At 71.5% G+C, this 454591-nt stretch carries 424 protein-coding genes, 3 pseudogenes and 1 riboswitch (2 of these 428 only partly in view); of the genes and pseudogenes, 250 read left to right on the forward strand and 177 right to left on the reverse strand.

All coding sequences use genetic code 11. The features are described from left to right. The 3 genes in view from OG371_RS29830 to OG371_RS29840 are tightly spaced (at most 19 nt apart) and all read left to right on the forward strand, a layout consistent with a single transcriptional unit that may run on beyond the window. A protein-coding gene (locus tag OG371_RS29830; RefSeq protein WP_329058687.1) for an LLM class F420-dependent oxidoreductase crosses the window boundary here: on the forward strand, positions 1-549 show its 3' portion. The gene continues 282 nt to the left of window position 1, outside the view; 549 of the gene's 831 nt are visible here — the last part of the coding sequence; its start codon lies off the left edge, out of view; it ends in the stop codon at positions 547-549. 19 nt (positions 550-568) lie between these two features. After that, on the forward strand, positions 569-1399 hold the full coding sequence (locus tag OG371_RS29835) for an LLM class F420-dependent oxidoreductase (RefSeq protein WP_329058688.1): 831 nt from the start codon (positions 569-571) through the stop codon (positions 1397-1399). A 15-nt stretch (positions 1400-1414) separates the two neighbouring features. Then, positions 1415-2404, forward strand: coding sequence for a TIGR03557 family F420-dependent LLM class oxidoreductase (locus tag OG371_RS29840; RefSeq protein ID WP_329058690.1), 990 nt, complete (start codon positions 1415-1417; stop codon positions 2402-2404). A gap of 40 nt (positions 2405-2444) precedes the next feature. On the opposite strand, the gene kstR is transcribed toward OG371_RS29840, so the two are convergent. Further along, the gene (kstR, locus tag OG371_RS29845) at positions 2445-3077 is read right to left on the reverse strand and encodes a cholesterol catabolism transcriptional regulator KstR (RefSeq protein WP_329058691.1); all 633 of its coding nucleotides are present in this window, start codon (positions 3075-3077) and stop codon (positions 2445-2447) included. Positions 3078-3222: 145 nt separating this feature from the next. Between kstR and OG371_RS29850 the strand changes: the two genes are divergently transcribed. The 3 genes from OG371_RS29850 (at position 3223) to OG371_RS29860 (ending at position 9347) form a co-directional block, all read left to right on the forward strand. Continuing rightward, entirely contained in the window at positions 3223-5277 is a 2055-nt protein-coding gene (locus tag OG371_RS29850; protein ID WP_329058693.1) for an acyl-CoA dehydrogenase family protein, read from the forward strand. Between the two features lie 126 nt (positions 5278-5403). Beyond that, entirely contained in the window at positions 5404-8163 is a 2760-nt protein-coding gene (locus OG371_RS29855; protein WP_329058694.1) for a DEAD/DEAH box helicase, read from the forward strand. Continuing rightward, positions 8163-9347 (forward strand): SWIM zinc finger family protein, encoded by a 1185-nt coding sequence (locus OG371_RS29860; protein ID WP_329058695.1) that lies wholly within the window; start codon positions 8163-8165, stop codon positions 9345-9347. The genes OG371_RS29855 and OG371_RS29860 overlap by 1 nt, the downstream gene beginning before the upstream one ends. A 150-nt stretch (positions 9348-9497) precedes the next feature. Here the strand turns inward: OG371_RS29860 and OG371_RS29865 are convergent, their stop codons facing one another. Then, positions 9498-10139: a helix-turn-helix transcriptional regulator gene (locus OG371_RS29865; RefSeq protein WP_329073302.1), complete on the reverse strand. Its 642-nt coding sequence runs from the start codon at positions 10137-10139 to the stop codon at positions 9498-9500. Between the two features lie 198 nt (positions 10140-10337). Here OG371_RS29865 and folE point away from each other — a divergent pair, with 198 nt between their 5' ends. Then, on the forward strand, positions 10338-10937 hold the full coding sequence (gene folE / locus OG371_RS29870) for a GTP cyclohydrolase I FolE (protein ID WP_329058696.1): 600 nt from the start codon (positions 10338-10340) through the stop codon (positions 10935-10937). A gap of 4 nt (positions 10938-10941) precedes the next feature. On the opposite strand, the gene OG371_RS29875 is transcribed toward folE, so the two are convergent. After that, entirely contained in the window at positions 10942-12189 is a 1248-nt protein-coding gene (locus OG371_RS29875) for an alpha/beta hydrolase (protein ID WP_329058697.1), read from the reverse strand. Between the two features lie 58 nt (positions 12190-12247). On the opposite strand from OG371_RS29875, the gene OG371_RS29880 reads away from it, so the two are divergent. Continuing rightward, positions 12248-13645 (forward strand): WS/DGAT/MGAT family O-acyltransferase, encoded by a 1398-nt coding sequence (locus tag OG371_RS29880; protein WP_329058698.1) that lies wholly within the window; start codon positions 12248-12250, stop codon positions 13643-13645. 22 nt (positions 13646-13667) lie between these two features. Here OG371_RS29880 and OG371_RS29885 read toward each other — a convergent pair whose 3' ends face one another. Beyond that, positions 13668-14585 carry an alpha/beta fold hydrolase gene (locus tag OG371_RS29885; RefSeq protein WP_329058700.1) on the reverse strand — a complete coding sequence of 306 codons (918 nt, stop codon included), beginning with the start codon at positions 14583-14585 and terminating at the stop codon, positions 13668-13670. A 147-nt stretch (positions 14586-14732) separates the two neighbouring features. Between OG371_RS29885 and OG371_RS29890 the strand changes: the two genes are divergently transcribed. The 6 genes from OG371_RS29890 to OG371_RS29915 all read left to right on the forward strand — a co-directional run bounded on the left by OG371_RS29890 (position 14733) and on the right by OG371_RS29915 (position 20186). Further along, a complete protein-coding gene (locus OG371_RS29890) occupies positions 14733-15800 on the forward strand; it encodes an acyl-CoA dehydrogenase family protein (RefSeq protein WP_329058701.1) in 1068 nt (355 codons plus the stop codon). Further along, positions 15797-16969, forward strand: coding sequence for an acyl-CoA dehydrogenase family protein (locus tag OG371_RS29895; protein ID WP_329058703.1), 1173 nt, complete (start codon positions 15797-15799; stop codon positions 16967-16969). The genes OG371_RS29890 and OG371_RS29895 overlap by 4 nt, the downstream gene beginning before the upstream one ends. Beyond that, positions 16966-17874 (forward strand): bifunctional MaoC family dehydratase N-terminal/OB-fold nucleic acid binding domain-containing protein, encoded by a 909-nt coding sequence (locus OG371_RS29900; protein ID WP_329058705.1) that lies wholly within the window; start codon positions 16966-16968, stop codon positions 17872-17874. Before OG371_RS29895 ends, OG371_RS29900 begins: the two co-directional genes overlap by 4 nt. Then, complete coding sequence (locus tag OG371_RS29905; protein ID WP_329058707.1) at positions 17871-18287, forward strand: MaoC family dehydratase; 417 nt, start codon at positions 17871-17873, stop codon at positions 18285-18287. The genes OG371_RS29900 and OG371_RS29905 overlap by 4 nt, the downstream gene beginning before the upstream one ends. Then, a complete protein-coding gene (locus OG371_RS29910; RefSeq protein WP_329058709.1) occupies positions 18284-19453 on the forward strand; it encodes a lipid-transfer protein in 1170 nt (389 codons plus the stop codon). Before OG371_RS29905 ends, OG371_RS29910 begins: the two co-directional genes overlap by 4 nt. A gap of 148 nt (positions 19454-19601) precedes the next feature. Further along, positions 19602-20186: a DUF5134 domain-containing protein gene (locus tag OG371_RS29915; RefSeq protein WP_329058710.1), complete on the forward strand. Its 585-nt coding sequence runs from the start codon at positions 19602-19604 to the stop codon at positions 20184-20186. 22 nt (positions 20187-20208) lie between these two features. Here OG371_RS29915 and OG371_RS29920 read toward each other — a convergent pair whose 3' ends face one another. The 6 genes and pseudogenes from OG371_RS29920 to kstD all read right to left on the reverse strand — a co-directional run bounded on the left by OG371_RS29920 (position 20209) and on the right by kstD (position 25809). Next, the gene (locus OG371_RS29920) at positions 20209-20676 is read right to left on the reverse strand and encodes a riboflavin kinase (RefSeq protein WP_329058711.1); all 468 of its coding nucleotides are present in this window, start codon (positions 20674-20676) and stop codon (positions 20209-20211) included. A 60-nt stretch (positions 20677-20736) separates the two neighbouring features. Beyond that, positions 20737-21597 (reverse strand): MaoC/PaaZ C-terminal domain-containing protein, encoded by an 861-nt coding sequence (locus OG371_RS29925; RefSeq protein WP_329058712.1) that lies wholly within the window; start codon positions 21595-21597, stop codon positions 20737-20739. Positions 21598-21606: 9 nt separating this feature from the next. After that, positions 21607-22632: a ferredoxin--NADP reductase gene (locus OG371_RS29930; protein WP_329058713.1), complete on the reverse strand. Its 1026-nt coding sequence runs from the start codon at positions 22630-22632 to the stop codon at positions 21607-21609. A gap of 86 nt (positions 22633-22718) precedes the next feature. Beyond that, positions 22719-22976, reverse strand: a pseudogene (locus OG371_RS29935) (hypothetical protein); the annotation flags it as partial. Beyond that, positions 22973-24133 carry a Rieske 2Fe-2S domain-containing protein gene (locus OG371_RS29940; RefSeq protein WP_329058715.1) on the reverse strand — a complete coding sequence of 387 codons (1161 nt, stop codon included), beginning with the start codon at positions 24131-24133 and terminating at the stop codon, positions 22973-22975. The gene OG371_RS29940 and the pseudogene OG371_RS29935, both read right to left, overlap by 4 nt. Next, positions 24130-25809 (reverse strand): 3-oxosteroid 1-dehydrogenase, encoded by a 1680-nt coding sequence (gene kstD, locus OG371_RS29945; protein WP_329058717.1) that lies wholly within the window; start codon positions 25807-25809, stop codon positions 24130-24132. Before kstD ends, OG371_RS29940 begins: the two co-directional genes overlap by 4 nt. 100 nt (positions 25810-25909) lie before the next feature. On the opposite strand from kstD, the gene OG371_RS29950 reads away from it, so the two are divergent. Genes OG371_RS29950 through hsaB form a run of 5 tightly spaced genes read left to right on the forward strand, consistent with a single transcriptional unit; the run spans position 25910 to position 30982 of the window. Continuing rightward, a complete protein-coding gene (locus OG371_RS29950) occupies positions 25910-27496 on the forward strand; it encodes an FAD-binding protein (RefSeq protein ID WP_329058718.1) in 1587 nt (528 codons plus the stop codon). A gap of 33 nt (positions 27497-27529) precedes the next feature. After that, positions 27530-28705 (forward strand): 3-hydroxy-9,10-secoandrosta-1,3,5(10)-triene-9,17-dione monooxygenase oxygenase subunit, encoded by a 1176-nt coding sequence (hsaA, locus tag OG371_RS29955; protein WP_329058720.1) that lies wholly within the window; start codon positions 27530-27532, stop codon positions 28703-28705. Further along, positions 28705-29550, forward strand: a complete 846-nt coding sequence (hsaD, locus tag OG371_RS29960) for a 4,5:9,10-diseco-3-hydroxy-5,9,17-trioxoandrosta-1(10),2-diene-4-oate hydrolase (RefSeq protein ID WP_329058721.1) — start codon at positions 28705-28707, stop codon at positions 29548-29550. The genes hsaA and hsaD overlap by 1 nt, the downstream gene beginning before the upstream one ends. Further along, a complete protein-coding gene (gene hsaC / locus OG371_RS29965) occupies positions 29550-30449 on the forward strand; it encodes an iron-dependent extradiol dioxygenase HsaC (protein WP_329058722.1) in 900 nt (299 codons plus the stop codon). Before hsaD ends, hsaC begins: the two co-directional genes overlap by 1 nt. Further along, positions 30446-30982 carry a 3-hydroxy-9,10-secoandrosta-1,3,5(10)-triene-9,17-dione monooxygenase reductase subunit gene (hsaB, locus tag OG371_RS29970; protein WP_329058724.1) on the forward strand — a complete coding sequence of 179 codons (537 nt, stop codon included), beginning with the start codon at positions 30446-30448 and terminating at the stop codon, positions 30980-30982. Before hsaC ends, hsaB begins: the two co-directional genes overlap by 4 nt. Before the next feature lie 2 nt (positions 30983-30984). On the opposite strand, the gene OG371_RS29975 is transcribed toward hsaB, so the two are convergent. Then, on the reverse strand, positions 30985-31239 hold the full coding sequence (locus OG371_RS29975; protein WP_329058725.1) for a Smr/MutS family protein: 255 nt from the start codon (positions 31237-31239) through the stop codon (positions 30985-30987). Positions 31240-31516: 277 nt separating this feature from the next. Here OG371_RS29975 and OG371_RS29980 point away from each other — a divergent pair, with 277 nt between their 5' ends. Beyond that, entirely contained in the window at positions 31517-31975 is a 459-nt protein-coding gene (locus OG371_RS29980; protein ID WP_091617800.1) for a hypothetical protein, read from the forward strand. 73 nt (positions 31976-32048) lie between these two features. On the opposite strand, the gene OG371_RS29985 is transcribed toward OG371_RS29980, so the two are convergent. The 7 genes from OG371_RS29985 to OG371_RS30015 all read right to left on the reverse strand — a co-directional run bounded on the left by OG371_RS29985 (position 32049) and on the right by OG371_RS30015 (position 39681). Then, positions 32049-33116, reverse strand: a complete 1068-nt coding sequence (locus OG371_RS29985) for an MBL fold metallo-hydrolase (protein ID WP_329073303.1) — start codon at positions 33114-33116, stop codon at positions 32049-32051. Positions 33117-33129: 13 nt separating this feature from the next. Further along, positions 33130-34164 (reverse strand): fatty acid desaturase family protein, encoded by a 1035-nt coding sequence (locus tag OG371_RS29990; RefSeq protein WP_329058727.1) that lies wholly within the window; start codon positions 34162-34164, stop codon positions 33130-33132. An 80-nt stretch (positions 34165-34244) separates the two neighbouring features. Next, complete coding sequence (locus OG371_RS29995; RefSeq protein ID WP_329058729.1) at positions 34245-35261, reverse strand: acyl-CoA dehydrogenase family protein; 1017 nt, start codon at positions 35259-35261, stop codon at positions 34245-34247. Further along, positions 35258-36214 (reverse strand): acyl-CoA dehydrogenase family protein, encoded by a 957-nt coding sequence (locus OG371_RS30000; protein WP_329058731.1) that lies wholly within the window; start codon positions 36212-36214, stop codon positions 35258-35260. The genes OG371_RS29995 and OG371_RS30000 overlap by 4 nt, the downstream gene beginning before the upstream one ends. Next, positions 36211-37344 (reverse strand): acyl-CoA dehydrogenase family protein, encoded by a 1134-nt coding sequence (locus OG371_RS30005; protein WP_329073304.1) that lies wholly within the window; start codon positions 37342-37344, stop codon positions 36211-36213. Before OG371_RS30005 ends, OG371_RS30000 begins: the two co-directional genes overlap by 4 nt. Positions 37345-37349: 5 nt before the next feature. Next, complete coding sequence (locus OG371_RS30010) at positions 37350-38183, reverse strand: enoyl-CoA hydratase (protein ID WP_329058732.1); 834 nt, start codon at positions 38181-38183, stop codon at positions 37350-37352. Then, positions 38176-39681 carry a FadD3 family acyl-CoA ligase gene (locus OG371_RS30015; protein WP_442876185.1) on the reverse strand — a complete coding sequence of 502 codons (1506 nt, stop codon included), beginning with the start codon at positions 39679-39681 and terminating at the stop codon, positions 38176-38178. Before OG371_RS30015 ends, OG371_RS30010 begins: the two co-directional genes overlap by 8 nt. Positions 39682-39755: 74 nt before the next feature. Between OG371_RS30015 and OG371_RS30020 the strand changes: the two genes are divergently transcribed. Genes OG371_RS30020 through OG371_RS30035 form a run of 4 tightly spaced genes read left to right on the forward strand, consistent with a single transcriptional unit; the run spans position 39756 to position 43443 of the window. Continuing rightward, positions 39756-40889, forward strand: coding sequence for an acyl-CoA dehydrogenase family protein (locus OG371_RS30020; protein ID WP_329058734.1), 1134 nt, complete (start codon positions 39756-39758; stop codon positions 40887-40889). Beyond that, the gene (locus OG371_RS30025) at positions 40886-41656 is read left to right on the forward strand and encodes an SDR family oxidoreductase (protein WP_329058735.1); all 771 of its coding nucleotides are present in this window, start codon (positions 40886-40888) and stop codon (positions 41654-41656) included. Before OG371_RS30020 ends, OG371_RS30025 begins: the two co-directional genes overlap by 4 nt. Before the next feature lie 22 nt (positions 41657-41678). Further along, on the forward strand, positions 41679-42299 hold the full coding sequence (locus tag OG371_RS30030; protein WP_329073305.1) for a TetR/AcrR family transcriptional regulator: 621 nt from the start codon (positions 41679-41681) through the stop codon (positions 42297-42299). Next, complete coding sequence (locus OG371_RS30035) at positions 42292-43443, forward strand: acetyl-CoA C-acetyltransferase (protein WP_329058737.1); 1152 nt, start codon at positions 42292-42294, stop codon at positions 43441-43443. Before OG371_RS30030 ends, OG371_RS30035 begins: the two co-directional genes overlap by 8 nt. A 166-nt stretch (positions 43444-43609) precedes the next feature. On the opposite strand, the gene OG371_RS30040 is transcribed toward OG371_RS30035, so the two are convergent. The 5 genes from OG371_RS30040 to OG371_RS30060 form a co-directional block, all read right to left on the reverse strand. Next, on the reverse strand, positions 43610-45016 hold the full coding sequence (locus tag OG371_RS30040) for an NAD(P)/FAD-dependent oxidoreductase (protein ID WP_329058739.1): 1407 nt from the start codon (positions 45014-45016) through the stop codon (positions 43610-43612). Continuing rightward, positions 45009-45233 carry a ferredoxin gene (locus OG371_RS30045; protein ID WP_329058741.1) on the reverse strand — a complete coding sequence of 75 codons (225 nt, stop codon included), beginning with the start codon at positions 45231-45233 and terminating at the stop codon, positions 45009-45011. The genes OG371_RS30040 and OG371_RS30045 overlap by 8 nt, the downstream gene beginning before the upstream one ends. Beyond that, complete coding sequence (locus tag OG371_RS30050; RefSeq protein ID WP_329058744.1) at positions 45230-45838, reverse strand: ferric reductase-like transmembrane domain-containing protein; 609 nt, start codon at positions 45836-45838, stop codon at positions 45230-45232. Before OG371_RS30050 ends, OG371_RS30045 begins: the two co-directional genes overlap by 4 nt. Continuing rightward, positions 45831-46529 (reverse strand): DUF4142 domain-containing protein, encoded by a 699-nt coding sequence (locus OG371_RS30055; RefSeq protein ID WP_329058746.1) that lies wholly within the window; start codon positions 46527-46529, stop codon positions 45831-45833. The genes OG371_RS30050 and OG371_RS30055 overlap by 8 nt, the downstream gene beginning before the upstream one ends. A gap of 67 nt (positions 46530-46596) precedes the next feature. After that, a complete protein-coding gene (locus tag OG371_RS30060; protein ID WP_329058748.1) occupies positions 46597-47142 on the reverse strand; it encodes a hypothetical protein in 546 nt (181 codons plus the stop codon). A gap of 243 nt (positions 47143-47385) precedes the next feature. On the opposite strand from OG371_RS30060, the gene OG371_RS30065 reads away from it, so the two are divergent. From OG371_RS30065 to OG371_RS30075, 3 genes are all read left to right on the forward strand, one after another. Beyond that, positions 47386-47931 carry a sigma-70 family RNA polymerase sigma factor gene (locus OG371_RS30065; protein ID WP_442876186.1) on the forward strand — a complete coding sequence of 182 codons (546 nt, stop codon included), beginning with the start codon at positions 47386-47388 and terminating at the stop codon, positions 47929-47931. Beyond that, positions 47932-48744 carry a zf-HC2 domain-containing protein gene (locus OG371_RS30070; protein WP_329058752.1) on the forward strand — a complete coding sequence of 271 codons (813 nt, stop codon included), beginning with the start codon at positions 47932-47934 and terminating at the stop codon, positions 48742-48744. It abuts the gene before it with no gap. 259 nt (positions 48745-49003) lie between these two features. Then, positions 49004-50620: a DUF1996 domain-containing protein gene (locus OG371_RS30075; RefSeq protein ID WP_329058754.1), complete on the forward strand. Its 1617-nt coding sequence runs from the start codon at positions 49004-49006 to the stop codon at positions 50618-50620. A 35-nt stretch (positions 50621-50655) separates the two neighbouring features. On the opposite strand, the gene OG371_RS30080 is transcribed toward OG371_RS30075, so the two are convergent. Then, positions 50656-51675 (reverse strand): Lrp/AsnC family transcriptional regulator, encoded by a 1020-nt coding sequence (locus OG371_RS30080; protein ID WP_329058756.1) that lies wholly within the window; start codon positions 51673-51675, stop codon positions 50656-50658. Positions 51676-51799: 124 nt separating this feature from the next. On the opposite strand from OG371_RS30080, the gene OG371_RS30085 reads away from it, so the two are divergent. From OG371_RS30085 to OG371_RS30100, 4 genes are read left to right on the forward strand one after another with little or no spacing between them, the layout of a single operon-like run. Then, positions 51800-52999: a M20 metallopeptidase family protein gene (locus OG371_RS30085; RefSeq protein ID WP_329058758.1), complete on the forward strand. Its 1200-nt coding sequence runs from the start codon at positions 51800-51802 to the stop codon at positions 52997-52999. Positions 53000-53003: 4 nt separating this feature from the next. Then, positions 53004-53207: a hypothetical protein gene (locus tag OG371_RS30090; RefSeq protein WP_329058759.1), complete on the forward strand. Its 204-nt coding sequence runs from the start codon at positions 53004-53006 to the stop codon at positions 53205-53207. Further along, complete coding sequence (locus OG371_RS30095) at positions 53204-54637, forward strand: sodium:solute symporter family protein (protein WP_329058761.1); 1434 nt, start codon at positions 53204-53206, stop codon at positions 54635-54637. The genes OG371_RS30090 and OG371_RS30095 overlap by 4 nt, the downstream gene beginning before the upstream one ends. Continuing rightward, positions 54634-55836 carry a metal-dependent hydrolase family protein gene (locus OG371_RS30100; protein ID WP_329058763.1) on the forward strand — a complete coding sequence of 401 codons (1203 nt, stop codon included), beginning with the start codon at positions 54634-54636 and terminating at the stop codon, positions 55834-55836. Before OG371_RS30095 ends, OG371_RS30100 begins: the two co-directional genes overlap by 4 nt. 46 nt (positions 55837-55882) lie before the next feature. Here OG371_RS30100 and OG371_RS30105 read toward each other — a convergent pair whose 3' ends face one another. After that, positions 55883-57265: a hypothetical protein gene (locus OG371_RS30105; RefSeq protein ID WP_329058764.1), complete on the reverse strand. Its 1383-nt coding sequence runs from the start codon at positions 57263-57265 to the stop codon at positions 55883-55885. A 179-nt stretch (positions 57266-57444) separates the two neighbouring features. Here OG371_RS30105 and OG371_RS30110 point away from each other — a divergent pair, with 179 nt between their 5' ends. Next, a complete protein-coding gene (locus OG371_RS30110) occupies positions 57445-58647 on the forward strand; it encodes a low temperature requirement protein A (RefSeq protein ID WP_329058766.1) in 1203 nt (400 codons plus the stop codon). 503 nt (positions 58648-59150) lie between these two features. Here the strand turns inward: OG371_RS30110 and OG371_RS30115 are convergent. From OG371_RS30115 to OG371_RS30135, 5 genes are read right to left on the reverse strand one after another with little or no spacing between them, the layout of a single operon-like run. Continuing rightward, the gene (locus tag OG371_RS30115; protein WP_329058768.1) at positions 59151-59942 is read right to left on the reverse strand and encodes an alpha/beta fold hydrolase; all 792 of its coding nucleotides are present in this window, start codon (positions 59940-59942) and stop codon (positions 59151-59153) included. 9 nt (positions 59943-59951) lie between these two features. Further along, the gene (locus OG371_RS30120; protein ID WP_329058770.1) at positions 59952-61007 is read right to left on the reverse strand and encodes an NAD(P)H-dependent flavin oxidoreductase; all 1056 of its coding nucleotides are present in this window, start codon (positions 61005-61007) and stop codon (positions 59952-59954) included. After that, a complete protein-coding gene (locus OG371_RS30125) occupies positions 61004-61729 on the reverse strand; it encodes a CoA-transferase subunit beta (RefSeq protein ID WP_329058773.1) in 726 nt (241 codons plus the stop codon). Before OG371_RS30125 ends, OG371_RS30120 begins: the two co-directional genes overlap by 4 nt. After that, positions 61726-62589, reverse strand: a complete 864-nt coding sequence (locus tag OG371_RS30130) for a CoA transferase subunit A (protein WP_329058775.1) — start codon at positions 62587-62589, stop codon at positions 61726-61728. Before OG371_RS30130 ends, OG371_RS30125 begins: the two co-directional genes overlap by 4 nt. Next, positions 62586-63338, reverse strand: a complete 753-nt coding sequence (locus OG371_RS30135; protein WP_329058776.1) for an enoyl-CoA hydratase family protein — start codon at positions 63336-63338, stop codon at positions 62586-62588. Before OG371_RS30135 ends, OG371_RS30130 begins: the two co-directional genes overlap by 4 nt. A gap of 89 nt (positions 63339-63427) precedes the next feature. On the opposite strand from OG371_RS30135, the gene OG371_RS30140 reads away from it, so the two are divergent. The 5 genes from OG371_RS30140 (at position 63428) to OG371_RS30160 (ending at position 67973) form a co-directional block, all read left to right on the forward strand. Next, positions 63428-64168 (forward strand): SDR family oxidoreductase, encoded by a 741-nt coding sequence (locus OG371_RS30140; protein WP_329058778.1) that lies wholly within the window; start codon positions 63428-63430, stop codon positions 64166-64168. 1 nt (position 64169) lies between these two features. After that, positions 64170-65069, forward strand: a complete 900-nt coding sequence (locus OG371_RS30145) for an SDR family oxidoreductase (RefSeq protein ID WP_329058779.1) — start codon at positions 64170-64172, stop codon at positions 65067-65069. A 211-nt stretch (positions 65070-65280) separates the two neighbouring features. Continuing rightward, positions 65281-66153 carry a transposase family protein gene (locus OG371_RS30150; protein ID WP_329058780.1) on the forward strand — a complete coding sequence of 291 codons (873 nt, stop codon included), beginning with the start codon at positions 65281-65283 and terminating at the stop codon, positions 66151-66153. A gap of 222 nt (positions 66154-66375) precedes the next feature. Further along, positions 66376-67131, forward strand: a complete 756-nt coding sequence (locus tag OG371_RS30155; RefSeq protein WP_329058781.1) for a DUF2306 domain-containing protein — start codon at positions 66376-66378, stop codon at positions 67129-67131. Between the two features lie 296 nt (positions 67132-67427). Then, positions 67428-67973 (forward strand): pyridoxamine 5'-phosphate oxidase family protein, encoded by a 546-nt coding sequence (locus tag OG371_RS30160; RefSeq protein WP_329058782.1) that lies wholly within the window; start codon positions 67428-67430, stop codon positions 67971-67973. A 211-nt stretch (positions 67974-68184) separates the two neighbouring features. On the opposite strand, the gene OG371_RS30165 is transcribed toward OG371_RS30160, so the two are convergent. After that, positions 68185-68382, reverse strand: a complete 198-nt coding sequence (locus OG371_RS30165) for a hypothetical protein (protein ID WP_329058784.1) — start codon at positions 68380-68382, stop codon at positions 68185-68187. A 47-nt stretch (positions 68383-68429) separates the two neighbouring features. Here OG371_RS30165 and OG371_RS30170 point away from each other — a divergent pair, with 47 nt between their 5' ends. Beyond that, positions 68430-68678: a hypothetical protein gene (locus OG371_RS30170; RefSeq protein ID WP_329058785.1), complete on the forward strand. Its 249-nt coding sequence runs from the start codon at positions 68430-68432 to the stop codon at positions 68676-68678. Positions 68679-68833: 155 nt separating this feature from the next. On the opposite strand, the gene OG371_RS30175 is transcribed toward OG371_RS30170, so the two are convergent. Then, positions 68834-69196, reverse strand: a complete 363-nt coding sequence (locus OG371_RS30175; protein ID WP_329058786.1) for a VOC family protein — start codon at positions 69194-69196, stop codon at positions 68834-68836. On the opposite strand from OG371_RS30175, the gene OG371_RS30180 reads away from it, so the two are divergent. Beyond that, positions 69157-69462, forward strand: coding sequence for an alpha/beta hydrolase (locus tag OG371_RS30180; RefSeq protein WP_329073306.1), 306 nt, complete (start codon positions 69157-69159; stop codon positions 69460-69462). The genes OG371_RS30175 and OG371_RS30180 overlap by 40 nt on opposite strands. A gap of 38 nt (positions 69463-69500) precedes the next feature. Here OG371_RS30180 and OG371_RS30185 read toward each other — a convergent pair whose 3' ends face one another. After that, the gene (locus OG371_RS30185; protein WP_329058787.1) at positions 69501-70658 is read right to left on the reverse strand and encodes a steroid 3-ketoacyl-CoA thiolase; all 1158 of its coding nucleotides are present in this window, start codon (positions 70656-70658) and stop codon (positions 69501-69503) included. A 251-nt stretch (positions 70659-70909) separates the two neighbouring features. Here OG371_RS30185 and OG371_RS30190 point away from each other — a divergent pair, with 251 nt between their 5' ends. From OG371_RS30190 to OG371_RS30200, 3 genes are read left to right on the forward strand one after another with little or no spacing between them, the layout of a single operon-like run. Next, positions 70910-72139: a cytochrome P450 gene (locus tag OG371_RS30190; protein WP_329058788.1), complete on the forward strand. Its 1230-nt coding sequence runs from the start codon at positions 70910-70912 to the stop codon at positions 72137-72139. Between the two features lie 38 nt (positions 72140-72177). Beyond that, positions 72178-72966, forward strand: a complete 789-nt coding sequence (locus OG371_RS30195) for a transglutaminase-like domain-containing protein (RefSeq protein ID WP_329058789.1) — start codon at positions 72178-72180, stop codon at positions 72964-72966. Between the two features lie 48 nt (positions 72967-73014). Further along, positions 73015-74040, forward strand: coding sequence for a YhjD/YihY/BrkB family envelope integrity protein (locus OG371_RS30200; protein ID WP_329058791.1), 1026 nt, complete (start codon positions 73015-73017; stop codon positions 74038-74040). Between the two features lie 32 nt (positions 74041-74072). Here the strand turns inward: OG371_RS30200 and OG371_RS30205 are convergent, their stop codons facing one another. The 3 genes from OG371_RS30205 to OG371_RS30215 are packed head-to-tail and all read right to left on the reverse strand — an operon-like array spanning position 74073 to position 77283. After that, positions 74073-75239 (reverse strand): thiolase domain-containing protein, encoded by a 1167-nt coding sequence (locus tag OG371_RS30205; RefSeq protein WP_329058792.1) that lies wholly within the window; start codon positions 75237-75239, stop codon positions 74073-74075. Next, positions 75236-76288 (reverse strand): thiolase domain-containing protein, encoded by a 1053-nt coding sequence (locus OG371_RS30210; protein ID WP_329058793.1) that lies wholly within the window; start codon positions 76286-76288, stop codon positions 75236-75238. Before OG371_RS30210 ends, OG371_RS30205 begins: the two co-directional genes overlap by 4 nt. 11 nt (positions 76289-76299) lie before the next feature. Then, positions 76300-77283: a Zn-ribbon domain-containing OB-fold protein gene (locus tag OG371_RS30215; protein WP_329058795.1), complete on the reverse strand. Its 984-nt coding sequence runs from the start codon at positions 77281-77283 to the stop codon at positions 76300-76302. Positions 77284-77363: 80 nt separating this feature from the next. On the opposite strand from OG371_RS30215, the gene OG371_RS30220 reads away from it, so the two are divergent. Next, complete coding sequence (locus OG371_RS30220) at positions 77364-78893, forward strand: acyl-CoA synthetase (protein WP_329058796.1); 1530 nt, start codon at positions 77364-77366, stop codon at positions 78891-78893. A gap of 50 nt (positions 78894-78943) precedes the next feature. Here OG371_RS30220 and OG371_RS30225 read toward each other — a convergent pair whose 3' ends face one another. Beyond that, positions 78944-79669: a hypothetical protein gene (locus OG371_RS30225; protein WP_329058797.1), complete on the reverse strand. Its 726-nt coding sequence runs from the start codon at positions 79667-79669 to the stop codon at positions 78944-78946. Positions 79670-79707: 38 nt separating this feature from the next. Beyond that, entirely contained in the window at positions 79708-80490 is a 783-nt protein-coding gene (locus OG371_RS30230) for a crotonase/enoyl-CoA hydratase family protein (RefSeq protein ID WP_329058799.1), read from the reverse strand. 62 nt (positions 80491-80552) lie between these two features. On the opposite strand from OG371_RS30230, the gene OG371_RS30235 reads away from it, so the two are divergent. Further along, complete coding sequence (locus OG371_RS30235; RefSeq protein WP_329058801.1) at positions 80553-82148, forward strand: acyl-CoA synthetase; 1596 nt, start codon at positions 80553-80555, stop codon at positions 82146-82148. 88 nt (positions 82149-82236) lie between these two features. Further along, entirely contained in the window at positions 82237-83343 is a 1107-nt protein-coding gene (locus tag OG371_RS30240) for an NAD(P)H-dependent flavin oxidoreductase (protein ID WP_329058802.1), read from the forward strand. A gap of 55 nt (positions 83344-83398) precedes the next feature. On the opposite strand, the gene OG371_RS30245 is transcribed toward OG371_RS30240, so the two are convergent. Further along, a complete protein-coding gene (locus OG371_RS30245; RefSeq protein ID WP_329058804.1) occupies positions 83399-84205 on the reverse strand; it encodes a S1 family peptidase in 807 nt (268 codons plus the stop codon). A 276-nt stretch (positions 84206-84481) separates the two neighbouring features. Between OG371_RS30245 and OG371_RS30250 the strand changes: the two genes are divergently transcribed. The 13 genes from OG371_RS30250 (at position 84482) to OG371_RS30310 (ending at position 95153) form a co-directional block, all read left to right on the forward strand. After that, on the forward strand, positions 84482-85270 hold the full coding sequence (locus tag OG371_RS30250; RefSeq protein WP_329058806.1) for a GntR family transcriptional regulator: 789 nt from the start codon (positions 84482-84484) through the stop codon (positions 85268-85270). A gap of 74 nt (positions 85271-85344) precedes the next feature. Continuing rightward, positions 85345-85725, forward strand: a complete 381-nt coding sequence (locus OG371_RS30255; RefSeq protein ID WP_329058809.1) for a DoxX family protein — start codon at positions 85345-85347, stop codon at positions 85723-85725. Positions 85726-85842: 117 nt separating this feature from the next. After that, entirely contained in the window at positions 85843-86958 is a 1116-nt protein-coding gene (locus OG371_RS30260; protein WP_329058810.1) for a TIGR03364 family FAD-dependent oxidoreductase, read from the forward strand. Then, complete coding sequence (locus OG371_RS30265) at positions 86955-87623, forward strand: phosphonatase-like hydrolase (RefSeq protein WP_329058811.1); 669 nt, start codon at positions 86955-86957, stop codon at positions 87621-87623. Before OG371_RS30260 ends, OG371_RS30265 begins: the two co-directional genes overlap by 4 nt. A gap of 23 nt (positions 87624-87646) precedes the next feature. After that, positions 87647-88684 carry a 2-aminoethylphosphonate ABC transporter substrate-binding protein gene (locus OG371_RS30270; RefSeq protein ID WP_329058812.1) on the forward strand — a complete coding sequence of 346 codons (1038 nt, stop codon included), beginning with the start codon at positions 87647-87649 and terminating at the stop codon, positions 88682-88684. Then, complete coding sequence (locus OG371_RS30275) at positions 88681-89751, forward strand: ABC transporter ATP-binding protein (RefSeq protein ID WP_329058814.1); 1071 nt, start codon at positions 88681-88683, stop codon at positions 89749-89751. Before OG371_RS30270 ends, OG371_RS30275 begins: the two co-directional genes overlap by 4 nt. Then, entirely contained in the window at positions 89748-90620 is an 873-nt protein-coding gene (locus OG371_RS30280; protein WP_329058817.1) for a 2-aminoethylphosphonate ABC transporter permease subunit, read from the forward strand. Before OG371_RS30275 ends, OG371_RS30280 begins: the two co-directional genes overlap by 4 nt. Beyond that, on the forward strand, positions 90598-91395 hold the full coding sequence (locus OG371_RS30285; RefSeq protein WP_329058819.1) for an ABC transporter permease: 798 nt from the start codon (positions 90598-90600) through the stop codon (positions 91393-91395). The genes OG371_RS30280 and OG371_RS30285 overlap by 23 nt, the downstream gene beginning before the upstream one ends. An 83-nt stretch (positions 91396-91478) precedes the next feature. Next, positions 91479-91976: a hypothetical protein gene (locus OG371_RS30290; protein ID WP_329058820.1), complete on the forward strand. Its 498-nt coding sequence runs from the start codon at positions 91479-91481 to the stop codon at positions 91974-91976. 42 nt (positions 91977-92018) lie between these two features. Continuing rightward, positions 92019-92504, forward strand: a complete 486-nt coding sequence (locus OG371_RS30295) for a hypothetical protein (RefSeq protein WP_329058821.1) — start codon at positions 92019-92021, stop codon at positions 92502-92504. Positions 92505-92736: 232 nt separating this feature from the next. Then, the gene (locus OG371_RS30300; RefSeq protein ID WP_329058823.1) at positions 92737-93174 is read left to right on the forward strand and encodes an SRPBCC family protein; all 438 of its coding nucleotides are present in this window, start codon (positions 92737-92739) and stop codon (positions 93172-93174) included. A gap of 123 nt (positions 93175-93297) precedes the next feature. Continuing rightward, positions 93298-94743, forward strand: coding sequence for an MFS transporter (locus OG371_RS30305; protein ID WP_329058824.1), 1446 nt, complete (start codon positions 93298-93300; stop codon positions 94741-94743). Continuing rightward, positions 94740-95153, forward strand: coding sequence for a MarR family winged helix-turn-helix transcriptional regulator (locus OG371_RS30310; RefSeq protein WP_329058826.1), 414 nt, complete (start codon positions 94740-94742; stop codon positions 95151-95153). Before OG371_RS30305 ends, OG371_RS30310 begins: the two co-directional genes overlap by 4 nt. A gap of 43 nt (positions 95154-95196) precedes the next feature. On the opposite strand, the gene OG371_RS30315 is transcribed toward OG371_RS30310, so the two are convergent. From OG371_RS30315 to OG371_RS30330, 4 genes are all read right to left on the reverse strand, one after another. Continuing rightward, on the reverse strand, positions 95197-96855 hold the full coding sequence (locus OG371_RS30315) for a fumarate hydratase (protein ID WP_329058827.1): 1659 nt from the start codon (positions 96853-96855) through the stop codon (positions 95197-95199). Between the two features lie 656 nt (positions 96856-97511). After that, a complete protein-coding gene (locus tag OG371_RS30320; RefSeq protein ID WP_329058828.1) occupies positions 97512-98549 on the reverse strand; it encodes a sigma-70 family RNA polymerase sigma factor in 1038 nt (345 codons plus the stop codon). A 315-nt stretch (positions 98550-98864) separates the two neighbouring features. Then, positions 98865-99290: a D-aminoacyl-tRNA deacylase gene (gene dtd / locus OG371_RS30325; protein ID WP_329058829.1), complete on the reverse strand. Its 426-nt coding sequence runs from the start codon at positions 99288-99290 to the stop codon at positions 98865-98867. Between the two features lie 10 nt (positions 99291-99300). Continuing rightward, complete coding sequence (locus OG371_RS30330) at positions 99301-100803, reverse strand: DUF7782 domain-containing protein (RefSeq protein ID WP_329058830.1); 1503 nt, start codon at positions 100801-100803, stop codon at positions 99301-99303. Between the two features lie 28 nt (positions 100804-100831). Here OG371_RS30330 and OG371_RS30335 point away from each other — a divergent pair, with 28 nt between their 5' ends. Together OG371_RS30335 and OG371_RS30340 are read left to right on the forward strand one after the other, a co-directional pair. After that, positions 100832-102097: an amidohydrolase gene (locus tag OG371_RS30335; protein WP_329058833.1), complete on the forward strand. Its 1266-nt coding sequence runs from the start codon at positions 100832-100834 to the stop codon at positions 102095-102097. A 17-nt stretch (positions 102098-102114) separates the two neighbouring features. After that, positions 102115-102462, forward strand: a complete 348-nt coding sequence (locus tag OG371_RS30340; protein ID WP_091617861.1) for a DUF3099 domain-containing protein — start codon at positions 102115-102117, stop codon at positions 102460-102462. 112 nt (positions 102463-102574) lie between these two features. Here the strand turns inward: OG371_RS30340 and OG371_RS30345 are convergent, their stop codons facing one another. Genes OG371_RS30345 through OG371_RS30355 form a run of 3 tightly spaced genes read right to left on the reverse strand, consistent with a single transcriptional unit; the run spans position 102575 to position 105000 of the window. Beyond that, positions 102575-103444, reverse strand: coding sequence for a carbohydrate kinase family protein (locus tag OG371_RS30345; RefSeq protein ID WP_329058834.1), 870 nt, complete (start codon positions 103442-103444; stop codon positions 102575-102577). Further along, a complete protein-coding gene (locus OG371_RS30350; RefSeq protein ID WP_329058836.1) occupies positions 103441-104346 on the reverse strand; it encodes a pseudouridine-5'-phosphate glycosidase in 906 nt (301 codons plus the stop codon). Before OG371_RS30350 ends, OG371_RS30345 begins: the two co-directional genes overlap by 4 nt. Positions 104347-104355: 9 nt before the next feature. Next, the gene (locus tag OG371_RS30355) at positions 104356-105000 is read right to left on the reverse strand and encodes an HD domain-containing protein (RefSeq protein ID WP_329058837.1); all 645 of its coding nucleotides are present in this window, start codon (positions 104998-105000) and stop codon (positions 104356-104358) included. A gap of 64 nt (positions 105001-105064) precedes the next feature. On the opposite strand from OG371_RS30355, the gene OG371_RS30360 reads away from it, so the two are divergent. Beyond that, the gene (locus tag OG371_RS30360) at positions 105065-105307 is read left to right on the forward strand and encodes a DUF3039 domain-containing protein (RefSeq protein WP_329058839.1); all 243 of its coding nucleotides are present in this window, start codon (positions 105065-105067) and stop codon (positions 105305-105307) included. Between the two features lie 139 nt (positions 105308-105446). Then, entirely contained in the window at positions 105447-106283 is an 837-nt protein-coding gene (locus OG371_RS30365; protein WP_329058840.1) for a hypothetical protein, read from the forward strand. Between the two features lie 61 nt (positions 106284-106344). Here the strand turns inward: OG371_RS30365 and OG371_RS30370 are convergent, their stop codons facing one another. Next, positions 106345-107454 (reverse strand): YihY/virulence factor BrkB family protein, encoded by a 1110-nt coding sequence (locus OG371_RS30370; protein WP_329058842.1) that lies wholly within the window; start codon positions 107452-107454, stop codon positions 106345-106347. Between the two features lie 261 nt (positions 107455-107715). On the opposite strand from OG371_RS30370, the gene OG371_RS30375 reads away from it, so the two are divergent. The 5 genes from OG371_RS30375 to OG371_RS30395 all read left to right on the forward strand — a co-directional run bounded on the left by OG371_RS30375 (position 107716) and on the right by OG371_RS30395 (position 114592). After that, positions 107716-109461, forward strand: a complete 1746-nt coding sequence (locus tag OG371_RS30375; RefSeq protein WP_329058843.1) for a DEAD/DEAH box helicase — start codon at positions 107716-107718, stop codon at positions 109459-109461. A 479-nt stretch (positions 109462-109940) separates the two neighbouring features. After that, positions 109941-111074 carry a sugar ABC transporter substrate-binding protein gene (locus OG371_RS30380; RefSeq protein WP_329058845.1) on the forward strand — a complete coding sequence of 378 codons (1134 nt, stop codon included), beginning with the start codon at positions 109941-109943 and terminating at the stop codon, positions 111072-111074. A gap of 97 nt (positions 111075-111171) precedes the next feature. After that, positions 111172-111945, forward strand: coding sequence for an ATP-binding cassette domain-containing protein (locus OG371_RS30385; RefSeq protein ID WP_329058846.1), 774 nt, complete (start codon positions 111172-111174; stop codon positions 111943-111945). 20 nt (positions 111946-111965) lie between these two features. Next, positions 111966-113399 carry a sugar ABC transporter permease gene (locus tag OG371_RS30390; protein WP_329058848.1) on the forward strand — a complete coding sequence of 478 codons (1434 nt, stop codon included), beginning with the start codon at positions 111966-111968 and terminating at the stop codon, positions 113397-113399. Positions 113400-113422: 23 nt separating this feature from the next. Beyond that, entirely contained in the window at positions 113423-114592 is a 1170-nt protein-coding gene (locus OG371_RS30395; protein ID WP_329058849.1) for an ROK family transcriptional regulator, read from the forward strand. A 427-nt stretch (positions 114593-115019) separates the two neighbouring features. Here the strand turns inward: OG371_RS30395 and OG371_RS30400 are convergent, their stop codons facing one another. Then, a complete protein-coding gene (locus OG371_RS30400; protein WP_091617869.1) occupies positions 115020-115199 on the reverse strand; it encodes a DUF7455 domain-containing protein in 180 nt (59 codons plus the stop codon). 340 nt (positions 115200-115539) lie between these two features. Between OG371_RS30400 and OG371_RS30405 the strand changes: the two genes are divergently transcribed. Continuing rightward, positions 115540-116331 (forward strand): EamA family transporter, encoded by a 792-nt coding sequence (locus tag OG371_RS30405; protein WP_329058850.1) that lies wholly within the window; start codon positions 115540-115542, stop codon positions 116329-116331. Positions 116332-116344: 13 nt separating this feature from the next. Here OG371_RS30405 and ileS read toward each other — a convergent pair whose 3' ends face one another. Further along, the gene (gene ileS, locus OG371_RS30410; RefSeq protein WP_329058852.1) at positions 116345-119461 is read right to left on the reverse strand and encodes an isoleucine--tRNA ligase; all 3117 of its coding nucleotides are present in this window, start codon (positions 119459-119461) and stop codon (positions 116345-116347) included. A 155-nt stretch (positions 119462-119616) separates the two neighbouring features. Here ileS and OG371_RS30415 point away from each other — a divergent pair, with 155 nt between their 5' ends. Both OG371_RS30415 and OG371_RS30420 read left to right on the forward strand, forming a co-directional pair. Further along, entirely contained in the window at positions 119617-120960 is a 1344-nt protein-coding gene (locus OG371_RS30415) for a glutamine synthetase family protein (RefSeq protein ID WP_329058854.1), read from the forward strand. 5 nt (positions 120961-120965) lie between these two features. Further along, on the forward strand, positions 120966-121745 hold the full coding sequence (locus tag OG371_RS30420) for a DUF6885 family protein (RefSeq protein WP_329058855.1): 780 nt from the start codon (positions 120966-120968) through the stop codon (positions 121743-121745). 34 nt (positions 121746-121779) lie between these two features. On the opposite strand, the gene OG371_RS30425 is transcribed toward OG371_RS30420, so the two are convergent. The 3 genes from OG371_RS30425 to OG371_RS30435 are packed head-to-tail and all read right to left on the reverse strand — an operon-like array spanning position 121780 to position 125146. Beyond that, positions 121780-123231 (reverse strand): APC family permease, encoded by a 1452-nt coding sequence (locus tag OG371_RS30425; protein WP_329058856.1) that lies wholly within the window; start codon positions 123229-123231, stop codon positions 121780-121782. Between the two features lie 59 nt (positions 123232-123290). Beyond that, the gene (locus OG371_RS30430) at positions 123291-123941 is read right to left on the reverse strand and encodes a response regulator transcription factor (RefSeq protein ID WP_329058857.1); all 651 of its coding nucleotides are present in this window, start codon (positions 123939-123941) and stop codon (positions 123291-123293) included. Next, complete coding sequence (locus OG371_RS30435; protein ID WP_329073307.1) at positions 123938-125146, reverse strand: sensor histidine kinase; 1209 nt, start codon at positions 125144-125146, stop codon at positions 123938-123940. The genes OG371_RS30430 and OG371_RS30435 overlap by 4 nt, the downstream gene beginning before the upstream one ends. 115 nt (positions 125147-125261) lie before the next feature. On the opposite strand from OG371_RS30435, the gene OG371_RS30440 reads away from it, so the two are divergent. The 5 genes from OG371_RS30440 (at position 125262) to OG371_RS30460 (ending at position 128760) form a co-directional block, all read left to right on the forward strand. Continuing rightward, the gene (locus tag OG371_RS30440) at positions 125262-125852 is read left to right on the forward strand and encodes a hypothetical protein (RefSeq protein ID WP_329058858.1); all 591 of its coding nucleotides are present in this window, start codon (positions 125262-125264) and stop codon (positions 125850-125852) included. Further along, positions 125849-126061 carry a hypothetical protein gene (locus OG371_RS30445; protein WP_329058859.1) on the forward strand — a complete coding sequence of 71 codons (213 nt, stop codon included), beginning with the start codon at positions 125849-125851 and terminating at the stop codon, positions 126059-126061. Before OG371_RS30440 ends, OG371_RS30445 begins: the two co-directional genes overlap by 4 nt. A gap of 16 nt (positions 126062-126077) precedes the next feature. After that, positions 126078-126455: a hypothetical protein gene (locus tag OG371_RS30450; protein ID WP_329058861.1), complete on the forward strand. Its 378-nt coding sequence runs from the start codon at positions 126078-126080 to the stop codon at positions 126453-126455. Positions 126456-126498: 43 nt separating this feature from the next. Then, the gene (locus OG371_RS30455; protein ID WP_329058862.1) at positions 126499-127704 is read left to right on the forward strand and encodes a hypothetical protein; all 1206 of its coding nucleotides are present in this window, start codon (positions 126499-126501) and stop codon (positions 127702-127704) included. 69 nt (positions 127705-127773) lie between these two features. Next, the gene (locus OG371_RS30460; protein WP_329058864.1) at positions 127774-128760 is read left to right on the forward strand and encodes a phosphotransferase family protein; all 987 of its coding nucleotides are present in this window, start codon (positions 127774-127776) and stop codon (positions 128758-128760) included. A 60-nt stretch (positions 128761-128820) separates the two neighbouring features. Here OG371_RS30460 and OG371_RS30465 read toward each other — a convergent pair whose 3' ends face one another. The 8 genes from OG371_RS30465 to ppgK form a co-directional block, all read right to left on the reverse strand. Further along, positions 128821-129435, reverse strand: coding sequence for a maleylpyruvate isomerase family mycothiol-dependent enzyme (locus OG371_RS30465; RefSeq protein WP_329073308.1), 615 nt, complete (start codon positions 129433-129435; stop codon positions 128821-128823). A 34-nt stretch (positions 129436-129469) separates the two neighbouring features. Next, positions 129470-130405, reverse strand: coding sequence for a hypothetical protein (locus OG371_RS30470; RefSeq protein ID WP_329058865.1), 936 nt, complete (start codon positions 130403-130405; stop codon positions 129470-129472). Between the two features lie 91 nt (positions 130406-130496). Continuing rightward, positions 130497-132191, reverse strand: a complete 1695-nt coding sequence (locus tag OG371_RS30475; protein WP_329058866.1) for an ABC transporter family substrate-binding protein — start codon at positions 132189-132191, stop codon at positions 130497-130499. A 40-nt stretch (positions 132192-132231) separates the two neighbouring features. Beyond that, positions 132232-134364, reverse strand: a complete 2133-nt coding sequence (locus OG371_RS30480) for an ABC transporter ATP-binding protein (protein WP_329058867.1) — start codon at positions 134362-134364, stop codon at positions 132232-132234. Beyond that, a complete protein-coding gene (locus tag OG371_RS30485; protein ID WP_329058868.1) occupies positions 134361-135365 on the reverse strand; it encodes an ABC transporter permease in 1005 nt (334 codons plus the stop codon). Before OG371_RS30485 ends, OG371_RS30480 begins: the two co-directional genes overlap by 4 nt. Continuing rightward, complete coding sequence (locus tag OG371_RS30490; protein WP_329058871.1) at positions 135365-136342, reverse strand: ABC transporter permease; 978 nt, start codon at positions 136340-136342, stop codon at positions 135365-135367. Before OG371_RS30490 ends, OG371_RS30485 begins: the two co-directional genes overlap by 1 nt. A 502-nt stretch (positions 136343-136844) precedes the next feature. Further along, positions 136845-138227: an RNA polymerase sigma factor gene (locus OG371_RS30495; protein ID WP_329058872.1), complete on the reverse strand. Its 1383-nt coding sequence runs from the start codon at positions 138225-138227 to the stop codon at positions 136845-136847. A gap of 232 nt (positions 138228-138459) precedes the next feature. Continuing rightward, positions 138460-139221, reverse strand: a complete 762-nt coding sequence (ppgK, locus tag OG371_RS30500; RefSeq protein ID WP_329058874.1) for a polyphosphate--glucose phosphotransferase — start codon at positions 139219-139221, stop codon at positions 138460-138462. 64 nt (positions 139222-139285) lie between these two features. Between ppgK and OG371_RS30505 the strand changes: the two genes are divergently transcribed. Beyond that, positions 139286-140107, forward strand: a complete 822-nt coding sequence (locus tag OG371_RS30505; RefSeq protein ID WP_329058876.1) for an inositol monophosphatase family protein — start codon at positions 139286-139288, stop codon at positions 140105-140107. A gap of 104 nt (positions 140108-140211) precedes the next feature. Here the strand turns inward: OG371_RS30505 and cei are convergent, their stop codons facing one another. Next, positions 140212-140898: an envelope integrity protein Cei gene (gene cei, locus OG371_RS30510; protein WP_329058877.1), complete on the reverse strand. Its 687-nt coding sequence runs from the start codon at positions 140896-140898 to the stop codon at positions 140212-140214. 622 nt (positions 140899-141520) lie between these two features. On the opposite strand from cei, the gene OG371_RS30515 reads away from it, so the two are divergent. Further along, positions 141521-141829 (forward strand): DUF4193 domain-containing protein, encoded by a 309-nt coding sequence (locus tag OG371_RS30515; protein WP_091617885.1) that lies wholly within the window; start codon positions 141521-141523, stop codon positions 141827-141829. A 208-nt stretch (positions 141830-142037) separates the two neighbouring features. On the opposite strand, the gene OG371_RS30520 is transcribed toward OG371_RS30515, so the two are convergent. Continuing rightward, complete coding sequence (locus tag OG371_RS30520) at positions 142038-142523, reverse strand: DUF3093 domain-containing protein (RefSeq protein WP_329058878.1); 486 nt, start codon at positions 142521-142523, stop codon at positions 142038-142040. 24 nt (positions 142524-142547) lie between these two features. Between OG371_RS30520 and dut the strand changes: the two genes are divergently transcribed. Further along, positions 142548-143051, forward strand: coding sequence for a dUTP diphosphatase (dut, locus tag OG371_RS30525; RefSeq protein ID WP_329058879.1), 504 nt, complete (start codon positions 142548-142550; stop codon positions 143049-143051). Then, entirely contained in the window at positions 143051-143701 is a 651-nt protein-coding gene (locus OG371_RS30530) for a DUF3710 domain-containing protein (protein WP_329058880.1), read from the forward strand. The genes dut and OG371_RS30530 overlap by 1 nt, the downstream gene beginning before the upstream one ends. A gap of 71 nt (positions 143702-143772) precedes the next feature. Here OG371_RS30530 and OG371_RS30535 read toward each other — a convergent pair whose 3' ends face one another. Beyond that, a complete protein-coding gene (locus tag OG371_RS30535; protein ID WP_329058883.1) occupies positions 143773-144510 on the reverse strand; it encodes an alpha/beta hydrolase in 738 nt (245 codons plus the stop codon). A gap of 105 nt (positions 144511-144615) precedes the next feature. Between OG371_RS30535 and OG371_RS30540 the strand changes: the two genes are divergently transcribed. Then, positions 144616-144996, forward strand: coding sequence for an OB-fold nucleic acid binding domain-containing protein (locus OG371_RS30540; protein WP_091617889.1), 381 nt, complete (start codon positions 144616-144618; stop codon positions 144994-144996). Positions 144997-145005: 9 nt separating this feature from the next. Then, positions 145006-145752 (forward strand): DUF3159 domain-containing protein, encoded by a 747-nt coding sequence (locus tag OG371_RS30545; RefSeq protein ID WP_442876004.1) that lies wholly within the window; start codon positions 145006-145008, stop codon positions 145750-145752. Positions 145753-145815: 63 nt separating this feature from the next. Here OG371_RS30545 and OG371_RS30550 read toward each other — a convergent pair whose 3' ends face one another. Both OG371_RS30550 and OG371_RS30555 read right to left on the reverse strand, forming a co-directional pair. Beyond that, positions 145816-146472 (reverse strand): potassium channel family protein, encoded by a 657-nt coding sequence (locus OG371_RS30550; RefSeq protein ID WP_091617890.1) that lies wholly within the window; start codon positions 146470-146472, stop codon positions 145816-145818. Further along, positions 146472-147380, reverse strand: coding sequence for a potassium channel family protein (locus OG371_RS30555; RefSeq protein WP_442876005.1), 909 nt, complete (start codon positions 147378-147380; stop codon positions 146472-146474). The genes OG371_RS30550 and OG371_RS30555 overlap by 1 nt, the downstream gene beginning before the upstream one ends. Between OG371_RS30555 and OG371_RS30560 the strand changes: the two genes are divergently transcribed. Both OG371_RS30560 and OG371_RS30565 read left to right on the forward strand, forming a co-directional pair. Then, positions 147289-149346 carry an APC family permease gene (locus OG371_RS30560; RefSeq protein WP_329058886.1) on the forward strand — a complete coding sequence of 686 codons (2058 nt, stop codon included), beginning with the start codon at positions 147289-147291 and terminating at the stop codon, positions 149344-149346. The genes OG371_RS30555 and OG371_RS30560 overlap by 92 nt on opposite strands. After that, on the forward strand, positions 149343-150533 hold the full coding sequence (locus OG371_RS30565; protein WP_329058887.1) for a class I SAM-dependent RNA methyltransferase: 1191 nt from the start codon (positions 149343-149345) through the stop codon (positions 150531-150533). The genes OG371_RS30560 and OG371_RS30565 overlap by 4 nt, the downstream gene beginning before the upstream one ends. On the opposite strand, the gene OG371_RS30570 is transcribed toward OG371_RS30565, so the two are convergent. Then, a complete protein-coding gene (locus OG371_RS30570; protein WP_329058889.1) occupies positions 150527-151423 on the reverse strand; it encodes an alpha/beta fold hydrolase in 897 nt (298 codons plus the stop codon). The genes OG371_RS30565 and OG371_RS30570 overlap by 7 nt on opposite strands. 76 nt (positions 151424-151499) lie before the next feature. On the opposite strand from OG371_RS30570, the gene OG371_RS30575 reads away from it, so the two are divergent. Continuing rightward, positions 151500-152072, forward strand: a complete 573-nt coding sequence (locus OG371_RS30575) for a TetR/AcrR family transcriptional regulator (RefSeq protein WP_329058890.1) — start codon at positions 151500-151502, stop codon at positions 152070-152072. Between the two features lie 365 nt (positions 152073-152437). Here the strand turns inward: OG371_RS30575 and OG371_RS30580 are convergent, their stop codons facing one another. The 4 genes from OG371_RS30580 to OG371_RS30595 form a co-directional block, all read right to left on the reverse strand. After that, positions 152438-152863 (reverse strand): hypothetical protein, encoded by a 426-nt coding sequence (locus OG371_RS30580; protein ID WP_329058892.1) that lies wholly within the window; start codon positions 152861-152863, stop codon positions 152438-152440. Between the two features lie 488 nt (positions 152864-153351). Further along, on the reverse strand, positions 153352-154899 hold the full coding sequence (locus OG371_RS30585; protein WP_329058894.1) for a GMC family oxidoreductase: 1548 nt from the start codon (positions 154897-154899) through the stop codon (positions 153352-153354). Continuing rightward, positions 154892-156439, reverse strand: coding sequence for an APC family permease (locus tag OG371_RS30590; protein WP_329058895.1), 1548 nt, complete (start codon positions 156437-156439; stop codon positions 154892-154894). Before OG371_RS30590 ends, OG371_RS30585 begins: the two co-directional genes overlap by 8 nt. A 92-nt stretch (positions 156440-156531) precedes the next feature. Continuing rightward, positions 156532-158001 carry an aldehyde dehydrogenase family protein gene (locus OG371_RS30595; protein WP_329058896.1) on the reverse strand — a complete coding sequence of 490 codons (1470 nt, stop codon included), beginning with the start codon at positions 157999-158001 and terminating at the stop codon, positions 156532-156534. A gap of 283 nt (positions 158002-158284) precedes the next feature. Here OG371_RS30595 and OG371_RS30600 point away from each other — a divergent pair, with 283 nt between their 5' ends. Continuing rightward, a complete protein-coding gene (locus tag OG371_RS30600; protein ID WP_329058898.1) occupies positions 158285-159790 on the forward strand; it encodes an alpha/beta fold hydrolase in 1506 nt (501 codons plus the stop codon). A 189-nt stretch (positions 159791-159979) separates the two neighbouring features. Then, entirely contained in the window at positions 159980-161902 is a 1923-nt protein-coding gene (dxs, locus tag OG371_RS30605; protein ID WP_329058900.1) for a 1-deoxy-D-xylulose-5-phosphate synthase, read from the forward strand. 109 nt (positions 161903-162011) lie between these two features. Here the strand turns inward: dxs and OG371_RS30610 are convergent, their stop codons facing one another. Genes OG371_RS30610 through OG371_RS30630 form a run of 5 tightly spaced genes read right to left on the reverse strand, consistent with a single transcriptional unit; the run spans position 162012 to position 168953 of the window. Continuing rightward, positions 162012-163457 carry a purine-cytosine permease family protein gene (locus tag OG371_RS30610; protein WP_329058901.1) on the reverse strand — a complete coding sequence of 482 codons (1446 nt, stop codon included), beginning with the start codon at positions 163455-163457 and terminating at the stop codon, positions 162012-162014. Positions 163458-163464: 7 nt separating this feature from the next. Next, complete coding sequence (locus OG371_RS30615; protein ID WP_329058903.1) at positions 163465-164862, reverse strand: aminobutyraldehyde dehydrogenase; 1398 nt, start codon at positions 164860-164862, stop codon at positions 163465-163467. Further along, positions 164859-166502 (reverse strand): thiamine pyrophosphate-binding protein, encoded by a 1644-nt coding sequence (locus tag OG371_RS30620; RefSeq protein ID WP_329058904.1) that lies wholly within the window; start codon positions 166500-166502, stop codon positions 164859-164861. The genes OG371_RS30615 and OG371_RS30620 overlap by 4 nt, the downstream gene beginning before the upstream one ends. After that, positions 166499-167452 carry an agmatinase gene (speB, locus tag OG371_RS30625; RefSeq protein WP_329058905.1) on the reverse strand — a complete coding sequence of 318 codons (954 nt, stop codon included), beginning with the start codon at positions 167450-167452 and terminating at the stop codon, positions 166499-166501. The genes OG371_RS30620 and speB overlap by 4 nt, the downstream gene beginning before the upstream one ends. Positions 167453-167498: 46 nt before the next feature. Further along, positions 167499-168953 (reverse strand): sodium:solute symporter, encoded by a 1455-nt coding sequence (locus OG371_RS30630; RefSeq protein WP_329073310.1) that lies wholly within the window; start codon positions 168951-168953, stop codon positions 167499-167501. 104 nt (positions 168954-169057) lie between these two features. On the opposite strand from OG371_RS30630, the gene OG371_RS30635 reads away from it, so the two are divergent. From OG371_RS30635 to OG371_RS30655, 5 genes are read left to right on the forward strand one after another with little or no spacing between them, the layout of a single operon-like run. Next, positions 169058-170551 (forward strand): PucR family transcriptional regulator, encoded by a 1494-nt coding sequence (locus OG371_RS30635; RefSeq protein ID WP_329058906.1) that lies wholly within the window; start codon positions 169058-169060, stop codon positions 170549-170551. A 53-nt stretch (positions 170552-170604) separates the two neighbouring features. Continuing rightward, complete coding sequence (locus OG371_RS30640; protein WP_329058908.1) at positions 170605-171282, forward strand: response regulator transcription factor; 678 nt, start codon at positions 170605-170607, stop codon at positions 171280-171282. Further along, positions 171279-172421, forward strand: coding sequence for a sensor histidine kinase (locus OG371_RS30645; RefSeq protein ID WP_329058909.1), 1143 nt, complete (start codon positions 171279-171281; stop codon positions 172419-172421). Before OG371_RS30640 ends, OG371_RS30645 begins: the two co-directional genes overlap by 4 nt. Positions 172422-172453: 32 nt before the next feature. Beyond that, positions 172454-172735 carry a type II toxin-antitoxin system Phd/YefM family antitoxin gene (locus OG371_RS30650; RefSeq protein ID WP_329058911.1) on the forward strand — a complete coding sequence of 94 codons (282 nt, stop codon included), beginning with the start codon at positions 172454-172456 and terminating at the stop codon, positions 172733-172735. Continuing rightward, complete coding sequence (locus OG371_RS30655; RefSeq protein WP_329058912.1) at positions 172732-173151, forward strand: type II toxin-antitoxin system VapC family toxin; 420 nt, start codon at positions 172732-172734, stop codon at positions 173149-173151. The genes OG371_RS30650 and OG371_RS30655 overlap by 4 nt, the downstream gene beginning before the upstream one ends. 110 nt (positions 173152-173261) lie before the next feature. Here OG371_RS30655 and OG371_RS30660 read toward each other — a convergent pair whose 3' ends face one another. From OG371_RS30660 to OG371_RS30685, 6 genes are all read right to left on the reverse strand, one after another. Next, complete coding sequence (locus tag OG371_RS30660) at positions 173262-175373, reverse strand: 3-hydroxyacyl-CoA dehydrogenase NAD-binding domain-containing protein (RefSeq protein WP_329058913.1); 2112 nt, start codon at positions 175371-175373, stop codon at positions 173262-173264. Further along, entirely contained in the window at positions 175373-176608 is a 1236-nt protein-coding gene (locus tag OG371_RS30665) for a thiolase family protein (protein WP_329058915.1), read from the reverse strand. The genes OG371_RS30660 and OG371_RS30665 overlap by 1 nt, the downstream gene beginning before the upstream one ends. A 110-nt stretch (positions 176609-176718) precedes the next feature. Beyond that, a complete protein-coding gene (locus tag OG371_RS30670; protein ID WP_329058916.1) occupies positions 176719-177786 on the reverse strand; it encodes a toll/interleukin-1 receptor domain-containing protein in 1068 nt (355 codons plus the stop codon). A gap of 106 nt (positions 177787-177892) precedes the next feature. Continuing rightward, complete coding sequence (locus OG371_RS30675) at positions 177893-179179, reverse strand: ribonuclease D (RefSeq protein WP_329058918.1); 1287 nt, start codon at positions 179177-179179, stop codon at positions 177893-177895. A 71-nt stretch (positions 179180-179250) separates the two neighbouring features. Next, a complete protein-coding gene (locus OG371_RS30680; RefSeq protein WP_033291604.1) occupies positions 179251-179967 on the reverse strand; it encodes a response regulator transcription factor in 717 nt (238 codons plus the stop codon). Between the two features lie 675 nt (positions 179968-180642). Continuing rightward, positions 180643-181206 carry a DUF3000 domain-containing protein gene (locus tag OG371_RS30685; protein WP_329058919.1) on the reverse strand — a complete coding sequence of 188 codons (564 nt, stop codon included), beginning with the start codon at positions 181204-181206 and terminating at the stop codon, positions 180643-180645. A 221-nt stretch (positions 181207-181427) separates the two neighbouring features. Here OG371_RS30685 and hemE point away from each other — a divergent pair, with 221 nt between their 5' ends. From hemE to OG371_RS30705, 4 genes are all read left to right on the forward strand, one after another. Then, a complete protein-coding gene (gene hemE, locus OG371_RS30690) occupies positions 181428-182495 on the forward strand; it encodes a uroporphyrinogen decarboxylase (RefSeq protein WP_442876187.1) in 1068 nt (355 codons plus the stop codon). After that, the gene (gene hemG, locus OG371_RS30695; protein ID WP_329058923.1) at positions 182492-183907 is read left to right on the forward strand and encodes a protoporphyrinogen oxidase; all 1416 of its coding nucleotides are present in this window, start codon (positions 182492-182494) and stop codon (positions 183905-183907) included. Before hemE ends, hemG begins: the two co-directional genes overlap by 4 nt. A 92-nt stretch (positions 183908-183999) precedes the next feature. Then, the gene (gene hemQ, locus OG371_RS30700; protein ID WP_329058925.1) at positions 184000-184692 is read left to right on the forward strand and encodes a hydrogen peroxide-dependent heme synthase; all 693 of its coding nucleotides are present in this window, start codon (positions 184000-184002) and stop codon (positions 184690-184692) included. Positions 184693-184697: 5 nt separating this feature from the next. Further along, a complete protein-coding gene (locus OG371_RS30705) occupies positions 184698-186059 on the forward strand; it encodes a CoA transferase (RefSeq protein ID WP_329058926.1) in 1362 nt (453 codons plus the stop codon). 9 nt (positions 186060-186068) lie between these two features. Here the strand turns inward: OG371_RS30705 and OG371_RS30710 are convergent, their stop codons facing one another. From OG371_RS30710 to OG371_RS30750, 9 genes are all read right to left on the reverse strand, one after another. Further along, positions 186069-186398 (reverse strand): hypothetical protein, encoded by a 330-nt coding sequence (locus OG371_RS30710; protein ID WP_329058927.1) that lies wholly within the window; start codon positions 186396-186398, stop codon positions 186069-186071. A 148-nt stretch (positions 186399-186546) separates the two neighbouring features. Further along, entirely contained in the window at positions 186547-187398 is an 852-nt protein-coding gene (locus OG371_RS30715; protein ID WP_329073311.1) for a DUF692 domain-containing protein, read from the reverse strand. 187 nt (positions 187399-187585) lie between these two features. Next, entirely contained in the window at positions 187586-188509 is a 924-nt protein-coding gene (locus tag OG371_RS30720; protein ID WP_329058929.1) for a TIGR04222 domain-containing membrane protein, read from the reverse strand. Between the two features lie 87 nt (positions 188510-188596). Beyond that, positions 188597-189541 (reverse strand): TIGR04222 domain-containing membrane protein, encoded by a 945-nt coding sequence (locus OG371_RS30725; protein WP_329058930.1) that lies wholly within the window; start codon positions 189539-189541, stop codon positions 188597-188599. 85 nt (positions 189542-189626) lie between these two features. Next, positions 189627-190061 (reverse strand): peptide-methionine (R)-S-oxide reductase MsrB, encoded by a 435-nt coding sequence (msrB, locus tag OG371_RS30730; RefSeq protein WP_329073312.1) that lies wholly within the window; start codon positions 190059-190061, stop codon positions 189627-189629. 19 nt (positions 190062-190080) lie between these two features. Next, positions 190081-190404 (reverse strand): hypothetical protein, encoded by a 324-nt coding sequence (locus OG371_RS30735; protein ID WP_442876006.1) that lies wholly within the window; start codon positions 190402-190404, stop codon positions 190081-190083. Between the two features lie 155 nt (positions 190405-190559). Then, entirely contained in the window at positions 190560-190967 is a 408-nt protein-coding gene (locus tag OG371_RS30740; protein ID WP_329058932.1) for a hypothetical protein, read from the reverse strand. Between the two features lie 231 nt (positions 190968-191198). Further along, a complete protein-coding gene (locus OG371_RS30745; protein ID WP_329073313.1) occupies positions 191199-192923 on the reverse strand; it encodes a serine/threonine-protein kinase in 1725 nt (574 codons plus the stop codon). A gap of 117 nt (positions 192924-193040) precedes the next feature. After that, positions 193041-193715, reverse strand: a complete 675-nt coding sequence (locus OG371_RS30750; protein ID WP_329058933.1) for a TVP38/TMEM64 family protein — start codon at positions 193713-193715, stop codon at positions 193041-193043. A 79-nt stretch (positions 193716-193794) separates the two neighbouring features. Here OG371_RS30750 and ligD point away from each other — a divergent pair, with 79 nt between their 5' ends. Together ligD and OG371_RS30760 are read left to right on the forward strand one after the other, a co-directional pair. Then, on the forward strand, positions 193795-194817 hold the full coding sequence (gene ligD, locus OG371_RS30755) for a non-homologous end-joining DNA ligase (RefSeq protein ID WP_329058934.1): 1023 nt from the start codon (positions 193795-193797) through the stop codon (positions 194815-194817). Positions 194818-195041: 224 nt separating this feature from the next. Then, positions 195042-195434, forward strand: a complete 393-nt coding sequence (locus OG371_RS30760; RefSeq protein WP_329058936.1) for a DUF6221 family protein — start codon at positions 195042-195044, stop codon at positions 195432-195434. Between the two features lie 107 nt (positions 195435-195541). Here OG371_RS30760 and OG371_RS30765 read toward each other — a convergent pair whose 3' ends face one another. After that, on the reverse strand, positions 195542-196810 hold the full coding sequence (locus tag OG371_RS30765) for an IS110 family transposase (protein ID WP_329057553.1): 1269 nt from the start codon (positions 196808-196810) through the stop codon (positions 195542-195544). A 299-nt stretch (positions 196811-197109) separates the two neighbouring features. On the opposite strand from OG371_RS30765, the gene OG371_RS30770 reads away from it, so the two are divergent. Next, complete coding sequence (locus tag OG371_RS30770) at positions 197110-198114, forward strand: LLM class flavin-dependent oxidoreductase (RefSeq protein ID WP_329058937.1); 1005 nt, start codon at positions 197110-197112, stop codon at positions 198112-198114. Between the two features lie 17 nt (positions 198115-198131). Here the strand turns inward: OG371_RS30770 and OG371_RS30775 are convergent, their stop codons facing one another. Then, positions 198132-198764, reverse strand: coding sequence for a maleylpyruvate isomerase N-terminal domain-containing protein (locus OG371_RS30775; RefSeq protein ID WP_329058938.1), 633 nt, complete (start codon positions 198762-198764; stop codon positions 198132-198134). Positions 198765-198796: 32 nt separating this feature from the next. Then, the gene (locus tag OG371_RS30780; protein ID WP_329058939.1) at positions 198797-200413 is read right to left on the reverse strand and encodes a PucR family transcriptional regulator; all 1617 of its coding nucleotides are present in this window, start codon (positions 200411-200413) and stop codon (positions 198797-198799) included. Positions 200414-200510: 97 nt separating this feature from the next. Between OG371_RS30780 and pruA the strand changes: the two genes are divergently transcribed. Next, a complete protein-coding gene (gene pruA / locus OG371_RS30785) occupies positions 200511-202139 on the forward strand; it encodes an L-glutamate gamma-semialdehyde dehydrogenase (RefSeq protein ID WP_329058941.1) in 1629 nt (542 codons plus the stop codon). A gap of 13 nt (positions 202140-202152) precedes the next feature. Further along, entirely contained in the window at positions 202153-203082 is a 930-nt protein-coding gene (locus tag OG371_RS30790) for a proline dehydrogenase family protein (protein WP_329058942.1), read from the forward strand. 84 nt (positions 203083-203166) lie between these two features. On the opposite strand, the gene trxA is transcribed toward OG371_RS30790, so the two are convergent. Further along, on the reverse strand, positions 203167-203535 hold the full coding sequence (trxA, locus tag OG371_RS30795; RefSeq protein ID WP_091618657.1) for a thioredoxin: 369 nt from the start codon (positions 203533-203535) through the stop codon (positions 203167-203169). Positions 203536-203643: 108 nt separating this feature from the next. Here trxA and OG371_RS30800 point away from each other — a divergent pair, with 108 nt between their 5' ends. Continuing rightward, positions 203644-203886: a DUF2630 family protein gene (locus OG371_RS30800; RefSeq protein WP_329058944.1), complete on the forward strand. Its 243-nt coding sequence runs from the start codon at positions 203644-203646 to the stop codon at positions 203884-203886. 239 nt (positions 203887-204125) lie between these two features. Here the strand turns inward: OG371_RS30800 and OG371_RS30805 are convergent, their stop codons facing one another. The 10 genes from OG371_RS30805 to OG371_RS30850 all read right to left on the reverse strand — a co-directional run bounded on the left by OG371_RS30805 (position 204126) and on the right by OG371_RS30850 (position 211080). Next, complete coding sequence (locus tag OG371_RS30805) at positions 204126-205694, reverse strand: alpha/beta hydrolase (RefSeq protein ID WP_329058945.1); 1569 nt, start codon at positions 205692-205694, stop codon at positions 204126-204128. Positions 205695-205826: 132 nt separating this feature from the next. After that, positions 205827-206906, reverse strand: a complete 1080-nt coding sequence (locus tag OG371_RS30810) for an ATP-dependent DNA ligase (protein WP_329058946.1) — start codon at positions 206904-206906, stop codon at positions 205827-205829. 27 nt (positions 206907-206933) lie between these two features. Then, positions 206934-207533 (reverse strand): alkaline shock response membrane anchor protein AmaP, encoded by a 600-nt coding sequence (gene amaP / locus OG371_RS30815; RefSeq protein WP_329058947.1) that lies wholly within the window; start codon positions 207531-207533, stop codon positions 206934-206936. Positions 207534-207546: 13 nt separating this feature from the next. Beyond that, complete coding sequence (locus tag OG371_RS30820; protein WP_329058948.1) at positions 207547-208083, reverse strand: DUF6286 domain-containing protein; 537 nt, start codon at positions 208081-208083, stop codon at positions 207547-207549. Then, on the reverse strand, positions 208083-208472 hold the full coding sequence (locus tag OG371_RS30825; protein ID WP_329058949.1) for an Asp23/Gls24 family envelope stress response protein: 390 nt from the start codon (positions 208470-208472) through the stop codon (positions 208083-208085). Before OG371_RS30825 ends, OG371_RS30820 begins: the two co-directional genes overlap by 1 nt. Then, positions 208469-208648, reverse strand: a complete 180-nt coding sequence (locus OG371_RS30830; RefSeq protein ID WP_329058950.1) for a hypothetical protein — start codon at positions 208646-208648, stop codon at positions 208469-208471. The genes OG371_RS30825 and OG371_RS30830 overlap by 4 nt, the downstream gene beginning before the upstream one ends. A 68-nt stretch (positions 208649-208716) precedes the next feature. After that, positions 208717-209172, reverse strand: coding sequence for an Asp23/Gls24 family envelope stress response protein (locus OG371_RS30835; RefSeq protein WP_329058951.1), 456 nt, complete (start codon positions 209170-209172; stop codon positions 208717-208719). 125 nt (positions 209173-209297) lie between these two features. After that, positions 209298-209744, reverse strand: a complete 447-nt coding sequence (locus tag OG371_RS30840) for a hypothetical protein (RefSeq protein ID WP_329058952.1) — start codon at positions 209742-209744, stop codon at positions 209298-209300. Continuing rightward, a complete protein-coding gene (locus OG371_RS30845) occupies positions 209741-210322 on the reverse strand; it encodes an RNA polymerase sigma factor (RefSeq protein ID WP_329058953.1) in 582 nt (193 codons plus the stop codon). Before OG371_RS30845 ends, OG371_RS30840 begins: the two co-directional genes overlap by 4 nt. Next, positions 210322-211080, reverse strand: coding sequence for a pyrimidine reductase family protein (locus OG371_RS30850; RefSeq protein WP_442876007.1), 759 nt, complete (start codon positions 211078-211080; stop codon positions 210322-210324). The genes OG371_RS30845 and OG371_RS30850 overlap by 1 nt, the downstream gene beginning before the upstream one ends. A gap of 103 nt (positions 211081-211183) precedes the next feature. Here OG371_RS30850 and zapE point away from each other — a divergent pair, with 103 nt between their 5' ends. Next, complete coding sequence (gene zapE / locus OG371_RS30855; RefSeq protein WP_329058954.1) at positions 211184-212206, forward strand: cell division protein ZapE; 1023 nt, start codon at positions 211184-211186, stop codon at positions 212204-212206. Here zapE and OG371_RS30860 read toward each other — a convergent pair. Next, on the reverse strand, positions 212169-212750 hold the full coding sequence (locus tag OG371_RS30860; RefSeq protein WP_329058955.1) for a phosphatase PAP2 family protein: 582 nt from the start codon (positions 212748-212750) through the stop codon (positions 212169-212171). The genes zapE and OG371_RS30860 overlap by 38 nt on opposite strands. 107 nt (positions 212751-212857) lie before the next feature. Between OG371_RS30860 and OG371_RS30865 the strand changes: the two genes are divergently transcribed. Further along, positions 212858-213352 (forward strand): polyketide cyclase, encoded by a 495-nt coding sequence (locus OG371_RS30865; RefSeq protein WP_329058957.1) that lies wholly within the window; start codon positions 212858-212860, stop codon positions 213350-213352. Positions 213353-213433: 81 nt separating this feature from the next. Next, complete coding sequence (locus OG371_RS30870) at positions 213434-214312, forward strand: NAD(P)/FAD-dependent oxidoreductase (protein ID WP_329058958.1); 879 nt, start codon at positions 213434-213436, stop codon at positions 214310-214312. A gap of 153 nt (positions 214313-214465) precedes the next feature. Here the strand turns inward: OG371_RS30870 and OG371_RS30875 are convergent. Both OG371_RS30875 and rocD read right to left on the reverse strand, forming a co-directional pair. Further along, positions 214466-215604, reverse strand: a pseudogene (locus OG371_RS30875) (DUF2252 domain-containing protein). Between the two features lie 272 nt (positions 215605-215876). Next, on the reverse strand, positions 215877-217118 hold the full coding sequence (gene rocD / locus OG371_RS30880) for an ornithine--oxo-acid transaminase (RefSeq protein ID WP_329058959.1): 1242 nt from the start codon (positions 217116-217118) through the stop codon (positions 215877-215879). A gap of 198 nt (positions 217119-217316) precedes the next feature. On the opposite strand from rocD, the gene OG371_RS30885 reads away from it, so the two are divergent. From OG371_RS30885 to OG371_RS30920, 8 genes are all read left to right on the forward strand, one after another. Then, positions 217317-218168, forward strand: a complete 852-nt coding sequence (locus OG371_RS30885; RefSeq protein WP_329058961.1) for a PPK2 family polyphosphate kinase — start codon at positions 217317-217319, stop codon at positions 218166-218168. A gap of 12 nt (positions 218169-218180) precedes the next feature. Then, complete coding sequence (locus tag OG371_RS30890; RefSeq protein WP_442876008.1) at positions 218181-220295, forward strand: prolyl oligopeptidase family serine peptidase; 2115 nt, start codon at positions 218181-218183, stop codon at positions 220293-220295. After that, positions 220292-221245 carry an LLM class F420-dependent oxidoreductase gene (locus OG371_RS30895; RefSeq protein ID WP_329058963.1) on the forward strand — a complete coding sequence of 318 codons (954 nt, stop codon included), beginning with the start codon at positions 220292-220294 and terminating at the stop codon, positions 221243-221245. Before OG371_RS30890 ends, OG371_RS30895 begins: the two co-directional genes overlap by 4 nt. 99 nt (positions 221246-221344) lie before the next feature. After that, on the forward strand, positions 221345-222535 hold the full coding sequence (locus OG371_RS30900) for a cytochrome P450 (RefSeq protein ID WP_329058965.1): 1191 nt from the start codon (positions 221345-221347) through the stop codon (positions 222533-222535). Positions 222536-222895: 360 nt separating this feature from the next. Then, complete coding sequence (locus OG371_RS30905; protein WP_329058966.1) at positions 222896-224365, forward strand: pyridoxal phosphate-dependent decarboxylase family protein; 1470 nt, start codon at positions 222896-222898, stop codon at positions 224363-224365. Then, complete coding sequence (locus tag OG371_RS30910) at positions 224362-225663, forward strand: lysine N(6)-hydroxylase/L-ornithine N(5)-oxygenase family protein (protein ID WP_329058967.1); 1302 nt, start codon at positions 224362-224364, stop codon at positions 225661-225663. Before OG371_RS30905 ends, OG371_RS30910 begins: the two co-directional genes overlap by 4 nt. Then, positions 225660-227453 carry an IucA/IucC family protein gene (locus OG371_RS30915; RefSeq protein WP_329058968.1) on the forward strand — a complete coding sequence of 598 codons (1794 nt, stop codon included), beginning with the start codon at positions 225660-225662 and terminating at the stop codon, positions 227451-227453. Before OG371_RS30910 ends, OG371_RS30915 begins: the two co-directional genes overlap by 4 nt. Then, the gene (locus tag OG371_RS30920; protein ID WP_329058969.1) at positions 227450-228763 is read left to right on the forward strand and encodes a glutamine synthetase; all 1314 of its coding nucleotides are present in this window, start codon (positions 227450-227452) and stop codon (positions 228761-228763) included. Before OG371_RS30915 ends, OG371_RS30920 begins: the two co-directional genes overlap by 4 nt. Positions 228764-228814: 51 nt before the next feature. On the opposite strand, the gene OG371_RS30925 is transcribed toward OG371_RS30920, so the two are convergent. Then, complete coding sequence (locus OG371_RS30925) at positions 228815-231916, reverse strand: GH92 family glycosyl hydrolase (RefSeq protein WP_329058971.1); 3102 nt, start codon at positions 231914-231916, stop codon at positions 228815-228817. A gap of 265 nt (positions 231917-232181) precedes the next feature. Here OG371_RS30925 and OG371_RS30930 point away from each other — a divergent pair, with 265 nt between their 5' ends. From OG371_RS30930 to OG371_RS30960, 7 genes are all read left to right on the forward strand, one after another. After that, positions 232182-236549: a glycoside hydrolase family 3 C-terminal domain-containing protein gene (locus OG371_RS30930; protein ID WP_329058973.1), complete on the forward strand. Its 4368-nt coding sequence runs from the start codon at positions 232182-232184 to the stop codon at positions 236547-236549. 75 nt (positions 236550-236624) lie between these two features. Then, positions 236625-238037, forward strand: a complete 1413-nt coding sequence (gene sthA / locus OG371_RS30935; protein WP_329058974.1) for a Si-specific NAD(P)(+) transhydrogenase — start codon at positions 236625-236627, stop codon at positions 238035-238037. A 69-nt stretch (positions 238038-238106) separates the two neighbouring features. Continuing rightward, entirely contained in the window at positions 238107-240020 is a 1914-nt protein-coding gene (locus OG371_RS30940) for an intein-containing Rv2578c family radical SAM protein (protein ID WP_329058976.1), read from the forward strand. A gap of 301 nt (positions 240021-240321) precedes the next feature. Continuing rightward, positions 240322-242100: an aspartate--tRNA ligase gene (gene aspS, locus OG371_RS30945; RefSeq protein ID WP_329058978.1), complete on the forward strand. Its 1779-nt coding sequence runs from the start codon at positions 240322-240324 to the stop codon at positions 242098-242100. Continuing rightward, positions 242100-243041: a DUF389 domain-containing protein gene (locus tag OG371_RS30950; protein WP_329058980.1), complete on the forward strand. Its 942-nt coding sequence runs from the start codon at positions 242100-242102 to the stop codon at positions 243039-243041. The genes aspS and OG371_RS30950 overlap by 1 nt, the downstream gene beginning before the upstream one ends. A 315-nt stretch (positions 243042-243356) precedes the next feature. Further along, positions 243357-244538 (forward strand): phosphotransferase, encoded by a 1182-nt coding sequence (locus tag OG371_RS30955; RefSeq protein WP_329058982.1) that lies wholly within the window; start codon positions 243357-243359, stop codon positions 244536-244538. Positions 244539-244704: 166 nt separating this feature from the next. Beyond that, a complete protein-coding gene (locus OG371_RS30960) occupies positions 244705-245655 on the forward strand; it encodes an SGNH/GDSL hydrolase family protein (RefSeq protein WP_442876188.1) in 951 nt (316 codons plus the stop codon). Here OG371_RS30960 and OG371_RS30965 read toward each other — a convergent pair. From OG371_RS30965 to OG371_RS30975, 3 genes are all read right to left on the reverse strand, one after another. Then, a complete protein-coding gene (locus OG371_RS30965) occupies positions 245621-246376 on the reverse strand; it encodes a metallophosphoesterase family protein (protein ID WP_329058985.1) in 756 nt (251 codons plus the stop codon). The genes OG371_RS30960 and OG371_RS30965 overlap by 35 nt on opposite strands. Before the next feature lie 61 nt (positions 246377-246437). After that, on the reverse strand, positions 246438-247640 hold the full coding sequence (locus tag OG371_RS30970; protein ID WP_329058987.1) for a cytochrome P450: 1203 nt from the start codon (positions 247638-247640) through the stop codon (positions 246438-246440). A 38-nt stretch (positions 247641-247678) separates the two neighbouring features. After that, the gene (locus OG371_RS30975; protein ID WP_329058988.1) at positions 247679-248383 is read right to left on the reverse strand and encodes a TetR/AcrR family transcriptional regulator; all 705 of its coding nucleotides are present in this window, start codon (positions 248381-248383) and stop codon (positions 247679-247681) included. A 118-nt stretch (positions 248384-248501) separates the two neighbouring features. Between OG371_RS30975 and OG371_RS30980 the strand changes: the two genes are divergently transcribed. The 12 genes and pseudogenes from OG371_RS30980 (at position 248502) to OG371_RS31035 (ending at position 261735) form a co-directional block, all read left to right on the forward strand. Then, the gene (locus OG371_RS30980; protein ID WP_442876009.1) at positions 248502-249884 is read left to right on the forward strand and encodes a replication-associated recombination protein A; all 1383 of its coding nucleotides are present in this window, start codon (positions 248502-248504) and stop codon (positions 249882-249884) included. A gap of 186 nt (positions 249885-250070) precedes the next feature. After that, complete coding sequence (locus tag OG371_RS30985) at positions 250071-250628, forward strand: cupin (protein WP_329058993.1); 558 nt, start codon at positions 250071-250073, stop codon at positions 250626-250628. Positions 250629-250856: 228 nt separating this feature from the next. Further along, positions 250857-251714, forward strand: a complete 858-nt coding sequence (locus OG371_RS30990; protein WP_329058995.1) for an NAD(P)-dependent oxidoreductase — start codon at positions 250857-250859, stop codon at positions 251712-251714. A gap of 529 nt (positions 251715-252243) precedes the next feature. Further along, positions 252244-252639, forward strand: coding sequence for a DUF948 domain-containing protein (locus tag OG371_RS30995; RefSeq protein WP_091618719.1), 396 nt, complete (start codon positions 252244-252246; stop codon positions 252637-252639). After that, positions 252636-252941, forward strand: a complete 306-nt coding sequence (locus OG371_RS31000; RefSeq protein WP_329058998.1) for a hypothetical protein — start codon at positions 252636-252638, stop codon at positions 252939-252941. The genes OG371_RS30995 and OG371_RS31000 overlap by 4 nt, the downstream gene beginning before the upstream one ends. Positions 252942-253049: 108 nt before the next feature. Beyond that, positions 253050-255713, forward strand: a complete 2664-nt coding sequence (alaS, locus tag OG371_RS31005; protein ID WP_329059000.1) for an alanine--tRNA ligase — start codon at positions 253050-253052, stop codon at positions 255711-255713. Further along, positions 255703-256203, forward strand: a complete 501-nt coding sequence (gene ruvX, locus OG371_RS31010; RefSeq protein ID WP_329059001.1) for a Holliday junction resolvase RuvX — start codon at positions 255703-255705, stop codon at positions 256201-256203. The genes alaS and ruvX overlap by 11 nt, the downstream gene beginning before the upstream one ends. Further along, the gene (gene mltG / locus OG371_RS31015; protein WP_329059003.1) at positions 256200-258569 is read left to right on the forward strand and encodes an endolytic transglycosylase MltG; all 2370 of its coding nucleotides are present in this window, start codon (positions 256200-256202) and stop codon (positions 258567-258569) included. Before ruvX ends, mltG begins: the two co-directional genes overlap by 4 nt. A 19-nt stretch (positions 258570-258588) precedes the next feature. Beyond that, positions 258589-259419: a shikimate dehydrogenase gene (locus OG371_RS31020; protein WP_329073315.1), complete on the forward strand. Its 831-nt coding sequence runs from the start codon at positions 258589-258591 to the stop codon at positions 259417-259419. 52 nt (positions 259420-259471) lie between these two features. After that, a pseudogene (locus tag OG371_RS31025) lies at positions 259472-260044 on the forward strand (GrpB family protein); the annotation flags it as partial. 155 nt (positions 260045-260199) lie between these two features. Next, the gene (locus OG371_RS31030; protein WP_329059007.1) at positions 260200-261141 is read left to right on the forward strand and encodes a D-2-hydroxyacid dehydrogenase family protein; all 942 of its coding nucleotides are present in this window, start codon (positions 260200-260202) and stop codon (positions 261139-261141) included. Between the two features lie 48 nt (positions 261142-261189). Next, a complete protein-coding gene (locus tag OG371_RS31035; RefSeq protein ID WP_329059008.1) occupies positions 261190-261735 on the forward strand; it encodes an adenine phosphoribosyltransferase in 546 nt (181 codons plus the stop codon). 11 nt (positions 261736-261746) lie between these two features. Here the strand turns inward: OG371_RS31035 and OG371_RS31040 are convergent, their stop codons facing one another. The 5 genes from OG371_RS31040 to OG371_RS31060 all read right to left on the reverse strand — a co-directional run bounded on the left by OG371_RS31040 (position 261747) and on the right by OG371_RS31060 (position 266498). Next, complete coding sequence (locus OG371_RS31040) at positions 261747-263255, reverse strand: alpha/beta hydrolase (RefSeq protein ID WP_329059010.1); 1509 nt, start codon at positions 263253-263255, stop codon at positions 261747-261749. Next, entirely contained in the window at positions 263252-264067 is an 816-nt protein-coding gene (locus OG371_RS31045; RefSeq protein ID WP_329059012.1) for a serine hydrolase domain-containing protein, read from the reverse strand. Before OG371_RS31045 ends, OG371_RS31040 begins: the two co-directional genes overlap by 4 nt. 91 nt (positions 264068-264158) lie before the next feature. Beyond that, positions 264159-264428: an HPr family phosphocarrier protein gene (locus tag OG371_RS31050; protein WP_091618739.1), complete on the reverse strand. Its 270-nt coding sequence runs from the start codon at positions 264426-264428 to the stop codon at positions 264159-264161. A 37-nt stretch (positions 264429-264465) separates the two neighbouring features. Then, a complete protein-coding gene (locus tag OG371_RS31055; RefSeq protein WP_329059015.1) occupies positions 264466-265704 on the reverse strand; it encodes a PTS transporter subunit EIIC in 1239 nt (412 codons plus the stop codon). Beyond that, on the reverse strand, positions 265701-266498 hold the full coding sequence (locus OG371_RS31060; RefSeq protein WP_091619153.1) for a GntR family transcriptional regulator: 798 nt from the start codon (positions 266496-266498) through the stop codon (positions 265701-265703). Before OG371_RS31060 ends, OG371_RS31055 begins: the two co-directional genes overlap by 4 nt. Before the next feature lie 160 nt (positions 266499-266658). Here OG371_RS31060 and OG371_RS31065 point away from each other — a divergent pair, with 160 nt between their 5' ends. Together OG371_RS31065 and OG371_RS31070 are read left to right on the forward strand one after the other, a co-directional pair. Then, positions 266659-266976: a PTS glucose/sucrose transporter subunit IIB gene (locus OG371_RS31065; RefSeq protein WP_329073316.1), complete on the forward strand. Its 318-nt coding sequence runs from the start codon at positions 266659-266661 to the stop codon at positions 266974-266976. Next, on the forward strand, positions 266973-267428 hold the full coding sequence (locus OG371_RS31070; RefSeq protein WP_329059018.1) for a PTS sugar transporter subunit IIA: 456 nt from the start codon (positions 266973-266975) through the stop codon (positions 267426-267428). Before OG371_RS31065 ends, OG371_RS31070 begins: the two co-directional genes overlap by 4 nt. 105 nt (positions 267429-267533) lie before the next feature. On the opposite strand, the gene OG371_RS31075 is transcribed toward OG371_RS31070, so the two are convergent. After that, on the reverse strand, positions 267534-267962 hold the full coding sequence (locus OG371_RS31075) for a Rieske (2Fe-2S) protein (protein WP_329059020.1): 429 nt from the start codon (positions 267960-267962) through the stop codon (positions 267534-267536). Between the two features lie 149 nt (positions 267963-268111). Between OG371_RS31075 and OG371_RS31080 the strand changes: the two genes are divergently transcribed. The 8 genes from OG371_RS31080 to OG371_RS31115 all read left to right on the forward strand — a co-directional run bounded on the left by OG371_RS31080 (position 268112) and on the right by OG371_RS31115 (position 275738). After that, entirely contained in the window at positions 268112-268498 is a 387-nt protein-coding gene (locus tag OG371_RS31080) for a hypothetical protein (protein ID WP_329059022.1), read from the forward strand. A 614-nt stretch (positions 268499-269112) separates the two neighbouring features. Then, positions 269113-269898 (forward strand): A24 family peptidase, encoded by a 786-nt coding sequence (locus OG371_RS31085; RefSeq protein ID WP_329059023.1) that lies wholly within the window; start codon positions 269113-269115, stop codon positions 269896-269898. Between the two features lie 44 nt (positions 269899-269942). Further along, positions 269943-271130: a chorismate synthase gene (gene aroC, locus OG371_RS31090; RefSeq protein WP_329059025.1), complete on the forward strand. Its 1188-nt coding sequence runs from the start codon at positions 269943-269945 to the stop codon at positions 271128-271130. Beyond that, entirely contained in the window at positions 271127-271651 is a 525-nt protein-coding gene (locus OG371_RS31095; protein WP_329059026.1) for a shikimate kinase, read from the forward strand. Before aroC ends, OG371_RS31095 begins: the two co-directional genes overlap by 4 nt. A gap of 11 nt (positions 271652-271662) precedes the next feature. After that, positions 271663-272784 (forward strand): 3-dehydroquinate synthase, encoded by a 1122-nt coding sequence (gene aroB, locus OG371_RS31100; protein WP_329059027.1) that lies wholly within the window; start codon positions 271663-271665, stop codon positions 272782-272784. Then, the gene (aroQ, locus tag OG371_RS31105; protein ID WP_329059028.1) at positions 272781-273209 is read left to right on the forward strand and encodes a type II 3-dehydroquinate dehydratase; all 429 of its coding nucleotides are present in this window, start codon (positions 272781-272783) and stop codon (positions 273207-273209) included. The genes aroB and aroQ overlap by 4 nt, the downstream gene beginning before the upstream one ends. Positions 273210-273251: 42 nt before the next feature. Then, positions 273252-274163 (forward strand): GNAT family N-acetyltransferase, encoded by a 912-nt coding sequence (locus OG371_RS31110; protein WP_329059029.1) that lies wholly within the window; start codon positions 273252-273254, stop codon positions 274161-274163. A gap of 72 nt (positions 274164-274235) precedes the next feature. Beyond that, on the forward strand, positions 274236-275738 hold the full coding sequence (locus OG371_RS31115; RefSeq protein ID WP_329059030.1) for a beta-xylosidase: 1503 nt from the start codon (positions 274236-274238) through the stop codon (positions 275736-275738). On the opposite strand, the gene OG371_RS31120 is transcribed toward OG371_RS31115, so the two are convergent. Then, positions 275662-276456, reverse strand: coding sequence for a B-4DMT family transporter (locus tag OG371_RS31120; protein WP_329059031.1), 795 nt, complete (start codon positions 276454-276456; stop codon positions 275662-275664). The genes OG371_RS31115 and OG371_RS31120 overlap by 77 nt on opposite strands. 126 nt (positions 276457-276582) lie before the next feature. Between OG371_RS31120 and OG371_RS31125 the strand changes: the two genes are divergently transcribed. The 3 genes from OG371_RS31125 to nusB are packed head-to-tail and all read left to right on the forward strand — an operon-like array spanning position 276583 to position 278748. Beyond that, the gene (locus OG371_RS31125) at positions 276583-277683 is read left to right on the forward strand and encodes a M24 family metallopeptidase (protein ID WP_329059032.1); all 1101 of its coding nucleotides are present in this window, start codon (positions 276583-276585) and stop codon (positions 277681-277683) included. Between the two features lie 43 nt (positions 277684-277726). After that, positions 277727-278290 carry an elongation factor P gene (efp, locus tag OG371_RS31130; RefSeq protein WP_329059033.1) on the forward strand — a complete coding sequence of 188 codons (564 nt, stop codon included), beginning with the start codon at positions 277727-277729 and terminating at the stop codon, positions 278288-278290. Continuing rightward, a complete protein-coding gene (nusB, locus tag OG371_RS31135; protein WP_329059034.1) occupies positions 278290-278748 on the forward strand; it encodes a transcription antitermination factor NusB in 459 nt (152 codons plus the stop codon). Before efp ends, nusB begins: the two co-directional genes overlap by 1 nt. Positions 278749-279076: 328 nt before the next feature. Here nusB and bldD read toward each other — a convergent pair whose 3' ends face one another. Next, positions 279077-279565, reverse strand: coding sequence for a transcriptional regulator BldD (bldD, locus tag OG371_RS31140; protein WP_003096372.1), 489 nt, complete (start codon positions 279563-279565; stop codon positions 279077-279079). 261 nt (positions 279566-279826) lie between these two features. Between bldD and pyrR the strand changes: the two genes are divergently transcribed. From pyrR to OG371_RS31220, 16 genes are all read left to right on the forward strand, one after another. Further along, on the forward strand, positions 279827-280420 hold the full coding sequence (pyrR, locus tag OG371_RS31145; RefSeq protein ID WP_329059035.1) for a bifunctional pyr operon transcriptional regulator/uracil phosphoribosyltransferase PyrR: 594 nt from the start codon (positions 279827-279829) through the stop codon (positions 280418-280420). Further along, positions 280417-281349, forward strand: a complete 933-nt coding sequence (locus OG371_RS31150) for an aspartate carbamoyltransferase catalytic subunit (protein WP_329059037.1) — start codon at positions 280417-280419, stop codon at positions 281347-281349. Before pyrR ends, OG371_RS31150 begins: the two co-directional genes overlap by 4 nt. Then, positions 281346-282632 (forward strand): dihydroorotase, encoded by a 1287-nt coding sequence (locus tag OG371_RS31155; protein ID WP_329059038.1) that lies wholly within the window; start codon positions 281346-281348, stop codon positions 282630-282632. Before OG371_RS31150 ends, OG371_RS31155 begins: the two co-directional genes overlap by 4 nt. Continuing rightward, a complete protein-coding gene (locus OG371_RS31160; RefSeq protein ID WP_329059039.1) occupies positions 282632-283198 on the forward strand; it encodes a PH-like domain-containing protein in 567 nt (188 codons plus the stop codon). Before OG371_RS31155 ends, OG371_RS31160 begins: the two co-directional genes overlap by 1 nt. Next, positions 283195-284328, forward strand: coding sequence for a glutamine-hydrolyzing carbamoyl-phosphate synthase small subunit (gene carA / locus OG371_RS31165; RefSeq protein WP_329059041.1), 1134 nt, complete (start codon positions 283195-283197; stop codon positions 284326-284328). Before OG371_RS31160 ends, carA begins: the two co-directional genes overlap by 4 nt. Next, a complete protein-coding gene (locus OG371_RS31170) occupies positions 284325-285491 on the forward strand; it encodes an AAA family ATPase (protein ID WP_329059042.1) in 1167 nt (388 codons plus the stop codon). The genes carA and OG371_RS31170 overlap by 4 nt, the downstream gene beginning before the upstream one ends. Continuing rightward, positions 285488-286099, forward strand: a complete 612-nt coding sequence (locus tag OG371_RS31175; RefSeq protein WP_329059043.1) for a DUF4276 family protein — start codon at positions 285488-285490, stop codon at positions 286097-286099. The genes OG371_RS31170 and OG371_RS31175 overlap by 4 nt, the downstream gene beginning before the upstream one ends. After that, positions 286099-289428, forward strand: coding sequence for a carbamoyl-phosphate synthase large subunit (gene carB / locus OG371_RS31180; protein ID WP_329059044.1), 3330 nt, complete (start codon positions 286099-286101; stop codon positions 289426-289428). The genes OG371_RS31175 and carB overlap by 1 nt, the downstream gene beginning before the upstream one ends. Continuing rightward, complete coding sequence (gene pyrF, locus OG371_RS31185; RefSeq protein ID WP_329059045.1) at positions 289425-290282, forward strand: orotidine-5'-phosphate decarboxylase; 858 nt, start codon at positions 289425-289427, stop codon at positions 290280-290282. The genes carB and pyrF overlap by 4 nt, the downstream gene beginning before the upstream one ends. Positions 290283-290389: 107 nt before the next feature. Then, positions 290390-290707 (forward strand): integration host factor, actinobacterial type, encoded by a 318-nt coding sequence (gene mihF / locus OG371_RS31190; RefSeq protein ID WP_003096398.1) that lies wholly within the window; start codon positions 290390-290392, stop codon positions 290705-290707. Then, positions 290704-291375, forward strand: a complete 672-nt coding sequence (gmk, locus tag OG371_RS31195) for a guanylate kinase (RefSeq protein WP_329059046.1) — start codon at positions 290704-290706, stop codon at positions 291373-291375. Before mihF ends, gmk begins: the two co-directional genes overlap by 4 nt. After that, positions 291372-291641 (forward strand): DNA-directed RNA polymerase subunit omega, encoded by a 270-nt coding sequence (gene rpoZ / locus OG371_RS31200; protein ID WP_020658117.1) that lies wholly within the window; start codon positions 291372-291374, stop codon positions 291639-291641. The genes gmk and rpoZ overlap by 4 nt, the downstream gene beginning before the upstream one ends. Further along, the gene (gene coaBC, locus OG371_RS31205; protein ID WP_329059048.1) at positions 291634-292872 is read left to right on the forward strand and encodes a bifunctional phosphopantothenoylcysteine decarboxylase/phosphopantothenate--cysteine ligase CoaBC; all 1239 of its coding nucleotides are present in this window, start codon (positions 291634-291636) and stop codon (positions 292870-292872) included. Before rpoZ ends, coaBC begins: the two co-directional genes overlap by 8 nt. An 83-nt stretch (positions 292873-292955) precedes the next feature. Then, on the forward strand, positions 292956-294158 hold the full coding sequence (gene metK / locus OG371_RS31210; protein ID WP_329059049.1) for a methionine adenosyltransferase: 1203 nt from the start codon (positions 292956-292958) through the stop codon (positions 294156-294158). 119 nt (positions 294159-294277) lie between these two features. Beyond that, entirely contained in the window at positions 294278-296404 is a 2127-nt protein-coding gene (locus OG371_RS31215; protein WP_329059050.1) for a primosomal protein N', read from the forward strand. 257 nt (positions 296405-296661) lie between these two features. Further along, entirely contained in the window at positions 296662-297210 is a 549-nt protein-coding gene (locus OG371_RS31220; RefSeq protein ID WP_329059051.1) for a GNAT family N-acetyltransferase, read from the forward strand. On the opposite strand, the gene OG371_RS31225 is transcribed toward OG371_RS31220, so the two are convergent. Both OG371_RS31225 and OG371_RS31230 read right to left on the reverse strand, forming a co-directional pair. Further along, positions 297207-298340 carry a hypothetical protein gene (locus tag OG371_RS31225; RefSeq protein WP_329059052.1) on the reverse strand — a complete coding sequence of 378 codons (1134 nt, stop codon included), beginning with the start codon at positions 298338-298340 and terminating at the stop codon, positions 297207-297209. The genes OG371_RS31220 and OG371_RS31225 overlap by 4 nt on opposite strands. Further along, positions 298337-299404, reverse strand: coding sequence for a helix-turn-helix domain-containing protein (locus OG371_RS31230; RefSeq protein ID WP_329059053.1), 1068 nt, complete (start codon positions 299402-299404; stop codon positions 298337-298339). The genes OG371_RS31225 and OG371_RS31230 overlap by 4 nt, the downstream gene beginning before the upstream one ends. A gap of 315 nt (positions 299405-299719) precedes the next feature. Here OG371_RS31230 and OG371_RS31235 point away from each other — a divergent pair, with 315 nt between their 5' ends. The 4 genes from OG371_RS31235 to OG371_RS31250 all read left to right on the forward strand — a co-directional run bounded on the left by OG371_RS31235 (position 299720) and on the right by OG371_RS31250 (position 302787). Continuing rightward, positions 299720-300271 carry a hypothetical protein gene (locus OG371_RS31235; protein WP_329059054.1) on the forward strand — a complete coding sequence of 184 codons (552 nt, stop codon included), beginning with the start codon at positions 299720-299722 and terminating at the stop codon, positions 300269-300271. A 55-nt stretch (positions 300272-300326) separates the two neighbouring features. Further along, entirely contained in the window at positions 300327-300989 is a 663-nt protein-coding gene (locus tag OG371_RS31240; protein WP_329059055.1) for a Crp/Fnr family transcriptional regulator, read from the forward strand. A gap of 72 nt (positions 300990-301061) precedes the next feature. Beyond that, complete coding sequence (locus OG371_RS31245; RefSeq protein ID WP_329059057.1) at positions 301062-301412, forward strand: hypothetical protein; 351 nt, start codon at positions 301062-301064, stop codon at positions 301410-301412. Positions 301413-301731: 319 nt separating this feature from the next. Continuing rightward, positions 301732-302787: an integrase core domain-containing protein gene (locus tag OG371_RS31250; RefSeq protein WP_329059058.1), complete on the forward strand. Its 1056-nt coding sequence runs from the start codon at positions 301732-301734 to the stop codon at positions 302785-302787. Between the two features lie 74 nt (positions 302788-302861). Here OG371_RS31250 and OG371_RS31255 read toward each other — a convergent pair whose 3' ends face one another. Continuing rightward, positions 302862-303317, reverse strand: coding sequence for a GatB/YqeY domain-containing protein (locus OG371_RS31255; RefSeq protein ID WP_329059060.1), 456 nt, complete (start codon positions 303315-303317; stop codon positions 302862-302864). 163 nt (positions 303318-303480) lie between these two features. On the opposite strand from OG371_RS31255, the gene fmt reads away from it, so the two are divergent. The 3 genes from fmt to OG371_RS31270 are packed head-to-tail and all read left to right on the forward strand — an operon-like array spanning position 303481 to position 306331. Beyond that, positions 303481-304407 (forward strand): methionyl-tRNA formyltransferase, encoded by a 927-nt coding sequence (fmt, locus tag OG371_RS31260; RefSeq protein ID WP_329059061.1) that lies wholly within the window; start codon positions 303481-303483, stop codon positions 304405-304407. Then, positions 304404-305828 carry an RsmB/NOP family class I SAM-dependent RNA methyltransferase gene (locus tag OG371_RS31265; protein WP_329059063.1) on the forward strand — a complete coding sequence of 475 codons (1425 nt, stop codon included), beginning with the start codon at positions 304404-304406 and terminating at the stop codon, positions 305826-305828. Before fmt ends, OG371_RS31265 begins: the two co-directional genes overlap by 4 nt. After that, positions 305825-306331 (forward strand): flavoprotein, encoded by a 507-nt coding sequence (locus tag OG371_RS31270; RefSeq protein WP_329059064.1) that lies wholly within the window; start codon positions 305825-305827, stop codon positions 306329-306331. Before OG371_RS31265 ends, OG371_RS31270 begins: the two co-directional genes overlap by 4 nt. A 103-nt stretch (positions 306332-306434) precedes the next feature. On the opposite strand, the gene OG371_RS31275 is transcribed toward OG371_RS31270, so the two are convergent. Both OG371_RS31275 and phoA read right to left on the reverse strand, forming a co-directional pair. Next, a complete protein-coding gene (locus OG371_RS31275) occupies positions 306435-307562 on the reverse strand; it encodes a serine hydrolase domain-containing protein (protein WP_329059066.1) in 1128 nt (375 codons plus the stop codon). A 106-nt stretch (positions 307563-307668) separates the two neighbouring features. Next, complete coding sequence (phoA, locus tag OG371_RS31280) at positions 307669-309060, reverse strand: alkaline phosphatase (protein ID WP_329059067.1); 1392 nt, start codon at positions 309058-309060, stop codon at positions 307669-307671. A gap of 179 nt (positions 309061-309239) precedes the next feature. Here phoA and rpe point away from each other — a divergent pair, with 179 nt between their 5' ends. The 5 genes from rpe (at position 309240) to OG371_RS31305 (ending at position 312951) form a co-directional block, all read left to right on the forward strand. Beyond that, positions 309240-309926: a ribulose-phosphate 3-epimerase gene (gene rpe, locus OG371_RS31285; RefSeq protein WP_329059068.1), complete on the forward strand. Its 687-nt coding sequence runs from the start codon at positions 309240-309242 to the stop codon at positions 309924-309926. A 94-nt stretch (positions 309927-310020) separates the two neighbouring features. Further along, positions 310021-310659 (forward strand): riboflavin synthase, encoded by a 639-nt coding sequence (locus OG371_RS31290; RefSeq protein WP_329059069.1) that lies wholly within the window; start codon positions 310021-310023, stop codon positions 310657-310659. Positions 310660-310715: 56 nt separating this feature from the next. Continuing rightward, complete coding sequence (locus OG371_RS31295) at positions 310716-311987, forward strand: bifunctional 3,4-dihydroxy-2-butanone-4-phosphate synthase/GTP cyclohydrolase II (protein WP_329073317.1); 1272 nt, start codon at positions 310716-310718, stop codon at positions 311985-311987. Further along, a complete protein-coding gene (gene ribH / locus OG371_RS31300; protein WP_091618813.1) occupies positions 311984-312490 on the forward strand; it encodes a 6,7-dimethyl-8-ribityllumazine synthase in 507 nt (168 codons plus the stop codon). Before OG371_RS31295 ends, ribH begins: the two co-directional genes overlap by 4 nt. 8 nt (positions 312491-312498) lie before the next feature. Then, positions 312499-312951: a PH domain-containing protein gene (locus OG371_RS31305; protein ID WP_329059071.1), complete on the forward strand. Its 453-nt coding sequence runs from the start codon at positions 312499-312501 to the stop codon at positions 312949-312951. A 53-nt stretch (positions 312952-313004) separates the two neighbouring features. Here OG371_RS31305 and OG371_RS31310 read toward each other — a convergent pair whose 3' ends face one another. From OG371_RS31310 to OG371_RS31320, 3 genes are read right to left on the reverse strand one after another with little or no spacing between them, the layout of a single operon-like run. Next, positions 313005-313466, reverse strand: a complete 462-nt coding sequence (locus tag OG371_RS31310) for a phage tail protein (protein WP_329059072.1) — start codon at positions 313464-313466, stop codon at positions 313005-313007. Positions 313467-313488: 22 nt separating this feature from the next. Next, entirely contained in the window at positions 313489-314280 is a 792-nt protein-coding gene (locus OG371_RS31315) for an exodeoxyribonuclease III (protein ID WP_329059073.1), read from the reverse strand. Between the two features lie 55 nt (positions 314281-314335). Next, entirely contained in the window at positions 314336-315052 is a 717-nt protein-coding gene (locus tag OG371_RS31320) for a S1 family peptidase (protein WP_329059075.1), read from the reverse strand. Positions 315053-315363: 311 nt separating this feature from the next. Between OG371_RS31320 and uvrC the strand changes: the two genes are divergently transcribed. The 5 genes from uvrC to OG371_RS31345 all read left to right on the forward strand — a co-directional run bounded on the left by uvrC (position 315364) and on the right by OG371_RS31345 (position 321456). Then, entirely contained in the window at positions 315364-317361 is a 1998-nt protein-coding gene (gene uvrC / locus OG371_RS31325; protein WP_329059076.1) for an excinuclease ABC subunit UvrC, read from the forward strand. A 50-nt stretch (positions 317362-317411) separates the two neighbouring features. Continuing rightward, the gene (rapZ, locus tag OG371_RS31330) at positions 317412-318269 is read left to right on the forward strand and encodes an RNase adapter RapZ (RefSeq protein ID WP_329073318.1); all 858 of its coding nucleotides are present in this window, start codon (positions 317412-317414) and stop codon (positions 318267-318269) included. A gap of 1 nt (position 318270) precedes the next feature. Continuing rightward, a complete protein-coding gene (locus OG371_RS31335; protein ID WP_329073319.1) occupies positions 318271-319233 on the forward strand; it encodes a gluconeogenesis factor YvcK family protein in 963 nt (320 codons plus the stop codon). A 36-nt stretch (positions 319234-319269) separates the two neighbouring features. Continuing rightward, positions 319270-320262, forward strand: coding sequence for a DNA-binding protein WhiA (whiA, locus tag OG371_RS31340; RefSeq protein ID WP_091618824.1), 993 nt, complete (start codon positions 319270-319272; stop codon positions 320260-320262). 159 nt (positions 320263-320421) lie between these two features. After that, on the forward strand, positions 320422-321456 hold the full coding sequence (locus OG371_RS31345) for a glucosyl-3-phosphoglycerate synthase (RefSeq protein ID WP_329059078.1): 1035 nt from the start codon (positions 320422-320424) through the stop codon (positions 321454-321456). Between the two features lie 34 nt (positions 321457-321490). Here the strand turns inward: OG371_RS31345 and OG371_RS31350 are convergent, their stop codons facing one another. Further along, the gene (locus tag OG371_RS31350) at positions 321491-322384 is read right to left on the reverse strand and encodes a sterol desaturase family protein (protein ID WP_329059079.1); all 894 of its coding nucleotides are present in this window, start codon (positions 322382-322384) and stop codon (positions 321491-321493) included. A 67-nt stretch (positions 322385-322451) separates the two neighbouring features. Here OG371_RS31350 and OG371_RS31355 point away from each other — a divergent pair, with 67 nt between their 5' ends. Continuing rightward, entirely contained in the window at positions 322452-323060 is a 609-nt protein-coding gene (locus OG371_RS31355) for a TetR/AcrR family transcriptional regulator (protein ID WP_329059080.1), read from the forward strand. 930 nt (positions 323061-323990) lie between these two features. Here OG371_RS31355 and OG371_RS31360 read toward each other — a convergent pair. After that, a complete protein-coding gene (locus OG371_RS31360) occupies positions 323991-324428 on the reverse strand; it encodes a PPOX class F420-dependent oxidoreductase (RefSeq protein WP_329059081.1) in 438 nt (145 codons plus the stop codon). 77 nt (positions 324429-324505) lie between these two features. Between OG371_RS31360 and OG371_RS31365 the strand changes: the two genes are divergently transcribed. From OG371_RS31365 to OG371_RS31395, 7 genes are all read left to right on the forward strand, one after another. After that, positions 324506-325975, forward strand: a complete 1470-nt coding sequence (locus tag OG371_RS31365) for a hypothetical protein (protein WP_329073320.1) — start codon at positions 324506-324508, stop codon at positions 325973-325975. Position 325976: 1 nt separating this feature from the next. Further along, on the forward strand, positions 325977-326780 hold the full coding sequence (locus tag OG371_RS31370) for a hypothetical protein (RefSeq protein WP_091618832.1): 804 nt from the start codon (positions 325977-325979) through the stop codon (positions 326778-326780). Positions 326781-326792: 12 nt separating this feature from the next. Next, the gene (locus OG371_RS31375) at positions 326793-331268 is read left to right on the forward strand and encodes a hypothetical protein (RefSeq protein ID WP_329059083.1); all 4476 of its coding nucleotides are present in this window, start codon (positions 326793-326795) and stop codon (positions 331266-331268) included. A gap of 55 nt (positions 331269-331323) precedes the next feature. Next, positions 331324-331497: a hypothetical protein gene (locus OG371_RS31380; protein WP_329059084.1), complete on the forward strand. Its 174-nt coding sequence runs from the start codon at positions 331324-331326 to the stop codon at positions 331495-331497. Next, positions 331487-331639, forward strand: coding sequence for a hypothetical protein (locus tag OG371_RS31385; RefSeq protein WP_329059086.1), 153 nt, complete (start codon positions 331487-331489; stop codon positions 331637-331639). Before OG371_RS31380 ends, OG371_RS31385 begins: the two co-directional genes overlap by 11 nt. A 98-nt stretch (positions 331640-331737) precedes the next feature. Continuing rightward, complete coding sequence (locus tag OG371_RS31390; RefSeq protein WP_329059087.1) at positions 331738-331941, forward strand: hypothetical protein; 204 nt, start codon at positions 331738-331740, stop codon at positions 331939-331941. A gap of 169 nt (positions 331942-332110) precedes the next feature. Next, positions 332111-332902 carry a TIGR03620 family F420-dependent LLM class oxidoreductase gene (locus tag OG371_RS31395; RefSeq protein WP_329073321.1) on the forward strand — a complete coding sequence of 264 codons (792 nt, stop codon included), beginning with the start codon at positions 332111-332113 and terminating at the stop codon, positions 332900-332902. A gap of 1 nt (position 332903) precedes the next feature. Here the strand turns inward: OG371_RS31395 and OG371_RS31400 are convergent, their stop codons facing one another. After that, positions 332904-333548 (reverse strand): LysE family translocator, encoded by a 645-nt coding sequence (locus tag OG371_RS31400; protein WP_329059088.1) that lies wholly within the window; start codon positions 333546-333548, stop codon positions 332904-332906. A gap of 257 nt (positions 333549-333805) precedes the next feature. On the opposite strand from OG371_RS31400, the gene OG371_RS31405 reads away from it, so the two are divergent. The 6 genes from OG371_RS31405 (at position 333806) to OG371_RS31430 (ending at position 339080) form a co-directional block, all read left to right on the forward strand. Beyond that, positions 333806-334981 (forward strand): winged helix DNA-binding domain-containing protein, encoded by a 1176-nt coding sequence (locus OG371_RS31405; protein WP_329059089.1) that lies wholly within the window; start codon positions 333806-333808, stop codon positions 334979-334981. A 300-nt stretch (positions 334982-335281) separates the two neighbouring features. Next, positions 335282-336286 carry a type I glyceraldehyde-3-phosphate dehydrogenase gene (gene gap / locus OG371_RS31410; protein WP_329059090.1) on the forward strand — a complete coding sequence of 335 codons (1005 nt, stop codon included), beginning with the start codon at positions 335282-335284 and terminating at the stop codon, positions 336284-336286. Between the two features lie 5 nt (positions 336287-336291). After that, complete coding sequence (locus OG371_RS31415; RefSeq protein WP_329059091.1) at positions 336292-337506, forward strand: phosphoglycerate kinase; 1215 nt, start codon at positions 336292-336294, stop codon at positions 337504-337506. After that, positions 337506-338291 (forward strand): triose-phosphate isomerase, encoded by a 786-nt coding sequence (gene tpiA / locus OG371_RS31420; RefSeq protein ID WP_329059092.1) that lies wholly within the window; start codon positions 337506-337508, stop codon positions 338289-338291. Before OG371_RS31415 ends, tpiA begins: the two co-directional genes overlap by 1 nt. Positions 338292-338424: 133 nt before the next feature. After that, positions 338425-338655, forward strand: a complete 231-nt coding sequence (gene secG, locus OG371_RS31425) for a preprotein translocase subunit SecG (protein ID WP_091618852.1) — start codon at positions 338425-338427, stop codon at positions 338653-338655. Positions 338656-338735: 80 nt separating this feature from the next. Beyond that, on the forward strand, positions 338736-339080 hold the full coding sequence (locus OG371_RS31430; protein WP_329059094.1) for an RNA polymerase-binding protein RbpA: 345 nt from the start codon (positions 338736-338738) through the stop codon (positions 339078-339080). A 275-nt stretch (positions 339081-339355) separates the two neighbouring features. On the opposite strand, the gene OG371_RS31435 is transcribed toward OG371_RS31430, so the two are convergent. Further along, a complete protein-coding gene (locus tag OG371_RS31435) occupies positions 339356-340561 on the reverse strand; it encodes a sensor histidine kinase (RefSeq protein WP_329059095.1) in 1206 nt (401 codons plus the stop codon). Positions 340562-340912: 351 nt separating this feature from the next. Between OG371_RS31435 and OG371_RS31440 the strand changes: the two genes are divergently transcribed. Next, the gene (locus OG371_RS31440; protein ID WP_329059096.1) at positions 340913-341857 is read left to right on the forward strand and encodes a glycoside hydrolase family 25 protein; all 945 of its coding nucleotides are present in this window, start codon (positions 340913-340915) and stop codon (positions 341855-341857) included. Between the two features lie 193 nt (positions 341858-342050). Here the strand turns inward: OG371_RS31440 and pgl are convergent, their stop codons facing one another. From pgl to tkt, 6 genes are read right to left on the reverse strand one after another with little or no spacing between them, the layout of a single operon-like run. Continuing rightward, positions 342051-342839 carry a 6-phosphogluconolactonase gene (gene pgl, locus OG371_RS31445; RefSeq protein WP_329059097.1) on the reverse strand — a complete coding sequence of 263 codons (789 nt, stop codon included), beginning with the start codon at positions 342837-342839 and terminating at the stop codon, positions 342051-342053. Then, positions 342836-343879 (reverse strand): glucose-6-phosphate dehydrogenase assembly protein OpcA, encoded by a 1044-nt coding sequence (opcA, locus tag OG371_RS31450; RefSeq protein WP_329059098.1) that lies wholly within the window; start codon positions 343877-343879, stop codon positions 342836-342838. The genes pgl and opcA overlap by 4 nt, the downstream gene beginning before the upstream one ends. Beyond that, complete coding sequence (gene zwf, locus OG371_RS31455) at positions 343876-345411, reverse strand: glucose-6-phosphate dehydrogenase (protein WP_329059099.1); 1536 nt, start codon at positions 345409-345411, stop codon at positions 343876-343878. Before zwf ends, opcA begins: the two co-directional genes overlap by 4 nt. Further along, positions 345408-347027: a glucose-6-phosphate isomerase gene (locus OG371_RS31460; RefSeq protein WP_329059100.1), complete on the reverse strand. Its 1620-nt coding sequence runs from the start codon at positions 347025-347027 to the stop codon at positions 345408-345410. Before OG371_RS31460 ends, zwf begins: the two co-directional genes overlap by 4 nt. A gap of 9 nt (positions 347028-347036) precedes the next feature. Next, positions 347037-348152: a transaldolase gene (gene tal, locus OG371_RS31465; RefSeq protein ID WP_329059101.1), complete on the reverse strand. Its 1116-nt coding sequence runs from the start codon at positions 348150-348152 to the stop codon at positions 347037-347039. A gap of 10 nt (positions 348153-348162) precedes the next feature. Further along, a complete protein-coding gene (gene tkt / locus OG371_RS31470; protein ID WP_329059102.1) occupies positions 348163-350262 on the reverse strand; it encodes a transketolase in 2100 nt (699 codons plus the stop codon). Positions 350263-350752: 490 nt separating this feature from the next. On the opposite strand from tkt, the gene OG371_RS31475 reads away from it, so the two are divergent. The 3 genes from OG371_RS31475 (at position 350753) to OG371_RS31485 (ending at position 354772) form a co-directional block, all read left to right on the forward strand. Continuing rightward, complete coding sequence (locus tag OG371_RS31475; RefSeq protein ID WP_329059103.1) at positions 350753-351733, forward strand: heme o synthase; 981 nt, start codon at positions 350753-350755, stop codon at positions 351731-351733. Positions 351734-351897: 164 nt separating this feature from the next. Beyond that, on the forward strand, positions 351898-354177 hold the full coding sequence (locus tag OG371_RS31480; RefSeq protein ID WP_442876189.1) for a HelD family protein: 2280 nt from the start codon (positions 351898-351900) through the stop codon (positions 354175-354177). Between the two features lie 10 nt (positions 354178-354187). Further along, positions 354188-354772 (forward strand): FKBP-type peptidyl-prolyl cis-trans isomerase, encoded by a 585-nt coding sequence (locus tag OG371_RS31485; RefSeq protein ID WP_329059104.1) that lies wholly within the window; start codon positions 354188-354190, stop codon positions 354770-354772. On the opposite strand, the gene OG371_RS31490 is transcribed toward OG371_RS31485, so the two are convergent. Next, entirely contained in the window at positions 354741-355361 is a 621-nt protein-coding gene (locus OG371_RS31490; RefSeq protein ID WP_442876010.1) for an NAD(P)-dependent oxidoreductase, read from the reverse strand. The two genes, OG371_RS31485 and OG371_RS31490, sit on opposite strands and share 32 nt — an antisense overlap. Between OG371_RS31490 and OG371_RS31495 the strand changes: the two genes are divergently transcribed. Continuing rightward, positions 355329-355787, forward strand: a complete 459-nt coding sequence (locus OG371_RS31495; RefSeq protein WP_329073323.1) for a substrate-binding domain-containing protein — start codon at positions 355329-355331, stop codon at positions 355785-355787. The genes OG371_RS31490 and OG371_RS31495 overlap by 33 nt on opposite strands. Positions 355788-355816: 29 nt before the next feature. On the opposite strand, the gene OG371_RS31500 is transcribed toward OG371_RS31495, so the two are convergent. Next, positions 355817-356788 carry a quinone oxidoreductase family protein gene (locus tag OG371_RS31500; RefSeq protein WP_329059105.1) on the reverse strand — a complete coding sequence of 324 codons (972 nt, stop codon included), beginning with the start codon at positions 356786-356788 and terminating at the stop codon, positions 355817-355819. A 96-nt stretch (positions 356789-356884) separates the two neighbouring features. Between OG371_RS31500 and OG371_RS31505 the strand changes: the two genes are divergently transcribed. Beyond that, positions 356885-357193 carry a hypothetical protein gene (locus tag OG371_RS31505; protein WP_329059106.1) on the forward strand — a complete coding sequence of 103 codons (309 nt, stop codon included), beginning with the start codon at positions 356885-356887 and terminating at the stop codon, positions 357191-357193. Positions 357194-357222: 29 nt separating this feature from the next. Further along, positions 357223-358053: an ATP-grasp domain-containing protein gene (locus tag OG371_RS31510; protein WP_329073324.1), complete on the forward strand. Its 831-nt coding sequence runs from the start codon at positions 357223-357225 to the stop codon at positions 358051-358053. On the opposite strand, the gene OG371_RS31515 is transcribed toward OG371_RS31510, so the two are convergent. Beyond that, positions 358050-358973, reverse strand: coding sequence for an acyl-CoA desaturase (locus OG371_RS31515; protein WP_329059107.1), 924 nt, complete (start codon positions 358971-358973; stop codon positions 358050-358052). The two genes, OG371_RS31510 and OG371_RS31515, sit on opposite strands and share 4 nt — an antisense overlap. A 110-nt stretch (positions 358974-359083) precedes the next feature. Continuing rightward, positions 359084-360061: a COX15/CtaA family protein gene (locus OG371_RS31520; RefSeq protein WP_329059108.1), complete on the reverse strand. Its 978-nt coding sequence runs from the start codon at positions 360059-360061 to the stop codon at positions 359084-359086. 138 nt (positions 360062-360199) lie between these two features. Between OG371_RS31520 and OG371_RS31525 the strand changes: the two genes are divergently transcribed. After that, positions 360200-361285, forward strand: a complete 1086-nt coding sequence (locus OG371_RS31525) for a hypothetical protein (RefSeq protein WP_329059110.1) — start codon at positions 360200-360202, stop codon at positions 361283-361285. Here the strand turns inward: OG371_RS31525 and OG371_RS31530 are convergent. The 5 genes from OG371_RS31530 to mptB form a co-directional block, all read right to left on the reverse strand. Then, complete coding sequence (locus OG371_RS31530) at positions 361235-362386, reverse strand: IS481 family transposase (RefSeq protein WP_329059111.1); 1152 nt, start codon at positions 362384-362386, stop codon at positions 361235-361237. The two genes, OG371_RS31525 and OG371_RS31530, sit on opposite strands and share 51 nt — an antisense overlap. Positions 362387-362545: 159 nt before the next feature. Then, positions 362546-363334, reverse strand: a complete 789-nt coding sequence (locus OG371_RS31535) for an ABC transporter permease (protein ID WP_329059113.1) — start codon at positions 363332-363334, stop codon at positions 362546-362548. Continuing rightward, positions 363331-363525: a hypothetical protein gene (locus OG371_RS31540; protein WP_329059114.1), complete on the reverse strand. Its 195-nt coding sequence runs from the start codon at positions 363523-363525 to the stop codon at positions 363331-363333. The genes OG371_RS31535 and OG371_RS31540 overlap by 4 nt, the downstream gene beginning before the upstream one ends. After that, a complete protein-coding gene (locus OG371_RS31545; protein ID WP_329059115.1) occupies positions 363522-364448 on the reverse strand; it encodes an ABC transporter ATP-binding protein in 927 nt (308 codons plus the stop codon). The genes OG371_RS31540 and OG371_RS31545 overlap by 4 nt, the downstream gene beginning before the upstream one ends. Before the next feature lie 6 nt (positions 364449-364454). After that, entirely contained in the window at positions 364455-366086 is a 1632-nt protein-coding gene (mptB, locus tag OG371_RS31550) for a polyprenol phosphomannose-dependent alpha 1,6 mannosyltransferase MptB (protein WP_329073325.1), read from the reverse strand. A gap of 135 nt (positions 366087-366221) precedes the next feature. Between mptB and OG371_RS31555 the strand changes: the two genes are divergently transcribed. The 8 genes from OG371_RS31555 (at position 366222) to OG371_RS31590 (ending at position 374459) form a co-directional block, all read left to right on the forward strand. After that, the gene (locus OG371_RS31555; RefSeq protein WP_329059116.1) at positions 366222-367061 is read left to right on the forward strand and encodes a helix-turn-helix transcriptional regulator; all 840 of its coding nucleotides are present in this window, start codon (positions 366222-366224) and stop codon (positions 367059-367061) included. Next, positions 367058-368506, forward strand: coding sequence for a Fe-S cluster assembly protein SufB (gene sufB, locus OG371_RS31560; protein WP_091618889.1), 1449 nt, complete (start codon positions 367058-367060; stop codon positions 368504-368506). The genes OG371_RS31555 and sufB overlap by 4 nt, the downstream gene beginning before the upstream one ends. Before the next feature lie 2 nt (positions 368507-368508). Beyond that, positions 368509-369681, forward strand: a complete 1173-nt coding sequence (sufD, locus tag OG371_RS31565; protein ID WP_091618891.1) for a Fe-S cluster assembly protein SufD — start codon at positions 368509-368511, stop codon at positions 369679-369681. Between the two features lie 33 nt (positions 369682-369714). Beyond that, positions 369715-370482: a Fe-S cluster assembly ATPase SufC gene (gene sufC / locus OG371_RS31570; RefSeq protein WP_329059118.1), complete on the forward strand. Its 768-nt coding sequence runs from the start codon at positions 369715-369717 to the stop codon at positions 370480-370482. 49 nt (positions 370483-370531) lie between these two features. After that, on the forward strand, positions 370532-371851 hold the full coding sequence (locus OG371_RS31575; protein WP_329059119.1) for a cysteine desulfurase: 1320 nt from the start codon (positions 370532-370534) through the stop codon (positions 371849-371851). Then, the gene (sufU, locus tag OG371_RS31580; RefSeq protein ID WP_091618896.1) at positions 371848-372297 is read left to right on the forward strand and encodes a Fe-S cluster assembly sulfur transfer protein SufU; all 450 of its coding nucleotides are present in this window, start codon (positions 371848-371850) and stop codon (positions 372295-372297) included. Before OG371_RS31575 ends, sufU begins: the two co-directional genes overlap by 4 nt. Then, a complete protein-coding gene (locus tag OG371_RS31585) occupies positions 372294-372722 on the forward strand; it encodes a metal-sulfur cluster assembly factor (protein WP_329059120.1) in 429 nt (142 codons plus the stop codon). The genes sufU and OG371_RS31585 overlap by 4 nt, the downstream gene beginning before the upstream one ends. A gap of 285 nt (positions 372723-373007) precedes the next feature. Continuing rightward, positions 373008-374459, forward strand: coding sequence for an amidase (locus tag OG371_RS31590; RefSeq protein ID WP_329059121.1), 1452 nt, complete (start codon positions 373008-373010; stop codon positions 374457-374459). Positions 374460-374531: 72 nt separating this feature from the next. On the opposite strand, the gene OG371_RS31595 is transcribed toward OG371_RS31590, so the two are convergent. Next, positions 374532-374927, reverse strand: coding sequence for a winged helix-turn-helix transcriptional regulator (locus tag OG371_RS31595; RefSeq protein WP_329059122.1), 396 nt, complete (start codon positions 374925-374927; stop codon positions 374532-374534). 62 nt (positions 374928-374989) lie between these two features. Between OG371_RS31595 and OG371_RS31600 the strand changes: the two genes are divergently transcribed. Beyond that, the gene (locus OG371_RS31600; protein ID WP_329059123.1) at positions 374990-375829 is read left to right on the forward strand and encodes an NAD(P)H-binding protein; all 840 of its coding nucleotides are present in this window, start codon (positions 374990-374992) and stop codon (positions 375827-375829) included. A 4-nt stretch (positions 375830-375833) separates the two neighbouring features. Here the strand turns inward: OG371_RS31600 and OG371_RS31605 are convergent, their stop codons facing one another. After that, a complete protein-coding gene (locus OG371_RS31605) occupies positions 375834-376727 on the reverse strand; it encodes an NADP-dependent oxidoreductase (RefSeq protein WP_329059124.1) in 894 nt (297 codons plus the stop codon). Between the two features lie 145 nt (positions 376728-376872). Between OG371_RS31605 and OG371_RS31610 the strand changes: the two genes are divergently transcribed. From OG371_RS31610 to OG371_RS31625, 4 genes are all read left to right on the forward strand, one after another. Further along, positions 376873-377544 (forward strand): MFS transporter, encoded by a 672-nt coding sequence (locus OG371_RS31610; protein ID WP_329059125.1) that lies wholly within the window; start codon positions 376873-376875, stop codon positions 377542-377544. Positions 377545-377581: 37 nt separating this feature from the next. Beyond that, the gene (locus tag OG371_RS31615) at positions 377582-378340 is read left to right on the forward strand and encodes an SDR family NAD(P)-dependent oxidoreductase (protein WP_329059126.1); all 759 of its coding nucleotides are present in this window, start codon (positions 377582-377584) and stop codon (positions 378338-378340) included. 144 nt (positions 378341-378484) lie between these two features. Next, positions 378485-379402, forward strand: a complete 918-nt coding sequence (locus tag OG371_RS31620; RefSeq protein ID WP_329059127.1) for an SDR family NAD(P)-dependent oxidoreductase — start codon at positions 378485-378487, stop codon at positions 379400-379402. 311 nt (positions 379403-379713) lie between these two features. Further along, positions 379714-380538 (forward strand): DUF72 domain-containing protein, encoded by an 825-nt coding sequence (locus OG371_RS31625; RefSeq protein WP_329073326.1) that lies wholly within the window; start codon positions 379714-379716, stop codon positions 380536-380538. Positions 380539-380571: 33 nt separating this feature from the next. On the opposite strand, the gene OG371_RS31630 is transcribed toward OG371_RS31625, so the two are convergent. The 3 genes from OG371_RS31630 to OG371_RS31640 are packed head-to-tail and all read right to left on the reverse strand — an operon-like array spanning position 380572 to position 382063. Then, entirely contained in the window at positions 380572-381036 is a 465-nt protein-coding gene (locus OG371_RS31630; RefSeq protein WP_329059128.1) for a VOC family protein, read from the reverse strand. A gap of 11 nt (positions 381037-381047) precedes the next feature. Further along, positions 381048-381554 (reverse strand): pyridoxamine 5'-phosphate oxidase family protein, encoded by a 507-nt coding sequence (locus tag OG371_RS31635; RefSeq protein ID WP_329059129.1) that lies wholly within the window; start codon positions 381552-381554, stop codon positions 381048-381050. Positions 381555-381562: 8 nt separating this feature from the next. Then, the gene (locus tag OG371_RS31640; RefSeq protein ID WP_329059130.1) at positions 381563-382063 is read right to left on the reverse strand and encodes a cysteine dioxygenase family protein; all 501 of its coding nucleotides are present in this window, start codon (positions 382061-382063) and stop codon (positions 381563-381565) included. Between the two features lie 106 nt (positions 382064-382169). Here OG371_RS31640 and OG371_RS31645 point away from each other — a divergent pair, with 106 nt between their 5' ends. Next, on the forward strand, positions 382170-383060 hold the full coding sequence (locus tag OG371_RS31645; RefSeq protein WP_329059131.1) for a LysR family transcriptional regulator: 891 nt from the start codon (positions 382170-382172) through the stop codon (positions 383058-383060). A 17-nt stretch (positions 383061-383077) separates the two neighbouring features. Here OG371_RS31645 and OG371_RS31650 read toward each other — a convergent pair whose 3' ends face one another. From OG371_RS31650 to OG371_RS31665, 4 genes are all read right to left on the reverse strand, one after another. Further along, positions 383078-384649 (reverse strand): TROVE domain-containing protein, encoded by a 1572-nt coding sequence (locus OG371_RS31650; protein WP_329059132.1) that lies wholly within the window; start codon positions 384647-384649, stop codon positions 383078-383080. Positions 384650-384848: 199 nt separating this feature from the next. Continuing rightward, positions 384849-385685 carry a hypothetical protein gene (locus OG371_RS31655; protein ID WP_329059133.1) on the reverse strand — a complete coding sequence of 279 codons (837 nt, stop codon included), beginning with the start codon at positions 385683-385685 and terminating at the stop codon, positions 384849-384851. Beyond that, positions 385682-386842: an SMI1/KNR4 family protein gene (locus OG371_RS31660; RefSeq protein WP_329059134.1), complete on the reverse strand. Its 1161-nt coding sequence runs from the start codon at positions 386840-386842 to the stop codon at positions 385682-385684. Before OG371_RS31660 ends, OG371_RS31655 begins: the two co-directional genes overlap by 4 nt. A gap of 59 nt (positions 386843-386901) precedes the next feature. Next, entirely contained in the window at positions 386902-388014 is a 1113-nt protein-coding gene (locus tag OG371_RS31665) for a helix-turn-helix transcriptional regulator (RefSeq protein WP_329059135.1), read from the reverse strand. A gap of 91 nt (positions 388015-388105) precedes the next feature. Between OG371_RS31665 and OG371_RS31670 the strand changes: the two genes are divergently transcribed. From OG371_RS31670 to OG371_RS31680, 3 genes are read left to right on the forward strand one after another with little or no spacing between them, the layout of a single operon-like run. After that, complete coding sequence (locus tag OG371_RS31670) at positions 388106-388522, forward strand: VOC family protein (protein WP_329059136.1); 417 nt, start codon at positions 388106-388108, stop codon at positions 388520-388522. 2 nt (positions 388523-388524) lie between these two features. After that, complete coding sequence (locus OG371_RS31675; RefSeq protein ID WP_329059137.1) at positions 388525-389103, forward strand: dihydrofolate reductase family protein; 579 nt, start codon at positions 388525-388527, stop codon at positions 389101-389103. A 45-nt stretch (positions 389104-389148) separates the two neighbouring features. Further along, entirely contained in the window at positions 389149-390918 is a 1770-nt protein-coding gene (locus OG371_RS31680) for an eCIS core domain-containing protein (RefSeq protein WP_329073327.1), read from the forward strand. Here OG371_RS31680 and OG371_RS31685 read toward each other — a convergent pair. Then, positions 390899-392107, reverse strand: coding sequence for an MFS transporter (locus OG371_RS31685; protein ID WP_329059138.1), 1209 nt, complete (start codon positions 392105-392107; stop codon positions 390899-390901). The two genes, OG371_RS31680 and OG371_RS31685, sit on opposite strands and share 20 nt — an antisense overlap. Positions 392108-392206: 99 nt before the next feature. Between OG371_RS31685 and OG371_RS31690 the strand changes: the two genes are divergently transcribed. Then, a complete protein-coding gene (locus OG371_RS31690; protein ID WP_329059139.1) occupies positions 392207-393289 on the forward strand; it encodes a helix-turn-helix domain-containing protein in 1083 nt (360 codons plus the stop codon). Positions 393290-393297: 8 nt separating this feature from the next. On the opposite strand, the gene OG371_RS31695 is transcribed toward OG371_RS31690, so the two are convergent. Both OG371_RS31695 and OG371_RS31700 read right to left on the reverse strand, forming a co-directional pair. Then, a complete protein-coding gene (locus OG371_RS31695) occupies positions 393298-393831 on the reverse strand; it encodes a hypothetical protein (protein ID WP_329059140.1) in 534 nt (177 codons plus the stop codon). A gap of 58 nt (positions 393832-393889) precedes the next feature. After that, entirely contained in the window at positions 393890-394786 is an 897-nt protein-coding gene (locus OG371_RS31700; RefSeq protein WP_329059141.1) for an alpha/beta fold hydrolase, read from the reverse strand. 94 nt (positions 394787-394880) lie between these two features. Here OG371_RS31700 and OG371_RS31705 point away from each other — a divergent pair, with 94 nt between their 5' ends. From OG371_RS31705 to OG371_RS31715, 3 genes are all read left to right on the forward strand, one after another. Continuing rightward, the gene (locus OG371_RS31705; protein ID WP_329059142.1) at positions 394881-395336 is read left to right on the forward strand and encodes a MarR family winged helix-turn-helix transcriptional regulator; all 456 of its coding nucleotides are present in this window, start codon (positions 394881-394883) and stop codon (positions 395334-395336) included. A 67-nt stretch (positions 395337-395403) separates the two neighbouring features. After that, the gene (locus OG371_RS31710; protein WP_329059143.1) at positions 395404-396147 is read left to right on the forward strand and encodes a TetR/AcrR family transcriptional regulator; all 744 of its coding nucleotides are present in this window, start codon (positions 395404-395406) and stop codon (positions 396145-396147) included. After that, the gene (locus tag OG371_RS31715) at positions 396113-397597 is read left to right on the forward strand and encodes a glycosyltransferase family 39 protein (RefSeq protein ID WP_329059144.1); all 1485 of its coding nucleotides are present in this window, start codon (positions 396113-396115) and stop codon (positions 397595-397597) included. The genes OG371_RS31710 and OG371_RS31715 overlap by 35 nt, the downstream gene beginning before the upstream one ends. Positions 397598-397602: 5 nt before the next feature. On the opposite strand, the gene OG371_RS31720 is transcribed toward OG371_RS31715, so the two are convergent. Beyond that, complete coding sequence (locus OG371_RS31720; protein WP_329059145.1) at positions 397603-398586, reverse strand: NADP-dependent oxidoreductase; 984 nt, start codon at positions 398584-398586, stop codon at positions 397603-397605. A 102-nt stretch (positions 398587-398688) separates the two neighbouring features. On the opposite strand from OG371_RS31720, the gene OG371_RS31725 reads away from it, so the two are divergent. From OG371_RS31725 to OG371_RS31745, 5 genes are all read left to right on the forward strand, one after another. After that, positions 398689-399267, forward strand: a complete 579-nt coding sequence (locus OG371_RS31725; RefSeq protein WP_329059146.1) for a TetR/AcrR family transcriptional regulator — start codon at positions 398689-398691, stop codon at positions 399265-399267. Between the two features lie 4 nt (positions 399268-399271). Continuing rightward, on the forward strand, positions 399272-399688 hold the full coding sequence (locus OG371_RS31730; protein ID WP_329059147.1) for a hypothetical protein: 417 nt from the start codon (positions 399272-399274) through the stop codon (positions 399686-399688). Further along, the gene (locus OG371_RS31735) at positions 399689-400024 is read left to right on the forward strand and encodes a YnfA family protein (RefSeq protein ID WP_329059148.1); all 336 of its coding nucleotides are present in this window, start codon (positions 399689-399691) and stop codon (positions 400022-400024) included. Between the two features lie 29 nt (positions 400025-400053). Further along, the gene (gene lepB, locus OG371_RS31740; RefSeq protein WP_329059149.1) at positions 400054-400842 is read left to right on the forward strand and encodes a signal peptidase I; all 789 of its coding nucleotides are present in this window, start codon (positions 400054-400056) and stop codon (positions 400840-400842) included. A gap of 211 nt (positions 400843-401053) precedes the next feature. Continuing rightward, complete coding sequence (locus tag OG371_RS31745) at positions 401054-401599, forward strand: snapalysin family zinc-dependent metalloprotease (RefSeq protein WP_329059150.1); 546 nt, start codon at positions 401054-401056, stop codon at positions 401597-401599. Positions 401600-401753: 154 nt separating this feature from the next. Here OG371_RS31745 and OG371_RS31750 read toward each other — a convergent pair whose 3' ends face one another. Both OG371_RS31750 and OG371_RS31755 read right to left on the reverse strand, forming a co-directional pair. Continuing rightward, positions 401754-403433 carry a GGDEF domain-containing protein gene (locus OG371_RS31750; RefSeq protein WP_329059151.1) on the reverse strand — a complete coding sequence of 560 codons (1680 nt, stop codon included), beginning with the start codon at positions 403431-403433 and terminating at the stop codon, positions 401754-401756. Between the two features lie 110 nt (positions 403434-403543). Then, positions 403544-404701, reverse strand: a complete 1158-nt coding sequence (locus OG371_RS31755) for a lycopene cyclase family protein (RefSeq protein WP_329059152.1) — start codon at positions 404699-404701, stop codon at positions 403544-403546. 149 nt (positions 404702-404850) lie between these two features. On the opposite strand from OG371_RS31755, the gene OG371_RS31760 reads away from it, so the two are divergent. The 5 genes from OG371_RS31760 (at position 404851) to OG371_RS31780 (ending at position 412542) form a co-directional block, all read left to right on the forward strand. Continuing rightward, positions 404851-406413, forward strand: a complete 1563-nt coding sequence (locus OG371_RS31760; RefSeq protein WP_329059153.1) for a deoxyguanosinetriphosphate triphosphohydrolase family protein — start codon at positions 404851-404853, stop codon at positions 406411-406413. A 296-nt stretch (positions 406414-406709) separates the two neighbouring features. Further along, complete coding sequence (locus OG371_RS31765) at positions 406710-409571, forward strand: S8 family serine peptidase (protein WP_329059154.1); 2862 nt, start codon at positions 406710-406712, stop codon at positions 409569-409571. Positions 409572-409675: 104 nt separating this feature from the next. Beyond that, positions 409676-410344 carry an acVLRF1 family peptidyl-tRNA hydrolase gene (locus OG371_RS31770; RefSeq protein ID WP_329059155.1) on the forward strand — a complete coding sequence of 223 codons (669 nt, stop codon included), beginning with the start codon at positions 409676-409678 and terminating at the stop codon, positions 410342-410344. 180 nt (positions 410345-410524) lie between these two features. Next, on the forward strand, positions 410525-412153 hold the full coding sequence (locus OG371_RS31775) for an ABC-F family ATP-binding cassette domain-containing protein (RefSeq protein ID WP_329059156.1): 1629 nt from the start codon (positions 410525-410527) through the stop codon (positions 412151-412153). A gap of 179 nt (positions 412154-412332) precedes the next feature. Beyond that, positions 412333-412542: a helix-turn-helix domain-containing protein gene (locus OG371_RS31780; protein WP_003071237.1), complete on the forward strand. Its 210-nt coding sequence runs from the start codon at positions 412333-412335 to the stop codon at positions 412540-412542. Here the strand turns inward: OG371_RS31780 and OG371_RS31785 are convergent. Next, the gene (locus OG371_RS31785) at positions 412529-413845 is read right to left on the reverse strand and encodes a glycosyltransferase 87 family protein (protein WP_329073328.1); all 1317 of its coding nucleotides are present in this window, start codon (positions 413843-413845) and stop codon (positions 412529-412531) included. The genes OG371_RS31780 and OG371_RS31785 overlap by 14 nt on opposite strands. A gap of 233 nt (positions 413846-414078) precedes the next feature. Here OG371_RS31785 and OG371_RS31790 point away from each other — a divergent pair, with 233 nt between their 5' ends. Continuing rightward, positions 414079-415953, forward strand: a complete 1875-nt coding sequence (locus tag OG371_RS31790) for an ABC transporter ATP-binding protein (RefSeq protein WP_329059157.1) — start codon at positions 414079-414081, stop codon at positions 415951-415953. A gap of 81 nt (positions 415954-416034) precedes the next feature. On the opposite strand, the gene OG371_RS31795 is transcribed toward OG371_RS31790, so the two are convergent. Then, a complete protein-coding gene (locus OG371_RS31795) occupies positions 416035-416763 on the reverse strand; it encodes an SIS domain-containing protein (protein WP_329059158.1) in 729 nt (242 codons plus the stop codon). 125 nt (positions 416764-416888) lie between these two features. Here OG371_RS31795 and OG371_RS31800 point away from each other — a divergent pair, with 125 nt between their 5' ends. The 4 genes from OG371_RS31800 (at position 416889) to OG371_RS31815 (ending at position 420971) form a co-directional block, all read left to right on the forward strand. Then, the gene (locus tag OG371_RS31800) at positions 416889-417584 is read left to right on the forward strand and encodes an alpha/beta hydrolase (RefSeq protein WP_329059160.1); all 696 of its coding nucleotides are present in this window, start codon (positions 416889-416891) and stop codon (positions 417582-417584) included. Positions 417585-417674: 90 nt separating this feature from the next. Further along, on the forward strand, positions 417675-418946 hold the full coding sequence (locus tag OG371_RS31805) for a cyclopropane-fatty-acyl-phospholipid synthase family protein (protein ID WP_329059161.1): 1272 nt from the start codon (positions 417675-417677) through the stop codon (positions 418944-418946). A gap of 215 nt (positions 418947-419161) precedes the next feature. Further along, positions 419162-420358, forward strand: coding sequence for an LCP family protein (locus OG371_RS31810; RefSeq protein WP_329059163.1), 1197 nt, complete (start codon positions 419162-419164; stop codon positions 420356-420358). A gap of 70 nt (positions 420359-420428) precedes the next feature. Beyond that, positions 420429-420971 (forward strand): GNAT family N-acetyltransferase, encoded by a 543-nt coding sequence (locus tag OG371_RS31815; protein WP_329059164.1) that lies wholly within the window; start codon positions 420429-420431, stop codon positions 420969-420971. Positions 420972-420996: 25 nt separating this feature from the next. On the opposite strand, the gene OG371_RS31820 is transcribed toward OG371_RS31815, so the two are convergent. The 8 genes from OG371_RS31820 to OG371_RS31855 form a co-directional block, all read right to left on the reverse strand. Then, positions 420997-421455, reverse strand: coding sequence for a peroxiredoxin (locus OG371_RS31820; protein ID WP_329059165.1), 459 nt, complete (start codon positions 421453-421455; stop codon positions 420997-420999). A 77-nt stretch (positions 421456-421532) separates the two neighbouring features. After that, on the reverse strand, positions 421533-423335 hold the full coding sequence (locus tag OG371_RS31825) for a diguanylate cyclase domain-containing protein (RefSeq protein WP_329073329.1): 1803 nt from the start codon (positions 423333-423335) through the stop codon (positions 421533-421535). Between the two features lie 301 nt (positions 423336-423636). Then, on the reverse strand, positions 423637-425088 hold the full coding sequence (locus OG371_RS31830) for a cytochrome P450 (RefSeq protein ID WP_329059166.1): 1452 nt from the start codon (positions 425086-425088) through the stop codon (positions 423637-423639). 156 nt (positions 425089-425244) lie between these two features. Further along, positions 425245-427509 carry a 5-methyltetrahydropteroyltriglutamate--homocysteine S-methyltransferase gene (gene metE / locus OG371_RS31835; RefSeq protein ID WP_329059167.1) on the reverse strand — a complete coding sequence of 755 codons (2265 nt, stop codon included), beginning with the start codon at positions 427507-427509 and terminating at the stop codon, positions 425245-425247. A gap of 112 nt (positions 427510-427621) precedes the next feature. Continuing rightward, a riboswitch (cobalamin riboswitch) is annotated at positions 427622-427838 on the reverse strand. 66 nt (positions 427839-427904) lie between these two features. Further along, a complete protein-coding gene (locus OG371_RS31840) occupies positions 427905-428978 on the reverse strand; it encodes a ribonucleotide-diphosphate reductase subunit beta (protein ID WP_329059168.1) in 1074 nt (357 codons plus the stop codon). Positions 428979-428991: 13 nt separating this feature from the next. Further along, positions 428992-431979, reverse strand: coding sequence for a ribonucleoside-diphosphate reductase subunit alpha (locus OG371_RS31845; RefSeq protein WP_329059169.1), 2988 nt, complete (start codon positions 431977-431979; stop codon positions 428992-428994). A gap of 244 nt (positions 431980-432223) precedes the next feature. Beyond that, positions 432224-432826: an acetoacetate decarboxylase family protein gene (locus OG371_RS31850; RefSeq protein WP_329059170.1), complete on the reverse strand. Its 603-nt coding sequence runs from the start codon at positions 432824-432826 to the stop codon at positions 432224-432226. Continuing rightward, positions 432823-433656 carry an enoyl-CoA hydratase-related protein gene (locus tag OG371_RS31855; RefSeq protein ID WP_329059171.1) on the reverse strand — a complete coding sequence of 278 codons (834 nt, stop codon included), beginning with the start codon at positions 433654-433656 and terminating at the stop codon, positions 432823-432825. Before OG371_RS31855 ends, OG371_RS31850 begins: the two co-directional genes overlap by 4 nt. 71 nt (positions 433657-433727) lie before the next feature. On the opposite strand from OG371_RS31855, the gene OG371_RS31860 reads away from it, so the two are divergent. The 11 genes from OG371_RS31860 (at position 433728) to OG371_RS31910 (ending at position 445688) form a co-directional block, all read left to right on the forward strand. Continuing rightward, positions 433728-434099, forward strand: a complete 372-nt coding sequence (locus OG371_RS31860; RefSeq protein ID WP_329059172.1) for a VOC family protein — start codon at positions 433728-433730, stop codon at positions 434097-434099. A gap of 209 nt (positions 434100-434308) precedes the next feature. Continuing rightward, the gene (locus OG371_RS31865; protein WP_329059173.1) at positions 434309-435100 is read left to right on the forward strand and encodes a TIGR03084 family metal-binding protein; all 792 of its coding nucleotides are present in this window, start codon (positions 434309-434311) and stop codon (positions 435098-435100) included. After that, complete coding sequence (locus OG371_RS31870; protein WP_329059174.1) at positions 435097-436803, forward strand: acyclic terpene utilization AtuA family protein; 1707 nt, start codon at positions 435097-435099, stop codon at positions 436801-436803. The genes OG371_RS31865 and OG371_RS31870 overlap by 4 nt, the downstream gene beginning before the upstream one ends. Then, positions 436803-437951 carry an acyl-CoA dehydrogenase family protein gene (locus OG371_RS31875; protein WP_329073330.1) on the forward strand — a complete coding sequence of 383 codons (1149 nt, stop codon included), beginning with the start codon at positions 436803-436805 and terminating at the stop codon, positions 437949-437951. Before OG371_RS31870 ends, OG371_RS31875 begins: the two co-directional genes overlap by 1 nt. Further along, entirely contained in the window at positions 437948-439549 is a 1602-nt protein-coding gene (locus OG371_RS31880; RefSeq protein WP_329059175.1) for an acyl-CoA carboxylase subunit beta, read from the forward strand. Before OG371_RS31875 ends, OG371_RS31880 begins: the two co-directional genes overlap by 4 nt. 10 nt (positions 439550-439559) lie before the next feature. After that, positions 439560-441539: an acetyl/propionyl/methylcrotonyl-CoA carboxylase subunit alpha gene (locus OG371_RS31885; RefSeq protein ID WP_329059176.1), complete on the forward strand. Its 1980-nt coding sequence runs from the start codon at positions 439560-439562 to the stop codon at positions 441537-441539. Continuing rightward, entirely contained in the window at positions 441539-442705 is a 1167-nt protein-coding gene (locus OG371_RS31890) for an acyl-CoA dehydrogenase family protein (RefSeq protein ID WP_329059178.1), read from the forward strand. Before OG371_RS31885 ends, OG371_RS31890 begins: the two co-directional genes overlap by 1 nt. A gap of 69 nt (positions 442706-442774) precedes the next feature. Next, complete coding sequence (locus OG371_RS31895; protein ID WP_329059179.1) at positions 442775-443608, forward strand: SDR family oxidoreductase; 834 nt, start codon at positions 442775-442777, stop codon at positions 443606-443608. Next, positions 443608-444213, forward strand: a complete 606-nt coding sequence (locus OG371_RS31900; RefSeq protein WP_329059180.1) for a TetR/AcrR family transcriptional regulator — start codon at positions 443608-443610, stop codon at positions 444211-444213. Before OG371_RS31895 ends, OG371_RS31900 begins: the two co-directional genes overlap by 1 nt. 149 nt (positions 444214-444362) lie before the next feature. Further along, complete coding sequence (locus OG371_RS31905) at positions 444363-444584, forward strand: hypothetical protein (RefSeq protein WP_329059181.1); 222 nt, start codon at positions 444363-444365, stop codon at positions 444582-444584. A gap of 156 nt (positions 444585-444740) precedes the next feature. Then, positions 444741-445688 (forward strand): NAD(P)-dependent alcohol dehydrogenase, encoded by a 948-nt coding sequence (locus OG371_RS31910; RefSeq protein ID WP_329059182.1) that lies wholly within the window; start codon positions 444741-444743, stop codon positions 445686-445688. 5 nt (positions 445689-445693) lie between these two features. On the opposite strand, the gene OG371_RS31915 is transcribed toward OG371_RS31910, so the two are convergent. Beyond that, positions 445694-446614, reverse strand: a complete 921-nt coding sequence (locus OG371_RS31915) for an alpha/beta hydrolase family protein (RefSeq protein ID WP_329059183.1) — start codon at positions 446612-446614, stop codon at positions 445694-445696. A gap of 112 nt (positions 446615-446726) precedes the next feature. Between OG371_RS31915 and cmtR the strand changes: the two genes are divergently transcribed. Together cmtR and OG371_RS31925 are read left to right on the forward strand one after the other, a co-directional pair. Then, positions 446727-447053 carry a Cd(II)/Pb(II)-sensing metalloregulatory transcriptional regulator CmtR gene (cmtR, locus tag OG371_RS31920; protein ID WP_329059184.1) on the forward strand — a complete coding sequence of 109 codons (327 nt, stop codon included), beginning with the start codon at positions 446727-446729 and terminating at the stop codon, positions 447051-447053. Continuing rightward, positions 447050-447715, forward strand: coding sequence for a cation transporter (locus OG371_RS31925; protein WP_329059186.1), 666 nt, complete (start codon positions 447050-447052; stop codon positions 447713-447715). The genes cmtR and OG371_RS31925 overlap by 4 nt, the downstream gene beginning before the upstream one ends. Positions 447716-447779: 64 nt before the next feature. Here the strand turns inward: OG371_RS31925 and OG371_RS31930 are convergent, their stop codons facing one another. Then, entirely contained in the window at positions 447780-448739 is a 960-nt protein-coding gene (locus OG371_RS31930) for a chitinase (RefSeq protein WP_329059187.1), read from the reverse strand. A gap of 249 nt (positions 448740-448988) precedes the next feature. On the opposite strand from OG371_RS31930, the gene OG371_RS31935 reads away from it, so the two are divergent. Further along, positions 448989-450176, forward strand: coding sequence for a diguanylate cyclase (locus tag OG371_RS31935; RefSeq protein ID WP_329059188.1), 1188 nt, complete (start codon positions 448989-448991; stop codon positions 450174-450176). A gap of 71 nt (positions 450177-450247) precedes the next feature. Here the strand turns inward: OG371_RS31935 and OG371_RS31940 are convergent, their stop codons facing one another. Both OG371_RS31940 and OG371_RS31945 read right to left on the reverse strand, forming a co-directional pair. Further along, positions 450248-451210, reverse strand: coding sequence for an isopenicillin N synthase family dioxygenase (locus tag OG371_RS31940; protein ID WP_329059189.1), 963 nt, complete (start codon positions 451208-451210; stop codon positions 450248-450250). A gap of 9 nt (positions 451211-451219) precedes the next feature. Beyond that, the gene (locus OG371_RS31945) at positions 451220-451687 is read right to left on the reverse strand and encodes a nucleoside deaminase (RefSeq protein WP_329059190.1); all 468 of its coding nucleotides are present in this window, start codon (positions 451685-451687) and stop codon (positions 451220-451222) included. 91 nt (positions 451688-451778) lie between these two features. On the opposite strand from OG371_RS31945, the gene OG371_RS31950 reads away from it, so the two are divergent. Further along, positions 451779-452747: a helix-turn-helix transcriptional regulator gene (locus OG371_RS31950; RefSeq protein ID WP_329059192.1), complete on the forward strand. Its 969-nt coding sequence runs from the start codon at positions 451779-451781 to the stop codon at positions 452745-452747. Between the two features lie 42 nt (positions 452748-452789). On the opposite strand, the gene OG371_RS31955 is transcribed toward OG371_RS31950, so the two are convergent. Both OG371_RS31955 and OG371_RS31960 read right to left on the reverse strand, forming a co-directional pair. After that, entirely contained in the window at positions 452790-453401 is a 612-nt protein-coding gene (locus tag OG371_RS31955) for a TetR/AcrR family transcriptional regulator (protein WP_329059193.1), read from the reverse strand. Positions 453402-453502: 101 nt separating this feature from the next. Continuing rightward, on the reverse strand, positions 453503-454591 hold the 3' portion of the coding sequence (locus OG371_RS31960; protein ID WP_329059195.1) for a helix-turn-helix transcriptional regulator. Its footprint extends 174 nt past the window's final position; the window shows 1089 of its 1263 coding nt (coding positions 175-1263); its start codon lies beyond the right edge, outside the window; the stop codon is at positions 453503-453505.

The following is a 454591-nucleotide window of genomic DNA, read 5'->3' on the forward strand; positions in this document are numbered from 1 at the left end:
GCGAAGGAGGTCGCCTCGCTCGACCTGATCTCGCGCGGGCGGGTCGCGTTCGGCGTGGGCGTGGGGTGGAACCGCGAGGAGATGGCCAACCACGGCACCGACCCGGCCACCCGCGGCGCGCTGATGGACGAGCAGATCGAGGCGCTCAAGGCCATCTGGACCACCGAGCAGGCCGAATACCACGGCAAGCACGTCGACTTCGACCCGATCTTCTCCTGGCCGAAGCCGGTGCAGCAGCCGCACGTGCCGGTCTACATCGGCGGCGAGAGCCCGGCCGCGCTGCGCCGGCTCGCCAAGCACGGCGACGCCTGGCTGCCGCGCTCGTCCACCCCGGCCGACGAGATCCGGCGCGTCCGCGACTGGCTGGCCGAGCAGGGCCGAGACAACGTGCCGTTCACCGTGTTCGGCGGCGCCGCGGACGGGGACGTGGTCAAGCGGTTCGCCGAGGCCGGCGTGGAGCGCTACACGTTCATGCTGCCCACGATGCCCGAGGCCGAGACGCTCACCGCGCTCGACGACCTCGCCCGGCTGGCGGCGGGACACCGGTGAACCGTGGTTCGATGAGCGTATGAGGTTCGGGATCTTCAGTTTCGTGACCGATGAGGGCGTCCGCCCCGACGTGCTCGCCCGCGGCGTCGAGGAGCGCGGGTTCGATTCGCTGTTCGTCGGGGAGCACTCGCACATCCCGGCGGACCGGCAGTCGCCCTACCCGGCCGGGGGCGAGTTGCCGGCGTTCTACTACCGGATGTACGACCCGTTCGTGGCGCTCACCGCGGCCGCCTCGGTGACCACGACGCTGCTGCTGGGCCTCGGCGTCACCCTGCTCGCGCAGCGCGACCCGATCCAGACCGCGAAGGAGGTCGCCTCGCTCGACCACTACTCCGGCGGGCGGGTGCTCTTCGGCGTGGGCGCGGGCTGGAACCTCGAGGAGATGCGGGACCACGGCACCGACCCGGACACCCGCGGCCGGCTGCTCGACGAGCGGCTGAACGCGATGAAGGCGTTGTGGACCAACGAAGAGGCCACCTTCCACGGCGAGTTCACGAATTTCGACCGCGCCGTGACGTGGCCCAAGCCGGTGCAGGAGCCGCACCCGCCGATCTACGTCGGCGGCAACAGCCGGTTCGCGGCGCGGCGCGCGGGCCGGCACGGCGGGGTGTGGATGCCGAACTCGGTGGTGGTGCCCGAGGCCGTGGCGCCGATGATGGCGCTGCGGGACGAGGTCGCGCCGGGCACTCCGGTGTCGATGTTCGCGGTGGGCAGCAAGGACCGCACGCTGCTGGACGCCTACGTGGCGGCGGGCGTCGAGCGGATCACGCTCCTGCTCGGTACGCATCCGGAGGCGAAGACCCTGGACCGGCTGGACAATCTGGCCAAGATCGTCGAAGAGTATCGGTGAAGGAGCGGAAAACGCGTGAGTGACGTGCAAATCGGCCTGGCGGCGGCGCTGGAGCAGTTCTCGCCGCGAGAGTCGATCCGGTTGGCGAAGGCCGCGGAGGAGCGGGGCTTCTCCGGGCAGATGGCGGCGGACCACTTCCAGCCGTGGGTCCCGCAGCAGGGCGAGGCCTCGTTCGTGTGGAGCGTGCTGGCTTCGCTGGCCGAGAACACGACGGGTGACCTCGGACCGGGCGTGACCTGCCCGTCGTTCCGGCTGCACCCGGCGATGGTCGCGCAGGCCGCGGCGACGCTGGAGGCGACCTACCCGGGCCGGACCTGGCTGGGCATCGGGTCGGGCGAGGCGCTCAACGAGCACATCATCGGCGGCTACTGGCCGGAGGCGCCCGAGCGCGTGCGGCGGATGTTCGAGGCGCTGGAGGTGATCCGGAAGCTGTTCACCGGCAAGGACGTCAAGCACAACGGCGAGTTCTTCAAGCTGCACAGCACGCGGCTGTGGACGCTGCCGGACACGCCGCCGCCGGTGTACATCGCCTCCGCGGGCCCGTACACCTCGCGCAAGACCGGTGAGCTGGCCGACGGCCTGATCACGCCGGGCGCGTCGATCGAGAAGCTGGCCGGGATCGTGGAGAACTTCGAGGCCGGCGCCAAGAAGGCGGGCAAGAACCCGGACGAGATGCCGAAGCTGCTGCAGGTGCACCTGTCCTGGGCCGAGGACGACGAGACGGCGTGGGCCAACGCGCTGGACCAGTGGCCCAACGGCGGGATGAAGTTCCCGAAGGCCGACGTGCGCTCGCCGTTCGACTTCCAGCAGATGGCGAAGCTGGTGCGCCGCGAGGACTTCGAGGGCCGCATGGTCGTCTCGTCCGACCTGGACGTGCACCGCGCCGCGCTGCAGAAGTACGTGGACGCGGGCTTCAACCGGATCTACATCCACAACGTGGGCCGCAACCAAGACGCGTTCCTCGACGCTTTCGGCAAGGAAGTTCTGCCGAAGCTCAACGCCTGAGCTTGAACGAAAGGGGCCCGCGGTGCGCCGCGGGCCCCTTTCACTTGTCCAGCAGCAGGTGGACGGACAGCTCCAGCCGGTTCGCGACGTCGGCCGCCGACGCCCGGCGCGTCACCCAGGCCACCAGGTTCGCCATCCAGACGTCGGCGACCACGTGGAAGATGTCGCGGTCGGCGTCGGTCGGCTCGTCGATGCCCATGGCCTGGGCGAACATCTCCTCCATCTGCCGGCCGACCAGCTCGACCTCGGCGGCCGCGGAGGTGTCGGCGAACATGAACGCGCGCACCATCGCCTCGGTCAGGTGCGGGTCGCGCTGCATCAGCCGGGTGTTGCGGCCCAGCACGAACATCAGCCGCTCCGCGGGGGTCTCACCCGGGATCGCGGCGCGCTCCATCTTCTCCTGGGCCCGCTCGAACTGCCGGGCCAGGCCGGAGACGAGCAGGTGGATCTTCGACGGGAAGTAGCGGTACAGCGTGCCCAGCGCGACGTCGGCCTTCTCGGCCACGGCCCGCATCTGGACGGCGTCGTAGCCGCCCTTCGACGCGAGCGCGAGGGTCGCGTCGATGATGCGGCGGCGCCGGTCGCGCTGTGCCGCGGACCCGAGCTCGTCGCCGATCGCGCCGAGCCCGTTGGAGCGCGCCTTCGCCGCCGGAGCCTTCGCCTTGCCCGGCATCGGTTTCTCCTCCACGTCCGGAACCCGTTCCAGTTCTGGTCTGAGCGTACCTCCCCTGGCGAAGCGTTCAACCGGTGACCCACTGGCCGAAAAACTGTAACACGTTCTACACTCGCCAGTAGTCCCGTACCCGCGAGGAGGGCCGATGCCGGTCGCACTCACCGAGGAACAGGCCGCGCTGGCCGCGGCGATCCATGACTGGGCCGCGGCCCACGACCCGGTCGCGGCGGTCCGCGCCGCGGAAGGCGGCGGCGCGTCGCTGCCGGAAGGCTTTGCCGCGCTGGGCTTGTTCGGCGTCGCGCTGCCCGCTTCGGCCGGGGGCGCGGACGGGACCGTCGCGGACCTCGCGGCCGGGCTCGCCGCGGCGGCCGAGGCGCTGGTGCCGGGGCCGGTGCTCGGCACGGCGCTGGGCGCGTTGCTGCTCGCGGACCACCCGCGTGCCAAGGAATTGGTGCCCGCGCTGGCCGAAGGCACGGAACGGATTGCCGTCGGGCTGGCGGGCAGCTCGCTGGTGCCCGGCGCGGACGCGGCGTCGTGGCTGCTGCTGCCCGGACCGGACGGCCACGTGCTGCTGCCGCCGGGTTCTGCTGAGGTGGAACCGTTGGCGCCATTGGACTTCTCGGCCCCGCTGGCCCGGGTGCGGTATTCGCCTTCGTCGGCCGACGGCGGGATCGGCGGGGTCGAGGAGATGGCCGCGACGCTCGCCGTCGCCGAGGCAGCGGGCGTCGCGCGGTGGTGCCTCACCACGGCGGTCGAGTACGCGAAGGTGCGCGAGCAGTTCGGTCACCCGATCGGGTCATTCCAGGCGGTCAAGCACCTGTGCGCGGAGATGCTGTGCCGCGCCGAGTCCGCGGAGGCGCTGGCCTGGGACGCGGCCAGCGCGGCCGGCGGTCCGGAACACGCGCTGGCGGCGGCGAGCGCGGCCGCGGTGGCGCTCGACGCGGCCGTCGAGAACGCGAAGGACTGCGTCCAGGTGCTGGGCGGCATCGGGTTCACCTGGGAGCACGCTGCGCACCTGTACCTGCGGCGCGCGCTGGCGTTGCGGCACTGGCTGGGTGGCTCGGCCCGCTGGCGGCGGCTCGCGGCGGACCTGACGCTGGCGGGGGCGCGGCGGACGTTGGCCGTCGACGTCGGCACGGACCCGTCACAGACTCGCGAGGCCATGGAAATCGCCGCGCTGCCAGGCGAAGAGCAACGGGTCGCGCTGGCCGACGCCGGCCTGCTCGCCCCGCACTGGCCCGCGCCCCACGGCCGTGGCGCGGACGCGGCCGAACAGCTGCGGATCGACGCGGCGCTGGCGTCGGCGGGCGTACGGCGGCCCGATCTGGTCATCGGCGCGTGGGCGATCCCGACGATCCTCGACCACGGCACCGAAGAACAGCGCGACCGCTTCGCCGGCCCGACCCTGCGTGGCGAGCTGACCTGGTGCCAGCTGTTCAGCGAACCCGGCGCGGGCTCCGACCTGGCCGCCCTGCGCACCACTGCCCGCCGCGCCGACGGCGGCTGGCGCCTGACCGGCCAGAAGGTCTGGACCTCGCTGGCGCACGAGGCCGACTGGGCCATCTGCCTGGCCCGGACCGACCAGGAAGTGCCGAAACACAAGGGAATCACGTACTTCCTGGTCGACATGCGCGCGCCCGGCATCACCACCCGCCCGCTGCGCGAGATCACCGGCGAGAGCGTGTTCAACGAGGTCTTCCTGGACGAGGTCTTCGTCCCGGACGCGGACGTGGTCGGCGAGCCGGGCGCGGGCTGGCGGCTGGCCCGCACGACCCTGGCGAACGAGCGGGTGGCCATCGGCAGCGGCTCGGCGGTGGGGGAGGGGGTCGAGAATCTCGTTGCCACGCTGAACGGTTCGGACGCTTCCGGTGCCGCGGGCCTGGGCGAGGCCGCGCGGGAACGGCTGGGCGCCTTGGTGGGCGAGGGCAGCGCGTGCTCGGTGCTGGACCTGCGGGCCACCCTCCGGCGGCTGGACGGACGGAGCCCCGGCGCGGAGTCGGGCGTCCGCAAGCTGCTCGGCGTCCGGCATCGGCAGGAGGTCGCGGAGTTCGCGCTGGACCTGATGGGCCCGTCGGCGTTGGAGGCCGGGGGTGAGGTGCCGCACGAGTTCCTCATGACCCGCTGCCTGTCCATCGCGGGCGGCACGACTCAGATCCTCCGCACCGCGGCCGCGGAACGGCTCCTCGGCCTGCCCCGCTGAGCAGCGCCGGTGGCGGGCACGACCCCGGGCCGCCGGAAATCTTGACCGGTCGCGGCCAGGTCCCCCGCGCCGCGAGGGGGACTTTCGCACCTCCGGTTGCGCCGTTTGTCGTACCCCTGGCCTACGGTGCTGGTCGTGGAGTACGGCACGCACACCCAGGCCACCTACGTCCCGTCGGATCCGCCGCGGGACGGGGTGCTGGCGCTCTGGGGAGACGAGGTCGCGGGAGACACCGCGATCGAGCTGGTGCTGCCCTCGGGCGGGAAGTTCGCGCGCACCAAGGTTTCCGCCCGTCTGGTGCCGCTCGCGCAGGCCATCCCGCGGCTGCTCGTGGTGCCGGACGACGCCGGCCCGGCGCTCACCGCGTGGTCGGCGGCCGTCAACGCCGGGGTGAACCTGGTGGCGCGCGGGCGGCTGCGGCCCGCCGTCACGCCGGGCGGCGTCGGATCGTGGCGGGTCGGGCCGCTCGACGCCGCGGACGAGGCGCTGTTGCGGGACCTGGCCGCCGCGCTGCCGCCGGAGGCCCACGCGCTGCCGTTGTCCGGCGTCAAGCGGATCCGCCTGCACTCGCCGGAGTCGCTGGTCCGCGCGCTCTGGGACGCGGCGGCCGACGTCCTCGTGCGCAGCCCCGCGGCCACCGTCGGGGCGGGCGGCCCGGCCTTCGCCGAGCCGGAGCCCACCCTGATCGGCCCGGACGGCGCAGCCTGGCTCACCGAGCTGGAGACCCGCCGCCCGCACGGCGTCCAGCTGATCCTGCGCATCGAGGCGCGCGAGGGCGGCGACGAGCCGGAGTTCGCGGGGGTGCTGGCCGTTCGGTCCACTGTGGAGCCGAGCCTGGTCGTCGAGGCCGCGACGCTCTGGGACGCACCGGAAGCCGTGCTGCACCGGCTCGGCGACCAGGTCGAGACCCAGCTGCTGCTCGGGCTGCGCCGCGGCGCGCGGGCGTGGGCGCCGCTGGGCCGGGTGCTGTCCGAGCCGGCGCCCACCGAGCTGGCGCTGACCGACGACGAGGTGGTCGGCCTGCTCACCGACGGCACCCGTGAGCTGGGCGGCGCCGGCATCGAGGTGCTGTGGCCGAAGGACCTGTTCGCCGGTGAGCTGAAGGCGAAGGCGAGCGCCACCCAGGCCCCGGCGAGCGAGGGCGGCCCGGCCTTCCCGTTGAACGGCCTGCTGAAGTTCCGCTGGCGGCTGAGCCTCGGCGGGTCGGAGCTGACCGACGAGGAGGTCGCGGCGCTGGCCGAGGCCAAGCGGCCACTGGTGCGCCTGCGCGGCCAGTGGGTGAAGCTCGATCCGTTCCTGCTGGCCCGGATGCGCGCCCGCCGGTCGCGCAAGCTGACCGGCGCCGAAGCATTGGCCGCCGCGCTCACCGGCGAGCTGGAGCTGGACGGCGAGACGGTCGAGTTCGCGGCCCAGCCCGCGCTGGCCGGGCTGGTGGAACGGCTGCGCGAGCGTGAGCCCGAGCCGGTCGCGTCCCCGCCGGGGCTGACCGCGACCCTGCGCCCGTACCAGCTGGCCGGCCTCGGCTGGCTGGCCACGATGACCGGGCTCGGCCTGGGCGCCTGCCTGGCCGACGACATGGGGCTGGGCAAGACCGTGCAGCTGATCGCGCTGCACCTGCATCGCCGCCCGCTCGGCGCCGGGCCGACGCTGGTGCTTTGCCCGACGTCGCTGCTGGGCAACTGGGAGCGCGAGTTCGCGAAGTTCGCGCCGGGCGTGCCGGTGCGGCGGTTCCACGGCGGCGGGCGGCATCTCGACGGGCTGGCGGCCGACGAGGTGGTGCTGGCCACGTACGGCGTGCTGCGCCGTGATCGCGAGTCACTGTCCGAAGTGGAGTGGGGGCTGGTCGCCGCGGACGAGGCCCAGCACGTGAAGAACCCGTTGTCCGCCACGGCGAAAGAGCTGCGGAAGGTGCCGGCGGCCGCGCGCGTGGCGTTGACCGGCACCCCGGTGGAGAACCGGCTGACCGAGCTGTGGTCCCTTGTGGACTGGACGACGCCGGGCCTGCTCGGCTCGCTGGAGCGGTTCCGCCGCACCGTCGCGCGGCCGATCGAGCGCGACCGCGATCCGGCGGCCACCGAGCGGCTGGCCACCACCGTGCGGCCGTTCCTGTTGCGGCGCCGCAAAACCGACCCGGACATTGCGCCGGAGCTGCCGCGCAAGACCGAGACCGACCGGTTCGTCCCGCTGACCGCGGAGCAGACCACCCTGTACGAGGCCGTGGTGCGGGAGAACCTGGCGCAGATCCGGGAGTCCCAGGGCGTGCAGCGGCGGGGGCAGGTGCTCAAGCTGCTCACCGAGCTGAAGCAGATCTGCAATCACCCGGCGCAGTTCCTCAAGGAGAGCGGCGGCGTGCTGACCGGGCGCTCGGGCAAGCTCGCCGCGTTCGAGGAGCTGCTCGAGGTGATCCTCGACGAGGGCGACAGCGTGCTGGTGTTCAGCCAGTACGTGCAGCTCTGCCGCCTGCTCGAACGGCGGCTGGCCGAGCGTGGGCTGCCGACGGAGCTGTTGTCCGGCGAGGTCGGGCCGAAGCGGCGCGACGAGATGGTGGCGCGGTTCCAGGCCGGCGAGGTGCCGGTGTTTCTGTTGTCGCTCAAGGCGGGCGGCGTCGGGCTCAACCTGACGCGGGCCACGCACGTGATCCACTACGACCGCTGGTGGAACCCGGCCGTCGAGGACCAGGCGACCGACCGCGCGTACCGGATCGGCCAGGACCGGCCCGTGCAGGTCCACCGGCTGATCGCCGAGGGCACGCTGGAGGAGCGGATCGCCGCCGTGCTGGAGACCAAGCGCGGGCTGGCCGACGCCGTGGTCGGAGCGGGAGAGGACTGGATCACCGAGCTGTCGGACGACCAGATCGCCGACCTCGTCCGGCTCGGGGCCGGCTGATGCCGCCGCGGCGGACGTTCGGCAACACCTGGTGGGGCCGGGCCTGGGTGGAGGCGCTGGAGCACCGCGCGAGTCTCGACCCGAACCGCCTGCCGCGCGGCCGCACGTACGCGCGGAAGGACACAGTCAGCGGGCTGAGCATCGGTGCGGGGGAGGTGACGGCGCGGGTGCGGGGGAGCCTTCCGCAGCCGTACCGGGTGAAGATCCGGATGCGCGAGTTCACGCCGCAGGCGTGGGAGACGCTGCTGGACGTCGCCGGCCGCCGCCTCGGCCACACCGCGGCGCTGCTCGACGGCGAGCTGCCCGAGGAGCTGGCCGCCCAGTCCCGCGAGGCGGGCGCCGACCTCCTGCCCGGCCCCGGCGACCTGCGGCCGCGCTGCTCGTGCCCGGACCCGGCGAACCCGTGCAAGCACGTCGCCGCCGTCTACTACCTGGTAGCCGACGAGGTGGACGCCGACCCGTTTGTGCTGTTCAAGCTCCGCGGCCGCCCCCGCGACGAGGTATTGGCCGACCTGCGCGCCCGCCGGGCCCCGTCCGCGCGCGCCGGGTCCGGGTCCGTGCGCCCGCCCGACCCGGGCCTGACCCCGCGCCGCGCCTACTCCCGCCGCGTCACCGCCCCGCCCGCACTGCCGCCGGTGCCCGCCGAACCGGGCCCGCCCGCCGTCCTGGACCTCGACCCGCCCCCGAGCACGGGCTGGACGACCGGCGCGCTGGGCACCTTGGCCGCCGACGCCGCGTCACTGGCCCGCGAACTGCTGGCCGGCACCGGCGCCGTGGACTTGACTTTCGAGGAAGACCTGGCCCGCCGCGCCGCCCGCCCAGCCGCCCGCCCAGCCGCCGACGTGCCGGCACTGGCCTCCGCGGCCGGCGTCTCGGTAAGTGACTTGGCCGCATGGGCCCACGCCTGGCGCGAAGCGGGCCGCCCCGGCCTGTCCGCCCTGCGCGACACCTGGACCCCAGCCGCGGCCGCCCTCGCCGCCGCCCGCGCCGACCTGGCCGAGGCGGGCCAGCCGGACCCGGTGAAGACCTGGCGCAACCGCGTGACGCAAGGCTCCCTGCAACTCCGCTACGGCCGCGATCACCGCTGGTACCGATTCCTCCGCACCGGCCCGTCCTGGTCCTTGGACGGCCCACCCGCCGCCCGGCCGTTGGACTTGGCCTACCCGCCGGGCGAGCCGGAATGAAGCTGCCTTGGCCACTGCAGATCGAAGCGCCGCCGCACCCCGCTCCGGCTCGGCACCCGTCGAGCCCGGCGCTCGCCGGGTGAGTCGCCGTGGCACCGCGGATCGGAGCGCGCGTCCCCGATCCTCGCGGGGCAAAGCGCGGCGCCGCGGTCAGTTTCCCGGATTGCCCCGCAGCTCCACGCAACACTCGCCAGGCCCAGGCGGCACCAACACCGCCTCGACGTTCGGCACATGCAGACCAGTCACGATCCCGGTCAGAAAGGCCTGTGTCACCCCGCAAACGAGGTCCGGCGCCTTCGCCGCCAGCGGGTGGAACGGGCAGTTGCGCAAGCGCACACGGGTCGGCGACTCGCGGCTGGGTTCGAAGCCGTGGCGGGACAGGACGGTTTCGGTGAGGGTGAGGCCGCGTTCGGTGCTCAGGCGGCCCGGGCGGGAGCCGGTGCGTTCGGCGGTGCCGAGGTCCTCGCCCTGGGTGGCGGCGACGCGCACCGTGGCCTGCCGGGCGGTTTCGCCTTCGCGTTCGGTGACGACGGCGTCGAGGAGGATGTCGGCGAGCAGGGCGGGGCGGCGGGGCGGGATGGTGACCGTGAAGTCGGTGCCGGCCAGCTCGTAGACCTTCGGCGTGCGGCCGACCCGGCGGACGCCGCCGACCGCCTCGTAGCGGGCGCGCAGCAGGCCGGCGGCCACCAGCTTGTCCAGGTGGAACGCGGCGAGCTTGCGGGAGATGCCGACCGACGCGGCGGCCTCGTCGCGCGTGACGGGGCGCCGCGCGGAGCGGATGAAGCCGTACATGCCGCGGCGCAGGTCTTCTTCCAGCGCCGCCACGGCCTTGATCGCCGGGACGGCGGGCTCAGTCGTCACCCCTCCACGATAACGCCCAACAACATGTCCACAAGTGGCCGCTCCCACATCTGAGCTGGTCATCTTGACCACGTCACCGAATAAGACCAAGATTCATGTGCGAAAGACCGAGGGAATCGAGGACCATCCATGCGCTCCGGCTCCGCTCTCCACGTGGTCCACGAACCCGATCACGGCATCGACCTCGACGCCGCCGAGCGCGCGGCGGGCGACTTCCTGCGGGCGCTCGGCGTCAGCCTCGAGTCGGAGAGCCTGCGGGGCACGCCCGAGCGCATGGCCCGCGCGTACGCGGAGATGTTCACCCCGCGCCCGTTCGACCTCACCACCTTCCCCAACGACGAGGGGTACGACGAGCTGGTGCTGGCCAGGGACATCCCGGTGCGGTCGGTGTGCGAGCACCACCTGCTGCCGTTCACCGGCGTCGCGCACGTGGGCTACCTGCCGGGCGAGCGGATCCTCGGCCTTTCGAAGCTGGCGCGCGTGGTCGAGCACTTCGCCTGCCGGCCGCAGGTGCAGGAACGGCTGACCAAGCAGGTCGCCGGCTGGCTTTCGGACCAGCTCGGCCCGAAGGGCGTCGGCGTGGTGATCGAGGCCGAGCATTCGTGCATGACCCTGCGCGGCGTCCAGGCCATTGGGTCCAGCACCGTCACCTCGGCGCTGCTGGGCACACTGCGGGAGGACGCGCGCTCCCGTTCGGAATTCTTCGCGCTTACCGGCGTCAACAAGTAACGCGCTACTCGCCGGCGGCGGCCCACGCCCGATAGGTGTGGTCCAAGAACCGCTCCACCCCGCGGACCACGTGGGCGCTGCGGATCGAGGGGAACACGTCGAACGCGTGCTGCGCGCCGGCCAGCTCGGCGTACGCCACCGGCTGCTGGGACTTCGAGCGCAGGCGGTCGACGAACTCGCGCGCCTCCTGCACCGGCACCAGCGAATCGTGCTTGCCGTGGATCACGAAAAACGGCGGGGCCTCCTCGGACACCCGGTCCAGCGGCGAGGCGGCGATGTAGTCGTCGAGGTAGTTCACCGGGTCGCGGTCGGCCGCGAAGACCCGGCCCGCGAGCAGGCTTTCCAGCCGGTACTTGCTTTCCTCCGCGCCGCTGGTGGCGGCGATGTCGTACACGCCGTAGTGCGGCACACACGCCTGCACACTCGTGTCCGCTTCGGTGAAGCCCGGCTGCAGTGCGGGGTCGTTCTGGCTCAGCGCGAGCAGCGCCGCGAGGTGCCCGCCGGCCGAACCGCCGGTCACGGCGACGAAATTCGGATCCCCGCCGTAGGACGCGATGTTCTCCCGGATCCAGGCCAGCGACCGTTTCGCCGCGACGATGTGGGCCGGCCACCGGCTCGCCGGCGCCAGCGGGTAGTTGATCGCCACGCACACCCAGCCGCGGCGCGCGAGGTGGCGCATCAGGGGCTGGCCCTGCTCGTCCTTGTTGCCGATCGTCCACGCGCCGCCGTGCACCTGGAGCAGCACGGGCGCGCCGGTCACCGGCTCGCGCGGGCGGAAGACGTCCAGCAGGAAGCGTTTGCCACCCGGTGCATACGGGATGTTCCGCTCGCGCACGACCTCCGGGTCACGGCCGCGGAACGGCAGCGCCAGCTGCCCCCACGGCGTCGCGAGGTCGCGCGGGCTCGGCGGGTGCTCCAGCCGTGAGCTGTAGTCCGGGCCGAGCGCCTCGGTCAACGCCATCTCGACCTCGCCGCGGGCCTTCTGCGCGGTGACGATCAGCCGGCCGAGCCCGGCGGCGGAAAGCGCGGCGAGCGCCAGCCCGGCGCGGTCGCCCCGCGTGCGCAGGCCGCGGCGGGCGAGGTGCTGCGCGGTGTCGGCGAGGGTGAGCCCGAGCAGGTGCGGCGCCAGCTCGTCGGTCAGCCACGCGCCGAAGAACACCGGGATCGAGGTGGAACGGCGGCGCGGCGGGCGCAGCGCCAGCGCGGTGAGGCCGAGCTGCATCGCCCGGCGGGTCACGAAGTTCGGCTTCACCACACCGATGCTACCGCCGCGATCCACCCCCGGACGCGTTCTGGCTTACCCTGGCGACATGCAGAGATTGAGCGGGCTGGACGCGAGTTTCCTCTACCTGGAGACGCCTTCGCAGGTCCTGCACGTCTGCGGCCTGCTCGTCCTGGACGGCTCCACGATCCCCGGCGGCTACTCGTTCGAGGAGGTCAAGCGGCGGCTGGCCGAGCGCGTCGCGCTGATCCCGGCATTCCGCCGCAAACTCCACAATCCACTCTGGAACCTGAGCCATCCGGTGTGGGTCGAGGACGAGGATTTCGACCTCGACAACCACGTGCACCGCATCGGCGTCCCGTCGCCGGGGGACGATCGCGAGCTGGCCGAGCTGTGCGCGCACATCGCGGGCCAGCGACTGGATCGCGCGTACCCGCTGTGGCAGCTCTACGTGATCGAAGGCCTGTCGAACGGCCAGGTCGCGGTGCTGCTCAAGATGCACCACGCCAGTGTGGACGGCGTCGGCGGCGCGAGCCTGATCACCTACCTGGCCGGGCTGGAGCCCGACGCGCCGCTGCCCGAGGTCCCGCGCGAGGAGCAGAACAGCGGCCTGCCCACCCGTGTCGACCTGGTGCGCGAGAGCGTGGAGTCGGTGATCCGGCGCCCGTTCGAAATGGTGCGGCTGCTGCCCGAGCTGGTGGAGCTGGTGCCGCGCTGGGTCGGGAAAGCGTTGCGCGGCAAGGGAATGCCCGTTCCGTTCACCGCGCCCCGGACCTCGCTCAACGGCACCATCACCGGCCACCGCTCGGTCGCGTTCGCGCAGGTCGAGCTGAAAGACGTCAAGCAGGTGAAAAACGCGTTCGGCGTCACGGTGAACGACGTGGTGCTGGCGCTCGTTTCCGGCGCGCTGCGGCAGTTCCTGCTCGGCCGCGGCGAACTGCCGGAGGACCCGCTGGTGGCGACCGTCCCGGTGTCGGTGCACGAGCGCACCGAGCGGGACCACGGCAGCAACAAGGTGTCCGCGTTCTTCGCCTCGCTGCCCACGCACCTGGGCGACCCGGCGGCGCGGGTGTTCTTCCTGGCCGAGGCGAACCGGCTGTCCAAGGACCACCACTACGACATCGACGCCGACATGCTCGCCGACTGGGCCCAGTTCTCCCCGGCGACGGCGTTCGGCCTCGGCGTGCGCGCCTACTCGTCGCTGCGGCTGGCGGAGCGCCATCCGGTGGTGCACAACCTGATCATCTCCAACGTGCCCGGCCCGCCGGTGCCGCTGTACCTGCTCGGCGCGCGCGTCACCGGCCTGTACCCGCTCGGCCCGGTCTTCCACGGCGCCGGCCTGAACATCACGGTCCTGTCCAACGACGGCAAGATCGGCGTCGGCCTGATCGGCGCCAAGGAACTCGTGAAAGACCTGTGGCCGCTGGCCGAAGCCCTGCCGGAGGCGTTGGACGAGCTGCTCAAGGCGGCGCCGCAAAGCTCGTGAGTGTTTATGACGGTTAGAACCGTCATAAACACTCACGAGTCCCTGCCGCGTGCACTGCCGTGCAGGCTGCCATCACCGCGGGCACGAACTGGTTCGCCGCCAGCACGCACGCGGTGTGCCCGGCCGGGATCTCGTACGTCGCCGCGCCTGGGATGCGGCGGGCGAGTGAGCGCTGGTGCGCGGGCGCGATGAAGCCGTCGCGAGTCGTGACGACTACCGAAGTCGGGAGGCGCAGGGTGTGCAGCCACGGTGACGAGTCGAACCGGCCGATCTCGTCCAGCGCCACGGCGATCGCCCACGGGCTGGTGGAACGGAATTCCTCGAGTGCCCACCGGTGGTCTTCCAGGCGCGCGAGCCGTTCCCGGCGCGGCTCTCCCGGCACCAGGCCGATCCGCGCCTGGTCGCGCATCAGGTGCAGGGTGCGGCCGAACAGGTCGAGCGCGACGCGCTGGCGGATGCCGCGGCGGAAGTTGCTCGCGGTGGAGCACAGCACCAGCCCGCTCACGCGTTCACGTTCCTGGTAGGCCACGATCTGCCCGACCATGCCGCCCATCGAGTAGCCCGCGATCATGAAGCGGTTGATGCCCAGCGCGTCGGCCACCGCCACCACGTCGCCGGCGCAGTCCTCCAGCTTGAATTCCTGCGAACGGATCCCCTGGCCGTGCCAGCGCTGGTCGAAGACCACCACGCGGTACCGCGCCGAGAGCCGCTCCAGCACCGGGTACCAGGTGAGCAGCCCGGTACAGGCGACCGAGTGCAGCAGGATGATCGCGGGCGCGTGCCGCGGGCCGACGTCCACCACCACGGTCTGCCCGCGCCCGGGCAGCGAGAGCGGCTGGGGGTCCGGCACACCGGCCGTGGGCGGGATCGTCGCGAGCCGCCGGGTGGCCTGCCAGCCGACGTCACCCAGCGCGTCTTTGAGAACCTGTTCCGCACCCACGTCGACTCGGCGCCCCTCTTCGTTCGACGGCGTCTTCCGCTTCTGTGTACCCGGTTGCCGAGGCTTCCGGGGGTTGCCGATCCGCCCCGTTCCGGTTAAGACTAGAACGTGTTCCAGTTAGTTCCGGCATCCGGAGGGAGGCCCGGCGTGGACTTCACCCCTGACGATACGCAGGCGGAGATCACCGCGCTGACCGCGCGTGTGCTCACCAAGGCCGACGAGCCGGCCGCGCAGTGGCGGGCGATGGCGGACGCGGGCCTGCTCGCGCTCGCGCTGCCCGCGGACCTCGACGGCGACGGTTTGGGCGTCGCCGAGGTCGCGCAGGTGCTCACGGAGGTCGGCCGCGCTGCCGCCGCCGTGCCCGCGTACGCCGCGCTCGCGTTGGGCGTGCTGCCGGTCGAGACGCTCGGCAGTCCGCGTCAGCGCGCAGCGCTTCTGCCTCCCGTCGCGACGGGGGAGGCCCTGCTCACGGCGGCGATGCACGAGCCTTCCGCGCCGCTGACCGCCGTGCCCGGCACCGTCGCCGAAGCCGTCGACGGCGAGTGGCAGCTGAGCGGCGTGAAGGTCGGCGTGCCGTCGGCCGCCGAGTCCGCCCGGATCCTCACGCCGGTCGCGATGCCCGGCGGTACGGCCGTGGCGCTGGTCGACCCGCGGGCCGACGGCGTCGAGCTGGCCGGCGGCCGCAGCTCGACCGGCGCGCCCGAGTACACCCTCCGCCTCGACCACGTGCGGATCACCGACGACGATCTGCTCCGCGACCGCACGCCCGGGCACGCTGTCGCGACGCTGCACCGGTTCGCCCTCGCCGGCGCGCTGGCCCTCGGTGACGGCCTGCTGGCCGGGGCGCTCGCGCTGACTTCGCGGTACGTCGGGGAACGGGTGCAGTTCGGCCGTCCACTCGCCACCTTCCAGGCCGTGGCCGGGCAGATCGCCGACGTTTACGTCGCCTCCCGGACCGTCCACCTCGCGGCGACGTCCGCGGTGTGGCGCCTGGCCGCGGGCCTCGACGCGGACACCGAACTCGAGATCGCCGCCTACTGGCTGACCGAGCAGGCGCCGTCGGCCCTGGCCACCTGTCATCACCTGCACGGCGGCGTCGGCGTCGACGAGACGTATCCGCTGCACCGGTATTCCTCGGCGGTGAAGGACCTGGCCCGGGCCGTCGGGGGCGCGGCGCACCGGCTCACGCGACTGGGCGAACGGGTGGCGGGATGAACATCGAACTGACGGCCGCGCAACAGGCGTTGCGCGCGGAACTGCGGACCTACTTCGCGACCCTCGTGTTGCCGGAGGAGCGCCGCGCGATGCTGCGCGAGCGGCACGGCACCGTCTACCGGGAGATCGTCCGGCGGATGGGCCGGGACGGGCGGCTCGGCGTCGGCTGGCCGAAGGAGTACGGCGGCCAGGGCTTCGGCGAGATCGAGCAGCACATCTTCGTCGACGAGGCCTCGCGCGCCGATGTCCAGCTTCCATCCGTGACGTTGCAGACGGTCGGGCCGACGTTGCAGGCCTTCGGCACCGACGAGCAGAAGGCGTTTTTCCTGCCGAAGATCCTTGCCGGCGAAATCCACTTCGCCATCGGCTACACCGAGCCGGACGCGGGCACCGACCTGGCGTCGTTGCGGACCGCCGCGGTGCGCGAAGGCGACGAATACCTCGTCAACGGCCAGAAGATCTTCACCACGGGTGGCCACGACGCGGACTACGTGTGGCTCGCCGTGCGCACCGCGCCGGACGCGCCGAAGCACAAGGGCATCTCGATCCTGATCATGGACACGCGCGACCCCGGCTACTCCTGGACGCCGATCATCACCTGCGACGGCGCGCACCACGTGAACGCGACCTACTACAGCGACGTGCGCGTGCCCGCGGAAATGCTGGTGGGCAAGGAAAACGAGGGCTGGCGGCTGATCACCACCCAGCTCAACCACGAGCGCGTGATGCTCGGCCCGGCCGGTCGAGTCGGCGGCCTGCACGACCGCGTGTGGGCGTGGGCGGCCGCGCGCCGCACCCCGGACGGCGTCCCGCTGCTCGATCTGCCCGACGTGCGCGCGGTGCTCGCCGAGACCTTCGCGGTGGCCCGCGTGAACGAGCTGCTCAACTGGCAGGTGGCGGTTTCCGCGTCGGCGGGGCCGGTCGCGGTGGCCGACGCTTCGGCCACCAAGGTGTTCTCCTCCGAGCGGATCCAGCGGATCGGGCGGCTGCTGGACGAGATCGTGGGACGGCACGGCGATCCCGCCGACGCGGAGACCGCGGACCTCGCCGAGTGGCTGGACGTGCTGGCGAAACGGAACCTGGTGCTGACGTTCGGCGGGGGCGTCAGCGAGATCCAGCGTGAGCTGATCGCCTCCGCCGGACTGGGACTGCCGAGGGTGCCGCGATGACGATCGAGGAAGCCGCCGCGAAAATCGCCGCACAGGGGGAATGCGCGCCCCGATACGCGCGCGACCCGGTCAACCAGGCGATGGTGAACAACTGGGTCGAGGCGATCGGCGACGCCAATCCCGTTTACACCGACGAGGAGTTCGCCGCGTCGAGCGTCCACAAGGGACTGGTCGCCCCGCCCGCGATGGCGCAGGTGTGGACGATGGCCGGCCTGCACGGCGGCCGCGCCGAGGACGACCCGATGGGCGCGATCATGGCCGTGCTCGACGACGCCGGGTTCACCTCCGTGGTGGCGACGAACTCCGAGCAGACCTACCACCGGTACCTGCGGCCGGGGGAGCGGCTCGCGGCCACCACGATCCTCGAGGACGTCACCGGCCCGAAGCGCACCGGCCTCGGCGAAGGCTGGTTCGTCACGACCCGGACGAACTGGTACGTCGGCGAGGAACTGGTGGCCGACATGGTGTTCCGGGTGCTGAAGTTCCGGCCACCGGCGGCTGAGGCTCCGGCGGCGCCGGTGCTGCGGCCGGTGATCAGCCGCGACACGGCGTTCTTCTGGGAGGGCCTGAAAGCGGGCGAGCTGCGCATCCAGCGCTGGGGCACGACGCTGCGGCACCCGCCGGGCCCGATGCCGCCGGACGGTTCACTCGACGCGGTCCCGGACTACGTCGTGGCCAGCGGCCGCGGCACGGTGTACAGCTACGTCGTCCACCATCACCCGGCGGTGCCGGGCAAGCGGCTGCCGTTTGTGGTGGCGCTGGTGGAGCTGGAGGAGGGCGTGCGCGTGATGGCCGAGCTGCTGGACGCCGCGCCCGAGGAGGTCCACATCGGACTCCCGGTGACCGCCGCATTCGTCCGCGTGGACGACGACCTGACCTTGCCTGCCTGGAAGGTGGCGCGATGACGGATTCAACGCAGCCGGACTTTTCGGTGGGTGCGCAACTGCCGCCGTTGACAATCGAGGCGACGCCGACGTTTGTGGTCAGCACAGCGCTCGCCACCCGTGACTTCCAGGACGTGCACCACAACCGCGACGCCGCCGTCGCCCGCGGTTCGAAGGACATCTTCCTCAACATCCTCACTGACACTGGCCTGGTGCAGCGGTTCGTGGGCGACTGGGCCGGGCCCGAGGCGCTGGTGCGCTCGATCAAGATCCGGCTGGGCGTGCCGTGTTACGCCTACGAGACCCTGACCTTCACCGGGCGCGTGGTCTCCCGTGACGGCGCCGACGTCGAGCTGGCCGTGTCCGCTGTGGACAGTCTCGGCGAGCACGTCACGGGCACGGTTTCGCTGACCCTGCCGGGAGGTGCCTCGTGACGCTCTCACGCAAGACGGCCATCGCCGGGATCGGCGCGACGGAGTTCTCCAAGGAGTCCGGGCGCAGCGAGCTGCGGCTGGCCGCGGAGTGCGTGTCCCACGCACTGGCGGACGCGGGCCTGAAACCGTCCGATGTGGACGGTCTGGTGTCGTTCACCATGGACGGCACCGCGGAGATCGCGCTGGCACGGGAGCTGGGCATCCCGGAGCTGTCGTTCTTCAGCCGGATCCATTACGGCGGCGGGGCGGCGGCCGCGACGGTGCAGCAGGCCGCGCTGGCGGTGGCGAGCGGCGTCGCGGACGTCGTGGTGGCGTACCGGGCGTTCAACGAGCGCTCGGAGCAGCGGTTCGGGCAGGTGTCCTCCGCGGCGGCCGGGCAGGTGAACTCCTCCGGCGTCGACAACGCGTTCCACTATCCGATGGGCATTGCCACCCCGGCGGCGACGGTGGCCATGGTCGCCCGCCGCTACATGCACGAGTTCGGCGCGACGAGCGAGGACTTCGGGCGGATCGCCGTCCTCGACCGCGCGCACGCGGCCACCAACCCGGACGCCTGGTTCCACGGCCGGCCGATCACGCTGGAAGAACACCAGGCGTCGCGCTGGGTCGCCGAGCCGCTGCACCTGCTGGACTGCTGCCAGGAGAGCGACGGCGGCGTCGCGCTGGTCGTCACCTCGCTGGAACGGGCGCGCGACCTGCGCTGCCCGCCCGCCGTCGTCGCGGCCGCGGCCCAGGGCAGCGGGCCGGACCAGTACGTGATGACCAGCTACTACCGCGACGACCTCGCGGGCCTGCCCGAAATGGGCGTGGTCGGGCGGCAGCTGTGGGCGCAGTCCGGCCTGGGACCGTCCGATGTGGACGTCGCGGTGCTGTACGACCACTTCACCCCGTACGTGCTGATGCAGCTGGAGGAACTCGGTTTCTGCCCGCGCGGCGAGGCCCCGGGCTTCATCGCCGGCGACACCCTTTCCCTCGGCGGCGCGCTGCCGCTGAACCCGCACGGCGGCCAGCTCGGCGAGGCCTACATCCACGGTATGAACGGCATTGCCGAGGCTGTCCGCCAGGTCCGCGGCGCGGCCGTGAACCAGGTGGCCGGCGCGTCCTCGGTGGTGGTCACCGCGGGCACCGGCGTCCCGACCAGTGGGCTGGTCTTGACGAGTGACTGAGCGTCACCCATACCCCGGCCCGGTACGGCCCCGGTGTGGGCACCGGTAACTCTTGTGGGGCAACGGCTTCACCCCTCTGCTGGCTGGCGCCGGCCGGACCCGGATGTCACGGTTGAATCCCGTCCGGCAACGCGGAGTGAGGCTACGCATGACTCTGGCGGTGGTGGTGGCCTGGCTGCTCACCGCGGTCTTCGCGGTGCTCGTGCTGCCGTGTGTCCGGCGCCTGGTCCGGCTCGACTACGTGCACCTCGGCCCCGCCGTCCGCAACGGCGACCTGGCCGAGCTGCTGCTCGTGGTCGCCATGATCGCGATGGCGTCGCCCGTCGGCGCTCCGATCCCCGCGGCCGGCTGGCAGGCGATCCTCGTCCTCACCACCGGCTGGTTCGCCTTCGCCTGGTGGCGTTCTCGCGCCGAAGCCGGTGACGTTTCGAGGCCTCATGCCGCGGGCTGCGGCCATCACGCGCTTTCCGCGGCGGCGATGCTCTACCTGGTCACCGCGATGCCGCACGCCGACATGACCCACGGCCCCTGGCTCACCATGTCCACCGGCACCGGGCTGGCCCTGCCGGTCCTCGCGATCCTGGGCGCGGTCTACTTCGCGGCCGACGCCGTGCGGTCGGGTTTCCTGGCCGTCCGCACACGCGGCCGGTACTCGCCGGGTTTCACGTCGCGGACCGTCTGCCGCGCGGTGATGGGTGCGGGTATGGGGTACATGCTGCTCGCCGCGCTGTGACGGCGGGTATCAGCTTTTGAGTTCAGCCCAGCCGCCGGACTTCACCGTCCGGTGGCGGTGATCCCAAGGCAGGCAGTTCGGTCGCCGGATGACCGGCGACCCACTCGCGTGCCGCGGCCACGTCGAGGGCCAGCGCCTCGACCAGGGCTTCCCCCGACGTGTACTTCTGCTGCTCGCGCAGGTGCCGGCCGAGCCAGACGGTGAGCGTCTCGCCGTAGAGATCGTCCGCGAAGTCCAGCAGGTGGGCCTCGACGAGCCGGTAGCCGTCCGCGCCGTAGTACGTCGGGCGGCGGCCGACTGAGACCGCCGCGGCCACGAAAGTCCCGTTCGCACGCTCGACCCAGCCGGCCCACACGCCGTCGCCGACCTGGCCGCTCTGGTCGCGCAGGGCGATGTTCGCCGTGGGGAACCCGAGTTCGCGGCCGCGCTTGTCACCCGGCTCGACCGGGCCGCGTACCACGAAGAAGGTGCCGTCGTGCTCGTCCGACATCCGCCGTCCTTCTCGTGTGCGAGGTTTCAGTTCCGCTCACGGTATCCCCGGACGCGGTGCTCAGCGTGGCACGAGCACTGTGTCGGACAGCACAGGCGCGTCGTCCCGCTCGGGCGCGGTGGTGGTGACCAGCAGCCGGCCGTCCTCACGCCACACCCGCGTCCGCAGGCGCTCACCAGGGAAAACGACGCCGGCGAACTTCGTGCTGAACGACGCGACCTGCGCCGGGTCCCCGTCCAGGAACGCGTCGATCAGCGACTTCGCCACCACGCCGTACGTGCAGAGGCCGTGCAGGATCGGCCGGTCGAAGCCGGCCGCGCGGGCGAACGCGGGATCGGCGTGCAGCGGGTTCCGGTCGCCGCACAGCCGGTACAAAAGCGCCTGCTGCGGCAGCGTCGGCGTCTCCACCACGGCGTCGGGCTCGCGGTCCGGCCAGGCGATCCGGTCGGACGGCCCCCGCTCGCCGCCGAACCCGCCCTCGCCGCGCGCGAAGATGCTCGACCGGGCTGTCCACAGTGGATCCCCGTCCGCGGCGGCCACCTCGGTCTGCTGCACCAGCACGGCGGCCTTGCCCTTGTCGAACACGTCCACGATGCGGGTGCGCGCCACGGCCTTGCCCTCGGCCGGGATCGGCCGGTGCAGCTCGATCTCCTGCTTGCCGTGCAGCACCTTGGCGAGGTCGATGTCCACGCCGGGGAACTTCAGCTTCGGCGGCTCGAAGGTGCGCAGATTCGCCGCGACGGTGGCGAACGTCGGGATCACCCGCAGGTCGTCCTCGTAGGTGTAGCGCAGCTCCCGCTCGTCGACCGGGTCCGCGCCCGCGCCGAGGCCCAGGTGGTACAGCAGCACGTCGGACGGCGTCCAGCCGAACGTCAGCTCGCCGAGGTCGGCGCCGACGGCCAGCGCGGGGTCGATGGGCACGGGCTCTCCCTACTCGTAGCTGACGGAAACCTCGTCGGTCAACGGTACCGACTGGCAGGCCAGCACGATCCCGTCGGCGATGTCCTCGGCGTCCAGTACCTCGTTGTTCAGCATCTTCACCTCACCGGCGACGAGCCGGCACGCGCACGCGCTGCATTGGCCCTCGCGGCACGAATACGGCGCGTCGAAACCCTCGGCGAGCAGGTGGTCGAGCAGCTTCCGCTGCCGCGGCCACGCGACCTGCCGCGTCTCGCCGTCGAGGTCGACGGTCAGCTGGGTGGTGCCCGCATCGACGGCTTCGGGCTCCGGTGCGCTCGCTTCGAACGGATTTCCGGTCAGCGACTGGAACTTCTCGACGTGCACCCGGTCGCGCGGCACGTTCAGCTCGGTCAGCGCGGTCTTCGCCGCCGCCATGAACGGCGCCGGACCGCAGAGGAACGCCTCATGCGCGGCGTACGGACGCACCAGCTCCCGCAACTGTCCGGGCCGCGGCAAGCCTTGCAGGCTTTCCAGCCAGTGCAGCACCACGAGCCGTTCCGGATGGCGCGCGCCCAGCTCGGCCAGCGCCCGCGCGAAGATCACCGACTTCTCGTCCCGGTTCGCGTACACCAGCACAACGCGCCCGCGGCCGCGTTCCAGCGCCGACTTGAGGATCGAGATCACCGGCGTGATCCCGCTGCCCGCGGCGAACAACAGGAAGTCCCCCTCCAGCGACGCTGGGCAGAACACCCCGGACGGCGCCAGCACCTCGATGGCCGACCCGGCCCGCAGCTCGTCGCACACCCAGTTCGAGCCGTACCCGCCGTCCGTGCGCTTCACGGTCACCTGCACCCGGCCCTCGTGCGGCGCGCTCGACAGCGAGTAGCACCGCGCGACCGATCCCGTGCGGTCACTGGGAATCCGCAGGGTCAGGAACTGGCCGGGCTGGTACGCGAACGCGCCGGTGTGCTCGGCCGGCACCTCGAACACGATCGACCGCGCGTCTTCGGTCTCCTGCACCACCTCGGCGACGGTCAGCGTGACGGCCTCGCTCATGACCCACCACCGGGAGCGACGCCGTTGGCCGCCTGGGCCGGGCGGCTGCGTCCGGGAGCGACCCCGCCGCCGGGTTGCTCGGCGGCAGAAGTCAGGCCCAGGGTGCCGTCCTGCACCGCGTCGGCGATGCTGTCCGACAGCTTCTCGCAGGTGTCCAGCAGCGCGGTGTGCCCGCCGGCCGCCGCGTGCGCCGCGAATACCGGGCAGCTGCGCGCGGCGTCGGTGGTCCACTGGATGCTGGTGTGCTTGAGGCTGTTCTTCTTCACCAGCACGCAGGTCCCGCAGCTGCGGCACTCGTGCGGCCGCAGCCCGGCGGTGAGGAACTCGGTGACCTCGGCAGTCACACCCCGGCCTCTTCCGCCTCCGCGCGCTGCCGGGCCAGGTTCTCCGCGACCTCCGCCGACCACGCCTCGTTCGCCTTCGTCGTGTCCACCTCGAACTCGAACCGGCGCGTCATGTCCTCGCTGACGTCCTTGGCGTCCACGTAGAACTGCTCGTACCAGCGCCGCAGCTGGTACACCGGCCCGTCCTCCTCGCACAGCAGCGGGTTGTCGATGGCCGACTTGTTCTTCCAGATCTCCACGTCCTGCAGGAAGCCGATGCCGATGCCCTTGGCGAGCTTCTCCGCGATCTTGTCCGCGTGCTCGTCCGAGATGCCCGGCATCTTCTTCACCATGATTCCCCACTGCAGCACGAACGAAGTGGGCGAGACCGGGTAGTGGCAGTTGATCAGCACGTTCTCGATCTCGAAGCCCTGGAACGAGTTCACCAGGTGGTTGATCATGTACGACGGGCCGAAGTACGAGGCCTCCGAGCGCAGCAGGTTGTCCTCACCGCCGTAGTTGGACGCCATGCCCATGTCCGGGCGGCCCTTGGTGTTGAGGTACTGCGTGGCGACGTGGCCCTCGAAGACGTTCTTGAAGTACGTCGGGTAGGCGTAGTGGATGTAGAAGAAGTGCGCCATGTCCACGACGTTGTCGATGATCTCGCGGCAGTTGGCGTTCTCGATCAAGATCGAGTCCCAGGTCCAGTTGCTCCACTCGTCGCTGAACGCGCCCTCCACGCGCGGCACCACCACCTCGGCCGGCGGCGGGTTGCCCTCGGGGTCGTGCCAGACCAGCAGCTGCTTGTTCTCCTCCAGCACCTGCCACGAGCGGGTGCGCGCCCGCAGCGGAACCCGCTTGGCGTAAGGGATCGAGACACATTTGCCGCTGCCGCTCCAGCGCCAGTCGTGGAACGGGCAGGCGATCTCGTCGCCCTTCACCGAGCCTTGGGACAGGTCCCCGCCCATGTGCCGGCAGTACCCGTCGAGCACGTTCAGCTTGCCCGCCGAGTCGGCGAAGACCACGAGCTTGGTGCCGAACGCGTTGATGGCGTGCGGTTTCCCGTCGCGGAAGGTCTCGGCGAGCCCGAGGCAGTGCCAGCCGCGGGCGAACCGCGCGGGCGGTGTGCCGGCGTCGATCGTGCGGACGGTCTCGGATCCTTGCGTCTGTGGCGTCACTGCCTGCCTCCCATGCCGGTCCGATCTTCGTTCGCCAGCCGCTCGGCCGCAAGGTAGCCGAAGACCATCGCGGGCCCGATCGTCGCGCCGGGCCCGGCGTAGGTACGGCCCATCACGGCCGCGCTGGTGTTGCCCGCCGCGTACAGCCCGGGGACGACGGAGCCGTCCTCGCGCAGCACGCGCGCGTGTTCGTCGGTGCGCAGCCCGCCCTTGGTGCCGAGGTCGCCGGGCACGATCTTCACCGCGTAGAACGGCGCCTTCACCAGCTCGCCCAGGCTCGGGTTCGGCCGGTTGCGCGGGTCGCCGTAGTAGTGGTCGTACGCGCTGAGGCCGCGCTGGAAGTCCTCGTCGACCCCCGCGCGGGCGAAGCCGTTGAAGCGGTCGACGGTCGCCGTCAGCGCGTCCGCAGGCACCTCGATGCGCTCGGCGAGCTCGGCGAGGCTGGCCGCCTTGGCCACCACTCCGGCCTTGTACCAGCGGCCGGGCAGGGGCTGGCGCGGCCCGATGCCGGTGAACAGGTAGCGGTCCTTGTACCGCTGGTCGAACACCAGCCAGGTCGGGATGTGCTCACCCGGCCCGTCGCCTTCGCCGTACATCGCGTGCACCGCTTCGACGTACGGCGCGGACTCGTTCACGAACCGCTGCCCGCGGATGTCCACCATCAGGCAGCCCGGCCGCGACCGCTCCGCGAGCGCGAACCACGGCCCGCCGGTCAGCGGCATCGACGGCCCCCACCAGGCGTCGTCCATCAGGTCGACGGCCGCGCCGAGCTTGAGCCCGGCGGTGATGCCGTCGCCGGTGTTGGCCACCGCGCCGACGGTCCACTCGGTGCCGATCGGCGCGCGCTGGTACTTGGTGCGCATCTCCTCGTTGTGCTCGAAGCCGCCGCAGGCGAGGATCACCCCGCGCCGGGCGCGGAACAGCGTGTCGACGCCGTTGTGCCGGGCGAGCACCCCGGTGACCTGGTCGTCCTCGGTGTGCAGGTCGAGCAGCGGGGTGTTCAGCAGGACGTCGACGCCCGCGCGCCGCAACCCGACCCGGAGCCCGGCCGCAAGCGCTTGCCCCATGGCGAGCAGCTGCTGCCCGCGCAGCCGCCCGGCCAGCCACCGGGCGCCGAGCCCGAGCACCCTGGCGATCCCGCGGGGGTGCCGCGCGATCAGGCTCAGCCAGCGGTAGTCCGACTGCGTGATCGGCACTCCCAGCGGCGGCGCGCTGTACGGCGGCTCGAGGTGCGCGAGGTCCGCGCCGAGCAGTTTGCCGTCCAGCGCCTTCGGTTCCACCGACCGTCCGCCGGGCCGCCCGCCGGGCGCCTCGGGGTGGTAGTCGCTGTAGCCCGGGACCCAGCGGAACTTCAGCGGAGTCCGCGCGCTGACGAACTCCAGCACCTCGGGCCCGTGGGCCAGGAAGGCCTCACGCCGCTCCGCCGGGACGACTTCGCCGACGATCGCCTCCAGGTACTCGCGCGCCCGCTCGGGCGGCTCGTCGATCCCGGCCGCCTTCAGCGCGTGGTTCCCGGGGATCCAGACGCCACCGCCGGACCGGGCCGTCGAGCCGCCGAAGCAGCCCGCCTTCTCCAGGACGACAGTGCTCAGCCCCCGATGCGCGGCAGCCAGGGCCGCAGTCATCCCCGCGGCGCCGCTGCCGACCACCACGACGTCGTACTCCTCGCTCGCCATGCCACCTCACATGCAACGTGTTATAGCGCGTTACTGGCCTGTTCGGAGCCACTTCTGTCACCATAGACGAGAACGTGTTCCAGTTCTAGGGTGGCTCGATATGGACGAACTCGTCGCGGATGTCGTGATCATCGGATCGGGAGCGGCCGGGGTGTGCGCGGCCATCGAGGCGGCCGACGCGGGCGCCGACGTGCTCCTGCTCGACCGCTTTGCCGGCGGTGGGGCCAGCCGGGTCAGCGGCGGCGTGGTCTACGCCGGCGGTGGCACCGAACAGCAGCGCACGGCGGGTGTCGAGGACACCGTCGACGCGATGTACGAATACCTCCGGCTCGAGACCGGGGAGATCGTCTCCGAACGGACGCTGCGGCGCTTCTGCGAGGAGAGTCCCGCCATGATCACCTGGCTGGAAGCCCAGGGCGTGCCGTTCGAGGGCAGTCTGTGTCCCTACAAAACCTCCTATCCCAGCGACCAGCACTACCTGTACTACTCCGGCAGTGAGGCTTCGGGGAAGTTCCGGGAGGTGGCGAAACCCGCGCCGCGCGGACATCGCGTCAAAGGGCCGGGGACCTCGGGCAAGCTCCTCATGGCGCGCCTGGCCGAGGCTGTGCGCCGCCGGGATATCCGGGTCCTGCCGCAAACGCAGGCGCAGAGCCTGGTGACGGCGGCGGACGGCACCGTCACCGGCGTGGTCGTGAAGAGCCTCCGCGACGCGCCTCGCTCGGTGCGTGCCCGTCACGCCCGCCTCGCGGCGTACTCCGCGAAGCCGGGGATTTACGTGCCGTCGCTGCGAAAGTCGTTGCACCGCCGCGTCGAACGGCTCGAACGGCGGCACGCGCGCGAGCTGAAGATCACCGCCCGGCGTGGCGTGATCCTGGCCGCGGGCGGGTTCATCGCGAACCGGGAGCTGGTGCGCGAGCACGCGCCGGCCTACCGCGGCGGCCTCGCGCTCGGCACCTCGGCCGACGACGGGTCGGGCATCCGCCTCGGCGTCGAAGCCGGCGGGCGGACCGCCGAAATGGGCCGCATCTCGGCGTGGCGGTTCCTCACGCCGCCGGCGGCGTTCCTCGGCGGCCTGCTCGTCGACGCTTCCGGCAACCGGATCATCGACGAATCCCGGTACGGCGCCGCGATCGGCGAGCGGATGATCACCGCGCACGAGGGCAAGGGCTGGCTGCTCGCCGACGCGCCGATCGTGGCCGAGGCGCGCCGTGACGGGCGTCGGCAGGGACAGTGGTTTGCCTGGCTGCAGCTGCGTTATCTCCTGCAGCGGGGGCGCGTCTCCGGCGCCACGGTCGAGGATGTCGCGCGCCGCGCGGGCGTCGACCCGGCTGGTCTCGCGGCCACGTACGAGGCCTATCGAAGCGGGCCCGACCCGATGGGCAAGCCGGCCGATTTCGCGCGCCCGCTGGACACTCCGCCGTATTCGCTGATCGACGTCTCGGTCAAGCCGAATCTCGGTTACCCGTGCCCGATGCTCACGCTCGGCGGGCTGGTGGTCGACGAGGACACCGGCGCGGTGGCCGGCGTGCCCGGGCTGTACGCCGCCGGTCGGACCGCGGTGGGAATCTGTTCTAGCTCCTACGTCAGTGGCCTGTCGCTGGCCGACTGCGTTTTCTCCGGTCGCAGGGCTGGATTGCACAGTGCGCTGGAGCCGGACCGTATCGACAAAAACGAGAACGTGTTCTAGTCTTGGACTCGTCGAACGAGAGAGGGACGGCCGATGAGCGAGCTGGCTGCCGACGCGGTGATCACGGCGATCCGGGACCTGCTCCCGGTGCTGCGGGACCGCGCACAGGAGACCGAGGACGCGCGCCGCGTATCCGCCGAGTCGGTCAAGGCACTGCAGGAGACCGGGTTTTTCAAGCTGCTGCAACCAAAGCGCTACGGGGGTGTGGAAGCCGACCCGGTGAGCTTCTACACCGCGGTGAAACTCATCGCGAGCGCCTGCGGATCCACGGGCTGGGTCGCCTCCATCCTCGGCGTCCACCCGTGGCACGTGGCGCTGTTCGACGCGCAGGCGCAGCAGGAGGTCTGGGGTGAGGACACCGACGTGCGCATCTCGTCGTCCTATGCCCCGATGGGCAAGGCGACCGTGGTGGACGGCGGTTACCGGCTGTCCGGCCGCTGGAGCTTCTCCTCCGGCTGCGACCACTGCTCGTGGGTGCTGCTCGGCGGGCCGGCGTTCGACGGCGGCAAGCCGGTGGACTTCTGCACCTACCTGCTCCCGATCGCCGACTACTCGATCGTCGACGTCTGGGACACGGTCGGCCTGCGCGGGACGGGCTCCAACGACATCGTCGTCGAGGACGTTTTCGTGCCGCAGCACCGGGCGCTGAGCTTCATGGCGACGTCGAAGTGCCGTACGCCGGGCCAGGAAGTGAACCCGGGCCCGCTGTACAAGCTGCCGTACGGCTCGGTGCACCCCAGCACGATCACCGCGCCGATCATCGGCATGGCGCAGGGCGCGTATGACGCTCACGTGGAACACCAAGGCAAACGCGTCCGCGCGGCGTACGCGGGGGAGCAGTCCAAAGAGGACCCGTTCGCGAAGGTGCGGATCGCCGAGGCGGCCAGCGAGATCGACGCGGCCTGGCTGCAGCTGACGCACAACATCGACGAGCTGTACCAGCACGCGTGCCGCGGCGAGAAGCTGCCGTTCAGCACGCGGCTGCGGGTGCGGCGGGACCAGGTGCGCGGGACCGAGCGGGCGATCTCCGCGATCGACCGGCTCTTCGAGAACTCGGGCGGCCGCGCGATCCAGCGGGGCACGCCGATCCAGCGGTTCTGGCGCGACGCGCACGCCGGCCGGGTGCACGCGGCGAACGACGCCGAGCGCGCGTACGTCATGTTCGGCACCGGCGCCTTCGGGCTGCCCGTCGAGAATGCGATGGTGTGATGGCCCCCGAAGGCGCGTACGTCGAAGTCCGAAGTGGACTGAAGCTGCACTACCACGAGGCCGGCTCCGAACACGAGGAGACGGTGATCCTCTTGCACGGCGGCGGCCCCGGCGCGTCGGCGTGGAGCAATTTCGGGCGGAACCTGCCGGTGTTCAGCAAGTCCTACCGCACGATCGCCGTCGACCAGCCCGGGTTCGGCCGGTCCGACAAGCCGACCGAGCATCCGCAGTACTTCCGGCACAGTGCCGACGCCGTCGCCGGGCTGATGGACGAGCTGGGCATCAAGCGGGCGCACCTAGTCGGGAACTCGCTCGGCGCCGGCGCGGCCGTCCGGCTGGCGCTGAACCACCCGGGCCGGGCCGGCCGGCTGGTGCTCATGGGCGCGGGTGGCTTGAGCCTGAACCTGTTCGCGCCCGATCCGACGGAAGGCGTGCGTTACCTCGCGCGGTTCGGCGCCGAGCCGACCCGGGAGCGCATGGAAGCGTTCCTCCGCATCATGGTGCACGACCAGGCGCTGGTGACCGACGAGCTGGTGGACGAGCGGCTCGCCGCCGCGAGCGCCCCGGAGTCCCTGGCCGCGATGCGGGCGATGGGCCGCTCGTTTTCGCAGCCGGACACGTACGAGGAAGGCCTGCTCTGGCGCGAGGCGTACCGGCTGCGGCAGCGGGTGCTGCTGGTCTGGGGCCGCGAGGACCGCGTCAACCCGCTCGACGGGGCTCTGCTGGCACTGAAGACGATTCCGCGGGCGCAGCTGCACGTGTTCGGCGGCTGCGGCCACTGGGCGCAGCTGGAGAAGTTCGACGAGTTCAACCGGCTCGCCCTCGACTTTCTCGGGAGTTCGTGATGGGCATCCGCTCACTGGCGTACCTGCGGATCGAGGCGACCGACCTCGATGCCTGGCGCGTGTACGGCCTCAAGGTGCTCGGCATGGTCGAGGGCTCCGGTAGCGATCCGGACGCGCTTTACCTTCGGATGGACGACTTTCCGGCACGGCTGGTGATTTTCCCGGGCACTCGGGACCGCTTGGCGCAGGCCGGCTGGGAGGCCGAGAACGCCGCCGGGCTCGCCGAGGTCCGCGCGCGGCTGGACGCGGCTTCCGTGCCGTACAAGGAAGGCACGCCCGAACAGCTCGCGGACCGGCGGGTCGACGAGTTGATCAGCTTCGACGATCCGTCCGGCAACACCCTCGAGGTGTTCCACGGCGCCGCGCTCCAGCACCGCCGGGTGGTCAGCCCGTACGGACACCGTTTTGTGACTGGTGAACAAGGACTCGGCCACGTGGTGCTGTCGACTCACGACGACGCCGCGTCACTGGCGTTCTACCGTGACGTGCTGGGTTTTCGGCTGCGCGACTCCATGCGCCTGCCGCCGCAGCTCGTCGGCCGTCCCGCCGACGGGGAACCGGCGTGGCTGCGGTTCTTCGGCTGCAATCCGCGCCACCACAGCCTGGCGTTCCTGCCGATGCCCACGCCCAGCGGGATCGTCCACCTGATGGTCGAGGTCGAGGAAACCGACGACGTGGGGCTCTGCCTCGACCGCGCGCTCCGGCGCAAGGTGCCGATGTCCGCGACGCTCGGGCGGCACGTGAACGACCTGATGCTGTCGTTCTACATGAAGACCCCTGGCGGCTTCGACGTCGAGTTCGGCTGCGAGGGCCGCCAGGTCGACGACGAGAGCTGGATCGCCCGCGAGAGCACGGCGGTTTCGTTGTGGGGGCACGACTTTTCCGTCGGTGCCCCGTGACCGCGGTGCTGGACCCGTTCCGGTTCCGGGAGGTGCTCGGGCACTTCTGCACCGGAGTCACGGTGGTCACGGGACACGATGGGGCGGCACCGGCCGGTTTTGCCTGCCAGTCCTTCGCGGCCCTTTCGCTGGACCCGCCGCTGGTGCTGTTCTGTGTGGCGCGGACGTCGCGAACCTGGCCGGTGCTCGCCGAGTCCGGTTCCTTCGCGGTGAACGTGCTCGCCGAGGACCAGCGCGAGGTCAGCGCCGTGTTCGGCGCTCGCGGGGCAGACAAGTTCGCCTCGGTCCCATGGCGCCCGGCCCCTTCCGGCGCGCCCCTGCTCGACGGCGCCCTGACCTGGGTGGACTGCACCCTCGAGGCCGTGCACACCGCCGGCGACCACCTCGTGGTGGTCGGCCGCGTGACCGAGCTGGGGGAGACGTCGGACGCCCGTCCGCTGCTGTTCCACCGCGGCCACTACACCGTGACCGAGCCGGTCCCGGACGCCCTCGCGGCACTCATGCCCTGGCCCCGGCCGGACGACTGGTTATAGGGTTATTTCCAGCGAAAGTGGACAAAAACCCGGCCGAAGTTGTCCTTGTCCTTTTCGATCCGGTGATACAGCGCCTTGATGTCCTTGCGCTCCAGGAAGCGCAGCACGTGCTTCTTCAGCTGCCCGGACCCCTTGCCGGGGATGATCTCGACCAGCGGCGCCTTCTTCGCCACCGCCTCGTCGATGATCGCCTGCAGCGCCCGGTCGATCTCGCCGCCGTGGTTGTAGATGTCGTGCAGGTCGAGTTTCAGCTTCATGGGCTCCAGGCTGCCACCCGGCCGGGCTCGTGAGTGTTTATGCCGGTTCTAACCGTCTTCAGCACTCACGAGTCCTGAAGTTGATCAGTCACGCGATGGTTAACAAATGACTATCTGCTTTGTTACTTGGTCCAAACCATGCGACCATCTTCGTCATGAATCATCTTCACGTTCGAGCAACGGCGCCGAACCCCATGATTCTCTTGATCCTCTACGGGCAAGCGGGACCACGGCGGCGGAGGAACCGCCGAAGATGTGAACCCCGTAGGAGGACCACATGAAAGCGACCCGCTTGCTTGTCGGCATCACCGCTGTCGCCGGGACCATGTTCCTTGCGGTTCCCGCGTATGCCGCCACCGGCCAGGTCGACGGCAACATCACCGTGGGCGGCTCGAGCTGCTCGTGGACCAACGCGACCACCAGCGACGTGGCGCCGAACACGCTGACCATCGACCACACGACCGTCAAGCCGAGCTGCAGCGGCAGCATCGTGGCGAGCCTGACCAACGACCCGACCGCCACCTTCGACGACACGGCCGGCACGGTGTCCTCGGCCGAGGTGGACGTCACCGGGACGGTGCTCGGGATCAACTGCTCGTACAAGGTGACCGGCCTGTCGCTCTCCCGCCAGGGAACGACGCGGACTTACACCGGTGGCCCGTTCACCGCCAACGGCGGCGGCGGGCTGTGCCCCAGCTCGGAAACCGTGGACTCCGCCACGCTGACCTTCCACTGACACCGGCGCTGACGCACCACTGAACGACAGCAGCGCGGAGCGACCCCTCAAGAGGGCCGCTCCGCGTTTGCCGTTATCCGAGCGTCTGCCACCAGCCGTCGACCGACGGCGGGTTCGCGACGTCGAGCCGCTCGCCCGGCTTCGGCACGGCGAGGGCCAGGTCGTTCGCCTTGGCCTCGCGCCACACGCGGTCGGCGGGCTCGGCCCAGGGGTGCATGGCGAGGGAGAACGTCGCCCAGTGCACCGGCACCAGCAGCCCGCCCCGCACGTCGATGTGCGCGGCGACGCCTTCCTCCGGGGTCATGTGGATGTCCGGCCAATGCGGGGCGTACGCGCCGATCTGGATCAAGGCGGCGTCGAACGGGCCGTGTTCCTCGCCGATCTTCGCAAAGCCGTCGAAATAACCGGTGTCGCCGCTGTAGAAGACGCGGTGCCGCGGCCCGGCGATCACCCAGGACGTCCAGAGCGTGCTGTCGTTGCTGATTCCGCGGCCGGAGAAGTGCTGCGCCGGGGTGGCGACAAACCGGATGCCGCCGACCTCGGCCTCCTCGTTCCAGTCCAGCTCGATGATCCGGGAGCTCGGCACCCGCCACCGCTCGAGGTGCGCGCCGACGCCCAGCGGCACCAGGAACGGCGCGTCGTGGGCGGCCAGCAGCTCGCGCACGGTGGCCAGGTCCAGGTGGTCGTAGTGGTCGTGGGAGATGACGATCGCGTCCACCCGGCCGACCGAGGCCAGCGGCACCGGCGGCGCGTGCAGCCGCCGCGGGCCGGCGAACGCGGCCGGCGACACCCGGTCGCTCCACACCGGGTCGCACAGCACGCGGGCGCCGTCGATCTCCACCAGTGTGGACGCGTGGCCGTACCAGGTCAGGTAGACGCCGTCAGTGGACTCCACGACCGGCTGCGCGACGAGCGGGATCTCCCCGCCGGGCTTGCGCTGGGCCCGGTTCTCACCGAACAGCAGCTCGCGCAGGATGCCGCCCGCGGCCGAAGGCGAGGGTGACGCCCGGGTGGGGGAGGCGTTGTGGAACAGGCCGTCGGCGAACTGAGGCGACCGGCGCATGCGCTCGGCCCGCGCACCGGTGGCCTTCGCGCCGAAGGCCACCGGGAAGTCGCTGAGTGCCGAGACCGTCTTCCTCACCATGTCCCCGAGTCTACGAACGCTTCCTGAGAGGGGCCCCAGTTTCATGCAGGTGGGTGAGCGCCTGCCGGTAGGAGTCGATCAGGCCGGTCTGCAGGTAGGGCACGCCCAGCTCCGCGCAGTAGTCGCGGACGATCGGCTGCGCCCGGCGCAGGTGCACCGAGGGCATGCTCGGGAACAGGTGGTGCTCGATCTGGTAGTTGAGCCCGCCCAGCGCGACGTCGATCGCCGCGCCGCCGCGGACGTTGCGGGAGGTGAGCACCTGCTTGCGCAGGAAGTCCAGCTCGGGGCGGCCGGTGAGCGTGGGCATGCCCTTGTGGTTCGGGGCGAAGATCGATCCCATGTAGACACCCCAGACCCCTTGGTGCACAACGAAGAACAGCACCGCCAGGCCGGGCGGCAGCACGATGAACAGGGCGGACAGGTAAACGACGAAGTGGGTTGCCAGCAGGGCGGCCTCGACGCCGCGGGCGCGCAAGCCGGGCTTGGCCACCGAGCGGATGCCCGACCAGTGCAGGTTCAGCCCCTCGAGGGTGAGCAGCGGGAAGAACAGGAAGGCCTGGTACCGCCCGATGAACCGGGGCACGCCGCGGCTGGCCCGGGCCTGGTCCTTCGACCAGACGAGGATGTCCGGGTCCACGTCGGGATCCAGCTCCTCGTGGTTGGGGTTCGCGTGGTGGCGGGTGTGCTTGTCCATCCACCACCCGTAGCTCATGCCGACGCCGAGGTTGCCCGCGATGCGGCCGGCGATCTCGGTCGGGCGGCGGGTGCGGAACACCTGGCGGTGGGCGAGGTCGTGGGACAGCAGGGCGATCTGGCCGAACATGAAGGCCTGGAACACCGCGATCGCGAGCTGCCACCAGGAGTCGCCGAGGAGCGCGAACGCCACCCAGCCGCCGGTGAACAACGCGGTCACGAGGGTGATCCGGAACGTGTAGTAGCCGGGGCGCCGCGCGAGCAGGCCGGCGTCGGCAATGCGCCGCGACAAGCGGGCGAAGTCGCTGCCGGAGCCGGCCGGGGCGGACTGGACGAGGTTCTCTGTGGTCACCTCGTTGAGTGTTTCGGCGATCGGGGCCGGGCAGAACCCTGCACACCCGAGGAGCGGTGCGGGGGTTGCCCCTACCCCTCTTAGGGGTGGACGCGGGCGAGGTGGTGCTGCGGCGGCCCGAACAGCTGCCCCGTCGCGTGCGCGCGCTTGAGGTACCGGTGGGCGGGATGTTCCCAGGTCACGGCGATGCCGCCGTGTAATTGGATCATCTCCGCGGCCACCGTGGCGAAGGCCTCGCTGCAGTGCACTTTGGCCACCGCGGCGAGCCGGGACGACGCGGGCGCGGCGTAGGCGGCCGAGCGGGCGGTTTCGACGAGGACGTGCAAATCGGCCATCCGGTGCTTGAGCGCCTGGAAACTCCCGATCGGACGGCCGAACTGCTCCCGTCGCAGCGTGTACTCGACGGTCAGCTCCAGGGCCCGCGCGGCGGCACCGGCCTGCTCGGCGGCGAGGACCGCGCAGGCGACGTCCCGCACGCGGCCGAGATCGACGGGGCCGAGCCGCCGGGCCGGGACCTGGTCGAGCGTCACCGTGGCCAGACGGCGCGTCTCGTCCATGCCGGCAACGGCGATCCGCTGAACTCCGGAGTGGGCCGGATCGACCTCGAACAGAGCGGGGCCGTCTTCGGTGGTCGCGGCGACGAGGAGGACGGCGGCTTCGGCGGCGTCGAGGACGTAGTGAGCGCTTCCGTCGAGAGTGGAGCCCTGAGCTTGGACGGCGGGCTGCTGCGGATCCCAATGGCCGTGCGCGCCGGTCCAGGCGAGCGCGCCGACGACGCCCTCGGCCAGCTGCGGCAGGAGCCGTGCGCACGCGCTGTCGTCGCTCGTCGTGAGCAGTGCGGTGGTGGTGAGCACAGCGGAACCGAGGAACGGCACGTCGGCCAGGACGCGGCCGAGTTCTTCCGCGACGATCTGCACCTCGGTGATGCCCGCGCCTCCGCCTTTGTCATCGGCAGAGCCGGCGGCCAGGCCGCCGAAGCGTTCCGGCACGGTCAGCGCGGCGACGCCGATCTGCGCGCACAGTGCGGTCCACGGCTCGGGCTCGCGTTCGAGGAGCTTGCGCACGCCGGCGCGCAGCTGGTCCTGCTCCGGGGTCACGGCGCGATCGCCGCCAGGACGCGGTGCCGGTGGACGGCGGGCGTGCCCCAGGCCGTCGTCAGCGCGCGGACGCGGGTGAGCCGCAGGCCGAGCGGGTGCTCGGCGGTGTAGCCGATCGCGCCGTGGACCTGAAGGGCGGTGCGGGCGGCCAGGTGCGCGGCATCGCCGCAGGCCACCTTGGCGGCGGAGACGTCGGCCGGATCGGCGGTGACGGCGGCGCCGTGCAGCAGCGGCCGGGCCAGTTCCAGCGCGGTGACGACCTCGGCCAGCAGGTGCTTGATTGCTTGGAAGCGGCCGATTTCACGGCCGTACTGGCGGCGTTGGCCGGCGTGTTCGACGGACATCTCCAGCAACCGCCGGCCGGCGCCGAGGAGCTGCGCCGCGGTGAGGAGAGCGCCCAAATCGAACGCGCGGGCCGGGTCGAGCGCGGGGCCGAGTTCGTCACCGGGGACGGGCACGAAGAGGCGACGGGAACTGTCCAGCGAGGCCAGGTGAGCGCCGGGGGTGAAGCCGCGTAACGAGGCGACGTCGACGAGGAAACGGGCGTCGGCGATGTCGGCGTCCAAGGCGAACGGGAGATGCGGCGGAAAAGCAAGCGAGACAAGGGTTTCACCGGCCGCGGTGGAGGCCAGGATCTCGTCGTCGAGCAGACAGGGCAGCACCGCGGAATCCGTCCACGGGCCGGGCGGGCAGAAGCGGCCGAGGACCTCGAAGGCGAGAACAGCGTCGACGGTTGTCGCGCCCGTGCCGTCCTCTTCGGACAGACCACCGCGGTGGGACGGGGTGGTCAGCGCCGTGACGCCCTGGTCGGCCAGGCGGCGCCAGATCTTCAGCCCCGGGCCGTGATCACCGCCGGCCCAGGCGCGGGTGGCCGTGTCACAGTCCAGAGTGGACAGCAGGGCGTCCAGGGAGGCGGCGAACGCCTCCTGTTCCGCGGACGGGGCGAATCTCACCGGTCTCCCTTCGGCAGGCCGAGCAGGCGTTCGGCGACGATCGTGCGCTGGATCTGGTCCGTGCCGCCGTAAATGGGGCCGGCCAGGGAGAACAGCCAGCCGTCCGCCCACGGGCCGCGGAGTTCGGCGGCCGGGCCGAGCAGGTCCAGGGCGGTTTCGTGGAGGGCCACGTCGAGGTGTGACCAGAACAGCTTGTTGATGCTGGATTCCGGGCCCAGCTCGGCGCCGGACGCGAGGCGCGTGACCGTGCCGAAGGTGTAGAGCTGGTACGCCCGCGCGCCGATCCACGCGTCGGCCACGCGCGCGGCCGTCGCCTCCGGCCGGCCGGCCGACGACCACAACGACACCAGCCGGTCCGCGGCGGACAGGAAACGGCCGGGGCTGCGCAGGGACAGGCCGCGTTCGTTGTTGGCGGTGGTCATGGCCACGCGCCAGCCGTTGCCGGGAGTGCCGATGACGTCCTCGTCCGGGACGAAAACGTCGTCGAAGAAAATCTCCGCGAAGCCGGGTTCACCGTCGAGCTGCGGGATGGGGCGGACGGTCACGCCCGGCGCGCGCAGGTCGGCCATCAGGTAGGTCAGGCCGTGGTGGCGCGTCGATCCGGGCTCGCTGCGGAATAGGCCGAACGCGCGGTCGGCGAAGGCGGCGCGGGAACTCCAGGTCTTCTGGCCGTTGAGGAGCCAGCCGCCGTCCGCGGGAGTGGCGGTGCTACGCAACGCCGCGATATCGCTGCCGGCCTCGGGTTCGGACCAGGCCTGTGCCCAGACTTCCTCGGAGCGCGCCATTTTCGGCAGGATCCGCGCGAGCTGTTCGGGCGTGCCGTGGGAGAAAAGGGTGGGCGCCAGCATGAAGATGCCGTTCTGGTTGACGCGGCCGGGCGCGCCCGCGGCGTAGTACTCCTCCTCGAAGAGCACCCACTCCAGCAGGCTCGCGTCGCGGCCGCCGTACTCGCGCGGCCACGAGACGACGGACCAGCGCGCGTCCGCCAGCTCCGCCTCCCACTCGCGGTGCGCAGCGAAACCCTCGGCGGTGTCGAACGAAGGCAACGGCGACCGCGGCACGTGCGCGGCCAGCCACTCCCGGGCCTCGTCACGGAACCGGCGGGTGGGCTCGTCGAGGTCGAGGTCCATCGCGCTCACGCCCTCGGGCCACGCATCGAGCGGGCGTCCTGACCGGCCAGCGAATCGCCGGTGGTTTCGGCGTTGTGCGAGTGGCCCAGGTGGTGGAGGGCGAACGCCGAGTCCATGCCCGAGCGCAAGCCCATCAGGTCCTCCGCCTGATTGACCGCCTTTTTCGCCAGCGCCAAGCCAAACCGTGGCATCTCGGCGATTTTCTCCGCCAGCGCCAGAGTTTCCGCCTCCAGCTCGGACCGCGGCACCACCCGGTTCAGCATGCCCCACGCCAGCGCCTGCTCCGCGCTGAAACGCTCACCTGTGAACAGCACCTCCTTCGCCGCGCGGGGGCCGAGGACCCACGGGTGCGCGAAGTACTCCACACCCGGGATGCCCATGCGGACCACGGGATCGGCGAAAAACGCGTCGTCCGAGGCGACGATCAGGTCGCAGACCCAGGCGAGCATCAGGGCGCCCGCGATGCACGCGCCCTGCACACTCGCGATGGTCGGCTTCGGGAGCTCGCGCCAGCGGCGGCACATTCCCAGGTACACCTCGGATTCGCGGGCGAAGCGCTGGTCCGCGCCGGCCGCGCCGACGTGGTCCCACCAGGTCACCGCGCGGCGGTCGAACGAGGCGTCCGCGTCGCGGCCCGGGGAACCGATGTCGTGGCCCGCCGAGAAGTGCTTGCCCGCGCCGGCCAGGACGATCACCTTCACGGCGTCGTCCGAGACGGCGCGGGTGAAGGCGTCGTCGAGGGCGTAGGTCATCGCCGAGTTCTGGGCGTTGCGGTACTCCGGCCTGTTCATCGTGACGATCGCGACCGGTCCGCGCCGCTCGTAGGCGACCTCAGCCATCGTTTTCCTCCCGCAGCACTCGTTTCAAAACCTTGCCCGCCGGGTTCCGCGGCAGCTCCGCCCGGAGCGCCACCGAACGCGGCAGCTTGTAGTTCGCCAGGCTCTCCCGGCAGTGCGCCAGCAGATCCTCTGTGGACGGACGACGTCCCGGCCTCGGCACCACGTACGCACGGCCGACCTCGCCCAACCGCGCGTCCGGCACACCGACAACCGCCGACTCCGCGACGTCCGGGTGCCACGCCAGCACCTGCTCCACCTCGGCGGGGTAGACGTTGAACCCGCCGCAGACGTACATGTCCTTCAGCCGGTCCGTGATCCGCAGGTAGCCGCGCGGGTCCAACTCGCCGACGTCGCCGGTGTGCAGCCAGCCGTCCGGGTCGATCGCCGACGCGGTGGCGTCCGGGTCGTCGAGGTAGCCCAGCATCACGTTCGGGCCGCGCAGCAGTACTTCGTCGCGGTCGCCAAGGCGTACTTCGAAACCCGCCGTCGCGCGGCCGGCGAAGCGCGCCACCACGTCGGGCGGGTCTTCGGGGCGGCTCATCGTCGCGACCACGGCCTCGGTCAGCCCGTACGCGGTCAGCACGGTCTCGAAGCCCAGCTCGGCGCGCATCCGCTCGACGAGCGCGACCGGCACCGTCGCCGCGCCCGTGACGGCCAGGCGCAGGCTCGACAGGTCCGCGGCCGCGCGCTCCGGCGTGTCCAGCAGCACCTGGTAGATCGTCGGCGCGCCGGGCAGCACGCTGATCCGCTCGTCCTGGATCAGCCGCAGCGTCTCGCGGGCTTCGAACACGCGTTGCGGCAGGATCGTCGCACCGGTCAGCACCGCGGCCAGAATCCCGGCCTTGTAACCGAAACTGTGGAAAAACGGGTTCACCACGAGATACCGGTCGCGCTCGGCCAGCTCGCCGCACGAGGCCCACGCCGCCGCGACGCCGAGCGCCTGCCGGTGCGAACTCATCGCTCCCTTGCTGCGGCCCGTGGTGCCCGAGGTGAACAGGATGTCGCTGACGTCGTCCGGGCTGACCGTCGCGGTGAAGTCGTCGGGAAAGCCCTCCAGCGCGGACCATTCCGTGACACCCGGAACCGGCTCCTCGGGACCTTCCACCGGCACCCGGAGCACCGTCGGCGGCAGCGAGCCGAGGGCGGAAAGCCGGTCGGCGCCGAGGAAACGGCCGGTGATCACCAACGCCGACACGCCCGCCCGGGTGAGGATGTCCTGCGTTTCACGCGCGGTGAACCGGGTGCTGACCGGCACCAGCGTCGCGCCCGCGTACAGCGCGCCGAGGCCGGCGACCACCCAGTGCCAGGTGTTGGGGGAGTTGACCGCGACCCGCGCGCCGGGCCGGATGCCTTGTGCCGCCAGGAAGTTCGCGCACTGGCGGACCCGGCTGCGCAACTGGGCCCAGGTCAGCCGCACGGCACCGTCCACCACGGCTTCACCCGTGGGGTACCGGTCCGCGACCGCGTCCAGCGCCGCCGGGACGGTCGGCTCGGACAGCGGCATCGCAAACCTCCCTAGCAAGTGCTTGGTAGGGTAACCTACCGACGAGCCCCGAGGCCAGAGGAGGACCGATGGACGAACCCAGCGCCGACTTTCGCACTGAAGTCCGGGCCTGGCTGGCCGAGCACCTCGACCCGGCGCTCAAGGGCCTGGGCGGGCCGGGCCGCGAGCACGAGGCGTTCGAGGAACGCCGGGCGTGGGAGCGAAAGCTGGGCGCCGCCGGCTGGAACGGCATCGGCTGGCCCGAGCGGCACGGCGGCCGCGGCGCGACGCTCGACGAACAGGTCGTCTTCCACGAGGAGTACGCCCGCGCCGACGCCCCCGCGCGCGTCAGCCACCTCGGCCAGGAGCTGCTCGGCCCCACCCTCATCGCGTTCGGCAGTGAGGCGCAGCAACGCCGGTTCCTGCCGAAGATCCTCGCCGTCGAGGAGCTGTGGTGCCAGGGCTACTCCGAGCCGGGTGCGGGCTCGGACCTCGCGGCGGTGTCGACCTCGGCCCGTCAAGAGGGCGACGAGTGGGTGGTCACCGGGCAGAAGGTGTGGACCTCGCTCGCGCACGTCGCCGACTGGTGTTTTGTGCTGGCCCGCACCGAGCCCGGCTCGAAGCGCCACCACGGCCTCAGCTTCCTGCTCGTGCCGATGCGCCAGGACGGCGTCGACGTCCGGCCGATCCGGCAGCTCACCGGCACCGCCGAGTTCAACGAGGTCTTCTTCGACCGTGCCCGCACGGCCGAGGTGGTCGGCGAGCCCGGCGACGGCTGGCGGGTCGCGATGGGGCTGCTCGGCTTCGAACGCGGGGTGGCCACGCTCGGCCAGCAGATCGGCTTCCGCCGTGAGCTGGAAGCGCTGTGCCGGCTCGCTGAGGAAAACGGCGCGGCGGAAGACCCGCACATCGCCGAACAGCTGAACCGCGCGTGGGTCGGGCTGGAAGTGCTGCGCGCGCACGCCGTCCGCACGCTCGGCGACAGCGGACCCGGCGCGGCCAGTGTGGTCAAGCTCGTCTGGGCGGGCTGGCATCGGAGGCTGGGCGAACTGGCCATGCTGGTGCGCGGAGCCTCTGGCCTCGTCGCGCCGGACGGCTTCGACGCGTGGCAACGGCTTTTCCTGTTCTCGCGAGCCGACACGATCTACGGCGGCTCCGACGAGATCCAGCGCAACGTCATCGCCGAGCGGGTGCTCGGCCTGCCGAGGGAGGCCCGTCCGTGATCAGTGTCGGAAAGTACCCCGAGGGCGCGAACCTGTTGCGGGACAAGGTCGTGGTGGTCACCGCGGCCGCCGGGACGGGCATCGGGTCGGCCGCCGCGAAGCGGTGCCTGGAGGAGGGCGCGCGGGTGGTCGTCAGCGATCGGCACGAGCGGCGCCTGCGGGAAACGGCCGAAGAGCTGGGCGGTGAGGTCCACGCGGTCCCGTGCGACGTCACCCAGGAGGAAGACGTCCAGCACCTGGTCGACAGCACGGTCGAGCACTTCGGCCGGCTCGACGTGCTGATCAACAACGCCGGCCTCGGCGGCACCTGCTCGCTGCTGGAGATGTCAGACGAGGAGTGGTCGCGGGTCCTCGACGTCACCTTGAACGGCACCTTCCGCGCCACCCGCGCCGCGCTGCGCCGGTTCGCCGAGCAGGGGACCGGCGGCGCGATCGTCAACAACGCGTCCGTGCTCGGCTGGCGCGCGCAGGCCGGGCAGGCGCACTACGCGGCGGCCAAGGCCGGGGTGATGGCGCTGACCCGGTGCGCCGCGGTGGACGCCGCGCCGTACGACGTGCGGGTCAACGCCGTGGCGCCGAGCCTGGCGATGCACCCGTTCCTGGCCAAGGTGACCAGCGACGAGGTGCTGGCCGAGCTGACCGCGCGCGAGGTGTCGGGGAGGGCGGCGAAGCCGTGGGAGGTGGCGAATGTGATGGTGTTCCTCGCCAGTGAGTACGCCTCGTACCTCACCGGCGAGGTCGTGTCCGTGAGTGCCCAGCATGCGTGAGGTCGCCTCAGTGAGCCCAGTCGTGAAAAACGCCCCCGGATCCCGGCGCGCCGAGCTGCTGGCGCTCGCCGCGCGGTTGTTCGCCGACCGCGGTTACGTGTCCACGACCGTCCGCGACATCGCCGACGCCGCCGGCATCCTGTCCGGCAGCCTCTACCACCACTTCGACTCGAAGGAGTCGATGGCCGACGAGATCCTCACCGGCTTCCTGGACGAGCTTTTCGGCGCGTACGGCGAAATCGTCGGGCGGGGCCTGCCGCCGCGCGAGACGCTGGAGGCGGTGGTGGTCGCCTCGTTCGAGTCCATCCACCGGCGCCCGGCCGAGGTGGCGATCTACCAGAGCGAGGCCAAGCACCTGATGGCGCTGCCGCGCTTCGCCTACCTGAACGACCGCAACGCCGAGTTCCGCAAGCTGTGGAACGGGATCCTCACCGACGGGGTCGCGGGCGGGGTGTTCCGGCCGGACCTCGACGTCGAGCTGGTCTACCGGTTCATCCGCGACACGGTGTGGGTCGCGGTCCGCTGGTACAACCCGGACGGCGCGCTGTCCGCGCACGACGTCGCCGAGCAGTACCTCGGCATCCTGCTGGAGGGTATCGCCGTCCCCGCAGGCGCCGCGAAGAAACGGAGGAGCCGTGGCTGAGGCCTTTGTGCTGGACGCCGTCCGAACCCCCGTCGGCCGCCGCGGCGGCGCGCTCGGCGGGGTGCACCCGGCGGACCTGGGCGCGCACGTGATCCGCGCGGTCGTCGAGCGCGCGGGCGTGGACCCGGCGCTGGTGGACGACGTGATCCTCGGCTGTGTCGACACGCTCGGCCCGCAGTCGGGCAACCTCGCGCGCACCGCGTGGCTCGCCGCCGGGTTCCCGAACCACGTGCCGGGCGTGACCGTGGACCGTCAGTGCGGCTCCAGCCAGCAGGCCGTGCACTTCGCCGCGCAGGCCGTGCTCAGCGACACGGCGGACCTGGTGCTGGCCGGCGGAGTGCAGAACATGACGGCGATCCCGATCAGCGCGGCGATGCTGGCCGGGCGCGAGTACGGCTTCCCCGACCCGTTTTCCGGCTCGAAGGGCTGGCAGGAGCGCTACGGCGGGGTGGAGGTCTCGCAGTTCAAGAGCGCGGACATGATCGCCGCGCACTGGGACATCTCACGCGCCGCGATGGAGGAGTTCGCGCTGCGCAGCCATAAGCGCGCGCTGGACGCCATCGCCCACGGCCGTTTCGACGCCGAAATCGCGCCGTTCGGCGAATTCCGCACCGACGAGGGACCGCGGCCCGACACCAGCCTGGAGCGGATGGCCGCGCTGAAGCCGTTGAGCGAGGGCTCGCGGCTCACCGCGGCGGTCGCGAGCCAGATCTCCGACGGCGCCAGCGCGACCCTGCTCGCGTCCGAGGCCTTCGTGAAAGAGCACGGGCTCAAGCCGCGCGCTCGGATCCACCACCTGTCCGTGCGCGCCGCCGATCCCGTGTGGATGCTCACCGGCCCGATCCCCGCGACCGCGCACGCGTTGCGCAAGACCGGGCTGACGATCGGTGACATCGACCTGTTCGAGGTCAACGAGGCGTTCGCGAGTGTGGTGCTCGCCTGGCTCGACGAGACCGGCGCGGACCCGGAGCGGGTGAACGTCAACGGCGGCGGGATCGCGCTCGGCCACCCCATCGGCGCGTCCGGCACGAAGCTGTTCGCCACGCTGCTGCACGAGCTGGAACGGCGCGGCGGCCGGTACGGCCTGCAGACCATGTGCGAGGGCGGCGGCACCGCGAACGTCACGATCATCGAGCGGCTCTGACCACGAGCGAGGACTCCCTGATGCTCTGAAGGCCACCTTGAGGGCATCTACGTCTCTCATGGTGGCCTTCAGAGCACAGCTGGGCCGGTCACCACACCGCCAGCCGCGAGGGCGGTGTGGTGACCGGGGTGGGGGCGTGGCCGCCGCGCGCGGCCTCGCCCCGGATTCAGCCCACCGGCTCGGACCAGGACGGCATCGATCCGGTGGGCGCGTCGGCGGCGAACTGGCTCTCGAACTGGGCCTCGAACTCGGCCGTGCCGATGCGCGGGCCGTCCAGCGAGCTGTGTTCCAGGCCCGGGTTGAACGACAGCTCGAACTCGGTCTCGAACCCACCGTCGAACCCGCTGTCGAAGCCATTGCCGAAACCACCGTCGAACCCGCGCTCGTCGATCGCGGTGTAGGTGTACTCGGGCACTGGCAGACGCCGCTCGAGCTCGGCGGTCCAGTGGAGCATCGCGCGCGGCTTGTCCCAGCCGCAGATGCCCACGAGTTCGCCGCCGCGCAGGTATCCCGTGATGCCGCCGGCCAACGGGACAGTGTCGTCGCCGAGCGCGGGCAGGCCCGCCGTCTGCAAGCGCACGTCGTACAGCGAGGACCAGGCCCGTGGCAGTGGCGTGAACGGTTCGGCCGAAGACCGGCCCGCCAGCAGGTTTTCCGCCGCCGCGCGCGCCGACTCCACCGCGTTGATCCAGTGCTCGACGCGGCGGGGAACCTCGTCGAAGCGCAGGTTCGGCCAGCGCGCGAGGTCCCCGGCGACCACGACGTCGGCCGCGCCCTCGGCGAACAGCGCCGGATCGCACAGCACGCCGTCGGAGGTGTCGAGGCCGGAGCCGCGCAGGTAGTCGACGGCCGGGACGCTGCCGATCGCCAGCACCACCACACTCGCCACGAGCAGCTTGTTGTTCGTCAGGTGCAGCCCGACCGCGTCCTTGGTGCTGATCCAGTGGCGCACCTCGGTTTTCATCGAAAGCCGCGCGCGGTGCTGCCGGTGCAGGTCCGCCACGCCGCTCGAGATGCGTTCGCCGAAGCGGTGCAACGGCGCGCTGCTGTCGCTGACCAACGTCACGTCACGGCCGAGGTGCCGCATGCTCGCGGTGAACTCACAGCCGATCAGGCCGCTGCCGATGACCACCGCGGGCTTGCTGCTCGCGTCCAGGCAGCGGCGCACGGCGATCGAGTCGTCGATCGTGCGCAGCACCCGCACCCGCGGGTCGTGGCGCGGCGAGCCGGGCAGGTGCCGCGGCACGACGCCGGTGGCCAGGATCAGCCCGTCGTACCAGAGCGGCTCGCCGCCGGGCAGGTGCACGACCCGCTCGACGGTGTCGAGCCAGGTGGCCCGGGTGCCGAGCCGCCAGTGCACGTCCAGGTCGCGGTAGGCGCGCAACGACACGTCGTTCGGCCGCACCGCGCCGGTCACCAGCTGCTTCGAGACCATCGGCCGGTGGTACGGGCGGCGGGGCTCGTCGCCCACCAGCACGATCTCGCCGTCGAAGCCGATTTCCCGCAGCCGTTCCGCGGAGCGCAGGCCGGCCACACCCGCCCCGGCGATGACGATCCGGTCGCCGTCAGCCATCGAAATCCCCTCTCAGTACGACCGCCTGGGCCGGGCAGACCCGGGCGGCGGCGATCGCCTGGTCCAGGTCGTCCGCGCCGAGCAGGCGCTTGCGGAAGTGGAGCCGGCCGTCCTGGCCGAGCTCGAAGAGCCGGGGCGCGTCGGCCGCGCAGAACCCGTACAGCTCACAACGGTCGTGGTCGACGGTGACCCGGGGCGTGCTTCCGGGGCGCTTCACGCGACCTGCTCCTCGACGAGGCCGATCCGCTCCAGCGTCCGCGGCGGCAGGAACCGGAGCAGGGCCAGGGTGAGGGCGGGCACCGCCAGCGTGATGCCGCCGAGCCAGACGACCGACAGGTGCCCGTTCGCGACCGCGCCGAAGAACGCGTGCAGCGCGGTCAGCGCGACGGCCGGGTACGCGAGCCGGTGCAGCCACAGCCAGCGGCGGTAGGAGGTCCACCGCCGGACGCACGCGGTGAGCGCGATGGCCAGCATCAGCTCCAGCCCGACGATCCCGAACGTGTGCCGGGCGAGCGTGCCCGGCATGAACGGGATGCTCAGGTACGCCAGGGAAAACGGGTTCACGGTCAGGTACAGGAAGGTCAGCGCGTGCAGCGTGCCGAACGCCAGGGTCAGCGTGGCGAGCACCATGTGCCCGCTGCGCAGGGCTTTGCGGCCGGTGACCGAGCGCACCCAGCCGGTGGCGGTGAGCACGCCCCAGCTGAGCGTGAGGCACATGAACGCGTACGAGAGCCGGGCGGAAAGGGCGGTGACGCCCCGGGCGGCGGTGTCGGTGCTCTGCTGCGCGAGGGTGGTCACCGCCTGGTGGAGGGCGTCAACCATGGCTTTCTCCTGATTTCGGGCGAAGCCGGCGGCCGGACTTCACGTAGCGCACCCCGAACGTCGTGGCGCCGCCGAGCAGCAGGGCCACGACCGCGGCGGTGAGGATGTCCGTGGTGCGCAGGTCGAGCGCGGCGCCCGCGGGGGCCGCGGTGGTGGACCCGGACGACTGCGGCAGCGCGGAGTAGTCGACGAGCCCGGTGCTCTCGAGCAGCGTCATGTGCCGCAGCACGGCCTGGTTGGCGACGGTGGCGTAGTTCCGGATCTCCGGGTTTCGCGTGCCGGCGCGGACCGACGCGATGATGGCGAACACCTGGCCGTGCGCCGCGCGCAGCCGGTTGGCGAAGATGCGGTCGAAATCTTGTGGCGTGGCCGCGGTCTGCAGCTCCTTGAGCCAGCCCTGTTGCTCGGCCGAAGGCTCGTCGGGCAGCGCGACGCCGAGCTTGGCGGCCAGCTGCCGGGTCAGCACGTCGATCCGGCCGTGGTCGACCATCAGCGCCTCGCCGACCGCTTTCACCTGGGGGCCGGCGCCGCGGGTCTCGGCCCACCGGCCGGCCGGCATCTCCCAGAGCCCGGCCTGGCGCACCTTCGTGAGCAGCAGCTGGTCACCCGCGTCGACCCCGGGTGGGGTGCTTTGGGCGAACGCGGGCGCAGGCCACAAGAGCGCGAGCACGCCGAACGCGATGAGCAGCACGCGAGCGAGGCGGGCGGGTCGGGCAGGTCGGGTCGGGGGCGGGCTGGTGGCCGGATCGGGGGATGGGTCAGATCCGGAAGGCATCGGCCCGCCAGGTATCGGTGGTGGTCTGGATCTTGTGGCCTTCGGGGGTCAGCGGGAACCAGGCGCCGTCGTTGCCCTGGCCCGCGGTCTGGCCCGGCATCTGGTCGCCGGTGAAGCGGTACAGCGGCCAGCCGCCGAGGGTCACCTGGTCCGTGCCGTCACGCCGGGTGAGGCTGCCGACCAGTTTCCGGTCTATGCCGCTGAGCGCGACTTCGCTGCTCGCGCGGACCGGCTGCCATTTCTCCGCACACGCATCGTCACAGGCGGAACGGGACGGGGCGGCGGTGTCGCGGTCGTAGCGGTACACGGTGAACCCGCTGCCGTCGACCACCATCGGGCCGAGGTCGAACGGGCGGGCGGCGCGCAGGGCGGCCTGGGCCGGGCCGGTGGCGTCGGCGGGCATCTGCATGCTCATCGAGTCCATTGCGGCGGGTGCGGGGTAGCCGCCGCCGGACTGACATCCGGTCAACACAACCAGAGCGGCGAAGCCGGCGGCGGTCGGGGCCGCCGCGCGGATCAAGCGGTTCACGGCTTTCCTCCAGGGGGCGGAACCGCGCCCCGTCGCCGGGGGAACGACGGGAAAAGGGCGCAGTTGATCCACTGTGGACAGTAAGCCCAAGGTGAATGCGGGGCGTTGCGGGGGGACAACGCTTGTCGGGGTCTTCGAGGGGGGATACGGACACGGACCGGAAACGGTTCAAAAAAGTTTCGGTGACCGGGCCCGCGATTTTGGTACTGGACGTAGCGGTCCGTGCGCACAAAGATGTGCGGCGTGGGACGGCACAATCGCACGCTGCGCCTTACGGACGATCATGAAAACGAATCACGCGGTCATCACGAAGACCTGGCAAAAGCGCTGTACCAAGAGTTCGGCGGAGCCCTGATGGGGTTCGCGCTGGGCCTGACCGGGCACGACCGCCAATGGGCCGAGGATGTGGTGCAGGAGACGCTGATCAAGGCATGGCGGAACGCGGACAAGCTCGACCGCCGACCGGCGATGCTGCGCGCCTGGCTCTTCACCGTTGCCCGGCGTACGGTCATCGACGGCTGGCGCAGCCGCAATGCGCGGCCGCAGGAGCTCGCGGAGATCGAGTCCGACGCCATCGTGCTGCCCGACGAGTCGGACAAGACGGTGGCCGCCATGATCATTTACGCCGCGTTGCAAGGACTGTCTCCCGAACAGCGGGAGGCGGTGCAGCAGACCTACCTGAAGGACCGCACGGTGAACGAGGTCGCGGCCGCGCTGGGTGTGCCGCCGGGCACCGTGAAGTCGCGGATCCACCACGCCGTCCGCGCACTGCGGAAGGCGCTGCGTTAAATGCCGGCCGGGGCTGCCCACACCGACATCGCCGCCTATGTGCTCGGCGTGCTCGGGGAGGCCGACAGCGCGCGGTTCGAGGAGCACCTCATGGGCTGCCCGGACTGTCAGCTCGACCTGGTCGAGCTGCACCGGCTGCCCGACGTGCTCGACCTGGTGAAGAAGAACTGGCCGGACCCGCCGGTCCTCGCGCCCGGCGGCCGCGCACTGGCCCCCGGGCCGCGGGTGCTGCGGACGCTGATGGCCGAGGCGAAGCGGAAGCGACGGCATCGGGTCGCGCTGCTCGCCGCGGCCGCGGTGCTCGTGGTGGCCGGCCCGGTCGTCACGCTCGCGGTGCGCCCGGCCGACGCGGCCGGGCCGTCGGTGAGCATTGCGGCACCGGCTTCCGTGGCGGCGCCGTCGGTGTCGCCGACCGCGGCGCCCCCGGGTTCGGGATCTCCGGCAGCCGTATCTCCGTCAACAGAATCCTTGTCCGCGGCGTCGGCGCCGGGCGGCGGACCCTCGTCCGGCCGGACCGGCGGCGGCTTCGTGCTGACCGCGCACGTGACCGTGACCCCGCAGGAGTGGGGCAGCTCGGTCGACCTCGAGCTGGGCGGCGTCGCCGGCCCGGCCGACTGCGAACTGCTCGCCATCGCGTCCGACGGGGCCATCCGCACCGTGGTCGGCTGGTCCGTGCCGGCGAAGGGTTACGGCATCCCGGGCTCGCCGGCGCCACTGCACGTCAGCGGCGGAACTTACTTGGCGGACAAGGACATCACGCGCTTCGAGGTGCGCTCGGCCGACGGCGCGCTGCTCGCCTCGATCACCCGCTGACCGGAATCCCTGTTCGCCCAAGGGTTTCCGGTCTGGTGGCCCGGCGTTCGTTCACTCTTGCTTGATAACGAACGGATAACGCGCAGATCTCAATGTGAACCGTCTGCGCTGTCGGTCCGTATTACCCAGTGCCGGCACCGGAAACCTCCGGTTTCCCTCCCCGGGTGCCGTGCGTATCGACCTCGAATTGTCGGTAGTTCCGGTCCGGGCCGCGGCCGGTTTCGGCGCGCCCGGCGAAACGAACGAGGTGAACAGCTTCATGACCCGTGATCTTTCACGCCATCGTCCGGCGAAACGGACGAAGATCGTCACCGGCGCGCTCGGCCTGGCGGTCGCGCTCGGCGCGCTGACGGTGATCGCCACGTCGGGCCGGCCGGGACAGGCCGGCGCGGACCCGGCCGACAAGTCGTTCTTCCTGGACATCACCAAGGTTCCCCGCGGGGCGAACGTCGGCCGGAACCAGGACCGGGGCGCCCGCGGCACCTTCACCGTCGATTGTGGACGGAACGAGAACGGTCACTTCAACCCGGACAACTTCATCGCCCAGCCCGGCGTCCGCAACGGCGCCCAGCACCTGCACGACTACGTCGGCAACCTCTCCACCAACGCCGACTCCACCAACGAGAGCCTGGCGAAGGCCGGTACTACGTGCAAGAACGGCGACAAGTCCACTTACTACTGGCCGGTGGTGCGGATCGACACCAACGACAACGAAGGTGCTTCTGCCGACGCCGCACCGAGTTCCGCCGCTTCCAGCACCGCCGCTTCGACGGACACCCCTTCGTCCGACCCTGCTTCCACGGACCCAGCCTCCTCCGACCCGGCTTCCAGCATCGCCGCTTCCACTGACCCCGCTGCCGCTGGGAACGCAGCCGCGCCGCAGGGCCAGAACGTCGCCGCCGACCGGGCGGCTGCCGCGAAAGACGCGGCCCAGCCCCACATCGACTGCCCGGACGTCGCGAGCACCCTGCCCGAGGTGCCCGACGCCGCGTTGGACCAGGTGAACACCGAACTCGACGCGATGGACGCCCAGGTCGACCAGGCCGATCAGCAGGTCGCGCAGGGCCAGGCCCCGCCGACGGTGCTGGACCAGGTGAAGGGCGAGCGTGCCACCTCACTGGGCAAGATCTCCGACGCGATCGCCAAGCAGGGCGCGAAACCCGGCGACACCACGGCCTTGACCACCTGCGCGGTGCAGGACCAGCAGAGCGCGGGCCTCGACAACGGTGGTGCCAACAGCGATGTCAGCCAGGGCGAAAGCGCCGCGCAGCAACAGCAGGACCAGAACAACGGCGCCGTGGCCGCGCTGCCCGGTGTGAACGGCCAGAACGAGGTGGCGGGCAACGACGGCGACATCCAGCGCGTGGTGTCCGCGAAGCTGTCGTTCGGCAGCGGCGGCGCGCGCAAAGTCGTTGCCATGCCCCGTTTCCTGCGCGTGCTGTACGGCGACGCCAAGGAAGCCGCGAACGGTCCGGCGAACGCCAAGGCGAGCTGGACCTGCACCGGCTTCGAAGACCGGCTCACCGACCACTACCCGATCTGCCCGCAGGGCAGCAACGTCGAGCGCATCCACGCGTTCCCGAACTGCTGGGACGGCAAGGACATCGACAGCGCGAACCACCGGACCCACATCGTCTTCTCCGACGCGAGCGGCAACTGCAAGGCCGGTTTCAAGGCCGTGCCCCAGCTGAAGATCACTCTGGTGTACAAGATCCCGCACGACGTCCAGGTCAAAGGTCAGTACAAAGTGGACTCATTCCCGGAGGAGAAGCACAACCCTCGCTCGGACCACGACGACTTCGCCAACGTGATGACCCAGTCGCAGATGAGCCGGGTGGTCTCCTGCATCAACACCGGCAAACGCTGCCAGAACTGAGAAGGACTCGTGAGTGTTCATGACGGTTAGAACCGTCATGAACACTCACGAGTCTTCACGAGGGCCCAGAAGTCCAGCGGCACCCGGCCCGCGGCGAGGCCGGCGTCGTCCAGCAGGTGGCCCATCAGCTTCACTCCCCGCAGCGTCACGGCACGGTCCACGATCTCCAGCCACGGCAGTTTCGCGGCCAGCGAGCTCTCCAACGGGATCGTGTCGTGCTGCGTGTTGAGCCAGACCACCAGCATCAGGTTCGCCGCCCCGCTGATGGCGGCGCACATCCGGACCTCCGGCAGCATCGCCAGGGACCGCGCGGTCGTCTCCAGTTTGTCCGGCGGCACGCGCAGCCACAGCATCGCCGTCACGGGCGCGGGGGAGAGCGGGCGGGCGATTTCGCAGCGCAGCCGGACCGCGCCGCGGGAGACGAGCGCGTCCAGGCGGCGCAGCACGGTGCTCGCCCCGACGCCCAGCCGCTGGGCCAGCGCGGCCGCCGAAATCCGGGCGTCCTCACCCAGGGCCAGGATCAGCGTGTGGTCGAGCTCACCGAACCGCAGCGGCGAGGACGGGCGCGTGACCGGCGCGGCGAGCGCCTCCCGCTGGTCCGGCGAGATCGCCCGCACCCGCCAGCGGCTGCCCTCGGTGAACAGCCGCGGCGACACCACCGTCCGCGCCGACACCACGCCGGGCAGCGTCGCCAGCCGGTGGACCGCGTAGTCGGAGATCGCGCGCAGCGTCGGCGCCACCAGGTGGACGTGCAGATCGCAGTGCCCGGCCAGGTACTCGACGGTCGCCACGTGCGGGTCGGCCGCCAGCACCCGCGCCACCCGTAACGCTTCCCCGGGCGCGCAGTCGATCTCCAGGAACGCCAGCGCCATCTGCGCGACCAGCTCGCCGCCCGGGTACGCGGTCAGCCACGCCTCGCCGCGGGCGACCAGTGCGTCCCAGCGCCGGGCGGCCGTGGTGGCGCCGACCCCGAGCGTCCGGCCGAGCACGGACCACGACGTGCGCGGGCCGGTCTGCAGCGCGTCGAGGAGTTTGAGGTCGCTCTCGCTCAACATGGCCGATCCTTCGTCTCCGGGCGGGGTTTCTGGCGGATTCCCGCGATTCCGGCGGCGGTTGTGTCCGACCCTCGCATCATCGTCGGGCCAGCATATGTCGACGATCCAGCGAGGGAGTCCCCCTGTGACCTTGCGCTCCGACGCCGCCGCCCTGCACCCCGAACTGGTCGCGTTGCGCCGCGACCTGCACCGCACCCCCGAGATCGGCCTCGACCTGCCGCGCACCCAGGCGAAGGTGCTCGCCGCGCTCGACGGCCTCGGCCTGGAGACCAGCATCGGCCGGGGCCTCAGCTCGGTCACCGCGGTCCTGCGCGGCGGCGGCGGGCCCGGCGGCACCGTGCTGTTGCGTGGCGACATGGACGGGCTGCCCGTGACGGAGGCGTCCGGCGAGGAGTTCTCGTCCGAGATCCCCGGCGCGATGCACGCCTGCGGGCACGACCTGCACACCGCCGGGCTGGTCGGCGCCGCGAGGCTGCTGTCGGCGCGCCGGGCGCAGCTGCCCGGCGACGTCGTCTTCATGTTCCAGCCCGGCGAGGAAGGCTGGGACGGCGCGGGGCACATGATCGAAGAGGGCGTGCTGAACGCGGCCGGCCGCCCGGTCGATGCCGCGTACGGGCTGCACGTCTCCGCTTCACGGCACAAGCGCGGGGTGTTCACCAGCCGTCCGGGGCCGCTGATGGCCGCGTCCGAAGCGGTGAAGGTACGGGTGGTCGGCGCGGGCGGGCACGGCTCGTCACCGGAGCTGGCGCGCGACCCGATCCCGGCCGCGTGCGAGATGGTCACCGCCCTGCAGACGCGGATGACCCGTGGCTTCAGCGCGTTCGAGCCGGTGGTGCTCACCGTCGGCAGCTTCCACGCGGGCACCCGGCGCAACGTGATCCCGGACGACGCGGTGTTCGAGGCGACCGTCCGCTCGTTCGACCTGGAGGTCGGCGACCGGATCAAGGCCGAGGTCCTGCGCGTCTGCCAGGGCATCGCCGCGGCGCACGGGCTGGACGTCGAGGTCTCGTACGAGCCCGAGTACCCGCTGACGGTCAACCACGCCGAGGGGCACGAGTTCATCGCCGAGACCGTGCGCGAGGTCTTCGGCGAGGAGCGCTTCACCGAGCTGCCGAACCCGATGACCGGCGCCGAGGACTTCTCGCGGGTGCTCCAGCGGGTGCCGGGAGCGTTCGTCTTCCTGGGCGCGGTCCGCGGCGACGACCCGGACCACGCGCCGGGCAACCACTCGCCGCGCGCCGCGTTCGACGACTCGGTGCTGGCCGACGGCGCCACCCTGCTGGCCGAGCTGGCCTGCCGACGGCTCGCCGCTCTGGCAGCGTGAGCGCATGCGCAGCTACCACCTCCCGCCGATCCTGCCCGTGATCGCGCTGGTCCTGATGCCGTTCCTGCCGTTCGTCAACTCCACCGGGCTGTGGCTCGGCATGCCGAAGATGCTGGTGTGGGGCGGCTTCTGGTGCCTGATGTTCACCCCGGCCCTGCTGCTGTCCGAGCGCCTGCTGGCGCGCGCGGGCGAGGAGGACGGCCGATGATCCTCGCCTTCACCCTCGTCGGGATCGTGCTGATCGGCGTGCTCGGGTTCGTCGGGCGCCGGCGCCCCGCGGCCGACCTGGCCGAGTGGACGGTCGGCGGCCGCAAGTTCGGCGCGCTGACCATGTGGTTCCTCCAGGCGGGCGAGGTGTTCACCACCTTCACCTTCCTGGGCATGGCCGGGCTCGCCTTCTCCGGCGGCGTCGCGGCGATGTACGCGCTGCCGTACGTGCCGATCGCCTACGTGGTCCTGTTCTTCCTGTCCAAGCGGATCTGGACGATGGGCAAGGAGCGCGGTTACCTGACCCAGGGCGACTTCCTGGAGGACCGCTTCTCCAGCCGCGCGCTCGGCACGCTCTCGGCCGTGCTGGGCGTGGTCTTCGTGCTGCCGTACCTGCAATTGCAGATCACCGGCCTCGGCCTGATCGTCCGGCTGGTCACCGGTGACACGGCTTCGGGCAACCTGAGCATGGTGGCGGGCAGCGTGCTGGTGGTCGCGTTCGTGCTGTGGGCGGGGCTGCGCGGGGTCGCGGCGACCTCGTACTTCAAGGACGCGATCATGCTGGTGGTCCTGGTGGTGCTGATCATCGCCGTGCCGGCGCACTTCGCGGGCGGCGTGTCCGGGGTGTTCCACAAGATCGAGCAGCTGCACCCGGAGAAGCTGTTCATCCACGCCGGCGCGAACGACCAGACCTGGTTCATCACCAGCATGCTGGTCAGCGCGATCGGCGTCGGGCTGATGACGCTGCCGCACACCTGGCCCGCGCTGATGTCCGCGCGCGACCCGAAGGTGCTGCGCCGCAACTACGCCTGGATGCCGATCTACGAGCTGTGCCTGCTGCTGCCGATGATCATCGGGTTCGCCGCGATCCTGGTGGTGCCCAAGGGAAGCGACCCCAACGGCGTGCTGCTGACGCTGAGCAAGGACGCGCTGCCCGGCTGGGTCACCGGCCTCGTGGTGGTCGCCGCGACGGCGACCGCGATGGTGCCCGCGGCGGGCATCCTGATCGGCATCTCCTCGCTCGTGGCGCGCAACATCGCCCGGGTGCGCGGGGAGCGCAAGCAGTTCTGGATCAACCACGGCACCGTCGTGCTGGCCAGCGCGCTGGCCCTGGTGCTCGGCATCTTCCGGCCGGACCTGCTGGCGAACCTGTTGCTGCTGACGTATTCCGGCTCGGTGCAGCTCGCGCCGGCCAACCTGCTGGGCTTCCTGAAGAAGGTCCCGGTCGGCAAGGTGCCGGTGTTCGCCGGGCTGATCGTCGGCGAGATCGTGGTGATCTGGCTGACCTTCTTCGACACGAAACTCGCCGGCACGGTCAACGTCGGCCTGATCGGGCTGGCCGCGAACGTCGTGGTGCTCGCGCTCGCGGCCGGGCTGGAGCGGGCGCTCGCCCGTCCCGGAACCCCGGCCAGGCAAGGAGAAACGGTATGACCAGGACCGTGTTCACGGGTGGCTCGGTGTTCGACGGCACCGGCGCCGCGCCGGCCGCGGCGGACGTGGTGGTCGAGGACGGCCGGATCGTCGACGTCGGCCCGGGCCTCGACGGCGACCGCGTGGTCGATTGCGCCGGCGCGACGCTGCTGCCCGGCCTGTTCGACTGCCACGTGCACGTGACCGTGTCCGACATCGGGCTGCTGCCGCGGGTGCAGAAGCCGTTCTCGTACCAGTTCTACGAGGCGGCGCGGAATCTGTGGACCACGCTGAAGCTCGGCATCACCACGGTGCGCGACGCGGCGGGCGCCGACCTCGGCATCAAGCAGGCGGTGGACGACGGCCTGATCCCCGGGCCGCGGCTGCAGATCGCGATCGGCCTGATCAGCCCCACCGGCGGACACGGCGACGGTTGGATGCCCTCGGGCCACTGCGTCCCGCTGTCGCTGCCGCACCCCGGCCGCCCCGACGCGATGGCCGACGGCCCGGACGAGATGCGCCGCGTCGCCCGGACGCTGCTGCGCGCGGGCGCGGACGTGCTCAAGGTCTGCACCACCGGTGGTGTGCTGTCGCCGCGCGACGACCCGCGGCACTCGCAGTTCACGCTGGAGGAGCTGGACGTGCTCGTCACCGAGGCGCAAATGCAGGGCCGCGCGGTGATGGCGCACGCCCAGGGCGCGGAGGGCATCAAGAACGCCGTGCGCGCCGGCATCCGCTCGATCGAGCACGGCATCTACCTCGACGACGAGGCGATCGAGCTGATGCTCGTCAACGGCACCTGGCTGGTGCCGACCCTGGTGGCGCCCGTGAACGTGATCCGCGCGGCCGCGAAGGGCGCCGCCTTGCCGGACGCGGTGGTACAGAAGGCGAAGGAGGTCGCGGAGGTCCACGCCGATTCCGTGCGCCGCGCCGTCGCCGCCGGCGTCCGCATCGCGATGGGCACCGACAGCGGCGTCGGTCCGCACGGGACCAACCTGGAGGAGCTGGAGCTGATGCGCTCCTGCGGAATGACCCCGGCCGACGTGCTCGCCGCGTCGACCTCGTCGTCCGCCCGGTTGCTGGGCATGGACGGCGACCTCGGCCGGCTGGCTCCGGGGCACCGCGCGGATTTGGTGGTGGTGGACGGGGACGCGTATGACTTTCCGGCGTTGGCGGGGAATGTCCGGGAGGTGTGGCAGGACGGGGTGCGCGCTGTGTAGGTCGTGAGTGTTGATGACGGTTCTAACCGGCATGAACACTCACGAGTCAGAAGGCGCCGAGTCCGGACGGCACGCCCAGCCCGGTCGGCCCGTCCCAGCCCGGCGCGGACGTGCAGACGGCGGCCGGGAACGGCGCGCAGCCCTGCTGGGAGTTCGACCCGGCCGCGATGTCGGTGATGCTGCCGGCCGGGGCGTGGTAGAGCGTGTTCGGACCGTCCACACCGGACAGATGGCCGCCGCGGGCGTAGAGGCCCGCGACGAACGGCGCGGCCGCGCTGGTGCCGCCCGCCACCAGCCAGCCCGCCTTGCCGCCGGCCGGGGCGTAGCTGCGGTAGACGGCGACGCCGGTCAGCGGGTCGGCGACGGCGGCGACGTCCGAGCCGGCCCGGTGCCCGTTGCAGTTCGCCGTGACGGCGGCGGGCTGGCCCTGGGCCGGGCCGAGGTCGAGCGCGCAGCCGCTGCCCGCGCCGACCCACCGCTGCTGCTGCTCGCCGGTCGGGGTGAACAGACTGCCCCAGGCGTGCTGCGTGAACGTCCCGCCCGCGCCGGTCAGCGACGTCCCGCCGACCGACGTCACCCACGGCAGCTCCTGCGGCCACAGCTGCGCGCCGCCGAGGTAGCCCCGGTCGCCGGAAGCGGCGAGCACCGCCATGCCCGGGTGGTGCAGGGCGACGGCCGGGGCGCCGGTGCCCAGGTAGTCGCCCTGCAAATCGGTCGGGATGCCGTAACTCATGCTGACCGCGCTCGAGCCGAGGCCGGCCGCGTACTGCACCGCCGTGCCGAAGTCGTCGGCGAGCGGGCCGGGCTGCTGCAGTAAAACGGCGCCGAGCAGGCGCGTGACGTCCATCGGGATCTGGACCATCGAGAGCCGGCAGCCGGGGCACGCGGCCGAAGCCAGGTCGAGGTCCAGCGCCGTCTCGGTGGCGTACGACTCTTCGACGCTCGCGAGGTCCTTGTCCGGCGCGAGCGGCGGGCCGCCGTGGTAGTCGCTGATCTTCAGGCAGCCGTTCGCCGTGGTGCACGGGGGCAGGCCGAACTCGCTCCGGTAGGTGCCGAGGTCCGCCTCCAGCGCCGGGTACGCGCCGATGCCGACGATCGTCACCATCCCCTTCGCGCCGGTGGCCGGGTCCGGCAGCTTGAACGCGAGCGCCAGCTCGGCGGGGGAGAAGCCCGCGGGCGCCGGTGTGGTGAGCGGGCTCGCCGACGTCCGGTCCTGCGTGACCACCCGCGCGAGGCAGCCGAGGTCGACCTGGTGGCCCTGCAGGACGCCGCCGCACGGGTCGTCGAGCGTGTGGTTGTCGCCCAGGGTCCCGTCGCGCAGGGCCTGCGAGACCGCGGCGGCCGAGCTGTCCGGCGGCGCCGCCATGGCGGGCTCGGCCATACCGGTGACAAGGAGGACGGCCGCGGCGGCGACCCGACCCAGCTGCATGGTTTCTCCGTTCGCGAGGACGGGCGACGTCCCAGACCTACACCGGCCCGCGGCGCTCGGCAGCGGCGGCCACTCGGCCGGGTGACGGCGGCCGTCGCTCTACTGTGGACGGTCAGCGCCGCCCGCGACCCGGGACCGCGCTGGTCCGCCCGCGGATCTGCCCCGCTACTGTCGCCGCCGTGACCGAGAAAGCGGAGGGCCCGGCCGAAGAGCGGCACGCGTCCTGGCTGGAGCTGTTCTTCGACCTGGTGGCCGTCGCCGGGGTGGGCCAGCTCGCCCACCTGGTGCACGGCAGCACGTCGTGGGCGGACGTCGGGCTGTACGTGGTGTGCTTCCTGGCCTTCTGGACGGCCTGGATGTGCTTCACGGTGTACGGCAACGTGGTCGGCGGCGCCGCGAAGACCATGCCGGTGCTGGCGGCGATGGCGGGCCTGGTGGTGATGGCCGCTTCGGTTTCGGGCATCCACGGTGAGCACGCGAAGATCTTCGCCGTCGCCTATGTCGCCGTCCGCGTGCTGTCGGACCGGGTCTGGGAGCACCGCGAGGACGGCGTCCGGGTGCTCGTCGACTGGCCGGTGGCGCAGGTCGGCTTCGGCGTGACGCCGTGGCTGGTGTCGATCTGGGTGCCCAGCCCGTGGCGGTACTGGCTGTGGGCGCTCGGCGTGCTGGTCGACCTGGTGATCACCTTCACCCTGTCCGGCAAGCGCCTGACCGAGAACGTCACGGCCAAGCTGGCGAGCCGCCCCGGCCCGGCCGTCCTGCCGACCGCCGCGCGCCTGGACACCGCGCACTTCGGCGAACGGCTCGGCCTGTTCACCATCATCGTGCTGGGCGAGGGCGTGCTGACGGTCACCGACGCGATGGCCGGAGCGCCCAAGTGGAACGGCCCGCTGTACTGGACCGTGTTCGCCGCGCTGGGCCTGCTCGCGACGCTGTGGGCGGCCGCGCTGCGCGAGGGCTCGGGCGGAATCCCGTACCTCGCCCCGGACCGGCTGAGCCCACGAGTGCTGCTGCCGCTGCACGGCCTGGTCGCGGGCCTGCTGGCCGCCTTCGCGACCGGACTCGGCGACGCCATCGAGGCCGCCGAGCACCAACACGTCGAGGCCTCCACCCGCTGGCTCCTGGCCGGCTGCGTCGCGGCCCTGGCCGTGATCGGCGCGTTGGCGGGCCTCCGCTCCGGCCGCCGCGGCTGGTGGGCCGCCGTTGTACTGATCCCCGGCCTGCTGATCCCGGCCGCGATCGGCTTCTTCGGCGGGAGTCTGGCCCCGGCCCGGTTGCTGTGGCTGCTGGTAGTGGCCGCGGGCGCGGGCCTTGGTGGGTGGTTCTTCGCGCAGCGAGCCTCGGCGCGCGACGAAGCGGGACGGGGCGCGCCGCCGGCATAGCCGGTTGCCCGGGCCACGGTTGCCCGGTTGCCCGGTTGCCCGGGCCCCCGGTTGCCCGGTTGCCCGGTTGCAGCGGATGACGCTTTCCCTGCGCTCAGTGCAGCGCAAGCGTCATTCGCCGCGGTGGCCGCGCTGCTTGCCGCCGTGGTGGGAGTGCAGCGAGAGGCCTGTTCCCTGCGCTCAGTGCAGCGGAAGCGTCATTCGCTGCAACGGCGGCGCTGGTCGCCGCCGTGGTGAGAGTGTGGGGGAAGGCCCATTGCCTGCGCTCAGCGTGGCGGAAGCGTCATCCGCTGCAGTGGCGGCGCTGTTCTCCGCGGCGTGGGAGTGCAGCGGAAGGCCCGTTGCCTGCGCTCAGTGCAGCGGAAGCGTCATCCGCTGCAACGGCAGCGCTGGTCGCCGCAGCAGTGGGAGTGCACCGGAAGGCCCGTTCTCTGCGCGCAGTGCAGTGCAGTGCAGTGCAAGCGTCATCCGCTGCAACCGAGCCGACCCGTCCGCGCGGACGCTCAGCCCGCCAGCAGATCCCGCAGTGCGGCCGCGAACTTCGCCGGCATCCGCTGCGGCGCCAGGTGCGAGCCGGGTACCTCGGTGAACGGCAGGCCCAGCTCCAGCGCGAGGATCCGCGCCGGCTGGTAGTGGTACCGCCCGCGGCTTCCCTCACCCGCCACCGGCAGGATCTCGGTGCTCGCGCGGCGCAGGGCGCGCAGGTCGGGCAAATAATCGAAGAACTCGGTCAGCTCGCGGTCGAACAGGCGGGCCCAGTCGGACTCGTTCGGCAGGCGCAGGTTCGGCAGGTCGGGCAGGGCGGCGCCCGCGATGGCGTCGGCGAACCGGGTCACGGCGCCCATCAGGTCACCCGAACGGGCCAGCTGCACCTGTTCGGCGGCGGCCGCCAGCCAGCCGGCGGCGTCGGGCATCAGCTGGACCGCGGGCGGCTCGTGCGCCACCAGCACGCTCACCCGGTCCGGGTGCCGCGCCACCAGGTCCAGCCCGATCAGCGCGCCCGCGCTGGTGCCGAACACCGGGATCGCCGGGGCGCCGACGTGGTCGAGCACCGCGAGCGCGTCGTCCGCCTGCACCGACACCGGCACCGGGCCGGTGGTGGAATCCGTGCTGGCGAAATGCCCACGGCGGTCATAAGTGACGACGGTGTGGTCGGTCTCCAGCTGCTTGCGCAGCGCGCGGTACGCCTCGCCCGAGCCGGTCCCGCCCGGGATCAGCAGCAGCAGCGGACCCGCCCCGCCGACGCGGACCTGCAGCTCGCCGTCCGTGATCGGGCACCGGCTTTCCGGGATCATGCAATGAAGTCAAGCACAACACCCGTCGCCGAGGCGCCGCAGGATCGCCTCCGCGTCGGCCACGATCGCCTCGATCAGCCCGGCCACCGACGGCAGGTCGCGCAGCAGCCCGACGACCTGCCCGGACGCCAGCACCCCGGCCGCGCGGTCGCCCTCGACCAGGCCCGCGCGCAGCAGCATCGGGGCGTTCGCCGCCATCAGCACCTGCGCCCAGCCGCGGTCGCCGCTGCGCCGCATGCGCACGCCGTCTCGCACCAGCTCGGGCCAGGAAAGCCCGCTCAGCCTGCGGAACCGCGCGGCGTTGGCGACCGCCCGCGCGAGCCCGGTGACCGGCCCGGAGCGTTCCAGCGCGTCGACCAGCTCCGTGCGCAGGACCCGGTGCGGCATCCCGTCGACCTTGCGCGTGACGACGGTGCCGTTGAGATCGCGGTCCAGATAAGCCTGTTTGACGGCGTCGGGCACAGTGCTCTCCCGCGTGAGCAGGAACCGCGTGCCCATCGCGATGCCGGCCGCGCCGTAGGCCAGCGCGGCGGCCAGCCCGCGCCCGTCGAAGAACCCGCCCGCGGCCACCACGGGGATGTCGACGGCGTCGAGCACGGACGGCAGCAGCAGTGTCGTCGCGACGCCGCCGGTGTGCCCGCCGCCCTCGCCGCCCTGCACCACCACGGCGTCCGCGCCCCAGGCGGCCACCTTCTCGGCGTGCCGGGCCGCGCCGACCGACGGCAGCACGACCACGCCGTGGTCCTTCAGCTTCGTGATCAGGTCCCGCTTCGGCGCCAGCGCGAACGACGCGACGCGCACTCCCTCTTCGATCAGCAGGTCGACGCGGCGGGCGGCGTCCCCGGCATCCGCGCGCAGGTTGACGCCGAACGGGTTGTCGGTGCGCGCCTTCGTCTCCTTGACCGCGGCGGCCAGCTCGTCGAACGTCATCGTGGCCGACGCCAGGATGCCCAGCCCGCCCGCCTCCGCCGTCGCCGAGACCAGGCGCGGGCCGGCGACCCAGCCCATCCCGGTCTGCACGACGGGGTGCCGGACGCCGACCAGCTCCGTCAGCGCCGTCTTCATGAGGGAACTTCCTTGTCCCGCAACGAGTTCGGGTCCAGTTGAGTGCGCAGCAGCTCCAGCTCGTCCGCCGTCGGCAGCCGCGTCTCCACGGTGCCCGCGGTGTCCAGCGGGAACGACGTCGCCTCGGTGACCTCGTCCACCGACACCCCGGGATGCACCGACAGCAGCCGCGGCGCATGGTCCGCCCCGCCGAAGTCGAGCACGCCGAGATTGGTCACCACGCGGTGAACATCGTGGTACGGCAGCGAAAGCTCGGCCGCCCGCTGGTAGCCGACGCCGGAGACGACGTCCACCTGCTCGACGAAAACCCGCTTGCCGTGCCGCGGGACCCAGTAGCTGGTGCGGTGGTTCACCGTGTTGCCGGGCCCGCCACGGACGCCGAGCAGCTGCTTGACCGGCTTCCCGTGCGGCCCGATCGCGGAGATGTTCTGGTTGCCGTGCCGGTCGACCTGGTTGGCGCCCATCACCACGTGCCGCTTCCCGTGCGGCACCACGGTGTCCAGTACCTTCCGGAACGGCTGCCAGCCCTCGACGACGCCATCGGCGGTGACCAGCGACGCCTCGCCGTCCGACAGCAGGATGTCCGGCTCGAAGGTCAGCCGCGCGAGCTTCGCGCCCAGCGCGGGGATGAAACCCATGGGGCTGACCACGATCTCGCCGTCCCCGCGGAACAGGTCGGCGCAGGCGGCCACGCAGACTTCCGCCCTGCTCACGTCGCTCATGCCGCCTCCTCGGAGAAGTCCTTGACGGCCTTTTGGTAGTGGGCCTCGTCGCCGCTGAGGAATCGGTCCACAAAGGACGGCCACTGGTCGGGGTCCTTGGCCGAAGCCGCGTAGTGCCGCTGGAACCGCTCGTCCCGCCCGTAGTCCGGCGAGGCAGTGGTGAAGTGCGCGCCATGCGGGGTTTCGACAACGCCGTGCACGCTCGCGCGGTTCAGCAGCAGGCTCTGCACGGGCCCGGCGGCGGTCAGCTCGGTCGTCTCGACGATCCGCTCGGTGGAGACGTAACAATGGTCGGCGGCCAGGGCGTACAGCTCGTCGAAGTACGGGTCCGGGCCGAGGTATTGGGCGTTGCCGCGGGCGTCAGCTCGGTTGAGGTGGACGAGCGCGGCGTCCAGGCGCAGCGCGGGGACGGCCAGAAGCTCCTCGCCGTCGGCGTATGGCGAACGGACCGTGCGCAGCCCCGGGTTCAGCGGGATCACGTCCGAGCCGAGGCCCGCGCGCGTGGGCAGGAACGGAAGCCGTTGCGCGGCCGCGGAAAGGCCGGTGCCGAGTACGCCCTCGTCGTACTCCGTCACGGCGATCGAGCCGGACTCGCGCACGCGGTTGAACCACGGGTCGAACGGCACCGAGTCGAGCGTCACGAAGCCGAACACCAGCCGCTTGATCTTGCCCGCGGAGGCGAGCAGGCCGACGTCCGGGCCGCCGTAGGAGACGACCGTCAGGTCCTTCAGCGGCGAGCGCAGGATCGCGCGCACCAGCGCCATCGGCTTGCGCCGCGAACCCCAGCCGCCGATGCCGAGTGTCATGCCGTCACACAGTTCGGCGACCACCTCGTCGGCGGTCATCCGCTTGTCGGTCAAGGCTTTTCCCTCCCGTCGAGGAACTCTTGCCGGGCACCGTCGGACACGCCCGCGAGGTTGAGCTGGAAAGTGAAGCCCTGCTCGAACCGATAGCTGCGGTGCACGGGTTGCACGTCGATGCCGTTGATGGCCTGCTTCGCCGCGCGGATCACGCGAGTGTCCTTCGCCGCGATGCGCCGCGCGAGGGCGAGCGCCGTTTCGTACAGCTCTTCGCGCGGTACCACCGCGTACACGGAGCCGTGGTGGTGAAGCTGCTGCGCGGTGATCGTCGACGCCGTGTAGTACAGCGCGCGCATGAGGTGCTGGGGCACGAGCCGCGCGAGGTGCGTGGCCGCGCCGAGCGCGCCGCGGTCCACCTCGGGCAGGCCGAACTCGGCGTCGTCGCTGGCCACCACCACGTCGGCGTTGCCGACCAGCCCGACGCCGCCGCCGAGGCAGAACCCGTGCACGGCCGCGATCACCGGCACCGCGCAGTCGTAAACGGCGGAGAACGCGGCGGCACAGCCCTCGTTCGCGCCGATCAGCGCGGTGTAGCCGGGATCGCGCTGGATCTCCTTGATGTCGACGCCCGCGTTGAAGCCGCGGCCTTCGGCGCGCAGGACGACAACGTGCGTGCCCGGGTCGCGTCCCGCCTGTTCGACGGCCGTGGCCAAGTCGAACCAGCCGCGCACGGTCAGCGCGTTCACCGGGGGCGCGGCCACGGTCACCACCGCGATGCCGGGCTCAGGGGAGTGCGTGGAAACGGTCATCGGCGCCCCTCCTGGGTTACAAACCTAGCACTTGCTTGGTACGTTAGCACGGGTACCGAGCGTGGATACAACAACGCGGGAGGTCGGTTGTGGCACTGGATCTTCGGCTGGACGGCACGGTGGTGCTGGTGACCGGCGGGACGCGCGGCGTCGGCGCCGGGATCGCCGCGGTGTTCCGGCAGGCGGGCGCTTCGGTGGTCACCTGCGGGCGCACCGGCGAAGCGGGCGAAGGCTTCGTACGGTGCGACGTCCGCGATCCCGCCGACGTCACGCGGCTGGTCGACGAGGTCGTGTCGCGTCACGGGCGACTGGACGTGCTGGTCAACAACGCCGGCGGAGCACCCTTCGCGGACACGGCCACGGCGTCGCCACGCTTCCACGACAAGGTGGTGGCGCTGAACCTGCTGGCGCCGTTGGCCGTCGCGCAGGCGGCGAACGCCGTGATGCAGAAGCAGGACGGCGGCGGGGTGATCGTGAACGTGAGCAGTGTCAGCGCGTTGCGCCCTTCGCCGGGCACGGCCGCGTACGGCGCCGCGAAGGCGGGGCTGGACAACCTGACGTCGACGCTCGCGGTCGAGTGGGCGCCGAAGGTGCGGGTGAACGCGCTGGACGTCGGGATGGTGCGGACCGAGGCGTCCGGCCACTACGGCGACCTGGCGGCGGTGGGTGCGACTGTCCCGTTGGGACGGTTGGCGGAACCGGAAGAAGTGGGCCGGTGCGCGGTGTTCCTGGCGTCGCCGCTGGCCTCCTACGTGAGCGGCGCGCGGCTCGCGGTGCACGGCGGCGGCGAGTCGCCGGCATACCTGCGTGCGGGCGAAGAACGGGAGTGAAATGAGCGGGCTGGTCGAAGGACGCGTTGTGGTGGTCACCGGCGCGGGGCGCGGGATCGGGCGGGCGCACGCGCTGGCGTTCGCGGCCGAGGGCGCGCGGGTGGTGGTGAACGACATCGGCGCGGCCCTGGACGGCAGCCGTGGCGGTGACGCCCCGGCCGACCTGGTGGCGGCCGAAATCCGTGAACTGGGCGGAAAAGCCGTGGTGAACACCGACGACGTCGCGGACTGGGCCGGCGCGGCCCGGCTGGTGTCGACGGCCGTCGAGGAGTTCGGCGCGCTGGACGTGCTCGTGGCGAACGCCGGCTTCCTGCGTGACCGGATGCTGGTGAACCTGGCCGAGGACGAGTGGGACGCCGTGATCCGCGTGCACCTGAAGGGACACTTCGCGCCGTTGCGGCACGCCGCGGAGTACTGGCGCACGGAGGCGAAGGCGGGGCGCACGCGGGCGGCGCGGGTCGTGATGACGAGTTCGGGCGCGGGCCTGCTCGGCAGCGTCGGCCAGGGCAACTATTCCGCGGCCAAGGCGGGGATCCTCGGCCTCACCACCGTCGCCGCCGCCGAACTGGCCCGCTACGGCGTGACGGTCAACGCCATCGCCCCCGCGGCGCGCACGCGTATGACCGAGGACACGTTCGACATGGCCGCCCCCGACGGCGGTTTCGACGCGATGGCGCCGGCCAACGTGTCCCCGCTGGTGGTCTGGCTGGGCTCGGCGGAGTCGGCGGACGTCACCGGCCGGGTGTTCGAAGTGGACGGCGGCCGCGTCAGCCTCGCCGACGGCTGGCGCCACGGCCCGGCCCGCGACAAGGGCGCGCGCTGGGAGCCGGACGAGCTGGGCCCGGTAGTGGCCGAACTGCTGGCTTCGAGCGAGAATCCGGAGTCGGTGTACGGGGCATGACGCTCGGTCCCGCCGCTGTTCCGGCCCGGCCCGGTAGCGCCCCAATGTGGCGTTGGTTGCGTTGAACGCACCGAACGCCACTGGGATTTTTCATCCTGTTGGTGCTGGTCAGTGTGGTTGACAGTGTCGGTTGTTGTTGTGTGGCACCAGGGCGGGGAGTGTCAGCGGGAGATGCTGGAACGAGACGGAGCCCCCGGATGTTGATCAAGATGTGACCCAAGATCTGCACCACGGGGGCTCCGAGCCCATTGTCTATCAGACGGCGCTGCCCGTCTCGGCCAGCCAGCTGCGCATGCTCACCGAGCTGATCCGGGAGCATCGCCGGAATATCGGATCACGGTGGCGCACCGCGGTTCCCAGCCGGCAAGCCATCCTGGCGCTCGCATGGCTCCGGCATGACCAGCGACTCCTGGACCTGGCCCGCGCCAACAGCACCTCCGCCTCCACGATCCGCCGGTGGGGCCTGGAGGCCATCGGGCTGCTGGCCGCCCGAGCGCCCCGCCTGGACCGGGTCCTGGCCCGTCTGGCCGCCCGCGGGCACACGGTCGTACTGGTCGATGGCACCCTGATCCCGACCCGCCGACGCACCGGCACCGCCAACCGCCCGAACTACAGCGGCAAACACAAACACCACGGCCTCAACGTCCAAGCCCTCACCGACACCCACGGCCGGCTCCTCTGGCTATCCCCACCCCTGCCCGGGAAAACCGCGGACATCACCGCCGCCCGCCGCCACCGGCTGCTGGACCGCCTGCACCACCACGGACTGGCCGCCATCGCCGACAAGGGCTACCAAGGCTGGCACAAAGACCTCCGCCACCAAACCGGACACGACCAGATCGTGCTCACCCCCTACAAAGCCGAAACCAACCGGCCCGTGACCAGCGCACAACAGACCACCAACACCATCCTCAACGGAGTCCGCCGCGCCGTCGAAACCGGATTCGCCACCCTCAAAACCTGGCGCATCCTGAACAAACTCCGACTCCACACCCGCCACGCCAGCACCTTGCTACGCGCCCTGCTCACCCTCATCCAACACGAACAACACCCCCTGACAACCCCCACCCAACCCCACCACTAACACACCCAGCCAACCCCACCCCACCAGCACAAACCAAGATGAAAAATGCCCATTGGGGCGCAAGCTGAGGTGACGTATGCCGATGCCGATGTCTCGCTTCGGGGCCGCCGAGATAGGCAATTGCCTATATTGACCCCGCAGGGCGCGCTCTGGCTGACTTGACCGTATCCCGCATTGCGTTGCGGTACTTCGGTTTTCTCGGTTCAGCAGGGGAGCTTTCGCGTGTCCGCACCAGTCATGTCACCGGTCGTCCGCCGTCGCTGGTGGTGGTTCCTGTGGGGTCTGCTGGCCCTGCTGGCGACCGGCATCGCGGCCTATTTCGTGCCGCCGTACCTGACCGGCAGCTCGGCCGTCCCGATCGACCGGGCCATCGTCGGCTACTACGCGAGCCTGGTGGTGCACGCCCTGCCGGCCGGCCTGACGCTGATCATCGGCCCGTGGCAGTTCGTGCCGCGCTTGCGCGCTCGTTTCCCGAAGCTGCACCGCGTGCTGGGCCGGGTCTACCTGATCTCGGTAGTCGCGGCCTCAGCGGCGGCGGCTTACGCTTCCGCGGTCACGACGAGCGGTTTCGCGCTGCAGGTCGCGTTCTACCTGCTGATCGTGGCCTGGCTGTACACGGCGGCGCAGGCCTACCGGACGATCCGGCGCCGTGAGGTGGGGCTGCACCGGATCTGGATGATCCGCAACTACGCGCTCACTTTCGCCGCGGTGACGCTGCGGGTGTATTTGATGATCGGTATGCAGGTGTTGCCTTCGTCGGTGCCGTACAAGGATATTTACACGGCGGCTGCGTGGGCTGGGTTGCTGGGGAATGTGCTGGTGGCGGAGTATTTCATCGTTCAGCGGACACTGGCGCCGTTGGCTCGGCGGGCGGGTCGCGGGGCTGTCGGCAGCCCGGTTGCCGGGTCGGCAGGTCAGGGTACTGCCGCCGACAGCCCGGTTGCCGGGCCGCCGCAGCCGGTGAGCCAGGGCGGCTGACCGTCTTGACGGTGCGGATCGCGATCTTCCCCGTCTGTGCGGGTGGCCGCCGGGAAGAGTTCGGCGCGAGGCTGTCTTCCTGGTCGGCGCGAGTCTGGTCGGCGCAGGGCCGGTCAGCACGGGTCCGGTCGGCACAGGCCCGGCGAGCGCAGGGCCGGTCGGCATAGGTCCGGTCAGCACGGGCATCGGCCCGCGGTTCGGCGTGGGTGCCGTCCGGAAAGCGCACGGCGGGGCTCGGTTTTCCCGGTCTTGCTGGGCTTTCCGTTTTTGTCGGTGCCGGGTGTGACACTGCTGGCATGGCTACCTGGCAAGCGTTCGCCGCGGCGGCACCGTCGCTCGCGGATCGCATACACAAGCGTTTCACCTCCGCGGAGAGCCACATCCTGGCCACCCTCCGCCGTGACGGTTCCCCTCGGGTCAGCGGCTCGGAGGTGAACTTCCGCGAGGGCTCCCTCTACATCGGCTCGATGTTCGACGCCGTCAAAGCCCGCGACCTCCAACGCGACGGCCGCTTCGCACTGCACGCCCACCCCGGCGACCCGGCCGCGGGCGGCGACGCGAAGCTGGCGGGCATCGCCACCGAGGTGACGGATCCGGCGGTGTTCGCCCAGATACAGCGCGGCGCTGAACAGAGCGGCGGCGAAGAGGCCACTGGTGAGCAGAGCAGCGGCGAATCGGGCGCTGAGGGCCAGAGCCACCTGTTCCACCTCGACATCCGCGAAGCCGTAATGACCTGGGTCGCGGACAACACCCTGTTCGCCGAGTCCTGGCAGGAGGGAAGAGGCCTGGTCCGTTTCGCCCGCCCCGACAACGGCCCCGTTGTCCGCACCGAACTGGACTAGCACTCCAGGGCTGAAGTCGGCACGATCTCCGCGACGGTGCGTGCCCCACGGTGACTTCCGTGGCCGGAGCCGCTCGGCCGACTGGATCATCGGTGGCTGGGTGGATCGCCGGTGACCGAGCGGAGCGTGGGCGCCGGTCGCTGGGCGGATCGTGGTCAACCGGGTGGATCGCGGGCGGCAGGAGATGAGAAGATCGCGCCACCGTCGATCGTCAGGAGTGCTGGATGTCCGTGCCACAGGGTTTCCCGCCGCCGATGGCCGCGCCGATCCCCGCGCCGGTCCGGCGCCGGGCGAACCTCCCGGCCGGGGTGGTCGCGGCGGTCCTCGCGGGGTGCACGGCGATCGCGCTGGTGTGGTTCGTCTTCGCGAACGTGCTGATCGGCGGTTCGTTCAGCGACTGGTCGGGCATGGTGTGGCTGAACGTCGTGTGGCCTGATCGCCGCGGCCCTCCTGCTCGTGCCGGCCGGATTCCTGCTGGCACGGCACATCTGGGCGGCGTGGACGCTCTTCGGGCTGTGCCTGGTGTCCGTGGTGGGGATCGTGGCCGTGCCGATGCCGTCGGGCACGAGCTTCGGCGCCCACCTCGACTTCGTGCTCGGCTTCCACAAGAGCAACGGGGTGCCGATCGGCCTCGCCGCGATCTTCGCGTTCCTCGCCGCGATCGCCGCGATCGTCTCCGCGACGGTGCGGTCCCCACGCCACTGACACGGGCAAGTCTCTGCCACACGTTGCCGGTCCACGACGGTCCGGCCATCGCGTCGCTGATGCGGGCAGGTCTCAGCCACGCGTTGCCGGTCCGCGTCGGAGGGGCCCGGCGTCGCTGACACCGGCAGGCCCCACCCCGACATTGCCGATGCAGGTCAGGGATTGGTCCAGAGACAGAACGGATGCCCGGCGGGGTCGAGGTAAACGCGGACGTGCTCCTGCGGCTGGAAGTCCGCGAGTCGCGCGCCTGCGGCTTCGGCCTGGGCGGCGGCTTCGGCGAGGTCGTCGGCTTCGATGTCCAGGTGCAGCATCATCTGCTGGTCGCCGGGGCGCGCGGGCCAGGCCGGGGGCACGTGGTCCGTTTCCAGCTGGAAGGAAAGGCCGTGGCCACCGCCTTCGGGCCTCAGCGTGACCCAATCCGGCTCGTCCGTGGCGATCGGCCAGCCGAGCAGCGCCTGGTAGAACCGCGCCAGTGCCCGTGGCTCCGGGGTGCCCACAACAGTCGAGGTCAGCCTCACCGGGCCAGCTTAGTCCTGCAGCCAGGCGAAATCTCGCCGCTGAGCTGAACCACCGGTTCGACCCGTCGACCCCGTTGCCCGGCGCCCGGGACGGCGCGGCCGAGCTGGCCCGCGCCCGGGTCTTCGTGACCGAGGGCTACGGCCACTCGTCGATGTATGTGCCGAGCACGTGCACCGAGCAGGTGAAGCAGGACTACCTGATCTCGGGCGCGTTCCCGGCCGCGGGCAAGACCTGCACGGTCGACGCGAGCCCGTTCGCGGGCTGACCGAAGGCGGGCCTCGTCGTCTTGACGACGAGGCCCGCTTAGATCCGTTCGATGATCGTCGCCGTGGAAAGCGCCCCGCCCGCGCACATGGTGACCAAAGCGGTGCTCGCGTCACGGCGCTCCAGTTCGTGCAGGGCCGTCGTCAGAAGACGGGCCCCGGTGCTGCCGACCGGATGGCCCAGCGCGATCGCGCCGCCGTTGACGTTCACCCGGGCTTCGTCCGGGCCGTGCACCTGAAGCCATGACAGCACCACCGAAGCGAACGCCTCGTTGACTTCGAACAGGTCCGGGTCGCCGATTGTCATGCCGGCCGCGGAAAGCACGCGCGCGGTCGACTGCACCGGGCCGTCCAGGTGGTAGTACGGCTCGGCGCCCACCAGTGCCTGGGCCACGATCCGCGCGCGCGGGCGCAGGCCCAGCTCACGGGCTCGCGAAGAGTCCATCAGCAGCACCGCCGCCGCGCCGTCGGAGATCTGCGAAGACGTGCCCGCCGTGTGGATCCCGTCCGTCATCACCGGCTTCAGCCGGGCCAGACCGTCCACAGTGGTCTCCCGCAGCCCCTGATCCCGGTTCACCAGGCGGGATTCGCCCGTCAGCGCGCCATCGGCGAGCACCGGGGCCTTCACCGGCACCACCTCGCGGTCGAAGTGCCCGGCTTCCCACGCACGCGCCGCTTTCTGCTGCGACGCCGCGCCGAACGCGTCCACATTCGCGCGGGTCAGCCCGCGCCGCACGGCGATGCGCTCGGCCGCGCCGTACTGGTTCGGCATGTCGATGGACCACGACGCCGGCCGCGGGCTTCCGCTGTCACCGCGGTTCGCGCCGAGCGGCACGCGGCTCATCGCCTCCGCCCCGCAGGCGACGCCCGCGGAGATCGCGCCCGCCGCGATCAGGCCCGCGATCAGGTGCGTGGCCTGCTGGGCCGAGCCGCACTGGGCGTCGATCGTGGTCGCGCCGGTGGTCTCGGGCAGGCCCGCGTGCAGCCACGCGGTCCGGCTCAGGTTCCCGGCCTGCTCGCCCGCCTGCGTCACGGCCCCGCCGATCACCTGCTCGACCAGCGCCGGGTCCAGCCCGGCCCGCTCCAGCAGCGCGCTCTGCGCCGCGCCCAGCAGCTCGGCCGCGTGCAGCCCGGCCAGCCAGCCGCCGCGCTTGCCGATCGGCGTCCGCACGGCCTCGACGATCACCGGCTCGCCCATGGGTCTCCTCCGTTCGTGGGAACTCCTCAAAACTAGAACACGTTCCGATTCTAGACAAGGCGACCCAGGAACTCCGGCATGTTGATCTTGACCCAGTGAGCGCTCGCTCACCTGCGCTTATTGACCCTTTACCGGTCAAGTAAACGGGTTTCACTGAGATGGGTTCCGTAAGTTAACACCGTATGCTCCAATGAGGCTTAGAACGTGTTGCAGTGTGGGAATCAGCGCCGAACCCCGTGCAGGAGGCAGCCGTGGCCGCTCCGCTTTTCCCCACCGGTTTCGACTTCACGGACCCGGATCTCTACGCCAGCCGACTACCGCTGGCCGAGTTCGCGGAGCTCCGGCGAACGGCACCGGTCTGGTGGAACCCCCAGCCGATGAACACCGCCGGTTTCGGCGACGACGGGTACTGGGTCGTCTCGCGACACCAGGACGTCAAGGAGGTCTCCCGCGACAGCGAGCTGTATTCGTCGTGGGAGAAGACCGCGATCATCCGCTTCGACGACCAGATGACGCAGCAGAACCTCGAGGCCAATCGCCTGGTGCTGCTGAACATGGACGCCCCGCAGCACACGAAGCTGCGGCGCATCGTCTCGAAGGGGTTCACCCCGCGCTCCATCTCGAAGCTGGAGGACACCCTTCGCGACCGCGCTGAACGCATCGTCGCCGAAGCGCGGAAGAAGGGCGAAGGCGACTTCGTCACCGACGTCGCGTGCGAGCTTCCGTTGCAGGCGATCGCCGAGCTGATCGGCGTGCCGCAAGAGGACCGGCTCAAGATCTTCGACTGGTCCAACCAGATGGTGGCCTACGACGACCCCGAGTACGAGCTCGAGCCGCTCACCGCGTCCGCCGAAATCGTCGGCTACGCCTGGAACATGGCCGAAGAACGCCGCCGCTGCCCGATGGACGACATCGTCACCAAGCTCGTGCAGGCGGACGTCGACGGCGAGTCGATCGGCTCCGACGAGTTCGGCTTCTTCGTGATCCTGCTGGCCGTCGCGGGCAACGAGACCACGCGCAACGCCATCACCCACGGCATGAAGGCCTTCCTCGACCACCCGGACCAATGGGCCCGCTACCGCGAGGAGCGGCCGAAGACCGCGCCGGACGAGATCGTCCGCTGGGCCACGCCGGTGGTCGCGTTCCAGCGCACCGCCACGCGCGACACCGAGCTCGGCGGCGCGCACATCCGCAAGGGCGACCGGGTCGGCATGTTCTACAGCTCGGCCAACTTCGACCCCGAGGTGTTCGACGAGCCCGAGCGGTTCGACGTGTTCCGCGAGGACAACCCGCATGTCGGCTTCGGCGGCACCGGCTCGCACTACTGCATCGGCGCGAACCTGGCCCGGCTGGAGATCGACCTGATCTTCAACGCGATCGCCGACGTGATGCCGAACATCACCGAGGCCGCGCCGCCGGAACGGCTGCGCTCGAGTTGGATCAACGGCATCAAGCATTACCAGGTCCGCTACGGCGGCTGAGCCCCGCGCGGGACGGGCGGGCCGGGCATGATGGGCCGATGGTCCAAGCCACCATCGACGTCGAGTTCGGCGTCCGTGTCACCAAGCCCGGCCTCGCCGCCGTCTCGATCGCCGCCGTGCGCGCCGACGAGGACGAGCTGACCGTCACCGGCGGCGGCTCGCCGCGGGTCGCCGAGTTCGAGCACGGCACCCGCGCGGAGGTTTACGACCTGCCCGAGGGCGAGCACCGCGTCACCTACCACGGCGTGCGCACGCTGCGCCGGGCCGCGGCCGAGCCGGTGACCCTCGCCGACATCGCCCGCTACACCCGCCCGAGCCGCTACTGCCCGTCCGACCGGATGGGCGGACTGGTGCCGTCCGGGATCTTCGCCGCCGACAGTGACGCGGCAAAGGTGCGCGCGATCGTCGAGCACGTGAACGGACGGCTCGAGTACGTCGTGGGCTCCGGGCGCCCGACGGACGACGCGATCGACACGCTGCTGGCCGGCGAAGGCGTCTGCCGCGACTTCGCGCATGTCTGCGTGGCGCTGTGCCGGATCGTCGACATCCCCGCGCGCTTCACCGCCGTCTACGCGCCGGGCCTGCAGCCGATGGACTTCCACGCCGTGTTCGAGGCCGCGGTCGGCGGGCACTGGCAGGTGTTCGACGCCACCCGCCTCGCGCCGCGCCAGACCATGCTCCGCATCGCCACCGGCCGGGACGCCGCGGACACCCCGTTCCTGGCCACGCTCGGCTGCGAGCTGGACTTCCTCGGCGCCACCGTCTTCGCCACCACCGACAGCGCGCTGCCCGCCGACGACGGGAACAAAGCGGTGACCTTGGCCTGAACGCGTGTCCGGTGCGACAAACCGGGGCGCGCTGGGTAGACAGGCACGGTGAAGCGTTCCCGTGACCGTCCGAGGCCGAGCCGATGGGCCCGGGCTCGGGCCCGGTACCGGTGGCTCGACCACCTGGCCCGTGCCACCAACCGGTACATCGAGTACGGCGGCTACCACTACGTCGCCTCGATCACCTACTTCAGCCTGCTTTCGCTGGTGCCGCTGCTGATGCTGTCGTCCTCGGCCGCCGGCTTCGTGCTGGCGACCCAGCCGCAGCTGCTCGGCTCGCTGGTGCACGCGATCTCCGGCACGCTGCCGGGCACGCTCGGGGACAAGGCCACCGACCTGCTGACCGGCTTCGTCGAGCAGCGCACCAGCGTCGGCCTCGCGGGCCTGGTCGTCGGGCTGTACTCGGGCTGGAACTGGATGAACGCGCTGCGGGACGCGCTCACCGCGATGTACGGCCAGAACCGCTCGGACCAGCCGCTGCTGCGGACCATCCTGGTGGACGTGCTGGCGTTGCTCGGCCTCGCCGGCGCGCTGCTGGTGTCGTTCGGGATCAGCGTTTCCGGCACCGCGGTCGGCCGCTACCTGCTGCGGCTGGTCGGGGTCACCGACCAGAGCTGGGGCCACACCGTGCTGTCGGCTACGTCCGTGCCGCTGGCGCTGCTGGCGGACTGGCTGGTCTTCCTCTGGGTGCTCACGCGGCTGCCGCGCGAACGGGTCGGCTGGCGCAGCGCGATGCGCGGGGCGGTGGCCGCGGCGCTCGGCTTCGAACTGCTGAAACAGGCGGGCGGTTTCTACCTGACGCTGATCAGTGACTCGCCCTCGGGCGTCGCGTTCGGCTCGGTGATCGGCCTGCTGTTCTTCATCTCCCTGATCGCGCGGATGCTGGTCTACATCACCGCGTGGACGGCCACCGCCGGCGACGCCCCGCGCCAGCCGATCCCGCCGCCGTCACCGACCACGCTGCCGCCGGTGGTCGCGCCCAAGCCGAGCGGCGCGCTGCCCGCGGCCATCGGCGTGGTCGTCGGGGCGCTGGGCACGCTGTTCGCCTTGCGCGGGCGCCGCCGCGACTCGTGAGTGTTCATGCCGGTTCTAACCGTCATGAACACTCACGAGCCTGGTTTGGCCGACCCGACCACCCACATGCTGAAGTACTGCGACCCGCCGCCGTACGCGTGGCCGAGCGCGACCCGTGCGCCGTCCACCTGGTAGTCGCCGGCGCGGCCCATGACCTGCTTGGCCGCCTCGGAGAACCGCAGCATGCCGGACGCGCCGATCGGGTTGGACGAGAGCACGCCGCCGGACGGGTTGACCGGCAGCCGCCCGCCGAGCGCGGTCTCGCCCGCCTCGGTCACCTTCCAGCCCTGGCCCTCCGCGGCGAAGCCGAGGTTCTCCAGCCACATCGGCTCGAACCAGGAGAACGGCACGTAGATCTCCGCGACGTCCACTTCGGACAGTGGGTCGGTGATCCCGGCCTCGTGCCACAGCGCCGCCGCGGCGTCCCGGCCGGCCTGCGGGCTCACCTGGTCGCGTCCGGCGAACGTGGTGGGCTCGGTGCGCATGGCCGTCGCGTGGATCCAGGCGGCGCCGCCCTCGACGGCGTCACCGGCCGCTTCGTCGCCGATCACCATCGCGCAGGCGCCGTCGGAAGACGGGCAGGTCTCGTCGTAGCGGATCGGGTCCCACAGCATCTGCGACGCCTGCACGGACTCGACCGTGATGTCCGCCTGCTGCAAGTGCGCGTAGGGGTTCAGCGCCCCGTTACGACGGTCCTTCGCCGCCACGATGGCGCCGATGTGCTCCGGCGCACCGGAACGGCGGATGTACGAGCGCACGTGCGGCGCGAAGTAGCCGCCCGCGCCGGCGCCCACCGGCATCTGGAACGGCGGCAGGATCGACAGGCCCCACATCGCGTTCGACTCGGACTGCTTTTCGAACGCCACGGTGAGCACCCGCCGGTGGATCCCGGCCTGCACCAGCGACGCGGCCACGAGCGCGGTCGAGCCGCCGACCGAGCCCGCGGTGTGCACGCGCAGCAACGGCTTCCCGGTCGCGCCGATGGCGTCGGCCAGGAACAGCTCGGGCATCATCACGCCCTCGAACAGGTCCGGCGCCTTGCCGAGGACCACGGCCTCGATCTCGTCCCAGCCGACGCCGGCGTCGGCCATCGCGCGGTCGATCGCCTCGCGCAGCAGGCCGGGCATGGACACGTCGAGGCGCTTGGCCCGGTGGTGCGTCTGCCCGGTGCCGAGCACCGCGGCGAGCTGCTTCGTCATCGCGACTCCAGGACGGCGAGAAGGTTCTGCTGCAAAGCGGGGCCGCCGGTCGCGTGCGCGACCGCCTTCGAAGCCTCGCCCCGGTGGATACGGGCGGCGGCCTCGCCGATCCGGGCCAGCCCGGCGGAAAACATCGGGTTACCGGTCAGTGCTCCGCCAGAGGGATTGATCCGGACGTCGGCGCCGAGGCCGAGCGCGCCGCGCAGGATCAGCTCCTGATGCGTGAACGGCGCGTGCAGCTCCGCCAGCTCGACGCCGTCGAGGTCCAGCGCTTTCGCGGCGGCCTCAGTGGACGGTGAACGCGTGAGATCCCGGGCACCGAGCACGGGGGAGTCGACGCGGTGCTCGATCCCGGTCAGGATCGCGGGCCGGTCCACCAGGTCCTTCGCCCGCTCCGCGCTGGCCAGCACGATCACCGCGGCCCCGTCGGAGACCGGCGCGATGTCGTGTTCCCGCAACGGATCCGCGACGTACGGCGTGTCCAGCAGCTCGGCCGTTCCGACCGCTCCGGACACCTGCGCGGCGGGATTGCCGGCGGCGTCCGCGCGTGAGCGGACAGCGACTTCGGCCAAGTCCTTTTCGGACCAGAGCCCGGCGTCCAGGCCCAGTCGCGCCTGGAGCCCGGCGATCGCCAGCGAGTCCGGCCACAGCGGGCCGACGACGTACGGGTCCAGCTGCATCGCCAGCACCCGGCGCAGCTGTCCGGCGCTGGCCTTGCCGAAGCCGTAGACGAGCGCGGTGTCGACCTCGCCCATCCGGATCTTCAGCCAGGCCTCGTACAGCGCCCAGGCGGCGTCCATCTCGACGTGGGACTCGTGGATCGGCGGGAACGCGCCGATCGCGTCCACCGCGGCGATGAACGAGAACGCGCGCCCGGCCAGGTAGTCCGAGGAGCCGGAGCACCAGAACCCGATGTCCTCTTTGGACAGGCCGGTGGCGGCGAAGACCTCGGCGAAGATCGGCACCAGCATCTCGACGCCGTTGGTGGTGCCAGGGGTCTCCCGGACGTTCGGCGCCTGCGCGAACCCGGCGACGGCGACTTCAGGCATGGGGTCACACCTCACAGGTGGTGGGCGAAGGATTCGTACGGCGCGTCCGGCTCGCCGGTCGGCTCGAAATGGCTGATGTTCTCCAGCGAAGTCCACCAGTCCTCACGCGGTTTCCACGCGGCGCGCACGCGCATCCCCATCCGCACGTCCGCGGCGTCGCAGCCGAGGACCAGGTGCAGGAAGGCGATGTCGGCGCCGTCGAGCAGGATGTACGCGGCGACGTACGGCGGCTTGATCCGCTGGCCGAGGAACGGCACGTTGACGATGCAGAACGTGGTGACGATGCCCGTGTCGGGCAGTTCGACCTCGTCGGTGGTCGGCACGCCGTCGGTGGGGCAGGCGCCGCGCGGCGGGATGTAGACCTTGGCGCAGGCCGGGCAGCGCTGGCCGATCAGCTTGCCTTCGGCGAGCCCTCGCAGGTAGCGGCTCTCCTCGGGCGACGCGGAATGCTGGTAACGCAGGTGCACCGGCGTCATGACCACGCTGACGGGCGCGCCCTCCTCGCGTTTCGCGATCGGGGGCGGCGGCTCGGTGGGCGTGGTGTCCGGGGCGCCGGCGGGCAGGAAGTAGGCGATGTCGCGGATGTGGCCCACGGTCTCGTCGGCCCAGCGCACGCGCACGCGCTGTCCGGTGTGGACACTGCCGGGGTCGCCCGCGTCGAGGGCGTGCAGCAGGGCGGTGTCCGCGCCGTCGAGCCGCACCAGCACCCAGGCGAACGGGCGGCTCAGCGGCTGCCCGTCGAGCGGCTCGGCGCACCACGACCACGAGACGACGGTGCCCTCTTCGGCGACCGGCACGAACTCGGTCAGCGGCGCGGCGGTCACCGGGTCGTACTCGGGCGGGGGCACGTGCACCCGCCCGTCGCTGCCGCGCACGCCTTCGACCCGGCGCTCGCGCAGCGCGTTCACAAACCGGCCGAGCACGGGCCCGGTCGAGCGCGTGTAGTCGAAGCCGACGTCGAGCGGGGCGGAGAGCGGTGCTTCTGAAACCGTCACGTTCCCGAGTGAAACACGTTCTCGATTCATGGGCAAGACGGCTGTTGTGCTGTTGTGGAACGCGTTCTAGATTTGAGGGCATGAACCTCGGACTGTGGACCATCGCCGCCGCGGAACCGGACCGGACCGCGCTGGTCGACCCGGACGGCCGGGAGGTCGGCTACGGCGAGCTGGCGGCCAAAGCGAACCGGTACGCACGCGGGCTGCGGGAGCTGGGACTCGGCGTCGGCGACGCCGTGGTGCTGCTGCAGCCGAACGGAGACGAACTCGTGGCGGCGTACTTCGCCGCGATCCAGTCCGGGCTGTACGTGGTGGTGGTGAATTGGCACCTGGTCGGCCCGGAAGTCGCCTACATCCTGCAGGACAGCGGCGCGAAGGCGTTCCTCGCGCACGAGCGGTTCGCCGACGTCGCCGTCGCCGCGGCCGACGAGGCGGGGCTGCCCGAGTCGGCCCGGTTCTCGGTGGGCGCGGTGCCCGGGTTCCGCCGGATCGAGGAACTGGGCGCGGGCCTGGGCGACGGCCGTCCCGGCGAGCGCACGGCGGGCTCGCCGATGCTGTACACCTCCGGCACCACCGGGCGGCCCAAGGGCGTCCGGCGGCCGCTGACCGGCGCGGACCCGGACGAGGTGCCCGCCGCGTCCACCTGGTTCTTCGGCGTCTTCGGCCTGAAGCCGCACGACGGGCACGTGCACCTGTGCGGCTCGCCGCTGTACCACACGGCGGTGCTCAACTTCGTGGTGATTTCCTTGCAGCTGGGCCATACCGCGGTGCTGATGGACCGCTGGGACGCGGCGGACATGCTGCGGCTGATCGAGCGGCACCGGGTCACGCACAGCCACATGGTGCCGACGCAGTTCCGCCGGCTGCTGGCGCTGCCGGACGACGTGCGTTCGGGCCACGACCTGAGTTCGCTGCGCGTGATGATCCACGGCGCGGCCCCGTGCCCGCTGGAGGTCAAGCGGCGCATGCTCGACTGGTGGGGCCCCGTCGTCACGGAGTACTACGCGGCCACCGAAGGCGGCGGCACGGTGATCTCGGGGGAGGACTGGCTGCGCAAACCGGGCTCGGTCGGCCTGCCCTGGCCGGGCTCGACGATCCGCATCCTCGACGACAGCGGTGTCGAGCTGCCCGCCGGCGAGATCGGCACGGTGTACATGAAGATGGGCGACTCGAAGTTCGAATACCACCGCGACCCGGAGAAGACGAAGCAATCGCGCGTCGCGGACCTGTTCACCCTCGGCGACGTCGGCCACCTCGACGAGGACGGCTACCTGTACCTGCACGACCGCAAGGCCGACCTGATCATCTCCGGCGGCGTGAACATCTACCCGGCCGAGATCGAGGGCGAGCTGGTGATGCACCCGAAGGTCGCGGACATCGCCGTGTTCGGCCTCCCGCACGAGGACTGGGGCGAGGAGATCAAGGCCGTGGTCCAGCCGGCGGAGGGGATCACGCCTTCTCCTGAGCTGACTTCGGAGCTGCTTGCTTACGCGGCCACGCGGTTGGCGCGGTTCAAGTTGCCGCGGTCGGTGGATTACCTGGACGAGCTGCCTCGTGATCCGAACGGGAAGTTGTACAAGCGGCGGATACGGGAGCGTTACGTTTCCTGACCCGCTCGTGAGTGGCTATGCCGGTTCTAACCGTCATAGCCACTCACGAGTTACTTCGTGATCGTGGCGTCGCCGAATGCCGCTTGGTAGTAGCCGCTGGTTCCGCCGCGCGGGTCGACGAGGGTGCACTTGATCGTCGCTTGCACCGTGCCGTTGAGGGGCACCGCAAGGTCGGCTGGTTTCGACAGCGAAATCTGGAACTCGTTGCCCAGCGGCTGCCCGTTGTCGGCCGTCACCCGGATGATGCTCGTGTAGTCCGCCTTCGCCGCGGTGCCGGACTGGTTGTTGTCCAACCCGATCCGCGACTTGAGGCTCTGGTACCCGGCGACGGCATAGGTCACGGACAGCCCGGCCGTGCTGCAGCCGAGAGTGAAGCTGTTGGGATAAGCCTGAGTTCCGATGGTCACTGCTCGCGGTGAGTTCACGGCGTTCGTGTTCAACGGCGTCAATTCGCTGAGCAGCTCGGCCGAAGCGCCCGACGGAGCGCTCGAGGAGGGTCCTCCCGGGGGCGGCGACGAAGGCGGTTGAGCGCGCAGCGAAGTATTCTCCGCCGCGAGCTGGCTGTTCTGTTTCTGCAAGCGCTCGTTTTCGTCCTGCACACTCGAGAGGTCCGCGCCCCTGGACTCGGCGGTGGCCTGAGCCTTGTTCTTCTGCATGGTGATTTCCGCCGCGGCGACTCCCAAACCCGCCGTCGCCAGCGAGGCTATGGCAGTCGCCAAGGCGAGCCATTTTTCGAGCGGCGTTCGCGGTCGCTTGGCACCTTCAGTGCGCTTCATCGATCCTCAGTCGCGACGCCGCCGATCGGCGTTACAAGTCACTTGCCCTGAAACCGTGGTTTCCGCTTCTCCGAGAACGCCCGCGGCCCCTCCTTCGCATCAGCGGAGGAAAACACCTCGATCCCATACTGCGCGTCCAGCTTGAAGGCCTCCTCCTCATGCATGCCCTCGGTGTCACGCATGGTCTTCAGAATCGCGCGCACCGCGAGCGGCCCGTTCGCGTCGATCAAGGAAGCGATCTCCAACGCGCGCGAAAGCGCCTGGCCGTCCGGGACCACGTGGCCGATCAGGCCGATCGACAGGGCCTCCTCGGCCGCGATGTGGCGGCCGGTCAGGAGCAGGTCGGCGGCGACGGTGTACGGGATTTGGCGCGGTAGGCGCACGGCGGAGCCGCCCATGGGGAACAGGCTCCAGCGGGCTTCGGAGACGCCGAAGCGCGCGCTCGCGCCGGCCACGCGGATGTCGGTGCCCTGCAGGATTTCCGTGCCGCCCGCGATCGCGGGGCCTTCGACGGCGGCGATCAGCGGCTTGGTCAGGCGGCGGCCCTTCAGCAGGCCCTCGATGCGGCTCGGGTCGAACGCGCCTTCGCCGAACGCCGGGGCGTTGCGGGCCATCGACTTCAGGTCCGCGCCCGCGCAGAACGCGCCGCCCGCGCCCGTCAGCACGCAGCTGCGGACTTCGTCGTCGGAGTCGACCCGATCCCAGGCCTCGACCATGATCGCGAGCATCTCGCCCGAAAGCGCGTTGCGCGCCTCGGGCCGGTTCATGGTGACGACGAGCGTGTGCCCCTCCAGCGTCACCAGTGCGTGTGGCTCAGCCACCGAAACCTCCCGGCAGTCCCAGGGTCATTGCCCGGAACGATAACATGTTCTACTTTAGGGGAGTGGCACTCAACATCGCGGATTTACTCGAGCACGCCGTCGACGCCGTGCCGGAACGCGTCGCGGTCGTGTGCGGCGAGAGGCGGGTGACGTTCGCGGAGCTGGAAGCCCGCGCGAACCGCCTGGCCCACCACCTCGCCGCCCACGGCGTGGGACGCGGTTCCCACATCGGTGTCTATTCACGCAACTCCATCGAGGCCCTGGAGGCCATGTTCGCCGCGTACAAGCTGCGCGCCATCGCGGTGAACGTCAACTACCGCTACGTCCACGGCGAGCTGCGCTACCTGTTCGACAACGCCGACCTGGTCGCCCTCGTGCACGAGCGCCGGTACGCGGACAAAGTCGCCGCGGTGCTCCCCGAGACGCCAAAACTGAAACACGTTGTCGTCGTCGAAGACGGCTCCGACGCCGCGTACGAGACCGGTGTCGAGTACGAGACGGCGCTGGCGGAAAGCTCGCCCGAGCGCGACTTCGAGGAGCGCAGCGCCGACGATCTGTACATCCTCTACACCGGCGGCACCACCGGTTATCCCAAGGGCGTGCTCTGGCGCCACGAGGACATCTGGCGCGCGCTCGGCGGCGGCATCAACTTCATCACCGGCGAGTACGTGCCCGACGAGTGGACGCTCGCCGAGCAGGGCAAGGCCGGTTCGCTGGTGCGCCTCCCGGCCGCGCCGCTCATCCACGGCGCCGCGCAGTGGGCCGCGTTCGGCGCGCTGTTCACCGGCAGCCCGGTGGTGTTCGTGCCGCAATTCGACGCGCACCAGGTGTGGCGGGCCGTGCAGGAGCACAAGGTCCAGGTGCTCACCATCGTCGGCGACGCCATGGCGCGGCCGCTGATCGAGGCGCTGCGCGAGGGCGGTTACGACGTGTCGTCGCTCGCCGCGGTTTCGAGCCACGCGGCGCTGTTCTCGCAGTCGGTCAAGCAGGAGCTGCTGGGACTGTTGCCGAACGTGGTGATCACCGACGCCATCGGCTCTTCCGAAAGCGGTTTCACCGGGATCGGCATGGTGGGCAAGGATTCCGACCACAGCGCGGGCCCGCGGGTCGCGTTCGGCAAAGACGCGATCCTGCTCGACGACGACGGCGCGCTGGTCGAGCCCAAGGCCGGCGCGATCGGGCTGATCGGCCGCCGCGGGCACGTGCCGCTGGGCTACTACAACGACCCGGAGAAGAGCCGCACGATCTTCGTGGACCTCGGCGGCGTCCGGTACGTCGTGCCCGGCGACTACGCGCGGTACGAGGAGGACGGCACCGTCACGCTGCTGGGCCGCGGCTCGCAGTGCGTGAACACCGGCGGGGAAAAGGTGTACCCCGAAGAGGTCGAGGGCGCGCTGAAGTCGCACCCCGACGTGTTCGACGCGCTGGTCATCGGCATCCCGGACGAGCGGCTCGGCCAGCGCGTGGCCGCCGTCGTGCAGACGCGCCCGGGCGTGACGCCGGACCTCGAGGCGATCGAGGCCCACGTGCGCACCGAGGTCGCCGGCTACAAGGTGCCGCGCACGGTCTGGCTGGCCGAGGAGATCGGCCGGTCCCCGAGCGGCAAACCCGACTACCCGTGGGCCCAGCGTTACGCCGCCGACCACGAACCCGCCTAGCGCACGACGCAGCGCACGACGCCTTCCCTGCACTCAGCGAGGCGGAAGCGTCATCCGCTGCATTCCACCACGTTTCCTAGGAGCGAGCATGCGCACTTCCCTGTGCGACCGGTTCGGCATCGAGCTGCCGATCGTCGGCTTCACGCCGTCGGAGCACGTCGCGGCCGCGATCAGCCGCGCCGGCGGGCTCGGGGTGCTCGGCTGCGTCCGGTTCAACGACGCCGCGGAACTCGACCGCGTGCTGGACTGGATGGACGAGCACACCGGCGGGAAGCCGTACGGGGTCGACATCGTGATGCCGGCGAAGATCCCCGAAGAGGGCAGCCAGGTCGACCTCACGAAGCTGATCCCGGACGGCCACCGGGCCTTTGTCGACAAAGTGCTGCGGGAGCTGTCCGTGCCCCCGCTGCCGGACGACACCGACGAGCGGGCCGGGGTGCTCGGCTGGCTGCACTCGGTCGCGCGGTCCCATGTGGACGTCGCGCTGAAGCACCGGATCAGCCTGATCGCGAACGCGCTGGGCTCGCCGCCGCCGGACGTGATCGAGCGGGCGCACGCGGCGGGCGTGCCGGTGGCCGCGCTGGCGGGCAAGGCCGAGCACGCCGTGAGGCATGTCGACAACGGCGTGGACTTCGTGGTGGCGCAAGGTTACGAGGCGGGCGGGCACACCGGCGAGATCGCGTCGATGGTTCTGGTGCCGGAGATCGTGGACGCCGTCGGCTCGCGGGTGCCGGTGCTCGCCGCGGGCGGCATCGGCTCCGGCCGGCAGATGGCGGCGGCGCTGGCACTCGGCGCGCAGGGGGTGTGGATGGGCTCGTTCTGGCTCGCCACCGAGGAGTACCTCCAGACCATGGCGGAATCCGGTGGCATGCAACAGGCCCTGGTCTCGGCGACGTCCGCCGACACCGTCCGCACCCGCATCTACACCGGCAAGCCCGCGCGCCTGCTCAAGACCCGCTGGACGGAGGCCTGGGCCGCGCCGGACGCCCCCGAGCCGCTGCCCATGCCGTTGCAGAACCTGCTGGTTTCCCAGGCGCACAACCGGATCCACGCCTCGGGCGACCCGAGTGTGGTGTCCATGCCGGTGGGCCAGATCGTCGGCCGGATGGACCGGGTCCGCCCGGTGGCCGAGGTGATCGCCGAACTGGTGAGCGGGTACGAGGAAGCGTTGGCGCGGCTGGACAAAACGCGCTGAAAAGCTCGTGAGTGGCTATGCCGGTTAGAACCGGCATAGCCACTCACGAGGGGTACTAGATGGACGAAGCCGCCGAGGAGATCGCGCTCGCGAAGCTGCTCACCTCGGTGTACACGCCGGGCGCGTGCGCCCGGGCGCAGCCGGTGCCCCAGCTGGTGATGCCGACCTGGACCCAGGCGTTGGTGTTGTCCCGGCGGAACATCGGGCCGCCGGAGTCGCCCTGGCAGGTGTCCACGCCGCCGGAGTCGATGTTGCCCGCGCAGATCTCGGCGTTGGCGATCAGGCCGGTGTAGTCGCCGCCCTGCGCTTTGCAGGTGGCGTCGCTGACGAACGGGACCTGCGCCTTGAGCAGGTACCGCTGCTGCGCCCCGCCCTCGGACGCGGCGCCCCAGCCGGCGATGGTGAACGTGCCGCTGTTGTTCGCCGTGGTCGACGCGACGGGCAGCGTGGCGATCCCGGTGACCGGGCTGGCCAGCTTGATCAGCGCCCAGTCGCCGCCGGTGGTGTCGTACGTCGGGGACCGGTAGACGTAGGTGGACTTCACCTTCTTGGCGCTGGCGCTCTGCAGGTCGACCACGCCGAGCGTCGCGGTGATCGAGCTGTTCGAGCCGGTGCGGTCGACGCAGTGGGCGGCGGTGAGCACGATCTGCGACGTGTACAGCGCGCCGCCGCAGCCCATCGAAAGCCGCACCATCCAGGGGAACTCACCGGACGCGGCGCGGCTGCCGCCGATCACCTGCGTGCCGTTCGTCGAGGGCGGCTGGGCGGCGACGGCGGGGCTCGCCAGCCCGGCCAACGCGGTGGCGGCGGCGACGCCGATCGCGGCTTTTTTGAGCAGGCTGAACCATCTCTTGCTGGCCAAGGGATTCGTCCTTCCGGTGTCCGGGAAACTTCTGGCGTCCACGGCGGTTGATGTCCACAGTGGATCTACGGAGAAGCGGAACTACGGGGAAGCGGGAGTGCCACCTCGACTACACCAGAGCCGGAACAACCGGACAACCAACTTTCTTCGGATCTTTCCGGCTCCGGGTCGCCCTGAGGCGGACTCTGCGTGGGCCCGCGGCGCCCCTGTCGTCCGATCGGGCGGTTCCTGGGACGGCCGACCACGGGCCGCCCGGCTCGCATAGGCTCGGGACTCGTGCCCACGTCACCGCTTCCCCTGCCCCAGCTGTCCCGCCTGTCCGCCGACGGCCCGGTGCGCGACGGCATTCCCGAGCACGGCCGCGTCCCGCGCTACTACGCCGTGAAGGTCGAGCTGCTCGCGGTGATCGCCGAGCTGGGCGAGGGCGCGGTGCTGCCCGCCGAGCGGGAGCTGTGCGAGCGGTTCAGCGTTTCGCGCGCCACGGTGCGCCAGGCTGTCAGCGAGCTGGTCCTCGAAGGCCGGCTCAGCCGGCGGCAGGGGAGCGGCACGTACGTCGCCCCGCCGAAGCTGGTGCAGCCGCTCGCGCTGGTCAGCTACACCGAGGGCCTGCGCCGTCAGGGCATCGCGCCGGGCCGCACGCTGATCTCGCTGGAGCGCCGCGCGGCGGGCACCGGACTGGCCGCCGACCTGCGGATCGAGCCGGCCGACGAGGTCATCCACATCGAACGCGTGCTGCTCGCCGACGACGAGCGCGTCGGGCTGGAGTCGACCTACCTGCGCGCGTCCAAGTTCCCGACGCTGCTGGAGGTCTTCGACCCGGAGCAGTCGCTGTACGCCTTCCTGCGCGAGCAGCTCGGCGTGGTGTTCGACGGCGCCGAGGAGCGGGTCGAGACGGTGCTGGCCACCCCGCGCGAGGCCCTGCTGATCGGCACCAACCCGGCGTTGCCGATGCTGCTCATGCACCGCGTCTCGTGGGGTCCGGACGGCGAGCCGTTCGAACGCGTCCGCTCGCTGTTCCGCGGCGACCGGCTGAGCTTCATGACCCGGCTGGGCCGCGTCGAGTAGCTGTCACATTCAAGACGCCCGTCTCGTTCCCTCCGTGATCCGGCCGAGGGGCCGGCTCAGGAGGGAGCACCACGATGAACGCCGCACTCTGGACCGGGCAGATCTTCCTGGCCCTGATCTTCGCGCTGTCGGGCGTCTTGAAGTCGACGATGTCGCGGGAGCGGATGCTGGAGACGGGCCAGACCGGCGCCGCCGCCTTCCCGCTGCCGGTGGTCCGGTTCGCCGCGATCTGCGAGCTGATCGCCGTGCTCGGGCTGATCCTGCCGCAGCTCACCGGCGTCGCCCCGGCGCTCACCGGCTGGGCCGCGGTCGGCCTGGTCGTGGTGATGATCGGCGCGATGGGGAGCCACGGCCGGCTGGCGATCGTGCAGCACAAGCCCTCGGAATGGCGCAACGTCGGCGTCAACGTGCTGCTGCTCGCGGTGTGTGTCTTCGTGGCCGTCGGACGGCTCTAGATCGTCAGCCGAAGATAACAGAACGGTAACTCATCCGGTCCAATATTCGGGGTCGGTTCACCTCCAGTTCGCTCGGGCGCCAAGCGGCGTTGGTGGCGGCCAGCGACCGTAACCGCCGTGCGAATACTCATCGTGGGCGGCGGCGTGCTGGGCACCATGCACGCCTGGGCGGCCGTCGAACGTGGTCATGAAGTGGTCCAGCTGGAGCGGGAGGCCGAGGCGCGGGGCGCGTCCGTGCGGAACTTCGGCCTGGTGTGGGTCGGCGGCCGGGCGGCCGGTGCCGAGCTGGCCACGGCCGTGCGGGCCCGGCGGCTGTGGGAGCGGATCGGCGAGCGGGTGCCGGATCTCGGCTTCCGGGACAACGGCTCGCTCACGGTGGTCCGCACCGAGGCGGAGCTGGCCGTCGCCAGGGAGGTGGCGGCCAATCCGGACGCCGCGCGCGGGTTCAAGCTGCTCGACGCCGGGGAGACGCGGGCGCTGAACCCCGCGCTGCGCGGCGGCTTCCTGGGCGCGCTGTGGTGCGACCGTGACGCTGCGGTCGAGCCGCGCACCGCGCAACCCGCCCTTCGCGCGGCGCTGACGGCGAGCGGCCGCTACACCTGGCGGCCCGGCCGCGAGGTCCGCACGCTGACCTCGACCGGCGTCGTCGACGACCACGGCGAGCGGCACGAGGGCGACGTCGTGCTGTTCTGCACCGGCGCCTGGCTCGGCGGCCTGGTCCGCGAGGTGGCCGGCGAGCTGCCGGTCCGCCGGGTGCGGCTGCAGATGGCGCAGACCGAGCCGCTCGGCGAGCCGCTGACCACCAGCGTCGCCGACGCCGACAGCTTCCGCTACTACCCGGCGTACCGCGGCCCCGCCCTCGACGGGCTCAACACCGGCCAGCCGCAGGGCGAAATCCCCGCCGGCCACGCCATGCAGCTGCTGATGGTGCAGCGGCTCGACGGTTCGCTGACGATCGGCGACACCCACGAGTACACCCAGCCGTTCGGCTTCGACGTCGACGAGGACCCGTACCGCCACCTCGCCGAGGTCGCCGGCGCGCTGCTGGGCCGCCCGCTGCCGCGGATCCGGCGCCGCTGGGCCGGTGTGTACGCCCAGGCGACCGACACGGGCGCGATCGTGCACCGGGAACGCTTGGCGGGCAACGCTTTCCTGATCACCGGCCCGGGCGGGCGGGGCATGACCTGCTCCCCGGCCATCGCCGAGGACACGGCCGTGGAGCTGGGCCTGTGACCCCCGAGCTGGTGGTGCTGGACATGGCCGGCACCACGGTGATGGACGACGGCCTGGTCGTGCGGGCTTTCACCGAAGCGATCGGCTCGGCCGGAGTGTCCGAAGAGGACGATCGTTTTCCGAAGATGCTCGCCTACGTCGAAGAGACCATGGGGCAGTCGAAGATCACCGTCTTCCGCGCCCTGCTCGGCGAAGAGACGGCCGCGCAGGGGGCGAACGCCGCGTTCGAGCGCGCGTACGCCCGGCTGGTCGCTGCGGGGGAGTGCGCCCCGGTCGACGGCGCCGAGGACGTGATCCGCGCGCTGCGGGCCGGCGGCGTCAAGGTCGCCTTCAGCACCGGGTTCGCCCCGGCCACGCAGACCGCGATCCTCGACGCGCTGGGCTGGCGCGACCTCGCCGACCTCGCGCTCGCCCCGGGCGAAGGCGTCCGCGGGCGCCCGTTCCCCGACCTGGTGCTGGCCGCGGCGCTGCGGCTGGAGGTGTCCGACGTGCGGCGGATCGCCGTCGCCGGGGACACCCCGTCCGACGTCCGCTCCGGGCTCGCCGCCGGCGCGTCCGTGGTCGCGGGCGTGCTGACCGGCGCGGGCACCCGGGCCGGCCTCGAAGCCGCCGGCGCCACCCACGTCCTCGATTCCGTGCGTGACCTCCCCTCCCTGCTGAGCTGAACTGCGCTGAAGGAGCCAGAACCATGAAGACCCCGAAGAGAGTGGCGTACGTCTTCGCCGCGGGCCTGCTCGGCCTGCTCGCGGCGTGCGGCGGGACCGGCGGCGGCGCGGCCGCGGACGGCAAGACCGTCACCGTGTACACAGTGGACGGTCTGGAGGACTGGTACACCGCCCGGTTCGCCGAGTTCAAGCAGCAGACCGGCATCACCGTGCAGGCCGTCACCGCCGGCTCCGGCGAAGTGGCTTCGCGGGTGGAGAAGGAAAAGAGCAACACGCAGGCCGACGTGCTGGTCACGCTGCCGCCGTTCATCCAGCAGGTCGCGCAGCAGGGCCTGCTCGCCTCGTCCGCGCCGCAGGGCGCCGAGCAGGTGCCGGCCGCGGAGAAGGACCCTCAGGGCCGCTACTTCGCCATGATGAACAACTACATCAGCTTCATCTACAACCCGCAGCAGGCCAAGCCCGCGCCGAAGACCTGGAACGACCTGCTCGACCCGAAGTACCGCGGCAAGCTCCAGTACTCCACGCCCGGCGAGGCCGGCGACGGCACCGCCGTGCTGCTCCAGCTCCAGCACGTGTTCGGCGACCAGGGCGCGCTGGACTACCTGGGCAAGCTGCAGGCGAACAACGTCGGGCCGTCCTCGTCCACCGGCAAGCTGCAGCCGAAGGTGGCCAAGGGCGAGCTGCTGGTGGCCAACGGCGACGTGCAGATGAACCTGGCCGAGATCGGCAAGAGCGGCGGCTTCGACGTCTTCTTCCCGGCGGACGCGCAGGGCAAGCGCTCGACCTTCGCGATCCCGTACGAGGCCGGGCTGGTCACCAACGCCCCGCACGCGGACAACGGGAAGAAGCTGCTGGACTTCCTGTTCTCGCCGGCGACCCAGGCCAAGGCGGCCGACGCCTTCGGCATCCCGACCCGCGCCGACGTCAAGTCCACCGGCGCGAACGCGGACCGGATCAAGGCCACGATGACCGGCGTCGACATCTGGCAGCCGGACTGGACCGCGGTGCTGGGCCGGCTCGACGCGGACCTGGCCGCCTACAAGAAGGCCATCGGCCAGTGACCCCGGCGGTCGAGTTCCGCGGCGTCTCCGTCCACTTCGGAGCGACGCAAGCACTGTCCCCCCTTGACCTTTCGGTGGCGAAGGGGGAGACCCTGGCCCTGCTGGGACCGTCGGGCTCGGGCAAGTCGACCGCGCTCAAGGCACTGGCCGGGTTCGTCCGGCCGAGCGCCGGGCGGGTGCTGCTCGACGGCGAGGACGTCACCGACCTCCCGCCGCACCGGCGCGGGCTCGGCGTGGTCGTGCAGAGTTACGCGTTGTTCCCGCACCTTCGGGTGGACGGCAACGTGGCGTTCGGGCTGAAGGCCCGCGGGCTGCCGCGGGCGGAGGTCACCCGGCGGGTGGGCGAGGTGCTGGAGCTGGTGGGCATGGGCGCGTACGCCCGGCGCTTCCCGCGCGAGCTTTCCGGCGGGCAGCAGCAGCGCGTGGCGCTCGCCCGGGCGCTCGCGATCCGGCCCGGCGTGCTGCTGCTGGACGAGCCACTGTCCGCTTTGGACGCCGCGCTGCGCGAGGAGATGATCGCGGAGCTGCTGCGGCTGCGGGCGGAACTGCCGGACACCACGATGATCCACGTGACCCACGACCAGGCCGAGGCCCTCGCGCTGGCCGACCGGATCGGGGTGCTGCGGGATTCGCGGCTGGTCGAGCTAGGCCCGTGCGAGGAGCTGTACCGGCGCCCGGCCAGCGAGTTCACCGCGAGCTTCCTCGGCGGGGCCAACCTGGTCCCGGTCGAGCTGGTCCGGTTCGACGGCGCCCGCACCGCCGTCGTCCGGCTCGGCGGGCGCGAGCTGTCCGCCGAGCCCACCGGCGTCCTCGGCGAGGGCCAGTCCGTGGCGCTCGGCGTGCGGCCGCACCGCGTCGGCGTCGGCGCGCCGGGGCCGGACGCGTGGCCCGCGCTGGTCCGCGGCGTGCAGTGGCGCGGCTCGGGCTACCGGCTGGACCTGCACCTGCCCGCCGCGGACTGCGAGCTGCGCGCCGAGGTCCCGGACGGGCCCGGCCTGCCCGCCGTCGGCGACTCGGTGGGAGTGTCCATTCCGGACGGCTGCCCGCTGCTGGGGGTGGGCGGGTGACCGGCCTCGTTTTCGAAGCCACCGCCCCGGCCCGCGCCGGACGCCGTCCCCAGCGCGTCCGGCGGGCCCGGCTGTGGTGGCTGGTGCCGCCGGTGATCGTGCTGCTCGGCTTCTTCGGTTATCCGCTGGTGCTGGTCGCGGTGCAGTCGTTCACCTCCAAGTCCGGCGCGCTCACGCTCTCGGTCTGGGGCGACGTGCTGGGCTCGGCCGAGTTCCGCGACGCGGCCTGGCAGACCGTGCTGCTCGCGCTGGGCTCGACGGCCGGCTGCCTGCTGCTCGGCACCTTCCTGGCGCTGGCGGTCGCGTTCGTGCCGTTCCCCGGCGCGCGGGCGCTGGCGCGGCTGGTCGACACGCTGCCCGCGTTCCCCTCGTTCCTCATCGCGCTCGCGTTCACCTTCCTTTACGGCAGCGCGGGGGTGTTCGGTGCCGGCGGGTTCCTGTACTCGCCGTGGGGCGTGCTGCTCGCCGAGATCACCTTCTACACGCCGTTTGTGATGCGCCCGGCGCTCGCGGCGTTCGGCCAGGTGCCCGCGGCCCAGCTGGAAGTGGCGGCGAGCCTCGGCGCGCGGCCGGGGCGGGTGCTGCGTCAGGTGGTGCTGCCGGAGGCTCTGCCGTCGCTCGCGTCCGGTGCCTGCCTGGTGCTGCTGCTGACCATGAACGAGTTCGGGATCGTGTTGTTCCTCGGCGCCAAGGGTGTGTCGACGCTGCCGATGCTGGTGTACGGCAAGGCGATCGTTACGTTCGACTTCCCGGCCGCCTCCGTGGTCGCGATGGTGGACGTCGTGCTGTCGCTGCTGCTTTACGCGGGATATCGCCGGGCTGCGGGAGCTATGGGAGGGGGCCGCCGTGCTGCTGTGGACGAGGCGTAGCCGGGTGTTGCTGTGGCTGGTGGCCGGGGTGGTGTTCGCCGTCGTGGTGGCGGCGCCGCTGGTGATGATCGTGCTGGCGTCCTTCGCCGGGCACTGGACCGGCGTGCTGCCCGGCGGTTTCACCGCGGCGCATTACGTCGACGCGCTGTCCGGCGACACCTTCGCGAGCCTTTCGGTGAGCGTGCAGACCGGCGTGATCGCGTCCGCCGCGGCCGTGCTGCTCGGCACCTGGGCCGCGCTGGCGGCCGACGGCGCGCCGTCCCGCGTGCGCCAGGCCGTCGGCACGCTGTTCCACCTGCCGATCGCGGTGCCGTCAGTGGTGCTGGGGCTGGCGCTGCTGGTGGCGTTCAGCCGTCCGCCGCTCGCGTTGAACGGGACGCGGTGGATCGTGATGGCCGCGCACCTGATGTTGTTGCTGCCGTTTGCTTACAGCACGGTCTCGGCGGCCCTGGCCCGTGTGGACCCGCAGCTGGCGCAGGCCGCGGCCAGCCTCGGCGCGCGTCCGGCACGGGTGCTGCTGCGCGTCCGGATCCCGGTGCTGCTGCCCGCGATGTCCGCTTCGGCGAGCCTCGCCCTGGCGATGTCGATGGGCGAACTGGGCGCCACGATGATGCTGTACCCACCGGACTGGCGCACACTCCCGGCGAGTGTTTTCGCGCTGACCGACCGTGGGCAGGTGTTCCTGGCGTCGGCGAGCACGGTGGTGTTGCTGGTGGTGACGTTGGCGGGGGTGGTGTTGCTGGGGCTGGTCCGCGGTCGTGGCGCGGCTCGGTGAAGAGATTCCGGGTCCCCGCGTGCAACCTTCGGGGGCCTGGTTTCCGTCCGCACTGTATGCGGACAACGGTGAAAGTCCTGGGTATGAGCGTTCTGCTGCTTTCTGTGGCGGCTTGTGGCGGGCAGTCCGGTTCGGGCGCCTCCGCACCGTCCACTTCGGCGTCTCCGGCGCCGGGTCCGACGTCGGTTCCGCCGGCATCGGGCTCGACGTCCCCGCCGCCGGTCCCGCTGCCCTCGCCGTCCGGGCCGCCCCAAAGCCGCCCGACGCAGGGCGTGCCGCCGGGTGACACGGCGCCGGCGCCGGGCCAGGTCGACGCGTCGGCGCTGCCGCCCGGCTATCCCCACGACCTCACGCTCGCGCAGGGCGGCAAGGTCGTGGTGATCCAGGCCGAAGAGGGCGGCTGCGACAAGCTCTCCGCGCGCGCCGGTGAGCAGACGGCCCAGCAGGCCGTCGTGGTGGTGACCGTGACCAAGGCGCCGCACGGCCAGATGTGCCCGATGCACATCAGGGAGATCTCCCTGCCGGTGACGCTCGACCAGCCGCTCGGCGGCCGGAAGCTGGTTCTGCGCCCCGGATCCTGATCACGTGCAACCCCCGGCGGCGGTGCTTCCGTCCTAGGTGGCATGAGGCACTTGACGAAGCTGGTCGGCACGGGCCTGATCCTCTTGACGGTGACGGCCTGTGGCGGCCAGGAAACGATGGCCACCCACCCAGCGTCGGGGAACGACCCCGCGGCACCGAGCAGCGCGACGACACCGCCCTCGCCCGGCGCCCCGGCCAAGCCCCGGCTCGAACTCCCCCCGGGCAGCACCCCGGTACCCGCGGCCAAGGTCGACGCCGCGGCCCTGCCGAAGGACTTCCCGCGCCAGGTCTACACGGCCAACGGCGGCACGATCATCAACCTCCGCGCCGAGGAGGGCGGCTGCCAGCACGCCCTGGGCGAAGCGATCGAGCAGACCGCGCAGCACGTGGTCCTCGACCTGAGCGAGACCAAGGCGCAGACCGGGCAGATGTGCACGATGGACCTGCGGTACCCGTACATCTCCGTGGCACTGGCCGCGCCTTTGGGCGACCGCACGGTGGTGCTGAAGAAGTCGCCGCCGCACTGAGTAACGCTTCGCCGGAGGTAGCGGATGACGCTTTCGCTGCACTGAGCGCAGGGAAAGCGTCATCCGCTGCAACCACTGACGGCCTCCGCGGCCGCCGGGCGACTCGAGTCGGGGGGCCGCCCGGCGCCCGCGCAGGCGACCGGGCCGTGGCGGGGTTTTCCACCACCGGTGCAGGAAACCCCGTCGCGGCCCATTCCGCGGCCCCCGCGCGCACCCCTTAACCTCGGCGCCCATGGGAACACGCCAGGTTTCGCGCACCGCGGTGATCGCCGCCTCGGCCGAGCAGCTTTTCGAACTGCTTGCCGACCCTGCCAAACACCCCCTGATCGACGGTTCCGGCACGGTCCGGTCCAGTGGCGCGAGCGCCCCCGACCGGTTGTCGCTCGGGGCGCGGTTCGGCATGGAGATGAAGATGGGCGCGACGTACAAGATCCAGAACACCGTGGTGGAGTTCGAGGAGAACCGCCTCATCGCGTGGCGGCACTTCATGGGGCACCGCTGGCGCTGGCTGCTCAAGCCCCTCGACGACGGCAAGACCCAGGTCACCGAGACCTTCGACTGGTCCACGGCCACCGCCCCGTTCGTCATCCGGCTGGCCGGGTTCCCCAGGAAAAATGCCCAGGGCATCGAGAAGACGCTCGAGCGGCTCGCCGGGATGTTCCCCGGCTGAAGCCCGAAGACGCCCGCGACGTCCGCTTTGCGCGTGACCTCGGCCGCGTTCCACCAGGGCGGCCGGAAAGTTAGTTGTAGCCTGCTAAATATTATAGGCCTACAACTACTTCGAAGGAGTCCCGTGCCGGAGCTGAGCCGTCGGCGGCGGCAGGCGGTACTGGCCGTCTGCTGTATGAGCCTGTTCATCGTGGGGCTCGACAACACGATCGTGAACCTGGCGCTGCCGTCCATCCAGCACGAGCTCGGCGCGTCCGTCTCGAGTCTGCAATGGACGATCGACGCCTACACGCTCGTGCTCGCCAGCCTGCTGATGCTGTCCGGTTCCACGGCCGACCGGCTCGGCCGGCGCCGGACGTTCCAGACCGGGCTGGTGCTCTTCGGCCTCGGCTCGCTGCTGTGCGGCGTCGCGCCGAGCATCGGGCTGCTCATCGCTTTCCGTGCGGTGCAGGCGATCGGCGGCTCGATGCTGAACCCGGTGGCGATGTCGATCATCACCAACACCTTCACCGAACCGAAGGAGCGGGCGCGCGCGATCGGCGTGTGGGGTGGCGTGGTCGGGCTGAGCATGGCCATCGGGCCGGTGGTCGGCGGCGCGCTGGTCGGGCCCTTCGGCTGGCGCTCGATCTTCTGGATCAACGTGCCGGTGGCGATCGCCGCCGTGGTGCTCACCGCGCTGCTGGTGCCCGAGTCGCGCGCGCCGCGGCCGCGCCGGATCGACCCCGTGGGCCAGCTGCTCGTCATCGTGTTCCTGGCCGGCCTGACATACGGCATCATCGAAGGCCGGGAGGCGGGCTACGGCTCCCCGCGGATCCTGGGCGTGTTCGCGCTGGCGCTGCTCGCAGTGCTAGTACTGGTTCCGTACGAGAAACGGCGCCGGGATCCCTTGCTGGAGTTGAGGTTCTTCCGCAGCGTGCCGTTCTCCGGGGCGACCGTGATCGCGATTTCCGCGATGGCCGGCCTCGCCGGATTCCTCTTCGTCAACTCGCTCTACCTGCAGGACGCCCGCGGTTACAGCGCGCTCCACGCCGGCCTGCTGACCCTGCCGATGGCCGCGATGACGGCGGTCTTCGCGCCGCTGTCCGGACGGCTGGTCGGCGCGCGCGGCGCCCGGCTGCCGCTGGTCGTCGCCGGGTGCGGCATCACGGTGGGCGCCGCGGGGCTGTCTTGGGCGACGCAGGGCACGTCCGTGTGGCCGCTGATGGCCTGTTACGTCGTCTTCGGCATCGGGTTCGGCCTGGTCAACGCGCCGATCACGAACGCGGCGGTGTCCGGCATGCCGCGCTCGCAGGCCGGGGTCGCGGCCGCGATCGCGTCGACGAGCCGTCAGGTCGGGGCGTCGTTCGGCGTCGCGGTGATCGGCACGGTGGTCACCGCGCGGGTGCACGGCCCGTTCAGCACGGGTTTCGCGGCGGCCAGCTCCGTGGGCTGGTGGATCATCGCCGGCTGCGGGGCCGTGGTGCTGGTGCTCGGCCTGGTCACGACCAGCGGCTGGGCCCGCGCGTCCGCCGCCAGGGTCGCCGACGGGCTGGAGGACGAGCCCAGCGCCGGGCTGGTGCCCGCGCGATGAGCAGCGAGACGGCCGCGCGGGCCTGGGCCCGGATGCGGTCACTGGTGCTGGACCAGCACGACCGCCGCCGCAAGGTCTGCGACGCGCTCGGCATGAGCTTCATCAAGGTCAAGGCCCTGTACCGGGTCGCCGAGCGGCCGATGACCATGCGCGAGCTGACCGAGACGCTCAACACCGACCGGCCATACACCACGCTGGTGGTGGACGACCTGGTGCGCCGCGAGCTGGCCGTCCGTGAGCCGCATCCGGACGACCGCCGCAGCCGCGTCGTCACGCTCACCCCGGCGGGCCGGGAAGCCGCCGCGCTGGCCCTGCGGATCCTGGGGGAGCCGCCCGGGGCCGTGCTCGCGCTGCCGCCCGCCGACCTCGCGGCGCTCGACCGCATCCTGGCGCGCTTGACCAGCTCGTGAGTGTTTATGACGGTTAGAACCGTCATGAACACTCACGAGCAGTTCAGTGGAAACTGATCTGCAGCACCGGTTCGCTGGTCGCGGCGAAGAAGTCGTTGCCCTTGTCGTCGATGACGATGAAGGCGGGGAAGTCCTCGACCTCGATCTTCCAGACGGCTTCCATGCCCAGCTCGGCGTACTCGAGCACGTCGACCTGCTTGATGCAGTCCTTGGCCAGCCGGGCGGCGGGGCCGCCGATCGAGCCGAGGTAGAAGCCGCCGTGCGCCTGGCACGCGGCGGTGACCTGCTTCGAGCGGTTGCCCTTCGCCAGCATCACCAGTGAGCCGCCGGCGGCCTGGAACTGCTCGACGTACGAGTCCATCCGCCCGGCCGTGGTCGGGCCGAACGAGCCGGACGCGTAGCCCTCCGGCGTTTTCGCCGGGCCCGCGTAGTACACGGGGTGGTCGCGCAGGTACTGCGGCATCTCCTCACCGGCGTCGAGGCGCTCGGCGATCTTCGCGTGCGCGATGTCGCGCGCCACCACCAGCGGCCCGGTCAGCGAAAGCCGCGTTTTCACCGGCAGCCGCGAGAGCTGCTCGCGGATCTCGGCCATCGGCCGGTTCAGGTCGACGGTCACCACCTCCTCGGACAGGTCGTCCTCGGTGACCTCAGGCAGGAACCGCGCCGGGTCGCGCTCGAGCTGCTCGATGAACACCCCGTCGGCGGTGATCTTGGCCTTGGCCTGGCGGTCGGCCGAGCAGGACACCGCGATGCCGACCGGGCAGGACGCGCCGTGCCGCGGCAGCCGGATCACCCGCACGTCGTGGCAGAAGTACTTGCCGCCGAACTGCGCGCCGATGCCGAACTGGCGCGTCATCTCCAGCACCTGCTGCTCCAGGTCCGGATCGCGGAACGCGTGGCCCAGCTCCGAGCCCTCCTGCGGCAGCGTGTCCAGGTAGCGCGCCGAGGCGAGCTTCGCGACCTTCAGGTTGAACTCCGCCGACATGCCGCCGACGACGATCGCCAGGTGGTACGGCGGGCAGGCTGCGGTGCCGAGCCCGCGCAGCTTCTCGTCCAGGAACCGCGCGAGCCGCTTCGGGTTCAGCACGGCTTTGGTCTCCTGGAACAGGAAAGTCTTGTTCGCGCTGCCGCCGCCCTTGGCCATGAACAGGAATTCGTACGCCGGGTCGCCTTCACCGTCTTTGTGGTAGAGCTCGACCTGCGCGGGCAGGTTGGTGCCGGTGTTCCGCTCGTCCCAGAAGTTGACCGGCGCCATCTGCGAATAACGCAGGTTCAGCTGCTGGTAGGCGTCGAAGATGCCCTGTGACAGCGCGCGCTCGTCGTCGCCGCCGGTGAGCACGCCCTCGGAGCGCTTCCCGATGACGATCGCCGTGCCGGTGTCCTGGCACATGGGGAGGACGCCGCCGGCCGAGATGGCGGCGTTGCGCAGCAGGTCCATCGCGACGAACCGGTCGTTGCCGCTGGCCTCGGGGTCGTCGACGATGGCCCGCAGCTGGGCCAGGTGTGACGTGCGCAACAGGTGCTGGATGTCGGTGATGGCCGTGCGCGCGAGCGTGGTCAGCGCGGCCGGGTCGACCCGCAGGAACTTGCGCCCCGCGGCCTCGACGACCTCGACGCCGTCCGCGGTGACCAGCCGGTACTCGGTGGTGGTGTCCTTGCCGAGCGGCAGGACTTCGGTGTGCTGAAACGTGGTGGACGGCACAGCCAGGCTCCTTTGCCCCTGATCGGAATCCGACCACGGTACTCAGCGCCCTCCACGTCACCGTTCACGCCCGAGCGCCAGTGTGTCCCAGAGCACGAGCGCAGCGAGAGAAAGGCGAGTCGCGGCGAAAACCGGCTTTGTCTTGTGCGAGGAGGAATGCCTAGGCCCCGGCTCATCCGGGCAGGTGCGGCGCCTGGGGTTTGGTTCGGGAGGCCGGGCCCACCCCGACGGACCCGACCTCCCGGGGAAAGCGGACGGATGCGCACACATCCGCACCGCGTGGCTCAAACCGGGCGTTCACCGCCGGCAGGCGAACGGCCCAGTCACGACATTGTCGTGACGCAGGTCATAAGTCAATCCGGCCGAACGGGTGTCACCGAAGGCTTGCTACCCACTCCCCGTACCCCTCAAACTCGCTGATCTTTCACCGGCCCCCGTTAACGCCGAAGATCCCGTGACCATGCGCTCACGGGATCTTCGGGCCTACAAAAGGCGGTCAACGCCGGTCGGCGCCGGCCGCTGGAAGGTGACCACCGACGGGGGTCCAGGGGGCTTGCCCCCTGGCGGGGGTTTGGGGGTTCGACCCCCAAAGGACACCTGACTTGCGGACTGTGGTGAGCGTGCTCCGCGAGCACGGCTCGCCCCAACCCGCAACGTCAGCTGGCGTAAGCCCGCAGCCGCTCGGCTCGCTCGCCCTGGCGCAGCTTCGACATGACCTCGCGTTCGATCTGGCGCACGCGCTCGCGGGACAGGCCGAAGTGCTTGCCGATCTGGTCGAGGGTGCGGGGCTGGCCGTCGTCGAGGCCGTAGCGCAGGCGGATCACGTGCTGCTCGCGGTCGTCGAGCGTCGCGAGGACGCGGCGCAGGTCGTCCTGGAGCAGGCCGGAGATCACGGCGCTCTCGGCGTCGGTGGCCTCGGAGTCCTCGATGAAGTCGCCCAGCGGGGCGTCTTCCTCGGTGCCGACCGGCATGTCCAGGCTTACCGGGTCACGCGAGTGGTCGAGCAGGTCCGAGATCTTGTGCGCCGGGATGCCGGACTCGGCCGCCAGCTCCTCGTGCGTGGCGTCGCGGCCGAGCTGCTGGTGCAGGTCGCGCTTGATGCGGGCGAGCTTGTTGACCTGCTCGACCAGGTGGACCGGCAGCCGGATGGTGCGTCCCTGGTCGGCCATCCCCCTGGTGATGGCCTGGCGGATCCACCAGGTGGCGTAGGTCGAGAACTTGAACCCCTTGGAGTAGTCGAACTTCTCCACCGCTCGGATCAGGCCCAGGTTCCCCTCCTGGATCAGGTCGAGCAGCGGCATCCCCCGGCCGGTGTAGCGCTTGGCCAGCGAGACCACCAGGCGGAGGTTGGCCTCCAGCAGGTGGTTCTTGGCCACGTGGCCGTCGCGCACCAGCGCGTTCAGCTCCGTGCGCCGCTTGGCGGTGAGGTTCTCGGCGGTGTCGGCCATGTGCTGGGCGAACACCCCGGCCTCGATGCGCTTGGCCAGCTCGACCTCGTCGGCCGCGCTGAGCAGCGCGGTCTTGCCGATGCCGTTGAGGTACACGCGCACCAGGTCGGCGGCCGGGCTCTGGGCGTCGAGGTCTTCCGCGGTGAGTGTCCCCACACCCGCCGGCGGCTCCTCGACGAAGGGCCGTGTTGGAATCCCGCGCTCGCGAATCCCGCGCGCTTCGCGTTCGAGAGTCTGGACTGACATTCTGCCTCCCCGGTCACGGGCTGAACGTGTCTCGCCGGTGATGCGCCTGCGGTGACGGGCCCTGTGGAAACCCGGACCGCGGGCCCAGCCGGCTTGGCTGGACATCGATCTCAACGCCCCGGGAACGCAAAACGTTCCCGGCTTGCTGAAGAGAGGACGGGGGGAAACGCCTCGCGGTTGCTCCACCAAAACTGAGCTTTTCCTGAGAAGCCCGCTGTGGCCCGGGAATCGTGAAGATCCGGTGAGGATCGCCGCTTCCGGTGAACCGGTGCGGCCGCGGATCCGTACGCGGTTCCGGCGGCCGGGATATGTGGTCTAGACCTCTACGAGAACGGTGAACGGGCCGTCGTTCACGCTCTCCACCGCCATCATCGCGCCGAACCGGCCGGTCGCGACCGTCGCGCCGCGCGCCCGCAGCTCCTCGATCATGGCTTCCACCAGGGGTTCGGCCACTTCCGGGCGGGCTGCGGCGGTCCACGACGGGCGACGGCCTTTGCGGGTGTCGCCGTACAGCGTGAACTGTGAAACGACGAGCAGCGGCGCGCCCACGGTGGCGCACGACTGCTCGTCCCGCAGAATGCGCAGCTCGTGGAGCTTGCGTGCCATCGTGGCCGCTTTCACCCGATCGTCCGAGGCGTGAATTCCCAGCAGCACCAACAGTCCCGGTTCCGCGATGGCCCCGATCACATTTCCGTCCACTGTCACACTCGCCCGGGTGACGCGGGCCGCGACCGCTTTCATGACGAGCGTCTCAGTGCCCGGCCGGCACGAGCATGCCGTGCCGCACCAGTTCGCGGACCACGGGCAGCGCCGCGGCGGCCAGTTCGCCGGGCTCGAGGCCCTGTGCCGCGGCCAGCAGCTCGATCAGGTCCTCCAGCGGCAGCGCGCCCTGGCAGCCCGCGAGCAGCCGCGTGGCGAGCTCGTCGACCTCGTGCTGCCACCCGGGCCCGTCGGTGCGGTGCAGCCGCCGCACGGTCGTCTCCCAGCCCTCGGGGCCGGGGGAGTCGACGCGCTCCAGCAGCACGGTTTCCGGCACCCGGAACGCGACGTCCAGCAGCTCGTCGCCGTGCGCGCGAAGCCATTCCACGCGGTCGAGCCAGTTCGCGGCCTCCGGGCCCAGCGGATCGTCGTACGCCTGGCGCAGGTCTTCGCACACCACGGTCGGCGTTTTCCCCGCCGCACGGCGCAAAGTGACAAATCCGAAGCCGATGCCTCGCACGTCGTTCTCGGTGAACCAGTCCAGCCACGCGGCGGCTTTCGCGCGGCCTTCCGGCGAACGCGGGTCGATGCCCTCGTCTCGCAGCCAGGTGCCGACGTACAGCCCGGGGTCGGCGACGTCGCGCTGGACGAACCACGCGTCGGTCTCCGCGGGCAGCCAGCGGGCGACGCGGTCGGCCCAGTCCTCGCGGCCGGTGTGCAGCCAGGACGCGAGCAGCTGGCCGACGCCGCCGTCGTTGAGGAATCCCGGCAGCTGGCGCACCACGAGCGCGCTGGCGTCGTCGCCGGCCAGCCCGGAGTCGCGGTAGGTGTAATCGACCCGCGGCGGGCCGACGACGAACGGCGGATTGCACACGACCTGGTCGAACCGCCGCCGAGCGACGGGCGCGAACCACTCGCCGCGCACCAGCTCCACGTTCAGCTGGTTGAGCCGGAACGTGCCCGCGGCCAGGGCCAGCGCCCGCGCGGAGACGTCGGTGGCCGTCACCCGCTGTGCGTGGCGGGTGGCGTGCAGCGCCTGGACGCCGTTGCCGGTGCCGACGTCGAGCAGGCTGCCGACCGGGCGGCGGCTCGTCGCGCGGATCAGGCTCAGCGAGGCGTGCCCGACGCCGAGCACGTGGTCCTCGGGCACGGTGTGGCCCAGCATGTCGGCGTCGAGGTCCGACACCACCCACCAGGAGCCCTCTTCGTCACCGTGCGGGCGGATGTCGAGGGCGGCCTTGAACCCGCCGGCGTCGGCCTTCAGCACCCCGGCGGCCACCGCGGCCTCGGCGGAAAGCGGGGCAAAAGCCGCTTCGACCGACTTTTCGGGCTCCGCCAGGCCGAGCAGGAACAGCCGGATGAACGTGCCGAGGTCGCCGGCGTCGAGGCTCGCGCGGCGGGCCGGCTCCGGCTCGCCGCGGCCGAGCGCGGAGTGCGCCGCGCCGCCGAGTGCGGCGACCACGCCGTCGGCGTCGTAGGCGGCGCGGAGGAAGGCCTCGCGCAACCGCGCGCAGACGTCGTCGGACAGGTCGGGCAGAGGCGTGTTCGTGCTCACGGTGGGTAAGCCTGCCACGATGGCCGCTGTGACCTACGAACGTGTCCTCGCTCCGCTCGGCGCCGCGCTGCCCGACCTGGAGGCGCTCTACGTCGACCTCCACCGACATCCCGAGCTGGCGTTCGCGGAGACGCGCACCGCCGCCGAGCTGGCGCGGCGGCTTGCGGACGACGGGTTCGAGGTGCACACGGGCGTCGGCCGCACCGGCGTGGTCGGCGTCCTGCGAAACGGCGAGGGGCCGACCGTGCTGCTTCGCGCCGACATCGACGCTCTGCCGGTCGAGGAGAAGACCGGCCTGCCGTACGCGAGCACCGCCCGTGGCGTCGACGCCGAAGGCCGCGATGTGCCGGTGATGCACGCCTGCGGCCACGACATGCACGCCACCTGGCTCTCCGGCGCCGCGAGCCTGCTGAGCGCCGCCCGCGACAGCTGGTCCGGCACGCTGCTGGCGGTGTTCCAGCCGGGTGAGGAGGGCGGGGACGGCGCCGCCGGCATGGTCCACGGCGGTGTCTTCGACCTCGCGGGCAAGCCGGACTTCGTGTTCGGCCAGCACCTCGTGCCCGGGCCGGCGGGCTGGGTGCTGACCCGGCCGGGCGTGATCATGGCGGCGGCGGACTCGCTGCGGATCACCCTGCACGGCCGCGGCGGGCACGGCTCGCGCCCGGAGACCACCGTCGACCCGGCCGTGCTCGCCGCTTCGGTGGTGCTGAAGCTGCAGACGATCGTCTCCCGCGAGACCGCGGCCACCGAGCCTGCCGTGGTCACGGTCGGCTCGATGCACGTGGGCACCACCGGAAACGTGATCGCCGACGACGCGGTGCTGGAGGTGAACACCCGCGCCTTCGACAATGCCGTGCTGCTGCGCGTGCGTGCCGCGATCGAGCGGATCGTCCAGGGCGAGGCCGCCGCGGCGGGTGTGCCGAAGCCACCGGAGATCGAGCTGGTCGGCACCTACCCGGTCACGGCCAACGACGAGGCGGTGTCCGACGAGCTGACCGGGGTGTTCCGCGGGCACTTCGGGCCGGAGGCAACCCAGCCCGCGCCGCTGGTCACCGGCAGCGAGGACTTCAGCGAGTTCGGCCGCGCGGCCGGCGCGCCCTCGGTGTTCTGGCTGGTCGGCGGCCTGGACCCGGTCGAGGTGATCACCGCGATGACCGAGGGGCGGTTCGAGGCCGACATCCCGTCGAACCACTCGCCGCGGTTCGCGCCGGTGCTGCACCCGACCCTGCGGGCGGGGGTGGAGACCTTGGTGGTCGCCGCCCTTTCCCGGATGGCCCACCCGGGTGTCGAATGAGCCGCGCGAGTGGGAGCATGGACCTCGGAGGTGGTGCTGTGAACGAGCCCGCCCACGGCCCGGATCCCCGTCCCGCCCCGGTGCTGATCACCGAGGCCGCCCCGTCCTACGACGATCAGCTGGCTTCGCGCAAGCGCCGGTACATCATCATGATGCTGTGCCGCATCCCGTGCCTGGTGCTGGCCGGGCTGACCTACCACACCTGGTGGCTGGCCATCACGTTCCTGGTGATCTCGGTGCCGCTGCCGTGGATCGCCGTGCTGATCGCGAACGACCGCCCGGCGCGCAAGTCCGAGGACGCCAACCGCTACCAGCGGGAGGCGAAGCAGATCGAGCACCGCGACCACCCGGTCATCGAAGGCTGAGCGCTCGCGTCGAAGTCCGTCAAGGCCTCCTTACCCGCTTCCAACGCGGGTAGGGAGGCCTTGACGGCGTTCAGGGCTGCGTTGTCACGGCTGGGTTTTCACGGCTGTGTTGTCAGGGCTGGGGCCCGACTCGGCTGACGGCCAGCGCGCCCAGCCGGGTGCCCGCCCGCAGTACGTCCACAGTGGACTTCCCGGCGAGCCAAGTGGTGAGCACACCCGCGTCGAACGCGTCGCCCGCGCCGGTGGAGTCGACGCAGTCGGCCTCGATCGCGGGCACAGTGGTGACGCCGTGCTCGTCGACCCAGCTCGCGCCTTCGAGCCCGGCGGTGACCACCACGGCGCCGACGTGCCCGAGCAGCTCCTTCGCCGACTCGGGGTCCGCGGATCCGGTCAGTGCCACCAGTTCTTCGGTGTTCGGCATCAGCAGGTCCGTGCCGCGGACGTCGTCGAGGAACGCTCCGGCGTCATGGATGTGCGCGGCCGCCTGCGGGTCCACCGAAGTGGTCAGCCCGGCCGCCTTCGCCGCCGCCAGCGCGGCCAGCCCGGCCGGGCGCGAGGACGGGTCCAGCAGCACGTAACCGGACAGGTGCAGGTGGCCCGACCCGGCGAGCGCTTCGGGCGTGACGTCGCCGGGCTGGAAGCGTTTGTTGGCGCCGCGGTCGGCGAGCATGCTGCGCTGGCCGGTGCCGTCCACCATCACCACGACACAGCAGGTCGCCGCCTCGGGGTCGACGGCGAACGCGCAGCGTACCCCGGTGGCCTCCAGCTCCGCGCGGATCAGCCGGCCGCCGGAGTCGTCGCCGATGCGCGCGACGAGTGTGGTCGCCGCGCCCAGGGATCGCAGCCACAGCGCGGTGTTCGCGCCCGCGCCGCCGCCGGTGAAGCGGATCTCGGCGCGCGCGTCGCCGCCGTGGGGGAGTGCCTCGTCGTGCCGGGCGACCACGTCCAGGCCGGCGTCGCCGACCACCACGATCCCGGTCACGACAGCGCCACCGCGACCTCGGCGGCGAGCTTCGCGTTGGACAGCACCAGCGCCTCGTTCGCGTCGATGCTCACCCCGCCGCTCGCGGTGTGGAAGTGCTCCAGCAGCACGGGGGTGACGTCCGAACCGTGGACGTTGTTCTCCCGCAACAGGTTCAGCCCCTCTTCGAGCAGCCGGTCGTGCAGCATCTTGTCCATTTCGGACTGTTCCGGGATCGGGTTCGTGAGCAGCACGCCGGACGGGGCGTACGCGCGGTGCGCGGCGATCACGGCGGCGGCCTGCTCCGCGTCGTCCACGCGCCAGCCGACCGGGTGGCCCGAAGAGCGCAGGTAGAACGCCGGGAAGTCGTCGGTGCGGTAACCGAGCACCGGCACCGAGTTCGTCTCCAGCACCTCCAGCGTCGCGGCGATGTCCAGCACCGACTTCACCCCGGAGCAGACGACCACGGTCGGCAGCTTCGCCAGCACGCCGAGGTCGGCCGAGACGTCCCAGGACTGTGCCGCGCCGAGGTGCACGCCGCCGAGCCCGCCGGTGGCGAACACGCCGATGCCGGCCGCGGCCGCGAGCGCGGACGTGCCGGCGACGGTGGTCGCGCCGGAGCGGCCGAGGCCGACCGCGGGGCCGAGGTCCCGCAGCGAAAGCTTGTCCAGCCCGGCATCGGGCGCGCAGACCCGCTCCAGCTCGGCCGGCGAAAGGCCGATCACCGGGCGGCCGTCCAGCACGGCGATGGTGGCCGGGACGGCGCCGCCCGCGCGCACGACCTGTTCGATGCGGTGGGCGACGTCGAGGTTGCGGCCGGGCGGCAGGCCGTGCGACAGGATCGTGCTCTCGAGGGCGACGACGGGGTGGCCGTCACGCAGCGCCGAGGCGACCTCCGGGTGGAGGGACAGTTGCGTACTCACGGACGGACATCATCTGTGATCGCCGGCGGGGGAGCGCCAGCGGGTCAGCTCGGCCGCCAGATTGCGCCGCGCGGCCGCCTCCCAGCGTGATCGCGCGGCTTCGCTGCGGTACAGCGGGGCGTGGGCCAGCAGGTTCTCCAGGACGGCGGCGCGTCCGGCGGCCCAGGCCGCATCGTCGTACTTCGCGTACTCCTCGCGGACAGCGATCGCGTACGCGTCGTACTCGGCGGGCGTGGCGCCGAGGATCGCGAGGTCGGCGTCGAGCAGGGCGGTGGCGGCTTCGTCGTCCTCGGGCGCCTGGTGGCCGGCGGTGGCGAGCACCAGTCCTTCGGCGCGGGCGACGTGCGGCTCGGCGACGCCCGCGCGCGTGAGCCAATGGCGCAGCCACGCGGCGCTGCGGCGCTCGTCTTCACCGGACACCGCGTCGTACACGACGTCGTGCGCCCAGGCGGCCACAGTCACCACGGCGCGCTCGGAAAAGGGCAGGTCACGGGCCAGCTGCGCGGAATCGCGCGCGACCGCCGCCGCATGGGCCAGGCCGTGGTAGCGCCGGTGCGGCTCGCCGTACTGCCACTCGAGGTACGACCACGCGTCGCGGGCCACCCGGGCGTCGCCGCGCAGTGCGGTGAAGGCGGAAAGCCAGCTTCGGTCCACGCCGCCGACGATAACGCCGCCACCGGTGATTCCGGCACTCCCGCCGCTGAGGCATGATGGACGGGTGAGCACCGAGACGCTGACGAAGCCGGAGACCGACAGTTCCGAGTCGACCGACGACGACACGCCCAAGATGTTCCACTACGTGCGCAAGAACAAGATCGCCGAAAGCGCGGTCATGGGCACGCACGTGGTGGCCCTCTGCGGCGAGGTCTTCCCGGTCACCCGGTCGCCCAAGCCGGGCTCCCCGGTCTGCCCGGCCTGCGAGGAGATCTACAAGGGCCTCCGCCCGGGCAAGGACAAGTAGCCCGCTGCGCCCCTGCCCGGGTGCGCAGGGGAAGCGCGACGCGAACAAAGATGAAAATCCTTCACCCGGTGGCTGTGCGGCCGGGGAGGAACTGGTAGATCTGCGATCCGGTTACTTCCCCCCTCCGGACGGAGTTCGCATGCGCAGAACCGGGATCGTGCTCGCCCTTGTCGTCCTGCTCGCCGCCGCGGTGCCCGGGATGGCCGGCGCCGTCACCGGGTGGACCACCGTCGGGTCCGACAACGCGCGCCCGCTCGACGAGAGCCAGGGGCTGGCGACCATCGTCCGGCCGTCCGGCACCACCATCCGCTACACCGGGATCAGCACCGTGCCCGCCGACCTCGCCGCGCAGGGCTGGAACCACGTCGGAGACCCCGGTTCGGCACAGGGCTGGTACGTCGAGCCCTACCAGCGCGACGACCGCGGCGCGAAGCTCTTCCGCGTCCAGGCCCCGGACGGCACCTGGACCGACTACAAGCACAACCTCGAATCGTGGGAGGCGAACAACAACTCGTTCGCCGCCGTCTCGCCCGACGCGCGCTGGATGGTGGCCGGCGAGTACGGCACCATGGACCGGCTCCTGGTGCACCCGATGCCCGGCGTCGCGTTCACCGACCCGGGCCAGAACCTGCCGTACGCCTCGGCCATCCGGCTCGACCACCCGGTCCGCGACGTGCAGGGCTGCGACTTCGTCAGCGACACCCGGCTGCTGTGCTCCTCCGACGACCCGGACGGCAGCCTGTTCGGCACCACCAAGCCGCTGCTGCAGGTGGACCTGGCCGCCCCGGTGTCCGGCTCCGACGTGGCCGGGCATGTGACTTCGCTGGGCCAGCTGCCGCTGGAAAGCGGCTGCAGCGGCAACTTCGAGGTCGAGGGCATCGACTTCGACGAGCGCGACAACACCCTGCGCGTCGTCGTGATGTCGCCGAGCGTCTGCATCGCCTTCGACAGCAAGACCTGGCGCTTCCACCAGTGACCGCTCGTGAGTGTTCATGACGGTTCTAACCGTCATGAACACTCACGAGCAGTGCTGGGGGTCAGGTGCGGGTGTCGTCCTTCTCCACGGCCGGTTCGGGCTCCGGCGCCTCGTCCGGGGCGGAGGAGCGAGACTCCTCCACCTCGTGCCGTTTGGGCCGCCGCAACGGGATCGTGGTGCGGTCCCAGAGCTTGTGGCCCTCCTCGGTGCGCATCCGCTCGTTCGCCCGCTCCATCTCCAGCCGCCGCCAGCGCCGCCGCTGACGCCGCGTGGCGCGCGCCGGCCACAGCTCCTGGATGGCGCTGTTGAAGTACGCGCCGCCCACCACCGCGAGCCCGATGAAGAACATCAGCAGCAGGAACGCGATCGGCGCGGCGAGCGCGCCGTAGGTGTAGCCGGTCTTGGTGATCCAGTTCAGGTAGATGCGCAGTCCCACACTGGAGAGCAGGAAGACCACCATCGCCAGCACCGCGCCCGGCAGCCCGCGGTGCCAGGGCAGCCGCCGCGGCAGCGCGAGCTTGTAGAGCGTGGTCAGCGCCAGCACGATCATCACGCCCAGCACCGGGAAGTAGAGCGTGCCGACCCACTCGGTGACGGTCGGGCGCCACTCGGCCGGGAAGAACTCCGGCAGCAGGTCCGGCCCGATCGCCAGCAGTGGCAGCCCGACCACCAGGATCACCAGCCCGCACAGGTACAGCAGCAGCGCGAAGATCCGCTGCCACACCTCGTTGCGCACGCCGTACTGGTCGTGCGCGACGGTGATCGCGTCCACGAACGAGGACATCGCCGACGAGCCCGCCCACAGCGAGATGAGGAAGCCCACCGAGACGATCTCGCCCTTGCCGACGGTGAGGATGCTGTTCACCGTCGGCTCGATGATCTCCTGCACCGCGTTGGCGCTGAAAATGGTGCGGCAGAAGGTGATGATCCGGTCGTGCGCGGCGGTGACCACGTCCTGGCCGAACCACTCGCCGACGAAGCCGAGGCTGCCCAGCAGCCCGAGCAGCAGCGGCGGGAGCGACAGGGTCTGCCAGAACGCGGCTTCGGCGGCCTCGGAGAAGATGTTGCCGTCCCAGGCCTTGGCGAAGGTGCGCGTGATGAGGCGCCACGGCCCCTTGCGCGCCGTCTTCATCGCGGTCGCCGCCCCGGCGTCCGGTTTCGCCTCGCTCATGGTGGGTCCCAGCATGGTCCATTCGCGCGAATTTGGCTCGTCACCGGTGGTATTCGCGGGCGTGTCGGGTGAACGCCGGGTGAGTTCCGCCGTGGCGGTGCCCCGCGCCGGCGCACCCGGAAGGTAAGCTCACGGGAGTGCCCTCACCGCAGTCGCCGGCGTCGAAGCCGGTACCACAGTGGGGGTTCTTGCATGTCACAGCCGCACGTCACGGCCGAAGGCCGCGGCATCCGCGTTATCCGAGCAGGGGGTGAGCCGAGTTTGTCCGACACGACCGAACGGGTCCTCGGGGCACCGCCCGCCGAGCAGGACTCCACCGCCCGCCCGCTGCGGGCCTGGCAGCGCCGCGCGCTGACCAAGTACCTGACCCGGCGGCCGAAGGACTTCCTGGCGGTCGCGACGCCGGGCGCCGGCAAGACGGTGTTCGGCCTGCGGATCGCGGCAGAGCTGCTGTCGGACCGCACCATCGAGGCCGTCACGATCGTCACCCCGACCGAGCACCTGAAGCACCAGTGGGCCGCTTCGGCCGCGGCGGCCGGGATCGCGATCGACTCCAACTTCCGCAACACCACCGGCGTCACGTCGTCGGACTACCAGGGCGTCGCGGTCACGTACGCGCAGATCGCCGCGCACCCCACGCTGCACCGGGTGCGCACGGAGAACCGCAAGACGCTGGTCATCCTCGACGAGATCCACCACGGCGGCGACGCGAAGTCGTGGGGCGACGCGGTGCGCGAGTCGTTCACCCCCGCGGTGCGCCGGCTCGCGCTGACCGGGACCCCGTTCCGCAGCGACGATTCGGCCATCCCGTTCGTCACCTACGAGCCCGACGAGAGCGGCTTCCAGCGCAGCAAGGCCGACCACTCGTACGGCTACGCCGAGGCGCTGGCCGACGGCGTGGTCCGGCCGGTGGTCTTCCTCGCCTACTCCGGCGAAGCCTCCTGGCGCACCAGCGCGGGGGAGGAGTTCACCGCGCGCCTGGGCGAACCGCTCACCGCGGAGCAGAACGCGCGGGCCTGGCGCACGGCGCTGGACCCGGCGGGCGAGTGGGTCCCGTCGGTGCTCCAGGCCGCCGATACCCGGCTTTCGCAGCTGCGCGCGCAGGGCATCCCGGACGCGGGCGGCCTGGTCATCGCGACGGACCAGGAGTCGGCCCGCGCGTACGCGAAGATCCTGGAGCGGATGTCCGGGCAGACCCCGACCGTGGTGCTCTCGGACGACCCCAAGGCGTCCGGGCGGATCAAGGAGTTCTCCGACTCGACCGACCGCTGGCTGGTCGCGGTCCGGATGGTCTCGGAGGGCGTCGACGTGCCGCGGCTGGCTGTGGGTGTGTACGCCACCAGCGCGTCCACCCCGCTGTTCTTCGCCCAGGCCATCGGCCGTTACGTGCGGGCCCGCAAGCCCGGCGAGACGGCCAGTGTCTTCCTGCCCAGCGTCCCGGTGCTGCTGGAGCTGGCGAGCGAGCTGGAAGCCCAGCGCGACCACGTGCTCGGCAAGCCGCACCGCGAGAAGGAGGGCTGGGACGACGAGCTCCTCGCCCAGGCCAACCGGACCGAGGACGAGCCGGGCGAGGAGGAGAAGGCGTTCACCTCCCTCGGCGCGTCGGCCGAACTCGATCAGGTGATCTACGACGGCAACTCGTTCGGGACCGCCGTCTTCTCCGGCTCCGACGAGGAGCAGGAGTACCTCGGCCTGCCCGGCCTGCTGGAGCCGGACCAGGTCCGCGCCCTGCTGCGCAAGCGGCAGGAGGAGCAGCTCTCCGACGAGAAACGCCGCAAGCCCAAGGACGAGCAGCCCGCGGCGCCCGCGCGGCCGCAGTCGGTGAGCGAGCGGATCGGCACGCTGCGCAAGGAGCTGAACGCGCTGGTCGGCATGTACCACCACCGCACCAAGAAGCCCCACGGCGCGATCCACAACGAGCTACGCAGGGTGTGCGGCGGGCCGCCCACCGCCATGGCGACCATGGAGCAGCTCGAGGAACGGATCGTCACGCTCCGTTCCTGGTAGCGCCGGTCCCGCCCGCCCTGCTGGCCCCTCGCTCCAAGCGCCCCAATGTGGCGTTGGTTGCGCTCAACGCACCCAATGTGGCGTTGGGTGCGTGGAATCAGGGCTGGGCGCGGAGCGTCTCCGTTGAGGGTGGTGGTGGGGCAGGGCTGGAGCACCGAACGCCACATTGGGGCGCATCGCGTTGGGCCGACCGGGTACGCGCCGGGCCCGGGTTTCATGATCACTGCGCGTGTTCCGCCGGCGCCACGATCGACGGTCACGCTGAGTATGTGCTGGCGATCACTCCGTCAGGCGATTTACGCTTTCCGGACGGTCGCCGGGCCATGTTGCCGAACCGTGTCCAATTGGTGTCATTTAATCGATCCAGCTATCTTCCGCGAAGCTGCTCAGCGGCATATGTTGTCGGCCACAACATATGCGCGTCGGTGCGCCGGGTCCCCGGATTCACCGCCCGCGAGCATGATCCGGAAGGAACGAGGATGCGCAGCAGAACCCTTACCCTCCTTGCCGCCACGGTGAGCGCCGGCCTGGTGCTTACCGCTTGCGGTGCCAACTCCAACTCCGGGGGCTCTGCGAACAGCTCCTCGGCGGCCTCCGCTCCGGCGGGCGGCGGCGCCAACGGCAAGGTCGGCGTGATCCTCCCGGAGACCGCCACCTCCGCCCGCTGGGAAGCCTTCGACAAGCCGATGCTCCAGGCCGCGCTCTCGGCCCAGGGCTTCTCGGCGGACATCCAGAACGCCCAGGGCGACAACCAGAAGTTCTCGACGCTGGCCGACGGCTTCATCAGCCAGGGCGTCAAGGTCCTGGTCATCGCCCCGTCCGACCCGGCGGTCGGCGCGGCCATCGAGGCCAAGGCGAAGACCGCGGGCATCCCGGTCATCGACTACGACCGCCCGAGCCTCGGCGGCTCGGCCGACTACTACGTCTCGTTCGACAACGAGAAGGTCGGCGAGCTTCAGGCCCAGGGCCTGGTCGACGCGCTGAAGGGCAAGCCGAAGCCGGCCATCGTCCAGATCGAGGGCGCGCCGACGGACAACAACGCCACCCTGTTCGGCGACGGGCACGACAAGATCCTCAAGCCGCTGTACGCCTCGGGCGCCATGACGCTGGTCCGCAAGCAGGCCATCAACGACTGGGACGCCGCGCTCGGCGGCACCACCTTCGAGCAGATCTTCACCGGCGCCGGCGGCAAGATCGACGGTGTCGTGGCGGCGAACGACGAGCTCGCCGGCGCGGTCATCACCGTGCTGAAGAAGAACGGCCTCAACGGCAAGGTCCCGGTCACCGGCCAGGACTCCACCGCGGCCGGCCTGCAGGCCATCCTGCGCGGCGACCAGACGCTGACGATCTTCAAGCCGATCAAGGAAGAGGCGGAGAACACCGCGAAGCTGGCCGCCGCGCTGGCGAAGAACGACACGGCCGCCGCCGACAAGATCGCCACGGGCACGCTGCACGACCCGAAGAACAACCGCGACCTCAAGTCGGTCCTGCTGACCCCGCAGCTGATCACCATCAACAACGTCAAGGACGTCGTCTCCCAGGGCTACGTCAAGGCGTCGGAGATCTGCACCGGCGACCTCGCCGCCAAGTGCACCCAGTACGGCATCTCCTGAGCTGACTGAGTAGCACAACCCCGTTACCGCCGGGCCGGGATGCGTACCCCGACGACGCATCCCGGCCCGGTACCCACGCGAGAGATATGCGAACCCCATGAGCGAGCCCATTCTCGACATCAAAGGCCTGAACAAGAGCTTCGGCCCGGTCCACGTCCTGCACGACGTGGACTTCGCCGTGCGGGCGGGCGAGGTGACCGCGCTGGTCGGTGACAACGGCGCCGGCAAGTCGACCCTCGTCAAGTGCGTCGCCGGCATCCACCCCTACGACACGGGCACGGTGCTGTTCAACGGCGAGCCGGCCCACATCCACAGCCCCAAGGACGCCGGCGAGCTCGGCATCGAGGTCGTCTACCAGGACCTCGCGCTGGCCGACAACCTCGACATCGTGCAGAACATGTTCCTCGGCCGCGAGCGCGGCAGCCGCTGGCTGCTCGACGAGGCCAGCATGGAGAAGGCCGCGCGCGAAACGCTGGCCTCCCTGTCGGTGCGCACCGTGAAGTCCGTGCGCACCCCGGTCTCCTCGCTGTCGGGCGGCCAGCGCCAGACCGTCGCGATCGCGAAGTCGGTGCTGTGGAACAGCAAGGTCGTGATCCTGGACGAGCCGACCGCCGCGCTCGGCGTCGCGCAGACCCGGCAGGTGCTGGACCTGGTCCGCCGCCTGGCCGAGCAGGGCCTCGGCGTGGTGCTGATCAGCCACAACATGGCCGACGTGTTCGAGGTCGCCGACCGCATCAACGTGCTGTACCTGGGCCGTCTCGTGGCGGAGGTCCAGACCAAGGACGTGAACCACAGCCAGGTCGTCGAACTGATCACCGCGGGCCGGTCGGGCGACCTCGGCTTGGCCCGCCCCGAAGCCGTCGCGCTGTGAGCAACGAGAAAGAACCGGACATGACTGAGACCCCTGCCAAGCCCGCGCAGCCGGATGCCGCGGCGAACGCGATCGCCGACTTCGGCATCGACACCACGTCGATGTCCACGGGCGAGGCGATCAAGGACTACTTCGCGCGGATGAAGGACGGCCAGCTCGGCTCGATCCCGGCCGTGCTCGGCGTGATCGTGCTGGCGATCCTGTTCAGCGCCCTGTCGGGCGACTTCTTCACGCTGCGGAACATCGCGAACCTGCTCGCGCAGGGCGCGGGCCAGACCATCATCGCCATGGGCATCGTGTTCGTGCTGCTGCTGGGGGAGATCGACCTCTCCGCCGGCACCGCGTCCGGCCTGTGCGCCTCGGTGATGGCCCTGCACTACGTCAAGGCCGGCAACCTGCTGGGGTCCATGGGCACGGGCGTGTTCATCTCGTTCCTGGTGGTGCTCGGGATCGCGGTCGTGCTGGCGCTGCTGCAGCGCATCTGGGCGGGCGCGGTGATCGCGGCGATCGGCATCGGCCTGATCGCGTTCGGCGTGCCGGTGAACGCGTGGCTGGAAATGCTGATCGCGATCTGCGTCGGCACCGCGATCGGCTGCATCACCGGCTTCCTGGTGTCGAAGATCGGCATGCCGTCCTTCGTCGTGACGCTGGCGCTGTTCATCGTCTGGCAGGGCGTGATCCTGCAGTTCATCGGCGAGGGCGGCACGCTGCCGATCAGCACCAGCGACACGCTGAACGCGGTGGCGAACGGCAACCTCTCGGTCGCGGGCAGCTGGATCCTGTTCATCATCGCGGCCGGCGGTTACGCGCTCGTCGCGCTCGGACAGCACTTCTCCCGCCGCAAGCGCGGCCTGGTGGTGCAGCCGACGCCGATCGTGCTGTTCAAGGTCGGCGTGGTCGCGGTGCTCGCGGCGGTGTCGACCGCGCTGCTGTCGGTCAACCGCTCTTCGAGCAGCCTCGTGGTGATCCAGGGCGTCCCGTTCGTGGTCCCGATCGTGCTGGTGCTGCTGGTCGCGGGCACGTACGTGCTCAACCGCACGCGCTACGGCCGGCACATCTACGCGGTCGGCGGCAACAAGGAAGCGGCCCGCCGCGCCGGTATCAACGTGGCGAAGCTGCGCACCAGCGTGTTCGTGATCAGCTCGACCTTCGCCGCGATCGGCGCGATCGTCTACTCGTCGAAGATCGGCGCGGTCAACCCGCAGTCCGGTGGCCTCAACACGCTGCTGTTCGCGGTGGGCGCGGCGGTCATCGGCGGCACCTCGCTGTTCGGCGGCAAGGGCCGGATGATCGACGCGGTGATCGGCGGGACCGTGCTGGCGATCGTGACCAACGGGCTCGGCCTGCTCCAGCAGTCCTCGGCCGTGGTCAACATCGTCACCGGCCTGGTCCTGATGCTCGCGGCCTCGGTGGACGCGCTTTCGCGGCGCCGAGCGGCTGCGTCGGCACGCTGACGCGTGATGGGACGATTCAGCCGGTGAGCAGCTCACCCGTCGCACGACCCGATGAGGTGCGCCGGCACAACCGCACGACCTTGCTCCGCCTGCTGCACGTCAGCGGGCCCAGCACCCGGGCGACGCTGGCCACCGCGCTGGGGCTCAACCGCAGCACGATCAAAACGCTCGTCGACGGCCTCGCGGAAGCGGGCGTCGTCGAGGAGCGGGTGCCGAGGCCGGGACGGGGGGCGGGCCGCCCCTCGCTCCTGGTCCTGCCCCAGCCGCACGCGGCGGTGGTGCTCGCGGTCGACCTCCAGGTCGAGCACGTGGCGATCGCGCTGGTGGGGCTGGGCGGCCAGATCCTCGGCCGCAACAGCTGGAACCTGCACGGCCGGACGCGCACCGCGGACGAGGTGATCACGCACGTGATCGAGTCGGCCGCGGTGCTGGCCGGCGACCTCGGGGTCCAGCCGATCGCGGCGGGGGTCTCTGTGCCCGGGGTCGTGCGGCGCGCCGACGGCCACGTGCACGAGGCGCCCAACCTGCGCTGGACCGACGTCGCCCTCGGCGAACGGCTGTCCAGTGTGCTGCGGATCCCGATCCTCGTCGGCAACGACGCGGAACTCGGTGCCGTGGCGGAACATTTGCGCGGCGCGGCCCGCGGCTCGTCCGACGCCGTGTACGTCTCCGCCGACGTGGGCGTCGGCGGCGGCGTGATCGCCCAGGGCTCTTCGCTGCGCGGCGGCGCGGGCTACGTCGGCGAGATCGGCCACATGGTCGTCCGCCCGGGCGGGCGGCCCTGTTACTGCGGCAGCAGCGGCTGCTGGGAGACCGAGATCGGCGAGGCCGCGCTGTGCCGCGCTCTGGGCCTGCCGGAGGAGACCCCGCGCGGCGCCATCCTGTTCGAGCTGCGGGAGCTGTCCCGCAACCCGGAGGAGGCCGCGTCCCGGCTCGCGGAGTTCGCCGAGTGGCTGACCCTCGGCCTGGTCAACGTGGTCAACCTGCTGGGCCCGCAACTGGTCGTGCTGGGCGACCTGCTCACGGTGCTGCCGGAGTCGGTGCTCCAGCCGATCGCCGCCGAGGTCCGCCGGCGCAGCCTGGTCAGCCGCGCGGTCGGCGGCACCCGGATCGTCAGCTCGGCCCTCGGCGCCGACGTGAAGCTGCTGGGCGCTGCCGAGGTGGCGTTCGAAGTGGTCCTGGACACGGTCTGAGGCTCACGCCCCCGGCTCTGCCCCCGCTCCCGCCCCGGCCTCCGCTCCGCCCGGCTTTGAAGCGCCCCAATGTGGCGTTGGTTGCTCCAGCCCTGCCCCACCACCACCCTCAACGGAGGCGCTTCGCGCCCAGTCTTGATTCCACGCACCCAATGTGGCGTTGGGTGCGTTGGACGCACCGAACGCCACATTGGGGCGCATCGGGCGAAGCGGGAGGCGGGCCGAGCGTCAGGTGGGCCGGGGCGCAGCGGGCGGCGAGCTGACGGGGCGGGGCTGCGGCGAGAGAGCGCAGCGAGGGTGTGGGGGGGAGAGTGCGGCGAGTGAGCGTGGCGACGCTCCGGGCGTCGAGCGCTAAGATCCCCGGAACGCCAGAAGCGGCAGGCGCATCGGGCGCCTGCCGCTTCCGGTCGAGTTCCTTGGGGACCCCTTACTTCTGGATCTCCGCGGCCAGCTCCTTGAGCTTGGCCTCGTGCTCATGGGCGTGGTGCCCGCAGAAGAGCAGCTCTCCTCCGGAACTGAGCACGGCGCGTACCTGTGCCGCGGCCCCGCACCGGTCGCATCGGTCGACGGCGGTCAATTCGGGGCGGGTGAGCGTGGGTGATGTCATGGGGGTCTCCCTCCGTCCCGGTACCGGTCGCCCGGTACCTCGATCCAGCTACGCCCACTTCGGCAGTGATGCCCTTGGCGGGATCGCCTCCGGCTCCGCGGTGTTCGTGCTTCCACTCTTGCAGACGTTTGGCGGCCCGCAAGTGTTCCCGCACCGGTGGGACCTGTGTCACGCCGAATTACCCCGGTTGTCGTAATGGCGTCCCGATCCTTAGGACCAGACCACCCGCGGGAGCCTGTTTTTCGAGGTCAGGCACTATGCAGGAGTGGGTTCAGCACGTGTCGCCGGCCGGGCCGGCACCATTCCGGCACCGATCTTGTTCGTTCTCAGCGGAATTTCGATGTATGCCGGTGCGGCCATCGCGGTCGGCCTTTTCGGGCACGCGACGCCCGCGGGGGTGGCTTGGCTGCGGTGCCTGGGCGCGGCCGCGGTGCTGCTCGCCTGGCGCCGTCCGTCATGGGCCGCGTGGCAGGGCGGGCGGCTGTGGCTGGCGGTCGGGTTCGGGGTGGTCACGGCGGTGATGAACGTGGCCTTCTACGAGGCGATCGCGCGCCTGCCGCTGGGCACCGTGGTGGCGCTGGAGTTCGCCGGTCCCGTGGTCGTCGCGGCTTTCGGCTCGCGCTCGCGCCGGGACTTCGCCGCGCTGGCGCTGGTGGTCGCCGGGGTGGTCGCGATCGCGGACGTCCGGCTCGAAGGCAGCGCGCTGGGCGTGCTGCTCGCCCTCGGCGCGGCGGCCGCGTGGGCGGGCTACATCGTCCTCGGCAAACGCGTCGCGGTCGGCGGCAACGGCCTCGACAGCCTCGCGATCGGCTTCACGGCGGCGACCGTCGTGTTGTCCCCCTTGGCCCTCGGCACGGGAGAAGTGTGGTCTTCACCACGTCTGCTAGTGCTCGGAATCGGTGTAGGGGTGCTCTCGACGGTGTTGCCGTACGCGCTTGACCAGCTGGTACTGCGCCGCGTCGGCCAGGCCCGCTTCGCCGTGCTGCTCGCCCTGCTGCCCGTGACGGCCGGGGTGATCGGCTTCGTGGCGCTGGCCCAAGTGCCGAGCCTGCCCGAGGCGCTGGGCACGCTGGCGGTGGTCGCCGGCATCGCGCTGCGCGGGCGGGACAAGGCCGTGGCACCGCCGGGCTGACTAGGCCGACGGATCAGTTCCGGCGGAGCCAGAACGTCAGCCCCAGCCCGGATTCCTCGTGCGGCTTCGCGTCCCAGCCCGGTTCGCCCGGCTCGAAGACGGTGGCCAGCACCTCCTCCGCGATCAGTTCGCGGTGCTCGGCGAGCGCGCCGGCCGTCTGCTCATCCGCGGTGACGTAACGCAGTTCGATCCGGTCGGAGACGTCCAGGCCGCCCGACTTACGCGCGTCCTGGATGAGCCGGATCGCGTCACGGGCCAGCCCGGCGCGCCGCAGCTTCGGGGTCAACGCCAGGTCCAGCGCGAGCGTCGCGCCCGCCTCGGAAACCGCGGACCAGCCCTCGCGCGGGGTTTCGGTGAGCAGCACCTCGTCAGACGAAAGCGGCACGCTCGAGCCGTCGACCACCACGCTCGCGGTCCCGGCGGCGAGATCCCGCTGCAACGCCGCGGCGTCGGCCTCCGCGATCGCCTTCGCGACGGCCTGGACGCCCTTGCCGAATCGCTTGCCCAGCGGGCGAAAGGCGGCCTTCGCGGTGATGTCGACCAGCGGTCCGCCGGCCTCGGCGACGCCCAGCACCGCGCCGACGTTCAGCTCGGCCGCGATCTCCCCGAGCAGTTCCGGGCCCAGCTCGTCGAAGCCCTGCGCCGAAGCCAGCGCGCGGGCCAGCGGTTGCCGGGTCTTCACGCCCGACTCGGCGCGCGCGGTGCGGCCCAGCTCGACCAGCCGTCGGGCCAGCGCCATCTGCTCGCCCAGCGCCGGGTCGACGAGGCTGTCGTCCGCCACCGGGTAGGACGCGAGGTGCACCGACAGCGGGGCGTCCGCCTCGACCGGCACCACGAGGTCCTGCCAAACGCGTTCGGTGATGAACGGCGTGAGCGGGGCCAGCAGCAGCGTCACGGTCCGGACGGCCTCGTGCAGTGTGGCCAGCGCGGCCGGGTCGCCGCGCCAGAAACGGCGGCGGCTGCGGCGCACGTACCAGTTGGACAGGTCGTCGACGAAGGCGGCGAGCAGCTTGCCCGCCTCCTGGAGGTCGTACGCCGCCATCGCGCCGTCGACCCGGCGCACGAGACCGTGCAGTTCCGAGAGCAGCCAGCGATCCAGCACCGGCCGCTCGGCGGGCGCCGGGTCCCCCGCCGACGGAGTCCACTCGGCGAGGCGGCCGTAGAGCGCCTGGAACGAGACGGTGCTCCAGTAGGTCAGGAGGGTCTTGCGGACGGCCTCCTGGATGGTGGTGTCCCCGACCCGACGGTTCGCCCACGGCGAGCCGACGGCCGCCATGAACCAGCGCACCGCGTCGGCGCCGTGCCGTTCCAGCAACGGGATCGGCTCGAGCACGTTGCCGAGGTGCTTGGACATCTTGCGGCCGTCCTCGGCCACGATGTGCCCGAGGCAGACCACGTTCTCGTACGCGGAGCGGTCGAAGACCAGCGTGCCGACGGACATCAGCGTGTAGAACCAGCCGCGGGTCTGGTCGATCGCCTCGCAGATGAACTGCGCCGGGTAGCTCCGCTCGAACAGCTCCCGGTTGCGGTGCGGGTAGCCGAACTGGGCGAACGGCATCGAGCCCGAGTCGTACCAGGCGTCGATCACCTCCGGCACCCGCCGGGTGGTGGCGCCGCACTCGCAGGGGAAGGTGATTTCGTCGATATACGGCCGATGCGGGTCGAGCCCGGCCAGGTCGCGCCCGGCCAGCCCACCCAGTTCGGCGAGCGAGCCGACGCAGGTGAGGTGCCCGTCCGGGCAGCGCCAGATCGGCAGCGGCGTGCCCCAGTAACGCGACCGCGACAGCGCCCAGTCCACGTTGTTGGTCAGCCAGTCGCCGTACCGGCCGTGCTTGATCGTCTCCGGGTGCCAGTTCGTGCGCTCGTTCTCGCGCAGCAGCTCGTCGCGCACCTCGGTGGTGCGGACGTACCAGGACGGCTGGGCGTAGTAGATGAGCGCGGTGTGGCAGCGCCAGCAATGCGGATAGCTGTGCTCGTACGGCTGTTCCCGCAGCAGCAGACCGCGGGCGCGCAGGTCGTCGACGAGGGGATTGTTGGCTTCCCTGAAGAACATTCCGCCGACGAGCGGCACCCCGGCCTCGAAGGTCCCGTCCGGGCGAACCGGATTGACCATCGGCAGCCCGTACGCCCGGCAGCCGGCCAGGTCGTCGGCGCCGAACGCCGGGGCCTGGTGCACCAGGCCGGTGCCGCTCTGCGTGGTCACGTAGTCCGCGAGGATGACGAAGTGCGCGTGCGGCACCTCGACCAGGTCGAACGGGCGGCGGTAGGTCCAGCGTTCGAGTTCGCGGCCGGTGAAGGACTCGCCGGTGCGCGTCCAGCCGTCGCCGAGCGCCGGGGCGGCCAGTTCGTCGGCGACCACAACGCGTTCCTCGCCGTCGGTCAGCACGACGTAGGCGGCCTCGGGGTCCACGGCCACGGCGGTGTTGGACACCAGGGTCCACGGCGTGGTCGTCCAGACCACCAGCGACGTGGTGCCCGCCAGCGGGCCGGAAGTCAGCGGGAAACGCACGTAGACCGACGGGTCGACGTCGGTTTCGTAGCCCTGGGCCAGCTCGTGGTCCGACAGGGCGGTCTGGTCGCGCGGGCACCAGGGCGCGACCCGGAAGTCCTCGACCAGCCGGCCCTGCCCGAAGATCTCCTTGAGCGACCACCAGACGGACTCGATGTACGCCGGGTCCATGGTCCGGTAGGCGTCGTCCAGGTCGACCCAGTAGCCCATGCGCTCGGTCAGCTCGGCGAACGCGTCGGTGTGCCGGGTGACCGACTCGCGGCAGCGGTCCGCGAACTCGGCGATGCCGTACTTCTCGATGTCCGGTTTGCCGGCGAGCCCCAGCTCCTTCTCGACGGCGAGCTCGACGGGCAGGCCGTGGCAGTCCCAGCCGGCCTTGCGCGCGACGTAAAAGCCCTTCATCGTCTGGTAGCGCGGGAAGACGTCCTTGAAGACGCGGCTCTCGATGTGGTGCGTGCCGGGCTTGCCGTTCGCGGTCGGCGGGCCCTCGTAGAAGATCCAGCCGGGGCGGCCCTCGGACACCTTCAGGCTGCGGGCGAAAACGCTGTTCTCGCGCCAGAAATCGAGCACCTCGTGATCGAGGGCCGGCAGGTCGACCTGCCCCGGTACCGGGTTGTACATGACGTCCTCCCTCGGCGCGCTCGACGTCGGCCAGCTCGGAAGGTACCCCGGGCCGCCGCGCCCGGGCTCCCGCTTTTCGCGGCCGGGGTCACAGCCGCCGCGGATGGCCCGGACCGCGCGGACCGGGGATACTGGCCCGGTCCCGGGAGGTGGCGATGACCAAGGCGGCGTCCGCGGTGGCCAAGGAGCTGGCCGCGGCCGGGGTGGCCGGCGTCCACCTGGCCTGGGCCGACAACAACGGCATCCCGCGCTCGCGCATTGTGCCCGTCGGCGGGCTCGCCGGGGCCGCCGCGCGCGGGGTGGGCGCGACCTCGCTGTTCGCCGTCTTCGACAGCCACGACGCCATCACGTACGGCCATTCGGGGCTCGCCACGCCGTCGGGTGACATCCGGCTGGTGCCGGTGGTCGAGCGGATCCGGCGGCTGGCCGGGCAGGCCGCGCTCGCCTGGGCGCCGGCCCGCCAGCTCGCCGCCGACGGCTCGCCGTGGCCGTACTGCCAGCGCACGGTGCTGGAGCGCCAGGTCGCCGAGGCCGGGCGGCGCGGGCTGGAATTCCGGGCGGGGTACGAGCTGGAGTTCACCGTCGCGCCGGCTGGCCGGGTTTCCGAGCCCGGGCACCCCGGCCCCGCGTACAGTCCGCACGCGCTCGTGGGCCTGGACGGCTTCGTCACCGCACTGCTGAACGATTTCGCCGCCAACGGCCTCGAGATCGGCCAGCTGCACGCCGAGTACGGCGTCGCGCAGCTGGAGCTGTCGCTGGCCGCGACCGACCCGCTGTCCGCGGCCGACGACCAGCTGCTCGCCCGCCAGACGATCCACGCCGCCGCCCACGCCCACGGGCTGGTGGTGAGTTTCGCGCCGCTGGTCGGCCTCGGCGCGGCCGGCAACGGCTGGCACCTGCACACGTCGGTGCGGCGCCGGGGGCGGAACCTGTTGTCCGGTGAGGGTTTGCCGGCCGGTGAAGGGGCCGCGTACCTCGGCGGGCTGCTGCGTGACCTGCCCGCGCTGACCGCGGTCACGGCACCCAGCGTGCCCTCGACGCTGCGGCTGCGGCCGGGCTTTTTCGCTGGGGCGTATGCGTTCTGGGGCGTCGAGAACCGCGAGGCGCCGCTGCGGTACGTGCCGGGTTCGAAGCTGCTCGGGCCGGATCACGCGAACGTCGAGCTGAAGACGTCCGACGCGTCGGCGAACCCCTATCTGGCGCTGGCCGTCGTGCTGGCCGCCGGGATGGCCGGGATCGAGGACGACGCGGGCCTGCCCGAGCCGATCGGGCAGGACCCGGGCGGCTGGACCGAGGGCGAGCGCGAGACCCGCGGGGTGGCGCCGCTGCCCGCGACCCCGGCCGAGCAGGACGCGGCTTTGCTGGCCTCGCCCCGCGTTTCGGGCGCACTCGGCGACGAGCTGCTCGGGGCGTTTCGCGCGGTGCGCGCATCCGACGCGGCGTGGGCGGCGGAGCGCAGCACCGAAGCAGTCATCGCCGCGCACCGGTGGCGGTACTGAGCCTGATGTCCTCCCGTGTAGACGGTGACCACACCGGCCTGTCCCGCGTGCACTGGCTGCCCGGCGGCGCGCGCCTGGCCGCCGAGGCGCGGGCCGAGCTGCCGCAGAAGGACGGTCTGGCCGCGGCGTTCACGGCGCTGGCCGCGCTGCGTGCCGCCGGTATCGCGGTGGCGGACCAGGACGAGGTCGCCGTCGCGGCAGGCACCGTGCGAGGCCCGGGCGGACCGCCGCCGGGTGAGAAGGGCCGGTCGGACTTCCGCCTGCGCATCCCGTCCGATAACGCGACGGCGGGCACTTCGGCGGTGGGCTTGGCCTCGGCCGTCGAAACGCTCTCGTCGGGCCGCCTGCGCGCGGTCCCGGCGACGGGGGAGTGGACCGCCACGACGTTGTTCGATCTGCTGGTGTCCCTGTGGGACCTGCCCCGGGTGGCGGTGATCGCCCGGGTGGACGCGGCTGAGCTGGGTGCTCCCGACACCCCGGAACGTGCGCTGCTCGACTACCTGGACACCGGAGTTCCTCCACTGTGGACGAATCGCTGGCGTCCGGAGGGTGGGCATCACGTGCTCGTGGCGGGGGTTCGGATCGGGGCGGAGGGTACGTTGTTGTCCGTTGTGGACACTTATCCGGTGTTGGGGGACAACGGGATTCACGAGCAGCCGTTGGAGTGGGTCACCGCCGCGTTGCGTGAGGAGCCGGGCACCCTGCTGCTGGTCGTCGATGCGGAGCACGCGCCGACCCTCGAGCGGGCCGTGCTAGCAGCAGGCCTAACCCCGCGAATGCCGTGACGGCCCCAGTCAAAAGGGGCCGCCACAGCCCCCGTCACTCGGCTTTCGCGTTGCCCGGGGCCAGCCGGGAGTGCTTGCGGCCGTAGAAGAAGTAGATCAGCAGGCCCAGGACCAGCCACGCGGCGAAGCGGATCCAAGTGAGCACGTCGAGGTTCAGCATCAGGTAGAAGCACGCCACCGCGGCGATGATCGGCACCACCGGGGAAAACGGCACGGTGAACGGCCGTTTCAGGTCCGGCCGACGGCGCCTCAGCAGGGGCACCGCCACCGCGACGATGATCATCGCCGACAGGGCGCCGATACTGACCATGTCGGCCAGGGCGGAGATCGGGACGAACGCCGCCAGCACGGCGATCAGGACCGCGCCGGCGATGGTCATCCGGTGCGGGGTACCCCAGCGCGGGTGCGCGGTGCCGATCGCCTTCGGCAGCAGGCCGTCGCGGCCCATGGCGAAGCCGATCCGGCCGATGGTCACCAGCTCCACCATCATCACCGAGGTCAGGCCGGTCACGGCGCCGAGCGAGATCAGCGCGCCCACCCAGTGCTGGCCGACGCGGTCGAAGGCGTCCGCGAGCGGGGCGCCGGTGTTGATGTCGGTGTACGGGATCATGCCGGTCAGCACGATCGAGACGCCGATGTAGAGCACCGCGCACACCGCGAGCGCGCCGAGGATGCCGACGCGGAGGTCCTTGCGCGGGTTGATCGTCTCCTCGCCGAGGTTGGCCAGTGCCTCGAAACCGGTGTAGGCGAAGAAGACCACGGCGGCGGCGGTGACCATGCCCGCGACGCCGTACATGGTCTGCTCCAGCCCCAGCGCGGCCTGGATCACCGGCTGGTGCAGCGCGCTGGCGCCCTCGGCCGCGGGCTGCGAAGGCGGGATGAACGGCGTCAGGTTGGCGCCCTTGATGAAGAACACGCCGACCGCCAGGATCAGCACGCACACCGCGACCTTCACCACCACGAGCACGTTCGTCAGCCAGGCCGACTCCCTGATCCCCAGCACCGCGACGACGGTCAGCACCGCGATGATGAGCACGGCGCCGACGTTCACTTTCGCGTCTTCACCGAACCACGCCGGTGACAGCCCCAGCAGGTTCGCCAGGTAGCCGGACCAGCCGCGCGACACCACGGCCGCGCCGAGCGCGAACTCGAGCAGCAGGTCCCAGCCGATGATCCAGGCGAACACCTCGCCGAGCGTGGCGAACGCGTACGTGTAAGCACTGCCGGCCGTCGGGACGCTGGACGCCAGCTCGGCGTAACACAGCGCCGCGAGCCCGGCGACGATCGCGCCGAGCACGAACGACAGAGTCACCGATGGACCGGCGTGCGTCTTGGCTTCGACGCCCGCCAGGGTGAAGATGCCCGTGCCGATGATGATCCCGACGCCGAACCCGATCAGGTCGCGCCCCTTCAGGCGCCGCTTCAGCTCGCCAGAGTCCTGCCGCTTGAGGACCTCGTCCACGTCCAAAGTTCTCCGCACACCCATGGGGGAACGTTAGAAGCTGACGGCCGCTCGCGCAGATCGGCTGGTCCGAAGGGGGAAAGCTACTCGCCGGTGAGACCGTTCTCCTGCGCCAGGATCGCCGCCTGGACCCGTGAGCGCAGGTCGAGCTTGGTCAGCACGCGGGAGACGTGCGTCTTCACCGTGGTCTCGCCGATGCGCAGGCGGGTGGCGATCTGGGCGTTGGACAGGCCGGCGCCGAGGCAGCCCAGCACCTCCACCTCGCGGTCGGTGAGATCGCCGAGCCCGGCGGGGGCGGCGGCCGGCTTGTCCGCGGTCTGCGCGAACGCCGTGATCAGCTTGCGCGTGACCTGCGGCGCCAGCACGCCCTCGCCCGCGGCGACGAGCTTGACGGCCTCGATCAGCCGAGGCGCCTCCACCGACTTGAGCAGGAAGCCCGCCGCGCCCGCGCGAAGGGCGGCGTGCACGTACTCGTCGAGGTCGAAAGTGGTCAGCACGAGGACTTCGGCCAGCCCCTCGGCGATCACCTGGCGGGTGGCGGTGATGCCGTCGGTGCCGGGCATCCGGACGTCCATCAGTACGACGTCGGGCTTCAGGGCCCGCGCCTGCCGGACCGCCGCGGCCCCGTCCGCCGCCTCGCCGACCACCTCGATCCCCTCGGCGTTGCCCAGGATGAGCATCAGCCCGGCCCGGATCGCGCCGTGGTCGTCGGCCACCAGCACCTTGACCGTCACGTCCGTCCCTTCGCCAGCGGCAGCTCCGCCCGCACCAGCCAGCCCGAGGCGGACGGGCCCGCGCTCAGCGTGCCGCCCACCGCCCTGGCCCGCTCGGCCATGCTCGCCAGCCCGTGCCCGGTCCCGCCGGTGCGCGCCGCCGCGGCCCGCAGCTCGTTGCTGACTTCCACGGTCAGTAAACCGCCCTCGCGGCGCAGCTGCACCAGCACCCGACCGCCCGGGGCGTGCTTGACCGCGTTGGTGAGCGCCTCCTGGGCGATCCGGTACGCGGTGAGGTCGACCGCCGCGGGCAGCTCGGCGCCGGTGTCCACTGTGGAGTCCACCGTCACCTCCATGCCGGTGGCGCGCGCGGACTCCACCAGCCGTGACAGCTCGGCCAGCCGCGCCGGGGCGGTGGTTTCGTAGTCCTGCCCACCGGTCCCGGACGCCGCGCGCAGCAGACCGATCATCGCGCGCATCTCGTCGAGCGCGCTGACACTGTTCTCCCGCACGGCTTCCAGCACGGCGCGGGACATCTTCGGGTCGTCCGCCATGGACAGCGCGGCCTCCGACTGGAGCGCGATCGCGGACAGGTGCCCGGCGATCACGTCGTGCAGGTCGCGGGCCATCCGGGCGCGCTCCTCGGCCACCGCGGCGCGCTGGTCCAGCTCGGCGATCTTGGACAGCTGCGCGGCGTGGGCCCGCTCGGTCGCGGCGGCGTCGCGGTGCTGGCGGACGTTCGCCCCCCACCACACCGGGACCAGCAGGAACGGCAGGATGCCGAGCGAGGCGAGCACCGCCATCCGCCACTCGACGGACGCGGCCACCGCGCCGAACAGCACGCTCAGCGTGGCCGCCGCCGTGACCCCGATCAGCACGCGGGTCGTGCGGCGGGTCCCGTACACCGTCGCCGCGTACAGGAAATCGGTGTAGACGACCACCACCGGCAGCGAGGGGCCCAGGACCAGGTCGGTCACCAGCACGGCGGTGGCCAGGAGCAGGCCGCCGGGCACCCAGCGGCGCAGGAAGACGAGCCCGCCCAGCGCGGCCAGCTCCAGCAGCCGCACCCACAGCCCGAACGGGTCGGGGCCGGCCATCAGCCGGTGCATGCCGGTGAGGTAGATCGCCAGCCCGATCAGGACGACGAACAGGGCGATCAGGCCGTCCTGCTGCCGCGCGGGCAGCTCCCGGGGCCTGAGCAGGGCCGGCCTGTGGAGGGGTCGCAGCGGCACGACCCCATGAGAACACACCCGCCGGCGGCCGTCGTCCTCCGAAGTGATGACCTCTTGATCATGCCCTTCACTGATCCGCGCCGGCCAAGATCGCGCGAGGGTGGATGGCATGAACGCGATCGGGAACTATCTCGTGGACAACCCCATGACCCTGTTCATCATCGGTGGTGAGGTGGCCTTCTGGGTCTTCATCGTGGGCGGGCTCATCGCCCGGTACCCGCTGAAGCTGAAGAAGTTCAGCACCGTGCTGCTGGCCGCGGTGCCGCTGATCGACCTGGTGGTGCTCGGCGCGACCGTGGTCGACCTCTCGCGTGGGGCAACGCCGAACGCCACCCACGGCCTCGCCGCCGTCTACCTGGGCTTCAGCGTGGTGTTCGGGCCGGCCATGGTGCGCTGGGCGGACGTGCGGTTCGCGCACCGGTTCGCCGGCGGGCCGCCGCCCGCGCCGAAGCTGCGCGGCAAGGCGAAGACGCGACATGAGTGGCGTGAGTGGTTCCGGTGCCTGCTGGCGTCGGCGATCGCTGCCGTGCTGCTGCTCGCCGCGATCTTCCTCGTCGGCCGGCCGGGCGAGGTCCAGCCGCTGTGGGACTGGCTCCCGCGGCTCGGCGCGGTGATCGCCGTCTGGCTGATCACCGGCCCGCTGTGGCAGGAGATGTTCGGGAAGAAGTCCGAGCCGGCCCGGGCGAAGGTGAGCCGGTGATCGAGCTCGCCGGCCTCCTGCTCGTCACCCTGGGCGCCGGCGGGCTGATCAACCGGCTGGCCGGCGCCGCGGACCCGGGCTGGTTCGTGCAGCTGCGCGTCCTTCCGCCGCAGCTGCACATCGGGGCCAGCGTGGTGCTCCTGCTTGTCGGGGCGGGCCTTCTGTTCGCCCAGCAGGCCCGCAAACACCACCGCGATCGGTCCCGCTGAGGCTTACCATGGGTGGATGACCGGGCCTCTGGTCCTCTTCGCCGTGGTCTGCCTCGCCCCCTCGGCGCTCTTCTGGTGCGCGTTGCGCGTTCCGGCCCTCTACCGCTGGGCAGCCCGCCGCCGTCCCGGCCGCGCGGTGCCCGCGGGGCCGCCGATCGAACAGCTCTCGGCCGACCTGCGGCGGGTGCGGCGTCAGCTGTCCGGCTACCCGCCCGGCACCCCGGCGGCCCGCCGCTACGGCACCCGCCAGGCGTACGACGAACTGCTGGCGACGGCGTGCCGCGAGGTCGGCGTCGACCACCAGCTCGCCGCTCTGCCGGAGGGCATCAACCGCGACCTCGAACGGCTGCGGGTGGAGGATTCGCTGCGGCAGCACGGACTGGTCGTCTCCTGAGCGCTTGTACGCGACGTGTACGCGGCTCGGCGATCCTGGGCCGATGCGACGACGGATACTGGCCGGCCTGGCGGCCCTGCTCCTGCTGACGGTGAGCCCGGTGGCCGCGCGGGCCGCGGCGAGCTTCCCGAAACTGGACCCGGCCACCGTCGACGGCTACCGGCTCACGGCGGGCAGCACGTTCGCCACCTACGGCGCGCGGATCGCCCAGCTGGAGAAGGCCGCGCAGCTGACTCGCCGCGGCCTGCCGGAGATCCTCGCCTCGGCGAACCGGGCCGCGCGCCCGCTGTGCCACGGCACGTACCTGGCCGCCGCGCTGAAACCGGCCGGCTTCTGCTGGGAAGACGCGAACGACGACAAGACGAACGACTGGATCCCGCAGGGCGTCACGGGTTCCGGCGACGCCGCCCCGGCGTCCGGCACCGTCGGCGGGAAGCGGGTGGTCGCGACCAGCTGGCACACCCCGGGCGACACCATGGTCCGGGTGTCCTTTGTGGACGCCAACGGGCTGGGCTACCGGCACGTGCTGCTCGTCGAGCCGACCTCGGACACCGATTTCGCCGCGGTCGCGGGCCACGGCCACGGCCTGACCTGGGCCGGCAACTACCTGCTGGTCGCGACGACGGGCGGCCTGATCCGCGTCTTCGACACCACGCACTTCTGGAAGGTCGACGACAGCGCGGGGACCGTCGGCCTCGGCTCCGACGGCAAGTACCACGCCGCGTACTACGACTACGTGATGCCGCAGGTCGGCGCCTATTGGTACCCGGGCGGCGGCGCCTGCACCCCGGTGACCGGCGCCCGCCCCTGTTTCACGTCCCTGTCGGCCGACCACTCCGACTCGACGTTCGTCACGTCCGAATACGTGCCGACCGCGGCGGGCGGCCGGATCCTGCGCTGGCCGTTCGACGCTACGGGCTTGCTGAAGCCTTCGGCCGACGGCCTGGTCCACGCGACGGAGGGCTTCTCGTCGCCGGTCTGGGGGATGCAGGGCGCGGTGTCGCGTAACGGGTACTTCGTGCTGACCGGCGTCTGCCCGGAGTACGCGGGTCAGGCTGGCGACCACCCGTCCTGTCTGCACGGTGGGGTCGGCGGGGTGTCTACCACCCGGCTGTCCGGGCAGGCTCCGGTCAACAGTGAGAACTTGGCTTATTGGCCGGCTACGGGGGAGCTGTGGCTGATCAATGAGCAGTTGCGAGAGCGGGTCACGGTGCATCTGTCGTGGCAGACGCTTACCGGGAGGCCCTGACCTGGTGGAAACTCGTACCGGCTGAGGAAATGCGGCACCGGAAGCCCCTGACCTGGCAGGATGCCCCCGGTGGACTTCCATCCGAAAGACCGTCCCCCGGACGCCTTCCAGCAACCCCTGACCGCGCAGCAGGTCGAAATGCTCTGCGACCGCGCGTTCGGGGCGGGCACTCGGGTGTGGTCGGCCGCCGAGTTGGGGCTTGGTGGGTACAACACGACCTACCGGGTCGAGCTGGATACGGGTCCCGTGATCCTGCGGGTGGCGCCGGGGCCCGCGCGGCAGACGCGGATCGAGCGGGAGTTCATGCGCAACGAGTACCTTGCGGCGCCTTACTTCGCGCCCATCGCGCCGCTGCTGCCGCGCACGCTGGCTGCCGATTTCACGCATCAGGTGATCGGGCGGGACTACGTGTTCCAGGCCGTGCTCGACGGGCGGCCCGGGCCCGAGGTGCTGCCCACCTACGAGCGGGCCGAGCACGGGCCGTACTTCCGGCAGCTCGGCTCGATCACCCGCGCGATCCACGACGTCCGGGGCCCGGGCTTCGGCGTTGTCGCGGGGCCGCACTTCGCGCGGTGGAGCGAAGCGCTTGTCGCCTACTTCGCGGACAACGCGGCCGACGCCGAGGACGTCGGCCTCAACGCGGTGGACCTGCGCGAGGTCGGCGAACTCGCCGAACGCGATGCCGCGCTGTTCGACGAGATCACCGAGCCCCGGCTGCTGCACGGCGACCTCTGGCACGTGAACGTCATGCTCGCCCCGGACCTCACCATCACCGGCGTCTTCGACCACGACCGCAGCTGGTGGGGCGACCCGGCGGCGGACTGGACGATCCACATGGCGTCCGCACGGCCCGGCACCGAGCGCGACGCCTTCTGGGACGCCTACGGTTCGCCCGACCCCTCCCCGGAATCCCGGCGACGCGCGCTGTACTACCGCGCCCGCCACATCGGCGCCGTCCGGCTGGAACGCCACCGTCTCGGCAAAGAGGGACGGCTGGCCGAGTCCTACGCGGAACTCGCCGAGGTGCTGGACGGGCTGCGCCGAGGCGTCCGGTAAGGACTCCTTACCGGCGTGGGACGCGGTGAAGGACTCCTTACCGGCGTGCGAAAAGCAGCGCTAGCCGGTGCAACGAGCGGCAAGCGTCGCCTGCCCACCACCAGTCAACTCCCGAGCCGCGACACCCCGCCCCGCAATAGCCAGCAGCACCGCCTCACCAGCCCCACGAACCTCAGGCCCGAAACCAGCGGACCAGTCGACGTCGGTGGCGACCAGCTTCAGGCCGCGCGCCCGCCAAGGAGCACCGGTCGGCGGGGCGAACAGGGCGGCCCGCAACGCGCGGCGCAGCCGGTCCGGGGGGATTTCGCGGGGCAGGCCGAGCGGGCGGCGGATGTCCTGGTGGTGGATGGTGGCGTCGAGGAACGCGATCATGCCGCCGAGCCCGGCGGTCAGGCCACGCGGGGCGAGGTGCTCGGACAGCTGCGTGAGCAACTGCCCGGGGTCCAGCTCGTTGTGGCGGACGCCGAGCGCGTTGATCCGGGTGAGGCTGAACCGGCCCCGCAGGAAGCGGCTCGCCAGCGCCCGTGTGGTCAGCTCGTCGTAGCTGAGCATGTGCGCGACCACCTCGCGCACGCGCCAGCCCGCGCACAGGCTCGGGGTGTCCCACTGCGACGGGGTCAGCGTCCGCAGGAAGGCCAGCAGGTCCTGGCGTTCCGCACGGGCCATCTCGAGCATGCTCACGCGCGGGACCCTACCTCGCGGCGGAGACCTACGAAGAGGGATCCGAACCACGCAGCGCGGCCCACCAGAAGCCGAACGCGGCCACCAGTACGGTCACCGCCAGCCAGCCGCCGAAACCGCTGCCGTCGACGAGGGCCCAGAAGACGCCGACCACCGGCGCGACGGCGAGCACGGGCAGGTCCGCGCGGAACTGGCGGGCCATCGACACCGGGCGCGCGGCCGCCGCGTCACGGTCGGAGTCGGGGGCGGCCGGGTTGTCCGTGCGCCGCCCGCGCGGCTCGGTCGAGCGCACCGCGCCGGACGGAAACAACAGTTCGCCGCCGACCCGCACCACCACATGCCGGTCACGCAGCACGTCGCCGAGCACCTCGACCTTCGACGGCGTGGGCAGGCCGATCAGGCTGGGGGAGAAGTACACCGGGATCCACCGCGGCGACATCGTCTCGGTCTCGATCCACGAGCGGGCCAGCACCCCGCGCTGCACCTTCACCCGCCGCACCGGCACCCCCGGCCGGGCCTTGGCGCGCGAAGGCCGCACAAAACGCGTCAGCAGCAGGAAAACGTCGAAGCCGAGCACCGCCACCGCCGCGACCACGGTCACCGTGGCGTAGGTCGACGCGCGGTCGGCCGTCACCAGCGGGCTGGCGCCGCGGGTCACCGCGTGGCTGGGCCGCGCCGAGTCGTAGACCACCGGGACCTGCGTGCCGGCCGGGGGAGCGGAGCCGTCCAGGCCGACGTCGGCGGTCACGTCCGCGCCGCCGGGCCCGGGGAATCGCAAGGTCACCGTGCCGTCGCCGGTGCGCACCACGGTGCCGGTCGTCTGCGTGGTCACGCCCCGCAGCTCGGCCTGGGCGTGCGAGAACTCCAGCAGCTGCAACAAGAACACCGCGGCGCACGCCAGCAGCGCCACCGCGCTCGTGACCAGGATGTGGCGCACCGGCCGCTGCCGCAGGAACTCTCGCACGGATACCACCTTAACCGTCTACAAAGGTCTGACACAGAAGAGCGGCACGGGCCTGAAGGCCCGCGCCGCTCTCCCGGGAATCGTTACCGCGTTACTTCACGAAGCCGATCTTCAGGTAGTCGTACGGGTTGTTCGCGTAACCCGGCGAACCGAAGTTGGCCAGCGTCTTGCGCGTGGCGAACGCGCCCGGCGACTGGAAGATCGGGAGCTGGTGGCCCACCGCCCAGATCTCCTGGTCGGCCGCGTTGATGTCGGCGGCCCGCTTGGTGTCGTCCAGTTCCTGCGCCGCGGTGTCGAGCAGCTGGTTCAGCTTGTCGTCACCGATGTGGCCGTAGTTCTGGTTGACGTTCTTCGGGTCCAGGTAGTAGATGCCCTTGCTGCCGCCGATCGGGAAGGAGTTCGACAGCCAGCGGAACAACGTCAGGTCGAAGTTGCCGACGTTGACGTAGTTCTTGAAGAACTCGGTGCTCGGCACGGGCTGGATGTCCAGGCCCACGCCGATCGCCTTCAGCTCCGACTGCATGATCTGGCCGGTCTGCTGGCTGATCGGGGTGCCCGAGGGGATCACCAGGCGCAGCTTGAGCTGCTTGCCGTCCTTGGCGCGCAGGTCGCCGGACTGCTTCCAGCCGAGCTTGTCCAGCTCCGCCTTGGCGGCGTCGGCGTTGTACTTGTACGGCCCCGAGTTGTCCACGTAGTCCTTGGAGCCCTTGAGGTACAGGTGGTTGCCGATCGGCGTGGTGTCCTTCTGCATCTGGCCCAGGATCGACTTGCTGATCCCGACGGTGTCGATGCCCTTCATGATCGCCAGCCGCAGGTCCTTGTCGGCCAGGATCGAGCCGGCCGCGCCGTTGAACGTGACGTGCGTGTAGTCCGGGTTGTTGGACTGGCGGATCGCCGCGTTCGGGTCGGTCTGCGCCCGCTTGTACGTGTTGATGTCGTTGTTGATGTTGTAGAAGTCGATCTGGCCGTTCGCGAAGGCGTCCGGCTGCGCGGCGCGGTCGACGACCTTGTAGGTCACCGTGTCCAGCTTCGGCTTGTCGCCCCACCAGCTCGGGTCACGCTCGACCACCGCGGTCTTGGCGGTCTGGTCGATGCTCTTGATCTTGAACGGGCCCGCGGTGATTTCCGGCTTGGCCGCCCACGCCTTGTTGAACGTGTTCGCGTCGGCGTTGAGCTCCTTCGGGTAGAAGGGGCTGAACAGCGACTTCCACTCGGCGAACTTCTTGCCGAAGGTGACCTTCACGTCCTGGTCGTCGGTGCCCCGCTCGACCTTCGCGATGTCCTCGTAGCCGGTGGTGCCGGAGACCAGGTAGGCCGGGTCCTTGCCGTTGAGCACCTTGGCCTGCGCGGCGAAGTCCTCCCAGGAGAACTGCCGGCCGTTGCTCCACTTGGCCTTCGGGTTGATCTTGTACTCGATCACCTGCGGGTCGGTGCTGACGACCTCGGCCGAGGTGAGGTAGTCCTTGTTCATGACCACCGAGGAGTCGGCGTTCTGGGTGAAGATGTAGGGCAGGATCGCGCCGTCCATGTAGGCGCCGTCGGCCACCGTGCCGTCGACCTGGTTGTAGTTCCAGTTGTCGGGCAGCTGGTCGACCGGCCACTTCAGGTCGCCGCCGTCCTTCAGCTGGTCGACCGGCATCGCGTTGATGTCGGCGGACTTCACCGTGTTGCTGCCGGCGTCCTGAAGGCCACTGTTACCGCCGCTGCTGCCACTGCCGCAGGCGGACAGGATCAGCCCCAGGGCGGCAACGGGCGCCACGAGTGCGGCCATACTCCGTCGCTTCATTTTTACCTCTCTTTTCCCTGTGTTGCCAACGGATATGTGGCTACACGACTTCGCGGGTATGGGCGTAGTGGCAGGCGACGTCGTGGTCGGCGGCGTGGGACTCCCGCAGCGGCTCGACGTCGATGCACTTACGTTGGTCCTCTTCGGACAGTTGCGCGAACACGAAGCAGCGCGTGCGGAACCGGCAGCCCGAAGGCGGGTTCGCCGGGCTCGGCAGGTCGCCGGTCAGGATGATCCGCGCGCGCTCGCGCTCCTTGACCGGGTCCGGGATCGGGATCGCGGACAGCAGGGCCTGCGTGTACGGGTGCTGCGGCGCGTCGAAGACGGTCTGGACGTCGCCGATCTCCACGATCTTGCCGAGGTACATCACGGCCACGCGGTCCGCGATGTGCCGGACCACCGAGAGGTCGTGCGCCACGAACAGGTACGACAGGCCGAGCTTGGCCTTCAGCTCGTCGAGCAGGTTGATCACGCCGGCCTGGATCGACACGTCCAGCGCCGACACCGGCTCGTCCAGCACGATCAGCTTCGGCTCGAGCGCGAGCGCCCGGGCGATGCCGATGCGCTGGCGCTGCCCGCCGGAGAACTCGGCCGGGTAGCGGTCCCGGTGCTCCGGGCGCAGCCCGACCAGCCCGAGCAGCTCGGGGATCCGCTTGTCGATGCGGTCCTTGCTGTAGCCGTGCACCGCCATCGGCTCGGCGATGATGTCGCCGATCGGCAGCCGCGGGTCCAGCGCCGCCATCGGGTCCTGGAACACCACCTGCAGGTCGCGCCGGATGTTCTTGCGGTCCTTGCCGTTCAGCTTCGCGACGTCCTTGCCGAGCACCGCCACCGAGCCGGACGACGGGGCGGCCAGCTCGAGGATCTCCATCAGCGTGGTCGACTTGCCGCAGCCGGACTCGCCGACCAGGCCGAGCGTCTCGCCTTCGACGATGTCGAAGCTGACGCCGTCGACCGCGCGGACCGTGCCGACCGTGCGCTTGAGGATCGTGCCCTTGCTGACCGGGTAGTGCTTGACCAGCTCCTGCACGTCGAGCACGGTGGTGCGCTCGGTCCGCGGCTTGGCCGCCACCGGGGGAGCCCCGATCACCTCGGCGCCGTAGACCTCGGCCGCGTCGGCGTCGGGCTTGGCCAGCTCCTCGGTGCGGATGCAGGCTGCGCGGTGCGTGGTGTCCACCAACGCGTTCGGGTTGCCCGGCGTGATCGTGAACAGCTCGGGCTCGGCGTCGAGGCAGGCGTCGATCGCCAGCGGGCAGCGCGGCGCGAACGGGCAGCCGGACGGCAGGTCCACCAGCGACGGCGGCTGTCCCTCGATCGGCACCAGCGGCTGCTTCTCGTGCGCGTCCACCCGCGGGATCGAGCCGAGCAGGCCCAGCGTGTACGGCATCCGCGGCTGGGCGTAGATCGTCTCGACCGGGCCCTGCTCGACCGCTTTCCCGGCGTACATCACCATCAGCCGGTCGGCGAACCCGGCGACCACGCCGAGGTCGTGCGTGATGATCACGATGCCGGCGCCGGTGACCTCCTGCGCGGTCTTGAGCACCTCCAGCACCTGGGCCTGCACCGTCACGTCGAGCGCGGTGGTCGGCTCGTCGGCGATGATCAGGTCCGGGTCGTTGGCGATCGCGATGGCGATCACCGCGCGCTGGCGCATGCCGCCGGAGAACTCGTGCGGGAACGCCTTCGCGCGCTGCGCGGCGTTCGGGATGCCGACCAGGTCCAGCAGCTCCACGGCCCGGTTGTTGGCCTGCTGCTTGGTGATCCGGCCCTTGCCGTGCACCAGCAGGGCCTCGGCGATCTGCGCGCCGACCGTGTACACCGGCGTCAGCGCGGAAAGCGGGTCCTGGAAGACCATCGAGATCTTCTCGCCGCGCAGCTTCGACAGGTCGGTGTCGGACTTGCCGATCAGCTCGCTGTCCTGGAACCGGATCGACCCGGAAACCCTGGCCTGCGGCGGGAGCAGCCCCATCACCGCGAGCGAGGACACGGACTTGCCGGAGCCGGACTCGCCGACGATGCCCAGCACCTCACCGGCGGCGACCTCATAGGACAGTCCGCGCACGGCGGTCACGCGGCCCGACTCGGACGGGAACGAGACTTCGAGGTTCGACACCTCGAGCACCGTGCCGGTCGGCTTCTCGGTCTCCGCGCCCAGGGCGAGTGCGGCGCTCATGCTTCGGCTCCAGCGATCTTCGAGGACGAGGGTGACTTGGTTTTTTCGGCGATGCGCTTGCGTTCCTTGCGCCGCGACCGGCTGGCGGACGGGTCGAGCGCGTCACGCAGGCCGTCACCGGCGAAGTTCACCGCGAGCACGGTGGCCACGAGGAAGCCGGCCGGGATGTAGAACAGCCACGGGAAGGTGCGCACCGCGTCGGAGCCGGCGGAGATCAGCGTGCCGAGCGAGACGTCCGGCGACTGCACGCCGAAACCGAAGAACGACAACGAGGTCTCGGTGATGATCGCGACGCCGACGTTGATCGTCGCGTCGATGATCAGCAGCGAGGCCATGTTGGGCACGATGTGCTTGAAGATGATCCGCCAGGCGGGCTGGCCCATGAACTTCGCGGCCTTGACGAACTCGCGCTCGCGCAGGGTCAGCGTCATGCCGCGCACGATGCGGGCGGTGATCATCCACTGGAACAGCGCGATCAGGCCGACCAGGATCAGCCAGGTCTTGCCGCGGAAGGCCGGCGACAGGATCGAGATGATCAGGAACGGCGGCAGGATCAGCAGCAGGTCGACGACCCACATGGCGATCCGGTCGGTCCAGCCGCCGAAGTAGCCCGCGGCCGCGCCGACGATCGAAGCGACGCCGGTGGAGAACAACGCGGCCAGCAGGCCGATGGTCAGCGACTTCTGCAGCCCCCGCAGGGTCTGCGCGAACATGTCGCCGCCGATCTGGTTGGTGCCGAACCAGTGGTTCCCGTCCGGCGGCATCAGGTTCGACAGCGGGTCGAGCTGGTCGTAGGCCCACGGCGAATACCAGGTGTAAGTGAAGGCCAGGACGTAGAACAGCACGATCACGGCCAGCGCGACGACGGCGAGCCGGTTGCGCAGGAAGCGGCGCAGCACCAGCTTTCCGCGGCCCGAGGACTTGCTGTCGGACTCGAGGGCCGGGTCGGTCGCCAGCACGGCCGAGTCGGCGATGTCGGCCTCGTTCACGGGAGCGGCCATCAGATCCTCACCCTCGGGTCGAGCACTGCGTACAGCACGTCGGAAAGCCAGCCGGCGAACAGCACGCAGATGGCGATGAACAGGGTCACGGTGGCCACGATGTTCGTGTCCTGCTTCTGGATCCCGGTGATCAGCCAGTCGCCCATGCCGTACCAGCCGAAGATCCGCTCGGTGAAGATGCCGCCGGTGACCAGCAGGCCGAAGCCGAACGCGAACAGCGTCGCCATCGGGATCAGGGCGGTGCGCAGGCCGTGCTTGAACAGCGCGCGCCGCCGGGTCAGTCCCTTGGCCTGCGCGGTGCGCAGGAAGTCCGAGCCGAGCACGTCGAGCATCGCCGAACGCTGATAACGGCTGTAATAGGCGACCTGCGTGAGCACGATCGCCAGGGTCGGCACGATCAGGTGCTGCAGCCGGTCGAGCAGCACGTCGCCGAAACCGCCGGTGACGCTGCCCTGCTCGCCCTGCACGATGAAGAACTGGTAGCCGCCGAGGAGGTTGTCGTTGACCGACTGCGCGCCCGCCTTGAGGATCGTGGCGATCACGAACACCGGCGTCGAGAGCACCACGAACGAGAACGTGGTGGCGATGTAGTCGCTGATCTTGTACTGCCGGATCGCGCTCACCACACCGACCAGCACGCCGATGATGATGCCGATCGTGATGCCCAGCAGGAACAGCCGGAGGCTCACGCCGACCCGGCGGAACAGCTCGTCGGTGATCGCCTGGTCGGCGACCGTCCGGCCGAAGTTCCCCTGGAACACCCCGCTGAGCCAGGTGAAGAACCGCTCGGGGATCGGCTGGTTCAGGTAGAGCTCGGCCGCCTTGGCGTCGATCGTCGCCTGGGGTGCGGGCGGATTCCGCAGTTTCAGCGCGTCGAGCGGGCTGAACGCCAGCGACGCCAGGGAAAAGGCGGCGAAGGTGGCGACCAGGCACAGTGCCACGTAGTTGATGAGGCGGCGCAGGAGGAAGCCGATCACGGGGTCCTCCATTCACCAGGAGCGGAGGATCGGCTCCGCACCGTTGGCCATGCCTGTTTCCCGCCCCATTGAGTTTTCATCGAAACCACTAGCCCGGTGCTGCCTTCCGAATGCTGACGCTCGTTGTCGGCGCAGCATAAACCGAACCGGGCGGATCGCTCTCCGATCCCAGGCAACCAAACAATCACGATTTCCGTCACCCGGCTGTGAACAACCGACTTTCGGGTGTGGCGGGCCCGGGTTTGCCGAGGTAATTCAAAGAGGGCCCTCGTCGCGGTGGGTGCCGCCCCGGATACCCGCGATGACGTTCCGGAAATGTTTCGGATTGGAGCGGGAATGTTTCCGGGGAAGACCGGAACGATGAAACGGACAAAACGGACTGTCTGGTCTGGTGAGCCGGCCCGCTCCCGGGCTCGCCGGGCACTGTCCACAATGGCTGGTCACAGCGAAGAACCCCGCCACCGCAAGCGGTGACGGGGTTCTCGTCGGTGACCGGGCCGGTCTAGTCCAGGTAGTCGCGCAGCACCTGGGACCGCGACGGGTGCCGCAGCTTCGACATCGTCTTCGACTCGATCTGGCGGATGCGCTCGCGCGTGACGCCGTAGACCTGACCGATCTCGTCCAGCGTGCGCGGCTGGCCGTCGGTGAGGCCGAACCGCAGCCGCACCACCCCCGCCTCACGCTCGGACAGCGTCTGCAGCACCGATTGCAGCTGATCCTGCAACAGCGTGAACGACACCGCGTCGACCGCCACGACGGCTTCGGAGTCCTCGATGAAGTCACCGAGCTGCGAATCGCCCTCGTCGCCGATGGTCTGGTCCAGCGAGATCGGCTCACGCGCGTACTGCTGGATCTCCAGGACCTTCTCCGGGGAGATGTCCATTTCCTTGGCGAGCTCCTCGGGCGTCGGCTCGCGGCCGAGGTCCTGCAGGAGTTCGCGCTGTATACGGCCGAGCTTGTTGATGACCTCGACCATGTGCACCGGGATGCGAATGGTGCGGGCCTGGTCGGCCATCGCGCGGGTGATCGCCTGGCGGATCCACCACGTGGCATACGTCGAGAACTTGTAGCCCTTGGTGTAGTCGAACTTCTCCACCGCGCGGATCAGGCCGAGGTTGCCCTCCTGGATCAGGTCCAGGAACGCCATGCCACGGCCGGTGTAGCGCTTGGCCAGCGAGACCACGAGCCGGAGGTTCGCCTCCAGCAGGTGGTTCTTGGCCCGCTCCCCGTCACGCACGATCCACTTGAGATCGCGGCGCATCTGGGTGACGAGCTTCTCGCCCTCCTCCTCGGCGTTGCGCACGCGCTCGGCGGCGTAGAGCCCGGCCTCGATCCGCTTGGCCAGCTCCACCTCCTCCTCGGCGTTCAGCAGCGCGACCTTGCCGATCTGCTTGAGGTAGGCGCGGACCGAGTCGGCCGAAGCGGTGAGCTCGGCGTCCTTGCGCGCCTGGCGCAGCGCCTCGGACTCCTCCTCGTCCCAGACGAAGTCCGGGTTGTCCGAGGACTTGGGGCCCTTCTCGGCGGCGGCGTTGCGACGGCGCGCGGCCGGCGTCTCCGCCTCTTCGGCTTCGTCGTCATCGTCGTCATCGTCGGTGGCGGCGGCCGCCTCGGTGACCGTCTCGTCGACGACGTCGACCTCGACCTCTTCCAGGTCCGACAGGTCCGGCGTTTCGAGTTCGGCTTCGTCGAGCTCGACCGGGCCGTCCGGGTCCCCGTCTTCGGGCTTGGCGCCCTTCTTGGCCGGCGCCTTCTTCGCCGGGGCCTTCTTCGCGGCGGTCTTGCGCGCCGCGGGCTTCGCCGCGCCGGTGGCTGCCTCGTCGGCCGGCTCGCCGGCTGCGGTCGCTGTCTTCGTCCCGCTTCGGGTTGCGGTTCTTGCGGCTGCCACTTACGCCCTTTCGCAGCGGTCGATCATGACGAGCCGAGGTATCGCCACCTCGGCTGCCTCACATTCGGGGAACACGCCTCGGCCTGCGGTTTTGCACCCCGCAGCCGTGGGCCGTGTTCCATTGTAACGACGGCCGGGCAGTGCGTCGCGAAGCGATCACCCTCCGGCCTCCCGGACGGTACCCGCGCGTGACCCCCTCGTGACCGAGGGCAGCCGCGGCGCGGTCCGCCGGTCAGTGCTCGATGCCCTCCACGGCGGCGGCCGCGGCGCCCACGATGCCCGCGTTGTTCTGCAGCGACGCGACGATCACCGGCGTGCGGATGTCCAGCAGCGGCACCCACTTCTCCGCCTTCTTGCTGACCCCGCCGCCGACGATGAACAGGTCCGGCCAGATCAGGTTTTCCAGCACGCTGAGGTAGCGGTGCACCCGCTTGGCCCACTGCGGGTAGGTCAGCTCCTCGTTGTCCTTCACCGACGCGGCGGCGCGCTTCTCCGCGTCGTGCCCGTCCACCTCGACGTGGCCGAACTCGGTGTTGGGCACGAGGTGCCCGTCGTGGAACACCGCGCTGCCGATGCCGGTGCCGAAGGTGAGCAGTGCGGTCACGCCGGTGCGCGCGACCGGGTCGCCGAAGCGGATCTCGGCCATGCCGGCCGCGTCCGCGTCGTTCAGCATCGCCACGTCCTCGACGCTGCGGCCGAGCCGCTTGGCGAACAGCGCGTCGGCGTCGGTGGCGATCCACTTGTGGTCGATGTTCGCCGCCGTGTGCGCGACGCCCTTCTTGACCACCGCGGGCAGGGTCACGCCGACCGGGCCATCCCAGCCGGCCATCCGCACGATCTCCGCGACCACGTCGGCCACCGCGTCCGGGGTCGAAGGCTGCGGCGTGTCGATCCGGTGCCGTTCGCCGATGAGCTCTCCCCGCTCCAAATCGACCAGCGCGCCCTTGATCCCGCTGCCGCCGATGTCGATTCCGAAACCTCGGGTCGCCGTCACTGACGTGGTCCCTTCTCGCACGATTCAGAAGTCTGCTTCGGAGACTTTAACCGGATGTGGTGACATGTCGGACGTGGGCGTTCAAGAGTCGTTGCTGAAAAGCGTTGCCGAGCAGGTCGCGGCCGAGGCCGCGGAGCTGGTCCGGGCCGCCTGGGCCGCCATGCGGGCCGGCGGCGAGGTGCGGGTGGACACCAAGTCCGCCGACACCGACGTGGTCACCGCGGTGGACCGCGAGTCCGAGGAACTGGTGCGCGCGCGGCTCGCGCGGCTGCGGCCGGGGGAGCCGGTGCTCGGGGAGGAGGGCGGCGGGTCCGCGGCGGCCGGCGGCGTCACGTGGGTCGTCGACCCGATCGACGGCACGGTCAACTTCCTTTACGGGCTGCCCTCGTTCGCGGTGTCGGTGGCCGCGCAGATCGACGGGGAGTCGGTGGCGGGCGCCGTGATCGAGCCGGTCAGCGGGCGGCGGTGGACGGCCGCCCGGGGCGAGGGCGCGTGGCTCGACGGCCAACGGCTCTCGGCGTCCGCGCCGCAGCGGCTGGACTTGTCGCTCGTCGCCACCGGCTTCGCGTACGACGCCGGGCGCCGGGTGCGCCAGGGACGCCTCGTGGGCGAACTGGTCAGCCGGGTGCGCGACATCCGCCGCAACGGCGCCGCTTCGCTGGAGCTGTGCGCCGTGGGCGCGGGCTGGCTCGACGCGTACGTCGAGCACGGCCTGCACCGCTGGGACTGGGCCGCGGGCGCCCTGGTGGCCTCGGAGGCGGGCGCGACGGTGCTGCTGCCGGGTTCGGCCCCGGACCTCGGCGACGACGTCACGTACGCCGCTTCGCCGACCATCGCCGCTCAGCTGCGCGAGACGCTCGCCGAGTGCGGCGCCGCCTCCGTCTGACTCCGCCCCAATGCCAGATGCTCTGAAGGCCACCATGAGGGCATATAGGTCTCTCATGGTGGCCTTCAGGGCACGATGGTGCGAGGAAAACGTCGCGCGACGGCTCAGCAGGTGACGTCGCGGGCGCTCGCCAGCAGGGTCTGGTCGATCATCGGCCCGCTCGGGCCGGCGGACTGCTCACTGCTGCCGCCGCCCTGGTGCGCCTGGGACCAGCTGGTCAGCTGCTGCAGCACGCGCAGGGCCTCGGCGCGCGGGCGGATGTCGTCGAAGCGGGTGCCGGTGACCAGGTCGACGCTGGCGTCCTTGCGGTTGTCCCGCACCAGCTCCGCGCACGGCACCACCAGGCTGACCGTGCGGGCCGCGGCCGCGCCGTTCTCGCCGTAGCGGATCTGGCCGCGGCACTTCGCGTCGCCCTTGGGGTACGCCGGGTCGTTGCCGGGGTCGCCGATGGCGGTGAAGCCGAGGCCGCGCAGCGCGGTGGTGGCGATGCCGCCCTGGCCGCGCGTGCTGCTGGCGTTGAGCACCTTCAGCGCCACCTTGTCCGGCGGCATCGGGGCGCGGTCGTCGAGCCCGTTGTGCGGGACGGTGGTGTACGTGGTGCCCGCCGGGGGCGTGGGCGCGGGGGTGCAGAGGACGGCCTGGTCGACGTCGCCGCGGCCGACCACGGCGTTCACCCAGACGAAGACCGCGCCGAGCGCGAGCACCCCGATCACGATCAGCGCGGGCAGCGGCCGGTGCTTGCGATAGGGCCGCGGCGCACCACGCTCCCCCGAGCCGTTCCCCGACGCCACCTGCCCCGTCCCTTCCCGAACGCGCGAACCCGTTTCGGCTGCCCGCGGTGCCGGCCCCGTGTCGCCGGCCCCGAAGTGTCATCCAGTGTCACCAGTGCCCCGGGGCGCCTCGCCCGGACCGTGACACGCCTCGATCGGGGGGTGAGGCGCCGGTATCCGCACCGGCAGCTTCGTAGCCGGTGAGCCTAGGCGTAACGCACCGCGCCCGGTGGTGCGGGTCACCCTCGTCGAATCCGCGTCACAGCGCGGGCCGGCGCCGCCGGTCCCGCCCCGGCGATCGCACCACGCGGACCTCCGCGGGAGCAAGCGGACACGGCCGCCGGGTGATCTTCCCGACCGGGGCGCAACCCGAACGGACCATAGGCGTCTCACCTGCGGGTTCCCCCTGTCGGGTGACGAATTCCGGGCAATACGCGACTCGCTGCGGAGCGGCTTGACCGGTGAGCTACCCTTCCCGGGCTCCGGCCGCAGGAAGAGCGCGGGAAAGCTGAGACGGCGGTCACTGCGGAGGCCGGGCACAAACAGGGGCGCTGGAACGTTGACCAGCGGCACGGCGGGTTCGAGGGGCGACACCTGAGGGCTCGTGAGAACACGACAAGCTGATTCGCAGGGGTGAGGGAACATGGCTACCGACTACGACGCTCCGCGCCGCAGCGAAGCCGACGAGCTGGCCGAAGACTCGTTGGAGGAACTGAAGGCCCGGCGCAACGAGAACCAGTCCGGCGTCGTCGACGTCGACGAGGACGCGAACGCCGAGAACTTCGAGCTTCCGGGTGCCGACCTCTCCGGGCTTTCCGGGGAGGACATGACCGTGAAGGTGGTGCCGAAGCAGGCGGACGAGTTCACCTGCTCGGTCTGCTTCCTGGTGCACCACCGGAGCCGGCTCGCCGAGGAGAGCGGTGGGCGGCTGATCTGCCGCGACTGTGCCTGATCCACGCCGGCCTGATCGACGCTGAGCCCGGGCGCACGGGGATTTCGCTCCGGGTCTCAGGGGACCACAGGGTTTTTCAGGGGTGTACACGCAGTCGCCGCGGTTTCGGGGAAGCTCGTGCGCGAGCTGGGTAAAGGGGGCCGGTCTTTCGGGACCGGCCCCCTTCCGCGCGTCCAGGGGCCGCGGGGCGTTCGGACGCAGGGGCGGTTCAGGAACGGGCGCGCAGCAGCTCCGCGACGCGCTCGGGGTGCCGGGTGCTGAACAGCCAGTACGGCGTCGGGTCGTCCGGGTCGGTCAGCTCCACCCGCACGGCCGGGCCCACCCAGCCGCGGTGCAGCACGAACGCGGCCGGGTCGCCGTCGCGCCCCAGCGCGGGCCTCTTGGCCGCGGTCCCGAGCACCTCGACGGTGCCGGCGAAGCGCAGCGGGAGGTGGGCGTCGCCGACCCACAGCTCCGGCTCGTCGCCCCCGGTCACCCGCACGCGCGAGCGGCCCAGCGAGAGCAGCAGCGCGGCCATCACCGGCACGGCGACGGCCAGCGGGATCCACATCGGGATCGACGGGTAGCCCAGATGGATCTCGACGCCGAGCAGGATCGCGCCCAGCATCGGCAGCGGCCAGCCCCACCACGGCACGTAGAGCCGTTCGGAGTGCCTGATGCCGCTCGTCACGGCGGTGTTCACGGTGTCACCCACGCGACAAGGGTAGTCTCGCCGCCCGTGTCCAGCGTTCAGGTACTCCTTTCCCGGCTCGACCCCGGCGTTCCGCTGCCGGCCTACGCGCGCCCCGGCGACGCGGGGGCCGACCTCGTCAGCACCTCCGACATCGTCCTCGGGCCCGGCGAGCGCGGGGTGGTCGGCACCGGCGTGGCGATCGCGCTGCCGCCGGGCTACGCGGGGTTCGTCCACCCGCGCTCGGGGCTCGCCGCGCGGGTCGGCCTGTCGGTGGTGAACACCCCCGGCACGATCGACTGCGGCTACCGCGGTGAGATCCGCGTCTGCCTCATCAACCATGATCTGCGTGAGCCGGTGGTGCTCGCCCGCGGCGACCGGATCGCGCAGCTGGTCGTGCAGCGGGTGGAGCAGGCCGAATTCGTCGAGGTGGCCGAGCTCGGGGAGACCGAGCGCGGCGCCGGCGGCTACGGCTCGACCGGCGGACACGCCACACTGGTGCCGGACGGGCCCGGCACGGGAACGGGCACTGGGGAAGGAACGGAGAGCTAGTGGGGATTTTCGGACGCAAGCGCGGGTCCGGGGCCGAGCCCGAGGGCCGGCCGGCCGAAGGCGTCGAGGACGACGCCGGCGAGCCCGAGGACCAGCTGTCGGACACGGCCGAGGGCCCGTTCGACATCGCCGACGCCGAGGACGACGGCATCCCCCGGATCGACCTCGGCTCGGTGAAGGTGCCGGTGCCGGACGGCTCGCAGGTGCAGGTCGAGATGGACCCCGAGGCCGGGGGCGTGCGCGCGGTGCACGTGGTGACCGAGCAGGGCCAGATCACGGTCAGCGCGTACGCAGCGCCGCGCACCGGCGGGCTCTGGCGCGAGGTCGGCACCGAGCTGGCCGACCAGCTGCGCGCGGACGGCGCGAAGGTCAACATCGGCCGCGGCCAGTGGGGCCTGGAGCTGTCCGCGATCGTCGGCGACGTCGCGTTGCGGTTCGTCGGCGTGGACGGCCCGCGCTGGATGCTGCGCGGGGTCATCGCCGGCCCGCAGTCGCAGTCGGCGCACGCCCCGGAGGTGCTGCGCGCGATCGTCCGCCACACGGTGGTGGACCGCGGCAACTCGCCGATGCCGGTGCGCACGCCGCTCACGATCACGCTGCCGGAGGCCGTCGCCCAGCACATCGCCGAGCAGACCGAACAGCAAGGCTGACCGCCGAACCAAGGCGAGGCGGATGACGCTTTCCCCGCACTCAGTGCGGGGAAAGCGTCATCCGCTGTTATTCAGTGCGCCCGGTCGGGCCGGGGCTGCTCCGTGAGAGCCCGGAGGTAGGCCAGCACGGTGGCGCGGCCGAGCGACTCGCGGTCCGCGCCGAGGGCGGCGAGCGTCGTCTCGCCGAGGGCCGCCCGAGGCAGTGCCGCAGCCCACTCCCGTGCGACTTTCGTCGGGTGTACCGGATCGTCGACGCACGTGCCGACCCCGGCCGGCACGGCCAGCCCGCGCAGCGCGGCGAGCGTCGGCGACGGCCGAGCTGCGGCGACGCGCAGGCTGTCCGCGAGCCCGTCGCCGTGCCGCCGCCAGGCCCGTCCGAGCTCCGCCGCGATCCACGGCGGGCTGCCCGCCTCGGCCTGCGCCAGCGCGGCCTCCACCCCGGAAGCGGCCACGAGGTCCGCTGAGAGCGTCGCGGCCAGCGACGCGGGTGCCTGGCCGGGTTCGCCGCTCCAGGCCGGGAGCGCGGCCAGCAGGCCCCCGCAGCGCCCCGGATTCGCCACCGCCCACTCCGCGGCCAGGTGCGCGCCGAACGAGATGCCGCCGACGAGCAGGGTCCCGTGCCGGTCCGCGAGCCGGTCCAGCACGGCCAGGAAGCCGTCGGCCAGCGCCGCGCCCGGGGGCGGCGGGGGAGCGGTCAGCGGGATGCCCAGGGCGGCCAGCGGGCCGCCGAACACGGACCGGACGAACACCTCGTCGGAGCCGGTTCCGGGCAGCAGGACGGCGGGCGGGTGCCGGATAACGGACGTCACGTTGCGATCTTGGCGCAAACCGGTTCTCCTGGCTGGGACCGCAGCTACGCTGGACACGCACGGGCCGTGGGAAAACTCCGGGCCCCGGAGCACAGGAGCACCACTATGTCCGCCAAAGACGGCGGCTACTTCAGCCGGTTGGTTCGCAAGCTGACCACCGACGTCGAGGACCTCGACGCCGACGATCTGTCCGAGTCGTCCCGGGCAGGCGGGGCGCAGCGGGCGTGTGACTGCCGCTCCGGTGAAGAAGTCACCGTGCTCGGCCGGCTGCGCAGCGTGGAGCTGTGCCCCACGGACGAGGCCGCCACGCTGGAGGCGGAGCTGTTCGACGGAACACAGGGCGTGACGCTAATCTGGCTGGGCCGACGCCGGATCGCCGGCATCGAGCCGGGGCGGACCATCAAGGTCCGTGGCCGGATGGCCGAGCGTGACGGCCAGAAGGTGCTGTACAACCCGTACTACGAACTCCAGAGCCCGGTGAGTTGATCAGCAGTCGTGACTGAACCCGCCCCCCACAACGACAAGCACGTGCCCGAAGGCGGGGACGACGAGGACAAGCCGCAGCCGACCATGCTGGAGCAGATGGGCGGGGTCTCCGGCCTGATCTACTCCTCGCTGCCGGTGATCGTGTTCGTCCTGGTGAACTCGTTCTTCGGCCTGACGGCGGCGATCTGGGGCTCGATCGGCAGCGCGGTGGCCATCACGGTGCTGCGCGTGGTGCGCAAGGAGCCGCTGCAGCCCGCGATCTCCGGCTTCTTCGGCGTGGCGATCGCGGCGTTCATCGCCTTCCGCACCGGCTCGGCGAAGGGGTTCTTCCTCTTCGGCATCTGGGCCAGCCTGGTCTACTGCGGCGTGTTCGTGGTGTCGATCGTGGTGCGCTGGCCGCTCGCGGGCCTGGTCTGGAACGCGCTCAACGGCACCGGCCAGGCCTGGCGCAAGGACAAGCCCTCGCGCTACGGCTACGACATCGCCACGTTGGTCATGGCGCTGATCTTCGCCGCCCGGTTCGTCGTGCAGCGCTGGCTCTACCAGAGCGACTACACGGGCTGGCTGGCGTTCGCGAAGATCGCCATGGGCTACCCGCTCTACGCGCTCGGCCTGCTCGTGGTCGTCTGGGCGGTCCGCCGCTCGGACAAGCGCCTCAAGGCCCTGGCCGAGACGGAGCCGAAACCGGAGACCGACGCCGAGGTGGAAGCGCGGCTGCGCGAGAAGTACGCGAAGACGCCCACTCCCGAGGTCTGAGTTCCCCCCTGGACCTAAGAAACGGCGCCCCGCACGAGTTCGTGCGGGGCGCCGTTTCTTAGGTCAGTAACCCAGCGCTGAGCGGATCTCGGGCTCGACGTCGGAGGTGGCCACGAACAGCAGCTCGTCGCCCGGCTCCAGCGGGTCCTCCGGCTGCGGGACGATCACCCGGTCGCCGCGCAGGATGGTCACCAGGGCGGCGTCGCGGGGCAGGTCCAGCTCGCTCACCGGCTTGCCCGCCAGCGGGGTCTCCTCCGGCAGGGTCAGCTCGACCAGGTTCGCCTGGCTCTGCCGGAACGTCATCAGCCGCACCAGGTCGCCGACGCTGACCGCCTCCTCGACCATCGCCGCGAGCATCCGCGGGGTGGACACGGCGACGTCGACGCCCCAGGCGTCGGTGAAGAGCCATTCGTTGGCCGGGTTGTTCACCCTGGCCACCACGCGCCGCACGGCGAACTCGGTCTTCGCCAGCAGCGACACCACCAGGTTGGCCTTGTCGTCGCCGGTCGCGGCGATCACCACGTCGCACTGCTCGATCCCGGACTCCTCCAGGATCGAGACCTCGCACGCGTCGCCCAGCACCCAGTCGGCCTGCTCGACCGTGGCCGGCTCGAACTGGTCGGCCTCCCGCTCGATCAGCATCACCTGGTGCCGCCCGTCGATCAGCTCCACGGCGATCGAGCGCCCCACGGCCCCCGCACCCGCGATCGCGACCCGCATCAGTTCTCCTCCTCCGGAGCGCGGGCGGCCACGCTCGACACGTCGCTGACGGTGCCGGAGCGCGCCGCGACCCAGACGACGTCGTCGGCCTGCACCATGGTCTTGTTGTCCGGCAGCACGGCGGTGCCGAAGCGCATGATGAACGCGACCCTGGCGCCGGTCGCGTCCTGCAGCCCCCGCACGCTGTGGCCGGCCCAGCCCTCGTTCAGCGGCAGCGGCAGCAGCGCGACGTTGCCGGTCGGGTCGCGCCACGCGGAGGCGACGCCGTCGGGCAGCAGGGTGCGCAGGAACCGGTCGGTGGTCCACGGCACGGTCGCGACCGTCGGGATGCCGAGGCGCTCGTACACCGCGGCGCGCTTGTGGTCGTAGATCCGCGCGACCACGTGCTCGATGCCGAAGTTCTCCCGCGCGACCCGCGCGGAGATGATGTTGGAGTTGTCCCCGCTGGACACCGCCGCGAACGCCCCGGCCCGCTCGATGCCGGCCTCGATCAGCACCTGCCGGTCGAACCCGACACCGACCACCTGCTGGCCGTGGAAGTCGCTGCCGAGCCGGCGGAACGACTGCTGGTTCTTGTCGATCACGGCCACCTCGTGGCCGAGACGCTCCAGCGCCGCGGCCAGGGACACGCCGACCCGGCCGCATCCCATGATCACCACGTGCACGCGCTGCCTCCTCAGGGGGTGGGGATGACCCGTCCGTAGGTACCCTCGACGACCAGCGCCGAACCTACCTTGTGCGGTCCCGGTCAGCTCCACCGTCCTCCCCACCGCCGCCCTCAGCGGAGGAGCTACCGCTCCGCTGTAGATTCGCAGGGTGTCGAAGTTCCCGACCGTGCTGAAGAGGCTGGTCCTCGGGCGTCCGTTCCGAAGTGACCGGCTGGCCCACACGCTGCTGCCCAAGCGCATCGCGCTGCCGATCTTCGCCTCCGACGCGCTCTCGAGCGTGGCGTACGCGCCGGAGGAGATCTTCCTGACCCTGAGCGTGGCCGGGCTGTCCGCCTACGCTTTCGCGCCGTGGATCGGCGTCGCCGTGGCGCTGGTCATGCTGGTGGTGGTCGCGTCCTACCGGCAGAACGTGCACGCCTATCCCAGCGGCGGCGGTGACTACGAGGTCGCCAGCACCAACCTGGGCGGCAAGTTCGGCCTGACCGTGGCGAGCGCGCTGCTGGTGGACTACATCCTCACCGTCGCGGTGTCCACTTCGTCCGGTGTGGCGAACATCGGCTCCGCGGTCCCGTGGGTGGCCGAGCACAAGGTGCTCGCCTCGGTGGTGATCGTGGCCGTGCTGAGCGCGCTGAACCTGCGCGGGGTGCGCGAATCGGGCAAAGCGTTCGCCATTCCCACCTACGGCTTCATCGCCGGCATCATGATCATGGTGGTGTGGGGCCTGATCGAGGCCGCCACCGGCACGGACATGCGCGCCGAGAGCGCCGGGTTCCAGCTGCACTCCGAGGGTAGCTGGACCGGGTTCGCGTTCGTCTTCCTGATCCTGCGGTCGTTCTCCTCCGGCGCCGCGGCGCTGACCGGGGTCGAGGCGATCAGCAACGGCGTGCCCGCGTTCCGCAAGCCGAAGTCCAAGAACGCGGCCAGCACGCTGCTGCTGATGGGCGTGCTCGCGGTGACCATGCTGGTCGGCATCATCACGCTCGCGATCGTCACCAAGGTGAACTTCGCGGAGGACCCGGCCACGCAGCTGTCCGGCGCGCCCGCGGGCTACCAGCAGAAGACGATCGTCGCGCAGATCGCGCACGCGGTGTTCGCCGACTTCCCGCCCGCGTTCTACTACATCTCCTTCTCCACCGGCATCATCCTGCTGCTGGCGGCCAACACGGCGTTCAACGGCTTCCCGGTGCTCGGCTCGATCCTGGCGCAGGACCGCTACCTGCCGCGGCAGCTGCACACCCGCGGCGACCGGCTGGCGTTCTCCAACGGCATCCTGTTCCTGGCGGCGTTCGCGCTGGTGCTGATCATCGCGTTCGACGCGGAGGTCACCCGGCTGATCCAGCTGTACATCGTGGGCGTGTTCGTCTCGTTCACGGTCAGCCAGGCCGGCATGATCCGGCACTGGAACCGGTTGCTGGCCAAGGAGAAGGACCCGGCGGCGCGGCGGCGGATGCGGCGCTCGCAGACGGTGAACGCGGTCGGCCTGACGATGACCGGCGTGGTGCTGGTGATCGTGCTGATCACCAAGTTCCTGCTCGGCGCGTGGATCGCGATCGCCGCGATGGTGGCGATCTTCGTGCTGATGACGGCGATCCGGAAGCACTACGACCGGGTGGCCGAGGAGCTCAAGGAGATGGGCGACGCGCCGACCGTGCTGCCCTCGCGCAACCACGCCATCGTGCTGGTGTCCAAACTGCACCGGCCGACCCTGCGCGCGCTGGCGTACGCCAAGGCGATGCGCCCGGACGTGCTCGAGGCGGTGACGGTGAACGTGGACGACGTGGACACGCGCCGGCTCACCGCCGAGTGGGAGGCGCACAAGTTCAAGGTGCCGCTGAAGGTCGTCGAGTCGCCGTACCGCGAAATCACGAAGCCGGTGCTGGACTACGTGAAGCGCGTGCGCGGCGACAACCCGCGCAACGTGGTCACCGTGTTCATCCCCGAGTACGTGGTGGGGCACTGGTGGGAGCAGGTGCTGCACAACCAGAGCGCGTTGCGGCTCAAGGGAAGGCTGCTGTTCCAGTCCGGCGTCATCGTGGCCAGCGTGCCCTGGCAGCTGGAGTCCTCGGCGAAGGCGGCCGCCCGCGTCCGGCGCGCGCGCCCGGCAGCCGGTGACGTCCGGCGCGGCTTTGATGCCGCAGCGGCCCGCGCCGCCGCCAAACCCGTTCCATCCCCAGTCGAACCACCACCCAAGGAACCTGCTGAATGACGGAGAACTGGCTCGGCCGCACCCTCGAGCTCGAGATCGGGCCGGTGGCGCACGGCGGGCACTGTGTGTCCCGTGTGGACGGACGGGTGGTGTTCGTCCGGCACGGCCTGCCGGGTGAGCGCGTGCGCGCGGAAGTGACCGAGGACAAGGGCGGCGCGTTCTGCCGCGCCGACGCCGTCGAGGTGCTGACCGGGTCTGAACACCGGGTGGAGCCGCCGTGCCCGCTCGCGGCGCCCGGTGGCTGCGGCGGTTGCGATTGGCAGCACGCCGACCCGGCGTACCAGCGTTCGCTGAAGGCCGCCGTCGTTGCCGAGCAGTTGCAACGGCTGGCCGGGATCTCACGCGAGGTGGTCGTCGAGCCGCTCGACGGCGGCCCGCTCGGCTGGCGCAGCCGGGTCCGGCTGGTCGCGGGCCGGGACGGGCGCGCCGGGCTGCGCGCGCACCACAGCCACCGCGTCGTCCCGCTGGACGACTGCCCGATCGCGGTGAAGGGCTCGCTCGACAGCGTGCTGGCCAAGCGCTGGCGCCCGGGCAGCGAGATCGAGGTGACCAGCGACGGCGAGGGCCACCAGCACGTGCGCGAAGTGTCCACTGTGCACGGTCGGAACAAGTCGCGGCAGCTGTCCGGCGGTGAGGCGGTGCACCACGCCGCGGACCGCGACTGGCGGTTCGACGCGCACGGCTTCTGGCAGGTGCACCCGGCCGCGGCGGACACCTTCGCCCAGGTCGTGGCGGAGTGGGCGGAGGCGCCGCGCGGCGGGGTGGCCTGGGACCTGTACGCGGGCGTCGGGTTGTTCGCCTCGGTGCTGGCCGAGCAGGTCGGGCCCGAGGGCCGGGTGCTGGCCGTGGAGTCGGGCCGCCGCGCGGTCACCGACGGCGAGCGGAACCTGGCGGACCTGCCGCAGGTGAGCTGGCGCACGGGCCGCGTCGAGCACCTGGTGGCGGACGCGCCGCGGCCGGTCGACGTGGTCGTACTGGACCCGCCGCGCAAGGGCGCCGGGAAGGCGGTCGTGGACGCGATCGTGGCCGGCTCGCCCGACCGGATCGTCTACGTGGCCTGCGATCCGGCGGCGCTGGCGCGAGACGTGGCGACGTTCGCTTCGCACGGGTACTCGCTTTCGGACCTGCGCGCGTTCGACGCGTTCCCGATGACGCACCACGTGGAGTGCATCGCGCTGCTTCAGTAGCGGTCGCCTTTGCCGATGAAGTCGGCCAAAGCGGCGGCGACGGCGTCGGGCTGCTCGTCCGGGATGAAATGCCCCGCGTCCGGCACCACGATGCCGGTGGTGTCGGCGGCCCAGGGCCGCAGCGACGCGGCCATGTCGGGGATGGAGCCGTGGCGGCCGGAGATCCCGAGAACCGGCAGGGTGAGGTGTTGCCGTGCCAGGGCTTCGTGGTTCTTCCGCGCCGATTCGGCGGCGTGCCGGTAGTAGGCCAGGCAGGCGCGAAGCCCGTCTTCGGCGGCGACGGCCGCGGCGTACGCCTCGATTTCGGTGTCGTCGAAAGTGCTGGGGGAGAGGGATTTCGCCTTCAGGAACCAGCCGACGTACTCGCGCTCACGCCCCGCGAGCAGGATTTCGGGCAGGTCGGGCACGAGGTGGAAGGCGAAATGCCAGGTCTTCCACGCCCGTTCGGGGTCGAGCGGGACGGCGTCGGGCAGCGTGATGCCCGGGATTCCGGCGTCGAGCAGGGCGACGCCGTGCAGCCGGCTCTCGAACTGCACCGCGAGGGAGAAGGCGACCCACGCGCCGACGTCGTGGCCGGCCAGCCAGTAGCGCGAAACTCCCAGCGCTTCCACCGCAGCGTGGACATACGCGGCGACGGTGTGAGTGTCGTAGCTGCCGTGCGGTCGTTCGGAATGGCCCTGGCCGGGCAGGTCGATCGCGAGGACGTGGCACCGGCGGGCCAGCGCGGGCATGACCTGCCGCCAGGCCCACCAGGTCTGCGGGAATCCGGCGAGCAGCACGACGGCCGGACCGTCCGCGCGGCCGCCTTCGACCGCGTGAAGCCGGATTCCGCCCGCTTCGACCCAGCGGTGGGTGAAGCCGGGTAGGTCGCGGACTGGGTTGTCGGTCATGGGCTCCTCCGTCGGGATGCTATCTTGAACTATCTGGTTCAAGATAGACCGGGCGGATCGGCGGGAGGATCGGGGTATGGCGGGCAAGAAGCAGTTCGACGTCGACGCGGCGCTCGAGGCCGCGATGATCCAGTTCTGGCAGGCCGGGTACGCCGAGACCTCGGTGGACGACCTGTCGCGGGCCACCGGGCTCAACCGCAGCTCGCTCTACTCGTCCTTCGGGGACAAGGATTCGCTCTTCCTGAACTGCCTGGACCGCTACGTCACGCGTTATGGGGAGAAGTACGACGCCGCGCTGGCCGGCGCCGATCAGCCGGTTGCCGCCGTGCGGGCGTTTTTCGAGGTCGCCTTGAAACGCATCGCGGACCCCGGCCTGCCCGACGGGTGCCTGGTGGTCCAGTCCGTTCTGGCGACGCCCGTGCTTAGTCCACGCGTGGCCCAGCGTGCGCAGGAAGCGGTGGGCTCCCAGCGCACCCGGCTGCGCACCGCGTTGAAGGCGGGCGGGGTGTCCGACTCGGTGGCGGGGACTTTCTCCGTCCATATCGCGGCGGTGAACCAGTCGCTGGCGGTCATGAGCCGGGCCGGGGCCGGCCCGCAACAGCTGCACGCCATCGTCGACGTGACCCTGGACGCGCTGGCCCGGGCTTAGCGGGCCAGCGCGGCGTCGAGCGGCGCACTGAATGCAGCGGATGACGCGTTCCCTGCACTGAATGCAGGGCACGCGTCATCCGCTGCTCCTTGGTTCGGCGTCGAGCAGGTCTAGGTCTGCGGCAGCGAAGTCACCTTCGGCGAGAACACCAGGCCGAGTTCGCCGAAGAACCGGGTCCACCCGCTGTGGCGGGCGCGGGATTGTCGTCGTCCCCTCGATTCGGGGCAGGCTCATCGGGAAGCCGGGGCCGAGACGCCTTGCGGGGCTGGGGCCTGGTCTCCGTGCTGCGGGCGGCCAGTGATGTGGCCAGGGCGTTCCGGAGCCCGGCCCGCCGTCCGATCCGGTGAGACATGGCCGAAGCTTGCCTACTCGGCCAAGCGTCGTGACGCCGCGCCCGCTGCCAGCCCCGTCGCCGTGAGCACCAGCCCGACGCCGAGCAGGACCCACGTCCCGCTCGCCGGCGCGATCCGCGCGGCGGGTGCCAGGTCGGCCACGCGGGGGAGCGTGAGCACGAGGTACTGCGCGGCGATCCCGATCACCGCGATGCCGGGCAGGCACGCGAAGGCCAGCGGCTCGTCCCGGTGCCGCTGCAACGCCGCCAATGCCAGTCCGAACGCGAGTGCCATCGCCAGCGCACACGCCAGCCGCAACCCGAGCCCCAGATCCGGATCGGCGACCCCCGGCGGGAACCGCTCGGAGAGGTACTGCGCCGACGGCAGCACCAGCCCCGCCCCACCCGCCACCGCCGCGGCGAGGACGACTATCGCCCGCACCGCTTGCAGGCGCTTCACCGCGGGGCTCCGGTCGAGGTGGGTTGTGCGTGCGGTTGCTTCGGCGCGCTGCTGGGGCGAAGCGGTGTGGCTCCGGCTGGCGGGTGTTGCCGCGTCGCCCCGCTACCGGGGTGACGCGGTATTGCTCCGGCTAATGCGGGTTGCGTGGGCAGCCGCTTCGCCGAACTGCCGACGCGAAGCGACGAAGCGCTGGCTGTCATGCACCGCTGATTCGCCCCGCGACCAGGGCGAAGAGTCCCGGCCCCAGGCGGAGCGGGCTGCGTGCACGGCTGCTTCCCCGTGCTGCCGACGCGAAGCAATGCCGTGCCACCGAACCGAAGCACCGCCGTCCAGCCGGACACGTCTGACCGATCCACCACACAACCCCGGCGACGGCCCACCACCGTCCGGCGCTGTCCCACCGACCCATCGCCCACGCGACCTCCCGATGCCCCAGGAGACCCGATCCTACGGGCCCCGCGACCCCCGGCAGCTCGGTTTTCCCGGCGTCAGGAGTGGTCTTCCTTCACCATGTCCGCGCATTTCTCGCCGATTGCCATCGTCGTGATGCAGGGGTTGACCGCGACCAGGAAGGGCATCACCGAGGCGTCCGCGACGCGCAGGCCCTCGACGCCGCGCACGCGCAGCCGTTCGTCCAGGACGGCGGCGCTGTCCGACTCCGGGCCCATCTTCACCGTGCACGCGGGGTGGTAGACGGTGTTGTGGGTCTTGCGCAGGTAGTCGGCGATCTCGTCGTCCGTGGTGACGTCGCGGCCGGGGGACAGCTCCGTGCCCGCCCACTCGTCCATGGCCGGCTGGGCCGCGATCGAGCGGGCCAGCCGGACGCCGTGGGTCATCACGCGCATGTCGTGCTCGTCGCTGAAGTAGCGGGGGTCCACGCGGGGCTTGTCGCGGAAGTCGCGGGTGCGCAGGCGGACCGTGCCGGTCGAGCGGCTGCGCGTGACGTTCGGGGTGAGGCAGAAGCCGTTCTCCGTCGTCGGGTAGCCGTAGCGCAGGGTGTTCAGGTCGAACGGCACCGAGCCGTAGTGGAACATCAGGTCCGGCCGGTCCAGGCCCTCCTCGGTGGTGGTGAAGATGCCGATTTCCCACCACTGCGTGGATTCGGTGACCATCGGCTGCAGCGCGTCCCACTGGACCAGCCCCTCCGGGTGATCCTGCAGGTTCGCCCCGACGCCCGGCGAGTCCACCAGCACGTCCACGCCCACCTCGCGCAGGTGCTCCGCCGGCCCGATGCCGGACAGCATCAGCAGCTTCGGTGAGTCGATCGCGCCGGAGCTGAGGATCACCTCGCGCCGCGCCGTCACCTTCTCGCTGTGGATCAGGTCCGGCGCCTGCAATTCCACGCCCACGCAGCGCCGTCCGGAGAACAGCAGGCGCTTGGCCCGCGCGTCGGTGCGCACCTCGAGATTGGGGCGCCGGCCCAGGATCGGGTGCAGGTACGAGACCGACGCCGAGGAGCGCGTGCCGTCCTCGCGCGCGTTGATCTGGAACCAGTTCGCGCCGTGCGTGACGGTCCGGCCGGAGTTGAACTCCGTGGTCGGGATGCCCTCCTGCGCGCACGCGGCGAGCAGCGCGACGCCCGCGGGGTCGCGCGGCGGCACCGAGCGGATCGTCACCGGGCCCGAGCGGCCGTGGTGCTCGCCCGGCCCGTCGTTGGTCTCGAGGCGTTGGTACAGCGGGAAAACGTCGGCGGCCGACCAGCCCGGCAGGCCCAGCGAGGCCCACTCGTCGAGGTCCTCGGCCGGCGCCCAGAACGCGATGCACGAGTTGTGCGAGGAGCAGCCGCCGAGCACTCGGGCCCGCGCGTGGCGCAGGTAGGAGTTGCCGGACTCCTGCGGCTCCACCAGGTAGTCCCAGTCGTAGCCGGATTCCAGCAGCCCCATCCACTTCGTCAGCTCGAGGATGGCCGGGTCGTCCACATCGGACGGTCCGGCCTCCAGCAGGCAGACGGTGACGTCCGGGTCCTGGGAAAGCCGCGCGGCCACCACTGAGCCCGCCGTGCCACCGCCGACGACCACGTAGTCGAACTCACTCATCGGTTACCTCCTGCGAATGCGAAGACGAAGCCGCGGACGGGACGGCGGCGTGGTCCGCCAGCACGCCGATCTTGTGCCGCTGCACGAACCAGTAGTAGGCGAACCCGCCGGCCGCGAACACGGCGACGAACAGCACCGAGCTCCACCGCAGGTACCAGTGGTACGGCGGGGTCGCGTTGTAGATCTCGGTGCGCGGCCAGGCCAGGTTCACGGTCATCGCGACGCCCCACAGCACCGCGAGCACGTTCACCGGCAGGCCCCAGCGGCCGAGGGAGAAGCGCCCTGACGGCGCGTCCTTGCGCGGCCACTCGCCGCGCAGCCGCTTCACCAGCATCGGGACGGTCACCAGCAGGTACGCCACGTAGATCAGGATGATCGCCAGGCTGGTCACCGCCGAGAAGATCTGCGACGAGTTGATGTTCACCAGCAGCAGCGCCACCGCGATCAGGCCGATCACGATCGCGGGCAGCACCGGGGTGCCGGTCTTCTTGTTGACGTGCGCGAGCTTCGAGCCGCCGGGCAGCGCGTTGTCCCGCGCCATGGCGAACGCGATCCGGATCGCCGCGGTGTGCACGGCGAGCACGCACACGGTGATCGCGATGAACACCACGAACAGGAAGACCCGGCCGATCGCGGGCCCGAGCGCGTCGGTCAGCACGTACTGCAGGCCGACCGTGCCCAGCTCCGGCGCGTGGATGTTGCCCACCGCCATCAGCGCGAACAGGATGATCAGCCCGCCGAGCACGAACGAAGCCACCAGCGCCCGCATGATCGCCTTCGGCGCGTTGCGGTGCGGGTCCACCGACTCCTCGCCGAGCGAGGCCGCCGTGTCGAAGCCGTACATCACGTAGGACGAGGCGATCGCGGCGATCAGGAACGCGCCGAGATAGCCGCCCGCGTGGCCCTCGCCGGTCCCGTTGGTCTCGGTGACCACGCCGGGCCCGCGGACGAAGTGGAACGCCAGGAACACGACCAGCAGCACGGCGAAGAGCAGCTCGATGAACACGCCCGCGCTGTTGATCCGCGCCATCAGCTTCACGCCGAACGCGTTCACCAGCGTGGTGAACACGATCAGCACGGCCGCCAGCAGCACGCCGTTGGCCGCGTCGCTGGTGCCCGAGCCGTCACCGATGAACTGGAAGAACGAGGTGATCTGCGGCAGCGTCCGCTGGTAGGCCAGCGCCGTCGCGGAGATCGAGACGATCGACGCGAGCAGCATCATCCAGCCCGCCAGCCACGCCACGTGCGAGTTGCCGAGCTTCTTCGCCCAGTTGTAGACGGAGCCGGCGACCGGGTAGTGGGCGGCCAGCTCGGCGAAGCTCAGCGCGACCATCAGCTGGCCCGCGAACACCATCGGCCACGACCACCAGTAGGCCGGGCCGCCCTCGGACAGGCCCAGGTAGGACAGCTGGAACACCCCGGTGAGCACCGAGATGTAGCTGATTCCCGCGGCGAAGGTGTGGAAGCTGCCGAGCGTCCGCTTGAGCTGGTTGGTGTAGCCGAATTCGCTGAGCTCGCTGTCACCGGTGTCGGTGCTCACGGCACTGGTCCTTTCGGTGGGTCTCGATCGGACTAGAGCTCGTGAGTGTTCAGGACGGTTCTAACCGGCATGAACACTCACGAGGCCCAGCGCTAGCCGGCGAACCAGTGCTGCGGGCCGGGGCGCAGGTTCTGGTAGATGTGCTTGGCCTCGGTGTACTCGGCCAGCCCGGTCGGCCCCAGCTCGCGGCCGAAGCCGGACTGCTTGTAGCCGCCCCACTCGGCCTGCGGCAGGTACGGGTGGTAGTCGTTGATCCACACCGTGCCGTGGCGCAGCCGGTTCGCCACGCGCTGGGCGCGCGCGGCGTCGCTGGTGAACACGCCGCCGGCCAGGCCGTAGTGGGTGTCGTTGGCGATCCGGATCGCGTCGTCCTCGTCGGTGAACGTCTCCACGGTCAGCACCGGCCCGAAGGACTCCTCGACCACGGCGGTGCTGCCCTGCGCGACGTTGTCCAGAATGGTCGGCAGGTAGTAGAAGCCGTCCTGCAATTCGGGCGCTTCCGGGCGCTTGCCGCCGGTGCGCAGCACGGCGCCCTCGGCGATCGCGGTGGCGACGTAGCGCTCCACCTTCTCGCGGTGCGCGGCGGAGATCAGCGGCCCGGTCTCGGCGTTCTCGTCGAACGGCCCGCCCAGCCGGATCCGCTCGGCCCGGCGCACCAGCTCGCCGACGAACTCGTCGTGCCACTCGCGCTGGACGATCAGCCGGGCGCCGGCCGAGCAGACCTGGCCCGAGTGCAGGAAGACGGCGGTCAGCGCGTAGTCCACGGCGGTCTCGAAGTCCGCGTCGGCGAACACCACGTTCGGGTTCTTGCCGCCCAGCTCGAGGGCGACCTTCTTCACGGTCGCCGCGGCGTTCGCGGCGATCACCTTCCCGGTGGCCAGCCCGCCGGTGAAGGAGACCAAGTCGACGTCCGGGTGCTCGGACAGCGGCGCGCCCGCCTCCGGGCCCGCGCCGAGCACGAGGTTCGCCACGCCGGCGGGCAGCCCGGCCTCGCTGAGCAGCTTCATCAGCATGATCGACGTGTGCGGGGTCAGCTCGCTGGGCTTGAGCACGAACGTGTTGCCCGCGGCCAGCGCCGGCGCGACCTTCCAGATGGTCTGCAGCAGCGGGTAGTTCCACGGGGTGATCAACCCGCAGACGCCGACCGGCTCGTGCACGATCCGGCTGAACGAGTCCGCGCTGCCGGTGTCCACCACGCGCCCGGCGTCGTTGGCCGCGAGCTTGCCGAAGTAGCGCAGGCAGGCGGCGATGTCGGCCATGTCGTACCGGCTCTCCACCAGGCGTTTGCCAGTGTCCAGCGATTCGGCGCGGGCGAACGCCTCGGCGTCGCGGTCGAGCAGGTCGGCCGTGCGCAGGAGCAGGTCGCCACGCGTGGCGGCGGCGGTCGAGGGCCACGGACCGGTGTCGAAGGCGCGGCGCGCGGCGGCGATGGCCGCTTCGGTGTCCGCGCGGCGGACCTCGTCGACCGTGGCGACCAGGGTCCCGTCCGCCGGGCACCGGATCTCGCGGCGGCCGCCCGCTAGCGCGTTCACCCATTCGCCACCGATGTACAAGTCCGCCATGAGGTCCTCTCGCGATTCGTTTCCGGTGTCCGGATTATCGCGGCCACGCGGGGTGACCGCGAGTCGGCCGGGGCCGTCACCGGACCGGTTGTGACGAGGCTCCCGCCCCCGACACGACCGGGTGACCCTGGTCACAAACCGGCCGGACGAGAACCTCGCGACGCCGTCCGCCGACTTCCCGGACGACGGCTGCGGCGGGCCGGGTTTTCCCGGGATCCGTTGGCGCGCAATCCCTTTCTCCGTTGCCGGGCGGTCGGCGGCGGGCTCATCCAAGGAGTGTGGAATGTCCATTCGCAAGGTGACGGCGGTGGTGAGCGTGACCGTGGCGGCACTGGGCCTCGCCGCCCCGGCCGACGCGGCGGCCCCGCCGCGAACCTGGGCCCCGTGCACGCAGCTGGCCGCCTCCTGGCCCAAGGAAGCGGGCACGGCCGCGGAGTGCACGACGGTGACCGTGCCGGTCGACTACAGCCGGCCGGACGGGCGGGCCATCGAGCTGGCGGTGGACCGGATCCCCGCGTCCGACCAGGCCCACCGCCGGGGCGTGCTGGTGCTGAACCCGGGCGGGCCGGGCGGCACCGGGATGTCGATGCCGGAGCTCATCCGGACCAGCCGGCTCAGTGACCTGGCGAAGTACTACGACCTGGTCGGCTTCGACCCGCGCGGCACCGGTTACAGCGGGCAGATCGACTGCCAGGCGCTGGGCGGCGCGCCGGAGCCGGGGCCGGGGGAGTCCGAAAAGGACCAATGGCTCGACCAGGTCCGCTGGCGGGCCACCAAGTACACCGGCTGTGCGGAGAAGGACCCGGAGTTCGCCGCGAGCCTCGGCGCGGTCACGATCGCCCGTGACGTCGACCGGATCCGCGAGGCGCTGGGCGAGCGGAAGATCAACTACTTCGGCGTCTCCTGGGGCACCGCGCTCGGCGCGACCTACCGCAGCCTGTTCGACGAGCACGTGGACAAGATGGCCATCGACTCGGTGCTGCCCCCGGACCTGGACCTCGACCGGTTCGACCAGGTGGAGACCAGGGCGCACGACGAGAACCTGCACCGGTTCGCCGGCTGGATGGCTTCGCGTGACGCCGTGCTCCACCTGGGCAAGACGGCCGATCAGGTGGTGGCCACGGAGCTGGCGATGTTCAGCGAGCTGAAGGCCCACCCGCGGCAGATCGTCCAGAACGGGGTGCCGCTCACGCTGAACGACACCTGGGTGTTCAACCAGGCCGGGTCCACCTCGCCGAGGTGGGGGACCGCGGCCTCGGCGCTGGCCGCCGTGCACGCCGGGAAGGACCCTGCCCCGTCCGCGCAGGCCCAGGCCCAGGAACCGGCCGCGGGAGCGTTCGGCTGGGACGAGAAGCGCCCGTACGCGCTGAACCGGTACGTGCAGCACGCGGTCAACTGCGCCGATTCCACCAGCAGTCGCGATCTGGACCAGGTGTGGAGCGACTACACCGTGACCGATGCGCGCTACCCGCTGTCGGCCGGCGGCCAGCCGGGCTACTCCGGCAGCTGCGTGGACTGGCCGTACAGCGGGAAGTACATCGACTACCGGCCCGGCCACAGCCCCTTGCAGCTGATCGCGCACCGCTACGAATCCGTGACGCCGTACCAGGGCGCGCTGGAAATGCGGCAGCGCATCGGCGGTTCGGTCCTCACGGTGGGCGACGACGTGCACGGCTCGCTGGCGAACCTGCCGTGCGCGAGCAAGCTGGTCCGGTTCTTCGGCACCGGGGTGCCGATCACCGACAGCTGCGACGGCGCGCCGAGCCCGGAGCCCCAGCCCGTTCCGTGACGGGAACCGATCAGCGGGGCCACTCGGAGTGATCGTGAGACGGTCGGGTGGCCCCGTTTCGCACTCGACAGTGGAGTTGCGTGCGCGCCGGGCTTGTGATCCGCGACGCGGGCGGCCGAGGCGAGGTGGCGCCCGTCCGTAGACTGGCTCGAACGCGGCGGAGTGAAGGGAACCAGGCGAGGTGGAGCTGTGACGATGCTGGACTCGGTGCACGGACCGGCCGACCTGAAGCGGCTGAGTGTCGAGGACCTCGACGAGCTGGCCGCCGAAATCAGGGATTTCCTGGTGGACAAGGTGCGGCGCTCCGGCGGCCACCTCGGCCCGAACCTCGGTGTCGTGGAGCTCACGCTCGCGCTGCACCGCGTGTTCGACTCGCCGCGGGACGCGATCGTGTGGGACGTCGGGCACCAGTCCTACGTGCACAAGATCGTGACCGGGCGGCACGGCGAGTTCGACCGGCTGCGCCAGCTCGGCGGCCCGACCGGCTACCCGTCGCGGGCCGAGAGCGAGCACGACCTGGTGGAGAACAGCCACGCGTCCACCGCGCTGTCCTATGTGGACGGCTTGGCGAAGGCCTTCGAGCTGTCCGGCGGCGAGCGGCGGCACGCGGTCGCGGTGGTCGGCGACGGCGCGCTGACCGGCGGCATGTGCTGGGAGGCGCTCAACAACATCGCGGCCAACCGGGAGCGCCCGGTGGTGATCGTGGTCAACGACAACGGCCGGTCCTACTCGCCGACCATCGGCGGGGTCGCCGACCACCTGGCCTCGCTGCGGCTGCAGCCCGGCTACGAGCGGCTGCTCGACGGCGGCCGCGAGATCCTGCGCCACACCCCGGTGGTGGGCAAGCCGATCTACGCCGCGCTGCACGCCGCGAAGGCCGGCCTCAAGGACGCGCTGACCCCGCAGATGATGTTCTCCGACCTGGGCCTGAAGTACCTCGGCCCGGTGGACGGGCACGACCTGGTGGCGCTGGAGAAGGCGTTCCACACCGCCCGCGCGTTCGGCGGCGCGGTGATCGTGCACGTGGTCACCGAGAAGGGCCACGGCTACGCGCCCGCGGTGAACCACCAGGCCGACCAGATGCACCAGACCGACCCGATCGACCCGGAGACCGGCCTGCCGCCGGTGAAGGGCCCGAGCTGGACCGGGGTGTTCGGCGACGAGCTGGCGAAGATCGGCGCCGAGCGCGAGGACGTCGTCGCGATCACCGCGGCGATGCTGCGCTCCACCGGGCTGGAGAAGTTCGCCGAGCGGTTCCCGGACCGCTGGTTCGACGTCGGCATCGCCGAGCAGCACGCGGTCACCTCGGCGGCCGGGCTGGCGATGGGCGGCTACCACCCGGTGGTGGCGGTCTACTCGACCTTCCTCAACCGCGCGTTCGACCAGGTGCTGATGGACGTCGCGCTGCACCGCCAGCCGGTGACGCTGGTGCTGGACCGGGCGGGCATCACCGGGCCGGACGGGCCGAGCCACCACGGCATGTGGGACCTCTCGCTGCTGGGCATGGTGCCCGGCATGCGCGTGGCCGCGCCGCGCGACCCGGGCACCCTGCGCGAGGAGCTGCGCGAGGCGGTGTCCATTGAGGACGGTCCGAGCGCGCTGCGGTTCTCCAAGGGCTCGGTGGGCCCGGACGTGCCGGCCGTCGAGCGGATCGGCACGGTCGACGTGCTGCGCCGCCCGAGCGAGGTGTGCACGCCGGACGTGCTGCTGGTCGCCGTGGGCTCGTTCGCGAAGCTGGGCCTCGAAGCCGCCGACCGCCTGGCGGACCAGGGCATCGGCGTGACCGTGGCCGACCCGCGCTGGGTGGTGCCGGTGCCCGCGGAGCTGGTCGCGCTGGCCGAGCAGCACAAGCTCGTGGTGACGGTGGAGGACAGCGGCCGCCACGGCGGCTTCGGCTCCGCGCTGGCGACCGTCCTGCGCGACGCCGAGTGCGACGTCCCGCTGCGTGATTTGGCGGTGCCGCAGGACTTCCACGAGCACGGCACCCGCAACGAGGTCCTCGACCGGGTCGGCCTGACCGCCCAGGACGTGGCCCGGCGCATCACCGAATGGGCGTCCGGGCGGCTGGGCACCGACGTGGCCCCGGCGGCCGAGAAGCAGCCTCGGGCCTGAAGCGCCCCAATGTGGCGTTGGGTGCGTTGAGCGCACCGAACGCCACATTGGGGGCGCAAACCAGCCAGGGTTGGCGGACGCCAGCCGGGCGCCGCTTTGTGTTGGTGCGTCAGGCTTCCGCAGCCACCGCTGCGGTATCAACGCGAGCCGGACCGAACACCGCACGCGGTTCCGGGAACAGCTTGACCAGCACCGGGTAGGCCACCGCGGCCACGCCCAGGGTCACGACGAGACTGATGTCCACACCGCCCGCGATGCCGTGCAGGGGGCCGGTGATCATCGGGGTGTTCGCGCACAGCAGGCCCAGCGCCGTGGCCGGCAGCCAGGCCGCCATCGCGCGCCAGTTGACGCCGCGGTGGAACCAGTAGCGGCCGCCGGTGCGGCCCTCGTTGAACACCTGCAGGTCGGCCGGGTCGTAATAACCGCGGCGCAGCAGGTAGCCGATCATCATGATCACCATCCACGGCGAGGTGCACAGCACGATCAGCGTGGCGAACGCGTTGATGCTGGAGACCATGTCGAGCACGAAGTTGCCGACGAAGATGAACAGCACGCTCAGCGTCCCGATCAGCAGCGTCGCCTGCACCCGGGACAGGCGCGGGAAGATCGAGCTGAAGTCCAAACCGGTGCCGTACAACGAGGTCGTGCCCGTGGACAGCCCGCCGACCAGCGCGACGACGATCAGCGGGATCGCGTACCAGAGCGGGGAGACCGCGGTCAGCCCGGTGACGTAGTCGGCCGGGTCGGCGACCAGCGTCGCCGTCGCGATGCCGAAGCCGAACGGCAGCAGCGTCGCCAGTTGCGCGAGGAACGGCGCGGCCAGCAGGGAACGGCGGCGGTAGCGGTCCGGGATGTAGCGCGACCAGTCGCCGAGGAAGGCGCCGAACGAGATCGGGTTGGCCATCACGGTCAGCACGGCCAGGATCCAGGTGGGCCAGAACGTGCCCAGCGCGTACGCCCCGGTGCCGGCGAAACCCGGGTCGAACGAGCCGCCGTAGGCGAAGATCCCGAGCAGCATGATCGCCGTGCCGAGCACCACGGCGACGCGGTTGACCAGCAGCATGAACCGGTAGCCGTAGATGCAGACCACCAGCGTGGCGACGGCGATCAGCCCGTACGCCACCGCGCGCAGCGCCGCCCCGCCGTCAAAGCCGAAAAGTCGTTGCGCCGCACCGGCGACGGCGTCGCCGCTGACCCACACGGAGATCGCGAAGAAGGTGATCGCGGTCAGCAGCGAGAGGAACGAGCCGACGCACCGGCCGACCACGCCGAAGTGCGCGCCGGACGAAACCGCGTTGTTGGTCCGGGTCACCGGGCCGAACAACGCCATCGGCGCCAGTACCAGGCCGCCGAGCACCACGCCCACCGCGGTTGCCGCCAGCGCGGCCCAGAAGCCCAGGCCGTACGCGATCGGCAGCGTGCCGAGGATGATCGTGGCGAAGGTGTTCGCGCCGCCGAACGCCAGCCGGAACAGGTCGCGCGGGCGCGAAGTCTGCTCCGCCGGCGGGATCGGCGCGATGCCGTGCTGCTCGACCTCGGTGATCTTGTCGCTCATCGGCCCCTCACTCGAAGCGGGTCATCACATGCTTGACGCGGGTGTACTCGGCGAACGCGTAGGCCGAGAGGTCCTTGCCGTGGCCGGAATGGCCGAAGCCGCCGTGCGGCATCTCCGCCACCAGCGGCCCGTGGGTGTTCACCCAGACACAGCCGAAGTCCAGGTCCCGCGAAAGCCGGGCGGCGCGGCCGAGGTCGTGCGTCCAGACCGAGGAGGCCAGCCCGTACGGCACGCCGTTCGCCAGCTCCACCGCGTGCTCCTCGTCGGTGAACGGCTGGACGGTGACCACCGGCGCGAAGACCTCTTCCTGCACGATCTCGTCGTCCTGGCGCAGCCCGGAGACCACCGTCGGCGCGAAGTGGAAGCCGGGGCCGGGCGCGGTGCCGCCGGTCTCGACCCGCGCATGGGCGGGCAGCCGGTCGACCAGGCCGAGCACCCGGTCGAGCTGCGCGCGGCTGTTCAGCGGGCCGTAGTCCACGCCGGGGCGGGCCGCCGCGGCCGCTTTGACCAGCTCGGTGACGAACTCGTCGTGCACGCTCTCGTGCACCAGCACCCGGCTGCCCGCGGTGCAGTCCTGACCGGCGTTGTAGGACGCGGCGCCGAAGACGTCCGCCGCGGTCGAGGCCAGGTCGACGTCGCCGAACACCAGCAGGGGAGCGTTGCCGCCGAGTTCCAGGTGCGTGCGCTTGAGGTCGGCCGCCGCGACGGTCGCCACGTCGATCCCGGCCCGCGTCGAACCGGTGATGGAGACCAGCTCGGTGAGCGGGTGCGCCACGAGCGCGCGGCCGGTTTCCCGGTCGCCGCACAGCACGTTGAACACGCCCGCGGGCAGGAATTCCGCGGCCACCTGAGCGAGCAGCACAGCCGTGGACGGCGTGGTCTCGGCGGGCTTGAGCACCACGGTGTTCCCGGCGGCCAGCGCCGGCGCGATCTTCCAGACGCCCATCATCAGCGGGTAGTTCCACGGCGCGATCTGCGCGCACACGCCGACCGGCTCGCGGCGGATCACCGAGGTGTGGCCAGGCGTGTACTCACCGGCCGCGGTGCCCTCCAGCTGACGCGCGGCGCCTGCGAAGAACCGCAGCGCGCTCACGCACTCCGGGATCTCCTCGTCCAGCACGACGGCGCGGATCTTGCCGGTCTCGCGGACTTCCGCGTCCGCGAATTCTTCGGCGCGGGCCTCCACCGCGTCGGCGATCTTCAGCAGCGCGTGCTGCCGCTGCGCCGGGGTGCTCCGGCGCCAGGTCTTGAACGCGCGGGCCGCGGCCGTCATCGCCGCGTCCACTTCGGACTGACCGGAGCAGACGCTGGTGCCGAAGACCGTGCCGGTGGCCGGATCGGTCAGCTCCAGGGATCCTTCGGCCGGGGCCGAAGCGCCGTCGACGAAGTTGAGGACGTGGGTCACCGCTGCTCCAGGTGGGTCGGGGCGAACATCTTCAGCACGGCCGGCAGCACGACCACGGACGGGCCCGGGGTCCGCAGCGCCGCCGCCAGGTCCGCGCCGACGGTGTCCAATGAGGACAGCTGTGCGGGCACGCCGAAGGACTCCGCCAGCGCGACGAAGTCCGGCCGCGGCAGCTCGGTCGCGGTGGTCCGGCCGAACGTGTCGGTCAGGTACTCGCGGAGGATGCCGTAACCGCCGTCGTCGACCACGAGCCAGGTGACGTCGAGGCCGTGCTGCACGGCGGTGGCCAGCTCGGCGAGGCCGTACATCGCGCCGCCGTCGCCGGAGACGCCCAGCGCGGGGATCCCGGTCGCGGCGGCGCCGAGCGCGCCCGGCAGGCCGTAACCCAGGCCGCCGGCGCCCTGCGCGGTGTGGATCGGCGCGCCGTCCGGATTCCACACCGACCACGCCCAGTACGCGGCGATCGTCATGTCCCAGAACGTCTGCGTGCCGGGCGGCAGCGCGGCGCGGATGTCGTCCACCAGCTTGCGCTCGGCCGTCAGCGGTTGGCTGTCCAAACGCGACTCGACGCGGGCCAGCAACTCCTTGACCGCGGCCTCGGCCCGGCCGTCGGAACGCCGCATCGGCACCTGCTCCAGCAGCGCTTGCAGGGTGAGCCGGACGTCGGCGTGCAGGCCGAGCGCGGGGTAGTTCGACTCCAGCTTGCCCAGGTCGGCCTCGACCTGGACCAGCCGTCCGCGCGGGGCGAACTCGCGGTAGTTGCTGGACAGCTCGCCGAGGCCGGAGCCCAGCACCAGCAGTACGTCAGCGTCGGCGAGGAACTCCGTGGTGTGCCAGTCCTCCAGCCAGGATCGGCCGGAAAGCTCGTGGTCCCAAGGGAAAACGCCCTTGCCGCCGAACGTCGACACCACCGGCGCGCGCAACGCTTCCGCGAGCGCCTTCAGCTCGGCGTGCGCGCCGGAGCGCAGCGCGCCACCGCCGGCGAGGATCACCGGGTTCTCCGCCCCGGCAAGCAGCTTCGCCGCCTCGTCCACCAGCTCCGGCAACGGCTCCAGCGGCGCCTGCGCGGCGGTCACGGACGTCAGCGGAGGCAGCGAAACCGGCTGCAGCAACACGTCCTGCGGGATCTCCACCCACACCGGCCCGTACGGCGCGGTCGCGGCCGACGCCCAAGCCTCGCGCAGCGCCGTCGGGATCTGGCTCGCCGCGCGGACCACGTGCACGGACTTCACCACGTCGCGGAAGCTCGCCTGCTGGTCGGGCAGCTCGTGCAGGTAGCCGTGCCGACCGCCGCCGAGCCCGGCGACCGGGATCTGGCTGGAGATCCCCAGCACCGGCACGGACGCCGCGCGCGATTCCTGTAGCGAGGCCAAAGTGAGCAGCGCGCCCGGGCCGGTGGAGACGACCATCGGCGTCACCGGCACCGGGCCGTCCGGGTCGGCCGCGAGCCGCGCGCGGGCGTGCCCGTCCGCGGCGAAGGCCAGGTTGTTCTCCACGCGCGAGCTGACCACCCGCACGTCGTCCGCGCGCCGCAGCGCCTCGAACAGGCCCAGTGCGTGCTGCCCGGGCAGGCCGAACACCGTGTCCGCGCCGAGCGCGCGCAGCGTCTCGACGACGACGTCACCACCGATGCGGGTCATTCGCCCTTCCTCAACGCCAGCAGGCTGACCAGGTCGTAGGCCACGTGCGAGGCCGCGACGGCGGTGATGTCGGCGTGGTCGTAGGCCGGGGCCAGCTCGACCACGTCGGCGCCGATCAGGTTCGCGTCGCGCAGCCCGCGCAGGATCTCCAGCAGCTCACGGCTGGTCAGGCCGCCCGCCTCGGGCGTGCCGGTGCCGGGCGCGTGCGCGGGGTCGAGCACGTCGATGTCCACCGAGACGTACAGTGGCCGGTCGCCGATCCGCTGGCGCAGCGCGTCGACCGTCTCGTCGACGCCGCGGCGCATCACGTCGCCGGAGGTGACGATGCCGAAGCCGAGCCGGCGGTCCTCTTCGAGGTCGCGCTTGCCGTACAGCGGCCCGCGCGTGCCGACGTGCGACAGCGCGCTCGTGTCGAGGATGCCTTCCTCGGCGGCGCGGCGGAACGGCGTCCCGTGCGTGTAGGGCTCGCCGAAGTAGGTGTCCCAGGTGTCGAGGTGCGCGTCGAAGTGAAGCAGCGCAACGGGTCCGTGCTTCTTCGCGGCCGCGCGCAGCAGCGGCAGGGCGATCGTGTGGTCGCCGCCGACGGTCACCAGCCGGGTGCCGTTCGCCGTCAGCGCCTCGGCTTCCTGCTGCAGCGTCTCGATCGCCTCACCGACGTGGAACGGGTTCACGGCGATGTCGCCCGCGTCAACCACCTGCTTCTCGGCAAAGGGGGACACGTCGAGCGCCGGGTGGTACGGCCGGAGCAGCCGGCTGGCCTCGCGCACGGCCGCCGGGCCGAAGCGGGCGCCCGGCCGGTACGAAACCCCGGAGTCGAACGGCACGCCGACCACGGCGACGTCGGCGTGCTCCACCTCGTCGATCCGCGGCAGCCTCGCGAAGGTGGCGAAACCGGCGAAGCGGGGGACCCGCGACGAGTCGAGCGGTCCGATCGGGGGCTGGTCAGTCACTGCGGTGTACTCCTGATTCTGGTGATTCCTGGTGCCGGGGTGGGGTTCAGGCTTCGACGGCCGTGGCGGTGGCCTCGGCTGCCTTCTCCTCTTCGGCGGCCGCGGAGCCGTTCAGGCGCCGCGTCCAGACCGACAGGATGCTTTCGGGGGTGCGCGGGGTCGCGAGGCTGACGCCGACGTAGACGACCAGGCTCGCGCCGAGGCCCCAGTAGATCGGGCTGTTGGCGGCGACCCCGTCGATGATCATGAACGCGACCACGGAGACGGTCCCGGCGACCATCGAGGCGTACGCGCCCTGGCGGGTGCCGCGCCGCCAGAACAGCGCGCCGAGGATCGCCACCAGCAGGCCGCCGACGAGGATGTCGTAGGCGATGGTCAGGGCGTTCACCACGTCGTCCACCATCATCGCGATGCCGATCGCGAGGATGCCGAGCACCAGCGTGGTGATCCGGTTGCGCAGCACCTCGCCCGCCTTCAGCCCGACCTTGCGGAACAGGTCGGACGTCGTGGTGGTGGCGCAGGCGATCAGCGCGCCGCTGGAGGTGGACATCAGCGCGGACAGCGCGGCGGCCAGCACCAGCCCGCGCACGCCGGTGGGCAGCAGCCGCTCGGCGATGGTGGCGAAGGCGTCCTGCGCGCTCCCGATGTCCGGGTACAGCACCTTCGCCGCGGTGCCGATGAGCGCGCCGGCCACGCCGTAGACCAGGCAGTAGACGCCCGAGATGATGCCGCCGCCGGTGGCCACCTTCGGCGTGCGCGCGGTGAACACGCGCTGCCAGATGTCCTGGCCGATGAGCAGGCCGAAGGTGTAGATCAGGAAGTAGGTGAAGATCGTCTGCCCGCCGATGGCGGTGAACTCGAAGTAGGTCGCGTCGAGCTTGGCCGCCATGCCGTCGAAGCCGCCCGCGGAGGTGATCGCGATCGGCAGCAGCACGAACAGGATGCCGATCGTCTTGATCACGAACTGCGCGATGTCGGTGAGCGTGATGGACCACATGCCGCCGAGCACCGAGTAGAGCACCACGATCGAGCCGCCGATGGCGATGCCCGCCCAGCTCGGGATCGAGAACAGCACCTTGAAGATCGAGGCGAACGCCAGCGTCGAGGTGACCGTGAGCATCAGCGTGTAGCCCCACATGACCACCCCCGACACGGCGCTGGTGCGGCCGCCGTAACGCAGGTCGAGCATCTCGCCGACGGTGTACACGCGCAGCTTCACCAGCCGCCGCGCGAACACCGCGTGCAGCACCAGGATGCCGGCGCCGATGGCGATCACCAGCCACGCGCCGGAGATGCCGTAGGTGTAGCCGAGCTTCACGCCGCCGACGGTGGACGCGCCGCCCAGCACCACGGCCGACATCGTGCCGGAGTACATGAACCAGCCCAGCCGCCGTCCCGCCACCAGGTAGTCGGACTTGGTCTTCGCCAGCCGGAGCCCGATCCAGCCGACGCCGATCATGCCCGCGATGTACAGCGCGATCACCGCGTAGTCGCCGCCCACGGTGTCCTCCTCGTCTTCGGCCGGTGTTCCGGTCACCGTAGGTTCGCCCGGCACCGCTGCGGCATGGGACGATCTGTCCAGGAATCTTCGAAGGCCAGGATGAAATGACCCGTAACCTCGATCTGTCGACCGCTGAGGTGAATGTCCCGTTACGGGCCGTTGTCGGCAACCCGGAGCTGGGACTCGACGTGATCCCCGAGACGCTGCGGCCGGGCGCGCTCGACGAGCCGGTGCGGTGGGCGCACGTCAGCGAGCTGGACGACCCCGCGCCGTACCTGCTCGGCGCCGAGCTGGTGCTCACCGCGGGGGTGAACCTGCCGCGCGAGCCGCCGCAGGCCGAGCGGTACGTCCGCCGGCTGCGCGACGCGGGCGTGACGGCGCTCGGTTTCGGCTTGACCCCAACGATGTACGAGACTTTGCCGGAGCCGTTGCGCGCGGCGTGCGCTCGGCACGGGCTGCCGCTGCTGGTGGTCCCGCCGCGGACGCCGTTCCTCGCGATCAGCCGCGCGGTGGCCGTCGCGCTCGCCGAAGCGGGCCAGCGCGAGCGGCGGCGGGTGGCGGTCGCGCGTGAGGCGCTGACACGCGCGGCGGGCAGCGGCCTCGGCGAGCTGGTGACGGCGCTGGGCGAACGGCTGCACGGCTGGGCGGCGCTGATCGGCGCGGCCGACGCACTGGTCGCCGGGCACAACGCGCCCCAGCCGTTGCCGCCGGAGGTCCGCGAGCTGCTCGAGACCGTGCGCGCGGGCAGCGGCATCCGCAGCGCGACCACGGAGCTGCCGGACGGCACGTACGTCGTCGCGCAGCCGGTGTACCCGCAGGCCACCGCCGCGAACCTGCTGGTGCTGGGCCGTCGGCAGCGGTTCGACGGCGGCGATCGCGCGATCCTCGCCGTCGGCGCCGCGCTGCTCGGGCTGGTCGGCCGGGCCGGCTCGGACGCCGCGGAGCTGGGCGCGGCGGCCACCGGCCTGCTGCTCGGCCAGGGCGGCGCGGACACGCTGGCGAAGCTGGTGGGCGGCGCGGAATACCGGCTCATCGCGGGCGTGGCGTACCGGCGCGGACCGGACGAGCCGGCCCGGCGGCACGACTGGCTGCGCGCCCGGCTGGACACCCCGCTGGTGCAGGTGCGGCCGGGCCCGCGGTTCCTCGCGATCGCCGGCACGGAGCCCGCGGACCTCGGCGGGCTGCGCGAGCACGGCTGGCTCGCCGTCGCCGGGTCGCCCGTCACCGAAGCCTCGTTGCTGCCCGGCGCTGTCGCGGAGGCCGAGCTGCTGCTGGCCCGGGCGCGGGCGCTGGAACGCCCGGTGGTGGCGGACGCGCCGGACTTCGACGCGCTCGTCGCCCCGGACGCGGCGGGCGCGTTCGCCGCGCGAATGCTGGCCCCGCTGCACGAACTGGACCGCGCGCACGACCGCCAGCTGGTCCCGACCCTGCGCGCCTGGCTCGCCCACCACGGCGGCTGGGACCGCACCGCGGCCGAGCTCGGTGTGCACCGCAACAGCGTCCGGCACCGGATCGGGCAGGCCGAGCGGGTGCTGGGCGCCGACCTCGCCGACCCGGAAACCCGGATGCGGCTGTGGTTCGCGCTGCGCTGGAGCTGAGTGTCCATTCAGGTCTCTCAGGCGCTCTCAGGAAACTGTGGGATTGTGGTGTCGTGCGTGTTCTGGTAGTCGAAGACGAAGAGCCCTTGGCCGATGCGATCGCCCGCGGGCTGCGCCGTGAGGGCATGGCGGTGGACGTCGCGCTGACCGGCGACGACGGGCACGAGAAGTCGTCCGTCACGCGGTACGACGTGGTGCTGCTCGACCGCGACCTGCCCGGGATGTCCGGCGACGAGCTGTGCCGCGAGATCGTCGCGTCCGGCGAGCTGACGCGGGTGCTCATGCTCACCGCGAGCAGCTCCGTCTCGGACCGGGTGGACGGGCTGTCCCTCGGCGCCGACGACTATCTCGCGAAGCCCTTCGCGTTCCCCGAGCTGGTGGCGCGGGTGCGCGCGCTCGGCCGCCGCGCGACCCCGGCGGCCCCGCCGCTGCTGACCGCGGCCGACGTCGAGCTGGACCCGGCCAAGCGCACCGTGCGCCGCGCCGCCGGGCCGGTCGAGCTGACCCGCAAGGAGTTCGGCGTGCTCGAGGTGCTGCTGTCCGCGGCGGGCTCGGTGGTCAGCAGTGAAGAGCTGCTGGAGCGGGTGTGGGACGAGAACGCCGACCCGTTCACCACCACCGTGCGGGTCACCGTGATGACCCTGCGCAAGAAGCTGGGCGAGCCGGGCATCATCGAGACCGTGGTCGGCTCGGGGTACCGCGTGCCGGATCCGGCGGCCGGCGCCGAGTGAACCTGCCCGGCACGCGCAGCCTGCGGGCCCGGGTCACGATCCTGGCGACCGTGCTGGTGGCCGCGGCGGGCCTGCTGCTGCTGTGGCTCGCGTGGTCGCTCGTGGGCGACGCGGTGGACGCCGTGCCGCACATGCCGCCCGGCACGATCGTGCGCGTGGACGGCGTCGACGTCGACGCGTCCACCCTCGCCCAGCACCTGCGCACCCACGCGGTGAACCGGGTGCTGCTGTTCGGCTCGCTGGCGTTCTGCTTCGTGGTGGCCGCGGCCGCGATCCTGGCCTGGACGTTCACCTCGCGTGTGCTGGCGCCGCTGCGCGAGATCACCGGCACCGCGCGGCGGCTGTCGGTGGAGTCGATGGGGGAGCGGATCGGCGAGATCCGCTCGCGCGACGAGCTGGCCGAGCTGGCCGGCACCTTCGACGACATGCTCGACCGGCTGCAGGCGGCGTTCGACGCGCAGCGCCACTTCGTCGCGAACGCCAGCCACGAGCTGCGCACCCCGCTTTCGGTCATCCGCACAGAATTGGACGTGACGCTGTCCGACGAGCAGGCCGACGAGGCCGAGCTGCGCCGCATGGGCGGGGTGGTCCGCGACGCGACCGAGCGCGCCGGGCAGCTGGTGAACTCGTTGCTGCTGCTGGCCCGGACCGACGGCGCGGGCCTCGCTGTGCGCGAGCAGGTGGACCTCGCCGTGCTCGTCGAACGGGCCTGGGCCGCGGTGCGCTCGGAGGCCGCGGCGCGCAATCTGCGCGCGGACTTCAGCGTCGCCGGCGCCCCCGCGTACGGCGATCCCGCCCTGCTGGAGCGGATCGCGGGCAACCTGGTGGAGAACGCCGTGCGCCACAACGTCGACGGCGGCTGGCTCGAGATCGTGACCCAGCCGGGCCCGCAGTGGTCGCTGCTGCGCGTGCGCTCCTCGGGCGGCCTGCTGGACCCGGGCGCGGTGCCGGAGCTGTTCGAGCCGTTCCGCCGCGCCGGCGTCGCCCGCACCGCGCGCACGGGCGCGGGCCTCGGCCTTTCGATCGTCCGCGCGGCAGTCCAGGCCCACGGCGGCACGGTCGTCGCCGAACCGGTGGTGGGCGGCGGCCTGACGGTGGTGGTCCACCTGCCGGTGGGACCGGGTGTAGCACAACTGTAGCGCTCAACCAAAGAAAGCGCTACAGTAGAGCCATGGAAGCCACCATCGGCCAGCGCGAGCTGAGGAATGACAACGCGGAGATCATGCGCCGGGTCGAAGCCGGCGAGAGCTTCACCGTGACCCGCAACGGAAAGCCGGTCGCCGACCTGATTCCGCACGTCGGCACGGTCGACCGGGGTCGCACGCTGCACGAGGTCCAGGTGAGCTTCGGCCGGCTGTCCCCGATGGACAGTGCCGAATGGCGCCGTGAGCGCGAGGAGGCCGACGAGGTCTTCGGCGAGGACGACCCGCTGGCCACCGAGGCTCGCCCGTGACCACCGGTCCGTGGCCGGCCTCCGTGCCGCGGGTGCTGCTCGACACCTGCGCGGTGATCGACCTCGAACGGCTCGACCTGGGCGCGTACGCCGACGCCCGGCCGGCCGTGAGCGCGGTGACGATCGCCGAACTGGGCTACGGGATGGACGTCGACGACCCGATCCGCCGCCTGGACCGGACCGAGCGGTTCTACGCCGTGCTCGACCACTTCGAGGTGCTGGCGTTCGACACCGCCGCGGCCAAGGTCTACGCCACGATGGCGGCGCTGGTGCGCCGCCACGGCCGCAACCCCCGCCCCCGCCGGATGGACCTGCAGATCGCCGCGACCGCGGCCGCGCACCGGCTGCCCCTGCTGACCCGCAACGGCAAGGACTTCGCCGGGCTGGAGCGGCTGCTCCGGGTCGTCGACCTCTGAACCCTCCACTGTGGACCGCTCATTGGCGGGCGACTACTGACGAAATCCGTCGAGGCCTCCTTACCCGCGTCCAACGCGGGTAAGGAGGCCTTCGCGGACCAACGAAACGATCAGGCCGTCGGCACCGAAGCGACGCCCGGCGCGAGGAACGGCTTGCCGTTCACCCGCTCCGAGACGCCCGAGCGGTCCAGGTACGGCGTGATGCCGCCGTTCCAGAACGGCCAGCCCGCGCCCAGGATCAGGCACAGGTCGATGTCCTGGGCCTCCGCGACCACACCCTCGTCGAGCATGATGCGGATCTCCTCGGCGATCGCCGCGAGCGCGCGCTCGCGCACCTGCTCGGCGGTGGACGGCGAGTCGCCGCGCGTCCACAGCTCGGCGACCTCGGGGTCGAGCGACTGGTTCCCGGCGGAGTCCCAGGTCCAGACGCCCTTCTTGCCCGCCTGCACGAACTTGGCCAGGTTCTCGCTCACGGTGAAGCGGTCCGGGAACGAGCCGTGCAGCGTCTCGCCCACGTGCAGGGCGATCGCCGGGCCGACGAGCTGCATCAGCGTCAGCGGCGTCATCGGCAGGCCGAGCGGCTCCAGCGCGACGTCGGCGACCTCGAACGGCGTGCCCTCGTCGACGGCCACCAGCACCTCGCCGAGGAAGCGCAGCAGCAGCCGGTTGACCACGAACGCGGTGGCGTCCTTGACCAGCACGCTGGACTTCTTCAGCTGCTTGCCGACCGAGAACGCGGTCGCCAGCGCCGCGTCGTCGGTCTGCTCGCCGCGCACGATCTCCAGCAGCGGCAGCACGGCGACCGGGTTGAAGAAGTGGAAGCCGACGACCCGCTCCGGGTGCTCCAGCTTCGCCGCCATCGCGCTGATCGACAGCGAGGAGGTGTTCGTCGCCAGGATCGCCTCGGGCGAGACGTGCTGCTCCAGCTCGGCGAACACCTGCTGCTTCACGCCCAGCTCTTCGAACACCGCCTCGATCACGAAGTCCGCGTCGGCGAACGCGGCCTTGTCCAGCGAGCCGGAGACGAGCGCCTTGAGCCGGTTCGCGCCGTCCGGAGAGAGACGCTTCTTCGCGAGCAGCTTGTCGATCTCGTCGTGGACGTAGCCGACGCCCTTGTCCACGCGCGCCTGGTCGACGTCGGTGAGCACCACCGGCACCTTGAGGCGGCGCACGAACAGCAGCGCGAGCTGGCTGGCCATCAGGCCGGCGCCGACGATGCCGACCTTGTTCACCTTGCGCGCCAACGACTTGTCCGGCGCGCCGGCCGGCCGCTTCGCGCGCTTGTTGACCAGGTTGAACGAGTACAGCCCGGCGCGCAGCTCGTCGGACATGAGCAGCTCGGCGAGCCCGTCGGTCTCCGCCGCGTACCCGCGGTCGAGATCGTTGGCGCGGGCCAGCTCCAGCAGCTCGACGGCCTTGGTCGCGCCCGGCGAGGCGCCGTGCGTGCGACCATCCACAATGGACTTCGCCCGAGCGATCGCGTTGTCCCACTCCGCGCCGCGGTCGATCTCGCGCCGCGCTGGGGTGACCTCGCCGCGCACGACCTTCGCCAGCCACAGCAGAGACTGCTCCAGGTAGTCGGCCGAGCCGAACACCTCGTCGACGATGCCGAGCTCGGCCGCCTTCTTGACGTTGAGCATCTTGTTCTGCGCCAGCGCGTTCTCGATGACCACGGTGACGGCGGCGTCCGGCCCGATCAGGTTCGGCAGCAGCTGCGTGCCGCCCCAGCCCGGGAACAGGCCGAGGAAGACCTCCGGGAACGCGATCGCGGCGGTGTTCTCCGACAGCGTCCGGTAGTGGCAGGACAGCGCGAGCTCGAGCCCGCCGCCCATCACCGCGCCGTTGACGAAGCCGAACGTCGGGATCTTCGACTCGGTCAGCCGGCGGAACACGTCGTGGCCGGTCTGCGCGATCTCGCGCGCCAGCTTCGGGTCCGCCACGGCCTCGACCCCGGACAGGTCGGCGCCGACGGCGAAGATGAACGGCTTGCCGGTGACCGCGATCGCGGCCGGCTCGGCGGCGAACGCCTGGTCCAGGGCCGCGTTCAGCGACACCAGGCCCTGCGGCCCGAAGGTGTTGGGCCGGGTGTGGTCGTGGCCGTTGTCCAGGGTGATCAGCGCGACCGGCTTCGCCAGCCCGGGCACCTTCACCAGGTTCGTGACGGCGGTGGTGACGACCTCGTCCGGGAACGCGGCCTTCGCCTCTTCAGCGGTGAACGTCATTACTTCGCCCCCTCGAACGCCGGGTTCTCCCAGATCACGGTGCCGCCCATGCCGATGCCGATGCACATCGTGGTCATGCCGTAGCGGACGTCGGGCCGCTCGGCGAACTGGCGCGCCAGCTGCGTCATCAGCCGGACGCCGGACGAGGCCAGCGGGTGGCCGCAGGCGATCGCGCCGCCCCACTGGTTCACCCGCGGGTCGTCGTCGGCGATGCCGAAGTGGTCGAGGAAGGCGAGCACCTGCACCGCGAACGCCTCGTTGATCTCGAACAGGCCGATGTCGTCGATCGACAGGCCGGTGCGCTTGAACAGCTTCTCGGTGGCCGGCACCGGGCCGATGCCCATGACCTCCGGCTCGACGCCGGCGAAGGAGTAGCCGACCAGCCGCATCGCGACGGGCAGGCCCAGCTCGCGGGCGGTCTCCTCGTCGGCCAGCAGCGACGCGGTGGCGCCGTCGTTCAGGCCCGCGGCGTTGCCCGCGGTGACCCGGCCGTGCGGGCGGAACGGCGTCTTCAGCTTCGCCAGCTGCTCGACGGTCGTGCCCGGGCGCGGCGGCTCGTCCTCGGTCGCCAGGCCCCAGCCGAGTTCTTTCGAACGGGTCGCGACGGGCACCAGCTCCGGGCCGATCTTGCCGGTCTTCACGGCCTCGGCGTACCGCTCCTGGCTGCGCGCGGCGTACGCGTCGGTGCGCTCCTTGGTGATCTCCGGGAACCGGTCGTGCAGGTTCTCCGCGGTCTGGCCCATCACCAGCGCGGTCGGGTCGACCAGCTTGTCGGCGATGATGCGCGGGTTGGGGTCCACGCCCTCGCCCATCGGGTGCCGGCCCATGTGCTCCACGCCGCCCGCGATCGCGATGTCGTAGGCGCCGAAGCCGATCCCGCTCGCGGCGGTGGTCACGGCCGTCATCGCGCCCGCGCACATGCGGTCGATCGCGTAACCCGGCACCGACTTCGGCAGCCCGGCCAGCAGCGCGGCCGTGCGCCCGATCGTCAGCCCCTGGTCGCCGATCTGCGTGGTGGCGGCGATGGCCACCTCGTCCACCCGCTCGGGCGGCAGCTCGGGATGCCGCCGCAGCAGCTCTCGCATGGCGTTGACGACGAGGTCGTCCGCGCGGGTTCCGGCGTACATGCCCTTGTCGCCCGCCTTGCCGAAGGGGGTCCGTACCCCTTCGACGAACACGACGTTCCGTACCCCTCGCGCGTTCGGCGCAAGCGGCGGCGTACCTGGTCCAGCCACGAATGCTCCTGAAGTAGACAGAAATCCTGCCCGCAGGGTAGCCCTTGTTACCCACGGGTAACCAGGGGAGTGGCCCGGTCGAGTGGGCTACGGCACACGGGCGGGTGCGCTCAGACCTCCACGTCGCGCAGCCGCCGCAGGGTCTGGATGCCGAGCTGGAACGACTGGGCGCCGAGTCGCAGCGGGCCGAGAGCGGCGCGCAGGGGAGCGTAGACGGCTTCCTCGTTGTGCCCGGTCCCCGCGAAGAACTCGGCGACCGAGGACTCGACCGCGGTCAGGTCGTCGAGGCTTCCGGCGAGCTGCGCGTAATCGGCACGCGCCGCGTCGAGCTGCTCGTCGCTGCCCCGGGCCCGCAGGTTCCTGAGGTACGCCCGCACGGCCGCCTCCACCTCGGCGGCGGCCAGCTCGAAGCCGGTGCCGGCGCGACGGGCGCGGATCGCCAGCGGCGTGATCCGCTGGGCCTCGGCGGCGCGGTCCTCGCGGGTCCGGCCCGCCGAGGCCCGCCCGTCGTTGACCAGGCCGGTGACCTCGCCCAGGATCGTGGCGAAGTCCTTGACCTGGCTCAGGATCTGTCCGGCCAGATCGCCGATCCGCTGGTCGGCGTCCCGCCGGTCGCCGCCGGACTCCTGCGCGCCGGGCCAGGCGAGCTGGTTTTCGGCCGCCTCGACGGCCTTGATCAGCTTGCCCGCGACGAGCTTGATCATCCCCCGGAACGCGGCGGTCCCCGGCCCCGAGACCACGGCCTCCCGGATGTCCACGTACTGCAGCTTCTCGACCACCCGGATACAGGCGTCGTCGCTGTCGCCGGTCAGGAATTCGGGCCCGGCGACCATCAGCGGCAGGATCAGGTCGGTCAGGCCGAGTTCCTTGGCCCGGGCGTAGAACGCGAGCAGCTCGTCGCGGCAGGACGGGCTTTCCAGGAAGTAGTGCATGGTCACGACGGGGATGAAAACCGTCGCCGCGTCGAGGCCCTTCTCGATGCCGCGGCGCCAGTCCTGGCCCCAGGTGATGGTCTCGCGGTCCAGGAACAGGTCGACCTTGCGGCCGTGCCCCGCCGCGCAGTACTGCTGCAGCTTCTGCTTGAGCGGCGTGATGAAGCCGTCGAACAGGTCGTCGTCCTCGTGCGTGAAGCTCAGGAAACAGCGGACCGCGGGTCGGTCGGACACGAAGTCGGTCAAGCCGCACCTCCGGCTGGCTGGTCACCGAAGGCTAAGCCGCGGGCCGCTGCCGGGGGAGGGGTGTCGGGAAGATGACCCGGAACTGTCCAGTCCTGCCGGAAGACCGTCAGGAAGCGGCCACGGCCTGGAGCGCCTTGGTCAGCGCCGCCACCGTGAGCTCGACCTGCCACGGCCGGGCGCCGCCCGCGCGCAGGGCGTCGGCGACCACGTCTTCGGACAGGGCCTCTCCGGACGGCGCGACGGGCGGCCGCCAGCAAGTGCGGCGGACGAGGTCCGGCAGCATCAGGTTCTCCACCGGCAGCCGCCGTTCCTCGGCGATGGCCGAGAGAGCGGCGCGGGCCGCCGAGAGCCGGGCAGCCGCGTCGGGGTCCTTGTCGGCCCAGCGGTTGACCGGCGGCGGGCCGTCGGTGGACTGGGCGGCCGTCGGCAGCTCGCTCGCCGGCAGCGCCTTCGCAGCCTGGAGGTGACGAAGCCAGCTCGCGGTGTACTTGCGCTGCACCCGGCCGCTGAACACCGGCAGGGCCTGCAGCTGCTCGACGGTCTTCGGGTCGGCCGTCACGGCGTTGATGATCGCGCTGTCCGGCAGCACCCGGCTGGGCGCGCGGTCGCGCTTGCGGGCCAGCTCGTCACGGGCCTGCCACAGCTCACGCACCGCGGCCAGGCCACGAGGGCTGCGGATCTTGTGCACGCCGGAGGTCCGGCGCCACGGCTCGGCGCGCGGCGCGGGCGGCGGGGCGGTGCGGACGGCCTCGAACTCCTGCCGCGCCCACTCCAGCTTGCCCTGCGCCTCCAGCTCCACCTCGAGCCGTTCGCGCAGCTCGTTCAGCAGCTCGACGTCGAGGGCGGCGTAGTTGAGCCAGTCCACCGGCAGCGGCCGCTTCGACCAGTCCGCGGCGCTGTGCCCCTTTTCCAGGGTGTAGCCGAGCAGCAGCTCCACCAGCGTGCCGAGCGCGACCCGCTCGTAGCCCGCCAGCCGTCCGGCCAGCTCGGTGTCGAACAGGGACTTGGGGTGCAGGTCCAGCTCGGCCAGGCACGGCAGGTCCTGGGACGCGGCGTGCAGCACCCACTCGGTGTCGTTGAGGACCTCGCGCAGCGGGCCCAGCTCGCCTTCGAGGGCGATCGGGTCGACCAGCACGGTGCCGGAGCCTTCACGGCGGAGCTGGACGAGGTAGGCCTTGGGCCAGTAGCGGTAGCCGGACGCTCGCTCGGTGTCCACGGCCACGGCGCCGGTCCCGGCGGCGAGCCGCGCGCAGGCCTCGGCGAGGGCGGCCGCGTCGGTCACCACGGGCGGGGTGCCCTCGGCAGGCTCGCGTAGCAGCACAGGTGAGTCGGCAGCGGGTTCGGTGGTGCTGTCTCCGGTCCGGGCGCCGTCCGCCTGTGCACTGCTTTCCATGACTGACGACCCTACGGGACGGGCGTACCGCGCCTGGTCCGCCCGCCCCGCAGGGACTTCGTTCGCCTTCGTCAGCGGATCACACCGGCTCGCATGGCCAGTGCGACCATCTGGGCCCGGTCACCCGTGCCGAGCTTGCGCCCGATGCGGGAGAGGTGTGACTTGACGGTGAGAGCGGAGAGCGAAAGCTCCTCGCCGATCTCCTTGTTGGACTGCCCGTCGGCGACGAGCTGCAGCACCTCGACCTCGCGGGCGGAAAGCTCGCGCGGGGTGTTGTCGGTGCCCGCGACCCGCGTGCCGGTCGCCAGGACCGGGGCCACGCTCGGATCGGCGTACACGCCGCCTTCCAGGACCCTGCGCACGCCGTCGGTCACCACGACCGGCGACGCGGACTTGAGCAGGTATGCCTGGGCACCGGCCTGGAACGCCGACCTGACCGCATACGGGTCGTCGGACGATGCGAGCACCACAACACGAGGCCAGCCGTGGCTACGGAGTTCCGTAACCAGCTCGATGCCGCTGCCGTCCGGCAGTCCGAGATCGAGGATCGCCAGATCGCAAGGCCCGGTGGCCTGCGCTCGCGCCCTCGCCTCGGCCACCGTGGCGGCCTCGTGGACGGTACCCGCACCCATCTGTGCGAGTCTTGCTGCGATTGCCTCCCTCAACAGCGGGTGGTCATCGACCACCAGCACGGAAAAAAGCTCTTCCCGCGGGTGCGGAACCATGCTCGCCGGCAAAGCACCGGCTGGCGTGGATCGAACGGCCTGAGATAAGCCGACGGTAGCCACGTCACTACCTCCCTGGAGTCGGTCGTGCCCCCCGACCGGCACCGGGACCTTCGGCCGTTCAGCCGCGCCAGCTTTAGACCGAAAGTGGTGTCGTCGAAGGCACTGTAGCCGCCCTGGAGCCGTTGCGGGGGGATCGAATGGGTATCTATCTGAAACGACTCGTCACTCAGGGAGTTCGTTGTAACACGATCGGGCTAGTGCTGAGCCGCTCGCTAACGCATCCGCTCACCAGGGCGATGCAACAGAGTTACCGGAGTGGAAACGGCCGTGCAGATGGCCCGTGCAGCTGCGGATGCTTCCGCCCGGACGGCCCAACGGCGGCCCGCCGGACCCCGGAAAGTGGCCCCGGCCGGGGCAAGATCATCTTTATTCACGTTTGCCTGGGTCACCTCGATGCTGCTCTCGGTGATCGCCGCGGCGCCGGCCCGTCCCCGGGTGGCGGCACCTTGGCCGTGACCAGGGAATGACGCCGGGTGATCATGGGGTGTTCACGAAAGTGAACGTCCGCCCGTGCTAGTGCGTGCGGTCCCAGGTGGACGGACGTGAAACGGCCTCAGGATCGCGCACGGGTGGTCCCCGGTGGCTCAGTTGTCCAGACCATGTGGTGGCCGCCAGGGCGCGCTCAGGGCGCGGGAGGCCCGTTTCGCGGCTGCCCGACCGGGTGAACTTGGGAAATCAGGAGCTCTGACGCTGCTCGAACAGCGTCACGCCGACCGGCGGCAGGCCCACGACGCTCGCCATGACCTGGCAGAACGCGTACCCGTGCGCCCGCAGCGCCGCGTCGGTGGGCGTCCAGGACGCCCGCAGCTCCAGGTCGTCGGTGCGGGTCGGCCCCGAGATGTCGCCGAACCGGGCCGACGAGGTCTCGGTGACCGTGCCGCCCAGCGCGGTCCAGCTCGCCCCGGACGCCTCGAGCGCGTCGGTCAGCCACGACCAGCCGACGGCCGGCAGGAACGGGTCGGTGGCCAGCTCGTTGTCCAGCTCCGCGCGGACGTACATGACCAGGCGGAGCACGCCCTCCCAGCCTTCCTGGCCGTCCGGGTCGTGCAGCAGGACCAGCCGGCCGGACGCCAGCACGTCCGCCGGGCCCGAAACCTCGCAGCTCACCGCGTACGACCACGGAGCGAGCCGCTGCGGTGCGCGCATCGTCTCCAGCTGCACCTCCGGGCGGGGCCGGACGGACTGCAGCGCCGCGACGGCTTCGCGGAAGAGCTCGGGCACTGGCGTCATCGCGGTCACAGAACGACTGTAGGGCGGCGACGCCCCGTTGCGGACGCAGGCGCGCCGAGGGATCCCCGACCGGCCGATCGTCGCGATGACGACGTTGTCGGACGCCTCCTTCACGCAGCGGATGACGCTTTCCCTGCGCTGAGTGAAGCGGAAGCGTCATCCGCTGCATCCCAACCTGCACTCCGGCCCGGCGCCGACCCGGCCCGGGCCCGGTGCGGCCGGGTGGGACGATAGAGATCGTGCCTCAGCTTTCTTCGTCGCCTGCCTCGATCCGCCGCGACCTCGGGGAGGCGCCGTTCCTGGCGGCGGCCCGCGGGGAGCGGCCCGCCCGCACGCCGGTCTGGTTCATGCGCCAGGCCGGGCGCTCGCTGCCGGAGTACCGCAAGCTGCGTGAGGGCGTCGCGATGCTCGACGCGTGCTTCGACCCCGAGATGCTGGCGGAGATCACGCTGCAGCCGGTGCGCCGGCACGGGGTGGACGCGGCCGTGCTGTTCAGCGACATCGTGGTGCCGTTGAAGGCGGCGGGGCTGGACATCGACATCGTGCCGGGCACCGGGCCCGTGGTGGCCGAGCCGGTGCGCGACCTCGCGGCCGTGCGGGCGCTGCCGGTGCTCGAGCCGGAGCAGGTGGCGCGCGTCGCCGAGGGGGTCGGGCTGCTGGTCGAGCGGCTGGGGACCACGCCGCTGATCGGGTTCGCCGGCGCGCCGTTCACGCTGGCCAGCTACCTCATCGAGGGCGGGCCGAGCCGCAACCACGAGCACACCAAGGCGCTCATGCACTCCGAGCCCGCGCTGTGGCACGAGCTCGCGGGGCGGCTGGCCGACATGGCGCTGACCTTCCTGCGCGCGCAGCTCGACGCGGGCGCCGACGCGATCCAGCTCTTCGATTCGTGGGCGGGTGCGCTGTCCGAGCGTGACTACCGCGAATTCGTCCTGCCGCACTCGGCGAAGGTGCTCGACGGCGTCGCGGAGTACGGCGTGCCGCGGATCCACTTCGGCGTCGGCACCGGCGAGCTGCTGGTCGCGATGCGCGAGGCGGGCGCGGACGTGGTGGGCGTCGACTGGCGGATCCCGCTGGACGAGGCCGTGCGCCGGCTCGGCGGCTCGGCGGTGGTCCAGGGCAACCTCGACCCGGCGCTGTTGTACGCGTCGTGGCCGGTGCTCGAGGCCGAGGTCCGCCGGATCGTCGAGGAGGGCCGCGCGGCCGACGGCCACATCTTCAACCTGGGCCACGGCGTGCTGCCCGGGGTCGAGCCCGAGGTGCTGACCCGGGTGGCCGAGCTGGTGCACTCGCTGTGACCCGCCGCGTCGCCGTCGTCGGCGGCGGCATCTCCGGGCTGGCCGCGGCGTACCGGCTGCGCAAACTGCTCGGCGACGACGTCGTGATCACTGTCTTCGAGGGCACGCCTTCGATCGGCGGCAAGCTGCGCACGGCCGAGGTCGGCGGCGTCCGTTATGACGTCGGCGCGGAGGCGTTCCTGGCGCGCCGGCCGGAGCTGACGTCGCTGGTCGCGGAGGTCGGCCTCGGCGAGCGGCTGGTGCACCCGACGAAGGCGCGCGCGAAGATCCACGCCGGCGGCACCGTGCTGGGCCTGCCGCCGGGCACGGTGATGGGCGTGCCCGCGTCGGCCGACGCGGTGGCCGGGGTGCTGTCCGAGGACGGCCGCCGCGCCGTTGAGAAGGAGCGGTCGCGGGGGCCGGTGGACCTGGCCGGCGAAGACGTCCCACTTGGCCCGCTGCTGCGCGGCCGGTTCGGCGACGAGCTGGTGGACCGCCTGGTCGACCCGCTGCTCGGCGGCGTCTACGCGGGCGGCGCCGACGGTCTCGGCCTGCGCGCGACGATGCCCGGCCTGGCGAACGCGGTGGCCGGGGGTGCGGCTTCGCTCACCGAGGCCGCGGAATCCTTGCTGCCCAAGACTCCGGGCAGTCCGGCGCCCGTGTTCGGCACGCTGACCGGCGGCTTGTCCGGGCTGCTCGAACGGTTGCTGGAGCTTTCCGGCGCCACGCTGCGGACGTCCGCGACCGTGCGCGCGCTGACCCGGACCGCGGCGGGCTGGCGGCTGGACGTCGGCTCGGCCGCACCTGCGCACGCGCCCGAAGACACCCCGGTGGACGTCGACGCGGTGCTGCTCGCCGTGCCCGCGCCGGCCGCGCGGCGGCTGCTCGACGGGATCGCCCCGGCCGCGGCGACGGCGTTCGGCGAGGTGGAGCTGGCGTCCATGGCCGTGGTCGCGCTGGCGCTGCCGCCGGGCACCGAGCTGCCGGACGCCTCCGGGATCCTGATCGGCGCGGGGGAGCGGGATGCCTCGGGCGTGCCGTACGCGGCGAAGGCGTTCACCTTCTCCTCCAACAAGTGGGCGCATTACGGCGACGAGGAAGCCGTGCTGCTGCGCGGTTCCGTCGGCCGCTTCGGCGAGCCCGGCGCCCTGACCGGCGACGACGACGGCCTGGTCCGGGTGGTCCGCGACGACCTCGCGCGCCTGATCGGCGTGGCCGCCGAGCCGATCGACACCCTGGTCACGCGCTGGGGCGGCGGCTTGCCGCAGTACGGCGCCGGGCACCTGGGGCGGGTCGAGCGGATCGAGCGCGCCGTCGCCGAGGTGCCGGGGCTGGCCGTCGCGGGCGCGACGCTGCACGGCGTCGGGCTGCCCGCGTGCGTCGCCACCGCGGACGCGGCCGCGCGGCGGATCGCGGACCAGCTGCGGGACTGAGTTGTCCACAGGGGGAGTGGTCCGGGCCCGGTTGTCCACAGTGTGACGGAGGCGCTTGGCGCCCGGGCACCGCGCAGTGCCAGGATGGAGGCATGGCGCGGCTGAACTACAACGAGCTCAACGACAGCATCCGTTACACCACCTGGTCGGTCTTCCGGGTCGAGCCGGGGCGGCTCGGCGAGGACCGCGGGGCCGCGGGCCGCGAGACCACCGAGTACCTCGAAGGGCTCGAGGCCAAGGGTGTCATCGTGCGCGGGGTGTACGACCTGGCCGCGCTGCGCGCCGACGCCGACTACATGATCTGGTGGCACGCCGAGGAAATCGAGCAGGTGCAGGCCGCGTACGCGGGCTTCCGCCACACGCCGCTCGGGCGCGTGTCGACGCCGGTGTGGAGCCAGACCGCGCTGCACCGGCCGGCGGAGTTCAACAAGAGCCACGTCCCGGCGTTCCTGGCCGGGGAAGAGGCGCGCAAGTACGTCTGCGTGTACCCGTTCGTCCGCTCGTACGAGTGGTACCTGCTGCCCGACGACGAGCGCCGCAAGATGCTCGCCGACCACGGCAAGGAGGCGCGGGACTACCCGGACGTGCGCGCCAACACCGTCGCGTCCTTCGCACTCGGCGACTACGAATGGATCCTCGCCTTCGAGGCCGACGAGCTGCACCGCATCGTCGACCTGATGCGCCACCTGCGCGGCACCGAGGCTCGCCTGCACGTGCGCGAGGAGGTCCCGTTCTACACGGGCACCCGCGTGCCGCCGGCCGAGCTCGTCGCGGCACTGCCGTAACCGCCGTGGAAGACGTGCTGGCCGGCCTCTGGCAGACGCTCACCGGCGACTCGCTGCCGGCCGTCGGGGTGGGCGGCGACGAGAACGTGCTGCCCGGCCCGTTCCGGGTCGCGGCGGCGGCGACGTCCTCGATCGCGGCCGCCACGCTCGCGGCCGCGGAACTGCTCAAGCTGCGCGGCATCGAGCCGGGCGTCGTCGGGGCGGACACCCGGCACGCCGCGGCCGCGTTCCGCAGCGAGGCGCACCTGCGCGTGGACGGCGAGCCGGGGCCGGACCCGTGGGGCCCACTGTCCGGCGACTACCGGGCCACCGACGGCTGGGTGAAGCTGCACTGCAACTACCGGCGGCACGAGGCCGCGGTGTGCTGGGCGCTCGGCGTGCCGGCGAGCCGTGAGTCCGTGGCGAAGACGGTGGCCGCGAAGACCGCCGCCGAGGTCGAGTCCGCCGTGGTGGCGGCGGGCGGCGCGGCCGCGTTGATGCGCTCGCGCGAGGAATGGCTCGCGCATCCGCAGGGCGAGGCCGTCGCGGACCTGCCGGTTGCGGAGCTGCGGCGGATCGGTGACGCGCCGAAGCGGCTGCTGTACGACTCCGACCGCCCGCTGGGCGGGGTCCGGATCCTGGAGCTGACGCACGTGCTGGCCGGCCCGGTCGCCGGGCGGGTGCTCGCCGCGCACGGCGCGAACGTGGTGCACGTCGGCGCCGCCCACCTGCCGCGCATCCCGCTGCTGACGATGGACACCGGGCAGGGCAAGCGCTCGTCGTTCGTCGCGCTCGACACCGAGGGCGGCCGGGCGCGGCTGAAGAAGCTCATCTCCCGCGCGGACGTGCTGGTGCAGTCGTTCCGCCCGGGCGCGCTCGCGCGGATCGGCTTCGGCCCGGAGCAACTGGCCGAACTGCGGCCCGGCCTGGTGATCGCCGACCTGTCCGCCTACGGCTGGCAGGGCCCGTGGGCGCGCCGCCGCGGCTTTGACAGCCTGGTGCAGCTCTCGTCCGGCATCGCGGAGGAGAACGCGCGCGTCGCCGGCGCCGAGGGCCCGGTGCCGCTGCCCGCCCAGGCCCTGGACCACGCCACGGGCTGGCTAGCCGCCGCGGCGGTCATGACAGCGGTCCGCCGCACCGTCACCGAGGGCGGCACCTGGCAGGCCCGGCTGTCCCTCGCCGGGACCGGTCGCTGGCTGGACTCGCTGGGGCGCAAGGAAAGCGTATCGTCCGAAGTGGACTTATCGGACCTGCTGGAAGACGTGGACAGCGACTACGGCCGCATGACGCGGGTGAAGATGGCCGGTGAGCTGCCGGGCGCACCGCCGCATTGGGATCACGCTTCGCATCTGCCCGGGGCTGATACCGCGATGTGGCATCTGCCGTAAGGGGTCTGGTCAGCGTTTCCGGCGCTGGAACCAGCGAGGTTTCGGCAGATCGCCGCGGCTGACGAGCCAGTCGGCGAACGTGTCGGCGTACTCGCGGGCCCGCGTGGTCACGGCTTTCGGGTGCTCGGCCGCGTAGGCGTCGAACAGCGGCCGGAACCGTTCGCCCAGCGCTTCGGGCAGGTCCGGCCGCAGATACGCGACGAGCCTGCGCCGCTTGGTCAGCACCACATCGGCCTCGATCCGCAGCCGCTCCGGGTCGAATCCGGACGGGGCGGGCGCGTCGGTGAGCAGCGCCTCGAGCAGCGCCGCCTGACGGGCGGCAAGGTCCTCACGGGTCATGGTGTCACCGCCGGGCGCGCGGAGGTTCGGTCTGGTGCGGGCGTGTTCATCGGTCCACCGCCAGGCGTGCTGGAGCGGGCGCGTTCACCGTTCCGCCGGCAGGCGCGTTGGAGGTGGAACCGTTCCACTGCAACGTGCGCGGGCGTGGTCACCGTTCCACCGTCGCGCGGAGGGCGGCCAGTTCGGCGGCGAGTTCGGTGTCGGTGGGGTAGTCGTCGTCGCGTTCCAGGAGGACGCCGGGCGGGTCGGTGCGGCGGCGCAGTTCGGCGAGGAGGTCGAGCACCTGCGGGAGGACCGGGTGGGCGTGGGTGTCGTGGTAGACGCCGTCGCGCTCGATGCCGCCGGCCATGTGCACGTAGGCCAGCCGTTCCCAGGGGATGCCGTCGAGGAAGGCGGCCGGGTCGGTGCCGACGTTGCGGGCGTTGGCATACAGGTTCGCGACGTCGATGATCAGCAGGCAGCCGGTGCGCTCGGTCAGCTCGGTGAGGAACTGCTCCTCGGTCAGCTCGTTCTCCGGCCATTCCAGCAGGGCCGCGATGTTCTCCAGCGCGAACGGGACGTCCACTATGGACTGGGCCAGGCGCACGTTCGCCACCAGCACGTCGAGCGCCTCGCGGGTGCGCGGCAACGGCATCAGGTGCCCGGAATCGAGCCCGCCCGCGCGGACGAAGCACACGTGGTCGCTGACCAGCGGCGCGTCAAGTGCCCGGCCCAGCTCGGCCAGATGCTCGACGCGCGCGGTGTCCAACGGCTCCGCCCCGCCCAACGAGAGCGAAACGGCGTGTGGCAGCACCGGAATTCCCTTGTCCCGCAAGGCAAGCAGGCTATCGGGCAGATGCGGTGCGTGCAGGTTCTCCGCGACCACCTCGACCCAGTCGACCCCGGGCATCCGCGCGATCGACAGATCCAGCTCGGCCCGCCACCCGATCCCGATACCGAGCCGAGTGCCCGCCGGCCTGGTGTCCGGGGCTGCCGGAGCGGTGGCTGTGGTTGCCTCCACCCGCGACGCCACGCTCGGCAGTGGAGCGGTGTCGACCTGCGCCGCAGGTCTGATCTGCCTTGCGGCGTCGGCCTGTGCCGCTGAGGTGGCAGGTGTTGCCGAGCCAGCCTGCGTTGCTGTGTCGGCTGCAGCTGAGTCAGCTTGCGTTGCCGCGCCCTTTTCCGCGGCCGGGTCCGGAATGGTCATGTCAACCGCCGCATCCGCCACCGCCGCACGAGGAGCCGCCGCCACAGGACGAGCCGCTGCTGCAAGAGGAACCGCTGCTGCAGGACGAGCCGCCGGAAGAGCCACCGCCGCCGGACCAGGCAGGGGTGGCCAGGGCGGTGCTCAGTTCCTCGTCGGGGTACATGGCGAGGCCGCCGAGGGCGACGGCCACGGCGGCGCCGGCGAACAGCGCGCCACCGTGGGCCGCTCGCGCGAGCTCCTCCGGCCGTTCCGTGGCCTGCAGCTCTGTGCGGGCCCGGATGACCAGGGCTTCGCCGGCTGACGTCAGGTGGCGGCGCTTTCGCTGGCGGGCCGAGTACGTCGCGAAGGTCAGCACCAGCGCGACGAGCAGCAGCGCGATGAGCCCGCCCATCGGACGGCCGAGGGCAGCGCCGTTCACGCACCGCACCACCCCGACCGCCAGGACCAGTGCGTACAACAGGGAGAAGGAGGTCCGAATCTTCGCCAAACCGCCCGAGGACATGAGCAGGCCACGCCGGTCCAGGTCAGCTTCGATGTCTTTCACCGCAAGGGAATCCATGGTCCGGGACCGCAGCTCGTTGATCATCAGGCTCCGGCTGGCCTCCTTCGCGGCGGCGTGGACGGCCCGCTCCAACGGCTCTGGCGGCGTCGCGCCGGCCGCGCTCAGCTGGCGGTAGCTGTTCACGCGCAGCTGGCCACGCTCGACCAGCGCCGCGATCGCCGTGTCGATGGCGCGCGCGGCGCCGCCCACGAGGTAAGCCAGCTGGTAGACGCCCGGCATCGAGCCGTCGTGCGTGGCGGGTGCCGAACGGGCCCGCGCCCGCACCATGGCGGCGACAACCAGCTGCGCGATCAGCAACAGCGCCAAAACCAGCCCGTACAGCACCAGGAACTGCGGGCCCGAGATACCCCACGGCTCACTCATCGTGTGCCCCCTCGTCGTCGGAGTTGGTGGACCCTACCGGTCCGTTACGCCTGTTCGGGTCGGCAGAACCGACGGCCCGGGTTGCGGCTAGCTGCTGCCCCCGCCGCAGCCGCCGCCCCCGCCACAGCCGGAACCGCCACCGCAGCCCGACCCGCCGCCACAGCCGGAACCGCCGCAGCTCGACCCGCCACCGCAGCTCGAGCCGCCCCAAAAAGAACCGGCGATCCACGCGACACCCGCACCGGCCGCGTAGCCGGTCTGCGTTCGGCCGCGTCGCGGGGCCGTCGACGGTACGGTGCCGCGGCTGAGCGCGACCCGGATGTCGCGGTCCGGGTAGTTGGCGATCCCGCCGAGGGCGACGGCGCCGGCCGCGCCGGTGACCAGGCTCTTGTCGGCCCAGCCGGCGGTCGCGGCGGCGCGGCCCGCTTCGGTGAGCCGCGGCCCCGTGGTGCGCGTGGCCTGCGCGACCGCGACCGCCGCCAGCACGAGCGCCACGAAGGCGGCGATCAGCAGGTAACCGGAAGCCGTCCCGCGCGCCAGGTCGATCAGGAACCAGACCAGACCGGCGGTGAACAGCGCCGACTCCACGATCAGGGCGCGCTGCCAGGCTTTCCGCACCGGCGCTTCGTCGACGAAATGCCCGTGCGAGACCAGTTCTTCCGTGAGAGCCTGCATCTCCGGGCCGCGCGACAGCTCGCCGACCACTCCGGTCACGCCGGACCGGAGGCCGATGATCGCCGCGGCCTCCTGGCCGAACGGGTCGGCGGGGGCGAGCGGGGTCAGGTGCAGCCGTCCGCCGCTGTCGATGCGGACCTGCTCACGCTCGATCATCTCGGCCACCACCGTCTGGCCGACGCGGGCCGGGCCGCCGGTCAGCATCGCGACCTGCGCGAGCGACGTGAGCCGGGGGACTTCGTGGGCTCCGCGCCAGGCCTGGCGGCTGCGGACGAAGACCCGGAGCAGCACGAAAATACCCAGCAAGATGGTTGCGCCAGCGATGATCGCGCTGTCGGTGCCCCAATTCCCGGTCATAGGTCCGCCCTCCCCAGTAGCGTGCCGTTGTCCCATTTTGCACGCTTCGGGGAGGGCGGGGAGTCTGTCCGGCCCTAAGTTTGGGTCAAGCTTGAGCCTCGGGAACCGGGACGAGCTTCATGGAGATCGAGTTGATGCAGTAGCGCTGGTCGGTCGGCGTCTCGTAGCCCTCGCCCTCGAAGACGTGCCCGAGGTGGCTGTGGCAGGAGGCGCAGAGCACCTCGATGCGGCGCATGCCCATGGCCCGGTCCTCGCGCAGCAGCACGGCGTCGGAGTCGGCCGGGTCGTAGAACGACGGCCAGCCGCAGTGGCTCTCGAACTTCGTGTCGCTGCGGAAGATCTCGGCGCCGCAGGCCCGGCACTCGTAGACCCCGGTGGTCTTGGTGTCGGTGTACTCGCCGACGAACGGCTGCTCGGTGCCGGCCTGCCGGAGCACCGCGTACTCCTCCGGGCTCAGCTCCGCGCGCCACTCCTGCTCGGACTTCACTACACGGGGGGTGGTGCCGACGACCGGTTTCATACCTTTCACCAGCCCCACGTTACCCCCGCAGGAAGGCGATCGCGTGCGTCACGATGTCCCATGCGGTGACGATCACGCCGAACACGATGAGGACCGCGATCAGCGCGGACACCCAGTACCGCAGCCCGCCGAGGCGGTTGCTGGAATCGGCGAAATCGCCCACCTGGTCCAGGCAGGCCTCCACCGTGAACGTCGGCCCGGTGCGCTCCATCCGGTCCAGATGGGCGGCGAACGCGAGGGCCTCCGGGTCATACGGGTCGAGCCCGACCAGGTCCTCGTGAAAACGGGGATTCCAGCCCGGTGGCACAGCTGCGCTCTCGGCCATGCCACCACGGTAAGCCATCGGGCCTGATCAGCACACTCCCGAAGCGGCGTGCGTCACTGGTTCGCCAGTCCCGGCGGGCCGGTGAAGGCGTCCGCCGGGACTGGCGCCGAAGCCACGATCGGAACCGCCTACAGGCGTTGTTTCGCCTACCTGCTTCTCAGGCTACCGGGCAGTTACGGGCACTGTGCTCCTACCGGCATCCCGCCGAGAGAATCCCCCTTGAGGTACACGGCGCTGATGAAATAGGATTTTACGCCGTTCAAAACTCCAGTGGAGACCCAGATGTCGTTATTCACGACTCCGTTGTCGGAAATCGGCTCACCGTGCGCCCAGCAGAATCCAAGCATGGTTGCATTAGCCGGGTAACTACCTAGCAGTTTGCTGGTGGACCATGGAGTTTGCCGGATATTGACAGCCTCGTATGTCGTGACCATCACCCCGGGCGTCCCGGCAGTCGTGTCACGTGACGCCGCCCCGGCTTGTGTGCTCACGCAGGCCGTCAGGATTGCGATTAAAAGCGCGACGGTCACTGGTCGTCTTAGTGCCGTTCCATATTTCCAGGATCTCATCTGGTTGGTCACGGGGTAAATTTACTGCGTAAAATATTCCGGCATAAGCCGTCTGGCGAGTGGCATCGCAGGGTCTCTTATCGCTGTTAGTGACGCTTTGGGGTGACGGTAGGTCCGATCGCGTGACAAGTCCGGTTCTGCTTGCCGCTCAGGGAGATTTCTGGCAATGGACAATAAGCCGACGGCTCGGACGCTGCCTGGAGTGCCCGTACCTCACGCCGAGTAGCCGTCAGGAGAGATGTCCTACTGGTTGGAATCCTGCTGGCTCTTCGTGTTCGAGTCGATGAGGAGCTGACCGCCGGAGCTGATGACCCGGAACGACCGGGCCTCACTGTGATCGGGGAAGTTGACCGTGACGGTGATGGTCACTGAGCCATCGGCGTTGTAGGCGCCGCTGGCACGCTTGCTGCTGACCGACTGGAACTTCCCCCAGTACTGGTTGAACGTGTCCTGGGTGCCGTAGACCTGCTGGGCCGCCGGGGTGAGCATCGACCATGCCGCAGCGGCCGCCTGCGGGAAGCTGTAGAAGTCGATCACCCGCTGGCCAGCGGGTGAGAACCCGATCTGGCCGCCGTCGGTCGGGGTCTGGCCGAGGCCTGCGACGGGGGGCGAGCTGGGCGGGTTGCTGACGGAGTTCGGCACTCCGGCCGAATTCGACGTCTGCGGCTGCTGCCCGGCCGGCGGTGCGCTCTTGTCGGTGCCGCTGCCGTTGCTCAGGACCAGGAAGACGACCACCGCGACGACGACCACGGCCGCCGCGCCGCCGGCCAGGATCGCGGCCTTGCGCTTGGTGTCCGCGGACATGCCGGTGCCGCCGCCGGCCGAGTAGCTCGGGGCGGCGGCTGTGGTGGCGGGGGTTCGGGGCGGTGCCGGGGGTCTGTTCTGGGCCGGCTGCGGACGCGGCGGGGTCGGGGGCGGCGTCGGCGGCGCAGCCTGGCGCGGCGGCGTCTGCGGTCCGGGGGTCTGGGGCCCGGGTGGCGCGGACGGCGAGCGCATCGGCATGAACGCCGCGGTCGGCGTGCGCGGCGGGTTCGACGGGGCCTTCTGAGCCGGGATCGGCGCCGACGCCGGGGACTTCGCCTCGGCCCGCTGCCACGGCGGGCGCGAGCCGACGCGGTCGCCCTGGTTGCCGGACAGCAGCAGCGGGGTCATCGGCGGCGTCGGCTCGCCCGCGGTCAGCGCGGCCAGGCGCTCGCGGGCCTCCGCCATGCTCGGGCGCTCGGCGGGCTCGCTGCGCAGCAGGCTCATCAGCAGCGCGGTGGCCGGGCCGGCCTGGGTCGGCGGGTTGATCTGGCCGTTCGCGGCCGCGTAGAGCAGCGCGAGCTGGTTGGTGGTGTTGCCGTACGGCGTCTGGCCTTCGATCGCCTGGTAGAGCGTGGCGCCGAGGGCGAAGACGTCGGAGCTGGGCACCGGGTCGGCGCCGCGCGCCAGCTCGGGCGCCAGGTAGGCCGGGGTGCCGCCGATCAGGCCGGTCTGGGTGAGGGTCATGTCACCCGCGGCGCGGGAGATGCCGAAGTCGGTGATCTTCGCCGTGCCGGTCTCGTCGATCAGGATGTTGCCCGGCTTGACGTCGCGGTGCACGATGCCGGCGCGGTGCGCGGCGACCAGCGCGGCCGCGACCTGCTCGCCGATCCGCGCGACCTGGCCCACCGGCAGGGTGCCCTGGTCGGCCAGCACGGCGGACAGGCTCGGCCCGTTCAGGTACTCCATCACCAGGCACGGGTCGCCGCCGTCCTCGGCGATGTCGAAGACCACGATGGCGTTCGGGTGCTGGAACCGCGCGGCGTTCTTCGCCTCGCGCATCGCCCGCTGGCGCATGTTGTCGCGCTCGGCCTCCGACACGCCCGGCTGCGGCAGGATCTGCTTGATCGCCACCGACCGTTCCAGGCGCACGTCGACGGCGCGCCACACCACTCCCATGGCACCGCTACCAATGTGCTCGACGAGGCGATAGTGCCCCGCGATCAGCTGACCGGTGTCGATGGCGACCGCTCCTGACGAAATCCCGGTGATCGTGGTCCTGCGCAGCGCGGATGGCCCTCGCGCACCCAAACGAGTGTAGCGGTCGAGCGGGCGGGGCCGCCGTCAGCCAGCTGGTGCCGGCGCCGCGGCCTCTTCCGCCTCGGGCGCCGGCGCGCGCTTCTTCAGCACCCTGACCAGGCCGATGGCGCCGGCGGCGGCGAAGACGCCGTAACAGACCAGAAGCGCGGGCGGCGTGTCGCCGGTCAGCGCGTCACCGAGGATCACCACCGCGACCGTGCCCGGCACGCTACCCAGCGCAGTTCCGACCAGATACGGGACCAGCCGCACGGACGAGACGCCGCACAGGTAGCTCAACGGCGCGAAAGGGACCACCGGGATCAGGCGCAGTGACGTGATCGCCAGCACGCCGCCGCCGGAGAGCCGCTCGTTGACCAGGCGGACCGGCGCGCGGTGCAGGTGCCGCGTGACCAGGTCCCGGCCCAGCAGCCGGGCCAGGCCGAAGGACAGCCCGGCGGCGATCGTCGTGGCCACCAGGCCGATGGCGATCCCGGCCACGGTGCCCACGAGCAGCCCGGCGGCCAGGTTGAACACCGTGCGCGGGATCGGCGCCACGGTGAGCAGCGAGTACGCCAGCAGCAGGAGCAGCGGCGTCGCCGGCCCGGTCGCCGCGGCCCAGCGCCGGAGGTCGGCCGGACCGGGGATCGGCAGGAACACCGCGGCCGCCGCGAAGAGGGCGAGCACGGTGAGCGCGAGGATCAGCTTGGTTCGGCCGGACACCCTTTCCACGGTAGGGCACCGCTGCCGCGGCAGGTCGCGAAGGCCGGGCGCCCGCCGCCGATCCCGCTACGGTGAGCCCATGCCCAAGAACGGCGATCCGGTCGAGTACCAGGTGGGGCCGCGCTCGGTCCGAGTGTCGAGCCCCGACAAGGTCTACTTCCCGCAGCGCGGCATCACCAAGCGGCAGGTGGTGGAGTACTACCTCGCCGTGGCCGACCCGTTGCTGCGCGCGATCGGGGAGCGGCCCACCACGCTGAAGCGCTATGTCGACGGCGTCGAGGGCGAGTGGTTCTACGCCAAGCGCGTGCCGAAGGGCGCGCCCGACTGGCTCGAGACGGCGCGGATCGCCTTCCCGTCCGGCCGCACGGCCGATGAGGTCTGCCCGACCGAGGCGGCGGTGTTCGCCTGGGCGGCGAACCTCGGCACGTTCGACTTCCACCCGTGGCCGGTCCGGCGGTCCGATGTGGACCATCCGGACGAACTGCGCGTGGACGTCGACCCGCCCGATTCGGCGGGGTTCGACGACGCCGTGGCCGTGGCCCGCGTCGTGCGCGAGGTGCTGGCCGACGCCGGGCTCACCGGCTACCCCAAGACCTCCGGCGGCCGCGGGGTGCACGTGCTCGTGCGGATCCGGCCGGAGTGGGACTTCATCGCGGTGCGCCACGCCGTGATCGCGCTGGCCCGCGAGGTCGAGCGGCGGGCCCCGGCGCAGGCGACCGTCTCGTGGTGGAAGGAGGAACGCGGCGGCCGCGTCTTCCTCGACTACAACCAGGCGGCGCGCGATCGCACGGTCGCCTCGACCTGGTCGGTCCGCGGCACGCCCCGCGCCACCGTCTCGACGCCGCTGACCTGGGCGATGCTGGACGACGTCCAGCCGGACGACTTCGACGTCCTGTCCGTCCCGGGCTTCTACGCCGAGCACGGCGACCTGCACGCGCCCATGGACGAAACGGCGTTCGGCCTCGAAACGCTGCTGGAGTGGTACGAACGCGACGACCGCGACCTGGGCGGCGCGGAGTTGCCCTACCCGCCGGACTATCCGAAAATGCCCGGCGAGCCCAAACGCGTGCAGCCGAGCAAGGCGCGTTCCGACCCGGAGTGACGGGTCGGACGCGGCCCGTGGTCACCCTCGGTGATCAACTGCGCCGGTGGTGCGAAATCACAACCCTCACGTCTGCATAACGTTCCCGCTGGTCAACGAATGGCGCGGGTACTGTTCTGCGGGCCCCGGGGAGGTCGGGGCCCGGTGCCGGGTGTAACGGGCTGAGGTCGGCCCGCGACCTCGGACCGGAATGCCCGGGGCAGGCTGGAGGAGGGAGGCCGTTCGTGGACGACCTGATCGCGTTCCTGGCTGCACGGGTGGGTCAGCGCCAGGCGGTGATCATGCAGGCCGTGCGCAAGGCGAAGGACGGCGAGCCGCTCAACCGCGGTGAGACGAAGGTCGCGGTGGAGCAGCGCGTGCGCGCGCTCGGCGACATCGAGATCGACGTGGTCAACCAGATGATCAACGAGGTCGAGACGACCCGCCGCATCATGCTCGCCCACCGCACCACGGTGTCCGAGAAGGTGCCCGGTTTTCCGCTCTACGGCAGCGAATACTGGTGCGAGACCTGTCACGTGCCCGCCGACGAGGCCGGCTCCAACTGGTGCCTGACGCTGCGCCTGCTCGCCCTGCCGTACGCCGATCACCCGGACTACAGCGAACGCTGGCGCCCCTAGCGGCTCGTGAGTGTTCATGCCGGTTCTGACCCGAAAATGATGGTGACCGGGCGTGCGACAGCGCCCGGCGGAGCCGGGTGGGTTGTGGGGTGTGCTGGCCGGTGTGGTCAGGCGACGGGTTCGAGGGTGACGTGGTAGCCGAGTGCTTGGAGCTGGCGGATGTGGCCGGCTTTCTGGCGTTCGGTGCCGCGTTGCCGCTGGTAGAACTCCGCCCCGAGGTCCCGGTAGCGGGCCTCGGAGTCGGACAGCAGATGCCAGACGATCACCAGGATGGATCGCCCGACCGCGACGATCGCACGGTTGGTACCCCGCCGTCTCGCGATGCGCCGGTAACGTTCTCCGAGGAAGGTGTCCGTTCTGCCGACGACGACAGCGATCTCCCCGAGTACCGAGGCGAGGTAGCGGTTGCCGTGCCCGGTCGCGGAGCGGCCCTTGCGCCGACCCGCGGATTCCGACACTCCCGGCGCGAACTTCGCCCAGGAGCTCAGGTGCGCGGGGGTGGGGAACCGGGACATGTCCACACCGATCTCGGCGATGATCACCGAGGCCGCGGTGACACCCACGCCGATGATCTCATCGAGCCGGGCCACCGCCACCGCGAAAGGGGCCAGCGCCTGCTCGACCTCGGTCTCCACCGCCGTGAGGTCGGCGTCGATGCCGTCGATCCGGCGCAGCATCGTCGCCAGCAGGAACGCGTGGTGATCGGTGAACCGGCCGGTCAGCGCTTCCTCCAGGACCGGGATCTTGCGGCGCATTCCCGCCTTCGCCAGCTGCGCCAACTGCTGCGCGTTGCGTTGCCCGTCAATCAGCTGCGCCATCATCGCCCGCCCGGACACCCCGAAAATATCCGACGCGACCACCGAGAGTTTGATGCAGGCGTCTTCGAGCAGCTTCTCCACCCGGTTCTTCTCACTCGTGCGGGCCCGGACCAGATCACAGCGATAGCGGGTCAGGTCCCGCAACCGCCGAACTTCGGGCGGAGGCACGAAACTCGGGCGCAGCATCTGCCGCTCGGCGACCTTGCACAACCACACCGCGTCCAGCCGGTCGGTCTTGGGCCGCCCCGGCAGATGCTTCACATCACGGGCGTTGACCAGCCACACCTGCCGCCCCGGCCGCTCCAGCAGATAAAACACCGGCTTCCAGTAATCCGAGGTCGCCTCCATCACCACGCGGGTGACACCCAGCTCCGCGAGCCGGTCCGAGAGCAGCAGCAACGACCGCGTCATCGTCGAATACGGCCGCACCTCCTGCAACCGCCGACCCGGATGAACCCGATCAGGCACCCGCACACAACACATCACCTCGGCCTTGCCCACATCAATCGCCGCGACCCGCTCGATGATCTCCTCATGATCCTGCGCCTCGGCCAGCATCACACCCACCTCCCAGCAGCGTCCCCGGGACAACCAACGGCTGCCCGGGGAACCACCAGGGAAACACAGAATCTGATCCGCGTGCTCGAAGCAACAGTCAAAGGCCCACCACGCAGTTCCCAGCGCCCGACTAACCGACGGCCTCCACCACAACCAAAGAACCACGACGTCAACAGGCAGCCAACCACAATTTTCAGCCCACAAAGGCACGCCCGCAAGGGCGACCCCAACTAACCGTCATGAACACTCACGAGCCCCTACGTGGGAATCCGGGCCCTCCCAACGGTGTTGAGGTCGGTGTGACGTACCGGATCTCCGTTCTCGACCGCTCGCCCGTCCGCCGTGGACGGGGCAACGGGCAGGCGCTGCGTGACACGGTCTCGTTCGCGGGGGACATCGAAGCGCTGGGGTATCACCGGTTCTGGGTTTCGGAGCACCACGGCGTGCCGGGGGTCGCCGGTTCGGCGCCGACGGTGCTGGCCGCGGCCGTCGCGTCGGCCACCGGGCGGATCCGCGTGGGCACCGGGGGAGTGATGCTGCCCAACCACCGGCCGCTGGTCGTGGCGGAGCAGTTCGGCGTGCTCGACTCCCTGTTCCCCGGCCGGATCGATCTCGGGCTGGGCCGCTCGGTCGGCTTCACCGACGGCGTCCGCCGCGCGCTCGGGCAGGGCAAAGAGGCGGCCGCCGACTTCGGGGACCAGGTGCGCGAGCTGCTCGCCTTCTTCCGCGGCGACCAGGTGGATTACCCCGGGGTGCACGCGATCCCCGCCGAGGGCCGCCGGGTGCCCGCGTTCCTGCTGGCCACCGGTTCCGGCGCCGCGCTGGCCGCAGAGCTGGGGCTGCCGCTGGTCATCGCGCCGGTCCGCGGCGAGCGCGTCCTGCTCGACGCCGTCGCCCAGTACCGCGACGAGTTCCGGCCCTCGGACCAGGCCGCGGAGCCGTATGTCGTCGTGTCGACAGCGGTGGCGGTCGCCGATTCCGCGGCGGCCGCGCGCCGGCTGCTCGTGCCGGAGGCTTGGGCCACGGTGTACTCACGCAGCCACGGCGTCTTCCCGCCGCTTTCGCCCCCGGACGAAATCCTCGCCCTGCCGATGACCGACCGCGAGCGCGCCCGCCTCGACCAGACGCTGGCCGGACAGATCGGCGGCACCCCGGACGAGGTCGCCGACCGCCTGGGTTCGCTGGTCGAGAGCGTTGGCGCGGACGAGATCCTGGTGAGTACCAGCACGTACGACCCGTCCGCGCGGGTCGACTCGTTCGGGGCGCTGGCGCAGGTGGCCGGGCTCGCTGTTCCGGCGGCGTGAACGGCCGCCACAGCTGATCAACCCAGCACCACCGGGGTGAAGCCGCCCCACGCGGCGGGCACAGGGACCCGGCCGGTGGCCACCAGCAGCGCCTCACGATCGTCCACCCCGGCCGGAAAAGCTTGTCCCGTTACCTTTTCCACCATCACCCGAGCAGCCGCGACGGTCTCCGGCGGTGGTCCGTCCACTCCGGACAGATGTCGGACCAGGTCGAGGTGGTGCATCGTCGACTCGACCACGTAGACCGACAGGTAGTCCGCCACCGTGAACACCTCGTCGCAGGTCTCGACGCGGGTGGCCGGGTCCGCGGCGGCCGCGGCGCGCCCGGCGGCGACGGCGAGGTCGTCGAAGTGGTGGGTGAGGCCGGCCGGGGTGCCGTACGCGGCCGCGCTCCGGCGGACGAACGTCGCTTCCGGGTCGGTGCCCGTCGGCGGCTCGGACGGCTGCCAGTACGTCACCGCGTCGCGGGTCGCGGGCGCTTCGGTGGTCGAGGCGAGCGTGATCAGGATGTCCTGCGCGTCGATGACCAGGTGGAACACCAGGTCCTGGACGAGCCAGCCGGTGCAGCCCGACGGCGTGACCCACTGGCCGTCCTCGAGCGCGTGGACGGCTTCCTGGAGAGCGCCCCAAGCACGCGGGAAAAGATCCACGGCGGCAGCCTATCGAGCGCGGGCAAGTGTTTTCACAGCCGAAGCTGCAGCTCCGTGAGCAGCCGCTGGGCGGGGTCGGCCAGGCTGATGCCGGAGACCTCGGCGGCCCGGCGGACGCGGTACCGCACGGTGTTCGGGTGGATGTTCAGCGCGCGCGCCGCCGCGCGGACGTCGCCGAACGCGTCCAGGTAGGCCAGCACGGCGGGGACCAGGATGCCGCCGTGCTCGGCGTCGTGCGCGATCAGCTCGGCCAGCCGCGGGTCGCGGATGCGCGGCTGGTCCGCGAGGTAGGCGAGGACTTCCGACAGCAGCACGTCGGCGCGCACGTCGGCCAGTGAGGCGACCGGCTCCGGCCAGCGGCCGCGCGCCATCGTCGCCAGCACGCGGTCCGCGTCGCCGCGGGAGGCCGCCGCGTCGGACAGCCGGGGCACCACCCCGCCCAGCGCCGCGCGCACCGGCACGTCGAGGTGCCGCCGCGCCGTCGCGACGATCTCCCTGGCCAGCGCCAGCACGGCCGCGTCCGGGTGCTCGGGCAGATCGGGCAGCAGCGCGTAGACGCGGCCGCCGAGCACGCTGACCAGCGCGGTCCGCCGGTACGCCGCGGTGTGCACCGCGATCAGGTGCACCAGCTCGGCGCGGCGCAGCTGCCGGCCGGACGCCGCCGCCCCCGGCGAGGACAGCGCGAACGCCAGCACCTGCGCCGGACGGGCCGGGTCCGCGCCGATCTCGCCGGCCACGGATTCGGCGTCCACGCGGCCGTCGAGCAGCCCGGCCAGCAGGTCTTCACGCAGGCGAAGCTCGGGGCTGGGCTGGGTCCGCGCGCGGATCAGCTGCGGCGCCAGCGAACGGCTCGCGCCGAGCAGCGCGACCTCGGCCTGCTCGGTCAGCGGCGTCGCGCCCTCCTGCACCCAGATCGTGCCGAGCGGCTGAGAACCGGCGTGGATGCCGGCCGCGATGCGCCGCCGGATGCCCAGCTCGGGCCGCTCGTCGATGCGCACGATCCCCTCGCCCGCGCGTAACCGCTGGTAGACGCCCCATTCGCGCAGCATCGCCAGGTACCGCTCCGGCCCCTCGCGGCCGAGGATCGACAGCCGGCGCAGCTCGTCGACCTCGTCGGAGGAACGCGAGTAGGCCAGCACGCGGCTGGCCGTGTCCTCGATGCTGACCAGCCCGCCGGTGAGCGTCGCGACGGTCTGGGCCAGCGCGAACAGATCGCCCAGCACCTCGCCGCTCTGGGCCTCGCCGCCGGCGCGCGCCGCGTCGACGACCCCGCGGGCCAGCGCTTCCACCTGTTCCCAGCGCGCTTCGGCGCCGACGGTGAGCAGCGCGACGCCCGCGTCGGCCGCGATTTCCGTGCCGCCTTCGCCCTTCACCGCCACTGCCGCCGCGCCACCGCGTCCGGCCGCCCGGATCGCCGCGGCCGCCGCCCGGCCGCGCGCGCCGATCACCAGCACCAGGTCGCCGGGGTGGGCCTCGGGCGGGTCCTCCGGGTCGAGGATCACCACGTCCTCGACCGGCACGGCCAGCCCGCGCGGCGCCACGAGCACCCGGACGAGTGGTTCACCGAGCGTCGCGAGCACGTGCCGCAGCGACGTCCCGGGCACGACCTCGGGAACCACCGGAGCCTTTGGCTGATCGGACAACCTCACCTTGGTGATTCTAGCCTGGCGGACAAACCCGCCCGCGGCTTCCGGCGTTACGGTTCGGGCAACTGAACCCGCAGGTGCCGAGAACAAGGGAGCCGCCGTGGACGCCGTAACCCAGACCCCAGTCCCGAAGAACGAAACGGTGCTGACGTACGCGCCGGGCAGCGCCGAGCGCGCCGAACTCGAGGGCGCGCTGGCCAAGCTGGGCCAGGCGGGGCCCGTCGACCTGACCGTGACGGTCGGCGGCGAGCAGCGCGCCGGCGGCGGCGAGAAGATCGACGTCGTCCAGCCGCACAACCACGGCCACGTGCTGGGCACCATCCAGAGCGCCACGAAGCAGGACGCCGCCGACGCCGTCGCCGCGGCGGGCAAGGCCGCGCCGGAGTGGCGCGGGCTGTCGTTCGACGACCGCGCCGCGATCCTGCTGCGCGCGGCCGACCTGCTGACCGGCCCGTGGCGCGCCACGCTGAACGCGGCCACCATGCTCGGCCAGTCGAAGACCGCCACCCAGGCCGAAATCGACTCCGCCTGCGAGCTGGCCGACTTCTGGCGCTTCAACGTCGAATTCGGCCGCCGCATCCTGGCCGAGCAGCCGATCAGCTCGCCCGGCGTGTGGAACCGCATGGAGCACCGTCCGCTCGAGGGCTTCGTCTACGCGATCACGCCGTTCAACTTCACCGCGATCGCCGGCAACCTGCCCACCGCGCCCGCGCTGATGGGCAACACGGTGCTGTGGAAGCCTTCGCCGACGCAGAGCTTCGCCGCGCACCTGACCATGCGGCTGCTCGAAGAGGCCGGGATGCCGCCGGGCGTGATCAACCTGCTGCCGGGTGACGGCAAGGCCGTCTCCGAGGTGGCGCTGACGCACCGCGACCTCGCGGGCATCCACTTCACCGGCTCCACCGCGACGTTCCAGCACCTGTGGGGCACCGTCGGCGGGAACATCGCCGGCTACCGCAGCTACCCGCGGTTGGTCGGCGAGACCGGCGGCAAGGACTTCGTGCTGGCGCACCCGTCGGCCGACATCGACGTGCTGCGTACCGCGCTCGTCCGCGGCGCTTTCGAGTACCAGGGCCAGAAGTGCTCCGCCGCTTCGCGCGCGTACATCCCGCGCAGCGTGTGGGAGCAGCTGAAGGACAGCCTGGTCACCGAAACCGAGGCGCTGTCCTACGGCGACGTCACCGACCTGAGCCACTTCGGCGGCGCGGTGATCGACCGGCGCGCGTTCGACAAGCACGCGTCGCTGTTCGAGCGCGTGAAGGGTGACGGCGAGGTCGAGATCCTCACCGGCGGCACCGCGGACGACAGCGTGGGCTACTTCGTGCAGCCGACGGTCCTGGTTTCGGCCAACCCGAAGCACGAGATCTTCAGCACCGAGTACTTCGGCCCGATCCTGTCGGTGCACGTCTACGACGATGCTGATTTCGACTCGATGCTCAAGGTGATCGACGAGACCGCGGCCTACGCGCTGACCGGCGCGGTGATCGCGAACGACCGCGCGGCCGTGGCGAAGGCGTCCGAAGCACTTCGGTTCAGCGCCGGCAACCTCTACGTCAACGACAAGCCGACCGGCGCCGTCGTGGGCCAGCAGCCGTTCGGCGGGGCCCGCGCCTCGGGCACCAACGACAAGGCCGGGTCGATCTTCAACCTGCTCCGCTGGACGAGCCCGCGCTCGGTCAAGGAGACCTTCGTGCCGGCGACCGTCGTGCGTCACCCGCACCAGGGCTGAGAGGGAGCCTGTCATGCTGCGTGCCCCGCTGCTCGCCGCCGCCCGGTCCCGCCGGGTGCGCGCGTTGATCGAAGCCGTGCCCGCCACGCGGTCCGTGGTGCGGCGGTTCGTGTCCGGGTCCGCGACCGCCGACGCCGTGCGCGTCGCGCGGGAGCTGGCCGCCGACGGCCGGTCGATCACCATCGACCACCTCGGCGAGGACACCACGGACGCCACCCAGGCGGCCACCACCGTCCGGGCCTACGAGGCACTGCTGTCGGCGCTCGCCGAACAGGGCCTGGCCCAGGGCGCGGACGTCTCGGTGAAGCTGTCGGCCGTCGGGCAGTTCCTGCCGGCCGACGGCGAGGGCGTCGCGCTGGAGAACGCGCGGAAGATCTGCGCCGCGGCCGAGGCCGTCGGCGCGACCGTGACGCTCGACATGGAGGACCACACCACCACGGACTCGACGCTCGGCATCCTGCGCGAGCTGCGCGGCGAGTACCCGTGGGTGGGCGCGGTGCTGCAGGCCTACCTCAAGCGCACCGAGCAGGACTGCCGTGAGCTGTCCGGCCCGGGCTCGCGGGTGCGGCTGTGCAAGGGCGCGTACGCCGAGCCGGAGTCGGCGGCGTTCCAGGACAAGGCGGACGTCGACAAGTCGTACGTGCGCTGCCTGAGCGTGCTGATGGCGGGCCAGGGCTACCCGATGGTGGCCTCGCACGACCCGCGGATGATCGCCATCGCGTCGAAGCTGGCGGCCGAGGCCGGGCGCACGGCGGCCGACCACGAGTTCCAGATGCTGTACGGAATCCGGCCCGAGGAGCAGAAGCGGATCGCCGCCGAGGGCTCCACCATGCGCGTGTACGTGCCGTGCGGCGACGAGTGGTACGGCTACTTCATGCGGCGGCTGGCCGAGCGCCCGGCGAACCTGGTGTTCTTCCTGCGCGGGCTCGCCACCCGGTCCTGAAGTACCCCGGACACAAGAGAACGCCCCCTCACCCGCTTCCCCGACGGGTGAGGGGGCGTTCTCACGTCCCCGGTCAGTACTGGGTCAGGCCTGCGCTTCCTGCTCGGCCGCGGCCTTCTTGACCTCGTCCATGTCGACCTCGCGGGCCTGGCGGATGATGTCCTCCAGCGCGGCCGCGGGCAGCGCGCCCGGCTGCGCGTAGATCAGGGTCTTGTCGCGGATCACCGCGAGCGTCGGGATCGACCGGATGTCGAACGCGGCGGCGAGCTGCTGCTCGGCCTCGGTGTCGACCTTCGTGAACACGATGTCCTCGTGTTTCTCCGACGCCGTCTCGTACACCGGCGCGAACTGGCGGCACGGGCCGCACCAGCTCGCCCAGAAGTCGATCAGGACGAACTCGTGGTCGCTCACGGTCTGGTCGAAGTTGGCGGTGGTCAGCTCAACTGTGCTCATGCCCTCTCCAACGGACGACGCGCGGCGGGAATTCCCGCGCGCGAGGTAGCGTCTTGACCTCTCAGGATCGAGGCCCGGCCGCTCGGCGGGCCGGGGCAAGGAGGAACCATGGCGGACAGCGGGATCATGGGCCGGATCGACCAGCTCATCGCTGAAGAGCACGAGCTGCGGTCCCGGTCGGTCGGGGTCGGGCTCTCCGGGGAGGACCGGGAGCGGCTCAGCGGGGTGGAGCAGGAGCTGGACCAATGCTGGGATTTGCTTCGGCAGCGGCGGGCTCGGGTCGAGTTTGACGAGGATCCGGAGGGGGCGCAGGTGCGGCCGGTGGGAGAGGTTGAGGGGTATCGGCAGTAGGGCCGGAGTAGCTCGGGGAGAGCCCGAAGCGGGGTAGTGAGGGCGCAGCCAGAAGCGGAGTAGTGGGGGCAACCCGAAGCTGGATTGTGACTACGGCGCTGGCCAGGTTGTCAAGGCGGGAAAGATGCCTTGGCAACCTGGCCAGCGCCGTGTTTTGGCTTCGGATCGGGTTGCGGGGAGGCCTGGTTGCGGCTGGGGCGGGGTGGCGTTGCCGGGGCGCGTTGCTGGGGGGCGGTTAGTTAGGCCGGGCAGAGGGTGCCGTCGGTGGGGACTTTGCCGTCGATCAGGAAAGATTGGGCGGCGGCTGTGACGCAGGGACTCAGGCCTACGGCGCCGTGGCCGGTGCCTTGCCAGGTGACGGTTACGGCGCTGGGCATCTGGTCTGCGGCGCGGCTGGTGCCCTGGCCGGGCGTGACCGGGTCGGTGGTGGTGGCGGCGACCAGGATCGGTGGGACGCCGGGGGCGCCGGCGGCTGGGAGGGGCTCGCGGCGGACCGGCCAGGCGCCGCACCAAGCGAGTTCCTGGGCTACCAAGGCGCCGAATTGGGGGTACTTCGCGCGCATGCCCTGGGCCACCTTGTCGATCTGGTCGGCGGGCAGGCGGGTGGCGGCGTCGTTGCAGCGGGTGGCCATGGTGCCGCCGATGCGGGACGGGTCGTTGTCGTCGTCGGTCAGCATGGGGGAGGCGAAGGACTCGAGGGCGGTGACGTCGCCGGTGCGGGCGGCGGCGATCGCGTCGGCCAGGGCGGGCCAGCGGGAACGGTCCGCCAGGCCCAGGTAGACGCCGTACATCGCGATGCCGGGGCTCAGGACCACGCCGTCGGGGGTGGATGCCGGGGCGGCGCGGAGGCGGTCGGTCACGGCTGTCAGCGCGGCCTTCGGGTCGCCCATCGAGCAGCCGCGCGCGGCACAGTCCGCGCCGAACGCGTCCAAAGTGCCCTGCGCGCCCGCGGCCACGGTGTCCAACACAGCCGCGCGGTCCGCACCCGGGTCGGGCAGACCGTCCAGCACCATGCGGCCGACCTGGCCGGGGAAGCGCACCGCGTACTCCGACAGCACCTTCGAACCGTCGCCGCGGCCCAGGGCGCTCAGCTTGTCCAGGCCCAGCTCACGGCGAAGCTCATCGAGGTCGCCCGCGGTGCGCCAGCTGTCCAGCGCGGTCTGCGCGGTGTCCAGGTCGATCGCGCACTGCTGGCCGGCCCGGCGCGCGGCGTCCAGCACGTTGCCGAGGCCGCCCTGCGCGGGATCCGCGCCCAGCAGCGCGTCCCGGGCCTCGGGCGGCACGCACTGCACACCGCCGGACAGCCCGGTGCCGCGGCGGTCCAGGCCGATCAGGGTGAACTTCTGCAGGAACGCGGGCGGCAGCTGCGCCGCGAGCCGCGCGGCGAACAGCGAGCCGGGGTCGCCGCCGACGTCGTTGACCACCACCAGCGGGATCGGGCCGGTGCCCGCCTTCAGCACCAGGATCCGCGCCAGCAGGTGCTGGGTGTCGTCGGGCGCGTCGAGCGGCGCGTTCATCCGCGCGCAGCTGAAGTGCAGCGACGCGGGCACGGCCGGCTGGCCCATCCGGGCGCGGGTGTCGTCGTCGCAGTCGGTCCAGCGCAGCGTCGGGGACTGCGGCTCCGAAAGCGGGGGCAGCGGCACCGGGGCCGAACTCGGCGCCGCGGGCTGGATGGCCTTGCCGTCGTTCTCCACCACGGCCGGGCGCACCGACGGGCCGGTGGTGCAGCCCGCGAGGGTCAGCGCCCCCAGCGCCACGACCGCCAGCCGGGCGCGCAGGCGGGAACGGCGGGTGGAACGGCGGCGCACAGGCTGGTCCTCACGTCTACTCGGGCGAACTCCCGGTCGAGCTTGGCACGCCGGGTGTGGGGCGGAAGTTAGCGGGTCCGGCCTCGTGAGTGGCTACGACGGTTAGAACCGTCATGAACACTCACGAGTGGTTCAGCGGGTCCGCACGACCTCGCCGCGGAACACCGCGGACAGGTCGTAGCGCGCGGGCTCCTCCAGCTGCGCGTAGCCGCACGACGAGGGCTCGCGGTCCGGGCGCCAGCGGGCGAACTGCGCGGTGTGCCGGAACCGCGCGGGGTCCCCGCCTTCGGTGTGCTCGTACGACACCTCGACGACCCGCTCCAGCCGGAGCGGCACCCACGGCTGCTCCTTCGACCGCCAGCGCGTGATCCCGCCGGGGATCCGCTGGCCCTCGCGCACGGCGTCGCCGAGCCACGGGTGCCCCTCGCCGTCGGTGACCAGCGGCGCCAGTTCGGTCGCCAGCTCGCGCCGCCTCGCGGCCGGGAACGAGCCGACCACACCGACGTGGTGCAGCAGCCCGTCGCCGTCGTACAGCCCGAGCAGGAACGACCCGACGGCCTCGCCCGGCGCGCCGTCCACGTGCCAGCGCAGCCCGGCCAGCACGCAGTCGGCCGTGCGCGAATGCTTGTACTTGAACAGGACCCGCTTGCCCGGGGTGTACGGCTCGCCGAGCGGCTTCCCGATCACGCCGTCGAGCCCGGCGCCCTCGAACAGCTCGAACCAGTGCCGCGCGGTGTCCGGGTCCGTGGTCGCCGGGGTCAGGTGGAAGCCCTCGCCGGCGAGCTTCTCCAGGCGCGCGCGGCGGGCCGAGGTCGGTTCGTCCACGAAGGACTCCGCGCCCAGCGCCAGCACGTCGAACGCGACGAACTCGGCGGGGGATTCCTTGGCCAGCAGCTGAACGCGGCTGTCGGCTGGGTGGATGCGCTCGGTGAGCGCGTCGAAGTCGAGCTTCCCGTCGCGGGCGACCACCAGCTCGCCGTCGAGCACGACCTGGTCCGGCAGTGTTTCCAGGAGCCGCGCGACCACCTCGGGGAAGTACCGGTTGAGCGGCTTCTCCGCGCGCGACTGGAGAGTCAGCTCGTCGCCGTCGCGGAAGACGAGGCAGCGGAAGCCGTCCCACTTGGGCTCGAACAGCAGCCCGCCCGAGTCCGGGATCGCCTTCGCGGGCTTCGCGAGCATGGGCTTGATCGGTGCCAGCACGGGGAGGGCCATGCGGGCATTCTGCGCACAGAACGCCCGTCAGCGCACGCGTGCCGGGCCCGCCGTGTCCAGTTCGAGCCGGACGGCAGTCGGCAGCACGTCCAGCCCGAGCGACTCCCGGGCCCGCGTGAGCACGTACGTGTCCAGGTCGGACCAGACCCGGCGGACGTCGGTGTCCTCGCTCAACCACAGCGTCACGCGCAGCGCCGGCTCGGCCTTGGTGCCGACGGCACGCGCCCGCGCCCGGGTGACGCCCGCGATGTCCTCGGCGTCGGCCTGCACCGCGTCGGCGATCGCGGCCGAGGTGACGGTCAGCTCCGCGCCCGGCGTCTCGTCGAGCTGCAGGTCGGGCCGCGGCTCCGGGCGCAGCGAGCGGAAGAACCACCACAGGCCCAGCACCAGCAGCAGGACGCCGAGCACCACCGCGCCGATCCGCGCGTACAGGGCGTGGTCGCCGAGCCAGCGGACGGCCATCGGGTCGACCAGCGAGCGGTGCCCGCGGAACCGGCCGAGCCAGCCCAGCCCGACCATCAGCGCGGCGGCGCCCGCGAGCACCGCGACCAGCCCGATGATCAGGGTGAGCGTGCGCTCGGCGCCGTACGAACGGCCCAAGGCGCGGCGGGCGGCGGAAGTGCTCATGTGGTCACCCCGGTCATCGGCGGTCCTTCGGCGAGTCGACGACCACGGTCACCTTCGGCCGGCGCACCAGCGGGACGTCGTCCAGCACGCTGCCGACCGTCTCGAGCAGGCGCGGCCGCAGCTGTGCTTCGTCTTCGAGACGGCTGGAGGCGCGCACGCGGACGCGGCGGGCGCTGGCCGTCACGCTCGCGCCGCTGACGTTGTCCTGCGCGCGCACGGCGAGCCCGACCATCCGGGCCAGCGAGCGCGGCGACGTGCTCACGGAGATCCCGTCGGCCGGGTCGGTCATCCGCACCGCGCGGCTGCCCGCGCTGAGGGAGAAGAGCACTAACAGCAGCCCGGCGACGAGCACCACCGCGGCGGTGATGCGCACGGGCGTCGCGGTCCAGTCGAGCCCGGCCAGGTCTTCGCGCCAGCGCGGCCACGGCACGAGCAGCGGCGCGCTCTGCGGCTTCCACCAGTGCCAGCCGACTTCCAGCGCGAGCAGCGCCCCGCAGCCGGCGAGCACCAGCGCGAGCACTGTGGACAGCAGCCGGACCAGAACGCGCATCACTGCACCCGCGGCCGGGCGTCGGGCAGCAGCGCCGAGACCGTCACCGCGATCGAGCGCACGTGGTACGCGGTGATCCGCTCGACCTCTTCGGTCACCTTCGCGCGGACGTCGCCGGTCACCGACCGCACCGGGCCGGGGTAGCGCAGCGCCAGATCCAGCGCGAGGTCGACGTCGTTGTCCTGGCCGCCGACCTTCACCCCGGCGCCCGAGCGGCCGGTGGTGAGCCCGGCGACGCGGTGCTCGGCCAGGACCGTGCCGGGCACCTGGTCCGCGGCGTGCTGCGCGACCTTGCGCACCACGGCGTGGGCGATGCTGAGCGTGCCGCGCTCTTCGGGCTCGGCGAGCTCGCCGCGGGGCAGATCGACCTCGGCGAGGTGCCCGGTCACTTGTCCCGGCCCTTGCCGCCGAACACGTCCCCGAGGTCCAGCTCGCCGTCGAGGACGCGCCCGACGACCAGCCCGATGATGCCGACCGCCAGCGTCACCAGGAAGGCGGTGAAGCTCTGCGTGGCGGCGAGACCGAGGATGAGCCCGGCGAGCAGGCCGGTCTGGGTGGCGTTCAACGTTTCCTCCTGGGGTGCGAAGACTTCTGGCCGACCGGGGTGTCCACTGTGTACAGCGCGCGGTCCCGCTACTCGACGCGGGAGGACTCCGGCGCGTCGTCGTCCTCGCCGGGCAGGTGGATGTCGTTGACCGCGATGTTCACCTCGATCACCTCGAGCGCGGTGATCTCTTCGACGGCCCTGATCACGTTGCGCCGCACCGCGCGGGCCACCTCGACGATCCGCGCGCCGTACTCCACGACCAGGTCGAGGTCGATCGCCGTCTGCTTCTCGCCCACCTCCACCGAGACGCCCGAGGTGGAGGTGGTGCCCGAGCCCGGGATCCGTTCGCGCAGGGCACCGAACGCGCGCGAGACGCCGCTGCCCAGCGCGTGCACGCCGGCGACCTCTCGGGCGGCGAGCCCGGCGACCTTCTGCACCACCAGCGACGAGATCGTGGTGCGGCCCGCGGTGGTGTCCTCGTTCAGCGGGGTCGGGGTGACCCGGCCGGGGACGTCGGGCCGGTTCGGGCTCGGCTGCGCCATGGAGTTCGCTCCCTCGGTCCTGCGGTTGGAGTCCTGCGGCCGGAGTCCCGGCTCTGAAAGTTTGCCCACCCCTACGATGTCCCAACCGGCGGAATCCTCACGGTGGGTCACCCGAACGGAGGAATTCAGTCCGGGTGGACGTCGACCACGTGCACGTTCACCGTCGGCGGCGGGGAGCCCAGCTGCCGTTGCAGCTCCTCGGTGACCCGGCCCCGCAGCAGCTCGGCGGCCTCGTCCGCGGCGACGCCGAAGCGGACGGTCGCGAGCACCTGCAGCTCCCCGTCGTCGAGGGCGACGGCCGACACGTGCACGCCGTCCGCGGCCTCGGCCACCTCGGCGGCGACGGCCCGCGCGAGCTGGACCACCACGGTCTCCGAGACCGACAGCGAGCCGCCCTCGGACGGCAGCGGGATCGGCGGCGCACCGCGGCGGCCGCGCACTCCGCTCACCGAGCGCAGCACCCGCTCGACGAGCCCGGGGGGCGTCGGGACCCGGCGCCGCGCGGCCGCGCGCACCAGCTCCCAGTGGGGGTCCCGCTCGGGATCCGCCGGGCCGGGGCCCTGGTCCGTCATCGTCGCTCCCTCAACTGGCCGAGCAGCGCCACCCTGGCCCGGTGGAGCCGCGCGCGCAAGGCGGGGACGCTGACTTCGAGCACCTCGGCCACCTCCTCGTAGCTCAGTCCCTCCAGCTCGCGCAACACCAGCGGGACGCGCTGGGACACCTCGAGCCGGGAGATCGCGCGCAGCACGGCGTCCACCTGCTCCGCGCGCACCACCTGCCGCTCCGGCGTCGCCTCGGCGACCAGTGCACCGTCCAAAGTGGACCGCCGGCGGCCCTCCGGGGCCGGGTGCACGTCGTCGAGCGACACGGTGGGGCGGCGACGGCGCAGCAGCGCGAGCGCGCCGTTGGTGACCACCCGGTACAGCCAGGTCGACACCGAGGACTGGTGCCGGAACGCCGGCAGCGCCCGCCAGGCCGCGAGCCAGGCTTCCTGGACCACGTCCTCGGCCTCGGCCGAGCCGCCGGTGATGCGCAGCGCCACCCGGTACATCATCGGCGTGTGCCGCCGCACGAGCGTGTCGAACGCCGCGTGGTCACCCGCCGCGGCGCGGTCGGCGAGGGTGGCGTCGCCGTCCTCCTCGGCCGGCATCAGCCCGTGGCCCGCCGGTAGCGCAGCAGCGTGAAACCGTCCTCGACCAGGATCGACGCGAGGTCGAGGCGCCGCGGCGGCGAGACGGCCGGGCCCGCCGCGATCCGGCCGGCGCCGCCCCCGGTGAGCAGCGGCGCGACGGTGAGGCACAGCTGGTCCACCCGGTCCGCGGCGGCGAGCGCGCCGAACAGCGCGGGCCCGCCTTCGCAGTCCACGCGTCGGAGGCCGCGTTCGGCCAGCATCGCGAGCGCGCGCGGCAGGTCCACGTCGTCCTCACCGGCCGTGAGGACACTGGCGCCGGCTTCGGCGAGCGCTCCGGTGTCGGCCTTCGTGGTGGTGACGACGATCGGCGGCACGGCCGTGTCCGTGAAAAGCCGGCTCCCGGGGTCGAGCGCGCCCGATCGCGTGACGACGGCGATCGGCAGCGTCGGGGCCAAGCCGAGGCGTGCGCGTCGGGCGGCCCGGTCGGGGTTCGACCGGGCGCCGCGGTAGTCCTCGGCGCGGGCGGTGCCGGCGCCGACCAGCACCACGTCGGCGAGGTTGCGGGCGAGCAGGAACACGCGCTTGTCGGCCGGGTGCGAGAGGCCGGCGGAAAGCTCGTCCACGGCCGCGGCCCCGTCGGCCGACGCGACGAAGTTGACCTGGACGAACGAGCCCGTGAGCGGTTCGGGATACCCGTAGACCCGCTCCAGGTCGTCGTCGGACAGCGGCGGGGTTCCCCCGCTCCCGCCCGGTGATGGTGGCCACACGCTCCGCACACCAGCTATCCCAGCATGGCCCCGGAACCGCCCCCGACCGGGGGATACGCATGTCCGCCCACCTCGCACGCCCGGGTGAACGCGGTGGCTAGGCTCTGCGACCATGCCCGCAGCCGCCCTGACCGACCGGTTTCCCGAGCTCGGGGCCGACGAGCTGATCGAGTCCCTGGTGCCGCCGCCGCGGTTCGGCCGCGCGCGGTTCAGCACCTACGTGCCCAATCCCGACGAGCCCAGCCAGGCCGCCGCGGTCGAGGCCTGCTCGGCGTTCGCGCGGGGGATCGGCGAGCGGCCCGCGCGCAAGTCGCGGCTGCGCTCGCTGTTCGGCGGCGGGATCCCCGAGCCAGTCGGGAAGATGGGCCTCTATCTCGACGGCGGCTTCGGCGTCGGCAAGACCCACCTGCTCGCGTCCGCTTGGCACGAAGCGCCTTCGCCCAAGGCGTACGGCACCTTCGTGGAGCTGACCCACTTGGTGGGCGCGCTGGGCTTCGCTGAGGCCGTGCGGCGGCTTTCGGAGCACCGGCTGCTGGCGATCGACGAGTTCGAGCTGGACGATCCCGGCGACACCACGCTGGTCAGCCGGCTGTTGCAGGAGCTGATGAACGCGGGCGTGCACATCGCCGCGACGTCCAACACGCTGCCGGACAAGCTCGGCGAGGGCCGGTTCGCCGCCGAGGACTTCCTGCGTGAGATCCAGGCGCTGTCCCAGCGGTTCGGGGTGGTGCGCGTGGACGGGCCCGACTACCGCCACCGCGGCCTGCCCGACGCGCCGCCGCCGGTCAGCGACGAGGAGCTGGAAGCCTCCGCCGACGCGCACGAAGGGTCCACTTTGGACGATTTCGACGCCTTGGTGGAGCACCTGGCCAAGCTGCACCCCTCGCGGTACGGGAAGCTGCTCGACGGCGTCCGGCGGGTGCACCTGCGGCAGGTGAAGCCGGCGCCGGACCAGAACGTGGGCCTGCGCCTCGTCGCTTTCGCCGACCGGCTCTACGACCGCGCGATCCCGGTGATGGTGTCGGGGGTGCCGCTGCCGGAGCTGTTCACCGAGGAGATGGTGAACGGCGGCTACCGCAAGAAGTACCTCCGCGCGGTCAGCCGTCTGACGGCGCTGGCGCGCGACGCGGTGTGACGACGGCGCGCAATCCGGTCACCACGGCGGTGCCGAAGAACGTGCCGCCGGCGATGTCCGTGAGGTAGTGGTAGCCGAGGCCGATCATGCCGATCGCGGCGCAGCCCAGCAGCACCACGCCGGCCACGGCGGCGGCGGTTTTCCACCGGGCGAGCAGGACCAGCACCACGAGCACGGTGACCAGGCTGACCGTGTGCCCGCTCGGGTAGACCAGCGTGCCGTCCTTCCAGCGGTCGAACAGCGGCTTGAGCACCCAGGTGTTCAGCGCGACCGCCACCGCCGGGCCCGCCACGGCCAGCAGCGCGTCGGTTTTCCGGCGGCGGTACAGGCAGATCCCGGCGATGACCGCGATGGCGGGCAGCAGCACGTACGGCTCGGTCGGCAGCACGAGCACGTCCAGCAGGTCGTGGCCGAGGCCGCTGACTCCGGACGCGGCGGCGGAGTCCAGCCCGCTGGGGGAGCGGCCGCCCGCGAAGACGAGGCCGAGCGCCAGTGCGGCCAGCGCGCAGGCGAGCGCCACCACGGTGAGGATGCGGCGGCTCATGTTCCCTCCGTTCGCGAAATACCGAAGTCCGGGCTGTCGAAATCCGCGATGTCGTTCGTCGTCAAGGCAGGACCGGGACGCCGTCCCGTCGACGGAGGAGATTTACCATGGCCACTGAATATCTGAGCGCGACCCTGACTCTCGCCGTGCCCGTCGAGCGGGTGTTCGCCGTGCTGGCGGATCCGACAGCCCACGTCGCGATCGACGGCACCGGCTGGCTGCGGGAGCCCGTCGACCGCGCGCCGCTCACCGAGGCAGGCCAGCTGTTCCGGATGGACATGTACCACACCGCCCACCCAGACGGTGACTACCAGGTGATCAACAAGGTCGTGGTGTTCGACGCGCCGCGCGCCATCGGCTGGCTGACCGGGTCGCAGAGCGACGGCGGCGAACCGGAGTTCGGCGGCTGGGTCTGGCGGTACGACCTGGAGCCGCTCGGCCCGGCCGAGACCGAGGTCAAGCTCGGCTACGACTGGTCGGCGGTCCCGGACTTCCGCCGGGAGTTCATCCAGTTCCCGCCGTTCGGCCCCGAGCACCTGGAAAACTCGCTGCGGCACCTGGCCGGGCTGGCCGCGCCGGCGGCCCAGGCTTCGGGCCGCTGACCGGGCGGCGTACGCGGATGGCGGGTGGCCGAACCGGCCCGGGTTCGGCCACCATGCGGGGGAACGGGTGGAGGGAGCGGTATGCGGGTCACCGTGGTCGGGGGCGGTATCGCCGGGCTCAGCAGCGCGTATCGGCTGGCCGAAGCGGGACATCGGGTCACGGTGCGCACGGCGGGGCGGCCGGACGAGTCCACGTCGGCGGTGGCCGGAGGGCTGATCTACCCGCCGGTGGCGCAGGTGGACGAGCGCGTGATGCGGTGGACTGAAGCGACCGTCGGGGTGTACCGGCGTTCGCTGGCGGCGCCGGGCATCCGGTTCCTGCCCGGCTCGATCACCCTGGGGGCGGATCAGCCTGGCCCGCCGTGGCTGTCGGCCATGACGGACGTGACCCGCGACGGCGACCGGCTCGGCTTCACCACGGCGCTGGTGGACATGCCGGTGTACCTCGCGTGGCTCGCGGAGCAGGTGGCCGCGCTGGGTGTGAAGACGGAGTATGCCGCGGTGGCGTCGCTGACGGAGGTGGACGCGGACGTGGTCGTCAACGCCGCCGGGCTCGGCGCGGCCGCGCTGGCCGGCGACGACACGCTGGTGCCGGTGCGCGGCCAGCTCGTGCACCTGGCCGACCCGGGCCTGACCTCGTGGACCGTCGTGGTCGAGGGCGACGAGGTGACGTACGTGATCCCGCACGGCCGCCACGTGATCTGCGGCGGCACCGAGGAAATCGGCCGCGGTGACCTCGACCCCGACCCGGCCGTGGCGGCGGCCATCGTGCGCCGGTGCCGTTCACTGGTCCCGGCGCTCGCGGACGCCGCCGTGCTCGGCACCCGCGCGGGCCTCCGGCCGGGACGCCCGTCGGTCCGCCTGGAGCGGGTCGGCAACGTCGTGCACGACTACGGCCATGGCGGCGCGGGTGTCACTTTGGCCTGGGGCTGCGCGGACGACGTCGTCGAGCTGGTTTGAGTCGCACGGTCTGGGAAAGGCTGGCTTCGCGGTCGACGGGAGGACAACGGCTGCCCTCGGTGCAGCGGATGACGCTTTGGCCTCGCTCAGTGCAGCGGAAGCGTCATTCACTGCACTGAGCTGACCCCAGCCAAAACGGTCCGGGAGCCGGCCTCAGCTGGTGAACTCGGCGTGGTCGGCCTCGGTGCGGTCGGCGTAACGCACCGCGTACGCGCCGATCGCCTCCTCGAGGTGCTCGTCGTCGGCGAAGTAGCCCGCCAGTAGTTGCGGGTGCAGGGAACGGGTGTGGGCGCGGGCCAGCAGGGCGCCGGCGAGGCGGCCGTAGTCGTCGAGGTGGTTTTCGCGCAGGGCGGCCGGGTCGATGGCGCCCTTGAGGTTGCGGAACTGGCGCACGATGAACGGCACGTCGTCGATGGTGGTCCAGCCCAGCAGGATGTCCGACTCCGCCTGCACGAGCCGGGCGCCCTCGACGATGCGGCGGCCCTCGTGCTCCGGCGCGGGCACGCCGAGGTGCGCGGCCAGCGCCGAGGGCTGGCCTGTTTCACTTGCAGCACCAGGTCTTCCTCGTCGTTCCCGTGCAGCAGCACGACGTAGCTGCGCAGGCCGACGCTGCCGGTGCCGACCACCCGGAACGCGACGTCGGCGATCCGGTACCGCGCGGCCAGCGTCCGCCGCGACTCGCGCAGGGTGTCCACATAGGACACCAAGCCGCCGGCCACCGCGGCCGCGGTGGCATCGTCCACATGGGTCAGCACCGGCGGGTCTTCGACGAAACGGTGTCGCGCCAAACCGGTCTCGTGGTCGTCAACTTGCTGGGTCCACTTGGCGACGACCTTCGCGCTGGTATTGCGCCGGGCCTTCTTCTCCGCGTCCGCGAAGTCCTCGATCAGCTCGTCCGCCCGTGCCTTCGACAGCACGGACGCGTCCGGCAGCGCGTTCCACGACTCCAAATACGGCAACTCCGCCAGCGCCCGGATGGTGCGGCGATAGGACTTCACCGCGTCCTCGGCCGCCTCGCGACAGCCCGGTTCGCCGATGCCGCCCTCGCGCCCGGCGAGCACCAGGCTGGCCGCCAGCCGCTTGAGGTCCCACTCCCACGGGCCGGCCACGGTCTCGTCGAAGTCGTTGATGTCCATCACGATCCGGCCCTCGGGCGTGCCGTACAGCCCGAAGTTGGCCGCGTGCGCGTCGCCGCAGAGCTGGGCGGCCAGGCCGGACGACGGCGTGCCCGCGAGGTCCGCCGCCATCAGCCCGGCCGCGCCGCGGAAGAAGGTGAACGGCGAGGCCGCCATCCGCTCCCGCCGCAGCTCGACCAGCTCCGGCAGCCGTCCGGCGTTGCTCGCCGCGAAGTACTCCCGCGCGCCCGGCCGCTCGCGGGCCGCGGCCTCGTGGTCGTGCGCCGTCACCGGCGCGCTGTCACGCAGCCGCTTGCCCCGCGCGTACAGCTCCGCCGGTTCGACGCTTTCGGTGCCGACCAGCGGCCGTTCCACCCAGTCCCGGTTCTCCCGATACCCCAGTGCCATAACCGGCTTAACGAGCGAACCGGGCGAAACGCTCCCGCCGCTCAGCTCATGCCACGGATGACCTTGACGATCGCGTCGATGCCGCGGTCCAGCTCCTCGCGGGTGATCACCAGCGGCGGCGCCACGCGCAGGGTGTTCTCGTGGGTTTCCTTGCACAGCACGCCGAGCCCGGCCAGCGCCTCGGACGCCGCGCGCCCGGATGGCCCGCCCGGCGCGATGTCGATGCCCGCCCACAGGCCGCGGCCACGGACCTCGGCCAGGCCGTGCCCGATCAGGCCGGTGAGGCGCTCGTGCAGGTGGGCGCCCAGCTCGGCCGAGCGCTGCTGGAACTCGCCGGTGTTCAGCAGCCGCACCACAGCGCGGCCGACCGCGCACGCCACCGGGTTGCCGCCGAACGTCGAACCGTGCTCGCCGGGCTGCAGGACCCCGAGCACGGCCTGGCTGCCGACCACGGCGGACACCGGCAGGATGCCGCCGCCGAGGGCCTTGCCGAGGGTGTAGACGTCGGCGCGCACGCCCTCGTGGTCCAGCGCCAGCACGGTGCCGGTGCGGGCGAGGCCGGACTGGATCTCGTCGGCGATCAGCAGCACGCCGTGCTCGTCGCAGGCGCGGCGGACGTCGGCGAAGTAGCCGTGCGGCGGCACGACGACGCCGGCCTCACCCTGCACGGGCTCGAGCAGCACGGCCGCGGTGCGCGGAGTGATCGCGGCGCGCAGGGCCTCGGCGTCGCCGTACGGCACCGTCACGAAGCCCGGCGTGAACGGGCCGAAGCCGGCGCGCGCGGTTTCGTCGGTGGAGAACGACACGATCGTGGTGGTGCGGCCGTGGAAGTTCGACCCGGCGACGATGATCTCCGCGGTGCCGTCCGGCACGCCCTTCACCTGGTGCGCCCACTTGCGCGCGACCTTCACCGCGGACTCCACGGCCTCGGCCCCGGAGTTCATCGGCAGCACCATCTCGGTGCCGGTCAGCTCGGCCAGCTCGCGGCAGAACAGGCCCAGCTGGTCGTGGTGGAACGCGCGCGAGGTGAGCGTGACGCGGCCCAGCTGCTCGACCGCGGCGGCGATCAGCGCGGGGTGGCGGTGGCCGAAGTTCAGCGCCGAGTAGCCGGACAGGAAGTCCAGGTAGGACTTGCCCTCCACGTCGGTCACGCTGGCGCCTTCGGCCTCGGCGATCACGACCGGCAGCGGGTGGTAGTTGTGGGTGCTCCAGCGCTCGTCGAGTGCGATGAACCCGTCGGCGGAGGCAGGGGCGGCGGTTTCCCGGCCGGCGAACGTCGTCATGGGTTCAGGCTAGGCCCTGTTCGCGGGGAGATCAGCCGGGAAACGTTGCTTTCGCCCGTTGTTCGTTGCGCAGTCCGGGGGGATCGCCGGTGAATCGATGCGTGCGGGGGACGGTCCGGTACGGAATCGACGGTGAACCACCCGGCCGGGTGGTTCCCGCGAAGGCGGCGGCCGCGACCTGAGGGTTATCGTCGCCGGATGGCGAAGAAGGAGAACGGGAACCGCGTCCGGGATGCCCTGCGAGCAGGGGCGGAGCTGCCGGACCCGGCCTCGTCGCCGGTCGGGCCGGCCAAGAAGGCGAAGGGCGAGGAGAAGCTCGCCACCGCCGGGGAGCGGCTTTCGGCCCTGCAGGAGGCGCTGTACGCGGAGGGCACGGCCGGCGGCGGCCGCAGTGTGCTGCTGGTGCTCCAGGGCATGGACACCTCGGGCAAGGGCGGCACCGTCGGGCACGTGCTGGGCCTGGTGAACCCGATGGGCGTCAAGTACACCGCGTTCAAGAAGCCCACCCCGGCCGAGCGCCGCCACGACTTCCTCTGGCGCGTGCGCCGCCAGCTGCCCGCGCCGGGTCGGATCGGCGTGTTCGACCGCTCGCACTACGAGGACATCCTGGTGCCGCGGGTGTCCGGGCTGCTCACCGCGGCCGAGCGGCGGCTGCGGTACAAGCAGATCAACGCCTTCGAGAGCGAGCTGGCCGAGGGCGGCACCACCGTGGTCAAGGTCTTCCTGCACATCTCTCCCGAGGAGCAGCTCAAGCGGCTGCGGGCCCGGTTGCAACGACCGGAGAAGCGCTGGAAGTTCGACCCCTCGGACCTCGAAGCGCGCAGCCACTGGACCGCCTACCAGGAGGCCTACGCCGACGTGCTGGCCAAGACCTCGCCGGACACCGCGCCCTGGTACGTCGTGCCCGCCGACCGCAAGTGGTACCGGAACTGGGCCGTGGCCGAGCTGCTGATCGAGGTGCTCACCGAGCTGGCGCCGCAGTTCCCGGAACCGGCCTACGACGTCGAGGAGATGCTGCTCGCGCTGAAGGGTGTTGGCGTCGTGGCCTGATCGTCTGAAAGAGTGCCGGACGTGACCGACTCTGTTCTCGACGACGACCTCTCGTTCCTCCGCCGCCAGGCCCGCACCCAGCGCTTCACGCTCGGCGCGCCCAAGCTGTTCACCGTGTCCCCGGACGGTTCGCGGGTGCTGTTCCTGCGCAGCGAGTCAGGCACCGACCCGCGGCACAGCCTGTGGGCGCTCGACCTCACCTCCGGCGAGGAGGCGAAGCTGGTCGACGCCGCGGAGCTGCTGCCCGGCGACGAGGACCTGCCGCCGGAGGAGCGGGCGCGCCGCGAGCGTTCGCGGCTGACCGGCAGCGGTGTGCTGGCGTACGGGGTCGACGACGCGTTCACGGTCGTCACCTTCACCTTGTCCGGCAAGCTCTACACACTCGAGCTGGCGACCGGTGAGATCAAGGTGCTGGTCGACGGCTCGGTGATCGACCCGCGGCCGAACCCGTCGGGCACGCACGTCGCGTACGTCCGCGACCGGCGGCTGCGGGTGATCGAGCTGGCCACCGGCGCCGACCGGGTGCTGGTCGAGGAGGACGGCGAAGACGTCACCTGGGGCCTCGCGGAGTTCATCGCCGGGGAGGAGATGGACCGCCACCGCGGCTACTGGTGGTCGCCGGACGGGCAGAGCCTGATCGCCGAGCGCGCGGACCGCGGCCCGGTGCCGCGCTGGACCATCGGCGACCCGGCGAACCCGCAGAACCCGGCGAACGTCGTCGCGTACCCGTCGGCCGGCTCGCCGAACGCCGAGGTTTCGCTCGCGCTGCTGGGCCTGGACGGCAGCCGCGTCGACCTGGCCCGCGGCGACTGGGAGTACCTGGTCACGGTGCACTGGTCGGCGGGCGGGGCGCCGCTGCTCGCGGTGCAGCCGCGGGACCAGCGCTCGCTTTCGGTGCTGGCGGTCGACGTCGCGGACGGCTCGACCAGCGTGCTGCACACCGAGACCGACGCGCAGTGGGTCGAGATCGTCCAGGGCGTGCCGGCGTGGACCGCGGACGGCCGCCTGGTCACCGAGAGCGCGGCCGACGGCGACCACCGGCTGGTGGTGGACGGCAAGCCCGTCACGCCGGCCGGTCTTCAGCTGCGCTCGGTGCTGCACGTCGGCACCGAAGTCCTCTTCACCGCTTCCGACGACCCGACGCAGGTGCACGTCTACCGCACCGAGGGCGGCACCGTCCGTCGTCTGTCCACTGAGGACGGTGTGCATGGCGGCTCGGGCAGCGCGGCGCTCACCGTGGTCTCGTCGTGGAGCCTCGAGCACAGCGGCCCCATCGTGCAGGTGCTGCGTGACGGCGAGCCGGCGGGCTCGATCACATCGTCCACTGTGGACCCCGAGATCGTGCCGAACCTTACCTGGCTGACGCTCGGCGAGCGCGGCCTGCGCGCGGCTTTGGTGCTGCCGCGGGGTTACGAGCCGAGTGAGGGCAAGCTGCCGGTGCTGCTCGACCCGTACGGCGGCCCGCACGCGCAGCGCGTGCTCCAGAGCCGCAACGCGTTCCTCACCCCGCAATGGCTGGCGGACCAGGGTTTCGCGGTGCTGGTGGTCGACGGCCGCGGCTCGCCGGGCCGGGGCGCGGCCTGGGAGAAGGCCATCGCGGGCAAGCTCGCCGAGGTCACGCTGGCCGACCAGGTGGACGGGCTGCACGCGGCCGCGGCCGAGCACCCGGAGCTGGACACCGAGCGCGTCGCGATCCGCGGCTGGTCCTACGGCGGGTACCTGTCGGCGCTGGCGGTGCTGCGCCGTCCGGACGTGTTCCACGCCGCCGTCGCGGGCGCGCCGGTGACCGACTGGTCCCTTTACGACACGCACTACACCGAGCGTTACCTGGGCAAGCCGCAGGACGCGCCCGAGGTGTACGAGACGAACTCGCTGATCGCCGGCGCCGGAGAGCTTTCGCGGGCGCTGATGCTCGTGCACGGCCTCGCCGACGACAACGTGTTCCCCGCGCACTCGCTGCGGCTCTCGTCGGCGCTGCTGGCCAAGGGGCGCTCGCACGTGTTCCTGCCGCTCGCCGGGGCGACGCACATGACACCGCAGGCCGAAGAGGTCGCGGAGAACCTGATGCGCACGCAGGTCGACTGGCTGCTGCGTGAGCTTTCCGTTGTCGACAAGGAGAATTCATGAGCCGCTGGGGCCTTACGATCCCGCTCACGGGTGTGCCGCTGACCGAGCACCGCGAGCTCGTCGAGCAGCTGCCCGACCTCGGCTACACGGACGCCTGGACGGCGGAGACCGCGGGCACGGACGCGTTCACACCGCTGGTGCTGGCTTCGCAGTGGGCGCCGCAATTGCGGCTGGGCACGGCGATCGTGCCGGTGTACACGCGCGGCCCGGGGCTGCTGGCGATGAGCGCGTCGACGCTCGCGGAGCTGGCGCCGGGCCGGTTCGTGCTCGGCATCGGGGCCTCCTCGCCGGTGATCGTGGAGGGCTGGAACGCCGCGGAGTTCACCGAGCCGTTCGCGCGTTCGCGGGACACGTTGCGGTTCCTGCGCTCGGCGCTCGCCGGGGAGAAGGTGAGCGAGAAGTATGAAACGTTCTCGGTGAGCAAGTTCCGGCTGGAGCGCGCCGCGGACCCGGCGCCGTCGATCATGCTGGCGGCGCTGCGCCCGGGCATGCTGAAGCTGGCGGCCCGCGAGGCCGACGGCGCGATCACGAACTGGCTGGCCGCGTCCGACGTGGCGCAGGTGCGGGGCGTGGTGGGGCCGGACGTCGAGCTGGCGGCCCGGATCTTCGTCTGCCCGACCGAGGATGCCGCCGCCGCCCGGGGCCTGGGGCGGATGCTGATCTCCTCGTACCTGACCGTGCCGGTGTACGCGGCGTTCCACGAGTGGCTCGGGCGCGGTGAGGCGCTGGCGCCGATGCACGCGGCCTGGGCGGCGGGGGACCGGAAGAAGGCCAACGAGGTGATCCCGGACTCCGTGGTGGACGAGCTGGTGATCCACGGCAGCGTCGAGTCCTGCCGGGAGCAGGTTCAGGCCTATGTGGACGGTGGGCTGACCACGCCGGTCATCGCGCTGCTGCCGACCGGCGGGGACCCGTTCGAGCAGGTGCGGGGGCTGGCGCCGCGGGCCTGATCCGGCCAGCTCCCCCTCGGGATTGGTGGACGACCGCCGGTTTTCTTGCTACTACTCGAAAGACCGGCGGTCCCACCACGAACCCAGGAGGTTCGCACGATGACGATCGAGGCTCGCCCGTACCCGTTCCCGGAGGTCCCGCAGCTGGATCTGGCGCCGGAGTACGGCCAGTTCCGGCGGGCCGCCGGCCTCGCCCGGCTGGAGATGCCCTACGGCGGCACGGCCTGGCTGGCGACCAAGCTCGCCGACGTCAAGCTGGTGCTGTCCGATCCCCGGTTCAGCCGCGCGGCGGCCGTGGGCGCCGACGCGCCGCGCACGTTGCCGATGATCGAGACGACCCCCAGCATCCTGAACCTGGACCCGCCTGAGCACACGCGGGTGCGCCGGGTGGTCGCGAGGACGTTCACCGTGCGCCGGATCGAGCTGCTGCGCCCGGGCATCCAGCAGGTGGTGGACGGCCTGCTGGACCGGATGATCGAAACGGGGCCGCCCGCCGACCTGGTCACCGATTTCGCGCTGCCGCTGGCGATCACCGGGATCAGCGAACTGCTCGGCGTGCCGGAGGACCAGCGGTCGCAGTTCCATGTCTGGTCGGACAAAGCCACCGCCATCGCCGACGTGCCGGTCGAGGAGATCATGGCGGCCCAGCAGTCGCTGGAGACCTTTTTCGCCGAGCTGGCCGAGAAGCGCCGGGTGGAGCCGACCGAGGACCTGATCGGTACTCTCGTGTCGGCCCGGGACGACGAGGAACGGCTCTCCGACGAGGAACTGGTGCAGCTGGGCACCGTCCTGCTCAGCGCGGGGCACGAGACCACGGCCAACCAGCTCTCCGGTTACGTGTTCACCCTGCTGACCCAGCCCGAGCTGTGGCAGCGGCTGTGTGACGATCCGGCGCTGGTGCCCACCGCGGTCGAAGAGCTGGCGCGGATCACGCCGCTGGGGGTGGTCACTTTCGGCCGGATCGCCCGGGAAGACCTGGAGGTCGGCGGCACGCTGGTGCGCGCGGGCGAGTCCGTGGTCTGCCAGATCGCCGCCGCCAACCGCGACGAGAGCGCGTTCGAACGGTCCGGCGAGGTGGACTTCGATCGCGAAGCCAATCCGCACATTTCGTTCGGGCATGGTCTGCACCATTGCCTCGGCGCGCCGCTCGCGCGGGTCGAGCTGCAGTCCGCGCTCGGCGCGCTGGTGCGCCGGCTGCCGGAGCTGCGCCTGGCGGTGCCGGCCGCCGAGGTGCCGTTCAAGAGCGGCCGCCTGCTTCGCGGACCCCGGTCGCTGCCGGTCACCTGGTAGCCCGCCGATCTTCGCAGCTGCCGGACCACAGCGGATGACGCTTTCCCTGCACTGAGCGCAGCGGAAGCGTCATCCGCTGCGGTGCTCGTCGGGAGCGCGACGGCCGCCGTGAGTGCAGCGGAAGCGTCATTCGCTGCGCTCGGCGCAGCGCAAGCGTCATTCACTGCGCTGAGTGCCGCCGCCTGCCACCGGTGATCCGGCGTCCTGTGCACGAGGCGGGCCTGGTCAGGATCTCCCGAATGGGTGACGTAATCCGCGGTCCGGCCCCCCATGCTGGGAGGGGATGCCTACCCGGTCGCCTTCTGCCGGAGGGTGTCCGTATTGTTGCGCAGGGTAGGCAACCCTAAGAAAGGCGGCTCCATGGGTGTTGAGGCGGCAGCTGGTCTCAGCGGCGGGCGCGGCGGCGCGGAACGGCTCGGCGAGCTGATCCCGGTGGCCCTGCGCGGCCTCGCGAACGGGATCGCCGAGCGGGGCGGGCCGGTGCCGGCCGGCGGGCCGGCCGCGGTGGCGGCGGCGTTGGCCGCGGCCGGCGGCGGGACGGGAGTGCTGCCGCGCACCGGTGTGGGGGAGGAGCACGCACTCGAAGAACTCAGCGCCCTGCTCGCCGCCGGGTCCGCCGACCCCGCGGACCCGGCCTGCGCCGCGCACCTGCACTGCCCGCCGCTGGCCGTTTCGGTCGCCGCGGACGTGGTGGCCAGTGCGCTCAACCCGTCCATGGACTCGTGGGACCAGGCGCCGGTCGCCAGTGAGCTGGAACGGGAGTTCACCACGGGGATCGCGCGGCTCTGTTACCCGGCCGCCGCGGGGGCGGACGCCGTGGTGACGTCTGGTGGCACCGAGTCGAACTTGCTCGGACTGCTACTGGCGCGGGAGGCGAGCGGCATTGCCGTCCGGCCGGTGTGCGGGGCGAATTCCCACCACAGCGTCGCGCGCGCAGCTTGGCTGCTCGGGTTGCCCGCGCCCGTTGTCGTGGCTTGCGAGGACGATCGGATGGTCCCGTCCGCGCTGGCCGAGGCGCTCGCGAAACTGGGCGCGGCCGCCGTGGTTGTCGCGACCGCGGGCACCACCAACACCGGGCGGATCGACCCGCTGCCGGAGATCGCGGAGATCTGCCACCGCGCCGGGGCCCGGCTGCACGTCGACGCCGCGTACGGCGGAATGGCGCTGTGCAGCGAAACTCTCCGCCCGCGCGTTGCTGGACTGGAGCTGGCCGACTCGGTCGCCCTCGACATGCACAAGTTCGGCTGGCAGCCGGTCGCCGCCGGGCTGCTGGCCGCGCGCGACGGCGCCGACCTCGCCGCGCTCACCGTCCGCGCCGAGTACCTGAACGCCGACGACGACACCGAGGCCGGCCTGCCCGACCTGCTCGGCCGGTCGATCCGGACCTCGCGCCGCCCGGACGCGTTCCGGATGGCCGTGACCGTCCGTGCGCTCGGCACCGAGGGCATCGGCGCGCTCGTGGAACGCTGCTGTGCCACCGCGAACGGCGTGCACACACTCGTCGCCGCGCACCCCGGCCTGCGCTCCTGGGGAGCGCCAGAACTGTCCACTGTGGTCTTCCGCCCGCGGGTGGCCGACGAGCTGGGCGAATCGTCGGGTGACGAACTGGTGGCCCGCGTCCGCCGCTCCCTGCTGGAGTCGGGCACCGCGGTGATCGGCCGCGGCCTGCTGCCGACCGGGCCGGACGGCGCGCCGCAGCTGTGGCTCAAGCTCACCCTGCTGCACCCGCACACCGGCCCCGAGGACTACCGCCCGCTGCTGGACCGGGTGGCGGCCACCGCGGCGGCCGAGTGCGCCACCGTCGCGCGGCAGAGCCCGGTCGCCTCGTGAGGCGGTTCGATCTCGCGGGGGTCGGGATCGGGCCGTTCAACCTGTCGCTCGCGGCGCTGGCCGATCCGCTGGAGCAGCTGGACGTCGTGCTGTTCGACGCACGCCCGGAGTTCCGCTGGCATCCCGGGCTGCTGGTCGAGGGCGCGACGCTGCAGGTGCCGTTCCTGGCCGACCTGGTCTCGCTCGTCGACCCGACCAGCCGGCACTCGTTCCTCAACTACCTGCGCGAACGCGGCCGGCTGCTGCCGTTCTACTTCGCCGAGCGCTTCCACCTGCCGCGCGCGGAGTACGACGACTACGGCCGCTGGGCCGCCGCGCGCCTGCCGTCGTGCCGGTTCGGCCACGAGGTCACGGGCATTCGCTGGGCGGCGGCCGAAGAAGCGTTCGAGCTGACGGTCTCCGGCGAGGAGCCGGTGCTGGCGGCGTCGGTGGTGCTCGGGGTCGGCAGCACGCCGAACGTCCCGGTGTCGCTGCGGGAACTCGTCGCCGCGCCGGACGTGCTCGCGCTGCACTCCGCGGACTATCTGACCCACCGCGATGCCTTGCTGGCGGCGCAAACCGTGACGGTGGTCGGTTCGGGGCAGTCCGGCGCCGAGGTGTTCCTCGACCTGCTGCGGGCAAGATCCACTGTGGACGGCTTGCGCTGGCTCGCGCGCACCTCCGCGTTCGCGCCGATGGAGTACTCGAAGCTGGGGCTGGAGCAGTTCACCCCGGACTACACGGCGTACTTCCACGGCCTGCCCGAGGCGGTTCGAGACCGGCTGCTGCCCGAGCAATGGCAGCTGTACAAGGGAATCGACGCCGAGACCATCGCCGCGATCCACGACGAGCTGTACCGCCGTAGCATCGGCGGGGCGTGGCCCGGCGCCGCGCTCACCCCCGGCGTCGAGGTGGTTTCGGCGAGCGCGTTCGGCGACGGCATCGAACTCGGTTTGCGGCACGCGCAGCAGGACCGCACCGCCACGCACCGCACCGGCGCCGTCGTCTGCGCCACCGGGTACGCGGAAACGCCGACCAGGCCGCTGCTGTCCGGGCTGGGCGAGGCCGTCCAGCGAGACGGCCGGGGCCGGCTGGTCGTCGGCGAGGACTACCGGCTCGCGCTCGGCGGCGACGTCACCGGCTCGCTGTTCGTGCAGAACGCGGAGCGGCACACACACGGGCCCGGCGCGCCGGACCTCGGGCTCGGCGCCTGGCGCGCCGCCACGATCCTCAACGCGGTGTGCGGCAAGGCGGTTTACGAGCTGCCCGCGCGCACCGCGTTCACCACGTTCGGCCTCGAGACCACGGAGGACCTGTGACCCTGACTGACTCTGCCGCTTGGCGCGCCGCGGGTTCCCTTGTCGTGCACAAGATGCTGGGCGAGCTGTCGTACGAGGCGATGCTCGTGCCGAAACCCGGCGAGGCGACCAGCGCCGGGCACCGCACCTGGCGGCTGGAGCTGCCCGGCGACGTCTCGTACCGCTTCGAGGCCCGGCGCGGCGCGTTCGAGTCCTGGACGGTCCGGCCGGGCAGCGCGGTCCGGGCCGCCGGCGACGCCGAGGCGCCGGCCGACGACCCGCGCACGCTGGTCGTCGACGCGCGGGAAACGCTGGGGCTGACCGGGCTCCGGCTGGCCGACGTCCTCGCGGAGCTGACCGCGACGGTCGCGAACGAGGCGGCCCGCCTGCGCCGCGCGCCCACCGCCGCCGAACTGTCCACGATGGACTACAACCTCGCCGACGGGCACCTCACCGGGCATCCGCGGCTGGTGCTCAACAAGGGCCGGGTCGGCTTCTCCGCCGCCGACCGCGCGCGGTACGCGCCCGAGGCCGGCGCCGACCTCCGGTTGCGCTGGTTCGCCGTGCACCGCGACCTCGCCGAGTTCCGCTGCACCGCCGGGCTGACCGAGTCCGAGCTGCTGGCGGCCGAGCTGGACGACGCCGAGCGGGCGGCGTTCACCGCGCGGGTCGCCGAGGTCGGCGAGGCTGCCGACTACCTGTGGGTGCCCGTGCATCCTTGGCAGGCGGACGAAATCCTCGGCACGCTCTACTCGGCGGAGCTGGCGACCGGGCGGCTGGTGGACCTCGGCGACGGCGGCGACGCGTACCGTCCACATCAGACCGTGCGCACGCTGGCCAACACCTCGCGGCCGGACCGGCACGACGTGAAGACCGCGGTTTCGGTGCGCAACACGCTGGTCTACCGCGGGCTGAACTCCGCGGCCACGCTGGCCGGGCCGTCGGTCACCGAGTGGCTGCGCCGGATCGACGCGGCCGACCCGCTGCTGTCGCGCGAGTACCGGTTCGAACTGCTCGGCGAGGTCGCCAGCGTTTCGGTGCGGCACCCGCTTTTCGGCGCGCTGGAAGAACTGCCGTACCGCTTCCACGAGACGCTGGGCGCGTTGTGGCGCGAGCCGCTCGTCGCGCGGCTCGGCGAGGGGGAGCAGGCGATCTCGTTCGCCGCGCTGCCGTACCGCGACGCCGACGGCCGGTCAGTGCTCGCCGGGCTGATCGAGCGCGCGGGCCACGGCGCCGAACAGTGGTGCGCGCGGCTGTTCGACCTGCTGCTCACGCCGTTGCTCCAGTGGCTGTTGCGGTACGGCGTCGGGTTCTGCCCGCACGGCCAGAACCTGATCCTCGTGATCGACGCCGACGGCTGGCCGCTGCGCGTGGCGGTCAAGGACTTCGCGCAGGGCGTCGACCTGCTCGACGAGGAACTGCCCTGTTACGCGGACCTCCCGCCGGAGGCGAACGCCGACATGCTGCGCTGGCCGGCGCACCTGCTCGCGCAATCGCTGTTCAGCTCGGTGTTCTCCGGGCAGCTGCGGTTCTGGGCCGAGATCCTGCTCGACGACCTGGCCTTGCCGCGCGGGGTGTTCTGGGGGCTGGTGCGCGCGGTCGTCGGCCGCTACCGCGACCAGAACCCGGACGTCGCCGCGCGGTTTGACGCGTGCCGTCTGTTCGCGCCGGACGTGGAGCGTGTGACGCTGAACCGCGAGCACTTCGCCGGTCAGGGCTTCGACAAGGTGGAGCGCGACGACGAGTTCGACGTCCGGTGGGGCCGGGTGCCGAACCCGCTGCACACGCCGGACCCGGACGGCGCCTGGTGACGCCGCTCGCGCGTCCGGTCGGGCCGCGTTCGCTGGCCGCGCGGGCTTCGGCCGGCGCGGCCGCGGGGGAGATCCTGCGGCGGGTGCTCGACGACGACGGCACCCGCTTGCTCCTGCTGGTGCCCGATCCGCACGCGCGGTTCGCCGCGGCCGAGGTCGGCGGGCCGTTCGCCGCCGAAATGCTGGATGACGGGTACGGCGTGTGCAGCTACGTGTTCGCCTGGACCCCGGAGCGGGAGCCGCTGCCCGACGGTGGCGCGCTTTCGCCGTACCTCGGCGGTTTCGGCGACCTGCGGATGCGCCCGGACCCGGCCACAGCGCTCCCGCTTGGCGACCGGACGTGGGCGGTGGTGTGCGACGCGGAGTGGCCCTCGGGCGAGCCGGCCGGGCTGGCGCCGCGATCCGTGCTGCGGGCGCAGCTGGCGGCGTTGGAGGAGCACGGGCTGGTGCCGTCGGCGGGACTGGAGCACGAGGTCGTCTTCCGGGATGCCGATGGCGCACCGCTGACCTCGCACGGCGTCGACTACGCACTCGGCGGCACCGAACGGCTCGCGCCCCTGCTCGCTTCGCTGCGGGAAGCGGCCGCGGGCCTCGGCGTGGAGTCCGCGCGCGCCGAATGCCACCCGGGCCAGTACGAGGTCGTGCTGCGGCACCGCGACCCGCTGGCGGCCTGCGACGACGCGTTGTTGCTGCAGCTGCTCACCCGCCGCGTCGCCGCCCGGCACGACGTCCGCGCCGACTACCTGGCCGCGCCGGAGCCCGGGCAGGGCAACTCGTGCCACGTCCACCTGTCACTGTCCACAGTGGAGGGTCCGGCGCTGCTTTCCGGCCAGTTGGGCGCTTTTCTGGCCGGTGTGCTGCGTGACGCACGCGCGCTGACCGCCGTATGGGCCCCGACGTGGAACAGCTACACCCGGCTGCGGACGGCGTCGTTCTCACCCCGGGTGCTCCGTTGGGGCCCGGACGACCGCACCGCCTCCGTCCGGCTGTGCGGGCCGCCCGCGTCGCCGAGGCTGGAGTTCCGTTTCGCGGGCGCGGACGCGCAGCCGCACCTGGTGCTCGCGGCCCTGCTGGCGTCGGGCCGGGCGGGCGTCGAGGAGGAGCTGAGCCCGCCGTCGGCCGGGGTCGAGGTGGGTTCGCTGGCGCCGACGCCGTGGGAGGCGCTGGCGGCGCTGGAGGAGGGGCGGGTGGCAGAGTTGCTGGGGGAGGACGTCGTCGAGCAACAGGCGGCGCTGCTGCGCGACGAGATCGCGGCGGGCCTGGACGGCGTCACGGACTTCCACCGGCGCCGCGGTTCCCTGCGATCCTGACTCGTGAGTGGCTATGCCGGTTCTAACCGTCATAGACACTCACGAGCTTTTTCAGTCGCCCGGGCAGAGGTGCAGTGCCAGCACGTTCCCGCCCGACACGCTCACGTGCACCCGCGACACCACGAAGCCGGCGCCGACCGAGAGCCGGAAGTCGGCGCTCCCGTTCTCGCGGTTGCCGAAGCCGGCGTCCGGGAGGGTGAACGTCGCCGTCTTCCAGGTGCCGGTCCCGGTATTGGTCACCGACGAACTTCCCTTGTACGGCTGGTTCGGATCGCTGGAGTCGTACTGGACGTTCCACGTGCCGGTGCCCTGATCGAGGTAGTCGACGTCGATCGTCGCGGTGTACTGGGTGCCGCCCGGCACCAGGTCGTCCGTGACGCCGAAGTACAGGTAACCGTCCGAAGTGGACCGTCCGGACCGGCCGGCGACGGTGACCGGCGTCGAGTGCCCGTCGCCGTTGTCGAGCCGCTGCAGGCCGCATTCGGTGTCGCTCGCGCCGAGTGTGTCGCACGTCGTGGCCTTGCCGTCGGCGGCCGGCACCGTGACGGTGATCGTGCCGCCCGGCAACGCGTGCCCCGCCGCGTCGGTGAAGCCCACCGGCACGGGGTGGTAGCCCGAAGGCGCGTCCGCGGCGACCGCGACGGTGACCCCGGCGGAACTGCCGGGGCGCAGGACTCCGGACGACGGCGTCACAGTGATCCCAGCCGGCGGCTGGGCCTTCCAGCGCACGGGATCGGACCGGCCGCCGGCACTGACCACGCCGATCGTCGCCGGGAAGCTCGCGCCCTGCGCCGTGCGCACCTGGCCGGTCGGGCTGGTGTAGCCGATGGCCGCGACCTGTCCCTCCGGATAGGACGGTGGCGCCGAGGTCGCGCCCCAGGAGCCGGCCTGCGCGGAGAGGTCGAACTTCAGCGTGGCCCCGGTCCGCAGCGCCGAGGGCGGCAGGTACGTCCGGTCCCACCGCTTGCCGTCGACCGAGAGGCCGGTGACGTACGGGTGATCCGCGGCCGCGGCCGGGGCGTCGATCGTGATCGAGCGCCCGTTCGCCAGGTGCAGCACCGCCTTCGGGAACAGCGGGCTGGCGAACGCGAGGTCGGTCGTGCCCGGCGTCACCGGGTAGAGCCCGAGCGCGGCCCAGACGTACCAGGACGACTGCGCGCCGAGGTCGTCGTTGCCGGGCTCGCCGTTGGGCGTCGCCGAGAACAGCTGCGTCTCGATCCGCCGGACCACCTCCTGGGTCTGCCACGGCCGGCCGGTGTAGTCGTACAGCCACGGCGTCGCGAAGTCGGGTTCGTTGCCGGACCACTGGTTCGGCAGGTTCGGCCCGGTGTTGAGCAGCTGGAAGAACGCGTCCGCCCGCTGGTTCACCGCGGCGGGCCCGCCCATCGCCGTGATCAGCCCGGCCATGTTCTGCGGCACGAGGTAGTTGTACTGCGCGGCATTGCCCTCGTCGAAGCCGTTCTGCCCGAACTGTCCGGGCGGCGGCGCCACGAAACCCGGTCCGGCCGGGAACGCGCCCGTGCTGTCCTTGGGCCGCAGGTAGCCGGTGCCGCCGTCGAAGATGTTCTGCCAGTTCTGCGAGCGGCCGGCGTACGTGTGCGCGGTGCCGCGCTGGCCGATCGCCCCCGCGAACTGTGAGATCGCGAAGTCGTCGACCGCGTACTCCAGCGTCTGCGATGCGCCGGTGCGGACGTGGCCCTGCTCGGCCCGGTCGTTGGGCACGTAGCCGAAGTTCTGGTAGTCGACGACGCCTTCCCGTTCCTGGTAAGGGAAATCGGGCGGGGCGGGCGTGGTCGCGCCCTTCAGCATGTACTTCAGCGCCGTCGCTGTGTCGAAGTCCTGGGCGCCGAAGGCGTGCAGCGACGCGAGGAACGGCGTGACGTTGTCGCCGTTCATGACCCCGGATTCGCCGTTCATCACCGGCCACTTCGGCAGCCAGCCGAACTGCCCGGCGTCGTTGACCAGCGACTGCGCGAGGTCGCTGCCCACGTCCGGCAGCAGCAGCGCCTGCAGCGCGGCGAGACAGCGGTAGGTGTCCCACAGCGAGTAGTTCGCGTACTGGACGCGCTGGTGCCCGCTCACAGTGTGGACCTTCGCGTCGAAGCCGGGGTAGCGGCCGTCGACGTCGCTGAACGTCGTCGGGTACAGCAGCGAGTGGTAGAGCGAGGTGTAGAACGTCTTCAGCTGGTCCGCGGTGCCGCCGCCCACCTGGATGCGGGACAGGACGCCGTCCCACTGCTTGCGCGCGGCCGCCTCGACCGGCGCGAGGTCCCAGCCGGGGATCTCGGCGGCCATGTTCCGCTGCGCGCCTTCGGTGCTGACGAAGGAGATCGCGACCTTCACGTGCAGGACCTGGTTCGCCCGGGTGTCGAACGTCAGGTACCCGCCGGCGTGCGGCGAGGAGACGTCGATCGACGTCCCCGGCGAGCCGACCGTGGTCCCGTCCCAGCCGCCGGCCGCGGTGAACGGCCGGTCGAACTGCAGCGCGTAGTAGATCGTGTAGCTGTTCTGGTGCCCGCAGAACTGGCCGGTCGAGGCCGAGCCGACCACCTCGTGGTCGCCGATCGTCCGCACGGCCGCGGCCTGGTTGCCGTTGAGGCTGGCACCCGCCTTCACCAGCAGCTGCGCCTTGTCGGTGGCGGGGAAAGCCAGTGCCGCCAGGCCCGTGCGCGTCGCCGAGGTCAGGTCGGCGCGGACGCCGGAGTCGGCCAGCGTCACGCCGTACTCGCCGGTCCGGGCCACTTCGGTGTCGTGGGAGAACTTTTCCGTGCGGTCCCACGGAGCGGTACCCACGTCGCCGACCACCGGCAGGATGGGCACGTCGCCGAACTGGCTGCAGCCGACCGAGGCGTGCGTGAGGCTGAACCCGCGGATCTGGTCGCTGTCATGGGAATAACCGGCGTACGCGCCCGGTGTGTCCGGGCTCCACTGGAGCATGCCGAACGGCACGGCCGGGCCGGGGAAGTTGTTGATCTGGCCGACTTGCTCCCCGCCGTTGCCGGTCCCGATCATCGGGTCGACGTACTGCGCGGGGTTCGTGACGAGCGACGCTTCGGGCGCGGCCGTGGCGACCGGCGTGGCGACGCCGAGCGTGAGCAAGGCCGCCGCCGCGGCGAGCAGGAGCCGCCGGGATCGGGTGGGGACACGGTGCATGGCAAGCCTCCGAAGTCGCGGGTGGCGCCGAGAACCTGCTGCCGCCCCTGACCTGACAACGCTGTCAGGAGCGTCTCGAAGTCTCGGTTTCCGCGGGGGCTTTGTCAATGGAGAAGCCGCGCGACCCGATCTTGCGGAAACTTTGCGTCGCCTTTTTTCGGCTTCCGGACAAAGAAGGCGACAAATACCGGGAATCCTTGACTTTCCCCGCCGGGCAACGGAACTCTGAGCCGTGCCTGAGTCCTGGTCCCCGCGGAGGTTTCTCATGGCCCACACGCGTCCCGCTCGCCGGTCCATGGCTTTCGCCGTTGTCGCGCTGAGTGGGATCACGCTCGCCGTCGCCGTGATGAACGGCTCCGCGGCGGCGGCGCCACCCCCGCCGGTCTACCGCGACACCCAGCACAGCTTCGCCGAGCGCGCGGCGGATCTGGTGTCCCGCATGACGTTGCCGGAGAAGGTGCAGCAGCTGCACACCAACAACGCGCCGGCCATCCCGCGGCTCGGGGTGCAGCAGTACACCTACTGGAGCGAGGGCCAGCACGGTCTGAACCGGCTTGGCGCCGACGCCGGCGCGGGCGGCCAGGGCGACGTCGACAACGTGCACTCGACCAGCTTCCCGGTGAACTTCGCCGCCGCGATGTCGTGGGACCCGGCATTGACCTACTCCGAGACGACCGCGATTTCGGACGAGGCCCGCGGATTTCTGGACAAATCGCTTTTCGGCACCGGCCAGAACAACATCGGCCCGGACGTCAACGACTACGGCGACCTGACCTACTGGGCGCCGACGGTCAACCTGGACCGCGACCCGCGCTGGGGCCGCACCGACGAGGCGTTCGGCGAGGACCCGTACCTCGTCGCGCAGATGGCCGGCGCGTTCGTCAACGGCTACCAGGGCAACAAGCCCGACGGCAGCCCGATGACGCCGTACCTCAAGGTCGCCGCGACGGTGAAGCACTACGCGCTCAACAACGTCGAGGACAACCGGCTGTCCGGCGACTCGGTCACCACCGAGGCGGACCTGCACCAGTACTACCTCAAGCAGTTCCAGAAGCTGGTCCAGGACGATCACGCCGCCGGGCTGATGACCTCGTACAACGCGATCAACGGCACGCCCGGCGCGGTCAACACCTACCTGGTGAACCAGCTGGCCCAGCGCACCTTCGGGTTCGACGGCTACACCACGTCCGACTGCGACGCGATCCAGACGGCGTGGGAGCCGCCGCCGGGCGGGCACCTCTGGGCCGCGCCGGGCTGGAAGTCCTCGGTCTCCGGCGCGCAGGTGATCTGGACCAATACGGCGACCGGCGCGACCATCCCGGCCGCCGCGGGCGCGGAGGCGTACGGGCTGCGCGCCGGGACCCAGCTCAACTGCACCGGTGATCAGGCCACGCTGACCAACATCCAGTCCGCGATCGGCGCGGGCATCCTGTCCGAGGGCGTGCTCGACGCGGACCTCGTCCGGCTGTTCACCATGCGGATGGCCACCGGCGAGTTCGACCCGCCCGCCCAGGTGGGCTACACGAAGATCGACAAGTCGGTGATCGAAAGCCCGGCGCACCAGGACCTCGCGACCAAGGTGGCCGACAACTCCCTGGTACTGCTGAAGAACGCGGCGGTGCCGGGCAGCGGGCCGGTGCTGCCGGCCGACCCGGCGAAGACGAGCAAGGTCGTCGTCCTCGGCGATCTGGCGAACACCGTGACGCTCGGCGGGTACAGCGGCCAGCCGACGCACACGGTGAACCCGGTCGAGGGCATCAAAGCCGCGCTCCCGAACGCTTCCGTCGTGTTCGACGCGGCGGGCACGTCGACCACGGCCACCACACCCGCGACACTGAGCGACGCCACGAAGGCCGCCGTCAAGGCCGCCGACCTGGTCCTGATCTTCGCCGGCACGGACCACTCCTCGGCGAGTGAGGGCCGCGACCGGGCGAACCTCGCGATGCCCGGCAACTACGCCTCCCTGATCGACCAGGTGACGGCGCTGGGCAACCCGCGCACAGCGCTCGCGCTCCAGACGCTCGGCCCGGTCGCGCTCGGCGACCTCCAGGCGAAGGTGCCCGCGATCCTGTTCAGCGGCTACAACGGGCAGAGCCAGGGCACGGCGCTCGCGGACGTGCTGTTCGGCAAGCAGAACCCGGACGGGCACCTCGACTTCACCTGGTACACCGGCGATTCGCAGCTGCCGCCGATGCAGGACTACGGGCTGAACGCCGCCAGCACCGGCGGACTCGGCCGGACCTACCAGTACTTCACCGGCGCGCCCACGTACCCCTTCGGCTACGGCCTCGGCTACAGCACGTTCCGGATCTCGAACGTCACGGCCGACCGCCGGTCGGTGGCCCCGGACGGCACGGTGAACGTCGGCCTCGACGTCACGAACACCGGCCCGCGCAAGGGAACCACGGTGGCGCAGCTGTACGTGGCCTCGCCCGGGGCCGGCACCGGTGACGTCCCGTTGCAGCGGCTTGCCGGGTTCCGCAAGACCCAGCCGCTCGATCCCGGCCAGACGCAGCACGTGGTGCTGCCGGTGAAGGTCTCCGACCTCGCGCTGTGGGACACCGCGCATTCACGCGAGGCGGTGGCGCCCGGGACGTACCAGTTCCGGGTCGGCACCGACGCGGCGACCATCGTGGCCCACCAGGACGTGCAGGTGACCGGCGCCGCCAAGCCGAAGGTGCGGAGCGTGACCGTGCAGCCGGAGTCGGTCGTGTACCACCCCAGGCAGACCTTCGACCTGGCCGGGCGGAACCGCTGGCTGGCCGACGACACGAACCCGGCCGAGGAGCCGGACCGCAACCTGGGCATCGCCGCGGACAAGGTGGTCGAGGCGGTGAACGACGACCAGTCCTTTGTGGACCTCAGTCGCGCCGCGGTCAGCTACCGCAGCAGCAATCCGGCGGTCGCGAGCGTGGACCGCAACGGGTCCGTGCGGGCGATCAAGGACGGCGTCGCGACCATCACCGCGACCGTCAACGGCGTCTCGGGCTCGGCGCCGATCGTCGTGCAGGGGACGCTGACGAGCACGGTGCCCTCGATCCTGGCGGCGGCCACCTCGGGCACCGCCTCGGCCACGTTCACCAACGGCGACACGAAGGACGTGCGTGACCTCGCCGTCTCGATCACGGCGCCGGCGGGCTGGACGGCCACCCCCGCGGGCCCGACCACCTACGCCCGCGTGCCCGCGGGCGGCTCGGTCACGGTGAAGTGGACCCTGGGCGCGAGCGCGGCCGTCAAGCCCGGCTCTTACCCGATCGGGTTCACGGCGAAGTCGAGCGCCGGCTCGTTCAGCTCCAGCGGCGGCGTCAAAGTGCCTTATCCGTCAGTGGAAGCGGCGTACGGCAACACCGGGATCAGCAACGACAACGCGCCGGCGGCCGGCGCGTTCGACGGCAGCGGGCTGAACTATTCGGCGCAGGCGCTGGCCGCGGCCGGGTTCTCACCGGGGCAGGCCGTCACCGCGGGCGGGATCGGCTTCACCTGGCCGCGGCCGAACGTGCCGGACAACATCGTCGCCGGCGGGCAGGTGCTGCCGGTGAGCGGCCGGGGCGCGCTGCTCGGGTTCCTCGGCTCGAGCGCGTTCGGCAGCACTTCGGCGCCGGGCACGATCGTCTACAGCGACGGCAGCACCCAGGCGTACACGCTGTCCTTCGCCGACTGGTGGGCGGGCGGCGCGTCGCCGGGGACCTCGATCGCGGCGACCACGCCGTACCTCAACACCGGGCCGAACAGCGCGCGCCAGAACCAGAACGTGCACGTGTACCTGGCCTGGGCCGCGCTCGACCCGGCCAAGACCGTGCAGTACGTGATCCTGCCCGACACCGCGGCGGGCCAGGCGCCGAACGCCCCGGCGGCACACGTGTTCGCGGTCGGCCTCGGGGCCGCCGCCCAGTCCGCGACCGTCGGCGCCGCGTTCGGCGACCCGGACAGCACGCACGGATTGGTGGTGCAGAACGGCGGAGACGGCAGCACCACGGCGACGACGGCGGGCGGCCTGCCCGCCCGGACGACCGCGGCCGGGTCCTCGTACATCTACCTCGACCTCGACGACGGAGTGGTGCCCGGCGGCGGCTACCAGGCGACCGCGTACGTCAGCTACTTCGACCACGGCACCGGCGGCTGGAACCTGCACTACGACTCGTTCGCCGACGTCCCCAACAACGCCTACCGCGACTCGGCCTGGGTCACCGACACGAACACGGACACGTGGAAGACCGCGGTGCTCCCGCTGCCCGACGCGGCGTTCTCCAACCGGGAGAACAACCATGCCGATCTGCGCCTGAACATCGGCACCGGCGAGCAGTCGATCGGCCGCGTCGCGGTGACGGTCGGCGGCGGCAACGTCGTGCCGATCAGCCTGGTGACGGCCCAGCCGGGCGCGCCGGTCGTGACCCAGCAGCCGCAGGACGCGACGGCGGCCCCCGCTACGTTCACGGCGTACGCCCTCGGCGACCCGGCACCACTCGTTCGCTGGCAGGCCATGGCGGCCGGGGGTCAGTGGGCGGACGTCCCGGACGCGACGGCCACCACGCTGACGGTCGCGCAGCCAGTGGAAGGCACGCAGTACCGGGCGGTGTTCACGAACCTCGCCGGCGCCACGACGTCGGACGCGGCCACGGTGCACGTGCCGTAGCGCCGCGGTGAACGGCCTGGACTCCGCGCGCCCGGGGGGTTGCGCGGCGGCGGGGGAGTGCGCAGGCTTCAGCAGGTGAGCGAACACGAGTACGACCTCATCGTCATCGGCTCGGGGCCCGGCGGGCAGAAGGCGGCCATCGCCGCCGCGAAGCTGGGGAAGAAGGTGGCGGTCGTCGACCGGCACGACATGGTCGGCGGGGTGTGCGTCAACACCGGCACGATCCCGTCCAAGACACTGCGCGAAGCGGTGCTCTACCTGACCGGCATGAACCAGCGGGAGCTCTACGGGGCGAGCTACCGCGTCAAACAGGACATCACCATCGCCGACCTGCTGGCCCGCACCCAGCACGTGGTGGGGCGCGAGGTACAGGTGGTGCGTTCGCAGCTGCTGCGCAACCACGTCGACCTGGTCGCGGGCACCGGCTCGTTCGCCGACCCGCACACGATCATGGTCGAGGGCCGCCATCCGGGCGACCGCCGCACCATCACCGGCGACTACGTGGTGATCGCCACCGGCACCCGCCCGGCCCGCCCCGCGCACGTCGACTTCGACGCCGCGCGGGTGCTCGACTCCGACGAGATCCTGCGGCTGGAGCAGATCCCGTCCTCGCTCGTCGTGGTCGGCGCCGGGGTGATCGGGATCGAGTACGCGTCGATGTTCGCCGCGCTCGGCTCGCGCGTGACCGTGGTGGAGCAGCGCGACCAGATGCTCGGCTTCTGCGACCCGGAGATCGTCGAGTCGCTGAAGTTCCAGCTGCGCGACCTCGGCGTCACCTTCCGCTTCGGGGAGAAGGTCGCGAACGTGGCGGTTTCCGCCGATTCCACCGTCACCACCCTGGTGAGCGGCAAGCGCATCCCGGCCGACGGCGTCATGTACTCCGCGGGCCGCCAGGGCGTCACCGGCGAGCTGGCGCTGGAGAACGCGGGCCTGATGGCCGACGAGCGCGGCCGGCTGGCCGTGGACGAGCACTACCGCACCGGGGTCGAGCACGTCTACGCGGTCGGTGACGTGATCGGGTTTCCGGCGCTGGCCGCGACCTCGATGGACCAGGGCCGCCTCGCCGCGTACCACGCGTTCGGCGAGCGGGCGAACGGCTTGGGCGCGCTGCAGCCGATCGGGATCTACACCATCCCGGAGATCTCGTACGTCGGCGCCACGGAGGCGCAGCTGACGTCGTCCTCGGTGCCGTACGAGATCGGCATCTCGCGCTACCGCGAGCTGGCGCGCGGGCAGATCACCGGTGACAGCTACGGAATGCTGAAGCTGCTGGTGTCCACAACGGACCGCAAGCTGCTGGGCGTGCACGTGTTCGGCACCGGCGCCACGGACCTCGTGCACATCGGCCAGGCGGTGATGGGCTGCGGCGGCACCGTCGACTACCTGGTCGACGCGGTGTTCAACTACCCGACGCTGTCCGAGGCGTACAAGGTCGCGGCCCTGGACGCGACGAACAAGATCCGGGCGTTGGAGCGATTCCCCGTGTGACCAGCGTCGCGAGCGGACCGTTCGAACATATGTTTGACAGCGTTCTAGAACATGTGTTCGACTGGACGGGTGCGATGGGAACGGCAGCGGGCAGGGGAGGGTGAGCCGGTCCTGCCAGGCCTGGACGGCCTGGTGCGGTCGGTGCGATCACCGGAGTTCGACGGCGTCACCTTTCACGAGGTGCACGCCCGGTCGGTGCTGAACAAGGTGCCGGGGGCGTCCCCGGTGCCGTTCCGGTGGACGGTGAACCCGTACCGGGGCTGCTCGCACGCGTGCACGTACTGCCTCGACGGCGGCACCCCGGTGCTGCTGGCCGACGGGCGGGCCAAGCCGATCGCCGACCTGGCCGTGGGCGAGGCGATTCTCGGCACGCGCGGCCACGGCGTCGCGCGACGGCTGGTGCCCACCGAGGTGCTGGCGCACTGGACCACGGTGCGCGAGGCGTACCGCGTGACCCTTGACGACGGCACCATGCTCGTCACCGGGCCGGACCACCGGTTCCTCAGCGCACGCGGGTGGAAGTACGTGACCGGCAGCAAACTCGGCACGGCGCAGCGGCCGCACCTCGAGGCAGGCACGGAACTGGTCGGCGGCGGCCGGTTCGCGCGCACGCCGGACGACACGCTCGGCTACCGCGCCGGGTACCTGTGCGGGATGCTGCGCTCCGGCGGTTTCGCGGCGGAGCCGGACGCGGCCGCGCGGGCGCTCGAGTACCTGCCGGACTTCGGCTCCTCGGTGGGGTTCATGCGCATCCCGCCGCAGCCGGACGCGCACTGGTCCCGCGGGTTCCTCGCCGGGCTGTTCGACCTCGCGGGCTCCTACCGCCGCGGGGTGCTGTCGATCGCACACGACGAGACGGACGTGGTGGACACGCTTTTCGAAGCGCTGGAACGGTTTTCCTTCGATTACGAGACGGTGGGCCACCGCGGCCACCCGGGCCGGCGCGTGGCGCGGCTGTCCGGCGGCACCGCCGAGGTGCTGCGGTTCCTGCACCTGGCCGACCCGGCCGTGGCCTGGAAGCGCTCGCTCGACGGGACGACCATCGGCTCGGTGCGGCGCACCGTCACGGCGGTGGAATCGCTGGGCCTGGAGCTGCCGCTGTACGACATCACCACCGGCACCGGGGACTTCGTGGCCGACGGCATGGTGTCCCACAACTGCTTCGCCCGCAACACCCACACCTACCTCGATTTCGACGCGGGCCACGACTTCGACACCCAGGTGGTGGTGAAGATCAACGCGCCGGAAGTGCTTGCGGCGCAACTGAAGCGGCCCGGCTGGCAGCGAGAGCACGTGGCCATGGGCACGAACACCGACCCGTACCAGCGCGCGGAGGGCCGCTACCGGCTGATGCCCGGGATCATCCGCGCGCTGGCGGACTCGGGCACCCCGCTGTCGATCCTGACGAAGGGCACGGTGCTGACCCGGGACCTGCCCCTGCTGGAATCCGTGGCGAAGGACGTCCCGGCGGGCCTGGCGGTCTCGATCGCGCTGCTGGACCGGGAGTTGCAGCACCGTCTGGAGCCGGGCACACCGAGCCCCCAGGCGCGGCTGGACCTGGTCCGCAAGGCCCGCGCGGCGGGCCTCCCGTGCGCCGTGCTGGTCGCCCCGGTCCTGCCGTGGCTGACGGACTCGGTCGAGGCCTTGGACGCCCTGTTCGCGAGCCTCGCTGAAGCCGGGGCCACCAGCGTCAGCGTGCTGCCGCTGCATTTGCGCCCCGGCGCGCGCGAGTGGTTCGCCTCGTGGCTGGGCCGCACGCACCCCGCGCTGGTCCCGCGGTACAAACGCTTGTACTCCCGCGGCGCCTACGTGGATCGCGGCTACCGCGAACGCCTGGGCGAACGCGTCGGGCCACTCCTGCGGCGCCACGGTCTCGCGCCTCGGAACGAGGACGATCCCCAGCCACCGCGGCGGTTCGCGGGGGTGCCGGAACCCCGGGCGGAGGAGGTGACGCCGGAAGCTGAACAACTCCGCTTGCTGTGACTGCGGCACCCTCGCGGCCGTTCCGCTTTTCCGGCCGCTCCGCCGTCTCTGCCGCTCCGCCGTCTCTGCCGCTCCGCCGTCTCTGCCGCTCCGCGGCCGGTGCCCGGCGGCGCCGAAGCGCCCCCAATGTGGCGTTCGGTGCGTTCAACGCAACCAACGCCACATTGGGTGCAGGGAATCCGGCCGGGCCGGGCCGCAGACCGGCCGGACAAGCCTGGTAACACGGCCGCCGGGGCCGTTCGTTAGCCTCTGTGTTCGGCGAAAACCGCCGTGAACCCGTGGGCGAAGGAGAGCAGTCGCAGTGCTCCGCACTCATCAAGCCGGCACCTTGCGTGCCGGGCAGGCCGGTCAGAACGTCACCCTCACCGGCTGGGTGGCCCGGCGGCGCGATCACGGCGGAGTCATCTTCATCGACCTCCGCGATGCCAGCGGCGTCGCCCAGGTGGTGTTCCGCGAGGGGGAGATGGCCGAGCGCGCGCACGCGCTGCGCTCCGAGTTCTGCGTGAAGATCGTCGGCGAGGTCTCGCGGCGGCCCGAGGGCAACACGAACGCCGAGATCCCCACCGGGGAGATCGAGGTGCTCGCCACCGGGCTCGAGGTGCTGTCCGAGGCGGCGCCGCTGCCGTTCCCGATCGACGACCGGGTGGACGTCGGCGAGGAGATCCGGCTCAAGTACCGCTACCTCGACCTGCGCCGCAGTGGGCCGGCCGCCGCGATGCGGCTGCGCAGCGAGGTCAGCCGCACCGCGCGCGAGGTGCTGCACGCGCAGGACTTCGTCGAGGTCGAGACGCCGACGATGACCCGCTCGACCCCCGAGGGCGCGCGAGACTTCCTGGTTCCCGCCCGGCTCAAGCCCGGCTCCTGGTACGCGCTGCCGCAGTCGCCGCAGCTGTTCAAGCAGCTGCTCATGGTCGGCGGCCTGGAGCGGTATTACCAGATCGCCCGCTGCTACCGCGACGAAGACTTCCGCGCCGACCGCCAGCCCGAGTTCACCCAGCTCGACGTCGAGATGAGCTTCGTCGAGCAGGACGACGTGATCGCGCTCGGCGAGGACATCGTCAGCGCGCTGTGGAAGCTGATCGGCCACGAGATCCCGCTGCCGATCCCGCGCATCACCTACCACGAGTCCATGGCGAAGTACGGCTCGGACAAGCCGGACCTTCGCTTCGACCTCGAGATCACCGACATGACGGAGTTCTTCGCCGACACGCCGTTCCGGGTGTTCCAGGCGCCGTACGTCGGCTCGGTCGTGATGGCCGGCGGCGCCGACCAGCCGCGCCGCCAGCTCGACGCGTGGCAGGAGTGGGCGAAGCAGCGCGGCGCCCGCGGCCTCGCGTACATCCTGGTCAACACCGACGGCACGCTCGGCGGGCCGGTCGCGAAGAACCTGTCGGAGACCGAGCGCGAGAACGTCGCGGCCGCGGCCGGCGCGAAGCCCGGCGACTGCATCTTCTTCGCCGCCGGCAAGGCGAGCGCCACGCAGCCGCTGCTCGGCGCCGCGCGCGACGAGATCGGCAAGCGCCTCGGCCTGATCGACGAGGACGCCTGGTCGTTCGTGTGGGTCGTCGACGCGCCGCTGTTCGCGCCGGTCGAGGAGATCGGCGACGACGTGGCCGTCGGCTCCGGCAAGTGGACCGCCGTGCACCACGCGTTCACCTCGCCGACCCCGGAGTGGATCGACAAGTTCGAGTCCGACCCGGGCAGCGCGCTCGCGTACGCCTACGACATCGTCTGCAACGGCAACGAAATCGGCGGCGGCTCGATCCGTATCCACCGCGGCGACGTGCAGAAGCGCGTGTTCCACCTGATGGGCCTGTCCGACGAGGAGGCACAGGAGAAGTTCGGCTTCCTGCTCGACGCCTTCGCGTTCGGCCCGCCGCCGCACGGCGGCATCGCGCTGGGCTGGGACCGCATCGTCATGCTGCTGGCCAAGGCCGACTCGCTGCGCGACGTGATCGCCTTCCCGAAGACCGGCGGCGGCTACGACCCGCTCACGGCCGCCCCGGCGCCGATCACCGCGCAGCAGCGCAAGGAGGCCGGCATCGACGCGAAGCCTGCGCCGCCGGCGCCGCAGGCGTAGTGCTGCACTTGCGGGCGGTGTGCCCGCCGGAGCGGACCGCCGAGGCGGTCGAGTTCCTGCGGGCACACGCCGGCACCGCGCACCTGGTGGTGCACCGCGGGGTCGCCGTCCAGCCGGAAGGCGATCTGATCGAGGCGGACATCGCCCGCGAGGCCGCCGACGAGATCGTCGACGCCCTGTGCGCGCTGCACCTGGACCGTTCCGGCGGCATCACCCTGGAAGCACTGGACACGGCGCTGTCCGACGCGGCCGACGCCGCGGAGGAGGCCGCGCCCGGTGAAGGCGCGGATGCCGTGGTGTGGCAGGAACTGCTGGGCCGCACGGGCGAGGAGTCGCGCTGGAACCTGACGTTCCAGGCGTTCCTGGTGATCGCCTGCCTGCTCGCGGCCGTCGGGGTGGTCACGGACTCGGCGGTCACGATCGTCGGCGCGATGGTGGTGGGGCCCGAATTCGGGCCGCTGGCCGCGATCGCGGTCGGCCTGGTGCTGCGCCGGCGCGATCTGGTCGGCCGGGCCGGCGCGGCGCTGCTGGTCGGCTTCCCGGTCTCGATGGTCATCACCCTCGGCGCGGTCCTGCTGGGCTCGGCGACCGGGATCTTCGATCCTTCGGCGATCGTGGAAAACCACGAGGTCGACTTCGTCTACCAGGTCGGCGTCGCGTCGTTTGTCGTCGCGCTGCTCGCCGGGGCGGCGGGCATGCTGGCGATGACCTCGGCGAAGTCCGCGGCGCTGGTCGGGGTCTTCATCTCGGTGACCACGGTGCCGGCGGCGGGCTACGCGATGGTGGCCGCGGTGGCCGGGCGCTGGGACCGGACCGGCTACTCCGTGCTGCAGCTGCTGGTCAACCTGCTCGGCATCGTGCTCGCCGCGGCCGCGGTTCTCTTGGTGCGTCGTCGCAAACAGCGTTCTTCCGCGCTGCAACGCCCGCTTTCGGCCGGGTGACGCGGCAAACGGGTCAGCCGGCGATCCGGACGCGGTTCGGTGTTTTCCGACTGCTCGTAGTGGGTAAGGAAAAGCGGTGAACGATCGCAGAGAAGTCCCCGCCGCGCCGGTGCCCCAGGCTTCCCGGATCGGTTCAGGCGACCGGCGCGCCAGCGCGAAACCGGGCCCGGTACGGCCATTTCGCTGATCTTTCGCCGCACCGGGCAACGTTGCCGCGTTTTGTCACGTCCGCCTTTCACTATGGGAAGAAGTTCGCGTCCCGCTGCCCGGATCAGTGTGGTCAGGGTTGCTCAGTCACGAGTAGGGTCGGTGCCAATGACAGTCGACACCTCCTCCACCGACGATTCCACCGTCGGTGCGGGAGCCGAGCCCGTCGCCGCGGCGATCGCGGCGGGGGAAAGCGTGTTATCGCGTCGCTTCGGCAGCGCGATCACGCTCGTGTCGCCCGAGGACCTCGCCGGCAGCGGGCCCGCGACGGTGCTGCGGGCGCGGGTCGTCTCCTCGTCCTTCGCGCTGCCGCGCACCTTGGTCATCAAGCACTACCCGGACCCGCCGGAGCCCGGTTACGCCGACCCGTTCGCGCAGGAGGCGGTGAGCTACCAGCTCTTCACCGCGCTCTCGCCGGACGAGCGGATGTGCCCCGAACTGCTCGCGCACGACGGCCGCCAGCGTGTGCTGGTGATCGAGGACCTCGGCCGTGCCCCGACGTTGCAGGACAAGCTCTCCGCGCGTGATTCCCGCGCGGCGGAGCGGGCGCTGCTGTCGTGGGCCCGCTCGCTCGGCCGGCTGCACGCGAGCACCGCGAGCCGCGAGGCCGACTTCAACGCGCTGCTGCGCCGGCTCGGCGGCCCGGTCCGCAACGAGGACAACGACCTCGCCGACACGCTCGACGAGGTCCCTCCGCTGCTGGAGGAACTGCTGGGCATCGTCACGCCGGAGCCGATCCGCGCGCGGGTGGCGGAATCCGTGGCGCTGGCGCGGTCGGCGGCGTTCCGCGCGTTCAGCCCGTCGGAGCTGAGCCCGGAGAACAACCTGGTCACCGGCTCCGGGGTGCGCTTCCTGGACTTCGAACGCGGCCGCGTCCGCACGGCCTTGGTGGACGCGGCGTACCTGCGGCTGCCGTTCGCCTCGTGCGACGACGCGCTGGCGCTGCCCGCGGGCATGAGCGAGGCGATGATCGCCGCGTGGCGCGCCGAGGTGGTCGGCGTGTGGCCGTCCTTCGCCGACGACGAGGAGCTCGCGGCCCAGCTGACGATCAGCGAGCTGCTGCTCGTCTGGCTCATCACCAGCGACATGCTCCCGACCCTGGACCTCACCCGCCACGCGACGCCGGTCAGCCGCGAGGCCGCGCTGGTCACCTGGTGGCGTGAGCTGGCGAAACACGCGGGTTACGCGCGCCTCACGGATATCGCCGAGCACGCCGCCCGCGTGGCCGCCGCGCTGGGCGCCCGGCTCGGCCCGCACGCCGACCTGGCGTTTTACCCCGCCTTTCGCTGACGGCCCCGGGCGCTGACCGTTTCGCGCCGGTAATCCGCTTTCGGCGCGAAAACCCGGGTGGCCGGGTTGTCCTTTCCGCGTGGATGGGGCGGAGACGTGCCAAGAGTTCCCCGCCCCGTCCATGCGGCGTTACCTCACCATCACCGAGGGTGGGTTTCGGTGCCGGATGGTCTTTCGCGTGACCGTGATCAGCGTCCAAGTCACCCAGGCCCCGCCGCCCACCCGGCCGCCGGAGCCCGCTCCGTCGCCGGAACCGCGTGCGCCCGCCTCGCCACGCGAGCCCGCGGCGTCGCGAGAATCCGCCGCGCCGCAAGCGCCTGTCGCACCGCTAGAATCCGTCGCGCCGCTGAAGCACGCGCGGCGCCTTGCCGTGCTCGGCGACTCCACCGCGGTCGGCCTCGGCGACCCGCTGCCGCACCGGGGCGGCTGGCGCGGAGTCGGGCCGCTTGTCGCCGAGGCGCTGGGCGTCGGCGAAGACGGCTACCTCAACCCGTCCTTCACCGGCGCGCGCATGAACTGCGTGCTGTCCCAGCAACTTCCGCTCGTCCTGGCGCACCGGCCGGACGTCGCGCTGATCGTCGTCGGCATGAACGACACCCTGCGCCCGGACTTCAACGCGGAGCAGATCTCCGCCGATCTCACCGAGATCATCCGTACGCTCGCCGCGGTCGGCACCACCGTCGTGCCGGTGCGTTTTCACGACCACGGCAAGGTTTTCCGCCTGCCGCAGTCGCTGAAGCGGGCACTCAGCGCGCGGGTCGCCGAGCTGAACGCGGCCATCGACACCGTCGTCGCCGCCGAGGGCGTGCCCTGCCTCGACCTCGACACGATGCCCGGCGCGTACGACCTCACGGCGTGGAGCGTCGACCGGCTGCACCCCTCGGAACTCGGCCACCGGATGCTCGCGCTCGGGTTCACCGCGCTGCTCGCCGACGCCGGGTTCGCCGTGCCGGAGCCGGTCAGCCTGACCTGCTCGGGCGGCGTGGAGCCGAGCGCGGCGGGGCACTTCGGCTGGCTCGTGCTCAAGGGCGTGCCGTGGCTGTGGCGCCGGGGACGCGAGTTCCTGCCTTACGCCGCGGTGATCATGTGGCGTTCGTTCCGCGGGCACGCGGGCTGAACACCCGCAGCGCTTCGGCGTCCGAGACCGGGTTCCGCACGAAGTAGTCCGCGAACTCGGCGACGTCCTCGTACCCCGATTCCGCGACGAGCTGCCGGCACGCTTCCTCGGCGTCGTAAGGAGTTCGCCGGAGTTCGACGCCGGGGCCGAGCAGCGCCCAGTGCGCACCCGTTGTCCCGTAAGGCATTCCGACGCTGCCGGGGTTGACCACGCGGCGCCGGTCGGCGAGCCGGGTGAACGGCATGTGCGTGTGCCCGCACACCACGGTCGGCGCGGTGACGCCTTCGAACACCTCGGCCCAGCGCGAAAGTGGACTGTCGACGAGCACGACTTCCTCGTCGTCACGCGGGGTTGCGTGACAGAACAGCACTTCGCCGAGCCCGTCGATGTCGAGCGTGACGGTCAGCGGCAGTCCGGCCAGTAGCCGCACCTGGTCCGGCCGCAACTGCGCGGCGGCCCACGGCGCGATCGGGTCCGGGATGTCCGTCGTCCCGCCGCCGGCCAGCGTGACCAGCTCGCGGTCGGCGTTGCCGCGGACCCAGACCGCGCGGTCGCCGAGCGCTACGAGCCGGTCCAGCGTCGCCACCGGCAGCGGTCCCGCCGCGTGGTCGCCGCACAGCACCACGACGTCGGCCGCCTGCACGTCCGGCTCCGCCAGCACCGCGTCGAGCGCGGGCAGCACGCCGTGGATGTCCGAGAGCACCGCGACCGAGGAGGGCATCGGCCCAGCCTGCCCGTCGCGAGGCCGTCGGCGAAGCGTGTTCGCCGACGGCGCAAGGGTTTCAGACCTGAAGCGGCAGCACCTTCACCCCGGTCATGGCGGGATTGGGCTGGAACGTCGGTGGCTCGCCCGGGATCGTGCGCAGCGACGGGTACCGGTCGAGCAGGATGTCCAGCGCGACCCGGCCTTCCAACCGCGCGAGCGGCGCGCCGATGCAGGTGTGGATGCCGTGGCTGAACGCCAGGTGCTTGGTGTCCGCGCGGGCCGGGTCGAACACGTCGGGCTCGGCGAAGTGCCGCGCGTCGCGGTTGGCCGCGGCGACCCAGACCAGCAGCATCCGGTCCGCGGGGATCGTCGAGCCGCCCAGCTCCACCTCCTTGGTGGTGACGCGGGCGACGGCCGAGAACGGCGAAAGGAACCGCAGCGACTCCTCGATCACCGGGGGCACCAGCGCGCGGTCGGCGCGGACCCGCTCGGCCCACTCTCCGAATGCGTCGAGGCACAGCACCGTGTTGCCCAGCAGCATGGTGGTGGTGATGTGCCCGGCGATCAGCAGCACGTTCGCGAAGTTGACGATCTCCGTGCGGTTGAGCCGCTCGCCGTCGACCTCGGCCTCGACCAGCTTGGTGAGCAGGTCCTCCCGCGGGTGCCGGCGCCGTTCGTCGGCGTGCTTGCCCAGGTACTCGGTGAAGTTGCGGGTGACCCGGATCTGCTCCTTGGCTACCTTCTTCTGCTCCTCGGTCTGCTCGCCGACGGAGATCTGGCCGGTGCTGCTGAACAGCTCGTCCACCCAGCTCCGGAACAGCTCGCGGTCACTGGCCGGCACCCCGAGCAGCTCGGCGATCACGATCACCGGCAGCGGGTAGAACAGGTCCTCCACCAGCTCCAGCCGGTCGCGCCCGGCCACGGCGTCGAGCAGCTCGCGGGTGAGCTGCCCGATCCGCGGCTCGAGGTCCGCCACCACCTTCGGCGTGAACGCGCGGCTGACCAGCTTGCGCATCTTGTTGTGCAGCGGCGGGTCCAGCTGCAGCAGGCTGCCCTCGCTCAGCTCGGCGACGTCCGCCTTCGACTCCGCCGGCACCAGCCGCGTGGTGTCGGACGAGAACGTGGCCGGGTCGCTCAGCACCTGGTGCGCCTCGGCGTACCCGTAGATGTTCCAGGTGCCCAGCTCCTCCTTGAATTCCACCGGGCTGGTCGGCTGGACCCCGCGCAACCAGAACTGGTCGTGGTGGACGGCCCAGGTCGGCGGGAGTGTGGTGGTCATGGTCGCTGGTTCCCCTTCCCGTTGCCGGCGCGCCGGGATCAGCCGGGCGCCGTGGCGGATTCGCCGGTGTAGATGACCGCGCGGCAGGCCGAGACGTAGGCCTCGGACACCGAGCGGAGTTCGGTGGCCGCCGCTTCGACGGCGGCGGGATCGGGCTCGCCGGGCGGCTCGAAAGCGGCCTGGACGACCCTGGCCATCGCGTCGGCCCGGTCCTCGGCGGTGAGGCCGGGCCGGGCGGCGTCGGTGTTCTGCTGCAGGTAGAAGCCGATGCTCGCGGCGCTGACGGCGTACGTCAGGTCCGGCACGTCGGCCCGCAGCAGCCCGTTGCGGACGAACACCTCGAACGTCCCGTCGGTCGCCGCCACCCCGGCCGTGCGCGTCTCGAACGCCGCGTCCGAATAGCGGCCCAGCAGGTCGGCGTCGTTCGTGAGCATGGCCGAGAGCAGCGGGTCGCCGACCACGTCGAGGAACATGCCCCGCAGGTAACGGTGCGGCACGGCCTCCGCGGGGTCGGCGCGCAGCCGGGCGACGGTCCGGTCGAGGAGGTCGGCCGCGGCGCGCGTGAGCAGCGCTTCGAACAGCGCGTCCTTGGTGCGCCAGTGCAGGTAGACGGTGCCCTTGCCGATGCCGGCCCGGCGCGCGACGTCGTCGATCGTCACCTTGCGCGAGCCCCAGCGCACGAGCAGCTCGGAGGCGGCGTCGAGGATCCGGTCGGCGCGGTCGTGGTTCGGGTGTCCCGGCATGGCTCCATCCAGCGTTTGACTCTTTGACCAGATTTGCTGATCCGGTCAAACTACGGTAGCGCAGGAGATCCGGGCCGGGCAAGCGGTCTTGTCGGTGGGGTCGGTTACCGTCATCCGGGTGGCAGCACAGGACGAACTCTTCACGGTGAACCCCGATGTGGGGCCGCCCCCGGAGCCCACCGGGTCCAACCGGGTGGAACCGCAGGCCGACCCCGCGAGCTCGCCGCTCGCGGTGCGGATGCGGCCGCGCACGCTCGACGAGGTCGTCGGCCAGCAGCACCTGCTGCGCGAGGGCGCGCCGCTGCGCCGGCTGGTCGAGGGCGCGGCGCCCGCGTCCGTGCTGCTGTACGGCCCGCCCGGCACGGGCAAGACCACGCTGGCCAACCTGGTTTCGATCGCCACCGGCCGCCGGTTCGTCGCGATGTCCGCGCTGTCGGCGGGGGTCAAGGAGGTGCGCGGCGTCATCGAGGAGGCCCGCCGCCGCCGGAGCTACAACGCCGAGAACACCGTGCTGTTCATCGACGAGGTGCACCGGTTTTCCAAGACGCAGCAGGACGCGTTGCTCGGCGCGGTCGAGGACCGCACGGTGCTGCTGGTGGCGGCCACCACGGAGAACCCGTCGTTCTCGGTGGTTTCGCCGCTGCTGTCGCGCTCGCTGGTCCTGCAACTGCGGCCGTTGACCGACGAGGACATCGTGCGGCTGCTGGAGCGCGCGCTGTCCGACGAGCGTGGCCTCGGCGGCGAGCTGGCCCTCACGGACGAGGCGCGCGACCACCTGGTGCGCCTCGCGGGCGGCGACGCGCGGCGGGCGCTCACCGCGCTGGAGGCGGCAGCCGACGCCGCGAGCGCCACCGAGCACAAGACCATCGACCTGCCCATCGTCGAGTCCACTGTGGACAAAGCGGCGGTGCGCTACGACCGCGACGGCGACCAGCACTACGACGTGATCAGCGCGTTCATCAAGTCGATCCGCGGCTCCGACGTGGATGCCGCGCTGCACTACCTGGCCCGGATGATCGAAGCGGGGGAGGACCCGCGGTTCCTCGCCCGCCGGCTCGTGGTGCACGCGAGCGAGGACATCGGCATGGCCGACCCGACGGCGCTGCAGGCGGCCGTCGCGGCCTCGCACGCCGTGCAGTTCATCGGCATGCCAGAGGGCCGTCTCGCGCTCGCGCAGGCCACCATCCACCTGGCCACCGCCCCGAAGTCCAACGCCGTGGTCACCGCGATCGACTCGGCCCTGGCCGATGTCCGCTCAGGCGCGATCGGCACCGTCCCCCCACACCTGCGCGACGGGCACTACGCGGGCGCGAAAAAACTCGGCAACGCCGAGGGCTACCGCTACCCGCACAGCGTGCCCGAGGGCGTGCTGACCCAGCAGTATCCCCCGGACGAACTGGTAGGCCGCGACTACTACGAACCCACCCAACGCGGCGGCGAACGTCCCTTGGCCGAGCGCGTCCCGCGGTTGCGGCGCACCATCCGGGGTGAGCGCCAGTAAGTTCTTGTTGCGGCTGTGGCACACCGCCCGCGGCGAGCGCCAGTAGTTCCCGCGGGCTGAAACTTCCGTGAGCGTCGCCACGTTCTCCCGTAGAACGGTGGTTGCGGGAATGCGCGGCCCGCCGGCTCGGGTTGTTGCGTGGCAACCGGGGTCGGCGCGAAGGGGACTTCGGTGCGAGGGGGAGTGATGACGCTTCTGACGGTGTGGCCGGACGACCAGCCCGGGCACGTGCTGCTGCGGACCGAGGACACGGGGACGATCACGGTCGAGTTGAAGCGGCACGGCGTCGGGTTCGCCCGCTGGCCACTGGCCGGCCTGGCTGCGGACGCCGGCGAGGCCGAAGTACTGGCCGGCTACCGCGACCACCTCGACGGCCTCACCGCCGCCGTCGGCTACCACTCGGTGGACGTAGTCCGCGGCGACACCCCACCGGCCGTCGCCGAACGCAGCTCCGGCACCGACGAGGACCGTTTCTTCGTGAGCGGCTCGGCGGTCTGGTACGTGCACGCGGGCCGCTGGGTGCACGCCGTCCTGTGCGAGCCGGGCGACCTCCTGACCATCCCGGCCCACACCCGCCACTGGCACGACGGCGGCGAACGTCCCGGCCACGTCACCATCCGCGTCCGCCACCCGGCCCCAGCCACCACCGCCCCACCCGAGTCCTCGCTCCACCCATCTGATTTCCCTGGCTTCGACGCACTGGTCGCCGACCGCGCCACAGGCTGGCCCGCCCTCACTCGCTGATCCACACACCGCGGCCTTGCCCTTCGGCGCCGAAGGGCCCTGAAGGCCACCATGAGAGACCTGGATGCCCTGAAGGCCACCTTCAGGGACGTGCGTGCCCTCATGGTGGCCTTCAGGGACCTGGATGCCCTCATGGTGGCCTTCAGAGACTTCGTGGCCAGGAAATGGCTGAGCCGCACGGTGAACGGCCGGCTGCGGAGCGGGTCGGGCAGGGGCACGATGGAGGGCATGACCACAGTCGCTTTCCTGGGCACCGGGATCATGGGCCTGCCGATGGCCGCCAACCTCGCCCGTGCCGGGCACGACGTGCGGGCGTGGAACCGCACTCGCGCCAAGGCCGAGCCGCTTGCCGCGGAGGGGGCGACCGTTGTCGCGTCGCCAGGGGAGGCGGTGGCTGGGGCCGATGTCGTCGTCACGATGCTCGCGGACGGTCCGACGGTCGCCGAGGTCTTCGCTGCCGCCGGCGTCGCGCCGGGGACTCTGTGGTTGCAGACCAGCACCGTCGGGATCGAGTGGGCCGGGAAGCTCGCCGAGGCGGCGGAACGGGCGGGCGTCGTTTTCGTCGACTGTCCCGTGATGGGCACCAAGATCCCGGCCGAACAAGCAAAACTGCAAGTCCTCGCCGCCGGCCCGGACGACGCCCGCGAACAGGCCACGACGGTCTTCGACGCCATCGCCTCGACCACCCGCTGGCTCGGCTCGGCCCCCGGCACCGCCTCCCGGCTCAAGCTCGTGATGAACGGCTGGGTCCTCGCCCTGACCAACGCCACCGCGGAAAGCCTCGCGCTCGCCAATGCGCTCGACCTCGACCCGTCGCTGTTCTTCGACGTGATGACCGGCACGGGCTTCGACGTCGGCTACTCGCGCATGAAAGGCCCCCTCATGCTTTCCGGCGACTACCCGGCGTCATTCCCGGCTTCGCTGGCCGCCAAGGACGCGCGCCTGGTGGTGGAAGCCGCCGGCGACACGATCGACGTCGCGGGCGCGAAGGCCGCGCTGGCCCACCTCGAAACGGCCATCGCCGCCGGGCACGGCGAGGAGGACATGGCCGTGCTCTACCGCGCCGTCACGAAGGAAGACCAGTAGGCCGCAGCCGCAGCCGCCACCGGACCGGCTGTCCACAGTGGTCCGGCCAGGCACCGCCAGACCCGGCAAGCCCGCCGCCAGGGGGGCGGGGTCCAGCGAGGCCCGCGGCAAGCTCGGGCGAGGCGCCGCAAGACGCGGCAAGCCCGCTGGGGCCCGGCCCGGTCCGGCAGGGCCCCGGGCCGAGGCCCGGCGGGGAGCTGGGCCTCGGCCCGGCAAGGGCCCGGGCGAGGTCCGGCAGGGGGTCGGGGCGAAGGCCTGGCGAGACCAGCCCAAGGTCCGGAAAGGCCCCAGCCCAAGGTCCGGCAACCCCCTCCACACCCCCGCCGCGAGACCCCTCCCGCCCCCACCAGCAACCAGCACCTCCCCGGCGATCAACCGATCCCTTTTCGCCCACGACGCCCAGTCCCGCCGCAGGTCGGGAACGGGCTGGCTGCGCTGAGTGACCGACGGGCGGGGCGACACCGCCGAACGGCTGGCCAGGCGGTAACCTCACTGGCACCGAAGACCGCGCAACCCCCGAGGAGGGCCCGTGTCGGCAGGGCAGATCGCCGCGCTGATCGCCGCAGGAGCATTCGTAGTGCTGGTCTTGCTGCTGGCGATCCCGCTGCTCAAGCTCGGCCGCACGCTGGACGAGGCGACCATCGCCATCCGGAAGGCCCACGAGAGCAGCGACCCGATCCTGCTGGGCGCGAACGAGACCATCACGCACGTGAACACCCAGCTCGAGCGCGTGGACGGGATCACCGCGAACGCGCAGGCCGTGACCGGCAACGTTTCGGCGTTGTCGTCGGTGTTCACCGCGACGCTCGGCGGCCCGCTGGTGAAGGTCGCGGCGCTGTCCTACGGGCTGAGCAAGGCGGTCCGCGCGCGGCGCCGGAAGCAGGAAGCCAAGGCCGCGGCCCCGGCCCGCCGGAGGAAGAAGTGAAGCGGCTGTTCTGGCTCGGCGTCGGCGTGGTGACCGGGGTCGTGCTGTCCCGCAAGGCGGCCGAAACGGCTCGTCAGGCCACTCCGGCCGGGTTAGCATCGAACCTGGGCGACGCCGTGCGCGAGCTGGCCGGCGCCGTCGGCTCGTTCGGCGCCGAGGTGCGCGCCGGGATGAGCGAGCGGGAACAGGAGCTGCACGACATGGTCGAGGAACGGTCCGGAGTCGTTGCGCCGCAAGGTGCCGCGGGCCGGCACGCCGCCGCCCAGCGGCCCGCCCGGCGAGCTCGCCGGGCGGAGGGCTGACCTCGTCGCGTCCCCGCGCGAGAGCGGCGCCCTCCGCCGTCGCCGCCTCCCCGTCTATCGGCGTGGTGCGTCCGCTCGGACCCGCGCCCCCAGTACAAGGAATGACCCGTGGACACACACGAAATCACCGATCGCTTCCTGCGCCATTTCGAGGGCAGGGGCCACACCCGCGTGCCCAGCGCGCCGCTGATCCTCGACGATCCGAACCTGCTGTTCGTCAACGCGGGCATGGTGCAGTTCAAGCCCTACTTCCTCGGTGAGGCCCCGCCGCCGTACCCGCGCGCGACCAGCGTGCAGAAGTGCGTGCGCACGCCGGACATCGACGAGGTCGGCAAGACCACCCGGCACAACACGTTCTTCCAGATGGCCGGCAACTTCTCCTTCGGCGATTACTTCAAGGAAGGCGCGATCGCCAACGCTTGGGAGCTGATCACCAAGTCCCAGGACGACGGCGGCTTCGGCCTCGACCCGGACCGGATCTGGGCGACCGTCTACGAGGGCGACGCCGAGGCGGCCGGGCTGTGGCGCAAGCTCACCGGCCTGCCGGGCGAGCGCATCCAGGTCCGCGACGGCAAGGACAACTACTGGGACATGGGCGTGCCCGGCCCCGGCGGCCCCTGCTCGGAGATCTACTACGACCGCGGCCCGGCGTACGGCCGCGAGGGCGGCCCGGTGGCCGACGAGGACCGCTACATCGAGATCTGGAACCTCGTGTTCATGCAGGACGTCCGCGGCGAGCAGAGCCCGAAGCTGGGCTTCCCGCCGGTCGGCGAGCTGCCGAAGAAGAACATCGACACGGGCATGGGCGTCGAGCGCGTCGCGACGATCCTGCAGGGCGTCGAGAACGTCTACGAGACCGACCTGGTGCGCCCGGTGATCGGCCGCGCCGAGGAGTTCTCCGGCCGCCGCTACGGCGCGAACCACGCCGACGACGTCCGCTTCCGCGTGATCGCCGACCACGCCCGCACCGGCGTCATGCTGATCGGCGACGGCGTCACCCCGGGCAACGACGGCCGCGGCTACGTGCTGCGCCGGCTGCTGCGCCGCATCGTCCGCTCCACCCGCCTGCTGGGCGTGCAGGAGCCGGTGCTGCAGGCGTTCGCCGAGGTCGTGCGCGACACCATGGGCCCGACCTACTCCGAGCTGGTCAGCGGCTTCGACCGGATCTCCGAGGTCGTGCGCGTGGAGGAGGAGGCGTTCCTCGCCACCCTGACCAGCGGCTCGCGCATCTTCGACCTCGCCGCGGCCGAGACCAAGCGCGACGGCGGCGACGTGCTGGCCGGGGACAAGGCGTTCCAGCTGCACGACACCTACGGCTTCCCGATCGACCTGACCCTCGAGATGGCGTCCGAGCAGGGCCTGAGCGTCGACGAGGCGGGCTTCCGCACGCTGATGGACGAGCAACGCAAGCGCGCGAAGGCCGACGCGGCGACGCGCAAGAGCGGCCACGGCGACCTGTCCGAGTACCGCAAGGTGCTGGAGCAGCACGGCGAAACCGAGTTCCTGGGCTACACCGAGCTGCAGGCGTCCGCGAAGGTCGTCGGCCTGCTCGAGGACGGCCTGCCGGTGCGCAGCGTCGCCGAGGGCCACAAGGCCGAGCTGGTGCTCGACCGCACGCCGTTCTACGCCGAGAGCGGCGGCCAGGTCGCCGACACCGGCGTGCTGATCGGCGACGGCGTCGAGCTGAAGGTGCTCGACGTGCAGAAGATCGTGCCGGGCCTGTTCGTGCACCGCGTGGAGGTCGTCGCGGGCGAGGTCGGGCTGGACACGGAGGTCACCGGCTCGGTCGACGGGCACCGGCGGCTCTCGATCGAGCGCTCGCACTCCGCGACGCACCTGGTGCACGCGGCCGTGCGCGGCGCGTACGGCAAGCGCGCTGCGCAGGCCGGCTCGCTGAACTCGCCGGGCCGGATGCGCTTCGACTTCACCACGCCCGGCGCGGTTTCGGCCGACATCCTCACCGAGGTCGAGGAGGAGGTCAACGAGTACCTCCAGACCGACGTCGAGGTCCAGAACTACGTCACCACCAAGGACAAGGCGCTCGAGCTGGGCGCGGTCGCGCTGTTCGGCGAGAAGTACGGCAACGACGTGCGCGTGGTCGACATGGGCGACTACTCGCGTGAGCTGTGCGGCGGCACGCACGTGGACCGCATCGGCCAGCTCGGCCTGGTGAAGCTGGTGTCGGACTCCTCGATCGGCTCCGGCGTGCACCGCGTCGAGGCGCTGGTGGGGCCGGACGCGCTGAAGTACGTCCGCAAGGAGCAGCTGCTCGTTTCGCAGCTGGCGAACACCTTCAAGGTGCCTTCGGACCAGCTGCCCTCGCGCATCGAGGACGTGCTGACCCGGCTGAAGAACGCGGAGAAGGAGATCGAGCAGCTGCGCACGCAGCAGGTGCTCGGCTCGGCCGGCGCGCTCGCGGACAAGGCCCAGGACGCGGGCGGCGTCTCGGTGGTCGCCGAGGTCGTGCCCGACGTGGACGGCAACGGCCTGCGCGCACTGGCCTCCGACATCCGCGGCCGGCTCGGCGAGCGGCCCGGGGTGGTGGCGCTGTTCGCGCCGTCCGGCGACAAGGTCGCGTTCGTCGTGGCCACCACGGCGGCGGCGCGCGACAAGGGCATCGCCGCGGGCAAGCTCGTGCCGTCGTTCGCCGGTGCCATCGGCGGACGTGGCGGCGGCAAGCCCGACATGGCCCAGGGTGGCGGCAGCAACCCGGGCGGGGCGCAGGCGGCCGTGACGGCCCTGCGCGCGGCGGTCGCCGACGTTGCCCAGTAGACCCCAGCGGGGCCCGGATCGGCCGGATGCGTCCGGTCCGGGCCGGGGCAGGCGGCTCGGGGTCGATGTCGGCTCTGTCCGGGTAGGGGTGGCGCTCAGCGATCCCGCCCCCATTCTCGCGAGCCCGCTCGTTACCCTCTCCCGTGATGCGAAGGACGACAGCGATCTGGACCGGCTTGCCGAACTCGTCACCGAACACGAGGTGGTCGAGGTGATTGTGGGCCTCCCGAGGACGTTGGCGAACCGGCAGGGACCGGCCGCGCAGATTGCCGTGGAGTACGCGGACAAGCTGGCGGCGCGGCTCGGCGACGTGCCGGTGCGCCTCGGCGACGAGCGGTTGACGACGGTCACCGCGTCCCGGATGCTCTCCCAGCGGGGGGTCAAGGGACGTAAGCAGCGAGCGGTGGTCGACCAGGCCGCCGCCGTCGAGATCCTGCAGGCCTGGCTCGACGCCGCCGCCGCGCAGCGCGCCCGGAAAGGCGAGTCATGACCGAGCCCCGCGGTCCCGAGGAAGAACGCGGCCGCCGTCGGCTGCGCGGCACCGAGCCGCCCGCCGGCGACGCCCCCCGTCGCGCCCGCCGCACGCCGCCGCGCCCGTCGGGATCCCACGAGCTGCCCCCGCCGCCGGCACGCCCGCGCCGCGGCCAGCCCGCCGAGCCGTACGACGCCGCGCCGCCCGCCGCGAGGCCTCCTCGCCGCCGCCGCGAGGAGGCCGACGAGCTGCCTCCGCAGCCGTCCCAGCCTCCGCCGGGCCGACGCCGTCGTCGCGAGGAGCCTGCTCTGCCTCCTGCGGATGCGGCTCCTGCACCGGGTCGCCGTCGTCGTGAGGACGCCGAGCTGCCGGACGTGCCGCCGTCGCCGGGCCGTCGCCGTCGTAGCGACGCCGCGGATCTGCCTCCGTCGGATGCGCCCGGTCGCCGCCGTGCGGACGCGCCGGACTTGCCTCCGCCCGACGGTCCTGCCCCGGTAGGCCGTCGTCGTGCTGATGCCGATGTGCCGCCTGCTCCGGGACGTCGCCGTCGTGACGAGCTCCCTCAGCCGTCGGGCGACCCCCTTGCTGACGCGCCGTCGCCGCGTCGCCGCCGTCGTGCCGACACCGGCGATGTGCCGCTGCCCGGTGAGGCGCCGCCCGCCGGACGTCGTCGCCGCGCCGACGCCGGTGACCCGCCGCCTGGGGACCCGCGCCTGGCCGCCGGTCCGCCGCCGCGCCGTCGCGATCCCGGTGACCCCTCGATGCCGCCGGACCCGAGGCTGCGTCGCGATCCTGGCGAGCCTTCGATGCCGCCGGACCCGCGGTTTGCCGGTCCCGTCGACGGCTCGATGCCACCCGACCCACGACTGAACCGCGGTGGCGATCCGTCGATGCCGCCGGACCCGCGGCTGCGCCGTGACCCTGGTGACCCCTCGATGCCGCCCGACCCGCGGTTCGCCGGGCCGGTGGACGGTTCCATGCCGCCGGACCCGAGGTTCACCCCGCCGCGACGGCGCCGTCCCGAGCCGCCGCGGCCGGTGGAGAACCCGACCGACGTCATCCCCGCCGTCTCCGAGCCGGAGTCCGTTCCGGCGGAGCACGGCACGCAGATCGACGGCCTCTTCGGCGACGACGAAGAGTACGAAGGCGAGTACGACGACTACGAGGACTACGAGGACGAGTACGAGGAAGACGAGGAGTCGCACGAGGAACCGGCCGAGGAGAAGCCCGGCCGCGGCAAAAAGGCCAAGGCCAAGCGCAAGGGCCGCAAGCGCAAGCGGGCACTCGGCTGGGTCGCGGCCCTGACCGTGCTCGTGCTGCTCGCCGGCGGCGCCTGGTTCGGCTACCAGAAGATCTTCGGCTACGCGGACTACGACGGCTCCGGTGAGGGCAGCACCCTCGTCCAGATCGACGACGGCGACACCACGACCGCGATCGGCACGAAGCTGACCGACGCCGGGGTGGTCGCGAGCGCCAAGGCGTTTGTCAAGGCCGGCGCGGACAACACCGCGCTCAACCGCATCCAGCACGGCTACTACGTGCTCAAGCAGCACATGTCGGGCGCGAGCGCGGTGGAGATGATCACCGCGCCGTCGTCGCAGGTCGGCCGGCTGGAGATCCGCCCGTACACGCAGTTCGACGACATCAAGCAGCCCGGCGGCAAGGTCACCCCGGGTGTGTTCAGCCTGATGTCGAAGGCCTCCTGCGCGGACCTGAACGGCAAGAACACCTGCATCTCGGTCGACGAGCTGCGCAAGACCGTGGCGAACGGCGACCTCAAGGCGTTCGGCGTGCCGGACTGGGCGCTGGAGCCCGCGGACAAGGCGCTGAGCAAGGACAAGCGCCTCGAAGGCCTGATCGCGGCCGGCGTCTACGACGTCAAGCCCGGCTGGACCGCGACCGAGCTGATCACCAACCTGGTGCACCAGTCGGCCGACGCGCTCCAGGCCGCGGGGCTGACCGCGCAGAAGGCCGGGCCGGGCATGACGCCGTACCAGACGCTGATCATCGCGTCGCTGGTCGAGCGCGAGGCGGTGAAGTCCGACTTCGGCAAGATCTCGCGGGTCATCTACAACCGGCTCGCCCAGAAGGCGCGCCTGCAGCTGGACTCGACCGTCAACTACCCGCTCGACCAGCCCACGTTGAAGACGAGTGACGAAGACCGGAACCGGCCCGGGCCCTACAACACCTACACGATGACCGGGCTCACCCCCACCCCGATCGCGGTGCCGAGCACCGACGCCATCGCCGTGGCGCTGAACCCGCCGCCGGGGGACTGGATGTACTTCGTCAAGTGCGAGGCGAACGGCCAGTCCTGCTTCGCCGTGACGTACGCCGACCACCAGAAGAACGTGCACGAGGCGCAGGCAAAAGGTGTCTTCTGACGTCGTCCGCAAGGCCGCGGTGCTCGGCCGCCCGGTGGCGCACTCGCTGTCACCGGTGCTGCACGAGGCCGCGTTCCGGGCGCTGGGCCTGACCGGCTGGACGTACGAGCAGATCGAGACCGGCGCCGAAGAGCTGCCCGCGCTCGTGGACGGCCTCGGCCCGGAGTGGGTCGGGCTGTCGGTGACGATGCCGGGCAAACGGGCTGCGCTCGACCACGCCACGGAGGTCACCGATCGGGCGGCGGCCGTCGGCGCGGCGAACACGCTGGTGCGTGTTCCCGGTGGGTGGCTCGCCGACTGCACGGACGTCGACGGTGTCACGGGTGCGCTGCGGGCCGGTGGCGGGTACACGCCCTCGCCCGGTGACCGTGCCGTGGTGCTCGGTGCCGGGGGCACGGCGGCGGCCGCGGTCGTGGGGCTCGCGGCGCTCGGCGTCACCGTGGTCAGCCTGGTCGTGCGCGAGCCGGCGCGGGCGGGGGAGACGCTCGGCGCGGCCGAGCGCGCGGGCCTCGACGTGGACGTGCGACGTTGGTCCGAAGTGGACTTCACCGCGCTGGCAGCGCGCACGGCCGTGCTGGTGAGCACCGTGCCGCCGGAAGCCGTGCTGCCGCACGTGCCCGCGCTCGCGGCGGTGCCCTGCGTGCTCGACGTGATCTACCACCCGTGGCCGACCCCGCTGGCCGAGGCCGTCGACAAGCGCGGCGGGCGGCTCGCCACCGGGCTGGACATGTTGCTGCACCAGGCTTTCGGCCAGGCCGAGCACTTCACCGGGCGCCCCGCGCCCCGGGCCGAGATGCGGGACGCCCTGCACACGGCCACCGGCGGCCTGGTGCCGTTGCATCTCGCTTGATATCCTGGCCGACTGTCTTCCGCACGTCTGAGGGGAAAGATCTGTGCCCGAAATCAGTCAGCAGGCCTTCACCGACGAAGAGATCCAGGCCGCCTGGGTCGGCGAGGCGCCGCAGCTCAACAGCACGGTGACACTCGCCGAGTACGACCCGGAGTGGCCGAAGCTCTACGAACGCGAGGCCGAACGCATCCGCACCCTGCTGGGGGACCTCGTGGTGCTGCTGGAGCACGTGGGCTCCACGTCCGTGCCCGGGCTCGCCGCCAAGCCGATCATCGACATCCTGCTGGAGGTGCCTGATTCCGACGACGAGGACACGTACCTGCCCGCGCTGGAGGCCGCCGGCTACCGCCTGACCATCCGCGAGCCGGACTGGGAGAAGCACCGGCTCCTCAAGGGCCCGGACACCAACATCAACCTGCACGTCCACTCGCCCGGCAACGGGCAGACCGAGCGTTACCTGCTCTTCCGCAACCGGATGCGCGCGCACCCTGAAGAACTGGCGCTGTACCTGGGCAAAAAACGCGAGCTGGCCGCCCGGACCTGGCGCTACATCCAGAACTACGCCGACGCCAAGGGCGAGGTGATCGAGGAGATCGTCACCCGGGCCCGCGCCGCGCAGCAGGACGAATCCAGCGGGAGCCGACGTGCGCGGCCTGGACGTCGGCGTGGGCCTGATCTCCTTGGCCCGCAAGGAGTTCGGCGACGTCAAGCGGGTCGCGTCAAGCCGCGGTTCCGGTACTTCCGCAGCCTGGCCCGGTGAGCCCGGCTACGGTGGCGGGTATGAAGATCGCGATTCTCGACGACTACCAGAACGTGGCGCTGACCTTCGGCGACTGGGCCTCCCTCGAGGCCGAGATCCAGGTCTTCACCGAGGCGTTCGGCGGCCCGTCGGAGGTGGTGGAGCGGCTGGCCGGGTTCGACGTCGTCGTCGCGATGCGTGAGCGGACGCGGTTCCCGGCCGAGGTGCTCGACCGGCTGCCGGACCTCCGGCTGCTGGTGAGCACCGGCCCCCGCAACGCGGCGATCGACCTGGAAGCGGCCCACCGCAACGGGATCGTCGTGTCGGCGACCGGGTATCTCGGCCCGCCGACGGCCGAGCTCACCTGGGCGCTCATCTTCGCCGCGGCCCGGAACCTGCCCGCCGAGTTCCGCTCGATGCGCGAGGGCGGCTGGCAGACCGGCGTCGGCACGATGCTGCACGGCAAGACGCTCGGGCTGCTGGGCCTGGGCCGGCTCGGCGCCGAAGCGGCGAGGATCGGCCAGGCGTTCGGAATGGTGCCGATCGCGTGGAGCCAGAACCTCACCGCGGAGAAGGCCGCGGAGCACGGCGTCACCCTGGTCACCAAGGACGAGCTGTTCGCGCGATCGGACGTGCTGTCGATCCACCTGGTGCTCTCGGACCGCAGCCGCGGCCTGGTCGGTGCGCGCGAACTCGCGCTGATGAAGCCGTCCGCGATGCTGGTGAACACCTCGCGCGGCCCGATCGTCGAGGAGGCCGCGCTGGTGGATGCCTTGCGCCGCAAGGTGATCGGCACGGCCGCACTCGACGTCTACGACACCGAGCCGCTGCCCGCCGACCACCCGCTGCGCACGCTGGGCAACGCGATCCTCACTCCGCACATCGGCTACGTCAGCCGCGAGACCTACGAGATCTTCTACCGGGACGCGGGCGAGGACATCGCGGCCTTCCAAGCGGGCTCGCCGGTGCGCCTCATGGGCTGAGGAGTAATTCGGTCGCCGCGGCGGGGCCGGCGGTGTGACCATCAAGGCATGTCGAACCAGCTGCGGACCCGCCTGCGCGCGGCCACCGTCTGGCACGGCGACCGTACCGACGAGCACTGGTACGCCGACGTGACGGGGTGGTGGCGCGCCCCTGGGCTGCTCCAGGACCTGGGCCCGGCGCTGGGCGCGCTGTTCGAAGACGAGCGCCCGACCGTCGTGCTGGGACCGGAGTCGCGCGGGTGCCTGCTGGGGCCGCTGGTCGCGCTGCACTTCGGCGTCGGTTTCGTCGAGGTGCGCAAGAACCGCGCCCCCAGCTGCGACAGCGACGCCTGGCGGCACCGCACGACCCCGCCGGACTACCGCGACCGCCACCTCGACCTCGGCTTCCGCAAGTGCCTGGTGCACGCGTCCGACCGGGTGCTGATGGTCGACGAGTGGATCGAGACCGGGGGACAGGCACTGGGCGTGCAGGGGCTGGTCGAAGACGCCGAGGCCACCTGGCTCGGCATCGCGACCGTGGTGGATGGCTTGCGCAGCAACGAATTCCGCCGACGCTTGGGCCTGCGGTCCCTGATCAACCTGCGCGATCTGTGACTCAGGAAGGCTCAGGAAAACGGCGCCGTGTCCGGAGCGCAGGTCGCGCCGTCGGCAGGCGGGGTCAGGTCGATGAAGTAGCGCGCCACCGCCGCCGAGGCGCACGCACTGTGCACGTCGAGCGAGGTATGCCCGAAGCCGTCGACCACCAATAGGTTGCCGTCGCCCAATTCGGCGGCGGTCGCCTGCGCGTTGGCGAGCGGGGTGGCCGGGTCGTAACGGTTGTTCAGCACCAGGATCGGATGCGGCCGCGGCCGGTTCCACGGGCCGGTGTAACGATCCTCGTCGCGTGCGGGCCACTTGACGCACTGCGCCATGGAAAACACCGGCGCCAGGCCGAAATAGGGCTGGCGCTTCTCCTCGGCGGCGGCCAGCGGGAGGTAGTCCGCGAGCTGCTCCGGCACGTCGCTGTCCAGGCACTGCACGGCGAGGAATCCCGTGCTGTGGACCGGCGTGTACGGGTCGAGCACCGGCGCCGGCGCCACGGCCGACGACGGCACGAGTGCGGCGAGCACCTGCCCCAGCCGCTTCCACCGGCCCGACTGATACAGCGCGCTCTCGATGGTCTGCAGCAGCGACGCCGTGGTCACGCCGCCGACCGGCCCGTGACTCAGCCGTGCAAAGACCGCGGCGAACTTCGCTTTCGGGTCACCGCCGGCGAAAGCGCAGTTCGACGGCCCGGCGGCGGTGCACGCGGCGAAGAACTGTTCCAGCTCCTGCTGCTGGGCCGTCGCGACGTCGGCGCGCACGTCCACCGGCTCGTGCTCCTGGCCGGGCTTGCCGGTGGAATTGGCGACGAGGTCGAGGGTGCCGTCGAGCGTCATCGCGCGCAACCGGCCGGGGAACAGGTTCGCGTACGTGCCGCCGAGGTAGGTGCCGTAGGAATAGCCGTAGTAGTTGAGTTCCTGGTCGCCGACGGCCTGGCGCAGCAGGTCGAGGTCCCGGGCGACGTTCGCCGTGGACAGGTGCGCCAGCTCCGCGCCGGTGCCGGCCGCGCAAGCCTTCCCGGGCGCCGCGCTGGCCGACCAGAACGCGGCGTTCTGCTCCGGCCGCAGCGGCGACCCGCCCGGATGGATGTCCTCCGCGCCGGGACAGTGGATCGGTGCGCTGCCACCGATTCCGCGCGGGTCGAAGCTCACCAGGTCGAACCGCGCGCGCAGCTCGGCCGGGTAGCGGGCGCCGAACCGGGTCAGCTCGCCGACGCCGTCGGAGCCGGGGCCGCCGAAGTTGAAGAACAGCGAGCCCATCCGGTGCGCGGGGTCGGTGGCGGGCAGCTTGATCACGGCCAGCGAGACCTGCGAGCCGTGCGGCTCGCGGTAGCTGAGCGGGACGGACGCGCTCGCGCACTGGAACCCGCCGTGGCACGGCGCCCAGCTCAGCGCGGGCACGGCGGCGCCGTTGGTGCCCATGGCCGGGGGAGCGTCGGCACGAGTGGCCGGGGCGGCGGCGGTGGTGGCTTCCGGCGCGCTGCACGCACTCGCCGCGAGCAGCAGGGCGGCCGCGGCGAGGGCTCGCCTCACGCGGCCAGTTCGGCGAGCACGGCGTCGGTCAGGCGCGGCCACACCTCGGCCGCCCACGGGCCGAACGAGCGGTCGGCCAGCGCGACGCAGGCGTGGCGCGCGTCCGGGTCCACCCACAGGAACGTGCCGGACTGGCCGAAGTGGCCGAACGTGCGGGGCGAGCTGGCCGATCCTGTCCAATGTGGACTCTTGTGGTCCCGCAGCTCGAAGCCGAGGCCCCAGTCGTTGGGCTTCTGGTGGCCGAAGCCGGGCAGCACGCCGTTCAGCCCGGGGAAGGCGACCTCGGTGGCCGCGGCCAGCGTCTCCGGCGCGAGCAGCTTCGGCGCCTGCAGCTCCGCGGCGAACCGGGCCAGGTCGTCCACAGTGGACGCCGCGCCGGACGCGGGCGAGCCGTCCAGCTTCGTGGCGGTCATGCCGAGCGGCCCCAGCAGCGCCTCGGACAGGTAGTCGGTGAACGGGATGCCGGAGTGCTCCGCCAGCGCGTCCGCCAGCTCCTCGAACCCGGCGTTGGAGTACAGCCGGCGCGTGCCGGGCGCGGCCATCGCCTTGTGCGCGTCGAACGCGAGCCCGGAGGTGTGCGCGAGCAGGTGGCGCACCGTCGAGCCCTCGGGCCCGGCCGGGGTGTCCAGCTCGAGCACGCCCTCCTCCAGCGCGATGTGCGCGGTGTAGGCGGTGAGCAGCTTGGTCACCGAGGCCAGCCGGAACACCGTCGCGGTGTCGCCGTGGCCGGCCACGACCTGGCCGCCGGCGGCCACCACCGCGGCCGCCGCGTTGTCCACCGGCCACTCGTCGATCAGGCGCAGGCTTTCCATGCCCGCCAGCGTAATGGAACGCGAGAAGGGGCTGCCCGGGGCCGTTTGCGGGTCCCGGGCAGCCCCTTCGGGCTTTGCCCCTGGAGCGTACCTAGTGAGCGTCGAGATCGGTGGCGACGAGCTCCGCGACCGCGTCCACCGCGGCCTCGGCCCCTTCGCCCTCGGCGCTGATGACGACCTCGTCGCCGTAACCGGCGGCCAGCGTCATCAGGTTGAGCACGCTGCCGGCGGCCACCGGGTCGCCGCCGGCCTTGGCGATGCTCACCGCGACGGGCTGTGCCGCGGCCGCCTTGGCGACCAGCGCGGCCGGCCTGGCGTGCAGGCCCACCTTGCTGGCCACGGTGACTCGTTTCTCCGGCATGTCCGTCCTCTTCTCCTTGCTCAGCTGTCTGGTGATCTTACTTCGCGGCCGTGCGTTCGAGGTCGGCCTCGACCGAGTCGTCCTCACGGCCCGGGGTGCGCAGGTTCCACTTCGTGATCACGAACCGGAACACCACGTAGTAGATGACGGCGAGGATCAGCCCGATCGGGATGAGCAGCCACGCCTTGTGCGCGGTGTCCAGCGACGAGTTCAGGGCGAAGTCGATCGCGCCGCCCGAGAACGAGAAGCCGAGCTTGATCCCGAGCGCGTTGCAGACCGCCAGCGAGATGCCGGTCATCACCGAGTGGAAGAGGTACAGCGGCCACGCGACGAACATGAACGCGAACTCGATCGGCTCCGTGACGCCGGTGATGAACGAGGTCAGCGCCGCCGAGATCATGATGCCGCCGACGATCTTCTTCTGCGACGGCTTCGCGGTCTGCCAGATCGCCAGCGCCGCGGCGGGCAGGGCGAACATGAAGATCGGGAAGAAGCCGGTCATGAACGTGCCGGAACCCTGCACGTGGTTGAAGAAGTTGGTCAGGTCGCCGCCGCCGAAGATGAACCACACCGGCACGTTCAGCAGCTGGTGCAGGCCGATCGGGATGAGCAGGCGGTTCAGGAAGCCGTAGATGCCGCCACCGATGACCGGCGAGCCGACCACTGCCTTGCCGATCGAGGTGATGCCCTCGTCGACGTACTTGAACAGCAGGCCGAAGATCACGCCGAGGATGATCATCGCCAGCGCGGTGATGATCGGCACGAACCGGCGGCCGCCGAAGAACGCCAGCCAGGCCGGCAGCTTGATGCGGTGGTAACGCTGCCACAGCAGCGCTGCCACGATGCCGGAGACGACACCGGTCAGCACGCTGTACGGCCAGTGGATGGGCGCGCCGTCCCAGCCGGGCTTGTAACCCTGCTGGGAACTGATCGGCGCGATGGCCTGGATGACCTTGTTGAAGACGACCCAGCCGACAGCCGCGGCGACGGCGGTCGAACCGTCGCCCTTGCGGGCGAAGCCGACCGCGATGCCGATCGCGAACAGCAGCGGCAGCCAGTCGAACAGGCCACCGCCCGCCGCGCCGATCACGGCCGCGACCTTGTTCCAGCCCAGCCCGTCCTTGCCGAACACGTCGTCCTGGCCGAGCCGGTTCAGCAGACCGGCCGCGGGCAGGGTGGCGATGGGCAGCATGAGGCTGCGGCCGAAGCGCTGCAGGCCGGCGAGGCCGCTGCCGCTCTTCTTGCCCTTCGCCCCCTCCGCGGTGGTGGCGCTCATCGGGTACCTCCATAGTGGGGTTCGTGGCCGGAATCCGGGGTGTTCCGATCCAACTGCATGGTCACCTGGTAGTGGTCTCCCCGGTACCAGGACGTCATGTCCTCGACCGGCTCTCCGTTGGCGCTGGAGACCCGGCGGAAGACCAGGAGCGGACTGCCGGTGCGCATGCCGAGCAAGCGCGCCGTTTCGCGGTCCGCGGACTCGGCCCACACCGTCTGGTACGCCTGGTCCGGGCGGAGGTCGAAGGCCTCGCCGAGCTGGGCGTACAGCGAACGGGACAGGTCGAGGTCGAGCAGGCCGGGGGTCCGGCCGGCGTGGTACCAGCCGCGTTCCACGGCCAGTGGCACGCCATCGGCGCGCCGCAGCCGCACGAGGCGGTGGGCGGGCACGCCTTCACCGAGGCCGAGTGCGTGGGCCGAGGTCACCGGCGGGATCTCCGTGGCGGTCGAGACGACCTCCGTGGTCGGGGTGAGCCCCCGCCGGCGCATGTCGTCGGTGAACGACATCAGGTAGAGCTGCAGCTCCATCCGCCGTGCGGCGGTGAAGGTGCCCTTGCCGCGGACTCTGGCCAGCAGGCCCTCCTCGACGAGCTTCCCGATCGCCGAGCGGACTGTGAGCCGCGAGACACCGTAACGCTGGGCCAGCTCCCGCTCCGACGGGATCGGCGACCCCGGCGGCAGCTCTCGCTCGACCGAGCGGCGCAGGATCTCCCGCAGCTGGGCGTGCTTGGGCGTGGGCCCGTTCACCACCCGCTCGACCCGATCGGGTGGCGGGACGTGCGCGGCCGCGCTCATCGGCGTCACCCTCCCTCGTCTCGTCGCACCGCAAACCGGTGCTCGCGTCCGGGCCGGAAGATTGGTACGTTCCGGTCTAGACCAATGACATGATGGGGCAGGATGCTCCGGCGGGCGAGCGGGTGTCAACCACCGTTATGCGTTCGTGGCCGACCGCGGCGTGCATGCCGACGAACGGCGTAGTACTGCTGGAAATGCAGCTTGCTCACGTGGGAAAGCAACAGGAAACGAGGAGGCCGCGATGGCGGACGACAGGCCGGAGAAGATTCTCGCGGCACTCGGCGGATCGGGCAACATCGTCGAGATCGAAGGCTGCATCACGCGGCTGCGGTGCGAGCTGGAGGACATGAGCCTGATCGACGAGCCGGCGCTCAAGGCCGCGGGCGCGATGGGCGTGGTGCGGATGGGCTCGGGCGTGCAGGTGATCGTCGGCCCCGAGGCCGACACGATCGCCAGCGACATCGAGGACCTGATGTGAGTCTGTCGATCCTGAGCCCGGTCGCCGGCCGGGTGGTCGCGATCACCGAGGTGCCGGACCCGGTGTTCGCCGAGGCCATGGTCGGGCCCGGCATCGCCGTGGTGCCGAGCGGCGGGCGGGCCGACGCGGTCGCGCCGGTCGACGGCACGGTCGTGACCCTGCACCCGCACGCGTTCGTGGTGGCCACCGAGGACGGCCGCGCCGTGCTCGTCCACCTGGGCATCGACACGGTGAAGGAGAAGGGCGAGGGCTTCACCCTGCACGTGGTGAAGGGCGAGGCGGTGCGCGCCGGGCAGCCGGTAGTGGGCTGGGACCCCGAGGCCGTCGCGGCCGCCGGGTACTCGCCGATCGTGCCGGTGGTCGGGCTCGACGCGCCGGCCGAGGTGCTCGCCGACCTCGAGCCCGGACGCGAGGTCGCCGCGGGCGACCCGCTGTTCACCTGGAGCGACTGAGCGTTTAGCGGCTGGGCTTTAGGGACTGGGCGTTTACGGCAGCAGGGCCCCTTGTGGACGATGACCGTCCACAAGGGGCCCTGTTTCGTGGGTTTCCCGCCTGGTTCAGGCGGTGGTGACCTGTCCGTTCTCGACCTTCACGTTGACCTTCGGCAACGGCTTGTCCGCGGGCCCCTTCTTGACCGCGCCGGTGAGCGCGTCGAAGACCGAGCCGTGGCACGGGCAGTGCAGCTCGCCGCCGCTGGGCGGGTTCACGGTGCAGCCCTGGTGCGTGCAGACGGCGCTGAAGCAGGCGACGGTCCCGGCGGCAGGCTGGGCGACGATCACGTCCTGGCCGTCCGGGGTCTTCGCGGATTTCGCCTGGCCCACGGGCACCTCGGTCAGCGCGATCACCTTTCCGCCCGGCTTCGGCGCTTCGGCGCTCGCCCCCGAGCCACCGCCACAGGCGGCGAGGGCCACGGTGCCCACGGCGGCACCGGCCACGGCGGCACCGGTGGTGAGGACGGAACGGCGGGAGTGCAGTTCGGCAGTCATACCTCTGGGAACGAGATCGGAGGCGGTCCGGTTCACCGGTTCGCGAGATTGTTCGTGATCTCCTCCGCGGGCCCTGGGTGAACCGAAACGGGCCGCCGTCCGTGTACCTGCCGAAGGGATCCAGGGTGGGTCGGAGTGGAGGTTCGGTCATGGACAAGTGGTTCCGCGTGGTCGCCGCGGTCGGGCTGGTGGGCTCGGCGCTGGTGCACTTCTACCTGTACTGGGGCAGCGGTTATTCGGACATCGCCGTGGTCGGCCCGCTGTTCCTGCTGAACGGCATCGCCGGCGTCGTGATCGCCGTCGCGGTGCTGTTCTGGAAGCACTGGCTGCCCGCGTTCTTCACGTTCGGCTTCGGCGCCGTGACGCTCGTGTCGTACTTCCTGGCCACCACGGTCGGGTTCTTCGGGGTGCACGACCAGTTCAACAGCCAGTTCGAGTACTGGGGCGTGGTGACCGAGGCGCTGTGCGTGATCTTCGGGCTGGTCCTGCTGGTCCGTGACCTGCAATCCCGCCGGTCGGTGGCCGTGTCCCGCTGAGGACACCGGTTTCGGGCGGCGACAGGGGTTTTGTCGCCGCACCGTCGTCGGCCGTGCCCTCGAGGCGCGGCCGGTTCGTCGCGTCTGGACACTCGCGCGCGCGGGTTTTGGCTTGGTTGAGGGAAATCGGGGCCGGCTGGTTCCGCCGGCGAGTCGGCTGGTCTTTCGTGATTCTGTCGTTTTTACGTTTCGTGGTGTGGGCGCGCTCGGTGATCCCGGCGCGGGCGTGGTGGAGCGGATGCCTCGTTGGCTGCGCTGAGTGCAGCCCATGAGGCATTCGCTGCGTGTCGTTGTGTCACTGGGATCTCAGGGACCTCAGGGACCTCAGGGACCTCAGGGACCTCGGGAGTCACACCTGTCACCGGCTCGCGGCCCGCTCCGGCCATGTCCCCCGTGCAGTGGCCGGCTCCCGGCCTCGACCGTTCCAGCAAGCCACGTCAACCCGACCGGATCACGCGACGCTGGGGCGCAGTCCTGTCCTCCCGTGGTTTGCCGCTCGCCGGCCCTGGGTCCGTTACCCGGTCGAGTGAAAAGACGCTCCGCGCGTCGCGAGGGGACCTTTCGCGACAGCGTTTGATTGCCTGCGAAGGCGGTTCCCTGTCAGCGTGGCCGGCATGGAATGGGGACTGTTCTCGCTGGTCATAGCGGCCGGCGCCCTCGCGGCCAGTGGCGCGGGGCTACTGGTGCGCGGAGCCGGCGCGCCGATTTCGCTCAGGCTCGCGGCGATGCTCGCCGGGACCGGGGCGGCGGTCGTCGCGTGGCGATGGCAGGCGGGCGGCTGGCCGGGCTGGTGGCTGCCGGTCACCTGGCTCGTCACGGTGCTCGGCGCCCCACTCGCACTGGCCGACGTCCGCCACCGGCGGCTGCCGGACGTGCTGACCCTCCCCGCGTACCCCCTCCTCGCCGTCGCACTGGCCGGCGGCGGCCTCGAAACGCTGACCGCCGCCCTCGCCGGAGCCCTGCTATTCGGCGGCGCGCATCTGCTGGTCCGCCACCTCGCCCCAGGACAACTCGGCGCAGGCGACGTGAAACTCACCGGCAGCCTCGGCGCGGTACTGGGCGCCGTCGGCTGGCCCGCGCTCGCCTTCGCCGCGGTGGCCGCCAGTTTCCTGAGCGCCGCACTCGCCGCGGCCGGCCACCTGCGTGCCCTGACCTGGCGACCTCGGAGAACTGCCGCACTTCAGCCGAAACCGGGTGACGGGCCGGCGCACCAGACCGCCTGCCCCCAGTCTCCGGCCGTCTCAGCCACCGCCGTCGATGAGCCGTCACCCGCACCTCGCCCGGACCTCACCCATCGGCCACCCCGGTCACCGCGAATCCCACACGGTCCGGCGTTGCTGCTGGCCACCTGGCTGTGCGCGGTGGTCGCCGGGCCGGGATCGGGGGTGGCCGTGAGCTGAGGGGCTGCCGCCCGGAGCGGCGGGGGACGTGACAGGATTACCCGGTGTTGCGCTGGATCACCGCAGGAGAATCACACGGACCCGCCCTCGCCGCTGTGCTCGAGGGCCTGCCCGCCGGGGTGGAGGTGACCACCGGGGACCTCACCGCGCAGCTCGCGCGACGGCGGCTCGGGTTCGGCCGCAGCCCGCGGATGGGCTTCGAGACCGACAACGTGCAGTTCCTCGGCGGCGTCCGCCACGGGCTGTCGCAGGGCGGCCCCATCGCGGTGCAGATCGAGAACGCCGAGTGGCCCAAGTGGGAGCAGGTCATGGCGGCCGATCCGGTGGACCCCGAGGTGCTCGCCGGGCTGGCCCGCAACGAGCCGCTGACCCGGCCCCGGCCCGGGCACGCCGACCTGCCCGGCATGCAGAAGTACGGCTTCGACGAAGCGCGCCCCGTGCTCGAGCGCGCGAGCGCCCGCGAGACCGCTTCGCGCACGGCGCTGGGCACGGTGGCGCGGAACTTCCTGCGCCAGCTGCTCGGCGTGGAGGTGCTGAGCCACGTCGTCTCGATCGGCGGGGCCGACGCGCCCGAGGGGCCGCTGCCGCAGCCCGGCGACCTCGACGCCGTGGACGAGAGCCCCGTGCGGGCGTTCTCGGCCGAGGGCACCGAGGCGATGGTCGCCGAGGTGGACGCCGTCCGCAAAGCCGGCGACACCGTCGGCGGCGTGATCGAGGTGCTCGCCTACGGGCTGCCGCCGGGCCTCGGCTCGCACGTGCACTGGGACCGCAGGCTCGACGCCCGCCTGGCCGGCGCGCTGATGGGCGTGCAGGCCATGAAGGGCGTCGAGGTCGGCGACGGCTTCACCACCGCCCGCCGCTGGGGCAGCCAGGCGCACGACGAGATCGACCGCGGCACCGGCCCGGTCGGCGTCACCCGCCGGTCCAACCGCGCGGGCGGGCTGGAGGGCGGCATCACCAACGGCGAGCCGCTGCGGGTGCGCGTCGCGATGAAGCCGATCTCCACCGTGCCCAAGGCGCTGTCCACTGTGGACGTCCGGACCGGCGAGCCGGCCGTGGCCATCCACCAGCGCTCCGACGTGTGCGCCGTGCCCCGCGCGGGCGTGGTGCTGGAGTCGGTGGTCGCGCTGGTGCTGGCCGACGCCGCGCTGGAGAAGTTCGGCGGCGACTCGCTGGCCGAGAGCAAGCGCAACGCCGAGGGCTACCTGAAGGCGCTCGAGGAGCGCTGGTGAGCCCCCGCGCGGTGGTGATCGGGCCGCCCGGCTCGGGCAAGAGCACGGTCGGCCCGCTGCTCGCCGAAGCGCTCGGCGTGGTGTTCCGCGACACCGACGACGACATCGTCGCGCGCGCCGGACGGTCCATTTCGGACATCTTCGCCGAGGACGGCGAGCCGGCGTTCCGGGTGCTCGAAGCCGAGGCCGTCGCCACCGCGCTGGCGGAGCACGAGGGCGTCCTTTCGCTCGGCGGCGGCGCCCCGCTCACGCCGTCGACCCGCGCGCTGCTGGCCGAGCACACGGTGGTGTTCCTGAACGTCGGCCTGGCCGCCGGGGTCCAGCGCGCCGGCCTGTCCACCGCCCGGCCGCTGCTCGCGGGCGTGAACCCGCGCGCCACCTTCAAGACCCTGCTCGACGCGCGCCTGCCGGTGTACCGGGAGGTCGCCACGGTCGAGATCGACACCGACACGCGGACGCCCGCCGAGGTGGTGGCGGCCGCGACCGCCGCGCTCGCCGGCGTCCCGGAGCTTCAGGAGTAGTGAGGAAAACCGTGTCCGAGAACCCGGCCGACCCGGTCCGGATCCGCGTCGCCACTGCCAATCCGTACGACGTGGTCGTGGGCCGCGGCCTGCTCGGCGAGCTCACCACGCAGCTCGCCGACGCGTCGAAGATCGCGCTGATCCACCCGCCGACGCTCACCACCACCGCCGAGGCCGTCCGCGAGGAGCTGGCCGCCGCGGGCCTCGACGCGCACCGCGTGGAGATCCCGGACGCCGAGGACGGCAAGGCGTTCGGCGTCGCGAGCTTCTGCTGGGAGGTGCTCGGCCGGATCGGGCTCGACCGCCGCGGGGTGGTCGTCGGCCTGGGCGGCGGCGCGGTCACGGACCTGGCCGGGTTCGTCGCGGCCACCTGGATGCGCGGCGTGCGCCTGGTGAACGTGCCGACGACCCTGCTGGGCATGGTCGACGCGGCCGTCGGCGGCAAGACCGGCATCAACACCGAGGCCGGCAAGAACCTGGTGGGCGTGTTCCACGAGCCGTCCGCCGTGTTCGCCGACCTGGCCACGCTGGAGACGCTGCCGCCGAACGAGCTGGTCGCGGGCATGGCCGAGGTGGTCAAGGCCGGGTTCATCGCCGACCCGCGCATCCTCGAGCTGATCGAACAGGACCCGGCCGCCGCGCTCGACGCCTCCGGTGACGTGCTGGCCGAGCTGGTCCGCCGCTCGATCCAGGTGAAGGCCGACGTCGTCGCCGCCGACCTGCGCGAGTCCGACCTACGCGAGATCCTCAACTACGGCCACACCCTCGGCCACGCCATCGAGCGCCGCGAGCGCTACCGCTGGCGCCACGGCGCGGCGGTGAGCGTGGGCCTCGTGTTCGCCGCGGAGCTTTCGCGGCTCACCGGACGGCTCGACGACGCCACGGCGGCGCGCCACGCGGCCGTGCTGAAGCTGCTCGGCCTGCCGACGACGTACGACGCCGACGCGCTGCCGCAGCTCGTCGAAAGCATGAAGGGCGACAAGAAGACCCGCTCCGGCATGCTCCGGTTCGTGGTCCTCGACGGGCTCGCGAAGCCCGGCCGCCTGGAGGGCCCGGACCCGGCGCTGCTGGCCGCCGCGTATTCCGCGATCGTCGACGACACCCCGAAGAACACCGGGAGCGTGCTGCTGTGAAGGCGTTGGTGTTCAACGGCCCCAACCTCGGCCGCCTCGGCAAGCGCGAGCCGTCCGTCTACGGCTCCACCACGCACGAAGACCTCGCGGCGCTGTGCGTGAAGACCGGCGCCGAGCTGGGCCTCGAGGTCGAGGTCCGGCAGACCGACCACGAGGGCGAACTCGTCGGCTGGCTGCACGAGGCGGCCGACGGCGGGCACCCGGTCGTGCTCAACGCGGGCGCCTGGACGCACTACTCGATCGCCGTCCGCGACGCCGCCGCGCAGCTCACCGCGCCGCTGATCGAGCTGCACATCTCGAACGTGCACAAGCGCGAGGAATTCCGGCACCACAGCGTGCTTTCCGACATCGCGACGGGCGTGATCGTGGGGCTCGGGGTGGACGGGTATGCGCTCGCCCTGCGCTGGCTCGCCGCGAACGCTTAAAGCGCTGGAAGAGACCGCTCCCGTTAGAAGACACTCGGCCGCATGAACAACCCGCCCGAACTCACCACCGCGCGGCTCCGGCTGCGGGCGCTGACCGAGTCCGACACCGAAGCCGCCGTCGCGGTGTTCTCCGCGCCGGAGATGAGCCGGTTCTTCCAGGCCGACTTCTCCGACCCCGGGCAGGCCCGGGAGATGGTCGCGCGCCGGCTCGCCTATGACGGGCCCGCCGGGCAGGGCCACTGGGTCATCGAGCGGGACGGCGAGGTGGCCGGGATCGCGCACCTGCGGCCGTCCACCGAGCTGCCCGGCGGAGTATCCGAGCTGGGTTATTTCGTCGGGGTCAAGCACACCGGGCAGGGGCTGGCCGGCGACGCGGCCCGCGCGGTCCTCGACCACGGGCTCGGCACGCTCGGGCTGCCCGCGGTGTGGGCGCTGGTGCACGAGGACAACGCCGCGAGCCGAGCGGTGGCGGCCCGGCTCGGATTCCTGGACGTCGGCAGCGGCGTTCACTACGGCGACACCCACCGCGTGCTCGTCGCGTTGCCGTCCCAGCACGGGCGGCCCCACCACATCGAGCTGTGGGTGCCGGACCTGGCCCGCGCCGAGCGCGCCTGGGGCTGGCTGCTCGGCCGGCTCGGCTGGCGGGAGTTCCAGCGGTGGCCCGCGGGCGTCAGCTGGCGCCTCGGCGGCACGTACCTGGTGGTCGAGGCATCGCCCGCGACGACCGGCGACAGCCACGAGCGCACCCGGCCGGGGCTCAACCACCTCGCGCTGCACGTCGGCACCCGGCTCGAGGTCGACGAGCTGGCCGAGGGCGGGCCCGGCTGGCAGCCGCTGTTCGCCGAACGGTTCCCGTACGCCGGCGGCGTCGCGCACTACGCGGCCTATCTGGAGAACGAGGACGGCTTCGAAGTGGAGCTGGTCGCGGTCGAGGGTCCGCCACACGGGAGTTGAGTCACCCGACCGGTGTAGGACTGGCTACACTCGGCAATCGTGCACCCGTTTCGTCCTGGGGGTCGGCGACCCGTGCGTGTCCTCCTCGCCCTGTCGCTGGCGGGGCTTGTCGTCACGGGGTGCAGCGACAGCTACGCGCAATCCCAGGCCGACGGCCCCGCTCCCGGCGGCATCGCGGGCGGGAAGCCCGCCGCCCCGCCGAAACCGCCTCGGGCCGCGAACGTCGCGCTGGTCCCCGGCGGGGCCCGTCAAAGCCCCGGTGTCGTTGCTGCGGGCGGCGAGGACGCGGTGTACAACTACGGCCCCACCGTGATGCTCGACGGCGGCAAGGCCCACATGTGGTGGTGCAGCCAGTACGGCAGCGCGGGTCCGCCGGGCGACGACATCCTGTACGCCCAGGCGCCCACCCCCGACGGCCCGTTCACCGGACCGGGTGGCGGCGTCCCCATCCCGGTGCTCTCGGGCGCGCCCGGCAACTTCGACGGCATGCACACCTGCGACCCGTCCGTGCTGCGCGTCGGCACCACCTACTACCTGTACTACACGGGCGCGGCGGGCGACCACGCGCTCGGCAACGCGGTCGGCCTCGCCACCAGCACCGACGGCGTCCACTGGACCCGCGCGGCCGGCGGCAAGCCGATCCTCGGGCCCTCGCACGACGTGCACCGCGACAACGTTTACGGCGCCGGCCAGCCGTCCGTGGTGTTCCTCGACGGCTGGTACTACCTGCTCTTCACCGACACCACCGGCCGCGCGGCGGGCTGGAACGGCGCCGGGCAGTTTGTCGTCCGCTCGCGCGACCCGGCGTTCGGGAGCGGGGTGGAAGCGTTGGGGGACAAGGGTTTCGGCCCGGTCTCCTCGACGAACGCGCCGCGCGAGCGCTCAGTCGTGGACGGCTTCAGCGCCGACCTGGAGTGGGTCGGCGCGCTCGACGCGTTCGTCATCGCCCACGAGACCGCGGCCGGCACCACGCTGACGTTCTGGGACCGCGACTTCACCGTGCAGCCGTACGCGCCGCTGGTGATCCCCGGTGCCTGGAAGGAGGGGCCCGGCTTGGTCCGGCGCCCCGACGGGCACGCGCCGACCTCGGTCACCGACCCCTGCGGCACGGTCTCGTTCGACGTCGTCCGCGCGACCGTGACCGGCGAATCCGGGGCTCCGACGGCGTTGCAGCACTTCGGCCTCGACGTGCGCGGCTCCGGCGCCTGCGCGGACGCCGACCGCCTCACCACCACGTTCGACGGCGTCGCGATGCCGTCCCCGGAACGCACGATGGACCTGTTCCGCCGCGGGCAGCGCATCCGGATCGACCGCCGCTCGGTGGCCGCGACGCTCGCGGGCGAAGTCCTGAACGAGCCGCTGCCGCCCGTCGAGGGCATCGCGGTGACGGCCCGGCTGCACGCCGGCGCCACCGTGGTGCACGCCGACGGCCGCGGTTACAGCGTGCTGCTCGGCCAGAACGTGCGCTGGGGCCTGCCCGACACCGGCTCGGTGAAGCTCAACGACTCCGAGGTGACGGAGGTCGGCCCGCGACAGTGGGACGCCTACGCGACCGGCCTGCCACTGGGCGGCTGACCGGCGACGGCGGGTCCAGCTCGCCGGACTTGCGCCCCGCGGCCGGGTCCTCGGCGGCGAGATCGCCGGAGTCGCCGGAACGGCCGGAGTCGCTGTCGGGGCCGGGGCGCGGGCGGCGGGCCGGGGAAGGCTTGCGGCGCTTGGCCCGGTGGCTCGGGGGCGAGTCCGCCGAGTCCGAGCCGGAATCCGACTCCGACCCGGAATCGGTGTCGGATCCCGAACTAGAGACGGGCACAGCCTCGCCCAGGTCCAGCTCGCCGACGTTCCGCTGGTGGCGGGACTCGTCCGGCTCGAGCACCTCGTCGTCGGCCGAATCGGCGCGGCGCGGGCGGCGGATCCGGCCGCCGACGAACAGGCCCAGCCCGGCCGGGACCAGCACCAGCAGGGCGGAGAACGCCGCGCCGCCGGTGAGCGCGGACTTCAGCTCCGCGACGCCGGTCTGGTCGACGAAGATCGCGCGCCCGATCACGTACAGGACGCCGCCCGCCAGGCCGGTCACCAGCGCCGCGATGAACCACGCGCGGCCGCGGTCGGGCCGGTCGCGCCAGCCGTCGATCGCGCTCCACAGCGCCGCGACGCCGACGAGCACCGCGAGCGTCACCGACGTGATCACGGTCTGGTCGGTCGGGTGGAACACGGACCACTTGGCGAGCAGCGTCATCGCCGCGGCGTGCACCACGGCCATGACCAGCCCGCGCGTCAACCAGGCACCCAGCATGGACGGAGTGTAGGTGCCGGTGGGTGAACGCCGTGTGGTCCTCCCGGACGAGTGCGGGCCCGGACGCGGAGCGTCACCCTACGTAAGGCGCATCAGCCGTGCCGCTCCGCTGGCTAAGCTGGCCGCGTGCCTGAAATCCACGCTCACCGGCGCGGCGCGCTGCGGTCCCTGCTCACCGAGTCCGGGGTCGACGCGCTGCTGGTCACCGACCTGCTCAACATCCGCTACCTGACCGGGTTCACCGGCTCGAACGCCGCGCTGCTCGTGCACACGAGCGGCGACGGGCGCACGGTGTTCTGCACCGACGGCCGTTACACCACGCAGTCGGCGGCCGAGGTGCCCGACCTGGAGCGCGTGATCGAGCGTGCGAGCGCCCGCGCGCTGGCGAGCCACGCCGCGCACGACCACGCCCACCACCGGCGGACCGGCTTCGAGAGCCAGTACGTCAGCGTCGAGGAGCACGAGGTGCTCAAGGTCCGGTTCGAGACCGTGGACCTGATCCGCACGCCCGGGCTGGTCGAGCAGCTGCGCGTGGTCAAGGACGAGGTGGAGGTCGCGGCGCTGCGCGCGGCCTGCGCGGCCGCCGACCGGGCGCTCGCCGACCTGATCGCGGCCGGCGGCCTGCGCCCCGGCCGGACCGAGCTGGAAGTGGCCCGGGACCTGGAGCACCGGATGCTGGAGCACGGCTCGTCCGGGCCCTCGTTCGACTCGATCGTGGCCGCCGGGCCGAACTCCGCCATCCCGCACCACCAGCCCACCGGGGCCGAGCTGCGCACCGGCGACTTCGTGAAGCTCGACTTCGGCGCCACCGTCGACGGCTACCACTCCGACATGACCCGGACGTTCGTGCTCGGCGAGCCGGCGGACTGGCAGCGCGAGCTCTACGACCTGGTCCACCGCGCGCAGGCGGCCGGCACGGAGGCCGTCCGGCCGGGCGCCGTGGTGTCCGAAGTGGACGCCGCCGCCCGGTCCGTGATCGTCGCCGCGGGCCGCGGGGAGGAGTTCTCCCACGGCCTCGGGCACGGCGTCGGCCTCGAGGTGCACGAGGCGCCCAGCTTCGCTACCACGGGCGTCGGTACACTGACCGCCGGTATGGCGGTCACCGTCGAGCCCGGCGTATACCTCGCGGGCCGCGGTGGCGTGCGCATCGAGGACACGCTCGTCGTGCGGGACACCGGGCCCGAACTCCTCACCCTGAGCACCAAGGACCTCGTGGCCGTCCGATAACGGCGGTCGCGGACTAGAGATCGACACAGGAGACCGAAAGCTCGTGGCCACCACCAACGACCTGAAGAACGGGCTCGTCCTCAACCTCGAGGGCCAGCTGTGGACCGTCACCGCGTTCCAGCACGTCAAGCCGGGCAAGGGCGGCGCGTTCGTGCGCACCACCCTCAAGCACGTGCTGACGGGGAAGGTCGTCGACAAGACCTTCAACGCGGGCACGAAGGTCGACACGGCCACCGTGGACCGCCGGAACATGACCTACCTGTACAAGGACGGCCAGGACTTCGTGTTCATGGACGCCGACACCTACGACCAGATCACGGTGCCGTCCGAGACCGTGGCCGACAACGCCAACTACATGCTGGAGAACACCGAGGTCCAGGTCGCGGTGCACAACGACGTGCCGCTGTACGTCGAGCTGCCGACCTCGGTCGAGATCCTGATCCAGCACACCGACCCGGGCCTGCAGGGCGACCGCTCGACCGGCGGCACCAAGCCGGCCACGCTGGAGACCGGCGCGGAGATCCAGGTCCCGCTGTTCCTCTCCACCGGAGAGAAGATCAAGGTCGACACCCGCGACGGCCGCTACCTCGGCCGCGTCTCCAGCTGATGCCGGAGAAGCTGCCGCCGCACCCGAACCGCGGCGGGTCGATCAGCCGCCGGCAGGCCCGCCGCCGGGCGGTCGAAATGCTGTACGAGGCCGCCCAGCGCGACGCCGACGCGGTCACGCTGCTGGCGGACCGGGTCGGCGCGGTGGAGGTCGACCCGGTGGCGGACTACACGATCACGGTCGTGGAGGGCGTCACCACGCGGCGGGAGCAGATCGACGAGCTGCTGTCCGAGCACTCGCAGGGCTGGACCCTGGACCGGATGCCGCCGGTCGACCTGGCGGTGCTGCGCGTGGGCGTCTACGAAATGCTGTGGTCGGGCGACGTGCCGGACGCGGTCGCCATCGACGAGGCCGTCGGCCTGGCCAAAGAACTCTCCACGGACGACTCGCCCCGCTTCGTCAACGGCGTGCTGGGCCGCATCGGCACGATCGCCGACCGGCTCCGCGCGGTCCTGTAGCCGCGCCGCGGGATGCGCCCCAATGTGGCGTTGGGTGCTCCAGCCCTGCCCCACCACCACCCTCAAAGGAAGCGCTTCGCGCCCGGCCCCGATTCCACGCAACCAATGTGGCATTGGGGCGCAACGGTGCCGGGTCACGATGGGTATGGGTGGTCTAGCCCGATCGGGTAACGGCGCGGGCCGGGGGGCGGCGCCGGGAACCGGGCCGCGCGGGCGTCGTTGATCACCGTCCGCAGCCACGGCGGGCACACGGCAGATGCCCGAGGCGGGGTGAGCGTTTCCGGTGTCCGGTCCGGAAACGCTCACCGCTTCGGGCAGCTGCCGGACATCAGTCTTCTTTGGACGGACGGGCCTCTGGCGGCAGGACGCCCCAGTCGATCAGCTGCTCGGTGAGCTCGCCGGGGGTCATGTCGTAGATGATGGCCAGCGACCGCAGGTCCTCGGTGCGGATCGAGAGCACCTTGCCGTTGTAGTCCCCGCGCTGGCTCTGGATCGTCGCCGCGTACCGCGCGAGCGGGCCGACCTTCTCCGCGGGCAGCTGCTGGAGCCGCTCCAGGTTGATCACGATCTTCGTGGCGGGCTCGGCGCCCGAGGGCACGCGGCCCTCCGGCAGCAGTTCGACCACCGGCACGCCGTAGAAGTCGGCCAGCTCGGCCAGCTTCTGGACGGTGACGGCCCGATCGCCACGCTCGTACGAGCCGACGACGACGGCCTTCCAGCGGCCGCCCGACTTCTGCTCGACCCCGTGCAGGGAAAGGCCCTGCTGCTGGCGGATCCCGCGGAGCTTGGCCCCGAGCGCCTTGGCGTAATCGCCCATCTGGTGGTTCTCCGTTTCCTCACCCCCACGCCGGTCGGATGACCGGTGAGGGGACTCCTCGAGTCGAATACTCAGAGTAATGGTTACGCATAGTTGTCACCAGGTCAAGCAGAAGGTCTTCCGCCCCTGGTCGGGGCCATGCGCACACCACCCGGAAGGCTGATTGACCTCCCCTGCTACTGTCGGTGCGATTTCCTCGCACAAGCCGGAGATCGACGTCCTTTAAGGACCCGTCCAGAGAGGCGGGGAAGGAGGTCCGCCTTGTCGTCACGTCCGCGTGGCGCGGCGGTGCCGGCCGGGGAGCGCGAGCTCCTTTCCGCCGGCGATGTCGCGCGCACCATCGCCCGGATGGCCCACCAGGTCATCGAGAAGACCGCCGGTCCACCGGGTGACACCGCACCCCCGGTGCTGCTGGGCATTCCCACCCGCGGCACCCCGCTGGCCCTTCGGCTGGCCGAAAAGATCGGCGAGTTCGCCGGCACCACACCCCCCACGGGCGCCCTCGACGTCACCCTGTACCGCGACGACCTGCGCCGCCGTCCGCCGCGCGCGCTGGAGCAGACGCAGCTGCCCGCGACCGGCATCGACGACCGGCTGGTGATCCTGGTCGACGACGTGCTGTTCTCCGGGCGCACCATCCGCGCCGCGCTCGACGCACTGCGCGACCAGGGCCGCCCCCGCGCCGTCCAGCTCGCCGTGCTGGTCGACCGCGGCCACCGGGAGCTGCCGATCCGCGCGGACTACGTCGGGAAGAACGTGCCCACCGCACGGGCCGAGGGCGTGTCCGTGCTGCTGACCGAAACGGACGGCCGGGACGCGGTCCTGCTCCGCGCCCCGGAAGGAGAGACCCGGTGAAGCACCTGCTCGCCACGGACGGGCTGGACGCCGATACCGCCACAGCCATCCTCGACACCGCCGACGAGCTGAAGCACACGCTGCTCGGCCGCGAGGTCAAGAAGCTGCCGACGCTGCGCGGCCGCACGGTGATCACGCTGTTCTACGAGAACTCCACCCGCACCCGGGTCTCGTTCGAGATCGCGGGCAAGTGGATGAGCGCCGACGTGGTCAACGTCTCGGCGGCCAGCTCGTCGGTGAACAAGGGGGAGTCGCTGCGGGACACCGCGCTCACCCTGGCCGCCGCGGGCGCCGACTGCGTGATCATCCGCCACCCCGCCTCCGGCGCCGCCCACCGGCTGTCCGGCTGGCTGGCCGAGGCGGGCACCGCCGTGGTGAACGCGGGCGACGGCACGCACGAGCACCCGACGCAGGCGCTGCTCGACGCCGCGACCCTTCGGGAGCGGCTCGGCTCGCTGGCCGGGCGCCGGGTGGCGATCGTCGGCGACGTGCTGCACAGCCGCGTCGCGCGCTCGAACATCCACCTGCTCAGCACCCTCGGCGTGGAGGTGGTGCTGGTCGCGCCGCCGACGCTGCTGCCGGTCGGCGTCGAGACGCTGCCGGTCACGGTCTCGCACGACCTGGACGCCGAGTTGCCGGCCGTCGACGCGGTGATGATGCTGCGGGTGCAGGCCGAGCGGATGACCGGCGGGTTCTTCCCCTCGTCGCGGGAGTACTCGATCTCGTACGGGCTGTCCGAGCGACGCCTGGCGCTGCTGCCGGAGCACGCCGTGGTGCTGCACCCCGGCCCGATGCTGCGCGGGATGGAGATCGCCTCGGCGGTCGCCGACTCCCCGGCCTCGGCCATCACCGAACAGGTCCGCAACGGCGTCCACGTGCGCATGGCGGTCCTCTACCACCTCTTGGCCAGTGAAGGAGCGGCTGCGTGACTCTCGTGATCAAGGGCGCCCGCCCGTACGGGGAAGGCGATCCGGTGGACGTCCTCGTCGAGGACGGGGTGATCACCGCGATCGGCGCGGTCGAGGTGCCGGACGGCGCCGAGGTGCTCGAAGCCGCGGGCCAGGTCCTGCTGCCCGGTTTCGTCGACCTGCACACCCACCTGCGCGAGCCCGGCCGCGAGGACACCGAGACGATCGAGACCGGCTCGGCCGCCGCGGCGCTGGGCGGCTACACCGCCGTGTTCGCCATGGCCAACACCGACCCGGTGGCCGACAACTCGCTGGTCGTCGACCACGTGTGGCGGCGCGGGCAGGAGGTCGGCCTGGTCGACGTGCACCCGGTCGGCGCGGTCACGGTCGGGCTCAAGGGCGAGAAGCTCGCCGAGCTCGGCACCATGGCCAAGGGCGCCGCGCAGGTGAAGGTGTTCTCCGACGACGGCCTCTGCGTCGCCGACCCGCTGCTGATGCGCCGGGCGCTGGAGTACTCCACCGCGCTCGACGCGGTGATCGCCCAGCACGCCGAGGAGCCGCGGCTGACCATCGGCGCGCAGGCGCACGAGGGCGAGCAGGCTGCGCGGCTGGGCTACCCGGGCTGGCCGGCGTCGGCCGAGGAGTCGATCGTGGCGCGCGACTGCCTGCTCGCGCAGCACGCGAAGGCCCGGCTGCACGTCTGCCACGTCTCCACCGCGGGCACCGTCGACGTGCTGCGGTGGGCGAAAGAGCGCGGCACCAAGGTTTCGGCCGAGGTGACGCCGCACCACCTGCTGCTCACCGACGAGCGCCTGGCCACCTACGACCCGGTGAACAAGGTGAACCCGCCGCTGCGCACCGGGGGCGACATCGAGAAGCTGCGCGCCGCGCTGGCCGAGGGCGTGATCGACTGCGTCGCCACCGACCACGCCCCGCACGCCGTGCAGGACAAGGACACCGAGTGGAGCGCCGCGCGGCCGGGCATGCTCGGCCTGCAGACCGCGCTTTCGGTGGTCGCCGAGACGATGGTGAAGACCGGCCTGCTCGACTGGCGCGGGGTGGCCCGGGTACTGAGCGAGCGGCCCGCCGCGATCGGCAGCCTGCCCGACCACGGCCGCCCGATCGAGGCCGGCGAGCCCGCCAACCTGACCCTGGTCGACCCGGACGCCGAGTGGACCGTGCGCGGCGCCGAGCTGGCCAGTATCTCCGCCAACACCCCGTACGAGGGAATGCGCCTGCCCGGCGTGGTGACGGCGACCGTGCTGCGCGGGCGGATCACCGCGCGCGAAGGGAAGATCTGCTGATGGACCGCGTCCTGCTCACCCTGGGGATCGTCGTCTTCTTCCTGCTCTGCCTGTGGGGCATGTGGCTGGGCTGGCGGCGCAAGTCCCGCGCGCAGAGCGTGCTGGTGCCGCCGTTCCCGGAGATTCCCGCCGAGCCCGGCGAGATCCGGCTGGAGTCGACCGGGCTCTACGTCAGCACGACCACGGCGGGCAACTGGCAGGACCGCGTGGTCACCCGCGGCGCCGGGCTGCGCAGCGGCGCGGTCTGGCGGCTGCACCCCGGCGGCGTCGCCGTGGAGCGCGGCGGCGCGCCGGACTTCTGGATCCCGCGTGAGGCGGTCACCGGGGTCCGTCGCGACTCGCGGATCGCCGGGAAGGTGATGGGCACCGACGCGTTGCTCATCATCACCTGGCGCGCCGGTGAGACCGAGCTGGACACCGGTTTCCGCGGCGACGAACTCGACGACTATCCACTGTGGATCGCTCAACTTCTTTCCCCGGGGTCCGGGGGCGGCGCCCCCGGCGGGGGCGTAGGGGCTCGGCCCCGACACAACACTGATCACGACATCAAGGGAGGTGCCCAATGAGCACCGCGAACGGCACCCGCGTCCCGGCTGCCCTGGTTCTCGAGGACGGCCGGGTCTTCCGCGGCGCCGCGTACGGCGCGCGCGGGCGGACGCTGGGGGAGGCGGTGTTCTGCACCGGCATGACCGGCTACCAGGAGACCCTGACCGACCCGTCCTACCACCGTCAGATTGTGGTGCAGACCGCGCCGCAGATCGGCAACACCGGCTGGAACGACGAGGACGACGAGTCGGCCCGGATCTGGGTCTCCGGCTACGTCGTGCGCGACCCCGCGCGGACGCCGTCCAACTGGCGGTCCAAGCGCTCGCTCGACGCGGAGCTGGAGCGGCAGGGGGTCGTCGGCATCGCCGAGGTGGACACCCGCACGCTGACCCGGCACCTGCGCGAGCAGGGCGCGATGCGCGCCGGGGTGTTCTCCGGCGACGCGCTGGGCACCGACGAGCAGATGGTCGCCGAGGTGCTGGACAGCCCGCAGATGAAGGGCGCCGACCTGGCCGGCGAGGTCTCCACGGACCGGCCGTACGTGGTCGAGGCAGCGGGCGAACGCCGGTTCCGCGTGGCCGCGCTGGACCTGGGCATCAAGTCGAACACCCCGCGGTTGATGGCCGCGCGCGGCATCGAGGTGCACGTGCTGCCCTCGGCCAGCTCGATCGAGGACCTGCTCGCCACGGAGCCGGACGGGGTCTTCCTCTCCAACGGCCCGGGCGACCCGGCGACCACCGCGCACGCCACCGCGTTGACCAAAGCCGTGCTGGAGCGCGAAATCCCGCTGTTCGGCATCTGCTTCGGCAACCAGATCCTCGGCCGCGCGCTGGGGCTGGGCACGTACAAGATGCGCTACGGCCACCGCGGCATCAACATCCCGGTGATCGACGTGGCCACCGGCCGGGTCGCGATCACGGCGCAGAACCACGGCTTCGCCCTCGAAGGCGAGCCGGGCCAGCGCTTCGAGACGCCGTACGGCGCCGCGCAGATCAGCCACTACTGCCCGAACGACAACACCGTCGAGGGCGTGCGCGCCTTCGACGTGCCGGCGTTCTCGGTGCAGTACCACCCCGAAGCCGCGGCCGGACCGCACGACGCGGCGCCGCTGTTCGACGAGTTCGTGAGCTTGATGGAGAAACGGTCGTGACGGTCACGACCGGCATCGAACGGATCCGGATCCGGAACTACCGGGTGCTCCAGGACATCGAGCTCGACGGTCTCACCCCGGTGACGGCTCTGGTGGGGCCGAACGGCAGTGGCAAGTCCACGGTCTTCGACGCGCTGGGCTTGCTCAGCGAAGCGCTCGGCAGCGGGCTCGACGTCGCCTGGGCCCGTCGCGACGGGCTCGCGGAAATCAGGAGCCGGGAGTCGGCCGGGCCGGTGGAGATCGAGGTGGCGTGCCGGCTGGACGGCGAGCTCTTCGTCTACGACCTCCGCCTCGATGAGGAGGACGGTACGCCGATCGCCGTTCACGAACGGCTGTCCTGGTCTCCCGGCGACCTGGCCGGCCTCGTCGGCCTCCTCGATTTCCAGTCCGGCCGGGGACGGGTCCGCGGCGCCGCCGATGAGGACTGGCGAACCCAGGAGCTGAGCGGCCCCGGGACGCTCGGAGTGCGCGCGCTCGGCGCGCTGGCCGAGTACGAGCCCCTCATCAGGTTTCTCCATTTCATGGGACGGGTCCAGCTGGTCGACCTGGACGTCGCCGCCATGCGATCAGGCACGCGGGGTGTTCGCCGGAGCGAGAGCCTGGATTCGCACGGGGGCAACATCGCGCAGCGGGTCGAAGCACTGCGGGAACACTCCCCGGAAGAGTGGGCGGACGTGCTCCGCGCACTTCGCCGCTACGTCCCGGGGCTGGAGGACGTCCTCCCGCTCCGGCTCGGCGACGGCAGCCACATCGTCCGGTTGAAGGAAGCGGGCCGCGAGCAGCCGATCCTGCCCGAGAACATCTCGGACGGCACCTTGCTGCTGCTGGGCTACCTGGTGGCCCTGCGCAGCCCGCTGGCGGTGGCGCTGCTGGAAGAACCGGAGAACCAGGTGCACCCCCGGCTGCACTACTTCCTGGCCGAGGACGCGCGTGGCGCGGTCGCCGACCAGGTCATCGCCGCGACGCACGCGCCCCGATTCGTCGATGCCCTGCGTCCCGACGAAGTCTGGGCATTCGCCCGCGCCCGTGACGGCCACGCCCAGGTCCGGCGGGTGGCGGAGGAGGAACGAGTCGTGCGCATGGCGGAGGCCGGGGGCGCGCTGGGCGACTTGTGGACCGAGGGGTACTTCCGGTTCGGTGACCCGCTGGCGGAGCAGCTGTGACGGTGCTCGCTCCGGCCCGCCTCGAGGTGCTCGTCGAGGAACCTTCCGCGGAAGCGGCGTTGAAGGCTCTCCTGCCGAAGATCGTTCCCGGTGTCGCGTTCGAGATCATTTCCTTCAACGGCAAGGACAATCTGCTGCGAAGGCTGCCGATCCGGCTCCGTGACTACGCGTACTACTGGGCGCAGGCGGGGCTGCGGATCGTCATCCTGCTCGATCGGGACGACGACGATTGCACCGCGCTCAAGGCCCGGCTCGTCGAGATCGCGAACGAAGCAGGGCTGCCTGTGCAGGCAGCGTTGTTCCGCATCGTGATCGAAGAACTCGAGGCATGGTTCCTCGGTGACGTGCGCGCGCTGCACACGGCTTACCCCAGGGTGCCGTCGAGCTTGGGCAGCCAGGAGAAGTTTCGCGATCCGGAGGCGGTTCCCGGTGGCGCGTGGGAGGGCTTGGAGCACGTGCTGCGCAGGCACGGCTACCACAAGAAGGGGCTGCGGAAGGTGCAGGCTGCCGCCGACATCGCCCCGCACATGGACGTCGAGAACAACCGCTCCCAGAGTTTCCAGGCCTTCCGCGACGGCCTGCGGCGCTTGGTGAAAGAAGGAAACTGATGCCGAAGAGGACAGACATCCAGCACGTGCTGGTGATCGGCTCCGGGCCGATCGTGATCGGGCAGGCCGCCGAGTTCGACTACTCGGGCACGCAGGCCTGCCGGGTGCTGCGGGCCGAGGGCCTGCGGGTGAGCCTGGTGAACTCCAACCCGGCCACCATCATGACCGACCCCGAGTTCGCCGACGCCACCTACATCGAGCCGGTGACCCCGGACTTCGTCGAGAAGGTGATCGCCGAGGAGCAGGCGCTGGGACGCCCGGTGGACACGCTGCTGGCGACGCTCGGCGGCCAGACGGCGCTCAACTGCGCGGTCGCGCTGCACGAGCGCGGGGTGCTGGAGAAGTACGGCGTCGAGCTGATCGGCGCGGACATCAACGCCATCCAGCGCGGCGAGGACCGGCAGAAGTTCAAGGACATCGTGCGCTCGATCGGCGCCGAGGTGCCGCGCTCGCGGGTGTGCAACTCGATGGAGGACGTCCGCGCCACGGTCGCCGAGCTGGGCCTGCCGGTGGTCATCCGGCCCTCGTTCACCATGGGCGGGCTCGGCTCCGGCCTGGCCTACACGCCCGAGGAGCTGGAGCGGCTCGCCTCCACCGGCCTCGACGAGTCGCCGGTCACCGAGGTGCTGATCGAGGAGAGCGTGCTCGGCTGGAAGGAGTACGAGCTCGAGCTGATGCGCGACAAGCACGACAACGTCGTGGTCGTCTGCTCGATCGAGAACATCGACGCGATGGGCGTGCACACCGGCGACTCGGTCACGGTCGCGCCCACGATGACCCTGACCGACCGCGAGTACCAGGTGATGCGCGACGTCGGCATCGCCGTGCTGCGCGAAGTCGGCGTGGACACCGGCGGCTGCAACATCCAGTTCGCGATCAACCCCGAAGACGGCCGCATGGTCGTGATCGAGATGAACCCGCGCGTGTCCCGCTCCAGCGCGCTGGCGTCGAAGGCGACCGGCTTCCCGATCGCCAAGATCGCCGCGAAGCTCGCCATCGGCTACACGCTCGACGAGATCCAGAACGACATCACCGGCGAGACCCCGGCGGCGTTCGAGCCGGTGCTGGACTACGTCGTGGTGAAGATCCCGCGGTTCGCCTTCGAGAAGTTCCCGGGCGCGGACCCGACGCTGACCACGACGATGAAGAGCGTCGGCGAGGCCATGTCGTTCGGGCGCAGTTTCCCTGAGGCGCTGGGGAAAGCGATGCGCTCGATCGAGACCAAGGCGACCGGCTTCTGGACCCTGCCGGACCCCGAGGGCGCGACCATGGAGTCCACTTTGGACGCCCTGCGGGTGCCGCACGAGGGACGGCTGTACGAGGTGGAGCGCGCGCTGCGGCTGGGCGCCACCGTCGCGCAGGTGCACGAGGCCAGCGGCATCGATCCGTGGTTCATCGACCAGATCGCGCTGATCGGCGAGGTCGGCGCCGAGGTGCGCGACGCCCCGGTGCTCGACGGGGACCTGCTGCGCCGCGCCAAGCGCACCGGCCTGTCCGACCGGCAGGTCGCCGCGCTGCGCCCGGAGCTGGCCGGCGAGGACGGCGTGCGCGCGCTGCGCCACCGGCTCGGCGTGCGCCCGGTGTTCAAGACCGTCGACACCTGCGCGGCCGAGTTCGCCGCGAACACCCCGTACCACTACTCGGCCTACGAGACCGACCCCGCGGCGCAGTCGGAGGTCGCGGCCCAGCCGGACAAGCCGAAGGTGCTCATCCTCGGCTCCGGGCCGAACCGGATCGGGCAGGGCATCGAGTTCGACTACTCGTGCGTGCACGCCGCGATCGCCTTGCGCGAGGCCGGGTTCGAGGCCGTGATGGTCAACTGCAACCCCGAGACCGTCTCCACCGACTACGACACCTCCGACCGGCTGTACTTCGAGCCGCTGTCCTTCGAGGACGTGCTCGAGGTGGTCCACGCCGAGCAGCAGTCCGGCACCGTGGCGGGCGTGATCGTCCAGCTCGGCGGCCAGACCCCGCTCGGGCTGGCGAAGCGGCTGGCGGACGCCGGCGTGCCGGTGGTCGGGACCCCGCCCGAGGCGATCAACCTGGCCGAGGACCGCGGCGCGTTCGGCGACGTGCTCACCGAGGCCGGCCTGCCGGCCCCGCGCTACGGCACCGCGACCTCCTTCGAGGGCGCCAAGCGCGTCGCCGACGAGATCGGCTACCCGGTGCTCGTGCGGCCGTCGTACGTGCTCGGCGGGCGCGGCATGGAGATCGTCTACGACGAGGAGTCGCTGGCCGGCTACATCCGCCGCGCCACCGAGGTGACGCCCGAGCACCCGGTGCTCGTGGACCGCTTCCTCGACGACGCCATCGAGATCGACGTCGACGCGCTGTTCGACGGCGAGGAGCTGTACCTGGGCGGCGTGATGGAGCACATCGAGGAGGCCGGCATCCACTCCGGCGACTCCTCGTGCGCGCTGCCGCCGATCACGCTCGGCGCCACCGATCTGGAAGAGGTGCGCCGCTCCACGGAGCTGATCGCGCGCGGCGTCGGCGTGCGCGGGCTGCTGAACGTCCAGTACGCGCTGAAGGACGACGTGCTGTACGTGCTGGAGGCCAACCCGCGGGCCTCGCGCACGGTGCCGTTCGTTTCGAAGGCCACCGCGGTGCCGCTGGCGAAAGCCGCGGCGCTGGTGATGACCGGCTCGACGATCGCGGAGCTGCGCGCCTCGGGCGTGCTGCCCGCCCAGGGCGACGGCGGCCGGATGCCGGCCGACTCGCCGGTCGCGGTCAAGGAGGCCGTGCTGCCGTTCCACCGGTTCCGCACGCCGGAGGGGCACGGGGTCGACTCGCTGCTCGGGCCGGAGATGAAGTCCACCGGCGAGGTGATGGGCGTGGACGTGTCCTTCGGGAAGGCGTTCGCGAAATCGCAGAGCGGCGCGTACGGCTCGCTGCCGACCTCCGGGCGGGTGTTCGTCTCGGTGGCCAACCGGGACAAGCGCTCGCTGGTGTTCCCGGTGAAGCGGCTGGCGGACCTCGGGTTCGAGATCCTCGCCACGTCCGGCACCGCGGAAGTGTTGCGGCGCAACGGAGTCGCGTGCTCGGTGGTGCGCAAGCACTACGAGGGCTCCACCGAAGCCGAGCCGAACATCGTGGACGTGATCCTCGCGGGCGGGGTGGAGATGGTCATCAACACCCCGTACGGCAACAGCGGCCCGCGCATCGACGGCTACGAGATCCGCACCGCGGCGGTGTCACGGGACATCCCGTGCATCACCACCGTCCAGGGCGCCGCGGCGGCCGTGCACGGCATCGAAGCGCTCATCCGGGGCGATATCGGGGTGCGCAGCCTCCAGAGCCTCCAGGCGGCGCTGAAGGCCACGAAATGACCGCAGGGACCGGAATGGCGCGGTTCGGGGAGCGGCTGGCGAAGGCGGTGGCCGCGCGCGGGCCGCTCTGCGCCGGGATCGATCCGCACCCGGGCCTGATCGAATCCTGGGGCCTGCCACTCGATGTGAGCGGGCTGGAACGCTTCGCGTTGGGCGCCACCGAAGTGCTGGCCGCCGAGACGGCGATCATCAAGCCGCAGTCGGCGTTCTTCGAAGCGTTCGGCCCGCCCGGGGTGGCGGTGCTGGACCGCGTCGTGACGGCCGCGCATGACGCCGGAGCGTTGGTACTGCTGGACGTCAAGCGCGGGGACATCGGCTCGACCATGGCCGCGTACACGGCCGCGTACGTCGCCGCAGACGCCGCCTTCGCGGCCGACGCGGTGACGGTGTCGCCGTACCTCGGCTTCGGCGCGCTGGACCCCGCGGTGAAAGCCGCGCGCGAGGCGGGCAACGGCTTGTTCGTGCTCGCCCGCACGTCGAATCCGGAGGCGCACGCGCTGCAGAGCGCGAAGCTCCCGGACGGCCGCACGGTGGCCCAGAGCATCGTGGACGACGCGGCGGAGCACAACGCCGGCGCGGAGCCGTACGGCGACGTCGGCGTGGTCGTGGGCGCCACCGTCGCCCCCGGTGAACTGGACCTGAGCCGGCTCAACGGACCCGTGCTGGCGCCCGGTTTCGGTGCCCAGGGGGCAACAACCGGGGACTTGCGGGCACTGTTCGGGCCCGCTCTTCCGGGCCTGCTGCCGGCCTCTTCCCGTGACCTGCTGCGGCACGGCCCGGATACCGCCGCCCTGCGCCAAGCGGTACGCCAAGTGGCGGACCTGCTGGCCGGGCGCAGGGAAAACGGCCAATAGCAGGCCCCGGAATCGGCCTCCACCAGCCACCCCCGCATTGTGGCCCCTGGTCCAGGGTGGGTACCGTCGCGTCACCCACCCAGATTTGAGAACTACCGGAGGAAAACGTGGCACTTCCCCAGCTGACAGAGGAACAGCGTGCTGCGGCGCTGGAGAAGGCCGCCGCCGCCCGCCGCATCCGGGCTGAGCTGAAGGAGCGGCTGAAGCGGGGCGGTACCACTCTGGTCGACGTGCTGAAGCAGGCCGAGGAGAACGAAGTCCTCGGGAAGATGAAGGTTTCGGCGTTGCTCGAAGCCCTTCCCGGCGTTGGCAAGGTTCGGGCCCAGCAGACGATGGAACGACTGGAGATCGCACCCAGCCGCAGGCTCCGCGGACTCGGCGACCGGCAGCGCAAGGCGCTGCTGGCCGAGTTCAGCGGCGAGTGAGCGGCGTCGGTCAGGACTACCCGGTGATCCGGGGCGCCGGCCGCGACGGTGAGCCGGTGGCGGGGGAGACCTCCCGCCACCGGCTCACCGTCGTCTCGGGGCCTTCCGGGGTCGGGAAGTCGAGCGTGGTGGGGGAGCTGCGCAAGCTCGAGCCGGACATCTACTTCAGTGTCTCGGTGACGACCCGCGAGCCCCGGCCCGGCGAGGTCGACGGCAGCCATTACCACTTCGTCGGCCACGACGAGTTCGACGGGCTGGTCGAGGGCGGCCAGCTGCTGGAGTGGGCGGAGTTCGCGGGCAACCGCTACGGCACCCCGCGGGAGCCGGTGGAGCGGGCGCTCGCCGAGGGCCGCCCGGCGGTGCTGGAGATCGAGCTGCAGGGCGCGCGCCAGGTCCGGGCCGCGATGCCGGAGGCGCGGCTGGTGATGCTGATGCCGCCGTCGTGGGAGGAACTGGTCGACCGGCTCACCGGGCGCGGCACCGAGTCCGAGGCCGCGGTGGCCGCCCGGCTGGCCGAGGCGGAGCGGGAGCTGGCCGCGGCGGGCGAGTTCGACGAGCGGGTGGTCAACGCCGACGTGCGGACCGCCGCCGAGCGGTTGCTAGACTTGATTACCGGTGGAGACCTTTCTGCCACCGAACTGATGGACGATACGGAGCACCACGAGTGACTGTGCAACAGGCGACGCTGGAAGAGCTCGAAGGCATCACCAACCCGCCGATCGACGACCTGCTCGAAAAGGTCTCCTCGAAGTACGCCCTGGTGATCTACTCGGCCAAGCGGGCCCGGCAGATCAACGACTACTACGCCCAGCTGGGCGAGGGCCTGCTCGAGTACGTCGGCCCCCTGGTGGAGCCGGGCCCCCGCGAGAAGCCGCTGTCGATCGCCCTGCGGGAGATCCACGGCGGGCTGCTCGAGCACACCGAGGGTGAGTGACCGCAAGCCCAGGATCGTCCTGGGCGTGGGCGGCGGCATCGCCGCCTACAAGGCCTGTGAGGTCCTGCGGGGCCTCACCGAGTCCGGGCACGACGTGCGCGTGGTGCCCACCGAGGCCGCGCTGAACTTCGTCGGCGCGGCCACCTTCGAGGCCCTGTCGGGGAACCCGGTGCACACCGGCGTGTTCACCGAGGTGCCCGAGGTGCAGCACGTGCGGGTCGGCAAAGAGGCCGACCTCGTGCTGGTCGTCCCGGCGACCGCGAACCTGCTGGCCAAGGCCGCGCACGGGATCGCCGACGACCTGCTCACCACCACCCTGCTCACCGCCCGGTGCCCGGTCGTGTTCTTCCCGGCCATGCACACCGAGATGTGGGAGCACCCGGCCACCCGCGACAACGTGGCGCTGCTGCGCTCACGCGGGCTGGTCGTCACCGAGCCCGCGGCCGGACGGCTGACCGGCGTCGACACCGGCAAGGGCCGGCTGGCCGACCCGCGCGAGATCGTCGACCTGGCCCGGCTGCTGCTGGACGAGCCCCGCGCGCTGCCCCGTGACCTCGAGGGCCTGCGCGTGGTCGTCTCGGCCGGTGGCACGCGCGAGCCGCTGGACCCGGTGCGTTACCTGGGCAACCGCTCGTCCGGCAAGCAGGGCTTCGCGCTCGCCCGCGTCGCCGCCCAGCGCGGCGCCGACGTGACGCTGATCGCGGCCCACACCGTCGAGCTGCCGCTGCCCGCGGGCGCGAAACTCGAGCGGGTCTCGACCGCGGAGGAGCTGCGCAAGGCCGTGCAGGCCGCCGCTCTGGAAGCCGACGTGGTGGTGATGGCCGCCGCGGTCGCCGACTTCCGGCCCGCCTCGCGCGCCACGAGCAAGATCAAGAAATCCGACGACCGGCCGGACCCGGTGATCACCCTGGACCGCAACGCGGACATCCTGGCCGAGCTGGTGCAGGAACGCCGTGCGGGCCAGGTGATCGTGGGCTTCGCCGCGGAGACCGGCGACGAGCACGGCAGCGTGCTCGACCACGCCCGCGCCAAGCTGCGCCGCAAGGGCGCCGACCTGCTGGTGGTCAACGCGGTGGGCGACGGGAAGGCGTTCGGCACCGAGGACAATTCGGGCTGGCTGCTCGCCGCCGACGGCACTGAGCAGGCCATCCCGCTCGGCGCGAAGGCCCGGCTGGCCGCCACATTGTGGGACGCTGTAACGGGTTTGCGTCAGCGTCGACTCCAGCTCTAGGCCTTCTGGGTAATGTGGGCCTTGTAAGGGGTACCTAAGTCCAGGCTGGGTACCGAGCCGAAACGAGGGAAGTGACGGGGCTCGTGACTGCGTCCACCAAAAGGCTGTTCACGTCGGAGTCGGTGACCGAGGGCCATCCCGACAAGATTTGTGACGCCATCAGCGACTCGATCCTCGATGGCCTGCTCAGCAAGGACCCGCGCAGCCGGGTCGCCGTCGAGACCCTCATCACCACCGGCCAGGTGCACGTGGCCGGCGAGGTGACCACCGAGGCGTACGCGGACATCCCGACCATCGTGCGCGACGTCATCCTCCGCATCGGCTACGACTCGTCGGCCAAGGGCTTCGACGGCAACTCCTGCGGTGTGAACGTGGCGATCGGCTCGCAGTCGCCCGACATCGCGCAGGGCGTCGACACCGCGTACGAGTCGCGGGTGGAGTCGGACGAGGACGAGATCAACCGCCAGGGCGCGGGCGACCAGGGCCTGATGTTCGGCTACGCCTGCTCGGACACCCCGGAGCTGATGCCGCTGCCGATCGCGCTGGCGCACCGGCTCTCGCGCCGGCTGACCGGCGTCCGCAACGACGGCGTGCTGCCGTACCTGCGCCCGGACGGCAAGACCCAGGTGACCATCGAGTACGCGGGCGAGCAGCCGGTGCGCCTCGACACCGTGGTGGTGTCCACCCAGCACGCGGACGGCATCGACCTGGAGCAGATGCTCGGCGTCGACGTGAAGAAGCACGTGGTCGAGCCGGAGCTCGCGGAGCTGCAGCTGGACACCGAGGGCGTGCGGCTGCTGGTGAACCCGACCGGCCGGTTCGTCATCGGCGGCCCGATGGGCGACGCGGGGCTGACCGGCCGCAAGATCATCGTCGACACCTACGGCGGCATGGCCCGCCACGGCGGCGGCGCGTTCTCCGGCAAGGACCCGTCGAAGGTGGACCGCTCCGCCGCGTACGCGATGCGCTGGGTGGCCAAGAACGTGGTCGCCGCTGGGCTCGCGGGCCGCGTCGAGGTCCAGGTGGCGTACGCGATCGGCAAGGCCGCGCCGGTGGGCCTGTTCGTGGAGACCTTCGGGACCGAGACGGTGGACCCGTCGAAGATCCAGGCCGCCATCAACGAGGTGTTCGACCTGCGCCCGGCCGCGATCATCCGCGACCTGGACCTGCTGCGCCCGATCTACGCGCAGACCGCGGCGTACGGGCACTTCGGCCGGCCGGACCTCGACCTGCCGTGGGAGACCACCTCGCGCGCCGAGGCGCTGCGCTCGCTCGCCGGCGCCTGAGCTGTTTCTGACCCATCCGGGTCCCTGAAGGCCACCATGAGGGCATGTCCGGCCCTCATGGTGGCCTTCAGGGCATTCTGGCGGCGGGACTGTCGGCGGGGTCTGGTAGAGATCACGGGGTGAGCAGCTCCGAACCCGCCCCGCTGTGGGACCTCCCGGAGCCTTCGCGCTCCGAGCCGGAGCCGAAGGCCGCGTCGCCGCGCGCCGCGAAAGCGAAGGCCGCCGGGAAGCCCGGCGCGAAGAAGTCCTTGCCGCGCAAGGGACAGCAGCAGCCGGCGGCCCAGTTGCCGGTGGCGAAGATCGTGGTCGACATCCCGCTGGCGCACCTGGACCGCACCTTCGACTACCAGGTGCCGGACAAACTGGACGAGGCCGCGGTGCCCGGCTGCCGCGTGCGCGTGCGGTTCGCCGGGCAGCTGGTGGACGGGTACCTCGTCGAGCGCGCCGAGACCACGGAGTACGAGCGGAAGCTGGCGTTCCTGGAGCGGGTCACCTCCAGCGAGGCCGTGCTGCCGCCGCCGCTGCACACCGTGTGCCGGGCGGTGGCGGATCGTTACGGGGGCACGCTTTCCGACGTCCTGCGGCTGGCGCTGCCGCCGCGGCACGCGAAGGTCGAGGGGGAGCCGCCCGCCGAGCCCGCGCCGGCGCCGCCCGCGCCCGATGTCTCGGCGTGGTCCCGATACCAGCGTGGCCCGGCCTTCCTGGAGGCGACGGCGGAGGGCAAGCCCGCCAACGCCGTCTGGCAGGCCTTGCCGGGGGAGGACTGGCCGCGGCGGCTCGCCGAGGCCGCCGCCGTGGCCGCCGCGCAGGGGCGGGGCGCGCTGCTGGTGGTGCCGGACCACCGGGACCTGACGCGGGTGCACGAGGCCTGCGCCGAGCTGGTGGGCGAGGACGCCGTGGTCGCGCTGATCGCCGGGCTGGGGCCGGCCGAGCGGTACCGGCGGTGGCTCGCCGTGCTGCGCGGCGCGGTGCGCGTGGTGGTCGGCACCCGCGCGGCGATGTTCGCGCCGGTGGCCGACCCGGGCCTGTTCGTGGTCTGGGACGACGGCGACGATCTGCACCTCGACCCGCACGCGCCGTACCCGCACGTGCGTGACGTGCTGATGGACCGGGCGCACGCGGCCAAGGCGTCGCTGCTGGTCGGCGGTTTCGCGCGGACGGCGGAGGCCCAGTTGCTGGTCGAGTCCGGCTGGGCGCAGCCGGTGCTGGCCGACCGCGTCGAGCTGCGTGCGGCGGCCCCGCGGGTGACCCCGGTCGGCGAGGACTTCGACGTGGCCCGTGACGAGGCCGCCCGCGTCGCACGGCTGCCCGCGGTGGCGTTCGAAGCGGCGCGGCAGGCGTTCGCGGCCGGACTCCCGACACTGGTGCAGGTGCCGCGGCGCGGGTACGTGCCGGGCCTGGCGTGCGGCAACTGCCGGACGGCCGCGCACTGCCGCCGGTGCGCGGGCCCGCTGGCGCTGCCGGGCGGCTCCGTGGACGGCTCGCCGAAGCCGCCGGCGTGCCGCTGGTGCGGCGTGCCGGAGACGGCTTTCCGTTGTGTGGCTTGTGGTTCTGTGCGGCTGCGGGCGGTGATCGTCGGGGCCAAGCGCACCGCGGAGGAGCTGGGACGGGCGTTCCCGGGGGTGCCGGTGCGGACGTCGGGGGCCGCGGAAGTGCTGGCGAGCGTGCCGGGCCGCCCGGCGCTGGTGGTCTGCACGCCGGGCGCAGAGCCGGTGGCCGAGGGCGGTTACGGCGCGGCGCTGTTGCTGGACGGCTGGGCGCTGCTGGGCCGCCAGGACCTGCGCGCGTCGGAGGAGACGTTGCGGCGCTGGATGGCCGCGGGCTCGCTGGTGCGCCCGGCGTCGTCGGGCGGGCGCATCGTGGTCGGCGCGGAGGCGGGCCTGCCTGTGGTACAGGCGCTGGTCCGCTGGGACCCGGCCTGGCACGCTTCGCAGGAGCTGGCCGAGCGCCGGGACCTCGGTTTCCCGCCCGCTATGCGGATGGCGAGCGTCGAAGGCACCCCGGACGCCGTCGCGAGCGTCCTGGAAGACCTCCCGCTGCCCGGCTCGGGCGAAGTGCTGGGCCCCGTCCCCCTCGGCGACTTCGACGACGAGGGCAACGCCGCGCGCGAACGGGCCCTGGTCCGCGTCGCCCGCCCGGACGGCAAGGCCCTCGCCGCGGCCGTCCACGCCGCCGCCGCCCGCCGCGACGCCCGCAAGGCCACCGAACCGATCCGCATCCAGCTCGACCCCCTCGACCTGATCTAGTGTCGCGTGATCCTGTTCGTCTTGCGCTTGCCACGCAAGGAAACAGGAACACACAACACTAGGCGCGGCTAGGCCGTTTGCGGCCGGTGACTGCTGCTTCTGGCGGGCTTCGTCCGCACAGAGCCGCCCCATACGCTGGGAAGGGGGGCGATCGTCCGGACCGGGCATCCGGCGGGTGGCCACCCGGCCCGGGCCGACGCGCCCGAGCCGTCCCTTCGACGTCGTGACGCCGGCCCGGTGAGGAGGAGCCCCCACCGATGACCGAGGCTGCCATCAGGTCGGCCGAGCAGGCGGACCTCGCCGTCCTCGCGACGCAGCTGGGGGATCCCGGCTACTTCGAGGACCGCCTGCTCCGCCAGACGAAGGGGCTGGGCGTCCTGTACACCGCGTGGCACGGACCCGAGCCGGTCGGCGACCTCTACCTATGGCTGGAAGAAGCCGAGGAGGCCCCGATCCGGGAACACCTGCCCGGTGTGCCGCTGCTGACCCACCTGGAGGTCCGGGAGGGGCTGCGGAACCGGGGCATCGGCCGGGCCCTCGTCGAAGCGGCCGAAGAGAGCCTGGTCAAGCTCGGCCACGACCTCGGCGCCCTGGCGGTCCGGACGGACAACCACCGCGCCGCGCGCCTGTACCGCAGGCTCGGCTACCACGACTGGGGCCGTGGCGAGGTCGTCTGCAACGCCACGCGGACGGCCCCCGACGGGAGCGTGGTCACCGAGCCGGAACTGTGCCGGGTGATGGTGAAGGACCTGCTGGGCCGCCATCCGAGGCGGCTCGCCGAGGGAGCCTGCGGGCACCCGTCCTAGCGGGCGCTTTGGACGGCATTGGACAGGGAGAGGGCGCCGAACACGTCCTCCATGCTGTTGTTCTCACCGTGCAGGACGGTCAGCATTTCCAGGTAGCTGCTCCACGCCGATCGGTCCTCGCGCCAGCGTTCCAGGTATTCGACGCAGAACTCCGGTTCGATCCGCTCGCTCTGGCTCAGGGCGGCCTTCAGCGACAGGTGCATGTGCTGGGTGTCGCCCCAGTCCGGCGTTTCGTCCAGCAGCTCCCGGATGAGCCGTCGCCGGCTGTCGAGGAAGGTGGTCCAGTAGTCCAAGGTCGCGTTGCCGGGCGCCCGGCGATCGTCGAGCAGCCCGAACAGCCCCTCGGCCAGCGTGTCGCCCAGTTCCTCGGACTCGGCGCGCTGCGGGCTGTGATAGGGGTCGTAGGGCTCCTGGTGGGCGGTGCCGGTGACGGCGGTCCGCAGCAGTCGCTGGTCGTCGAGGAGGAAAAACCAGTCCTCGTTGTAGATGTCGGGGAAGAACGAGCCGAAAGCCCGGCGCTCGACGGCGAGCGCACCGCCGCCGACGAAGGTGTCCTGTTCCCGGCCGGAACTGCGGAGCGCGTGGCAGACGACCGAGTTGTCGGGCATCCCGGAATTGGTCAGCCCGACCGCGGCGTACTTGCCGAGCAGGCCCGCGGCGGCGCCGAGGTCCTTCGGGGCGGGGAAGGCGATGTCGTCGTCCAGGAAGAGGACCCGCTTCCAGCCGGCCAGACTCGCGATCATCAGGCCCAGATTGCGTTTGAGGCTGGTGTCGGTGCCACGGGCGAAACCGAGGTCCGCAAGCAGGGTCTCCGTCTCGAAGCGGGGCAGCAGCCGCTCGCGGTCCAGCAGGCCGAGGTCCACGCCGTAGCCGCGGACCCCGCTTTCCTTGACCGCGACCATCGTCTCCGCCACGGACGCGTCCTTGCTGCACAAGACGATCAGCGTCGCTTTGGTCGCGCGGGCCGCCTCGATCGCGTTGGCGAGGCCTCCCGGCCGGCGGCTGGTGGGCACGATGATCGCATCCAGATTCCGCGGGGTCACGCGAGCCGCGTCGACCTGGTCCACCAGTTTCTGGTGACTGGAGTGCTGGTCGACGAGGACCTGGCCCTCGATCGGCGTCGCTGTCATTCGCTGCCCTTCTGAGACCAGGTGTGCAGACAGGCGTCGGTGAGCGCCCAGTCGGGAGTGATGGCCGCGCCGCGGAAAACGGTGACCCGGCTGATGATGCTGAAGGAGTCCGCCTTGCCGAAACGCTCGTCCAGCCACTCCTGGTTGCGCACCCGGAATCGCTTGTCGGTCAGCGCCCGGACCACGCCGTAGGTCCCGCGACCGAACGTGCCGTTGCACAAGGTCACCGTTCGCTCCGGGTTGAACGGGTTGCGGCCGTGGTAAAGCTGGGCGACGTCGGACACCAGGTGCCCGGCCGGGTCCAGCTCGGCGGAGAAGAACTCGGTGCTGCCGTCGTCGAGGCTGACCTCGAACCCGCCGAGCGGCCCGTCGGGTCCGTCGCGCTGCACCTGCCGCACGGGGAGGCTCATCAGGTTGAGCAGCGCCCGGGCCTGGGTGTTCCAGTCGACCCCGCCGAGCACGATGAGGTGCGCGGTGTTGTCGTCGCGCTTCAGCGGGGTGCGCTCGTCCGTGGTCCGGAAGGTCACCTCGCTGTCGGGGTTGCACATGCGGATGTGGCCCACCAGCTCGACCAGGGAATCGAGGTCCGCGTAGGTGTACAGCTCCACATAATCGGGGCTCTCGGGGTCAGCGAAGGGTTTCTGCCGCAGATACTCCGGCAGCCGGGCGCAGACGATCACGATGTCCTCGTTCGGCGGGAACTGCCACAGGTTGCGGGGTCCCGCGGCTGCTGCGGGCGATCCAGCGTCCGTGTCGATGCCGTCACGCAGCTGCTGGAGCTCCTTCAGGAGCGCGTTTCGCCGATCGCGCTCTTCGGGGAGGAGGTCGACGACCGAAAGCACCCGGTAGGGCTTGCGCTCGATCGAGCGCTTGGTGGCGAAGAAGGCCGCGTATGCCTCGAGCCGGACCGGCGGCGGGACGACCGCGTTCTCCCAGGAAGACAGCAGCCCGGTGCTCACCCCGAAGGCCCTGGCCAGGTGTGTCTGGGTCAGCGCCACCCCCGGCCAGGCCTGCTTGCGCAGGTCACGCAGCCGCTCGGCGAGCGTCACGCTGTCTCCGGCCACAGCTTCAGGCCCTTCAGTGAAATTCAGCCAGTGGGTGAATTCGCGGGAGTCTACCTTACCTCATCGGCAACTGCCCGCAGGGGGACATGAAGGGTGTCGGAACAACGATAGGGGACGTTACATGCAGGTGCAGGGGTTGTGTCGCGTCGGGCACGGCGGTTGTACCAGGAGACTTCAAGCTTTATAGTAGCAAGTGTGAAATTTCAGTAGATTTCAGTACGCTTCTGAAACCCCCAGGAGCCGGCCATGGATTCTCGAGTGCTCGGTATGCCTCTCCACCGGACGATAGTGGCGGTCGACGTCGAAGGATCGACGATGCTGACCAACCCGGAGCGCGCCCTGATGAGGGAGAGGCTGCGGAGCCTGCTCGAGGCGGCGTTCCTCGCCGGCGGGATCGACGAGGAGTTCCGGGACCCGATGATCGACCGGGGCGACGGGGCGCTGTGCCTGGTCCGCCCGGTGGACGAGGTGCCGAAGACCGTGCTGCTCACCAGGTTCGTGCCGGCCCTCGCGCAGGAGCTGTGGCGCGCGGCGGAACAGCCGCGGGGGGAGGCGTTCCGGCTGCGGGTCGCGCTGCACGCCGGCGATGTCCACTACGACGGGCACGGGGCGTACGGCGAGGACATCGACTTCGCCTGCCGCCTCCTCGACGCGCCGGTCGTCAAGCGGTGGCTCAAGAACTCCCCGGACCCGCTGGTCCTCGTCGTCTCCAGCGAGATCTACCGGACGGTGGTGCGGCACGGGTACGAGGGCATCGACAGCGGCGCGTTCGGCCACGAGGTCTCGGTGCGGGTCGGCGGGCAGCGCATGCGGGGACGGATCCGCGGTGCGGAGCCGGTGCTGCCCAGGACCGGCCTCAGCGCGTAAAACCCTGCTGCCGGGCGGAAAATGAAGATCTCGTCGCGACCACGAAGGGCCGGGTATGGAGGTGCAGGGGTTCTGGACCGCGCTCGGCCCCTCCGATCGCGCGAAGATCATGCCGCTCGGGACGCAGCGGGTCTACCGGCGCGGCGAAATCCTCTGCCGCGAAGGGGATCCGGGCGGGATCGTGCTGGTTTTGATCCGCGGGCACGCGCGGATCGTCACCGTGACCGCCGACGGGCGTGAAGTCCTGATCGCCGTGCGGGGGAGCGGTGATGTGGTCGGAGAGCTGGCGGTGCTCGACGGCGGGCCTCGCTCGGCGACCGTCGAGGCGCTGGACGACGTCGAGGCGCTCGAAGTGCCCGGCAGCCGGTTTGCCGCCTTGTGCCGCAGGGAGCCGGAAATCTCGTGGGCGCTGCTGCTCGTCCTGAGCGAACGGCTCCGGGACGTCGGGAAGCAGTGGCTCGACCTCGGCGGCGGGGCGATCGCCAGGCGGGTGGCCGCGCGGCTCATGCAACTGGCCGTTCAGCACGGCGTCCGGCGAGGTGCGGACATCGAAGTCGTAGTGCCCGGAACGCAGGCGGAACTGGCGACGACGGCGGCGATTTCGCGGGAATCGTGGGCGCGGGTCACCCGGGAGCTGCGGGAGCGGGGCGTCATCAGCACCGGCCGGCGCCGGCTGACGATCCATCGGATGGACGAACTGCGAAGACTGGCGCGCTGAACGTGTCTGCTGACACAGATTCCGCGCTCGACCAGGGGTTTGCTGGAGTTCCACCACCGAGGGAGGCACCCCATGGAACCGTTTCTTCCCGTACCGCAACCGATCCGCTGGCGTCGCGGGGTCTACGCGGCCGCGCTGGTCATCCCGTTCACCGTGGCGCAGGTCTGGGCGCTGCTGGTGCTGCTGAGCGTCGCGCCGCTCGACGGGCTCGTCGGACAGGCGTTCCTGGTGTCCCTCGTGGGCTCGCTCGTCGCGGTGGCGGCGGGCTGGCGGTGGACCTGGCTGCTCACCTCCGAGCGCCGCCGCGAGCGCGACCGCGCCCGCGACCTCGAGCGGGCCCGTTACCTCGAGCGCGCCCGCGAGTTCGACCGTGACCACGACTTCGACCGTGACCTCGTGGCCAGGCGCCTGACCCGGGTATGACCACGGCGATGCTGGCGGAGGCCGTCACCGGCGCCTCCGCCGGACCGGCGTCGGTGGCAGTGACGATGGTCGTGAGTGTTCATGCCGGTTAGAACCGTCTGTTGCAGTTCAGGACTTCGTGGACAGTTGATGTTTCAGGACATCGTGGACACTGACCGGCCTGTCGGCGTGGTGACCAGGGCGTGTGTGGTGATCATGCGGCGATGGGCAGAGCAGGGTTTTCGATGGATCCTGAGTTCGTTGCCGCGGTCGCGCAGGTCGCGGCGGGCGAGAAGGTCAACATTGCGCGGTTCTGCCGCGAGCACGGCGTGTCCCGGGGGTGTTCCACAAGTACCTGGCCCGGTTCCGGGCCGAGGGCGTGGACGGGTTCACCCGCCGCAGCACCGCCCCGCACCACCATCCGAGGGCTCTGGGCGCCGGGGTGGCCGAGGCGGTGCTGCGAGCGCGCAAAGAACTAGCCGGTGAGGGCCTGGACAACGGGCCGATCTCCATCCGCTGGCGGCTCGAGGACACCGGGGTCACCCCGCTGCCGTCGCAGTCCGCGGTCTACCGAATCCTGTGCGAGCACGGCCAGATCGTCCCGGAACCCCGCAAGAAGCCCCGGACCCGGCGCCGGTTCGAATACGCCGACCCCAACGGCTGCTGGCAGATCGACGGCATGGAGCACTACCTCGCCGATGGCACCAAGGTCTGCATCATCCAGATCCTCGACGACCACTCCCGCCTCGACGTCGGCTCCTACGCCGCGGCCAGCGAGAACGGCGCCGACACCTGGACCGCGCTGCAACACGCCTTCGCCGGCTACGGCCTGCCCGTGAAAGTGCTGTCCGACAACGGACTGGCCTTCTCCGGCAAACACCGCGGGAGGACGGCCGAGCTGGAACGCCACCTCGCCGAACGAGGCGTGGCCGCCATCGCCTCCTCGGTCTATCACCCGCAGACCTGCGGCAAGAACGAACGCTCCCACCAAACCCTGCAAAAATGGCTCCGCGCCCGGCCCACGCCCACCACGGTGCCCGAGCTGCAACAACTTCTCGACGAGTACCGGACGATCTACAACCACCGCCGCCACCAAAGCCTGGACGGCGAAACCCCGCAGCAACGCTACGACGCCACCCCCAAAACCGCCCCCAGCACCGCCGCCCACCGGCCCAGCGGCGTCACCACCCGCCCCGTCTCCACCACCGGCGTGATCGCCTTCTCCGGCTGCTCCATCGTCCTGGGCCGCGCCTGGGCCGGCCACACCGCGACCGTTTACTGGCAAGGCGACCGCGTCACCGTCATGATCAACAACACCGTCGCCCGCCACCTCACCCTCGACCGATCAGTACGCTACCAACCACTGACCAGCCACAAACCGTCCACGAAGTCCTGAAACACATCTGTTCACGAAGTCCTGAAACATGACAGCCGGTTAGAACCGTCATAGCCACTCACGAGCCCTTCGCGTCAGCCGGCCAGTTGGCGTTTCACTTCGGCGGCCACGCGGCCGCCTTCGGCGAGGCCAGCGACCTTCGGGCGGACCTCCTTCATCACCGCGCCCATTGCGGCCGGGCCGCTGGCTCCGGTCGCCGCGACGGCGGCCGTCACGATGGCCGTCAGGTCCTCGTCCGTGAGCTGGGCCGGGAGGTAGCTCGTGAGCAGTTCCGCTTCGGCGCGCTCGCGGGCGGCGGACTCGGCGCGGCCGCCCTTTTCGAACGCCTCCGCGGCGTCACGGCGCTTCTTCACCTCGCGGGTGATGATCTTGAGCACCTCTTCGTCGGACAGCTCGCGGGCGGTCTTGCCCGCGGTCTCCTCGTAGCCGATCGCTGACAGAGTGAGACGGAGCGTGGCCGAGCGGAGCTGGTCGCGGGCCTTGATGGCGGCGGTCAGATCGTCGTGCAGGGTCGCCTTGAGCGTGGTCATGCCCCGATCCTGGCACCAACCGGGCCCGTTCGCGTCGAGGACAGCGCCCGGTGCGCAGGTCGGGCGCCGGGCCCGCGCCGAGCAGTGGGTGACGGTGCCTTCTAGACTCGACCCCGATGTTCGACCAGTGTGAATTTCCCCTTTACCCGGCGGAGGTGCCGTGATGCGGCTTGTCTTCGCGGGCACCCCCGATCCCGCCGTGCCGTCCTTGCGCGCGCTGCTCGAGTCCGGCCGCCACGAAGTGGTCGCCGTTGTCACGCGGCCCGACGCTCAGGCCGGGCGCGGCCGCCGGGTGGTGCGCTCGCCCGTCGGCGCGCTGGCCGACGAGCACGGCATCGAGGTGCTGACGCCCGCGCGCGCCGGTGACCCCGCGTTCCTGGCGCGCCTGACCGAGCTGGCGCCCGACGCCTGCCCCGTCGTCGCGTACGGGGCGCTGCTGCCGCAGTCCGCGCTCGACATCCCGGTCCACGGCTGGGTGAACCTGCACTTCTCGCTGCTGCCCGCGTGGCGCGGCGCCGCGCCGGTGCAGTCCGCGATCCGCGCGGGTGACGAGATCACCGGCGCCTCCACCTTCCGCATCGTCAAGGAGCTGGACGCCGGGCCGGTGTTCGGCGTGGTGACCGAGAAGATCGGTCCGACCGACACCGCGGGAGCGCTGCTGGGCCGGCTCGCCGTGTCCGGCGCGGACCTGCTGCTGTCCACCATGGACGGCATCGCGGACGGCTCCCTGCGCGCGGTCGAACAGTCTGCCGAGGGCCTGAGCTATGCGCCGAAGATCACGGTGGACGACGCGCGGGTGTCGTTCGCCGACCCGGCGGCGGCCGTCGACCGGCAGATCCGCGCGGTGACGCCGGAGCCGGGCGCGTGGGCGGAGTTCCGCGGCGAGCGCTTCAAGCTGGGACCGGTCACGGTGGTCGACGAACCCGGCCCGCAGCCGGGCGAGATCGTGGTGGAGCGCAAGCGCGTGCTGGTCGGCACGGCGACGAAACCCTTGCGGCTGGGCGAAGTCCAGGCGCCGGGCAAGAAACGGATGGCGGCCACCGACTGGGCGCGCGGTACACGGATCGACGAGGGAGAGCGCCTGCGGTGAACGAGCGAGGCGAACGGCGGCCGTCACGGCCGCAGCGGGACCGTCCGGCCCCGCGCAAGGAAGGTCCGCGACGCCCGCCGGAGGTCGATCCGGCCCGTCAGGCCGCGTTCGACGTGCTGCGGGCGGTGCGGGAGAAGGACGCGTACGCGAACCTCGTGCTCCCGCAGCTGTTGCGCGAGCGCCGGATCACCGGCCGCGACGCCGCGTTGGCCACGGAGCTGACGTACGGCGCTTCGCGGGCCCAGGGCCTGCTGGATGCGGTCATCGGCGCCTGCGCCGAGCGCCCGGTGGAGAAGACCGACCCGGTGGTGCTCGACGCGCTCCGGCTCGGCGTCTACCAGCTGCTGCGCACCCGTATCCCGCAGCACGCCGCGGTCGGGTCCACTGTGGATCTGGTCCGCGCCGAAGCGGGTTCGTGGGCCACGGGATTCGCCAACGCGATCCTGCGCGGGGTGTCCGAAAAGGACGAACAAACCTGGCTGGACCAGCTGGCGCCGGACGAGGCCACCGACCCGATCGGCGCGTACGCGCTGCGCACCGCGCACCCGCGCTGGGTCGCGCGGTCCTTCGCCGAAGCGTTGGGGGACAAGGGCGAGGAGTTGAAGGCGGCGCTGGCGGCCGACGACGCCCGGCCCGAGGTGCACCTGGTCGCCCGGCCCGGCGAGATCAGCGCCGACGAGCTGGCCGCGATCACCGGCGGCGACCCCGCGCCGTACTCGCCCTACGGCGTCCGGCTGCCCGCCGGCGCCGGCGATCCGTCCAACGTCGAGCCGGTACGCGAACGGCTCGCCGCGGTGCAGGACGAGGGCAGCCAGCTGTGCGCGATCGCCGCGACCAAGGCGCCGCTGGACGGCTCCGACGAGCGCTGGCTCGACCTGTGCGCCGGACCCGGCGGCAAGGCCGCGCTGCTGGGCGCGCTCGCGAAGATCAGCGGGGCCCGCGTGGACGCCGTCGAGAAGGCGCCGCACCGCGCGCGCCTGGTCGAGAACGCCACCGCCGGCCTGCCGGTGACCGTGCACGTCGCCGACGGCCGCGAATCCGGACTCGAACCGGGTTACGACCGGGTGCTCGTCGACGCGCCGTGCAGCGGCCTTGGCGCGTTGCGGCGGCGGCCCGAGGCGCGCTGGCGGCGCAAGCCCTCCGACGTCGCGGACCTGACCCGGCTGCAGGGCGAACTGCTCACCGCGGCGCTGGACCTGGTCCGCCCGGGCGGGGTGGTGACGTACGTGGTGTGCTCGCCGCACCTGGCCGAGACCGAGGGCGTGGTCGGCGAGATCGCCCGGCGCAGCAAGGCCGAGGTGCTCGACAGCCGGGAGTTCTTCCCCGGCGTCCCGCAGCTGGGCGACGGGCCGCACGTGCAGCTGTGGCCGCACCGGCACGGCACCGACGCGATGTTCTGCGCCACGCTCCGCAAGCAGTGAGGGACCTCGGGCTGGTCGCGAGCTCGTGCGGTGGGCTGGACACCCGGTTCACCGCCGAGCTGGCGAAGCCCGCGGCCGCGCGCGGCTGGCGTCTCGCGGTCACCCTGACCCCGACCGCACACCGCTGGCTGGACGCCACGGGCGGCCTCGGCGAGCTGGCCGCGACCACCGACCTGCCGGTCCGGCACAGCGGACGGCTCCCGGGCGAGCCGCGGCCGCACCCGGACCCGGCGGTGTTCCTGTTCGCCCCCGCGTCGGCGAACTCGGTGGCCAAGCTGGCCCTCGGGCTCGCCGACAACCAGGCGCTCACCCTGCTCGGCGACGTGCTCGGCGCGCCCGGCGTGACGATCGTGCTCGCCTACCAGATCCAGGACACCCGGGTGCGCCACCCGGCCTGGCGCCGGCACCTGGACACGCTCGCGGGCGCCGGGGTCCGGCTGCACCGGCTCGACCCCCGGCGCCCGTGGTCCGAGGTGCTGGGCCTGCTGCCGCCCGCCGGCTGACCCCGGAACCACCGCCGTCAAGGCCTCCTTACCGGCGCTCTACGCAGGCAAGGAGGCTTTGACGGCGTGGAACCGTGGCCGAACCGCAAGCCCCGCACGCTGCTTAACGCTGGGTCAGTGCCGTTTCGAGAGCGGCGTCGAGGTGCCCGGTGGCGGCGTCCGGCGCCGGGGCCTCGTTGATCATGACGGTGGCGCTGCGGCCGCTGTCGGTGACGCCGGTGCGGCTGAAGAAGCCGAAGATTTCGCCGTCGTGGCCCCAATACCGGCCGCCGCCCGGCAGCGGCTGGGAGATCAGGCCCAGGCCGTAGCCCTGGGTGCTGCCCGGGACCGGCACGGTGCGCTTCATCTCGGCGAGCTGGGCCGGCGGCAGCAGCCGCCCGCCGAGCAGGGCGGTGAAGAACTTGTCGAGGTCGGCGCCGGTGGAGACCAGGTTGCCCGCGCCCGTGGCGATGCTCGGGTCGAAGTCGGTGAAGTCGGCCGGGCCGCTGGTGTCCGGCAGGTTCACGTAACCGCGGGGGTGCGGGCCGGGCAGCGTCTCGTCGCCGCGGCCGGGCAGGGAGGTGCCGGTCAGCCCGAGCGGGCGGACGATGCGGGCGCCGACCTCGTGCGCCAGCGACTGCCCGGTGACCCGTTCCACGAGCATCTGCGCCAGCACGTAGTTGGTGTTCGAGTACGACCAGGACGTGCCGGGCGCGAACAACGGCGGGTGCGCCAGGGCCATCGCGACCAGTTCGGCCGGCTCGGCGCCGCGGTGGCGCAGTTGTTCCGCGTCGCCCTGGAGCAGGTAATCGGTGTAGTTGGGCAGGCCGCTGGTGTGCTGCAGCAGCTGGCGCACGGTGATCTTCGCGCCGTCGTTGCCGTTCCCGGTCACGACGCCCGGCAGGTACTTCGCGATCGGCGCGTCCAGGCGGACCCGGCCCTCGGCGACGAGCTGCAGCACCACCGTCGCGACGAAGGACTTCGTCTCGCTGCCTGCCCGGAACCGCGCGCCGGCCGGGATCGGGGCCCCGGTCGCCAGGTCGCCGACGCCGCTGCGGACGGTCCGGATCCGGCCGTCTTCGCGCACCACGGCCTCCGCGCCCGGCACGCCGTCGCCGGTCGTGAGCACCGCGAGCGCTTGGCGGACCGGGTCGGCCGTGGCCGCCCCGGCCGGTGCGGCGACCACGGCCGCGGTCAGCACGGCGAGCGTGCCCACGGCGGTGATCTGCTTGCAGCGCAAGGACATTTTCATGATCTTCCCCTCGGTCGAGTGCCTGGGAAGATCGTGTCGCGGTGGCGCGGGCGAAACCACCGGGTCAGCCCCCGGCCTGTGCCGGGGGCTGACCCCACCCTCTACCTCAGCGCAGGCGCAGGGCCCGCTTGAGCGTGCCGAACACGTCGGTCTGGTTGGTCAGCCCGACGATGTTCGCCGCCTGCGGGCCGTAGCCGGCGATGCGGACCTGGGTGCCGGTGTGGTCCATCGACTGCCCGGGCATCGCCGTGCCGTAGTTGAGGGTCATGTCCGCGCCCTCGTTCGTGATCAGCGTGGCGGTCTCGCCGGGGCTGACCGTGCCGTTGCCGATGATCTGGCTGGTGTGGCCGTGGTCGGCGGTGACCAGCACCAGCGTGTCCGCGTGGCTGCGGGCGAAGGCCATGCCGGCGGCGATCGCCGCGTCGAAGTCGACCACCTCGCCGATCTGGCCGCACGGGTCGGCCGCGTGGTCCTGCTTGTCGATGCTGGCGCCCTCCACCTGGAGGAAGAAACCCTTGTCGCTACGGCGATCGTCCAGCAGCTGCAACGCCTTGCGGGTCTGGTCGGCGAGCTTCGGCTGGGTGGCCGGCAGGGCCGGGTTCGGGGTGCAGCGCGTCGGCGCGGTGCCGCCGGTCTTGGCCGGCGGGCCGGTCCAGTTCACCGGCAGGTTGCCCTCGGCGAACAGGCCGAGCAGCGGCTTGCCGGGCTTCGCGGCGGCGAGGTCGGCGGCGGTGCGGGCGACCTGGTAGCCCGCGGCCTTGGCCTGGTCCAGCACCGGCCTGCCGGCGAACTTGCCCGCCTTGGCGTTCTGCGCGAAGTACTTGGCGCCGCCGCCGAGCAGGACGTCGGGACGGGTCTGCACGAGCTGCTCGGCGATCGAGCCGGCGCCGCCGTTCTCCTTGGCATTGGCCGGGCAGAGCCTGCTCGTCTCGTCCGGGCCCTTGCAGTCGCGGCTGACCACGTGCGAGCCGAGCACGGCCGGGGTGGCGTCCTGGACCTCGGCGGTGGTGACGTCGCCGGTGCGCAGGCCGGCGCGCTTGGCCAGCTCCAGGATCGTCGGCACGGGGTTGCCGTACGCGTCCACCGAGATGGCGCCGTTGTAGCTCTTGGTGCCGGTCGCCCAGCCGGTGCCCGACGCCGCCGAGTCGGTGACGTAGTCGGGCTTGGCCGGGTTGCCCTTCTCCACCGCGTACGTGGTGTAGTCGCCGGTCAGCGGCAGCTCGTCCATGGCGAGCCGTCCGGCCGCGCCGCGGGAGTAGTTGCGCGCCGAGGTGATCTCGGACTGGCCCATGCCGTCGCCGATGAACAGGACCACGTTCCGCGCGCTGCCGCCCTGGATCGCGTTCCGCACCTCCTGGGTGCGGTCGCCGGCCGAGGCGGCGCGGACGCCGGCGTCGTCGGGCGTCGCGAGGGCGGTGCCGCCCGCGGCGGCGACCAGCACGGCGCCCAGCGCGCCGGCGGTCAGCCACTTGCGGCGGCCTGCGAAGAGCGTTCTCATCGGTTCTCCTAGCACGGGGGTTTTAGGCGGTACATCCGGAAGTTCCGGACTGGGTCATTAGTCCGCCCGCATGTGTTCCGGGCGCGGAATCGCGGTGAGCGAGGAATGTCCGTAAAGCGAACAACCAGGGCGTCACAGCCGGTGAGCAGCGGCGGGGGACGGCCTCCTACACTCGGGTCGTGGCCGAACGACCCCTCATCGCACCCAGCATCCTGTCCGCGGACTTCGCCCGTCTGGGCGAGGAGATCGCCGCCGTCGCGCACCCCGGGGAGACCCGCGCGGACTGGGTGCACGTGGACGTGATGGACGCGCACTTCGTGCCGAACCTGACGCTCGGCCTGCCCGTGGTCCAGTCGCTGCTGAAGTCCACCGACGTGCCGGTCGACTGCCACCTGATGATCGACGACCCGGACCGCTGGGCGATCGGGTACGCCGAGGCCGGCGCGTACAACGTCACGGTGCACGTCGAGGCGGCCGCGGACCCGGTGATGCTGGCGAAGAACCTGCGCGCGGCCGGGGCGAAGGCGGGCCTGTCGATCAAGCCGGGCACGCCGCTGGAGCCCCACCTCGAGACCCTGAAGCACTACGACACGCTGCTGGTGATGTCCGTGGAGCCGGGCTTCGGCGGGCAGTCGTTCATGCCGGACGTGCTGGACAAAGTGCGCACCGCGCGCCGCCTGGTCGACACCGGGCACCTCAAGCTGGTGGTGGAGATCGACGGCGGGATCAACGCCGACACCATCGAGCAGGCCGCCGAAGCGGGCGTCGACTGCTTCGTCGCCGGCTCCGCGGTTTACGGCGCGCAGGACCCGGGCAAGGCGGTCGCCGCGCTGCGCGAGCAGGCCGCGCGGCACCGGGCCGGCTGACGCCCGCGCCCGGGGGAGCACCCGGGCATCGGCGGGTGTTGGATGGAAGGCACCCGGTTCGGCGGGTGGTTTCTTCACACGGGAGGCAGCAGCGGTGTTCACCGGCATAGTCGAGGAAGTCGGCGAGGTCACGGCGGTCGAGCAGCTGCCGAACGCGGCGCGGCTCAGCGTCCGCGGCCCGCTGGTCACCTCCGACGCGGGCCACGGCGACTCGATCGCCGTGAGCGGCGTCTGCCTGACCGTGGTCACGGTCTCCGGCGGCGAGTTCACCGTGGATGTGGTGAACGAGACACTTCAGCGTTCCAGCCTCGCGAAGGTGGCCGTCGGCGACGCGGTGAACCTCGAGCGCGCCACCCCCGCGGGCGGGCGGCTCGGCGGGCACATCATGCAGGGCCACGTGGACGGCACCGGCGTCTTCCTCTCCCGCGACGAGCAGGGCGTGACCACGTTCGCCCTGCCCACGGGCCTGGGGCGGTACGTGGTGGAGAAGGGCTCGATCGCCGTCGACGGAGTTTCGCTGACCGTCGCGGCCATCACCGAGGACTCGTTCTCGGTCGCCCTGATCCCGACCACGCTGGAGGTCACCACCCTCGGCCGCCGGACCGCGGGCGACCTGGTGAACCTGGAGGTGGACGTGGTGGCGAAGTACGTGGAGAAGCTGGCCGTCCCGCATCTGGCCGGCCGGGCGCACAATGACCACGTCAGCGGGGACGGCACGAAGGAGCAGGCGTGAGCGAGACGAGGGCAGCGGAGCCGCAGGCGGGGTGGACGCCCTGCGGTGCCGGCGCGGTGTTCGACGCCGACGCGATCGAGGCGGCGATCGCCGACATCGCCGCGGGTCGCGCGGTGGTCGTGGTGGACGACGAGGACCGGGAGAACGAGGGCGACCTCATTTTCGCCGCGGAGAAGGCGACGCCGGAGCTGCTGGCGTTCATGGTGCGGTACACCTCCGGTTACGTCTGCGTGCCGTTGACCGAGGCCGAGGCGGACCGGCTGGACCTGCCGCCGATGTTCCACACGAACCAGGATGCCCGCGGCACCGCGTACAGCGTGACCGTGGACGCGGCCGAGGGCATCAGCACCGGCATCTCGGCGGTGGACCGGGCGCGGACCATCCGGCTGCTGGCCGACCCGGACTCGAAGGCCGCCGACTTCCGCCGGCCCGGCCACGTGGTCCCGTTGCGCGCCAAGGAAGGCGGCGTGCTGCGCCGTCCCGGCCACACCGAGGCGGCGATCGACCTGGCCCGGCTGGCCGGGCTGCACCCGGCGGGAGTGCTCTGCGAGATCGTGTCGCAGAAGGACGAAGGCGAGATGGCGCGGCGGGACGAGCTGGAGGTCTTCGCCGCCGACCACGGCCTCACGATCATCAGCATCGCCGACCTGATCGCCTACCGGCGCCGTACCGAGCGGCAGGTGGAGCGCGTCGCCGAGGCGCGGATCCCGCTCGCCGCGGGCACTTTCCGCGCGGTCGGCTACGACAGCCTGCTGGACGGCATCGAGCACGTCGCCTTCGTCTACGGCGAGATCGGCGACGGCGAGGACATCCTGGTCCGCGTGCACTCCGAGTGCCTCACCGGCGACGTCTTCGGCTCGCTGCGCTGCGACTGCGGCCCGCAGCTGGAGGCGGCGCTGCAGGCGGTCGCGGACGAGGGCCGCGGGGTCGTGCTCTACATCCGCGGTCACGAGGGCCGCGGCATCGGCCTGCTGCACAAGCTCCAGGCCTACCAGCTGCAGGACGCCGGCGCGGACACCGTGGACGCGAACCTGGCGCTCGGCGTGCCCGCCGACGCCCGCGACTACGGCACCGGCGCGCAGATCCTGTGCGACCTGGGCGTCCGGTCGATGCGGCTGCTCACGAACAACCCGGCCAAGCGCGTCGGCCTGGAGGGCTACGGCCTGCGCGTGACCGGCCGCGTGGCGCTGCCGATCTCGCCGAACCCGGAGAACCTGCGGTACCTGCGCACCAAGCGCGACCGGATGGGGCACGACCTCGCGCAGCTGGAGCACTACGAGCAGGTGACCGCCGCCGAGCCGGGCGCAGAAGGGGAGAGCGAGCGATGAGCGGGGAAGGGCGTCCCGACGTCCAGCTGGACCTGAGCGACTGCAAGGCGCTGCGGCTGGGCATCGTGGCGACGCGGTGGAACGCCGGGATCACCGACACGCTGCTGGAGCGCGCGCTGGTCGCGGCCAAGGAGGCCGACCTCGAGGAGGAGCCGACCGTGGTCCGCGTGGCCGGCGCCGTGGAGCTGCCGGTGGCGGCCCAGGCGCTGGCGCGCAACCACGACGCGGTCGTCGCGCTGGGCGTGGTGATCCGCGGGGGCACCCCGCACTTCGAGTACGTCTGCGACGCGGTGACGGCCGGCCTCACGCGGGTGGCGCTGGACGAGAGCACTCCCGTCGGCAACGGCGTGCTGACCTGCGACACCGAGGAGCAGGCACTGGCCCGGTCCGGGAAACCGGGCTCGGTGGAGGACAAGGGCTACGAGGCCGCCGTCGCGGCGCTCGACACCGCCCACGTGCTGCGCGGCCTGCGCCAGCCGTGGACCGAACGGGGATTCGTGTGAGCGCGAGCATGACCGACCAGCAGACCGCGACCCTGGTGATCCGCCCCCGGCGGACGCTGATCATGTGCAGCGTGCTGGCGGTGCTGCTGCTGGGCGTGTTCATCGTGGTCGCGGTCCTGCTGCGCAACTCCCACACCGGCGTGGTGTTCGAGCCGGCCGACCAGGCCGCGATGATCGGCATCGGCATCCTGCTGGCGGCGGGCACCATGCTGTTCGCCATGCCGCGGGTCCGCGCGGACGCGGACGGCGTCGAGGTCCGCAACGTCCTGGCCACCCGCCGCTTCGCCTGGACGGACGTGCTGTCGGTCAGCTTCCCGGACGGGGCTTCTTGGGCTCGTTTCGAGTTGCCTGAGGATGAGTACTTCTCGGTGATGGCAGTACAAGCCGTGGACCGCGACCGCGCCGTCGCCGCGGTGCGCGCCCTGCGCCGGCTGCACCGGGCGGCACACGAGGCGGCTTGACTCAGGTGAAGCTGTAGCGCAGGAATTGCCTGGCGTCGCGCAGCAGGCTTCGGTCAGTACTCGTTCTTGATCACGAAGTACGAGCCGCGGATGGTCCCGGCCAGCTTCGACTTCTGCCGGGCGAACTTGAACGAGCCGAGTTCCGCGGGGACCTCCATCCCGTCGGAGAGCTTGAATCCGACTGCTCGTTTGCCGGCTTCGTCGAGGGTGTACATGACGTTGATCGACAGGCCGCTCTTGTAGAAGACGTAAGCGATCCGGATGTTTTCGACCTGGAACCCAGTCGCCTCGAGCGGGGACGAAGAGATGACGATGCCGCGTTCCGCGTCGAGGATCCGGTGCACCCAGTCGACGGTCGGCTGGGCGCTGCCCGCCGGCTCGACCGTGAAGACGTGGTCGTACTTGTTCTTGAAGTACCGGGCCTCGTTCGCCCGCAGGCCGGCGAGCGCGTCCGCGACCGGCGACGACTCGAGGCCGGCGGTCGACACGGTGGTGAAGTCCACGGTGTACGGCATGGTGAATTCCTCCCGGTAGGTCTCAGGCTGGTGCGGGCTGAAGGGAAAGGTCGACCACAACCGGCGCGTGGTCCGAAGCTCCCTTGCCCTTCCGCGCCTCACGATCCACATAGGAATCCGTCACCGCCCCGGTGAACGCGCGATTCCCGTACACCAGGTCAATCCGCATACCCCGGTTATTGGGAAAGTTTCCCGCCCGGTAGTCCCAGTAGCTGAACGGGTGGTCGTACTTCAACGCCCGCGGGAACACATCCGCCAGCCCGGCACCCCGCAACCGCGCCAAAGCCGCACGCTCAGGCTCCGTCACATGCGTCGAGTCCGCAAAAGCCGCGATGTCCCAGACATCCTCGTCCGCCGGGGCCACATTGAAGTCGCCCAGCACGGCGAACGGCTCCTCCGTAAGTTCCGCCGAAACGGTCTGCCGCAAGGCTTCCAGCCACTCCAGCTTGTACGCGTAGTGCGGGTTGTCCGGCTCGCGCCCGTTGGGCACGTACACCGACCAAACCCGGACGCCCCCGCAAGTCGCGCCGATCGCGCGGGCCTCGGTGGCCTCGTTGAACTGCGGTTCGCCCGTCAGGCCCCGGGTCACCGAGGACAGTCCCACCCGGGAGAGGATCGCGACGCCGTTCCAGCGGCCCAGGCCGTACGCGGCGGTCTCATAGCCCAGCGAGCGCACGTCCTCGACCGGGAAGGCCTCGGTGGTGTTCTTCAGCTCCTGCAGGCACAGCACGTCGGGGGCCGAGTGCGCCAGCCAGTCGAGCACCCGCGGCAGCCGCGGGGTGATCGAGTTGACGTTCCAGGTCGCGATGCGCATGCCCATCAGGATAGGGGTGCGCGGCCGGTCCTACCCGCCGCGCACCCCGCCGGGCTCAGACTCCGGCCGTGGTCCGGATCCACGAGCGGCTGGACGCGACGCTCGCGTAGTTGTTGGTGCCGCGGGTGTTCGTGCCGCTCTGGTTCTGCACCGTCGAGGCGACGCCGACCTGCGCGCCGTTCGACATCTCAGGCCCGCCCGAGTCGCCCTTCCACGCCGAGCCGTTGACGCCGACGCTCTGGATCGCGCGGCCGCCGTACGCGTCCGTGGAGCGGCCGGTGACCTGGACGTTCGCCACCTTCAGCGCGGACGCCGGCGGTCCGGTCGGGGTGGTGCGGCCCCAGCCGTAGAGCTGGTTGGTGCTGCCGTTGGCCGGGTCCGCGCTGCCGAGCGTGACCGGCGCGGCGCTGGTGGTCTGCGCGAGGTGCAGCAGGGCGATGTCGCCGTTGGGCGACTCCTGCTTCTGGTCGACGGCGATCTTCGTGCCGCCGAACAGGGTGTTGGTGCCGACGCGCACGAACATGCCGCTGCCGTCCTCGTCGAGGCAGTGCACGGCGGTCATCACCCAGCTCGGCGCGATGACCGTGCCGGAGCAGTTGAAGCCCTGGAAGTCGCGGCCGGGGGTGTTGACGTACACCTGCGCGCCCCAGCTGACCGTGGGCGCGGTGCCGCCGCCGACGATGTCCGTCTGGGCGGACGCGGCGGCGCCGCCCGCGAGGGTCAGCGCGACGGCGGCGGCGGTGACTGCGCCGGCGATGCGGATTCTGCTCAAGGCGGGATCCTTTCGGGGACCGGTGGGGACCGGGGGAGACGCCGAGTGCTCTCGGCCGAACGGAAAGTAACCGCGCGCTGACCAGGGCCGGAACCGACGAACGTCGCTTCTGTCCGGAGTACCCGACTTCCGTCGGGTCACCGGAACCGCCGTCAAGGACTCCTTGCCCGCGTCCTACGCCGGTAAGGAGTCCTTGACGGACTTGCCGGCGAGGGGCCTCGCGAAACTGTCGGTGCCGCGCCATAGGACCACCCATGTCCCCACCGCCACCCTCAACGGAGGCACTTCGTGCCACTGCGTAGATTCGAACCGTGGCTGACCCGACCACCTACCGTCCCTCGCCGGGGAGCATCCCGGACGCGCCCGGCGTGTACAAATTCCGCGACGCCGCGAAGCGGGTCATCTACGTCGGCAAGGCGAAGAGCCTGCGCAGCCGGCTGAACTCCTACTTCGCCGACCTCACCGGCCTGCACCCGCGCACCCGGCAGATGGTCACCACCGCCGCCGGCGTCGAGTGGACCGTGGTCAGCACCGAGGTCGAGGCGCTCCAGCTGGAGTACAACTGGATCAAGGAGTTCGACCCGCGGTTCAACGTCCGCTACCGCGACGACAAGAGCTATCCCGTGCTCGCGGTGACGATGAACGAGGAGTACCCGCGGCTGCACGTCTACCGCGGCGCGCGAAAGAAGGGCGTCCGCTACTTCGGCCCGTACGCGCACGCGTGGGCCATCCGCGAGACGCTCGACCTGCTGCTGCGCGTGTTCCCGGCGCGCACCTGCTCGGCCGGGGTGTTCCGGCGGCACGGCCAGATCGGCCGGCCCTGCCTGCTCGGCTACATCGACAAGTGCTCGGCGCCGTGCGTCGGGCGGGTCTCGGCGGACGAGCACCGCGGGATCGTCGAAGACTTCTGCGACTTCCTGGCGGGCCGGACCGACGCGATGGTCCGGCGGCTGGAGCGCGAGATGGCGGCCGCGTCCGAGGAGCTGGAGTTCGAGCGCGCGGCGCGGCTGCGCGACGACCTCGGCGCGCTGCGCCGGGCCATGGAGAAGCAGGCCGTGGTGCTCGGCGACGGCACGGACGCCGACGTGGTCGCCTTCGCCCACGACGAGCTGGAGGCCGCCGTCCAAGTCTTCCACGTCCGCGGCGGGCGGGTGCGCGGGCAGCGCGGCTGGGTGATCGACAAGGCCGAGGAGATGGACGTCCCGGCGCTGGTCGACCACTTCATCACGCAGTTCTACGGCGAAGAGTCCGAGCGGGCGGACTCCGGCGATGTGAACGGCGGGCCGGTGGTGCCGCGCGAGGTGCTGGTGCCGGAGCTGCCCGCGGACGCCGAGGCGCTCGGCGAGTGGCTGTCCGGCCTGCGCGGCTCGCGGGTGAGCCTGCGCGTCGCCCAGCGCGGGGACAAGAAGGCGCTGGCGGAAACCGTGGCGCGCAACGCCGCCGAGGCGTTCACCCAGCACAAGCTGCGCCGCGCCGGCGACCTCACCGCGCGCTCGGCCGCGCTGCAGGAGCTGCAGGACTACCTGGCGCTCGACAGCGCGCCGCTGCGCATCGAGTGCATCGACATCAGCCACATCCAGGGCAGCGACGTGGTCGCGTCGCTGGTGGTGTTCGAGGACGGCCTGGCGCGCAAGTCCGAGTACCGCCGGTTCGCGCTGCGCGAGGCGGCGGACGAGGGCGACGTCGCGTCGATCGCCGAGGTGGTGCGCCGCCGGTTCCACCGCTACCTGAAGGAAAGCGCGGAGGAGGCGGCGGACCGCGACACCGCGGCGGACGAGGGCGCCGAGCCGCCGCGTCCCGGCATCGACCCGGAGACCGGCCGGCCGCGCAAGTTCGCCTACCCGCCGAACCTGCTGGTGGTCGACGGCGCGGGTCCGCAGGCCACCGCGGCCGCCGAAGTACTGTCGGAGCTGGGCATCACCGACATCGCCGTGGTCGGCCTCGCGAAGCGGCTGGAGGAGGTCTGGCTGCCGGCCGACCCGGACCCGGTGATCCTGCCGCGTACGTCCGACGCGCTGTACCTGCTGCAGCGGCTGCGCGACGAGGCGCACCGGTTCGCCATCCGCTACCACCGCGAGAAGCGCGGCAAGCGCATGCAGGCGTCCGAATTGGACAGTGTGCCCGGGCTCGGGCAGGCTCGGCGCACCGCGCTGATCAAGCACTTCGGCTCGGTGAAGAAGCTCAAGCAGGCCAGGGTCGAAGAGATCGAGGCGGTGCCCGGCTTCGGCAGGCGCACCGCGGAGGCCGTGGTGGCGGCACTGGCCGGGGAGACCGGTGCCACCGCCCCGGGAGGGGAACAAGGGCCGTGATCGGAGAAGGAACCATCGTGAGTGCGCAAGAGGACAACCGGGGAACCGGGATGGAGGTCGCCGTCGTCAGCGGCCTGTCGGGGGCAGGGCGTTCGACCGCGGCGAAGTGCCTGGAGGACCTGGGCTGGTTCGTGGTGGACAACCTGCCGCCGGAGCTGATCGCCACCATGGTCGAGCTGGGCGCGCAGGCGCGCGGCGCGATCACCAAGGTGGCCGTGGTGATGGACGTGCGCTCGCGCGCGTTCACCGACGACCTGGCCTCGGTGATCAAGGACCTCGACGCGCGGGGTTACAAGCCGCGCGTGCTGTTCCTGGAGGCGACCGACGCGGTGCTGGTGCGCCGGTTCGAGGCGGTCCGCCGCGGTCACCCGATGCAGGCCGACGGCCGGCTCGCCGACGGCATCACCGCCGAGCGCCGGCTGCTCGCTCCGCTGCGCGAGGAGGCCGACCTGGTGCTCGACACCTCCGCGCTGTCGGTGCACGACCTGCGCGCGAAGATCGAGGACGCGTTCGGCTCCGAGGCGAGCACGCAGACCCGTGTCACGGTGCTCTCGTTCGGCTACAAGTACGGCCTGCCGATGGACTCCGACCTGGTGATGGACGTGCGGTTCCTGCCGAACCCGTTCTGGATCCCGGAGCTGCGCGAGCACACCGGGCTCGACGGCGAGGTGCGCAACTACGTGCTGTCGCAGGAAGGCGCCGAGGAGTTCCTCGACCGCTACCACCAGCTGCTGCGGCTGATCGGCGCGGGCTACAAGCGCGAGGGCAAGCGGTACCTGACCCTGGCGGTGGGCTGCACCGGCGGCAAGCACCGCAGTGTGGCGATCTCCGAAGAGCTCGCCCAGCGACTGTCCAATGAGGACGGAATGGCCGTGAAGGTGGTGCACCGCGACCTTGGCCGCGAGTGAGGTGCGCGCTGTCGCGCTCGGTGGGGGACACGGCCTGCACGCGACGCTGACCGCGTTGCGGCGGGTCACCCGTGAGGTCACGGCCGTGGTGACCGTCGCCGACGACGGCGGGTCCTCCGGCCGGCTGCGCCGCGAGCTCGGCCTGCTGCCGCCGGGCGACCTGCGGCAGGCGTTCGCCGCGTTCGCCGCCGAGGACGGCGGCACGCTGTGGGCCGAGGTGTTCCAGCACCGGTTCGGCGGCGACGGCGCGCTGGCCGGCCACGCGGTGGGCAACCTGCTGCTGGCCGGGCTGTTCGAGGTGCTCGGCGACCCGGTGGCGGCGCTCGACGAGGCGTGCCGGCTGATCGGCGTGTCCGGGCGCGTGCTGCCGATGTCGCCGGAGCCGCTGGAGATCGAGGCGGAGGTGAGCGGCCTCGACAGCGAGGACCCGGCGGCGCTGCGCCTGATCCGCGGCCAGGTCGCGGTCGCGAGCACCCCGGGGCAGGTGCACCGGATCAGCCTGCACCCGGTCGGGCGGCTGCCGCGGCCGCCGAAGGGCTGCCCGGAGGCGATCGAGGCGGTGCTCGGCGCCGACGTGGTGTTCCTCGGCCCCGGCTCGTGGTTCACCAGCGTGCTGCCGCACGTGCTGGTGCCGGACCTCTACGACGCGCTCGTGCGGACCACCGCGACGAAGGTCGTCGTGCTGAACCTTGTCCCCCAGCCGGGGGAAACTGCCGGATTCTCGCCGGAGCGCCACCTCGACGTACTCTTCGAGCACGCCCCGGAGCTGCGGGTCGACGCCGTCATCGCGGACCGCGATTCGGTGCCGGACCCGGCGAGTCTCCGCCGCGCGGCCCGCCGGCTGGGCGGCCGGGCCCACCTGGGGGCGGTGGGCGACCCGGTGGTGGAGGGACGGCATGATCCTGATGCGCTCGCCCGGTGCATGAGAGAGGCTCTCGGTCTCGGTGGGGAGCACCGTGGGTGACGGCGGGCGCGGAGCGGAAGGCAGGAGGGGCAGTACATGGCGATGACCGCCGCGGTGAAGGACGAGCTGAGCCGGCTCGAGATCACCAAGATGGGGCCGCGCCGGGCGGAGGTCGCGTCACTGCTCCGCTTCGCGGGCGGGCTGCACATCGTGGCCGGCCGGGTGGTCGTCGAGGCGGAGCTGGACACGGGCTCGGTGGCGCGGAGGCTGCGCCGGGAGATCCACGAGCTCTACGGGCACCATTCGGACGTGCACGTGATCACCGCGAGCGGCGGGCTGCGCAAGGGGACGCGGTACGTGGTGCGCGTGGTCAAGGACGGTGAGGGACTGGCCCGCCAGACCGGGCTGATCGACCAGCGCGGGCGCCCGGTGCGCGGGCTGCCCGCCGCGGTCGTCTCCGGCGGGGTGGCCGACGCCGAAGCCGCGTGGCGCGGGGCGTTCCTGGCCCACGGCTCGCTGACCGAGCCGGGCCGCTCGTCCTCGCTGGAGGTCACCTGCCCCGGGCCGGAGGCGGCGCTCGCGCTCGTCGGCGCGGCCCGGCGGATGGGCATCCAGGCGAAGTCGCGGGAGGTGCGCGGCGCGGACCGCGTGGTCGTCCGCGACGGCGACGCGATCGGCGCGCTGCTGACCCGCCTCGGCGCGCACACGAGCGTGCTGCAGTGGGAAGAGCGGCGGATGCGCCGCGAGGTGCGCGCGACCGCGAACAGGCTGGCCAACTTCGACGACGCGAACCTGCGCCGCTCGGCCCGCGCGGCCGTCGCGGCGGCGGCCCGCGTGGAGCGCGCGCTGGAGATCCTCGGCGACACGGCCCCGGACCACCTGCTGGCGGCGGGCAAGCTGCGGCTGTCGAACCGGCAGGCGTCGCTGGAGGAGCTGGGCCAGCTGTCCGAGCCGCAGATGACCAAGGACGCCGTGGCCGGCCGGATCCGCCGGCTGCTGGCGATGGCGGACAAGCGCGCCAAGGACCTGAGCATCCCGGACACGGAGTCGGCCGTGACCCCCGAGATGCTCGAGGACGAGGAAGCCTGACGCGGTTTCCGGCAACGCCGCTCCGGCACGCCGCTTGTTAACGCCGCCGCCGATGGCCGGGGAACTCGTAACACCCCGGTAGCGCCCCGGAGCGGTGGGCGAAACGTGCCACCCGGACCGTGGACTCGAGGAGATCAGCCTTCGAGGAAGGGGAAAGGCATGCGCACGAGTGGCACAGGGGAGCGCGCGCAGCTTCAGGTCTCGGCGGAGGTCGGCACCTGGCTGAACCGGCGCAGCGGCCGGGCCGGCGACTGGACGGCCGCGCAGCTGGCCGCCGCCAAGCGCGGCACCAGCGTCTCGGTGGTCATCCCCGCGCGGGACGAGGAGGCGACGGTCGGCGCGATCGTCACCGCCATCCGCGAGGAGCTGATGGAGCGGCACGCGCTGGTGGACGAGATCCTGGTGGTGGACAGCCGTTCCACGGACGCCACCGCGGAGGTCGCCGCGGCCGCCGGCGCGGACGTCGTGGCGCAGGACGCGGTGCTGCCCGAGCTCGGCGGCCTGGCCGGCAAGGGCGAGGCGCTGTGGAAGGGGGTCGCCGCGACCACCGGCGACCTGGTCGTCTTCGTGGACGGCGACCTGTACGACTTCACCACCGACTACGTCACCGGGCTGCTCGGCCCGCTGCTGACCGACCCGGCGGTGGGCTACGTCAAGGGTTTCTACCACCGCCCGCTCACCGGCTCGGCGGGCACTGAGGCCGACGGCGGCGGGCGGGTCACCGAGCTCGTCGCGCGGCCGTTGCTGAACATGTTCTGGCCGGAGCTCTCGGGTTTCGTGCAGCCGCTCGCGGGCGAGTACGCGGGACGGCGCGAGGTGCTGGAGAGCATCCCGTTCGTGGCGAACTACGGCGTCGAGATCGGCCACCTGATCGACCTGCTGGAGGCCCGCGGCCTGGACGCGCTCGCCCAGGTGGACCTCGGGCGCCGGGTGCACCGGCATCAGAGCACCCACGCGCTGGGCCGGATGGCGGGGCAGATCATGCTCACGCTGTTCGACCGCCTGGAGCGCTACGGCCGGCTCGTCACGGCGGTCCCGCCGGCCACGCTGCTGGCCCAGTTCCAGCGCGGCACCTCCGAAGGCGGCGTCGACCGCGAACTGGTGCTGACCGACCTGACCTGCGAGCAGCGGCCGCCGCTGGCGAGCCTGCCGGTGGCGCTGCGGCCGGAGAACCAGCTGCAGGACACCGCGTAAACCCGTTGTGCGCCAGGGGAGCGCGGGCCGATCGTCAGACCGTGTCGGACACCGATGCGGCGATCGGCTCGCGCTGCCCGCGCGCCGGGGACCAGCCGGGCGGGCCGAACACGTAACCGGCGCGTTGACGCCAGCCCGTCGCCGCGCGCAGGTCGCGCAGGATCGAGCCGTACTCGTGGAAGCCGACCTTCAGCAGGTTGAACGTGCCGATGTTCGTGGTGAGGCCGTAGGTCGGGCGTTTGCCCTCGGGCACGAAGCTGCGGAACAGCCGGTCCCAGACGATCAGGATGCCGCCGTAGTTCGCATCGAGGTATTCCGCGTCGCTGCCGTGGTGGACGCGGTGGTGTGACGGGGTGTTGAACACGAACTCGAACCAGCGCGGCAGCTTCCCGACCTTTTCGGTGTGCACGAAGAACTGGTAGACCAGGTCGATCGACAGCCCGGTGAGGATCATCCACGGCGGGATGCCGGCGAGCGCGAGCACCGACCAGAACGGCAGCTGGAAGTAGGGCGTCCACTTCTGCCGCAGGGCGGTGGAGAAGTTGTAGTGCTCGCTGGAGTGGTGCACCTGGTGCCCGGCCCAGAGCAGCCGGACGCGGTGGCTCGCGCGGTGGTAGGCGTAGAAGACGAGTTCCTGGCCGAGCAGCATGAGCACCCAGGTCCACCAGTCGCGCGGGTCGAACCGCACCGGCGCCAGCTCGAAGAGCGCGGCGAAGACGAAGAGCATGACCAGGCGGAACACCGCGTTGACCCCGACCGCGACGGCGCCCATCAGCAGGCTGGTGCGGGTGTCCTCGACGCTGTAGCCGATCACGTTGTCGTCGTGGCCCAGCACGTGCACCGCGACGATCTCGATCGCGACGAACAGCAGGAAGACCGGGATCGCGTACAGCACCGGGTCGCGCAGGTGCGCCAGGAAGTCGGCCACGTCGCCTCTCCTTTTAACTGACCTTTGGGTAACTTACCTACGGGTCAATTAAGGTAGGCTCTGGCCTGTGACAGAGTCAAGGGCCGTCGGCACGAAGGGCGTGCCACGCGGCGAACGCGAGTCGCAGATCCTCGCGGCAGGCACCGAGGAGTTCGGCCGCGCGGGCTACGCGGGTGCGTCGATGGTGGAGATCGCGCGCCGCGTGGGTGTCACGAAACCGTTGCTGTACCAGTACTTCGGCTCGAAGGACGGGCTGTACCTGGCTTGCCTGCGCCGCGCGGGCGACCAGTTGGCCGGCGGCGTCGCGGAGACGATGGCCGCCGGCGGCGAACCGGACCGCATGCCCCTGGCCGTCCTGTCGGCGATCTTCGAGACGTTCGACCAGGACCGCTACGCCTGGAAACTCCTCCGCGACCCGACGGTCCCGTCAACCGGCGAAATCGCCGCCGCGGCCGAGGACTACCGCACCCGCCTGGACGCCTTCGCCCTGATCGGCGCGGGTCAGCTGCTCGGCTCCCGCGGCCTGTCGGACCCTGTGGACACCCAAGTGGTCGCCCACGTCTGGACTGGCGTGGTTGATTCGCTGATCGGCTGGTGGATCGACCGCCCCGCCGAATCGGCGGCCGCGATGACCGATAGGTGCGCGCGGGTGATGGCGAAGCTGTTCGGCTGGTGACGGCTGTCCACTGTGGACTCAGGGACTCGTGAGTGGTTATGACGGTTAGAACCGTCCTGGCCACTCACGAGCCTGTGGTGCGTGGCCGGGACAACCGGCGCCGCTCCGGTTGGCCCGGCCACGGCCGGGGGCCCTCGCTTGAGGGGCGGGGAGGGTGTTCCGTTCAGGAGCGGGGGAGTGGCCTGCCGTCAGCCGCGGCACCTGCTCCGTCGTCGGCGGAGGTGGTGGCGCGTGGGCTCCCCTCGGCGACGGTGAGAGATCTCCCGTCGGCGGTGGCGCCGCTCGTCGCTCTGCTGAGCGAGTCGGTCGGCGAAGCGTCAGCGAGTGGTGTGCGCCCGGGGTGACCGGCGCCGCTCCGGTCACCCCGGGCGCAGTCCGTAGGCCCGGCGAACCGGGCGTAGTGCCGATGTCCCTCGCGCCGTCGCGGCAGTGCGGGCACGTCCGCGGAGCCGGGGCTCGTGGAGCCGGGCGCGGTGCGCCAGGTCAAGCGGATCGCCACGAAAACCTCCTCCAGCACCGGAAAGCGGGGGACACCGGCGTCGGCCGCGAGGTCCGTCAGAGGACTTCGGCCGGTACTCGAGAGATATAGTTAGGAAACTTTCCTATCTATGGGTGAGATCACACCATCTCCGACCGGGCGATGTCAATACCGAACCACGTCCTCACAGTCTGTGGCCGGGATACCCGGAAAAGGACAGAAAGAAGGCCGGGTCCCCACTCAGGAACCCGGCCTGCACCCAACCCCGCGGCGCCCTCACGACGAACCCGCAACGAACCTCGCGATCAACCCCGCAGCGAACCGCGTGACGAACCCGCAGAATGCCCCGCGAGGAACCCCGCGACGAACCTCGTAACGAACCCGCAGTAAACCCGGCAACGAACCAGCGTTGGGCTTCGCAACGAGCCCCGCAGCAACCCGGCGCCGAACCCTCACCCAGCGATATCAGCCCGTGCGATCACCTTGGTGATCTTCGCCCGGACGAGGGATTCCTCCGGCACCGCGTTCCGCCGCCCGTACTCCTCCGCCCGCTCGGCGCCCATGTACCGCTCACCCAGCCGGGTCGCCCACTTCAGCATCTCGTCGAAGTCCTGGGTCAGCCGCGCTTCGGCGGTGAACTGGACGTACGAGTACGGCGGCTGCTGGTCGTCCACGACCAGGGAGATCCGGCCGTCGCGGCGGATGGCCTTGCCTTTGAGGGTGTCGGTGCCCGTGGTGAAGACGATTTCGTCTCCGGAAGGGGTCTCGTCCAGCAGGAACCACACCGGCGTCACGATCGGGGCGCCGTTCGCGCGCACCAGCCCCAGCGCGCCGGTCCGGGTGCCGGAACTCGCGAACTGCCACCATTCGTCCTTGATCATCTCCCGCATGGGGTGGACGTTAGCCCGTCACCCGTGCGGGCGCCCGGGGAGGCCGACTAGCCTGGCCTGCTGTGCGAGACGACGAGATGGGCGCCGCGGGCCTGGCCGACGAGGGGCTGACCCGCCGGTTGAAGGCGCTCGCCTGCACCGCGCCGCTGCACGACCTGGACGCGCGCAAGGCGAAGCTGGACTGGGCCGACGCCACGGTCTACCAGATGGCCGAGATCGCGCTGCACACGATCGACCAGGTCACCATCGCGATGGACTTCGACACCGGCGCGGGCCACGACCAGGTGATCGACCGGCTGCTGCCGTTCATCGCGCAGCAGGCCCGGTCGCGGACGCCGGACGAGCACGTGCGGGTGGCGAAGTGGGTGCTGGACAACCTGATCAACGTCGGCACCACCGACCGCGGCTTCCGGCGCGTCTACGGCTCCATGGGCCCGGGCGGCTACCAGCGGCGCCAGTTCGACTTCAAGCTGCTCGTCGAGCTGGCCGCCCCGGACGGCGAGGTCTACCTGCGCGCCACCGACGAGGCGATCAACGTGCTGGTCGGCGCGCTGGACACCGACGTCGAGTCGGCGCAGATCGCGGCCGAGGTGAAGTTGGAGAACCTGATCAACCGCGGCCGGCTGGCCGACGCGAAGCTCGCCGCCGAGCAGGCGCGCTACCGCACTGTGCAGTACGGGGAGACGTTGCGCGCGAAGCTCGACGCCACCCGGCGCGACGTGCGGGCCGTGGACTGGGAGCGCGAGGTGCCGGACCTGATCGACTCCGCGCTGGGCCACATCGAGTCCCGCTTCCGGGCGGAGAACGCGATCCTCAAGAACATCACCACCGCGCGCGACGAGTCCGAGGACGTCGACCACAAGCGCCGCGCGGCCGAGCTGGTCGACATCGTCGCGGACTGCATCCGGCGGCACACCCGGCTGCAGTCGCGGCTGGCCGACGCGGGCGCGGTGTTCCGCGCCGAGCAGGACCGCCAGCAGTTCTCCGGCCCGCCGCAGCGCGCCACCATCGACCTGTTCGGCCAGCTGCTGGTGCCGACGCTGGGGCTGCCGCTGGCCGACGCCGTCGCGCCCGCCGAGCACTTCTTCCACGCCGTGGCCGGGATCGCCCCGCCGGTGGTGCCTTCGCTGTCGTCGCTCGTTTCGATGCTGCTTCGGCCCGTGCCGGAGCGCGACCAGCTGGTGGGCGAGGTGCCCGAGCCGGAGCTGATGCCCGCCGACGTCACCGACCGCTTCGGCGACGACGTCTGGCGCCTCGCCGACGACCTGCTCGACCTGCCCGAGGTGCCGCGCCGGCTGTCCGGCCTGTTGGAGGACGCGCGCCGGACGAAGCAGCCGGGGCTGCCCGCGCTGGTCGCGCTGCGCGCCCTGCACGCCTACAGTCCCGAGGTCGGCGCCGCGCGCCGCCAGGGGGAACGCCAGGTGCTGCTGGCCGTGGACGACGGGACCCTGCTCGAAGACCCGGACTTCGGCGGCGCGGACCTGCTGCTGTCCACCGCCGGGGTCGAGCGCGCCGACGAGACCGACGAGACCGAGGAGGTCGCCTGAGATGGCCGTGACCCACACGAGCGTCGACGCCGAGGCCGCGGCCCGGCTGGTGGCGTTCGGCATGCGGCCGAAGCAGCTGCCGGCCCGCGACGTCGTCTACGGCGAGCTGGTCCGCCGGTACGCCGAGGACAACGCGTTCAAGGCGCTCACCCACGCGGTCGCGTCCGGCCTCGGGCTGATGGTGCTGGAGGTCAACCAGCAGGCGGGCGCGGTGCTCGCGGCCACCGACGAGTCGATCTTCGAGATCAAGATGGACAGTTACGCGCGGCAGAGCAAGATCCGCGAGCGCCGCGAGACCGAGAAGGTGCTGCACGGGCTGATCCACCTGGCCACCGCGGCCCTGGGCTACCCGCGCCCGGACGACCTGGCCAACGACACGTACATCGGCCGCGTCAGCGTCGAGCTGGTGGACGCGATGGTCCGCGAGGCCGCGCGCATCCTCGACGAGCGCGCGCAGCAGGCCGAGGCCAACAACGACCCGCTGGCCGACGCGCCGGAGCTGGAGCAGGCCTGGCGCGCGTACGCCCGGCGCCCCGCCGCCGCGGCCACCAAGGACGGCCGGATGGCCGCCGACACCACCCGGGGCATGGTCGCGCGCGCCCTGCGGTTCCTCGCCGACCAGGGCTTCCTGGTGCCGGTGAGCGACGAGCAGGGCGGCACCTACCGCACCACCGGCCGTTACCAGATCCAGGTGCGCGAGCTGGCCGCCGACGCGGCGTTCGACGACCTGCTGGCACTCGACGTCGTCGCGGTCGCGGGTGCCGGGGGCACGCTGCGCGCGGCCACCACGGACACGCTGCAGTAAGAGGGGACTTCGATGTACGAGCTTTCGCGGGTCCGCCTGCACTCGGTGGGCCCCGCGGGCGCCCGCTACCAGGACGTGGTGCTGGACTTCAGCGGCGTCGGCGCCACCATCACCGCGCCCAAGCAGGACGCGCTGTTCAGCGCCGGGATCCACGCCGGAGGCCCGGTGCGCCGGCCCTCGCCCGCCAGCGTGCTGTTCCTGGAGAACGGCGGCGGCAAGTCGGTGCTGATCAAGCTGATCTTCTCGGTGATGCTGCCGGGCCGCCGCCAGGTGGTCGGCACCACGAGCACCAAGGTGCTGGAGAAGTTCGTGGCGGCCAAGGACGTCTCGCACGTGGCGCTGGAGTGGCTGCACGTGGAGACCGGCCAGCGGGTGATCACCGGCAAGGTCTCGGAATGGCGCGGGCACGTGACGTCCGCGGACTCGGAGAACCTGGTCGACTCCTGGTACTGCTTCCGCCCGACGCCCGCGCTGGCGCTGGACTCCCTGCCGCTGACGGAGGAGTCGCGGCTGCTCACCATGTCCGGCTTCCACGACCGGATCGCCGCCTCGGCGCTGGCCGAGCCGGAGCTGGAGCTGTTCTGGACGCGCCGGCACCACGAGTGGACCGGCCGGCTCGACGGCCTCGGCCTGGACACCGAGCTGTTCCGCTACCAGCGCGCGATGAACGCCGGTGAGGGAGAGGCGGCGGACGCGTTCCAGTTCTCCACCGACGAGGCCTTCGTCGAGTTCCTGCTGCGCGCGGTGCTCTCGGAGGAGGAGCCGAAGGACCTCGCGCAGGTCGTTTCGACCTACTCGCACAACCTGGCCCAGCGCGGGGACCTGTTGGCGGAGAAGGACTTCGTGTCCGGTGCGCTCGAGCTCCTCGGCCCGCTCGCCGAAGAGGAGGGCGTCGCCGCCGCGTCCCGCCGGATCGCCGCCGTCGCGCGCGCGGACCTGCAGGAGCTGGCCGGGCGGATCCACGCGCGCAACGAGCTGGAGAACGCGCGGCTGGACGGCCTGGACGACCACGTCGAAGAGGTGAAGACGGCGGAGAAGCTCGCGGAGGGCGACCACCGCCGCCTCGCCGCCGGGGTCACCGAGCTGCGCCGCCTGGTCGCGGTGCTGCGCCTCGACGAGGCCCAGTCCGCCCGCAAGCGCGTGGACGCCGAGCTGGCCGAAGCCAAGACCGAGGCCGAGGCCTGGCGCGAGACCGCCACCGTGCTGAACCAGCTGAACGCCGGCCGCAAGGCGAAAGACCTGCGTGAGCTGGTCGGCAACCGCGAGGAGAAGGCCAAGCCCGCGCTCGAAGCCCGCAACGCGGCGGCGTCGGCGCTCGGCCGGGGCCTGCTCGCGCTGGCCCGCGACGCGCAGCGGCAGGCCGACAAGGCCGAGGCGCACGCGGACGCGTTGCGCGCGGAGGCGGAGAAGGCGCAGACCGACCGGGACGAGGCCGCGAACCTGGCCGCCGGGCGTCGCGCCGAAGCCCGTGGGCTGTCCGCCCGGATCGCCGAGCTGCGCGAGGAGATCTCCGGATCCGTCCGAAGTGGACTGCTGAGCGCGGGCACCGACGTCGCCGAGGCCGCCCGCACGGCCCGGGCCGCGGCTGAGAGTGCCGCCGCCGAGTTCGCCCGGCGTGAGCAGGAGCTGGAGCGCGTCGCCGAGGATCTCCAAGCGGCGCAACGAGCCGTGAACGAGGCACACCAGCTGTCCGGGTCCACCCAGGACCGCCAGGTGCGGGCGCTCGAAGACCTCGACCGCGCGCACCGCCGTACCGACGCGCTCGCCGCGGAGCCCCGCCTGGTCGAGCTGCTCGGCGCCGACGACGTGAACCTGGAGAGCGACCTTCCCGTTCTGCTGCAACGGCTTCGCGAGGCGAGCGCGACCGTCGAGCGGGAGCAGACCGAGCTGCGGATGGCCGAGTCCGCCGACGAGCGGGCGCTGTCCGCGCTCGGTTCGGGCGGGCTGCTGCCGCCGCCGCAGGACGTGCAGGCCGCCCTCGACGCGTTGGAGCAGGCCGGGATCACGGCGTGGTCCGGCTGGCGCTATCTGTCCAAACTGGACTCCGTCCGCCGCGACGAGGTGCTGGAACGGCTGCCGCAGCTGGTCGCCGGGGTGCTGCTGAACGACGTCGCGCAGGTGCCGCGGGCCCGCGAGGTGCTGGCGAACAGCCGGCTGCTGCCGAGCGCGGTCATCGCGGTGGGCACGACCGACGCGTTCCAGGCCGCGGACGGGGCACTGTCTTCGGGCGTCGAGTCCTGCGTCGAATTCATTGTCCCGCCGAACCCGGCGATGTACGACGAGGAGGCGGCCGACACCGAGCGCGAGGCCGTGGCGCAGCGCAACACCGAGCGGCAGCGGCGCCTGGAGCGGCTGGCCGAGTCGCTGTCGGCCGACGGCGCGCTGACCTGGAAGCTCACCACCTGGCGTGAGGACTACCCGCCGGGCGCGATCGCGACGCTGGCCGAGCAGGCCCAGACCGCCCGTACCGCAAGGGAAACCGCGCAGACCGCGCTCACTCAGGCGGAGACGGAGTTCGCGCGGCTGAGCGAGAAGGCGGCGACGCTGCGCGAGCGCGTGCCGGCGTTGCGCGTGGCGTTGGCGGAGGCCGAGGACAAGGCGCGACGGCTCGCGGAGCTGTCGACGCGCGCGGTGCGCGTTGCCGAATGGACCGAAGAAGTCGAGCGTGCGGGCGAGATCGCGGAGCGCGCGGAGGTCAACGCCTCCGATGCGGCGGCGAAGGCCGCGCGGCTGCGCGAGCAGGCGGGGGAGGAGCAGCGGACCGCTGACGGCCACCGTCGTACCGCCACCACCGCTCGTGCCGAGCTGGCCGAAGTGCCGGGCGCCGGCGAGCTGGGCGAGGACGTCGAAGCCCCGGCCGAGCCGGTGGACGCGCTGAGGCGGACCTTCGCGTCGGCGTCCGAGGCCTACGCGAAGGTGGAGGTCGGCAGCGACCTGCGCGCCGAGCTGGACCAGGCCGAATCGGCCGAGGCCGCCGCGGGCTCCGCGCTGGAGTCGCTGGACGAGGCCGTGCGCCGTCGTTCGGCGGAGCTGCTGGAGACCCCGGACGGCTCGGACGCCTCGGCTCGTGCGGCGGCGCTGGCCCGGGCGCGGCGCGTCGTCGACTCGGTGGAGGAGGAGCGCACCGAGGCGATCGGGCTGGTCTCCACGCGGCGGGCGGAGCTGGAAGTGCTGCCGTTGCAGTCCGGCGCGGCCCCCGCCGACCGTCCGCGCGACATCGAGCACGGCCTGGAGCTGATCGACGCCGCGTCGCTGGAAGTCTCGGCGGCGGCCCGGAAATGGGAGGAACTGCAGGAGCGGCGTGCGGCGGCGGAGGCGACGCTGGACTCGGCGAAGGCGTCGGCGTCCGGCTTCGCGCTGCTCGCGGAGTCGCTCGCGCACCTGCAACCCGAAGCCGCGGAGGCTGCGTACGACGGCGACGTCGACACGGCGCGCGCGAAGCACACCCAGCTCAACGCCGTACTGGCTGAAGCGCAGCAAGCCGCGGACACCGGCGACAAGCGCGTACGCGAGGCGGCTGACCAGCTGGCCCAGTACGCCACGGAGAAGCGCTTCGAGAAGCTGAGCACACCCGTACGTCAGCAGGTGATCTCGGTGAAGCGCGACCAGCTGCCGGTGCACGCGGGCGAGTGGGCCGAGGCGCTGCGGCCGCGGCTGCGCACGCTGACCGACGACCTCGCCCAGATCGACCGGCACCGCGGCGGCATCATCACGCGCCTGCAGGGCATGGTCGACGGCGCGTTGCGGACGCTGCGCTCGGCCCAGCGCGTCTCGCGGCTGCCGGACGGGCTCGGCGACTGGTCGGGTCAGGAGTTCCTGCGGATCCGGTTCACGGAGCTGGAGGAGAACGTGCTGGCGGAGAAGCTCGGCGAGGTCGTCGACGAGGCCGCGGCCGGCAAGACCGCCGACGGCCGAGACGTCAAGCGAGACGGGCTTTCCCTGGTGCTGCGCGGAGTCCAGGTGTCGGCGCCGAAGGGCTTCCGCGTCGACATGCTGAAGCCGGACTCCGTGCTGCGCACCGAACGCCAGCGTGTTTCCGAGATCCGCGACGTGTTCTCCGGCGGCCAGCAGCTCACCGCGGCGATCATCCTGTACTGCACGCTCGCGGCGCTGCGCGCGAACAACCGCGGCAAGGCGCGCAACCGGCACTCCGGCGTGCTGTTCCTGGACAACCCGATCGGCCGCGCGTCGGCGGGCTATCTGCTGGAGCTGCAGCGCGCAGTCGCGGAGGCACTGGGCGTCCAGCTGATCTACACGACGGGCCTGTTCGACGCCGGCGCGCTCGCGGAATTCCCGCTGATCGTCCGCCTCCGCAACGACGCGGACCTGCGTGCGGGCCGCAAGTACCTCTCGGTCGACTCGACCATCCGGACTTCTCTGGACGACCTCGGCGAGCCCGACGGCGTCGCCCGCCTCTCGGCGACGCGCATGTTCACCCGCGGCGCGGCCGATGCCGAGGAACCTGCGCAGGACGAACAGACGGCGTAGGCGTGGTGTGGCACGGGGTAGCACCACGTGCCACTTCATCCCGTTGAATAGCCCCATGAGCCTCCACCACGAGATCACCCAGCGGGACCTGCGCAGCAGATCCCAGGCGGTCACCCGCGCGCAGTTCGCCCGGGGATCCGAGCACGCGCCCGTGGTAGACCTGGAGAGCTTCCGCGCGGAGTCTGATGCGAGCCTCGACGGTGGGGCGTCCGACCCGTATGAGCGGTGAGACCAGTGAAATTCACGGGTTGCCGGACACGAACATCGGCGATCCCGCGCCGTCGGATCGACCACGCCTGGTGTTTCGTGGTGTGGCGCTCGGTGATCCCGGCGCGGGCGTGGTGGAGCGGATGCCTCGTTGGCTGCGCTGAGTGCAGCCCATGAGGCATTCGCTGCGTGTCGTTGTGTCACTGGGATCTCAGGGACCTCGGGAGTCACATCTGTCACCGGCTCGCGGCCCGCTCCGGCCATGTTCCCCGTGCAGTGGCCGGCTCCCGGCCTCGACCGTTCCAGCAAGCCACGTCAACCCGACCGGATCACGCGACACCAGCTGCCGGACGTACTGTCGATCAGCGCCGTCACCCTCGCCGAGCTTTCCGCCGGCCCGCAGCACGTCGGCTCGCCGGAGTCCTGGCCGCGGGCCGGACGCCGCGGCGACGGGTCGCCGACCTGATGATCGCCAGCACGGCCATCGCGTGGCGGCTTCCGTTGTACACCACCAATCCCCAGGACTTCGCCGGGCTGGAGTCGCTGCTTCACCTGGTTCCCGTCGATCGCCCGGCCTGACGGGGAACAACGGCGGGGAGGCCCGAGTTGATCGCGGCCTGGACAAACTCGGCCCGCTGGGCGTCGCCAGTCCCGTGTTCGGCGCGGCGGACACCGCCGCCGCGGCGGAGAAAGCCGTTGAGCTGGAAGAACTCGGCTTTTCGGAGCTGTGGCTGCCGGGCGGCCCGGGCAACAACCTGCCGCTCGTGCCGGCCGTCGTGCGGGCGACGAAGCGGATCACCGTGGCCAACGGGATCCTGCCGGTCGACCACGTGCCCGCGGCGGAGCTGGCGGAGGTGTACGGCGAGCTGGCCGAGTCGCACCCCGGCCGGTTCGTGCCGGGCATCGGCGGCGCGCACGGCGCCCGTCCGCTGGCCACGCTGAACGCGTACTTCGACGAGATCGACCCGGTGGTCCCGCAAGCCGAGCGCGTCCTTTCGGCGATGGGGCCGAAGATGCTGGAGCTCGCGCGCGACCGTGCGGCGGCGGCCTACCCGAACCTCGTCACGCCCGGCTACATCGCGTCCGCGCGGGAGATCGTCGGCCCGGACACCCAGCTGGTGGTGGGCGTGCCGATCGTCGCGGAGACCGACGCGGACCGCGCCCGCGAAATCGTGCGCGGCGGCTCGCTGCCGTTCCTGTCCAGCGTTCCGGGTTACATCGCGAACTTCCGCCGCATGGGCTTCACCGACGCCGACATCACCGGCCTGTCCGACCACCTCGTCGACACGCTCACGGTGTGGGGCGACCTCGACGCCGTCGCCGCCGGCCTGCGCGCCTACCTCGACGCGGGCGCCGACCAGGTCGTGATCCACGTCGACGGACTGCCGCTGTCCTGGCCCGCGGAGCTGCTTTCGGCGCTGGGCTGATTCAGTCCTTGCGGCCGGTGAACGCGAGCGTCGTGCCCAGGCCGATCATCACCAGCCCGCCGGTCCCGCCGATCAGCTCCAGCCGGCGGGGCGAGCGGGCGAACCACGAGCGGGCCGTGCCGGCCGCCACGGCCCAGACGCTGTCGGTGGCCAGCGCGATCACCGGCAGGCAGATCCCGAGCAGCAGCATCTGCGCCGGCACCGAACCCGCGCCCGCGTCGACGAACTGGGGCAGGATCGCGGCCAGGAACACGATCGACTTGGGATTCGCGAAGCCCACCACGAACCCGTCGCGCAGCACGGCCCAGGTGCGCCCGGGGGCGGCGCGCACGGTGGACGCCATCGCCTCGGTGAGCTTGCGCCGTTTCCGGATCGCCTGCACGCCCAGGTAGACCAGGTACACCGCGCCCGCCAGCTTGATCGCCGTGAACACCGCCGCGGACGTCGTCACGAGCACCCCCAGCCCGAACGCCACCGCGACCACCTGCGTGTACACCCCGGTCGCATTGCCCACCACGGTCAGCAACGCCTCGCGCCGCCCCACGGTCAGCGCGCGGCTGATCGTGAACAGCACACTGGGCCCGGGAACGACAACCATGACGAACGTGAGCGCGGCGAACGCCACGAGGTGCGCGGTGGTGACCATGCGCCCGAGGGTAGAACCCGGCCCGGCGTGCCGACCACGTTTTTTCCGCGGTGGCCCGTCACCGGGTTCTCGTCGCACGCGCTGCGCCGTTCGCCGGTGGCCGGAGCTTTGTTGCTGCGAGGGCGGGAATGCTTGCGGTTGAGTCGTGGCGCTGCCTCTTGCCGTGCCGGGAGTCGCAGCCGCTGAGCCCCAGCGTCCTTGGCCCCGACCTGCCGACCACGCGTTTTTGTCGTACCCCGCTGGTAAGAACTTGTCCTGTGAAGATCACCCCAGACCAGCGCCGGGCCAGGCTCGGCGTGCGGCACCATCTCGCGGCCCCCGCCGCCTCGGCCGAACAGGCGGCCGACGGCGTCGTTGCCTTGCATGCCACCGATCCGGCGTCGGTGTACCTGGCCGTGCGAGCGCGGACGGGCACCGACGCCGTGGCCGGGGTCGAGCGCGCGTTGTACGAAGACCGCACCCTGCTGCGGATCCTCGGCATGCGCCGCACGGTTTTCGTCACCGGGGTGGACACCGCGGCGCTCGTGCAGGCGGGCTGTTCGGCCGAAATCGCTGCCAAGCAACGGAAACTGCTCGAACAGCACCTCGCGAACCAGGGCCACCCGGAGAACCTGCCCGACCCGGGGCCGTGGCTGCGGGAGGTCGAGCAGAGCGTTGAAACCGCGTTGCGCGCCCGCGGTTCCGCCACCGCGCAGCAACTCGTGGAAGACGAGCCGCGCCTGCGTCAGCAGCTGCACATGGCCAAGGGCAAGCCGTACGCGGCGATCGGCAACGTCACCAGCCGTGTGCTCTTCCAGCTCGCGGCCGACGGGCGGATCGTGCGCGGCCGGCCGCGCGGCAGCTGGCTGAGCACCCAGTACCAGTGGGCACCGCTCGACGGGTGGCTGCCCGGTGGGCTCGCCACGTGGCCCGCCGACGAGGCGAGGGCGGAGCTGGCCCGCCGCTGGCTGCGCGCGTTCGGCCCCGCGCCCGTCGCCGACCTGCGCTGGTGGACCGGGTGGACGGCCGGACAGACGAAAAAGGCGCTCGCCGCCGTACAACCCGTGGAGGTCGACCTCGACGGTGAGCCCGGGGTGGTCCTCGCCGACGATCTCGAGCCGGTCGCCGAGCCCGCTCCGTGGGTCGCTCTGCTACCCGCGCTCGATCCCACGGCCATGGGCTGGGCGGCGCGCGATTGGTACGTCGGCGGCCACCGCGAAGCCCTGTTCGACCGCAGCGGAAACATCGGGCCCACCGTGTGGAGCGACGGGCGGGTGGTCGGGGCGTGGGCCCAGCGCGCGTCGGGTGAGGTCGTCACCCGGCTGTTCGAAGACGTTGGCTCGGACAAGGCGGCGGCCGTCGAGCGGGAGGCCGCCGGGCTCACCGAATGGCTGGGGGAGGTGCGCGTGATCCCGCGGTTCCGGACCCCGGCCGAGCGTGACCTGGGCGGGTGAGCCGGGGCACCAATACCGATCAAGCGAGTGGTCCGCCCACGGCCGTGTGACAGATCCGGTTTCGGCGTCGCAAGCGCGTGAGCTGGCTTCTTAATCGATTCTTGACGTGTTCGCGCAGTGGTGGAAGTCTCGTTGGGGCAGTCCGGGCCGCGCGCGCCCGCACGCTAGGGTTGCGCCGAAGTCCGGAGGCATTCCGGGGTCCCGCCCCGGTTCCGGTCCGCCGCCGCCCGCGGCTGCGAACCGCACCGAGACAGCTGAACCGAAGATCCTTGTACTGAGATATTCAGAGGAGTGGCAGCAGTGACCGTTCGCGTAGGTGTCAACGGCTTCGGCCGGATCGGCCGCAACTTCTTCCGCGCCGTGAAGGCGAGCGGTCACGACATCGAAGTTGTCGCCTTCAACGACCTCGGCGACGTCAACACGATGGCGCACCTGCTCAAGTACGACTCCATCCTCGGCCGCTTCCCGGGCGAGGTCAGCGTCAGCGACGAGGGCATCGTCGTGGACGGCAAGACCATCAAGGCACTGGCCGAGCGCGACCCGGCCAACCTGCCCTGGGGCGAGCTGGGCGTGGACGTCGTCGTCGAGTCGACCGGCTTCTTCACCAACGCCGACGCCGCCAAGGCACACATCGCCGGCGGTGCGAAGAAGGTCATCATCTCCGCGCCCGCCAAGGGCGAGGACCTGACCGTGGTGCTGGGCGTCAACGACGAGAAGTACGACGGCTCGCAGAACATCATCTCGAACGCCTCGTGCACCACCAACTGCCTCGGCCCGCTGGCCAAGGTCCTCAACGACGCCTTCGGCATCGAGCAGGGCCTGATGACCACGATCCACGCGTACACGCAGGACCAGAACCTGCAGGACGGGCCGCACAAGGACCTGCGCCGCGCCCGCGCCGCCGCGCTGAACGTGGTGCCCGCCTCGACCGGCGCCGCGAAGGCGATCGGCCTGGTGCTGCCGGAGCTGCTGGGCAAGCTGGACGGCTACGCGCTGCGCGTGCCGGTGCCGACAGGCTCGGCCACCGACCTGACCGTGACGCTGAAGAAGTCCGTGACCGTGGACGAGGTCAACGCCGCCTACAAGGCCGCCGCGGACGGCCCGCTCAAGGGCTACCTGCGCTACAGCATCGACCCGATCGTGTCCTCGGACATCGTCACCGACCCGGCTTCGTGCATCTACGACTCGCCGCTGACCAAGGTGATCGGCAACCAGGTCAAGGTCGTCGGCTGGTACGACAACGAGTGGGGCTACTCCAACCGCCTCGCGGACCTGATCAAGCTCGTCGGCTCGAAGCTGTCCTGAACCCGATGACGGTCAAGACTCTCGACGACCTGCTGGGCGAGGGCGTTCAGGGCCGGCACGTGCTCGTGCGCTCCGACCTGAACGTCCCGCTCGACGGGGACCGCATCACCGACGACGGCCGGGTCCGCGCCGCGCTGCCGACGATCAAGAAGCTCGCCGAGGCGGGCGCGAAGGTCGTCGTCACCGCGCACCTCGGCCGCCCGAAGGGCGAGCCGGACCCGAAGTACACGCTCGCGCCGGTCGCCAAGCGGCTCGCCGAGCTGCTCGGCGCCGAGGTCCCGCTGGCCGGCGACCTCGTCGGCGACTCCGCGAAGGCGCTCACCGCCGGCCTGGCCGACGGCGGCGTCGCCCTGCTGGAGAACGTGCGCTTCGACGCGCGCGAGACCAGCAAGGACGCCGTGGACCGCTCCGAGCTGGCCGCCGAGCTGGCCGCGCTCGTCCCCGGCGGGGCGTTCGTCTCCGACGGGTTCGGCGTGGTGCACCGCAAGCAGGCCTCGGTCTACGAGGTCGCCGCGGTGCTGCCGGCGTATGCGGGCGGGCTCGTGCTCGCCGAGCTGGAAGTGCTGAAGAAGCTCACCGACGACGTCGCGCGGCCGTATGTGGTCGTGCTCGGCGGCGCCAAGGTATCGGACAAGCTGGGCGTGATCGCCAACCTGCTGACCAAGGTCGACCGCCTGCTCGTGGGCGGCGGCATGGCGTACACCTTCCTCAAGGCCCAGGGCCACGAGGTCGGCAACTCGCTGCTGCAGGCGGACCAGCTGGACCAGGTGAAGGGCTTCCTCGCCGAGGCGGAGAAGCGGAACGTCGAGCTGGTGCTGCCGGTCGACGTGCTCGCGGCCACCGGCTTCGCGGCCGACGCCGAGCACGAGGTCGTCCCGGCCACCGGGATCCCGGCCGACCGCGAGGGCCTGGACATCGGCCCGGCCACCCGCAAGCTGTTCGCGAGCAAGCTCGCCGACGCGGCCACGGTGTTCTGGAACGGCCCGATGGGCGTGTTCGAGTTCGAGGCGTTCGCCGGCGGCACCCGTGCCGTCGCCGAGGCGCTCGTGGCCAGCGACGCGTTCACCGTGGTCGGCGGCGGCGACTCGGCGGCCGCGGTGCGTCAGCTGGGCCTGCCCGAGGACGGCTTTTCGCACATCTCCACCGGCGGCGGCGCCTCCCTGGAGTACCTGGAGGGCAAGGAGCTGCCCGGTGTGGTCGCGCTGGAGGTGAAGAACTGATGGCGCGCAAGCCGTTCATCGCCGGCAACTGGAAGATGAACCTGAACCACCTCGAGGCCATCGCGCTGGTGCAGAAGATCGCCTTCGCGCTGCCGGAGAAGTACTACGCGAAGGTGGACGTGACGGTGCTGCCGCCGTTCACCGACATCCGCAGCGTCCAGACGCTCACCGACGGCGACAAGCTGCCGCTGACGTACGGCGCGCAGGACGTTTCGCCGCACGACTCCGGTGCGTACACCGGCGACGTGTCGGCGCCGATGCTGGCGAAGCTGGGCTGCAGCTACGTCACCGTCGGGCACTCGGAGCGGCGCGCGATCCACGGCGAGACCGACGAGCTGGTCAACAAGAAGGTCAAGGCCGCGCTCAAGCACGGCATCACGCCGATCCTGTGCGTGGGCGAGGAGCTCGAGGTCCGCGAGGCGGGCGAGCACCTGGCGCACACCACCTCGCAGCTGGTCGAGGGCCTCAAGGGGCTCAAGGCCGAGCAGGTCCAGTCGGTGGTGATCGCGTACGAGCCGGTGTGGGCCATCGGCACCGGCAAGGTCGCGACCCCGGCCGACGCCGAGGAGTGCTGCAAGGCGCTGCGAGCCACGCTGAACGAGAAGTACGGCGACGAGGTGGCTTCGGCCGTTCGGGTGCTTTACGGCGGTTCGGTGAAGTCCGGCAACGTCAGCGAGCTGGTGGCCGCCGAGAACATCGATGGTGCTCTCGTGGGTGGCGCGAGCCTCGACGGCGACGAGTTCACCAAACTCTGCGCACTCGCAGCCGGTGGGCCGCTGCCCTGATCGGGGCCACTACCGGGTAGCCTGTGTATCCGGTCCGTCACACAGCAGTGGACGAGCCCAGGGGTACGGTGAAGATCCGCGCGAGCGGGTCCTGGCCGTGCCCCTGCGTTCTCCGAGAACTACAGAGGATGACATGAAGCTGTTCCTCCAAATTCTGTTGATCGCCACCAGCGTGCTGCTGGTGGTGGCCGTGCTGCTGCACCGCGGCCGGGGCGGCGGCCTCTCGTCGCTGTTCGGCGGTGGCATGCAGTCCAGCCTGGCCGGGTCCAGCGTGGCCGAGAAGAACCTCGACCGGATCACCCTGCTGCTGGGCGCCATCTGGGTGATCAGCATCATCGGCCTCGGCCTGCTGCTCAAGGTCTGACGGACCGGTAGCCCGCGCAGAGTGAGTGCATCGGCGTGCCTATTGGGGGGCGCGCCGCCGATTCGTAGGTGTGAGGATTCATGGTTGGCGGTAACGCGATTCGCGGCACCCGGGTGGGTGCCGGTCCTTCGGGCGAATCGGAGCGAGGTGAGTCGGCCCCACGTCGTCGCGTGTCCTACTGGTGCGCGAACGGCCACGAGGCCCGTCCGTCCTTCGCGATGGAGGCCGATATCCCGGACGAGTGGGACTGCCCGCGCTGCGGCCTCCCCGGTGGGCAGAACGAGAAGAGCCCGCCGGCCGCGCCCCGCACCGAGCCGTACAAGACGCACCTGGCCTACGTGAAGGAGCGCCGCAGCGATGCTGACGGCGAAGCCATCCTCGCGGAAGCCCTCGAGCGTCTCCGCCAGCGCCGGGAACTGATCTAAGGCGCCAGGCTCCGGAAACCACCGACCGGGTTCTCCACCGCCCGGCCGGTGGTTTTCTCATGCCCGGATGCGCTGGACGCCAACGGCACAGTGGGGCGCATTCGGTGAGGCAGGCGGCCCCCGGTAAGCCCGGGCGCTGCGGTGGGGAGGCCGGATCGGTGGCGGAAAGCCAAGCCCAGTCCCGAAATCGAGTCCCCGAAATACCGAAGGGGCACCGCTGGAGCCGGGTTGCGGTCTCCGTGCGGTGCCCCTTCGGATGGGGGACCGGGGGTGCGTCAGCGTTCCAGGGGGTACCTGGCCCGGACGCGGAACCCGCCGTCTTCGGTGTCGGCCGTTTCGAAGCTGCCGCCGAGGAGGCGGGCGCGCTCGGCGAGGCCGGTGAGGCCGTGGCCTCCTGAGGGGAGGCGCTCGCCGGCGCGGCTGGCGCGCTCGTTGCGGACCTCGATGTTCAACGCGCCGCTCCCGCCTTGGATCCGGATGGTCGCGGTGGCTCCGGGGGCGTGTTTGTGCACGTTGGTCAGGCATTCCTGCACCGTGCGGTACGCCGCGGCCGAGACCTGGCTGGGCACTGTGTCCGGCAGGCGCTCGACGGTCAGGTGAACCGGGACGTCGGCGGTGCGGATCAGGTGGTCCAGCTCGCCGATGCCGGGGCGGGGGCCGTCGTCGCCGGCGCCCGAGCGAAGGACGCTGACCAGGGAGCGCAGCTCCTCCAACGTCCGGGTCGAGAGCTGGCGGATCACCTGCGCCGTCTCCATCGTGCGGGTCTCGTTGCTGGCTTGGGCCTGCAGAGCGCCGGCCTGCATGGCGATCAGGGTGATCTGGTGGGAGACGACGTCGTGCATCTCGCGGGCCAGCCGGGCGCGCTCCTCGGCACGGACGGCGTCGGCGTGGAAGCGGCGTTCGCGGTCGCGGCTCTTGGCCAGCTCGGCGAGCTTGGCCGAGATCTCCGCGCGGGCCCCGATCAGCAGGCCGATCGCGATGGGCATGCCGGCCACCAGCACGCCGTAGATCCCGTCGAGGAAGTGCTCGCGCCAGCTCAGCTGCACGAAGTCGTCGAGCGGCCACTGCACGAACCGGCAGACGAACACCAGCCCGGCGCCCACCCAGGTCTGCCAGTGGATCTGCCGGCGCGTGGCCAGCATGCCGAGGTTGATCATCGACGCCAGCTGCGCCCACCCGGCGAGGAAGCCCGGCACGGCGGCGAGCACGGCGAGGAACGGGAACCGGCGGCGGAACACCACGGCCAGGCAGGCGGCGGCCGAGAGGTAGACCGAATACGGCTGGGCCTTGGGCGGGATGACCAGCCAGACGTCGAGCACGGCCAGCAGCACGGCGGCCGCCTCGACGCCCACCACCGTGACCGTCGGGCGGCGAAGGGCGGCGAAGACTCCGGTCAGGCTCGCCCGCCTGACCCGGTCGGCAGCCCCCGCGCCGGGGCTGCCCATCGAGATGCCTGGAATCGAGAGTCCCTCTGTGCTCATCGCGGCGACCCCATTCGTCTTGTGGACTTGGTGATGAGATGCGCGAGGCACCCGATCGGGACGCGTGGCTGCGAACAAATGTGCGGATGCTAACGAAGAGAGGTGTAACGACGGTAAGTTTCACCCCGTCGCCGGGTCGGGGGTGTCCTGGTCCCCGGCACTACGACGGACAGGGGCGCACGCGTCATTCATGTCACCTTGTGTCGATCACACCACCCTATGTTCACCTTACGGGTGATCCCACATGCTGGTGAGCCGCTCTTCGGCGTAGCCGCCGCTACGCCATTCGGTGCCCCGGGACCGCACGGTTGGCGGTTCACTCGTACGGACGAAATCGACATTCTGGGTGGCATGGCGCTGGGCATCGACATCTATCGGAGCTTCCAGACCGTGACGGATTGGCAGGGGGTCAAGAACCACGGCGTCAGCTACGTCTACGTCAAGCTCTCCGACGGGGGCGGGCGGCCGGTGGGCGGGCCGGGGGACAACGAGGTCAACGGCGCCCGGTCGGTCGGCATCCCGGTCGGGGGCTACCACTTCGTGCAGGCTCATCCCGGGCCGGAGGCCCAGGCCGACGTCTTCCTCGGCGAGGTCCGGCGGCTCGGCGCGACCGGGTGCGTGCCGATGCTCGACCTGGAGGACAACCCGGCGAGCTCGAAGCTGCCGAACATCCCGGACGGGCAGAAGCGCGGTTTCGCCACGGCCTTCTGCAACCACGTCGCGAGCCAGGGCTTCCGGCCCGGCGTGTACCTGAACAACGCGCTGGCGAAGAAGCTGCGGCCCGACACCTGGGGTGTGTCCGGCCTGGTCATCTGGATCGCCCGCTACGGCGCGCGCCCCGACGCCGCGGCCGGGCGCTACGACCTGCATCAGTACTCCAGCACAGGACAGGTGCCCGGGATCAAGGCCCGCGGCGTCGATCTCGACGAGTCGTACACCGACGCCCATCTCACCGGGGGCGTTGATCGACGGAAAGTGACCGAACTGATGGAACGCGTGAAGATCCCGGTCAGCATGAACAGCAGTGCGGTGCGGCTGTACCTGTCCGGCAGCGAGACCTCGGCGATCATCATCCGCCCGCACCTGAACGGCGACGGCTTCGCGGCCCACCCGGTGTGGCTCGGCAACATCTACGCCTGGGGCAGCGACAAGTCCGGCATCGGGCACAACCCGGTGACCGAGCCGGGCTTCGACCCGAAGGTCATGTCCCACCGCCGGTACGAGTTCCCGGGCGCGGTCTGGGCCGACCTCGAGTACAGCTCCGCCGAGGAGTTCGACATCGACATCGTCGGCTGAGCGCCCCTGGACACCCCGAAGCGCCCCAATGTGGCGTTCGGTGCGTGGAATCAGGGCTGGGCGCGCAGCGCCTCCGTTGAGGGTGGTGGTGGGGCAGGGCTGGAGCAACCAACGCCACATGGGGGCGCATCAAGGGCCGGACACGTCGAAGGCCACCTCGGCGAACCCGAGGTGGCCTTCGATGCTGGGGAAACTACGCCGTCGGCGTCTGGTAGACCTTCGTCAGCTTCCCGGCCGCGGTGCGGTCCAGGAGCCAGAGCGTCCGCCGGTAGCCGCGGGCGCCGGAGACCGGCACCTGCGTCTCGTCGGCGCCCGAAAGCGCCAGCGAGACGGCCTCGGCCTTGGCTTCGCCCGCTGTCATCAGCCAGACCTCACGCGCGCGGCGGATCGCCGGCAGCGTGAGCGAGACGCGGGTGGGCGGCGGCTTGGGGCAGTCGCGCACCGCCACCACCGAGTGCCCGCGGTCGTGGACCGCCGGCGAGTCGGGGAACACCGAAGCGGTGTGCCCTTCGCCGCCGAGGCCCAGCATCATGATGTCGAACGCCGGGACGCCGCTGCCGTCGTCGGTCCCGTCGGCACTGGCGTTGGCGGCCAGCACCTGCGCGTACGCCGCGGCGGCCGCGTCCACGTCGTCGCCGAACTCGCCGTCCGATGGCGCCATCGCGTACACGCGCTTCGGGTCGAGCGGCACGTGGTCGAGCAGGGCCTCGCGGGCCTGCTTCTCGTTCCGCTCGTCCGAATCCGCGGGCACGAACCGCTCGTCGCCCCAGTAGAGGTCGAGGCGCGACCAGTCGATGGCGTCCCGGGCGCTGGACTCCCGCAGCTCCCGCAACACCGCGATGCCGGTGCCGCCGCCGGTCAGCCCGACCGACGCCGAGCCCTTGGCCGCCTGGATGTCCACGATCCGCGTGACCAGCCGGGCCGCCGCGGCGGCGGCCAGCAGGTCGGCGTTCGCGTACACGACGACCTCGGTGCGGCTCATGAACCGCTCTTTTCCGCCGTCTTCGCCTTGGCGGGGGTCTTCTTGGCGGTCGCGGTCGCGGTCGCGGTCGCCTTGGCCGGGGCCTTCTTCTCGGCCGGGGCCGGCTTCGCCGTCGCCGTGGTGCCCGAGGCGATCTTGTGCAGGCCGTGCAGGGACGCCTCGTAGACCTCGTCCGGGTCGAGCCGCCGCAGCTCCTCGATCAGGCAGTCCTCGTTGGTGCGCCGCTGGAGCGCGATCCGCCGGGTGGGCTGGCCCGGCTGGGTCAGCGTGCCGACCCGCCCGTCCGGCCGCGTCAGCTCGACCGAGCCCGACCGCCGCTCCAGCGTCACCGAGATGATGCCCTGCGCACTGGAGCTCTTGATCCGCTTCACCGGCACCTTGAGGTACTCGGCGAGCCAGCCCGCGAGCAGCTCGGTGGACGGCGAGTCCGCCTCGCCGGTCACGGTCGCGCCGGTGACCTTCTCGTACGGCGGCAGGTCCAGCGCCGAGACGAGCTGGGCGCGCCAGCGCGTCAGCCGGGTCCACGCCAGGTCGGTGTCACCCTCCACATAGGACTTGGCCCGCGTGGTGAGCGCCCGGATCGGGTTCTTCTCCGCGGCCGAGTCGGTGATGCGCCGCTGCGCGAGGTCGCCCAGCGGGTCCTCCGCCGGCGACTTCGGGCCCGCGCCCGGCCACCAGGTGACGATCGGCGCGTCCGGCAGCAGCAACGGGACCACCGCGCTCTGGCCCTGCGTGGCCAGCGGCCCGTAGAGCCGCAGCACGATGACCTCGCTCGCGCCGGCGTCGCCGCCCACGCGGATCTGGCCGTCGATGCGCGGAGCCGCCGTGCGGGCGCCCTTGGCGACCACGATCACCCGCGACGGGTGCTCCCGGCTCGCGTCGTTGGCCGCCTCGATGGCCTCCTCGAGCTTGGCGTCGTCGTCGGCCACTATCACCAGGGTCAGCACCCGGCCGAGCGCGACCTGGCCGCCCTGCTCGCGGATCTCCACCAGCTTCTTGTTCAGTGCCGAAGTAGTGGTGGATGGCAGGTCGATGATCACGGACGCCTCCAGTTCCGGCCGGTACGCTCCAGCATTTCGTCCGCGCTCTTCGGTCCCCAGGTCCCCGGCGCGTACTGCTCCGGCGAACCCTTTTTGGCCCAGTGGTCCAGGATCGGGTCCAGGATCTCCCAGGACAGCTCGACCTCTTCGTTCACCGGGAACAGCGAAGGCTCGCCCAGCAGCACGTCGAGGATCAGCCGCTCGTACGCCTCGGGGGAGGACTCGGTGAAGGCGTGCCCGTAACCGAAGTCCATGGTGACGTCGCGGACCTCCATCGTGGTCCCCGGCACCTTCGAGCCGAACCGCAGCGTGATGCCCTCGTCCGGCTGCACGCGGATGACCAGCGCGTTCTGCCCCAGCTCCTCGGTCGAGGTCGAGTCGAACGGCAGGTGCGGGGCGCGCTTGTAGACCACCGCGATCTCGGTGACGCGGCGGCCGAGCCGCTTGCCGGTGCGCAGGTAGAACGGCACCCCCGCCCAGCGGCGGTTCTGCACCTCCAGCGTCACCGCGGCGTAGGTCTCGGTCTTGGAGTCCTTGGCGAACCCGGCCTCCTGCAGCAGGCCCGGCACCTTCGTGCCGCCCTGCCAGCCGCCGGCGTACTGCCCGCGCGCGGTGGTTTCCTCGAACGGCTCCAGCGGCTTGGTCGCCGCCAGCACTTTCGCCTTCTCCGCGCGCAGCGCCTTCGGCTCGAACGACAGCGGCTCGTCCATCGCGGTGAAGGCGAGCAGCTGCAGCAGGTGGTTCTGGATGACGTCGCGGGCGGCGCCGATCCCGTCGTAGTACCCCGCGCGGCCGCCGAGGCCGATGTCCTCGGCCATGGTGATCTGCACGTGGTCGATGTAGTTGGCGTTCCAGATCGGCTCGAACAGCTGGTTCGCGAAGCGCAGCGCCAGGATGTTCTGCACCGTCTCCTTGCCGAGGTAGTGGTCGATGCGGAACACCGACTCCTCGGGGAAGACGTCGTTGACGATCGCGTTCAGCTCTTCGGCGCTCTTGAGGTCGTGGCCGAAGGGCTTCTCGATGACGACGCGGCGCCAGGTGTTCTCGTCGGCGTTCGCCAGCCCGGAGCGGGCCAGCTGCTTGGTCACCACCGGGAACGCGCCGGGCGGGATCGACAGGTAGAACGCCGTGTTGCCGCCGGTGCCGCGCTCGATGTCCAGGTCCTTGACGGTCTGGGCGAGGCGGTCGAAGGCGTCGTCGTCGTCGAAGGTGCCCTGCACGAACCGGATGCCCTCGGCGAGCCGGTTCCAGACCGACTCCTTGAACGGCGTCCGCGCGTGCTCCTTCACCGAGTCGTGCACCAGCTCGCCGAAGTCCTGGTGCTCCCAGTCCCGGCGGGCGAACCCGACGAGCGAGAAGCCGGCGGGCAGCAGCCCGCGGTTGGCCAGGTCGTAGATGGCGGGCATCAGCTTCTTGCGGGCCAGGTCGCCGGTGACCCCGAAGATCACCAGGCTGGACGGCCCGGCGATGCGCGGCAGCCGCTTGTCCCGCGGATCGCGCAGCGGGTTCTGCCACTGCTGGGAAACGGTCATGCTCCGACCTCCTGTACGGCGCGGACCAGCTCGGCCAGCCCGGCGGCGCGGTCGGTCAGGTGCAGCCGCAGCACCGGGCGGCCGTGCTCGGCGAGCACCTGGCCGTCGCCCAGCGCCTGCGCGTGCTGCAGCTGGCCGAGGGTGTACGGGCGGTCCGGCACCTCGAGGTCCTCGGCGACCGCGCCGGTGACCTGGAGGAAGTTGCCGTTCTGGTGGCCGCCCTTGTGGTACTGCCCGGTGGAGTGCAGGAACCGCGGGCCCCAGCCGAAGGTGGTCTGCAGGCCGGTGCGCTTGGCGACCTCACCGCGAAGCAGCGCCGTGGACGCGTCGTCGAGGCGGTCGAGGTAGGCCTGCACCGCGATGTAGCCCTTTTCCGGCGCCGAGGCGAAGAACGCCCGCAGCACGTCCGCCAGCTTTCCTTCGGTGACAACGCCTTCGCTGCCGAAGATCTCGACGGAACCGTCCACATTGGACGCGGTCTCGCCGCCCTTCAGCTTCTCCGGGTCGTCCAGCAGAGCGCGCGCGGCCTTCTTGGCGGCCTCGACGTCGGGCTGGTCGAACGGGTTGATCCCGAGCAGCCGCCCGGCGAGCGCGGTCGCGAACTCCCACAGCAGGAACTGCGCGCCGAGCGGGCCGGTGACGGCGATCTTCGCCGCGCCCTCCGCGTCGCCGATGGCGACCGGGGTGGCGTCGGACTTCACGTCGGCGAAGCCGGGCGCCTCCGGGCCCTCGACGGCGACCGGCAGCAGGCCGGTGCCGAGCTTGCCGGTGGACTCGGCGATCAGCTGCTCCGCCCAGTCGGGGAAGCCCTTGATGCCCGAGCCCGTGTCCGCGAGCACGACCTTCTCCGCACCGTCCTCGTGCGCGGCGGCCCAAGCGGCGGCCAGCTTGACCGCCGGGTTGTCCGCCGAGTCGGAGCCGAGGATCCCGGCCACCGCGGCGGCCTGGTCGAGCAGCCGCGCGATGTCCGCGCCGGCCAGGCCCGCGGGCACCAGCCCGAACGCGGTCAGCGCCGAGTAGCGGCCGCCGACGTGCGGGTCGGCCAGGAAGGTCTTGCGGTAGCCCTCCTTCTCGGACAGCTCGGCGAACGGCGAGCCCGGGTCGGTGACGACCACGATCCGCCGCGCCGCGTCGATGCCCGCGTCCGCGAACGCCTTGGCGAAGATCCGCCGGTGGCTGTCGGTCTCCAGCGTGCCGCCGGACTTGGACGACACCACCAGCACCGTGCGCTCGAGGTCGCCCGCGAGCGCGTCGGCCACCTGGCCCGGGTCGGTGGTGTCGAGCACGGTCAGCGCGACGTCGGACGTGCCGGCGATGACCTCCGGCGCGAGCGAGGAGCCGCCCATGCCGGCGAGCACCACCCGGTCGACACCCTCGCTGCGCAGCTCCGTGCGCAGCGCCTCGATCTCGCCGATCAGCGGCCGGGACGACTTGTGCAGCGACGTCCAGGACAACCGGATCGACGCTTCGGACTCGGCATCCGTGCCCCACAGCGTGGCGTCGTTCGCGGCGAGCTTGGTGGCCGCCTGATCGGCGACCAGGCGCTCGACCAGGGGCGCCGCCTTGCCTGCCAGTTCGGCGTCGACGATCTCGACGCCGGTTTCATCCCCTGTCATGGTTATGGATCAGCCCTTCGCCTTGGACAGCTGGCCGGTGACGGATTCGAGCAGCTCCTGCCAGGACTTCTCGAACTTCTCCACGCCCTCGTTCTCGAGGGTGAGGAACACGTCGGTGATGTCGATGCCCACGCCGCTCAGCTTGTCGAACACGGCCTGCGCCTCGGGACCCTTGCCGGTGACCTGGTCGCCGGTGATCTCGGCGTGGTCGGCGGCGGCATCAAGGGTCTTCTCGGGCATCGTGTTCACGGTGTCCTTGACGACCAGCTGGTCCACGTAGCGGGTGTCGGAGTACGCCGGGTCCTTGACGCCGGTGGAGGCCCACAGCGGACGCTGCGCGTGCGCGCCGTCGGCGGCCAGCGCCTTCCAGCGGTCGGTGTCCAGCAGCTTCTCGAAGGCCGCGTACGCGAGCCGGGCGTTGGCGATGGCCGCCTCGCCGAGCAGCGCCTTCGCCTCGTCGGTGCCGATCGCGTTCAGCCGCTTGTCGACCTCACTGTCCACACGGGACACGAAGAACGAGGCGACCGAGTGGATGCCCTTGAGGTCGTGGCCGTTGGCCTTCGCCTGCTCCAGGCCGGCGAAGAACGCCTTGATCACGTTCTCGTAGCGCTCCACCGAGAAGATGAGCGTGACGTTGACGCTGATGCCCTCGGCCAGCACCGCGGTGATGGCCGGCAGTCCCTCCTCGGTGGCCGGGATCTTGATCAGCACGTTCGGCCGGTCGACCGTCTTCCACAGGTCCTTGGCCTCGGCCACGGTCTTCGCGGTGTCCTTGGCCAGGCGCGGGTCCACCTCGATGGACACGCGGCCGTCGACCCCGCCGGTGGCGTTGTAGACGTCGCGGAACAGGTCCGCGGCGTTGCGCACGTCGGTGGTGGTCAGCTCGCGCACGGTCCCGTCGAGGTCCGCGCCGCGGTCGGCCAGCTCCTTCACCTGTGCGTCGTAGGCTTCGCCCTTCGCCAGCGCGTTCGCGAAGATCGTCGGGTTGGTGGTGACGCCGACGACGTGCTTGTCGCGGACGAGCCCGGCGAGGTTGCCCGTGTTCAGCCGCTCGCGCGAAAGGTCGTCCAGCCAGATCGAGACCCCGGCCTCGGACAGCTGCGCGAGCCGATCAGTGGTGCTCATGGTGATCCCTTCAGTTCTTGGTGTTGGCGATCGAGCGGCGGGCGGCGTCGGTGACGGCGTCGGTGGTGAAGCCGAACTCACGGAACAGTGTGGCGGCATCGGCCGACGCACCGAAGTGCTCGATCGAAACGTTCACCCCGGCGTCACCGGTGAAGCGGTGCCAGGACTGGGCGATGCCCGCCTCGACGGACACGCGCGCCTTCACCGACGGCGGGATGACGGAGTCCCGGTAGGACTGGTCCTGTGCGTCGAACCACTCGACGCACGGCATCGACACGACCCGCGCCTTGATGCCGTCGGCCGCGAGGGCCTTCTTCGCCTCGACCGCGAGCTGGACCTCGGAGCCGGTGCCGATCAGCACCACGTCCGGGGTGCCGTCGGAGTCGGCCAGTACGTAGCCGCCCTTTGCCACGCCCTCGGCGCTGGTGCCCTCGAGCACCGGCACGTTCTGGCGGGTGAGCGCGAGGCCCGACGGGTGGTGGACGTCCTCCAGGACGGCCTTCCACGCGTACGCGGTCTCGTTCGCGTCCGCCGGGCGGACGACGTTGAGGCCCGGGATCGCGCGCAGCGCGGACAGCTGCTCGATCGGCTGGTGCGTGGGGCCGTCCTCGCCCAGGCCGATGGAGTCGTGCGTCCACACGTAGGTGACCGGCGCCTTCATCAGCGCGGCGAGCCGCACCGGCGGGCGCATGTAGTCGGAGAAGATCAGGAACGTGGCGCCGTACGGGCGGGTCCCGCCGTGCAGCGCGATGCCGTTCAGGATCGAGCCCATGGCGTGCTCGCGGATGCCGAAGTGCAGCGTCCGGCCGTACGGGCTGGTCTTCCACATGTCCGTGGAAGCCTTCTCCGGGCCGAACGAGTCGGCGCCCTTCATCGTGGTGTTGTTGCTCTCCGCCAGGTCGGCGGAGCCGCCCCACAGCTCGGGCAGCGGCCCGGCCAGCGCGTTGAGCACCTCGCCGGAGGCCTTGCGGGTGGCGACGCCCTTGGCGTCCGGCTCCCACTTCGGCAGGTTGTCGGCGAAGCCCTCGGGCAGCGTGCGGGACGACATCCGGTCGGCCAGCTTCTTGCGCTCCGGGTTGGCGGCGCCCCAGGCCTCGAACTTCTCCTGCCACTCGGCGTGGGCGGCCTTGCCGCGCTCGAGCGCCTTGCGGGTGTGCGTGATGACCGCGTCGTCGACCTGGAAGCTCTGCGCCGGGTCGAAGCCGAGGACCTCCTTGACGGCGGCGACCTCTTCGGCGCCCAGCGCGGCGCCGTGCGCCTTGCCGGTGCCCATCTTCTTCGGGGCCGGGTAGCCGATCACGGTCCGCACCGCGATGAACGACGGGCGTCCGGTCTCGGCCTTCGCGTTCTTGATCGCCTCTTCGAGCGCCACGACGTTCTCGCCGCCCTCGACGAACTGGGTGTGCCAGCCGTACGCCTCGTAGCGGGCGACGGTGTCCTCCGAGAGGGCGATGTTCGTGTCGTCCTCGATGGAGATCTTGTTGTCGTCCCAGAAGACGATCAGGTTGCCCAGCTCCTGGCGGCCGGCGATCGAGGAGGCCTCGGCGGTGACGCCCTCTTCGATGTCGCCGTCGGAGGCGATCGCGTAGATGTAGTGGTCGAAGATGCTCTCGCCGGGGGCGGCGTCCGGGTCCAGCAGGCCGCGCTCGCGGCGGGCGGCCATCGCCATGCCCACGGCGTTCGCCAGGCCCTGGCCGAGCGGGCCGGTGGTGGTCTCGACGCCGTCGGTGTGGCGGTACTCCGGGTGGCCCGGGGTCTTCGAGCCCCAGCGGCGCAGCTGCTTGAGGTCTTCGAGCTCGAGCCCGTAGCCGGCGAGGTACAGCTGGATGTAGAGGGTGAGGCTCGAGTGCCCGGCCGAGAGCACGAAGCGGTCGCGGCCCGGCCAGTTCTGGTCGGCCGGGTCGTGGCGCAGGGTCCGCTGGAAGAGCGTGTAGGCGAGCGGGGCCAGGCTCATCGCGGTGCCGGGGTGCCCGCTGCCGCAGTGCTCGACCGCGTCCGCGGCCAGCACCCGGACGGTGTCGACGGCGCGGGTGTCGGCCTCGGTCCAGTCGGCGGGCACGTTACGCCGGAGCAAAGGGTTGTTCTCGCTGGTAGAAGCGGTTTCGGACACTGAACTCGAACTCCCCGTCGGTGAGGTTGTGGCTAGCTTTCCTTCGTGGTGTAGCCGATGCGCACTGCCAGTAATCTCAATCGATCCCGAAGGGACGATATTCCTGCTGGCGGCTGCGCGCAGGCGCACCACTCGGCCCGTCGCGGCCAGCCTAGTGCTTGGGGTGTTCGCAGGCAGTCGCGACAGACGCGCGTGTGACCTGTGTCCGGGTGAGCGCGGCGTCGCTGGTCATCGGCCGTACGAAGTGGACACCCCGGGAAGCCCGCCTCGCCCGCGCCCGGTGCGGTCAAGGAGGCCTTCACCGCGTTGCCGCCGGGGCAAACCGGAGCAGGGGTGACGGAGCAGACAGGCGGCGGCGTGTCGAGGACCCGCGATCACGCACCGGTTTCCCCGCGTCTAACATCGAGCGCGGGCCTGGTCCGGGAGATTCACCAGTGTCACCGCGGTCTTCCTGGCCGCCGCCCGGCCCCGAACTGACACAGGGAGTGAAATGTCGTTGGTGAACGCTGCGCACGGACGCAGTGAAGACACCAGCGCCGTACACCCGACCGGTGAACGACCGCACGGTGCCCGGCGAAGCGTCCGCCAGGTGGTCGGCGCCTACGTGGCCCTCGCCAAGCCGCGCGTGATCGAGCTGCTCCTCGTCACCACCATCCCGGCGATGTTCCTGGCCGGGCGCCAGATCCCGTCGCCGTGGCTGGTGGTCGCCACGCTCGTCGGCGGCACGATGGCCGCGGGCAGCGCGAACGCGCTCAACTGCGTGATCGACGCCGACATCGACAAGGTGATGAACCGGACCAAGCGGCGCCCGCTGGTCAAGGACTCGGTGCCGCGGCGCAGCGCGCTGATCTTCGGGCTGCTGCTCGGGGTGGCGTCGTTCGCCGTCCTGTACTTCACGGTGAACTTGCTTTCCGCGATCCTCGCGATCGCGACGATCCTGTTCTACATCTTCGTCTACACCCTCGGCCTCAAGCGCCGGACTTCGCAGAACGTGGTCTGGGGCGGGGCGGCCGGCTGCATGCCGGTGGTGATCGGCTGGGCCGCGGTCTCGGGCACGGTGCAGTGGCCGGCGTTCGTGATGTTCGGCGTGATCTTCTTCTGGACCCCGCCGCACACCTGGGCACTGGGCATGAAGTACCGCGACGACTACGAGCGCGCGGGCGTGCCGATGCTGCCGGTGGTCGCCAGCCCGCAGCACGTGGCCCGCCAGATCGTCATCTACTCCTGGGTGATGGTCGCCTGGACGCTGCTGCTGCTGCCGGTGACGAGCTGGCTGTACGCCACCTTCGCGGTGCTGGCCGGCGGCTGGTTCCTGTTCTACGCGCACAGCCTCCAGGCCGCGGTCCGCCGCGGCGAGGAGACCAAGCCGATGTCGCTGTTCCACCGCTCGAACACCTACCTGATGATCGTGTTCGTCGCGCTGGCCGTCGACTCGGCGATCGGGCTGCCGACCCTGGGCCTGCCGTTCTAGACTGTTCCCCGGTATCCGCGGTGCCGTCGAGGTCACTTGGCCTCGGCGGCCTTTTTGTGAACAGGGCACAGTTTTGTGCGTTCCGGGAATCCCGGGGCGCACCGGGTGCGTTGGTCTTCGGAAGGCTCTTCCTTCCCCGACGTGAAAGCAGGCTGCTCTTGTCCGTGTCCCCGGACCGGGAAACAGACGGCACCCTCGTGGACGGCACGCCCGAGCACGCCGCCGAACTGGCGCGCGAGCAGGCGTACGTGACCACTTTGTACGTGAAGCTCGACTCCGAACGGGTCGAGGCGCAGCGCCGGCTCGACGTCACGCTGAAGCAGACCGGCGGCACCCCGCAGGCGCGCACGGAGCGGGACGTCGCGACCACGCTCTACACCGACCGCCTCGCCCAGCTGGGCTCGGTCGAGCAGGGGCTGTGCTTCGGCCGCCTCGACTTCCTCCCCGAGCAGGACGAGGAGACGACCTACATCGGCCGGCTCGGGCTGTTCGACGAGGACGACGAGTACCGGCCGCTGCTGGTCGACTGGCGGGCGCCGGTCGCGCGGCCGTTCTACCTCGCCACCGCCGCTTCGCCGGACGGCGTGCGACGGCGTCGCCACCTGCGGTCGCTGACGCGCAAGGTCACCGGTTTCGACGACGAGGTGCTCGACCTCTCGGCCGCCGACCAGGGCCAGGACCTCGGGCTGGCCGGCGAGGCCGCGCTGCTGGCCGCGCTGGAGCGCCGCCGCACGGGCGAGATGAGCGACATCGTCGCGACCATCCAGGCCGAGCAGGACCGGATCATCCGCGCGCCGCTGGGCGGGGTGATGGTGGTGCAGGGCGGGCCCGGCACCGGCAAGACCGCCGTGGCGCTGCACCGGGCCGCGTACCTGCTCTACACGCACCGCCAGCAGCTGACCACCCGCGGCGTGCTGGTGGTCGGGCCGAACAGCACGTTCCTGCGCTACATCGGCCAGGTGCTGCCGTCGCTGGGTGAGACCGGCGTGCTGCTGGCCACCGTCGGGCAGCTCTACCCGGGCCTGGACGCTGACGGCGTGGAGTCGCGCGAAGCTGCCGAGGTGAAGGGCCGTGCGGTGATGGCGGACGTGCTCGCCAACGCCGTCCGCGACCGCCAGCAGGTGCCCGACCCGGTGCTGGAGATCGAATACGAGCGCGACCTGCTCAAGCTGGACCGCAAGACCTGTGCCGAGGCGCGGACCCGTGCCCGCCGTTCGCGCCGTCCGCACAACCTCGCGCGGCGCCTGTTCGTCTCCGACGTGCTCGACGCGCTGACCCGCCAGGCCGCCCGCAAGCTGGGGGAGGACCTGCTCGACGCGCAGGACGTCCAGGACATCCGCGCCGAGCTGGCGGCGGACAAGTCCGTCGCGGCCGCGGTGGACTCGCTGTGGCCGAAACTCACCCCGGAAGGCCTGCTCGACGACCTGTTCGCCGAGCGCGAACGCCTCCGCTCGGCCGCCGGCAAGCTGCTGTCCGAAGCGGACCGCGCGCACCTGGAGAGCGGCCGCGAGGCGCATTGGACCCCGGCCGACGTGCCGTTGCTGGACGAGCTGGCCGAGCTGCTCGGCGAGGACGACACCGACGAGCGCGCTGAGCGCCGCCGTCGAGACCGCGTGGAGCGCGCGTACGCCGAGGGCGTGCTGGACATCCTGGAGCAGGACGACGAGATCGTCGACGAGGAGCTGCTGCGGGTGTCCGACGTGCTGGACGCGGAGCTGTTCGCCGAACGGCAGCAGGCGCGCAGCGAGCTGACCGCCGCCCAGCGCGCGGCGCAGGACCGGACGTGGACCTTCGGGCACGTGATCGTGGACGAGGCGCAGGAGCTGTCCGCGATGGACTGGCGGCTGCTCATGCGCCGGTCGCCGAACCGGTCGATGACGCTGGTCGGCGACGTCGCGCAGACCGGGGCCGCGGGCGGCGCGCGGACCTGGGACGAGGTGCTCTCGCCCTACGTCGACGATCGCTGGAAGCTGGAGCAGCTGACGGTGAACTACCGCACCCCGGCGGAGATCATGGCCGTCGCCGCGCGGGTGCTGGCCGAGCTGGACGTGGACCTGAAGGCGCCGACCTCGGTGCGGGAGACCGGGTTCCGGCCGTGGTGCGCGCTGTCTGCCGACCTGGCGGCCGATCTGCCCGGTTTCGTCGCGGGTGAGCTGTCCGCTGTGGACGGTGGGACGGTGGCCGTGCTGACGCCGGTGTCCCGGGCCGAGGCGGTGCGCGAGCTGCTGGGTGTCTCGGTCGACGACGAGCGCGTGAGCGTGCTCACCGTGGAGCGGGCGAAGGGCCTGGAGTTCGATTCGGTGCTGCTCATCGCCCCGGACGAGATCACCGGCGGCTCGCCGCGCGGGCTGAACGACCTGTACGTGGCCCTGACGCGGGCGACCCGTCGGCTCGGCGTGGTCCAGACCGGTGACGCTGTTCCGGCGCTGGAGGGTCTTGGCTAGGGTGCCGGTCATGCAGAAAATCGGCAAGATCGCCGCCGTGGCCGCCGTCGTCGCGGCCGGGGCCCTCAGCCTCACCGCCTGCGGCAGCAAGGACACCGCGGCCGGGGCGGGCACTCCCGCGGCCCCCGCGCCCTCCAGCTCCGCCGCGCCGGCCGCCCCCGCCGCCGCGCCGAGCAAGGGCCGCGAGTGCACCGCGGACGACATCAAGACCACCGGGAAGTTCGGCGAGGTGCCGACCATCACCATCCCGGACAGCTGCGACCCGCCGAAGAAGCTGATCACCAAGGACCTGTCCGAGGGCACCGGCCCGGCGGCGGCCAAGGGCCAGAAGCTCCAGATGAACTACACAGTGGTTACCTGGTCGAACAAGCAGAAGCTGGACAGCTCGTTCGACCGCGGTCAGACCTTCCCGCTGACCCTCGGCGCGGGCGACGTCATCCCCGGCTGGGACCAGGGCCTGGAAGGCATCAAACAGGGCGGCCGCCGGCTGCTGATCATCCCGCCGGACCTCGCCTACGGTCAGGGTCGTCCTGGCATCAAGCCTCAGGAAACGCTGGTCTTCGTCACCGATGCGGTCTCGGTCGGCGCTGCCTGAGTTTCAAGCCAGGAAGTCCAGCCGTTCCGGCAGTACCGGGTAGGCGAAGCCGGTCCCAGCCACCCAGCGGGCCACCTCTGAGGCGGCGGAGTCGGTGAGGCGGGCCAGTTCGTTGCCCTGCGAGCCGGCGGCGTGCGGGGTGATCAGCACGTTGTCGCAGGTCCACAGTGGATGGTCGGCGGGCAGGACTTCGGGGTCGGTGACGTCGACGGGCGGTGTTGATCAGGACCGCGCCGGGGCGCATCGAGAAGAGCAGGGCGCGGTTGACGAGGCCGCGGGTGGCCGGGAGCAGCGGGGTGTGCACGCTGACCGCGTCGCTTTGGGTGAACAGCTCGGTCAGCTCCGCCGAAGAGGCGCCCAGTTCGCGCGCCTCCTCCGCGGAGACGTACGGGTCGTGCAGCAGGATGCGCAGGTCGTACGGGCGCAGCAGCTCGATCACGCGGCGGCCGATCAACGACGCGGACAGCACACCCACGGTGCGGCGGTAGTTGCCCAGCCCGGGCAGCTCGGGGAACTCGCCGGACCGGGCCCGCGCCGCCCGGTAGGCGCGGGCCTGATCCAGCACCCGCTTGCCGCACAACAGGATCATGGCGACGGTGTACTCGGCAGGACACCTCGATGCCGCGGTCCCAGCAGGCCTGCGTCACGACACCACGCACGGAGCCGGCGGTGTGCACGACCGCCCGCAGCCGGGGCCGACCGCCCGACCGCGATCGTGGCAGCGAACGACCTGGCCGCGGCCAGGGAAGCCGGACTCACCGTGCCTGCGGACGTCTCGGTGGCCGGCTTCGACGACCTCCCGATCAGCCGCGACGCGATGCCGACGCTGACCACGGTGCGGGTGCCGCTCGACGAGCTGGGCCGTCGGGCCGGTCGGATCGCTGTCGGCCAGGAGTCTGCGGAGCGGGGGGAACTCGTACCGGAACTGATTGCCCGGGACTCCGTGGGCGCACCGGCCCCTCCCCAGCTGCCTGGCGGAAAGCCGCCAAGGACTCCTTGCCCGCGCTCAAGGTAGGCAAGGAGTCCTTGACGGCCCAGCCCAAGTCACGGGACCAGAATCAGTTTCCCGGTCGTCTTCCGTCCCTGCAGGTCCTCGTGGGCCTGGCGCGCCTCGGCCAGCGGGTACCGGCCGCCGATGCGGATGTCGAGTGAGCCGTCGAGCACGGCCTGGAACAGTTCGCCCGCGCGCCAGTCCAGTTCCTCGCGCGTGCGCAGGTAATGCCCCGACGACGGGCGGGTCAGGAAGAGGGAGCCGCCCGAGTTGAGGCGTTGCGGGTCGATCGGGGGGACCGGGCCGCTGGCCGCGCCGAAGAGCGCGAGCAGGCCGCGGATCTTCAGGCTGGCCAGGCTGCCGTCGACGGTGTCCTTGCCGACGCCGTCGTAGACCACGGCGACGCCCTCGCCGCCGGTCAGCTCACGGGTGACCGCGGCGAAGTCCTCGCGGTCGTAGCGGATCACGTGGTCCGCGCCGGCCCCGCGGGCGAGCTGGGCCTTCTCCTCGGTGGACACGGTGCCGATCACGCGGGCGCCGCGGGCCTTCGCCAGCTGCACCAGCAGCAGGCCGACGCCGCCGGCGGCCGCGTGCACCAGCACGTCGTCGCCTTCCTTGACCTCGTACGTCGAGCGCACCAGGTAGTGGGCGGTCATGCCCTGCAGCATGGCCGCCGCGGCGACCTCGTCGGAGACGCCCTCGGGCACCTTCACCGCGCCGTCGGCGGGGACCCGCTTGCGCGCCGCGTAGCTGCCCAGCGAGCCCTGCCAGGCGACGCGGTCACCGGGCGCGAAGTCCGTGACGCCCTCGCCGACCTCGGCCACCGTGCCCGCGCCTTCGAGGCCGAGCACAAAGGGCAGGTCGATCGGGTAGATGCCCTGGCGCTGGTAGGTGTCGATGTAGTTGACCCCCGCCGCGGCCACGTCCACCAGCAGCTCGCCGGCCTCCGGCGCGCCGGTCTCGACGTCGGCGACCTCCAGTACTTCCGGCCCGCCGGTCCGGGTGACCTGCACTGCGGTGGACATGGTGCCTCCTCGTCTCGGTGATCCGTTCCCGGCACAACTATGGCCGAGGCCACGCTTGTTCCGCGTCCCAGGGGGTGAGCGGTTAAGCTCGCCGACGTGGCTGAGGAGACCGAAGAGACGCCGACCGCCCGCCAGCTGGCCGCCGCCCGCGACTTCGTGGCGCGGCACGGGAAACCGTCGCGCGCCGTGGTGGAGAACATCGGCCGGGTCGGCGCCCGCGTGGTGCTGGTCGGCGCCGACGGCGCGCTGGGCGACGTGCTGGTGGCCGGCCCCGGGGCGGGCGCCGCGCTCGTCGAGAAGGTGGACGACCTCGAAGCCGCGGAATGGGACAGCGAGACTGTGAAGCTGGCCAAGATCGGCCCGGCGCACCGGCGCAAGATGGCCGGCCCGAGGGCGCACCGGTGAGCACCGCGATCTTCGCCTCCTGCGCCAAGATGCCCGAGGGCGACGGCGACGACCAGGCCGTGGCCGCCGCGCTCGACGACCTGGGCTTCACCGTTCGCTGGGCGCCGTGGGACGACCGGAGTGTGGACTTCGCCGATGCCGAGGTGGTCGTGCTGCGCGCGACCTGGGACTACCCGGAGCGCCGCACGGAGTTCCTCGACTGGTGCGAGTCCGTGCCGGCCCTGTGCAACCCCGCCGCGGTGGCGCGCTGGAACACCGACAAGTCCTACCTCGTCGAGCTGCTGGACGCGGGCCTGCCCGTGGTGCCGACCACGCTCGTCGAGCCGGGGGAGAAGCCGAGCTGGCCGCGCGCGCCGTTCGTGGTGAAGCCTTCGGTGGGCGCGGGCTCCCGCGGCGTCGCCCGCTTCGGCGCGGACGCCGCCGGCGCCGACGAGCACCTGCGAACCCTGCACGCCGACGGGCGGACCGCGCTGATCCAGCCGTACCAGTCCAGTGTGGACACCCAGGGCGAGATCGCGCTGGCGTACTTTGGCGGGATCTACTCGCACGCCTTCACCAAGGGCGCCATGCTCGGGTCCGCTGTGGACGCGAGCGGCCTGTACCTCGAGGAGCGGATGGCCCCGGCCGTCCCGGCGCCCGAGGTCCGCGCGCTGGCGGAGGACGCCATGGACACCGCGTGCTCACTGCTCGGCATCCTGCGCGCGGAACTGCTCTACGCCCGCGCCGACATCGTCCGCGGCGAGGACGGCCAGCCCCGGCTGCTGGAACTCGAACTGGTCGAGCCGACCCTGGGCTTCCGCCAGGCCGACGCTGGCGCACCGCTGAGGTTCGCTTCCGCGGTGCGGCAGCAATTGGCTTAACGGACCCGTTTCGCCTCGAGGCGCTCGGCCCGGGGCCACCGGACGTCGGTGGCCCAGCCGAGGCGCTCGAACACCCAGATCACCCGGGCGGAGACGTCCACCTGGCCGCGCAGCACGCCGTGCCGCGCGCAGGTCGGGTCGGCGTGGTGGGAGTTGTGCCAGGACTCGCCCATGGACAGGATCGCCAGCGGCCAGAAGTTCGCGGCCTTGTCGCGGCTGGCGAAGGGCCGTTCGCCGATCAGGTGGCACACCGAGTTGACGGACCAGGACACGTGGTGCAGGAACGCGATCCGCACCAGCCCGGCCCAGAAGAACCCCGTCACCACGCCCCACCACGACCAGCTGAGCAGCCCGCCCAGCGCCGCGGGCAGCAGCAGGCTGAGCGTGATCCACAGCGCGAAGAAGCGGTTCACCAGGCGCAGGTCGCGGTCGCCGACGAGGTCGGGCGCGAAGCGGTCCGCGTTGGTCACCTCGCGCTGGAACATCCAGCCCATGTGCGCGTGCCAGAACCCGCGCAGCAGCGCCGAAGGCGAGGTGCCGAACAGCCACGGCGAGTGCGGGTCGCCCTCGCGGTCGGCGAACGCGTGGTGGCGGCGGTGGCTGGCGACCCAGAAGATCACCGAGCCCTGCACGGCCATGCTGCCCGAGATGGCCAGCGCGATCCGCAGCGCGCGCGGCGCCTTGAACGCGCCGTGCGTGAAGTACCGGTGGTAGCCGACGGTCACGCCGAGCGTGCCGAAGGTGTAGAAGACCACGGCGAGCGCCACGTCGACCCAGCTGAGCCCCCAGCCCCACAACAGCGGGACGGCGGCGATCAGCGCCACGAACGGCACCAGCAGGAACGTCTTGAGCACGATCATCTCCGCGGGCCCCCGCCGTCCGGAGATGAGGGGCTTCACGGGGGAGGGGACGGACGTCATGGCGCGGCACCTCGAGGGTCGGCAGGCGGCTGTCGGGCCGGAGCCTAGGCGACCCCGCTGTCCACCGGGCCAAAGGCGCGTTACGCCCATATGGCCGTAACGCTGCGGGTTCAGCTCGTGGCGGCGAGTTCGCGCTCGGCGGGCGGCGCGGGCTGCAGCGAGCCGGCCGGGCCGCGGTCGCGGGTGCCGGTCCACAGCGTCGCCGTGACGACGATGACCAGCGCCGAGCCGAGCACGTGGAACGAGACCATGGCCTCGGGCACGCCAAGCGCGTACTGCACGATGCCGAGCACGCCCTGCGCCAGCGCGACCGCCCACACCCAGGCGTAGCGCTGCCAGACGCCCTTCGGCGCGCCGACCCGCATGAGCTGGAGGCCGAACACGGCCAGCACGATGAGGTAGGCGACCAGGAGGCCGCCGTGGGCCTGGGCGAGGTTCTCGATCGGCGCGTCGAGCCGGTGGGTGTTGGCGTCGCCGCCGTGCGGCCCCGCGCCGGTGACGGTGGTGCCGGCGATCAGCACGGCCCACATCAGCACCGTCAGCACCACGAGGATCTTGCGCCCGGACGACGGCACGAGCGGTCGCGCGGGCTCGTCGCCTTCGTTGAACGCCTTCAGCAGCAGCACCGCGAGCCAGATCAGCGGAGTGGACGCCAGGAAGTGGATGGCGACGGTCCACCATTCCAGCTTCGCCAGCACCGTCATGCCGCCGATCACGGCCTGCAGCACCACGCCGCCGGGCATCGTCCACGCGAGCCGCACCAGCCGGCGCCGCTCGGGGTGGTCGAGCAGGATCCGCCACGCGGTGATCACCGCGAGCGCGGCGATCACGATCACCGCGCCGGTGAGCATCCGGTTCGAGAACTCGATCCACTGGTTCACCGCGTGGATGCCGGGGTGGTTCATCGGGACCAGGCTGCCGGGCACGCACTGCGGCCACGTCGGGCAGCCCAGGCCCGAGCCCGTCACGCGCACCACGGACCCGGTCACGCCGATCCCGCCCATCGCCACCACGGAGGCGACGCCGACGGCCCGCTGGGCCGTCGCGGAGGGGTACGGCAGGCGGGCGATCAGGCTGGGGAAGAACACGGGGGAATCGTACTCGTGAGTGTTCATGCCGGTTCTAACCGGCATGAACACTCACGAGCTTTATCCACAACGCCGCCCCTCATCCACAGATTTCGCTTTTGCCGCCATGGGGCACTTTCGCGGTGCGACAGTCGGTTTGTGCCCCGTCATTCACGATGGTCGGAGTCCGACCGGATCCACGAAGAGCAGCTCGGCAGCTGGCGGTCACTCCTGCGGGACCAGGCAGGAGTCATCTCGTATGCGCAGCTGAAGGCGCACGGCCACGGCGCTCACGATATCTCGGCAAACCTCGCGGCGGGTCGGTGGCAGCGGCTGCTCCCGAGGGTCTACGCGATCTTCACCGGCAAGCCGGACCGTCTCGCCTTGATGAACGCGGCGATTCTGTATGGCGGAGCTCACGCCGTGCTGAGCCACCGGACGGCTGCCGAGGAATGGAAGATGCTGCCCGTCGAAGCCGGGCCGATCGAGATCACCGTGCCCTATCACAATTCCGCGGTCTCGCAGCTGCCGTTGGTCAAGGTGCACCGGTCCCGTGCTCTGGCCCATACCGCGCTCGCCGTTCCGCTGCCGAGAACCCGGAGAACGGCCACGATCGTCGATCTCGCGGTCGCGGCACCCTCCGCGCGGGCCGCGTTGTACCTGGTTGCGGACCTGGTCAGCCGGCAAGCGATCAGCGTGGCGGACATGCTCGACTGCGTGGGTGCACGGGCACCCAGGCGCTACCGAACGGTCATCTCGCAGGCTCTGGAGCTGGTCGGCGGCGGGCTGATGTCGGCTTTGGAAGTCGAATACGCGCAGCGGGTGGAGCTGGCGCACGGCCTGCCGGAGGGGAGCCGTCAGATGCCCTTCACCGTGGACGGCAAGACCTTGTGGGAGGACGTTGCCTACGACGGAGCTGGTGTCGCGTTGACGGTGCGGCTCGACGGCCGGGCCACGCACAGCATCGCGGGAGTGGCGTTCCGCGATCGCCGCCGGGACAACGTCGCGGAGCTCGCGGGCCGATCCCGGCTGGTCTACGGATGGCGGGACGTACACGAGGACCCCTGTGGCGTCGCGCGCGAGGTGGCGAGTGTGCTGACGCGGCTGGGGTGGCGGAGTGGCGAGAAGGCTCGTGAGTGTTTATGCCGGTTAGAACCGGCTGTCATGTTTCAGGACTTCGTGAACAGATGTGTTTCAGGACTTCGTGGACGGTTTGTGGCTGGTCAGTGGTTGGTAGCGTACTGATCGGTCGAGGGTGAGGTGGCGGGCGACGGTGTTGTTGATCATGACGGTGACGCGGTCGCCTTGCCAGTAAACGGTCGCGGTGTGGCCGGCCCAGGCGCGGCCCAGGACGATGGAGCAGCCGGAGAAGGCGATCACGCCGGTGGTGGAGACGGGGCGGGTGGTGACGCCGCTGGGCCGGTGGGCGGCGGTGCTGGGGGCGGTTTTGGGGGTGGCGTCGTAGCGTTGCTGCGGGGTTTCGCCGTCCAGGCTTTGGTGGCGGCGGTGGTTGTAGATCGTCCGGTACTCGTCGAGAAGTTGTTGCATCTCGGGCACCGTGGTGGGCGTGGGCCGGGCGCGGAGCCATTTTTGCAGGGTTTGGTGGGAGCGTTCGTTTTTCCCGCAGGTCTGCGGGTGATAGACCGAGGAGGCGATGGCGGCCACGCCTCGTTCGGCGAGGTGGCGTTCCAGCTCGGCCGTCCTCCCGCGGTGTTTGCCGGAGAAGGCCAGTCCGTTGTCGGACAGCACTTTCACGGGCAGGCCGTAGCCGGCGAAGGCGTGTTGCAGCGCGGTCCAGGTGTCGGCGCCGTTCTCGCTGGCCGCGGCGTAGGAGCCGACGTCGAGGCGGGAGTGGTCGTCGAGGATCTGGATGATGCAGACCTTGGTGCCATCGGCGAGGTAGTGCTCCATGCCGTCGATCTGCCAGCAGCCGTTGGGGTCGGCGTATTCGAACCGGCGCCGGGTCCGGGGCTTCTTGCGGGGTTCCGGGACGATCTGGCCGTGCTCGCACAGGATTCGGTAGACCGCGGACTGCGACGGCAGCGGGGTGACCCCGGTGTCCTCGAGCCGCCAGCGGATGGAGATCGGCCCGTTGTCCAGGCCCTCACCGGCTAGTTCTTTGCGCGCTCGCAGCACCGCCTCGGCCACCCCGGCGCCCAGAGCCCTCGGATGGTGGTGCGGGGCGGTGCTGCGGCGGGTGAACCCGTCCACGCCCTCGGCCCGGAACCGGGCCAGGTACTTGTGGAACACACTCCGGGACACGCCGTGCTCGCGGCAGAACCGCGCAATGTTGACCTTCTCGCCCGCCGCGACCTGCGCGACCGCGGCAACGAACTCAGGATCCATCGAAAACCCTGCTCTGCCCATCGCCGCATGATCACCACACACGCCCTGGTCACCACGCCGACAGGCCGGTCAGTGTCCACGATGTCCTGAAACATCAACTGTCCACGAAGTCCTGAACTGCAACAGCCGGTTAGAACCGGCATAAACACTCACGAGCAGTTAGGTGAGCTTCGTGGTCCGGGCCGCCAAGGCGCCAGCCGCGGCGGCCCACACGACGAGCACGGCCAGTGGCCCGATCGCGAAATGGCCGTCCACCAGTGCGGCGCGCAGGCCTTCCGCGAGGGCGCCCGAGGGCAGCAGCGAGACGACCACGCCCAGCCCGGACGGCAGCGCCGACGGGGCCAGCAGGATGCCGCCCGCGAGCAGCAGCACGAACCAGACGATGTTGGCCAGCGCCAGCACCGCTTCCGCGCGCAGGGCGCCGCCGAGCAGCACGCCGAGCCCGCCGAACGCCAGGGTGCCGACGATCAGCAGCACGATCGCCGCCGCGAGGCCCGCCGCGGACGGAGACCAGCCCAGCAACGCCGCCACCACGCCGATCACCACGGACTGCAGCACCACGACCACCAGCGCGGCCACCACCCGGCCGGCCACGAGCAGCCAGCGGGGCAGCGCGGTGGCCGAAAGCCGCTTCAGCACGCCGTAACGCCGATCGAAGCCGAGCGCGATGGCCTGGCCGGTGAAAGCCGACGACATCACGGCCAGCGCGAAGATCCGCGGCGTGATCCAGTCCACTTTGGACGCCGAGCCGAGCTGGCTCGCGGGCAGCACGTCCAGCAGGCTCAGGCCGATCAGCAGCGCCAGCGGGATGATCAGGGTCAGCAGCAGCTGTTCGCCGTGGCGCAGCGTCAATCCGGCTTCGACGCGCGCGTGCGTGCGCAGCATCTTGCCGAGCGAGCCGCGGCCGGGCGCCGGGGTGAAAGTCCCCGCGGGGAACGGAGTGCTCATGCGGCTGCCTCGCCGGTGCGGGCCGGGGGAGCGGTGGTGGCGCCCGGCGCACGCCCGGCGCGGGCCGATGCCGCGGCGGTGGCGCCCGCCGCGCGGCCGGTGTGGGCTGGGGGAGTGGCGATGGCACTCGCCTCGCGGCCGGTGCGGGCCGATGCCGCGGCGCCGGAGGATCCGTTGCTCAGCGTGGTCATGCCCGCAGCTCCCGTCCGGTCAGCTCGAGGAAAACCTCTTCCAGCGTCCGCCGCCCGACCTGGAGCTGTTCGGGCAGCACGCCCTGTTGCGCGCACCACGCCGTGACGGTCGACACCACCTGCGGGTCGACCGCGCCCTCGACGAGGTACGCGCCCGGCGCGGTCTCGTTGACGCGATAACCCTCCGGCAGCGCGGCGGCGAGCAGGGCGGTGTCCAGCCGGGTCCGGGCGCGGAACCGCAGCTGCGCGGCGTCGCCCGATTCCAGGGTGAGCGCGTGCGGAGAGCCTTCGACGACGATCTTGCCGTGGTCGACGATCACCACCTGGTCGGCCAGCGCCTCCGCCTCCTCCATCAGGTGCGTGGTGAGCAGCACGCTCACGCCGTCGGCGCGCAGCGCGGCCAGCAGCTCCCAGACCAGGCGGCGCGCCTGCGGGTCCATGCCGGCCGTCGGCTCGTCGAGGAAGACCAGCTCGGGGCGGCCGATCAGCGCGCAGGCCAGGGAAAGCCGCTGCTGCTGGCCGCCGGAGAGGCGCTTGAACGGGGTCCGCCGCGCGCCCGCCAAGCCGAGCACGTCGAGCAGCCACGCCGGATCCAGCGGGTTGGCCGCGCACGAGGCGACGAGCGCGAGCATCTCGTCCGCGCGGACCCCGGGATATGCGCCGCCGCCCTGCGGCATGATGCCGACGCGCGGGCGCAAGGCCGCGCTGTCCTTCACCGGGTCGAGGCCGAGGACGCGCACTTTCCCCGCGTCAGGCCTGCGGAAACCCTCGCAGATCTCGACCGTGGTGGTCTTGCCGGCGCCGTTCGGGCCGAGCAGGGCCAGCAGGCAGCCGCGCTCCATGCGCAGGTCGAGACCGTCGACGGCGGTGGTGGAGCCGTAGGTTTTCACCAGGCCGGTGAGCTCGACGGCGGGGTTGTTCACAACGCCTCACGATACGACGTCGGCCAGCGCCTTCGGTTCCGGGGACGTCCTGGACAGCAGGAGCGGGGAGAGCCGGTACACCACGGCGAGCCCGCCGAGGGTCACCAGCGCCGCGGCGCCGTAGGCCCACGGCAGGATGTAGGCGTGCCCGTCGAAGGCGCTTCCGGTGGGGGGCAACAGGAACGGCAGCCCGGCGCTGACCACCGTCGCGGCGGTCCGGAACCGGGAGGTGCCGGCGGCCGCGGCCAGCGGGATCACCGCCCACAGCACGTACCAGGGCTGGAGGCTGATCTGCAGGATCATCGCCGCGCCCAGGCCCACACCGAGGCCGATGATCGGCCGGTAGCGCCATTTGAAGCTGGCCCAGAGGAATTTGAAGGTGACCGCGGCGGTGACCACGTAGCCGAGCACGCCGATGATCGGCACCAGCGCGTTGGTGTGGTTGCCGAGGCCGAGTGCGATGCCGAGCACCCCGGCCAGGTTCGCGAGCTCGGCCGTGGGGGAGATCCAGGACCGCACGAGCCCCGGCGTGGCCAGCGTCGTGCCGACCCAGCCGAAGCCGAGCCCGGTGCCGTAGCAGACCGCGACCAGGACCACGCCGAACAGCAGCGCCATCGGCACGCCCGCCCACACCAGGTCCTTCAGCCGGCCGTGCCAGCGCCGCGCCACCATCACCGCGAAGAACGGCAACGCCAGCAGCGCGGGCACCTTGATCGAGGCGCCGAGGGTGATGATCGTGACGCCGAGCGCGATGAACAGCAGCTCCCCGCACGCCAGCGGCGGCGGGCTGTCGCCCTTGACCCGCACCGGCAGCCGGCGGATGCCGACCTCCAGCCCGGCCACCATCAGGCCGATCGCCAGCGAGTCGTTGTGCGCGCCGGCCACGAAATGGAAGATCAGCAACGGGTTCGCCGCGCCGAGCCACAGCGCGGTGACCGGCTGCACGCCGAACCGGCGCGCCAGCCGCGGCACCGCCCAGACGATCAGCACCACGCCCACCAGCGCCAGCGCGCGCTGCAGCAGCACGCCGACCACGATGTCGTTGCCGCCGACCGGGGCCAGCCAGCCGCCCAGGCGCAGCAGCAGCGGGCCGTACGGCGCCGGGGTGTCGCGCCACATGTTCGACACCCCCGCGGTGAGCGGGTCGGCGATGCCGAGCGCCGGCGCCGGGCCCAGCTGGTACGGGTCCATGCCGCGGTGCACGATCTCGCTCTGCGCCAGGTAGCTGTAGACGTCGCGGGAGAACAGCGGCGGGATCGCCAGCAGCGGCGCGACCCACATGGCGATGGTGCGGGCGAGCTGGCCCCGCGTGGCCAGCCGCGCGCTGGCCGGGCGGGCGAACCGGCCGAGCATCAGCCAGCTGAGCACCAGGATGCCCATGCCGGAGAAGGCGATGGCCAGCGAGACCGACGGGATCCGGGTGAACAGCCGCAGCACCGGGATGTTCTGCACCGGGTTGATCACCGGGGCGGCGCCGGCGCCGAGCGAGCCCAGCGCGAGGAACAGCGAGCCGACCGTGCCGAACCGGCGCACCACGTCCAGCCCGCGGTGTTCGGCCTGGTCGAGCGGCTGCGGCTCGTGCGGGCGGACGGGCGAAGGCGGCGCCACGGTCGTCGCCGTGTCGCCCGCTACGCCCACTTCCGGGTCCCGCTGCGCGGGTTGCTCGCCGACTGCCACGCCAGGAAGGGTATCGAGTCGCCCTGGCGGGTGATGCGGGTCACTGGTGCACGCCCCGCCTTTGCCCGTGGCGGCGAAATAAGACACACTTGTGTTGTGAAAAAGAACGGGACCCCGGACGAGGTGGGCGGCGACGAGCCGCGTGCCGCGTCTGTCGGCGTTCCCGTGCAGGTCAACGCCGTGAACGCGGCCGAGGGCCGGACCCGCCACGAGGTGGCGCGGCTGCTGCTGGAGCAGGGGCCGATGACCGCGGCGGTCGTCGCGGAGCAACTCGGGATCAGCCCGACGGCGGTACGCCGGCACCTGGACGCGCTGGTGGCCGACGGCGAGGCGGAGACCCGGGACGCGTCCCGCCGGGAGCCGCGCGGCCGCGGCCGGCCCGCCAAGCTCTTCCTGCTCACCGAGCCCGGCCGGGCCCGGTTCGGGCACGCCTACGACGACCTCGCCGTGTCGGCCATCCGCTTCCTCGCCGAGCACGCGGGGCCGGACGCCGTGCGCGCCTTCGCCGAGAGCCGGGTCGAGGCCCTCGTCGGGCCGCACAAGCCGGCGATCACCGGATCGGGTGACCCGGTGATCCGCGCCGAGGCCCTGGCGACCGCCCTGACCAGGGAGGGCTACGCTGCGTCGACCCGTCAGGTCGGGGCCGGCGAACAGCTCTGCCAGCACCACTGCCCGGTCGCGCACGTGGCCGCGGAGTTCCCGCAGCTGTGCGAGGCCGAGACCGAGGCGTTCGCCCGGCTGCTCGGCACCCACGTGCAGCGGCTGGCGACGATCGCACGCGGCGACAACGCGTGCACCACACACGTACCCGTCACCGCGACGGGTATCCCGGCCCATCCCGAGCCGGACAGCACCAGGCCTCCGGAGACGGTTGCGGCGACGCCGCCGGCCCAGGGGCGCACAGCACGGATCCCGAATGGAGGGAAACCCGCATGACTGCCGCTGCCGAGCAGCGCACTCCCACCACCGCGCCACTGAGCCAGGAAGAGACCATCGAGTCCCTTGGCAAGTACGCGTTCGGCTGGGCCGACTCCGACGAGGCGGGCGCCAGCGCCCGTCGCGGGCTGAACGAGGACGTCGTCACCGACATCTCCTCGAAGAAGTCCGAGCCGGAGTGGATGCGCGACGCCCGCTTGAAGGCGCTCAAGCTCTTCGAGCTGAAGCCGATGCCCAACTGGGGCGCCGACCTCACCGGGATCGACTTCGACAACATCAAGTACTTCGTGCGCTCCAGCGAGAAGCAGGCCACCAGCTGGGAAGAGCTGCCCGAGGACATCAAGAACACCTACGACAAGCTCGGCATCCCCGAGGCGGAGAAGCAGCGCCTCGTGGCCGGCGTCGCCGCGCAGTACGAGTCCGAGGTCGTCTACCACTCCATCCGCGAGGACCTGGAGTCCCAGGGCGTGCTGTTCCTGGACACCGACACCGCGCTCAAGACGCACCCGGAGCTGTTCGAGGAGTACTTCGGCTCGGTGATCCCGGCCGGGGACAACAAGTTCTCCGCGCTGAACACGGCGGTGTGGTCCGGCGGCTCGTTCATCTACGTGCCCAAGGGCGTCAAGGTGGACATCCCGCTGCAGGCCTACTTCCGGATCAACACCGAGAACATGGGCCAGTTCGAGCGCACCCTGATCATCGTCGACGAAGACGCCTACGTGCACTACGTCGAGGGCTGCACCGCGCCGATCTACCAGTCCGACTCGCTGCACTCCGCGGTCGTCGAGATCATCGTGAAGAAGGGCGGCCGCTGCCGCTACACGACGATCCAGAACTGGTCGAACAACGTCTACAACCTGGTCACCAAGCGCGCCAAGTGCGAAGAGGGCGCGACCATGGAGTGGATCGACGGCAACATCGGCTCCAAGGTCACCATGAAGTACCCGTCGGTCTTCCTGATGGGCGAGCACGCCAAGGGCGAGGTCCTCTCGGTCGCTTTCGCGGGCGAGGGCCAGCACCAGGACGCGGGCGCCAAGATGGAGCACCTCGCGCCGCACACCTCCTCGACCATCGTGTCGAAGTCGGTGGCGCGCGGCGGCGGCCGGACGTCGTACCGCGGCCTGGTCCGCGTCGCCAAGCGGGCGCACCACTCGCGCTCCAGCGTGGTCTGCGACGCCCTGCTGGTGGACACGATCTCGCGCTCGGACACCTACCCGTACGTGGACATCCGCAACGACGAGGTGTCCATGGGCCACGAGGCCACGGTGTCCAAGGTCAGCGAAGAGCAGCTGTTCTACCTGATGTCGCGCGGCCTCGACGAGGCCGAGGCGATGGCGATGATCGTGCGCGGGTTCGTCGAGCCCATCGCGCGTGAGCTGCCGATGGAGTACGCGCTCGAGCTGAACCGCCTGATCGAGCTCCAGATGGAAGGGTCCGTCGGCTAGTCATGTCGGTTACCGAGAACAACGTTTCCGAAGCGCTGCGCGAGGGAGCGGTCGTCCCGGCCGCTTCCCGCGCGGAGCGCTTCACCTCCTACGACGTCGAGGCCTTCGAGGTCCCGGGCGGCCGTGAGGAGAACTGGCGCTTCACGCCGATGAAGCGGCTGCGCGGCCTGCACGACGGCAGCGCGCCCGCCACCGGCGAGATCACGCTGGAGACCGACACCGCCCCCGAGCTGAAGATCGAGACCGTCGGCCGTGAGGACGCGCGCCTGGGCGAGGCCGGCGTGCCGAGCGACCGGATCGCGGCGCAGGCCTACTCGTCGTTCACCAAGGCCACCGTGGTGACGGTGCCCAAGGAGACCAAGGCGTCGAAGCCGTCGGTGCTGCGCATCCACGGCCCGGGCGTCGACCAGGTCGCGTACGGGCACCTCCAGGTCCGCGCCGAGGCGTTCGCCGAAGCCGTGGTCGTGCTCGACCACGTCGGCTCCGGCACGTACGCCGACAACGTCGAGTTCGTCATCGGCGACGGCGCCAAGGTCACCGTGGTCAGCGTCCAGGACTGGGCCGACGACGCGGTGCACGTGTCCGAGCAGCACCTGAAGCTGGGCCGCGACGCCGCGCTGCGGCACACCGTGATCACCCTCGGCGGCGACCTGGTCCGCATCTCGCCGACGGCGACGTTTGCCGACAAGGGCGGCGACGTCGACATGCTCGGCGTCTACTTCGCCGACGGCGGCCAGCACCAGGAGCACCGCCTCTTCGTCGACCACGCGGTGCCGAACTGCAAGTCGCGCGTGGGCTACAAGGGCGCGCTCCAGGGCGACGGCGCGCACTCGGTCTGGATCGGCGACGTGCTGATCCGCGCGGCCGCCGAGGCCACCGACACCTACGAGTTCAACCGCAACCTGGTGCTCACCCCGGGCGCGCGCGCGGACTCCGTGCCGAACCTGGAGATCGAGACCGGCGAGATCGAAGGCGCCGGCCACGCGAGCGCGACGGGAAGGTTCGACGACGAGCAGTTGTTCTACCTCCAGTCGCGCGGGATCGCCGAAGAAGCCGCCCGGCGCTTGGTCGTGCGCGGGTTCTTCCACGAGATCCTGGTGAAGATCGACGTCCCCGAGGTGCGCGAGCGCCTCGAAGCCGCGATCGAGGCCGAGCTCGAAGCCGTTGGCGCCTGACGCCGTCCACCGCAGACTTTTAGGAAACGAAGAATGGCTACCCTGGAAATCAAGGACCTGCACGCCTCGGTCGAGACCGACGAGGGCGCCAAGGAGATCCTCAAGGGCGTGAACCTGACCATCAAGTCGGGCGAGACCCACGCGATCATGGGCCCCAACGGCTCCGGCAAGTCCACCCTGTCGTACGCGATCGCCGGCCACCCGAAGTACCGGGTGACCTCCGGTGAGGTGCTGCTGGACGGCGAGAACGTGCTCGAGATGAGCGTGGACGAGCGCGCCCGCGCCGGCCTGTTCCTCGCCATGCAGTACCCGGTCGAGGTGCCCGGCGTGTCGATGTCCAACTTCCTCCGCACCGCGGTCACCGCGGTCCGTGGCGAGGCCCCCAAGCTGCGCCACTGGGTCAAGGAGGTCAAGGAGGAGATGGGCAAGCTCGAGATCTCGCAGGAGTTCGCCGAGCGCTCGGTCAACGAGGGCTTCTCCGGCGGCGAGAAGAAGCGCCACGAGATCCTCCAGCTGTCGCTGCTCAAGCCGAAGTTCGCCATCCTCGACGAGACCGACTCGGGCCTCGACGTGGACGCGCTGCGCGTCGTCTCCGAGGGCGTCAACCAGTACAAGGCCTCCAGCGAGGTCGGCGTCATGCTGATCACGCACTACACCCGGATCCTGCGGCACATCACGCCGGACTTCGTACACGTCTTCGCCGGCGGCAAGATCGTCGAGTCGGGCGGCAAGGAGCTGGCCGACGAGCTGGAGGAGAACGGCTACGTGAAGTACGTCGGCAAGACCGAAGCCGCCGTCTGACGTTCGTATCACCGAAGTTCCCGACTACACCGAGAGAGGAGTTGGCTCGATGACCACCACGGCTTCGAACAGCCCGACCAACTCTGTTCCCCTTGACGTGGCGGCGCTGCGCGCCGACTTCCCCATCCTGTCCCGCACCGTGCGCGACGGGAAACCCTTGGTGTACCTGGACTCCGGCGCGACCTCACAGCGGCCGACGCAGGTGCTCGACGCCGAGCGGCGGTTCCTCGAGACCTCGAACGCCGCGGTGCACCGCGGGGCCCACCAGCTCGCCGAGGAGGCGACCGACGCGTACGAGTCCGCCCGGGCCCGGATCGCGGAGTTCACCGGGACCTCCCCGGAGGAGCTGGTGTTCACCAAGAACGCCACCGAGGGCATCAACCTGGTGGCGTACGCGATGAGCAACGCGGCCACCGACCCGGAAAGCGCGGCCGCGCGGTTCGCGGTCGGCCCCGGTGACGAGATCGTCATCACCGAGATGGAGCACCACGCGAACCTGGTGCCCTGGCAGCAGTTGTGCCAGCGAACCGGGGCGACGCTGAAGTGGTTCAAGGTGACCCCCGAGGGCCGGCTCGACCTGTCGGACATCGACGAGCTGATCACGCCGCGCACGAAGCTGGTGGCGTTCGCGCACCAGTCCAACGTGCTGGGCACGATCAACCCGGTCGAACTGCTGGTGGCCAAGGCGAAGCAGGTCGGCGCGCTGACCCTGCTCGACGCCTGCCAGTCGGTCCCGCACGGGCTGTACGGCCAGGGCGCGGTCGACCTCGGCGCGCTGGGTGTCGACTTCGCCGTGTGGTCCGGGCACAAGATGCTGGCGCCGTCCGGCATCGGCGTGCTGTACGGCCGCACCGAGCTGCTCGAGGCGATGCCGCCGTTCCTCACCGGCGGCTCGATGATCGAGCTGGTCCGGATGGAGAAGACGACGTTCGCGCCGCCGCCGCAGAAGTTCGAGGCGGGCGTGCCGATGACCTCGCAGGCCATCGGGCTCGGCGCGGCCGTGGACTACCTGTCGGCGATCGGCATGGACCGCATCGCGGCGCACGAGCACCTGCTCACCGAGCGGGCGCTGGCCGGGATCGGCGCCATCGACGGCGTCCGGATCGTCGGGCCGACCGACCTGGCGGACCGAGGCGGCACGGTGTCGTTCGTGATCGACGGCGTGCACCCGCACGACGCCGGCCAGGTGCTCGACAGCCTGGGCATCGCGGTGCGCGTCGGCCACCACTGCGCGTGGCCGCTGCACCGGGCGTGCGGGGTGCCCGCCACCGTGCGGGCGACGTTCTACCTGTACAACACACTGTCCGAAGTGGACGCGCTCGTCGACGGGATTCGCGAGGCGCAGAAGTTCTTCGGAGTGGCCCAGTGAACCTGGAGAGCATGTACCAGGAGATCATCCTGGACCACTACAAGAACCCGCACGGGCGCGGCCTGCGCGATCCGTTCGACGCGGAGTCGTTCCAGGTCAACCCGACCTGCGGGGACGAGGTCACGCTGCGGGTGAAGGTCGACGGCGGCAAGGTCGCCGACATCTCCTACGAGGGCCAGGGCTGCTCGATCAGCCAGGCCTCGACGTCCGTCATGACGGACCTCGTCGTGGGGCACACCGTGGAGGAGGCGTTCACCACCATGGACGCCTTCGTGGAACTGATGCAGGGCAAGGGCAAGGTCGAGCCGGACGAGGACGTGCTGGAGGACGGGATCGCCTTCGCGGGCGTCGCCAAGTACCCGGCCCGCGTCAAGTGCGCACTGCTCGGCTGGATGGCGTTCAAGGACGCCGTCGCCCGCACCACCACAGGAGCTGAGAAGGCATGAGCGAAGACACCCAGACGGTCGCGGAAACGGCTTCGGCCCAGGCCCCCGAGCACCGTGAAGGCCGCACGGCCGCCGACCTGCCGGAGCAGACCGGCTCGGTCCCGGCCGACGTGGCGAAGATCGAGGACATCGAGGAGGCCATGCGCGACGTGGTCGACCCCGAGCTGGGCATCAACGTCGTCGACCTCGGCCTGGTCTACGACATCCACGTGGAGGGCGACAACTCCGTCACGCTGGACATGACGCTGACGTCCGCGGCCTGCCCGCTGACCGACGTGATCGAGGACCAGACCTCGGCGGCGCTCACCTCCGGCGGCCTGGTCAGCGACTTCCGGATCAACTGGGTCTGGATGCCGCCGTGGGGCCCGGAGAAGATCACCGACGACGGCCGCGAGCAGCTGCGCGCGCTCGGCTTCACCGTCTGAGCCACGCTTTTCCCAGGGCCACCCCGTGCTTCGGTGCGGGGTGGCCTTTTTTGCGCGCGGTGGTTGTATAACGACCTATACGGCGGCGCGTGACCCGGCTCGGCCGGGAAGTGAGACGTCGATCCTATTGCCCGATGCGGCATTTCATGGCTTTCAGGGCTGGAGCCGGCTTATTTTGGCGCTCTGACCTGCGGCGGGCTGCCACGGTGAAGACGACTGTTCGACCTTCCCGTTGTGTACAAGGGAATTTCGTGCCTCCCGGGGCCGCTCGATAACTTCGCAGCCATGGAACGGAGCTTTCACACAGCCGAAGAACTCATCACCGCCTTGCGGGCCGGTGCGGTGACCTCGGTGGAACTGACCGAAGAGGCGATCGACCGGATCGAGCGCGAGGACAAGGTGGTCAACGCGATCTGCCTGCCGGACTTCGACCGGGCGCGGGCCGCCGCGCGGGAGGCCGACCAGGCCCGCGCGCGAGGGGAGGACCGGCCGCTGCTCGGGGTTCCGGTGACGGTCAAGGAGTCGTACAACATCGCCGGGCTGCCCACGGCCTGGGGCATGCCGCCGCACCGGGATTTCATGCCGGACGAGGACGCGGTGCAGGTTTCGCGGCTCAAGGCCGCGGGCGCGGTGGTGCTCGGCAAGACCAACGTTCCGTTGGGACTGCAGGACATCCAGAGTTTCAACGAGCTCTACGGCACCACCACCAATCCGTGGGATCCCGCGCGCACGTCGGGCGGATCCTCCGGCGGGTCGACGGCGGCGCTGGCGTCCGGGTTCGGCGCGCTGTCCATCGGCTCCGACATCGCGGGCTCGCTGCGCACCCCCGCGCATTTCTGCGGCATCTACGCACACAAGCCGACGCTCGGGCTGGCGGCCAGCCGCGGCATGGTTCCGCCGGGTGAGCAGGCTTTGCCGGTTGATCTCGACCTCGCCGTCGTCGGCCCGATGGCGCGCTCGGCCCGCGACCTCACGCTGCTGCTCGACGTCATGGCCGGACCGGACCCGCTGACGGGCGGCCTCGCGTACGACCTGAAGCTGCCGCCCGCGCGCCACGAGCGGCTGTCCGAATTCCGGGTCTTGGTCATCGAGGAGCATCCGCTCATGCCGACCGGAGCAGCCGTACGGGCGGGGGTGAACCGGGTGGCGGACGCGCTGGCCGACGGCGGCGCTCGCGTCGAGCGGCAAAGTTCGTTGCTGCCCGATCTGGCCGATGCCGCGAGGCTCTACATGCAGCTGCTGATTTCCGGCTCTGTTGCGCGCTTTCCCATCGAAACGCTCGAGCAGCTGCGGGCCCGCGTCGCCGGATTCAGCGCGGACGACCAGAGCCTGGAGACCACGCGGCTGCGCGCCATGGTGTCCAGCCACCGCGATTGGATGGAGGCGAACAACCGCCGCGAACTCCACCGTCACGGCTGGCGGCAGCTGTTCGCCGAGTTCGACGCCGTGGTGTGCCCGATCACGCCGACGCCCGCGTTCCCGCACGACCACAACCCCGATCCGCTGGCCCGGCACCTCGACATCGACGGCGTCGGGTACCCGTACTTCGACCAGCTCATCTGGGCCGGCCTGGCCACCATGCCCGGCCTGCCCGCCACCGCCGTCCCCACCGGCCGGTCCACCGACGGCCTGCCGGTCGGGGTGCAGCTCATCGGCCCGATGTTCGAGGACCGCACCCCGCTGCGGCTGGCCGAACTGCTGGAGGAGAAGATCGGCGGTTTCCAGGCGCCGAAGTAGGTCTCAGTCCGATGTGGACCGGAGGGTGTCCGCGACCGGGCGCCGGGCGACGGCCATCCGCCGGTCAGCTCATCAGCGCTGCCGGTCGTGGCGGTGCTGGGCGGCGACGACGTCGATCGTGTGCTGCCGGATCCAGCCCAGGAACTGTTCCAGCGACTTGGTGAGGCCCTGGCCGAGCGACGTGAGCTCGTAACTGACCCGCGGCGGCGTGGTGTGCTCGACCGTGCGCTCGACCAGGCCGTCCCGCACCAGGGTGCGCAGCGTTTGCGACAGCATCTTCTCGCTGATCCCACCGATGGTCGCGTGCAATTCGGAAAAGCGCTGTGGCTCCTCGCCCAGCGCCGCCAGGATCAACATGCCCCAGCGTCCGGTGATGTGGTCGAGGACCTCGCGCGCCGGGCACTCGCTGTTGAACGCGTCACTCAAGCCCTGCCAGGCATTACGCCCGGCCTGCGAACCTACCTCCACATTCGGAGCTTACCCGAAGGTAGGTACTTACGGCGAGTAAGCTCCACGAATACGCTCCAGCCATGGTCACAGTGGTGTTCGGAGCCCGCGGCAATGTCGGTCGCCATGTCGCGGCGGGGTTGAGTTCGGCGGGGGAGAAGATGCGGCTGACGAGCCGGGAGCCGCTCCCCGCGGGCTTCCCGCCGGGAGCGGAAGTCGTCACGGCCGATCTGGAGAAACCCGAAACCCTGCCCGCCGCCCTCGACGGCGCGCAGCGCGTTTTCCTTTACGCCAAGCCGGAAGGCATCGACGGTTTCGTGACGGCGGCCGAATCCGCCGGCGTCCGGCACGTGGTGCTGCTGTCGTCCGGCGCGGTCCTGCACCCGGACGCCGCGCGCAACCCGATCGCCCAGGCCCACCTCGCGGTCGAGTCCGCCCTGGAGAATTCGAGCCTGGCCTGGACCTTCATCCGGCCGGGCATGTTCGCCACCAACACCCTGTGGTGGTGGCGGAATCCGATCCGCGACGAGGGCGTCGTCCGGCTGCCCTACCCGGACTCGCAGACCGCGCCCATTCACGAAAAGGACCTGGCGGCGCTCGCGGTGACCGCGTTGACCCAGCCAGGCCACGACGGCCAGGCCTATCCCGTGTGGGGGCCCGAGGCGCTGTCCCTCCGGGAGCAAGTACGGCACATCGCTGCGGCCGTCGGACGCGAGATCCCCCTCGAGACGATCTCGGTCGAGCAGGCCCGCGTTGAGCTCGGCAAGACCATGCCGCCCATCGGGGTCGACGCGATTTTGGCCGCCTGGCAGGCCGGAACCACCGCGCCGCCACGGGTGTCGACCGTCGTCGCGGACGTCACCGGCCGTCCGGCGCACACGTTCGCGCAGTGGGCCGAAGACCACGCGGACGACTTCCGCTGAGGGTTCAGCCGAGTTCCTGGGGGTGCAGCACGATGCGCCCGTGGGCCTTGCGGTCGGCCAGAGCGTGGTAGGCGTCGCGCACGGCGGTGAGCGGATACGTTGCGGCGATAGGGATGTACAGGTCACCGGCGGCGGCGAGGGCGGCCAGTTCGGCCAGCGCCGGGAGACCGCCGGCGTCAGTCGTTCCGAGAGCTTTGACGCCTTTCTCTTTCGCAGCGCGGTAATCGACGACGGTGTTGATGCGGTCGGCCGGAACGCCGAGCTTGATGGCGAGGTCGAGATAGCCGCCGCCGACGGTGTCGATGAAGGCGTCGACTCGATCGGCCGTGGCGCGGATCCGTTCCAGTTCGCCGTCGCCGTACCGGACCGGCTCGATGCCGTGGTGCCGGAGCAGGTCGGCATGCGCGTCGCTGGTCAGGCCGATCACCGTTGCCCCGGCGCGAAGCGCGAGCTGCGCGGCGGTGAACCCGACACCGCCCGACGCGCCCGAGATCACGACGGTCTCGCCCGGCCGCGGTTCAACCGCCCGGATGGCGCCGAGGCCCGCCATCGGTGTGGTGTGGAGCGAACCCGCGACGTCCCAGGGGAGGGCCGGCGGCTTGCGCACCAGCTGGGCCGCGGGGATGGCGACGAACTGGGCGTGGGCGGCCCAGCTCTGCAGCCGCCCCAGCACAGCGTCGCCGACGGTGAAGCCAAGCGCGCCGACCGCCACGACTTCACCGGCGAGATCGCGGCCCGGCGTGTACGAACTGCCGTGCAGCGCCGATAGCGCCCCGGGGTTGAGCGCCCCGGCTTCGACTCGGACGACCACCTCGCCCGGGCCGGCCACGGGCTCGGGGACGTCCGCGAGGTAAATCCCGTCGATGCCCGAAAAACGGTCATAACGCACGGCTTTCATCAGGGCTCTCCCGGTCTGTGAGCGGACGCACTTACGAAACGCTACTGTGTCGTATCGAAAGTACCCCGGTTCGATCCGACCGGCAAGCCGGGGCTTTCCGCCGAAGCGGTCCGCCCGCACCTCCCGACGCCATAAGGTGTCCGGCATGTACGTGACGCCGCCGACCCCGAACCAACCCCGCCCGGCTGCCGGACCGCCTTGGTGGCTCGTCATCGGGCCCGGGCTCGCCGCGCTGATCGGCCTGTTCCTGCTCACCGTCATCTACCGCTTCGACGGCCATTCGCTGCTGCAGCGCGAACTGCACCTGTCGACCCAATCGCTGTTGCTGAGCGGTTTCGTCGGCTACCTCGTCGCGGCCGTGCTGGCCCTCCCGGCCGGTCTGCTGCTCGGCGGGCGCTTCCCGACGTCGGTGACCGTGCCCGCGCTCGGCCTGATGCTCATCGGCGCGCTGCTGGTCGCGTTCACCCCCAACGTCGCCCTGCTCCTGATCGGGCGAGTGCTCGACGGATTCGGCACGGGTGCGGCCGTCGGCGCGACCGCCGCACTGACCCGGCGGCTCCGCAGCGGTCGCGGTGCCACGGCCGGGGTGACGGCGGGCCTCGGCGTCCTGGCCTTGGTGATCGCGCCGTTCCTCGGCGCGCTGATCTCGGACAGCACCAGCTTCCGCCTGATGTACCTGATCGGCGCGGTGTTCGTGTTCCTCGCGCTCATCGTCGCCGCGGTTCTCGGCATCGTCGCGATGGTGTCGGCGAAGCCAAAGGTCCAGCCGATGCCGTACGGCATGCCGTACCCGCCGCAGGGTCCGCCGTACGCCTGACGCCTTCTCCGTGATGGCGTCCGGTAGGAAGGACCGCATGGCTGGACGTCTGGCGGGCAAGGTCGTGGTGGTGACCGGGGGCTCTTCCGGGATCGGCAGGGCGATCGCGGAGCGGGTCGTGGCCGAGGGGGCCGCGGTGGTGATCGGGGCGCGCCGGGAGGGCACCGGCGAGGCCGTGGCGGCAGGGCTCCGCGCGGGCGGGGCGAAGGCGGTCTTCGTGCCGACGGATGTCACCGTCGAGGCTGACGTGGCGGCGCTGGTCGCCGCGGCCGTCACGGAGTTCGGCCGGCTGGACGGCGCGGTCAACAACGCGGGCACGGTCACCGCGTCCGGGCCCGTGGACGGGATCGGCGCGGCGGACTGGGCCGCCGACCTGGACAGCAACCTGACCTCGGTGTTCTACGGCCTGAAGCATCAGGTTCCGGCGATCCGGGCGGCCGGCGGCGGGGCGATCGTCAACAATGCCTCGATCGCCGCCAGCATCGGCATCCCGGGGATGTCGGCGTATGTGGCGGCGAAACACGGCGTCCTCGGGCTGACCCGGTCGGTCGCGCTGGAGTGCGCCGGCGACGGGGTGCGGGTCAACGCCTTGGTCACCGGAAACGTGGACACCCCGCTGTACCGGGGCCTGCTCGGCGCCGGGCCCGACGACGACCTCGGCGCCGCGCCGAACCCGACCAAACGCGCCGCCGATCCCGGCGAGGTCGCCGCCTTCGCCGCGTTCCTGCTGAGCGACGAAGCGAGGTTCATCACCGGCGCGGCCCTGCCGATCGACGGCGGCGCCACCGCGCAGTGACGTCCGCCGGACTCGTTGTGCACCACCATCCGACGCCGAACTCCTGCACCGTCCACTCCGGACGCTTGTGCGTCGGGTGGCACTGGCAGTCCTAGGAAAACCGGTCGACTGGCTGTGGCCAGGCCGTTCTTCCAGGCTGGAGCCATGACCGAATCTGGAACCGTCCTCATCACCGGCCCGACCCGCAATCTGGGCCGCCACGCCGTGCTGGCCATGGCCGGCCGTCCGGAGGGGCAGCGGCCGGACCTGCTGCTCGTCGGCCGGGCCGGGCGAGATCTGACCGCGGTCGCGGGCGAGGCCCATGCGCTCGGCGCCCGCGTCCGCGAGATCGGCTGCGACCTGTCCAGCCTGGCCGACGTCCGGGCGGCCGCGGCCACCGTGCGCGGTCTGCTCGCCGACGGCGCCGTCCGTCCGCTGCGCGCGCTGGTCGCGAACGCCGGCACCATGTCGGCCGATACCCAGCACGCCTCGGCCGACGGCTACGAGCTGACCTTCGCCGTCAACTACCTCGCCCACGCCGAGCTGATCGCCGGTCTGCTCGGCTCGTTCACCGCCCCGGCGCGGGTCGTGCTGATCGGCTCGAACACCTACCACGCCAACTTCTGGCGCAAGCTGCTGCACGTGCCCGCGGCCGAGTGGGCCGACCCCGTCGAGCTGGCCCGCCCGGGGAGTGGCGGCCCCGGCGTCGCCTATTCCAACGCGAAGCTGGCGATCCTCTACTACGCCCACGAGTTGCAGCGCCGAGCCGGCGCGGGCGTCAACGTCTCGGTGTTCGAACCGGGCTGGATGCCCGGCACCGCGCTGGGCCGCGGCGCCCCCGCGGCGTTCCAGGCGGTGGGCCGCGCGCTGGGCCGCCTTCCCGGCGTCTCGACGCCCCAGCGTTCAGGGCCGCTGTTGGCCGCGATGGCTCTCGACGACCAGTGGGCAGATCTGCGTGACGGTGCGTTCGTGCTCAAGACCAAGCTGACGGAGGTGCAGCCGATCGCCCACGACCGTGACCGCGAGCGCCGCCTGTGGGAGGCGACCGCTGAGCTGTTGGAACGTGCGGGCGCGTCACGTTAGCGCGCACCGGCCGTGGCGCTGTTCGCCTGCGGGCCGGCAAAGCACCGGAACACGTTCTCCCGGCGGGATACTTGGGCCGCCGTTGGTCAGGATCTGCCGCTGCGGGAGGCATCGCCAGGAGTCAGTGCCCCCGGCCGAGTGCTGCGCCGCCAGCCGGCGCGCGTGTGCGCGGATGCGGTCGCGGTCCTCGGGGAAGACGCTGTCCCATTCCTCGTTCAAGTCGAACCACCTCGGTCGCTGATGTGCGGGCGGCCTTTTAGACTCTGGCCATGGACCCGACACCAGCGGCACGTCTCCATGTCGGCTGTGCGATGTGGACGCACAAGGCGTGGAACGGGCGGTTCCTGCCGCAGGTGTTGCCGGCCAAGGAACGGCTGCGGGCCTACGCCGGTTGGTGCAACGCGGTCGAGGGCAACACGACGTTCTACGCGACGCCGGCCCGGGACACCGTCGAGACTTGGGCGCAGCAGACGGATCCCGGTTTCCGGTTCGTGGTCAAGCTGCCCAAAGTTGTCACGCATGAGCGGCGGTTCGTCGGGGTCGAGGCCGAGATGCGGGCGTTCCTGGACGCGATCGAGCCGCTCGGTGAACGGGCGGTGCTGTGGTGCCAGCTGCCTGCCTCGTTCGGGCCGTCGGAAGTTGATGCGCTCGGCCGGTTTCTGCGCCGGCTTCCGGCCGGGCGGCGGCGCGCGGTGGAGGTGCGTCATCCCGGGTTCTTCACCGAAGCCGGGGCGACGTCGTTGCTGGAAGGGGCGCTCGTCTCCGCGGACGCCGAGTGGGTGCCGTTCGACACCGAGGTTTTCTTCCAGTGCCCGCCGGTCAGCGAGGCCGAACAGGAGGCCTGGGCCAAAAAACCGCGGCTGCCACGGCGGACGCGGGCGCTGACCGACCGGCCGATCGTCCGCTACCTGGGCCGGGATTCGGTCGAGGAGACGGTCGAGGGGTGGCGGCCGTGGACCGCGGTGGTCGCCGGGTGGCTGCGCGAGGGGCGGTCGCCGACGGTTTTCCTGCACACCCCCGACAACAACGACGCGCCGGCGCTCGCCCGCCGCTTCCACGACGACGTGCGGGCGCTGGTGCCGGGCCTTGACGCGCTGCCTGAACCGGAGCCGGTCGAGCCTGCGACGCTGTTCTGAGCGACGCGGTGAGGAAGACCCGCGGCCCAACGGTCACTGAGTCGACTGGGCCAGCGCGACGATGATCCCGGCCGGCCCGCGCAGGTAAACGAGCCGGTAGCTGTTCTCGTACTGCACCAAATCGCCGACGAGTTCGGCGCCGTGCGGCCGCAGACGCTCCAGCACGTCGTCGATGTCTTCGACCGCGAACATGATCCGGTGCGCGCCCAGGGTGTTCGGCGGCGCGCTCGGGTCGACGTCCCGGCTGGACGGGGTGACGTACTTGGTCAGCTCGAGCCGTCCGTGGCCGTCCGGGGTGCGCATCATCGCGATGTCCGAGCGGACTCCTTCGAGCCCGACCAGGCGGTCCACGGTGCCGCCCTCGACGGTCGCCTCGCCTTCCAGCTCCAGGCCGAGCGCGGCGAAAAACGCCTTGGCGGCCTCGAGATCGTCGACGACGATGGCGATGTTGTCCAGCCGCTGGATCGCCCCGTGGGCTCGCTTGCCGGTGCCGGTCATGATGATTCCTTTCAGGACAGACGCGCGGTCTGACGGTCTTTCTGACGCTGCATGAGTTCCTCGATGGCGGTGGGCAGCGTGGTCTCGAAGTCGATCAGCTTGACCCAGGTCGGCTTCACCACGACGCGGACCATGCCGTCGTACAACGATTTCACGCCTTCCTCCCACTCGGCCCGCTGCTCGGGCGTCATCTCGTACGTGCCGTTCCACTGGAGGTACTCGTCCGGGATGCCGTCGACGACGTCCAGCTCGGCCCGGCCGCGGATGAGCAGTACCTTCGGCGGGTGCGACTCGGTGTCGATCGTCAGCGCGACCGCGGGATTCCGCCGCAGTGCCGGGATCTTCCGCGCGTTCGTCGCGGTGCACATGACGATTTCCGTGCCGTTCCAGACAATGCCGATCGGGATCGACCGCGGCGTGCCGTCCAGCGCGACGAAGGCCAGCCGGGCCAAGTCGCGGGCCAGCAGTTCCTGGCTGAGCGGGCGGTTCAGCACCTCGTCGATGGCGGGCTGGTCCATGGTTCTCCTCAGTTGTAGTAACGACGGGCGCTGGACCCGACGCGGGAGATATCGGTGCCGTACACGTGCAAGCTGATGGCGGTCTCGGCGCCGACGTTGCGGATGCGGTGGATGTCGCCGGGCGGCGCGAACCCGCTGACCGCGCCGGGCGGATTGCCCCGTGTGTCAACGGGATTCAGCGCGTCGTCGAACAGCTCCTCGTGCTCGTTTCCCGCCAGCACGCCGACGACGCACCAGGTGATGTGGTCGTGGATCCGGGTGGTCTGCCCGGGCCGCCAGACCAGGCCGAGGATGGAGAACGTCCCGTCGGGCTCGGTGTGCAGCAGGTGGCCGGCGACCCGGTCGGCCTGGCCGAGCCGCTGCTCGGGCGTCAGGATCTCCGGGCCGGGCAGGTGCGCGCGGAGCTGATCGGCGACCAGCTCCGCGGTGTCCGTCCAATCGGTACGCACGTCGATCGCCCGGCGCACCGCCGTGACGAGGTCGGTGAGCGTCGCCAGTGAACGGGTCATGGCCGCATCCTCCTTCGCCGGGCGGGCTGGTCGTGATCAGCCTCCCGCGCGTCGACCCATTCGTCCAATGACAATAGTTGGGCTGACTCATGCGTATCATCGATGCATGCTGGATATCCTGCGGTTACGGGTGCTCGCGGCGATCGCCGCCCAGGGCTCGGTCACCAAGGCCGCCAAGCAGCTGAACTACTCCCAGCCCGCCGTCAGCCATCATCTGGCCCGGCTGGAGGCCGAGACCGGGGCGCGGCTCGTCCAGCGGGTCGGCCGGGGGATCCGGCTCACCCCGGAGGGGGAGCAGCTGGCCCGCCGCGCCACCGAGATCGTCGGCCGGGTCGACGCGGCCGCCGCGGAGCTGTCCGCGATGGTGGACCTGCGCACCGGCCGCGTCCGGTTGGCCGGCTTCCAGTCGGCGCTCGCCGCGCTGGTGCCGCACGCCACGGGCACCCTGCGCCGCGACCACCCCGGCATCGAACTGCACCTGATCGAGGCCCACCCGCGCGTGGCGCTCGACCTGCTGCGCGCCGGGGATGTCGACGTCGCGGTCGTCTTCAGCTACGACGAGACGACCCCGGACGACGTCCGCGCCACGCACCTGTTCGACGACCCGATGTACCTGCTCAGCCTCGAACCCGGCCAGACACTGGCCGGAAACCGTGACGCCGCCTGGATCGCGGGCTGCGAGAACTGCCGTCGCGAATTCCTCGAGGCCTGCGAACAGGCCGGCTTCGTCCCGCCCATCGCGTACACCAGCGACGACATCATCGTCCAGCAGGCGCTGGTCGCCGCGGGCATGGGCGTGACCACCATGCCCGGCCTGGCCCTGCGCACCCACCGTGCGCCCGGCATCGAGGCCAGCGTCCTGCGCGACTTCCGGCGGCACGTCTACCTGGCCACTTACGGCGATCCGCCGGACCCGCCCGCGACCGCGGCTTTCGTCAGCGCATTGCGTGACGCCGTCCGCCAAGTCCGGCCCGGTGAGCCGGCCCCACCGGGGTAGGGGGCCGGCTCACCGGGTCAGAACGGCCAGTCCGCGGTCCGCCCGGCTTCCAGGAGCGGGATCATCCGAAACGTCGCGTCGGTCAGCCCGCCGAACTCGTGCCGGTGCGCGGAGCCGGTCGCCATCGCCGCGGCCTGGTAGCCCTGCAGGTTGAACCCGTAGATCGGGACGTGCTTCGGCACCAGGTCACCCACCTGCGGCCCGCGCGGGCCGCCGACGGTCTGCATGTCCGAGATGATGAACACGCGGTCGTGCCCGGCGTAGCTGCGCCGCAGCGCACCCCCGATGTCGGTGCCGTGCCCGACCTCGCCGATCCGCTCCAGGAACCGCTCGACCTCGCGGATCACCGCGGCGCCCTTCCGGACGCGGTGCCGGAACGTGCCGTTCGCGAACCCGACGACGTCGACCCGCTCGCCCTTCGCCCCGAGCGCGACGCCGAACACCGCGGCGGCCTTGGCCGGGGTGACCTTCGAGCGCGCCGAGTGCCCGAGACCGGTCATCGACGCCGAGGTGTCGATGAGGATCAGGGACCGGCCCGGCAGCGACGGCAGGTTCCGCAGCGAATGCCCGAGCGCGGTGTCGAGCGCGTGGCCCCACCGCAACGAGGGCGCGGTCTCGTACGCGGACAGGAACCGGAACGGGAACTGCCGCGAGCTCGCGACCTGGTCCGGGTCCGCCAGCCGCCCGGCGACCCGCGCGGCCACCTCGTCCGAGACGCCGGCCTCGTCGAAGTTGCGGAGGTTCCGCAGCAGCGCCATGTATCCCATGGACGGGATCAAGGCCTCCCACAGCCGTTGCTTGTCTATTGTGGACCCGGCGAGGGACAGCGTGGCTTCCCACGTCATTCCCGCTTCGCGCAAGGCCTCGCTGTCGAGCAGGACCTCCGGCTCCGCGGCGACCGCAGCCCGCACGGCCGCGTTCGCCCGCAGAGTCCGGAGCGTGTCCGGGATCTGCTCGGCGTTGCCGTGACGGACGTCGAGCGCGTACCGGAACAGGTCGCCCTGCCGGCCGTCGGCGTCCGGGTGGGTGAGGTTGAGGACGTCACCGAACCGGTAGCCGCGCGCGTCGGAGTCGTACTTGAGGAACGACCGCTCGTGGTAGAGGCGCTTCGCCGCGTCGGCGACCCCGCGCTTGACCGGCTTCGGCACGTTCCGGCCGTGCACCGACGTCCAATACGCCAGCATCTCGCCCGGCTCGTCGGCGCGCTGGAGCGCGCTCGCGACGACCTGACGGGACTGGCCGTCGAGCCCGGCTTCGAGCCGCGCCTTGGTGAACTCGGCGGCGCCGACGAGCGAAGCGGAACGCATGTTGGCGTCGGTGCGGAGCCAGCGCAGGAACCGCGCCGTCCACTCGGGATCGGCGAGGGTGGCGGCGTGGACGAGTTCGGCGTACCGCTGGTCTCGCTTGCCCGCGGACTCGTAGAAGGTGTTCTCGCCGACCAGGTTCGACACAGCCAGCAGGAACAGCGCGGACTTGGCGTCGCGCTGATAACCCGGGCCGTCCTCATGGGTGCGGCCGGTCGCGGTGCGCTCGGTGGTGATCGGTGAGAAGAGCGCCGCCTTGATGGCGGTCACGTTGAACTTGCCCATCTGGTCTCGCCCCCTCGGTCGGACGTCGCTTGTGGACGGTCCGGGACACAGCCGGCCCCCGAGATCAAGACGGCCACAGGGTTAGCGGACTTGAACCGCGGGCCGCCGAAACGACCTCAACCAGAAGTACCTGTGGCCTGCGCACCGGGAGGTGTTCGAGGCTGTCGCTTCCGGTGACCGTGCCGCATCGGAAGCTCAATCAAGCTAACAGGCCGGCATTCGTTGCCGCGATGGGTTTTTCCGGCAGGGGACCGGTTCGGGGCTGGTTCCAGAGCTGCAGCAGGCAGCCGGAATCGCGGGTGTGGAACCGCATCCGGTAATCGCCGGGCCCGGCGGGCAGCGGCGGCAGGTCCAGTTCCCGTCCGGCCAGTTCGCGGAGCACGACGTAACCGGTGTGAAAGCGGCAGCTCAGCTCGACGACGCGGCGATAAGACCGGTCGGCGCCGGGGTCCGTGGGGGCGATGGCCACGGTCAAGGCGAGCGTGCCGTCGTGGATCGGCGCCCAGAACAATGCCGCGCCGGGGACGGCGTCGATCAGGTCGGCGGACTCGGCGTGCGGAGGGACCGGCAGGATCGCGCCGAGCGGGCAGCCGCGGTCGAGCAGCGTGAACTGGCCGGCCCGGACGCGCAGGAGGAACTCGAGGCGTTCGGTGGTCGCGGTCGCGCGCCGGTCGGGGGCGAAGTCCGCGGGGACGCCGTCGGGGAAGCCGTGTTCGGCCAGCGCTGCGGTGTACTCGGCGTCGGTCAGCTGCCGGGCGCGCTCGGCGAGGCCCGGCACCTGTCCCGGCTCCGGCGGCTCGGTGGTGGACAGGACGGCGAACGAAACCGGGCCGTCGCCCGTGGGTTGCTGCCAGCGGCTCACCTTGAGCGTTCCGCACTTCCGGCAGGCGACCCGGCAGATGTTGACGGTCTGGCTGGACGCGTCGAGCTGCGTCTCGGTCACCTCCAGGATGTCGCCGGGGAAGTCGTGGGGCTGGCCGCAGGCGCGCAGGATCAGCTCCATGGCGACGTCTTCGCGGCTCGGGACGGTCCTCATCGGTCACCTCGGGGCTGGGTCAGGAGTTCACGGCCGCGCTCCGGGGTCAGGACGGCGGCCAGGACCGGGTCGGCGAGCAGCGCGACCGGGGCGAGGTGGTCGACGGTTCGCGGCCGCCACTGCGCCAGCGCCGCCCGCACGGCTTGCCACAGGGCTTCCGGGTCGGCGTGCTCACTGAGAGCTTGCTTGATCAGCCGATCGAACTCCGGGTTCCCGAAGTCCGGGCGGCCGCCAGCTCGCCGCCGGGCCTGGCCTTCGCCGACGGCGAGCTGGATCTCCGGCCGCTCACCGATCATCGCCGACTGCAGCACCGAGTTGTGCGTCGGCGTCGCGTCGCGGGCATGTTGGTCCAGCAGCCACGGCAGTAATTCCTCGGTGAACAGCGGATCGGTCAGAAAGCCGTCGGGCAGGAACGACGGGCTCAGCAACCGGCCCAGCGACTGCGCGGCCTGGTAGCGCCGGCCGAGCAGCAGATCGAGCTGGACGCGCAGGACCGTGGCCCGGATCCGGCCGAATTCCTCGGCTTGCTCCAGCGCCGCGGCGGCGCCGTCGATCTCACCGGCGAGGGCGTCGAGCCGGGCCTGCTCGACCTTGGCGTCCCAGGAATCGCGGGTTTCGCCGGCCGGTTTGCGCATCTGGTGGAACTCGGCGTACAGGTCCTCCATCAACGCGGTGAACGACGCGAACCGCGTGGGCGGCTCGGCTCTCCAGGAGAACAGGCTGTACGCCGCCCACTCACCAGCGTCGTCGACATCGCCCGGGTCGAGGAACAGCACCCCGGCGTCGGCCTCCAGCGAGATCAGCAGGCCCCGGCTGAACCTGTTGCCCTGGACCGGATCCGTGTTTTCGTCGCCGCAGAGTTCTTCCCAGTCCTCCCAGTACGGCTCGATGTCGCGCAGCCAGCCGAGAGTGGTGGTGTCGCGCAGGCGCCAGACGAAACACCCGGCGTCGCGCCAGCCGTCCGTCGTCAGCAGGAATTCCCGGTACGACGGCGGCAATGTGTGGCCAAGCCGCGCCTCCGCCTCGGCCACGGCTTCGGCGCTCGCCGGCGCGAAGCCGAGCCAGCGGTCGCGCAGCACCTGCGGATCCAGCTCGGCGGGTTCGGCACTGCCGACCCGCTCCTGGCTCCATCGAGTCAACCACGGTCCCCAGTCCATGACCGTCATTATGGCGGCTCGGCGTTGACCGCCACCCACGACACCGCTGACCGTCTGTCCTATGTGGTCTGGAAAGAGCGGACATCCGGAATCGCCGGGGGAGCCGTGAGCTGCATGGCGCGCTGATCGAAGAACAGCCGGGCGATGAGGTCGCCGCGGGAACCGGTACCGGTTTTGGCGAAGATCGACTTCAGGTGGTCCTGCACGGTGTAGGCCGACATCCGAAGCTCGTTGGCGATTTGTCGGGTCGGCAGGCCCTGGGCGACGCATTCGGTCACCCGTCGCTCCTGCGGGGTGAGGCCGTACACGTCGGCCAGCAGTGGGGCCATTTCCGCCGGGCGAGCCGCTTCGAGCAGGACCGCGACCGGCGCCGCTGCGCCTTCGCCCATCAGCGAGGCCCGGACGATCACCCAACGCCCCGCATTGGTGCGCACGCGCGCTCGCGCCAGTCCGGTGCTCGCCTGGCTGCCGATGGCCCGGGCCTGCCGGGCGACCGCGCGGACCACCAGCGGGAGCGTGGTGCCGGCCCGGGTGCCGGTGCCGAGTTCGTCGATCCAGGCCGAGGCAACCTGATTGGCCAGGCCGACGCCGTCATCGGGATCCAGCACGAGCATTCCGGCGTCGTGGCGGTCGGCGCTCGCGTCGTCCAAGAGCAGCGACCGGCGCAGGCCGTCGGAGAGCAAACCGCTCAGCGACGTGACGAGCCGGACCTCGGCGGGCGAGAAGTAGGGGCGGTCCTTCTCACGGAACACGGTGAGCGCGCCCCAAGTGCCGGTGCTGCTGGACAGGACGACTCGGAGTTCGTCGGAAAACCCTTCAGGGCGGCGGACTTCCCGGTGCCGCCGGCTGAGATCGAGATCGCCCGCGGTGACGTCGCTGAGGCTGGCGGCGGCCCGGCCCGCGCGCGCCAGGTCCGTCCATTTGGAGTAGTCCGGTTCGCGCAACTCGATCTCGACGAGCCGGCTGATCGCGTCCGCGGGCATGCCGTTCTCGACGAATTCCGCGGTCGGCAGCATGGTGGCCGGGTCCATCGTCATCAGGCAGGTGCCCTCCGACGGCACCACGCCGCCCAGCGCCTCGCTCACCGCGCGCCAGTAGTCCTCCACCCCGAGCCCGCGGTGGACCAGCCGCGAGACGGTGTCCCGGAGGTGGTCGGGCTGGGCGGTGGCCATGCCTCAACCTAGCCGAACCCCCAGAAATGTGGGGCTGGTCGCGAGAACCCCTTGAGCAGCATGATCGACGCACACAAGGGAGGTACTGGGGATGAGAACCTTGCACGTCGGAGTGCGGGTGGCCGATCTCGGGCGGTCGCTGGCGTTTTACACGGCTCTCGGCTACGAGGTCGTCGGCCGCGTGCCCGAGACGCCGATCGGGCGGCTGACCATGCTCAAGCTCCCCGGCGACGAGTTCGCCACCGTCGAGCTGGTCCACGACGGTCACCCGGTCGACCTCGGCACCGGCGTGAGCCACTTCGTCGTGCAGGTCGAGTCGATGGCCGACGCGCTCGAAGCGCTGGCCGGCCACGGGATCGAGCCGGCCGGCCCCGGGCAGGAACGCGAGGACGGCCTCAAAACGGCGTTCATCGCCGACGCGGACGGCCGCCGGATCGAACTCGTCCAGTGGCCCACCGGCCACCCCGAAGGCATGACCGCCGCCGACTTTTCCGTGGAAGGGAATTGACCATGACCAGAACGCCAGTGCGCCTCTACATGTCCATGTCGGTCGACGGCTACATCACCGGGCCGGACGACCGGCCGGGCCAGGAACTCGGCCGCGACGGCGGGCGGCTGTTCAACTGGCTCGACGACCGGATGGCCGAGGGGATCAACGGCCAGGTGTACGCCGAGGCCTGCGCGACCGGCGCGGTGATTTCCGGGCGCCGCACGTACGAGCTGGCCGGCCGCTGGCAGGGCGACCACCACGACGGCGTGCCGATCCACGTGCTCACCCACCACATCGACCCGGACGACGAGCCCCCGGGCAGCGTGAAGTACTACACCGACGTCAACGCGTGTGCCGACGAGGCCCGCGCCGCCGCGGGGGATCAGGCCGTGCTGGTCCACGGCGCGGGCGCGGCGCAGGCGCTGCTGGCCGCGGGTCAGCTCGACGAACTCGAGCTCCACCTCGTCCCGGTCCTGCTGGGCGACGGACGACGGCTGTTCGAGCCGACCGGACTCGGCCACGTCGAGCTGGAGCTGGTCCGGCGGCTCGAAGGCCGCAACGCCACCCATCTGCGGTACCGCGTGACCACGGGGCAGTGATCCGTGACGGCCTGGTGACGCCGCCCCGTCACCCTCGCCTGGGTGATGGAGCATCAGCACCCGGCCGCGAGCCGCGCCGAACATCCGCCCGGCGTGCAGGATGTGCTGCGCACGGCGGGCCAGCCATTGGCGGACGAGGTCCGGTTGCCGATGGAGGCGCGGTTCGGGCAGGACTTCAGCCGGGTCCGGGTGCATTCGGACGGGTGGGCGGCGGCTTCGGCGCGGGAGGTCGGCGCGCACGCGTACACCGTCGGCCAGGACATCGTGTTCGGGTCCGGCCGCTTTCACCCCGGTTCGCCGGGCGGCCGCAGCCTGCTTGCCCATGAATTGACGCACGTGGTGCAGCAGCAGAATGCCGTCGGCACAGATGCGCCGGTCAGTACCGCCGCGGATCATCCGCTGGAGCAGCAGGCGGCCGAGGTGGCTGCCGGTGGTCGTTTCACGGCGCGGCTGAGTGCGGGCCGGCAGGTGTTGTCCCGTCAGGCCGCGACGCCCGCTGGCAGCGCGCGGACAGTGCTGGCGGAGATTCAAGGGCTGCCGATGGCCAAGTTGTTGCCCGCGTTGGAAATGCTGCCCTTCGGCATCCGGTCCGACGAGCAGACCGGACAGGCGGTCGGCGGCCCGAGGCTGGTGACGGCGATGCGGGTGGTGGCGGCAGGCGGCAGCGCGTGGTCGCCGTTCAGAACGCAGCATGACAGCGAGCTGGCCGCCCTTCCGCCCGATCAGGTCAGCGAAATCGGCGCGTACCTCCAGGCCCATGACGTCGGCGGCCTCCGCACGACGATCCCGGCGATCGCGGCGGGGGACATCCGGGCGAACTGGGCGTCGCGGAAACAGGATTTCCTGGCCGCCGCCAGTGATCCCAGCAATACCCTCGGTTCGGGGCAGCTGTATCAGATCTGGCTGCGTTACTGGATGGACGAGCAGGCCGCCGCGCGCGCCGAATTCGAACCACTCGACGCCGCGGAAAAATCCGACCTGAACCGGTATTCCGACAAGCTCCCGAAGTTCCGGGCCGGAGTTCGCGGAGTCTTCTCACCTGGTTACGAAGCGGCTTCAGACCGATTGACGGCGGCCAACTACTTCGGTTCCTATCTCATCGGGGTCCGCGACTGGCTCGAGACCTATGTGGACGACATGCACCGGCACGTCACCCTGGAAGCGGTCAACCGGCAGGCGGTGGTGCTCATCAAGGCCCGCGAATTCCGCCTGGCGATCCTGAACTTCGTGCTCGCGCTGGCCGGTGGGCCAGTTCGGGAGGCCGCGCCCCAGCCGGGCAAGGGAGTGAATACCGGCAAGGATGTGCCGCCGGGGGACCGCGATCCCGGCGGCCACACCAAGGAACCGGGCCAGCGCGTCCCGGACGTTCCCGAGACAGTGCTGGTCAAGGACGACCCGGCCGTCCGGGCCAGGGCACTGGCCCAGAGCATCGGCGCCAAGGGTGAGGAAGTCGTGGCCAATCTCGGCGGCGCCGGCGCGAGCCATGAGCCGAAAAACGCGATCAATGTGAACAATCAGGCGGTGGCGCGAAAGGACATCCCCAATCTGGTGGAGGCCGACGGCTCCGATATCGGCACGCTGTTCGAGCCGGACACCATCGACCGGGTCGAAGGACACAACATGGCGCCGGGAGTGATCGACTGGGCCCGGGCCGCGCCCGGTTCCTTCCGGGTCCTGCGCAGCGGCGGTCGTTTCCGGTACTACTGGCGCGGAGCGAATGCCGACGCCCAGGCCTGCGCCACGGCGTTGAGGGCGGCCGGTTTCGCCGACGTCACCGTGCACGCGGACGTGCTGGTCACGGCACGAAAGCCGTAGCCGTGGCCCCGCGGCGATCTTCGGTGGCGACAGCGGCGGTGGCGCCGAGCGTCGCAGCGGCGAGGCTGCCCCAGAGCGCGGCCGGGCCATGCGGTGCGAGCGCGGTGATGACCGCGGGGGAGACGGCGAGGCCGAAGCCCGTGGAGAGCTGGAAACGGGCGAGCGCGCGGCCGAGTAAGTGGGTCGGGGCGAGCGCCGTGACGAGCGCGGTGGCGCTGCCCGCGTAGATGATCTCGCCGATGGTGCAGACCACGGACACCGCGGCGACGGCCGGCGCGCCCCAGCCGGCTCCCAGGGAAGTCGCCGCGAGGAAACCCAAGTACGACGCGGCCAGCACCACGCCGCCGACGGCCAGCGCCGTCCGCCGGGAGAAGCGGGACATCAGGACGGTGACCGGAATCTGCAGGGTGACCACCAGCACCGTGTTGGCCACGAAGACGGCCGAGGACCAGACCGGGGACGCGTGCAGCTGCGTCACCAGGACCAGCGGGAGCGCGATTTCGGGGAGGTTGAGGCAGAAAACGTAGATCACGTTGGCGGCCAGCAGCGCGCGCATCCGGGGTGCGTCGCCGGTCTTGGCCGGCGCGGCGGCCGGACGCGCGCGGAGGCGGACCGACCAGGCCAAGGCCGCCGCGGCGAGATAGGCGATTCCGGTGATGGCGGCCGGTGCCTGCAACGCGGTGGTGCCGCCCGTCAGACACGCGGTGGCGAGGAGCGCGCCCACGCCGAGGCCGGCGTTGCGCAGGGCGCGGGCTCCCGCGAGCGCGGCATCGCGTTCCCGCCCGTGGGCGACCGTGGCGACGAGCGCCGCGTGGGCGGCCGGCCACGCCTGGTTGCCGATGCCGAGGAAAAGCGCCGCCGCGGCGAACAGCCAGACGTCGTTCGCCGGGGTGGCGAGCAACAGCCCGACGCCCAGGACCCGCACCAGCATCGACGCCGCCACGACCGTGCTGCGCGCGCCCCGGTCCAGCCATCGGCCCACCGCGGGCATGCACACCAGGCCCCCGACGGCGCCGGCCGTCATGGCGAGGCCCGCGACCGGTGGCGAGAGGCTGAGCACCGTCACGCCGTAGAGCAGCAGGAACGGCCGCAGCAGGCCGGTGCCGAGCGCGTCCACGGCGATGGCGACGGCGTAACGGGGGCCGCCGGAAGCCCGGACGAGCGCGCGGGGACGGATCTTGGTGACCATGGCGTCCACGGTGGATCCGGCCGCCCGGCTGACCACGCCGATTGACGAACACCGTCAACTGATGCGGTCCTCGGCGGTCCGACCAGCGAGAATGGCGGGATGACGTTGAGGATCGACATCAGCGGGCTGCCGTCCGAGCGGCTGCGGTTCGCCGCGTCGCCGCTGGCCGAGCTGACCGCGATGCTGCACGTGCTGGCCGAGCCCGGGCATCACCCGCAGCTCGCCGGCTGGGCGGGGACCGTCTGGGCCGGGCTGCGGCCGGAGCTGGCCGAACGGCTCCGGGAAGCGGAATTCCTCTGGCGTTCCTCACGTGCCGATTTCCTGGTCCCCGCGCGTCCCCGGTCGACCCTCGCCGAGGAACTGGACGAGGTGGACCGGATCGACGACGAGACCTACGTGACCGCTGCGCTCGTCACCACCTGCGGCAACAACCGGGTCCACTTCGCCGCCCCGTCCCCCCTCTCCGACGCGACGGCGCGCGAGCGGGCCCTGGACCTGGCCCAAGCCCGTGGCGCGCTCCAAGAAGCCTTCGCGGAACGGTTGCTGGCGGACCCGGCGGCCGTGCGGGCGCAGGTGCGCGACACCCTCGAACAATGCGCCGAGGCGTTCTTCGACGCCGCTTGGACGAGCGTCGCCGGGCAACTCGCGACGGACCTGCGTCTGAGGAACGATTTGCTGAAGCGCCAAGGCATCGGGGCCGCGCTCGCGTCGATCTCCAGCGTCACCCTGGCGCCGGACGGCAACTCCATCGTCGTGGACAAGGCGCAGGACAACGCGGCCGCCGCCCAGGGAACAGGGATTCTCTTCTACCCCAGCGTTTTCGGCCGCCCGCACCTGGTGGCAGTCCACGCGCCCGGCCGGCCGCCGGTGGTGCAGTACCCCGTCGCCGAGCCGAGCCCGTCGGAGCCGGTCTCGCTGGAAACCGTCACGCTCCGGCTGGAGGCACTCGCGCACCCGGTCCGGCTGCGGCTGCTGCGGACGTTGGCCCGCGGCCCGCACACCACCGGCGAACTGGCCAGCGCCTGGGGACTTTCTTCGCCGGAGGTTTCCCGCCACCTGGCTGTGCTGCGCCGCTCGGGGCTGCTCACCGCTCAGAGGGAGGGCCGTTACGTCCGGTACACCGTCAACCTGCCCGACCTGGCGGCGTTGGGCGGTGATCTGCTGGCGGCGGTACTGCGTTGAACGGCCAGTCAGTTCCGCTCAGGATGTTCGGTGACGCCGAGTTCGGCGCGAAAGGCTTCGCGGAGCGCCCGGATGGTGGCCGACAGCTGCCGTGATGCCTTTTCGAGATCGGTCGGCGTCTCCTTGGTTCTGGCGAACGTCGCCAAGAGGAGGTCGACTGCTTCGCCGGCGGCCGTCCGCATGACCTCGGAGCCGATGAGCTTGATCTCTGCCAGCTGGTCGCTCATGCGTGTCACGGAGTCGTGGAGCCGGCTCGACGTCCGTTTGGCCGGGCGCCCGTCGCGTTGGTTTTCATACCACGCGTCGACGGCCAGTTCCCGCCACGTGTTGAGGGTGATCAGGAATTCGACGGCGATCTTGAGTCGCTTCTCCCGCCAGGCAAGCCGGTCCTGGTGGGCATCCCGCTGTTTTTCGCGGGCCCATCGGATTTCCTCGTTGCGGCGCTCGCGCCAGGCGTTGATCACTTGACCGGCCACGACACCGGCGACGCCGATCAACCCGACGGCGATCGGGACCCAGACCGAGACTTGACTGGTGAGCATGGGCGCGTCCTCGTCATCATCGTGGAAGGTCCGGTGCTGGACCAGCGGTCAGCACAGCTCACGGCCGGTCTGGTCCATGGTGGCCAGTCTGCTCGACGTCCGCATAAAACGAATGCAGCGCCGCCGCCAGCTGCTCGGGCGCTTCCATCGCGACGTAATGGCCGATCTTCTCGATCTGCACCGCAGCCACGGAGGTGGCGACCTGCCGCAACGTCGCCGGTGTGCGGCCCGAACGGCCCACGACGGCGAGGACCGGCAGGTCCAGCTTCCGAGCTGCGAGCTGACGGATCTCCTCGCCCTCCGAGAGCAGCGAGCGGTAGAGGCCGGCGGCGCCCGCGAACGCGTCAGGCCGGGCGTACGTGCGGACGAGTTCTTCGATGTCGTTGGCGGTGAACGCGGCGGGGTTCGCGGCGAGGGAGGGGATCGCGTAGTCGGCGAGGAAGGTGCGCTCGCGGCCGGCCAGGAGCATTTCCGGGATGCCGGGGGCGGCGAGGACGCCGATGTGCCAGGCGCCGCCGTGAGCGACGTCGGCGAGTGTTTCGGCGCCGAAGCCCGGGAGTGCGGTTTCGATTCCGGTGTAGCTGCGCAGGAGTTCGGGGTGGGTCGCGGCGACGCGGAACGTCGTGGCGCCGCTGATGTCCTGGCCGGTGAGGTGGACGGGCCCGACGCCCAGGCCGGCGATCAGCTCGCTGAGGTCGTTCGCCGCGGTCTCGCTGGTGTGGTCCGGGGCGGCGGTCGCGGAGTCGCCGAATCCGCGCAGGTCGACCGCGAACACGCGATGGTGCTCGCTCAGCAGCGGGATCAGCTTGTGGAAAACCCACCAGGTCTCCGGGAACCCGTGCACCAGCAGCACGGGGGACCCGGCGGTGCCGGCGGCCACGTAATGCAGCTCGGTGCCGTTGGCGCTGATCCGGTGGTGGTCGACTCCGGGGATGGTGGCGGCGAGACGGTTCACGGGTTCCTCCGAGCCGGTAGACAAGTTACTTGTCGAACCATAGAAGATAGACAAGCGGCTTGTCCATACCGGCGGACCTCGTATGATCGGCCGCATGGCGCAGTCCAGCGGCGCCGAGCTCGCGCGTCTGCTGCTCGGCGGCTACCACACGATGGTCGACGAGGTGCACGTCGAGCTCGCCAAGCGCGGCCACCACGGCGTCCGCCCCGCGCACGAGTTCGCCCTGCGCGCCGTGGACGCGGGCGCGGACACCGCCTCCGAACTCGGCCGCCGGTTGTCGGTCACCAAGCAGGCGGCCGCGCAGACCATTGCCGCGCTGGAGGAGTTCGGCTACGTCGACCGCGAGCCCGATCCTGCTGACGCGCGCCGCAAACGCTTGCGGGTCACGCCTCGGGGCCACGAGCTGATGACCGTCGGCAGCGCGCTGTTCGACGACGTGCGCAGCCGCTGGGCCGTCCGAATAGGACTCGAGCAGCTCGAGGCCCTCGAAGCCCATCTGGCTCAGCTCGCCGAGCGCCGCTCGTTCAGCGCCGAGGACGTGCGGGACTGATCCCAGCTGAAAACCGGACCAGCGCGGGCGGCTTGACTGACTGACTCGTTCAGTCAATACTCGCCGTATGCGCGGACGGGTGCCGCCGCGGCCGTTGGGCGAGATCGCGACGGCCGCGGCGCGGGTGTTCATCGACAAGGGTTACAAGGCGGCCGGGATCTCCGACGTGGCCGCCGCGCTCGGGCTGAGCCACGGCGCCCTCTACACCTACGCCGACGGCAAGGAAACCTTGCTGTACCTGGCTTTCCTGCACCTGGTCGAGCCGCAGACCCTGGACACGCTGACCATCCCGGTGTCGTCGCCGGGCCGGGCCGGGATCGCCGCGGTCGACGCGCGCTCGGCGGCGCCCGCGAGCTTCCCGGCGCTGGCCGCCGCGCTCGGCCGGCGGACCCGGCCGGTGGCCGAGGAACTCGGCGGGATCATCGACCAGCTGTACGGCTACATCGAGGGCAACCAGGGGCTGCTCGCGCTGGTCGAGAGCTGCGCGCGGGACATTCCGGAGCTCGCCGAGCTGCATTTCGTGCAGGGCCGGCGCGGGCTGCTGGACCAGCTGAGCGAGTACCTGAGGCGGCGCATCAAATCCGGGCACCTGCGCCCGGTCCCGGACATCCCGACCTCGGCCCGGTTCATCGTGGAGACCATCGCCTGGTTCGCCTGGCACCGGCACGGCGACCCGGACTCCCTGATGCTCGTCGACGACGACTGCCGGCGCACCGTGCGCCATCTGCTGCTGGCCGCGTTCCTGCCGGCCGGTTCCACTGGGGGAAGGGAAAACCGTGGCACAGAAGGTAAGACCGACCGAGGAAGCTGAAGCCGTCCCGCGCGTGGCGTGGCGGCCGGTCCTGCTGATCGCCGGGGCGGTCGCGGTGGTCCACCTGGCCGTGGCCGCCCGCTACGGCTGGCACCGCGACGAGTTCTACTACGTGCTCACCGGCCGCCACCCGGCGTGGGGTTATGTCGACCAGCCGCCGCTGACCCCGGCGCTGGCCCGGCTGGCCGCCGCGCTGCCCGGCGGCGTGCTGCCGTTGCGGATCCTGGCCATCGCGGCGGCGTTCGGCTGCGTGGTGCTGGCCGCGAAGCTCGCCGCCGAACTCGGCGGGCGACGACGGGCCCAACTCATCTCGGCCGCCGCGGTCGCGGCCTGCCCGGCGTACGTGGCGGCTTCGGCGTTGTTCGGGACCACCGGCGTCGACCAGCTGCTCTGGCTCGCGGTGCTGGCCGCGACCGCGCGGGCGCTGCGGCTGGGCACGATCCCGGCCTGGCTGCTCGCCGGCCTGTTCGCCGGACTGGGCCTGGAAAACAAGCACACCATCGCCGCGCTGCTCATCGGCATCGCACTCGGCTTGATCATCACGCGGCGCGGGGTGCTGCGTACACCCGGGCCGTGGCTGGCCGCGGTGCTGGCCTTGCTGATCGCGTTGCCGAACATCCTGTGGAACGCGTCCAACGGCTGGCCGGCCATCCGGATGGCCGCGGTGCTCTCCGGACGGCAGGGCAGCGCGCTGACCCAGGTGCCCGAGCTGCTGCTCCTGCTGACCGGCCCGCCGATGCTTGTGCTGCTGGTGCTCGGCGCGCGCCGGCTGTGCCTCAAGGCCGGACGGCCGCACCGATGGCTGCTGATCGTCGCGATCACGGCGGTGACGCTCATGGCCGTCACCGCAGGCAAGAGTTATTACGCGGCCCCGGCGCTGCCCGGCCTGTTCGCGGCCGGCGCGGTGCGGGTGGAGGCCGCGAACACAGGGGGCAGCCGTCGGCGGTGGCCCCTCGCCCTCGGCCTCACGGGTGTGTGCGCGATCCTGATCGGACTGCCCGTGCTGCCGGTGAACGTCGCGAACAGCGTGACCACCGGGGTCGGCAGCCCGGTGCTGGAGACCTACGGCTGGACCGATTACGTGCACCAGATCGTCGCGGTCGCCGACCGGTATCCCGGTACGACGATCTTCACCAGCAACTACGGCGAGGCCGGCGCGCTGACCATCCTCGGCCCGTCCGAGGGCCTGCACAATCCGGTGGGCAGTGGCCACAACGCTTATGGATTCTGGGGGCCGCCCGCTGGTAGCGACGCCACCGTGTTGTGCGTTGGCGAGTTCACTCCTGCCTATCTGCACCAGTTTTGGTCACAGGTAACGGAAATCGCCCCGTTGACCCTGCCTGACGGGTTGTCGAACGAGGAGGTTCAGCAGAGCGCGGCGATCTATCTTTGCCAGCAGCCGCACGGAACTTGGACGCAACTGTGGCCCAGTCTGAAACGACTGAGCTGAGCGAGTCAGTGCTGGCCGAGGTCGTTCAGATCGAGGACGACCTTTCCGCGGCGGGGTGGTTTCGCGGCGGTTTCGTGGGCTTCGGCGGCCCGTGCTGCCGGGTAGGTTTCCCGGACGGGAACGCGGAACCGGCCCTGCTCGGCGAGGGCGGCGGCGGTGGCGAGTCCGTGGACGCCGTCGGGCTGGCCGCCCAGGCGGCCGGTGGACAGGCGGACGCCGTGGTCGGCCGCGGTGAAGTCGGCCAGGGTGACGACGCGGTCCGCGGCGCCGGTCAGGTCGATCAGTTCGGCGAGGGAACCTGCGCCCGCGACGTCGAGCGCACGGTTGACCGGGCCGCGGGCCAGCGCGCGGGCGGGCAGGCCAGGGCTGTAGTCCGCGGCCAGCGCGCGGACGCGGGCGGGCAGGCCGGGGCCGTAATCCACGGGTTCAGCGCCCAAGTCCTCGAGAAACCCGTGGCTTTCGGGGCGCGCAGTACCGATCACGCGCGCGCCGCGGGCCACGGCGAGCTGGACCGTGATGCAGCCGACGCCGCCGGCCGCGCCGTCGATCAGGAGGGTGGTGCGGTCGTCGACGTCGAGCAGGTCCAGGGCACGGGTCGCGGTCTCGACGCTGGTGCCCGCCGCGCCGGCCTCGGCCCAGCTCAGGCTTTCCGGCTTGGCCGCCCAGAAATCCAGGACCACGAACTGCGCGCTCGCGCCGCCGAGGCGGGCCACGTCGACCGCGCCGAAGACCTCGTCGCCGACCGTGTAGCCCGTCACGTCGACACCGATCTCGTCGATCACCCCGGCCGCGTCGACGCCGGGAACGTGCGGCAGGGCGAGTTTCCGGCTCATCGCGGTCTCGCCCGCGCGCAGCCCCAGATCGACGGGGGAGACCGCGGCCGTCCTGGCCGCGATGCGGACCTGGTGGGGGCCGGGACGCGGCTCGGGCGCGCTGCCCACGGCCAGTACCCCGGGCGGGCCGAACCGCTCGAACTGCACAGCGAACATGATCACCTCTCCCGCCCGGGCCGTCCGGGCGTTTGATGGGGTAAACCTGATTCCAGGGCAGACGTTCCGCCGGCCGGCGAAATGAGAAGGGAGCACGGGGAAGTGACTCGGAAAGCGCGGGCCGACGCGGTCGGCAACCGGGAGCGCCTCGTGGCCACGGCTCGTCAAGCTTTCGCGGCCGACGGCGTGGACCTGCCCATGCGTGAGGTCGCCGGGCGCGCGGGCCTGGCCGTCGCGACGCTGTACCGGCACTTTCCGACGCGCACCGACCTGATCGGCGCGGCCCTCGCCGAGCACGTCGCGGCCTGCCGGGAAGGCATGCGGACCGCTGAGTCGGAGCCGGACGCATGGCTCGCGCTGAGCGGCGCCATCCGCTGGTTCGCCGAGCACCAGATCCGTGCCCCTGGCCTCAATGCGGCGCTGTTCGGTCCACACGCGACTGGTTTCCGTGACGACCGCCTGGCCCAGTCGGCGGCACTGGAGCGGCTCGTCGCCCGTGCGCAACGGGACCAGGTTTTACGGCCGGGCGTCTCGGCCGTCGACGTCCGCGTCGCGCTCCTGGCCATCTCGTCGCTGCGCCCGGCCCAGGCCTCCGCCACCCGGCAGGTGCTCGACCTGCTGCTGGCGGGGCTGCGCGGGCCCGGCGTCGGCGGAATGCCCGGTCCGGCACGCTATAACTGAATCCATGACAGAGAGCGAAGACCCGGCCGGCAGACCCGGACGCGGGCTGGCCGTGGCGGCGGTGTCGGTGGCGGTGGTCAGCCTGGTGCTGGCGGTGTCGACGTGGGCGGCCTGGCTGCTCGTGCGGCCGCGGGTGCTGTCCCAGCCCGGAAACGCGTTCCTCGGGCAGGCCCTGCTGTTCGTGCTCGGCGCGCTGTGGTTCGTGGCGCTGCTCGCGGGCGCGCTGGCGATCGTCTTCGGGATCACCGGCGGCGCGCGCCGGCCGGACGGTGACCTGGCGCGGGCCGGTGCGCTGACCGGGCTGCTGACCTGTCTCGTCGCGCTCGCCGGGGCGGTCACCTTCGCGCTCAGTCCAACGTGGACGCCCGTGGTGGAGGTCCAGAACACCCCCGGCGTCTACAACGACTACTTCGGGAAGTAAATGACCGTCCTTCGCTCCATCCTGCTCTTCCTCGCCGCCGCGGTGCTGGAGATCGGCGGCGCCTGGCTGATCTGGCAGGGCGTGCGCGAACATCGTGGCTGGGCCTGGATCGGCGGCGGCATCGTGGCGCTCGGGCTCTACGGATTCGTGGCCACCCTCCAGCCGGACGCCCATTTCGGCCGCATCCTCGCCGCGTACGGCGGGATCTTCGTGGCCGGCTCCCTCGCCTGGGGCATGGTCGCCGACGGCTACCGTCCCGACCGCTTCGACGTGATCGGCGCACTGCTCTGCCTCGCGGGCGTCGCGGTGATCATGTACGCCCCGCGAACCGGGTAACGTTCGCGGAACGGGCACGATAAAGGGGCGTGATCGAACCGGATTTCCCCGCTCCGCCGCCCGCAGCTCCCGCGAAACGGCGGTTTTCGCCGCTGCTGGCCCTCTTCCTGGTGGTGCTCGTCGCCGGGGCGTTGCTCGCCGGGTTCGGCCTGGTGCAGGTGCTGAGCTATCGGACGATCGCCGTGCCGGGCGGCTCGATGGGGCCGACCGTGCCGGCCGGAACCTCGGTGGTCTACCGGCTGCGCGAGGGCGAGGAAATCCGCCGGGGCGACCTGGTCGTCTTCGAGGCTGATCAGTTCACCGGCCGCCCGGGCGTCCGGCTCGTCAAGCGGGTCATCGCGGTCGGTGGCGACACGGTGGAGTGCTGTGACGCGCAGCAGCGGATCGAAGAGAACGGCAAGCCGGTCGCCGAGCCGTATCTCGACCCGGCCGTGCCGCCGGAGCGCGGGGCCTTGCGGTTCAAGGCGACCGTCCCGGCCGGGTCGGTCTTCGTCGCGGGGGACACCCGGGACAACTCCAACGATTCCCGGATGTACACGGATCAGTTCGGCGGCGGCGCCGTCCCGCTGTCCAAGGTGGACGGTGTGATCGTGGCCAAGGGCAGCCTGTTCTGGTCCGAGACCTTGAAACCCACCACGGCGTTCACCGACGCCGGGCTGCCCGGTGCGGCCACTGAGGACAGTGGACCGGTGACCGCCCGGCTCACTTTCGCCGGGGGAGTGCTGCTGTTCCTGATCGGGTTCGCCGGCGCGACCGTGACCGCGGCCCGCTCCGCCAGGAAACGGCGCATCGCCGCCACCGCCCCGCCGGCGTACTGAGCCCGAACATCGCGGCACACAACGCCCGGACGGCCCCGATCCGGACATCGGGCGCACCGCCCGCCGGGAAATCCTTCGCCGGCCACGTACCGTGCCCGGTCTCCTACTTTCGGACGTGGCCGCGCATTCGGTGAACTCCTAACGTGTTCCTGCGAACCGCGGTTGCCGTTTCCCGGCAGCCGAATGGGATTTCCCCGGCGAAGGAGACACGATGAAGGTACGCGGGTTCGGGCGGGTCGCGGCGCTGGCTCTCGCCGTCGCGGCGCCGCTGGGCATCGGCCTGGTCACGGCGCCCGGCGCGTCGGCCGCTCAGACGACCACGGTGTACTACGACTCCACTGGCGCGCCCGACTACCTGGCGCAGATCGACCAGGGCGCGGCGAACTGGAACGCCGCCGTCGACGACGTCAAGCTGGTCAAGGGCGACGGCAACGGGACCGTGGTGTTCCACGAGACCAACAGCGGCGGCTCGTACACCAACACCGACGGGCACGGCAACGGCGACATCTACCTCGACACCAGCCAGGTCGCCGAGGGCTTCGACCCGACCCGGATCGCCGCGCACGAGCTGGGCCACAACCTCGGGCTGCCGGACGACTACACCGGGCCCTGCACCGAGCTGATGTCCGGGCACGGGCCGGGCACCTCCTGCAAGAACGCGAAGCCGAGCGCCGAGGAGGCTTCGAAGGTGGAGTCGTTGTGGGCCAACGGGTTCGCCACGATGGGCACCCGGATCCGGGTCACCTCGGTCTACTGATCTCCTTACCGCAGGCCGCCCGGCAACGCCGGTCTCACGCGTCCCACCGGGCCAGGGTTGATCCGCCCCAATGTGGCGTTGGTTGCGTTGAGCGCACCCAACGCCACATTGGGGCGCAACCCAGGCGGGATTCGGGCCTACGAAACGGAATTGGTCACGCCGAGCGGCTGACGGCCACGTCGCGGCCGACCCCGCGCAGCACCTCAACCCGGTCCGTGCCCGGGCGGCTCAGCACCCAGCTCGAGCCGGAGACCGCCTTCGCCCGCTTCTTCAGCGGCGCGAGCAGACGCGAGGCTTCGCGGTACGAGCCGAGGGAACCGCTGCCGCATACCAGCGTCGCCAGGGAGACCGTGACCGGCAGGCCCTCGGCGGACCACTTGGTGTCCAGCAGGGCCGCGGCGACGGTGCCGATCTCGTCGACGTCGCAGACGATCAGGAAGTCGTCGCCGCCGACGTGGCTCACCCGCATCCGCCGCAGCTGCCCGGCCAGGGTGGACAGCGTCGAGCCGAGTTCGCGGATCAGGTCGTCGCCCGCGGCGAACCCGGCGTTGTCGTTGACCGATTTGAACGAGTCGACGTCCAGCCACGCGGCCACGAACGGCTCGCCGACCGCGATGCGGCGTTCGACGTCGCGGGCCACCGTCTCGCTGCCGGGCAGGCGGGTGAGCGGGCTGAGGGTCACCGCCTCCTCGACCTTCGCCTCGGCGACCCCGCGCACCACCTCGGTCACCAGCACCACGCCGAGGCAGTGGCCGGTGCTGTCGACCACCACCACGTCGTCGCCGGTGCGGCCCCAGTCCGCGTCGGTGACCAGCTCCAGGAATTCCAGCGCGCTCGCGCCGGCGTCGATGGTGTGCGGCCGGTCGGCCAGCCGGTGGGCCGGCCGCTTCGCGTGCAGGGCGTGGCCGTACGGACCCGTTACCGCCACGAGGAAACGCGTCCGGTCCACTGACCACTGTGGACGATCGTCGGCATCGACGCCGACCACCCCGCTCGGCGCGTCGGCCGCCGCCAGCACCTCGCGGACGTCGTCGCAAGTCGCGTCTTCGGGCAGCGTGGTGGCCGGGCGGAGGAAGTCGCCGACCCGCGGCGCTTGCGGTGACGCCGGGGTGCGGCGGTTGTCGGGGAGGACGGCGCCCGCGGCGGGCGCGGACCGGTGCGCGGCGGGCGGGGCCAGCAGGTTGCCCTGCGCGATCCGCACGCCGAGGCTCTGCACGGCGTCCAGCTGCGGCCCGGTCTCGATGCCGGTGGCGACGAGCCGGATGCCGGTGCGGGTGGTGTAGTGCAGCAGCGATTCGACGACGGCGACCGACGCCGGCTCCTCCGGCAGGCCGCGCAGCACGCTGCGGTCGAGCTTGACCAGGTCCACCGGCGCCCGCACGAGCAGCGCGAGCGGCAGGTCGCCCCGGCCGAGGCCGTCGAGGGCCAGCCGGAAGCCCAGCTCGGTCAGCGCGCGCATGGCGCCCACCAGCTGGTCGGCGGGCAGGTGCGAGAACGGCGGCCCGACCTCGAGGACCACGTCGCGGGTCCGGCGCCCGGCCGCGCCCAGCTCGGCGATCAGCTCGTCGAACGCGCCCGGGCCGGCGGCCAGCGTGCGGGCGGAGAGGTTCAGGTGCAGTGGCAGCGCACTGGGCCTTGCGGCCTCCTGGCGCACGGCGGTGGCCGCGAGGCCCAGGTCCACCTCGGCGAGCCGGCCGGCGCGGCGCGCTTCGGCGAGCAGCTCGTGGGCGGTGCCCTTACCCGGCCTGGCCAGCGCTTCGTACGCCACGACGCCACCGGTGTGGAGGCTGTACATCGGCTGGAAGGCGAAGCTGACCGCACGGGGCGTAGTCACCGTTCGATGGTCGCAGCGGCCCGCGAAGCAGGAAACCGTTGTCGACAGATGTTCACCGCCCGGGAACCAGGGTTACCTGGAACGGAGTAATCGGCTGTCGCGGGCCGTGGTCAACTGTGTGCTTTTCGTACCGGGGGTAGACCGGCCAGCCGGGCCCGCAACCCCGGCGGTGCGGCGCGGAACAGCCGAGCCATCGCCGCGGCCGTGCCGGGCAGGTCGTCTCGGCCCGAGGTGAAGGCGCGCTGGGCCGCGGGTGGGAGCGTGAAGAACAGGTCGAAGAACCGCGCCGGCTCGCCCGGCGGCATCCCGCGCAACGCGTGCAAGCCGTGGCGTCGCAAGGAGTGGACGGCGCGGGCTTCGGGGGTCCACAACGTCCGTTTCGCCGCGCGCGCCGCGGCCGGGGGGCCGGCTTCAAAGGCGCCGGCGATCGCGGCGGCGACGGCCGGGGCCAGCCGCAGCGACGTCGCCAGGCTGTATCCGGTGGCCGGGTGGACCAGGCCCGCCGCGACGCCGAACGGGACCACCGCGCCCCGGCCGGGCAGCGGCACGTCGAGCACGATCCGGACCCGCTCTTCCACGAAACGGCCGCGCACGCCCGCGGCGGCCAGCCGGGTCCGCAGCCGCCGGGCCAGGTCGTCGACCGGCAGGCCCGGCCGGCTCGCGAGCGAGGTCTCCTCGACCAGCACCGAGCCGTCGCCCAGCGGCAGCTGGTAGCGGAAACTCGGGCCGTCGCCGCGCCAGTCCATGAACACCGCGGTGTCCGCCGCGCCGGGGCCCAGCCGCTCGGCGTCGGCGGCGGGCAGCACGAGGCCGTACGCCGTCTGCTCCGCGCGAGCGCCGCGAGGACGGCCGCCGGAGAGGACGCGGCTCGCGCCGGAGGCGTCGACGACCACGGCGGCGGCGAGCCGGCGATTGTCGGCCAACACCACCGTCGCCCCGTGCCGGCCGGGCTCGACGGCGGCCGCCTGCCCGGTGACGACGCGGACGCGTTCGCCGGTCAGCCAGGATCGCAGGCCCTCGTTGTCGAGCACCAGGTAACCGCGGTCGAGCCGGTGCTCCCGCGTGCCGAACGCGACGGTGGCCGGCGGCGCCGCCGCGATCACTTCGGCAGGCAGCCCGGGCAGCTCGTCCGACCAGACCCCGTAGGTGTTGCGCCACGGGCGGTGCGGCGCCGGGTCGACGACGGTCGTCGCCAGCCCGCGCCGGGCGCAGGCCCGGGCCAGCGCCCACCCGGCGGGCCCGCCGCCCGCGATCAGCACGTCCGCCACGTCGGAGATCCTGCCGCATCCGGAGAGCCGCGCCGGACACGGTGCCGTCCTTACTGATCGGCACTGATCCGGCGGCCGCCAGGGCGGAAACGCTTCCGGCGCCCGAGGCGTATCCGCCTGCCCCCGGCCGGATCAGTACGGTGTGGCGCATGGACGAGACCGACCCGCGGGCCGCGCGCCGCGACCCGGCGAGCTCGGCCGGCGGGTTCACCGACCTGGCCACGAGCCCGTTCCGCATCGACCGGGACCGGATCATCGCGTCGCCGTTCTTCGCCCGGCTGGGCGGGGTGACGCAGGTGGTCAGCGCCGCGGGCGCCGGGCTGCTGCACAACCGGCTCACCCACAGCCTCAAGGTCGCGCAGGTCGCCCGCGCCATCGCCGAGCGGATCAGCGGCGCCGGCGAATCCGCTGAGCTGGCCGCGAAGCTCGGCGGCTGCGACCCGGACGTGGCCGAGGCCGCTGCCCTGGCGCACGACCTCGGCCACCCGCCGTTCGGGCACCTCGGCGAGCAGACGCTCGACCGCATCGCCCGGCACCGGTTCGGCCTGGCCGACGGCTTCGAGGGCAACGCCCAGTCGTTCCGGATCATCACCACCACCGACGTGCGCGGCCCGTCGGCCAGCGGCCTCGACCTGACCACGGCCGTGCGCGCCGCGGTGCTGAAGTACCCGTGGGCGCGGCTGCACCTGCCGGACCCGCACCCGACAGCGCTGCCGAACCCGCCGCGCGGCGCGGCCGAGCCCGAAGACGCGCCGGGCACCGGGGCGAGCAAGTTCTCCGCCTACGTGACCGAGCTGGACGACTTCGCCCAGGCGCGCCTGCCGTTCACCGGCCGCATCGAGCCGTGGCAGCAGACGGTGGAAGCGTCCGTGATGGACACCGCCGACGACATCGCCTACGCCATCCACGACCTGCAGGACTTCCACCGGATCGGGGTGCTCCAGCACGCCCCGGTCGCCGCGGAGCTGGGGGAGTGGCTCGAGCACGCGCTCGAACTGGCGGCGCTGGACGACGACCAGCTGTCCGCCGAGATCCGCCGGCCCGGGCGCTCGCTGGAGCGGATGCGGCGGCGGATGCACCACAAGGACGCCTGGATCGTGGACGACGACGCGTTCGCCCAGGCCGTCGGGCGGGTGCGCCGCGAGCTGGTGGACGGCCTGCTGGCGGACAGCTTCGACGGCTCGATCGAGGCCGAGCAGGCGACCGCGGCGTTCTCGGCCAACTGGACCTCAAGGCTGGTCGACGGGGTGATCGTGGCGTCCTCGCCGTCGATCCGCTCCGGGCACGTCTCGCTGCGGCCCGCGCAGTGGCACGAGGTGCAGGTGCTCAAGTTCGTGCACCGCCGGTTCGTGCTGCTGCGCGCGGACCTCGCGCTGCACCAGCGGGGCCAGGCCGAGCTGGTGACCAACCTGGTCGACGCGTTCGACGCGTGGCTGCAGGACCGTGACGAGGAGTCCCGCCTGCCGCGGCGCCTGCACGACCTGGTCGAGCTGGCGCACGGGGAGTACAGCCTCGTCGCGCGCACGTCGCCCGAACTGCTGGTCGGCGCGACCGGCGAACGGGTGCAGGGCGCCGACGCCGTCCGCAACCTCGCGCGCGGGCGCGCGGTGGTCGACTTCGTGGCTTCGCTGACCGACAAACAGGCCGTCTCGGTGCTCGACGCGCTGTCCGGGCGGGCCGATCAGCCGTGGTCGGACTCGTTTGTCCTCTGACTGTCCGCCGGCCGCTGCCGAACGGCCTACGACGACCGGGGGGTAGCGGGTGATTACCTGCCCTATGTCACCCTAACGGCTGATTTTTACCCAGACGCACAGTACTTAGCTAAGGCCAGCCGGTGATCACCGGCATTGGCCAGCGTGAGTCGGGGCACGCGGTGCGAGATTCGGAGGCGCACGTGCGTCGAAGCCGTTCTACCCAAGCCGCCAGAGCCGGAAGACCCAGAAGAGACACGCGGAGCCGGGCGGCCGTCCTGGCCGCCGGCGCCGCTGCCCTGCTTGCCGCGCTGGGCGTGGCCGCCCCGCCCGCGGGCGCGGCGACCCCGTCCACATCGGACACGTTCTCCGCCACCGCCGCCAGCCAGATCGCCGCGCTCCAGGCGGTGAAAACCGGGCAGACCGCCGTCGAGTCCAAAATGGACAGCCGATTGCTGGTCGAGCAGAAGCTCCAGGCCCGGCGGCTCAGCGCGGCGGCCGTGCCCGCGCTGAAGGCGGGCGACGTCTCCGCCGCCGGCACCGCGCTCGTGGACATCCGCGCCACCAAGGTCACCGACGGGCTGGTCGGCGACCTGCGCACGGCGGGCGCGGGCATCCGGTCGCTTTCGGACCGGGAGGCGAGCATCCGCGCCGAGGTGCCGCTCTCGGCGTTGCCCGCGATTGCCGCGCGCACCGACGTGAAACGGGTCGAGACCGCCGACCAGGCGATCACCGCCCGCGAGGTCGAGCACCCGGCCGCGCCGGGCAAGGCCGCCCCGGCCGAGACCAAACAGCAGAAGAGCGCCCGCATCGAGGGCGCGTTGAAGCAGGCGCTCGCGGCGAAGGGCCAGCGCTCCGCCGCCGCGGCCACCATCACCAGTGAGGGCGACCGCGCGCACAATGCGGACCTCGCCCGCCAGCAGTTCGGCGTCACCGGCACCGGCGTGAAGGCCTGCGCGCTGTCCGACGGCGTCGACTCCCTCGCCGTCTCGCAGGCGAAGGGCGAACTGCCCGCGAACGTCGACGTCCCCGCGGGCCAGGCCGGCTCGGGCGACGAGGGCACCGCGATGCTCGAAATCCTCCACGACCTCGCGCCCAACGCCTCGCTCGGCTTCGCCTCGGCCTTCCAGTCGGACGCCAGCTTCGCCGACAACATCCGCACGCTCCGCTTCCAGTCGCACTGCGACGTGATCGTCGACGACGTCATCTACTTCGCGGAATCCCCGTTCCAGGACGGGATGATCGCCCGGGCCGTGAACGACGTGACCGCCGACGGCGCGCTCTACTTCTCCTCCGCGGGCAACGAGGGCAACGTCGCGGACGGCACCTCCGCGCACTGGGAAGGCGACTTCGCCGACTCCGGCAAGACGGTCGGCAAGTTCGCCGGCACCGCGCACAACTTCGCGGGCGCCGCGGGCAACCAGGTCTTCGAGCCGATCTCCGACGCCTCGTCCGCCGGTGTCCCGGTGACGCTGCACTGGTCCGACCCGCTCGGCGCGGCCTCGGACGACTACGACCTCTACCTGCTCGACGCCGCCGGCAACGTGGTCAGCTTCAGCCAGAACGTGCAGAACGGCACCCAGGACCCGTTCGAGGTCCTGTCCACTCCGCTGTTCGGCGGCACCGGGCTGCGGCTCGCCGTGGTCAAGTTCGCCGGCCAGGGACGCTACCTGTCGATCACCGCGTTCAACAGCCGGTTCCGGGACTCGGCCGACGGCCTGAAGGCCTACAGCACCCCGGGCGCCGTGGTCGGCCACTCGTCCGCGCGCACCGCGTTCGCCGTCGCCGCCGCGCCCGCCGGGGCCGCGTTCGGCCGCCCGCTGGAGCCGGGCGACCCGGCGAACCCGGCCGGGCCGTTCCCGGCCGCGTTCTCCGGCGCCAGCAAGGCCGAGCGGTTCAGCTCCGACGGTCCGCGGCGGATGTTCTACGAGGCCGACGGCACGCCCATCACCCCGGGCAACGTCTCCTCGACCGGTGGTGAGGTGCGGGGCAAGCCCGAGATCACCGCGGCCGACGGCGTGCGCACCTCGGTGAGCGGGTTCGACCCGTTCTTCGGCACCTCCGCGGCCGCGCCGCACGCCGCGGGAATTGCGGCTCTGGTGCTGTCCGGCAACCCCGGACTGTCCTCATCGGACGTTCGCGACGCGTTCCTGAACACCGCCGTCGACATCGAGGCGCCCGGCACGGACAACCTGACCGGCGCGGGCGTCGTCCTCGCCGACAAGGTGCTCGCCTACACCGGGGCCACCCCGCAGCCGTACGCCCAGGCCCAGACGCCGACGGTCAAGACGGCCAGTGGCGGCTCCTCGCTGAACCCGGGCGACACCGCCAAGGTGACGCTGCCGGTGACCAACATCGGTGACGGCGCCGCGTCGTCCACCAGCGTCGTGCTCACCAGCCCGACCCCGGGCGTCACGATCACGCCGCGCATCAAGGCGTACGGCACGATCAGCCCGGGCCAGACCGGTGTGAACGACTTCACCGTGACCGTGCCGGCGAGCCAGCAGCTCGGCGTCCCGGTGGTGCTGGCCGCCAAGGTCAGTTTCGTGGGCTCGCTGTCGCCGGTCACCAGCACGTTCCCGCTCGGGGTCGGCACCCCGTCGCCGGTGGCGCAGACCTTCGCCTACACCGGCCCGGCGGTGGCGATCCCGGACAACTCGCCGCTCGGCGCCTCGGTGCCGCTCGTGGTGAGCGGGGTCGGGCCTGCGTCGAAGGTGTCGGTCTCGATCGACGGCGCCACCTGCACCACCGCCGAGGGCGCGACGACGGTCGGCATCGACCACACGTACGTGGCCGATCTGGCCGGCACGCTGGTCTCGCCCTCGGGCGCGACGGCGACGCTGTTCCAGCACGCCGGCAGCAGCGCCAACAACCTGTGCCAGGTGGTGTTCGACGATTCGGCGGCGAAGCTGTTCAGCTCCGTCAGCTCGGTGGACGCGCCGTTCACCGGCACGTACAAGCCGGTGAACGCGCAGACCGGACTGAACGGCCTCGGCACGGCCGACGGCACGTGGACGTTCAAGGCTGTCGACAACGCGGTCGGTGACACCGGCTCGATCCGCAGCGTTTCCCTGCACGTCAACGGCTTCGTCGGCGCCGCTCCGGCGCCGGGCCAGGCTGCCGGGGTGCACCAGTCGGTGAGCACGGGACCGGTCCACCCGGTCAACGCCCTCGCCTGATCCTGAAAGGGCCGTCAAGGACTCCTTACCCGCGCTCGACGCGGGTAAGGAGTCCTTGACGGCGTTCGGCGGTCGGCAGGGCGGGATGGCCGTACGGTTGCCCCATGGCGAAGGCACGTCAGGTCGCGGGTGGCGGGCGGGCCGTCGAGGTGGCACCGGACCGGCTGGACGGCTGGTTCACGCGCTTCGCGGAGCGCAACGACGGCGTCCGGACGACCGTGCTCGGCGCCCGTGAAGTGTGCGTGACGGCGGGCAACGGTGTCACGGCGACCGCAACTGTCCCGTTCGGACCGTTGGCCGTGACGGGGGAGCGCGAGGGGCTGGCCGTAGAGCCGTTCGTGGCCCACGTGCTCGTGCCGCGGCTGATCGCGCTGCTGCTGGTGCGCCTGGGCGGGCACAGCCTCGGCCTCGCCCGCGGCGGGGTGGTGGTGCTCTCGCGCACCGACCGGCACCTGGTGCACGGCCGGTCCGCGACCGGCGGCTGGTCGCAGCAGCGGTTCGCGCGCCGTCGCGCGGGACAGGCGCGCACGGCGCTGGCCACGGCCGCCCAGGACGCCTTCGAAGTCCTCGTGCCCCGACTGTCCGAAGTGGACGCAGTGGTGCTCGGCGGCGACCGGCACGCGCTGGACCGGCTGCGCGCGGATCGCCGGCTCGCGCCGTTGTTCGCCCGCGCGGAGCCCCGGGTGCTTGAAATTGCCGAGCCGCGGCGAACCGTGCTCGAAGACGCGGCGGAGCAGGCGATCTCCGTGGAACTGGTGCTGCGTGAGAGGTGAACGCCCGGTGAAGCCGGAGTGAGACCGGCCACGGGGCGCAAAACCCGTGGACGGCGACCCGTACACTCGATCTCGTGGAAATCCTGCTGGAGTAGCGGCCGCACCGGACACCCGTGCCGAAACCGGGTGGTGCCGGTGCCCGAAGCTGTCCACGCCCACCCCCGAATCCGGGAGTTTCCCTTGATCACGGCCACTGGCCTAGAGCTGCGCGCCGGCTCGCGCATCCTGCTCAACGGCGCCACCGTCCGCATCCAGCCCGGCGACCGCATCGGCCTGGTCGGCCGCAACGGCGCCGGCAAGACCACCTCGCTGAAGGTGCTCGCCGGCGAGGGCGAGCCGCACGCCGGCGACGTCCGTCGCAGCGGCGAGCTGGGCTACCTGCCGCAGGACCCGCGCGAGGGCGACCTGTCCGTCACGGCGAAGGACCGCGTGCTGTCCGCGCGCGGGCTCGACACGCTGCTGCGCGACATGGAGAAGGCGCAGACGGCGATGTCGGAGCTGGTCGACGAGCGCCAGCGCGACAAGGCCATCAACCGCTACAGCCGGCTCGAGGAGCGCTTCGCGTCCCTGGGCGGGTACGCCGCGGAGAGCGAGGCCGCGCGCATCTGCTCGAACCTGGGCCTGGCCGACCGCGTGCTGGCGCAGACGCTGAGCACGCTGTCCGGCGGCCAGCGCCGCCGCGTGGAGCTGGCGCGCATCCTGTTCGCCGCGGCCGAGGCGGGCGCGGGCGGCAAGTCCGAGACGATCCTGCTGCTCGACGAGCCCACCAACCACCTCGACGCCGATTCGATCACCTGGCTGCGCGGCTTCCTCAAGCAGCACGACGGCGGGCTCGTGGTGATCAGCCACGACGTGGAGCTGCTCGGCGACGTGGTCAACAAGGTCTGGTTCCTCGACGCGACGCGCGGCGAGCTGGACCTGTACAACATGAGCTGGCAGCGCTACCTCGACGCGCGCGCCACGGACGAGAAGCGCCGCCGCCGTGAGCGCGCGAACGCCGAGAAGAAGGCGTCCGCGTTGCAGCAGCAGGCCGCGAAGCTCGGCGCGAAGGCGACGAAGGCGGTGGCGGCCAAGAACATGGCGCGCCGCGCGGAGCAGATGCTGTCCGCTCTGGACGAGACCCGGCACGCCGACAAGGTCGCCCGGATCAAGTTCCCGGAGCCGGCGCCCTGCGGCCGCACGCCGCTGATGGCCGAGGGGCTGTCGAAGTCCTACGGCTCGCTCGAGATCTTCACCGGCGTCGACCTCGCCGTGGACCGGGGTTCGAAGGTCGTCGTACTCGGATTGAACGGTGCCGGAAAGACGACATTGCTCCGGTTGCTCGGCGGAATGGAAACTCCGGACACCGGATCCTTGGTCCCGGGTCACGGAATGCGTTTGGGCTATTACGCACAGGAACACGAAACGCTTGACCATGAAGCGAGCGTGTGGGAAAACATCCGACACCTGGCCCCGGACACCGGTGCCCAGGAGTTGCGTAACCTGCTCGGCTCGTTCCTGTTCACCGGCGAACAACTCGACCAGCCGGCCGGCACCCTTTCCGGCGGCGAGAAGACCCGCCTCGCGCTGGCCGGACTGGTCTCCAGCGCCGCCAACGTGCTGCTGCTCGACGAGCCCACGAACAACCTGGACCCGGCCAGCCGCGCGCAGGTCCTGGACGCGCTGCGCAGCTTCGCGGGCGCGGTCGTGCTGGTCACCCACGACCCGGGCGCGGTCGAGGCGCTCGAGCCCGAGCGCGTCATCCTGCTGCCCGACGGCACCGAGGACCATTGGTCCGCGGATTATCTGGAACTTGTCCAGCTAGCGTGACCCAGATGCGGCCATTCGGGTGCTTGCCAACCGGCGCGAAGCACTGAAATGGCCCAATGTGATCGCAGTTTCGACTGTTTTACGTCTGTCGTCTGGCATTCCGGCGCTCAGTGTTCGATCATTGCCCCGGCAGGGGCCCAATGTGGCCCAGAACACCACTCGGCGGGAAGGCGATCGACGTGGCTGATCTCAAGAAAGGCGCGCGGATCACCGGCAACACGCGCGACAAGCTGGCCGCTGACCTGAAGAAGAAATACGAGAAGGGCTCGAGCATCCGGGCCCTCGCGGAGTCCACGGGACGGTCCTACGGGTTCGTCCACCGGGTCCTCTCGGAGTCCGGAGTCCAGCTGCGGGGGCGCGGCGGGGCGACTCGGGTCAAGAAGAAGTAGTGGTACCAGGGCTGCTGCGCGGGGGGCGCAGTCCCGGTTCGGCGGCTCGGAACGTGAGCGCGGCTCCGAGCAGCACCAGTGGATAGACCAGGTAGCCGTAGCGGGTTGCCGGGGTGAGCAGGATCAAGGCGCCGAGACCGACGGCGATCCGCACCAGCACCGCGGATCCGGTCGCGGGGGGCCGGCGCCCCAGCCACACCAGCATGGCCACCGCTGCCGCGCCGACCAGCACCAGCGAAACCACGTTGCCCACGGGGCCGGTTTCCGCGATCAGGTGGCCCGGCAACGGGCTCGCCGCGGGGGAGTGCACCACGCCCATCCCGAGCGGGAACCGGATCACGTGTTCCAGGAAGGCCTTCGGACCGGCCAGGTAGACCGGCAGGTGCAGCACCACCGTCGTGGTGACCAAAGTGGTCACGAAACGGAGAAGTTTCGTGCGCCCCAAGCTCTTTTCGCCGCGCCCGCGGTAGTAGCAGTACACCGCGAGCACCGCCGCGGCCGGTGCCACGATGAGTTTCGCGCTGATCACCAGCGCCAGCACCAGTCCCGACCAGCCGGCCCGGCCGGTCGCGGCGAGTGCGCACGCGAGCACCAGCAGTCCCACGATGGCCAGATCCGGCCCGGCGACCGACCACGTCAGCGCGGTCAGCGGGCAGGCGAGCGCCAGCTGCGCCGCGAAAACCGGAATCCTGGGCCAGTTCAGCATTCGTAGCGAGGCGATCACGCACAGGCACACGGCGAGCGCGAAGTACCAGCGGGCGTCGGTGAGCGCGTTGGTCACCGGGTTGCCGCCGAAAAGCGCGCGCGGCAGGCCGAAGACGGTCATCACCGGGCCGTAGGGCGTGTAGTCGTTGACCTCCGGCGGACGGCCGAGCGCGGTCACGTCGACGTACGGGGTGCCGTGCTGCAGCAGCAGGCGCGCGCTGCGCTCGATCACCCACACCTCGGGCTGGGCCGCCCAGGATCCGGGGGTGACCAGCCAGTCCACTCCGGTCAGCCGGCGAATCACCAGTACCGCCAGCGGGATGATCATTGCCAACAGCCCGACGGACGCGATGGCAAGCCAGCGCGAGCCCAGCCGTCCCCGCGGCTCGCGGCCGGCTCGGGCGGAGACCAGCAGCCAGGCGCTGTGCGCGGCGGCTAGCCCGTAGCCGGCGCTGGCGAACGCGCCCCAGATCCGGTAGCCGTAGAACTCCGAGGCGAACGCGCTGGCGAACGCGAACACGAAGCAGCCGAAGTAGAACAGCAGGTCCCAGCCGAGCAGCCGGATCGCGCGGGCTTCGGGCGCGCGGCCCGGTGCCATGAGCAGCTGCACCCTGCGTCCCCCTCGCCTCGGCGTATCGTGCCCCCGTCGCGTCAGGTTACCGAGGGCCCGCGGCGGGTGAGCGGCCGCCCGTTTGCCGCGGTCCGCACCGGATCGGGAAGAACTTCGGGTCTGCCGGTGTTGTGCGCTTCATATCCGCGAAAAAGCTCAAGTAACGTAGAAGTTTTAGCCGGGCCGCACCACCGGCCCGGACGGTGGGATGGGGGACCTTCATGGACAACACCTGGGCGCTGATGAGCTCGGCGATGCGCTCGGCGGACACACCGAGGGCGCTGACCAAGGGCACGGTCAAGCGCGTCGCCCGCTTCGCCCGGCCGCACTGGGTGCGGCTGCTGGTCTTCCTGGTGCTGACGGTCGTCTCGGCCGTGCTCGCGGTGACCACGCCGGTGCTGGCGGGCAAGGTGGTCGACTCGATCGTCGGCGGCCACGACCTCTCGGTGGTGATCTGGCTGGCCGTGGTGATCGCCCTGCTGGCCATCGCCGACGCGGGGCTGGGCCTGGCCGAGCGGTGGCAGTCCGCGCGCATCGGCGAGGGCATCATCCTCGACCTGCGGGTGGCCGTCTTCGAGCACGTGCAGAAGCTGCCGATCGCGTTTTTCACCCGGACCCGCACCGGCGCGCTGGTCAGCCGGCTCAACAACGACGTGATCGGCGCGCAGCGGACGTTCACCGCCACACTGTCCGGATTGGTCACGAACGTGATCCAGCTGGTGCTCTCGCTGGCGGTGATGGTGACGCTGTCCTGGCAGGTCACGGTGGTCGCGCTGGTGCTGCTGCCGGTGTTCGTGCTGCCCGCGCGCCGGCTCGGCCGCCGGATGGCCGGGCTGCAGCGCGAGTCCGCCCAGCTCAACGCCGGCATGACCACCCAGATGACCGAGCGCTTCTCCGCGCCCGGCGCGACGCTGGTCAAGCTGTTCGGCCACCCGAGCCAGGAGGTCGCGGACTTCGCCGGGCGGGCCGGGCGCGTGCGCGACATCGGCGTGCGCACGGCGATGCTCACCCGCTGGTTCATGACCAGCCTGACGCTCGTCTCCGCGTTGGCCCAGGCGCTCGTCTACGGCCTCGGCGGCTACCTCGCGCTGACCGGGCAGCTCGCGCCCGGCACCGTGGTCGCGCTGGCTCTGCTGCTGACCCGGCTCTACGCCCCGCTGACCGCGCTGGCGAACGTGCGCGTGGACGTGATGACCGCGATGGTCTCGTTCGAGCGCGTTTTCGAGGTGCTCGACCTGGACCCGATGATCAAGGAGCCGGCCGAGCCGAAGGCCCTGCCCGCCGGCACCGGTGCTGGTGTCTCCGTCGAGTTCGACGACGTGCGGTTCGGTTACCCCGCGGCGGACCGGTTCTCCCTCGCCTCGCTGGAGGATGTGGCCACTTTGGACAATCGCGGTGGCGAGGAAGTGCTGCACGGCATCAGCTTCCGTGCCGAGCCGGGCCAGATGGTCGCGCTGGTCGGCTCGTCCGGCGCCGGGAAGTCGACGATCGCGTCGCTGCTGCCGCGGCTCTACGACGTGGACGGCGGCGCGGTGCGGCTGTCCGGGACCGACGTGCGTGACCTCGATTTCGCCACCCTGCGCGAAACGGTCGGCGTGGTGACGCAGGACGGGCACCTGTTCCACGACACGATCCGCGCCAACTTGGCGTACGCCCAGCCGGGCGTGACTGACGACGAGATCTGGGCAGCGCTGGAGCAGGCGCGGCTCGGGGAGCTGGTGCACTCGCTGCCGGACGGCCTGGACACCACCGTCGGCGAGCGCGGCTACCGCCTTTCCGGCGGCGAACGGCAGCGGCTCACCATCGCGCGGCTGCTGCTGGCCCAGCCCAAGGTCGTGGTCCTGGACGAGGCGACTGCCCACCTCGACTCCGAGTCCGAGGCCGCGGTCGGCGAGGCGCTCACCGGCGCACTGGAAGGCCGGACCTCGCTGGTGATCGCGCACCGGCTGTCCACCGTCCGCGCCGCCGACCTGATCCTGGTGATCGAGCACGGCACGGTCGTCGAGCAGGGCACGCACGAGGAGCTGCTGGCGCGGGAAGGCCGTTACGCCGAACTGCACCACACCCAGTTCGACGAGGAGCCCGCGGTCGCTTAGCCGGTCCCGGAGCGCAGCGGATGACGTTTTCCCCGCACTCAGCGAGGGGAAAGCGTCATCCGCTGCAGCAAGTCGCGGGGGTCAGCGCAGGGCCGGGACCCGTGGCTCGTACTTGGCCAGCAGCGCCTTGTTCGCCTCGTCGCCACCCTCCACATTGGAACTGCGCCACAGCGGCACGTCCAGGCCCTCGGCCGTGCCGCGGTCGAAGACCTGGGCCAGGATGAGGTTCCACAGGAACGCGTTGACCACAGTGGACAGTGGCGCGGTGCGCGGTGCGCCGGCCGGGTGGCTGGCGTCGCCGGGGATGACCAGTGAGTCGAGGACCACGGTGCCCTCCTCGACCAGCGTAGTCGGCGACCGGCGCGGGGCCGCGGCCACGCATTCGCGCGAGGTCACCGCGATGACCGAGGCGCCGCGGCGGCGGGCGCCGGCGGCCAGCTCCACCGGGTACGGGTTCACGCCGGAGGTGGAGAACACCACCAGCACGTCGTCCGGGCCGGGCGCGCGCTCGGCGAGCACCTCTTCCGCCAGCCCGGTGCGGCGCTCGGTCTTGGTGCTGTGCTGCGCGCCGTGCAGCGGCAGCAGCTCCGGGTGGTACAGCGGGTACACGCAGGCGAGGCCGCCCGCGCGGTAGAACGTCTCGGCGACGGCGGCCAGCGAGTGCCCGGCGCCCGCGGTGAACACCAGCGCGTCGCTGCGGATCACCCCCAGCACCAGGTCCGCCGCCGCGGCCACCTGGCCGGCGTTGGCCGCCTCGGCGGCCGCGAGCTTGTCCGCCGTGCTCTTCCAGTTCTCCGTGGCGCTCACCACACCTGCCCTTCGTCGCGGGTCCGGTCGCCGAATCTAGCGCGTGACCACTCTTTGTGGTGGATCAGCGTGGTGGATTAGCGTGACCGCGGGGCAAGAAACGGATCCCGGTGACTGGGAGGCGGCAGGTGGACGAGGCGGAACCCGTCGTTTCGGTGCGGCGTGCGCGTGGCCGCACGCGCGCGGTCGTGTTGGTGCTGCACGGCGGGGCCGAGGTCGGCACCGCGGCCGTGCCCCCGTGGAAGCTGGCGTACCTGCGCATGGTGCCGCTGGCCCGCGCCCTGCACCGCGCGGGCGGCCCGTACGGCCTCGAGGTGCGGCTGCTGCGCAACCGGCGGTACGGCTGGAACGGTGCCGCCGAGGACCCGGTGCCGGACGCGCGCTGGGCGCTGGAGCGGATCCGCGCCGAGCACCCCGGCCTGCCGGTGGTGCTGGTCGGGCATTCGATGGGCGGGCGCGTCGCGCTGCGCGTAGCCGACGACCCGGCCGTGACGGGCGTCTGCGCGCTCGCGCCGTGGACCCCGGCCGGCGAGCCGGTGGACGCCGTCGCCGGGCGCTCGGTGCTCATCGTGCACGGCACCCGCGACCGGATGACTTCACCGCGTGACTCCCACGCCTTCGCCGAGCGGGCCCGCGAGGTCGCGGCGCGCGTCGCCCGGTTCGAGATCGGCGGCGAGGGGCACGCGATGCTCCGCCGTTCGCCGGTCTGGACCAGGTTGGTGTGTGCTTTCACACTGGACGTGATCGAGGCCGGGACAAAGGACGAAACTCTCATCAGGGCCTGGACCCGTCCCGCGGACGAGCGGTTGCGAATCCCCGTGTGAGACGAGTCGGGCGACCGGCACAAAGCGCACGCTTCGTGACCCGGGAATACCATTCACCATGGGCCGCACAGCCCGTCCGGAGGGAGTGTCTTGTCCACCTCAAGTGTCGACCGCGCGGCGGGACCGTCCCCGCAACCGATTCCGCAGCAGATCCCCGACGAATCCCGGTGGCCGGGCCTGGCCACCCCGCCGCATTCGCCCTTGCGCGCGCGGGCCGCGGAGGCGCTCTTCCGCCGCGCCGTCAAGTCGCTGGACCTGCGGGTGAGGTTCCCGGACGGGACCACGCTCGGCGCGGGCGGCCCGGAGTCGCCGGAGATGCGCATCCGCCGCCCCGCCGCGTTTTTCCACCGCCTCGGCGCGGACGCGAAGATCGGCTTCGGCGAGGCGTACATGGTGGGGGACTGGACCGCCGACGACCTGCCCGGCGTGCTGACCCCGTTCGCGGAGAAGCTGGCCACCATCATCCCGCCGTTCCTGCAGCGGTTCCGCCGGTTCGTCGAGCGCGTCCAGCCCGAGGCCGAGGAGAACACGATCGAGGGATCGCGGGAGAACATCCACCGGCACTACGACCTGTCCAACGACCTGTTCAGCACCTTCCTGGACGAGTCGATGATGTACTCCTCGGCGCTGTTCGGCCCCGGTGACAGCCTCACCCAGGCCCAGCACCGCAAGCTCGACAGCGTGCTCGACTACGCGGGCGTGCGCGAGGGCAGCACCGTGCTGGAGATCGGCACCGGCTGGGGCGAGCTGTCCATCCGCGCCGCGTCACGGGGCGCGAAGGTCACCTCGCTGACCATCTCGCAGGAGCAGAAGACGCTGGCCGACGCGCGCATCGCCGAGGCCGGCTACAGCGACCGCGTCGACGTGCGGCTGTGCGACTACCGCGAGGCCGACGGCGAGTACGACTCCGTGGTCAGCGTCGAGATGATCGAGGCCGTGGGCGCGTCCTACTGGCCGACCTTCTTCTCCACGATCGGCAAGCGGCTGCGCCCCGGCGGCCGGTTCGGCCTGCAGGCGATCACCATGGACCACGACCGGATGCTGGCCGCGGCGCGCTCGTACACCTGGATCCACAAGTACGTCTTCCCCGGCGGCATCATCCCCTCGGTCGAGGCGATCGAGCAGGGCATGGCCGAGAACACCCGGCTCAAGCTGGCCGGCATGCGGGAGTTCGGCCAGGACTACGCCCGCACGCTGAAGCTGTGGCGTGAGCGGTTCCTCGCGCGCTGGACCGACATCAAGGACTTCGGGTTCGACGACGTGTTCGGCCGGATGTGGGAGTTCTACCTGGCCTACTCCGAGGCCGGGTTCCGCTCCGGGCACCTCAAGGTGCACCAGTTCGGGTTCGCCGACCCTCGCTGAACAGGGCGTTCTCTCCCGGCACAACCGGCCCAGGGTGCCGCACGTCCTCATACTGAGGGCATGCGGTTCACTGGGCCGCGCCAGTTGCTGATCCGACCGGAGGTAGGCGGACACGGGCTGCAGCCGATCGGCGTGCAGAAACCCTATCCGCGTGGCTGTAGTCGGATCAGTAACTGAACAGTATTGCCGGATTCGGGGAACAGGGTGATGGACCGATGACGTACGGAGGCGACGACGGCAGGCGGCGGGAGCCGCCCCGGAGGCCCCAGCCACCGGGTAACCCGCGGCAGCACCAGCGGGCGCAGATGATGCCGTTGCCGGGTTCCGCCCCCAGCGCGTACGACCAGCGGACGCGGCCGATGGGCAACCGGGGCGAGGCGCCGCCGCCCGGTCCGCCGCCCCGGCAGGACCCGCCAGGCCCGCACGAGGGCGGCCCCGCCCCGCGGCCGCGCCGTCGCCGCCGGTGGAGCGTCGGCAAGATCCTGATGACGCTGGTGCTGATCTTCGTCCTGTTCATCGGCGGCATCTGGGCCTACCTGGAGTTCTCGATCACGCGGGTCGACGCGCTGGCCGACTACGACGGCCGGCCCGCCGCCGCGTCCGGCACCAACTGGCTGGTGGTCGGCTCCGACAGCCGCGCCGGGCTCTCGGCCGCGGAAGAGGAGAACTTGGCCACCGGTGACACCACCGACGCGAGCGGCCAGCGCACCGACACGATCATGGTCGCGCACATCCCGGACAACTCCACGAAGCCGACGCTGCTTTCGCTGCCGCGGGACTCCGAGGTGAAGATCCCCGGCCACGGCACCAGCAAGATCAACGCGGCGTACGCGCTCGGCGGCCCGGCGTTGCTTGCGAAGACCGTCGAAGGCGTCACCGGCCTGCGCATCGACCACTACGCGGAGATCGGCTTCGGCGGCTTCGCGACCATTGTGGACGCGATCGGCGGGGTCGACATGTGCGTCGACAAGGACATGAACGACACGATGACCGGCATCAACATCAAGGCCGGCTGCCAGACCCTGGACGGGCGCGACTCGCTCGGCTTCGTCCGGATGCGGCACAGCACCGCGACCCCGCGCTCGGACCTCGACCGGGTGGCGAACCAGCGCAAGTTCATCGGCGCGCTGGTCAGCCAGATCGCGAGCCCGGGCACGCTGCTCAACCCGTTCCACTTCTTCCCGCTGCTGTCCGCGGCGCCGGCCGCGCTGACCATGGACTCGGGCGACCACGTGCACAACCTGGCCGGGCTGGCGATCGCGATGCGCGGCATCTCCTCGGGCGGCGTGCTCACCGGCACGGTGCCGGTCACCGACGGCTCGGCCACGCATTGGGACAAGGCCAAGTCGACGCAGCTGTTCGACGCGCTGAAGAACGACACCCCGGTGCCGGACGGTGTCCTCGTCAGCTGAGGGACGCCCGAGCGGTCGCCTGCCGGAAAACGGCGGGCGTCGCGCGGGCGTCTCCTGTCACCATGGGGCGATGGACACCCCACGGGAAACCCTGACCGAAACCGGGATCACGCTGGCCCGCTGGCGCCCGGAGCAAGCCGGCGACCTCGTGGCGGCCGTGCAGGGATCCCTGGCGCACATCGGCGCCTGGCTGCCCTGGGCCACCGATGGCTACGGGCCGGCCGAGGGCGCCGAATTCCTGGCCGGCACGGTGGAGCACTGGGAGTCGGGGGAGTCGTACGAGTACGCCCTGCTCGCCCCGGACGGCGCCGTGATGGGCAGCTGCGGCCTGATGCGCTGCTCCGACGGCGGCGGCGTCGAGATCGGCTACTGGCTCGGGCTCCCGTACACCGGCCGCGGCCTGATGACGGCGGCCGCTTCGCTGCTGGTCGCCGAGGCGTTCCGCGCGGGCGCCGAGTTCGTCGAGATCAAGCACGACGAGCTGAACACCCGCAGCGGCGCCATTCCCGCCCGGCTGGGCTTCACCCTCGACCGCAAGGAGTCCGCCGCCGGCGAGGAGCTGGCCCCGGCCTGCTCCGGGACCGACCACGTGTGGCGGCTGGACCGTCCCTGAGCAGTGCCGGGAAGAGCAGTGCCGGTCAGGCCGCCTTGCGCTCGCGCAGGAGCTTCAGCGCGCGGTCCGCGTGGGCGGTGAAGTTCAGCTCGCTCTTGATCACGTCCAGTACCCGCCGGTCGGTGTCGATGACAAACGTCTGGCGCTTGGTGTGCAAGGGAATCAGCTTGCGCCACACGCCGAACTGCTTGGCCACGCCGCCGTCCACATCGGACAGCAGCGGGTAGTCGAAGCTGTTCGCCGCGGAGAACGCGCGCTGCTTTTCGACGGCGTCCGGGCTGATGCCCACGCGCTGGGCGCCCACTTCGGCGAACTCGGCCGCCAGATCGCGGAAGTGGCAGCTCTCCGCGGTGCAGCCGCTGGTCATCGCGGCCGGGTAGAAGAACAGCACCACCGGGCCGGACGCCAGGAAGCCCGACAGGGTGCGCTCCACCCCCTGGTCGTCGGCCAGGGTGAAATCGGGGGCGAGGTCGCCGGTCTCCATCAGGGTGGGTCCTTTCGGTCGGGGCCGCGGAAGAAGATCCTCTCAGGGACTTCGAAACCGCGGCCCGGCCGGATGGCTCAGCCCGCGTGCCGGCCGATCATCTCGTCCACTTCGTCCCCGGTGGCGGAGTCGGCCACGAACGAGCCGCGCCCGCCCAGCACACCCAGTTCACGCAGCCGCTGCGCGTGTTCCTTCGTGCGCACGCCCTCGGCGCCGATCCGCAGGTTCAGCTCCTTCGCCCGCGAGACGAGCTGGGCCAGGTGCCGCGTGTCGGTCTCGGTCGGGTCGTCGGCGAGCAGGTCGATCACCGCGCCGGCGAGGATCACGTGCCGCACCGGCAGCCGGTGGCGCGCGATCAGCTCCAGGTCGTCGGAGCCGGAGATGGTCAGCACCAGCTGGGCACCGAGGTCGGCGAGCACGGTGAACGAGTCGAGCACGTCGCCGCCGTCGTCGAACATCGACTGGCGGTCGGTGCACAGCCGCAGCGCCCGCGCGGGCAGCTCGTGCCGGTCGAGCTGCTCCTTGACCAGCAGCACCAGGTCCGGGTCGGCGGCGAGCCGCTGGGGCAGCCGGATGCACACGTCCGGCGCCGCGCCGCCGAACCGCTGCCGCCAGCGCGCGGTCGCGGCCAGCGACTCGGCGAGCAGCCACTTGCCCAGCGGGATCGTCATGCCGGTGATCTGCGCCAGCGGGTAGAACTCGTCGGAGTCCAGCTCGCCGCGGTCCGGGTGGTTCCAGCGCAGCCCGGCGTTCACCGCGGCGATCTTGTCCGGGTCGGCCAGCATCACGGTCGGCTGGTAGACGAGCGAGAACTCACCGTTCTCCAGCGCGCCGGCGATCACCGCGCCCAGCTGGTAACGGCCGCGGTCCCGGGCGTCGAGCTGCGGGTCGTACAGCATCCACTGCGCCTTGCCCGCCTCCTTGGCCCGGTGCAGCGCCAGCTCGGCCGCGCGCAGCAGCTCGACGTGGCTGCTGCCCTCGGTCACCGAGCGCACGACGATGCCGGCGCTCGCGCTGACCCCGATTCCGTGCCCGCCAAGGTAAATCGGCTCGTTCAGGTCTTCCAGCGCCTGGTCGACCAAGACGACTGCCTGTTGCTGGGTCAGCTCTTCGCCGCGCAGCAGGACTCCGAAGCCGTCGCCGGACAGCCGCGCGACGTACCCGTCGTGCTTGCCGGTGAAGGTCCGCGACAACTTGCTCGCGACCTCCTTCAGCACCTCGTCGCCGACTCCGGCGCCGAGGCCGTCGTTGATCACCTTGAAGCCGTCGATGTCGAGGTACACCAGGCCGAGCCGGCCGCGGTTGGGCGTGCCGAGCGCGGCCTCCAGCCGGGTGGTGAACGCCTGCCCGTTCGGCAGCCCGGTGAGCGGGTCGTGCAGGTTCTGGTGCAGCAGCCGCTCGCCGAGCAGGTGCAGGTCGTCGGTGTCGGCGGCCATCAGCACCGGGAAGCGCGCCTCGGGCCCGTCGCCGGGCAGCCAGGCGAGAGTGACGTTGGTGGTCAGCCGGCCGTCCTGGCTGTGCGCCAAGTGCACGCCGCGCTCGGTGACGCGGTCGGTGCCGGGCGCGCTCAGCCGTTCGAGCCCGCCGCGGATCCGGTCGGCGTCGTGGGTGGTGGCCGCCAGGTCGGACAGGTGCCGCCCGCGCAGCCGCTCCGGCGGCGAGCCGACCAGCTTCCCCAGCGCGGGGTTGGCCTCGACGATGTCGCCGGCGGTGTCGGCGAGGGCAATCGCAATCGGCGCGACGGTGAACAGGGTGGTGAACCGCAGCAGGGCACCCTCCTGCACCGGGTCCGCTGTCCGGATGACGTCCCGGGCGAACTCGAGCAGGAGCCGCTCCCGGTCCTGGAGGGGAAGCGTTACTCCTTTGGTGTCAGCCAGCATCGCCGCGTACCGGCGCGCGACCTCGGACACCCCTGGTTGGTCACCAGGCTCAGGCACACTCCACCCCTTCATGCGCGGACTAAAGCCAGCTCAGACGTGGTGCGAGGAATCATGGACCCACACTAGGTATGAGTTGGCCGTGAGTGATGCCACGGCATCACGCGCGATCCGGGGTGTCTACCGGCTGAACGAGTGATGGACACTGCACAAAAGGTGACGGCATGTCACCTTGAGTGCGCGAACGTGTCTCCCGATGCCGACAGGCCCCCGGCCCGCGCCCCTCAACGTCGAGCGGAAGCCGTCAACGATATTCGAGGCGCATCGGCAGTCCGTCGGCGGGCACCGGCAACGAGACGTAGTCCCAGCGCGCGGTATAGGCCGCCGGCACCGACCAGCGGTAGGTCCGCAGCATCTCGTGCATCAGCGCCTTGACCTCCAGTCCGCCGAACTGGAGGCCGATGCACTTGTGCGCGCCGCCGCCGAAGGGCATCCAGGCGAAGCGGTGCGATTTGTCCTCGCGGCGCGGCTCCGCGAACCGCTCGGGGTCGAAGGCGTGCGGGTTCGTCCAGTGCTCGGCGCTGAAGTGGTTCAACGTCGGCGAGACCCCGACCAACGTGTCCGCGGGGATGTAGTGACCGAGCACCTCGGTGTCCTTTGTGGTCTTCCGGGCCATCGAGGGCACCGGCGCCACCAGCCGCAGCGCCTCCTTCATGACGAGGTCGAGCGTCTCGAGCCCGTCCAGCGCCTCGATGTCGGGCAGGTCGTCGCCGAGCGCCAGCGACTCGGCCCGGGCGCGCTCCTGCCAGTCCGGGTGCTTGGCCAGGTAGTAGGCCATGGCGCTGCTGGTGATGGTCGTGGTGTCGTGCGCGGCCATCATCAGGAAGATCATGTGGTTCACGACGTCGACGTCGCTGAACCGGTCGCCGTCCTCGGTGGTGGCGTGGCAGAGCGCGGCGAAGAGGTCGTCGCCGTCGTCGCGCCGTTTCGCGGGCAGGTTCTCGCCGAAGTAGCGCTCCAGCACCCGCCGGCCGCGCAGCCCGGCGGCCCAGCGCCCGCCCGGCACCGGCGCGCGGACGATCGCGGTGCCGGCGCGCACCGAGCTGACGAACGCGCGGTTGATCTTCGCCGCGTCCGCGTCGGAGCGCATGTCCATGAACACGCGGGTGGCGACGTCGAGGGTCAGCTGCTTGAGCGCCCAGTACAGCCGCGGGCTGGTGCCGGTGGGCCAGGACTGCACGCCCTCGCGCAGCGCCGGGCCCATCTGGGCGACGTAGCCGGTGAGGCGCTCGCGGGTGAAGGCCTGCTGCATGATCCGCCGGTGCAGGTGGTGCTCGCCGAAGTCGAGCAGCATCAGGCCGCGCTCGAAGAAGTTCTCGATGAAGAACTTCCAGCCCTCCTGCGAGAAGGCTTTGTCCTTGTTCACCAACGCGATCTGTGTCGCCTCGGGCCCGGACAGCGACACGATCCGGCGGCCGAAGCCGCCCATCCACGACACCGGGCCGTACTGCTCGTACCGGCGCAGGCTGAAGTCGAGGCCGAAGCGCATCATCTCCAGCGCGTGCCCGACCACGGGCGGCCCGTCGTCGCCCAGCACCGGCTTGAGGCCGCTGCCCGCGGGCGGCGCCGCCAGCTCGCGCACCGGCCACGAAGCGCCGAGCCAGCGCTCGTCGACCTTGCGGGGCAACGGGATCGCCGTCAACGGCGGCACCCGTTCACGCAGGGCCTCGGCGACTTTGCCGACCGCGCTCGTCATGGAGGATCATCTCCCGCCTGGCTCTGGGACGTGATCCAGCGTGCACCCTTATTGACGCAGTGGCAATACCTCGGCGCGCCTCTTTTAGGGTGGTCCGGCCCGAACGGCTCGTGAGTGTTTATGACGGTTAGAACCGTCATAAACACTCACGAGCTTTCAGGCTTGCTCGGCGCGGACTTGGCGCGCGGCGGCCACGAGGTTCTGCAGCGCCGGGTTCACCTCGGCGTAGCCACGGGTTTTGAGGCCGCAGTCCGGGTTCACCCACAGCCGTCCGGCCGGCACGGCGGCGACGGCCGTGCGCAGCAGGTCCGCCACCTCCTCGACGCCGGGCACGCGCGGCGAGTGGATGTCGTAGACGCCCGGGCCGACCCCGCGGACGAAGCCGGCGCCGGAGAGATCGTCCAGCACCTCCATTTTCGACCGCGCCGCCTCGATGCTGGTGACGTCGGCGTCGAGCGCGTCGATCGCCGGCAGCACCTCGCCGAACTCCGAGTAGCACATGTGCGTGTGGACCTGGGTGGTGTCGGCGGCCCCGGAGGTCGCGACGCGGAACCCACGGACGGCCCAGGCGAAGTACGCCTCGTGCCCGGCCGCGCGCAGCGGCAGCAGCTCCCGCAGCGCGGGCTCGTCGACCTGGACCACTCGCACGCCCGCGGCCTCCAGATCGCCCACCTCGTCGCGGATCGCCAGCGCGACCTGCAGCGCGGTGTCGGCCAGTGGCTGGTCGTCCCGCACGAACGACCACGCCAGGATCGTCACCGGGCCGGTCAGCATGCCCTTCACCGGCTTTTCGCTGAGCCGCTGGGCATACCGCGCCCACGGGACGGTCATCGGCGCCGGCCGTGAGACGTCGCCGAACAGGATCGGCGGGCGGACGCAGCGGGAGCCGTAGGACTGCACCCAGCCGAATTCGGTGGCGGCGAAGCCGTCCAGCTGCTCGGCGAAGTACTGCACCATGTCGTTGCGCTCGGGCTCGCCGTGCACCAGCACGTCGAGGCCCAGCTCTTCCTGCAGCCGCACCACGCGCTCGATCTCGGCGTGCATCGCGGCGACGTAGCCGGCCTCGTCCAGCTCGCCCGAGCGCAGCGCCGCGCGGGCCTTACGGACGTCGGTGGTCTGCGGGAAGGAGCCGATCGTGGTGGTCGGCAACGGCGGCAGGTCCAGCTCGGCCTGTTGCGCCGCCGCACGCTGCTCGTACGGCGGGCGCGCGGCGTCTTCCGGACGCAGGGCGGCAAGCCGTTCCCGCACGCGCGGGTCGGTCACCTCGGTGGCCGCGGCGCGGTCCGCCACGGCCGCACGGGCCGCGGTGAGGTCCACGTCCTCTTCCCGCAGCGCGCGGCCGAGCAGGACCACCTCGTCGACCTTCTGCTGCGCGAACGCCAGCCAGCCCTTCACCCGGCCGTCGAGGCTTGTCTCGCGCTCGACGTCGTAGGGCACGTGCAGGAGCGAGCAGGACGTCGAGACGCTCACGGTCGCGGCGGTGCCGAGCAGCTTGCGGGCCTTGTCCAACGCTCGGTCCGGGTCGGTGCGCCACACGTTGCGGCCGTCGACCACCCCCGCGAGCACCTCCTTGTCCCGCAACGCCCCCTCGGCCGCGACGGCGTCCACAAAGGACTCGTCGGTGATCAGGTCCACGGCCACCGCCTCGATGGGGGAGCGGGCCAGCACGCCGAGCCCGCGGCCGAGGCCGCCGAAGTACCCGGCGACGAGGATCTTCGGCCGGTCCTGCGCCTTGGCCAGCACGTGGTACGCGCGAGTCAGCGCGTTCAGCTCGGCGTTGGTGCGGTCGCCGGCGAAGACCGGTTCGTCGAGCTGGACCCACTCCACGCCTTCGTCCCGCAGTCGGCGCAACAGCTCGGCGTACGCGGGCAGCAGTTCGTCGAGCAGCTCCAGCGGCTTGAAGCCCGGCGCGGTCGCCTTCGCCAGCAGCAGGAACGTGACCGGGCCGACGAGCACCGGCCGCGTCTCGATGCCGAGCGCGCGGGCTTCGCGGTACTCGTCGAGCGGTTTGCTGCCGGTGGGCGCGAACTTGGTGTCCGGGCCCAATTCCGGGACCAGGTAGTGATAGTTGGTGTCGAACCACTTCGTCATCTCGAGCGCGGGCGCGTCCTGCACGCCGCGCGCCGCCGCGAAGTAGGTGTCCAGCGGCGAAAGCCCCAGACTCGTGAAGCGCTCCGGCAGCGCGCCGAACAGCTCGGCGGTGTCGAGCACGTGGTCGTAGTGGGAGAAGGTGCCGGACGGGATGGAGTCCAGGTCGGCGTCGCGTTGCCCGGTCCAGGCTTGGGTACGCAGCGCACGGCCGGTGGCCAGCAGCTCCGCCGCGTCGATCCGGCCCGCCCAGTACCGCTCCAGGGCGCGCTTGAGTTCCCGGCCGGGCCCGATGCGCGGGCTGCCCAGGATGGTGGTGCCGATGGTGTTCACAGCTCTCTCCTCGCGAGCTCGCCGAACGAGTCCGGACGCGCGAGGGGGCCGCGTTCTTCGGTCGTGCCTGCTCCCACGAGGCCCGGACTCACGCACGCCGTCGGCGCGCGTGCCACAGGCAGGTCTTCGGACTGGCGGGCGCCGTGCTCGCGCCTACTCGCCGTCGCTTCCCGGGCTCGCGCCCAGTGCTTTACCACTTTCCGTGGTGACGGCTTTCGTTCCCACTCACCGCTGCGGGGGCAGTCCCGGATTCACACCGGGTTCCCTGTTGCCTCGCTCAAGTCGTGGCCGTGGAAAAAGGCTCGGCCACGCCCTGGGCGAACCAGTGGCGTGGCCGAGCCTAGCGGCCGGGGCCGAGCGTGGCACAAATCCCGCTCGATTCCCGGATGGCGGGATCAGTCCCAGTCCAGGGCCCCGCCCGACTGGTACTCGATCACGCGGGTCTCGAAGAAGTTCTTCTCCTTCTTCAGGTCCATCGCCTCGGACATCCACGGGAACGGGTTCTCCGTCTCCCCGAAGATGGGCGCGAGGCCGATCTGCTGCGCGCGCCGGTCGGTGATGAAGTGCATGTACTGCTCGCACAACTGCGCCGAAAGGCCGAGCATGCCGCGCGGCATGGTGTCGCGGGCGTACGCGACCTCCAGCTCACACGCGTCCTTCAGCATCCCGCGCACCTCGGCCTGGAACTCCTCGGTCCACAGGTGCGGGTTCTCGATCTTGATCTGGTTGATGCAGTCGATGCCGAAGTTCAGGTGGATCGACTCGTCGCGCAGGATGTACTGGTACTGCTCGGCGATGCCGACCATCTTGTTCCGCCGGCCGAGCGAGAGGATCTGCGCGAAGCCGGTGTAGAACCACATGCCCTCGAAGATCACGTAGAACGCCACCAGGTCGCGCAGGAACGCGGTGTCGGCCTCCGGCGTCCCGGTCTCGAAGTCCGGGTCCTCCAGGTGCTGGGTGTACTTCAGCGCCCACGCGTCCTTGTCCGAAATGGACGGAACCTCGCGGTACATGTTGAACAGCTCGCCCTCGACCAGGCCGAGGCTCTCGCAGATGTACTGGAAGGTGTGCGTGTGCACGGCCTCCTCGAAGGCCTGGCGCAGCAGGTACTGGCGGCACTCCGGGTTGGTGATCTGCCGGTACACCGCGAGCACGATGTTGTTGGCCACCAGCGACTCCGCCGTGGCGAAGAAGCCGAGATTGCGCTTGAGCATCTGGCGCTCGTCCTCGGTGAGGCCGTCCGGCGACTTCCACAGCGCGATGTCGGCCTGCATGGCGACCTCGGTCGGCATCCAGTGGTTGTTGCAGCCGGCGAGGTACTTCTCCCACGCCCAGCGGTACTTCATCGGCAGCAGCTGGTTCACGTCGGCGCGGGCGTTGATCATCCGCTTGTCGTCGACGTTGATCCGGGCGGCGCCGACCTCGATCTCACCGAGGCCGGTGGCGCCGGTGCTCTCCACGTTGGTCATGTTCAGGGGTTCCTTACTGGCAGGCTTCGCAGTCGGGGTCGTCGATGCGGCAGGCGGCGCCTTCGGTGGCGACGAAGTCGATGTCCTCGACCTTCGGCATCTCCTTCGGCTCCGGCTTCGCCGCGGGCGGCGTGACGGGCACGGCCGGGACCGCGGCCGCCGGCGAGGGCGACGGGGCAGCGGCCGGGACCGCGGCGGACGGCGCCGGTGCGGCAGCCGGGGCCGGTGCAGCTGCAGCGGCGGCCGGGGCGGCGGAGACGGCGTTCAGCTTGCCGTCGGTGCCGCGCAGGGTGCTCTTCTCCACGTGCGTCGCGGACTGCGCCCGCAGGTAGTACGTGGTCTTGAGGCCCTTGTGCCAGGCGTAGCGGTACAGCTCGTCGAGCTTGCGGCCACTGGGCGCCGCGATGTACAGGTTCAGCGACTGCGCCTGGTCGATCCACTTCTGCCGGACCGAGCCGGCGTCCACGATCCACTTCGACTCGATCTCGAACGCGGTGGCGTAGAGCGCCTTCAGGTCGTCCGGCACGCGGTCGATCTGGCCGAGGCTGCCGTCGAAGTACTTCAGGTCGCTGACCATCACCTCGTCCCACAGGCCGCGGGCCTTGAGGCTCTTGACCAGGTGCGGGTTGACCACGGTGAAGTCGCCGGACATGTTCGACTTGACGAACAGGTTCTGGAACAGCGGCTCGATCGACTGGCCGACGCCGGAGATGTTGGAGATCGTCGCGGTCGGCGCGATCGCCATCACGTTGGAGTTGCGCATGCCGACGGTCTTGACCCGCTCGCGCAGCGGCGCCCAGTCCAGCGTCGCGGAGGTGTCGACGTCGAGGCCGTCGCCCTGGCGCGCGTCGATCAGCAGCTGCATCGAGTCGATCGGCAGGATGCCGCGGCTCCACAGCGAGCCCTCGAACGACTGGTACTGGCCGCGCTCCTCGGCCAGGTCGGTCGAGGCGGAGATCGCGTAGTACGAGACGTGTTCCATGCTGACGTCGGCGAACTTCACCGCGTCGGCCGAGGCGAACGGCACGCCGATCTCGAACAGCGCGTCCTGGAAGCCCATGATGCCCAGGCCGATCGGGCGGTGGCGCAGGTTGGAGCGGCGCGCCTCCGGGATCGTGTAGAAGTTGATGTCGATCACGTTGTCCAGCATGCGGACGGCGGTGCGCACGGTCTTCTCGAGGCGCTCGGTGTCGAGCCCTTCGGGGGTGACGTGCTTGAGCAGGTTCACCGAGCCGAGGTTGCAGACCGCGACCTCTTCGACGTTGGTGTTCAACGTGATTTCGGTGCACAGGTTGGACGAGTGCACCACGCCGACGTGCTGCTGCGGCGAGCGCAGGTTGCACGGGTCCTTGAAGGTGATCCACGGGTGGCCGGTCTCGAACAGCATGGTCAGCATGCGGCGCCACAGCTCGACCGCGCGGAGCTTGCGGAACACCTTGATCTCACCGCGCTCGGCGGCGGCCTCGTACTCGCGGTAGCGCTCGGCGAACGCGTTGCCGTAGAGGTCGTGCAGGTCCGGCGTCTCGTTGGGGGAGAACAGGGTCCACTGCGCGTCGGCCTCGACGCGGCGCAGGAACTCGTCCGGCACCCAGTTGGCCGTGTTCATGTCGTGCGTGCGGCGGCGGTCGTCACCGGTGTTCTTGCGCAGGTCGAGGAATTCCTCGATGTCCACGTGCCAGGTCTCGAGGTACGCGCAGGCCGCGCCCTTGCGCTTGCCGCCCTGGTTCACCGCGACGGCGGTGTCGTTGGCGATCTTCAGGAACGGCACGACGCCCTGGGACTGGCCGTTGGTGCCCTTGATGTGCGCGCCGAGCCCGCGGACCGGGGTCCAGTCGTTGCCGAGGCCGCCGGAGTACTTGGCCAGCAGCGCGTTGTTCTTGTACGCCTGGAAGATCGAGTCCAGGTCGTCGTCCACAGTGGTCAGGAAGCAGGACGAAAGCTGTGCGCGCGTGGTGCCCGAGTTGAACAGCGTCGGGGTGGACGCCATGAAGTGGAAGCTCGAGAGCAGCTCGTAAAATTCAATAGCACGAGATTCCCTGTCGTCCTCGCGGATCGCCAGGCCCATCGCGACGCGCATGAAAAACGCCTGCGGCAGCTCGAACCGCGTGCCGTTGTGGTGCTGGAAGTACCGGTCGTACAGCGTCTGCAGGCCGAGGAAGCCGAAGTCCAGGTCGCGCTCGGGCCGGATCGCCGCGGTGATCTTGTCCAGGTCGAAGCGCAGCAGCTCGCCGTCGACCAGCTCCAGCTCGACCGCGCGGCGCAGGTAGGCGCGGAAGTAGACGGGGTACTCGGCGGCCATCTCGTCCTGGCTGGCCAGGCGCGGGGCGGCGGCCAGGTAGCTCAGGGCCTCGCCGCGCAGCTTGTCCAGCAGCAGCCGGGCGGAGACGTAGGAGTAGTTCGGCTCCTGCTCGACCAGCACGCGGGCGGCCATGATCTGGGCCAGCGCCAGCTCGTCGGCGCTGATGCCGTCGTAGAGGTTGCGCTTGGCCTCGGTCAGCACCGGCTCGGCGGAGACGTCCTCGAGCCCGGCCACGGCCTCGCCCACGACGTGGGAAACGCGGGCCCAGTCGAGCGGGCGCAGCACACCGTCGACGCCCTTGACACTGAGCGCGACCTCGGCCGGCACCGGCGTAGCGGCTTCGCGGGCCTTCGCGCGCTCTTCGCGGTACAGCACGTACGCGCGGGCGACCTTGTGGTGCCCGCCGCGCATCAGGGCCAGCTCGACGAGGTCCTGGATCTGCTCGATGTGCAGGGCGGTCTCGGGACCGGCGTGGCGCAGCAGGGAGGCCTCGACCTGCTCGGTCAGCTCGGCGACCACGTGGTGCACGCGGGAGGAGGCGGCCGCGTCGCCGCCCTCGACCGCGAGGAACGCCTTGGTCAGCGCCACCGTGATCTTGCCGGCGTCGAACGGCGAGACGGTGCCGTCGCGCCGGATGACGTGGACGGCGCTCGGGGTGGTGTCCGACGACGAGGCCGGCCGCTGACCGGTATCCACTGACATGCGTGTCTCCAACAGGTCGAAAAATGGGCGCGCTTCACCGCCACACGACCGATCGAGGCCGTGCGCTGCGGTTTCACAATTCGGCCCGGCTGCCCTTCCTGAGCGGTCTCCCCGTCGCTGGGGGCTGCCGGTTCCCAGAGACTACATCTAGGGGTGTCGGCTCGCACGCGCCCCAAGGGGTGGCGTGTCGTCGGCTCACCCTCGCGGGTTAGCCGATCACTGAGAGCGGCTGCTCAGGGCTGTCTCACCCACCGAAACGAAGATCGAAATCGCTCAGCGCGGCGCTCACGATCGGGCGACGGCCGGCCAGGAAGCCGAGCGGCCCGCGCGGGTTCACGGACCAGTCGGCGGCCGCCGCGGCGGGCTTGAACCGCGCCGCGACGGGGCTGCGCTTGGGCCGGCCGTCGAGCGTCTGCGCGATGTCGAACGCCGACGGCGTCGCGACGGGCAGGCCGACGCGGCGGGAGAAGGCGGCGGTGGCGATCCAGTCGTCCGCTGTGGCGGCGGTGAACGTGCGGCCGCGGTGGAAATCGAACGTGGCGAGGTCTTTCGGGATGCCCCACAGCGCCCGCCCGCCGACGAGCGAGACCTCGCTGTCGACCCAGATCCCGGTGATCGACGCGGTGAGCCGCCGCCCGCGCACGGCGACCGCGGCGAGCAGCTCGTGGTAGCTCAGCTGTCCGGGCGGCTGGTAGTCGACCCAGGCGGCGAACACCAGCGCTTGGCCGGCCACGACCGTCGGCTCGGCGCCCCCGGGCAGGGCGGGCAGTTCCGCGACGGGCAGCCGCCACACCGACAGGCAAGCCTGGCCCGTGAGCCGCCACGGCTCGGGCGGGTACGCGGTCATCGGTCGAGCCACGGCAGGTAGGGCGGCAGGTCGGTGTCGACGCGCATGGTGAACTCCGGCGGGCGTTTCTGGAGGAACGACAGCACGCCTTCGGCGGTGTCGGGCGTGGTCGGCAAGCCGGCGGTAAGCTTCGAGTCCAGCTCGTGCACCTCGAACGGCGACGGCGCGCTCGCCATCCGGTAGAGCAGCTGCCGGGTGACCGCGACCGAGACCGGCGCGGTGTTCGCGACGAGGTTGCGGGCCAGCTCGTAAGCCTTGTCCAGCACGGCTTCCGGCGGGTGGACGCTGTGCACGAGCCCCGCGCGCAGCGCCTCTTCCGGCCCGAACACGCGGCCGCTGACCATCCAGTCCACGGCCGTGCCCATGCCGACGAGCCGGGGCAGGAACCAGGCCGACGCGCCCTCGGGGTACATGCCGCGGCGGGTGAACACGAAGCCGAATTTCGAGTCCTCGGACGCCAACCGGTAGTCGCAGGACAGCGTGATCGTCAGCCCGCCCCCGACCGACGCGCCCCGCAACGCGGCGATCACCGGCTTGTTCATCGTGAAGATCCGCTTGGAACAGCGGCCTGCGGGCTCCTGCCAGCCTTCGGGCGGCCCTTGATCGAAGCCGAGCCCGCCGGCGGACAGATCGGCGCCGACGGAGAAGTCCTTGCCACTGCCGGTAAGCACGACGACCCGCACGTCCTCGTCGCGGTCGGCGGTGTCCATGGCGTGGCTCAGCTCGTCGGACATCCGCACGGTGTACCCGCCCCGCGCCTCCGGCCGATTCAAGGTGACGGTCGCGATCCGGCCGGTGACCTCGTAGGTGATCTCGGCATAGGGCGTCATGGGTTCGACGGTAGGCCATGCCGGGGGTTGCTGACAATGCGTCAATAAGGATGGGCTGTCATGGTGGGGTCATGCTCCGATTCGGCACGGTGGTCCTGGGCGTCGGCAACATGCGGCGGGCACTGGCTTTCTGGCGGCAGGCGCTGGGTTACGTCCCGCGGGACGGTGAGTCGGGGGATTTCGTTGTGCTGGTTCCGCCTGGGGGCCGCGCTGGGCCCGGACTGTCGTTGCAGTTGAGCGGTTCTCCGGTGCAGGAGCTGCCGCGGGTGCACGTGGATCTGTACGCCGACAGTGCTGCGGAGCAGGCCGCGGAGGTGGAGCGCCTGGTGTCGCTCGGCGCCCGGCGGGTGGACTGGGCGCACTATCCGGAGTCGTCGGACTTCGTGGTGCTGGCTGATACCGAGGGGAACCGGTTCTGTGTGATCGACACTTCGCTGGAGTAGCCGTCGCGAAGTTGTTCCGGATGCGGCGGATGACGCTTTCGCTGCGCTGAGCGAGGGGAAAGCGTCATCCGCTGCGTTCGCTACGGGGGTGAGAGGCGGGGAGAGCGAGTGGTGGGCAGGAGCGGGGTCGGGAGAAAAACAATCAGGCGTGCTTGCTTTTTTCCCGGGCGGGGTGCCAGGCTGGCTGAAGGGACGCAAGGAGGCGTGGCATGGCTGATCTCGGCGTGATCCTCGGGGATCTGGCGGCCGAATCGCAGGCGATCGATGACGTGGTGGCGGGGTTGCCGGCCTCGGATTGGGCGCGGCCGACGCCCGCGCCGGGGTGGACTGTCGCGCATCAGGTCGCGCATCTGACCTGGACTGATGCCAAATCGCTGATTTCGGCGAGCCGGCCGGGGGATTGGCAGGCCGAGGTCGAGCAGCTGCTCAGCGTCGGGGAGGACTACGTCGACGCTGGGGCGCGGGAGTTGGCGCAGACGCCGCCGCGGGAGTTGCTCGCGCAGTGGCGCGAGGGGCGCGCCGCGCTGGCCGAGGCGCTCGCCGTGGTGCCCGAGGGGGAGAAGCTGCCCTGGTACGGCCCGCCGATGAGCGCCGCGTCCATGGCCACCGCCCGGATGATGGAGACCTGGGCCCACGGCCAGGACATCTTCGACGCACTCGGGCTCACCCGCGAGCCGACCGCGCGGCTGTGGCACATCGCCCGCTTCGGCACCCGCACCCGCGACTTCGCCTTCAAACTCCACTCCCTCGCCCCGCCCGTCGAGGAGTTCCGCCTCGAACTGACCTCGCCCGACGGCACCACCTGGGCGTTCGGGCCCGAGGACGCCGAACAGCGGCTGACCGGCAGCGCGCTCGGGTTCTGCCTGGTCATCACCCAGCGGCGGCACCCGGCCGACACGGATCTGGTGGCCATCGGCGCCGACGTCGAGGAATGGCTGGGCATCGCGCAGGCCTTCGCCGGGCCGCCCGGAGCGGGGCGCAAGCCGGGGCAGTTCGCATGACCGACGACCGCACAGCACCGCTCAGGATCGGCAACGCGTCCGGGTTCTACGGTGACCGGTTCTCCGCCGTCCGCGAGATGCTCACCGGCGGGCCGCTGGACGTGCTCACCGGCGACTACCTCGCTGAGCTGACCATGCTCATCCTCGGCCGCGACCGGATGAAGGACCCGAACCGCGGTTACGCCAAGACGTTCCTCCGCCAGATGGAGGAGAACCTGGCGCTGGCCAAGGAAAAGGGCGTGAAGATCGTCGCCAACGCCGGTGGCCTCAACCCCGCCGGGCTCGCCGACACGCTCCGCGAACTCGCCGAGAAGCTCAGCCTCGATGTGAAGATCGCGCACGTCGAAGGCGATGACCTGATAACAAGAGCGGGCGAGCTGGACTTCCAGGACCCGTTGACTGCCAACGCTTACCTCGGCGCCTGGGGCATCGCGGAGTGCCTGAACGCCGGGGCGGACGTGGTGGTCACCGGGCGCGTCACCGACGCCTCGGTGATCGTCGGCCCGGCCGCCGCGCACTTCGGCTGGGCGCGCGAGGACTACGACGCGCTGGCCGGCGCCGTCGTGGCCGGGCACGTGATCGAGTGCGGCGCCCAGGCGACCGGTGGCAACTACGCGTTCTTCCGTGAGCAGCCGATCGGCGTGCCCGGCTTCCCGATCGCGGAGATCCACGCCGACGGGTCCAGCGTGATCACCAAGCACCCGGGCACCGGGGGAGTGGTCAACACCGGCACCGTCACCGCGCAGCTGCTCTACGAAATCACCGGCGCCCGTTACGCCAACCCGGACGTGACCAGCCGGTTCGACACCCTGACCCTGACGCAAGAGGATCCCGATCGCGTCCGGATCAGCGGGGTCCGCGGCGAGGCCCCGCCGCCGACGTTGAAGGTGTGCCTCAACCGGCTCGGCGGCTTCCGCAACGAGACGACCTTTGTCCTCACCGGACTGGACATCGAAGAAAAAGCCGCGCTGGTAAGGGATCAGCTCGAGACGGCCCTCAAGCCGCACCCGCCCGCCGACATCCGGTGGACGCTCGCCCGTACCGACCACACCGACGCCGACACCGAGGAACGGGCCAGCGCCCTGCTGCACGTCGCGGTGAAGGACAGCGACCCGAAGATCGCCGGACGCGCGTTCAGCGGCGCCGCGATCGAACTGGCGCTGGCCAGCTACCCCGGGTTCCACGTCACCGCACCGCCTTCCGACGCCTCGCCGTACGGCGTCTACACCGCGTCCTATGTAGACGCCGAAGAGGTCCCGCACATTGCCGTGCTGCCGGACGGACGACGGGTCGACATCGCGCGGGCGGCCGAAACCCGCGCGTTGTCCGAAGTAGACGAACCCGCGCTGCCCGAACCACTGCCGGACGGGCCGGTCCGCCGCGTCCCGCTCGGCCGGGTGATCGGCGCGCGCAGCGGCGACAAGGGCGGCAACGCGAACCTGGGTGTGTGGGTGCGCTCGGAAGAAGCGTGGCGCTGGCTCGTGCACCGGCTCACCGTGGCCGAATTCCGCTTGCTGCTGCCCGAAACGCACGACCTCACCGTGACCCGGCACCTGCTGCCCAACCTGTGGGCGATGAACTTCGTCGTCGAGGACATCCTCGGCGAGGGCGTCGCCTCGCAGGCCCGGTTCGACCCGCAGGCCAAGGCGTTCGGCGAATGGCTGCGGTCCCGCGAGATCGACGTGCCGGAGGCGCTGCTGTGATCGTCGACCCGTTCCGCACGCCGGAGCGCACCGAGCTGCGAGCGACCGTCCGCCGCTTCGTCGAGAAGGAAGTGCTGCCGCACCTGGACGAGTGGGAACGCGCGGGTGATCTGCCGCGTGAGCTGCACCGCAAGGCCGGGGACCTCGGCCTGCTCGGCGTGGCGTTCCCCGAGACCGTGGGCGGTGGTGACGGCAATTACCTGGACGCGCTCGTGGTCGCCGAGGAGATGCATTACGCGGGCGGCTCGGGTGGGCTCTTCGCGTCGCTGTTCACCTGCGGCATCGCCGTGCCGCACATCGCCGAGGCGGGCGACCCGGTGCAGATCGAGCGCTGGGTGCGCCCGACGCTGGCCGGCGACAAGATCGGCTCGCTCGCCGTGACCGAGCCGGACGGCGGGTCGGACGTCGCGGGCATCCGCACCACCGCCGTGCGCGAGGGTGACGAGTACGTGGTCAACGGCGCCAAGACGTTCATCACCTCCGGCTGCCGCGCGGACTTCGTCACCACCGTGGTCCGCACCGGCGGCGAGGGCGCGCACGGCATCTCGCTGCTCGTGGTCGAGCGCGGCACGCCCGGGTTCACCGTCTCTCGCAAGCTGGAGAAGATGGGCTGGGCCGCCTCGGACACCGCGGAACTGTCCTACGTGGACGTCCGGGTGCCGGCCGAGAACCTGGTCGGCGCCGAGAACAGCGGCTTCGCGCAGGTGGCCACCCAGTTCGTCACCGAGCGGCTTTCCCTGGCCGTGCAGGCGTACGCGCACGCCCAGCGCGCGCTGGACCTGACCCTGGACTGGTGCCGGCTGCGCGAGACGTTCGGCCGCCCGCTCATCTCGCGCCAGCTGGTGCAGCACAAGCTGACCGAGATGGCGCGCAAGACCGACGTCGCGCGCACGTACGCCCGGCAGACCGCCGTCCGGCACGTCTCCGGCGAAGAGGTGATCGCCGAGGCCTGTTTCGCCAAGAACACCGCCGTCGAAGCCGCCGAGTGGGTGTGCAGCGAGGCGGTGCAGCTGCACGGCGGGCTCGGCTACATGCGCGAGTCCGAAGTGGAACGGCACTACCGCGATGTCCGGATCCTCGGCATCGGCGGCGGCACCACCGAGATCCTCACCGGCCTGGCCGCGAAGCGATTGGGATACACCGCATGACCGCATTGAGGTCTACTGTGGACACGCGAGCGGGCGAGTTCGCCGCCAACCGCGAGTCCATGCTGGAGAAGCTCGCCGAGATCGACGCCGAGCACGCGAAGGCCGTCGCCGGCGGCGGCGAGAAATACGTGGAACGCCACCGCAAACGGGGCAAGCTGCTCGCCCGCGAGCGCATCGAACTGCTGCTGGACGAGGATTCGCCGTTCCTGGAGCTTTCGCCGCTCGCCGCGTGGGGCTCGGACTACCGCGTGGGCGCCAGCGTGATCACCGGCATCGGCGTGGTCGAAGGCGTCGAGTGCCTGATCTCGGCGAGCGACCCGACCGTCAAGGGCGGCGCGAGCAACCCGTGGACCACGAAAAAGAGCTTCCGCGCGGCCGACATCGCCGCGCAGAACCGGCTGCCGGTGATCAACCTGGTCGAGTCTGGCGGCGCGGACCTGCCGACGCAGAAGGAGATCTTCATTCCCGGCGGCCGGGTCTTCCGCGACCTCACCCGGTCCTCGGCCGCGAAGGTGCCGACCGTCGCGCTGGTCTTCGGCAACTCGACCGCGGGCGGTGCGTACCTGCCGGGCATGTCGGACTACGTGGTGATGGTCAAGGAGCGCGCGAAGGTGTTCCTCGGCGGGCCGCCGCTGGTCAAGATGGCGACCGGCGAGGAGTCCGACGACGAGTCGCTCGGCGGCGCGGAGATGCACGCGCGCACGTCGGGCCTGGCCGACTACCTGGCCACCGACGAGCAGGACGCCATCCGGCTGGGCCGCAGCATCATCAAGCGGCTCAACTGGCGCAAGCAGGGACCGCTGCCGGAGCCGGATTACGCCGAGCCGTTGTTCGACGCCGAGGACCTGCTCGGCATCGTGCCGAGCGACCTGAAGATCCCGTTCGACCCGCGCGAGGTCGTCGCCCGCGTGGTCGACGGCTCCGACTTCGACGAGTTCAAGCCGCTGTACGGCCCCAGCCTGGTCACCGGCTGGGCGCGCATCCACGGCTACCCGGTCGGCGTGCTGGCGAACGCGCAGGGCGTGCTGTTCGGCGAGGAGTCGCAGAAGGCCGCGCAGTTCATCCAGCTGGCCAACCAGATCGACACCCCGCTGGTCTTCCTGCACAACACCACCGGCTACATGGTCGGCAAGGAGTACGAGCAGAGCGGGATCATCAAGCACGGCGCGCTGATGATCAACGCGGTGTCCAACTCCAAGGTGCCGCACCTGTCCGTCCTCATGGGAGCGTCCTACGGCGCCGGGCACTACGGCATGTGCGGCCGCGCGTACGACCCGCGGTTCCTGTTCGCCTGGCCCAGCGCGAAATCGGCGGTGATGGGCCCGGCGCAGCTGGCCGGCGTGCTGTCGATCGTCGCGCGGGCGGCGGCCGCGAACCGGGGGCAGGACTACAGCGAGGACAACGACGCGGCCATGCGCGCGATGGTCGAGGCCCAGATCGAGGCCGAGTCGATGCCGATGTTCCTGTCCGGCATGCTCTACGACGACGGCATCATCGACCCGCGCGACACCCGCACCGTGCTCGGCCTGAGCCTGTCCGCGATCCACAATGGACCAGTGAAGGGCGCCGAGGGTGGCTTCGGCGTCTTCCGGATGTAGGGGTGGATTCGTGATGCGAAACCTGCTGGTCGCCAACCGCGGCGAGATCGCCCGCCGGGTGTTCCGCAGCTGCCGCGACGCCGGGATCGGCACCGTGGCGGTGTTCTCCGACGCCGATGCCGGGGCCCCGCACACCGCGGAGGCCGACGTCGCCGTGCGGCTGCCGGGCAACGCGCCAGGTGAGACGTACCTGCGCGGCGAACTGATCGTGAAGGCCGCGGCGGACGCGGGAGCCGACGCCGTGCACCCGGGATACGGCTTCCTGTCGGAGAACGCCGCGTTCGCCCAGTCCGTTGTGGACGCGGGACTGACCTGGGTCGGCCCGCCGCCGGAGGCGATCGCGACGATGGGCTCCAAAGTGGAGTCCAAGCGCCTGATGTCCGCCGCCGGGGTGCCGGTGCTGGCCGAACTGGACCCGGCCGAGGTGACCGAGGCCGATCTGCCGCTGCTGGTCAAGGCGTCCGCGGGCGGCGGTGGTCGGGGCATGCGCGTGGTGCGGGAGCTGGGCGAGCTGGCCGAGGCCGTGACCGGTGCCGCCGCGGAGGCCGGTTCGGCGTTCGGCGACCCGACCGTGTTCTGCGAGCGCTACCTGGAGACCGGGCGGCACATCGAGGTCCAGGTGCTGGCCGACCGCCACGGCACGGTGTGGGCTGTGGGGGAGCGGGAGTGCTCGATCCAGCGCCGGCACCAGAAGGTCGTGGAAGAGGCGCCTTCTCCCTTTGTCGACACGGCCATGCGCGCGGAGCTGTTCGACGCCGCGCGCAAGGCGACGCAGGCGATCGACTACGTCGGCGCGGGCACCGTCGAATTCCTCGCCGGTCCGGACGGGCGGTTCTACTTCCTGGAGATGAACACCCGCCTCCAGGTCGAGCACCCGGTGACCGAGAACGTGACCGGGCTGGACCTGGTGGCGTGGCAGCTTTCGATCGCCGAAGGGGCGAAGCTGCCGCCGGAACCGCCTGCGGCGCAAGGACATGCGATTGAAGTCCGGCTCTACGCCGAGACGGTGACGATCCAGGACGGCGTCGCCGACTGGCAGCCCCAAAGCGGCACGCTGCACACGTTCGAGGTCCCCGGCGTCGACCGTGAGTTCACCCCCGGCGCCGGTCTGCGGCTGGACTCCGGCGTCGAGTCCGGCTCCGTCGTCGGCGTGCACTACGACCCGATGCTGGCGAAGGTGATCGCCTGGGCCCCGACTCGTGACGAGGCGGCCCGGCGGCTCGCTACGGCGCTCGCGGGTGCGAAGATCCACGGTGTGGTCACGAACCGCGACCTGCTGGTGAACGTCCTGCGCCACGAAGCCTTCCTGGCCGGGGAGACCGACACCGCGTTCTTCGACCGGCACGGCCTGGCCACGCTGGCGAAGCCGCTGGCCACTGTGGGCACCGAACGCCTGTCTGCCCTCGCCGCGGCGCTGGCCGACGCGGCGGGCAACCGGGCCAGCGCGCGGACGCTCGGCCGGCTGCCCAGCGGCTGGCGCAACGTCCGCTCGGCCGGGCAGCGCAAGGAGTTCAGCCGCGGCGACACCACGTACGAGGTCGTCTACGCGCTGACCCGGGACGGCCTGCGGGCCGAGGGCTACGAGGGCGTCGAGCTGGTCAGCGCCGAACCCGGCCGCGTGGTGCTGGACGTCTCCGGTGTGCGGCGCGCGTTCACCGTCGCGCGGCACGGTTGGGAATCCTTTGTGGACTCCGCGCTCGGGCCGGTGACGTTCGCCGTGGCCCCGCGGTTCGCGGACCCGGCCGCGGCGCTGGCGGCGGGCTCGCTCGTCGCGCCCATGCCGGGCACGGTCGTGCGGCTCGCCGTGGCCGCGGGCGACGTCGTGGCGGCGGGCGACCCGCTGCTGTGGCTGGAGGCGATGAAGATGGAGCACCGGATCGCCGCGCCCGCCGACGGCGTGGTCACCGAGCTGCCGGTGGAAGTCGGGTTGCAGGTCGAGGTCGGCACGATTCTGGCCGTGGTGGGCGAAGCTGTGTTGGGAGAAAGCTGATGAACGCGATGAACTTCGTCGAGCCCGAGGAGCGCACCGCGCTGCGCAAGGCGGCGGGCGAGCTCGGGCGCAAGTACGGCCACGAGTACTACGCCGGGAAGGCCCGCTCGGGTGAAAAGACCGTCGAACTGTGGAACGAGGCCGGCCGGCTCGGCTACCTCGGCGTGAACCTGCCCGAGGAGTACGGCGGGGGCGGCGCCGGGATCGCGGACCTCGGCGCGGTGCTGGAGGAGTTCGCCGCGGCGGGCTCGCCGCTGCTGCTGATGGTCGTCTCGCCGGCCATCTGCGGCACGGTGATCTCCCGCTTCGGCACCGACGAGCAGAAGAAGCAGTGGCTGCCCGGCATCGCCGACGGCAGCCGGAAGATGGTCTTCGCGATCACCGAGCCCGATGCCGGGTCCAACTCGCACAAGATCACCACCACCGCTCGGCGCGACGGTGGAGACTGGGTTTTGAGCGGCCGCAAGGTGTTCATCTCCGGGGTCGACGAGGCGGACGCCGTGCTCGTCGTCGGGCGCACCGAGGACGCGAAGACCGGGCGGCTCAAGCCCGCGCTGTTCATCGTGCCCACCGACGCGCCGGGCTTCGAGTTCACCAAGATCGACATGGACCTGGTGGCGCCGGAGAACCAGTTCTCGCTGTTCCTCGACGACGTCCACCTGCCCGCCGAGGCGCTGGTCGGCGACGAGGACGCGGCGATCGCGCAGTTGTTCGCCGGGCTCAACCCGGAGCGGATCATGGGCGCGTCGTTCTCGCTCGGCACCGCCCGGTACGCGCTGGAGAAGGCTGTGGCCTACGCGAACGAGCGCCAGGTGTGGGGCGCGCCGATCGGCTCGCACCAGGGCCTGGCGCACCCGCTCGCGCAGATCAAGATCGAGTTCGAGATGGCCAAGCTGATGACGCAGAAGGCCGCCTCCCTGTACGACTCGGGTGACGACTTCGCCGCCGGCGAGTCCGCCAACATGGCCAAGTACGCCGCCGCCGAGGCCGCGATCCACGCCGTCGACCAGGCGGTGCAGACCCACGGCGGCAACGGGCTGGCCACCGAGTACGGCCTCGGCTCGCTGGTCACCGCGGTGCGGCTGGGCCGGATCGCGCCGGTCAGCCGGGAGATGGTGCTCAACTTCGTCGGGCAGCACAGCCTCGGGTTGCCGAAGTCCTACTGACTCGTGAGTGTTGATGACGGTTAGAACCGTCATTAACACTCACGAGCTTTATCCACTATGGAGGTTCCCATGGCCACCTTGGCCGGCAAGACGATCATCATGTCCGGTGGCAGCCGCGGCATCGGCGAGGCGATCGCCCTGCGCGCGGCCGCCGACGGCGCGAACGTCGCGCTGCTGGCCAAGACCGCCGAACCGCACCCGAAGCTGCCCGGCACCATCTACACCGCCGCCGAAGCGATCGAGAAGGCCGGCGGCCGGGCGCTGCCCATCCTTGGCGACGTCCGCGACGACGAGGGCGTGGCGGCCGCGGTGGCGAAGACCGTCGAGCAGTTCGGCGGGATCGACATCGTGGTGAACAACGCCAGCGCGATCGACCTGACGCCCACCGAGCAGGTCAGCATGAAGCGCTACGACCTGATGCAGGACATCAACGCGCGCGGCACCTTCCTGCTGTCCAAGCTGGCCATCCCGCACCTGCGCAAGTCGGCGAACCCGCACGTGCTCACGCTGTCGCCGCCGATCAGCCTGGACGAGAAGTGGTTCACCGCCGGGCACCTCGCGTACAGCATCGCGAAGTACTCGATGAGCCTGGTGACCGTCGGGCTCGCCGCGGAGCTGAAGGCGGACGGCATCGCGGCGAACTCGCTGTGGCCGCGCACCACGATCGACACCGCGGCGATCCGCAACGTCGTCGGCGCCGAGCTGGCCGACCGCAGCCGGACGCCGGAGATCATGGCCGACGCCGCGTACGCGATCCTCACCCGGCCCAGCCGCGAGACGACCGGGAACTTCTTCCTCGACGACGAGGTGCTGCGCGAAGAGGGCGTCACGGACTTCGCGAGGTACCGGATCGGCGGCACGGAAGCCGACCTTCAGCTCGACTTCTGGGTCGACCCGGCCTGATGCTCCGGGAACCGCAGCAGGAGCGCAGCCGCACCACTCGCCGGCGGCTGATCGAGGCCGCCATGGACTGCATCGGCGAGCGGGGCTGGCACGGCGTCACGGTGGCCGTGATCGCCGAGCGCGCCGGCGTGTCCCGCGGCGCCGCGCAGCACCACTTCCCGACGCGGGAGTCGCTGGTCGCGGCGGCCGTGGAGCTGCTCGGGGAGGCCCAGCTGGACGAGCTGCGCACCCGGGCCGCGCGCCTGCCGAGCGGGCCCTCGCGGATCGAGCGAGTGGTCGAGATGGTGCTCACGCTCTACACCGGGCCGATGTTCCGCGCCGCGTTGCAGCTGTGGTCGGTCGCCTCCACCGACGAGCAGTTGCGCGGCGTGATGGTGCCGCTGGAGGCGCGGGTCGGCCGGGAGGCGCACCGGGTGACGGTGGAGCTGCTGGGCGCCGACGAGAGCCGGCCCGGCGTCCGCGAGCTGGTCCAGGCCACCCTCGACCTGGCCCGCGGCCTCGGCCTGGCCAATCTGCTGACCGACGACGCCCGCCGCCGGGACCAGATCGTGTCCGAATGGGCAAGAACGCTGGAAGCCCGGCTCGAGGGAACGGCAGAGGTCTAGTCAACGTCTCAGTGCTGTTGCTAACACTATTGGAGCAATGAGCGATGACTCGTAGTAAGTGCTCCAGTAAGTGCTCCCGTGGAAGAAGGTCGGTTCCGGTGTCCGGATCAGGTTCAGCAGAGGCAGAGGTCGAACTCACCCACCGCGCGATGGCCATGCTCCGTGCCGTCGCCGCGGACCGCGCCCAGATGTCGTCGAGCTGCGAGCCCGACCTCTTCGTCGACGGTTTCGCCTGCTGTGACCAGATGACCGCGCACCTGCTGGCCCACGGCGGCTACATCCGCCCCGAGGTCGAGGTCTCCGCCGGGCTGGTGCCCGCTCGGCTGACCGAAGCCGGGCACGCCGCTCTGCTGATCACGCAAGCCGCCTGAACGAACACCATCGGTCACCGCGCGTTGCGGCTTCGTTCGCGCGTTCGATGAGGCTTTGAACCCGGCGACGGCCGCAAGCGATGCGATGCCGTCCGGGCTTCTCTCACTTCGGCCCAACCGGATGACCCCATCCGGTTCCGCGGCTACAACGGGGGCATGACCTCCCCTTCGATGCGGCTTGTCACCTACGAAAAGTACGGTCCGGCCGACGTCCTCTCCGTGACCACCGCGCCCGTTCCCCGGCCGCGCCCCGGCGACGTCCTGGTCCGCGTGCACGCGGTTTCGATCAACGGCGGTGAGTCCGCCATGCGCGCTGGGCGGCTGCTTCCGTTCAGTGGCAAGAAATTCCCGAAGCGCATGGGGATCGACTTCGCCGGCGAGGTGGTCGAAGCAGGGAACAGCCGGTTCGCGGCCGGCGACCTGGTCTGGGGACTGATCGGCCGGCGGATGGGCTCGGCCGCGGAGTACGTCGCGGTGTCGCCCGGGCGGCTCGACCACGTGCCGGCCGGGCTCGACGCGGTGCAGGCCGTGACGCTGCCCGTCGGGACCACGGCGATCACCGCGTTACGTGACAAGGCGGCGCTCGCGCCCGGTGAGCGTCTGCTCGTCCGCGGCGCGACCGGCGGCGTCGGGTACATCGCCGTGCAGCTCGGGAAGGCGATGGGCGCGCACGTCACCGCGCTCACCAGCGCCGGAAACCTGGACCTGGCCAAAGAGCTGGGCGCGGACGAGGCGATCGACTACCGCGCGCCCGGGGACCTGGGGCGCTTCGACGTCATCCTGGACGCGGTCGGCACGGACCTGCCAGCTTTCCGCCGGCTGCTCACCCCGAACGGGCGGATGGTGGCGATCGCCTTCGACCTCGACCATCTCGTCCGTTCGCTGGGGTACATCGCCGCCAACGCGGTGCACCGCCGTCGCTGGGTCCGGTTCTTCAGCGGCAACCCGGGTTCCTCGCTGTTCGCCGAGCTGGGCCGCTGGGTCACGGCCGGCGCGATCCGGCCGCAGCTCGACCGGGTGTTCCCGCTGGAGGAAGTCGTCGCCGCGCATCGGGCGTTCGAGCAGGGCGGCGTGCGGGGCAAGATCGTCGTGCGGCTCGCCTGAACTCGTTACTTGGATTCGACCCGGCCGAGCGGTTCCGGCAACGCGGCACATGCCTTACCCCAGGTGGAATCCCCGGGGTAAAGCCGGCTGCGGAGGTAGGCCGAGGTCAGCTGCTGGACCGCGGCGACGCGCTCGGGATTCTCGTCCGTGGTCTCGGCGACGTCGTAACCCGAGACCCCGCCGAGCCCGTGCTCCCCGCCGACGAGGGTGAGCAGGGACTTGGGGCCGGGGGAGAGCCGGTACGGGTCGGCGTGCCAGTCCGCGCCGCGGACCGTCAGGTGGGGCGAGAGGTCCTGGTCGCCGGCGACCACCAGCGCGGGTGTGGTCATCGCGGAGAAATCGGTGGTGCGGAAGAAAGGGAAGTGCTCGGCCGCGAATTCGCTGAGGTCGTCGCCGCCCTGGCCGGGCGCGGCCAGCAGCACGCCCGCCTTGATCCGGGGCTCGGCCAGGACGACTTCGGTGCCGTCGCGGGGATCGGTGAGCCGCGCGCCGAGCAGCAGGCTCGCGGTGTACCCGCCCAGCGAATGCCCGGCGACGGCGACCTTGTCCCGGTCGAGCCGTCCGGGAAGCAGCGGGACGGCGGCCTCGATCAGGTCGAGCCCGTCGAGGACGCGCGTCATGTCCTCGGCCCGCGATCGCCAGTACAGCGGGGCTTCGGGGTCACCGGGGTCCAGGCTCAGCGTGGACGAACTCAGGTGGGTGGGCTGGATGACCACAAACCCTTGTGCGGCCCAGAAATTGGCGAGCGGGGCGTAGCCGTTCAGGGAGGACAGGTGGTTCGAGCGGCCATGGCCGTGGGAGAACAGGATGATCGGCAGGCCGGTCCCGGTCATCGGCGCGGAGACCCGTAGTTGCAGGTCCACGGCGCGGCCGGGCGTGGGCAGCACGACTGGGCTGACCGAGAGGACTGGAGCAGATTCGGCCATGGTGTTCCCTTCACTGGTTAAGCGGAGCGTTGTTCCGAAACTATACGGAACGCTGCTCCGATTTGTCCACTCGTGCTCGGCATAGTTCACTTGATGCTGTACTGTCGTCTCTATGCTGAAGTGTGAGACGCGAGGGGACGCGCTGGCCCGGCTCGGCCGCGCGCTGGCCGACCCGACCCGGTGCCGGATCCTGGTCGCGCTGCTGGACGGGACCCGTTACCCCGGGGCGCTGGCCGCGGAGCTGGGGCTGTCGCGGTCGAACGTGTCCAATCACCTGGCCTGCCTGCGCGGGTGCGGGCTGGTCGTCGCGGCTTACCAGGGGCGTCAGGTGCGGTATGCGTTGGCTGATCCGCATTTGGCGAAGGCGCTGAACGAGCTGGCCAAGGTGGTGCTCGCCGTCGACACGGCCGAGCCTTGTCTCGACGAGGTGGCCCGATGACTGGGCCCGAGAATCTCGCGGCACCGCGAACCCACGACACCTGCTGTGCCCCGCCTGCGGTGGAAAACACGGCCCGGCGGGCGGTTCTGTCGCGGCGAGTGCGCTGGTTCGTCGCGGCGACGATCACCTACAACGTCGTCGAGGCGGTCATCGCGATCGCGGCCGGTTCGTCGGCGTCGTCCGCCGCGTTGATCGGCTTCGGACTGGATTCCGTCATCGAGGTCGCCTCCGCCGCCGCGGTCGCCTGGCAGTTCTCCGGCGCCGATCCCGAGGCCCGTGAACGCACGGCGTTGAAGGTCATCGCGCTGTCGTTCTTCGCGCTCGCCGCCTATGTAACGGTTGACGCGGCCGTTTCCCTGCTCGGGCCTGGCGCCGCGGGGCACTCGACTGTCGGCATCGTGCTGGCCGCGGTGTCCCTGCTGGTCATGCCGGGCCTGTCCTACGCCCAACGACGCGCCGGCCGGGAACTCGGCTCGTCCAGCGCCGTGGCCGATTCCAAGCAAACCCTGCTCTGCACTTACCTTTCCGGCGTGCTGCTGGTCGGCCTGCTGCTCAACAGCCTCTTCGGCTGGTCCTGGGCGGATCCGGTCGTCGCGCTGATCATCGCCGCCGTCGCCGTCAAAGAAGGCCGCGAAGCCTGGCGCGGCGACCACTGCTGCTGAACGCGGTCAAGGCCTCCTTACCTGCGTCGGGTGCGGGTAAGGAGGCCTTGACGGCAAAGCGGGATCAGCCGTTGTACCCGGCCACGATCTTGGTGAACGCGTACTGCGCCTGGTCGATGCCGCTGCAGTCGCCGCCGCCGCTGCAGTCGCGGTTGGTGGCCCAGAAGGTGAAGCGGCCCAGGTGGTGGCTCGTGGCGTAATCGCGGATCGCGGTGAAGTTGTCCACGGTCACGGTCTCGCCGGCGTTGTCGGTGTTGCCGTTCATCGAGGACAGGCCGCTGCGGCTGTACGCGGTGGCGTCGTCCCAGCCGAAGGTGGACTTCAGCTGGGCGGCCAGCCCGTCGACGGCCGACTCGGTCATCGCGGCCATGTCGCCGCCGCTGGAGAAGTCGAACGGCATGACCGACCAGACGTCGATGTCCGCGCCGAGCGCCTTCGCCTGCGTGATCAGCCGCTTGCCGGTGTCGCTGGGGCCGGTGGTGCTGGTGCCCATGGTGACGACGACGCGCAGGCCCGGGTTCTTGTCCTTGGTGATCTTGACCGCGCTCAGGATGCGGTCCTGCACCGTCGGGTTCTCGAACTCGTCGGTGTTCTCGATGTCGAGGTCGATCGCCTTGAGCTGGTAGGCGTCGATCACCTTCTGGTACGCGCCGGCCAGGTCCTCGGGCGTGGCGCAGGTGGCGCCGAGCTTGTTGCCCGACCAGCCGCCGAACGACGGGATCACGTCGCCCCCGGCGTCGCGGATGGTCTTGATCAGCCCGGCGTCGGAGCCGTCGAGCGCGCGGTTGCCGTCCCACTGCGGGTTGCAGGTGCCGTTGGACAGCATGAACGCGAGCGTGAACGACTTGACGCCGGTCGCGGACATGGCCGCGGCCGGGTCGGACTGGCCGCCCCACTGGTACAGGTAGGGCGAGGCGAGCACGGGATCGGGAGCGGCCATCGCCGACGGGGCGAAGCCGGCCGTGGTGGCCAGCGCGGCACCCGCGGCGAGCGCGAGCGTGGCCAGGCGGCGCAGGGGTTTCATAGGTCCTCCAGCGGTGGGGACGCACGCCGGGGCGTGCTGGTGCGGAGTACCTCCGAAGATGATGCGGCGGTATCAACCAGGAGGCGGGTTGTGTGCCAGCTCACGGTGGACTAGACCATTGGTAAGTGTCAAGGTCCCCGCACGGGCGGAAAAAGACAGACAGTACGAAAGTAGGTCACCACCGGCGCGAGGGCCGGGTGCCACGGTAGGCGGAGTGACAGCGGCAGCCGGGTGGGCTAATTTGCCGAAATGATGGGGGATTCGGCGGCGGCCGGCCGGCGCTGGCGGCTGCCCTCGCTCGACGGCTGGGCGCTGTGGCGCCATCCCCGCCGGGCCCTGGTGCTGGTGGCCGACCTCGCCGCGCCGGCCGGGACCGTCGCCGCCGCGCTGCTGGTGCCGGTCTCGCTCACCTCCGCGGAAGCGTTTGCGATGCTGCTCGCCGGACTGCTCGCGAGTGCCGAACTGTGCCGGTCAGCGGAACGCGGCCGCGGGGAATCGTTGCTGGGGCCGGGTTTCGGCACGCCCTGGCTGCTGGCCGGCGCGGTGGTGCTGCCGCCGCTGCTCGCGGTGGCGCTGGCCGTGCTGTCCGGGCTGCACCGGTGGGCCCGGATCCGGCGGCTGCCCGCGTACCGGCAGGTGTTCGACGTCGCCGCCACGGCGGTGGCCGTGCTGCTGGCCGCCGGGTTCCTGATCCTGACCGGATCGTCGTCGATTGTCTCGGCGGTGGTGGCGGCGCTGGTGTTCGGGGTGGTCGACGCCGGGCTGCCGGCCGCGGTCGACGGGCGTCCGTCCGCTGGCTCGTACGCGGTGCTGTTCGACGGCGCGATGCTGGGGCTCGGCGTCGCACTGGCCTGGGCCGTCGCGGATTCGCCGTGGGTGCTGCTGCCGCTCACGGCCGGGCTGGTGGTGCTCTACCGCGGCGAGTTCGGCCGCGCGGGCCGCGACCAGACCTCCGTGGACCCCGGCACCGGCGTGCTCACGGCCGTCGCCTGGTGGGACGCCGCGCGGGAGACGCCGGCGCCCGCGTTCGCCGTGCTGGTGCTCGATTTGGACGATTTCGCCGGCCTCAACGCCCGCCACGGCCGCCGCGTCGGCGACGCCGTCCTGCGCGCGATCGCCGACACCCTGCGCGCCGAGGTCCGGTCCGCCGACCTGGTCGGCCGCTCCGGCGGCGGCGAGTTCGCCGTGCTCCTGCCCGGCACCGGCAGTTTCGACGCGCTGGCCATCGCCGAGCGCCTCCGCCTGCGCGTCGCCTCGACCGCCGTCGCCCTGAAAGCGGCCTACGGCAGCCCCCAATTCGCCTGGGCAACGGTCTCCGTGGGCGTCGCCGCCCGCCCCGACCACGGCGACCCGGTGGCGGCCGTCTTCGCGGCGGCGGGCGCGGCTGTGCGGGAGGCCAAGGAAACCGGGCGCAACCGGACGGTGCGCGCGTCCTGAGCGGGCCGGAATCCGTCAAGGACTCCTTACCTGCGTAGGACGCGGGCAAGGAGTCCTTGACGGCACCGTGGTCACTGCATCGTGATCGCGTCCAGTTTCTCTTTCAGGTAAGCCGAAGCGAGCACTTCCGGATAGGCGACGCGGCCCAGCGGCGGTGCCAGTGACGTGATGCGCGCGTCGTGGTCGGTTTCGTAGAAGAAGATCAAAGAGACGAGGTCTTCATCGGGGGCGGTGGGCTGCGGGGGCAGCACTCGGTGGCGGGTGGAGCGCCAGCGGTCGCCGGTCCAGCGGGCCATCAGGTCGCCGATGTTGACGGTGAAGGCGGACTCGTCGAAGGGCGCGTCCACCCAGTCGCCTTCGGCGGTGCAGACCTGGAGGCCGCCGGCGCCGGACTGGCGGTCGAGCACGGTCACGGTGCCGAAATCGGTGTGCGGGCCGATCCGGAACTGGCCCGGCTCGGGCGGGCCGACGCTGGTCAGCGGCGGGTAGCGGTTGATGTTGAAGGTGTACGTCGGACGGCCCGTGTGCCGCGTGAAGTGGTCGGGCGCCAGGGCCAGCGCGTGCGCGAAGACCCGCAGCAGGTCGTCGGACAGCGCGCGCATGCGGGCCATGTACTCCCGCGCGGTGGCGGCCAGGCCGGGGACCTCGGCGGGCCAGACGTTGGGCTGGAACCAGAACCCGTCGACGGCCGGGTCGCCGACACCCGTGTCCGCGCCGGCCGAGTACGACTCCTTCAGGTCCGGCGGCGTTTCGGTGCCCTCGGCGTAACCGTTGGCCTCGACGCCGGGCGGCAGCCAGCCGCGGCCGCCGACGGTCACGGCGTACCGCTGCTTCACTTCGGGCGGCAGCGCGAAGAACCGGCGCGCCAGCTCCCGCGTTTCGGCGCGCAACTCCGAAGGCACGCCGTGGCCGGTGACGAGCAGGAAACCGGACTCGCGCAGCGCGCGGTCGATCTCGGCCGCCACCACGGCCCGGCCTTCGGGCGTGCCGGCGTACCAGGGGGACAGGTCGACGAGCGGGACGGCGGCGGGCATGGTCGTCTCCTATGGATTGTCCGAAGTGGACGGAACCCCGATGTCCTCGAACCACAGTTCCGGGCGCCGGGAGATGAAATCGGTCATCAGCGCGATGCACGCGGGGTCGTCCAGCAGCTCGATCGTGACGCCGAGCCCGGCCAGCCAGTCGTGCCCGCCGTGGAACGTCTCGGCCTCGCCGATGATCACGTGCGGGATGCCGAACTGGCGCACCAGCCCGCTGCAGTACCAGCACGGCGAGAGCGTGGTGACCATGATCGTGTCGCGGTAGTGCGGGCGGCGGCCGGCGTTGCGGAACGCCGTGGTCTCGGCGTGCAGCGACGGGTCGCCGTCCTGCACCCGGCGGTTGTGCCCGCGGCCGAGCAGGGTGCCGTCGCGGCCGAACAGCGCGGCGCCGATCGGCACGCCGCCCTCGGCCTGGCCCAGCTCGGCCTCCGCGCGGGCGACGGCAAGCAGCTTCAGCGGGTCGATCTGCATGCGCCACTCTCACCGGACACGGCGGGTGACGGCAAGTCCTGCCCGGCAACGCGGACCGGAACTGTCCGCGTTGTCTGGCAGAGTGAGGTGCATGTACGGAACTTCCGAGCGGCTGCTGCGCCTGCTGTCCCTGCTCCAGGCCCGGCGCGACTGGCCGGGACCGGACCTGGCCGAGCGGCTCAGCGTGGACGTCCGCACTGTCCGGCGTGACGTCGAACGGCTGCGTGGCCTGGGCTACCCGGTGCACGCGACGCCCGGGGTCGCGGGCGGGTACCGGCTCGGCGCCGGGGCCGCGCTGCCGCCGCTGCTGCTGGACGACGACGAGGCCGTGGCCGTCGCCGTCGGCCTCCGGACCGCGGCCAACGGCACGGTGTCCGGCATCGAGGAGACGTCCGTGCGCGCGCTGGCCAAGCTCGAGCAGGTGCTGCCCGCGCGGCTGCGGCACCGGGTGAGCGCGCTGCAGACCGTGACGCTGACGCTGGGCAGCGGCGGTCCGGTGGTGGACTCGGAGGTGCTCACGGTGATCGCCGCCGCCTGCCGTGACCACGAGCGCCTGCGTTTCACCTACGGCACGCACGCGGGCGACGTCGGGGAGCGGAACGTCGAGCCGCTGCGGATGGTCCACACCGGACGGCGCTGGTACCTGGTGGCGTACGACCTGGGCCGTGAAGACTGGCGCACCTTCCGCGTGGACCGCATCGACGGCGTCCCGGCGCCCGGTTTCCGTTTCACACCAAGGGAACCGCCAGCGGCCGACCTCGCGGCTTACGTCTCGCGCGCGATCTCCGCGGCGCCGTACGCGCATCAGGTGGTGCTGCGCGTGGCCGTGCCGGCGTCGGTGCTGGCCGAGCGCGTCCCGCCGACGGCCGGGGCGGTCGAGCCGGTCGACGAGCACAGCTGCCGGATCCGGACCGGCTCGCACGACCTCGACGTGATCCCGTTCTACCTCGCGCAGTGGGACTACGACTTCGTGGTGGAGGAGGCGCCGCCCGGGCTGGTCGAGCGGCTGGCCCGGATCGCGGAGCGCTTCGCCCGCGCCGCCGCCGGCTCGGCCTCGTGAGTGTTTGTGCCGGTTCTAACCGTCATGAACACTCACGAGCTTTCAGGGCCGGGTGCCGAGCATGCGCAGCACGAGTTCGCTGTACTCCTTGCCCAGCGCCTCCGGGGTCTGGCGGCTGCGCTCGCTGTACCAGCGCGCCACGTCGACCCCCAGCGACAGAACGGCGCGGGCCGCGGTGCGCGGGTCGGCGACGGTGAAGGCGCCGGTCGCCGAGCCCTGGGTGATCACCTCGCGGACCAGGCGCTCGATCTCGCGGCGAAGCTCGGTGACGACCTCGAGTTCCCGCTCCGGCAAGGCGTTCAGCTCGTACTGCACCACCCGCGCGATGGTGTGCCGCCGCGCGTGCCAGGCCACGAAGTCCGCCACCATCAGGCGGATGCACTCGACCGGGTCCTGCACCTTCGCCACCGCGTTCTGCACCAGCCCCAGCGTCTGCTCGTGCCCGCTGCGGCTGATGGCGAACAGCAGCGCCGCCTTCGACGGGAAGTGCACGTACAGCGCCGCCGGGCTCATCCCGGCGGCGCTCGCGATGTCGCGGGTAGTCGTGGCGTGGTAGCCCCGCCGCGCGAAGGACTCCACCCCGGCCAGCATGAGCCGGCGCGCGGTCTCGGGCTGCACGTCGGGCCACAAATCGGCCGAGAGCGACATCGTCATCCCGCGATCCTTCCTGATCCACCGTCGGGGCCATTCTAAGCGCTTGCTCAGTGGCCGGCGCCCAGCGCCGGCGTCCCGGTCCGGCTGGCAAGGCCTCGCCGTCAAGTGATCCCGGCGCTCAGCGCCATTACGGCGGCTTCCCCGCGCGAGCTGATTTCCAGCTTCTTCAGCACGTTGGCGACGTGGAACTTGACCGTGCTCTCCGTGATGCCGAGCCGCGCGGCGATCGCCTTGTTGCGCAGGCCCTGGGCGACGTGCCGCAGCACTTCGATCTCACGCCGGTTGAGCTGGGAGAGCCCGGGCGCGTCGGCGCTTTCGGCAGCGACGGCGAGGGGGAGCGCGATCGTGGCGCGGCTGCCCCAGCCCGGGACCGCGTCGACGTCCACGGTGGCACCGAGCGCCTTCGCCCGCCCGGCCAGCTGGATACGCAGCTCGTTGGCGTCGAGGCGGCCGGACTCCTGGTCGCGGATGTCCAAGCGCAGGAGCGAATCGTCGCACGACCACGCGATGCGCAGCCGGGCCAGTGTCGGCTGCGCGGTGAACGCCAGCACCGCGGTGCCGGTCATCGCGCGCGCGGCGTGCGCGAGTTCGCCGGTCAACGCCGGCGCGTCCTTGGCCGGCGGCACGAACTCCAAGTCGGCGTCGTGATGGCGCAGCACCTGCCGGACTTCCCGGCGCAGCCGGGTGAAGGCGGCGTGGGCCGGCTCTTCCGACACGGCGAGATCGGTGGCGCGGGCGGACCGCAGCGCCACCAACGCGTCGGAAGCGGCTTCGGTCGCGGCGCGCCGGGCGCCCTCGGCGTCCAGTTTGGTCGAGCGCAACGCGGCCAGGACGGTGACCAGCGTTCTTTCCTGTGCTGCGGCCATTTCGACGATGGTGCGCGCGCGTTCGCTCGACGCCGCGAGGGATTCCGCGAGGTAGTCCGGGCTGGCTTGGACGACCTGCTGCCGGATGGAGGTCGCGACGATCCCGAAGAGACCGGCGAGCAGCTCGGGCTGCGGGACCGGTTTCGGTGCCGGCCGGGGGAGCAGCACGAGCAGCGTGCCGCCGGGATCGTGCGCGGACCAGACCGTGCGGACCGCGCCGCCGAGGCGCGCGGTCGTGCTGACCGCCGGGCCGGGCCGGACGGCGGCCTTCAGCTCTTCGAGCTCGGCGATCGTGATCTTGCCGGTCGTCGCGGCCTCGCCGGC

The sequence above is a fragment of the Amycolatopsis sp. NBC_01480 genome, assembly GCF_036227205.1.
Classification (GTDB): domain Bacteria; phylum Actinomycetota; class Actinomycetes; order Mycobacteriales; family Pseudonocardiaceae; genus Amycolatopsis.

Excerpts from the sequence above, each read along its gene's own strand:
- OG371_RS29835 (WP_329058688.1), top strand. The coding sequence starts at position 569 with ATGAGGTTCGGGATCTTCAGTTTCGTGACCGATGAGGGCGTCCGCCCC.
- kstR (WP_329058691.1), bottom strand. The coding sequence starts at position 3,077 with ATGCCGGGCAAGGCGAAGGCTCCGGCGGCGAAGGCGCGCTCCAACGGG.
- OG371_RS29850 (WP_329058693.1), top strand. The coding sequence starts at position 3,223 with ATGCCGGTCGCACTCACCGAGGAACAGGCCGCGCTGGCCGCGGCGATC.
- OG371_RS29860 (WP_329058695.1), top strand. The coding sequence starts at position 8,163 with ATGCCGCCGCGGCGGACGTTCGGCAACACCTGGTGGGGCCGGGCCTGG.
- OG371_RS29865 (WP_329073302.1), bottom strand. The coding sequence starts at position 10,139 with ATGTACGGCTTCATCCGCTCCGCGCGGCGCCCCGTCACGCGCGACGAG.
- folE (WP_329058696.1), top strand. The coding sequence starts at position 10,338 with ATGCGCTCCGGCTCCGCTCTCCACGTGGTCCACGAACCCGATCACGGC.
- OG371_RS29880 (WP_329058698.1), top strand. The coding sequence starts at position 12,248 with ATGCAGAGATTGAGCGGGCTGGACGCGAGTTTCCTCTACCTGGAGACG.
- OG371_RS29895 (WP_329058703.1), top strand. The coding sequence starts at position 15,797 with ATGAACATCGAACTGACGGCCGCGCAACAGGCGTTGCGCGCGGAACTG.
- OG371_RS29900 (WP_329058705.1), top strand. The coding sequence starts at position 16,966 with ATGACGATCGAGGAAGCCGCCGCGAAAATCGCCGCACAGGGGGAATGC.
- OG371_RS29905 (WP_329058707.1), top strand. The coding sequence starts at position 17,871 with ATGACGGATTCAACGCAGCCGGACTTTTCGGTGGGTGCGCAACTGCCG.
- OG371_RS29915 (WP_329058710.1), top strand. The coding sequence starts at position 19,602 with ATGACTCTGGCGGTGGTGGTGGCCTGGCTGCTCACCGCGGTCTTCGCG.
- OG371_RS29920 (WP_329058711.1), bottom strand. The coding sequence starts at position 20,676 with ATGTCGGACGAGCACGACGGCACCTTCTTCGTGGTACGCGGCCCGGTC.
- OG371_RS29930 (WP_329058713.1), bottom strand. The coding sequence starts at position 22,632 with ATGAGCGAGGCCGTCACGCTGACCGTCGCCGAGGTGGTGCAGGAGACC.
- kstD (WP_329058717.1), bottom strand. The coding sequence starts at position 25,809 with ATGGCGAGCGAGGAGTACGACGTCGTGGTGGTCGGCAGCGGCGCCGCG.
- OG371_RS29950 (WP_329058718.1), top strand. The coding sequence starts at position 25,910 with ATGGACGAACTCGTCGCGGATGTCGTGATCATCGGATCGGGAGCGGCC.
- hsaA (WP_329058720.1), top strand. The coding sequence starts at position 27,530 with ATGAGCGAGCTGGCTGCCGACGCGGTGATCACGGCGATCCGGGACCTG.
- hsaD (WP_329058721.1), top strand. The coding sequence starts at position 28,705 with ATGGCCCCCGAAGGCGCGTACGTCGAAGTCCGAAGTGGACTGAAGCTG.
- hsaC (WP_329058722.1), top strand. The coding sequence starts at position 29,550 with ATGGGCATCCGCTCACTGGCGTACCTGCGGATCGAGGCGACCGACCTC.
- OG371_RS29975 (WP_329058725.1), bottom strand. The coding sequence starts at position 31,239 with ATGAAGCTGAAACTCGACCTGCACGACATCTACAACCACGGCGGCGAG.
- OG371_RS29980 (WP_091617800.1), top strand. The coding sequence starts at position 31,517 with ATGAAAGCGACCCGCTTGCTTGTCGGCATCACCGCTGTCGCCGGGACC.
- OG371_RS30005 (WP_329073304.1), bottom strand. The coding sequence starts at position 37,344 with ATGGACCTCGACCTCGACGAGCCCACCCGCCGGTTCCGTGACGAGGCC.
- OG371_RS30010 (WP_329058732.1), bottom strand. The coding sequence starts at position 38,183 with ATGGCTGAGGTCGCCTACGAGCGGCGCGGACCGGTCGCGATCGTCACG.
- OG371_RS30020 (WP_329058734.1), top strand. The coding sequence starts at position 39,756 with ATGGACGAACCCAGCGCCGACTTTCGCACTGAAGTCCGGGCCTGGCTG.
- OG371_RS30040 (WP_329058739.1), bottom strand. The coding sequence starts at position 45,016 with ATGGCTGACGGCGACCGGATCGTCATCGCCGGGGCGGGTGTGGCCGGC.
- OG371_RS30050 (WP_329058744.1), bottom strand. The coding sequence starts at position 45,838 with ATGGTTGACGCCCTCCACCAGGCGGTGACCACCCTCGCGCAGCAGAGC.
- OG371_RS30070 (WP_329058752.1), top strand. The coding sequence starts at position 47,932 with ATGCCGGCCGGGGCTGCCCACACCGACATCGCCGCCTATGTGCTCGGC.
- OG371_RS30075 (WP_329058754.1), top strand. The coding sequence starts at position 49,004 with ATGACCCGTGATCTTTCACGCCATCGTCCGGCGAAACGGACGAAGATC.
- OG371_RS30080 (WP_329058756.1), bottom strand. The coding sequence starts at position 51,675 with ATGTTGAGCGAGAGCGACCTCAAACTCCTCGACGCGCTGCAGACCGGC.
- OG371_RS30090 (WP_329058759.1), top strand. The coding sequence starts at position 53,004 with ATGCGCAGCTACCACCTCCCGCCGATCCTGCCCGTGATCGCGCTGGTC.
- OG371_RS30095 (WP_329058761.1), top strand. The coding sequence starts at position 53,204 with ATGATCCTCGCCTTCACCCTCGTCGGGATCGTGCTGATCGGCGTGCTC.
- OG371_RS30100 (WP_329058763.1), top strand. The coding sequence starts at position 54,634 with ATGACCAGGACCGTGTTCACGGGTGGCTCGGTGTTCGACGGCACCGGC.
- OG371_RS30105 (WP_329058764.1), bottom strand. The coding sequence starts at position 57,265 with ATGCAGCTGGGTCGGGTCGCCGCCGCGGCCGTCCTCCTTGTCACCGGT.
- OG371_RS30115 (WP_329058768.1), bottom strand. The coding sequence starts at position 59,942 with ATGATCCCGGAAAGCCGGTGCCCGATCACGGACGGCGAGCTGCAGGTC.
- OG371_RS30120 (WP_329058770.1), bottom strand. The coding sequence starts at position 61,007 with ATGAAGACGGCGCTGACGGAGCTGGTCGGCGTCCGGCACCCCGTCGTG.
- OG371_RS30125 (WP_329058773.1), bottom strand. The coding sequence starts at position 61,729 with ATGAGCGACGTGAGCAGGGCGGAAGTCTGCGTGGCCGCCTGCGCCGAC.
- OG371_RS30135 (WP_329058776.1), bottom strand. The coding sequence starts at position 63,338 with ATGACCGTTTCCACGCACTCCCCTGAGCCCGGCATCGCGGTGGTGACC.
- OG371_RS30145 (WP_329058779.1), top strand. The coding sequence starts at position 64,170 with ATGAGCGGGCTGGTCGAAGGACGCGTTGTGGTGGTCACCGGCGCGGGG.
- OG371_RS30160 (WP_329058782.1), top strand. The coding sequence starts at position 67,428 with ATGGCTACCTGGCAAGCGTTCGCCGCGGCGGCACCGTCGCTCGCGGAT.
- OG371_RS30165 (WP_329058784.1), bottom strand. The coding sequence starts at position 68,382 with ATGCCCGACCAGTCGCTGAACGAACCGCCGATCAGCACGTTCGCGAAG.
- OG371_RS30185 (WP_329058787.1), bottom strand. The coding sequence starts at position 70,658 with ATGGGCGAGCCGGTGATCGTCGAGGCCGTGCGGACGCCGATCGGCAAG.
- OG371_RS30195 (WP_329058789.1), top strand. The coding sequence starts at position 72,178 with ATGGTCCAAGCCACCATCGACGTCGAGTTCGGCGTCCGTGTCACCAAG.
- OG371_RS30205 (WP_329058792.1), bottom strand. The coding sequence starts at position 75,239 with ATGACGAAGCAGCTCGCCGCGGTGCTCGGCACCGGGCAGACGCACCAC.
- OG371_RS30210 (WP_329058793.1), bottom strand. The coding sequence starts at position 76,288 with ATGCCTGAAGTCGCCGTCGCCGGGTTCGCGCAGGCGCCGAACGTCCGG.
- OG371_RS30220 (WP_329058796.1), top strand. The coding sequence starts at position 77,364 with ATGAACCTCGGACTGTGGACCATCGCCGCCGCGGAACCGGACCGGACC.
- OG371_RS30225 (WP_329058797.1), bottom strand. The coding sequence starts at position 79,669 with ATGAAGCGCACTGAAGGTGCCAAGCGACCGCGAACGCCGCTCGAAAAA.
- OG371_RS30240 (WP_329058802.1), top strand. The coding sequence starts at position 82,237 with ATGCGCACTTCCCTGTGCGACCGGTTCGGCATCGAGCTGCCGATCGTC.
- OG371_RS30255 (WP_329058809.1), top strand. The coding sequence starts at position 85,345 with ATGAACGCCGCACTCTGGACCGGGCAGATCTTCCTGGCCCTGATCTTC.
- OG371_RS30270 (WP_329058812.1), top strand. The coding sequence starts at position 87,647 with ATGAAGACCCCGAAGAGAGTGGCGTACGTCTTCGCCGCGGGCCTGCTC.
- OG371_RS30290 (WP_329058820.1), top strand. The coding sequence starts at position 91,479 with ATGAGCGTTCTGCTGCTTTCTGTGGCGGCTTGTGGCGGGCAGTCCGGT.
- OG371_RS30295 (WP_329058821.1), top strand. The coding sequence starts at position 92,019 with ATGAGGCACTTGACGAAGCTGGTCGGCACGGGCCTGATCCTCTTGACG.
- OG371_RS30300 (WP_329058823.1), top strand. The coding sequence starts at position 92,737 with ATGGGAACACGCCAGGTTTCGCGCACCGCGGTGATCGCCGCCTCGGCC.
- OG371_RS30310 (WP_329058826.1), top strand. The coding sequence starts at position 94,740 with ATGAGCAGCGAGACGGCCGCGCGGGCCTGGGCCCGGATGCGGTCACTG.
- OG371_RS30320 (WP_329058828.1), bottom strand. The coding sequence starts at position 98,549 with ATGTCAGTCCAGACTCTCGAACGCGAAGCGCGCGGGATTCGCGAGCGC.
- dtd (WP_329058829.1), bottom strand. The coding sequence starts at position 99,290 with ATGAAAGCGGTCGCGGCCCGCGTCACCCGGGCGAGTGTGACAGTGGAC.
- OG371_RS30340 (WP_091617861.1), top strand. The coding sequence starts at position 102,115 with ATGGACCTCGGAGGTGGTGCTGTGAACGAGCCCGCCCACGGCCCGGAT.
- OG371_RS30365 (WP_329058840.1), top strand. The coding sequence starts at position 105,447 with ATGCGCAGAACCGGGATCGTGCTCGCCCTTGTCGTCCTGCTCGCCGCC.
- OG371_RS30370 (WP_329058842.1), bottom strand. The coding sequence starts at position 107,454 with ATGAGCGAGGCGAAACCGGACGCCGGGGCGGCGACCGCGATGAAGACG.
- OG371_RS30380 (WP_329058845.1), top strand. The coding sequence starts at position 109,941 with ATGCGCAGCAGAACCCTTACCCTCCTTGCCGCCACGGTGAGCGCCGGC.
- OG371_RS30385 (WP_329058846.1), top strand. The coding sequence starts at position 111,172 with ATGAGCGAGCCCATTCTCGACATCAAAGGCCTGAACAAGAGCTTCGGC.
- OG371_RS30390 (WP_329058848.1), top strand. The coding sequence starts at position 111,966 with ATGACTGAGACCCCTGCCAAGCCCGCGCAGCCGGATGCCGCGGCGAAC.
- OG371_RS30400 (WP_091617869.1), bottom strand. The coding sequence starts at position 115,199 with ATGACATCACCCACGCTCACCCGCCCCGAATTGACCGCCGTCGACCGA.
- OG371_RS30405 (WP_329058850.1), top strand. The coding sequence starts at position 115,540 with ATGTATGCCGGTGCGGCCATCGCGGTCGGCCTTTTCGGGCACGCGACG.
- ileS (WP_329058852.1), bottom strand. The coding sequence starts at position 119,461 with ATGTACAACCCGGTACCGGGGCAGGTCGACCTGCCGGCCCTCGATCAC.
- OG371_RS30415 (WP_329058854.1), top strand. The coding sequence starts at position 119,617 with ATGACCAAGGCGGCGTCCGCGGTGGCCAAGGAGCTGGCCGCGGCCGGG.
- OG371_RS30420 (WP_329058855.1), top strand. The coding sequence starts at position 120,966 with ATGTCCTCCCGTGTAGACGGTGACCACACCGGCCTGTCCCGCGTGCAC.
- OG371_RS30425 (WP_329058856.1), bottom strand. The coding sequence starts at position 123,231 with ATGGGTGTGCGGAGAACTTTGGACGTGGACGAGGTCCTCAAGCGGCAG.
- OG371_RS30440 (WP_329058858.1), top strand. The coding sequence starts at position 125,262 with ATGAACGCGATCGGGAACTATCTCGTGGACAACCCCATGACCCTGTTC.
- OG371_RS30450 (WP_329058861.1), top strand. The coding sequence starts at position 126,078 with ATGACCGGGCCTCTGGTCCTCTTCGCCGTGGTCTGCCTCGCCCCCTCG.
- OG371_RS30455 (WP_329058862.1), top strand. The coding sequence starts at position 126,499 with ATGCGACGACGGATACTGGCCGGCCTGGCGGCCCTGCTCCTGCTGACG.
- OG371_RS30465 (WP_329073308.1), bottom strand. The coding sequence starts at position 129,435 with ATGCTCGAGATGGCCCGTGCGGAACGCCAGGACCTGCTGGCCTTCCTG.
- OG371_RS30475 (WP_329058866.1), bottom strand. The coding sequence starts at position 132,191 with ATGAAGCGACGGAGTATGGCCGCACTCGTGGCGCCCGTTGCCGCCCTG.
- OG371_RS30480 (WP_329058867.1), bottom strand. The coding sequence starts at position 134,364 with ATGAGCGCCGCACTCGCCCTGGGCGCGGAGACCGAGAAGCCGACCGGC.
- OG371_RS30485 (WP_329058868.1), bottom strand. The coding sequence starts at position 135,365 with ATGGCCGCTCCCGTGAACGAGGCCGACATCGCCGACTCGGCCGTGCTG.
- OG371_RS30505 (WP_329058876.1), top strand. The coding sequence starts at position 139,286 with ATGTCGGACGTGGGCGTTCAAGAGTCGTTGCTGAAAAGCGTTGCCGAG.
- OG371_RS30515 (WP_091617885.1), top strand. The coding sequence starts at position 141,521 with ATGGCTACCGACTACGACGCTCCGCGCCGCAGCGAAGCCGACGAGCTG.
- OG371_RS30540 (WP_091617889.1), top strand. The coding sequence starts at position 144,616 with ATGTCCGCCAAAGACGGCGGCTACTTCAGCCGGTTGGTTCGCAAGCTG.
- OG371_RS30550 (WP_091617890.1), bottom strand. The coding sequence starts at position 146,472 with ATGCGGGTCGCGATCGCGGGTGCGGGGGCCGTGGGGCGCTCGATCGCC.
- OG371_RS30555 (WP_442876005.1), bottom strand. The coding sequence starts at position 147,380 with ATGCGCTTGGGCAGCAGCGTGTGGGCCAGCCGGTCACTTCGGAACGGA.
- OG371_RS30565 (WP_329058887.1), top strand. The coding sequence starts at position 149,343 with ATGACGGAGAACTGGCTCGGCCGCACCCTCGAGCTCGAGATCGGGCCG.
- OG371_RS30570 (WP_329058889.1), bottom strand. The coding sequence starts at position 151,423 with ATGACCGACAACCCAGTCCGCGACCTACCCGGCTTCACCCACCGCTGG.
- OG371_RS30575 (WP_329058890.1), top strand. The coding sequence starts at position 151,500 with ATGGCGGGCAAGAAGCAGTTCGACGTCGACGCGGCGCTCGAGGCCGCG.
- OG371_RS30585 (WP_329058894.1), bottom strand. The coding sequence starts at position 154,899 with ATGAGTGAGTTCGACTACGTGGTCGTCGGCGGTGGCACGGCGGGCTCA.
- OG371_RS30595 (WP_329058896.1), bottom strand. The coding sequence starts at position 158,001 with ATGGCGGACTTGTACATCGGTGGCGAATGGGTGAACGCGCTAGCGGGC.
- OG371_RS30600 (WP_329058898.1), top strand. The coding sequence starts at position 158,285 with ATGTCCATTCGCAAGGTGACGGCGGTGGTGAGCGTGACCGTGGCGGCA.
- OG371_RS30610 (WP_329058901.1), bottom strand. The coding sequence starts at position 163,457 with ATGAGCGACAAGATCACCGAGGTCGAGCAGCACGGCATCGCGCCGATC.
- OG371_RS30620 (WP_329058904.1), bottom strand. The coding sequence starts at position 166,502 with ATGACCCGCATCGGTGGTGACGTCGTCGTCGAGACGCTGCGCGCGCTC.
- OG371_RS30635 (WP_329058906.1), top strand. The coding sequence starts at position 169,058 with ATGACCCGTAACCTCGATCTGTCGACCGCTGAGGTGAATGTCCCGTTA.
- OG371_RS30650 (WP_329058911.1), top strand. The coding sequence starts at position 172,454 with ATGGAAGCCACCATCGGCCAGCGCGAGCTGAGGAATGACAACGCGGAG.
- OG371_RS30660 (WP_329058913.1), bottom strand. The coding sequence starts at position 175,373 with ATGACGTTCACCGCTGAAGAGGCGAAGGCCGCGTTCCCGGACGAGGTC.
- OG371_RS30675 (WP_329058918.1), bottom strand. The coding sequence starts at position 179,179 with ATGGAAAGCAGTGCACAGGCGGACGGCGCCCGGACCGGAGACAGCACC.
- hemQ (WP_329058925.1), top strand. The coding sequence starts at position 184,000 with ATGGCGCGGCTGAACTACAACGAGCTCAACGACAGCATCCGTTACACC.
- OG371_RS30710 (WP_329058927.1), bottom strand. The coding sequence starts at position 186,398 with ATGACCCGTGAGGACCTTGCCGCCCGTCAGGCGGCGCTGCTCGAGGCG.
- OG371_RS30720 (WP_329058929.1), bottom strand. The coding sequence starts at position 188,509 with ATGAGTGAGCCGTGGGGTATCTCGGGCCCGCAGTTCCTGGTGCTGTAC.
- OG371_RS30725 (WP_329058930.1), bottom strand. The coding sequence starts at position 189,541 with ATGACCGGGAATTGGGGCACCGACAGCGCGATCATCGCTGGCGCAACC.
- msrB (WP_329073312.1), bottom strand. The coding sequence starts at position 190,061 with ATGAAACCGGTCGTCGGCACCACCCCCCGTGTAGTGAAGTCCGAGCAG.
- OG371_RS30735 (WP_442876006.1), bottom strand. The coding sequence starts at position 190,404 with ATGGCTTACCGTGGTGGCATGGCCGAGAGCGCAGCTGTGCCACCGGGC.
- ligD (WP_329058934.1), top strand. The coding sequence starts at position 193,795 with ATGCCCAAGAACGGCGATCCGGTCGAGTACCAGGTGGGGCCGCGCTCG.
- OG371_RS30765 (WP_329057553.1), bottom strand. The coding sequence starts at position 196,810 with ATGCTGGCCGAGGCGCAGGATCATGAGGAGATCATCGAGCGGGTCGCG.
- OG371_RS30790 (WP_329058942.1), top strand. The coding sequence starts at position 202,153 with ATGCTGCGTGCCCCGCTGCTCGCCGCCGCCCGGTCCCGCCGGGTGCGC.
- trxA (WP_091618657.1), bottom strand. The coding sequence starts at position 203,535 with ATGAGCACAGTTGAGCTGACCACCGCCAACTTCGACCAGACCGTGAGC.
- OG371_RS30800 (WP_329058944.1), top strand. The coding sequence starts at position 203,644 with ATGGCGGACAGCGGGATCATGGGCCGGATCGACCAGCTCATCGCTGAA.
- OG371_RS30810 (WP_329058946.1), bottom strand. The coding sequence starts at position 206,906 with ATGGCCCTCCCCGTGCTGGCACCGATCAAGCCCATGCTCGCGAAGCCC.
- amaP (WP_329058947.1), bottom strand. The coding sequence starts at position 207,533 with ATGAGCACTTCCGCCGCCCGCCGCGCCTTGGGCCGTTCGTACGGCGCC.
- OG371_RS30820 (WP_329058948.1), bottom strand. The coding sequence starts at position 208,083 with ATGCGCGTTCTGGTCCGGCTGCTGTCCACAGTGCTCGCGCTGGTGCTC.
- OG371_RS30835 (WP_329058951.1), bottom strand. The coding sequence starts at position 209,172 with ATGGCGCAGCCGAGCCCGAACCGGCCCGACGTCCCCGGCCGGGTCACC.
- OG371_RS30840 (WP_329058952.1), bottom strand. The coding sequence starts at position 209,744 with ATGACGGACCAGGGCCCCGGCCCGGCGGATCCCGAGCGGGACCCCCAC.
- OG371_RS30845 (WP_329058953.1), bottom strand. The coding sequence starts at position 210,322 with ATGCCGGCCGAGGAGGACGGCGACGCCACCCTCGCCGACCGCGCCGCG.
- zapE (WP_329058954.1), top strand. The coding sequence starts at position 211,184 with ATGCCCGCAGCCGCCCTGACCGACCGGTTTCCCGAGCTCGGGGCCGAC.
- OG371_RS30860 (WP_329058955.1), bottom strand. The coding sequence starts at position 212,750 with ATGAGCCGCCGCATCCTCACCGTGGTGGCGCTCGCCTGCGCGCTGGCC.
- OG371_RS30865 (WP_329058957.1), top strand. The coding sequence starts at position 212,858 with ATGGCCACTGAATATCTGAGCGCGACCCTGACTCTCGCCGTGCCCGTC.
- OG371_RS30870 (WP_329058958.1), top strand. The coding sequence starts at position 213,434 with ATGCGGGTCACCGTGGTCGGGGGCGGTATCGCCGGGCTCAGCAGCGCG.
- rocD (WP_329058959.1), bottom strand. The coding sequence starts at position 217,118 with ATGACGACGTTCGCCGGCCGGGAAACCGCCGCCCCTGCCTCCGCCGAC.
- OG371_RS30885 (WP_329058961.1), top strand. The coding sequence starts at position 217,317 with ATGGCGAAGAAGGAGAACGGGAACCGCGTCCGGGATGCCCTGCGAGCA.
- OG371_RS30895 (WP_329058963.1), top strand. The coding sequence starts at position 220,292 with ATGAGCCGCTGGGGCCTTACGATCCCGCTCACGGGTGTGCCGCTGACC.
- OG371_RS30900 (WP_329058965.1), top strand. The coding sequence starts at position 221,345 with ATGACGATCGAGGCTCGCCCGTACCCGTTCCCGGAGGTCCCGCAGCTG.
- OG371_RS30905 (WP_329058966.1), top strand. The coding sequence starts at position 222,896 with ATGGGTGTTGAGGCGGCAGCTGGTCTCAGCGGCGGGCGCGGCGGCGCG.
- OG371_RS30925 (WP_329058971.1), bottom strand. The coding sequence starts at position 231,916 with ATGCACCGTGTCCCCACCCGATCCCGGCGGCTCCTGCTCGCCGCGGCG.
- OG371_RS30930 (WP_329058973.1), top strand. The coding sequence starts at position 232,182 with ATGGCCCACACGCGTCCCGCTCGCCGGTCCATGGCTTTCGCCGTTGTC.
- OG371_RS30955 (WP_329058982.1), top strand. The coding sequence starts at position 243,357 with ATGACAGTCGACACCTCCTCCACCGACGATTCCACCGTCGGTGCGGGA.
- OG371_RS30960 (WP_442876188.1), top strand. The coding sequence starts at position 244,705 with ATGGTCTTTCGCGTGACCGTGATCAGCGTCCAAGTCACCCAGGCCCCG.
- OG371_RS30965 (WP_329058985.1), bottom strand. The coding sequence starts at position 246,376 with ATGCCCTCCTCGGTCGCGGTGCTCTCGGACATCCACGGCGTGCTGCCC.
- OG371_RS30970 (WP_329058987.1), bottom strand. The coding sequence starts at position 247,640 with ATGACCACCACACTCCCGCCGACCTGGGCCGTCCACCACGACCAGTTC.
- OG371_RS30975 (WP_329058988.1), bottom strand. The coding sequence starts at position 248,383 with ATGCCGGGACACCCGAACCACGACCGCGCCGACCGGATCCTCGACGCC.
- OG371_RS30985 (WP_329058993.1), top strand. The coding sequence starts at position 250,071 with ATGACGCTTCTGACGGTGTGGCCGGACGACCAGCCCGGGCACGTGCTG.
- OG371_RS30990 (WP_329058995.1), top strand. The coding sequence starts at position 250,857 with ATGACCACAGTCGCTTTCCTGGGCACCGGGATCATGGGCCTGCCGATG.
- mltG (WP_329059003.1), top strand. The coding sequence starts at position 256,200 with ATGACCGAGCCCCGCGGTCCCGAGGAAGAACGCGGCCGCCGTCGGCTG.
- OG371_RS31030 (WP_329059007.1), top strand. The coding sequence starts at position 260,200 with ATGAAGATCGCGATTCTCGACGACTACCAGAACGTGGCGCTGACCTTC.
- OG371_RS31035 (WP_329059008.1), top strand. The coding sequence starts at position 261,190 with ATGTCGAACCAGCTGCGGACCCGCCTGCGCGCGGCCACCGTCTGGCAC.
- OG371_RS31045 (WP_329059012.1), bottom strand. The coding sequence starts at position 264,067 with ATGGAAAGCCTGCGCCTGATCGACGAGTGGCCGGTGGACAACGCGGCG.
- OG371_RS31050 (WP_091618739.1), bottom strand. The coding sequence starts at position 264,428 with ATGCCGGAGAAACGAGTCACCGTGGCCAGCAAGGTGGGCCTGCACGCC.
- OG371_RS31055 (WP_329059015.1), bottom strand. The coding sequence starts at position 265,704 with ATGAGCGCCACCACCGCGGAGGGGGCGAAGGGCAAGAAGAGCGGCAGC.
- OG371_RS31060 (WP_091619153.1), bottom strand. The coding sequence starts at position 266,498 with ATGAGCGCGGCCGCGCACGTCCCGCCACCCGATCGGGTCGAGCGGGTG.
- OG371_RS31075 (WP_329059020.1), bottom strand. The coding sequence starts at position 267,962 with ATGACTGCCGAACTGCACTCCCGCCGTTCCGTCCTCACCACCGGTGCC.
- OG371_RS31080 (WP_329059022.1), top strand. The coding sequence starts at position 268,112 with ATGGACAAGTGGTTCCGCGTGGTCGCCGCGGTCGGGCTGGTGGGCTCG.
- OG371_RS31085 (WP_329059023.1), top strand. The coding sequence starts at position 269,113 with ATGGAATGGGGACTGTTCTCGCTGGTCATAGCGGCCGGCGCCCTCGCG.
- OG371_RS31110 (WP_329059029.1), top strand. The coding sequence starts at position 273,252 with ATGAACAACCCGCCCGAACTCACCACCGCGCGGCTCCGGCTGCGGGCG.
- OG371_RS31120 (WP_329059031.1), bottom strand. The coding sequence starts at position 276,456 with ATGCTGGGTGCCTGGTTGACGCGCGGGCTGGTCATGGCCGTGGTGCAC.
- nusB (WP_329059034.1), top strand. The coding sequence starts at position 278,290 with ATGCCGGAGAAGCTGCCGCCGCACCCGAACCGCGGCGGGTCGATCAGC.
- bldD (WP_003096372.1), bottom strand. The coding sequence starts at position 279,565 with ATGGGCGATTACGCCAAGGCGCTCGGGGCCAAGCTCCGCGGGATCCGC.
- OG371_RS31160 (WP_329059039.1), top strand. The coding sequence starts at position 282,632 with ATGGACCGCGTCCTGCTCACCCTGGGGATCGTCGTCTTCTTCCTGCTC.
- carA (WP_329059041.1), top strand. The coding sequence starts at position 283,195 with ATGAGCACCGCGAACGGCACCCGCGTCCCGGCTGCCCTGGTTCTCGAG.
- carB (WP_329059044.1), top strand. The coding sequence starts at position 286,099 with ATGCCGAAGAGGACAGACATCCAGCACGTGCTGGTGATCGGCTCCGGG.
- pyrF (WP_329059045.1), top strand. The coding sequence starts at position 289,425 with ATGACCGCAGGGACCGGAATGGCGCGGTTCGGGGAGCGGCTGGCGAAG.
- OG371_RS31220 (WP_329059051.1), top strand. The coding sequence starts at position 296,662 with ATGACCGAGGCTGCCATCAGGTCGGCCGAGCAGGCGGACCTCGCCGTC.
- OG371_RS31225 (WP_329059052.1), bottom strand. The coding sequence starts at position 298,340 with ATGACAGCGACGCCGATCGAGGGCCAGGTCCTCGTCGACCAGCACTCC.
- OG371_RS31235 (WP_329059054.1), top strand. The coding sequence starts at position 299,720 with ATGCTGACCAACCCGGAGCGCGCCCTGATGAGGGAGAGGCTGCGGAGC.
- OG371_RS31240 (WP_329059055.1), top strand. The coding sequence starts at position 300,327 with ATGGAGGTGCAGGGGTTCTGGACCGCGCTCGGCCCCTCCGATCGCGCG.
- OG371_RS31245 (WP_329059057.1), top strand. The coding sequence starts at position 301,062 with ATGGAACCGTTTCTTCCCGTACCGCAACCGATCCGCTGGCGTCGCGGG.
- OG371_RS31255 (WP_329059060.1), bottom strand. The coding sequence starts at position 303,317 with ATGACCACGCTCAAGGCGACCCTGCACGACGATCTGACCGCCGCCATC.
- fmt (WP_329059061.1), top strand. The coding sequence starts at position 303,481 with ATGCGGCTTGTCTTCGCGGGCACCCCCGATCCCGCCGTGCCGTCCTTG.
- OG371_RS31275 (WP_329059066.1), bottom strand. The coding sequence starts at position 307,562 with ATGAAAATGTCCTTGCGCTGCAAGCAGATCACCGCCGTGGGCACGCTC.
- phoA (WP_329059067.1), bottom strand. The coding sequence starts at position 309,060 with ATGAGAACGCTCTTCGCAGGCCGCCGCAAGTGGCTGACCGCCGGCGCG.
- ribH (WP_091618813.1), top strand. The coding sequence starts at position 311,984 with ATGAGCGGGGAAGGGCGTCCCGACGTCCAGCTGGACCTGAGCGACTGC.
- OG371_RS31305 (WP_329059071.1), top strand. The coding sequence starts at position 312,499 with ATGACCGACCAGCAGACCGCGACCCTGGTGATCCGCCCCCGGCGGACG.
- OG371_RS31310 (WP_329059072.1), bottom strand. The coding sequence starts at position 313,466 with ATGCCGTACACCGTGGACTTCACCACCGTGTCGACCGCCGGCCTCGAG.
- OG371_RS31315 (WP_329059073.1), bottom strand. The coding sequence starts at position 314,280 with ATGCGCATCGCGACCTGGAACGTCAACTCGATCACCCCGCGGCTGCCG.
- rapZ (WP_329073318.1), top strand. The coding sequence starts at position 317,412 with ATGGAGGTCGCCGTCGTCAGCGGCCTGTCGGGGGCAGGGCGTTCGACC.
- whiA (WP_091618824.1), top strand. The coding sequence starts at position 319,270 with ATGGCGATGACCGCCGCGGTGAAGGACGAGCTGAGCCGGCTCGAGATC.
- OG371_RS31345 (WP_329059078.1), top strand. The coding sequence starts at position 320,422 with ATGCGCACGAGTGGCACAGGGGAGCGCGCGCAGCTTCAGGTCTCGGCG.
- OG371_RS31360 (WP_329059081.1), bottom strand. The coding sequence starts at position 324,428 with ATGCGGGAGATGATCAAGGACGAATGGTGGCAGTTCGCGAGTTCCGGC.
- OG371_RS31365 (WP_329073320.1), top strand. The coding sequence starts at position 324,506 with ATGGGCGCCGCGGGCCTGGCCGACGAGGGGCTGACCCGCCGGTTGAAG.
- OG371_RS31370 (WP_091618832.1), top strand. The coding sequence starts at position 325,977 with ATGGCCGTGACCCACACGAGCGTCGACGCCGAGGCCGCGGCCCGGCTG.
- OG371_RS31375 (WP_329059083.1), top strand. The coding sequence starts at position 326,793 with ATGTACGAGCTTTCGCGGGTCCGCCTGCACTCGGTGGGCCCCGCGGGC.
- OG371_RS31380 (WP_329059084.1), top strand. The coding sequence starts at position 331,324 with ATGAGCCTCCACCACGAGATCACCCAGCGGGACCTGCGCAGCAGATCC.
- OG371_RS31385 (WP_329059086.1), top strand. The coding sequence starts at position 331,487 with ATGAGCGGTGAGACCAGTGAAATTCACGGGTTGCCGGACACGAACATC.
- OG371_RS31390 (WP_329059087.1), top strand. The coding sequence starts at position 331,738 with ATGTTCCCCGTGCAGTGGCCGGCTCCCGGCCTCGACCGTTCCAGCAAG.
- OG371_RS31400 (WP_329059088.1), bottom strand. The coding sequence starts at position 333,548 with ATGGTCACCACCGCGCACCTCGTGGCGTTCGCCGCGCTCACGTTCGTC.
- OG371_RS31415 (WP_329059091.1), top strand. The coding sequence starts at position 336,292 with ATGACGGTCAAGACTCTCGACGACCTGCTGGGCGAGGGCGTTCAGGGC.
- tpiA (WP_329059092.1), top strand. The coding sequence starts at position 337,506 with ATGGCGCGCAAGCCGTTCATCGCCGGCAACTGGAAGATGAACCTGAAC.
- secG (WP_091618852.1), top strand. The coding sequence starts at position 338,425 with ATGAAGCTGTTCCTCCAAATTCTGTTGATCGCCACCAGCGTGCTGCTG.
- OG371_RS31430 (WP_329059094.1), top strand. The coding sequence starts at position 338,736 with ATGGTTGGCGGTAACGCGATTCGCGGCACCCGGGTGGGTGCCGGTCCT.
- OG371_RS31435 (WP_329059095.1), bottom strand. The coding sequence starts at position 340,561 with ATGAGCACAGAGGGACTCTCGATTCCAGGCATCTCGATGGGCAGCCCC.
- OG371_RS31440 (WP_329059096.1), top strand. The coding sequence starts at position 340,913 with ATGGCGCTGGGCATCGACATCTATCGGAGCTTCCAGACCGTGACGGAT.
- pgl (WP_329059097.1), bottom strand. The coding sequence starts at position 342,839 with ATGAGCCGCACCGAGGTCGTCGTGTACGCGAACGCCGACCTGCTGGCC.
- zwf (WP_329059099.1), bottom strand. The coding sequence starts at position 345,411 with ATGACCGTTTCCCAGCAGTGGCAGAACCCGCTGCGCGATCCGCGGGAC.
- OG371_RS31460 (WP_329059100.1), bottom strand. The coding sequence starts at position 347,027 with ATGACAGGGGATGAAACCGGCGTCGAGATCGTCGACGCCGAACTGGCA.
- tal (WP_329059101.1), bottom strand. The coding sequence starts at position 348,152 with ATGAGCACCACTGATCGGCTCGCGCAGCTGTCCGAGGCCGGGGTCTCG.
- OG371_RS31475 (WP_329059103.1), top strand. The coding sequence starts at position 350,753 with ATGTCGTTGGTGAACGCTGCGCACGGACGCAGTGAAGACACCAGCGCC.
- OG371_RS31485 (WP_329059104.1), top strand. The coding sequence starts at position 354,188 with ATGCAGAAAATCGGCAAGATCGCCGCCGTGGCCGCCGTCGTCGCGGCC.
- OG371_RS31490 (WP_442876010.1), bottom strand. The coding sequence starts at position 355,361 with ATGATCCTGTTGTGCGGCAAGCGGGTGCTGGATCAGGCCCGCGCCTAC.
- OG371_RS31500 (WP_329059105.1), bottom strand. The coding sequence starts at position 356,788 with ATGTCCACCGCAGTGCAGGTCACCCGGACCGGCGGGCCGGAAGTACTG.
- OG371_RS31510 (WP_329073324.1), top strand. The coding sequence starts at position 357,223 with ATGCCCGAGGGCGACGGCGACGACCAGGCCGTGGCCGCCGCGCTCGAC.
- OG371_RS31515 (WP_329059107.1), bottom strand. The coding sequence starts at position 358,973 with ATGACGTCCGTCCCCTCCCCCGTGAAGCCCCTCATCTCCGGACGGCGG.
- OG371_RS31530 (WP_329059111.1), bottom strand. The coding sequence starts at position 362,386 with ATGGATCCTGAGTTCGTTGCCGCGGTCGCGCAGGTCGCGGCGGGCGAG.
- OG371_RS31535 (WP_329059113.1), bottom strand. The coding sequence starts at position 363,334 with ATGAGCACTCCGTTCCCCGCGGGGACTTTCACCCCGGCGCCCGGCCGC.
- OG371_RS31540 (WP_329059114.1), bottom strand. The coding sequence starts at position 363,525 with ATGACCACGCTGAGCAACGGATCCTCCGGCGCCGCGGCATCGGCCCGC.
- sufB (WP_091618889.1), top strand. The coding sequence starts at position 367,058 with ATGACTGCCGCTGCCGAGCAGCGCACTCCCACCACCGCGCCACTGAGC.
- sufD (WP_091618891.1), top strand. The coding sequence starts at position 368,509 with ATGTCGGTTACCGAGAACAACGTTTCCGAAGCGCTGCGCGAGGGAGCG.
- sufC (WP_329059118.1), top strand. The coding sequence starts at position 369,715 with ATGGCTACCCTGGAAATCAAGGACCTGCACGCCTCGGTCGAGACCGAC.
- OG371_RS31575 (WP_329059119.1), top strand. The coding sequence starts at position 370,532 with ATGACCACCACGGCTTCGAACAGCCCGACCAACTCTGTTCCCCTTGAC.
- OG371_RS31585 (WP_329059120.1), top strand. The coding sequence starts at position 372,294 with ATGAGCGAAGACACCCAGACGGTCGCGGAAACGGCTTCGGCCCAGGCC.
- OG371_RS31590 (WP_329059121.1), top strand. The coding sequence starts at position 373,008 with ATGGAACGGAGCTTTCACACAGCCGAAGAACTCATCACCGCCTTGCGG.
- OG371_RS31600 (WP_329059123.1), top strand. The coding sequence starts at position 374,990 with ATGGTCACAGTGGTGTTCGGAGCCCGCGGCAATGTCGGTCGCCATGTC.
- OG371_RS31605 (WP_329059124.1), bottom strand. The coding sequence starts at position 376,727 with ATGAAAGCCGTGCGTTATGACCGTTTTTCGGGCATCGACGGGATTTAC.
- OG371_RS31610 (WP_329059125.1), top strand. The coding sequence starts at position 376,873 with ATGTACGTGACGCCGCCGACCCCGAACCAACCCCGCCCGGCTGCCGGA.
- OG371_RS31615 (WP_329059126.1), top strand. The coding sequence starts at position 377,582 with ATGGCTGGACGTCTGGCGGGCAAGGTCGTGGTGGTGACCGGGGGCTCT.
- OG371_RS31620 (WP_329059127.1), top strand. The coding sequence starts at position 378,485 with ATGACCGAATCTGGAACCGTCCTCATCACCGGCCCGACCCGCAATCTG.
- OG371_RS31625 (WP_329073326.1), top strand. The coding sequence starts at position 379,714 with ATGTGGACGCACAAGGCGTGGAACGGGCGGTTCCTGCCGCAGGTGTTG.
- OG371_RS31630 (WP_329059128.1), bottom strand. The coding sequence starts at position 381,036 with ATGACCGGCACCGGCAAGCGAGCCCACGGGGCGATCCAGCGGCTGGAC.
- OG371_RS31635 (WP_329059129.1), bottom strand. The coding sequence starts at position 381,554 with ATGGACCAGCCCGCCATCGACGAGGTGCTGAACCGCCCGCTCAGCCAG.
- OG371_RS31640 (WP_329059130.1), bottom strand. The coding sequence starts at position 382,063 with ATGACCCGTTCACTGGCGACGCTCACCGACCTCGTCACGGCGGTGCGC.
- OG371_RS31645 (WP_329059131.1), top strand. The coding sequence starts at position 382,170 with ATGCTGGATATCCTGCGGTTACGGGTGCTCGCGGCGATCGCCGCCCAG.
- OG371_RS31650 (WP_329059132.1), bottom strand. The coding sequence starts at position 384,649 with ATGGGCAAGTTCAACGTGACCGCCATCAAGGCGGCGCTCTTCTCACCG.
- OG371_RS31655 (WP_329059133.1), bottom strand. The coding sequence starts at position 385,685 with ATGAGGACCGTCCCGAGCCGCGAAGACGTCGCCATGGAGCTGATCCTG.
- OG371_RS31660 (WP_329059134.1), bottom strand. The coding sequence starts at position 386,842 with ATGGACTGGGGACCGTGGTTGACTCGATGGAGCCAGGAGCGGGTCGGC.
- OG371_RS31665 (WP_329059135.1), bottom strand. The coding sequence starts at position 388,014 with ATGGCCACCGCCCAGCCCGACCACCTCCGGGACACCGTCTCGCGGCTG.
- OG371_RS31670 (WP_329059136.1), top strand. The coding sequence starts at position 388,106 with ATGAGAACCTTGCACGTCGGAGTGCGGGTGGCCGATCTCGGGCGGTCG.
- OG371_RS31675 (WP_329059137.1), top strand. The coding sequence starts at position 388,525 with ATGACCAGAACGCCAGTGCGCCTCTACATGTCCATGTCGGTCGACGGC.
- OG371_RS31680 (WP_329073327.1), top strand. The coding sequence starts at position 389,149 with ATGGAGCATCAGCACCCGGCCGCGAGCCGCGCCGAACATCCGCCCGGC.
- OG371_RS31685 (WP_329059138.1), bottom strand. The coding sequence starts at position 392,107 with ATGGTCACCAAGATCCGTCCCCGCGCGCTCGTCCGGGCTTCCGGCGGC.
- OG371_RS31690 (WP_329059139.1), top strand. The coding sequence starts at position 392,207 with ATGACGTTGAGGATCGACATCAGCGGGCTGCCGTCCGAGCGGCTGCGG.
- OG371_RS31695 (WP_329059140.1), bottom strand. The coding sequence starts at position 393,831 with ATGCTCACCAGTCAAGTCTCGGTCTGGGTCCCGATCGCCGTCGGGTTG.
- OG371_RS31705 (WP_329059142.1), top strand. The coding sequence starts at position 394,881 with ATGGCGCAGTCCAGCGGCGCCGAGCTCGCGCGTCTGCTGCTCGGCGGC.
- OG371_RS31710 (WP_329059143.1), top strand. The coding sequence starts at position 395,404 with ATGCGCGGACGGGTGCCGCCGCGGCCGTTGGGCGAGATCGCGACGGCC.
- OG371_RS31720 (WP_329059145.1), bottom strand. The coding sequence starts at position 398,586 with ATGTTCGCTGTGCAGTTCGAGCGGTTCGGCCCGCCCGGGGTACTGGCC.
- OG371_RS31730 (WP_329059147.1), top strand. The coding sequence starts at position 399,272 with ATGACAGAGAGCGAAGACCCGGCCGGCAGACCCGGACGCGGGCTGGCC.
- OG371_RS31735 (WP_329059148.1), top strand. The coding sequence starts at position 399,689 with ATGACCGTCCTTCGCTCCATCCTGCTCTTCCTCGCCGCCGCGGTGCTG.
- OG371_RS31745 (WP_329059150.1), top strand. The coding sequence starts at position 401,054 with ATGAAGGTACGCGGGTTCGGGCGGGTCGCGGCGCTGGCTCTCGCCGTC.
- OG371_RS31760 (WP_329059153.1), top strand. The coding sequence starts at position 404,851 with ATGGACGAGACCGACCCGCGGGCCGCGCGCCGCGACCCGGCGAGCTCG.
- OG371_RS31770 (WP_329059155.1), top strand. The coding sequence starts at position 409,676 with ATGGCGAAGGCACGTCAGGTCGCGGGTGGCGGGCGGGCCGTCGAGGTG.
- OG371_RS31785 (WP_329073328.1), bottom strand. The coding sequence starts at position 413,845 with ATGGCACCGGGCCGCGCGCCCGAAGCCCGCGCGATCCGGCTGCTCGGC.
- OG371_RS31790 (WP_329059157.1), top strand. The coding sequence starts at position 414,079 with ATGGACAACACCTGGGCGCTGATGAGCTCGGCGATGCGCTCGGCGGAC.
- OG371_RS31810 (WP_329059163.1), top strand. The coding sequence starts at position 419,162 with ATGACGTACGGAGGCGACGACGGCAGGCGGCGGGAGCCGCCCCGGAGG.
- OG371_RS31815 (WP_329059164.1), top strand. The coding sequence starts at position 420,429 with ATGGACACCCCACGGGAAACCCTGACCGAAACCGGGATCACGCTGGCC.
- OG371_RS31820 (WP_329059165.1), bottom strand. The coding sequence starts at position 421,455 with ATGGAGACCGGCGACCTCGCCCCCGATTTCACCCTGGCCGACGACCAG.
- OG371_RS31825 (WP_329073329.1), bottom strand. The coding sequence starts at position 423,335 with ATGCTGGCTGACACCAAAGGAGTAACGCTTCCCCTCCAGGACCGGGAG.
- OG371_RS31830 (WP_329059166.1), bottom strand. The coding sequence starts at position 425,088 with ATGACGAGCGCGGTCGGCAAAGTCGCCGAGGCCCTGCGTGAACGGGTG.
- OG371_RS31840 (WP_329059168.1), bottom strand. The coding sequence starts at position 428,978 with ATGACCAACGTGGAGAGCACCGGCGCCACCGGCCTCGGTGAGATCGAG.
- OG371_RS31845 (WP_329059169.1), bottom strand. The coding sequence starts at position 431,979 with ATGTCAGTGGATACCGGTCAGCGGCCGGCCTCGTCGTCGGACACCACC.
- OG371_RS31850 (WP_329059170.1), bottom strand. The coding sequence starts at position 432,826 with ATGACCGCGTACCCGCCCGAGCCGTGGCGGCTCACGGGCCAGGCTTGC.
- OG371_RS31855 (WP_329059171.1), bottom strand. The coding sequence starts at position 433,656 with ATGACGCCCTATGCCGAGATCACCTACGAGGTCACCGGCCGGATCGCG.
- OG371_RS31860 (WP_329059172.1), top strand. The coding sequence starts at position 433,728 with ATGCTCCGATTCGGCACGGTGGTCCTGGGCGTCGGCAACATGCGGCGG.
- OG371_RS31865 (WP_329059173.1), top strand. The coding sequence starts at position 434,309 with ATGGCTGATCTCGGCGTGATCCTCGGGGATCTGGCGGCCGAATCGCAG.
- OG371_RS31870 (WP_329059174.1), top strand. The coding sequence starts at position 435,097 with ATGACCGACGACCGCACAGCACCGCTCAGGATCGGCAACGCGTCCGGG.
- OG371_RS31880 (WP_329059175.1), top strand. The coding sequence starts at position 437,948 with ATGACCGCATTGAGGTCTACTGTGGACACGCGAGCGGGCGAGTTCGCC.
- OG371_RS31890 (WP_329059178.1), top strand. The coding sequence starts at position 441,539 with ATGAACGCGATGAACTTCGTCGAGCCCGAGGAGCGCACCGCGCTGCGC.
- OG371_RS31895 (WP_329059179.1), top strand. The coding sequence starts at position 442,775 with ATGGCCACCTTGGCCGGCAAGACGATCATCATGTCCGGTGGCAGCCGC.
- OG371_RS31900 (WP_329059180.1), top strand. The coding sequence starts at position 443,608 with ATGCTCCGGGAACCGCAGCAGGAGCGCAGCCGCACCACTCGCCGGCGG.
- OG371_RS31905 (WP_329059181.1), top strand. The coding sequence starts at position 444,363 with ATGGCCATGCTCCGTGCCGTCGCCGCGGACCGCGCCCAGATGTCGTCG.
- OG371_RS31910 (WP_329059182.1), top strand. The coding sequence starts at position 444,741 with ATGACCTCCCCTTCGATGCGGCTTGTCACCTACGAAAAGTACGGTCCG.
- OG371_RS31915 (WP_329059183.1), bottom strand. The coding sequence starts at position 446,614 with ATGGCCGAATCTGCTCCAGTCCTCTCGGTCAGCCCAGTCGTGCTGCCC.
- cmtR (WP_329059184.1), top strand. The coding sequence starts at position 446,727 with ATGCTGAAGTGTGAGACGCGAGGGGACGCGCTGGCCCGGCTCGGCCGC.
- OG371_RS31925 (WP_329059186.1), top strand. The coding sequence starts at position 447,050 with ATGACTGGGCCCGAGAATCTCGCGGCACCGCGAACCCACGACACCTGC.
- OG371_RS31930 (WP_329059187.1), bottom strand. The coding sequence starts at position 448,739 with ATGAAACCCCTGCGCCGCCTGGCCACGCTCGCGCTCGCCGCGGGTGCC.
- OG371_RS31935 (WP_329059188.1), top strand. The coding sequence starts at position 448,989 with ATGATGGGGGATTCGGCGGCGGCCGGCCGGCGCTGGCGGCTGCCCTCG.
- OG371_RS31940 (WP_329059189.1), bottom strand. The coding sequence starts at position 451,210 with ATGCCCGCCGCCGTCCCGCTCGTCGACCTGTCCCCCTGGTACGCCGGC.
- OG371_RS31945 (WP_329059190.1), bottom strand. The coding sequence starts at position 451,687 with ATGCAGATCGACCCGCTGAAGCTGCTTGCCGTCGCCCGCGCGGAGGCC.
- OG371_RS31950 (WP_329059192.1), top strand. The coding sequence starts at position 451,779 with ATGTACGGAACTTCCGAGCGGCTGCTGCGCCTGCTGTCCCTGCTCCAG.
- OG371_RS31955 (WP_329059193.1), bottom strand. The coding sequence starts at position 453,401 with ATGACGATGTCGCTCTCGGCCGATTTGTGGCCCGACGTGCAGCCCGAG.